Source organism: Blastococcus sp. HT6-30 (assembly GCF_039729015.1).
Classification (GTDB): Bacteria; Actinomycetota; Actinomycetes; order Mycobacteriales; family Geodermatophilaceae; genus Blastococcus.
In genome coordinates, this window is record NZ_CP155792.1 from 1 (window position 1) to 461373 (window position 461373).

General features: G+C 73.4%; 408 protein-coding genes, 9 tRNA genes, 3 rRNA genes, 1 other RNA gene, 8 pseudogenes and 2 riboswitches (1 of these 431 only partly in view). Of the genes and pseudogenes, 252 read left to right on the forward strand and 177 right to left on the reverse strand.

The window, feature by feature from the left end; all coding sequences use genetic code 11:
* The 6 genes from dnaA to ABC795_RS00030 all read left to right on the forward strand — a co-directional run bounded on the left by dnaA (nt 1) and on the right by ABC795_RS00030 (nt 7673).
* On the forward strand, nt 1–1767 hold the full coding sequence (gene dnaA / locus ABC795_RS00005; protein ID WP_347058705.1) for a chromosomal replication initiator protein DnaA: 1767 nt from the start codon (nt 1–3) through the stop codon (nt 1765–1767).
* A gap of 949 nt (nt 1768–2716) precedes the next feature.
* Nucleotides 2717–3874 (forward strand): DNA polymerase III subunit beta, encoded by a 1158-nt coding sequence (gene dnaN, locus ABC795_RS00010; protein ID WP_347058706.1) that lies wholly within the window; start codon nt 2717–2719, stop codon nt 3872–3874.
* 74 nt (nt 3875–3948) lie between these two features.
* Complete coding sequence (gene gnd, locus ABC795_RS00015) at nt 3949–4920, forward strand: phosphogluconate dehydrogenase (NAD(+)-dependent, decarboxylating) (protein WP_347058707.1); 972 nt, start codon at nt 3949–3951, stop codon at nt 4918–4920.
* An 87-nt stretch (nt 4921–5007) separates the two neighbouring features.
* A complete protein-coding gene (gene recF, locus ABC795_RS00020) occupies nt 5008–6186 on the forward strand; it encodes a DNA replication/repair protein RecF (protein ID WP_347058708.1) in 1179 nt (392 codons plus the stop codon).
* Nucleotides 6183–6683, forward strand: coding sequence for a DciA family protein (locus ABC795_RS00025; RefSeq protein ID WP_347058709.1), 501 nt, complete (start codon nt 6183–6185; stop codon nt 6681–6683). Before recF ends, ABC795_RS00025 begins: the two co-directional genes overlap by 4 nt.
* A 42-nt stretch (nt 6684–6725) precedes the next feature.
* Complete coding sequence (locus ABC795_RS00030) at nt 6726–7673, forward strand: hypothetical protein (RefSeq protein WP_347058710.1); 948 nt, start codon at nt 6726–6728, stop codon at nt 7671–7673.
* Between the two features lie 221 nt (nt 7674–7894).
* On the opposite strand, the gene ABC795_RS00035 is transcribed toward ABC795_RS00030, so the two are convergent.
* Nucleotides 7895–9406, reverse strand: coding sequence for an SDR family oxidoreductase (locus ABC795_RS00035; protein ID WP_347058711.1), 1512 nt, complete (start codon nt 9404–9406; stop codon nt 7895–7897).
* Nucleotides 9407–9702: 296 nt separating this feature from the next.
* On the opposite strand from ABC795_RS00035, the gene gyrB reads away from it, so the two are divergent.
* The 8 genes from gyrB to ABC795_RS00075 all read left to right on the forward strand — a co-directional run bounded on the left by gyrB (nt 9703) and on the right by ABC795_RS00075 (nt 18805).
* The gene (gyrB, locus tag ABC795_RS00040) at nt 9703–11733 is read left to right on the forward strand and encodes a DNA topoisomerase (ATP-hydrolyzing) subunit B (protein WP_347058712.1); all 2031 of its coding nucleotides are present in this window, start codon (nt 9703–9705) and stop codon (nt 11731–11733) included.
* Between the two features lie 155 nt (nt 11734–11888).
* Entirely contained in the window at nt 11889–14357 is a 2469-nt protein-coding gene (gene gyrA, locus ABC795_RS00045; RefSeq protein WP_347058714.1) for a DNA gyrase subunit A, read from the forward strand.
* A gap of 107 nt (nt 14358–14464) precedes the next feature.
* Entirely contained in the window at nt 14465–15223 is a 759-nt protein-coding gene (locus ABC795_RS00050) for a DUF3566 domain-containing protein (RefSeq protein ID WP_347058715.1), read from the forward strand.
* 265 nt (nt 15224–15488) lie between these two features.
* Nucleotides 15489–15562 (forward strand) — tRNA-Ile (locus ABC795_RS00055).
* A gap of 81 nt (nt 15563–15643) precedes the next feature.
* The gene (locus tag ABC795_RS00060) at nt 15644–15784 is read left to right on the forward strand and encodes a DLW-39 family protein (RefSeq protein WP_347058716.1); all 141 of its coding nucleotides are present in this window, start codon (nt 15644–15646) and stop codon (nt 15782–15784) included.
* Between the two features lie 23 nt (nt 15785–15807).
* Nucleotides 15808–15880: transfer RNA gene (locus ABC795_RS00065), tRNA-Ala, on the forward strand.
* A gap of 489 nt (nt 15881–16369) precedes the next feature.
* Nucleotides 16370–17587 (forward strand): MFS transporter, encoded by a 1218-nt coding sequence (locus ABC795_RS00070; RefSeq protein WP_347058717.1) that lies wholly within the window; start codon nt 16370–16372, stop codon nt 17585–17587.
* An 825-nt stretch (nt 17588–18412) separates the two neighbouring features.
* Nucleotides 18413–18805 (forward strand): response regulator transcription factor, encoded by a 393-nt coding sequence (locus ABC795_RS00075; RefSeq protein ID WP_347058719.1) that lies wholly within the window; start codon nt 18413–18415, stop codon nt 18803–18805.
* A 357-nt stretch (nt 18806–19162) separates the two neighbouring features.
* On the opposite strand, the gene ABC795_RS00080 is transcribed toward ABC795_RS00075, so the two are convergent.
* Nucleotides 19163–20872: a SpoIIE family protein phosphatase gene (locus tag ABC795_RS00080; protein WP_347058720.1), complete on the reverse strand. Its 1710-nt coding sequence runs from the start codon at nt 20870–20872 to the stop codon at nt 19163–19165.
* Nucleotides 20873–20964: 92 nt separating this feature from the next.
* Here ABC795_RS00080 and ABC795_RS00085 point away from each other — a divergent pair, with 92 nt between their 5' ends.
* The 3 genes from ABC795_RS00085 to ABC795_RS00095 all read left to right on the forward strand — a co-directional run bounded on the left by ABC795_RS00085 (nt 20965) and on the right by ABC795_RS00095 (nt 22905).
* A complete protein-coding gene (locus ABC795_RS00085; RefSeq protein WP_347058721.1) occupies nt 20965–21360 on the forward strand; it encodes a metalloregulator ArsR/SmtB family transcription factor in 396 nt (131 codons plus the stop codon).
* Nucleotides 21361–21487: 127 nt separating this feature from the next.
* Nucleotides 21488–22021, forward strand: a complete 534-nt coding sequence (locus ABC795_RS00090) for a peptidylprolyl isomerase (protein WP_347058722.1) — start codon at nt 21488–21490, stop codon at nt 22019–22021.
* Between the two features lie 128 nt (nt 22022–22149).
* A complete protein-coding gene (locus ABC795_RS00095) occupies nt 22150–22905 on the forward strand; it encodes a rhomboid family intramembrane serine protease (RefSeq protein ID WP_347058723.1) in 756 nt (251 codons plus the stop codon).
* A gap of 15 nt (nt 22906–22920) precedes the next feature.
* Here the strand turns inward: ABC795_RS00095 and ABC795_RS00100 are convergent, their stop codons facing one another.
* Nucleotides 22921–23325, reverse strand: a complete 405-nt coding sequence (locus tag ABC795_RS00100; RefSeq protein WP_347058724.1) for a PH domain-containing protein — start codon at nt 23323–23325, stop codon at nt 22921–22923.
* Between the two features lie 94 nt (nt 23326–23419).
* Between ABC795_RS00100 and ABC795_RS00105 the strand changes: the two genes are divergently transcribed.
* On the forward strand, nt 23420–24580 hold the full coding sequence (locus ABC795_RS00105; protein WP_347058725.1) for a thiolase family protein: 1161 nt from the start codon (nt 23420–23422) through the stop codon (nt 24578–24580).
* A 532-nt stretch (nt 24581–25112) separates the two neighbouring features.
* Here ABC795_RS00105 and crgA read toward each other — a convergent pair.
* Nucleotides 25113–25379, reverse strand: a complete 267-nt coding sequence (gene crgA / locus ABC795_RS00110; RefSeq protein ID WP_347058726.1) for a cell division protein CrgA — start codon at nt 25377–25379, stop codon at nt 25113–25115.
* 135 nt (nt 25380–25514) lie between these two features.
* On the opposite strand from crgA, the gene ABC795_RS00115 reads away from it, so the two are divergent.
* Nucleotides 25515–26264 (forward strand): DUF881 domain-containing protein, encoded by a 750-nt coding sequence (locus ABC795_RS00115; protein WP_347058727.1) that lies wholly within the window; start codon nt 25515–25517, stop codon nt 26262–26264.
* Nucleotides 26265–26328: 64 nt separating this feature from the next.
* Nucleotides 26329–26988 carry an aminodeoxychorismate/anthranilate synthase component II gene (locus tag ABC795_RS00120; RefSeq protein WP_347058728.1) on the forward strand — a complete coding sequence of 220 codons (660 nt, stop codon included), beginning with the start codon at nt 26329–26331 and terminating at the stop codon, nt 26986–26988.
* Between the two features lie 75 nt (nt 26989–27063).
* Here ABC795_RS00120 and pknB read toward each other — a convergent pair whose 3' ends face one another.
* The 7 genes from pknB to ABC795_RS00155 all read right to left on the reverse strand — a co-directional run bounded on the left by pknB (nt 27064) and on the right by ABC795_RS00155 (nt 36417).
* The gene (pknB, locus tag ABC795_RS00125) at nt 27064–28854 is read right to left on the reverse strand and encodes a Stk1 family PASTA domain-containing Ser/Thr kinase (RefSeq protein WP_347058729.1); all 1791 of its coding nucleotides are present in this window, start codon (nt 28852–28854) and stop codon (nt 27064–27066) included.
* Nucleotides 28855–28996: 142 nt separating this feature from the next.
* Nucleotides 28997–30748 carry a serine/threonine-protein kinase gene (locus ABC795_RS00130; protein WP_347058730.1) on the reverse strand — a complete coding sequence of 584 codons (1752 nt, stop codon included), beginning with the start codon at nt 30746–30748 and terminating at the stop codon, nt 28997–28999.
* The gene (locus tag ABC795_RS00135) at nt 30748–32196 is read right to left on the reverse strand and encodes a penicillin-binding protein 2 (RefSeq protein WP_347058731.1); all 1449 of its coding nucleotides are present in this window, start codon (nt 32194–32196) and stop codon (nt 30748–30750) included. Before ABC795_RS00135 ends, ABC795_RS00130 begins: the two co-directional genes overlap by 1 nt.
* Nucleotides 32193–33602, reverse strand: a complete 1410-nt coding sequence (locus ABC795_RS00140) for an FtsW/RodA/SpoVE family cell cycle protein (protein ID WP_347058734.1) — start codon at nt 33600–33602, stop codon at nt 32193–32195. The genes ABC795_RS00135 and ABC795_RS00140 overlap by 4 nt, the downstream gene beginning before the upstream one ends.
* Before the next feature lie 40 nt (nt 33603–33642).
* Entirely contained in the window at nt 33643–35058 is a 1416-nt protein-coding gene (locus ABC795_RS00145; protein ID WP_347058736.1) for a PP2C family serine/threonine-protein phosphatase, read from the reverse strand.
* The gene (locus ABC795_RS00150) at nt 35055–35513 is read right to left on the reverse strand and encodes an FHA domain-containing protein (RefSeq protein WP_347058738.1); all 459 of its coding nucleotides are present in this window, start codon (nt 35511–35513) and stop codon (nt 35055–35057) included. The genes ABC795_RS00145 and ABC795_RS00150 overlap by 4 nt, the downstream gene beginning before the upstream one ends.
* An 85-nt stretch (nt 35514–35598) precedes the next feature.
* A complete protein-coding gene (locus ABC795_RS00155) occupies nt 35599–36417 on the reverse strand; it encodes a DUF3662 and FHA domain-containing protein (protein ID WP_347058740.1) in 819 nt (272 codons plus the stop codon).
* A gap of 177 nt (nt 36418–36594) precedes the next feature.
* On the opposite strand from ABC795_RS00155, the gene ABC795_RS00160 reads away from it, so the two are divergent.
* A tRNA-Leu gene (locus tag ABC795_RS00160) sits at nt 36595–36680 on the forward strand.
* Nucleotides 36681–36849: 169 nt separating this feature from the next.
* On the opposite strand, the gene ABC795_RS00165 is transcribed toward ABC795_RS00160, so the two are convergent.
* Nucleotides 36850–39729, reverse strand: coding sequence for a sensor domain-containing phosphodiesterase (locus ABC795_RS00165; protein ID WP_347060746.1), 2880 nt, complete (start codon nt 39727–39729; stop codon nt 36850–36852).
* 625 nt (nt 39730–40354) lie between these two features.
* Between ABC795_RS00165 and ABC795_RS00170 the strand changes: the two genes are divergently transcribed.
* Complete coding sequence (locus ABC795_RS00170) at nt 40355–41998, forward strand: methyl-accepting chemotaxis protein (RefSeq protein ID WP_347060747.1); 1644 nt, start codon at nt 40355–40357, stop codon at nt 41996–41998.
* Between the two features lie 284 nt (nt 41999–42282).
* On the opposite strand, the gene ABC795_RS00175 is transcribed toward ABC795_RS00170, so the two are convergent.
* Both ABC795_RS00175 and ABC795_RS00180 read right to left on the reverse strand, forming a co-directional pair.
* Nucleotides 42283–42519 carry a DUF1707 domain-containing protein gene (locus ABC795_RS00175; RefSeq protein WP_347058741.1) on the reverse strand — a complete coding sequence of 79 codons (237 nt, stop codon included), beginning with the start codon at nt 42517–42519 and terminating at the stop codon, nt 42283–42285.
* Between the two features lie 174 nt (nt 42520–42693).
* Nucleotides 42694–43857, reverse strand: a complete 1164-nt coding sequence (locus ABC795_RS00180) for an acyl-CoA dehydrogenase family protein (RefSeq protein WP_347058743.1) — start codon at nt 43855–43857, stop codon at nt 42694–42696.
* Between the two features lie 73 nt (nt 43858–43930).
* Between ABC795_RS00180 and ABC795_RS00185 the strand changes: the two genes are divergently transcribed.
* The 9 genes from ABC795_RS00185 to ABC795_RS00225 all read left to right on the forward strand — a co-directional run bounded on the left by ABC795_RS00185 (nt 43931) and on the right by ABC795_RS00225 (nt 50619).
* A complete protein-coding gene (locus tag ABC795_RS00185) occupies nt 43931–44389 on the forward strand; it encodes a GNAT family N-acetyltransferase (RefSeq protein WP_347058745.1) in 459 nt (152 codons plus the stop codon).
* Nucleotides 44390–44490: 101 nt separating this feature from the next.
* The gene (locus ABC795_RS00190) at nt 44491–44847 is read left to right on the forward strand and encodes a hypothetical protein (RefSeq protein WP_347058746.1); all 357 of its coding nucleotides are present in this window, start codon (nt 44491–44493) and stop codon (nt 44845–44847) included.
* Between the two features lie 100 nt (nt 44848–44947).
* Complete coding sequence (locus ABC795_RS00195; protein ID WP_347058748.1) at nt 44948–45598, forward strand: RNA polymerase sigma factor; 651 nt, start codon at nt 44948–44950, stop codon at nt 45596–45598.
* Nucleotides 45595–46647, forward strand: a complete 1053-nt coding sequence (locus ABC795_RS00200; RefSeq protein WP_347058750.1) for a hypothetical protein — start codon at nt 45595–45597, stop codon at nt 46645–46647. The genes ABC795_RS00195 and ABC795_RS00200 overlap by 4 nt, the downstream gene beginning before the upstream one ends.
* A 101-nt stretch (nt 46648–46748) precedes the next feature.
* Nucleotides 46749–47666 (forward strand): aldose 1-epimerase family protein, encoded by a 918-nt coding sequence (locus tag ABC795_RS00205; RefSeq protein ID WP_347058752.1) that lies wholly within the window; start codon nt 46749–46751, stop codon nt 47664–47666.
* Nucleotides 47667–47673: 7 nt separating this feature from the next.
* The gene (locus ABC795_RS00210) at nt 47674–48390 is read left to right on the forward strand and encodes an MOSC N-terminal beta barrel domain-containing protein (RefSeq protein WP_347058754.1); all 717 of its coding nucleotides are present in this window, start codon (nt 47674–47676) and stop codon (nt 48388–48390) included.
* A gap of 5 nt (nt 48391–48395) precedes the next feature.
* A complete protein-coding gene (locus ABC795_RS00215; RefSeq protein WP_347058756.1) occupies nt 48396–48611 on the forward strand; it encodes an RNA-binding S4 domain-containing protein in 216 nt (71 codons plus the stop codon).
* 68 nt (nt 48612–48679) lie between these two features.
* On the forward strand, nt 48680–49861 hold the full coding sequence (locus tag ABC795_RS00220; RefSeq protein ID WP_347058757.1) for a pyridoxal phosphate-dependent aminotransferase: 1182 nt from the start codon (nt 48680–48682) through the stop codon (nt 49859–49861).
* Nucleotides 49858–50619 carry a carbon-nitrogen family hydrolase gene (locus tag ABC795_RS00225; protein WP_347058759.1) on the forward strand — a complete coding sequence of 254 codons (762 nt, stop codon included), beginning with the start codon at nt 49858–49860 and terminating at the stop codon, nt 50617–50619. Before ABC795_RS00220 ends, ABC795_RS00225 begins: the two co-directional genes overlap by 4 nt.
* Nucleotides 50620–50628: 9 nt before the next feature.
* On the opposite strand, the gene ABC795_RS00230 is transcribed toward ABC795_RS00225, so the two are convergent.
* Together ABC795_RS00230 and ABC795_RS00235 are read right to left on the reverse strand one after the other, a co-directional pair.
* On the reverse strand, nt 50629–51501 hold the full coding sequence (locus ABC795_RS00230) for a PRC and DUF2382 domain-containing protein (RefSeq protein WP_347058763.1): 873 nt from the start codon (nt 51499–51501) through the stop codon (nt 50629–50631).
* 88 nt (nt 51502–51589) lie between these two features.
* Nucleotides 51590–52555 carry an endonuclease/exonuclease/phosphatase family protein gene (locus ABC795_RS00235; protein ID WP_347058765.1) on the reverse strand — a complete coding sequence of 322 codons (966 nt, stop codon included), beginning with the start codon at nt 52553–52555 and terminating at the stop codon, nt 51590–51592.
* Nucleotides 52556–52618: 63 nt separating this feature from the next.
* Between ABC795_RS00235 and ABC795_RS00240 the strand changes: the two genes are divergently transcribed.
* Nucleotides 52619–53245, forward strand: a complete 627-nt coding sequence (locus ABC795_RS00240) for a CYTH domain-containing protein (RefSeq protein WP_347058767.1) — start codon at nt 52619–52621, stop codon at nt 53243–53245.
* Between the two features lie 144 nt (nt 53246–53389).
* Nucleotides 53390–54631: a metallophosphoesterase gene (locus ABC795_RS00245; protein WP_347058769.1), complete on the forward strand. Its 1242-nt coding sequence runs from the start codon at nt 53390–53392 to the stop codon at nt 54629–54631.
* A 4-nt stretch (nt 54632–54635) separates the two neighbouring features.
* Here the strand turns inward: ABC795_RS00245 and ABC795_RS00250 are convergent, their stop codons facing one another.
* Nucleotides 54636–55205, reverse strand: coding sequence for a helix-turn-helix domain-containing protein (locus tag ABC795_RS00250; protein WP_347058770.1), 570 nt, complete (start codon nt 55203–55205; stop codon nt 54636–54638).
* Nucleotides 55206–55352: 147 nt separating this feature from the next.
* On the opposite strand from ABC795_RS00250, the gene ABC795_RS00255 reads away from it, so the two are divergent.
* The 3 genes from ABC795_RS00255 (at nt 55353) to ABC795_RS00265 (ending at nt 56980) form a co-directional block, all read left to right on the forward strand.
* Complete coding sequence (locus ABC795_RS00255) at nt 55353–56093, forward strand: GntR family transcriptional regulator (RefSeq protein WP_347058772.1); 741 nt, start codon at nt 55353–55355, stop codon at nt 56091–56093.
* Between the two features lies 1 nt (nt 56094).
* Nucleotides 56095–56562, forward strand: coding sequence for an SRPBCC family protein (locus ABC795_RS00260; protein WP_347058773.1), 468 nt, complete (start codon nt 56095–56097; stop codon nt 56560–56562).
* A 145-nt stretch (nt 56563–56707) separates the two neighbouring features.
* The gene (locus ABC795_RS00265) at nt 56708–56980 is read left to right on the forward strand and encodes a GlsB/YeaQ/YmgE family stress response membrane protein (protein ID WP_347058774.1); all 273 of its coding nucleotides are present in this window, start codon (nt 56708–56710) and stop codon (nt 56978–56980) included.
* A gap of 75 nt (nt 56981–57055) precedes the next feature.
* On the opposite strand, the gene ABC795_RS00270 is transcribed toward ABC795_RS00265, so the two are convergent.
* On the reverse strand, nt 57056–57694 hold the full coding sequence (locus ABC795_RS00270; RefSeq protein ID WP_347058776.1) for an MBL fold metallo-hydrolase: 639 nt from the start codon (nt 57692–57694) through the stop codon (nt 57056–57058).
* Between the two features lie 99 nt (nt 57695–57793).
* Here ABC795_RS00270 and ABC795_RS00275 point away from each other — a divergent pair, with 99 nt between their 5' ends.
* A complete protein-coding gene (locus ABC795_RS00275; protein ID WP_347058777.1) occupies nt 57794–58036 on the forward strand; it encodes a hypothetical protein in 243 nt (80 codons plus the stop codon).
* A 73-nt stretch (nt 58037–58109) separates the two neighbouring features.
* Here the strand turns inward: ABC795_RS00275 and ABC795_RS00280 are convergent, their stop codons facing one another.
* Nucleotides 58110–58886 carry an enoyl-CoA hydratase-related protein gene (locus ABC795_RS00280; RefSeq protein ID WP_347058779.1) on the reverse strand — a complete coding sequence of 259 codons (777 nt, stop codon included), beginning with the start codon at nt 58884–58886 and terminating at the stop codon, nt 58110–58112.
* 381 nt (nt 58887–59267) lie between these two features.
* Between ABC795_RS00280 and ABC795_RS00285 the strand changes: the two genes are divergently transcribed.
* Both ABC795_RS00285 and ABC795_RS00290 read left to right on the forward strand, forming a co-directional pair.
* The gene (locus ABC795_RS00285; RefSeq protein WP_347058780.1) at nt 59268–60959 is read left to right on the forward strand and encodes a serine/threonine-protein kinase; all 1692 of its coding nucleotides are present in this window, start codon (nt 59268–59270) and stop codon (nt 60957–60959) included.
* Nucleotides 60956–62488, forward strand: a complete 1533-nt coding sequence (locus ABC795_RS00290) for a protein kinase (RefSeq protein WP_347058781.1) — start codon at nt 60956–60958, stop codon at nt 62486–62488. Before ABC795_RS00285 ends, ABC795_RS00290 begins: the two co-directional genes overlap by 4 nt.
* Here ABC795_RS00290 and ABC795_RS00295 read toward each other — a convergent pair.
* On the reverse strand, nt 62485–63234 hold the full coding sequence (locus ABC795_RS00295) for a hypothetical protein (RefSeq protein ID WP_347058782.1): 750 nt from the start codon (nt 63232–63234) through the stop codon (nt 62485–62487). The two genes, ABC795_RS00290 and ABC795_RS00295, sit on opposite strands and share 4 nt — an antisense overlap.
* Before the next feature lie 147 nt (nt 63235–63381).
* Between ABC795_RS00295 and ABC795_RS00300 the strand changes: the two genes are divergently transcribed.
* The 5 genes from ABC795_RS00300 to ABC795_RS00320 all read left to right on the forward strand — a co-directional run bounded on the left by ABC795_RS00300 (nt 63382) and on the right by ABC795_RS00320 (nt 71211).
* Entirely contained in the window at nt 63382–64665 is a 1284-nt protein-coding gene (locus ABC795_RS00300) for a competence/damage-inducible protein A (protein WP_347058783.1), read from the forward strand.
* Between the two features lie 238 nt (nt 64666–64903).
* Nucleotides 64904–67015 carry an EAL domain-containing protein gene (locus ABC795_RS00305; RefSeq protein WP_347058784.1) on the forward strand — a complete coding sequence of 704 codons (2112 nt, stop codon included), beginning with the start codon at nt 64904–64906 and terminating at the stop codon, nt 67013–67015.
* A 113-nt stretch (nt 67016–67128) separates the two neighbouring features.
* On the forward strand, nt 67129–67830 hold the full coding sequence (locus ABC795_RS00310; RefSeq protein WP_347058785.1) for an NYN domain-containing protein: 702 nt from the start codon (nt 67129–67131) through the stop codon (nt 67828–67830).
* Between the two features lie 73 nt (nt 67831–67903).
* On the forward strand, nt 67904–69601 hold the full coding sequence (locus ABC795_RS00315; RefSeq protein WP_347058786.1) for an ABC transporter: 1698 nt from the start codon (nt 67904–67906) through the stop codon (nt 69599–69601).
* Nucleotides 69598–71211, forward strand: coding sequence for a GTPase (locus tag ABC795_RS00320; RefSeq protein WP_347058787.1), 1614 nt, complete (start codon nt 69598–69600; stop codon nt 71209–71211). Before ABC795_RS00315 ends, ABC795_RS00320 begins: the two co-directional genes overlap by 4 nt.
* A gap of 70 nt (nt 71212–71281) precedes the next feature.
* Here ABC795_RS00320 and ABC795_RS00325 read toward each other — a convergent pair whose 3' ends face one another.
* Nucleotides 71282–71791, reverse strand: a complete 510-nt coding sequence (locus ABC795_RS00325; RefSeq protein ID WP_347058788.1) for an ATP-binding protein — start codon at nt 71789–71791, stop codon at nt 71282–71284.
* A 127-nt stretch (nt 71792–71918) separates the two neighbouring features.
* Between ABC795_RS00325 and ABC795_RS00330 the strand changes: the two genes are divergently transcribed.
* Nucleotides 71919–72608: a GAF and ANTAR domain-containing protein gene (locus ABC795_RS00330; RefSeq protein WP_347058789.1), complete on the forward strand. Its 690-nt coding sequence runs from the start codon at nt 71919–71921 to the stop codon at nt 72606–72608.
* Here the strand turns inward: ABC795_RS00330 and ABC795_RS00335 are convergent.
* Complete coding sequence (locus tag ABC795_RS00335) at nt 72605–73552, reverse strand: nucleoside hydrolase (RefSeq protein WP_347058790.1); 948 nt, start codon at nt 73550–73552, stop codon at nt 72605–72607. The two genes, ABC795_RS00330 and ABC795_RS00335, sit on opposite strands and share 4 nt — an antisense overlap.
* Before the next feature lie 2162 nt (nt 73553–75714).
* On the opposite strand from ABC795_RS00335, the gene ABC795_RS00340 reads away from it, so the two are divergent.
* A complete protein-coding gene (locus ABC795_RS00340; RefSeq protein WP_347058791.1) occupies nt 75715–78261 on the forward strand; it encodes a SpoIIE family protein phosphatase in 2547 nt (848 codons plus the stop codon).
* A 22-nt stretch (nt 78262–78283) separates the two neighbouring features.
* Here ABC795_RS00340 and ABC795_RS00345 read toward each other — a convergent pair whose 3' ends face one another.
* From ABC795_RS00345 to ABC795_RS00370, 6 genes are all read right to left on the reverse strand, one after another.
* Nucleotides 78284–78706, reverse strand: coding sequence for an ATP-binding protein (locus ABC795_RS00345; protein WP_347058792.1), 423 nt, complete (start codon nt 78704–78706; stop codon nt 78284–78286).
* A gap of 352 nt (nt 78707–79058) precedes the next feature.
* On the reverse strand, nt 79059–79685 hold the full coding sequence (locus tag ABC795_RS00350) for a thiamine phosphate synthase (protein ID WP_347058793.1): 627 nt from the start codon (nt 79683–79685) through the stop codon (nt 79059–79061).
* Nucleotides 79682–80509 carry a thiazole synthase gene (locus ABC795_RS00355; RefSeq protein WP_347058794.1) on the reverse strand — a complete coding sequence of 276 codons (828 nt, stop codon included), beginning with the start codon at nt 80507–80509 and terminating at the stop codon, nt 79682–79684. Before ABC795_RS00355 ends, ABC795_RS00350 begins: the two co-directional genes overlap by 4 nt.
* A gap of 1 nt (nt 80510) precedes the next feature.
* A complete protein-coding gene (thiS, locus tag ABC795_RS00360) occupies nt 80511–80711 on the reverse strand; it encodes a sulfur carrier protein ThiS (protein ID WP_347058795.1) in 201 nt (66 codons plus the stop codon).
* Nucleotides 80702–81841, reverse strand: coding sequence for a glycine oxidase ThiO (gene thiO / locus ABC795_RS00365; RefSeq protein ID WP_347058796.1), 1140 nt, complete (start codon nt 81839–81841; stop codon nt 80702–80704). Before thiO ends, thiS begins: the two co-directional genes overlap by 10 nt.
* Nucleotides 81838–83154 carry a cytosine permease gene (locus tag ABC795_RS00370; RefSeq protein ID WP_347058797.1) on the reverse strand — a complete coding sequence of 439 codons (1317 nt, stop codon included), beginning with the start codon at nt 83152–83154 and terminating at the stop codon, nt 81838–81840. Before ABC795_RS00370 ends, thiO begins: the two co-directional genes overlap by 4 nt.
* Nucleotides 83144–83256, reverse strand: a riboswitch (TPP riboswitch). It overlaps the preceding gene by 11 nt.
* A 31-nt stretch (nt 83257–83287) precedes the next feature.
* On the opposite strand from ABC795_RS00370, the gene ABC795_RS00375 reads away from it, so the two are divergent.
* The 5 genes from ABC795_RS00375 to thiD all read left to right on the forward strand — a co-directional run bounded on the left by ABC795_RS00375 (nt 83288) and on the right by thiD (nt 86884).
* Nucleotides 83288–83899, forward strand: a complete 612-nt coding sequence (locus ABC795_RS00375) for a TenA family transcriptional regulator (protein WP_347058798.1) — start codon at nt 83288–83290, stop codon at nt 83897–83899.
* Nucleotides 83896–84531: a TenA family protein gene (locus ABC795_RS00380; protein ID WP_347058800.1), complete on the forward strand. Its 636-nt coding sequence runs from the start codon at nt 83896–83898 to the stop codon at nt 84529–84531. Before ABC795_RS00375 ends, ABC795_RS00380 begins: the two co-directional genes overlap by 4 nt.
* A riboswitch (TPP riboswitch) is annotated at nt 84524–84620 on the forward strand. Its footprint overlaps the gene before it by 8 nt.
* Nucleotides 84621–84627: 7 nt before the next feature.
* The gene (gene thiM / locus ABC795_RS00385; protein WP_347058801.1) at nt 84628–85398 is read left to right on the forward strand and encodes a hydroxyethylthiazole kinase; all 771 of its coding nucleotides are present in this window, start codon (nt 84628–84630) and stop codon (nt 85396–85398) included.
* On the forward strand, nt 85395–86051 hold the full coding sequence (gene thiE / locus ABC795_RS00390) for a thiamine phosphate synthase (RefSeq protein WP_347058802.1): 657 nt from the start codon (nt 85395–85397) through the stop codon (nt 86049–86051). Before thiM ends, thiE begins: the two co-directional genes overlap by 4 nt.
* Nucleotides 86048–86884, forward strand: a complete 837-nt coding sequence (gene thiD / locus ABC795_RS00395) for a bifunctional hydroxymethylpyrimidine kinase/phosphomethylpyrimidine kinase (protein ID WP_347058804.1) — start codon at nt 86048–86050, stop codon at nt 86882–86884. The genes thiE and thiD overlap by 4 nt, the downstream gene beginning before the upstream one ends.
* A gap of 4 nt (nt 86885–86888) precedes the next feature.
* Here the strand turns inward: thiD and ABC795_RS00400 are convergent, their stop codons facing one another.
* Both ABC795_RS00400 and ABC795_RS00405 read right to left on the reverse strand, forming a co-directional pair.
* The gene (locus tag ABC795_RS00400) at nt 86889–88181 is read right to left on the reverse strand and encodes an Nramp family divalent metal transporter (RefSeq protein WP_347058805.1); all 1293 of its coding nucleotides are present in this window, start codon (nt 88179–88181) and stop codon (nt 86889–86891) included.
* Nucleotides 88182–88278: 97 nt separating this feature from the next.
* Nucleotides 88279–88998, reverse strand: a complete 720-nt coding sequence (locus tag ABC795_RS00405) for a Mut7-C RNAse domain-containing protein (protein ID WP_347058806.1) — start codon at nt 88996–88998, stop codon at nt 88279–88281.
* Between the two features lie 112 nt (nt 88999–89110).
* Between ABC795_RS00405 and ABC795_RS00410 the strand changes: the two genes are divergently transcribed.
* Nucleotides 89111–89914, forward strand: coding sequence for an SDR family NAD(P)-dependent oxidoreductase (locus ABC795_RS00410; protein WP_347058807.1), 804 nt, complete (start codon nt 89111–89113; stop codon nt 89912–89914).
* 22 nt (nt 89915–89936) lie between these two features.
* Complete coding sequence (locus ABC795_RS00415) at nt 89937–90476, forward strand: GNAT family N-acetyltransferase (protein WP_347058808.1); 540 nt, start codon at nt 89937–89939, stop codon at nt 90474–90476.
* 51 nt (nt 90477–90527) lie between these two features.
* Here the strand turns inward: ABC795_RS00415 and ABC795_RS00420 are convergent, their stop codons facing one another.
* Genes ABC795_RS00420 through ABC795_RS00430 form a run of 3 tightly spaced genes read right to left on the reverse strand, consistent with a single transcriptional unit; the run spans nt 90528 to nt 92485 of the window.
* Nucleotides 90528–91214, reverse strand: coding sequence for an alpha/beta hydrolase (locus ABC795_RS00420; protein WP_347058809.1), 687 nt, complete (start codon nt 91212–91214; stop codon nt 90528–90530).
* Nucleotides 91211–91429 carry a hypothetical protein gene (locus ABC795_RS00425; RefSeq protein ID WP_347058810.1) on the reverse strand — a complete coding sequence of 73 codons (219 nt, stop codon included), beginning with the start codon at nt 91427–91429 and terminating at the stop codon, nt 91211–91213. The genes ABC795_RS00420 and ABC795_RS00425 overlap by 4 nt, the downstream gene beginning before the upstream one ends.
* Nucleotides 91430–91471: 42 nt before the next feature.
* Nucleotides 91472–92485 (reverse strand): NADP-dependent oxidoreductase, encoded by a 1014-nt coding sequence (locus ABC795_RS00430; RefSeq protein WP_347058811.1) that lies wholly within the window; start codon nt 92483–92485, stop codon nt 91472–91474.
* Nucleotides 92486–92574: 89 nt separating this feature from the next.
* Between ABC795_RS00430 and msrA the strand changes: the two genes are divergently transcribed.
* From msrA to ABC795_RS00455, 5 genes are all read left to right on the forward strand, one after another.
* On the forward strand, nt 92575–93228 hold the full coding sequence (gene msrA / locus ABC795_RS00435; protein ID WP_347058812.1) for a peptide-methionine (S)-S-oxide reductase MsrA: 654 nt from the start codon (nt 92575–92577) through the stop codon (nt 93226–93228).
* A 93-nt stretch (nt 93229–93321) separates the two neighbouring features.
* Nucleotides 93322–94239 (forward strand): haloalkane dehalogenase, encoded by a 918-nt coding sequence (locus ABC795_RS00440; RefSeq protein WP_347058813.1) that lies wholly within the window; start codon nt 93322–93324, stop codon nt 94237–94239.
* Nucleotides 94240–94247: 8 nt separating this feature from the next.
* Complete coding sequence (locus tag ABC795_RS00445) at nt 94248–95378, forward strand: methyltransferase (RefSeq protein ID WP_347058814.1); 1131 nt, start codon at nt 94248–94250, stop codon at nt 95376–95378.
* 246 nt (nt 95379–95624) lie between these two features.
* Nucleotides 95625–96617, forward strand: a complete 993-nt coding sequence (locus tag ABC795_RS00450; protein WP_347058815.1) for a sensor histidine kinase — start codon at nt 95625–95627, stop codon at nt 96615–96617.
* Nucleotides 96618–96663: 46 nt separating this feature from the next.
* On the forward strand, nt 96664–97167 hold the full coding sequence (locus tag ABC795_RS00455) for a MarR family transcriptional regulator (protein ID WP_347058816.1): 504 nt from the start codon (nt 96664–96666) through the stop codon (nt 97165–97167).
* Between the two features lie 69 nt (nt 97168–97236).
* On the opposite strand, the gene ABC795_RS00460 is transcribed toward ABC795_RS00455, so the two are convergent.
* Both ABC795_RS00460 and ABC795_RS00465 read right to left on the reverse strand, forming a co-directional pair.
* Nucleotides 97237–98247, reverse strand: coding sequence for an ATP-dependent DNA ligase (locus tag ABC795_RS00460; protein WP_347058817.1), 1011 nt, complete (start codon nt 98245–98247; stop codon nt 97237–97239).
* A 154-nt stretch (nt 98248–98401) separates the two neighbouring features.
* Nucleotides 98402–98929, reverse strand: coding sequence for an NUDIX hydrolase (locus ABC795_RS00465; RefSeq protein ID WP_347058818.1), 528 nt, complete (start codon nt 98927–98929; stop codon nt 98402–98404).
* A gap of 38 nt (nt 98930–98967) precedes the next feature.
* Here ABC795_RS00465 and ABC795_RS00470 point away from each other — a divergent pair, with 38 nt between their 5' ends.
* Both ABC795_RS00470 and ABC795_RS00475 read left to right on the forward strand, forming a co-directional pair.
* Complete coding sequence (locus ABC795_RS00470; protein WP_347058819.1) at nt 98968–99456, forward strand: DUF1992 domain-containing protein; 489 nt, start codon at nt 98968–98970, stop codon at nt 99454–99456.
* Between the two features lie 80 nt (nt 99457–99536).
* Nucleotides 99537–99713, forward strand: a complete 177-nt coding sequence (locus ABC795_RS00475) for a hypothetical protein (RefSeq protein WP_347058820.1) — start codon at nt 99537–99539, stop codon at nt 99711–99713.
* A gap of 58 nt (nt 99714–99771) precedes the next feature.
* On the opposite strand, the gene ABC795_RS00480 is transcribed toward ABC795_RS00475, so the two are convergent.
* Together ABC795_RS00480 and ABC795_RS00485 are read right to left on the reverse strand one after the other, a co-directional pair.
* Nucleotides 99772–101643: a hydantoinase B/oxoprolinase family protein gene (locus ABC795_RS00480; protein WP_347058821.1), complete on the reverse strand. Its 1872-nt coding sequence runs from the start codon at nt 101641–101643 to the stop codon at nt 99772–99774.
* Nucleotides 101640–103742 carry a hydantoinase/oxoprolinase family protein gene (locus tag ABC795_RS00485; RefSeq protein ID WP_347058822.1) on the reverse strand — a complete coding sequence of 701 codons (2103 nt, stop codon included), beginning with the start codon at nt 103740–103742 and terminating at the stop codon, nt 101640–101642. The genes ABC795_RS00480 and ABC795_RS00485 overlap by 4 nt, the downstream gene beginning before the upstream one ends.
* A gap of 288 nt (nt 103743–104030) precedes the next feature.
* Here ABC795_RS00485 and ABC795_RS00490 point away from each other — a divergent pair.
* Nucleotides 104031–104597, forward strand: a pseudogene (locus ABC795_RS00490) (hypothetical protein); the annotation flags it as partial.
* Here the strand turns inward: ABC795_RS00490 and ABC795_RS00495 are convergent.
* Both ABC795_RS00495 and ABC795_RS00500 read right to left on the reverse strand, forming a co-directional pair.
* The gene (locus ABC795_RS00495) at nt 104598–105161 is read right to left on the reverse strand and encodes a YetF domain-containing protein (RefSeq protein ID WP_347058823.1); all 564 of its coding nucleotides are present in this window, start codon (nt 105159–105161) and stop codon (nt 104598–104600) included. It lies immediately after the preceding pseudogene.
* A 49-nt stretch (nt 105162–105210) separates the two neighbouring features.
* On the reverse strand, nt 105211–105627 hold the full coding sequence (locus ABC795_RS00500) for a MarR family winged helix-turn-helix transcriptional regulator (protein WP_347058824.1): 417 nt from the start codon (nt 105625–105627) through the stop codon (nt 105211–105213).
* Between the two features lie 85 nt (nt 105628–105712).
* Between ABC795_RS00500 and ABC795_RS00505 the strand changes: the two genes are divergently transcribed.
* Nucleotides 105713–107563, forward strand: coding sequence for an ABC transporter ATP-binding protein (locus ABC795_RS00505; protein WP_347058825.1), 1851 nt, complete (start codon nt 105713–105715; stop codon nt 107561–107563).
* 133 nt (nt 107564–107696) lie between these two features.
* Complete coding sequence (locus ABC795_RS00510; RefSeq protein WP_347058826.1) at nt 107697–108776, forward strand: alkene reductase; 1080 nt, start codon at nt 107697–107699, stop codon at nt 108774–108776.
* A gap of 55 nt (nt 108777–108831) precedes the next feature.
* Here ABC795_RS00510 and ABC795_RS00515 read toward each other — a convergent pair whose 3' ends face one another.
* Nucleotides 108832–110040, reverse strand: a complete 1209-nt coding sequence (locus ABC795_RS00515) for a globin domain-containing protein (protein WP_347058827.1) — start codon at nt 110038–110040, stop codon at nt 108832–108834.
* Between the two features lie 168 nt (nt 110041–110208).
* On the opposite strand from ABC795_RS00515, the gene ABC795_RS00520 reads away from it, so the two are divergent.
* The gene (locus ABC795_RS00520; RefSeq protein ID WP_347058828.1) at nt 110209–111114 is read left to right on the forward strand and encodes a diguanylate cyclase; all 906 of its coding nucleotides are present in this window, start codon (nt 110209–110211) and stop codon (nt 111112–111114) included.
* 105 nt (nt 111115–111219) lie between these two features.
* Here ABC795_RS00520 and ABC795_RS00525 read toward each other — a convergent pair whose 3' ends face one another.
* Complete coding sequence (locus ABC795_RS00525; protein WP_347058829.1) at nt 111220–111861, reverse strand: NAD(P)H-binding protein; 642 nt, start codon at nt 111859–111861, stop codon at nt 111220–111222.
* A gap of 318 nt (nt 111862–112179) precedes the next feature.
* Here ABC795_RS00525 and ABC795_RS00530 point away from each other — a divergent pair, with 318 nt between their 5' ends.
* Nucleotides 112180–113313, forward strand: a complete 1134-nt coding sequence (locus tag ABC795_RS00530; RefSeq protein ID WP_347058830.1) for a serine hydrolase domain-containing protein — start codon at nt 112180–112182, stop codon at nt 113311–113313.
* Between the two features lie 71 nt (nt 113314–113384).
* Here the strand turns inward: ABC795_RS00530 and ABC795_RS00535 are convergent, their stop codons facing one another.
* The 7 genes from ABC795_RS00535 to ABC795_RS00565 all read right to left on the reverse strand — a co-directional run bounded on the left by ABC795_RS00535 (nt 113385) and on the right by ABC795_RS00565 (nt 121057).
* Nucleotides 113385–113720: a helix-turn-helix domain-containing protein gene (locus tag ABC795_RS00535; RefSeq protein WP_347060662.1), complete on the reverse strand. Its 336-nt coding sequence runs from the start codon at nt 113718–113720 to the stop codon at nt 113385–113387.
* 132 nt (nt 113721–113852) lie between these two features.
* Nucleotides 113853–114683, reverse strand: a complete 831-nt coding sequence (locus ABC795_RS00540) for an SDR family oxidoreductase (RefSeq protein ID WP_347058831.1) — start codon at nt 114681–114683, stop codon at nt 113853–113855.
* 180 nt (nt 114684–114863) lie between these two features.
* Nucleotides 114864–115544: a carbon monoxide dehydrogenase subunit G gene (locus ABC795_RS00545; RefSeq protein WP_347058832.1), complete on the reverse strand. Its 681-nt coding sequence runs from the start codon at nt 115542–115544 to the stop codon at nt 114864–114866.
* Nucleotides 115541–117964: an aerobic carbon-monoxide dehydrogenase large subunit gene (gene cutA / locus ABC795_RS00550; RefSeq protein ID WP_347058833.1), complete on the reverse strand. Its 2424-nt coding sequence runs from the start codon at nt 117962–117964 to the stop codon at nt 115541–115543. The genes ABC795_RS00545 and cutA overlap by 4 nt, the downstream gene beginning before the upstream one ends.
* Nucleotides 117961–118476: a (2Fe-2S)-binding protein gene (locus ABC795_RS00555; RefSeq protein ID WP_347058834.1), complete on the reverse strand. Its 516-nt coding sequence runs from the start codon at nt 118474–118476 to the stop codon at nt 117961–117963. The genes cutA and ABC795_RS00555 overlap by 4 nt, the downstream gene beginning before the upstream one ends.
* Nucleotides 118473–119342: an FAD binding domain-containing protein gene (locus ABC795_RS00560; protein WP_347058836.1), complete on the reverse strand. Its 870-nt coding sequence runs from the start codon at nt 119340–119342 to the stop codon at nt 118473–118475. Before ABC795_RS00560 ends, ABC795_RS00555 begins: the two co-directional genes overlap by 4 nt.
* 239 nt (nt 119343–119581) lie before the next feature.
* Nucleotides 119582–121057 carry a solute carrier family 23 protein gene (locus ABC795_RS00565; protein ID WP_347058838.1) on the reverse strand — a complete coding sequence of 492 codons (1476 nt, stop codon included), beginning with the start codon at nt 121055–121057 and terminating at the stop codon, nt 119582–119584.
* Nucleotides 121058–121240: 183 nt separating this feature from the next.
* On the opposite strand from ABC795_RS00565, the gene ABC795_RS00570 reads away from it, so the two are divergent.
* The 6 genes from ABC795_RS00570 to ABC795_RS00595 all read left to right on the forward strand — a co-directional run bounded on the left by ABC795_RS00570 (nt 121241) and on the right by ABC795_RS00595 (nt 128731).
* Nucleotides 121241–122746, forward strand: a complete 1506-nt coding sequence (locus tag ABC795_RS00570) for an FdrA family protein (protein ID WP_347058839.1) — start codon at nt 121241–121243, stop codon at nt 122744–122746.
* A complete protein-coding gene (locus tag ABC795_RS00575; protein ID WP_347058840.1) occupies nt 122743–124164 on the forward strand; it encodes a DUF1116 domain-containing protein in 1422 nt (473 codons plus the stop codon). The genes ABC795_RS00570 and ABC795_RS00575 overlap by 4 nt, the downstream gene beginning before the upstream one ends.
* A gap of 767 nt (nt 124165–124931) precedes the next feature.
* Complete coding sequence (gene rpsD, locus ABC795_RS00580; RefSeq protein WP_347058841.1) at nt 124932–125534, forward strand: 30S ribosomal protein S4; 603 nt, start codon at nt 124932–124934, stop codon at nt 125532–125534.
* A gap of 299 nt (nt 125535–125833) precedes the next feature.
* Nucleotides 125834–126109 carry a hypothetical protein gene (locus ABC795_RS00585; RefSeq protein WP_347058842.1) on the forward strand — a complete coding sequence of 92 codons (276 nt, stop codon included), beginning with the start codon at nt 125834–125836 and terminating at the stop codon, nt 126107–126109.
* Nucleotides 126110–126618: 509 nt separating this feature from the next.
* Nucleotides 126619–128169, forward strand: coding sequence for a SpoIIE family protein phosphatase (locus ABC795_RS00590; protein ID WP_347058843.1), 1551 nt, complete (start codon nt 126619–126621; stop codon nt 128167–128169).
* A gap of 16 nt (nt 128170–128185) precedes the next feature.
* The gene (locus tag ABC795_RS00595) at nt 128186–128731 is read left to right on the forward strand and encodes an RNA 2'-phosphotransferase (protein ID WP_347058844.1); all 546 of its coding nucleotides are present in this window, start codon (nt 128186–128188) and stop codon (nt 128729–128731) included.
* 12 nt (nt 128732–128743) lie between these two features.
* Here the strand turns inward: ABC795_RS00595 and ABC795_RS00600 are convergent, their stop codons facing one another.
* The 5 genes from ABC795_RS00600 to arcC form a co-directional block, all read right to left on the reverse strand.
* Complete coding sequence (locus tag ABC795_RS00600; RefSeq protein WP_347058845.1) at nt 128744–129721, reverse strand: tripartite tricarboxylate transporter substrate binding protein; 978 nt, start codon at nt 129719–129721, stop codon at nt 128744–128746.
* Between the two features lie 124 nt (nt 129722–129845).
* Nucleotides 129846–130937, reverse strand: coding sequence for a PP2C family protein-serine/threonine phosphatase (locus ABC795_RS00605; protein ID WP_347058846.1), 1092 nt, complete (start codon nt 130935–130937; stop codon nt 129846–129848).
* 97 nt (nt 130938–131034) lie between these two features.
* The gene (locus ABC795_RS00610; protein WP_347058847.1) at nt 131035–131199 is read right to left on the reverse strand and encodes a Cache 3/Cache 2 fusion domain-containing protein; all 165 of its coding nucleotides are present in this window, start codon (nt 131197–131199) and stop codon (nt 131035–131037) included.
* Between the two features lie 410 nt (nt 131200–131609).
* Nucleotides 131610–132713: a ring-opening amidohydrolase gene (locus ABC795_RS00615; RefSeq protein WP_347058849.1), complete on the reverse strand. Its 1104-nt coding sequence runs from the start codon at nt 132711–132713 to the stop codon at nt 131610–131612.
* An 11-nt stretch (nt 132714–132724) separates the two neighbouring features.
* Nucleotides 132725–133690 carry a carbamate kinase gene (gene arcC / locus ABC795_RS00620; RefSeq protein WP_347058850.1) on the reverse strand — a complete coding sequence of 322 codons (966 nt, stop codon included), beginning with the start codon at nt 133688–133690 and terminating at the stop codon, nt 132725–132727.
* Between the two features lie 232 nt (nt 133691–133922).
* On the opposite strand from arcC, the gene ABC795_RS00625 reads away from it, so the two are divergent.
* Nucleotides 133923–135098 carry a benzoate/H(+) symporter BenE family transporter gene (locus ABC795_RS00625; RefSeq protein ID WP_347058851.1) on the forward strand — a complete coding sequence of 392 codons (1176 nt, stop codon included), beginning with the start codon at nt 133923–133925 and terminating at the stop codon, nt 135096–135098.
* Nucleotides 135099–135108: 10 nt separating this feature from the next.
* On the opposite strand, the gene ABC795_RS00630 is transcribed toward ABC795_RS00625, so the two are convergent.
* Nucleotides 135109–135987: a PHP domain-containing protein gene (locus ABC795_RS00630; RefSeq protein ID WP_347058853.1), complete on the reverse strand. Its 879-nt coding sequence runs from the start codon at nt 135985–135987 to the stop codon at nt 135109–135111.
* Between the two features lie 36 nt (nt 135988–136023).
* On the opposite strand from ABC795_RS00630, the gene ABC795_RS00635 reads away from it, so the two are divergent.
* From ABC795_RS00635 to rrf, 5 genes are all read left to right on the forward strand, one after another.
* Nucleotides 136024–138246 (forward strand): DEAD/DEAH box helicase, encoded by a 2223-nt coding sequence (locus ABC795_RS00635; RefSeq protein ID WP_347058855.1) that lies wholly within the window; start codon nt 136024–136026, stop codon nt 138244–138246.
* A 59-nt stretch (nt 138247–138305) separates the two neighbouring features.
* Entirely contained in the window at nt 138306–138932 is a 627-nt protein-coding gene (locus ABC795_RS00640; protein WP_347058856.1) for an alpha-ketoglutarate-dependent dioxygenase AlkB, read from the forward strand.
* A gap of 444 nt (nt 138933–139376) precedes the next feature.
* Nucleotides 139377–140895: ribosomal RNA gene (locus tag ABC795_RS00645) — 16S ribosomal RNA — on the forward strand.
* Nucleotides 140896–141370: 475 nt separating this feature from the next.
* Nucleotides 141371–144502 (forward strand): 23S ribosomal RNA (locus tag ABC795_RS00650).
* Nucleotides 144503–144613: 111 nt separating this feature from the next.
* Nucleotides 144614–144730, forward strand: a 5S ribosomal RNA gene (gene rrf / locus ABC795_RS00655).
* The 16S, 23S and 5S rRNA genes sit together here, the layout of an rRNA operon.
* A gap of 417 nt (nt 144731–145147) precedes the next feature.
* Here the strand turns inward: rrf and egtE are convergent.
* Nucleotides 145148–146278 (reverse strand): ergothioneine biosynthesis PLP-dependent enzyme EgtE, encoded by a 1131-nt coding sequence (gene egtE, locus ABC795_RS00660; protein ID WP_347058857.1) that lies wholly within the window; start codon nt 146276–146278, stop codon nt 145148–145150.
* Between the two features lie 146 nt (nt 146279–146424).
* On the opposite strand from egtE, the gene ABC795_RS00665 reads away from it, so the two are divergent.
* On the forward strand, nt 146425–146892 hold the full coding sequence (locus ABC795_RS00665) for a DUF309 domain-containing protein (protein ID WP_347058858.1): 468 nt from the start codon (nt 146425–146427) through the stop codon (nt 146890–146892).
* Nucleotides 146893–147310: 418 nt separating this feature from the next.
* Here the strand turns inward: ABC795_RS00665 and ABC795_RS00670 are convergent, their stop codons facing one another.
* A complete protein-coding gene (locus ABC795_RS00670; RefSeq protein ID WP_347058859.1) occupies nt 147311–147661 on the reverse strand; it encodes an STAS domain-containing protein in 351 nt (116 codons plus the stop codon).
* Between the two features lie 144 nt (nt 147662–147805).
* Between ABC795_RS00670 and ABC795_RS00675 the strand changes: the two genes are divergently transcribed.
* Genes ABC795_RS00675 through ABC795_RS00685 form a run of 3 tightly spaced genes read left to right on the forward strand, consistent with a single transcriptional unit; the run spans nt 147806 to nt 151060 of the window.
* Nucleotides 147806–148522 (forward strand): response regulator transcription factor, encoded by a 717-nt coding sequence (locus ABC795_RS00675; protein WP_347058860.1) that lies wholly within the window; start codon nt 147806–147808, stop codon nt 148520–148522.
* A gap of 31 nt (nt 148523–148553) precedes the next feature.
* Complete coding sequence (locus ABC795_RS00680; protein WP_347058861.1) at nt 148554–149927, forward strand: HAMP domain-containing sensor histidine kinase; 1374 nt, start codon at nt 148554–148556, stop codon at nt 149925–149927.
* Entirely contained in the window at nt 149924–151060 is a 1137-nt protein-coding gene (locus tag ABC795_RS00685) for a GerMN domain-containing protein (protein WP_347058862.1), read from the forward strand. The genes ABC795_RS00680 and ABC795_RS00685 overlap by 4 nt, the downstream gene beginning before the upstream one ends.
* 61 nt (nt 151061–151121) lie before the next feature.
* Here the strand turns inward: ABC795_RS00685 and ABC795_RS00690 are convergent, their stop codons facing one another.
* A complete protein-coding gene (locus ABC795_RS00690; RefSeq protein ID WP_347058863.1) occupies nt 151122–151298 on the reverse strand; it encodes a hypothetical protein in 177 nt (58 codons plus the stop codon).
* 606 nt (nt 151299–151904) lie between these two features.
* Between ABC795_RS00690 and ABC795_RS00695 the strand changes: the two genes are divergently transcribed.
* Nucleotides 151905–152759 carry a DNA-formamidopyrimidine glycosylase family protein gene (locus ABC795_RS00695; protein ID WP_347058864.1) on the forward strand — a complete coding sequence of 285 codons (855 nt, stop codon included), beginning with the start codon at nt 151905–151907 and terminating at the stop codon, nt 152757–152759.
* 3 nt (nt 152760–152762) lie between these two features.
* On the opposite strand, the gene ABC795_RS00700 is transcribed toward ABC795_RS00695, so the two are convergent.
* From ABC795_RS00700 to ABC795_RS00725, 6 genes are all read right to left on the reverse strand, one after another.
* Nucleotides 152763–153968 (reverse strand): MBL fold metallo-hydrolase, encoded by a 1206-nt coding sequence (locus ABC795_RS00700; protein ID WP_347058866.1) that lies wholly within the window; start codon nt 153966–153968, stop codon nt 152763–152765.
* A 105-nt stretch (nt 153969–154073) separates the two neighbouring features.
* Nucleotides 154074–156533: an FtsX-like permease family protein gene (locus ABC795_RS00705; RefSeq protein WP_347058867.1), complete on the reverse strand. Its 2460-nt coding sequence runs from the start codon at nt 156531–156533 to the stop codon at nt 154074–154076.
* Between the two features lies 1 nt (nt 156534).
* Entirely contained in the window at nt 156535–157263 is a 729-nt protein-coding gene (locus tag ABC795_RS00710; RefSeq protein ID WP_347060663.1) for an ABC transporter ATP-binding protein, read from the reverse strand.
* Nucleotides 157264–157468: 205 nt separating this feature from the next.
* Nucleotides 157469–158164: a response regulator transcription factor gene (locus tag ABC795_RS00715; protein WP_347058868.1), complete on the reverse strand. Its 696-nt coding sequence runs from the start codon at nt 158162–158164 to the stop codon at nt 157469–157471.
* Nucleotides 158161–159348, reverse strand: a complete 1188-nt coding sequence (locus ABC795_RS00720) for a sensor histidine kinase (RefSeq protein ID WP_347058869.1) — start codon at nt 159346–159348, stop codon at nt 158161–158163. The genes ABC795_RS00715 and ABC795_RS00720 overlap by 4 nt, the downstream gene beginning before the upstream one ends.
* Nucleotides 159349–159423: 75 nt before the next feature.
* Nucleotides 159424–159996: a hypothetical protein gene (locus ABC795_RS00725; protein ID WP_347058870.1), complete on the reverse strand. Its 573-nt coding sequence runs from the start codon at nt 159994–159996 to the stop codon at nt 159424–159426.
* A gap of 108 nt (nt 159997–160104) precedes the next feature.
* Between ABC795_RS00725 and ABC795_RS00730 the strand changes: the two genes are divergently transcribed.
* A complete protein-coding gene (locus ABC795_RS00730) occupies nt 160105–160260 on the forward strand; it encodes a hypothetical protein (protein WP_347058871.1) in 156 nt (51 codons plus the stop codon).
* Between the two features lie 4 nt (nt 160261–160264).
* Here ABC795_RS00730 and ABC795_RS00735 read toward each other — a convergent pair whose 3' ends face one another.
* Nucleotides 160265–161587: a Rieske 2Fe-2S domain-containing protein gene (locus tag ABC795_RS00735; protein ID WP_347058872.1), complete on the reverse strand. Its 1323-nt coding sequence runs from the start codon at nt 161585–161587 to the stop codon at nt 160265–160267.
* A gap of 125 nt (nt 161588–161712) precedes the next feature.
* On the reverse strand, nt 161713–162048 hold the full coding sequence (locus tag ABC795_RS00740) for a hypothetical protein (RefSeq protein WP_347058873.1): 336 nt from the start codon (nt 162046–162048) through the stop codon (nt 161713–161715).
* Nucleotides 162049–162319: 271 nt separating this feature from the next.
* Here ABC795_RS00740 and ABC795_RS00745 point away from each other — a divergent pair, with 271 nt between their 5' ends.
* Both ABC795_RS00745 and ABC795_RS00750 read left to right on the forward strand, forming a co-directional pair.
* Nucleotides 162320–162598, forward strand: coding sequence for a DUF4212 domain-containing protein (locus tag ABC795_RS00745; protein WP_347058874.1), 279 nt, complete (start codon nt 162320–162322; stop codon nt 162596–162598).
* Nucleotides 162595–164316 (forward strand): sodium:solute symporter family protein, encoded by a 1722-nt coding sequence (locus ABC795_RS00750; protein ID WP_347058875.1) that lies wholly within the window; start codon nt 162595–162597, stop codon nt 164314–164316. The genes ABC795_RS00745 and ABC795_RS00750 overlap by 4 nt, the downstream gene beginning before the upstream one ends.
* Before the next feature lie 123 nt (nt 164317–164439).
* Here ABC795_RS00750 and ABC795_RS00755 read toward each other — a convergent pair whose 3' ends face one another.
* The 3 genes from ABC795_RS00755 to ABC795_RS00765 form a co-directional block, all read right to left on the reverse strand.
* Nucleotides 164440–164682, reverse strand: coding sequence for a hypothetical protein (locus tag ABC795_RS00755; RefSeq protein WP_347058876.1), 243 nt, complete (start codon nt 164680–164682; stop codon nt 164440–164442).
* 98 nt (nt 164683–164780) lie between these two features.
* Nucleotides 164781–165641, reverse strand: a complete 861-nt coding sequence (locus ABC795_RS00760; RefSeq protein ID WP_347058877.1) for a manganese catalase family protein — start codon at nt 165639–165641, stop codon at nt 164781–164783.
* A 136-nt stretch (nt 165642–165777) separates the two neighbouring features.
* The gene (locus ABC795_RS00765; protein ID WP_347058878.1) at nt 165778–166512 is read right to left on the reverse strand and encodes an ATP-binding protein; all 735 of its coding nucleotides are present in this window, start codon (nt 166510–166512) and stop codon (nt 165778–165780) included.
* Between the two features lie 62 nt (nt 166513–166574).
* Between ABC795_RS00765 and ABC795_RS00770 the strand changes: the two genes are divergently transcribed.
* Nucleotides 166575–167285, forward strand: coding sequence for a response regulator transcription factor (locus tag ABC795_RS00770; RefSeq protein WP_347058879.1), 711 nt, complete (start codon nt 166575–166577; stop codon nt 167283–167285).
* A 93-nt stretch (nt 167286–167378) separates the two neighbouring features.
* Here the strand turns inward: ABC795_RS00770 and ABC795_RS00775 are convergent, their stop codons facing one another.
* Together ABC795_RS00775 and ABC795_RS00780 are read right to left on the reverse strand one after the other, a co-directional pair.
* Nucleotides 167379–168839 carry a PH domain-containing protein gene (locus tag ABC795_RS00775; protein ID WP_347058880.1) on the reverse strand — a complete coding sequence of 487 codons (1461 nt, stop codon included), beginning with the start codon at nt 168837–168839 and terminating at the stop codon, nt 167379–167381.
* Nucleotides 168836–169324: a PH domain-containing protein gene (locus tag ABC795_RS00780; protein WP_347058882.1), complete on the reverse strand. Its 489-nt coding sequence runs from the start codon at nt 169322–169324 to the stop codon at nt 168836–168838. The genes ABC795_RS00775 and ABC795_RS00780 overlap by 4 nt, the downstream gene beginning before the upstream one ends.
* A gap of 143 nt (nt 169325–169467) precedes the next feature.
* Here ABC795_RS00780 and ABC795_RS00785 point away from each other — a divergent pair, with 143 nt between their 5' ends.
* Nucleotides 169468–169797 carry a rhodanese-like domain-containing protein gene (locus ABC795_RS00785; protein ID WP_347060664.1) on the forward strand — a complete coding sequence of 110 codons (330 nt, stop codon included), beginning with the start codon at nt 169468–169470 and terminating at the stop codon, nt 169795–169797.
* Nucleotides 169798–169842: 45 nt separating this feature from the next.
* On the opposite strand, the gene ABC795_RS00790 is transcribed toward ABC795_RS00785, so the two are convergent.
* From ABC795_RS00790 to ABC795_RS00805, 4 genes are all read right to left on the reverse strand, one after another.
* On the reverse strand, nt 169843–170556 hold the full coding sequence (locus tag ABC795_RS00790) for a hypothetical protein (protein ID WP_347058883.1): 714 nt from the start codon (nt 170554–170556) through the stop codon (nt 169843–169845).
* Nucleotides 170553–171059 (reverse strand): SigE family RNA polymerase sigma factor, encoded by a 507-nt coding sequence (locus ABC795_RS00795; RefSeq protein ID WP_347058885.1) that lies wholly within the window; start codon nt 171057–171059, stop codon nt 170553–170555. The genes ABC795_RS00790 and ABC795_RS00795 overlap by 4 nt, the downstream gene beginning before the upstream one ends.
* Nucleotides 171060–171216: 157 nt before the next feature.
* On the reverse strand, nt 171217–172833 hold the full coding sequence (locus tag ABC795_RS00800; protein ID WP_347058887.1) for a long-chain fatty acid--CoA ligase: 1617 nt from the start codon (nt 172831–172833) through the stop codon (nt 171217–171219).
* 58 nt (nt 172834–172891) lie between these two features.
* On the reverse strand, nt 172892–174100 hold the full coding sequence (locus ABC795_RS00805) for a cytochrome P450 (RefSeq protein WP_347058889.1): 1209 nt from the start codon (nt 174098–174100) through the stop codon (nt 172892–172894).
* Between the two features lie 86 nt (nt 174101–174186).
* Between ABC795_RS00805 and ABC795_RS00810 the strand changes: the two genes are divergently transcribed.
* Nucleotides 174187–175119, forward strand: coding sequence for a DUF5926 family protein (locus tag ABC795_RS00810; protein WP_347058891.1), 933 nt, complete (start codon nt 174187–174189; stop codon nt 175117–175119).
* Nucleotides 175120–175418: 299 nt separating this feature from the next.
* On the opposite strand, the gene ABC795_RS00815 is transcribed toward ABC795_RS00810, so the two are convergent.
* The 3 genes from ABC795_RS00815 to ABC795_RS00825 form a co-directional block, all read right to left on the reverse strand.
* Nucleotides 175419–176852, reverse strand: coding sequence for a M20/M25/M40 family metallo-hydrolase (locus ABC795_RS00815; protein ID WP_347058893.1), 1434 nt, complete (start codon nt 176850–176852; stop codon nt 175419–175421).
* Nucleotides 176849–178333 carry an MFS transporter gene (locus ABC795_RS00820; RefSeq protein ID WP_347058894.1) on the reverse strand — a complete coding sequence of 495 codons (1485 nt, stop codon included), beginning with the start codon at nt 178331–178333 and terminating at the stop codon, nt 176849–176851. Before ABC795_RS00820 ends, ABC795_RS00815 begins: the two co-directional genes overlap by 4 nt.
* Before the next feature lie 127 nt (nt 178334–178460).
* Nucleotides 178461–179687 carry an arginine deiminase gene (locus tag ABC795_RS00825; RefSeq protein ID WP_347058896.1) on the reverse strand — a complete coding sequence of 409 codons (1227 nt, stop codon included), beginning with the start codon at nt 179685–179687 and terminating at the stop codon, nt 178461–178463.
* A 107-nt stretch (nt 179688–179794) separates the two neighbouring features.
* Between ABC795_RS00825 and ABC795_RS00830 the strand changes: the two genes are divergently transcribed.
* Nucleotides 179795–180562 (forward strand): SDR family oxidoreductase, encoded by a 768-nt coding sequence (locus tag ABC795_RS00830; protein ID WP_347058898.1) that lies wholly within the window; start codon nt 179795–179797, stop codon nt 180560–180562.
* Between the two features lie 90 nt (nt 180563–180652).
* On the opposite strand, the gene ABC795_RS00835 is transcribed toward ABC795_RS00830, so the two are convergent.
* Nucleotides 180653–182305: an FAD-binding oxidoreductase gene (locus ABC795_RS00835; RefSeq protein ID WP_347058899.1), complete on the reverse strand. Its 1653-nt coding sequence runs from the start codon at nt 182303–182305 to the stop codon at nt 180653–180655.
* 38 nt (nt 182306–182343) lie between these two features.
* Between ABC795_RS00835 and ABC795_RS00840 the strand changes: the two genes are divergently transcribed.
* Nucleotides 182344–183846: a glycerol-3-phosphate dehydrogenase/oxidase gene (locus ABC795_RS00840; protein WP_347058903.1), complete on the forward strand. Its 1503-nt coding sequence runs from the start codon at nt 182344–182346 to the stop codon at nt 183844–183846.
* Nucleotides 183847–184173: 327 nt separating this feature from the next.
* Nucleotides 184174–185061: a haloalkane dehalogenase gene (locus ABC795_RS00845; protein WP_347058905.1), complete on the forward strand. Its 888-nt coding sequence runs from the start codon at nt 184174–184176 to the stop codon at nt 185059–185061.
* A gap of 1 nt (nt 185062) precedes the next feature.
* Here ABC795_RS00845 and ABC795_RS00850 read toward each other — a convergent pair whose 3' ends face one another.
* On the reverse strand, nt 185063–185662 hold the full coding sequence (locus ABC795_RS00850; protein WP_347058907.1) for a TMEM165/GDT1 family protein: 600 nt from the start codon (nt 185660–185662) through the stop codon (nt 185063–185065).
* 232 nt (nt 185663–185894) lie between these two features.
* Here ABC795_RS00850 and ABC795_RS00855 point away from each other — a divergent pair, with 232 nt between their 5' ends.
* Nucleotides 185895–186794 (forward strand): MFS transporter, encoded by a 900-nt coding sequence (locus tag ABC795_RS00855; RefSeq protein ID WP_347058909.1) that lies wholly within the window; start codon nt 185895–185897, stop codon nt 186792–186794.
* Here ABC795_RS00855 and ABC795_RS00860 read toward each other — a convergent pair.
* Together ABC795_RS00860 and ABC795_RS00865 are read right to left on the reverse strand one after the other, a co-directional pair.
* Complete coding sequence (locus ABC795_RS00860) at nt 186740–189406, reverse strand: diguanylate cyclase (RefSeq protein ID WP_347058911.1); 2667 nt, start codon at nt 189404–189406, stop codon at nt 186740–186742. The two genes, ABC795_RS00855 and ABC795_RS00860, sit on opposite strands and share 55 nt — an antisense overlap.
* 172 nt (nt 189407–189578) lie before the next feature.
* Nucleotides 189579–191255, reverse strand: a complete 1677-nt coding sequence (locus ABC795_RS00865; RefSeq protein ID WP_347058913.1) for a diguanylate cyclase — start codon at nt 191253–191255, stop codon at nt 189579–189581.
* A 107-nt stretch (nt 191256–191362) separates the two neighbouring features.
* Here ABC795_RS00865 and pheA point away from each other — a divergent pair, with 107 nt between their 5' ends.
* Both pheA and ABC795_RS00875 read left to right on the forward strand, forming a co-directional pair.
* A complete protein-coding gene (pheA, locus tag ABC795_RS00870) occupies nt 191363–192310 on the forward strand; it encodes a prephenate dehydratase (RefSeq protein WP_347058915.1) in 948 nt (315 codons plus the stop codon).
* A gap of 121 nt (nt 192311–192431) precedes the next feature.
* A complete protein-coding gene (locus tag ABC795_RS00875; RefSeq protein WP_347058916.1) occupies nt 192432–192617 on the forward strand; it encodes a hypothetical protein in 186 nt (61 codons plus the stop codon).
* Between the two features lie 103 nt (nt 192618–192720).
* On the opposite strand, the gene ABC795_RS00880 is transcribed toward ABC795_RS00875, so the two are convergent.
* Genes ABC795_RS00880 through ABC795_RS00890 form a run of 3 tightly spaced genes read right to left on the reverse strand, consistent with a single transcriptional unit; the run spans nt 192721 to nt 194848 of the window.
* A complete protein-coding gene (locus ABC795_RS00880) occupies nt 192721–193053 on the reverse strand; it encodes a co-chaperone GroES (RefSeq protein WP_347058918.1) in 333 nt (110 codons plus the stop codon).
* A gap of 26 nt (nt 193054–193079) precedes the next feature.
* Nucleotides 193080–193427 (reverse strand): metallopeptidase family protein, encoded by a 348-nt coding sequence (locus tag ABC795_RS00885; protein ID WP_347058920.1) that lies wholly within the window; start codon nt 193425–193427, stop codon nt 193080–193082.
* Entirely contained in the window at nt 193424–194848 is a 1425-nt protein-coding gene (locus ABC795_RS00890) for a GuaB1 family IMP dehydrogenase-related protein (RefSeq protein ID WP_347058922.1), read from the reverse strand. The genes ABC795_RS00885 and ABC795_RS00890 overlap by 4 nt, the downstream gene beginning before the upstream one ends.
* 250 nt (nt 194849–195098) lie before the next feature.
* Between ABC795_RS00890 and serS the strand changes: the two genes are divergently transcribed.
* Genes serS through ABC795_RS00905 form a run of 3 tightly spaced genes read left to right on the forward strand, consistent with a single transcriptional unit; the run spans nt 195099 to nt 198107 of the window.
* The gene (gene serS, locus ABC795_RS00895) at nt 195099–196400 is read left to right on the forward strand and encodes a serine--tRNA ligase (protein ID WP_347058923.1); all 1302 of its coding nucleotides are present in this window, start codon (nt 195099–195101) and stop codon (nt 196398–196400) included.
* A 2-nt stretch (nt 196401–196402) separates the two neighbouring features.
* Nucleotides 196403–197311, forward strand: coding sequence for an HAD family hydrolase (locus ABC795_RS00900; RefSeq protein ID WP_347058925.1), 909 nt, complete (start codon nt 196403–196405; stop codon nt 197309–197311).
* A complete protein-coding gene (locus ABC795_RS00905; protein ID WP_347058926.1) occupies nt 197304–198107 on the forward strand; it encodes an HAD family hydrolase in 804 nt (267 codons plus the stop codon). Before ABC795_RS00900 ends, ABC795_RS00905 begins: the two co-directional genes overlap by 8 nt.
* A 60-nt stretch (nt 198108–198167) precedes the next feature.
* Here ABC795_RS00905 and ABC795_RS00910 read toward each other — a convergent pair whose 3' ends face one another.
* Nucleotides 198168–198722 carry a bacterial proteasome activator family protein gene (locus tag ABC795_RS00910; RefSeq protein ID WP_347058927.1) on the reverse strand — a complete coding sequence of 185 codons (555 nt, stop codon included), beginning with the start codon at nt 198720–198722 and terminating at the stop codon, nt 198168–198170.
* Between the two features lie 98 nt (nt 198723–198820).
* Between ABC795_RS00910 and ABC795_RS00915 the strand changes: the two genes are divergently transcribed.
* Nucleotides 198821–200041, forward strand: a complete 1221-nt coding sequence (locus ABC795_RS00915; protein ID WP_347058928.1) for a cysteine desulfurase-like protein — start codon at nt 198821–198823, stop codon at nt 200039–200041.
* Between the two features lie 15 nt (nt 200042–200056).
* Here ABC795_RS00915 and ABC795_RS00920 read toward each other — a convergent pair whose 3' ends face one another.
* The 4 genes from ABC795_RS00920 to folP all read right to left on the reverse strand — a co-directional run bounded on the left by ABC795_RS00920 (nt 200057) and on the right by folP (nt 204295).
* On the reverse strand, nt 200057–201049 hold the full coding sequence (locus tag ABC795_RS00920; RefSeq protein WP_347058930.1) for an NAD(P)H-quinone oxidoreductase: 993 nt from the start codon (nt 201047–201049) through the stop codon (nt 200057–200059).
* Nucleotides 201050–201165: 116 nt separating this feature from the next.
* A complete protein-coding gene (locus ABC795_RS00925) occupies nt 201166–202764 on the reverse strand; it encodes a 4-coumarate--CoA ligase family protein (protein WP_347058931.1) in 1599 nt (532 codons plus the stop codon).
* Nucleotides 202765–202852: 88 nt separating this feature from the next.
* Nucleotides 202853–203278 (reverse strand): PaaI family thioesterase, encoded by a 426-nt coding sequence (locus ABC795_RS00930; protein ID WP_347058932.1) that lies wholly within the window; start codon nt 203276–203278, stop codon nt 202853–202855.
* Nucleotides 203279–203434: 156 nt separating this feature from the next.
* Nucleotides 203435–204295, reverse strand: coding sequence for a dihydropteroate synthase (gene folP, locus ABC795_RS00935; RefSeq protein WP_347058933.1), 861 nt, complete (start codon nt 204293–204295; stop codon nt 203435–203437).
* A gap of 70 nt (nt 204296–204365) precedes the next feature.
* On the opposite strand from folP, the gene ABC795_RS00940 reads away from it, so the two are divergent.
* Nucleotides 204366–204827 carry a MaoC family dehydratase gene (locus ABC795_RS00940; protein ID WP_347060665.1) on the forward strand — a complete coding sequence of 154 codons (462 nt, stop codon included), beginning with the start codon at nt 204366–204368 and terminating at the stop codon, nt 204825–204827.
* A gap of 111 nt (nt 204828–204938) precedes the next feature.
* On the opposite strand, the gene ABC795_RS00945 is transcribed toward ABC795_RS00940, so the two are convergent.
* The 3 genes from ABC795_RS00945 to ABC795_RS00955 form a co-directional block, all read right to left on the reverse strand.
* A complete protein-coding gene (locus tag ABC795_RS00945; RefSeq protein ID WP_347058934.1) occupies nt 204939–206195 on the reverse strand; it encodes a serine hydrolase domain-containing protein in 1257 nt (418 codons plus the stop codon).
* Nucleotides 206196–206321: 126 nt separating this feature from the next.
* Nucleotides 206322–206768, reverse strand: coding sequence for an HU family DNA-binding protein (locus ABC795_RS00950; protein ID WP_347058935.1), 447 nt, complete (start codon nt 206766–206768; stop codon nt 206322–206324).
* Nucleotides 206769–206857: 89 nt separating this feature from the next.
* On the reverse strand, nt 206858–207958 hold the full coding sequence (locus ABC795_RS00955) for an EAL domain-containing protein (protein ID WP_347058936.1): 1101 nt from the start codon (nt 207956–207958) through the stop codon (nt 206858–206860).
* Between the two features lie 178 nt (nt 207959–208136).
* Between ABC795_RS00955 and ABC795_RS00960 the strand changes: the two genes are divergently transcribed.
* Nucleotides 208137–210893 carry a SpoIIE family protein phosphatase gene (locus tag ABC795_RS00960; RefSeq protein WP_347058937.1) on the forward strand — a complete coding sequence of 919 codons (2757 nt, stop codon included), beginning with the start codon at nt 208137–208139 and terminating at the stop codon, nt 210891–210893.
* An 8-nt stretch (nt 210894–210901) separates the two neighbouring features.
* Here ABC795_RS00960 and ABC795_RS00965 read toward each other — a convergent pair whose 3' ends face one another.
* The 3 genes from ABC795_RS00965 to ABC795_RS00975 all read right to left on the reverse strand — a co-directional run bounded on the left by ABC795_RS00965 (nt 210902) and on the right by ABC795_RS00975 (nt 214571).
* On the reverse strand, nt 210902–211639 hold the full coding sequence (locus ABC795_RS00965) for a TRIC cation channel family protein (RefSeq protein ID WP_347058938.1): 738 nt from the start codon (nt 211637–211639) through the stop codon (nt 210902–210904).
* 203 nt (nt 211640–211842) lie between these two features.
* Nucleotides 211843–213894 (reverse strand): acyl-CoA dehydrogenase, encoded by a 2052-nt coding sequence (locus ABC795_RS00970; protein ID WP_347058939.1) that lies wholly within the window; start codon nt 213892–213894, stop codon nt 211843–211845.
* Nucleotides 213891–214571, reverse strand: coding sequence for a TetR/AcrR family transcriptional regulator (locus tag ABC795_RS00975; RefSeq protein ID WP_347058940.1), 681 nt, complete (start codon nt 214569–214571; stop codon nt 213891–213893). The genes ABC795_RS00970 and ABC795_RS00975 overlap by 4 nt, the downstream gene beginning before the upstream one ends.
* A 59-nt stretch (nt 214572–214630) precedes the next feature.
* Here ABC795_RS00975 and ABC795_RS00980 point away from each other — a divergent pair, with 59 nt between their 5' ends.
* The 5 genes from ABC795_RS00980 (at nt 214631) to ABC795_RS01000 (ending at nt 219432) form a co-directional block, all read left to right on the forward strand.
* On the forward strand, nt 214631–215929 hold the full coding sequence (locus ABC795_RS00980; protein WP_347058941.1) for an acetyl-CoA C-acetyltransferase: 1299 nt from the start codon (nt 214631–214633) through the stop codon (nt 215927–215929).
* 117 nt (nt 215930–216046) lie between these two features.
* The gene (locus ABC795_RS00985) at nt 216047–217399 is read left to right on the forward strand and encodes a 3-oxoacyl-ACP reductase (protein WP_347058942.1); all 1353 of its coding nucleotides are present in this window, start codon (nt 216047–216049) and stop codon (nt 217397–217399) included.
* A gap of 1 nt (nt 217400) precedes the next feature.
* The gene (locus ABC795_RS00990) at nt 217401–218258 is read left to right on the forward strand and encodes a MaoC/PaaZ C-terminal domain-containing protein (RefSeq protein WP_347058943.1); all 858 of its coding nucleotides are present in this window, start codon (nt 217401–217403) and stop codon (nt 218256–218258) included.
* 163 nt (nt 218259–218421) lie between these two features.
* Nucleotides 218422–219252: a class E sortase gene (locus ABC795_RS00995; RefSeq protein WP_347058944.1), complete on the forward strand. Its 831-nt coding sequence runs from the start codon at nt 218422–218424 to the stop codon at nt 219250–219252.
* 21 nt (nt 219253–219273) lie between these two features.
* Complete coding sequence (locus tag ABC795_RS01000) at nt 219274–219432, forward strand: hypothetical protein (protein WP_347058945.1); 159 nt, start codon at nt 219274–219276, stop codon at nt 219430–219432.
* 6 nt (nt 219433–219438) lie between these two features.
* Here the strand turns inward: ABC795_RS01000 and ABC795_RS01005 are convergent, their stop codons facing one another.
* Nucleotides 219439–220377 carry a DUF1611 domain-containing protein gene (locus tag ABC795_RS01005; protein WP_347058946.1) on the reverse strand — a complete coding sequence of 313 codons (939 nt, stop codon included), beginning with the start codon at nt 220375–220377 and terminating at the stop codon, nt 219439–219441.
* Between the two features lie 977 nt (nt 220378–221354).
* Here ABC795_RS01005 and ABC795_RS01010 point away from each other — a divergent pair.
* Genes ABC795_RS01010 through ABC795_RS01030 form a run of 5 tightly spaced genes read left to right on the forward strand, consistent with a single transcriptional unit; the run spans nt 221355 to nt 226951 of the window.
* Complete coding sequence (locus ABC795_RS01010; protein ID WP_347058947.1) at nt 221355–222881, forward strand: ABC transporter substrate-binding protein; 1527 nt, start codon at nt 221355–221357, stop codon at nt 222879–222881.
* 8 nt (nt 222882–222889) lie between these two features.
* A complete protein-coding gene (locus tag ABC795_RS01015; RefSeq protein WP_347060666.1) occupies nt 222890–223819 on the forward strand; it encodes an ABC transporter permease in 930 nt (309 codons plus the stop codon).
* Nucleotides 223816–224814 (forward strand): ABC transporter permease, encoded by a 999-nt coding sequence (locus ABC795_RS01020; protein ID WP_347058948.1) that lies wholly within the window; start codon nt 223816–223818, stop codon nt 224812–224814. Before ABC795_RS01015 ends, ABC795_RS01020 begins: the two co-directional genes overlap by 4 nt.
* Nucleotides 224811–225917, forward strand: coding sequence for an ABC transporter ATP-binding protein (locus ABC795_RS01025; protein WP_347058949.1), 1107 nt, complete (start codon nt 224811–224813; stop codon nt 225915–225917). The genes ABC795_RS01020 and ABC795_RS01025 overlap by 4 nt, the downstream gene beginning before the upstream one ends.
* Nucleotides 225914–226951, forward strand: a complete 1038-nt coding sequence (locus tag ABC795_RS01030; protein ID WP_347058950.1) for an ABC transporter ATP-binding protein — start codon at nt 225914–225916, stop codon at nt 226949–226951. The genes ABC795_RS01025 and ABC795_RS01030 overlap by 4 nt, the downstream gene beginning before the upstream one ends.
* A gap of 24 nt (nt 226952–226975) precedes the next feature.
* Here the strand turns inward: ABC795_RS01030 and ABC795_RS01035 are convergent, their stop codons facing one another.
* Nucleotides 226976–228193, reverse strand: coding sequence for an MFS transporter (locus tag ABC795_RS01035; RefSeq protein WP_347058951.1), 1218 nt, complete (start codon nt 228191–228193; stop codon nt 226976–226978).
* A 109-nt stretch (nt 228194–228302) separates the two neighbouring features.
* Here ABC795_RS01035 and ABC795_RS01040 point away from each other — a divergent pair.
* The 3 genes from ABC795_RS01040 (at nt 228303) to ABC795_RS01050 (ending at nt 230279) form a co-directional block, all read left to right on the forward strand.
* Nucleotides 228303–228390, forward strand: a tRNA-Ser gene (locus ABC795_RS01040).
* Between the two features lie 94 nt (nt 228391–228484).
* Entirely contained in the window at nt 228485–229114 is a 630-nt protein-coding gene (locus ABC795_RS01045) for a LysE family translocator (protein ID WP_347058952.1), read from the forward strand.
* Between the two features lie 298 nt (nt 229115–229412).
* Complete coding sequence (locus ABC795_RS01050) at nt 229413–230279, forward strand: hypothetical protein (RefSeq protein WP_347060667.1); 867 nt, start codon at nt 229413–229415, stop codon at nt 230277–230279.
* Nucleotides 230280–230293: 14 nt separating this feature from the next.
* Here ABC795_RS01050 and ABC795_RS01055 read toward each other — a convergent pair whose 3' ends face one another.
* Genes ABC795_RS01055 through ABC795_RS01065 form a run of 3 tightly spaced genes read right to left on the reverse strand, consistent with a single transcriptional unit; the run spans nt 230294 to nt 232515 of the window.
* Nucleotides 230294–231430 (reverse strand): geranylgeranyl reductase family protein, encoded by a 1137-nt coding sequence (locus tag ABC795_RS01055; RefSeq protein WP_347058954.1) that lies wholly within the window; start codon nt 231428–231430, stop codon nt 230294–230296.
* 46 nt (nt 231431–231476) lie between these two features.
* Entirely contained in the window at nt 231477–232049 is a 573-nt protein-coding gene (locus ABC795_RS01060) for a TIGR00730 family Rossman fold protein (RefSeq protein WP_347058955.1), read from the reverse strand.
* 7 nt (nt 232050–232056) lie between these two features.
* A complete protein-coding gene (locus ABC795_RS01065) occupies nt 232057–232515 on the reverse strand; it encodes a MaoC family dehydratase (RefSeq protein WP_347058956.1) in 459 nt (152 codons plus the stop codon).
* Between the two features lie 153 nt (nt 232516–232668).
* Between ABC795_RS01065 and ABC795_RS01070 the strand changes: the two genes are divergently transcribed.
* The 6 genes from ABC795_RS01070 to ABC795_RS01095 all read left to right on the forward strand — a co-directional run bounded on the left by ABC795_RS01070 (nt 232669) and on the right by ABC795_RS01095 (nt 237219).
* Nucleotides 232669–233145 carry an NUDIX domain-containing protein gene (locus tag ABC795_RS01070; protein WP_347058957.1) on the forward strand — a complete coding sequence of 159 codons (477 nt, stop codon included), beginning with the start codon at nt 232669–232671 and terminating at the stop codon, nt 233143–233145.
* A gap of 190 nt (nt 233146–233335) precedes the next feature.
* On the forward strand, nt 233336–234223 hold the full coding sequence (locus ABC795_RS01075) for a 1,4-dihydroxy-2-naphthoyl-CoA synthase (protein WP_347058958.1): 888 nt from the start codon (nt 233336–233338) through the stop codon (nt 234221–234223).
* 14 nt (nt 234224–234237) lie between these two features.
* A complete protein-coding gene (locus ABC795_RS01080) occupies nt 234238–234570 on the forward strand; it encodes a hypothetical protein (protein WP_347058959.1) in 333 nt (110 codons plus the stop codon).
* A 136-nt stretch (nt 234571–234706) separates the two neighbouring features.
* Complete coding sequence (locus tag ABC795_RS01085; RefSeq protein ID WP_347058960.1) at nt 234707–235300, forward strand: TetR-like C-terminal domain-containing protein; 594 nt, start codon at nt 234707–234709, stop codon at nt 235298–235300.
* Nucleotides 235301–235389: 89 nt separating this feature from the next.
* On the forward strand, nt 235390–236505 hold the full coding sequence (locus ABC795_RS01090; RefSeq protein WP_347058962.1) for an NDMA-dependent alcohol dehydrogenase: 1116 nt from the start codon (nt 235390–235392) through the stop codon (nt 236503–236505).
* A 42-nt stretch (nt 236506–236547) separates the two neighbouring features.
* Nucleotides 236548–237219 carry an HAD family hydrolase gene (locus ABC795_RS01095; RefSeq protein WP_347058963.1) on the forward strand — a complete coding sequence of 224 codons (672 nt, stop codon included), beginning with the start codon at nt 236548–236550 and terminating at the stop codon, nt 237217–237219.
* A gap of 158 nt (nt 237220–237377) precedes the next feature.
* On the opposite strand, the gene ABC795_RS01100 is transcribed toward ABC795_RS01095, so the two are convergent.
* Entirely contained in the window at nt 237378–238217 is an 840-nt protein-coding gene (locus ABC795_RS01100; RefSeq protein WP_347058964.1) for a glycerophosphodiester phosphodiesterase family protein, read from the reverse strand.
* Between the two features lie 96 nt (nt 238218–238313).
* Entirely contained in the window at nt 238314–239279 is a 966-nt protein-coding gene (locus tag ABC795_RS01105) for a glucosyl-3-phosphoglycerate synthase (protein WP_347058965.1), read from the reverse strand.
* Nucleotides 239280–239465: 186 nt separating this feature from the next.
* Between ABC795_RS01105 and ABC795_RS01110 the strand changes: the two genes are divergently transcribed.
* The 8 genes and pseudogenes from ABC795_RS01110 to ABC795_RS01145 all read left to right on the forward strand — a co-directional run bounded on the left by ABC795_RS01110 (nt 239466) and on the right by ABC795_RS01145 (nt 247581).
* Nucleotides 239466–239702, forward strand: a complete 237-nt coding sequence (locus tag ABC795_RS01110) for a hypothetical protein (protein WP_347058966.1) — start codon at nt 239466–239468, stop codon at nt 239700–239702.
* Between the two features lie 32 nt (nt 239703–239734).
* Nucleotides 239735–239974 (forward strand): hypothetical protein, encoded by a 240-nt coding sequence (locus ABC795_RS01115; protein ID WP_347058967.1) that lies wholly within the window; start codon nt 239735–239737, stop codon nt 239972–239974.
* Nucleotides 239975–240156: 182 nt separating this feature from the next.
* Nucleotides 240157–243459, forward strand: a pseudogene (fdh, locus tag ABC795_RS01120) (formate dehydrogenase).
* A 28-nt stretch (nt 243460–243487) separates the two neighbouring features.
* A complete protein-coding gene (locus ABC795_RS01125) occupies nt 243488–244552 on the forward strand; it encodes a 4Fe-4S dicluster domain-containing protein (protein ID WP_347058969.1) in 1065 nt (354 codons plus the stop codon).
* 1 nt (nt 244553) lies between these two features.
* Nucleotides 244554–245600: an NrfD/PsrC family molybdoenzyme membrane anchor subunit gene (gene nrfD, locus ABC795_RS01130; protein WP_347058971.1), complete on the forward strand. Its 1047-nt coding sequence runs from the start codon at nt 244554–244556 to the stop codon at nt 245598–245600.
* A 136-nt stretch (nt 245601–245736) separates the two neighbouring features.
* On the forward strand, nt 245737–245880 hold the full coding sequence (locus ABC795_RS01135) for a hypothetical protein (protein WP_347058973.1): 144 nt from the start codon (nt 245737–245739) through the stop codon (nt 245878–245880).
* A 223-nt stretch (nt 245881–246103) separates the two neighbouring features.
* Nucleotides 246104–247423, forward strand: coding sequence for a glycosyltransferase family 2 protein (locus ABC795_RS01140; RefSeq protein WP_347058975.1), 1320 nt, complete (start codon nt 246104–246106; stop codon nt 247421–247423).
* The gene (locus tag ABC795_RS01145) at nt 247417–247581 is read left to right on the forward strand and encodes a hypothetical protein (RefSeq protein WP_347058976.1); all 165 of its coding nucleotides are present in this window, start codon (nt 247417–247419) and stop codon (nt 247579–247581) included. The genes ABC795_RS01140 and ABC795_RS01145 overlap by 7 nt, the downstream gene beginning before the upstream one ends.
* 181 nt (nt 247582–247762) lie before the next feature.
* Here ABC795_RS01145 and ABC795_RS01150 read toward each other — a convergent pair whose 3' ends face one another.
* Together ABC795_RS01150 and ABC795_RS01155 are read right to left on the reverse strand one after the other, a co-directional pair.
* Entirely contained in the window at nt 247763–249148 is a 1386-nt protein-coding gene (locus ABC795_RS01150; RefSeq protein WP_347058977.1) for an ammonium transporter, read from the reverse strand.
* Nucleotides 249149–249216: 68 nt separating this feature from the next.
* Nucleotides 249217–249960, reverse strand: coding sequence for a helix-turn-helix domain-containing protein (locus tag ABC795_RS01155; RefSeq protein ID WP_347058978.1), 744 nt, complete (start codon nt 249958–249960; stop codon nt 249217–249219).
* A gap of 98 nt (nt 249961–250058) precedes the next feature.
* Here ABC795_RS01155 and glnT point away from each other — a divergent pair, with 98 nt between their 5' ends.
* Nucleotides 250059–251432 (forward strand): type III glutamate--ammonia ligase, encoded by a 1374-nt coding sequence (gene glnT, locus ABC795_RS01160; RefSeq protein WP_347058979.1) that lies wholly within the window; start codon nt 250059–250061, stop codon nt 251430–251432.
* Nucleotides 251432–252424 (forward strand): alpha/beta fold hydrolase, encoded by a 993-nt coding sequence (locus tag ABC795_RS01165; protein WP_347058980.1) that lies wholly within the window; start codon nt 251432–251434, stop codon nt 252422–252424. The genes glnT and ABC795_RS01165 overlap by 1 nt, the downstream gene beginning before the upstream one ends.
* Nucleotides 252425–252503: 79 nt before the next feature.
* On the opposite strand, the gene ABC795_RS01170 is transcribed toward ABC795_RS01165, so the two are convergent.
* The 3 genes from ABC795_RS01170 to ABC795_RS01180 all read right to left on the reverse strand — a co-directional run bounded on the left by ABC795_RS01170 (nt 252504) and on the right by ABC795_RS01180 (nt 256108).
* Entirely contained in the window at nt 252504–253307 is an 804-nt protein-coding gene (locus tag ABC795_RS01170) for a hypothetical protein (RefSeq protein WP_347058981.1), read from the reverse strand.
* 1 nt (nt 253308) lies between these two features.
* Nucleotides 253309–253701, reverse strand: coding sequence for an S-adenosylmethionine decarboxylase (locus tag ABC795_RS01175; protein WP_347058982.1), 393 nt, complete (start codon nt 253699–253701; stop codon nt 253309–253311).
* An 88-nt stretch (nt 253702–253789) separates the two neighbouring features.
* Nucleotides 253790–256108: a bifunctional diguanylate cyclase/phosphodiesterase gene (locus ABC795_RS01180; protein WP_347058983.1), complete on the reverse strand. Its 2319-nt coding sequence runs from the start codon at nt 256106–256108 to the stop codon at nt 253790–253792.
* A gap of 1270 nt (nt 256109–257378) precedes the next feature.
* Here ABC795_RS01180 and ABC795_RS01185 point away from each other — a divergent pair.
* From ABC795_RS01185 to ABC795_RS01200, 4 genes are read left to right on the forward strand one after another with little or no spacing between them, the layout of a single operon-like run.
* A complete protein-coding gene (locus tag ABC795_RS01185) occupies nt 257379–258626 on the forward strand; it encodes a glycosyltransferase family 2 protein (RefSeq protein ID WP_347058984.1) in 1248 nt (415 codons plus the stop codon).
* A complete protein-coding gene (locus ABC795_RS01190; RefSeq protein ID WP_347058985.1) occupies nt 258626–258802 on the forward strand; it encodes a hypothetical protein in 177 nt (58 codons plus the stop codon). Before ABC795_RS01185 ends, ABC795_RS01190 begins: the two co-directional genes overlap by 1 nt.
* The gene (locus ABC795_RS01195; protein ID WP_347058986.1) at nt 258799–260367 is read left to right on the forward strand and encodes a hypothetical protein; all 1569 of its coding nucleotides are present in this window, start codon (nt 258799–258801) and stop codon (nt 260365–260367) included. The genes ABC795_RS01190 and ABC795_RS01195 overlap by 4 nt, the downstream gene beginning before the upstream one ends.
* Nucleotides 260364–261227, forward strand: a complete 864-nt coding sequence (locus tag ABC795_RS01200; RefSeq protein ID WP_347058988.1) for a polysaccharide deacetylase family protein — start codon at nt 260364–260366, stop codon at nt 261225–261227. Before ABC795_RS01195 ends, ABC795_RS01200 begins: the two co-directional genes overlap by 4 nt.
* Here the strand turns inward: ABC795_RS01200 and ABC795_RS01205 are convergent.
* Nucleotides 261185–262150, reverse strand: a complete 966-nt coding sequence (locus ABC795_RS01205) for a glycosyl hydrolase family 18 protein (protein WP_347058990.1) — start codon at nt 262148–262150, stop codon at nt 261185–261187. The genes ABC795_RS01200 and ABC795_RS01205 overlap by 43 nt on opposite strands.
* A gap of 184 nt (nt 262151–262334) precedes the next feature.
* On the opposite strand from ABC795_RS01205, the gene ABC795_RS01210 reads away from it, so the two are divergent.
* Together ABC795_RS01210 and ABC795_RS01215 are read left to right on the forward strand one after the other, a co-directional pair.
* Complete coding sequence (locus tag ABC795_RS01210; protein WP_347058991.1) at nt 262335–263081, forward strand: hypothetical protein; 747 nt, start codon at nt 262335–262337, stop codon at nt 263079–263081.
* 459 nt (nt 263082–263540) lie between these two features.
* A complete protein-coding gene (locus ABC795_RS01215) occupies nt 263541–263921 on the forward strand; it encodes a hypothetical protein (RefSeq protein WP_347058993.1) in 381 nt (126 codons plus the stop codon).
* Between the two features lie 487 nt (nt 263922–264408).
* On the opposite strand, the gene ABC795_RS01220 is transcribed toward ABC795_RS01215, so the two are convergent.
* The 4 genes and pseudogenes from ABC795_RS01220 to ABC795_RS01235 form a co-directional block, all read right to left on the reverse strand.
* On the reverse strand, nt 264409–264645 hold the full coding sequence (locus tag ABC795_RS01220) for an antitoxin (protein WP_347058995.1): 237 nt from the start codon (nt 264643–264645) through the stop codon (nt 264409–264411).
* Between the two features lie 376 nt (nt 264646–265021).
* Nucleotides 265022–265234 (reverse strand): hypothetical protein, encoded by a 213-nt coding sequence (locus ABC795_RS01225; RefSeq protein WP_347058996.1) that lies wholly within the window; start codon nt 265232–265234, stop codon nt 265022–265024.
* 1267 nt (nt 265235–266501) lie between these two features.
* Nucleotides 266502–266891 (reverse strand): annotated as a pseudogene (locus tag ABC795_RS01230) (transposase); the annotation flags it as partial.
* A gap of 44 nt (nt 266892–266935) precedes the next feature.
* Nucleotides 266936–267346 (reverse strand): IS5 family transposase, encoded by a 411-nt coding sequence (locus ABC795_RS01235; RefSeq protein ID WP_347058997.1) that lies wholly within the window; start codon nt 267344–267346, stop codon nt 266936–266938.
* 450 nt (nt 267347–267796) lie between these two features.
* Here ABC795_RS01235 and ABC795_RS01240 point away from each other — a divergent pair, with 450 nt between their 5' ends.
* The 5 genes and pseudogenes from ABC795_RS01240 to ABC795_RS01260 form a co-directional block, all read left to right on the forward strand.
* Entirely contained in the window at nt 267797–268579 is a 783-nt protein-coding gene (locus ABC795_RS01240; RefSeq protein ID WP_347058998.1) for a hypothetical protein, read from the forward strand.
* A gap of 1092 nt (nt 268580–269671) precedes the next feature.
* Nucleotides 269672–270973 (forward strand): O-antigen ligase family protein, encoded by a 1302-nt coding sequence (locus ABC795_RS01245; protein ID WP_347058999.1) that lies wholly within the window; start codon nt 269672–269674, stop codon nt 270971–270973.
* A 38-nt stretch (nt 270974–271011) separates the two neighbouring features.
* Nucleotides 271012–271995, forward strand: coding sequence for a glycosyltransferase family 4 protein (locus ABC795_RS01250; protein WP_347059000.1), 984 nt, complete (start codon nt 271012–271014; stop codon nt 271993–271995).
* A gap of 234 nt (nt 271996–272229) precedes the next feature.
* Nucleotides 272230–272622, forward strand: a complete 393-nt coding sequence (locus tag ABC795_RS01255) for a DapH/DapD/GlmU-related protein (protein ID WP_347059001.1) — start codon at nt 272230–272232, stop codon at nt 272620–272622.
* A gap of 1300 nt (nt 272623–273922) precedes the next feature.
* Nucleotides 273923–274073 (forward strand): annotated as a pseudogene (locus ABC795_RS01260) (integrase core domain-containing protein); the annotation flags it as partial.
* A 17-nt stretch (nt 274074–274090) separates the two neighbouring features.
* On the opposite strand, the pseudogene ABC795_RS01265 reads toward ABC795_RS01260, so the two are convergent.
* Nucleotides 274091–274294 (reverse strand): annotated as a pseudogene (locus ABC795_RS01265) (transposase); the annotation flags it as partial.
* A 45-nt stretch (nt 274295–274339) separates the two neighbouring features.
* Nucleotides 274340–275580, reverse strand: a pseudogene (locus tag ABC795_RS01270) (IS3 family transposase).
* A 274-nt stretch (nt 275581–275854) separates the two neighbouring features.
* Here ABC795_RS01270 and ABC795_RS01275 point away from each other — a divergent pair.
* Nucleotides 275855–276733 carry a class I SAM-dependent methyltransferase gene (locus tag ABC795_RS01275; RefSeq protein ID WP_347059002.1) on the forward strand — a complete coding sequence of 293 codons (879 nt, stop codon included), beginning with the start codon at nt 275855–275857 and terminating at the stop codon, nt 276731–276733.
* Between the two features lie 811 nt (nt 276734–277544).
* Nucleotides 277545–278906, forward strand: coding sequence for an ISL3 family transposase (locus ABC795_RS01280; RefSeq protein ID WP_347059003.1), 1362 nt, complete (start codon nt 277545–277547; stop codon nt 278904–278906).
* A gap of 83 nt (nt 278907–278989) precedes the next feature.
* Here ABC795_RS01280 and ABC795_RS01285 read toward each other — a convergent pair whose 3' ends face one another.
* The 3 genes from ABC795_RS01285 to gmd form a co-directional block, all read right to left on the reverse strand.
* Nucleotides 278990–280414 (reverse strand): oligosaccharide flippase family protein, encoded by a 1425-nt coding sequence (locus ABC795_RS01285; protein WP_347059004.1) that lies wholly within the window; start codon nt 280412–280414, stop codon nt 278990–278992.
* Nucleotides 280415–280610: 196 nt separating this feature from the next.
* Nucleotides 280611–281087, reverse strand: coding sequence for a hypothetical protein (locus ABC795_RS01290; RefSeq protein ID WP_347059005.1), 477 nt, complete (start codon nt 281085–281087; stop codon nt 280611–280613).
* A gap of 3848 nt (nt 281088–284935) precedes the next feature.
* Nucleotides 284936–285949 (reverse strand): GDP-mannose 4,6-dehydratase, encoded by a 1014-nt coding sequence (gmd, locus tag ABC795_RS01295; RefSeq protein WP_347059006.1) that lies wholly within the window; start codon nt 285947–285949, stop codon nt 284936–284938.
* Nucleotides 285950–286033: 84 nt separating this feature from the next.
* On the opposite strand from gmd, the gene ABC795_RS01300 reads away from it, so the two are divergent.
* Together ABC795_RS01300 and ABC795_RS01305 are read left to right on the forward strand one after the other, a co-directional pair.
* Nucleotides 286034–286999, forward strand: coding sequence for a GDP-L-fucose synthase (locus ABC795_RS01300; RefSeq protein WP_347059007.1), 966 nt, complete (start codon nt 286034–286036; stop codon nt 286997–286999).
* Between the two features lie 148 nt (nt 287000–287147).
* Nucleotides 287148–288647, forward strand: coding sequence for a polysaccharide biosynthesis tyrosine autokinase (locus tag ABC795_RS01305; protein ID WP_347059008.1), 1500 nt, complete (start codon nt 287148–287150; stop codon nt 288645–288647).
* Between the two features lie 123 nt (nt 288648–288770).
* Here ABC795_RS01305 and ABC795_RS01310 read toward each other — a convergent pair whose 3' ends face one another.
* Nucleotides 288771–289553 (reverse strand): SGNH/GDSL hydrolase family protein, encoded by a 783-nt coding sequence (locus ABC795_RS01310; protein WP_347059009.1) that lies wholly within the window; start codon nt 289551–289553, stop codon nt 288771–288773.
* A gap of 99 nt (nt 289554–289652) precedes the next feature.
* Entirely contained in the window at nt 289653–290303 is a 651-nt protein-coding gene (locus ABC795_RS01315) for a hypothetical protein (RefSeq protein ID WP_347059010.1), read from the reverse strand.
* A gap of 121 nt (nt 290304–290424) precedes the next feature.
* Here ABC795_RS01315 and ABC795_RS01320 point away from each other — a divergent pair, with 121 nt between their 5' ends.
* Nucleotides 290425–291054, forward strand: a complete 630-nt coding sequence (locus ABC795_RS01320) for a hypothetical protein (protein WP_347059011.1) — start codon at nt 290425–290427, stop codon at nt 291052–291054.
* Nucleotides 291055–291063: 9 nt separating this feature from the next.
* Here ABC795_RS01320 and ABC795_RS01325 read toward each other — a convergent pair whose 3' ends face one another.
* Nucleotides 291064–292203, reverse strand: a complete 1140-nt coding sequence (locus ABC795_RS01325; RefSeq protein ID WP_347059012.1) for an LCP family protein — start codon at nt 292201–292203, stop codon at nt 291064–291066.
* A gap of 315 nt (nt 292204–292518) precedes the next feature.
* Between ABC795_RS01325 and ABC795_RS01330 the strand changes: the two genes are divergently transcribed.
* From ABC795_RS01330 to ABC795_RS01360, 7 genes are all read left to right on the forward strand, one after another.
* Nucleotides 292519–293838 (forward strand): UDP-glucose/GDP-mannose dehydrogenase family protein, encoded by a 1320-nt coding sequence (locus tag ABC795_RS01330; RefSeq protein ID WP_347059013.1) that lies wholly within the window; start codon nt 292519–292521, stop codon nt 293836–293838.
* Nucleotides 293839–294400: 562 nt separating this feature from the next.
* Complete coding sequence (locus tag ABC795_RS01335) at nt 294401–295921, forward strand: sugar transferase (RefSeq protein WP_347059014.1); 1521 nt, start codon at nt 294401–294403, stop codon at nt 295919–295921.
* 87 nt (nt 295922–296008) lie between these two features.
* Nucleotides 296009–296233 (forward strand): hypothetical protein, encoded by a 225-nt coding sequence (locus tag ABC795_RS01340; RefSeq protein ID WP_347059015.1) that lies wholly within the window; start codon nt 296009–296011, stop codon nt 296231–296233.
* 159 nt (nt 296234–296392) lie between these two features.
* Nucleotides 296393–297325, forward strand: coding sequence for a hypothetical protein (locus ABC795_RS01345; RefSeq protein WP_347059016.1), 933 nt, complete (start codon nt 296393–296395; stop codon nt 297323–297325).
* A gap of 91 nt (nt 297326–297416) precedes the next feature.
* Nucleotides 297417–298412, forward strand: coding sequence for a dTDP-glucose 4,6-dehydratase (rfbB, locus tag ABC795_RS01350; RefSeq protein ID WP_347059017.1), 996 nt, complete (start codon nt 297417–297419; stop codon nt 298410–298412).
* Nucleotides 298409–299254, forward strand: a complete 846-nt coding sequence (locus tag ABC795_RS01355; protein ID WP_347059018.1) for an NAD(P)-dependent oxidoreductase — start codon at nt 298409–298411, stop codon at nt 299252–299254. Before rfbB ends, ABC795_RS01355 begins: the two co-directional genes overlap by 4 nt.
* A 75-nt stretch (nt 299255–299329) precedes the next feature.
* Nucleotides 299330–300214 carry a hypothetical protein gene (locus ABC795_RS01360; RefSeq protein ID WP_347059019.1) on the forward strand — a complete coding sequence of 295 codons (885 nt, stop codon included), beginning with the start codon at nt 299330–299332 and terminating at the stop codon, nt 300212–300214.
* A 941-nt stretch (nt 300215–301155) separates the two neighbouring features.
* On the opposite strand, the gene ABC795_RS01365 is transcribed toward ABC795_RS01360, so the two are convergent.
* Nucleotides 301156–301941 carry a hypothetical protein gene (locus tag ABC795_RS01365; protein ID WP_347059020.1) on the reverse strand — a complete coding sequence of 262 codons (786 nt, stop codon included), beginning with the start codon at nt 301939–301941 and terminating at the stop codon, nt 301156–301158.
* 315 nt (nt 301942–302256) lie between these two features.
* Nucleotides 302257–302487 (reverse strand): hypothetical protein, encoded by a 231-nt coding sequence (locus ABC795_RS01370; RefSeq protein WP_347059021.1) that lies wholly within the window; start codon nt 302485–302487, stop codon nt 302257–302259.
* A 900-nt stretch (nt 302488–303387) separates the two neighbouring features.
* On the opposite strand from ABC795_RS01370, the gene ABC795_RS01375 reads away from it, so the two are divergent.
* Nucleotides 303388–304440 carry an alpha-hydroxy acid oxidase gene (locus ABC795_RS01375; RefSeq protein ID WP_347059022.1) on the forward strand — a complete coding sequence of 351 codons (1053 nt, stop codon included), beginning with the start codon at nt 303388–303390 and terminating at the stop codon, nt 304438–304440.
* A gap of 156 nt (nt 304441–304596) precedes the next feature.
* A pseudogene (locus tag ABC795_RS01380) lies at nt 304597–305593 on the forward strand (IS481 family transposase).
* 1 nt (nt 305594) lies between these two features.
* Here ABC795_RS01380 and ABC795_RS01385 read toward each other — a convergent pair.
* The gene (locus tag ABC795_RS01385; protein ID WP_347059023.1) at nt 305595–306590 is read right to left on the reverse strand and encodes a glycosyltransferase; all 996 of its coding nucleotides are present in this window, start codon (nt 306588–306590) and stop codon (nt 305595–305597) included.
* A 462-nt stretch (nt 306591–307052) separates the two neighbouring features.
* Here ABC795_RS01385 and ABC795_RS01390 point away from each other — a divergent pair, with 462 nt between their 5' ends.
* The 5 genes from ABC795_RS01390 to ABC795_RS01410 all read left to right on the forward strand — a co-directional run bounded on the left by ABC795_RS01390 (nt 307053) and on the right by ABC795_RS01410 (nt 312564).
* On the forward strand, nt 307053–308588 hold the full coding sequence (locus ABC795_RS01390) for an exopolysaccharide biosynthesis polyprenyl glycosylphosphotransferase (protein ID WP_347059024.1): 1536 nt from the start codon (nt 307053–307055) through the stop codon (nt 308586–308588).
* Between the two features lie 85 nt (nt 308589–308673).
* Nucleotides 308674–309489 (forward strand): glucose-1-phosphate cytidylyltransferase, encoded by an 816-nt coding sequence (locus ABC795_RS01395; RefSeq protein ID WP_347059025.1) that lies wholly within the window; start codon nt 308674–308676, stop codon nt 309487–309489.
* A 149-nt stretch (nt 309490–309638) separates the two neighbouring features.
* Nucleotides 309639–310673 carry an SDR family oxidoreductase gene (locus ABC795_RS01400; RefSeq protein ID WP_347059026.1) on the forward strand — a complete coding sequence of 345 codons (1035 nt, stop codon included), beginning with the start codon at nt 309639–309641 and terminating at the stop codon, nt 310671–310673.
* Nucleotides 310670–311239 (forward strand): dTDP-4-dehydrorhamnose 3,5-epimerase family protein, encoded by a 570-nt coding sequence (locus tag ABC795_RS01405; RefSeq protein WP_347059027.1) that lies wholly within the window; start codon nt 310670–310672, stop codon nt 311237–311239. Before ABC795_RS01400 ends, ABC795_RS01405 begins: the two co-directional genes overlap by 4 nt.
* Nucleotides 311236–312564 (forward strand): Gfo/Idh/MocA family oxidoreductase, encoded by a 1329-nt coding sequence (locus ABC795_RS01410; protein WP_347059028.1) that lies wholly within the window; start codon nt 311236–311238, stop codon nt 312562–312564. Before ABC795_RS01405 ends, ABC795_RS01410 begins: the two co-directional genes overlap by 4 nt.
* A 17-nt stretch (nt 312565–312581) precedes the next feature.
* Here ABC795_RS01410 and ABC795_RS01415 read toward each other — a convergent pair whose 3' ends face one another.
* Nucleotides 312582–313730 carry a glycosyltransferase gene (locus ABC795_RS01415; RefSeq protein ID WP_347059029.1) on the reverse strand — a complete coding sequence of 383 codons (1149 nt, stop codon included), beginning with the start codon at nt 313728–313730 and terminating at the stop codon, nt 312582–312584.
* A 315-nt stretch (nt 313731–314045) separates the two neighbouring features.
* Here ABC795_RS01415 and ABC795_RS01420 point away from each other — a divergent pair, with 315 nt between their 5' ends.
* From ABC795_RS01420 to ABC795_RS01430, 3 genes are all read left to right on the forward strand, one after another.
* The gene (locus ABC795_RS01420; protein ID WP_347059031.1) at nt 314046–315254 is read left to right on the forward strand and encodes a glycosyl hydrolase; all 1209 of its coding nucleotides are present in this window, start codon (nt 314046–314048) and stop codon (nt 315252–315254) included.
* Between the two features lie 260 nt (nt 315255–315514).
* Entirely contained in the window at nt 315515–316495 is a 981-nt protein-coding gene (locus ABC795_RS01425; protein WP_347059032.1) for a glycosyl hydrolase, read from the forward strand.
* 593 nt (nt 316496–317088) lie between these two features.
* Entirely contained in the window at nt 317089–317673 is a 585-nt protein-coding gene (locus ABC795_RS01430; protein ID WP_347060668.1) for an SDR family oxidoreductase, read from the forward strand.
* 110 nt (nt 317674–317783) lie between these two features.
* Here the strand turns inward: ABC795_RS01430 and ABC795_RS01435 are convergent.
* The 3 genes and pseudogenes from ABC795_RS01435 to ABC795_RS01445 all read right to left on the reverse strand — a co-directional run.
* Nucleotides 317784–318579, reverse strand: a pseudogene (locus ABC795_RS01435) (IS5 family transposase); the annotation flags it as partial.
* Between the two features lie 407 nt (nt 318580–318986).
* A complete protein-coding gene (locus tag ABC795_RS01440) occupies nt 318987–320234 on the reverse strand; it encodes a hypothetical protein (RefSeq protein WP_347059034.1) in 1248 nt (415 codons plus the stop codon).
* Nucleotides 320235–320311: 77 nt separating this feature from the next.
* Nucleotides 320312–321127: a hypothetical protein gene (locus ABC795_RS01445; protein ID WP_347059035.1), complete on the reverse strand. Its 816-nt coding sequence runs from the start codon at nt 321125–321127 to the stop codon at nt 320312–320314.
* A 412-nt stretch (nt 321128–321539) separates the two neighbouring features.
* On the opposite strand from ABC795_RS01445, the gene ABC795_RS01450 reads away from it, so the two are divergent.
* The 3 genes from ABC795_RS01450 (at nt 321540) to ABC795_RS01460 (ending at nt 325073) form a co-directional block, all read left to right on the forward strand.
* On the forward strand, nt 321540–322841 hold the full coding sequence (locus tag ABC795_RS01450) for a hypothetical protein (protein ID WP_347059037.1): 1302 nt from the start codon (nt 321540–321542) through the stop codon (nt 322839–322841).
* A gap of 123 nt (nt 322842–322964) precedes the next feature.
* Nucleotides 322965–324104, forward strand: a complete 1140-nt coding sequence (locus ABC795_RS01455) for a glycosyltransferase (protein WP_347059038.1) — start codon at nt 322965–322967, stop codon at nt 324102–324104.
* Nucleotides 324105–324179: 75 nt separating this feature from the next.
* Complete coding sequence (locus tag ABC795_RS01460; protein ID WP_347059039.1) at nt 324180–325073, forward strand: hypothetical protein; 894 nt, start codon at nt 324180–324182, stop codon at nt 325071–325073.
* A gap of 119 nt (nt 325074–325192) precedes the next feature.
* Here ABC795_RS01460 and ABC795_RS01465 read toward each other — a convergent pair whose 3' ends face one another.
* Nucleotides 325193–328492 (reverse strand): amino acid adenylation domain-containing protein, encoded by a 3300-nt coding sequence (locus ABC795_RS01465; RefSeq protein ID WP_347059040.1) that lies wholly within the window; start codon nt 328490–328492, stop codon nt 325193–325195.
* 728 nt (nt 328493–329220) lie between these two features.
* On the opposite strand from ABC795_RS01465, the gene ABC795_RS01470 reads away from it, so the two are divergent.
* From ABC795_RS01470 to ABC795_RS01485, 4 genes are all read left to right on the forward strand, one after another.
* Entirely contained in the window at nt 329221–330477 is a 1257-nt protein-coding gene (locus ABC795_RS01470; protein ID WP_347059042.1) for a glycosyltransferase family 2 protein, read from the forward strand.
* A gap of 2 nt (nt 330478–330479) precedes the next feature.
* Nucleotides 330480–331781: a glycosyltransferase family 2 protein gene (locus ABC795_RS01475; RefSeq protein WP_347059043.1), complete on the forward strand. Its 1302-nt coding sequence runs from the start codon at nt 330480–330482 to the stop codon at nt 331779–331781.
* Complete coding sequence (locus tag ABC795_RS01480) at nt 331778–333559, forward strand: glycosyltransferase family 39 protein (protein WP_347059044.1); 1782 nt, start codon at nt 331778–331780, stop codon at nt 333557–333559. The genes ABC795_RS01475 and ABC795_RS01480 overlap by 4 nt, the downstream gene beginning before the upstream one ends.
* Nucleotides 333560–333995: 436 nt before the next feature.
* On the forward strand, nt 333996–335087 hold the full coding sequence (locus ABC795_RS01485) for a glycoside hydrolase family 6 protein (protein WP_347059046.1): 1092 nt from the start codon (nt 333996–333998) through the stop codon (nt 335085–335087).
* A gap of 42 nt (nt 335088–335129) precedes the next feature.
* Here ABC795_RS01485 and ABC795_RS01490 read toward each other — a convergent pair whose 3' ends face one another.
* The 5 genes from ABC795_RS01490 to ABC795_RS01510 form a co-directional block, all read right to left on the reverse strand.
* Nucleotides 335130–336149, reverse strand: a complete 1020-nt coding sequence (locus ABC795_RS01490; RefSeq protein ID WP_347059048.1) for a glycosyl hydrolase family 8 — start codon at nt 336147–336149, stop codon at nt 335130–335132.
* 415 nt (nt 336150–336564) lie between these two features.
* Nucleotides 336565–337608, reverse strand: coding sequence for a PHP domain-containing protein (locus ABC795_RS01495; protein WP_347060669.1), 1044 nt, complete (start codon nt 337606–337608; stop codon nt 336565–336567).
* On the reverse strand, nt 337605–338189 hold the full coding sequence (locus tag ABC795_RS01500; RefSeq protein ID WP_347059049.1) for a DoxX family protein: 585 nt from the start codon (nt 338187–338189) through the stop codon (nt 337605–337607). The genes ABC795_RS01495 and ABC795_RS01500 overlap by 4 nt, the downstream gene beginning before the upstream one ends.
* A 67-nt stretch (nt 338190–338256) precedes the next feature.
* A complete protein-coding gene (locus ABC795_RS01505) occupies nt 338257–338805 on the reverse strand; it encodes a phosphatase PAP2 family protein (protein WP_347059050.1) in 549 nt (182 codons plus the stop codon).
* 122 nt (nt 338806–338927) lie between these two features.
* Nucleotides 338928–339458, reverse strand: coding sequence for a CGNR zinc finger domain-containing protein (locus tag ABC795_RS01510; protein ID WP_347059051.1), 531 nt, complete (start codon nt 339456–339458; stop codon nt 338928–338930).
* 102 nt (nt 339459–339560) lie between these two features.
* Between ABC795_RS01510 and ABC795_RS01515 the strand changes: the two genes are divergently transcribed.
* The 4 genes from ABC795_RS01515 to ABC795_RS01530 all read left to right on the forward strand — a co-directional run bounded on the left by ABC795_RS01515 (nt 339561) and on the right by ABC795_RS01530 (nt 344017).
* On the forward strand, nt 339561–340763 hold the full coding sequence (locus tag ABC795_RS01515) for an MFS transporter (RefSeq protein WP_347059052.1): 1203 nt from the start codon (nt 339561–339563) through the stop codon (nt 340761–340763).
* A gap of 85 nt (nt 340764–340848) precedes the next feature.
* A tRNA-Ser gene (locus ABC795_RS01520) sits at nt 340849–340937 on the forward strand.
* Between the two features lie 20 nt (nt 340938–340957).
* Nucleotides 340958–341030: transfer RNA gene (locus ABC795_RS01525), tRNA-Arg, on the forward strand.
* A gap of 251 nt (nt 341031–341281) precedes the next feature.
* Nucleotides 341282–344017 carry a transglycosylase domain-containing protein gene (locus ABC795_RS01530; protein ID WP_347059053.1) on the forward strand — a complete coding sequence of 912 codons (2736 nt, stop codon included), beginning with the start codon at nt 341282–341284 and terminating at the stop codon, nt 344015–344017.
* A gap of 156 nt (nt 344018–344173) precedes the next feature.
* Here ABC795_RS01530 and ABC795_RS01535 read toward each other — a convergent pair whose 3' ends face one another.
* On the reverse strand, nt 344174–345454 hold the full coding sequence (locus ABC795_RS01535; RefSeq protein ID WP_347059054.1) for an alpha-hydroxy-acid oxidizing protein: 1281 nt from the start codon (nt 345452–345454) through the stop codon (nt 344174–344176).
* 273 nt (nt 345455–345727) lie between these two features.
* Here ABC795_RS01535 and ABC795_RS01540 point away from each other — a divergent pair, with 273 nt between their 5' ends.
* The 17 genes from ABC795_RS01540 (at nt 345728) to ABC795_RS01620 (ending at nt 364124) form a co-directional block, all read left to right on the forward strand.
* The gene (locus tag ABC795_RS01540; protein WP_347059056.1) at nt 345728–346777 is read left to right on the forward strand and encodes a hypothetical protein; all 1050 of its coding nucleotides are present in this window, start codon (nt 345728–345730) and stop codon (nt 346775–346777) included.
* Between the two features lie 38 nt (nt 346778–346815).
* Nucleotides 346816–347316, forward strand: coding sequence for a MarR family transcriptional regulator (locus tag ABC795_RS01545; protein WP_347059057.1), 501 nt, complete (start codon nt 346816–346818; stop codon nt 347314–347316).
* A 121-nt stretch (nt 347317–347437) separates the two neighbouring features.
* On the forward strand, nt 347438–348988 hold the full coding sequence (locus ABC795_RS01550; RefSeq protein ID WP_347059058.1) for an acetolactate synthase large subunit: 1551 nt from the start codon (nt 347438–347440) through the stop codon (nt 348986–348988).
* 132 nt (nt 348989–349120) lie between these two features.
* Complete coding sequence (locus ABC795_RS01555) at nt 349121–350113, forward strand: tripartite tricarboxylate transporter substrate binding protein (RefSeq protein ID WP_347059059.1); 993 nt, start codon at nt 349121–349123, stop codon at nt 350111–350113.
* Between the two features lie 44 nt (nt 350114–350157).
* Nucleotides 350158–351156: a tripartite tricarboxylate transporter substrate binding protein gene (locus tag ABC795_RS01560; RefSeq protein ID WP_347059060.1), complete on the forward strand. Its 999-nt coding sequence runs from the start codon at nt 350158–350160 to the stop codon at nt 351154–351156.
* Between the two features lie 82 nt (nt 351157–351238).
* Nucleotides 351239–351691, forward strand: coding sequence for a tripartite tricarboxylate transporter TctB family protein (locus ABC795_RS01565; protein WP_347059061.1), 453 nt, complete (start codon nt 351239–351241; stop codon nt 351689–351691).
* Between the two features lies 1 nt (nt 351692).
* Nucleotides 351693–353312 carry a tripartite tricarboxylate transporter permease gene (locus ABC795_RS01570; RefSeq protein ID WP_347059063.1) on the forward strand — a complete coding sequence of 540 codons (1620 nt, stop codon included), beginning with the start codon at nt 351693–351695 and terminating at the stop codon, nt 353310–353312.
* Nucleotides 353313–353382: 70 nt separating this feature from the next.
* Nucleotides 353383–354054: a 3-oxoacid CoA-transferase subunit A gene (locus tag ABC795_RS01575; RefSeq protein ID WP_347059064.1), complete on the forward strand. Its 672-nt coding sequence runs from the start codon at nt 353383–353385 to the stop codon at nt 354052–354054.
* Nucleotides 354051–354728 (forward strand): 3-oxoacid CoA-transferase subunit B, encoded by a 678-nt coding sequence (locus ABC795_RS01580; protein WP_347059065.1) that lies wholly within the window; start codon nt 354051–354053, stop codon nt 354726–354728. Before ABC795_RS01575 ends, ABC795_RS01580 begins: the two co-directional genes overlap by 4 nt.
* A 318-nt stretch (nt 354729–355046) precedes the next feature.
* Nucleotides 355047–356045: a tripartite tricarboxylate transporter substrate binding protein gene (locus tag ABC795_RS01585; RefSeq protein WP_347059066.1), complete on the forward strand. Its 999-nt coding sequence runs from the start codon at nt 355047–355049 to the stop codon at nt 356043–356045.
* 247 nt (nt 356046–356292) lie between these two features.
* Entirely contained in the window at nt 356293–357813 is a 1521-nt protein-coding gene (locus ABC795_RS01590) for an HAD-IIIA family hydrolase (RefSeq protein WP_347059067.1), read from the forward strand.
* Nucleotides 357810–358877 carry a glycosyltransferase family 9 protein gene (locus ABC795_RS01595; RefSeq protein ID WP_347059068.1) on the forward strand — a complete coding sequence of 356 codons (1068 nt, stop codon included), beginning with the start codon at nt 357810–357812 and terminating at the stop codon, nt 358875–358877. Before ABC795_RS01590 ends, ABC795_RS01595 begins: the two co-directional genes overlap by 4 nt.
* Nucleotides 358874–359854 carry a glycosyltransferase gene (locus tag ABC795_RS01600; protein WP_347059069.1) on the forward strand — a complete coding sequence of 327 codons (981 nt, stop codon included), beginning with the start codon at nt 358874–358876 and terminating at the stop codon, nt 359852–359854. The genes ABC795_RS01595 and ABC795_RS01600 overlap by 4 nt, the downstream gene beginning before the upstream one ends.
* 52 nt (nt 359855–359906) lie before the next feature.
* Nucleotides 359907–361121: a glycosyltransferase gene (locus tag ABC795_RS01605; RefSeq protein WP_347059071.1), complete on the forward strand. Its 1215-nt coding sequence runs from the start codon at nt 359907–359909 to the stop codon at nt 361119–361121.
* Nucleotides 361118–361801 carry an SIS domain-containing protein gene (locus ABC795_RS01610; protein WP_347059072.1) on the forward strand — a complete coding sequence of 228 codons (684 nt, stop codon included), beginning with the start codon at nt 361118–361120 and terminating at the stop codon, nt 361799–361801. Before ABC795_RS01605 ends, ABC795_RS01610 begins: the two co-directional genes overlap by 4 nt.
* Nucleotides 361798–363174, forward strand: a complete 1377-nt coding sequence (gene rfaE2 / locus ABC795_RS01615) for a D-glycero-beta-D-manno-heptose 1-phosphate adenylyltransferase (RefSeq protein ID WP_347059073.1) — start codon at nt 361798–361800, stop codon at nt 363172–363174. The genes ABC795_RS01610 and rfaE2 overlap by 4 nt, the downstream gene beginning before the upstream one ends.
* Nucleotides 363171–364124: a glycosyltransferase family 9 protein gene (locus ABC795_RS01620; RefSeq protein WP_347059074.1), complete on the forward strand. Its 954-nt coding sequence runs from the start codon at nt 363171–363173 to the stop codon at nt 364122–364124. Before rfaE2 ends, ABC795_RS01620 begins: the two co-directional genes overlap by 4 nt.
* Before the next feature lie 59 nt (nt 364125–364183).
* On the opposite strand, the gene ABC795_RS01625 is transcribed toward ABC795_RS01620, so the two are convergent.
* From ABC795_RS01625 to ABC795_RS01655, 7 genes are all read right to left on the reverse strand, one after another.
* Entirely contained in the window at nt 364184–365818 is a 1635-nt protein-coding gene (locus tag ABC795_RS01625; protein WP_347059075.1) for a VWA domain-containing protein, read from the reverse strand.
* Between the two features lie 117 nt (nt 365819–365935).
* Nucleotides 365936–366925: a UDP-glucuronic acid decarboxylase family protein gene (locus ABC795_RS01630; protein WP_347059076.1), complete on the reverse strand. Its 990-nt coding sequence runs from the start codon at nt 366923–366925 to the stop codon at nt 365936–365938.
* 206 nt (nt 366926–367131) lie between these two features.
* On the reverse strand, nt 367132–368484 hold the full coding sequence (locus ABC795_RS01635) for an ABC transporter substrate-binding protein (RefSeq protein ID WP_347059077.1): 1353 nt from the start codon (nt 368482–368484) through the stop codon (nt 367132–367134).
* Between the two features lie 89 nt (nt 368485–368573).
* The gene (locus tag ABC795_RS01640) at nt 368574–369764 is read right to left on the reverse strand and encodes a branched-chain amino acid ABC transporter permease (protein ID WP_347059078.1); all 1191 of its coding nucleotides are present in this window, start codon (nt 369762–369764) and stop codon (nt 368574–368576) included.
* A 2-nt stretch (nt 369765–369766) separates the two neighbouring features.
* The gene (locus tag ABC795_RS01645) at nt 369767–370651 is read right to left on the reverse strand and encodes a branched-chain amino acid ABC transporter permease (RefSeq protein ID WP_347059079.1); all 885 of its coding nucleotides are present in this window, start codon (nt 370649–370651) and stop codon (nt 369767–369769) included.
* Nucleotides 370652–370685: 34 nt separating this feature from the next.
* Nucleotides 370686–371465, reverse strand: coding sequence for an ABC transporter ATP-binding protein (locus ABC795_RS01650; protein ID WP_347059080.1), 780 nt, complete (start codon nt 371463–371465; stop codon nt 370686–370688).
* The gene (locus ABC795_RS01655) at nt 371458–372327 is read right to left on the reverse strand and encodes an ABC transporter ATP-binding protein (protein ID WP_347059081.1); all 870 of its coding nucleotides are present in this window, start codon (nt 372325–372327) and stop codon (nt 371458–371460) included. Before ABC795_RS01655 ends, ABC795_RS01650 begins: the two co-directional genes overlap by 8 nt.
* 379 nt (nt 372328–372706) lie before the next feature.
* On the opposite strand from ABC795_RS01655, the gene ABC795_RS01660 reads away from it, so the two are divergent.
* On the forward strand, nt 372707–373927 hold the full coding sequence (locus ABC795_RS01660; protein ID WP_347059082.1) for a helix-turn-helix domain-containing protein: 1221 nt from the start codon (nt 372707–372709) through the stop codon (nt 373925–373927).
* A gap of 62 nt (nt 373928–373989) precedes the next feature.
* Here ABC795_RS01660 and ABC795_RS01665 read toward each other — a convergent pair whose 3' ends face one another.
* Both ABC795_RS01665 and ABC795_RS01670 read right to left on the reverse strand, forming a co-directional pair.
* Nucleotides 373990–374223, reverse strand: coding sequence for a DUF2630 family protein (locus ABC795_RS01665; protein ID WP_347059083.1), 234 nt, complete (start codon nt 374221–374223; stop codon nt 373990–373992).
* Nucleotides 374224–374269: 46 nt separating this feature from the next.
* Nucleotides 374270–375163 carry a prephenate dehydrogenase/arogenate dehydrogenase family protein gene (locus ABC795_RS01670; protein ID WP_347059084.1) on the reverse strand — a complete coding sequence of 298 codons (894 nt, stop codon included), beginning with the start codon at nt 375161–375163 and terminating at the stop codon, nt 374270–374272.
* A 64-nt stretch (nt 375164–375227) separates the two neighbouring features.
* On the opposite strand from ABC795_RS01670, the gene ABC795_RS01675 reads away from it, so the two are divergent.
* From ABC795_RS01675 to ABC795_RS01695, 5 genes are all read left to right on the forward strand, one after another.
* Nucleotides 375228–375422, forward strand: a complete 195-nt coding sequence (locus tag ABC795_RS01675; protein WP_347059086.1) for a hypothetical protein — start codon at nt 375228–375230, stop codon at nt 375420–375422.
* A complete protein-coding gene (locus tag ABC795_RS01680; RefSeq protein ID WP_347059088.1) occupies nt 375419–375922 on the forward strand; it encodes a tRNA adenosine deaminase-associated protein in 504 nt (167 codons plus the stop codon). Before ABC795_RS01675 ends, ABC795_RS01680 begins: the two co-directional genes overlap by 4 nt.
* Nucleotides 375919–376566, forward strand: a complete 648-nt coding sequence (locus ABC795_RS01685; protein WP_347059090.1) for an HAD-IA family hydrolase — start codon at nt 375919–375921, stop codon at nt 376564–376566. The genes ABC795_RS01680 and ABC795_RS01685 overlap by 4 nt, the downstream gene beginning before the upstream one ends.
* Nucleotides 376567–376672: 106 nt before the next feature.
* Nucleotides 376673–377113 carry a nucleoside deaminase gene (locus ABC795_RS01690; protein WP_347060670.1) on the forward strand — a complete coding sequence of 147 codons (441 nt, stop codon included), beginning with the start codon at nt 376673–376675 and terminating at the stop codon, nt 377111–377113.
* 10 nt (nt 377114–377123) lie between these two features.
* Nucleotides 377124–377211: transfer RNA gene (locus ABC795_RS01695), tRNA-Ser, on the forward strand.
* 81 nt (nt 377212–377292) lie between these two features.
* On the opposite strand, the gene ABC795_RS01700 is transcribed toward ABC795_RS01695, so the two are convergent.
* Nucleotides 377293–378987 (reverse strand): serine/threonine-protein kinase, encoded by a 1695-nt coding sequence (locus ABC795_RS01700; protein WP_347059093.1) that lies wholly within the window; start codon nt 378985–378987, stop codon nt 377293–377295.
* 19 nt (nt 378988–379006) lie between these two features.
* Entirely contained in the window at nt 379007–379354 is a 348-nt protein-coding gene (locus ABC795_RS01705) for a hypothetical protein (RefSeq protein ID WP_347059095.1), read from the reverse strand.
* A 163-nt stretch (nt 379355–379517) separates the two neighbouring features.
* Between ABC795_RS01705 and ABC795_RS01710 the strand changes: the two genes are divergently transcribed.
* Nucleotides 379518–379602, forward strand: a tRNA-Ser gene (locus ABC795_RS01710).
* Nucleotides 379603–379661: 59 nt separating this feature from the next.
* On the opposite strand, the gene ABC795_RS01715 is transcribed toward ABC795_RS01710, so the two are convergent.
* Nucleotides 379662–380627 (reverse strand): EamA family transporter, encoded by a 966-nt coding sequence (locus ABC795_RS01715; protein ID WP_347059098.1) that lies wholly within the window; start codon nt 380625–380627, stop codon nt 379662–379664.
* A 192-nt stretch (nt 380628–380819) separates the two neighbouring features.
* Here ABC795_RS01715 and ffs point away from each other — a divergent pair.
* The 8 genes from ffs (at nt 380820) to ABC795_RS01755 (ending at nt 390428) form a co-directional block, all read left to right on the forward strand.
* Nucleotides 380820–380915: signal recognition particle sRNA small type (gene ffs / locus ABC795_RS01720), an RNA gene on the forward strand.
* Nucleotides 380916–381084: 169 nt separating this feature from the next.
* Nucleotides 381085–383427: a DNA polymerase III subunit gamma and tau gene (locus tag ABC795_RS01725; protein WP_347059099.1), complete on the forward strand. Its 2343-nt coding sequence runs from the start codon at nt 381085–381087 to the stop codon at nt 383425–383427.
* Between the two features lie 52 nt (nt 383428–383479).
* Nucleotides 383480–383818 carry a YbaB/EbfC family nucleoid-associated protein gene (locus ABC795_RS01730; protein WP_347059100.1) on the forward strand — a complete coding sequence of 113 codons (339 nt, stop codon included), beginning with the start codon at nt 383480–383482 and terminating at the stop codon, nt 383816–383818.
* A gap of 43 nt (nt 383819–383861) precedes the next feature.
* The gene (gene recR / locus ABC795_RS01735; protein ID WP_347059102.1) at nt 383862–384461 is read left to right on the forward strand and encodes a recombination mediator RecR; all 600 of its coding nucleotides are present in this window, start codon (nt 383862–383864) and stop codon (nt 384459–384461) included.
* A 326-nt stretch (nt 384462–384787) separates the two neighbouring features.
* Nucleotides 384788–386434 (forward strand): ABC transporter substrate-binding protein, encoded by a 1647-nt coding sequence (locus ABC795_RS01740; protein WP_347059104.1) that lies wholly within the window; start codon nt 384788–384790, stop codon nt 386432–386434.
* Between the two features lie 103 nt (nt 386435–386537).
* Complete coding sequence (locus tag ABC795_RS01745) at nt 386538–387644, forward strand: ABC transporter permease (protein WP_347059106.1); 1107 nt, start codon at nt 386538–386540, stop codon at nt 387642–387644.
* 1 nt (nt 387645) lies between these two features.
* On the forward strand, nt 387646–388728 hold the full coding sequence (locus ABC795_RS01750) for an ABC transporter permease (protein ID WP_347059108.1): 1083 nt from the start codon (nt 387646–387648) through the stop codon (nt 388726–388728).
* Nucleotides 388725–390428, forward strand: a complete 1704-nt coding sequence (locus ABC795_RS01755) for an ABC transporter ATP-binding protein (protein ID WP_347059110.1) — start codon at nt 388725–388727, stop codon at nt 390426–390428. Before ABC795_RS01750 ends, ABC795_RS01755 begins: the two co-directional genes overlap by 4 nt.
* 56 nt (nt 390429–390484) lie before the next feature.
* On the opposite strand, the gene ABC795_RS01760 is transcribed toward ABC795_RS01755, so the two are convergent.
* Complete coding sequence (locus ABC795_RS01760; RefSeq protein ID WP_347059114.1) at nt 390485–390859, reverse strand: Rieske 2Fe-2S domain-containing protein; 375 nt, start codon at nt 390857–390859, stop codon at nt 390485–390487.
* A gap of 120 nt (nt 390860–390979) precedes the next feature.
* On the opposite strand from ABC795_RS01760, the gene ABC795_RS01765 reads away from it, so the two are divergent.
* Nucleotides 390980–393061, forward strand: a complete 2082-nt coding sequence (locus ABC795_RS01765; RefSeq protein WP_347059116.1) for a TPM domain-containing protein — start codon at nt 390980–390982, stop codon at nt 393059–393061.
* A gap of 107 nt (nt 393062–393168) precedes the next feature.
* Nucleotides 393169–393699: a hypothetical protein gene (locus tag ABC795_RS01770; RefSeq protein ID WP_347059118.1), complete on the forward strand. Its 531-nt coding sequence runs from the start codon at nt 393169–393171 to the stop codon at nt 393697–393699.
* Here the strand turns inward: ABC795_RS01770 and ABC795_RS01775 are convergent.
* From ABC795_RS01775 to ABC795_RS01785, 3 genes are read right to left on the reverse strand one after another with little or no spacing between them, the layout of a single operon-like run.
* Nucleotides 393678–394112, reverse strand: a complete 435-nt coding sequence (locus ABC795_RS01775) for a PPOX class F420-dependent oxidoreductase (protein ID WP_347059120.1) — start codon at nt 394110–394112, stop codon at nt 393678–393680. The genes ABC795_RS01770 and ABC795_RS01775 overlap by 22 nt on opposite strands.
* 14 nt (nt 394113–394126) lie before the next feature.
* The gene (locus ABC795_RS01780; protein ID WP_347059122.1) at nt 394127–395095 is read right to left on the reverse strand and encodes a pirin family protein; all 969 of its coding nucleotides are present in this window, start codon (nt 395093–395095) and stop codon (nt 394127–394129) included.
* 26 nt (nt 395096–395121) lie between these two features.
* Nucleotides 395122–396132 (reverse strand): pirin family protein, encoded by a 1011-nt coding sequence (locus ABC795_RS01785; protein WP_347059123.1) that lies wholly within the window; start codon nt 396130–396132, stop codon nt 395122–395124.
* Nucleotides 396133–396340: 208 nt separating this feature from the next.
* Between ABC795_RS01785 and ABC795_RS01790 the strand changes: the two genes are divergently transcribed.
* The 9 genes from ABC795_RS01790 (at nt 396341) to mnhG (ending at nt 406858) form a co-directional block, all read left to right on the forward strand.
* Nucleotides 396341–396943: a helix-turn-helix domain-containing protein gene (locus ABC795_RS01790; RefSeq protein ID WP_347059124.1), complete on the forward strand. Its 603-nt coding sequence runs from the start codon at nt 396341–396343 to the stop codon at nt 396941–396943.
* Nucleotides 396940–398244 (forward strand): MFS transporter, encoded by a 1305-nt coding sequence (locus tag ABC795_RS01795; protein ID WP_347059125.1) that lies wholly within the window; start codon nt 396940–396942, stop codon nt 398242–398244. The genes ABC795_RS01790 and ABC795_RS01795 overlap by 4 nt, the downstream gene beginning before the upstream one ends.
* 26 nt (nt 398245–398270) lie before the next feature.
* A complete protein-coding gene (locus ABC795_RS01800; RefSeq protein ID WP_347059126.1) occupies nt 398271–400091 on the forward strand; it encodes an ABC-F family ATP-binding cassette domain-containing protein in 1821 nt (606 codons plus the stop codon).
* A 250-nt stretch (nt 400092–400341) separates the two neighbouring features.
* Nucleotides 400342–403227 (forward strand): Na+/H+ antiporter subunit A, encoded by a 2886-nt coding sequence (locus ABC795_RS01805; RefSeq protein ID WP_347059128.1) that lies wholly within the window; start codon nt 400342–400344, stop codon nt 403225–403227.
* Nucleotides 403224–403751, forward strand: coding sequence for a Na(+)/H(+) antiporter subunit C (locus tag ABC795_RS01810; RefSeq protein ID WP_347059129.1), 528 nt, complete (start codon nt 403224–403226; stop codon nt 403749–403751). Before ABC795_RS01805 ends, ABC795_RS01810 begins: the two co-directional genes overlap by 4 nt.
* Complete coding sequence (locus ABC795_RS01815; RefSeq protein ID WP_347059130.1) at nt 403748–405514, forward strand: Na+/H+ antiporter subunit D; 1767 nt, start codon at nt 403748–403750, stop codon at nt 405512–405514. Before ABC795_RS01810 ends, ABC795_RS01815 begins: the two co-directional genes overlap by 4 nt.
* A complete protein-coding gene (locus tag ABC795_RS01820) occupies nt 405511–406098 on the forward strand; it encodes a Na+/H+ antiporter subunit E (RefSeq protein WP_347059131.1) in 588 nt (195 codons plus the stop codon). Before ABC795_RS01815 ends, ABC795_RS01820 begins: the two co-directional genes overlap by 4 nt.
* Nucleotides 406095–406406, forward strand: a complete 312-nt coding sequence (locus ABC795_RS01825; RefSeq protein WP_347059132.1) for a monovalent cation/H+ antiporter complex subunit F — start codon at nt 406095–406097, stop codon at nt 406404–406406. The genes ABC795_RS01820 and ABC795_RS01825 overlap by 4 nt, the downstream gene beginning before the upstream one ends.
* Nucleotides 406403–406858: a monovalent cation/H(+) antiporter subunit G gene (gene mnhG, locus ABC795_RS01830; protein ID WP_347059134.1), complete on the forward strand. Its 456-nt coding sequence runs from the start codon at nt 406403–406405 to the stop codon at nt 406856–406858. The genes ABC795_RS01825 and mnhG overlap by 4 nt, the downstream gene beginning before the upstream one ends.
* Nucleotides 406859–406883: 25 nt before the next feature.
* Here the strand turns inward: mnhG and leuA are convergent, their stop codons facing one another.
* From leuA to ABC795_RS01845, 3 genes are all read right to left on the reverse strand, one after another.
* Nucleotides 406884–408572 carry a 2-isopropylmalate synthase gene (gene leuA / locus ABC795_RS01835; protein ID WP_347060671.1) on the reverse strand — a complete coding sequence of 563 codons (1689 nt, stop codon included), beginning with the start codon at nt 408570–408572 and terminating at the stop codon, nt 406884–406886.
* 220 nt (nt 408573–408792) lie between these two features.
* Entirely contained in the window at nt 408793–409431 is a 639-nt protein-coding gene (locus ABC795_RS01840) for a helix-turn-helix transcriptional regulator (RefSeq protein ID WP_347059135.1), read from the reverse strand.
* Nucleotides 409432–409600: 169 nt separating this feature from the next.
* Nucleotides 409601–411196, reverse strand: a complete 1596-nt coding sequence (locus ABC795_RS01845) for a phospholipase D-like domain-containing protein (RefSeq protein WP_347059136.1) — start codon at nt 411194–411196, stop codon at nt 409601–409603.
* Nucleotides 411197–411270: 74 nt separating this feature from the next.
* Between ABC795_RS01845 and ABC795_RS01850 the strand changes: the two genes are divergently transcribed.
* The 3 genes from ABC795_RS01850 to ABC795_RS01860 all read left to right on the forward strand — a co-directional run bounded on the left by ABC795_RS01850 (nt 411271) and on the right by ABC795_RS01860 (nt 414159).
* On the forward strand, nt 411271–412536 hold the full coding sequence (locus ABC795_RS01850; RefSeq protein ID WP_347059137.1) for an aspartate kinase: 1266 nt from the start codon (nt 411271–411273) through the stop codon (nt 412534–412536).
* Nucleotides 412533–413588 carry an aspartate-semialdehyde dehydrogenase gene (locus ABC795_RS01855; protein WP_347059138.1) on the forward strand — a complete coding sequence of 352 codons (1056 nt, stop codon included), beginning with the start codon at nt 412533–412535 and terminating at the stop codon, nt 413586–413588. Before ABC795_RS01850 ends, ABC795_RS01855 begins: the two co-directional genes overlap by 4 nt.
* 88 nt (nt 413589–413676) lie before the next feature.
* Complete coding sequence (locus ABC795_RS01860; RefSeq protein ID WP_347059139.1) at nt 413677–414159, forward strand: hypothetical protein; 483 nt, start codon at nt 413677–413679, stop codon at nt 414157–414159.
* On the opposite strand, the gene ABC795_RS01865 is transcribed toward ABC795_RS01860, so the two are convergent.
* The 5 genes from ABC795_RS01865 to ABC795_RS01885 form a co-directional block, all read right to left on the reverse strand.
* Nucleotides 414156–415970 carry a prolyl oligopeptidase family serine peptidase gene (locus ABC795_RS01865; protein WP_347059140.1) on the reverse strand — a complete coding sequence of 605 codons (1815 nt, stop codon included), beginning with the start codon at nt 415968–415970 and terminating at the stop codon, nt 414156–414158. The two genes, ABC795_RS01860 and ABC795_RS01865, sit on opposite strands and share 4 nt — an antisense overlap.
* 4 nt (nt 415971–415974) lie before the next feature.
* Nucleotides 415975–417084: a hemolysin family protein gene (locus ABC795_RS01870; protein ID WP_347059141.1), complete on the reverse strand. Its 1110-nt coding sequence runs from the start codon at nt 417082–417084 to the stop codon at nt 415975–415977.
* Nucleotides 417081–418445, reverse strand: coding sequence for a hemolysin family protein (locus ABC795_RS01875; protein ID WP_347059143.1), 1365 nt, complete (start codon nt 418443–418445; stop codon nt 417081–417083). Before ABC795_RS01875 ends, ABC795_RS01870 begins: the two co-directional genes overlap by 4 nt.
* 92 nt (nt 418446–418537) lie before the next feature.
* Nucleotides 418538–418611 (reverse strand) — tRNA-Pro (locus ABC795_RS01880).
* A gap of 112 nt (nt 418612–418723) precedes the next feature.
* The gene (locus tag ABC795_RS01885; RefSeq protein ID WP_347059144.1) at nt 418724–419635 is read right to left on the reverse strand and encodes a metallophosphoesterase; all 912 of its coding nucleotides are present in this window, start codon (nt 419633–419635) and stop codon (nt 418724–418726) included.
* A 52-nt stretch (nt 419636–419687) separates the two neighbouring features.
* Here ABC795_RS01885 and ABC795_RS01890 point away from each other — a divergent pair, with 52 nt between their 5' ends.
* Nucleotides 419688–420140, forward strand: a complete 453-nt coding sequence (locus ABC795_RS01890; protein ID WP_347059145.1) for a GatB/YqeY domain-containing protein — start codon at nt 419688–419690, stop codon at nt 420138–420140.
* A 39-nt stretch (nt 420141–420179) separates the two neighbouring features.
* Here ABC795_RS01890 and ABC795_RS01895 read toward each other — a convergent pair whose 3' ends face one another.
* From ABC795_RS01895 to ABC795_RS01905, 3 genes are read right to left on the reverse strand one after another with little or no spacing between them, the layout of a single operon-like run.
* The gene (locus tag ABC795_RS01895; RefSeq protein ID WP_347059146.1) at nt 420180–422459 is read right to left on the reverse strand and encodes a transglycosylase domain-containing protein; all 2280 of its coding nucleotides are present in this window, start codon (nt 422457–422459) and stop codon (nt 420180–420182) included.
* Between the two features lie 42 nt (nt 422460–422501).
* Nucleotides 422502–423719, reverse strand: a complete 1218-nt coding sequence (locus ABC795_RS01900) for an ArsA family ATPase (protein ID WP_347059147.1) — start codon at nt 423717–423719, stop codon at nt 422502–422504.
* Entirely contained in the window at nt 423719–424747 is a 1029-nt protein-coding gene (locus tag ABC795_RS01905) for an ArsA-related P-loop ATPase (RefSeq protein ID WP_347059148.1), read from the reverse strand. The genes ABC795_RS01900 and ABC795_RS01905 overlap by 1 nt, the downstream gene beginning before the upstream one ends.
* A gap of 104 nt (nt 424748–424851) precedes the next feature.
* Here ABC795_RS01905 and ABC795_RS01910 point away from each other — a divergent pair, with 104 nt between their 5' ends.
* Genes ABC795_RS01910 through ABC795_RS01920 form a run of 3 tightly spaced genes read left to right on the forward strand, consistent with a single transcriptional unit; the run spans nt 424852 to nt 426301 of the window.
* Nucleotides 424852–425022, forward strand: a complete 171-nt coding sequence (locus ABC795_RS01910; RefSeq protein ID WP_347059149.1) for a hypothetical protein — start codon at nt 424852–424854, stop codon at nt 425020–425022.
* The gene (locus ABC795_RS01915; protein ID WP_347059151.1) at nt 425019–425510 is read left to right on the forward strand and encodes a RidA family protein; all 492 of its coding nucleotides are present in this window, start codon (nt 425019–425021) and stop codon (nt 425508–425510) included. The genes ABC795_RS01910 and ABC795_RS01915 overlap by 4 nt, the downstream gene beginning before the upstream one ends.
* Nucleotides 425507–426301: an NUDIX hydrolase gene (locus tag ABC795_RS01920; RefSeq protein ID WP_347059152.1), complete on the forward strand. Its 795-nt coding sequence runs from the start codon at nt 425507–425509 to the stop codon at nt 426299–426301. The genes ABC795_RS01915 and ABC795_RS01920 overlap by 4 nt, the downstream gene beginning before the upstream one ends.
* Before the next feature lie 200 nt (nt 426302–426501).
* On the opposite strand, the gene ABC795_RS01925 is transcribed toward ABC795_RS01920, so the two are convergent.
* Nucleotides 426502–427176: a Crp/Fnr family transcriptional regulator gene (locus tag ABC795_RS01925; RefSeq protein WP_347059153.1), complete on the reverse strand. Its 675-nt coding sequence runs from the start codon at nt 427174–427176 to the stop codon at nt 426502–426504.
* Between the two features lie 142 nt (nt 427177–427318).
* Entirely contained in the window at nt 427319–427561 is a 243-nt protein-coding gene (locus ABC795_RS01930) for a hypothetical protein (RefSeq protein WP_347059154.1), read from the reverse strand.
* A 99-nt stretch (nt 427562–427660) separates the two neighbouring features.
* Between ABC795_RS01930 and nth the strand changes: the two genes are divergently transcribed.
* The 5 genes from nth (at nt 427661) to ABC795_RS01955 (ending at nt 431511) form a co-directional block, all read left to right on the forward strand.
* A complete protein-coding gene (nth, locus tag ABC795_RS01935) occupies nt 427661–428461 on the forward strand; it encodes an endonuclease III (protein WP_347059155.1) in 801 nt (266 codons plus the stop codon).
* Nucleotides 428461–429036, forward strand: coding sequence for a TlpA disulfide reductase family protein (locus tag ABC795_RS01940; RefSeq protein WP_347059156.1), 576 nt, complete (start codon nt 428461–428463; stop codon nt 429034–429036). The genes nth and ABC795_RS01940 overlap by 1 nt, the downstream gene beginning before the upstream one ends.
* On the forward strand, nt 429033–429794 hold the full coding sequence (locus tag ABC795_RS01945; RefSeq protein ID WP_347059157.1) for a CoA pyrophosphatase: 762 nt from the start codon (nt 429033–429035) through the stop codon (nt 429792–429794). The genes ABC795_RS01940 and ABC795_RS01945 overlap by 4 nt, the downstream gene beginning before the upstream one ends.
* 17 nt (nt 429795–429811) lie before the next feature.
* Nucleotides 429812–430261 carry a cupredoxin domain-containing protein gene (locus ABC795_RS01950; protein ID WP_347059158.1) on the forward strand — a complete coding sequence of 150 codons (450 nt, stop codon included), beginning with the start codon at nt 429812–429814 and terminating at the stop codon, nt 430259–430261.
* A 68-nt stretch (nt 430262–430329) separates the two neighbouring features.
* Nucleotides 430330–431511 carry a MarP family serine protease gene (locus tag ABC795_RS01955; RefSeq protein WP_347059159.1) on the forward strand — a complete coding sequence of 394 codons (1182 nt, stop codon included), beginning with the start codon at nt 430330–430332 and terminating at the stop codon, nt 431509–431511.
* 89 nt (nt 431512–431600) lie between these two features.
* Here the strand turns inward: ABC795_RS01955 and ABC795_RS01960 are convergent, their stop codons facing one another.
* From ABC795_RS01960 to acs, 3 genes are all read right to left on the reverse strand, one after another.
* Nucleotides 431601–432527, reverse strand: a complete 927-nt coding sequence (locus ABC795_RS01960) for an alpha/beta hydrolase (protein WP_347059160.1) — start codon at nt 432525–432527, stop codon at nt 431601–431603.
* A 5-nt stretch (nt 432528–432532) separates the two neighbouring features.
* Nucleotides 432533–433030: a phage holin family protein gene (locus ABC795_RS01965; RefSeq protein WP_347059161.1), complete on the reverse strand. Its 498-nt coding sequence runs from the start codon at nt 433028–433030 to the stop codon at nt 432533–432535.
* Between the two features lie 169 nt (nt 433031–433199).
* The gene (gene acs / locus ABC795_RS01970) at nt 433200–435155 is read right to left on the reverse strand and encodes an acetate--CoA ligase (protein ID WP_347059162.1); all 1956 of its coding nucleotides are present in this window, start codon (nt 435153–435155) and stop codon (nt 433200–433202) included.
* Between the two features lie 133 nt (nt 435156–435288).
* Here acs and ABC795_RS01975 point away from each other — a divergent pair, with 133 nt between their 5' ends.
* From ABC795_RS01975 to ABC795_RS01990, 4 genes are all read left to right on the forward strand, one after another.
* Nucleotides 435289–435999, forward strand: a complete 711-nt coding sequence (locus ABC795_RS01975) for a (2Fe-2S)-binding protein (protein ID WP_347059163.1) — start codon at nt 435289–435291, stop codon at nt 435997–435999.
* A 79-nt stretch (nt 436000–436078) separates the two neighbouring features.
* The gene (ygiD, locus tag ABC795_RS01980) at nt 436079–436930 is read left to right on the forward strand and encodes a 4,5-DOPA dioxygenase extradiol (RefSeq protein WP_347059164.1); all 852 of its coding nucleotides are present in this window, start codon (nt 436079–436081) and stop codon (nt 436928–436930) included.
* Nucleotides 436931–437201: 271 nt separating this feature from the next.
* Nucleotides 437202–438050, forward strand: coding sequence for a hypothetical protein (locus tag ABC795_RS01985; RefSeq protein ID WP_347059165.1), 849 nt, complete (start codon nt 437202–437204; stop codon nt 438048–438050).
* Complete coding sequence (locus ABC795_RS01990; RefSeq protein ID WP_347059166.1) at nt 438028–438663, forward strand: class F sortase; 636 nt, start codon at nt 438028–438030, stop codon at nt 438661–438663. The genes ABC795_RS01985 and ABC795_RS01990 overlap by 23 nt, the downstream gene beginning before the upstream one ends.
* Before the next feature lie 3 nt (nt 438664–438666).
* Here ABC795_RS01990 and cobA read toward each other — a convergent pair whose 3' ends face one another.
* Both cobA and cobC read right to left on the reverse strand, forming a co-directional pair.
* Nucleotides 438667–439890 carry a uroporphyrinogen-III C-methyltransferase gene (gene cobA, locus ABC795_RS01995; RefSeq protein WP_347059167.1) on the reverse strand — a complete coding sequence of 408 codons (1224 nt, stop codon included), beginning with the start codon at nt 439888–439890 and terminating at the stop codon, nt 438667–438669.
* Between the two features lie 11 nt (nt 439891–439901).
* Nucleotides 439902–441047, reverse strand: a complete 1146-nt coding sequence (gene cobC, locus ABC795_RS02000; protein WP_347059169.1) for an Rv2231c family pyridoxal phosphate-dependent protein CobC — start codon at nt 441045–441047, stop codon at nt 439902–439904.
* 180 nt (nt 441048–441227) lie between these two features.
* Here cobC and ABC795_RS02005 point away from each other — a divergent pair, with 180 nt between their 5' ends.
* The 3 genes from ABC795_RS02005 (at nt 441228) to ABC795_RS02015 (ending at nt 442201) form a co-directional block, all read left to right on the forward strand.
* Nucleotides 441228–441647, forward strand: a complete 420-nt coding sequence (locus tag ABC795_RS02005; RefSeq protein WP_347059170.1) for an AbrB family transcriptional regulator — start codon at nt 441228–441230, stop codon at nt 441645–441647.
* Nucleotides 441614–441844, forward strand: a complete 231-nt coding sequence (locus ABC795_RS02010; RefSeq protein WP_347059172.1) for an AbrB family transcriptional regulator — start codon at nt 441614–441616, stop codon at nt 441842–441844. The genes ABC795_RS02005 and ABC795_RS02010 overlap by 34 nt, the downstream gene beginning before the upstream one ends.
* Nucleotides 441845–441985: 141 nt before the next feature.
* Nucleotides 441986–442201 (forward strand): hypothetical protein, encoded by a 216-nt coding sequence (locus tag ABC795_RS02015; RefSeq protein ID WP_347059173.1) that lies wholly within the window; start codon nt 441986–441988, stop codon nt 442199–442201.
* 7 nt (nt 442202–442208) lie between these two features.
* Here ABC795_RS02015 and ABC795_RS02020 read toward each other — a convergent pair whose 3' ends face one another.
* A complete protein-coding gene (locus tag ABC795_RS02020; RefSeq protein ID WP_347059174.1) occupies nt 442209–442700 on the reverse strand; it encodes a type II toxin-antitoxin system PemK/MazF family toxin in 492 nt (163 codons plus the stop codon).
* Between the two features lie 171 nt (nt 442701–442871).
* On the opposite strand from ABC795_RS02020, the gene ABC795_RS02025 reads away from it, so the two are divergent.
* On the forward strand, nt 442872–443069 hold the full coding sequence (locus tag ABC795_RS02025) for a hypothetical protein (protein ID WP_347059176.1): 198 nt from the start codon (nt 442872–442874) through the stop codon (nt 443067–443069).
* Nucleotides 443070–443076: 7 nt separating this feature from the next.
* Here the strand turns inward: ABC795_RS02025 and ABC795_RS02030 are convergent, their stop codons facing one another.
* Nucleotides 443077–443700: an MSMEG_1061 family FMN-dependent PPOX-type flavoprotein gene (locus ABC795_RS02030; protein ID WP_347059178.1), complete on the reverse strand. Its 624-nt coding sequence runs from the start codon at nt 443698–443700 to the stop codon at nt 443077–443079.
* 40 nt (nt 443701–443740) lie between these two features.
* On the opposite strand from ABC795_RS02030, the gene ABC795_RS02035 reads away from it, so the two are divergent.
* Nucleotides 443741–444130, forward strand: a complete 390-nt coding sequence (locus tag ABC795_RS02035; protein ID WP_347059179.1) for a thioesterase family protein — start codon at nt 443741–443743, stop codon at nt 444128–444130.
* Here the strand turns inward: ABC795_RS02035 and ABC795_RS02040 are convergent.
* The 4 genes from ABC795_RS02040 to ABC795_RS02055 all read right to left on the reverse strand — a co-directional run bounded on the left by ABC795_RS02040 (nt 444117) and on the right by ABC795_RS02055 (nt 448456).
* Nucleotides 444117–445631, reverse strand: a complete 1515-nt coding sequence (locus tag ABC795_RS02040) for a cobyric acid synthase (protein WP_347059180.1) — start codon at nt 445629–445631, stop codon at nt 444117–444119. The genes ABC795_RS02035 and ABC795_RS02040 overlap by 14 nt on opposite strands.
* A complete protein-coding gene (locus ABC795_RS02045; RefSeq protein WP_347059182.1) occupies nt 445628–446293 on the reverse strand; it encodes a lysophospholipid acyltransferase family protein in 666 nt (221 codons plus the stop codon). Before ABC795_RS02045 ends, ABC795_RS02040 begins: the two co-directional genes overlap by 4 nt.
* A 116-nt stretch (nt 446294–446409) precedes the next feature.
* Nucleotides 446410–447123, reverse strand: a complete 714-nt coding sequence (locus tag ABC795_RS02050) for an ANTAR domain-containing protein (protein WP_347059183.1) — start codon at nt 447121–447123, stop codon at nt 446410–446412.
* 316 nt (nt 447124–447439) lie between these two features.
* Nucleotides 447440–448456, reverse strand: a complete 1017-nt coding sequence (locus ABC795_RS02055) for a cobalamin biosynthesis protein (RefSeq protein WP_347059185.1) — start codon at nt 448454–448456, stop codon at nt 447440–447442.
* A gap of 66 nt (nt 448457–448522) precedes the next feature.
* Here ABC795_RS02055 and def point away from each other — a divergent pair, with 66 nt between their 5' ends.
* The 6 genes from def (at nt 448523) to ABC795_RS02085 (ending at nt 451764) form a co-directional block, all read left to right on the forward strand.
* On the forward strand, nt 448523–449080 hold the full coding sequence (def, locus tag ABC795_RS02060; protein ID WP_347059186.1) for a peptide deformylase: 558 nt from the start codon (nt 448523–448525) through the stop codon (nt 449078–449080).
* A gap of 30 nt (nt 449081–449110) precedes the next feature.
* Nucleotides 449111–449245, forward strand: a complete 135-nt coding sequence (locus ABC795_RS02065) for an FBP domain-containing protein (protein WP_347059188.1) — start codon at nt 449111–449113, stop codon at nt 449243–449245.
* Between the two features lie 10 nt (nt 449246–449255).
* Nucleotides 449256–450434 (forward strand): sugar phosphate nucleotidyltransferase, encoded by a 1179-nt coding sequence (locus tag ABC795_RS02070; RefSeq protein ID WP_347059189.1) that lies wholly within the window; start codon nt 449256–449258, stop codon nt 450432–450434.
* Between the two features lie 38 nt (nt 450435–450472).
* Nucleotides 450473–450802, forward strand: a complete 330-nt coding sequence (locus ABC795_RS02075; protein WP_347059191.1) for a tetratricopeptide repeat protein — start codon at nt 450473–450475, stop codon at nt 450800–450802.
* 134 nt (nt 450803–450936) lie between these two features.
* On the forward strand, nt 450937–451452 hold the full coding sequence (locus ABC795_RS02080; protein WP_347059192.1) for an FKBP-type peptidyl-prolyl cis-trans isomerase: 516 nt from the start codon (nt 450937–450939) through the stop codon (nt 451450–451452).
* Between the two features lie 108 nt (nt 451453–451560).
* On the forward strand, nt 451561–451764 hold the full coding sequence (locus ABC795_RS02085; protein WP_347059194.1) for a hypothetical protein: 204 nt from the start codon (nt 451561–451563) through the stop codon (nt 451762–451764).
* A 37-nt stretch (nt 451765–451801) separates the two neighbouring features.
* Here the strand turns inward: ABC795_RS02085 and ABC795_RS02090 are convergent, their stop codons facing one another.
* Nucleotides 451802–452353, reverse strand: a complete 552-nt coding sequence (locus ABC795_RS02090) for a histidine phosphatase family protein (protein ID WP_347059195.1) — start codon at nt 452351–452353, stop codon at nt 451802–451804.
* A gap of 65 nt (nt 452354–452418) precedes the next feature.
* Between ABC795_RS02090 and ABC795_RS02095 the strand changes: the two genes are divergently transcribed.
* Together ABC795_RS02095 and ABC795_RS02100 are read left to right on the forward strand one after the other, a co-directional pair.
* Nucleotides 452419–453207 (forward strand): oxidoreductase, encoded by a 789-nt coding sequence (locus ABC795_RS02095; RefSeq protein WP_347059196.1) that lies wholly within the window; start codon nt 452419–452421, stop codon nt 453205–453207.
* A 38-nt stretch (nt 453208–453245) separates the two neighbouring features.
* Nucleotides 453246–454214 (forward strand): aldo/keto reductase, encoded by a 969-nt coding sequence (locus ABC795_RS02100; RefSeq protein WP_347059198.1) that lies wholly within the window; start codon nt 453246–453248, stop codon nt 454212–454214.
* Between the two features lie 7 nt (nt 454215–454221).
* On the opposite strand, the gene ABC795_RS02105 is transcribed toward ABC795_RS02100, so the two are convergent.
* Complete coding sequence (locus ABC795_RS02105; protein ID WP_347059199.1) at nt 454222–455064, reverse strand: HAD family hydrolase; 843 nt, start codon at nt 455062–455064, stop codon at nt 454222–454224.
* Nucleotides 455065–455190: 126 nt separating this feature from the next.
* Between ABC795_RS02105 and ssd the strand changes: the two genes are divergently transcribed.
* The 7 genes from ssd (at nt 455191) to ABC795_RS02140 (ending at nt 460039) form a co-directional block, all read left to right on the forward strand.
* Nucleotides 455191–456276 carry a septum site-determining protein Ssd gene (ssd, locus tag ABC795_RS02110; protein ID WP_347059200.1) on the forward strand — a complete coding sequence of 362 codons (1086 nt, stop codon included), beginning with the start codon at nt 455191–455193 and terminating at the stop codon, nt 456274–456276.
* Complete coding sequence (locus ABC795_RS02115) at nt 456273–457412, forward strand: TadA family conjugal transfer-associated ATPase (protein ID WP_347059202.1); 1140 nt, start codon at nt 456273–456275, stop codon at nt 457410–457412. The genes ssd and ABC795_RS02115 overlap by 4 nt, the downstream gene beginning before the upstream one ends.
* Nucleotides 457409–458197: a pilus assembly protein TadB gene (locus tag ABC795_RS02120; protein WP_347059203.1), complete on the forward strand. Its 789-nt coding sequence runs from the start codon at nt 457409–457411 to the stop codon at nt 458195–458197. Before ABC795_RS02115 ends, ABC795_RS02120 begins: the two co-directional genes overlap by 4 nt.
* A complete protein-coding gene (locus ABC795_RS02125) occupies nt 458194–458937 on the forward strand; it encodes a type II secretion system F family protein (RefSeq protein WP_347059205.1) in 744 nt (247 codons plus the stop codon). The genes ABC795_RS02120 and ABC795_RS02125 overlap by 4 nt, the downstream gene beginning before the upstream one ends.
* Nucleotides 458938–459053: 116 nt before the next feature.
* Nucleotides 459054–459305 (forward strand): DUF4244 domain-containing protein, encoded by a 252-nt coding sequence (locus tag ABC795_RS02130; protein WP_347059206.1) that lies wholly within the window; start codon nt 459054–459056, stop codon nt 459303–459305.
* Nucleotides 459306–459308: 3 nt separating this feature from the next.
* Complete coding sequence (locus ABC795_RS02135; protein WP_347059207.1) at nt 459309–459689, forward strand: TadE family type IV pilus minor pilin; 381 nt, start codon at nt 459309–459311, stop codon at nt 459687–459689.
* Entirely contained in the window at nt 459686–460039 is a 354-nt protein-coding gene (locus tag ABC795_RS02140; protein WP_347059209.1) for an Rv3654c family TadE-like protein, read from the forward strand. Before ABC795_RS02135 ends, ABC795_RS02140 begins: the two co-directional genes overlap by 4 nt.
* An 11-nt stretch (nt 460040–460050) precedes the next feature.
* Here ABC795_RS02140 and ABC795_RS02145 read toward each other — a convergent pair whose 3' ends face one another.
* Nucleotides 460051–461373, reverse strand: partial view of a DEAD/DEAH box helicase gene (locus ABC795_RS02145; RefSeq protein ID WP_347059211.1) — the 3' portion only. Its footprint extends 1194 nt past the window's final position; 1323 of the gene's 2517 nt are visible here — the last part of the coding sequence; its start codon lies beyond the right edge, outside the window — the gene reads right to left on this strand; its stop codon occupies nt 460051–460053.

Genomic DNA, 461373 nt, shown 5'->3' on the forward strand with positions numbered 1-461373 from the left:
ATGGCCGATGCCACGCTGGACCTGGCCACGGTCTGGGACCAGATCCGGGAGCGGCTGGCGACCAGCCTGTCCCCGCAGCAGAACGCGATGCTGAACCTCACCCGGCCGCTGGGCCTGGTCGAGGACACCGCCGTCCTCGCCGCACCCAACGAGTTCACCCAGACGGTGCTCGAGTCGCGTATGCGCCGGGTGCTCGCCGAGGCGCTGTCCGAGCAGTTCGGCCGCGACATCCGTGTCGCCGTCCAGCTCGAGGACGCCCCTGCGGCACCGTCGGCCGACCACCGCGACGAGGAGCCCGTCCGCCGGCCCTGGTCCGCCGCCGAGGCGCAGCGGGCGGAGGAGGACCGGGCCACCCGCGACCGGGCCGACGACGGGCGCAGCGCGTTCGGCGTGCGCACCGACGTCGTCGGCACCGCCGCGCCCTGGGACCGCGGCGCGAGCGCCGAGCGGCCGGCGCGCGCCGACTTCCCCGAGGTGCGCGAGCTGCACCCCGCCGACGGACCGCAACGGCCGCCCGTGGACCGCGGCGCGCCGGAGGACTGGAGCACCACGGCCCGGGGCGCCGACGCGGCCGGTGGCGCCGGGGCCCGCGACTGGGGCGGTGCCGACGACGAGCGCAGCGCGGAGGTGCTGCCGTTCGACGTCGACGCCTCCGCCGGTGAGCAACGCCGCTCCGGCGGGGCGTCCGGTGCCCGGACGCGCCGCCCCGAGGCCGGTCGCCCCACCGGCCTCGACCCGGGCCTGAACCCCAAGTACGTCTTCGACAGTTTCGTCATCGGCAACAGCAACCGGTTCGCCCACGCCGCGGCCGTCGCCGTCGCCGAGGCACCGGCACGGGCCTACAACCCGCTGTTCATCTACGGCGAGTCCGGGCTCGGCAAGACGCACCTGCTGCACGCGATCGGCCACTACGCGGCGCGGATGTTCCCCAACGTCCGGGTGCGCTACGTGAGCACGGAGGAGTTCACCAACGAGTTCATCAACCTGGTGCACTCCGGACGGGCCGAGGAGTTCCGCCGCCGGTTCCGGGACATCGACTTCCTGCTGATCGACGACATCCAGTTCCTCGAGCGGGCCGAGCGCACGCAGGAAGAGTTCTTCCACACCTTCAACACGCTGCACAACGCCAGCAAGCAGATCGTGATCACCTCCGACCGTCCGCCCAAGAAGCTGACGACGCTGGAGGACCGGCTGCGCACCCGCTTCGAGTGGGGGCTGATCACCGACGTCCAGGCGCCGGACCTCGAGACCCGCATCGCCATCCTGCGGAAGAAGGCGTGGGGCGAGCGGCTCCAGGTCCCCGACCCGGTGCTGGAGTTCATCGCCAGCAAGGTGCAGACCAACATCCGCGAGCTCGAGGGCGCACTGATCCGCGTGACCGCGTTCGCCAGCCTGAACAAGCAGCAGGTCGACCTGCCGCTGGCCGAGCTGGTGCTCAAGGACCTCATCAGCGACGAGCAGGGCCCGCAGATCACCGCCGCCATCATCATGGCGGCCACGGCGGAGTACTTCTCCGTGACGATGGAGGAGCTGCAGGGCACCAACCGCAGCCGCACGCTGGTGAACGCACGGCAGATCGCCATGTACCTGTGCCGGGAGCTCACGGAGCTGTCCCTGCCGCGCATCGGGGCGTCCTTCGGCGGCAAGGACCACACCACGGTCATGCACGCGGTCAAGAAGATCACCAACCTGATGAGCGAGCGGCGTGCCACGTACACGCAGGTCACGGAGCTGACGGCCCGCATCAAGAGCCGCGCCCGGCAGTAGGAGGACCCCGTCCTCCCCACCCCTGCGCGGACCCGCCGGCCCGACTCCGTATGAGCCTGCCGGTGTCCGGCAGGGCCCCCGGATCCCCTGCGCTCCGGCGGCCCTGCCGGACACCGGCCGCACGGCCGCCGGCGGTGACGCTCCGGGTCCGATCCGGTCACCGTCCGGATGCCTGCCGGTCACGGTGCCGGCACGGTCGACAAGTGGTTGTCCACACCTGTGTGGATCCCTGGGGACGGCGGAATCGCTGGTCCTCCGCACGATGAGCCGCGGGACGGCGGCGACCGGCATCGACTCGTCGAGAAGTTGTCCCCAGGAATGTGCACAGCTGGGGGAAAGTCGGACCGACGCCGTCACGCCGCGTCGCGGCCGGCCCGGCGGCGACCTGCACCGCTACGGCCCGGATCACCGCCGCACGCTGCTGACCTGCATCGATGCCGTCGAGACCGGGCCGGGGGCGCAGCGCACGGCGCGATCCCGGCCGCGCGCTGCACGCCACCTGGGGACGGACCGGGGAGACGCAGGGGACAGCAGGTGGACCGCCGCCGGTCACGGTGCACAACCGTCGATCTGTCCACGTGTCGACAACAGGAAGACGCTGACCACCCACAGTCGGCCAACACCCCCGATCGGCGGCTGACCTGCGAGAAGGGGCCCGATCCCCAGCTTCCACACCAGTGATGACGAGGATGAGGGAGTTGTCTCGAGGAATCCTTGAACCACACTCTGGGTGGGGACGCTGCGCTCCGCAGGCGCCCGGAGCGCAGCGACCAGGACCTCCCGGCACCCGTCGAGGGACCGGGGTTTCCCCACGGGGCACTGCAACAGGCACGATGAGCACCGCAGCGGAGCCCTCGCCCCGCAGCAGAACGAACAACGAGCTCCGTGCCGTGCCGGCCGCCCTCCCGGTGGCCCGCGGGGGGCGGACCGAACATGGGTGGGTCGAGAGATGAAGTTCCGGGTGGCACGTGAGGTGCTCGCCGACGCCGTCGCCTGGACGGCGCGCAGCCTGCCGCCGCGGCCGTCGGTGCCGGTGCTGGCGGGCATCCTGCTCGAGGCCGACGGCAACGTCTTGTCGGTCTCCGGCTTCGACTACGAGGTGTCGGCCCGCTCCGAGGTCGACGTCCAGACCAGCGAGAACGGCCGGGTGCTCGTCCCCGGGCGGCTCCTGGCCGAGATCATCCGGGCGCTCCCCCCGCACCCGGTGGAGATCACCGCCGAGGGCCCGCGCCTGGCCATCACCTGCAGCAACGCCCGGTTCAGCCTGCCGACCCTGCCGGTCGAGGACTACCCGTCGCTGCCCTCCATGCCGTCGGCGGCGGGGATCGTCGACAGCGACGTCTTCGCCGAGGCCGTGGCCCAGGTGGCCGTCGCCGCGGGCCGGGACGACACGCTCCCCATGCTCACCGGCGTCCGGCTGGAGATCGAGGACGACCTGATCACCCTCGCCGCCACCGACCGGTACCGCCTCGCGGTGCGCGAGTTCGCCTGGCGGCCGGAGACCCCGGGGCTGTCGGCCGCGGTGCTCGTCCCGGCCCGCACGCTCGCCGAGGCGGCCAAGACGCTGACCAGCGGCCCGGAGATCACGCTGTCGCTGTCCTCGGGCAGCTCGGGCGAGGGCATCCTCGGCCTCTCCGGCAAGGACCGGCAGACCACGACCCGGCTGCTGGACGCCGAGTTCGTGAAGTACCGCGCGATCATGCCCAACGAGTCGCTGGCCAACGCCACGCTGCCGGTCGGCCTGTTCACCGACGCCGCCAAGCGGGTGGCGCTGGTGGCCGAGCGGGGCACCCCGCTGCGCTGCGAGTTCACCTCCGGCCAGGTCACCCTGCGGGCCGGGGGCAGCGACGACGAGGGGCAGGCCGAGGAGCGCTGCGACGTCGACTTCGACGGGGAGCCGCTGACCATCGGCTTCAACCCGACGTTCCTGCTCGACGGGCTGGCGGCGGTGCACACCGATCGTGCGCGGATGGACTTCACCAGCCCGTTGAAGCCCGCCGTCCTCTCCGGGGTCGAGGAGCCGGCGGCCGACGACGACAAGCCGGCGCCGGTCGAGCGCGCGGGGAGCTACCGGTACCTGATCATGCCGGTGCGTCTCCCGGGCTAGCGGACGGCCACCCGGCCCTCCGCCGCGTACACGTTCGCAGCGGCACTCTGCGAGGAGGCCGTGGGGCGAGCACGATGACAGGCAACGCAGTCGAGGTCGAAAAGGGGCGAGACGTGCAACTGGGTCTGGTCGGGCTGGGCAAGATGGGCGGCAACATGGCCGAGCGGCTGCGCCGCGCCGGGCACGAGGTGGTGGGATACGACCGCAACCCCGGTAAGCGCGACGTCGACAGCCTGCCCGCGCTGGTCGAGGCGCTCGAGGCGCCCCGCGTCGTCTGGGTGATGGTGCCCGCGGGCGAGCCGACGAAGGCGACGGTCAAGGAGCTGAGCGAGCTGCTGAGCCCAGGCGACGTCGTCATCGACGGCGGCAACTCGAAGTACACCGACGACCAGGTGCACGACGTCATGATGCGCGAGAAGGGCATCGGCTACATCGACGCCGGGGTCTCCGGCGGCGTCTGGGGCCTGGAGAACGGCTACGCCCTGATGGTCGGCGGCACCAAGGAGGACGTCGCCACGGCGCAGCCGATCTTCGACGCCCTCAAGCCGCCGGCGCCGCACGACGAGTCCGGGCAGGAGATGCCCGGCGCCGGCTTCGTGCACGCCGGGCCGGTGGGTGCGGGCCACTTCAGCAAGATGGTCCACAACGGCATCGAGTACGCACTCATGCAGGCCTACGGCGAGGGCTACGAGCTGCTGGCCGCCGTCGACCTCGTCGAGGACGTCCCGGGCGTCATCGCGTCCTGGACGCAGGGCACCGTCATCCGCTCGTGGCTGCTCGACCTGCTCGTCCGGGCGCTGGACGAGGACCCGGAGCTCGAGGAGATCAGCGGCTACGCCGAGGACTCCGGCGAGGGCCGCTGGACCGTCGAGCAGGCGATCGAGAACGCCGTCCCCGTGCCCACCATCGCGGCCTCGCTGTTCGCGCGCTTCTCCTCCCGGCAGGAGGACTCGCCGACCATGAAGGCGGTCGCCGCGCTGCGCAACCAGTTCGGCGGGCACGCGGTGCGGGCCGTGCAGGCGCAGGAGGCCGAGCGCCCCGCGTGAAGAAGGACCCTCGTGCCCCCCACCGCTCGCAGGCTCACGCCGGGGCCCTGCACAGGGGCCGTTCCAGGAACTCACCAGGCGGCTGACGTGTACCTGAGGCACCTGCAGGTCGGCTCCTTCCGCAGCTGGGACCGGGTGGACCTGGCCCTGTCCCCGGGGCCGACCGTGTTCGTCGGCCGCAACGGGGAGGGCAAGACCAACCTCGTCGAGGCGGTCGGGTACCTCGCGACCATGAGCAGCCACCGGGTCTCCGGTGACGCGCCGCTGGTCGGCCACGGTGCGAGCCAGGCGGTGGTCCGCGCGGCCCTGCGCCGGGGTGACCGGGAGCTGCTCGTGGAGATCGAGATCAACCCCGGCAAGGCCAACCGGGTGCGGGTCAACCGGGCCGCCCTGCCCCGCCCGCGGGAGGTGCTGGGGCTGGTGCGCACGGTGCTGTTCGCGCCGGAGGACCTCTCACTGGTGCGGGGCGACCCAACCGAGCGACGCCGCTTCCTCGACGAGCTGCTGGTCACCCGCACGCCACGGCTGGCGGGGGTGCGAAGCGACTACGAGCGGGTGCTCAAGCAGCGGAACGCGCTGCTGAAGACCGCCCGGCTGGCCCGTGGCAAGGCGATGGAGACCCTCGACGTCTGGGACGGCCACCTCACCGACCTCGGGGGGCAGCTGCTGCACGCCCGGCTCCGGCTGGTCGCCGACCTGGCGCCGCACGTCGCCGGGGCCTACGCCCGGGTCGCCGGGGAGGGGGCCGCGGTCGCCGGGCTCGGCTACAGCTCGACCGTTCCGCCGGCCGGGGACGGCGCGGCGCTGCGGGCCGGCGACGAGCTGCCCTCGGTGGCGGACCTGACCGAGGCGATGCGGGCCCGGGTCGCCGAGCGCCGCGGGGACGAGCTCGACCGGGGCATGACGCTGGTGGGGCCGCACCGTGACGACATGGTGATCCATCTCGGCCCCGCCCCGGCGAAGGGCTTCGCCAGCCACGGGGAGTCGTGGTCGCTCGCCCTGGCTCTCAAGCTGGCCACGTTCGCGCTGCTGCGCAGGGACGGCGAGGACCCGATCCTGATCCTCGACGACGTGTTCGCCACCCTGGACGCCGAGCGGCGGGCGGCGCTCTCCGAGGTCGCCCGCTCGGCCGAGCAGACGCTCATCACCGCGGCGGTCGTCGACGACGTCCCCGAGGAGCTGCGGGGGACACGCGTCGAGGTGGGGAGCGGGATGGCGCTCGTGGTGAAGGATGCGGTCCCGGTGGGCGAGGGAGGCATGCCGTGAGCGACGACCGGCCGGCTCGGCCCAGCGACATCGCCCGCGCCGCCCTCGAGGCGGCCCGTGCGGCGTCGGCGGCCCGCCCCAGGCCGACCCGCCGGCGGATCGCCGGTCCGCGGCGCGCCTGGAGCGGGCCCCGGCCGGGTGCCGACGACCCCCAGCCGCTGGGTCGCCTGGTCGACTCGCTGGTCAGCTCGGAGGACTGGTCGTCGCAGACGTTGGTCGGCTCGGTGTTCGGCCGGTGGGACGCGATCGTCGGCTCCGACATCGCCGCCCACTGCCGGCCGGAGACCCTGAGCGAGGGGGAGCTCCTGGTCATCGCCGAGTCCACGGCCTGGGCGACGCAGCTGCGCCTGCTCGCGCCGTCGATCCTCGGCAAGCTGCGCGCCCAGGTCGGCGGGGACGTCGTGACGCGGCTGCGCGTTGTCGGTCCGACGGCTCCCAGCTGGAAGAAGGGCCCGCGGTCGGTACGCGGGCGGGGGCCGCGCGACACCTACGGATGAGGCGCCCGGCCGGCGGGCCGGCGCCGGGAGGACGATGCAGCGATGAGCACCCCCCGCGACGGTGACCGGGACGGCTTCGACGACGACGAGGGCCGCGGCTGGCGCGAGCCGCCGCACCTCGGGTCCGGCGGAGCCGGTGACGACGAGGACCGTCCCAACGTCACCGACCGGCGGAAGACGCCCCGGGACGAGCAGCCGGCCGGCCGACCCTGGCAGCCGCCGGGCTGGGACCTGCCCGCCGCCGAGCCGTCCCGCCCGGCGCAGCAGCAGCCGCCGGACCCAGCTCCGCACGACGCCCCGCCGCCGCAGGGACCGCCGGTCACGGGCCCGCAGCCGCCCGTCCCACCCGGCCGCTGGGGCGGCCTGTTCGGTCGACGTCGGCGGGAGCCCGGCGCCGTCGAGCGCGTGTTCGCCTACGAGGGCGACCCCGTCGGAGCCCAGGGCTGGGCGGTGCAGCGCGGCTGGACCGTGTCCGACGGCACGGCACCCGAGGACGCCGTCCTCGCCGACCTCATCGCGAGCGCGCCGGTGCGCGCCACCAAGGACCACCGGGCGGGCAACGTGCTGCGCGGCCGGGCGGACGGGCTCGAGCTGGTGGCGTTCGACGTGGTCTACGTGGAGCGCCGCCGCGTCGTCCCCGAGTACGCGGTCACCGCCGTCCCGATGCTCGGCAGCGTGCCCGGTTTCCGGCTCGCCCCGGCCCGGTTCTGGCGGCACGGCACCGGCGGCATGGTGCCGATGCCGAGCGGCGACCCGAGCTTCGACTCCCGCTGGCTGCTGCTGGCCGCCGAGGACAGCCCGCAGCTGCGGCGGCTCGCCCAGGACCAGTCCGTGCACGGCCTGCTGCTCGGCAGCGACGACGGCGACGAGTTCTGGTCCGCCGCCGGGTTCGTGGCCGCGATCCGGCCCGACGGGCACCGACCGGAGCTGCTCGAGCACCACGCCCGGCTGCTCACCGCCGTCGCCGGCGCCCTGGCCGCCGGCGCCTGAGAGGACGGAGCGCCCAGCAGTGAGTTCTCCGGCGGACGGCCGGGGGTGTGGTTCCCACGACCCGGCCGACCCTTCCCGACCGGCTGCTGCGCCTGCACGTGACGGAGCGCGACCACCGGCGCACCGGTGAGGATCAGGTGACCTGGTCGTTCGTGGTCCTGGCTCCCGTGAGCGCTGAGCCAGGACCACGCGAGGTGGGCCAGGACAGCGGGTGGACCCGGTCAGCCGCTGCGCTCGGCGGCGCGGACGACGCCGCGCAGCATCCCGCCGAAGACGAACCCGTGGAAGACGGCGACCGTCCACCAGTACAGGTGCCCGGACAGCCCGCGCGGGGCGGAGGTGGCCCGCTGGCGCAGCGTCGTCCCCCCGGTCGCGGCGTCGTGTTCCACGTGGAACTCCAGCCAGGCCAACCCGGGCAGCCGCATCTCGGCGCGCAGCCGCAGCAGCTGCCCGACCTCCCGTTCCTCCACCCGCCAGAAGTCCAGGGCGTCGCCGACGTAGAGCTGGTCGGGATCGCGCCGGCCGCGTCGCAGACCCACCCCACCGACCGCCCGGTCGAGCCGGCCGCGCACCCGCCAGGCCAGCGGCCACGAGTACCAACCGCGGTCCCCGCCGATCCCCTCGACCACCCGCCACACCCCCTCCGCCGATGCCGCGGTGGAGCGGACCCGCTCGTCGACGTAGAGGCTGCCGCCGGCCCAGTCCGGATCGGTGGGCAGCGGGTCCGACGGGGCGCCGGGCACCGATGCCGACGACCAGCGGGTCGAGACGGCGGAGTCGCGGACCCGCTGCACGGCCAGCCGGACGGCGTCGTCGAACCCGAGCAGGCCCTCCGGCGGATCGGGCACGTACTGCGCGATCTCGTGCTCGGCGCAGACGACGGTGTTGCGGAGCGACTCGACCAGGGGGCGGGCGATGCCGGCGGGCACGGGCGTGACGACGCCGACCCAGTGGCTCGACAGCGACGGCGTGAAGATCGGCACCGGCAGGATCCGGCGCCGCGGCAGGCCGGCCACCCGGGCGTACCGCTGCATCATCTCCGCGTAGTTCATGACGTCCGGGCCGCCGATGTCGAAGCAGCGGTGCACCTCGGCCGGCAGCCCGGCGCAGGCCACGAGGTAGCGCAGGACGTCCCGGACCGCGATGGGTTGGATGCGGCTGTGCACCCAGCGCGGGGTGACCATCACCGGGAGCCGCTCGGTCAGGTAGCGGAGCATCTCGAACGAGGCGGACCCCGACCCGATGATCACCGCCGCCCGCAGCACGACCGTCGGGATGCCGGAGCCCAGCAGGATCGCCGCGACCTCCGCCCGCGAGCGCAGGTGCGGCGACAGCTGCTCGTCCTCGGGCTCGAGCCCGCCCAGGTAGACGAGCCTGCCGACCCCTGCGTCGCGCACCGCCCCGGCCATCACCGTCGCGGTGTGCCGGTCGGCCGCCTCGAAGGAGGGGCCCGTGCTCAGCGCGTGGATCAGGTAGTAGACGACGTCGACCCCGACGCAGGCCGCGGCGACCGATGCGGCGTCGGCGGCGTCGGCCCGCACGACCTCCACGTCCCCGGCCCACGGGTGGTCCCGCAGCCGCTCCGGCGAGCGGCTCATGACCCGGACGCGGTGGCCGCCGGCGAGCAGCTCGGGCACCAGGCGGCCGCCCACGTACCCGGTGGCCCCGGTGACCAGGCAGGTGAGCAGGGGGCCCGCGGGAGCGGGGGCCGCGGGGACGTCGGGGGCTGCCATGCGGCCGAGTCTGCTTCCCCCGGTACGAGCCCGCCCGGCGCTCCGGGCTGGCTCCGGGCCGCGCATCGGGCCGACGACGGCGTGTCGACCCAGGGGGCAGCCCCGATGGTGGCGGACCTTTCGGGAGAGGCGCAGACACGACGTCAGGGCGTGGACGACGCTGTTCCTGTCAGACGTCGCGGTATCGTGGGAGGCGAAAACCGTCAGCAACCGGCTGAGCGCCGTTCTGCGCCGTTCCGCCCCCGGCCCGGAGTCCAGGGCCCGAGGTCGCCGGTTGCTCGAGAGGAAGGCCCCACGTGGTCGCAGCACCCCAGACCCAGTCTGCCTACTCGGGCAGCTCCATCACCGTCCTCGAGGGTCTCGAGGCGGTGCGCAAGCGCCCCGGTATGTACATCGGCTCGACCGGTGAGCGCGGCCTGCACCACATGGTGTGGGAGGTCGTGGACAACGCGGTCGACGAGTCGCTGGCCGGCTACTGCGACACCGTGCGGGTGACCCTGCTGGCCGACGGTGGCGTCCGGGTGGAGGACAACGGCCGCGGCATCCCGGTGGACATGCACCCGGTGGAGAAGCGCCCCACCGTCGAGGTCGTGCTGACGATCCTGCACGCGGGCGGCAAGTTCGACGGCAAGAGCTACGGCGTCTCGGGTGGTCTGCACGGCGTCGGCGTCACCGTGGTCAACGCGCTGTCCACCCGGCTCGACGTCCGCATCTGGCGGGACGGCACGGAGTGGCACCAGAACTACGACATGGCCAAGCCCCGTCCGCTGGAGAAGGTCGGCCCGACGAAGAAGCGCGGCACCCAGATCACCTTCTGGGCCGACCCGACGATCTTCGAGACGACGACGTACTCGTTCGACACCATCAGCCGGCGCCTGCAGGAGATGGCCTTCCTGAACAAGGGCCTGACCATCGTGGTGCGCGACGAGCGCCCCGGTCAGGGCAAGGCCGAGACCGGCATCGGCGAGGAGTCGCTGGCCGAGGCGGCCGCCCCGGTCGAGGCCGAGGACGAGGCGTTCGAGCCGACCGAGGTCACCTACCGGTACGACGGCGGCCTGGTCGACTACGTCGCCTACATCAACCGGCGCAGGACGGCGATCCACAAGTCGGTCATCGGCTTCTCCGCCGACGGCGTGGGGAAGAACGACACCGCGATGTCGGTGGACGTCGCCATGCAGTGGTCCGACGCCTACTCCGAGTCGGTGCACACCTTCGCGAACATCATCAACACCCACGAGGGCGGCACCCACGAGGAGGGCTTCCGTGCGGCGCTGACCTCCATCGTGAACCGGTACGCGGTGGAGAAGAAGCTGCTCAAGGAGAAGGACGAGAAGCTCACCGGCGACGACATCCGCGAGGGTCTGGCGGCGATCGTCTCGGTGAAGCTCGGCGACCCGCAGTTCGAGGGCCAGACGAAGACCAAGCTCGGCAACACCGAGGTCAAGGGCTTCGTCCAGCGGGTGTGCAACGAGCAGATCGGCCACTGGTTCGAGGCCAACCCGGCCGAGGCGAAGGTGATCATCACCAAGGCCGCCTCGGCCGCCCGGGCCCGCCGCGCGGCGCAGGACGCCCGCAAGCTGGCCCGCAAGAGCCTGCTGTCGGTCAGCGGCCTGCCCGGCAAGCTGGCCGACTGCCGCTCCACCGATCCGCGCAACTCCGAGGTGTACATCGTCGAGGGCGACTCGGCCGGCGGCTCGGCGAAGTCCGGCCGCGACTCGATGTACCAGGCGATCCTGCCCATCCGCGGCAAGATCATCAACGTCGAGAAGGCGCGCATCGACCGGGTGCTGAAGAACACCGAGGTCCAGTCGATGATCACCGCCTTCGGCACCGGCATCCACGACGAGTTCGACATCTCGAAGCTCCGGTACCACAAGATCGTCCTGATGGCCGACGCCGACGTCGACGGCCAGCACATCAGCACCCTGCTGCTGACCCTGCTGTTCCGGTTCATGCGCCCGCTCGTCGAGGGCCAGTACGTGTACCTGGCCAAGCCGCCGCTCTACAAGATCAAGTGGGGCGGCAAGGTCGGCGACGAGTACGCCTACAGCGACAAGGAGCGCGACGCGGTCGTGAAGGCCGGCGTCGAGGCCGGCCGCAAGATCAAGGACGAGATGATCCAGCGGTTCAAGGGGCTCGGCGAGATGAACGCCAGCGAGCTCTGGGAGACCACGATGAACCCGGAGACCCGCATCCTCCGGCAGGTCACCCTCGAGGATGCCGCCGCAGCCGACGAGATCTTCAGCGTGCTCATGGGCGAGGACGTCGAGGCCCGGCGCAGCTTCATCACCCGCAACGCCAAGGACGTCCGCTTCCTCGACGTCTGACCCACCTCCGGTGACGGAGACGAACAGCTCCGCTGTACCGACAAGCCAATCCGAACGCCGCCTCCGGCGGAAGGTGGATGAATGCGCCGGCCACTCGCAGCTCCCGGCCGGCGGATCCATCCACCTCTGTGCACCGACCTGTGGAGACCTGAACCGTGACGGAGACCCCATTCCGCGACCGCGTCGAAGCGGTCGACCTCCAGCAGGAGATGCAGCGCAGCTACATCGACTACGCGATGAGCGTGATCGTCGGGCGTGCGCTGCCCGAGGTACGGGACGGCCTCAAGCCGGTGCACCGGCGCGTGCTGTTCGCCATGTACGACCAGGGCTTCCGCCCCGACCGCGGGTACGTCAAGTGCGCCCGCCCGGTCGCCGAGGTGATGGGCAACTACCACCCCCACGGTGACTCGGCGATCTACGACGCCCTCGTGCGGCTGGCCCAGCCCTGGTCCATGCGCTACCCGCTGATCGACGGGCAGGGCAACTTCGGCTCCCCGGGCAACGACCCGGCGGCCGCCATGCGCTACACCGAGTGCCGGCTCACGCCGCTGGCCATGGAGATGCTGGCCGGCATCGACGAGGAGACCGTCGACTTCCAGGGCAACTACGACGGCCGCACCGAGGAGCCCGTCGTCCTGCCCGCGCGGATCCCGAACCTGCTCATCAACGGCTCCGCCGGGATCGCGGTCGGCATGGCCACCAACATGCCGCCGCACAACCTGCGCGAGGTGGCCCAGGCCGTCTTCTGGATGCTCGACCACCCGGAGGCGGAGGCCGAGGAGGCCCTCACCGCCTGCATGGAGCGGATCAAGGGCCCCGACTTCCCCACCCACGGCCTGATCGTCGGCCGTGAGGGCATCGAGGACGCGTACCGCACCGGCCGCGGGTCGGTGCGCATGCGCGCCGTCGTCACCGTCGAGGAGGACAGCCGCGGGCGGGTGCAGCTCGTCGTCACCGAGCTGCCCTACCAGGTCAACCCCGACAACCTCGCCGAGGCGATCGCCGAGGGTGTCCGCGAGGGCCGGCTGCAGGGCATCAGCGAGATCGCCGACGAGTCCAGCGACCGCGTCGGCCGCCGGCTGGTCATCACACTGCGCCGCGACGCTGTCGCCAAGGTCGTGCTGAACAACCTCTACAAGCACACCCAGCTGCAGACGTCGTTCGGCTGCAACATGCTCTCCATCGTCGACGGCGTCCCGCGGACGCTGCGCCTCGACGAGCTGGTGCGCAACTGGGTCCTGCACCAGATCGAGGTCATCCAGCGGCGGACCCGCTACCGGCTGCGCAAGGCCGAGGAGCGGGCGCACATCCTGCGCGGTTACGCGAAGGCGCTCGACCAGCTCGACGCCGTCATCGCCCTCATCCGGAGGAGCGAGTCGGCCGACGCCGCGCGTACCGGCCTGATGGAGCTGCTCGACGTCGACGAGATCCAGGCCGTCTCGATCCTGGACCTGCAGCTGCGCCGGCTCGCCGCGCTCGAGCGGCAGCGGATCCTCGACGAGCTGGCCGAGATCGAGGCCCGGATCGCCGATCTGCAGGCGATCCTCGAGTCCCCGGAGCGGCAGCGGCAGATCGTCCGCGACGAGCTCGCCGAGATCGTCGAGAAGTACGGCGACGACCGGCGCACCCAGTTCGTGGCCAACGAGGGCGACGTCTCCATGGAGGACCTCATCGCCGAGGAGGAGGTCGTCGTCACCATCACCCGCACCGGGTACGCCAAGCGGACGAAGAGCGACCTCTACCGGTCGCAGCGCCGGGGCGGCAAGGGCGTGATGGGTGCGCAGCTGAAGCAGGACGACCTCGTCGACCACTTCTTCGTGGGCTCCACCCACGACTGGATCCTGTTCTTCACGAACAAGGGCCGGGTCTACCGGGCCAAGGCCTACGAGCTGCCGGAGGCCAACCGGACCGCCCGCGGTGCGCACGTGGCGAACATCCTGGCCTTCCAGCCGGACGAGAAGATCGCCCAGGTCATGCAGATCAAGGACTACGGGGTCGCGCCGTACCTGGTCCTGGCCACGGCGAAGGGTCAGGTCAAGAAGACCCGGCTGACCGACTTCGACTCCCCCCGCCAGGGCGGCGTCATCGCCATCAACCTGCGCGACGGCGACGAGCTGGTCGGCGCGGCGCTGATCAACCCCGAGCAGGACCTGCTCCTGGTCACCCGCAAGGCGATGTCGATCCGCTTCACGGCCGACGACGCCGCGCTGCGGCCGATGGGCCGGGCCACCGAGGGCGTCCGCGGCATCTCGCTGGCCGACGACGACCGGCTGCTGTCGATGATCGTCGCCCAGGAGGGGGTCGACGTCCTCGTCGCCACCGAGCGCGGGTTCGCCAAGCGGACCGGCATCGAGAACTACCCGAACCAGGGCCGGGGCGGCAAGGGCGTGCTCACCGCCGACCCGAAGGCCCGCAAGGGGGCCCTCGTCGGCGCCCTGGCGGTGACCCTCGGCGACGAGCTGTACGCCATCACGTCGGGCGGCGGGGTCATCCGGACGCCGGTCAACGGGGTCCGGCACAACAAGGACCGCGCCACGATGGGTGTCAAGCTCATGAACTTGCCCGAGGACGTCAGCATCGTCGCGATCGCGCGTACGACGGACAACGACGAGGCCGCGGCCTAGGGTGAGTAGTTAGTCACGGAAGCGACTGCGGCTCCGCGACGGCTCAAGGCCGTCGCGGAGCCCGGAACTGAGGGAGCGGTATGGCCGCTGCGGAACGGGAGACTGGTATGAGCGACCGGACGCAGGGTTCGGTGCGCACCGACTCCCGGACCGGGGACGGTGCTCAGCCGGCGGGCGCACCCGCCGGCGGCAACGCCTCGAAGACGCAGTCCATCCCGACGACAGGTGCCCAGCGGGTCCAGGCCCCGGGCACCGGCGCGGCACCGGTGGTCCCCCAGCCGCTCGGCGCCCAGACCGGCGCGCCTCCCGCGCAGACCGGTGCGGCTCCGGCGCAGACCGGTGCGGCTCCGGCGCAGACGGCGCCGGCCCAGGCCGCGACCGAGTCGTCCGGCCCCGCCGAGGGCTCGGGCGGGGCCGTGGGCCTCGGGGACGGCGCGACCGGTCCGGCCACCGGGTCCGCGGCGGCGACAAAGGCTGTCCGGGGGCGGCAGTCCAGCCGCGGCCCGCGGCGTGCCCGCCTCCAGCTCCGCCACATCGACACGTGGTCGGCCCTGAAGATCTCGCTGGTGCTCTCGATCGCCCTGTTCTTCATCTGGATGGTCGCGGTCGGCCTGCTGTACATGGTGCTCGGCGGGCTCGGGGTCTTCGACGCCGTCAACGACCTGGTCGGGCAGATCGGCAGCGCCTCCGGGTCGGAGTCCACCGGCGATCTGCTGACGCCCGGCGTGGTGTTCGGCGGCGCCGCGGTCATCGGCGCCATCAACATCGTGCTGCTCACCGCGCTGTGCACGGTCGGGACGTTCATCTACAACCTGTGCTCCGACCTGGTCGGCGGGCTCGAGGTCACCCTCTCCGAACGGGACTGAGCGAGGACCCCGTTCTCCTCACCCGGTTCGGCGCTCGGCCGTGTGTCCGGCTGCGGTATCGCGAGGGGGAGCCCGTCCGGCGCGCACCCCGACGTCCCGGGGCGCTCCACCGGCCCTGCGGGGAACGAGGGGCCGGGATGGCCGCACCGCCCGCCTTCCCCGAAGGAGGGCTCGGAGCCCGGGCCGCAGCGGGGACGGGGCGGCGGACGGGCCGGGGGCCCCTGCGGGGCGGGCTCGGGGGTCAGGTACGCTTTTCGAGGTTCACGGGCCTGTAGCTCAGGCGGTTAGAGCGCATCCCTGATAAGGATGAGGCCGGAGGTTCAAGTCCTCCCAGGCCCACCCGTGTACCGGAGCCCGTCGGCTCCGTGTTCCTCCGCACGTCGCCTCCGCGGCGAGCGAACGCTCGAGGAGGTTCTCCGCGTGCTGAAGAAGCTGGCGCTGCTCGCCGCCGCGGCCGGTGCCATCACCGCCGTCCGCAAGCGTTCGTCGGGCAAGAACGAGGCCGACCTGTGGCACGAAGCCACCAGCGGCCCGGAGGCGGTCAGCACCCCTACCCGCTGAACCAGGCCCCTGGGGGCCATCCCGGGGACGTAGCTCAATTGGCAGAGCACCGCCTTTGCAAGGCGGGGGTTAGGGGTTCGATTCCCCTCGTCTCCACTCGTCTAACCTGCGGATTCACCTCCGTCGCGGGCTCCGGCGAGCCCTCCGACGGGGTCTCAGTCCGCAAAATGTCCGCAACTCGTCCGCAGGACGCGACCCGCAGCGCGTCCAGCCGGTCCGCCACGTCGTCCAGGTCCTCGTCGAACAGGTCGGCGACATCGATCCCGATGACCACCCCGGGCTGCTCGATGTGCTCATGGCCTTGCCCCTCGTACGCTGACGTCTCGTGCCGGGAGCTTCGCCGTACCAAGCGGTTGAAAGGTCCCTCGCCCCCATCGAACGGGTCTTGGCCTTGGCCTGCCTGGGCACCGGCAAGGTCGGCTTCAGCGAGCGATCGAAGTAGCCTCGATCCCGGGCGGACGGTGCGAGCAGCTCTCCGGTCACATCGCCGCAGTAGACGCCCAGCGGTCGGGCTGAGTGCATGGCGCCGCCAGCCTCGCTGAAGCGGGAAGCGGCTCCGATGCCCGCTGCGAACGAGGAGAGTTCATGACGCTGTCCCCAGCCGCCAGGGTCGGCGTGGCCGGAGCGGCGGTGGTCGGGGTCGCTTTTGGTATGGCCCGGTACGCCTACGGTCTGACACTGCCCGACATCCGGCGGGACCTTGGACTCTCCGAGCTGGTACTCGGCCTGGTCGCCAGCGCCACGTTCGCCGGCTACCTGGCGGGCCTGCTGCTCACGGGGCCGCTTGCCACTCGCCGCGGCTCGCGCGCCCCGACGACCGTGGGCGGGGTCTGCGGCGCTTTGGGGGCGGTGATCGTCACGGTCGCACAGTCCCCCTGGTTGCTCGCCGTCGGTGCCGTCCTGGCCGGCAGCGCGGGCGGCTGGGTCTGGGCGCCCTACTCCGACATCGTGACGCGGACGGTGTCTTTGGGGCAGCAGCCGAGGGCGTTGGCGATCATCACCACCGGCACCAGCGGCGGACTGGTCGCGCTGGGTGGTCTGTCCGCCCTCGCCGCGCTGGGCTCGTGGCGCCTGGTCTGGGGCGGCATCGCGCTCGCCGCCGTGGCTGCCGCCGTGGTGAACCTCCGGCTGGTGCCGAAAACCAGGCCGGCCCCACGCCCGGACGGGCGGGGCGGCACCTCCTCACTGGTGAGAGCGCTGCGGGTTCCGGCTGCCTACTCCGTCGTCTACTTCGCGGTCATCGTCGTCTACTTCACCTACGCCGCGGACGTCATCCAGCGGGACGAGCTTCCGACGGCAGCCGTCCCGGCCCTCTACGCGGCCATCGGCGTCACTGGCGTGGTTGCTGTGACGACCGGGGCCATCGCGCAGCGGCTGGGCAGCGTCAGGGTGGCGGCGCTATGCCTGATGATGGTGGCTGCGGCGCTGGCACTGCTGGGGCTGGCCAGCGACTCCCTGGCCGTGACGTCGGCCTCGGCATGCATCTTCGGCGTGGGTTACATGACCGGCTCTGCGGTGCTCGCGGTCTGGACCGCCGAGCTGGTGCCCGACCGCGCAGGCGCGGCGTTCACCGGATGTCTGGTCGTGGGAGCCCTCACCTCGGTCGCAGCGCCCGCCGTGGCCGGTGCGGTCATCCCTGGCCTGGGGCTAGGGATGCTGCTCGTCCTCACCGCCGCGGTGTCACTGCTCAGCGGGGTGGCACTGATGTGGCACGGGTCCTCGGGAGGGGGACCGTCAGCAACACCGAACCGTGAACCTCAGTGTACCGGCAGTACTCGTCCCGCACCCCCTCCATTGCGGTGAGCCCCCAAAGGTCTCTCCGACGGTAGCGGGTTGGCGGGACTGGATGGGGGGTTGGGTGAGTCCCATTCCTCCCGCATCCCGTAACCCGCTCCACCTCCGGCTGCACCGAGCCGGGGGAAGGGTGGGCCGGAGGCCCATCCCGTAGGGACGCGCAGCGCCCTTCCGGCGGCCGGTGCAGTCGGAGAGGCTGCCGGGGATGGGGGCGGACGCTCCTGCGCTGATCACGAGCTGTGGCCTGTCCAGTCCGCACACAGTCCGCAGACAGTCCGCAAAACGGCCAACGACGCCCGTCAGTGGTCGATGGCTAAAGCGCTGGTCAGGACGGTTTCTCAGTGACAGCCCACTCCGCCAAACCATCCCTCGGTCGATTTTGCAAGGCGGGGGTTAGGGGTTCGATTCCCCTCGTCTCCACTCCCCACGGTCGAGCTGAGCTGTTGCGGCAGGCACCGGCTCGTCGGGGCGCAGATCGCCTCAGTCGGCAGCAGGTCCGCTACTTGTCCGCGGGCGGCGGCTCCCAACGCGCCAAGGCGGTCGGCCACGTCGTCCAGGTGGTCGTGAACAGGCCGGCCTAGCGGTCCAGTGTCACGGCCGCCGACGCATGGCCGAGCATCCGCTGAACAGCTTGAGGTTGGCGCCGGCCGTGATCGCCAGAGAGGCCGCGGTGACCGCAACTCGTGCGGCGTGAGCCCGGGCTCGCCGATGGCCCGGGCCGCGGGGTCGAGCCAGGCGGCACGGGCGTTGCGGTTGCGCAGCACCGCCCTCTGCGGGGGACGGGAAGGCCAGCTCGTCCGCGGGACGGGTCGCCGCGGTCCGGCGAGCTCGTCGATGATCACCCTTTCGTGCGCGACGCCCTTCGCGACCGTGTTCGACGAGACGCAGGACATCTGCGTCGTGGGGGAATGTGAGGACGGCACCGAGGTGCTGCCGACGGCGATCCGCACGGAGCCCGACGTCGTGCTGATGGGCGTGTCCATGCCTCGCATGACGGGCCTAGAGGCAACCCGGAAGCTGCTGACGAGCCGGCCGGACGAGCGAATCGTCATGCACTCGGCCACAGCCACCGTCGACACGGCCTGTGAGGCTAAGGACCTGGGCGTCGCCGGCTACCTGGTCAAGGGAGAGCGCTCGGACGACCTCCCCCGCATGATGAGAGCGGTGGTCACAGGACGGACCGTGTGGTCTCCGGTTGCCGCCCGATACCTGCGCGAGTACGCCTGACCGCGGACGTCGAACGAATAGTTGTCCGGAGCAGCGTCATCGGCTCGTGGCTGCGCCCGCCGGTACTCCGCCCAGCATGAGTGGACCATCCAGAGGCCCGCTCAAGCGGGGAAGGATGCCGCCGGCAGCGGGTCGCGACCCGCCGTGCCGCGCAATTGACGCGCGTCGATTCCGGTTGAAGTGAGCTTCCAGACACGCTCGAGCACATTGTCCAGTCGGCGAAGAGGGCACGGATATTGCCAGGAGGCTGCCCACGTCTGCAGGTCTCGGTCGTCCACGGAATGCAGCCGTCGTTCCTGGGAGCCATTCAGGACGCGCTAGGTCCGCGGGACCGAGGCGGCGCGATCCGGCGACCCATCAGTCATCCGCGCTCACGGTGGCCGGCAGGATCTGCGGGCCTGCTTCGTCTGGGCGCGGTCGATCCTGGCGGTGCAGGCGGATCGCAACGAGGGCCACGTCGTCTTCGGGCGTGCTCTCGACCAGCCGGTCGATGAGTTGGTCACACAGGTCGTCCAAGGGTTGGTCGGCGAGCTCGGCGGCGGCAGTACGGAGGCGTTCCAGTCCGTCATCGAGGTCGGCGGCGCGGCGCTCGATCAGTCCGTCGGTGTAGAGCAGGACAGTGGCGTTGCGGCGGAGGCTGATGACCGAGTCGTCTCGCTGCGTGGTGTGGTCGACCCCGAGCATCAGGTCACCGTGCCAGCTGGCGGGCTCGGCGATCGCGCCGTCGGGGTGAATGATCAACGGCGGCGGGTGGCCGGCGCTGGCCCAGCGCATGCGGGTGATGCCACGCTCCTTCTCGGCCTTCGTCTGCTCGAATCGGGCGAGCGCGGCGGTGGCGTAGGTGTTCAGTCGCAACTGGGTGATGGCGGCATCGAGTTGGGAGAGCAGCTGGGCGGGACCGACGTCGCCGGTAACGGCGATGCCGCGCAGCATGCTTCGTAGCTGACCCATCGACGCTGCTGCCGCCGTGTCGTGTCCAACCACGTCGCCGATGACCAGCGTGGTGGCGCCTCCGGGTTGCATGAAGGCGTCGTACCAGTCGCCGCCCACGCGGGCGGCCTCGGCGGCCGGTAGATAGCGCACCACGATCTGGGCATGGTCGGGTTCGGGAGGCGCGGTGAGCATGCTGCGTTGCAGTTCTTCGGCCAGCCGGCGCTGTTGCTCGTACAGGCGGGCGTTGTCCAGCGCGAGTCCTACCCGCTCGGCCACGTCGGTGGCGGTGGTGATGTCCGCCGCTTCCGGCGTGCGGTGCCTGTCGTAGCCCAACGTCAGCGCGCCGAGGACGCGGTCGCGGCCGCGGATGGGGAGGACGGTCATCGCACCGGGGGTCAGCGCCTGGAGCGCGGTGCGGGCGGCTCCGGTGGCGACGGTGCGCGTTGCGGTGCCAGCCAGCTGTCCCGCGGAGACGGTGACCGGGGCGCCGGTGGTCACGGCTCTCAGCACAGGGGCCGTCGTCGGGGACGACTCCTGGGCGGCGGCTGCGTAGCGCCGCACGACTGGTGTCTTCGACCGGTCGACGTGCCAGCCGCCGACATGCCGCAGGATCCCGTCCTCACCGAGCAACGCGGCGGTCGCCCAACTGGCGACGGCGGGGACCAGGAGCCGGGGGATCCGGGCTACGGCAGCGGGGGCGTTCAGCGTACCGACCAGCTCGTCGCTCACGCGGGCCAAGAGGGCAAGCCGCTCCACGGCCTGGCGGCGAGCGGTGACCTCGATGAAGTACAACCACAACCCGTGCGGCGTCGGCACAGCCTGCACCTCGAACCACTGGTTCAACGGCTCGGGATAGAAGCCGTCCACCGTTCGGGGCTGCCTGGTCGTGACTGCCTCCCGGAGGGCATCACCGAAGTCGTTGTCAACGTTCGCAGGGAAGGCATCCCAGTAGGACCTGCCGATGAGGTCGGTCCGCGAGTACCCGACCATCGTCTCCGCGGCGGCGTTGAGGTAGCGGACCGTCCAGTCGGTGTCGAGCTCGATCAGTCCGATCGGCATCGTCTCGAGGGTCTGCGGATCGGCGTTGGCGCCTCCGTCCCCGGAGTCGTCGTTGGTGCGCCACCCGCGCGCCATCGCACCTCATCCATCCCCGCAGGTCCACAACTTGTGGACTTGAGAAGATTATCAAGTCCGGCGAGCCTCGCACGCTGGATAGACTCGTGTGCATGCCGTTCACTCCCGGTCGCCCGCTGGCCGAGGCCAAGGCGGACCTGTTCAGGGCCCTGGCTCATCCGGCGCGTATCCGGGTGCTGGAGCTGTTGGCCGAGGGTGAGCGGACGATCGGTGAGCTGGCCGCGGGCACCGGACTCGAGCTCTCACACCTCTCCCAGCAGGTCACGGTCCTGCGGAAGGCTGGCATCGTCGGCAGTCGGCGGGCGGGAAACAACGTCATCTGCTGTCTGGCCCATCCTCAGACGGCGGAGTTGCTCGCGGTTGCGCGGCGACTGCTCACCGCCAATCTGCGGCAGGGCCAGGCGCTCCTCGAAGCGCTGGACGGCGCTCAGGACGCCGTCGCGCTGGCCGACACGGCGCGTCCCGTCGCGAGCGCATCGACGAGCTGAGGCGCCACCGGGGGCCCCTCCTCCGCGGTGACACTTCGTCTCCACCAGGACGCCCGGCGAGGCGCCCCGCTCCACGTGAAACCACTCCCGCGGCGCCCAGGCGGCACGACGGTGGGACAGTGGAGCCGTGACTGAATCGACTCCCGCCCGCCGCGCGGTCCTGCACACCAACCACGGCGACATCACCGTGGACCTGTTCCCCGACCACGCTCCCAAGACGGTCGCCAACTTCGCCGACCTCGCCGAGGGCGCCCGTGAGTGGACGCACCCCGCGACCCGCGAGAAGACGACGGACAAGCTCTACGACGGCACGGTCTTCCACCGGGTCATCTCCGGCTTCATGATCCAGGGCGGCGACCCGCTGGGTCAGGGCATCGGCGGCCCCGGCTACCAGTTCGGCGACGAGATCCACCCCGAGCTGGCGTTCACCAAGCCCTACCTGCTCGCCATGGCGAACGCCGGCCCGGGCACCAACGGCTCGCAGTTCTTCATCACCGTGGCCCCCACGTCCTGGCTGACCGGTAAGCACACCATCTTCGGTGAGGTCGCCGACCAGTCCAGCCGCGACGTCGTGGACCGGATCGCCGCGGTCCCCACCGGCCGCAACGACCGTCCGGCCGAGGACGTCGTCATCGAATCCGTCGAGGTGCAGCGCAGCTGACCACGGATCCGCACGGCGGGGGCGCGGGCGACCAGCCGGCGCCCCCGCCCCCGGCCTGCTACCGCCACCCCGAGCGGCCCACGGGCATCTCGTGCGCGCGGTGCGGCCGGCCCATCTGCCCCGAGTGCATGATCCCGGCGTCGGTCGGCTTCCAGTGCCCCGCCTGCGTGCGGGAGGGCGCGGCCTCCGTCCGCGCCCCGCGCCGGGGATCCGGGCTGCGCGCCGCCGCCTCCCGCTGGGGCACGGTCACGCTGACGCTGATCTCGCTCAACGTCGTCATGTTCCTGGTGACCGCGGTCTCCGCCGGGCTGGCGGGCAACGCACCGCTCGACAACTACCGGTCCCAGGTCTTCGTCGACCTCGCCCAGTACCCGCTGGCCGTGGAGTTCGGCGAGTACTGGCGGCTGCTCACCGCGGCGTTCCTGCACATCGGTCTGCTGCACCTGGTGCTCAACATGCTGGCGCTGCTCGTCTTCGGCTCCGAGCTGGAACGGCAGCTGGGCCGGTGGCGCTACCTGGCCCTGTACCTGGTGGCCGCCCTGGGTGGCTCCACGGCGATCCAGCTGCTCGGGGACCCGCTGCGCCCCGTGGCGGGCGCCTCCACGGCCATCTACGGGCTCCTGGGGGCGCTGGCGGTGTTCATGGTGGTCCGCAAGCAGGACGTCCGCGGCATCCTCGTCCTGCTCGGGCTCAACGTGTTCATCAGCTTCCTGCCCGGGGTCTCGCTCCTCGGGCACCTCGGCGGCCTCGTCACCGGTGCGGCGGTCGCCGCGCTGCTGGTGATCGCCCGCCGCCGGACGACGCTCCAGGCGGTCGGCCTGGCGGTGCTGGTCCTGACGCTCCTCACCCTGTCCCTCGGTGTGCCCACCGGCGCGGTGGCCTAGCTCGCGGGAGCAGGCCTACGCCCGACCGGGTGCGGCCCGGCCCAGGTCCCGGGCCACGGCCTCCGGGTCGGTGCCGAGGTCCCACCGGCCGAGGACGACGAGGACGCCGTCGTCGCCCTCCAGCTCCAGCTCCAGCGTGCGCACCGTCGTCCCCCATCGCCGGGCCGGCCGGACCCGCACCCGGAGCAGCGCCCAGGGCAGCACGCGCGCACCGGTCAGCGTGCGCACCTCGACGCCGTCCGGCCCGGTGCGCAACCGCGGTCGCAGCACCGACTCCCGCGCGGCGAGCGCGAGCAGCAGCACGGCCGCGCCACCCACCAGCACCCGCCCCGGCGTGTCCAGCAGCAGGGTGGTCGCACCCAGCAGCGCGGCGCCCGCCGCGAGGACGGCCGGGACGTAGGCGGGAGGGGACCACTGCACGACACCAGCCTGCCAGGCGTGACGTGGAACATACGATCGTAGCGGGGTGGCCGGTCCCGGCCGCGCCGGACCGTCGTCGACGAGGAGTGGGTCCATGCGTGATGCCGTCATCTGTGCCGCCGTCCGTACACCGGTGGGAAAGCGCGGGGGAGGGCTGTCCGGCGTGCACGCCGTTGATCTCTCCGCGCACGTGCTGAACGCGCTCGCCGAGCGTTCGGGCATCGACCCGGCCGTGGTGGAGGACGTCTTCTGGGGCTGCGTGAGCCAGGTCGGCGAGCAGACGTTCAACATCGGCCGCAACGCGCCACTGGCCGCCGGCTGGCCCGAGTCGGTGCCCGGCACCACCATCGACCGGCAGTGCGGCTCCTCCCAGCAGGCCGTCGCGTTCGCCGCAGCCACGGTCATCAGCGGCCAGGCCGATGTCGTCGTCGCCGGCGGTGTCGAGTCGATGAGCCGGGTGCCGATGGGCTCTGCCCGGGGGGACGGCGCGGCGGGCAAGCCGCTGGGGCCCCGGTTCCTCGAGCGCTACGACGGCGTCTTCCCCAACCAGGGCATCGGCGCGGAGATGATCGCCGAGCGGTGGGGCTTCTCCCGCGCCCAGCTCGACGAGTTCGCGCTGGCCTCCCACGAGAAGGCCGCCAAGGCGCAGGCCGACGGCGCCTTCGACGAGCAGATCGCGCCGGTTCCGCTCGGGGACGGCACCGTGGTCAGCGCCGACGAGGGCATCCGGCCGGGCAGCACCCTGGAGAAGCTCGCCTCGCTGAAGACGCCGTTCAAGGAGGACGGCGTGATCAGCGCCGGCAACGCCAGCCAGATCTCCGACGGCTCGGCCGCGCTCCTGGTCACCACGAGCGAGAAGGCTCGGGAGCTCGGTCTGCGTCCCCTTGTGCGGATCCACACGACGGTCATGGCCGGCGACGACCCGGTCATCATGCTCACCGCCCCCATTCCGGCGACGCAGAAGGTGCTGGCCCGCTCCGGCCTGTCGGTCGACGACATCGGCGTCTTCGAGGTCAACGAGGCCTTCGCGCCCGTCCCGCTGGCCTGGGTGGCCGACACCGGCGCCGACACGGCCCGGCTGAACCCCCTCGGCGGCGCCATCGCCCTGGGTCACCCGCTGGGCGGATCCGGTGCCCGCATCATGACGACGCTGATCCACCACATGCAGGCCACCGGCACCCGCTACGGCCTCCAGACCATGTGCGAGGGCGGCGGCACCGCCAATGCGACGATCCTGGAGCTGATCGACGCCTGACCCCCGACGCGCGCCGGTGCTCCGGTGCCCGTCCCCGCCAGCCCCCGGCCACCTGGCCGGGGGCTGGCGTCGTTACGCCGCCGCCGGGCTCCGCGGCTGTGGAGATCCGTGTCCGTCCGTGCACACCCCACAGCGAGGCGTGATCGGACAGGTCCGTCCGCACCGCCCTCGGGGCTGGGTGTATCCGCAGGTCAGAGCGGGTGCGGCGGCCGTGCGGTCAGCGGCCCGGCGGACGGACATGTCGACTCGTCCACAGCTGGGTACACAGCTGGGGACAGACTCACACTGCTGTAGTTACGGCCGTGGCCCTCATGTCACAGGAGTCCCAGGCGCGCGAAACCGCAGGTCAGTGGGGAAACGACCGGGTCGGTCCCTCCACACTCGGTGGACAACCCTGGGGGCGGGGCGCCATGTCGACCTGTGGACGGCGCCGGTCGCTGTGCACAGCGTCCCCAGCCCCTCGGACGGGCGCCGGAACGAAACGAGGCCCCCGTCCCGGAGGGGACGAGGGCCTCGAGCGACTGGGCGGCGGTCAGCGCCAGCGCATCGACATGATCAGGCCGGCCACCATGGCGCCGAAGCCGATGGCGAAGTTCCAGGCCGACAGCTCGACCATGAACGGGATGCGGTCGCCGGCGACGTAGTAGACGACGATCCACAGCAGACCGAACAGCATCAGCGCCACCATCACCGGCGCATACCAGCGCGGGCTTGGCTGCAGCGCCTTGGCCTGCGTGCCGCGCGAGCGGTCCTCGGGCGGCGTGTACGCCGACTTCTTGCGCACCTTCGACTTGGGCACGTGCGTACTCCCTCCCGGCGGCCGGGCCTCAGTCCTCCCCGGCCGGAACTGCCACCAGACTAAACTTCACCGGGACGACGACGGTGGTAGCTCGCCCGTGCGCGCCGCCGTCCGTGCCCGTCGGAGGAGGTGCCCGTGACCCGTTCCCTGCTGCGTGGCCGGCGCCCGTCCGGCTGGAGCGCCCTGGTGCCCGTCGTGGCTTTGGCAGCGGGGCTGCTCTTCGCGACCTCCGGGCGGACCGCCCAGGGCACCGATCTGCGCGCCGGGGAGATCACCCAGCTCTCCGAGTTGATGGAGCAGCGCGACGCCGCCGTCGCCCGGCTGGGGCGTCAGCAGACCGAGCTCGAGGAGCGGGTGCAGCAGCTCACGCAGGAGGCCGCCACCCGCGACGGCGCCGTCGCCGAGGCGCAGGCCGTCGGCGCGGTGGGCGCCCCCTCGGCCGGCCTGACGCCGGTGGCGGGCTCCGGCGTGGTCATCACCCTCGACGACGCCCCCCAGCGCCCCGACGGCAGCCTCCCCGGCGGTGCCCGACCCGACGACCTCGTCATCCACCAGAGCGACGTGCAGGCGGTCGTCAACGCCGTCTGGGCCGCCGGGGCCGACGGCGTCGCGGTCATGGACCAGCGGCTGATCTCCACCAGCGCGGTGCGCTGCGTCGGCAACACGCTGCTGCTCAGGGGACGCACCTACTCCCCGCCGTTCGTGATCACCGCCGTCGCCGACGCCTCCGCCGTGCAGGCGGCGCTGGACGCCTCGCCCCAGATCACGGTGCTCGAGCAGGCCGTCGACGCGTTCGGACTCACCTTCGAGCTGCGCGAGCGCCCCCAGGTGACCGTGCCCGCCTACGATGGCGGCCTCACCCTGCAGTACGCGACCGTCGGCTGAGCCGAGCGGCCGCATCCGTGGGCGCTCTGGTCGCCCGTCCGTCCACCGAGGAGCCCCGACCGCGATGACCGCCGCCGACCGACCGGTCCTCGTCGTCGACAACTTCGACAGCTTCGTCTACAACCTGGTCCAGTACCTGGGCCAGCTGGGCGTCCGCTGCGTCGTGCGGCGCAACGACGCGGTGAGCGTCGAGGAGCTGCCCGACCTGGACGTCGCCGGCGTGCTGCTCTCCCCCGGCCCCGGCACGCCGGCGGATGCGGGCGTCACCGTGCCGATGGTGCGGGCCGCCACCGAGCAGGGCACCCCGGTGCTGGGCGTGTGCCTGGGCCACCAGGCCATCGCGGAGGCCTTCGGCGCCGAGGTCGTCCGCGCACCCGAGCTGCTGCACGGGAAGACCAGCCAGGTCGTCCACGAGGGCCACGGCGTCCTGGCCGGCCTGCCGTCGCCCTTCACCGCCACGCGCTACCACTCGCTCGCCGTCGACCCGGGCACGGTCCCCGAGGAGCTCGAGGTCACCGGCCGCACCCCCTCCGGGCTGGTGATGGCCCTCCGGCACCGCGAGCTGCCCATCGAGGGCGTGCAGTTCCACCCCGAGTCCGTCCTCACCGAGGGCGGCCACCGGATGCTCGCCACCTGGCTGGCGCGCTGCGGCCTGGCGCCCGACGAGGAGGTCGTGGCCGCAGCCGCGGCCACCGTCCAGCGGCTGTCGTCCGCCACCGCCTGAGCCACGCCGGCACCCGGACGCAGCGGGGCCCCCTCCTGCCCGTCCGGGAGGGGGCCCGGCTGGGCGCTGGCGCGGTCAGTCGACGTCGTCGTCGGGTCCCCCGGTGGTCGTGGCCGTGGGCGTGCTGGGCTCGGGGGTGGTCGTGGTGGTGGGCGTGGTGGTGGGCGTGGCCGGCTCCTCTGCCGGGGGCGGGACGGCGACCAGCAGCGTGATGGTGTCGCCGGAGCCGACGTCCTGGCCGGCTGACGGGTCGGTCTCCACGACCCTGCCCGCAGGGACGTCGTCCCGCTCGACGTCCTGCCGCTGGATCTGACCCGCGCCGACGCCGGCCTGTTGCAGCGCCGCCCGGGCGTCGGTCTCGGAGCGGTTGAGCACGTCGGGCATCTCGATGGTGCCGGTGGAGATGCTCAACGTGATGACGTCGTCCACGCCGGCCTGGCTGTCCTCGGCGGGGCTGACCGCGGCCACCCGTCCCTCGGGCATCTCGATGGACTCGATCGGTCGGCTGGAGATGTTGGAGAAGCCCTGCGCCTGCAGGTTGGCCCGCGCCTGCTCCTCGGTCAGCCCGACGACGTTGGGCACCAGGATCGTGTCCGGCCCGAGGCTGACGACCAGGTCGACCTCGCTGCCCTCGTCCACCCGGGCGCCGCTGGGCGGGTTGTTCGCCACGACCTGGCCCTCGGGGACGGTCGGGCTCACCTCGGCCGCCACGTCGCCCACCACGAGGCCGGCACCGGTGATGGCCTGCTCGGCGGCCGTCCGGTCGAGGCCCATCAGCGGCGGCACGGCCACCTGCGTCACGGCCGGCGTGTCGTCGCCCCGGCTGAGCGCGACGGCCGCGGCGACGGCGCCGCCGAGCAGCAGCACGGCGAGCACCGAGACGATCGCGATGATCCGGCGCTTGCGGCGCCGATCGGCGTCGTCGTCCCAGTCGTCGTCGCCGTAGCCGCTGGCGTAGCCGCCCACCGGGGCGCCGATGATGGCGGTCTTCTCGGCGTCGCCCATGACCGGCGTCGCCTCGACCCGCTGCCCGGCGAGGGCCCGGAGCAGGTCGTTGCGCATGTCGGCGGCCGACTGGTACCGGTTGGCCGGGTTCTTGCTCATCGCCTTGAGCAGGATCGCGTCCAGCTCCGGCGGGACGTCGGGGTTGATCGACGAGGGCAGGCGCGGGTCCTCGCGCACGTGCTGGTAGGCGACCGAGACGGGGGAGTCGCCGGTGAACGGCGGCGCCCCGGTGACCAGCTCGTAGAGGAGGCAGCCGAGCGAGTACACGTCGGACCGGGCGTCGACGCCCTCGCCGCGGGCCTGCTCGGGGGAGAGGTACTGGGCGGTTCCTATCACCGCTGCGGTGGAGGTCATCGTGGCCGCGGAGTCGGAGACCGCACGGGCGATGCCGAAGTCCATGACCTTGACCGTGCCCTGCGGCGTGATCATGACGTTCCCGGGCTTCACGTCCCGGTGCACGATGCCGTTGCGGTGGCTGAAGTCCAGGGCCCCGCAGATGTCGGCGGCCAGGCTCATGGCCCGCTCGATGGGCAGCCGGCCCTCGCGGCGCAGCACGTCGCGCAGCGTCTCGCCCTCGACGTACTCCATGACGATGTACGGGGTGGCGCCGGTGGGCGTGCGGTCCTCGCCGGTGTCGTACACCGCCACGATCGCCGGGTGGTTCAGCGACGCCGAGGCCTGCGCCTCGCGGCGGAAGCGCACCTGGAACGAGGGGTCGCGCGCCAGGTCGTGGCGCAGCACCTTCACGGCCACCTCGCGCCCCAGGCGCAGGTCGCGTCCGTGGTGCACCTCGGCCATTCCGCCGCGGCCCAGGACGCCACCGATCTCGTAGCGCTCGCCGAGCACGTTCGGCGTGGTCATCGGAGGTCCTCTCGGGCGGTTCGGTGCGGCCCGCGCAGCCCGGTGGTGCGGGGCGCTCCGGCGGCGGTCGCCGCGGACGGGGAGCCGGCGGCGAGCCTAATCGCCGGACCGGGCGGAACCGGGGATGCGAGGACCACGGGGCTCACTGGCCGCCACCCGTCACTCCCGCTGCGCCGGGGGCGCCGGAGCGGGTGGGTCCCCCGGCCTCGGTGTCGGTGCCGTCGTCGCCCTGCGGCTCGGTGCCGGGGGTCTCGGGGGCCGGCGGCGGGGGCGCCGAGGTGCCCGGGACCGATGACGGGGTCGAGGTGGTGGCCGGGCTGGAGGTGGTCGTCGTCGGGGGCGGCGTGGTGGTCGTCTCCGACGGCGTCGTGGTCGGGGGGGTGGACCCGGTCGTCGGCACCGCCTCCTCCTCCTCCACCTCCTCCTCCTGCTCCTCCCGCTCGTCCTCGAGCGCCCAGCCGTCCTCGGCGACGAACAGCGTCACCTCGGTGTCCGGCCCGGCCTGCACGCCGGAGGGGTCGAGGCCGGCGACGTCGCCCTCGTCCAGGGACCGTCCGAGCTCGGCCAGCAGCTCCTGCGAGGCAGCCCGCCGCGTGACGAGCGTGACGCCGGCCTCGCGCAGCTCCTCCTCCACCTCGTCGGCGTCGCGGCCGACGAACAGGGCGGGGTCGAGGAGGACGCCTGTCGGCCCGGCACTGGTGATGGGCGCGCTGGTGGTGGCGTCGGCCTGCTGCCGTCCCGGGTCCGCACCGGATCCGGACAGCAGCAGGTAGGTGGTGCCGGCGAGCGCGAGCAGCAGGACGAGTGCGGCGCCCAGCCACGCCCACCGCCGGCCGCCGGCACGGGGCGGTGGCTCGTCGCCGGCGGACCAGTCGTCCTCCGGCGGACCGGACAGCGGGGGCATCGGACGGCCGGCGGTGGCCGGCGACACCGTGGGGATGCCCGCGGCCGGGGTCGCGAAGACCTGGGTGTGCCCGTCGGACCCGGCCCCGGCGCTGACGACCTGGGTGGGCGCGGTGGCCGGCCCGGCGACCGGCGTGGCCGCCGCGGACAGGGTCCCGCCGTCGGCGATGCGCCGGACGGCGGCGGCGAACGCGCCGCCGTCGGTGAAGCGGTCGGCCGGGTCCTTGGCCAGTGCGCGGTCGACGAGCAGCCGCACGGCCGGTGGGATGTCCCCGGGCAGTGGTGGCGGCGGTCGGTTGATGTGCGCGAGGGCGATCGCCACCTGCGAGGCCCCGTCGAAGGGCCGGACGCCGGCCAGGCACTCGAACCCGACGACCCCGAGGGAGTAGACGTCGGAGGCGGCGTTCACCTCCAGGCCCTGGGCCTGCTCGGGGGAGAGGTACTGGGCGGTGCCCACGACCATGCCGGTCTTGGTGAGCGGAGCGGCGTCCCGGGCCTGGGCGATGCCGAAGTCGGTCAGCTTCACCACCCCGTCGGGGCGGACGATCAGGTTGCCCGGCTTGATGTCGCGGTGCACCACCCCGGCCCGGTGGGCGGCGGAGAGCCCGTCCGCGGCCTGGCCCAGCACGTGCAGCGTCCAGTCGACCGGCAGCCGGCCCTCCTCGTGGAGGATCGTCACGAGCGGCTGCCCCTCGACGAACTCCATGACGAGGAACGCCAGGGTCTGGACCCCGCTGTCGTCGGTGGTCTCGCCGTAGTCGTAGACCGAGGCGATGTTGGGGTGCGAGAGCGCCGCGGTGTGCCGGGCCTCGTTGCGGAAGCGGGCCAGGAAGCTCGGGTCGTTGGTGTACTCGGTCTTGAGCACCTTCGCCGCGACGATCCGGTCCAGGACCCGGTCGCGCGCCTTCCAGACCTCGCCCATCCCGCCGGTGGCGATGGGCGCGGTGATCTCGTAGCGCCCGGCCAGCATGCTCCCGATGCCCAGCGCCATCAGCCGCCCTGCCCCTCGAAGTAGGCCGCCATGACGTCGCGGGCGATCGGCGCGGAGACGTCCCCGCCCGTGCCGCCCCCGTTGGCGACGAAGACGGCGACGGCGATCTGCGGGTCGTCGGCCGGCGCGAAGCCCATGAACCAGTTGTGGTCGGGGACGTCCGGGCTCACCTGCGCGGTGCCCGTCTTGCCCGCGACCTCCATGCCCGGGAGGCGGGCCGCCCGGCCCGAGCCCCGGGCGACGACGCTGACCATCATCTCGGTGAGCCCTTCTGCGACCTCGGCGGAGATCGGCTCGCGCAGTTCTTCCGGGTCGGTGGAGTCGATCACCGACAGGTCGGGGGCGCGCAGCTCATCGATCAGGTAGGGCTTCATCTGCACGCCGTCGTTGGCCACGGTGGCGGCGACCATGGCCGCCTGCAGCACGGTCATGCGGACGTCGCGCTGCCCGATCGAGGTCTGCCCGAGGGCGGCGGCGTCGACGATGTCGCCGACGGTGCTCGGGTCCACCTCGAGCGGGATCTCCAGGCCCTGGTCGTCGAGGCCGAACGCCTCGGCCATGTCCCGGACCTTCTCCTCGCCCAGGTCGATGCCCAGCTGGGCGAAGGCGGTGTTGCAGGAGATGGTGAGGGCGTCGAGGAGCCGCTGCTCCTGGCTGTCGCTGCAGCGGGAGTTGCCGAAGTTCCGCAGCGGCGTGGTGGTCTGGGGCAGCGTGAGGACGTCGACCGCGGGGACGACCGTCTCCGGCGTGTAGCCCTCCTCCAGCGCCGCCGCCGCGACGATCACCTTGAACAGCGAGCCGGGCTGGTAGTTGTCGAAGATCGCGCGGTTGTTGAGCGGGCTGGGCCCGTCGCCCGCGGTGAGCTCCTCCATGTAGGCGCGGATCGCCGCCGGGTCGTGGCTGGACAGCACGGTCGGGTCGTAGGTCGGGGTGCTGGCCATGCCCAGGACGGCGCCGGTCTCGGGGTCGAGCGCCACGACGGCGCCGGTGACGCCCTCGAGGCCGGCCATCGCGGCGGCCTGCACCGCGGGGTCCAGCGTCAGGACCACGTCGCCGCCCGCCGGGTCCCGGCCGGTGAACAGGTCGGCGACGCGGCGCACGAACAGCCGGTCGTCCTCGCCGGACAGCACGTCGTTCGCGGCGCGCTCCAGCGCGGTGTTCCCGTACACCAGCGAGTGGTAGCCGGTGACCGGCGCGTACAACGGGCCCTGCGGATAGCTGCGCAGGTACTCCAGCCGGCCGTCGGTGGGGACCGAGAGCGCGACCTCGGTGCCCGCGACGATGATCGAGCCGCGTTCGCGCTCGTAGGACTCGGCGAGCACGCGGGTGTTGCGCGCGTCGGCCCGCAGGGAGTCGGAGCGGACCACCTGGATGATGTTGACGTTGACGATCAGCAGCGTGAAGAGCACGAGCACGCTGATCGCGACCCGCCTCAGGGGGGCGTTCACGGGGTGACCACCTCGGTCGGGGCGTCCCCGAGCCGCACGGGCGACGGCGCGTGCGGGGTGGTCGGCCGCCGGGCGGCGTCGCTGATCCGCACCAGCAGGGCCACGAGGACGAAGTTGGCCACCAGCGACGATCCGCCGTAGGCCAGGAACGGCGTGGTCAGGCCGGTCAGCGGCAACAGGCCGGTCACCCCGCCGAGGACGACGAACACCTGCCACGCGATGGCGAACGCCAGGCCCGCGGCCAGCAGCTTGCCGAACGCGTCCCGGACCACCAGGGACGCGCGCAGCCCGCGCTCCACCAGGATCAGGTAGACGACGATCACCGCGACCAGGCCGAACAGGCCCAGCTCCTCGCCCACGGCCGCGGCGATGAAGTCGCTCTTGGCGACCGGCACCTGCTCGGGGCGGCCGCCGCCGAGGCCCGCGCCGAACAACCCACCGGTGCCCAGACCGAAGAGCGACTGCATCAGCTGGTACCCGGCCCCGTCGTAGTACTCGGAGGGGTCCAGCCAGGTGTCGACGCGGGCCTGCACGTGCGCGAACACCTGGTAGGCGATGAGCGCTCCGCCGGCGAACAGGGTGAGGCCGATGAACAGCCAGCTGGCCCGCTCGGTGGCCACGTAGAGCATCACCACGAAGATGCCGAAGAGCAGCAGCGAGCTGCCCAGGTCGCGCTCGAACACCAGCACCAGGATCGACAGGATCCAGGCGAGCAGGACCGGCCCGAGGTCCCGGCCCCGCGGCAGCTCCAGGCCGGCGACCTTCTTGCTGGCCAGGGCCAGCACGTCGCGCTTGTCGACCAGGTAGGCGGCGAAGAAGACGACGAGGCAGATCTTCGCGAACTCGCCGGGCTGGATGGAGAAGCCGGCCACCCGGATCCAGATCTTGGCGCCGTTGACCTCGGAGATGGAGGCGGGCAGGACGGCCGGCAGCGCGAGCAGGACGATCCCCAGCAGCGCCAGGGTGTAGGCGAAGCGCGACAGCGTCCGGTGGTCGCGCACGACCACGAGCACGGCGACGAAGAGGGCGACGCCCAGCGTGGCCCAGATCAGCTGCACCGGGGCGTCCTCACGGCTCGCCGTGTCGCCGGCCTGCTCGGCGGCGAGGTCGAGCCGGTGGATGACGGTCAGGCCGAGGCCGACCAGGAGCGCGACGGCCGGGAGCAGCAGCGGGTCGGCATAGGAGGCCCACTTGCGCACGACGAGGTGTGCGACCACCCACAGGGCGCTGATCCACGCGCTGAACGCGGCCATCTCCGGGCGCAGCGAGCCGGTGACGGTGAGGTCGACGATCGCCTGGGCGACGACGGTGATGAGGACGGCGAAGGCGAGCAGCGCTGCCTCGGTACCCCGCCGGGTGGGCGTGGTGGCCGCGGCGCTGCGGGGGTCGGTGACGGGCCCGGGCATCAGCACACCTCCGGTGGGGAACCGGGGCCTGGGGCGCTCACTAGCTCGCCTCCCGGCAGTTCACCCCCGGCTCGGACGACGAGGTCGTCCGGGCCGACGACGGGGTGGTCGTCGTCTCCTCGGTCACCGGCACCTCGGGGAGGGCCGGCTCACCGGGGACGGGCTCCTGCGCGGTCGTGGGCGCGGCCACCGGCGGCGACTGCGGGAGGCCCGGCTGCGTCGCGTCGCTGTTCGCAGCAGTGCGGCACAGGGGCAGCCGCTGGTCCTCCAGCGCCGCGAGGATCCGGTCGGCGTCGCCGGAGTCGTCGGCGGTGATGCTGTCGCGGACCCGGCTGCGGGCCGCCGGGACCAGGTCGGTGACCGCGAGGTCCGTGCCGCGGTCCAGGCGGTAGAGGTCCATCCCCAGGACGGAGGCGTCCAGACCCCGGTAGACGGCGACCTGCTCGTCGTCGCCCGAGCCGCTCACGCCCACGAACCAGTGGTTGAGCGCCCACACGTACACACCGATCGCCCCTGCCCCCAGCACGGTGAGAAGGGCCCCCGCCACCAGGAGGATGCGAAGCGGGCGGCGGCGGGCGGAGGGGCCGCCGCCCGTCGGCAGTGTGGGGGGCGGCGGAGGAGGAGGGCCTGGATCGGCCAGCGCCGCCCGGCCCGCCGCCGAGCGGGGGTCTACCTCGCGCTGGCCGATGTTGTCACCGGCCGCGCCGTCGATGACGGGGTCGAAGCGCCCGTTGCTCCCGGTGTCCTCGAGGACGTCGGCGACGATCACGGTGATGTTGTCCGGCCCGCCGCTGCGCAGCGCCAGCTCGATCAGGCGGTCGGCGGTCGCTTCGGGGTCCGGGTCCTTGAGCGCTTCGGCCAGGGTCTCCTCGCTGACGACGCCGGAGAGCCCGTCGGAGCACAGCAGGTACCGGTCGCCGTCGCGCGCCTCTCGCATGGAGAGGTCCGGCTCGACCTCCTGACCGTTGAGGGCGCGGAGCAGGAGGGAGCGCTGCGGGTGGGTGTTGGCCTCCTCCGGCGTGATCCGGCCGTCGTCGATCAGCGTCTGCACGAACGTGTCGTCGTGGGTGATCTGCGAGAGCTGGCCGTCGCGCAGCAGGTAGGCGCGCGAGTCGCCGACGTGGCACAGCGCCAGACGGCCCCCGGCGAAGAGGATCGCGGTGAGCGTGGTGCCCATGCCCTCCAGCTGTGGGGACTCGCGGATCACCTCGCGCAGGTGCTCGCTGCCGTCGAAGACGGCCGAGCGCAACGACTGCAGCATGTCGCCCGACGGCGTGTCGTCGTCGAGGTGCTCGAGGGCGGCGATGACCACCTTGCTCGCGACGTCACCGGCGGCGTGCCCGCCCATGCCGTCGGCCACGGCCAGCAGCCGGGGCCCGGCGTACACCGAGTCCTGGTTGCTGCCGCGGATGAGGCCGCGGTCGGAACGCGCGGCGTAGCGGAGGACCAACGTCACGAACGGAGCTCCAGTGCGGTCTGGCCGATGCGGATCGGCTGGCCGGGGGCGACGAGCAGCGGGCCCTGTACCCGTTGCTGGTCCAGGTAGGTCCCGTTCGTGGAACCCAGGTCCTCGACGTACCACTGGCCGCCCCGGTTGGTCAGGCGGGCGTGCCGGGAACTGGCGAAGTCGTCGGTGAGCACCAGCGTCGAGTCGTCGGCGCGGCCGATGAGGATCGGCTGGTCACCGAGGGTGATCTTGGTGCCGCTCAGCGGACCGGCAGTCACGACCAGCGACCTCGGCCCGCGGGCGCCGCGCTTCTTCGACGCCGACGCGCGCGGCGGCACGGCGGCCACCCGTCCCGGGCGCCCCCCGAACAGGTCGGCCCGGACCACGCGGAACGCGGCGAAGATGAACAGCCACAGCAGCAGGAGGAAGCCGAAGCGGAAGATCTGCACGACGAGCTCGGTCACGACGTCACCCCGGCAGGGCGCGGTGCGGCATCCCGGCGGAGTGCGTCGCGCCCTATCCCGTCGTGCTGCGACCGCGGGTGACCGGTCACGCCCCGTCCTGCCGGTAGACCAGGACCGAGTGGCCGATGCGGATCACGTCGCCGTCGCTGAGCGGCTGGCGGGTGATGCGGCGGCCGTTGACCAGCGTGCCGTTGGTCGATCCGAGGTCCTCGACCGTGGCGACGTCGCCGTCGAGGACGACGTCCACGTGCTTCCGGCTGACGCCGGTGTCGGGCAGCCGGATGTCGGCCTCGGTGCCCCGGCCGATGACGTTGCGGCCGGTGGAGAGCTCGTGGCGCGTGGCCGGGCCGTCGACGACGAGCACGTGCGTGGCGGCGGTCCGCGCGCCGGCCCGCCCGAGGACCGAGGGGTTCTGCTTCCCGGTGTCGGTGGCCATCCGGCCGCGCAGCGGCGGGAGCGGGGGCAGCGGCGGGTGACCGCCGACGGGGGCCGACGCCATGGGGGGGACGTCGGCACGGGCGGACGGACGCGCCGGGTCGGCGACCTGGGAGCTGACCTCGAAGACGCCGGTGGTCAGCTCGTCGTCGCGCTCGAGCTCGACGGTGACCTTGTCGAAGACCTGGTAGCCCTCGTCCTCGATGTGCTCGGTCACCATGTCGGCGAGCTCGCCGGCGAGCTGGTCGGACCACTGGCCCAGGTGAGCGAAGTCGGTCTCGCCCAGGCGGACGACGTAGACGTTGGGGGCCAGGACGCGGCCCTCGCCGAGGATGGAGCGCTGCTCGTCGGCCTCCCGCTGCAGCGCCTTGGCGATCTCCGCCGGGTGCACCTTGCCCTTGAAGAGCCGCGCGAACGCCAGGCCGACCATGCCTTCGAGCCGGCGCTCGAAGCGCTGCAGCACACCCACAGTCGCTCCTTCGCGCTCGCACCGGACGTCCCACTCTGCCACCCGTGATCGTAGCCGGACCCGGCGCGACTGACCGGCCGGTGACGTGCGACGCCCCGCACGGCGTTTGCGGACCCGCCCGACGACCGACCCCCTGCCGGGGATGCGGCTCGCTGCTGCTACTGTCTCCCCTCGCCAGGGCAAGTGGCGGAATGGCAGACGCGCACGGTTCAGGTCCGTGTGTCCGAAAGGACGTGGGGGTTCAACTCCCCCCTTGCCCACCACGACACGACGAGCGCCGGCCCTTCGGGTCCGGCGCTCGTTCGTCGTCCGGGCCCGGTGCGTGCCCTCGGCCGAGACGTGGTCGGCTGGGTCGCCGACTCGATCCGTAAGGGGGGACACCACCCGGGGGGACGACCACGGTCGGGTCGTGTCGACGACCGCCTTCCGTCGTCACAGCCGCTCGAGCATTGCTGCTCCGTTCCTCGCGAGGAGGAGATCCCTCACCACCGAGGGTGGCGCGGGACCGCCGAACCGGTAGCCCTGGGCCCGGTCGCAGGTCATGCCCTGCAGCGCCGCCGACTGGGCGCAGGTCTCCACGCCCTCGGCCACGACCCGGAGCCCGAGTCCGTGCGCGAGCCCCACGATCCCGGCGACCAGGGGCGAAGGAGGAGCAGCGTCGGAGAGCTGCGAGGTGAAGGACCGGTCGATCTTCAGCTCGGTGACCGGCAGCCGCTGGAGCTGGGCCAGCGAGGAGTACCCGGTGCCGAAGTCGTCGATCGAGATCCCGATCCCCAGTGCGCGGAGGAGCTCGAGGTGCCCGTGGCGGGTGGCGACCTCGGAGAGGACCTGGCTCTCGGTCACCTCCAGCGTCAGCGACGCGGGCGGCAGCCCGGTCGCGGTGAGGACGCGGAGCACGGACCCGGCGAAATCGGGGTCGGTCAGCTGGACGGCGGAGACGTTCACGGCCACCTCGAGCTCCAGCCCGTCTGCCCGCCACCCGGCGACGGTCCGGCACGCCTCGTGGAGCACGTGCTCGCCGATGGTGGTGATCTGGCCGCTCGCCTCGGCGACGGGGACGAACACGTCCGGCCCGACCGGGCCCAGGGTGGGGTGGTCCCACCGCGCCAGCGCCTCGACGGCCACGATCCGTCCGCCCGGCAGCTCCACCTGCGGTTGCAGGTGCACCACGATCTCGCCGCGGGCGACCGCGCCGTGCAGGTCGGTCTCGAGCCGGAGCCGCTCCCGCGCCTCCTCCTCCTGGCCGGCCGAGGCGCCGGTCGTGCACCGCTGCATGTCCTCCTCGGCGCGCTCGACCAGATCGCGTGCGGCGTGCCGCACGTCGTCGTCGGGCATGCCCTCGCACGCCTCGGAGACGGCGATACCGACGGCCAGGGCGACGAACACCTCCTGGCCATCGACGCGCAGCGGTGCCGACAGGGACCGTCGCATCCGGTCGGCCACCTCACGGGCGGTGGGCTCGGCCCCGCCAGGCAGCAGGACGACGAACTCGTCGCCGCTGTAACGCGCCACGGTGTCCTGATCGCGGACCACCGACCGCAGCCGGCGGGCGACCTCCCTCAGCACCTCGTCCCCCGCGCCGTGCCCGAGGCTGTCGTTGACCCGCTTGAGCCGGTCGATGTCGCAGAAGAGGAGGGCGGTGCGGCCGGTCGGGCACTCCGGTCGGCTCAGGGCGGTGTGGACCCGTGACTCCAGCAGTGCGCGGTTCGGCAGGCCGGTGAGGGAGTCGTGGGTGGCCTGGCGCGCGATCTCGTCGAGCAGCTGCGTGTTGTCCAGCGCCACGCCGGCCAGGCCGGCGAGCCCCCACATCCGCTCGGTGGTCCCCTCCCCGAGGGCGGTCGGTGGTGCGCCGTGCGCCCAGTGGGCGAGGACGATGCCCACCAGCCGGTCGTCGACCTTGATCGGCACCCCGCCCATCGCGGTGATGCCGAACGTGCCGAACACCTCGTCGGCCCAGACCGAGCTCGACCGGTCGACCAGCATGGGTGCGCCGACGGCGATCAGCTCGCACAGCTCGGGGCTCTCCTCCGTCGTGGTCACGTACCCGGCCAGGTGCTCGGCCAGCTCCTGCGGCCAGCCGCTCAGGCCGGCGATCCAGACCGCCTGCATCCCTGGCTCCCACAGCGCGACCGCGGACCGGTCGGCTCCGCAGAGCGCCGGGACGGCGTCGGCGATGGTCTGCGCGATCGCCTGGGGCTCCCGCCGGCCCGCCAGGGAACGCGCGACGCTGAGCAGGAGGCGCGCCGTCTCCTCCTGCTCCCGGGCCTCGGCCAGCGACGCCGACATCTCGATGGCGGCCGCGGCGTGGCGGGCGTAGGCGGTGAGCAGCTCGACGTCCCCGGGGAAGGTCGCCTGCCCGGGCCAGGCGATCACGGCCAGGATCCCGTAGTCCCGCGTCGCGGAGCTCACCGGCACGGCGAGCACCGACGTACCGCCGGTCCGCCTGCAGCCGACCTCCAGTCGGCCGTTCCCGAGCGCGGCCAGTATCGACGACCCCAGACCGCGTGAGCGCACGTGCCGCGCCCCGCCCGGCAGGCGGACGTCGAGGACGTAACCCGGGGCGTGCACGGCCCGGTCCGCACGCGACGCCACGCGGTCCAGCGTGTCCTCCAGGGAGTCGCCGCCGAGGAGGTCCGTCGCGGCTTCCTGGAGGTCGCGCAGCCGCTCCTCGGCATCGGGGACCGGCGCGTGCGTGCGGTTCCGGGCCGTCGGCCGGCGCCGGCGACCCCACCGGGAACGTGCGGGCTGTTCCTGCCAGGTGACGGCGTAGTCGCACTGCGGGGCGCCGTCGACCTGACAGGCCCAGTGCTCGACGACAGCAGGCTGGAGACCGAAGAGCACGGGGGCCTTCCTCAGCAACCCGATGTTGTAGTCGCAGTCCACGCGACTGGGCCGATGCGGTGACAGCACCCGCCAGGTCAGCCGCGCCGTGCCCGCTGCGGCGGACTCGCAGCGGAACACCGCCGAGCTGTCCATGCGGGTGGAGATCCGGGACACCTGCCGCAACAGACCCGTGGGGGAACCGAAGGTGACCAGCACCCGCCGCAGCGCCGCGACTGCGGGGTCCGTCACCGCGGCATCGCCCAGGGCGAGCCCGATCCGTGGATCACCGAGCTCCTGGACGGCGGCGTCGAACAGCCGCAACTTCTCCGGGTAGGACACCCGGCCCCGAAGGCTCTGCAGCTGCGTCCGCCGGCCGACCAGGCCGGCGCTGACCAGCACCCGCTCGACGGCACCCTCTCCGCCCCGCTCGACCACGATCCGCAGCAGCAGCCGGGTGGTGACCGTGGACGTCCCCGCCAGCGCCCCCATCTCGTCCACGGCGCCTCCCGTCCCGTTCGTCCTGTCCGGCGCGGCCTCGGTCGGCACCGGACCGTCGCCTTCCCGGCGGACATCGGTCGAAGTCGTCGCGGGTTGAGCGGACGAGAAGCGGGTCGCCCCCTTATGGGGGATTCAGCGGACTCCCGGTGGTTCCTGTCGGCTCGTCAGGGCTCCCGGACACCGTCCTCGACGTGGCCGGCGGCCTACCGGTCCGTCACGGTGCTGCCGCCGCATGCGTCGCTGCCCATCGCCGATGGCCACCTGCGGAGATCGAACGGTGCGCGACCGGGGGCCGGTCACCATTCCGTCCCGGGCTGCAGTTGGGCACGACAATGGCCACCGACTTTCCGCTGTCGACAAAGCGATGACGCCACCGGGGATCGACGTCCCCGGTGGATGTCGGAGGTGATCGCCATTTCGGGTCGACAAGCAGATGTCGTGTCGCAAAAGTTGCACTTCGCCATTCCGACACGCCCGGCTATTCCGGCCACTGTGTTCTCGGGAAGCTCTACCGTCCGGCGTCACCGGGGATGAGAACCGCACCGTCGCGGAGCTGGCGCCGAAAACCCGCAACCCCGTCCGTCTCAGCGGACCACCGTAGGAGCACCTGATGTCCATGCACGACACCGTCCGTACCGGCGACCAGCCGACCACCCAGACTCCTCCGCGTGCTTGGTGGGGTGACCGCGGCGTGAGCACGAAGACCCTCACCGCCGTGGGGACCGCGGCGGCCGTGGCCGTCGGGGTCGGCGTCATGGGCATCACTGCCCTGGGCACCTCGGTCGACACCAGCCAGGCGCTGTACCAGAGGAACATCGCTGGCCTCGAGATGGCGGCGGACATGAAAGAGGCGCTCCTGCAGATCCGCATCGACTCGCGGAACGCCCTCCTGACGCCCGATGACGCGGACAGCGTGCAGATCAGCGAGGCCACCATTCCGCAGTTGGCCGATGATTTCCATGTCGCGGCCGACGCCTATGCCGACACGTTCCCGACCGCGGACAAGCAGGCTCTGGTCGACGAGGCGGCCGCGGCGTTCGACGAGTACGTCAGCGCGACGCAGACGCGCCTGGGTCCGCTCGCACTGGCGCTGGACCACCAGGGATGGTGGGCCGCCAACGAGACCGACGTCGCGCCGCTGGCCGTGCAGGTCGACGAGAACCTCGCCCAGGTCCGGGAGATGGAGGGTGCGGACGCCGAGGCGGCCGCCGCCGCAGCGCAGGACCAGTACACCTCCCAGCGCACGCTCTCCATCGTGGTGCTGCTCGCCGGCATCGCGCTCGCGGCGGTGATCGGGCTGGTCGTGGCCCGGGGGATCGCCGGTGGCGTCCGGCGGGTGCAGCGGGTCGCCGAGGCCCTCGTCGCGGGCGACCTCACCCAGAGCAGTGGCCTGCAGACGCGGGACGAGCTCGGCCGGATGGGTCAGGCCCTGGACACCGCGGTGGCCAACATGCGGGAGGTCCTCTCGGGGGTCGCGTCCTCGGCGGATGCGGTGGCGGCCTCGTCGGAGGAGTTGAGCGCGTCGTCGTCGCAGATCTCGGCGGGTGCGGAGGAGACCAGCGCGCAGGCAGGCGTGGTCTCGGCTGCGGCCGAGGAGGTCTCGCGCAGCGTGCAGACCGTCGCCGCGGGTGCGGAGGAGATGGGTGCCTCGATCCGGGAGATCGCGACGAATGCGGCGGAGGCCTCCGACGTCGCGGCGCGTGCGGTGACCGCGGCGGAGACCACGACGGCGACGGTGGCGAAGCTGGGGGAGTCCTCGGCGGAGATCGGCAACGTGGTGAAGGTGATCACCTCGATCGCGGAGCAGACGAACCTGCTGGCGCTGAACGCCACGATCGAGGCCGCGCGGGCCGGTGAGGCCGGGAAGGGTTTCGCGGTGGTGGCCAACGAGGTGAAGGAGCTGGCGCAGGAGACGGCGAAGGCGACCGAGGACATCGCCCGCCGGGTGCAGGCGATCCAGGGTGACACGACCGCGGCGGTGGCGGCGATCGGGGAGATCTCCGCGATCGTCGCGCAGATCTCCGACCGGCAGACGACCATCGCCTCGGCGGTGGAGGAGCAGACCGCGACCACCAACGAGATGTCCCGGTCGGTGGTGGAGGCCGCCAGCGGCTCGACGCAGATCGCCGAGAACATCACCGGGGTCTCCACGGCGGCCGACTCGACCACCCAGGCGCTCGGGCAGACCCGGATCGCGGTGGACGAGCTGTCCCGCATGGCCGCCGACCTGCGCACGACGGTGGGCCGCTTCACCTACTGAGAACGGCGTTCCCCGCGGTCGGCCCCGGCGGCCGGCCGCGGAGAACCCGCCGGGCTCGGCTGGACGACGGCCTCGCGGGTACCGCCTCCGGCACTGCGGTGCTCCCGCCGCCGTGCGGGGCGTCTGGGGAGCAGCCGGTGACCTGCCGGTCCGCCCCGCCGCGGAGGCGCTCGCCCAGCGAGCCGGCCGCGAGCATCGCGCCCACGGGACGATCACCCAGAACGGCCAGAAGTAGGGGAACTCCCGCGCGGCCAGGGAGGTCACCCCCCAGATCGCCAGCACGATCAGCGCGGTGGTCGACCACGAGCCCCATGCCGGCCACCCGTGCGCACCCCGGCCGGCCACGCAGGCGGTCGCCGCCGTCGTCCGATCGGGGGTGGCCGCCGCGGCCCGGGTGCGGGTGCGTCGGCAGGGTTCGGCAGGTCGGTGGTGAGCGGGGCCAGCTCGCCGAACGTGCGCGCCGCGTAGGCCTGGGCGAGCCGCTCGTCGTACTCGGCGACCGTGAGCCGGCCTTCCGACATGGCCCTGCCCAGGACGGTGGCTACCGCGGCCCGGTCGGCATCGGCTGCACGCAGGTGGGGCTGGGCATGGCGTCTCCTCGCTCGGGTGCCCCAGTCTGTTCCGGCTCGACGGGCGGGGTCCACTGACAGCTGTCACCGGTTCCACGTGGAACCCGTCGGGCGCCGGACAGCGGCTCAGCCGGCGGGAGGCACCGCCTCCGCGGTCAGGTGGCGGCCGATCACCATGCGCTGGATCTGGTTGGTCCCCTCGAAGATCTGCATCACCTTCGCCTCCCGCATGTAGCGCTCCGCCGGGTGGTCGCGGGTGTAGCCGGCTCCCCCGAGCACCTGGACGGCGTCGGTGGTGACCTTCATGGCGGCGTCGGTGGCGACGAGCTTGGCGATGCTCGCCTGCCGGGAGAACGGCTTGCCGGCGTCCTTGCGGCGGGCGGCGACCAGATAGGTGGCGCGGGCGGATTCCACGGCGGCGGCCATGTCGGCGAGCAGGAACGACACGCCCTGGTGCTCGGCGATCCGGCGACCGAAGGCCTCCCGCTCGACGGCGTAGGCGACGGCGACGTCGAGGGCGGACTGGGCCAGCCCGACGGCGACGGCGCTGATGCCCAGGCGCCCGGAGTCCAGCGCGCCGAGGGCGATGGCCATGCCGCGCCCGGGCTCGCCGACCAGCCGGTCGGCCGGGATCGGCACGTCGTCGAGCCGGATCGCGGAGGTGGTCGAGCCGGTCAGGCCCATCTTCTCCTCGGGCTTCGCGGCGCTGAACCCGGGCAGGTCGGGGGTCAGGTGGAAGCAGGAGATGCCGCGCTCCCCGTCGGCAGGGGTGCGCAGGAACGTCGAGTAGAAGTCGGCGTGCCCGCCGTGGGTGACCCACGCCTTCTCCCCGCGGGCGACCCAGCCGTCCTCGGCGGGCGCCGCGCTCGCGCGCATGGCCGCCACGTCGGAGCCGGCGTGCGCCTCGGACAGCGAGTAGGCGCCGAGCAGGGTGCCGCCCACCATCTCCGGCAGCAGGTCGCGGCGCTGGGCCTCGGTGCCGAACGCTGCGACGGGGGAGCAGGCCAGGGTGTGCACGCTGATGCCGAGCGCGACGCTCGCCCAGCGGGCCGCCAGCTCCTCGAGTACCTGCAGGTAGACGGCGTAGGGCTGACCGCCCCCGCCGATCTCCTCGGGGAAGGGCAGCCCCATCAGCCCGGCGTCGCCGAGGAGGCGGAACACCTCGCGGGGAAAGCGCTCCTCGCGCTCGTACGCCGCCGCTTTCGGCGCGAGCTCGGCGTCGGCGATCTCGCGGACGAGGGCCAGCAGGTCCTCGGCCTCGGGAGTGGGCAGTTCGCGGTCGACCGGCACGGTGCTCCTTCGGTGGGGCGTCCAGCGGACGGTACCTCCGGAGCGGTTCCGGGCGGTTGGGATGATCGACGGCGTGATCGTCGAGCCGGCTGCCTGGGACGACCCGGACGTCCGGCGGCTCACGACCGACCGGCAGACCGAGGTCCGGGGCCGCTACGACGGCAAGGAGGAGCCGGGCCGGCCCCCGTCGGCCGCCGACGTCAGCGTGGTCCCGGTGGCCGGGATGACGACGCGACGGCGCTCGGCTGCGGAGCACTGCGCGCTGGGGAACGGCGCGGCGGTGGTGAAGCGCATGTACGTGGTTCCCGCCGCCCGCGGCCGGGGGGTGTCGAAGGCGGTCCTGGCCGGGCTCGAGGACGCCGCCCGGGCGCGGGGCTGGACGACACTGCGGCTGGAGAGCGGACCCCGTCAGCCCGAGGCGATCGCGCTTTACTCGGGCGCCGGGTACCGGCCGATCGGGGCGTTCGGCCACTACGTGGGCGACCCCGACGCCGAGCACTCGCTGTTCTTCGAGCAGGTTCTCGCGGCCTGACCGGGTTCGGGTACCGGTCGGCTCCGGTCCGGGAACCGGATGTGTGAGGGTGGGCCGGAGCCGCCGACTGGGCGGTCCGCCCCGCTCTGGAAGGAATGGCCGTGCGCCTGCGGAGGATCGCCCGGGCCGCCACCGCGGCGCTGCTGTCGCTGACCGTGACCGCGTGCGGCGGCCCGGGCGTCGATGACTTCTGCGAGCAGTACCTGTCGACCGCCGAGGTGGAGCCGGAGGACGGCGCGCAGGTCCGAGAGGTGCTGGAGGAGCTGGCCGACAGGGTTCCGGACGAGGCCGGCGACGAGGTGCGCGAGGCCGCGGAGCACATGGTCGAGGCGTTCCCGGAGGACGGCGACCTCGCGGGGGCCCTCGAGGCCGGGGAGCTCTCCGAGCAGGAAGCGGAGGAGTTCTTCGCCGCCGCCGACACAGTCTTCGCCTACGGCGACGAGAACTGCGGCGACTGACCGCCTCCCGGCCGCACCGACCGCCCGTGAACCGAATCCGGCGCACCGGACATCAACGGGTGTGACGACTTCACCGATCGCGGCCGGATCATCACCTGCCGTGACCCCGACGGCGATGCACCGGTCCGCCGGTCCACCCGCCGAGCCCCCTCGGCTGCGGGCGCTGCCCGACGCGCTCCCCAGGGACGCCGAGCTGATCGCCCGCTCGGTCGACGACCCGGCGGAGTTCGCCGCGCTGTTCGACCGGCACGCCGCGACCGTGCACCGCTACCTCGGCCGCCGCGTGGGCGAGCTCGCCGACGACCTGCTCAGCGAGGTCTTCCTCGTCGCGTTCCGGCGCCGTGCGGCGTACCGCCCCGAGCACGTCGAGGTCCGGCCGTGGCTTCTCGGCATCGCGACCAACGTGGTGCACGGCCACCGGCGCACGGAGCAGCGCCGCTACCGCGCACTGGCCCGGGCGGCCGCCGAACCCGAGCGGCACGGCGAGGACCCGGGTGACGCCGCGGACCGGCTGGACGCCCAGGCCCTGCGCGGCCCGCTCGCCGCCGCGCTGGCCGGGTTGAAGCCACGCGACCGCGACGCCCTGCTCCTGCTCGCCTGGGGCCAGCTCGGCTACGAGGAGATCGCCGCCGTCCTCGACGTCCCGGTCGGCACGGTGCGCTCGCGGCTGCACCGCGCCCGCCGCCAGACCCGCGCCGCCCTCGGCGACGTCTCCCCCTTGGCGCCGACCTCCGAGGAGGAGGACCGATGAACGACCTCACGCTGCTCCGCGAGGCCGGGCCCGAGGCCCCGCCGCTCGCCCCCGCCGCCCGCTCGGCCGCCCGGGCCGCGCTGCTCGCCGAGATCGAGGGCCCTGCCCTCCACCGTCGCCGCCGGCCGAGCCGGAAGGCCACCGTCCGCACCGGGCTGGCCGCCGTCACGGTCGCGGCCGCCTGGGCCGCCGCCGTCGTCATCGCCGCCCCGGACGGGCCGGGGACGCCGGCCACCAGCGTCACCCTCGTCGACTTCCAGATGCCGACCTTCCCCCTGTCGCTGGAGCCGGAGCCCGAGGGGATGGCGCCGGCCTTCGACGGCAACGGGGAGGGCGCTTCGATCGCCTCCTACGACGACGCGACCGGGCGGAACGGGTTCACCGTCTACGTCGCCGAGGACGAGCACGAGAGCCCGGACGAGGGCTCGGCCGACTACCGGGAGCTGTCGGCCGGGGAGGTGTCGGTGGACGGACGCGACGCCGAGCTCGTCCGGTACTCGCGCACGTGGTGCACCGGCGCCGGAGTCGGGGAGGACTGCGGCCGGCGGACCTTCGCCCGGCTGAACTGGGAGCGGTCCGACGACCACTGGGTGATGCTCCTCGGGTACGGCCGCTACAGCTCAGCGGAGCGCCTCGTCGCCGTCGCCGAGTCGCTGGTCGACCGGCCGCAACGGGTCACCCTGACCGCCGAACTGGCGCCGGCGGGGTGGTCGGTGCAGTTCTACAAGATGGGGCGGGTCCTCACCCTGGTCAACGACGCCTACGAGCAGCAGACGATCACAGTGCACGTGCCGCTGCCCGAGGACGTCTCTCCGCCGGACGAGCTGCGCGACCAGCTCATGGGGCCCGTCGGCGACGTGGTCCCGGTGACCGTCCACGACCGCCCGGCCTATCTGGCCCGCATCGACGCCGGGTACGCGGACCAGCGGCAGGCCTGGTTCCTGCAGGGTCAGTTCGAGGACGGGACGACCTTCGAGCTCCAGGTGCCCGACGCGTTCACTCAGGAGCAGGTGCTGGAGTTCGCCGAGCAGGTCACCTACCACCCCTGACGTCGCGCGAGATCTGCACACCCGGGGCCATCAGGGCTCGATGGCCACGACTGTGCGGATCTCGAGGGGAGTGCTGGCGGCGGGTGTGGTGAGGTGGCGCCATGCCCGACGTCTGGCCCCGTGCCGACCGCACCGAGGTGGAGCTCGCCGCGGGCGGTGCCGTCCTCGCCGTCGACCTGCGCGGCGGGACGTTGCGCCGCCTCGCGGTGGGGGACTGGGAGGTGCTCGACGGCTACCCGGCCGGTCGCGTCCTGCCCGGCTGGCGCGGCGCCACCCTGGTGCCCTGGCCCAACCGGCTGCGGCACGGCCGGTGGACGTGGGGGGGCGAGGACCTGCAGCTCGACGTCCGGTCGCCCGAGGAGCCGCACGCCATCCACGGGTTGGTCGCCTGGCAGCCGTGGTCGGTGCTGGCAGAGGCGGACGGGTTCGTCACGGTCGGGACCACGGTCGAGCCGCACCCGGGTTACCCGTTCCGGCTGGCCGTCGCGGTCGACCACCGACTCGCCCCCGACCGGCTCACCACCACCCTGCGGGTGCGGAATGTGGGTGAGGCGCCCGCGCCGTTCGGCGCCGGGTTCCACCCCTACCTCTCCGTCGGGGCGACGGCGGACGGCGGCATCGCGGACGCCGAGCTGACCCTCCCGGCCCGCACCGAGCTGGTCGTCGACGGCGGACTGCCGACGGGGGAGCGGCGGCCTTTCGACGGCGCGGCCGGCCGGATCGGCGACCGGGCGCTGGACACCCCGCTCACCGACCTGGAGCGCGACGACGACGGCTGGGCGCGCGTGCGGCTGCGGGGCCGCGCCGGCGAGCTGGTGCTCTCGGTCGACGGCTCGTGGCCCTGGCTGCAGGTCTACAGCGGGGACACCCTTCCCGCCGGCCAGTGGCGCCGCAGCCTGGCCGTGGAGCCGATGACCTGCCCGCCGAACGCGCTGGCCGACGGCGTCGACCTGGTCGTCCTCGCGCCGGGGCGGACGTGGTCGGGCACCTGGTCGCTGGCCTGGACCCCGGCGGCCTGAGGTGCGGGTGCAGGAGCTCTGGCGCTACCCGGTGAAGTCGCTGCACGGCGAGCGGCTGACCGAGGCGTGGATCGGTCCGCTCGGCATCGCCGGGGACCGGGGCTGGGCGTTGTTCGACCGGGACACCGGCCTGGGGCTGACCGCGCGGCGGGTGCCCGAGCTGCTGTTCGGTGCCGCCCGGCTGCGCCCCGGCGGCGGTGTCGAGGTGGTCCTGCCCGACGGCACGGTCACCGCCGACGACGGCGTCCTGTCGGCCTGGCTCGGCCGCCGGGTGGAGCTGCGCGCGGCAGCCGACCACGACGCCGCACCCACCTACGAGACCCCGGCGGACGAGGACGTCCCCGACCCCACCGAATGGCTGCAGTGGGAGGGCGCGTCGGGCCCGTTCCACGACAGCCCGCGCATCCGGCTCTCGCTGGTCTCCACCGGCACGCTCGGCACCTGGGACCGCCGCCGGTTCCGGGCCAACGTCGTCCTGGACGGCGCGGGGGAGGACGACCTGCGCGGCCGGGAGGTGGAGCTGGGTGGCGTGCACCTGCGCGTCGGCACCGGGATCCCCCGCTGCGTGATGACCACACGCCCGCAGCCCGGCGGGATCGCCCGCGACACCTCGGTGCTCAAGACCGTCCACCGCGAACGGGGCGGGCTGCTGGCGGTGCGGGCCGCCGTCGTGGAGCCCGGCACCGTCCGGGTCGGCGACGTCCTGGCACCGACGGCAGACTGACGACCGTGCGCACCATCGACCTGCGTCCCGGCGAGGACAGCATCCGCCTCGGCCAGCTGCTCAAGCTCGTCGACGCCGTCCCCACCGGCGCCCAGGTGAAGGACGTCCTGCTCTCCGGGGCGGTGACCGTCAACGGCGAGCCGGAGGAGCGCCGCGGCCGGCAGCTGCGCTCCGGTGACGTCGTCGCGATCGAGGGTGCCGAGGACGTCCGGATCGGCTGATGCCGGGAGGCTCGCGGCCCGGGAGGCGCGGCAGCGGTTCCACGTGGAACCGGGGGGGGAGGAGCACGGTGAGGGATCCGCTGGCGTCCCGGCTGCGCGGTTTCGGTACGACGGTGTTCGCCGAGATGAGCGCCCTCGCCGTCGCGACCGGCTCGATCAACCTCGGCCAGGGCTTCCCCGACTACCCGGGGTCGCCGGAGGTGCTCGACGTCGCCCGGGCCGCGATCGGGACCGCCGCCGACCAGTACCCGCCCGGCCCGGGCATCCCGGAGCTGCGGGCCGCCGTCGCCGAGCACCAGCAGCGGTTCCAGGGCCTCGCGTACGACCCGGACACCGAGGTGCTGGTGACCGCCGGTGCCACCGAGGCGCTGGCGGCGGCCATGCTCGCGCTGCTCGAGCCCGGCGACGAGGTCGTGGTCCTGGAGCCGATCTACGACAGCTACAGCGCGTCGGTGGCGATGGCCGGCGGCGTGCTCCGCCCGGTGCCGCTGCACCCACCCGCCGACGGCGTGGGGCCCTGGACCTTCGACGAGGCCGAGCTGCGCGCTGCCGTCACGCCGCGCACCCGGCTGCTGCTGGTGAACACGCCGCACAACCCCACCGGCACGGTCCTGACCGCGGCCGAGCTCGCGGTGCTGGCCGAGCTGGCCACCGCCCACGACCTCCTGGTGATCACCGACGAGGTCTACGAGCACCTGGTGTTCGACGGCGCCCGGCACGTCTCCCCCGCCACGCTGCCGGGCATGCGCGAGCGGACGCTCGTCGTCTCCAGCGCGGGCAAGACGTTCGATGTGACCGGCTGGAAGGTGGGCTGGGTCTGCGGGCCCGCGCCCCTCGTCACCGCCGTCCGCACCGCCAAGCAGTTCCTCACCTACGTCAACGCCGGGCCGTTGCAGCCCGCGGTGGCCGCCGGACTGCGGCTGCCCGACGCCTACTTCGACGGGGTGGCCCGCGACCTGGAGGCCCGGCGGGACGTCCTGGTCGCCGGCCTGCGGAACGCCGGGCTGCCGGTGATCAGCCCGCAGGCCACCTACTTCGCCACGGTCGACGTGCGCGCGGTGCAGCCCGACGGCGACGGGCTGGCCTTCTGCCGGGCCCTTCCCGAGCGGGCCGGCGTCGTCGCCGTCCCGACCGTGGTCTTCTACACACCGGCGCACGCCTCCCTGGGGCGGCACCTGGTGCGGTTCGCGTTCTGCAAGAGCGATGCGGTGCTCGCCGAGGCGGTCGAGCGGTTGGGGAGGCTGGCATGAGGGTCGCGGCGGTGCAGCACGACATCGTGTGGGAGGACCGGGAGGCCAACTTCGCGCGGCTGGCGCCGCAGGTGGGACGGGCGGTCGCCGCCGGTGCGGAGCTGGTGCTCCTCACCGAGACGTTCTCCACCGGCTTCTCCATGACGCCGGGCATCGGGGAGCCCGAGGGCGGTCCGTCGGCGCGGTTCCTCGCCGCCCAGGCGGCCGACCACGGCGTGTGGGTGGGCGGCAGCTGCCCGGAGATCGCGCCGGGGGAGCAGCTGCCCTACAACTCCTTCGTCCTCGCCGGGCCTGACGGGACCACGCACCGGTACCGCAAGCTGCACCCGTTCACGCACGGCGGGGAGCACGAGCGTTTCCGGGCCGGCGACGGGCCGGTCACCGTCGAGATCGGGGGCCTGCGGGTCACCCCGTTCGTCTGCTACGACCTGCGCTTCGCCGACGTCTTCTGGCGTGCGGCGCCCGGCACCGACCTCTACGTGGTGGTGGCCAACTGGCCGGGCGCCCGGCGGCTGCACTGGCAGACGTTGCTGCAGGCCCGGGCCATCGAGAACCAGGCCTACGTCGTGGGCTGCAACCGGGTGGGCACCGCCGGGGACGGCACCGAGCATGCCGGCGACAGCCGAGTCGTGGACCCGATGGGCGAGCTGCTCGCCACCGCGGCGGGCGCCGAGACCCTCGTGCTGGCCGACGTCGACCCCGCCGAGGTGACGGCGACCCGCGACCGGCTGCGCTTCCTCGAGGACCGGCGCGGCTGATCCGGCGGCTCAGGTCCGGGGCGTGCCGTCCTGGTCGACGACGACCTGCTCGCGCTGGATCTGCTCGGTGACCGTCTCGTGGCCCTCGACCAGCTCGGCGCGCAGCCGCACCCGCTCGGTCGGCACGACCTCGACGCTGACCACCGGGCGCTCGGTGTGCAGCACGATCTCGTCCGGCAGCCCGGAGCCGGCCGACGCGCCCTCCGGTACGAGCGACTCACCCGGGACGTCCTCCGTCGCCGTCCCGGTCGCGTCCGACGGCACCTCCTCGAGGCGGATCTCCTCGCGCCGGATCGGCACGGTGATCTGCACCTCTTCGGTGACCACGTACTTCACCAGGCGCACCCGTCGGGTGACCGCCTGCTCGGTGTGCACCCGCAGCTGCTCCTCGCTGCGGGTCATGGCGCCGTCCGTGCCTCCGGCGGGCGCGGCTCCGGCGGCCGGGGGCGGGGGGACCGCGCCCGCCGCCGGCACGGTGACCGTGTCGGTGGGCCCGGCCAGCGGTGCGGCGGCGACGGGCGTGACGGCGTCGGGGCTGCGCTCACCGTCCTCGTCCAGGTCGGTGCCGCGTCCCTCGGCGAGCCCGTAGTGGCGGCGCAGCTCCGCCTCCTCGCCCGGGTCGAGGTGGTTCCCGCCCACGGACGGGGCGGTCTTGACCGCCTCGGCGCTCACCGGCAGGTGCAGCCGCCCGTCGTCCCACGTGGCGTTCCCGGCAGGCACGACCGAGTGCCGCGTGCCGAACACGCCGGTGGTCACCGCCGCCCAGGTCGGCTTCCCGGTCCGGTCGTCGACGAAGAAGTGTTCGACGGTGCCCAGCTTGTCGCCACCGTCGCCGTAGGCGGTGCTGCCGATCGCGGCGGCCACCTCGCGCTCGCTCAACATGGGTCGGCTCCCCTCCGGTGCGGCGCTCGGGGTGCGCCACGTCCCCGAGCCTGCCCAGTCGGGAGCGTCGATGAACATCGACGCCCGGTCAGCGGCCCGGCAGCACCAGATCCACGACCAGCGACCGGTGGTCGCTGCCCTCCACCGGCGCCGCCGTGAAGCCGGTGACGGCGAGGCGCGGGTCGATCAGGACGTGGTCCAGCGCCAGCCGTGGAAAGCGGAGGCGCAGCGGTCGCCAGGTCCACGTCAGCCCCCGGCCCGCCGCCCGGGCGGCGTCCCGGTACCCCTGGCGCAGCACCGCCCGCAGCGCGGCGTGGTCGAGGGTGGCGTTGAAGTCGCCGGCCAGCACCCGCAGCACCACCGGGTCGGGCGGCGGCAGGGCGGCGAGGTCCTCGCTCCAGCCGCGCACGGCGGCGGGGGAGGTCGACGGGGGCCGGGAGTGGATCGAGGTGATCTCGACGTCGGGCCCGTCGCCGCCCGGCAGGCGGACCACGGGCTGCTCGTAGCCACCGGGCACCACCCGCCGCCCGGTGATCGGCCACCGGCTCCAGACGCCGCCGGAGGCGGATACGACGCTGCCCGGCCGGGCGGGGACGACGTGGACGTGGGGGAGTTCCCGGTCCAGGCCGGCCGCGGTCAGCCGCCGGTGGGCGTCGGGGGTGAGCTCCTGCACCGCCAGGACGTCGACGTCGTGCTCGCGCACCAGCTCGACCACCGGTCCGGCCGGAACCCGGCCCAACCGCAGGCTGACCGTGGCGATCCGCAGCCGGGTGCCCGCCGGAGGGGGACCGGTGGGCGGGCGGCCCCGGTGCGACACGACCGCGGCGCCGAGCGTCGCGCCGGCCGCGGCGGCCAGCAGGGTGCCGGGCAGCGAGCGGGCCCGGACGGCGGCGGCCAGCGGGAGGACTGCGGTGGCGGCCGTGTACGGGGTGAAGGCCAGCGCCGGCACGAGCGGGTAGCCGCGTTCGGCGCCGGTGGCGCGCAGCGCCGCCCACACCGCCCACGGGAGCGCCGCCCCGGCTGCCCATCGCGGATCGAGGGGCGCCGGGGACATGGCCGCCACGGTAGCCAGCGCGCGGAGCGGCCGCCGACCGGTGGCTGCCCTACGGTCGGGTCCGTGGTCACCGAGCAGCTGGAGGTCGAGCGCAAGTTCGACGTCGACACGGATTTCGTCCTGCCGGCGCTCGACGCGGTCCCCGGCGTCGCCGTCGTGGACGCACCGGTGACGCACGAGCTGACGGCGGTGTACCACGACACCGCCGACCTGCGGCTGGTCCGCGGCCGGGTGACCCTCCGCCGCCGCACCGGCGGGCCCGACGAGGGCTGGCACCTCAAGCTCCCGGCCGGGGCCGCCCGCCGGGAACTGCACCTGCCGCTCGACCACCGCACCGGCACGGCCCCCGCCGAGCTGCTGGACGTGGTCGCCGGTCTCCTGGCGGGCGAGGTCCCCGGGCCGGTCGTGACCATGCGCACCCGGCGGGTGGTCACCGTGCTCCGGAACGCCGCGGGCCGCGCGCTGGCCGAGCTCGCCGACGACACGGTGACGGCGACGGTGCCGGCCGCGGCGCCGGGCGGATCCCCGGAGGTCCGGTCCTGGCGGGAGGTCGAGGTCGAGCTGGTGGAGGGGGAGGAGCCCCTGCTGGCCGCGGTGGGCGAGGTGCTGGTGGCCGCGGGCGCCCGTCCCTCGCCGCGCGTCTCGAAGCTGGCGTCCGCGCTCTCGTCCCGGCTGGGCACCGCCGGCTGACCCCCGGGAACGCGGCGCCGTCCCCCGTCGTCCACCCTCTGCACCGGTGCGTACCGCCCGGGCGCCCACGCCGCTCGACGCCTCCGGAGGCCTGCCCTGTCCCTCATCGGTCTGCTGGGCTTCGGGACGGTCGTCCTGCTGGCCGTGGGGTCGCTGCACGCCTACCTGTGGGTGCGCGTGGTGCGCGGGACCACGCGGCCGGGACGGCTGCGCCGGCGGCTGACGGCGCTCACCGTCGTCCTGGCGGTGCTGCCGGTCCTGGCCGTGACGCTGCGCGGCGTCCTGTCCCTGGACGCGATCACCCCCTTGAGCTGGATCGGCTACAGCTGGCTCGGCATCGCGCTCTACGCCGTCCTGGCCCTGGTCGCCCTCGAACCGGTGCGGCTGGTCGGCGATGCCTGGCTCCGTAGGACGCGGGACAGGGTCGTCCCGAACGGGCTCCGGGGGGGTCCGCGCAGGGACGACGCAGCGGCTCGGGCTGACGGGGGCGAACCCGGCCGGGTCGCGGTCCAGGAGGACCGCGGCGTCACGGACACGGCCCTCCCCCGGCGGCTCTTCCTGGCCCGGGGGCTGGCGGTGACCGCAGGCGCGGTGGCGCTCGGCACGGCCGGCGCGGGCGCCTGGTTCGCCAACTCCGCGCCGGTGGTCCGGCGGGTCCCGGTGACCCTGCGGGGGCTGGACCCGGCGCTGGACGGCCTGCGGATCGTGACCTTCTCCGACGGCCACCTCTCGGCGACCTACGGCGGGCGCCGCTTCGAGCGGGTGGTCGAGATCGTCAACGAGCAGCGCCCCGACGTCGTGGCGATCGTCGGCGACCTGGTCGACGGCGACGTCGACGACCTGCGGGAGGACGTCGCCCCGCTCGCCGACCTGGTGAGCGGGCAGGGCGTCTACTTCGTCACCGGCAACCACGAGTACTTCGTCGACACCCGCGCCTGGATGCGGCACCTGCCGACCCTGGGCGTGGACGTGCTCCGCAACGAGCGGGTGGCCATCCGCCGGGGCGGCGCCTCGTTCGACCTCGCCGGCATCGACGACCGGACGGCGGCGATCTCGGGGCTGCCTGGTCACGGCGCCGATCTCGACGCCGCGCTGGACGGACGGGACGACGCCACGCCGGTGGTCCTGCTCGCACACCAGCCGGTGCAGGTGGAGCAGGCCGCGGCGGCGGGGGTCGACCTGCAGCTGTCCGGCCACACCCACGGCGGGCAGCTGTGGCCCTTCGACTACGCCGTGCGCCTGGACCAGCCGGCGGTGGAGGGCTGGTCGCGGCACGGCGACACCCAGCTGTACGTGACCACCGGAGCGGGGTACTGGGGTCCGCCGATGCGGATCGGGGCCCGGCCGGAGGTCACCGTCATCGAGCTCCGGGCGCCGCGCGGTTGACCGCTCACGCCTGCTCCAGGGCGGCGAAGGCCGCCCGAATGCACTCCTCCAGGCTCGTCTCGCTGCCGTCGGCCCAGACGAGCAGGCCGGTCGTGAAGGCGGCGAGGTAGGCGCTGGCCACCACGAGGTCGGCCGGACGGGGGGACCCGTCCTCGGTGAGGGAGGCGGCGACCATCGTCGCGGTGATCCGGTCGAACTCGCCGGCGCGGTGCCGCAGCGCCGTGCTGCCGGCGATGATCTGCCAGCGGGCGTGCAGCTGCGCGCGGGTCTCGCCGTCGATCCCGGTGAGCGAGTCGTACGCGGCCTGGCGGATGCGCGCCGCCAGGGGCAGCGACGCCGGCTGGGCGGCGATGAGCGCGGCCACCTGCTCGGGCGCCATCAGGCGCATGACGACGTGTTCCTTGCTCGGGTAGTGCGCGTAGAAGGTCGGCACCGAGACGCCGGCCGCCGTGGCGATCCTGCTGACGCTCACCTGGTCGAAGCCCTCGTCCTCGAACAACCGCACCGCGGCCGTGAAGATCCGCTCGTGGGTCGCCTCCCACCTGCGCCTTCGCCAGTCCGGGGATCCGGTCACCCGGTGATCTTCTGCTCCCGCCCGGATGCGTGCCACCCGCCGCCTCCAGGTTCCGTGCGCCCGTCACCGCGAGGGTTCGGGACACGTGGAGGTGACGTCTCATACGACATGACGACCAGACGTCTGTTCGGGCAGTACCTTCGGGGCGTGGCGAGCCCTCTGTCCGGACCGAAGTACCTGTCGGTCCGGGAGCACCTCCGGCGCCGCGTCGCCGCCCTGCCGGAGCTGACGCTCCTTCCACCGGAGCCGGTGCTCTGCGCCGAGTACGGGGTCAGCCGGATCACACTGCGCCGCGCGGTCGACGGCCTGGTCGCCGACGGGCACCTCGTCCGCGAGCAGGGCCGGGGCACCTACGTGACCCGCCCGGCCATCCGGCACGAGTACCGCGAGAGCTTCGTGCACCGCATCGCCGGGTTCAACTCGGTCATGACCGAGCAGGGGGCCCAGGTCGGCACCAGGGTCCTGACCCAGCGGATCGTGCCCGTGCCGGCCACCGTGGCCACCGAGCTGAACCTCGAGCCGGCCGCGGACGTCGTGGAGCTGGTGCGGCTGCGCAGCGTGGACGGCACCCCGAACCACGTCGCGCACAGCTTCCTCCCGGCCGGCCTCTACCCGCGGGCGGCAGATGCGGACTTCGGCGAGGGATCGCTCTACGACTACCTGCGCGCGGAGTACTCGGCCGACCTGGCCCACGCGCGGATCGTCGTGGACGTCGGCACCGCCGCGCCGGAGGAGGCCGATCTGCTCCGCGTGGTGGCCGGCTCACCGCTCCTGGTCGTGCGGACCACCGTCCGGGACAGCGACGGGCGGCCGCTGGTGCACAGCTTCTCCCGGCTCCGGCCGGACGTCAGCCAGGTGGAGTTCGAGGTCTCCGTGGGAGGGCGCTGAGGTGACGACCGCGACCGGTGCCCGTGAGGTGCCCGAACCACGCGCCGAGGTCTGGCGGGCGCTGGCCGTGCTGGAGCCCTACTGCGCCGTCTGCGACGTCTCCTACGCGCTCGACGCTTCCAGGTCGCCGGGAGCCGGGACGACGTTCGTCTGCTCGCCCGGGAGGCTCGACGGCGCGGCGCCGCGCCCCGGTGCGCCCCGCGGGGAGATCGTCGCCTGGGAGCCCCGCCGCCGGGTGACCACGCGCCTGGAGCTCACCCCCGAGACCTGGACGACGGAGATCGAGCTGTCCGACACCGCCGCCGGCGGCACACGGGTCGCCATCGCGATCACCCGCGAGCCCACCGCCGGCAGCCGGCTGGTCCGCCGGCTGACCCGCACCGCCGTGCGCCGGCTGGTGCAGCGGACGGTCGACGCCGAGCTGGCCAAGGTGCCCGCGCACGTGGCCCAGGCGGCCGCGGGCTCCTGATCGGGGATCGGCGTGCCGCACGTTCGGGGGAATCACGCTTGGTCGTGATCAACCCGGGTACGGAGCCTTGTCGTGCACCGGCGGCACGCTCGGCACCGTGCCGGGAGGGACGTGCGCGCCGGTCGACCGATCTGAGGAGCTTGCCATGGAAATCATCGGACTGATCATCGCGGGGCTCATCATCGGCCTGCTCGGGAAGTTCGTCGCCCCCAGCACGCGCGACAACACGCCCATCTGGCTCACGCTGCTGTGCGGCGTCGGCGGTGTGCTCCTCGGGTACTGGGTGAGCGGCCTGCTGGGTGTCGAGGACACCGCCGGAATCGACTGGCTGCGGTGGATCATCTCCATCGTCCTGGCGGCGGTCCTGGTGGTGGCGGCGTCCACGCTCACCGGTCGCAACGACCGCGCCGTCCGCTGACCTGACCCTGACCTGACCGCCGTCCCCCGGCGGAGGCGGTCGGGTTCAGACCTCCCCCGGCGGAGGCGGTCGGGTTCAGACCTCGACCGTCTCCCCGGGGGTCAGCCGGGCGACCGGCGTCGGGGTCCCCGGACCCCGCTCCCCGAGCAGCCCGCTCACCACACCGATCCCGGTGTCGTTGAGCAGCCCGTCGTGCACCGCGAACGCCTGGTCGGCGTGGACCGCCCGCAGGTAGTCGACGACCTCGGCGGTCCGGGACCACGGCGCGTGCAGCGGCAGCAGCAGCGTCGCGACGGGCGTATCGGGCACCGTGAAGGCGTCGCCGGGGTGGAAGACCTCGCCGTCGACCAGGAAACCCACGTTGGCCACCCGGGGCAGCTCCGGGTGGATCTCGGCGTGCAGCTCCCCGTGCACCTGCACCTCGAACCCCGCCACCGTGACCACGTCACCGGCCCCCACCACGTGGACCCGGTTCCCGGCCCCCTCCAGCTGGGCGGCCACCGACCGGTTCGTCCACACCTCCAGCCCCGGGCTCGCCGCCATGGCCGCGCGCAGCCGGTCGGCCACGAAGTGGTCGGCGTGCTCGTGCGTCACCAGCACCGCCGTGGCGCCGTCGAGAGCCACCGGGTCGGTGAAGGCGCCGGGGTCCACGACCAGCCGCCGCTCCCCGTCGGCGAGAACCACGCAGGCGTGACCGTGCTTGGTGAGCTCCATGCGCCCGATCCTGCACCCGACCCGGGGCCCTCACCCGTCGGGGGGAGACAGGCGCCCGGCCCCGTCACCCGGGACCGCCGACCTGCCGACGTCCTGCGCATGATGCTGCAGACGACCGTCTTCGCCGCCGCACGCAGCCGCGCCCACGGGCCCACCGCCGCACTGTGGCACGCCGTGGAGCTGCACCGGCCGCCGGCCGAGGTGGACGGCGCCTGCGAGCTCACCGTCTGCGGCTCGCTCGCCCGCGTCACCCCTGAGCGGGAGTGGCCGGTCCGCGCCGCCGACGCCTGCTCCGCCTGCACCACCCTCGCCGCGCCGTCGCCGGGGACGGCGACCCTCTGACGCCCCTGCTGTCGGGTCGGACCCACCGGCCCGACGGCGGAGGTGCACACGTCCCGGCCGCGCCGGGAGCGCCTCAGCGGCCGGTGAAGCGGGGTGCCCGCTTCTCCAGGAAGGCCTCGACCGCCTCCCGGTGGTCAGCGGTCCGCCCGACCTCCGCCTGTAGCCGCCCCTCGAGGGCGAGGGTCTCCTCCAGCGAGTCGGTGGCCGCGGTGGCCAGCACGGTCTTCACCGCCCGGTAGGCGGCAGTGGGGCCCGCGGCCAGCCGCGCGGCGAGCTCCTGCGCCTCCGGCAGCACCTGCTCGGGGGACACCACGCGGTGCACCAGCCCCCACTCGGCGGCGGTCTCGGCCAGGAACGGCTCGGGCGCGAGCAGCAGCTGCGCGGCGCGCGAGCCGCCCACGCTGTGCACCAGCCGCGCCGCCAGCGCCGAGTCGCTGGACAGGCCGATGCCGGTGAACGCCGTCGTGAACTTGGCCCCGGCGGCCGCGATCCGCAGGTCCCCGGCCAGCGCGATGCCCAGGCCGGCGCCGGCGCACGCCCCGTTGATGCCGACGACGACCGGCACCCGGAGCCCGGCCAGCGCCAGGACCAGCGGGTTGTACTCGCGTTCCACGACCGCCAGCGGCGCATCGCCCCCGCCCTGCAGCTTCTGCAGGTGCTCGCCGAGGTCCTGGCCGACGCAGAAGGCCCGCCCGGCCCCGGTGAGCAGCACGGCCCGCACCGACTCGTCGGCCGCGACGTCCTCCACCGCGGCCCGCAGGTCGCGCCGCAGCGCCGACGTCAGCCCGGCGCGGAGCAGGGTGAGGGTCGCGACGCCGCCGGCGTCCTCCCGGGTCACGGTGTCGGACATCGTCGCCCTGCCTTCCGGCTCGTTCGGTGCGGCCGCAGGAGCGGCCCGTGTCACCGGTCACCTTGCCAGGCCCGGGGGGCCGATCACGCGGTCCTCCACGGCGCCGGCATCCGGGACCGCGACGGCCGGTCGGGCGCGGCTCGCCGGAGCGTCACCGTTCCGGTGGCCCTACGTGCACGTGGTGCGACCGGCGCGCCGGAGGCGGGCAGCGCCACAGCGGGACGGGTCCGGAGCGGCCCCACCCGTCGGGGACGATGAGGCCGAACCGTGATGTGTAGCCCGGATGCGAACTGGACACCGCACGGCGGGGTGCTGTGCGGCTCCCCGGACAGACATGCACCGGCCCGAGCGCACGGGCCGGACGGACGAGGAGCGACCTCCGTGGTGGAACCAGGACGCAGGTGCCTGGGCAACCGCTACGAGCTCCACCAGCTGATCGCCGCCGGGGGCATGGGCCAGGTCTGGCGGGCGGTGGACACCGCCCTGGACCGCCCCGTCGCCGTGAAGGTGCTGCGCAGCGAGTACACCGGCGACGCCACCTTCGTCGCCCGCTTCCGCGCCGAGGCCCAGCACGCCGCCGCCCTGAGCAACCCCAACATCGCCGCCGTCTTCGACTACGGCGAGGAGACCGCACAGGACGGGTCGGGGGAGACGCTCGCCTACCTGGTGATGGAACTCGTGGAGGGCGAGCCGCTGTCGTCCCTGCTCCGGCGGGAGGGCCCGCTCGACCCGCGGACGACGCTGTCGCTGCTCCGCCAGACGGCCTCGGGGCTGGCCGAGGCCCACCGGATGGGCATGGTCCACCGGGACGTCAAGCCCGGGAACATCCTGGTCCGCCCCGACGGCACCGTGAAGATCACCGACTTCGGCATCGCCTGGTCGGCGCGAAGCGTGGCGCTCACCCGCACGGGCCAGGTCATCGGCACCCCGCAGTACCTCTCCCCCGAGCAGGCCGAGGGCCGGCACGCCACCCCCGCCAGCGATGTCTACGCCCTCGGGCTGATCGGCTACGAGTGCCTCACCGGGCACCCGGCGTTCGAGGGCGACAACGCGGTCACCATCGCGCTCAAGCAGGTCCGGCAGGAGCCGGAGCCGCTGCCCGGTGAGCTGCCCCCGGGTGTCCGGACGCTGATCGACCGGTCCCTGGTCAAGGACCCGGACGCCCGCATCCCCGACGGCGCCAGCTTCGCCGCCGCCGTCGCCGACCTCGAGGCCGGTCGCCGGCCGGCTCCCGCCCCGGTCGTGGCCGGCGCGCCGCGGCGTCGCCGGACCGCCGGTGGGCGCCCGGCCGGACGGCACCCGGCGGGGCCGCCGACCGAGCCGGGTGTGGCTCGTCCGCCGGTGGCCCGTCGGCGCGGCCGGCTGGCCGTGGCCCTCCTGCCCCTGCTGGGCCTGCTGGTCGGGGCGGGGATCACCGCCGCCCTGCTGCAGTCGCTCACCGACGGGACGCCGCCGGCCACCGCCGCGGCGGCCGAGCAGCGCATCAGCGGCAGCATCGTGCTCGCGGAGGACGACTACGTGGGCCGGCCGGTGGGCGAGGTCGCCGAGCGGCTCGCCGCGCTGGGCCTCACCGTCACCGTGCGGGCCGAGGTGCGCGACGACGTCGTCCCCGACCGGGTGACCGGGATCGACCCCGCGGGCCGCCCGCTGCGGAACGGGGACCGGGTGGTCGTGCACTACGCCGCGGCCACGCCCGAGCAGCGCGAGGAGCCCCGGGGGCCGGTGGTGACCGGCGCGGCGCTCGGCGGCGCGGCGCCGTCGAGCAGGGGACGGACCTTGGAGCCTGCGGCCCCCCCGGCCACCACCCCGGCGGGGACGACGACGTCCACGCTCCCGGCGACGCCCACGACCACGGAGCCCGAGGAGACGACGACCGGACCGACCGGGACGGTGGAGCCGACCCAGCCGACCCAGCCGACCGGGCCGACCGGGCCGACCGGGCCGACCGGGACGGTGGAGCCGACCCAGCCGACCGGGCCGACCAAGCCGACCGGGCCGACCAAGCCGACGCCGACCACGCAGCCCACCCCGAGCCCGACGACGTCGTCGCCGACCACGTCCCCGGTCCCGTGACGCCGGGGCGCCGGCCGCCCTCGACGGGGTTGCTCGGCGGTCGGTACGAGCTGCTGTCGCTGCTCGCCACCGGCGGCATGGGGCAGGTCTGGCGCGCCCGGGACGTCGTCCTCCAGCGGCCGGTCGCGGCCAAGGTGCTGCGCAGCGAGTACACCGGGGACGCCACGTTCCTCGCCCGCTTCCGCGCCGAGGCACAGCACAGCGCCCTGCTCACCCACCGCAACATCGCCGCGCTGTTCGACTACGGCGAGTCCACCGCCGAGGACGGTGAGCCGCTGGCCTACCTGGTGATGGAGCTGGTCGAGGGCGAGTCCCTCGCGCAGCTCCTCCAGCGGGAAGGGCGGCTGGGCGTCGACCGCACGCTCGAAGTGCTCCGCCAGACGGCCGCGGGCCTGGCCGCCGCGCATGCCGCCGGGCTCGTGCACCGCGACGTCAAGCCGGGCAACGTGCTGGTCGGCTCCGACGGCACGGTGAAGATCACCGACTTCGGCATCGCCTGGTCGGCCGCCAGCGCGCCGCTGACCCAGACCGGTCAGGTGGTGGGCACCGCCCACTACCTCTCCCCCGAGCAGGCCGCCGGCAGCAAGGCCGGCCCCGCGAGCGACGTCTACGCGCTCGGCATGATCGGTTACGAGTGCCTCGCCGGGCACCGGGCCTTCGACGGCGAGAACTCGGTGCAGATCGCGCTGCGCCAGCTCCGGGAGGTGCCCGCCCCCCTGCCGGCCGACGTCCCGGCGCAGGTGCGCACGCTCATCGACCGGGCGCTGCTCAAGGACCCCGCCGAGCGGTTCCCCGACGGCGCGGCCTTCCGGGACGCCGTCGACGACGTCCGTGCCGGGCGACCGCTGCCCCCGGTCGATCCTCGCGTGGACACCCGGCCCTTCGCCGCGGGGGCCGTCGCGGCCGGAACCCGGGCCCCCCGTCCGGTCTCCCGGCGGCTCGTGGCCCTGCTCGCCGCGCTGCTGGTCGGCGCGGGGCTGGGCGTGGCCGCGCTGCAGGTCTGGGGCGACGCCCCGGCCGACCCGGGCACCGGTACCACGGAGGCCCCGGAGGCGGTGGTGGTCACCGCGGCCGACTACCTCGGGCGGCCGGTGGCCGACGTGGCGGCCGACCTGACCGGTGCCGGGCTGGGCGTCGACCTGGTCGGGGAGGAGAGCGCGGCGGTGCCCCCCGACCACGTGCTGGCCGTCGGCCCGGTGGGCACGTTGGCCCGCGGCTCCGTCGTCACCGTCACCTACGCGATCGCGCCGCCGGAACCCGCGCCGGCCCCGGCACCGGCGCCCTCGGTCCCCCAGCAGGTCGACTCGGGTGGTCCCACCCCGCCGCCGGCCGACGAGGACGCCGGGGAGCCGGAGGAGGACGGGGGGAACGACGAGCTGCCCGGAAGGGGCACCTCCGGCGACGACCCGGGGAACGGGAACGCGGGCGGGAACGGGAACGGGAACGCGGGCGGGAACGGGAACGGCAACGCGGGCGGGAACGGCAACGGAGCCGCCGACGGACGGGGCCGCGGGCGGGGCCGGACCTAGCGGTCCGCTCCGGAGGCGGCCCGGTCGTCGCGACCCGTGGTCAGCCACAGGGCGCCGCCGAGGGCGCCCAGAGCGGCGGTGAGCAGGAAACCCCGGTCGCTGTCGGCGTTCGGCAGCACCACCAGCACCCAGAACACCGTGAGGCCGACCAGCCCGCCGGCGGCGATCCGCCAGCCCGTCCGCCCGCGCAGCCGCCGGCCGGCGGGCACCAGGCCCGCGGAGGCGGCGAGCCCCAGGACGACGCAGGCGGTGGCGAAGGCCGACCACAGCGGGATGGCCGACCACGCCGACACCGTGCCGAACCGCAGCGAGAGTCCCAGCTCGAGCAGCAGCAGGGACAGCACCACCAGCCCGGCGCCGGCGAGCGCGACCCGGTCCCGGGAGGCCTTGGATTCCTGCGCGGCACCGGCGTCGTCGTCACCCGCCTCGCCGGCGTCGAGGATCTCCGGCCATGACGACCCCTCGGGCTGGTCGGCCCGGATCGGCTGCACCGGCGGAGCCGGCGGGGGAGAGGAGCCGGCGCCGGGCGGGCCCGGGACGAAGTCGACCGGGCCGGTCGGCTGCGCCGCCGTGGCGGGGGCCGGCTGCGGCGCGGAGCCTGCCGACGGGGACGGCGACGGCGAGGAGGGCGGCGGTAGCTGCTGCACGGTCGTCCTGGCCGAGGCGGGCGGGACCACGGGGATCTCCTTCGTCACAGGCTGCGCGGAGCCGGTGCCGGGGGTCTGCGGGTCGGACGGCGTGCTCACGGGTGCCTCCTCGGAACGGCTCCGGCTCCGATCGCCGGTCGGTGCTGCGCTCCGCACGCTATCGGCGCCGGGGTCCCGCGTCCGCGTGCCACCCGGAGCGGGCGTCCCTCGTCTGCCGGGGCCGGTCGGCGCGCCTAGGGTCGGGCCGTGGTCATCCGAGCGGGAATCGTCGTCACCGGGACCGAGGTCCTCACCGGGCGGGTCGCCGACCGGAACGGTCCCTGGCTGGCCGAGCAGCTGCGCCGGATCGGCGTCGACGTCGGTCACGTGGTGGTGGTCGGTGACCGGCCGGAGGACCTCGAGGCCGCCCTGTCGTTCCTGACCGGCACCGGGGCCGACCTGGTCATCACCACCGGCGGGCTCGGCCCGACCGCTGACGATCTGACCGCGCAGGTCGTGGGCGGGTTCCAGGGCCGACCGGCGGCCCTCGACCGCGGGCTGGAGCAGCGGATCGGGCAGATCGTCGAGCGGCTGATGGCGCGCCGCGGCTGGCGGTCGGATCCGGAGTCGACCGCGGCCGGCATCGCCAAGCAGGCGATGGTCCCCGACGGCGCCACGGTGCTCGAGCCGGTCGGCACGGCGCCGGGCCTGGTCGTGCCCCCCGCCGCGGGCCGCACCGGCCCGCCCGTGGTGGTGCTCCCCGGCCCGCCGGGGGAGCTGCGCGGGATGTGGGCGGCAGCGCTCGCCGCGGAGCCCACCCGCGCGGCGCTGTCCGGCGCCACGGAGCTGCGGCAGGAGACCCTCCGGCTGTGGGGCACCCTCGAGGCGCAGCTGGCCGCGACCCTGCGCGACCTCGAGCCCGAGCTCGCGGGCCTGGAGATCACCACCTGCCTGCGCGAGGGGGAGCTGGAGATCGTCACGCGCTTCCCCGCCCCGGCCCAGGCGGCCTACGACCGGTTCGCCGCCGTCCTCGGCGAGCGGTACGCCGGCACCCTCTTCTCCACCGGGCCGACGCTCGACGAGCTCGTCACCGGAGCGCTGACCGACCGGGGGCTGACGGTGGCCACCGCCGAGTCCTGCACCGGCGGCCTGCTGGCGGCCCGGCTCACCGAGCGTCCGGGCGCGTCGGCCGCCGTGCTGGGCGGGGTGGTGGCGTACGCCGACGGCGCCAAGGAGCAGCTGCTCGGCGTTCCGGCCGCGGCGCTGGCCGAGCACGGCGCGGTGAGCCCTCCGGTGGCCCGCGCGCTGGCCGCGGGCGCCCGCACCCGGTTCGGCGCGGACATCGGCGTGGGCATCACCGGCGTGGCGGGCCCGGGCGGGGGCACCGCGGCCAAGCCGGTGGGCACCGTGCACCTGTGCGTGCTCGGTCCCGACGGCGAGCGGACGCGGTCGCTGGCCCTGCCCGGCTCCCGGTCGGCGATCCGGGACCGGTCCGTCACGATGGCGATGCACCTGGTGCGCGAGCTCCTGCTCGGGGGTCCGCCGGCCTGACCGCGAGCGGGGACGCACCGCCGATCACGCCGCCCACCTGGCCGGGGACGCCGGGGCCGTCGTCGGAGGCCGGCCGGGCGCGCGGACGGCGCCCGCGATCGGGGGTCGTCCCGCGCTGAGGCCGGCCCCGGGCTATTACTCTCGGGGACGGCTCACGTGCTGCCCGTTCCGACGGCGAGGCGGTCCGTGCCCAGGTCCGTGCGCGGACGCAGACCACCACCGGACGAGAGCGGGCAGCGTGCAACCAGGTGACGACCGGCCCCCCGAGGACCGGCCCGACCCGTTGAACGGCGTGCCCGACGCGGTCTACCGCCTGGACGCGCAGGGGCGTTTCGCCTACCTCAACGAGGCCGCCGAGCGCCTCCTCGGGCACCGCGCCGACCAGCTCATCGGCCGGGACGCCCGTGATGCCTTCCCGGGGCTGCGCGACTCGGTGGCCGAGGAGCAGTACCGCCAGGTGCTCGACGACGGCCGGTCACGGGAGTTCCAGTTCTTCTACGAGCCGCGGTCCCGGTGGTACGAGGTCCGGATCTTCCCCGACCACGCTGGGGCGGCCGTACTCTTCCGCGACGTCGATTCCCGCCACCGGCGCGACCTGAGGCGCGACGCGCAGGTGCGCCAGCTGACCGCGGTCCTCCAGGCGCTGCCCTCCCCCACCGTCCTGGTCGACCGCAACGGCCGGATCCTCTCGACGAACGCGGCCTGGGTCCGCGCCGGTGAGAACCTGCCCGACGTCGTCCTGCCGGGCCGCGCCGGCGAGGACTACCTGATGGTGATGTCCCGAGGCCTGGAGCCGGAGATGCACGCCGGCCTGGCCGCCGGTCTGCGCGCGCTGCTGGCCGGGGACGACGCCGCCGACGGCGACACGTTCCGGTGGGACTACTCCTGCACGACCCGCCAGGGCATCAGCTGGTTCCAGCTCCAGGCCACCCGGGTGGACGACGAAGGGCGGGTGGTGGTCACCCACACCGACATCACCGACCAGGTGCGGGCGCGCGACGAGCTGGTCTGGCAGGTCCGGCACGACGACCTCACCGGGCTGCCCAACCGGTCCCGGCTGCTCGAACTCACCGGGATGGCGCTCGCCGCCGACCACCGGGCGGGCGTGGCCCTGCTGGTGCTGGACCTCGACGGCTTCAAGACCATCAACGACTCGCTCGGGCACCAGATCGGCGACGAACTGCTGCGCCTGGTGGGCGGCCGGTTGTCCGAGCAGGTCCGCCCCGGGGACGCCGTCGCCCGGCTGGGGGCCGACCAGTTCGTGGTGCTCGCCCACGGGTGCGACGCGTCCGAGGCCGCGGCGCTGGCGTTCCGGTTGCAGACGGCGTTCGCCCGCCCCTTCGCCGTCCGGGAGATCACCGTGCCGCTCAGCGCCAGCATCGGCGTGGCGGTCGCCCGCCCCGAGGTGCGCGACGCCCACCACCTGCTCAGCGACGCCGACGCGGCGATGTTCGCGGCCAAGAGCTCCGGCCGGGACCGCGTGCACCTGTTCTCCCCCGCCCTGCGGGAGGCGGCCCGGTGGCGGCTGGAGGTCGCCACCCGGCTGCGCGGGGAGGCCATCGACCAGCTCGTCGTGCACTACCAGCCCGTCGTCCGGCTGGACACCGGGGAGATCGACGGTGTGGAGGCGCTGGTGCGCTGGCAGCACCCGGAGCGCGGCCTGCTCTCCCCGGACACCTTCCTGTCCGTGGCCGAGGAGACCGGCCAGATCATCCCGATCACCCGGTGGTTGCTGCGGGAGACCACCCGGAAGGCGGCCGAGTGGGCCGCCCAGGGCCTGCGCCTGCGGATGTCGGTCAACGTCAGCGCCCGGCACTTCTCCGCCGAGACGCTGGTGCGTGACGTGCGGGTGGCGCTCCAGCAGTCCGGCCTGCCCGCCGACCAGCTGGTCCTCGAGCTCACCGAGACCAGCGTCGCGGAGGACCCCACGCGGGCCGAGGACCAGCTGTCGGTGCTGCGGGGCTTCGGCGTCCGCGTGGCCATCGACGACTTCGGCACCGGCTGGTCGTCGCTGGCGCAGCTGTTCGCCCTGCCCATCGGCACCCTCAAGATCGACCGCTCGCTGCTGGCCGCGGCCGAGCGGGTGGCCGCCGGGGAGACCGGCGCGGTGCTCGCGGCGATCGTCGGGCTCACCCGCACCCTGGGCATCCGCTCGGTGGCGGAGGGGGTCGAGACCCCGGAGCACCTCCGGATGGTCCGCGAGGCCGGGTGCGACCTCGCCCAGGGCTGGCTGCTGGGCCACCCGATGCCCGCCGACCGGCTGCCGGGCTGGGTCCGCGAGGTCCAGCAGGCCGGAGGAGACCTGTGCGCCCTCGCGATGGCCGGTCACGCCGTTCCGGCACCCGGGTGAACCTCCGCCGTCCCGGCCGGCGTGCGACCTCTCCCGCCGGCCCGCCGCGGCCGGTCGCCGCGCCCGCACCGCCCGCGGGGACGCCGGATGCCGGCGCCGGGCAGACTGTCCCCGTGCTGGACACTTCCGAGGCCACCGCCGGGATCGGCGAGGAGTCGGCGCGGGCCGCCGACGACGGTCGGCCGCGTCCCCCGCTCGACCTGCTGATCTGGGACGCCCCGAACATCGACATGACGCTGTCGACGGTCATCGGTGCACGGCCGACGGCGGCCTCGCGTCCGCGCTTCGACGCGATCGCGGCCTGGTTCGTCGAGGGGGCCGGCGACCCGTCCGCACCCGACTCGTCCGACGTCGAGGCGTGCGTCTTCGCCAACATCCCGCCGCAGCCGGGCTCGCTGCAGCGCTGGGTCGAGGCGCTGCGGGGCTTCGGCTACTCGGTGTTCGCCCGGCCCAAGTCGCAGCCCGACGACGACATCGACCAGGCCATGCTCGACCACATCGCCGTCCGGCAGCACAGCCACCGGCTGCGGCGGCTGGTGGTCTTCTCCGGCGACGGCCGCAACTTCGCCGAGCCCCTGGAGGAGCTCGCCCGGCAGGGCACCCAGGTCGTCGTCGTCGCCTTCAGCGAGGTGGCCGGCTACGCGATCGGCTCGGACCTGCTGGAGTTCATCGACATCGAGGACGTCCCCGGCGCCTTCGTCGAGCCGCTGGACCGGGTCCGTCTCGACGCCCTGCCGCCGAACGGTGCATGGCTGCGGCCCACCCGCAGCCTGCGCGACTTCGTCGCCGGGTTCACGGCCCGCCGCAACGGCTGACCGTCGGGCCGGCCACCCGGCGGTGCAGGAAACCGGCGGGTAGCGGGCGGTGTCCCGGGGCAGAGGAGCAGACGTGACCACGTCCCCGCCCCGTCTGCCCGAGGCCCTCACGGTGCTCCGCGAGCTGCTGGCCGCCGCACCCCTCGGGCTGGCGACGCCGGGGCGCGACGACGCGGCAAGGGTCGCGCGGGGCGTCGCCGACCAGGTCGATGACTACCTGCTGCCGCGCCTGCTCGACCTGGACGCGCCGCTGCTCACGGTCATCGGTGGATCCACCGGCGCCGGCAAGTCCACGCTGGTCAACAGCCTGGTCGGTGCACCGGTCACGACCGCCGGGGTGCTCCGCCCGACGACGCGGGCCCCGGTGCTGGTCTGCGCCCGGGCCGACGCCGGCAGCTTCTCCGGCGACCGCGTCCTCCCCGGCCTGGCGCGGGTCACCGGCGGCGACGGCGGGCCCGGCACGGTGCAGCTGGTCGTCCGCGACGACGTCCCGACCGGCCTCGCGCTGCTCGACGCGCCGGACGTCGACTCGGTGGTGACCTCCAACCGCGACCTCGCCGGGCAGCTGCTGGCCGCCGCGGACCTGTGGGTCTTCGTCACGACCGCGGCCCGCTACGCCGACGCGGTGCCCTGGGACCTGCTGCGCACCGCCGAGGAACGGGGGACGGCGCTCGCCGTCGTCCTGGACCGGGTGCCGCCGGAGGCGGCCGCGGAGATCTCGGCGGACCTCACGGCCATGCTCGACCGGTCCGGGCTGGCCGCCGCCCGGCTGTTCGTGATCGAGGAGCGCCCGCTCGCCGACGGCCGGCTACCCGAGGACCAGGTGGCCCCGCTGCGGAACTGGCTGCACGGCCTGGCCGCCGACCAGGAGCAGCGGGCGGCCGTGGTCCGCCAGACGCTCGGTGGGGCGCTGGACAGCCTGCAGGAGCGCACCGCCGCGGTCGCCGCGGCGGTGGAGGAGCAGCTCGCCGTCGCCGGTGCCCTGCACGACGCCGCGGCGGCCGCGTACGACGCGGCGCGCGACGGGATCGACCAGGGCGTCCGCAGCGGCAGCCTGCTCCGCGGAGAGGTGCTGGCCCGCTGGCAGGAGTTCGTCGGCACCGGGGAGTGGATGCGCACCCTGCAGAGCCGCGTCGGCCGGGTGCGCGACCGCGTCGCCGCCGCGCTGACCGGGCGTCCGGCGCCGGCCGAGAGCCTGCAGGGCGCGCTGGAGAGCAGCGTGGAGCAGCTCCTGCGGGCCGAGGCCGACCGGGCCGCGGAGCGGACCGTCACGGCCTGGCGGGCGCTGCCCGCGGGTCCGGCGCTGCTGGCGGGGCAGGAGCGGGAGCTGGCCGGCGTCTCCCCGGACTTCACCGAGGCCGCCGCGGCGCAGGTGCGCGACTGGCAGGGCACGGTGCTGGACCTGGTGCGCAGCGAGGGCGCCGACAAGCGCTCGCGGGCCCGGCTGCTGTCCTGGGGCGTCAGCGGAACGGGCGCGGTGGTGATGGTGGCGGTCTTCGCCCAGACCGGGGGTCTGCTCGGCGGTGAGGTCGCGGTGGCCGGCGGGACGACGGCGGTGGGGCAGCGGGTGCTGGAGGCCGTGTTCGGCGATGCCGCGGTCCGGGCGCTGGCCGAGCGGGCACGGGCCGACCTGGACGAGCGGGCCGAGGCGCTGCTGCGGTACGAGCAGGACCGCTTCGACGGTCGGGTGGACGCGGTGGCGCCGGCTCCGTCCGCGGTCGACGACCTGCGTGCGGCCGCCCGGGCCCTGGCCGAGGCGCGCCGGGCATGAGAGCAGGGGAGAAGTCGCTGGCCGATCGGCTGGCGGCGCTGCGGGAGGCCGTCGAGCTCGCCGACGGGCGGCTGGAGGTGCCGGAGGTCGCCCAGGCCCGGGCCGTGCTCGCCAAGGCCGGCGCCCGCGAGGCGCTGGGCGACGCCACGGTGGTGGCGCTGGCGGGCGCCACCGGAAGCGGGAAGTCCACCCTGTTCAACGCGCTCTCGGGCAGCGAGGTCAGCACACCGGGCGTGCGGCGCCCGACCACGGGCGTCGCGCACGCCACCGTCTGGGGCCGGCCCGACGACGGCACCGACCGGCTGCTCGACTGGCTGGAGGTGCCCCGGCGGCACCGGCGGGAGCCGGAGCCGGCCCTGGACGGGCTGGTGCTGCTCGACCTCCCCGACCACGACAGCGTGCGCGTCGAGCACCGGCTGGAGGTGGACCGGCTGGTCGGGCTGGTCGACGTCCTGGTCTGGGTGCTGGACCCGCAGAAGTACGCCGACGCCGCCGTGCACGAGCGCTACCTGGCGCCGCTGGCCGGCCACGCCGGGGTGCTGCTGGTCGTGCTGAACCAGGTGGACCGGCTCGAGGCGGCGGCCGCCCGCGCCTGCCTGGCCGACCTGCGGGGCCTGCTCGACCGGGAGGGCCTGGCCGCCACCCCCCTTCTGGCGGTCTCCGGGCGCACCGGGGCCGGGCTCGCCGAGCTGCGCGGGGAGCTCGCCCGCCGGGTGGGTGCGCGCCGCGCGGCGGGCGAGCGGCTGCTGGCCGACGTGCGCAGCAGCGCCGCGGGCCTGGCGGCGCACTGCCCGGAGGTCACGACGGGCGGCGGCCGGCGGTGGGGCCGATCGGCCGGCGGCTCCTCCACCGGTGGGCTCGCCGACGACCTCACCGATGCCCTGGCCGACGCGGCCGGGGTGCCCACGGTGACCGCCGCCGTCGAGCGCTCGACCCGGCGGGAGGGCTCCGGGCGCACCGGCTGGCCGCTGCTCCGCTGGACGCGCAAGCTGCGCGCCGACCCGCTGACCCGGCTGCACCTGGGCGACGAGCGGGCCCGCACGTCGCTGCCGGCGGCCGGTGCCGTGGAACGGGCCCGGATGGCGACCGCGGTCCGCGAGGCGCGGGACGCCGTCGGCGACGGGCTGGCACCGGCCTGGCGGGACGAGCTGCGGCGCACGGCCGAGGTGTCCGAGGACCGGCTCGCCGATGCGCTGGACCGGGCGGTCGGGGGAACCGAGCTCGGCCCCGACCGGGTGCCCCTCTGGCAGCGGGCGGCCGCGGGGTTGCAGTGGCTGCTGGTCGCGACCGCGCTGGTCGGCGCGCTCTGGCTGCTGGCCCTCGTCGCGCTGGGCTTCTTCCAGCTCGACGAGATCGTGCCGCTGCCCCGGGTGGAGGGGCTGCCGCTGCCCACCCTCCTGCTCGGCGGGGGGCTCCTGGCCGGGCTGCTCCTGGCGCTGGTGTGCCGTCCGCTCGTGGCGTTGCGCGCGCGCCGTCGTGCCCGGACGGCCGACCGGCGGTTGCGCGCGGCCGTCCGCGGGGTGGCGGAGGAGGAGCTGCTGGCCCCCATGGCCGAGGTGCGCGCCGATGCCGGCCGGTTCTGCACCGCGGTGGCCGCCGCGGCCCGGTGACGCGCTGGATCGGCCCTCCTGCAGGGCCCCGCCGCGAGCCTGCGAGCGGTGGGGGGCAGGGGGTCCTTGCTCAGTCCCGGGGCACGCCGGGCGAGCGCTGCTCGGGTAGCCGGTCGCGCAGCGGCTCGACCACCTCCCGGCCGGTGGGCAGCAGCGCCCAGACGTGCTTGCGGCCGGGTCGCTCCTCCCAGCCGTAGGCGGTGGAGAGCTGGGCGACGAGGTGGAGCCCCATGCCGCCGAGTGCGGGATCGCGGTCCACGGCGGGGACCGGCGGGCGGTCGGGGGCCTCGTCGCTGAGATCGAGCAGCCAGCCGGCCGGGCCGGCCACCACCAGGGCCCGCACGTCCCCGCCCCCGTGCCGGAGGGCGTTGGAGGCCAGCTCCTCGAAGACGAGGAGCAGCCCGTCGCGCGCGTCCTCCGTCGACGCCGAGGAGACCGACGGGTGGGCGATCCGCGCGCGCAGGTCGGTGCGCACCCGGGAGACCACCTGCATGGCCTCCAGCTGCCAGTGCCAGACGTCGCCGGGGACGGACGGCACGGGGGCGCTCGGCCACGCGTCGTGCGCCAGCTCGTCGGCCATCGCTTCCTCTCGCGTCTGCTCCGCAGGCGGCGCGGGGACGGGGATCCGGTCGCACCATCCTGACCGATGCCGACCCGGTGCGCGAAGGGGGGCGACCGGTGAGTTGCCCACCGGGCACACTGTCCGCGTGGAAGACGCCCTGCGAGAGCTCAGCCTGGTCAGTCTCGGTGGCCGTGAGCTCGCCGACGTGCTCACGGAGATCGCCGCGATCGCGGCCCGCGTGATCCCGGGTGCCGAAGCGGTGTCGACCACCCTCGTCCGGGACGAGGCCGGCTTCACCGCCGCCCACTGCGGCGCGATGGCGCTGGAGGCCGACGAGCTGCAGTACGCGGAGGGCAGCGGTCCCTGCCTCGACGCCGGCCGCGGGGGAGTCGTCCTCCGCATCGACGACACGCACGTCGAGGAACGCTGGCCGGCCTACATCGCCCGCGTCCGCACGACGGCGGTGCGCAGCTCGCTGTCGGTACCGCTGCCCTACCAGGGCACGAGCATCGGGGCGCTGAACGCCTACTCGACCGAGGTGGCGGCGTTCGCGTCGCCGGACTCGCTGGCCGCAGGGCTGGGCGCGGCGGAGATGATCGCGGTGGCGGTCGCCAACGCCGACGCGCACGCCCGGCTGGCCGACGACGCCCGCAACATGCGCATCGCCATGGAGTCGCGCGCCGTCATCGAGCAGGCCAAGGGGGTGCTGATGGCGCAGCAGCAGATCGATGCGGAGCAGGCGTTCGAGGTCCTCCGGCAGGCCTCCCAGCGGTACAACCGCAAGCTGCGGGACATCGCCGCAGGGATCGTCGACGGGGTCGTGCGGCGGGCCTAGCCGAAGTCCAGGCGGGCCAGCCGGGAGACGAGGAACTCCACGGCGGCGTCGCTGTCCACGGTCTCCGCCACTTGCACGGCGGCGGTGGACGTGCCGACCGACCGCCGGTCGACCAGCGTCTGGCCGCGGCCAGCACCCAGCGTGGTGTCGACGACGACGTCGCGCCGCACCGTGCCGAGGCTGCCCGGGGCGATCGCCTCGGTGAGGGCCAGCGCGTCGTGCACGACGACGCCGGCCGTTCCGTAGGCGTTCCGGGCGTGGTCGACGTACTGCTGCAGGATCGCTGCGGCCTGCCGCCCGACGGGACCTGCCGCGGCGAAGCGGGCAATGCCCTCCTCCGTGAGGACCGTGGGCAGGGTGACGTCGAGCCCCACCATCACCGTGGGCAGCGCGGAGGTGAAGACCGCCTGCGCCGCCTCCGGGTCGGACCAGATGTTGAACTCCGCCGCCGCGGTGACGTTGCCGCCCCGGCCGGCGGACCCGCCCATGACCACCAGCCGTCCGATGCGCCCGGCCGCCTCCGGGTGGACGGCGAGCAGCAGCGCGATGTTGGTGAGCGGGCCGATGGCGGCCACGGTCACCGGCTGCGGGGAGGCCAGCAGCAGCTCGGCGAGGGCCGTCACGGCCGGGCGCGGGTCCACCGCCGCCGGGGACGGCGCCAGCTCCACGCCCCCGAGCCCTGCGGTTCCGTGCACGTGCCCGGCCCGCTCCGGCTGCGGGTGGACGAGCGAGGCCCGCGCCCCGGCGGCGACCGGCACGTCCGAACGGCCGGCCAGGTGCAGCACCCGCAGCGCGTTCTCGGTGACCTGCGCCAGCTCGACGTTGCCGTGCACCGTGGTCACCAGCCGCAGGTCCACCTCGGGGCTGGCCAGCGCCAGCAGGATGGCGAGGGCGTCGTCGATGCCCGGATCGGTGTCGATCACCAGCGGGATGCGGTCGGTCACCGCGGCATCCTCCCAGTCGGCTCCGCGGACGCGTCCCGGCCCTGGGTGGCCCGGTCGGGGCCGTTCCACCAGGAGGCCCGCGCCAGGGGGTGGAGGAGCGCGCGCCCGATCGGGGAAGGCGCCCGACACGCGGGCGCGCCGCGGCGGGTCCCGGGACGACCGAGCCCTCCGAAAGCCGTTTTCGCGCTCGGCGAGCACCGTCAAGTCGACAAGATCATGCGCGGGAGAACGGGTCACCGGCCGTTCGGGAATGGCTCGGCAACGGTTCGGTCACGCGCATTCGGAGGGCTGCCCCAGAAGCGCTTGCCGGACGTTTCCGGTCCCTACCTTTCTCCATGTCCGCGGCACCTTCCCCTGCTGCGGACACGACTTCGGGAGGCGACATGAGCAGCAGCCAGCGGGCCGGCCGGTCGGCCTCGGCGGCCGTTCGCGCCGACCTGCCCGGCCGCGAGCCGGCCAGCACGCTGGCGGTCCTCATCGACGTCCTCGACCGGGCCGACGACGCCCGTCCGCGCCAGCACCCCCGTCCGGCCACCCACCGCACGGCCACCCGCCCCGTGCCGCTGCGATCGGTGCAGCCGGCTCCACCGGCCCGTGCTCCGCGCGTGCCCGCCCCGCTCACCCCGCGCGTGTTCGTCGTTCCCGAGCACGTCCGCCAGCCGCTGGGCGGGCTGCGCGGGATCACCCGCCGGATGGCGATGTGGGGTGCGGGAGAGCAGGGCGAGAACCTGGCCTGGCGCACTCCCGCGCACCCGGGTCCCGTGCCGGGCCGCCGCCGCGCCGCGGTGCGCGCGTTCGGCCGCCGGATGGCCCTGTGGGGCGCCGGCGAGCGCGGCGAGCACCTCGCCTGGGGCGGTGCCGCCCGGCCGGCGCCGCGCGACGTCGACCCACCCGTGGTGCTGCGCGAGCTGCCCAGCACCCCCTCGATCCAGCCCGTGGCGCCTTCCCCCGCCGCGGCGCTCCTTTCCGCGGGACCGGCCTCCTCGCCGGCATCGCGAACCGGTACGGCCGCATCTGACGCGACCGGCCGTCCCCCTCACCCGGGTGCCACGGAACCCTCGGCAGGGTCGCAGCCACGCGTCGGCTCGCCTCGACCGCGGGAGCGGGCGTCCTCGGGTCGGTACGGGGCGCGGCCCACGCCGCCGTCCTTCCCGGTCCGCATCTCCGGCCGGTCGGGCCGCACCTCCCGGGTACCGGCACCGAGAACCCCCGGGGGGTCGGGTGGAGCCGGTGCACGGGGCGACCCGTCCGGGTGTCCGGTCCGGGGTTCGCCCCTCCCCCCGCGACGAGCCCGGCCCGCGGACGACGCCGATCCCGGCCCGTCCACCGAGCGGGCACCCCCGTCGCACACCCGCCCGGCGCCGCCCGCGCCGAGCTGATCCGCGCAGCGCGACCACGGCAGCCAGCCGCGGAACGCCGTCTTCCGCTCTCCTGTCGAGCACGCCGGAACCGGCCGCCCTCTTCCCCGGGTGGCGCGGATCGTCGACTCGGTCCTGCGAGCACGTCCCCCCTCGGCCGACCTCGGCCGCACCTGGCCCACCTCCGACGGTGCCCCTCCGGGCGCCGCGGACCGCTCCGCTCGTCCTACCCGGCCTCGTTCCCCCGCACGGCTCCTGCACCGCAGGACGCGCGCGGACCCTCCAGGGAGGCCCGGATGACTGGCGGCGTGGACCGCGGACCCGGAACCGTCCCGCGAGGTGGACGACAGGCCTCCTGCCGGTGCCCGCTGGCGCGATCCCCCCGCGACCACCGGGTCTCTGACCGGCCGGTGCCTACCCGGTTGCGGCGCGGCGCGCCACCGGCCTGCGGCCGGAAGGGGTGTCGACGTCTCCGGGCCGACGTCCGACGTCCAGGTACCGGCGCTCCGGGGCAGCGTGGGACGACGTCCCCGGGAACCGTGCGCACGTGCCGGTGGACGGGACCTCCCGTCCGCTCTCCCGCCGGACGGCGGGCGCCCGCCGGAGCGGGCCGGACCGCCCGGCGGTCCGGTTCCCGGCCGGGCGCCCGCCCCGGCTCCCGGGCACCGCCCCCGGCCCCCTCCCTCCGTTTCGCGCCCGTGATGCGCACGGTCGGCGGCGGGTGTGAAAGCCTCTACCTCGCCGCGTACCGGAGCAACCGTGCCGTCGGCCACCCCGCGGACCGCCTGTGGAGGCAAGCCCCCCGTGACCGCCGCCGAGCTCCCCGACGGGCCGGCCCCTTCGGGCGCCCACGACGGTGCGGCGTCCGGCTCCGAGGACGGCGCCGAGCTGGTGCGCCGGCTGGCCGGGGAGGCCCTCGGCGACCGCAGCCTCCAGCGCCTGACCGACCTGGCCACCCGGCTGCTGGAGTGCGACTCCGCACAGGTCTCCCTCGTCGGCGACGTGCAGACCGCGGTGGCCGGGACCGGGCTGCCGCCGGGCGGCATCGGGGCCCGGCTGCCGCTGGCCGAGTCGCTGTGCGCCGTCGCCGTCGCCGCCGACGCGCCCGTCGTCGTGCCGGACGCCGCCCGGGACCAGCGGGTGTCCGACCGGGCCCCGGTCCGCAGCGGGGAGGTCGGGGCATACCTCGGCATCCCGCTGCGCGTGACCGGCCGGCCGATCGGTGCGCTGTGCGTGTACGAGTCCCGGCCGCGGCGCTGGACCGACCGGGACGTCGCCCTGCTCCGCCAGCTCGCCGACTCCGTGGGCACCGAGCTGCAGCTCATGGCGCTCACTGCCGAGTACGAGGCCCACCGGCTGCGCTTCGAGCTGGCCATCGACGCCGCGGGCATCGGCAGCTTCGACTGGAACCTGGAGACCGGGCGGCTGCTGTGGGACGACCGGATGCTCGCCCTGTTCGGCTACGAGCGGGCGAACTTCCAGGAGACGATCGAGTCGTTCGCGGCGCGCCTGCACCCCGACGACCGCGAGCGGACGTTGGAGGCCCTGCAGACCGCCGTCGAGACGGTCGGCGAGTACGACGCCGAGTTCCGCGTCGTGCTGCCGGCCGGGCAGACCCGCTGGGTGCGTGGCCGGGGCCGGGCGGTCGCCGACGACAGCGGGGCCGCGGCGCGGCTGCTCGGGGCCGGCTACGACACCACGCCACAGCGGCAGGAGGACGTCCGCATCGCCCGCCTCCTGGAGGCGATGAAGGCGTCGTTCTTCTCCCTGGACCGGGAGTGGCGCTTCACCTACGTGAACGCCGAGGCCGAGCGGGTGCTGGGCGCCTCCCGCGAGGAGCTGCTCGGGGGCGTCGTCTGGGAGCTCTTCCCGGCCGCCGTGGGCAGCGACTTCGAACGGCAGTACCGGGCGGCCGTGGCCAGCGGTGACGAGCGGCTGTTCGAGGCCTACTACCCGCCGCCGCTGGACGCGTGGTTCGAGGTGCGCGCCTGGCCCACGCCCGACGGGCTGTCGGTGTCCTTCCTCGACGTGAGCGAACGCCGTGCGGCCGGGGAGCAGGCCCGCCGCAGCGCCTCCCGCCTCGGCCTGGTCGCGCACGCCACGACGGCGATGGCCGCCTCGCTCGACAGCCGGGAGAACGAGAAGGCCGCGCTGCAGCGGGTCGCCGGGCTGCTCATCCCGGAGCTCGGGGACTGGGTCATCATCAGCCTCGTCGACGCCGACGGGCGGATGCGCGACGTCGCCAGCTGGCACCGCGACGCGGAACGCCGGGACGTGGTGGCCGCGTACGCGGCCACCCGGCTGGCGGCCCTGCAGCCGGACGCGCCCGTCCTGCGGGCGCTGGCCTCCGGTCAGTCGCTCGTCGTTCCCGACGTCGGCGCGGCCGTCGGCCGGACGCTGCCGCCCGGCCCGGTGAGCGATGCCTTCTCGGCCCTGGCCCCGCGATCGGCGATGACGCTGCCCATGACGGCCCGCGGCCGGACGCTCGGTGCGCTCAGCGTCTACCGCTCGCCGGACCGGCCGGTGCCCGACGACGAGGACGTCGCGACGGCGCGGGACATCGCCGGGCGGGTCGCGCTGGCGCTGGACAACGCCCGGCTCTACGAGCAGCAGCGGCGGCTGGCCGAGGGGTTGCAGCGCAGCCTGCTCACCGCGCCGCCGCAGCCGGACCACTCCGAGATCGTGGTGCGCTACCTCCCGGCGATGGCCGTCGCCGAGGTCGGCGGTGACTGGTACGACGCCTTCGTGCAGCCGTCGGGCGCCACGATGCTGGTCATCGGCGACGTCGTCGGCCACGACACCGAGGCGGCCGCGGCCATGGGGCAGCTGCGCGGGATGCTGCGGGGCATCGGCTACCGCGACAGCATCGGCCCGGCCGCCGTGCTGGCCGAGCTCGACGCCGCCGTCCAGGGCCTGGGCATGGGCACGCTGGCGACCGCCGCGATCGTGCGGATCCAGCAGACCGCCGAGGAGCGTGCCGCGGGCGTGACCCGGTTGCGCTGGTCGAACGCCGGGCACCCGCCGCCGCTCGTGCTCCGGCCCGACGGCCGGATGGAGGAGCTGGCCGGGGAGCGGGCCGAGCTCATGCTCGGGGTGGACGCCGGCGCTCGGCGGACCGAGACGGTGGTGACCGTGCCGCGGGGGACGACGGTGCTGCTCTACACCGACGGGCTGGTGGAGGGACGCGACCTCTCGCTCGACGAGGGCACGGCCCGGCTCAGGGCGGCGCTGGGGGAACTGGCCGACCGGCCGCTGCCCGAGCTGTGCGACGCGGTGATCGAGCGCTTGCGACCCGAGGGGCTGCAGGACGACGTCGCGCTCGTGGCCATCCGGCTGCACCCCCAGGACTGAGCGGGTCAGCACGGCGCGAGGCTCAGCCGGCGAGCAGCGCCCAGACGTGCTTGGCGCCGCCGTCGACGTACCAGCCGTGCTGGGGCGCGAGTTCGGCGATGAGGTACAGGCCCAGGCCACCGAGGCTGGGATCGCGGCCGACCGCCGGCGTGGGCGGCGTCTGCGCCGCCTGGTCGGAGACCTCGACGAGGTAGGCCCTCCCGGTGCGGCGGACCGCTGCGCGCACGCCCCCGCCGCCGTGCCGCAGCGCGTTGGAAGCCATCTCGTCGAGCGCGAGCACCAGCCGGTCGAGGAGGTCGTCGGCGTCGGCTCCGTCCACGCGCGCCCGCACCTGCGCGCGGACGGCGGGGAGCTCGGCGACGTCCCGCAGCTGCCAGGAGAGCACCGGATCAGCGGGCGGCGGGAACGCCGACGGCCAGCTGGTGCCGGCCGCCTGCCCTGTCACGTGTGTGCCCCTCGGTCCCGGGCCGACGCGATGCCCGTGCCGACCGAACAATCTCCTATCGGCCTCCGCGAGGCGGATCAAACCCGAAGTCGCCCACATCACACCGACGAGGGAGATCAGCCGACGAACACCGGTGACCAGTACCCGGTCAGGTCGACGCCGGCGAGCACCCACGCGCGCCGTGAGGAGTGCCGGACCGCCAGGTCGCGGGCCACGACGCGGCCGGGGGTGTGGTCGGTGGACGGTCGGTCTCTGCTTCCCCCTGTAAGCAGAGACCGACCGTTCGGCGGGCTTCTCCCGAGCACCCTCGGGTCAGACGCGCTGACGGCCCGCGGCGGAGGACCACAGCGCATCAGGATCCCGCATTCCCGGCGCCGAGGCGGTCCCCTGCTGGGTACGTGGCTCCCGCGAGCGCAGCGAGGTGGTCGGCCACGACGGCGGGCTCCCGCATGGCCGCTCCCATGACGGCGACGCCGTGCGCGCCGGCAGCCAGGCAGCCGGGGACGTGCTCCGGTCGCACGCCGCCCAGGGCGAGCACCGGCGGCGCCGCCGGGACCAGTGCGGCCAGCCCGTCCAGTCCGAGCGCCGGGCCGTAACCGGGCTTGGACGACGTGGGGAAGATCGGGGAGAGGGAGACCCAGTCACAGCCCTCGGCTGCGGCCCCGGCCAGTTCGGCCACCGAGTGGCAGGAGCGCCCCACCAGCGGAGGGCGCACCGCCGGGAACGGGTCGTCGGCCGACAGGTGCACCGCCGTGCCTGCCGGCGCCCCGGCCGCGCCGCCCCACACCAGCAGGCCGCCCACCGGGTCGAGCACCGCGCGCAGCTCCCCGGTCAGGGCGCGCCGATCCCCGAGCGACAGGTCCTTGTCCCGCAGCAGCACCGCCCGCGCGCCGGCGGCCACGGCTGCGGCCACCACGTCCGGCAACGGCCGGGACGCCTGCGTCCGGTCGGTCACGACGAGCAGCCGGGGAACCGTCACAGCCCGGGCAGACCCTCGAACGACGTCGAGGCCTCGGCGTGCCAGCGGCGCGGGATGCGACCCGCGAGCTTCGCCGAGCGGCCGCCCTCGACCGCCTGGCGCATCGCCAGCGCCATGCGCTCGGGATCGCGGGCGCGGGTGACGGCCGAGGCCAGCAGCACCGCGTCACAGCCGAGCTCCATGGCCAGCGCGGCGTCGGAGGCGGTGCCGATGCCGGCGTCGAGGACCACCGGTACGGCGACCGCCTCGCGCAGGAGGGCGATGTTGTGCGGGTTGCGGATCCCCAGACCGCTGCCGATCGGGGAGCCCAGCGGCATGACCGCGGCACAGCCGGCGTCGGCGAGGCGGCGACCGAGCACCGGGTCGTCGGTGGTGTAGGCGAGCACGGTGAACCCCTCGGCGACCAGCTGCTCGGCGGCGTCGAGCAGCTCGACGGCATCGGGGAGCAGCGTGCGGTCGTCGCCGATCACCTCGAGCTTCACCCAGGGGGTGCCGAACGCCTCGCGGGCCAGCCGGGCGGTGCGCACGGCTTCCCTGGCGGTCCGGCAGCCGGCGGTGTTGGGCAGCAGCTGGACCCCGGCACGCTCCAGGACCTGCATCATCGAGCCGGACGCCGAAGCCTCCACCCGGCGCAGCGCCACGGTGACCAGCTGGGTGCCCGACGCGCGCACCGCGGCCTCGAGGGCCTCCAGGCTGGGTACCCCGCCGGTGCCGAGAAGCAGCCGCGAGCGGAAGGTCTGCCCGCCCAGCAGGAACGGGTCGGCCGTCTCCTCCCGCGCCAGCGCGGACGCCAGGCCCTCGGTGTGCACGTCGTCGGTCGTCATCTCACCCTCCTGCGGTCGGGGCCAGCACCTCGACGGCGTCGCCGGGGGCCAGCGGGGTCTGCGCCCAGCTGCTGCGCGGGACGACGTCGCCGTTGCGGGCCACGGCGATCCGGTCGTGCCCGCCGGCGCGGGCGGCCACCAGGTCGGCCACGGTCGCGCCGTCGGCCAGCTCAGCCGGATCGCCGTTGACGGTCACCTGCATCCTCGAACCTCCCCTGACGAGCCGACGGCGAAGCGGTCGGCGGTGAACGACGCGGCCACCTCGGGCAGCGCGCCGGTGGCAAGCAGCTCGGCGATCGCCTCCGCGGTGACCGGGGTGAGCAGCACGCCGTTGCGGTGGTGGCCGGTGGCCAGCACCAGGCCGGGCAGCCGCGACGGCCCGAGCAGCGGCGCGTTGTCCGGCGTGCCCGGGCGCCAGCGGGCCAGCGTCTCGGCGAGCTCCAGCTCCTCCACCTCGGGAACGACCTCGATCGCGTCGTGCAGCAGGTCGTGCACGCCGCCGGCGGTCACCCGGGCGTCGAAGCCACGGTCCTCCACGGTGGCGCCGACGACCAGCCGGTCCGCGCCGTAGGGGACGAGGTAGACGTGCCGGCCGCGGACCAGCGCGCGCACCGTGCCCTCGAGCAGCCCGCCCGCGCCGGCCAACCGCAGGATCTGCCCCTTCACCGGTCGTACCGGCAGCGGCGGCACGCTGGGCAGCCCGCCGCTGTGCGCGCCGAGCGCGAGCACCACCCGGTCACCCGGCACCGTGGTCCCGTCCTCGAGCCGCAACCCTCTGGCCCGGCCGCCGGCCACGGCGACGTCGGCCACCCGCCCGCGCACGACCGCGACGCCCGCGGTCTCTGCGGCGGCCAGCAGCGCGGCGTGCACGGCACGGCCGTCCACGGAGTGGTCGCCCAGGACCAGGAGCCCACCGCGCACCCGGGTGGCCAGCGCCGGTTCCCGGCGGCGGGCCTCGCGCGGGGTCAGCCGCTCGACGGCCAGGCCGAGCTCGCGCTGGAAGGCGTGCAGTGCGTCGAGCTCGCGCACGTCGTCCTCGTCGAAGCCGACCACCAGCGTGCCGGCGGTGCGCAGACCCACCGTCCGGCCGGAGGCCGCCTCCAGCTCAGCGGCGAAGGCGGGCCAGCGCTGCAGCGAGGCCGTGCCCAGCCCCAGCAGCGCCTCCTCGCGGTAGCCCGCCTCGGTCACCGGCGCGAGCATCCCGGCCGCGGCGGCCGAGGCACCGGTTCCCGGGGCGTCGTCGACGACGGTCACCGACAGCCCGCGCAGCGCCGAGCGCCAGGCCACCGCCATTCCGACGAGCCCCCCGCCCGCGACGGCGACGTCGGTCACCGGCGCCGGCCCGCGAGCACCAGCGGCAGCGTCAGGGCGACGGCCACGGCCAGACCCACCAGCGACGCCGACCAGCCGTTGCCCGCATCGATGCCCAGGTCGGCCTGCCGCGCGCTCCACCACGCCGTCCAGCCCGAGCCCGGACCGGGGAAGTACGTGGGCAGCGTGAGCTGGTAGGCGACGAAGCCGGCGAGCCACGGCAGCAGGTACAGCGGCCGGGCCGGCGCGGTGTCGGAGGTGTCCCAGCCGCCGCGCGGGGTGAGCCAGTAGGCCACCAGCAGCACGCCGGCGAGCGGCACGAACACCGCGCCGATGAGGAAGAGGAACGGCTCGTAGGCGACCACGTCGAGGCTGAGCGCGAGCAGCGTCGCGACGCCGCCGACGGCCACCGCCAGCACTCGCCGGTCGAGCCGGCCGACGACGTTCTGCGCAGACACCGCGGTCGAATAGACGTTGGCGAAGGCTTCGTCGAGCTCCACGGTGACCAGCACCAGCACCGCCAGCGCGCCGAGCGGCACGGCCAGCAGCGCGTCGATCACGTCGAGCCCGCCGCTGCCGTAGGCGGCCAGCGCCAGCACGCCGAGGGTGAACATGGCGACCGTGGCGAGCCCGTAACCCACGCCCGCGCCCACGCCGGCGGCCCGGGTGCTGCGCGCGTGGCGGGTGTAGTCGGCGGCCAGCGGCAGCCACGAGACCGGCAGCGCGATGACGACGTCGGCCGCCGTCCAGAACGACGTCGCCCCGCCGCCCTCGAGCGGGGGCAGCGGCTCGGCCAGCACCTGCACGAACAGGTAGACCACGGCGGCCAGCGCGGCCCAGACCGCGTAGCGGGCCAGGACGCGGACGACGCCGAGCGGCCGCAGCGCCATCGCGGTCGCGAGCACCCCCGCGGCGAGGACGAACGGCCAGCGGGGTGCATCGAGCACCCGCGACGCGGCCTCGGCGATGATGACGATCTCGAACGTCGCCCAGCCGATGCACTGGACGAGGTTGAACGCGGTCGGCAGCCAGGACGTGCGCCGGCCGAGCAGGCCGCGCAGCAGCACCATCCCCGGTACGCGTTCCCGCGCACCCGCTGCCGCGACCAGTCCCAGCAGGACCGATCCGATGACCGCGCCGACGACGATCGCGGCGAGGGTCACCGACAGCGGCCGGCCCGGCAGCACGACGAAGACCGCCGCCACCGGCAGCAGCAGGCTGACGCCGAGGTTGGCCCAGAGGCCGACCGTGTCCCGGAGGCCGAGCGTGGGTGGTGGCGCCTCGCCGAGGGTGAGGGGTGCATCAGGGGTACGGACGTGGTCCGACGTGCTCATGGTCGCTCCCTACGCCGGCATTACCCGGTCAGGTTCCAGCGGTCGGCGACGTGTCCAGTCGCCCTCTCAGCCCGGTCGACCCGAGCTCCCGCACATGGCGTCGTCACCATACGCACGTCGTAGGTTGGCCGGCATGCCGGTTACCGACCTGCTCGCCCGCCACGCCGACGCCTGGCGCGGAGCCACCCGCCATCCCTTCCTCGGCGCCGTCCGGGACGGCACCGTGCCCGCCGCCGCGTTCGACACCTGGCTGGTGCAGGACGCGCACTTCGTCGCGGACCTCCTGCGCTTCCAGGCGCGGCTGCTGGCACGCGCCCCACGCGCCGCGCAGCCGGTGCTGGCCGCGGGGTGCGTCGCGCTGGTCGAGGAGCTGGCCTGGTTCGAGGAGCAGGCCGCCGTGCGGGGGCTGGACCTCGGCGGGCCGCGGCTGCCGGCCACCGAGGCCTATGCGCGGCTGTTGGAGCGGTTGGACGGCGCCGACGTCGCGACCGCGCTGACCGCGCTGTGGACGATCGAGCGGACGTACCTGGACGCATGGTCCTCGGCGCTGCCCGGCGCGCCGGCCTACCGCGCGTTCGTCGAGCACTGGACGGTTCCCGGCTTCGCCGCGTACGTCGCGCTGCTCCAGGAGGCGGCCGATGCGGCCGTCCACGCGGCGGTCGCCGACGCGGCGTCCGTCGACGCGGTCTTCCTCGAGGTGGTCGACGCGGAGACGGCGTTCTGGCCGACGGCGCTGCCCGCATGACGCTCTCCGCCGCGCTGTGGGCCGGCAGCGCCGACCTCGCGCGGGCCGCCCTGGCGCACCCGTTCGTGACGGGGATCGCCGACGGGTCGCTGCCCCGCGAGCGCTTCGCCGGATACGTCGCCCAGGACGCGTTCTTCCTCGAGGCGTTCGCCCGCGGCTACGCCCTCGGGGTGGCGCACAGCCGCGACCGGGGCACGCTGGAGACGTTCGCCGACCTGCTGGCCGGCGTCCGGGACGAGCTGCGGCTGCACGACGGCTACGCCGCCCGGTGGGGCATCGACCTGGCCGACGTGGAGCCCGCGCCGGCGACGCTGGCCTACACCGAGTTCCTGCTGGCCACCGCCGCGCTGGGCGGTGCCGGGCAGACGTGCGCGGCGATGACGCCGTGCATGCGGCTGTACGCGCACCTCGGTCAGGCGCTGGCTCCACGGGCGACCGGGCCCTACCGGGAGTGGGTGGACACCTACGCCGACCCCGGGTTCGACCAGCTCGCCGCGACGCTGGAGGCGCTGCTCGACCGGACCGCCGCGGACACCCCGGAGGTGCGACGGGCGTACCGCCGGGCGATGCGGCTGGAGTTGGACTTCTTCGACGCCGCTGCCCGGAGGTGGGGTACCGTCGCTGCCGAGTGACACGGGGTGTCCGCCGTCGCGCGGGCTGAGACCACACCCGTCGAACCTGACCAGGTCATGCTGGCGAAGGGATGTCACGGCGTGGATGCCGCTGCGTTGACCACCACCCGATCGGCGCTGACCGGCGCCGCTCCGCTCGTGCACTGCCTGACCAACACCGTGGTGCAGACGCTCACCGCGAACGCGCTGCTGGCCGTGGGAGCCGCTCCGGCGATGGTGGACGAGCCGCTGGAGGCCGAGGGCTTCGCGGCCGTGGCCTCGGCGGTGCTGGTCAACCTCGGCACGGTGCACGAGCGCACCGCTGCCGCCATGCGGCTCGCGGCGCGGGCGGCCGCCGCGGCGGGCACGCCCTGGGTGCTCGACCCGGTTGCGGTGGGCGGGCTGGCCTTCCGCACCGACCTGGCCGCCGAGCTGCTCGACTCCCGGCCCACCGTCGTCCGCGGCAACGCCTCCGAGATCATGGCGCTGGCCGGTGCCGGCGGGGGCGGGCGCGGGGTGGACTCGACGGCGACCGCCGACGACGCGCTGGGGGCCGCCACGGCGCTGGCAGGACGCACCGGCGGAGTGGTGGCGGTCAGCGGGCCGGTCGACCTGGTGACGGACGGGTCCCGCACCGTGGGGATCGGGGGCGGGTCGGTCCTGCTCACCCGCACCACCGGGGCCGGGTGCGCCCTCGGCGCGCTGGTCGCCGCCTACGTCGCGGTCGCCGGCGACGCGCTGACCGGAGCAGTCGCCGCCCACGCGCACGTCGCCCTCGCTGCCGAGGCCGCGGCCGCCGTCGCCGCCGGGCCCGGCACGTTCGCCCCGCTCTGGCTCGACGCCCTCGATGCGGTGACCGATTTCGGCCCGGCGCAGGTGACGGGGTGAGGCCGGCCTTCGACCCCACGCTCTACCTGGTCACCGACACGGCACTGGCCGGGGCCCGGGGCGTCCCCGACGTCGTCCGGGCCGCGGTGGCCGGCGGTGTCACGGCCGTGCAGGTCCGGGACAAGACGGCGTCGCGGCGGGAGCTGTACGACCTGACGGTGGCCGTGCGCGAGGCGCTGGCCGGCACGTCCGGGGTGGCGCTGTTCGTCGACGACGCGGTCGACGTCGCGCTCCTGGCCGGGGCGGACGGTGTGCACGTCGGCCAGGACGACCTGCCGCCCGCGGAGGTGCGGGCGCTGATCGGGCCGGACCGGCTGCTCGGTCTCTCGACCGGCGACGAGGCGGAGCTGGCCGTCGCGCTGGCGCTCCCGCCGGGCACGGTCGACGTCGTCGGCATCGGCCCGGTGTGGTCGACGCCGACCAAGCCCGACGCCGGTGCCGGTCTCGGACCGGCCGGGGTCGCCGTCCTCGCCACGGCCGCCCGGCGCGGTGGGCTGCGCTCGGTGGCGATCGGGGGCATCGACGCGGCGCGGGCTCCGCAGGTGACCGGCGTGGACGGGATCTGCGTGGTGTCCGCCATCTGCGCCGCCCCCGATCCGCAGGCGGCGGCCCGATCCCTGCGGTCGGCCCTCGCCGGGCGGGAGCCGGCATGACGCCCGTCGCGCTCACCGTCGCCGGCAGCGATCCCAGTGGCGGCGCCGGGATCCAGGCCGACGTCAAGACGTTCAGCGCGCTGGGCGTCTACGGCACCGCCGTCCTCACCGCGCTGACCGCGCAGAACACCCGTGGCGTCACCGGCGTGCACCCCGTGCCGGCGGCGTTCGTGGCCCAGCAGATCGGCACGCTCCTCGACGACGTGACGGTGCACGCCACCAAGACCGGCATGCTCGGCACGGCCGACGTCGTCCACGCCGTGGCCGCCGCACTGGCCGGCCGGGCCGCCGGGCCGGTGGTGGTCGACCCGGTCATGGTCGCCACCAGCGGCGACCGGCTCGTGGACGAGGACGCGATCGCCGCCGTGCGCGACGCCCTGCTGCCGGTGGCCGACCTGATCACACCCAACGTGCCCGAGGCCGCGGCACTGCTCGACGTACCGCCGGCTGCGACGGCCGACGAGCTGCCCGCCCAGGCACGCGCGCTGCTGGAGCTCGGCCCGCGGGCGGTCCTGCTCAAGGGCGGGCACCTCGGTGGGGCCGACAGCGTCGACGTCCTGGCCACCCCGGCCGGCGTCCTGACCACCGTGCGGCCGCGGATCTCCACCCGGGCGACGCACGGCACCGGCTGCACGCTGTCGTCGGCGATCGCCGCCCTGCTGGCCCGCCGTCGCGCCGGATCGGTGGACGTCTCCGTCGAGGTGGCCGACTGGACGCCGGTCGTCGAGGGGGCCCGCGACTACCTGCAGGTGGCGCTGGCCGGGGGTGCGGCGCTGGGCGTCGGCTCGGGGCACGGGCCGGTGCACCACTTCGCCGGCATCTGGGGCGGCTAGCGGGTCAGCCGATCACCAGGCCGAGCAGCAGGTGGCCGTTCAGCCCGATGATCAGCGCCGCGACGACGCAGCCGACGACGGTGGTGATCCGCCGGTTGACCCAGCCGGCCATCAGGTCGCGGCGGCTGGTCAGCCACAGCAGCGGCACCAGGGCGAACGGGATGCCGAACGACAGCACGACCTGCGACCACACCAGCGCCGTCGTCGGGTCGCCGCCCAGCACGAGCACCGCCAGCGCCGGCGCGAGGGTGATCAGCCGGCGGGTGAGCACCGGGATGTGCTTGCGCAGGAACCCGGCCATGACCACTTGGCCGGCGTGCGTGCCGACCGAGGAGGAGGCGAACCCCGACGCCAGCAGCGCGACGGCGAAGGCGAGCGCCGCGCCGGTGCCCAGCTGGTCGCCGAGCCCGGCGTGCACGCCTTCGAGGGTGTCGGCGCCGCTGCCGCTGGTGAACAGCTGCGCGGCGATGACCAGCATCGCCGCGTTGACCAGCCCGGCCAGGCCCATCGCGAGCAGCACGTCCAGCCGCTGGGCCCGCAGCAGCCGCCGTCGTCCCTGCCGGGTGCGGCCGGCGGTGACGGCGTCGCCGTAGCGGCCCGGGGTGAGCGCGGAGTGGACGTAGATGACGTGCGGCATGACCGTGGCGCCGAGGATGCCGGTGGCCAGCACGACGCTGTCGGCGCCGTCGAACGAGGGCACCATCCCGCCGGCCACCCCGCCCATGTCGACGCCGGCGCCGATCAGCGTGTAGCCGAAGCCGAGGCCGACGACCAGCAGCAGACCGGTGATGACGCGCTCGAAGGGCCGGTGCCCGCGGGACTGGGCGGCCAGCAGGATGAAGGCGACGACCGCGGTGATCAGCCCGCCGATCGGCAGCGGCACCCCGAACAGCAGGTTCAGGGCCACCGCGCCGCCGACGATCTCGGCCAGGTCGGTGGCGATGGCCACGGCCTCCGCCTGCAGCCAGAGGCCCCAGGTGACCGGCCGGGGGAGACGCTCCCGGCAGAGGGTGGCCAGGTCGCGGCCGGTGGCCAGCCCGAGCTTCGCCGTCAGCGACTGGATGAGCATCGCCATGAGGTTCGCCGCGACGATGACCCACAGCAGCGTGTACCCGAACGCCGCACCGCCGGAGAAGTTGGTGGCGAAGTTCCCGGGGTCGACGTAGGCGACGGCGGCGACGAAGGCCGGGCCCAGCATCGACCACAGCCGCCGGCGGCCCGGGGCGGGCGCGTGGGGCCGCGGAGCCGGCCCCAGCGTCGTGGGCAGGACGGCGGCCTCGGTCTTCGACAGGTACACGGCGGCCTCCGGGGCGGGCGGACGGTGGGCGATCGCTCCTCTCCTGCCCGGCGGAGGTGTCACGCCGGGGCCGACCGGTGGCCCCCCGGGGCCAAGGTCAGGCTGGCCTTGCCCGCGCCCCCGCTGCGCGCACGAGGGCGTTGATGCGCCGGGCGTGCGCGCCGCGCCAGTACACCTGCCCGCAGGCGGTGCACCGGGCGAACTCGTCGACGCTGCGTCGCGTGCCCGGCTCGAGCAGCTCGGCGACCTCGGCCTTCGGCACCGGCCGGACGACGCCGCCGCAGGCGGGGCACCGGGTCAGCGGCGCCAAGGCGGGCGCGAAGCGGTCGAGGACGTCGGCGAGCTGGGCCTGGGTGCCCGCGCCGCGGGCGAGGGCCCCGTGCCGCACGGCCGCGCGCATCAGCAGCCCGCGGTCCTGGGTGAGCAGCACCCGGTCATCCGCGGCGGCGCGGGCCACGAGGTCGGCGTCCTCCGCCCGGTTCGACCAGGCCGCGTCCAGGCCGAGCAGCCGCAGCCGGCGGGCCAGCGTGCCGAGGCCGACGTCGAGCAGGTAGCCGCCCGGCGGCGCGGCCTGCGGGCGGGCGCGCTCCTCGATCACGAGGGTGCTGCCCGGCCGGGCCCGGGCGGCGGGGGCGGCCGGCTCCCCGTCCAGCCGCAGGGAGCCGACCTCGGTCGGCGGCACGCCCGCCGCGCGCACCAGGTGGCCGAGGGTCGCGTCGGGATCGAACCGCAGTCGCCGGACGCCGACGGCGCGGTCCCGCGCCGGGAGCAGGAACCGCAGCGCGGGTGGCACCGCGACGGTGACGTCCACGGCCATGCCGGGGCCCCTACCCGGCCGGTCCGCCGGGCGACACGTGCGGCCGGCCAGGAGTGGGCCGCGCCGTCCCTGGGCACGGATCAGCCGTTCCCCGTCCGACCGTGGAGGTCCCGTGTCCGAAACAGCCGTCCGCCCCCTCGCCCTCGTCACCGGTGCCTCCAGCGGCATCGGGCTCGAGCTGGCCAAGCAGTTCGCCGAGCACGGCTACGACCTGATCGTCGCCGCCGAGGACACCGAGCTGGAGGCCGCGGCCCTGCAGCTGCGCGGGCTCGGCGCCGCCGTCTCCCCGGTGCGGGCCGACCTCACCCGGCGCGGGGAGGTGGAGAAGCTGGTCGCCGCCGTCCGCGGCGCCGGCCGACCGCTCGACGCGGCCGCCCTCAACGCAGGTGTCGGCGTCGGTGGCCGCTTCGCCGAGACCGATCTCGACGCGGAGATCGGGATGGTGGAGCTGAACTGCGTGTCGACGCTGCACCTGGCCAAGCGGGTGGTGCAGGACATGGTGGCCCGCGGCGAGGGGCGGATCCTGTTCACCTCCTCGGTGGCCTCTCAGGCGCCCGAGCCCTTCCAGGCGGTCTACTCCGCGACGAAGGCCTTCGTGCAGTTCCTCGCCCTCGGCATCCGCGAGGAGCTCGCCGGCACCGGCGTCACCGTGACCGCGCTGCTGCCCGGCCCCACCGACACCGAGTTCTTCGACCGGGGCGACCTCACCGACACCAAGCTGGGTGCCAGCGACAGCAAGGACGACCCCGCGCTGGTGGCGCGCCAGGGCTTCGAGGGCCTGATGAAGGGCGAGACCTCGGTGTTCGCCGGGTCGGTGAGCAGCAAGCTCATGGGCCGGCTCTCCGCGCTGATGCCCGACGCGCTCGCCGGCAAGACGCACAAGCCGATCACCGCCCCTGGTTCTGCCGAGAAGTGAGCCGCCGGGCACGATCGGTGCCGTGACGCCGCAGCCGCCGCCGCCTCCTCCCGAGCCGCTGGAGCCGTTCGAGCTCCCGGTCGGGAGCCGGCTGCTGCGGCCCTGGCGGGAGGACGACGTGGCCGCGGTGTGGGCTGCCTTCCAGGACCCCGACATCCGGCTGTGGAACGGCGGTGGCGTCGCCTCCCGCACCGACGCCCTGGTGCTGCTCGGGCGCCGGATGGACTGGACGTCGGGTGACCACGCGTCCTGGGCCCTGGTGGAGCCGGTGACCGACGAGCTGCTGGGGTCGGTCTCGCTGCACTCCATCGACCGGCTGCAGGGCGACGCGCAGATCGGCTACCGGACCATGCCGGCCGCACGCGGCCGGGGCCTGGCCGGCGGGGCGGTCGACGCCGTCTGCCGATGGGCCTTCGCAGCCCTGCCGATCGATCGGATCGAGCTGTGCCACGCGGTGGAGAACACGGCGTCGGGCCGGGTCGCTGCGAAGGCCGGTTTCACCCACGAGGGCCGGCTGCGGCGGTCGTCCGCTACGGCGACGGGGCGAAGCACGACGAGCTGATGTGGGCGCGGCTGGCCGGCGACCCGGCCCCGGGCCCGGGCTGACCTCCGGTCAGAGCGGAACGGCCAGACCCTCCGGCGCCGGCCGGGCCAGCGCCTCGGCGACGTCGGGCCGCATCGGCGCCAGCCCCGCCCCGGCCAGGACGACGTCGCGGGCGAAGGCGTGCCAGCGCGGCGCGGCACGCAGCATGCTGTGCCCGCCCGCGACCGTGAACCGGGCCACCCGGGCACCGGCGCGCTGGGCGCGGACGGCGAACTCGGCCGAGAGCTGCGCGGGGACCCAGCGGTCGCCGCGGCCGTGCAGGATCGCGACGGTGCGGCCCCGCAGGTGCCCCACCGGTTCGCCGGGCGGCGTCCAGGGCGCCAGGGCGCACACCGCGGCCACCCCGTCGTCCCCGCCCGCGCGCAGCACCGCCCGGCCACCCATCGAGTGCCCGACGAGCACGACCGGCAGGTCGCCGTGCTCGGCGCGGATCCGGTTCAGGCTCCAGCGCACGTCCGCGTAGGCGTCGGCCGCCGCACCGTTCCAGCCGGCCACCCGGTACCGCAGCAGGCAGGTCGTCAGCCCCCGGCCGGCGGCGGCCGAGGACACGAAGTGCTCGACCGCCCGCATCCGGACCAGCGACAGGGCCCGCTCCTTGGGCGGCTCCGCGCTGGCCACCGTCCCGCCGTGGCAGAACAGCGCGACCGCGCGGGGGGTGGCGGTGGCCGGACGGGTCTCGAGGACCGGCCCGGTCACGCCCGGCGCGACCGGCGGGACCGGCGGCCGCCGCCCAGGCTCGCCCGGGCGCGGTCGCCGAGGTCACCGGCCTTGAGCAGGGCGTTGCTGACCGTGGAGGGACCGCGGCGCTGCTCGATCCCCCGCCCGAGACGGCGGAGCACGCCGGTGGCCAGGGGGACGACGACGGTCAGGATCAGCCACATGCGCAGCCGGCGGGTGAAGAAGAGCCACATGACCCGCACTCTGCCCCGCCGTCGTCCCCGGAAACCGCGGGGTCAGTCGGCCAGCTTGACGATCATCTTCCCGGTGTTCCCGCCGCGGAGGAGGTCGAGGAAGGCGTCGACTGCGTCGTCCAGCCCCTCGCGGACGGTCTCGCGGACGACGAGCTGCCCCGAGGTGAGCAGCGCGCCCACCTTCTCGCTGAACTCCGGGGCCAGATCGGCGTGGTCCCCGACGATGAACCCTCGCAGGCTCAGCTTCTTGGTCACCATCATGAACATGTTGCGCGGCCCGGGTGGCGGCTCGGTGGCGTTGTAGCCGGAGATCGCGCCGCACAGCGCGCCCCGGCCGTGCTCGTTGAACGCGCCGATGGCCGCCTCGAGGTGCTCACCGCCCACGTTGTCGAAGAAGACGTCGATGCCGCCGGGCGCCGCCGCCGCGAGCTGCTCCGCGACCGGTCCGTCGTGGTAGTCGAAGGCCGCAGTGAAGCCGAGCTCCCCGGTCAGCCAGCGCACCTTCTCCGGCGTGCCCGCGCTGCCGATGACCGCCGAGGCACCGTTGAGCCGCGCGAACTGGCCGACCAGGCTGCCCACCGCGCCGGCGGCGCCGGAGACGAAGACCGCGTCGCCCTCCTGGAAGGCGGCGAGCCGGAACAGGCCCGCCCAGGCGGTGAGGCCCGGCATGCCGAGGACGCCCAGGTGGTAGCTCGGCGGGATGCCCGGCAGCTCGGGCAGCACCCGGACGTGCGCGGCGTCGAGCACGGCGATGTCGCGCCAGGCCGCGTCGGCGAGGACGAGGGCGCCCTCCGGGACGTCGGGGGAGCGGGAGGTGACCACCCGGCCGACCGCGCCGCCCCGCATGGTCTCGCCGATCTCCCAGCGGGCGGCGTAGGACTTGCCGGCGTTCATCCGGCCGCGCATGTACGGGTCGACGCTCATCACGAGCATCCGGACGACGACCTGTCCGTCGGCCGGATCGGGTCGCTCCAGCTCGACCAGGCGGAAGTCGTCGGGGGTCGGCTCGCCGTGCGGCCGGGCCGCCAGTTGCCATTCACGCGTCGCTACGGGCACGACCGCGATCCTGCCCGGTGCAGGTCAGGGCCGCAGACGGCGGTCCGGTCGCGCGCCGCCGGGTTGCGGCCCGGGCCTACGCTCGGGGCATGCTCTTCTCCCGGTTCAAGACGCAGCCCGTCTCGGCCGAGGACGCGCTGCCCGGCCGTCCCGACCCGCTGCCGCACGTGCCCGAGGTGCACGCGATCAACGGCAACCGCATCCAGCCGCCGTTTCCCGACGGCATGCAGACCGCGGTGTTCGGCGCCGGGTGCTTCTGGGGGGTGGAGAAGGTGTTCTGGGAGCTCCCGGGGGTCTACTCGACGGCGGCCGGCTACGCGGGCGGTCACACGCCCAACCCCACGTACGAGGAGGTCTGCTCGGCGCGCACCGGGCACACCGAGGTGGTCCTCGTCGTCTTCGACCCCGCGGTGACCTCCTACGAGCAGCTGCTCAAGGCGTTCTGGGAGGACCACGACCCGACGCAGGGCATGCGCCAGGGCAACGACATCGGCACCCAGTACCGCTCGGCGATCTACTACGCCTCGCCCGAGCAGGAGAAGGCCGCGCTGGCCACCCGGGACGCCTACCAGGAGCGGCTGACCGCCGCCGGCTACGGCGAGATCACCACCGAGATCGCGCCGCTGGGGGAGTTCTTCTACGCGGAGGACTACCACCAGCAGTATCTCTACAAGGTGCCCAACGGCTACTGCCCGGTGCACTCGACCGGCGTCTCCTGCCCCGTGGGCCTGCCGAACGTGTGACCCGCCCTCCGGAACAGGAGGCTGTGCACACGGTCCTGGCGACGAGACGGATGCATGGGTTCGGCGTGCCCGAGGCCTGGGAAAGGCGGCTTCATGGAGATCCTGCGGACGCCCGACGAGCGGTTCACCGGCCTGCCCGACTTCCCGTACGAGCCCCGCTACGTCCAGGTCGACGACGGCGACGGCGGGCGGCTCCGGATCGCCTACCTCGACGAGGGCCCCGCGGACGGCGAGACGGTGCTGCTCCTGCACGGCGAGCCGTCGTGGTCGTTCCTCTACCGCCGGATGATCCCCGTCCTGACGGCGGCGGGCCTGCGCGTCGTCGTTCCTGACCTGGTCGGCTTCGGCCGCTCGGACAAGCCGGTCGACCGCGCGGACTACACCTATGCCCGCCACGTGGAGTGGATGCGGCAGGCGCTGCTCGACGAGCTCGACCTGCGCGACATCACGTTCGTCGGCCAGGACTGGGGAGGGTTGATCGGTCTCCGGCTGGTCGCGGAGAACCCCGACCGGTTCGCCCGCGTGGTCGCCGCCAACACCGGCCTCCCGACCGGGGACCAGAAGATGAGCGAGGCGTTCCTGGCCTGGCAGCGGTTCTCCCAGGAGAGCCCGAAGTTCCACATCGGCCGGATCGTCGGCAACGGCACCGTCGCCGGCCTCGCCCCCGAGGTGGTCGCCGCCTACGACGCCCCCTTCCCGGACGACCGGTACACCGCCGGGGCCCGGCAGTTCCCCGCGCTGGTGCCGACGTCGCCCGACGATCCGGCGGCCGCGGCCAACCGAGCCGCCTGGGAGGTGCTGACCCGCTGGGAGAAGCCCTTCCTGACGGCCTTCTCCGACGGCGACCCGATCACCGGCGGGGGCGAGCGGGTGTTCCAGAAGCTCGTCCCCGGGGCCCGGGGGATGGCGCACACGACGCTGCGCGGCGGAGGGCACTTCCTCCAGGAGGACGTCGGCCCCGAGCTCGCCCGCGTCGTCGCCGACCTCGTCGCCGCCACTCCCCGGCCCTGAACGCGGACGTGCCCGTCTCCCCGGCCGAGGTCCTCGGGGCGCTCCGGCGGGAGCCGGACGTCGAGGCCCCCGACCTGGTCGCCGTCGACGCGACCGACCGGCTGCTGCTCGACATCGCGGCCGACCTCGTCGCCGGCTGCGGCGGCGGGGAGGTCGCCGTCGTCGACGACTCCTACGGCGCGCTGGCCCTGGGGTTGGCGGCCCGGCACGGGCTGACCGGCCTGCGGGTGAGCCAGGACCTGCTGGTGGGGGAGCGGGCGCTGGCCGCCAACGCCGAGCGGGTGGGCCTGGCCGGCAGCTTCCGCTCGCTGCCGCTCGGCGAGGAGCTGGCCGCCGGGGCCCGGGTGGTGCTGGTCAAGGCCCCCAAGGCGCTCGACGCGCTGCGGGAGATCGCCGAGGTGGTCGCCGCCTCGGCGGCCCCCGACGTCACCGTCCTGGTGGGCGGCCGGGTGAAGCACATGACGCACGCGATGAACGACGTCCTCGGCGCGTCGTTCGGCGAGGTGCAGGCGACGCTGGCGCGGCAGAAGTCGCGGGTGCTGGTCGCCCGCGGGCCGCGGCCGCGACCGTCGTCGTTCCCCCGGCAGCATGTGCACCCCGACCTGGGGTTGACCGTCTGCGCCCACGGCGCCGCGTTCGCCGGCACGAAGATCGACATCGGTACCCGGGCGCTGGTGCGCTCGCTGCCGGAGATGGCCGCCGACGCGCGGAGCGCCCTGGACCTCGGCTGCGGGACCGGGGTGCTGGCCACCCTCCTGGCACGGAGCCGGCCGGAGCTGCGGGTGCTCGCCGTGGACCAGTCCGCGGCGGCGGTCGCCTCCGCGGCGGCGACCGCTGCGGCCAACGGGGTGGCCGACCGCGTGGTAGCCCTCCGGGACGACGCCGCGGCGACGGTGCCCGACCGCAGCGTCGACCTCGTCGTCTGCAATCCGCCCTTCCACGTCGGCGCCGCGGTCGTTACCACGGCGGCCGACCGGATGTTCGCGGCCGCGGCACGGCTGCTCCGGCCCGGAGGTGAGCTCTGGACGGTCTACAACTCCGCGCTGCGCTACCGCCCGGTGCTCGGTCGCGTGGTCGGGCCGACGCGCGTGGCCGGGCAGGACCCCAAGTTCACGGTGGCGGTGTCCCGCCGCCGGTGAGGCGGGTGGGGCGGCCGGTGATCGGGAACGGGACAGGCCCGGTCCGGCCGCTCCTCCCGTGCTGCGGCCCACCCGCGCATTGCTCCACGTGGAACATCCGGCGGGGCGCCTCCGCCGGAGGCCGCCCTTCGGAGTGAACGGAGCTCGTTCCGCCGCGCCCCGGCGGCGGCGCGTGCCGGATGATGTCGGAGAATGCTCAACCAGTTGGCCGGGACGGTTCCGGTCCCGGATGGTGCAGGGGTCGGGATGTCTCAGGTGGCGGACGGCGACGCGGCCGGCGCTGTCGCCGGGACCCGTCCGCGCGGCAGCCACGTGGCGGCGCTGGTCGGCTCCGACGACGACCTCCTCGCCTGCGCCCTGCCGTACCTGGACGAGGGGCTGCGCGACGACGACCTCGTCGTCCTCGCCTGCGCGCCGGACACCGCGATGCTGATCTCCGGCGCGCTGGGTGAGCGCGCGGGGGCGGTCGAGTCCGACGCCCGGCTGCGCCTGCTGGACACCGCCGTGCCCGACGCCGTCGCGGCGACGTGGGAGCTGATGCGGCGGGCGAAGGCGGGCGGTTCCGGCCGGCTGCGCATCGCCGGCCAGCTGGACTTCGGCCCAGAGCCGCGGAACTGGCGGGAGGGTCTGCGCTACGAGGCCGCCATGAACCTCCTCCTGGCGGCCCGCCCGGTCTCGGCGCTGTGCCTCTTCGACCGCCGGGCGCTGCCCGCCGAGGTGCTGGCCGACGTCCCCGGCACGCACCCCACGCTGCTGGACGGGGGCCGCCCCCGCGCCGTCGCCAGCCCCGGGTTCCAGGAGCCGGCCGACTTCGTCCGCCGGCTGCCCCTGCCGCGCGAGCCGGTGGAGGACGCCGCACCGGACGTCGCGATCGAGGACTCCCCGTCGCTGGCCGTGCTCCGCCGCGAGCTGCGGGGGGTCGTCGAGAGCCGCGTCCCCGACCCCGACCAGGCCGCCGACCTGCACTTCGCGGTCAGCGAGATCGCCTCCAACGCCTTCCGGCACGGCTCGCGACCGGTCTCCGCCCGGGTGTGGGCCACCGCCGACCGGTTGGTGTGCACGATCAGCGACCACGGCGGCGGCTTCGACGTCCCCTTCGCCGGCTTCCGGCCGGCCCACGGGGTGGACCTCGCCAACGGTGGCATGGGCCTGTGGCTGGCCCGCAAGCTCTGGGACCACGTCGACGTGCTGCCGGAGCAGGTCGGGTGCACCGTCCGGCTCAGCACGCGGCTGCGCTGACGCGCGCCGCCCGAGCCGTGTGGGCTGGGCCACTACGGTGAGCGACGTGGAGGACGCCGTCGACCAGATCCTGCGGCAGTGGGCCCGGGAGCGGCCGGACCTGGACTGCTCGCCGATGGGGATCGTCGGGCGCATCACCCAGCTGCAGCGCGAGGTGCACCTGGCGCAGCGGGCCACCTTCGCCCGTCACGGCCTGGACGCGCCGTCCTTCGACGTGCTGGCCGCGCTGCGCCGGGCGGGCGAGCCCTACCAGCTCACGCCCACCGCGCTCATGCGCACGGCCCTGGTCACCTCCGGCGCCATCACCCAGCGGCTGGACCGGCTCGAGGAGAAGGGCCTGATCACCCGCGAGCGGAGCGAGGCCGACGGCCGGGCCGTCGTCGTCACGCTGACCGCGGCCGGCCGGTCGGCCCTGGACGCCGCGCTACCCGACCACCTGGACACCGAGCGGCGGCTGCTCGACGCGCTGCCGTCGGAGGACCGCGAGCAGCTCGCGGCGCTGCTGCGCCGTCTCCTGGTCGGCCTGGGCCGGGTGCCGCAGGAGCCGTAGGGCTCCGGTTCAGAAGGGGACGTTCCCGAGCGGCCGGCGAGCTGCGGCAGCGGCTCGGCACGGAGCTGCTCAGACCGGGGGGAGGTCCTCGGGGCGGAGGTCGGGCCGGACCCGGACGAAGCGCAGGGGGTGGCGGAACACCCCGGCCTGCAGAGCGGCGTCGGCGCTCACCTCGACGACGGCGGCCGGCTCGACGCGGGTGAGCGGAACCGACAGCCGCCCGCCGCCGAACCGGCCGGTGCCGATGCGCTCGGGCCAGGGGTGGTCCTCGCCCGCCGGGCGCAGCACCGCCGCCAGCTCTGCCGACTGCGCGGGGGACAGCGGGCTGGTGCGCCCGACGACGACCAGCTCGCCGTCGCGGTAGCGGCCGGCGACCAGCTGGCCTGGCCGCTCCAGGGAGCCGATCACCCCGCCGGCGAGCACCTCGGTGGTCTCCCAGCTCTTCACCTTCAACCACTCGCGGCGGCCCGGGGCGTAGCGGGTGGCCGCGCCCTTCACCACCAGGCCCTCGACGCCGGCGGGCCGGAAGTCGTCGAACCACTGCCGGGCCTGCGCGGGGTCGGCGGTGATCAGGGAGAGCTGCAGCGGCGGCGCCCAGCGGCCGGCCAGCTGCTCGAGGGCGGCCCGGCGGCGGGTGAGGGTGCGGCCGCGCAGGTCCTCCCCGCCGGCGGCCAGGAGGTCGAAGGCGACGTAGGAGGCCGGCGTGGCGGTGGCCTGCGCGGCGATGCGGCCGGCGGAGGCGACCATCCGGCGCTGCAGCAGCCCGAAGTCCAGCCGGTCGCCGTTCCAGATGACGACCTCGCCGTCGACCACCGAGCCCGCGGGCAGCTGGGCGAGGGCGGCCGCCGCGACGTCGGGGAAGCGGTCGGTGAGATCCCGTCCCTGCTTCGACCACAGCCGGGTGGAGCTCCGGTCGCGCACGATCACCAGCCGGTAGCCGTCCCACTTGGGCTCGTAGCGGCAACCGCCGGCCAGGGCTCCCGGGTGCGGGATCTCCCGGATCGGCTTGGCCAGCTCCACGGCGACCGGACCGGCCAGCTCCGGCGGCAGCGCGGGCAGACCCGGGACGGACAGCGGCACGGCGACCAGCCTGTGGGGTGCCGAGCCGGCTCGCAGCCCCGTGAGCGGGCGGTTCACTCCTTCGTGGCAGGTCGCCACGCTCCGCTGTGACGCCGGTGGGCGGCACGCCCCGGCGACGGCGTCAACCCGCCGGAGCGCGGGCCGGCAGGGCCCCTCAGGTTCGGTCGAGGAGGAGCAGCGCGAAGGCGGCCAGTGACGGCCCGTCGGTGAACCGGCCGGCCCGGATCATGGCCCGCAGCTCTCGCTCCGGCACGAACGCGGAGACCATGTCTGCCTCGGTCGCCTCGCGCGCGGTGGAGCCGGGCGTCAGGTCCGTGGCCAGCCAGACGTCGAACTCCTGGGTGGACAGGCCCGGCGCCAGGTCGAGGTGGCCCAGGTGGGTCAGGGTGCCGGCCCGCAACCCGGTCTCCTCGGCGAGCTCCACCCGGGCGAGCTCCTCCGCGGTCCCGTCCACGCCCTGCGACCAGGTGCCCTGCGGGAACTCCCAGGCGCGCCGGCCGAGCGGGTGACGGAACTGCTCCACCAGCCAGAAGCCGTTCCGCTCGGCGGGCAGCACCAGCGCGAAGTGCGGCTTCTCCACGACGCCGTACACCCCGCTGGACCCGTCGGCCCGCTCGACGGTGTCCTCCCGCACCCGGATCCACGGGTTGCGGTAGACCTCCCGGCTGCCCGTCGTCCGCATGGTGGCGAGCCTGGCACAGGCGTGGACCATGGACGGTGATGACCGAGCGAAAGCCGCCGGGGGTCTCCTTCGAGACCTGGGTGGACACCCAGATCGCGCGAGCCCGGGAGCGCGGTGACTTCGACCGCCTCAGCGGCGCGGGCAAGCCGATCGCCGACCTGCACCGGGAGATGACCGCCTACGACTGGGCGGTCGCCAAGGCTCGCCGCGAGGGCATCGAGACCGCGGAGATGCTGCCGCCGGGCCTCGCGCTGCGCCGCGAGCGGGACGTGCTGCCCGAACGCGCGGCGCGGCTGGACAGCGAGGTGGCCGTCCGGGCGCTGGCCGAGGACTACAACGCCCGCGTGGAGGCCTTCTGGCGCACACCCCAGCCCAGCCGCTGGGCGCCGGTGCCCGGCCTGGCCGACGTCGAGGCGCTGGTGGCGGGATGGCTGGCGGCCCGCCCGCCGGAGCCGCCGCCGGCACCCCCGGTGGCGGAGGTGGGGCGGCGGCGGCCCTGGTGGCGGCGCCTGCCCCGCCGGACCTGAGCCCGGCTCGGTCGTCGGCCGTGTGCCTGCCCACCGGCCGACGGGGGTAGGGAACGCGGATCCCAACCCGAGGAGGTCCCATGACCGAGGTGCCCGGCACCGACCGCGACCAGGCCCGCGAGAACGTGGACGAGCAGACCCCGCTCGTCCCCGACGACGTCGAGCGTGCCGACGACGAGGCCCGCCCGACGGGGGACGACGGCGTGACCGGCGACGACGCCAAGCCTGCGTCGGGGAGCACCGACCCCGTGACCTAGCCGGCGCGGTCGGTCTCTGCTTCCCATGCGAAGCAGAGACCGACCGTCCGCGGCAGGCCTACAGGACGTCGAACTCGTTGAAGGCCGCGCCGCCGGAGAGGGTGGCGTACCCCGGGCCGCGGTCGAAGAACGGCTCCTCGCCGGTCCGGGCGCCCCGCAGCTCCGCGCGCAGCGTCTCGGTGGCGGCCTCGTCGGCGGTGCCGTCCTCGCGGACCACCACGCCGTAGTCGTCCCGCGCGCCCTGGACCGACACCTTGCGCCAGGCGATGTCGCGCAGCACCTCCTCGACCGGCCGGTCCAGCGGGTCGCCCCAGCCGCCGCCGCCCGTCGTCCGGATCCGGACGACGGTGCCAGCCTTGAGCGGCTCGGCGTCGGCCAGCGCGTCCACCTCGTGCTCGTCCGGACCGCCCGGGTCGACGGTGATCTGGAACGGCCGCCCGGCCTTGCCGCCTCTGACGCCCCAGCAGGCGAGGATCGAGCGGTCGGCGATCGACATGAAGTGGGCGTCGCGCAGCACCCGGATGTGCTTCTCGTAGCCGCAGCCACCGCGGTAGCGCCCAGGGCCGCCGGAGTCCGTCGCCAGGCCGAGCCGCTCCACGCGGAGGGGGAAGCGGCCCTCGGTGAACTCGGTGGGCAGGTTCCGGGAGTCGGGGACGACGTGGATCGTGTCCTCGCCGTCGGCGTAGTAGCGCCCGCCCGAGCCGCCACCGAGCACCTCGCGCATCAGGTAGGGCTGCCCGTCGAAGTCCGTGCCGTAGACGCCGGTGTAGCGGATCGTCTCCTGGTCGGCGGGCATCCGGCCGCCGGTGGCCTTGGCGAGCACGCCCGCGAGGACGCCGAGCAGCCGCAGGATGACGAACGTCCGGGCGTTGGTCGGCGCCGGGAAGATCGGGGTGAGCAGCGTGCCCTTCTCGGGGAAGCGCATCTCGATCAGCGGGACGACGCCCTCGTTCACGTCGAGCTGGGCCATCCGCTCCGGGCTCTCGGCCAGGTTGCGCAGGATCGGCGCCAGCCACTTCTTCAGGAAGTTGCCGTCGGCGTAGTCGCCGCAGTGGTTGATCGGGCCCTTGGCCTGCGGGCCAGTGCCGGTGAAGTCGATGACCAGCGGGGTTTCCCTCGCCGAATCCATGGTCAGCGTGATCCGCTGGCGGTGCAGCTGCGGCTCCTCGACCCCGTCGTGCTCGGCGTAGTCCTCCCAGACGTAGGTGCCGTCGGGGATCTGCGACAGGATCTCGCGCCGGTAGATCTCGGTGGAGCCGTCCAGGATCGCGTCGAAGCAGGCCTCGACCGCGGCCACGCCGTACCGGTCGAACAACTCGCCCAGCCGCCGGGCGCCGGCCAGGCAGGCCGAGCACTCGGCGTCGAGGTCGGCGGCCAGCGAGTCGGGCATCCGCGAGTTGCGGGTCATGATCTTCAGCGCGCTCTCGTTGGGCACGCCGCGGTCCCACAGCTTGATCGGGGGGACCATCAGCCCCTCCTCGTACACGCTGGTCGCCGCGCTCGGCATCGAGCCGGGGACGGCCCCGCCGATGTCGTCGTGGTGGCCGAACGCCTGCACGAAGGCGACCACGCGCTCCGCGCCGTCCACGTGTGCGAACACCGGCACGGTGACGCAGAGGTCCGGCAGGTGGCCGATGCCCCCCTCGGACAGGTAGACGTCGTTGTGGAAGTAGACGTCCCCGGCGTTCATCGTCTCGATCGGGTAGTCGCGCACCACCGGGTGCACCAGCGCCGAGTACGAGCGGCCGGTGAGCTTGCGCAGCTGCCGGTCGTGGATGCCGGCCCGGAAGTCGTGGGCGTCGCGGATCATCGGCGAGCGCGAGGTCCGCCCGATGGAGGTCTCGACCTCCTTCTCGATCGCCGCGAGTGTGCCGGCGACGATCTCGACGAGAACCGGGTCGGCGGCGACGCTGCTGTCGGTGAGGCTCATCGGCCGGTCTCCTTCGTGAGCAGCAGGTCGCTCGTGGTCTCTCGCGTGAGGATGAGGTTCCCGTGGGCATCGACGGTGGCGGTGAAGCCGGGGTGCACCGGGACGGTCGAGCCGAACTCCTCGACGATCGCCGGGCCGTGCACGACGTCGCCGGGGGCGAGGCCGGGCCGGTCGTAGGTCGGGGTGTCCACCCAGTCGTCGAAGAAGACCGGGCGGGAACCGGTGACGGTGCGGTCCACGCCCCCCGGCTTCGCAGGCATTTCGACGAGGTCGGGACGGCGGATCGGCCCGATCCCGCTGACCCGGAGGTTCACCCACTCCACGGCCTGGCGCGGGTCGTCGGCGAAGTCGTAGCCGTAGAGCTGGCGGTGCGCGGCGTGGAATGCCTGTGCAACCGTGTCACTGCCCTCGGCGTCGAGTCGGCCGTCGGGCACGGGCACCCGCACCTCGAAGGCCTGGCCGACGTAGCGCAGGTCCGCCGTCCGCTGCATGCGCTGCTCGTCGCGGCCGAAGCCCTCGCCGTCCAGCGCCTCGCGGGCCTGGTCCTCCAGCGCGCCGTAGACCGAGCGCACCCGATCCAGGTCCAGGTCGAGGTGCTTGCTGACCACGGTCTGCACGTAGTCGTTGCGGACGTCCACGGTCAGCAGCCCGAACGCGCTCACGTTGCCCGGGTTCGGGGGAACCAGCGTGCGCGGCAGGTTGAGGATGTCCATCAGCCGGCAGGCCAGCAGCGAGCCCGAGCCGCCGAAGGTGGTGAGCGTGAAATCGCGGACGTCGAGACCCTTGGCCACGGTCACCTGGCGCAGCGCGTTCGCCTGGTTCCACGCGGAGATCTCCAGGATCCCGGTGGCGGTGCGCTCCAGCGTGAGGTCCAGCTTTCCACCGAGCTGCTCGAGGCCCGCGCGCGCCGCGTCCACCGACAGCGGGATCTCCCCGCCCAGCAGGTGCGGGGGGATGCGGCCGAGGACGACGTGCGCGTCGGTGACCGTCGGCTGGTCGCCGCCCGACGGGTAGCAGATCGGTCCGGGGTCCGCGCCGGCCGACTTCGGTCCCACCTTCAAGGTGCCCTCGGGGGACAGCCAGGCGATCGAGCCGCCGCCCGCACCGACGGTGACGACGTCGATCATCGGGATCTTCGACGGGTAGTCACCGACCGAGCCCTCGGTGGTCAGTGCCGGCTCGCCGTCGATGACGACGGTGACGTCGGTCGAGGTGCCCCCGCCGTCGCAGGTGAGCACGCGGTCGAACCCGGCGGTCCCCGCGATCAGCGCCGCGCCCAGGGCACCGGCCGCCGGGCCGGAGAGCATCGTGGTGATCGGCTGGTGCACCACCTCGGTCGCCGACAGGACGCCGCCGTTGCTCTTCATCACGTAGAACGGCACGCCCGGCGCGATCTCGTCCAGGCGGGTGCGGATGTTGGTGACGTAGGCGCCGACCTTGGGCTTGACCGCGGCGTCGACGAGCGTGGTCACCGAGCGCTCGTACTCCCGGTACTCCCGCAGCACCTGCGAGCTGATGCTCACCACGGCGCCAGGGTGCTCCGCGCGGATCAGCTCGAGCATCGCCCGCTCGTGGGCGTCGTTCGCGTAGGCGTGCAGGAAGCAGACGCCGATGGTGGTGATGCCGGCGTCGCGGAAGAAGCGGGCGGCCGCACGCGCGTCGTCCACGTCGAACGGGCGGACCTCGGCGCCGGTGTGATCCAGGCGACCGCGCACGGTGCGCACCAGGTCGGCCGGGACGATCCGCGGCGGCTTCACCCAGAAGTAGCTGTTGCCGTAGCCGTCGGGCACCGACTGGCGGGCGATCTCCAGCACCGACTCGTAGCCCTCGGTGGTGATGAAGCCGATCCGGTCCAGCTTGCCCTCGAGCAGCTGGTTGGTGGCGACCGTCGTCCCGTGGCTGACGGCCGTGACGGCGGACCCGTCCAGGCCCATGATGCCCAGGACCTTCCGGACCCCGTTCAGGAAGCCCTCCGCCGGATCGGCGGGCGTGGACGGCGTCTTGGTGGTGGTGGTCGCGCCGGTCTCCTCGTCCACCGCGACGACGTCGGTGAACGTCCCGCCGGTGTCGATGCCGATGCGGACCCGGCGCGCAGTCATGGGTGAAAGCTTAGCGCTGAGATACCTGCTCGGGAAGCACCGGCGTCGAGGTTCCGGCCCGCCGGTGCCCTGCGCCCCGGACCGCCCCTCCCGCCGCGCAAGGCGGCCGGCCGCTCGACCCGGACGGTGGCGAGCGGTTCCGACAGCCCGGGGCTCCGCCGTGCGCGGTCGCCCCGCGCTCCCTACCGTAGGTGGATGGACACCCGGGATCTGCTCGCCCTGCGCTCCGACGACCGCGCCGCCCTGCTCCTGGTCGGTCTGCGCGGCGACTGGTAGCCCTACTGCTGCGCCCAGGCGGTCCGCCTGGCCCGGTCGCTGCCCCGCCTCGCCGCCGCCGGCACCGAGGTCGTCCTCGCCTCGGTCGACCCGCCGGAGGTCCAGCTCGCGTTCGACCGCACCTGGCACGTCCCGTTCCGCTGGGCGAGCGACCCGGACGGTGCGCGGCTGGCCAAGCCGTTGGGTGCCTGGGACGAGGACGCCGCGATCTTCCGGCCGGTGGTCGTCGCCGTGGCCCCGGACGGCGCCGAGGTCTTCTCCGAGCTCTCCCGTGACTTCACCGACCGGACCGACGACGAACCGTTCCTGGCCGCGCTCGAGGGCCTGGGCCTTCCGGCGCTGCGGGAGCCCGCCCCGTGGGCGCCCGACGGCGTCGAGCCCCGCCCGTCGAAGCGTGCCTTCACGCCGGGCTCGTTCATCCCCTACTTCCGCGCCATCAAGTTCAACACGCTGGCGCTGGCCGACCGGATGCACGACGAGCGGGACCGGGCGGAGGTGCTCACCGAGAACCGGATGGCGGTGTCGTTCCTCGACGCCTTCGACGCCTGGCGCGCCGAGCACCCGCCGGAGCGGCAGTAGTCAGGACGACGTCGGCCGCCCGCCGGGCTCCTCCGCCCCGCAGAGGTGCTCGGCACCGGGCACGTCGGAGAACAGCCACGGGTCCAGCGGCTCCGACCGGCGCACCACGCTCACCGCCCCGGTGCGCTCGAGGACCACGCACCGCACCTCGGCGAGGTTGCGGATCCCGGCCAGCCGCAGTTTCTGGCGCAGCTCGTCCTCGGCGACGTGGGCGGCGCGCATGTTCTCCCGCAGCGGGGTGTCCCCGGCCATGAGCAGGACCGGCGGCCGGTTCATCAGCCGGTCGGCCCACCGGCTCTGCCGTAGCCGGGCGAGCGCGGTCTGGGTCGCGAACAGCGTGACCATGGCGACGGCGCCGGTGGCCAGCGTGGGGTCGAGCAGCAGCACCGTGCGACCGACGACCGCGCCGAGCGCGATGGCGCAGCCGAGGTCGAAGCTCGACATGGTGGCGAGGCTGCGCTGCCCCACCAGCCGGACGCAGAGCACCAGGAGCAGGTACATGGCCACGGTGGTCAGGACGACGAACCCGGCCGTTCCCGCGTCGATCCCCAGCTGATCCATCATCGGCCTCCCCGGACGGCGAACGGGTGCCCATTGTCGGCGCAGCGGAGGTTCAGTCGGCGAGCGCGCGCAGGATCCGGGTGAGCGCGGCCTGGTCTTCGGGCCCGAGGCGGCCGAAGAGCTCGGCGGAGTCGGCGGCCCGTGCGCGCCCGACCTCGTCGCGGACGCGCCGGCCCTCGGCGGTCGGGCGGAGGAGCACCGCCCGGCGGTCGCCCGGATCGGGGGTGCGCTCGACCAGGCCGCGCTCCTGCAGCCCGTCGGCCACCTCGGTCGCCGAGCGGGGGGCGATGTGCAGGGAGTCGGCGAGGTCGGACAGCCGGACGCCGTCGCGCGCGCAGATCACCCGCAGCGCCCGCGCCTGGTGCGGGGAGAGGTCCCAGGGAGCCAGAGCGTCCCGCCAGCGGCGGCGCTGGCTGCGGGCCACCCGCATCAGCAGGTCGCCCAGCTCGCCGGCCCCGTCATCCGCCACGGAGGAATGGTACCGACGGTCCTGAGGTTGGCGGACAGTGAGGTAACCTCAACGACCCACGGCGGGAGGTGGCGACATCAGCGGGATGATGATGACCGGTGGCCGGGGTGGCGGGCCCGGTGGTGGCGGCGGCAACGCCGGGCGGAAGCCCGACCCCGCCGACCGCGCCCAGCTCGAGCGCTCCCCGGTCCGGTGGAGCCGGGTGGCCACGCTCTTCCGGCCCTACCGGTGGCAGCTGGCCGTGGTGGTGGCCCTGATCGTGGCGTCCTCGGCCGTCGCGCTGGCCACCCCGTTCCTCATCCGGCTGGTCATCGACGAGGCGATCCCCGAGCAGGACGTTCCCCTGCTGCTGTGGGCCGTCGGCGGGATGCTCGCCGTCACCGTCGTCACGGCGGTCCTCGGCGTGGTGCAGACCTGGCTGTCCACCACCGTCGGGCAGCGGGTCATGCATGGTTTGCGGACGGCGGTCTTCACCCACCTGCAGCGCCAGTCGCTGGGCTTCTTCACCCGCACCAAGGGCGGTGAGGTGCAGTCCCGGCTGATGAACGACGTCGGCAGCATGCAGTCGGTGGTCACCTCGACGGCGACCTCCTTCGCATCGAGCGCCACCACGGTCATCGGCACGGTGGTCGCGATGGCCGTGCTGAGCTGGCGGCTGTCCCTGCTCTCGTTGGTGGTGCTGCCCCCGGCGGTCTGGCTCACCCGCCGGGTCGCCCGCATGCGGCGGGCGATCACCGCCCAGCGCCAGCGCCACCTGGCCGACCTGCACTCCCAGGTCGAGGAGGGCCTGAGCGTCAGCGGCGTGCTGCTGGGCAAGACGCTGGGCGCGGGGCCGGCGCAGTCGCAGCGGTTCGCCGGCACCTCGGAGTTCCTGGTCGACCTCGAGGTGCGCTCGCAGCTGGCCGGCCGCTGGCGCATGGCCACGATGAGCATCGTGTTCGCAGGCATCCCGGCGCTGATCTACCTGGCCGCGGGCCTGCCGGCGACCTCGGGCGGCATGACCATCGGCACCCTCGTCGCCTTCACGACCCTGCAGGGCGCGCTGTTCCGCCCGCTCATGCAGCTGCTGGACATCGGCGTCTCGCTCACCGCCTCGATGGCGCTGTTCAGCCGGGTGTTCGAGTACCTCGACCTGCCCGTCGACATCGCCGACCCCGCCGACCCGGTTCCGCTCGAGGCCACCGCCGTCCGCGGCGAGGTGCGGTTCGAGCACGTCGGCTTCCGCTACCCCGATGGGGCCCGCCCCGCGCTCTCCGACGTCGACGTGACCGTCCCCGCCGGCTCCACGCTCGCGCTGGTCGGCGAGACCGGCTCGGGCAAGAGCACGCTGGCCTCGCTGGTGGCCCGGCTCAACGACCCCACCACCGGGCGGGTGCTCATCGACGGGGTCGACGTGCGCGACGTGTCGCTGGCCGACCTCGCCCGCGTCGTCGGCGTCGTCTCGCAGGACACCTACCTGCTGCACGGCACCGTCCGGGAGAACCTGCTGCACGCCCGGCCGGAGGCCACCGACGCCGACCTGGTCGACGCCGCCCGCCGGGCGCAGGTGCACCAGGTCATCGCCGCGCTGCCCGACGGGTACGAGACGGTCGTCGGCGCCCGCGGGCACCGGTTCTCCGGCGGGGAGAAGCAGCGGCTGGCCATCGCCCGCACGCTGCTGCGCGATCCCCGGGTGCTCGTTCTCGACGAGGCGACCAGCGCCCTGGACAACGAGACGGAGCGGGCGGTGCAGGCGGCGCTCGACGAGGCCAGCCGCGGCCGCACGACGATCACGATCGCGCACCGGCTCTCCACGGTGCGCGACGCCGACCGGATCGTCGTCCTGGACGCCGGGCGGGTCGCCGAGCAGGGCACGCACGAGGAGCTCATGGCCCTCGGCGGCCGGTACGCCCGGCTGGCCGGCATCGCGCAGCGGGACGCCGTCCTCGCCGGCTGACCAGGCCTGCCCGGCCACCCTCGCCGGGCCGGCTGCAGTACCGCGAGGTGGAGGGCCTTCTCCGCGGACGGCGAGGGCGTGACGATCGCCGCACCGCGGAATCCCTGCCGCTCGGCGGGTGGTTGCGGTCGGCATGGACCTGTTCTCCCCTGTGCGGCTCGGTGACCTCGAGCTGGCCAACCGCGTCGTCATGGCCCCGCTGACCCGGATGCGCTCCGGCCGCGCCGGCATCCCCCGCGACATCGTCGTCGAACACTACGAGCAGCGGGCCGGCGTCGGCCTGATCATCACCGAGGGCACCTTCCCGAACGACGAGTCGCGCGCGTTCGCCGGCCAGCCGGGCATCGTCACCGACGAGCAGGCAGAGGGCTGGCGCAGGGTCGCCGACGCCGTCCACGCCCGCGGCGGCCGGATCGTCCTGCAGCTCATGCACGGCGGGCGGGTGTCCCACCCCGAGCTCACCGGCACCCGCGTGGTCGCACCGAGCGCGGTGGCCATCCGGGGCGAGGTGCACGTCGGCGGAGGTGTGAAGAAGGCGTTCCCGGTGCCGCACGCGCTCACCACCGAGGAGGCGCGCGCGACGATCGCCGACTTCGTCGCCGCCGCGAAGCGGGCCGTCGAGGCGGGGTTGGACGGCGTCGAGGTGCACTCGGCCAACGGCTACCTGCTGCACGAGTTCCTGTCGCCGGCCGCCAACCAGCGCGACGACGTCTACGGCGGGAGCCCGGAGAACCGCGCCCGCTTCGTCATCGAGGTGGCCACCGCCGTGGCCGAGGCGGTCGGGGCCGGCCGCGTCGGCCTCCGGATCTCCCCCGAGCACAACATCCAGGACGCCCTGGAGACCGACCGCGAGGACGTGCTCGCCACCTACGGCGCGCTGGTGGACGGGCTGCGCCCGCTCGGCCTCGCGTACCTGAGCGTGTTGCACGTGGAACCTGCCGGCGACCTGGTGCAGGAGCTGCGCCGCCGGTTCGGCGGTCCGCTGGTCGCGAACAGCGGCTTCGGTACCGTCACCACCCGGGACGAGGCCGTGGCGCTGATCGACGAGTCGCACGCCGAGGCCGTCGCCGTCGGGCGCCCCGTGCTGGCCAACCCCGACCTCGTCGAGCGGTGGCGGGGCGAGCACCCCGAGAACGAGCCCGACCCGCTGACCTTCTACGCGCCCGGGCCCGAGGGCTACGTCGACTACCCGTTCCTGGCCGCCGCCCGCTGACCCGCTCCGCTGCACCCGCCGGGGCCCAGGCTCCGGCGGGTGCGCGGCTCGGCGCTCAATCCAGGTCGGCCTGCCAGAGGTCAGGGCCGAACACCTCGTACTGGATGTCCTTCGCCGGAACGCCCTCGTCGATCAGCGCGCTGCGCAGCGCCTGCATGAACGGCAGCGGACCGCAGAGGTAGTAGACCGCGCCCCACGGCAGCTCGACGTCGGCGAGGTCCATCTGCCCGGCGTGCACCCCGGTGACCGGCAGCGAGCACTCGGCTCCCCGCTCGAACCAGACGTGCACCGAGGCCTTCGGCAGCTTCCCGAGGTCGCCGAGCACCTGCTGCCGCAGCGCCCAGGACTCCTCGTCCACGTCGGCGTGCCACAGCCGGACGTCGAGACCCGAACCCGCGTGCGCGAGGTGCGAGAGCATCCCGGCCATCGGCGTGATGCCGATGCCGGCACTGGCGAACACCACCGGCCGGCCGGAGTCGTCGAGGACGACGTCGCCGAAGGGGACCGACAGCTCCAGCCGGTCGCCGACGTCGACGGAGTCGTGCAGCAGGTTGGAGACCTCCCCGTCGGGCTTGTCGCCGCCGCGCACCCGCTTGACGGAGAACTGGCGGTGCTCGCCGTCGTCGGCCCGGGTGAGGCTGTACTGCCGGGGCTGGCGGACGCCGTCGGGCATGACCGGCCGCACGGTCACGTACTGGCCGGGCAACGACGTCTTGACCAGCCGGTCGTCGACCCGCCGCACCCGGAAGGTGACGACGTCGTCGGTCTCGGCGACCTTCTCGGTGACCTCCCACGGCCGCCAGACGGTGTCCGGCCGCACCCCGCGGGCGCTGTAGAGGCCGCGCTCCTGGTTGATCAGCGCGTTGGCCATCAACCAGTAGACCTCGTCCCAGGCGGCGGCCACCTCGGGTGTGACGGCGTCGCCGAGGACGTCGACGATCGCCCAGAACAGGTTGTCGTGGACGACCTGGTACTGCTCGGGCGTGATGCCAAGCGAGGTGTGCTTGTGCGCGATGCGGCTCATCAGGTGCTCCGGCAACCGGTCGGGGTGGTTGACCAGCGCGCTGGCGAAGACCGCGACCGAGCCGGCCAGCGCGATCTGCTGGGTGCCCTCGGCCTGGTTGCCCCGGTTGAACGTGCCGTCGAGCAGCTCCGGGTGCTCTCCGAACAGGTGCGCGTAGAAGCGCCGGGCGATCTCCTGGATGTTCTCCGCCACCACCGGCAGCGTCGCCTGGATGACGGGTGTGGACCTCTCGGAGAGCATGCGGGTTCCTTCCCCCTGGGCTGCGGCGTGCTGGTTCCGCGATCCACGTTAGGCAACCCGGGGTGGCGGGGCAGCCCCGGAAAGGGTCCGCGGAACGCCGCGGCGTCGTATGTTCGCAGCTCCGGGTGCGGAACGAATTCGTCTGATGACTGCCAGGAGTGAGGCCTGATGAAGGCGCAGGGAGGCTCGGCCCAGCAGGGCGAGGCCGGCCCTGCCCTGCTTGAGGTGCAGATGGCGCACGCCTTCGTGCAGGCGGTGGACGCGCTGCTGTGCATCATCGACGCCGAGGGCCGCATCGTGCTCGCCAACCCGGCACTGCAGCGCTTCACCGGCCGCGACGGCGACGCGCTGGTCGGCCGGCGGTTCATCGACGTGTGGGTGACCCCGGCCGACGTGCCGTACGCCGAGGACGCCGTGCGCCTGGCGATCGCGAGCGGGAAAGCTCACCCGCAGGAGGCCGACTGGATCGACGCCCGGGGCGAGCTGCGCCGGGTGGCCATGCGCAACACCGTCCTGCTCGACGACGACGGGCGGCCCTACGGGATCGCCTGCGTCGGCCTCGACGTCACCGACGACCGGGCGCGCGAAGCCCGGCTGCACGAGCAGACCCGGACCGACCTGCTCACCGGCGTGGCCAATCGGGGCGCGCTGTTCGACATGCTCGCCGTCCAGCTCGGATCGGGCGGCTGCGGGGTGCTGTTCTGCGACCTCGACGACTTCAAGACGGTCAACGACGAGTACGGGCACGGGGTCGGCGACCGGCTGCTCGCCGAGGCGGCCACCCGCCTGGTGGAGGTGGCCGGAACGGACCACCTGGTGGCGCGCTTCGGCGGCGACGAGTTCGTCATCCTCAGCCCCCGCAGCGACGAGCAGGAGCTCGCCGACCTCTCCCGCCGCGTCGTCGCCCGGCTCGGCGTGCCCTTCCCCGGGCCGGACGGACCGCTGGTCATCGGGGTCAGCGTGGGTCTGGCCGTCGGGCACCCCGACGAGGCGGCCGACGACGTGATCGCCCGCGCCGACCGCGCCATGTACGGGGCGAAGAGCTCCCAGCGCCGGCGGACCGCGCGCGCCTGACCGGGCCGATGTGTACCCGCGCCGCCGGCCGTACCGACGGCTGAACGGAGCTCCGCGCGAGGACCTGGACGACCCGGTCCCGGTGCACGCCCCGGGTCCCGCGGATCAGTAGGCGACGGTGAAACGCGCCCGGCGGTGGGCCGGCCGCTCGATCTCGTCGACCAGGGCGAGGGCGAAGTCTGCGCCGCCGATGAAGGAGTTGCCCTGCTCGTCGGTCAGCAGGACGTCGTCGCCCACCCGGTAGGTGCCCCGCGGCTCCCCGGGGGCGAAGGCGCCGTAGCCCGCCGGCGGGCAGAGGTAGAACCAGTCGAGGGTTTCGGTGGCCCGCAGGTCGTCCAGGGCCCCGGCCATCTCCAGGCTCTCGGGGCGGTAGTCGGCGGGGAACTCGGCGGTGTCGAACAGCAGCGGTCCCCCCTCGCTGACCTGCAGCGACCCGGCACCGCCGATGACGCCCAGCCGGACGCCGGCCCGCTCGGCGTCGGCGGCCAGGGCGGCGATGCCACCGCGCACGGAGCCGGCCATGTCCCCGCGGGGGGCGACGGCGACCACGATCACGTCGGCGGCCTCGACGGCGGCGCGGCGGGTGCCCTCGTCCAGCAGCGACCCCGCCACGTACTCGACGCCGTCGACCCGCTGGTCGGGGAGGCTCCGGCTGTAGGAGGTCACCGCGTGACCCCGCCGGGCCGCCTCGGCGACGAGCGCGCCGCCCGCGTAACCGGTTCCGCCGAACACGCCGATCCGTGCCATGTCGATTCCTCCGTGCTGCTCGAGTGGTCGTTCCGGGCGGGGCAACGGGCACCGATGGTTGAGCATTCCATCACTGGCCGGGATCTCCGCCGATGAGAACGGAGCCGGCCGGGGCGTAGCCGCACCACGTGGCGCGGTACCCGCTGCCGCTCGACCGGGGAGCCGACGTCGTCCGGGGCTGCCGGCGGTCCACCCGGCCGAACGGGCGCTCTTCTCGGCGAGCGGGCTCGCGCGGTGGCGGGCGCCGGTCCGGGCGGCGAGTGTGTGGTGGTCTCATCCACAGCAGGCGGCAGTCGGGGGCGACGACGAGGAGGGCTCATGGCGGAGGTCCACGGCAGGTGCGACGAGCGGTTCGCCGGGGTGCGCGAGGCGCTGGCGCAGCAGCTGGACGGCGAGGAGCTCGGCGCGTCGATCGCCGTCGACCTCGACGGCGAGACCGTCGTCGACCTCTGGGGCGGCTACCGGGACGAGGCCCGCACCCAGCCGTGGTCCGAGCACACCATCGTCAACGTCTGGTCGACGACCAAGTGCGTGCTGGCGCTGTCGGCGCTGCTGCTGGTCGAGCGCGGCGAGCTGGACCTCTACGCGCCGGTGGGCGACTACTGGCCGGAGTTCTGCGCCAAGGGCAAGAAGCACGTCCAGGTGCGCCATCTGCTCTCGCACACCTCCGGCGTCTCGGGCTGGGAGCAGCCGTTCTCCATCCGCGACATGTACGACTGGCCTTCGGCCACCGAGCGGCTGGCCCAGCAGCGTCCCTGGTGGGAGCCGGGAACGGCCTCGGGCTACCACGCCAACAACCAGGGGCACCTGGTCGGCGAGGTCATCCGGCGGATCACGAACACGACGTTCAAGAAGTTCGTCGCCGACAACGTCGCCGATCCGCTGGGGGCGGACTTCCAGATCGGGGCGCGCGAGTCGGAGGTGTCCCGGATCGCGCCGGTGGTGCCCCCACCGCGGCCCGACGTCGACCCGCGCACGCTGGACCCCGGGTCGGTGAGCGTCAAGACCTTCACCGGGCCGACGGCGTCGGCGAAGGCGGCGAACTCCCCGGAGTGGCGGGCCGCCGACCTGGGCGCGCTGAACGGGCACTCCAACGCCCGCGGCGTCATGCGGGTGCTGCGGACCCTCTCGCTGGGTGGCGAGGCCGGTGGCGTGCGGCTGCTGTCGCCGGAGACGGTCGAGAAGGTGTTCGACCAGCAGGCCGACGGCGAGGACCTGGTGCTCGGCGCGCCGTTCCGGTGGGGGATGGGCTTCTGCCTGGGCTCCCCGACGGTCCCCTACGTGCCCACGGGCCGGACGTTCTTCTGGGGCGGCTGGGGTGGCTCGCTGGCGGTGATGGACCTCGACCGGCGGCTGACGATCAGCTACATGATGAACAGGATGGGCAGCGGGTTGATCGGTTCTCCGCGGAGCGAGACCTACGTCCGCGCCGTCTACGCCGCCCTGGGCTGAGGGAGTTCGGCGCCGCCCGGCTCCTGCCGGTGGTGGCCGGAGCCCTCGTCCCCCGCGCGAGGCGCGTCCGGTCAGTGCCCGCCGGGAACGTGCCGCTCGGTGTCGCGCCCCACCGGCTCGCCGCAGACGTCGCACACCCAGGAGGCCGAGATGCGGTGCCCGTGGTGGTGCAGCTCGACCGGCGGGGTGTCGGCGACGTGGCGGTCACCCCACTGCATGAGCGCCTGCAGCACCGGGAGGAGGTCCCGGCCGGCCTTCGTCAGGTGGTAGTCGGCCCGCGGCGGGCTCTGGCTGTACTCGCGACGCTCCAGCACGCCGGCGCTCACGAGGGCGTTCAGCCGGACGGTCAGCCGCTCCCGGGTCGCACCAGTGCGGAGGACGGCTCGCTGGTCGCCCTCGGCCGCCAGACCCGGCGGCTGCTCGCGGGCTGACGCCGACGAGCACGCACCGAGGGCTGCCCGGACCGACTCGCGGACAGCCCTCGGTACGTGCTGATCACCTGCCCAGCGGGCACGGTCCCCGGCGTGGCCCGCCCCGGCTCAGCTCTTGCTGCCGTGCGCCGCCTTGGAGAGCGGCTCCCATGCGCGCCACTCGGCCAGCCGGGACTCGTAGTCGCGCTCGGCGATCGCCAGCGGGCCGTCGCCGAAGAAGATCCGCAGCGGCGGGTTCTCCGCATCGACGAGCTGCAGCACCGCCTCGCGGGTGGCGAGCGGGTCGCCCGGGTTGCCGGCGCGGGCCTTCCGCTGCTCGGCCGCCTTCTCGCGGAAGTCGTCGTAGGCCGGGTTCGGGGTGGCGTGCTTGGCCGAGGCACCGCCCCACTCGGTGGCGTAGGCGCCTGGCTCGATGATCGTCACCTTGATGCCGAAGTCGGCGACCTCCGCGGCCAGCGACTGGCTGAACCCCTCCAGCGCCCACTTGGAGGCGTGGTAGATGCCGATGTTCGGGAACGCGCTGATCCCACCGATGCTGCTGACCTGCAGGATGTGGCCGGAGCGCTGGGCCCGCAGGTAGGGCAGGGCGGCCTGGGTGACGAACAGGGCGCCGAGGACGTTGGTGTCGAACTGGGCGCGGGCCTCGGCCTCGCTGATCTCCTCGACCATGCCGAACTGGCCGTAGCCCGCGTTGTTGACGACGACGTCCAGCGCGCCGAAGTGGTCGTGCGCCTGCTGCACGGCCGCGAAGACGGCATCGCGGTCGTCGACGTCGAGCTCGACCGGCAGCACCCTGTCGCCGAACTGCCGCACCAGGTCGGCGAGGCTGTCGGTGTTCCGGGCGGTGGCGGCGACGGCGTCACCGCGCTCGAGGGCGGCGATCGACCATTCGCGGCCGAAGCCACGGGATGCGCCGGTGATGAACCAGGTCTTGGGCATGCGGAGCCTCCTTCGTCGGACGTCCGCCGTCGTCAGCGCCCGCGTTCCCCGTCCTGTTCCGCTCCGTCCCCGCCGGCATGGCCCGGATGACGGGAGTCCGCCAGGGTCGGTGGTCGGAGGACAGCTCGCCGACGACGTCGGCGCCCGACCCTGACACGGATCACAGGACGGGCGACGGCACTACACCCGGCGGCCGAGGCGGTAGCCGACGAGGACACCGATCAGCGTCAGCAGGGCACCGCCGGCGGCGCCCAGCGCGAGCGTCTGCGCATCGCTGGACGTTCCCGCCGGAAGGCCGGCGGCCGTGCCGGCGAACACGGGGGGTGCAGCAGTCGGGCTCTGCTCCCCAGTGGAAGCAGAGACCGACGTGCCGCTGACCGCAGCGGCCGTCGGCCGGGCCGCTGCCGGGGTAGCCGCAACGGCGCCGGTCAGCTCGTCGTCGATCGCCTTGAAGAACTGGCCGGCCATCCGCTTGGCCACGCCGGTGATCATCCGCTGGCCCACGCCGGCCACCGGCCCGCCGATCACGGCGTCGGCCGAGTAGGTCAGGTTGGTCCTGCCGTCCTCGGCGGGCGAGAGGTTGATCGTCACCGTCGCCCGTGCGTTCCCCGGGGCGCCGGCGCCGGATGCGTGCATCACGTAGGACGCCGGGTGCTGCTTGTCGGACAGCTTCACCTCACCGGCGTACGTGCCGCGGATCGCGCCGACGCCGACGGAGACGTTCATCTTGTACTCGTCGTCCCCGACCTGCTCCAGCGATTCGCAGCCCGGGATCGTGCGCGCCAGCACGGCCGGGTCGGTGATCACCGACCACACCTTCTCCGGGTCGCCCGAGAGAACCGCAGAGCCGTCCAGGTTCACGCCATCACTCCAGTCCCCGCCCGGCGCCCGGCCGCAGCGGTCTTCTCCGAATCAGGGGAACGCACCAGGTCGTACAGCTCGGTCGGCGAGATCGGCATCGAGGCGATCCGCCGTCCCACCGCATCCTCGATCGCCGAGGCCAGGGCCGCCGTCCCCGGGATGACGCCGGCCTCGCCGGCGCCCTTGATGCCCAGCGGGTTCAGCGGCGACGGCGTCTGCTGGTGGTCGATGTCGATGTCCGGGACCTCCGACGCGTAGGGCATCAGGAAGTCCATGAACGAGGCGTTCTGCAGCTGCCCGTCGGCGTCGTAGGCCATCCGCTCGTACAGCGCCCCGCCGACGCCCTGGGCCACGCCGCCGTGCACCTGGCCCTCGACGATCATCGGGTTCACCACGTTGCCGCAGTCGTGCACCACCGCGTACTTCACGACGTCGATCTCCCACGTCGCCGGGTCGATCTCCACGATCGCCGCGTGCGCCCCGGAGGCGAACGTCGACCGGATCGGCGAGTAGTAGTCGCGGTGCTCCAGCCCCGGCGCATCGCCCGGCGCCACCGGCGGCTTGGAGTCGTCCCCCGGGCCGGCGAACTGCGTCGCCTGCCGGGCCGCCTCGTCGAAGGCGTACCGCAGCGGGTTCGACAGCACCGCCACCGTGCGCAGCGGGATCGACGTGCCCGGCACGCCCTTCACCTGCACGAGGCCCTCGTCGATCTCCAGGTCCTCGGGCGACGCCTCCAGCACCTCGGCGGCGATCCGCAGCGCCTTCTCCCGCACCCCGCGCGCGGCCAGTGCGATCGCGTTGCCGCTCATCACCGCGGCCCGCGAGGCGAACGTGCCGACGGCGTAGCCGAAGCGCCGGGTGTCGCCGGTGGTCACCTCGACGTCCTCGATCGGCACACCGAGCTCGGAGGCGACGATCTGCGCGAACGCCGTCTCGTGCCCCTGTCCCTGCGAGGTGAGCCCGGTGGACACCAGCACCTTGCCCGAACCCAGCACCTGCACGTGCCCGCCCTCGTACGGCCCGGGCCCGGTGCCCTCCACGTACAGCGCCATCCCGACGCCGAGCAGCTTCCCGCGCGCCTCGGCTCCGGCTCGGAGCTCGTCCACCGAGGACCAGCCCACGAGGTCCTTGAGCTTCACCATCAGCCCCGGGTAGTCGCCCGAGTCGTAGATGACCGGCCGGCCGTCCTGGAACGTCAGGTGGTGCTCGTAGGGGAACTGATCGGGCTGGATCAGGTTCCGCTCGCGCACCAGCGCCCGGTCCAGGCCCAGCTCGTCGGCGATGCGGTCCATCGTCCGCTCCATCGCGTAGCAGCCCTGCGGCCGCCCGGCGCCGCGGTACGGCGTCACGATGACGGTGTTGGTGAACACCGACTCCACGATCACCCGGTACACCGGCAGCGCGTACGGCCCGACCAGCTGGGTCGCCGTCACGATCGGCACGATGATCCCGTAGGGCGTGTAAGCGCCGTTGTCGTGCCAGATGTGCACGTCGAGGGCGGTGATCCGGCCGTCGTCGTCGTACCCGACGGTGATCTCCTGCCGCTGCTGGCGCTCGTGCGCCGAGCCGATGAAGTGCTCGCGCCGGTCCTCGGCCCACTTCACCTCCTGGCCCAGGGCGATGGCGGCCATCGGCACCAGCAGCTCCTCGGGCCACGGGTGCACGATCTTCACGCCGAAGCCGCCGCCGACGTCAGGCGCGATCACCTCGACCTTGTCCAGCGAGAGGCTCAACTTCGCCGCGATCGCCGCGCGTACCGACGTCGACGCCTGGGTGCTCGTGTAGACGCGCAGCGAGGAGTCGTCGGCGTCCCAGCGGGCGTGCACGCCCTTGCCCTCCATGGGCATGCAGGCGCTGCGTTCGATGTACTGGGTGAAACTCAGCGTGCGGGGCGAGGCGGCCAGCACCGGCTCGACGTCACCGGTCTCCTGGTGGTGCCGGGCCGCGACGTTGTCCGGGATCTCCTCGTGCACCGCGTTGCGCGCCGCGCGGGCGGCGTCCACGCCGACGACGACGGGCAGCTCCTCGTACGTGACGACGATCTTCTCGACGGCGTCCTCGGCCACGTACCGGTCGGTGGCCACCACCATGACGACGGGCTCGCCGACGTGGTTCACCTCGCCGTTCGCGAGCGGGAACCCGGTGCGCGGGGCGTGCAGCTGCGGGTGCGGGATGAGCACCGGCAGCGGCTCGGCCATCGGGCCGGTCAGGTCCTCGTAGGTGTAGATGGCCACCAGACCCTCGACGTCCAGCGCCTCGTCGACGTCGACGGAGACGATGCGGGCGTGCGCGTGCGGCGAGCGCACGAACGCGGCGGCCAGCGCCTGCGAGCCGATGTCGTCCAGGTAGCGGCCCTTGCCGGTGATCAGCCGCTGGTCCTCGCGCCGGCGGACCGGCTCGCCGAAGAGCTTCGTCGTCACGCGTCGTCCTTCATCGCGGCGGCCGCGGTGTGCACGGCCTTCTTGATGTTGGCGTAGCCGGTGCACCGGCAGAGGTTGCCGCCGACCATCTCGTCCACCTCCTCCTCGGTGATCTCCACCGAGTTGTCGCGCCCCTCGAGCCCGGCCGCGATCGTCATCAGGAAGCCCGGCGTGCAGAACCCGCACTGCAGGGCGTGGCACTCGCGGAAGGCCTCCTGCACCGGGTGCAGCACCTGGCCGCCCTGGTGGTCGTCGTGCGCCAGCCCCTCCACGGTGCGCACCTCCGACCCGTGCACCTGGACGGCGAGCATCAGGCACGAGCGCACCGGAGCGCCGTCGACGATCACCGTGCACGCTCCGCAGACGCCGTGCTCGCAGCCGACGTGGGTGCCGGTCAGCCCCAGGTCGTGCCGCAGGGCGTCGGACAGCAGCCGGCGCACCGGCACGGTGGCTTCACGGGGAACACCGTTCACGGTGACGGTGATGGTCCGCTCGGTGTCGACGGCGGTCATGCGGCCCTCCCAGCGGCTTCGGCGGCAGCCTCGGCCAGAGTTCGTTCGGTGAGCACACCCACCAGCAGGCGCCGGTAGTCGGCGCTGGCGTGGATGTCGGTGTCCGGGTCCACCAGTGTCCGCGCCAGCGCGCCGGCAGCGGCCCAGTCGGCCTTCTCCACCGGCGACCCGGCGACGGCCTCGGTCAGATCATGCACCTCGGGGGTCAGGCCCACCGAGACGTAGGAGGCGCGTGCCGACTCCACCCGCCGGTCGGCGTCCAGCGTGACGACGACGCCCGCGCCGCAGACCGCGTAGTCGCCCTTGCGGCGGGCGACCTCGGCGAACGCGGTGCCCGAGTGGGCCGGCAGGGCGGGGAAGAAGGCGGAGGTGACGACGGCGGGCCCGGTGATCGACGTCTCCAGTGGGCCGACGAAGAGGTCCCGCCACCCGACGGTCTCGCTGCCCGCCGCGGTCGCCACCGTGACGGAGCCGCCGGTCAGGGCGAGCACCGACGTCATCTCGCCCGACGGGTCGGCGTGCGCGATCGACCCGACGGTGGTTCCTCGGTTCCGGATCGCCGGGTGGGCGACGTTCGCCGTGGCGCGGGCCAGCAGGGGCTGGACCCGGGCGGCGCCGTCGTCGTGCAGGAGGGCGTGGTGGCGGACCAGCGCCCCCACGGTGACGCCGTCGTCGGTGGCCTCGACGGAGCCCAGGCCCGGGACCCGGTTGATGTCCACGAGTGTGGCCGGCGCGGCGAGGCGCATCGAGAGGAGCGGCAGGAGCGACTGGCCCCCGGCGAGCACCTTGGCGCCCTCCTCGGCGAGGACCTCGAGGGCCTCGTCCAGGGAGCCTGGGTCGGCGTAGCGGAAGGGGGCGGGTTTCACCGGCTGCGGTCACCTCCGTGCGAGCGGCTGCGGAGGAGTCACTCTGTCACCCGGGTGGAGGCGGGCGAAAGTACCTCAGCGCTAAAACTTCGTAACGGCGGCCGCTTAGCGCCGCCCGCTCCTCCCCAACCGCCCGTATTCGGCACCGCACGTCCTCGGCGACGCCTCCGGACGCACGCCGCCCCCGGCGCCCGGACGGTGTCGTCCGGGCGCCGGGGGCGGCGGGGGTGGTGCGGGCGTCAGCGGCGGTGTGCGTCCGAGCCCGGGGTCTTGCCGTCGAGGACGCCGGGGCGGCCGACCTCGTCCACCGACGACGGGTCGGAGCTGACCTCGTCGCCGACGCCGTGCCCGAAGGTGCTGCCGGCGGCCGGGTGCGCGCCCTCGCGGAGCAGCGCCGCCTTCATCTCGGCCGGCGCCAGCGCCCGCGCCACGTGCCAGGCGACGACCGCGACGATCGAGCCCAGCGCGATGCCGTTGAGCACGTACTCGTCGGTGAAGGTCAGGGTGACGTTGCCGATGCCGATGATGATCCCGGCCGCGAGCGGCACGAGGTTGATCGGGTTGGCGAAGTCGACCCGGTTCTCCTTCCAGATCTTGGCGCCCAGCAGGCCGATCATCCCGTAGAGGACCACGGTGATGCCGCCGAGCACGCCGCCCGGGACGATGTTGATCAGCGCGCCGAACTTGGGGATCAGGCCCAGCAGGATGGCGACGAGCGCGGCCACGTAGTAGGCCGCCGTCGAGTACACGCGGGTGGCAGCCATCACGCCGATGTTCTCGGCGTAGGTGGTGGTGGGGGAGCCGCCGACGGAGGTGGCGACGACGGTCGCGATGCCGTCGGCCGCGACGGCACGGCCCATGTACGGGTCGAGGTCGCGCTTGGTCATCTCGGAGACGGCCTTGACGTGGCCGGCGTTCTCCGCCACCAGGGCGATCACCGCGGGGATCACCAGCAGCGAGAAGTTGAGCGAGAAGCTCGGCCCGGTGAAGTCGGGGAAGCCGAACCAGTCGGCGCCGGCGACCGAGTCGAAGTTGATCCGGTCCCGGGTGCTGACCGCGCCCGTGCCGTCGACCGAGGTGATCTGGCCGGCGGTGGCGTCCAGCAGGACCGACAGCAGGTAGCCGAAGATCAGGCCGAGCAGGATCGAGATGCGGGCGAGGAAGCCGCGCAGGGCGAGCGAGGCGACGATGACGAAGGCCATCGTGGCCAGCGCGACCCACTGGTCCTGCGGCCAGTACACGCCGGCGGCGACCGGGGCGAGGTTGAAGCCGATGAGCATGACCACCGCGCCGGTGACGGCCGGCGGGAGCACCCGGTTGATGACGCCCAGACCCGCGAAGTGGATCAGCAGACCGACCAGGGCGAGGACGACGCCGGCGACCAGCAGCGCGCCGACGACGTCGCTGGAGTCACCGCCGTTGGCCCGGATCGCGGCCACACCGCCGACGAAGGCGGCGCTGGTGCCGAGGTAGCTCGGCACCCGGTTCTTCACGATCAGCAGGAAGATGATCGTCGCGACGCCGCTCATCATGATGGCGAGGTTGGGGTCCAGCCCCATGACGATCGGGAAGACGAACGTCGCCCCGAACATCGCGACGACGTGCTGCGCGCCGATGCCGACCGTGCGTGGCCAGGAGAGGCGCTCGTCGGGTGCGACGGCCTCCCCGAGCGGGGGCGTCTTGCCGTCCCCGTAGAGCTTCCACCCGAACGCCATGAGTGCCTCCTCGACGTGCACTTTCGATGCGGTGCGGTGTCGGGCGACGGGTCGTCGTCCCCACCGGGAGGCGTCAATGTGGCACGCCCCACCCGGTGGGCGGAAGTACCTCAATGCTAAATCGTTATTGCAGGCAGATGCCGATACTTCACCGCTGAGAGATCTGTCGGTACGGTTTCGAGGATGAGCCCCTCAGCCCCCTCCGGTGGAGACGCCGCGGTCTCGGTGCAGCTGCGATCCGGGGTCTACGCCGACTCGGTGAAGTTGATGCAGGTGAGCCGCCGCGTCGGCGCCCGCGACGGCGTCTCGGCCGTGCTCGTCGCCATGGCGACGCCGCTGAACCTGGAGCTCGCCGCGAACATGGGGCTCGCCCCTGCCGGCGACGCCTCGCCCGAGCAGCTCCTGATCGCCGTCCGCGCCGAGGACGACGCCGCGCTGGCCGATGCGCTCGCCGACGTCGACGCCGCGCTGGCCGAGCGGGAGCGCTCCACCGGCAGCGCCACCGCCGTCGCGCACCGCACGGTCGGGGCCGGGCTCGACGAGCTCGCGCCCGACTCCCCGGCGCTGGCCATCGTGAGCGTCCCCGGCCAGTACGCCGTCGCCGAGGCCGCCGACGCCATCGCCGCCGGCCGCAGCGTGCTGGTCTTCTCCGACGGCGTCCCCGTCGAGCACGAGGTCGCGCTCAAGCGCGCCGCCCACGACGCCGGCGTGCTCGTCATGGGGCCCGACTGCGGCACCGCGATCGTCTCCGGCGTCGCCCTCGGCTTCGCCAACGTCGTCCGCCCCGGCCCGGTCGGGCTCGTCGCCGCGTCGGGCACGGGCGCCCAGCAGGTGTCCTGCCTGCTCGACATGGCCGGCGTCGGGGTCTCCCACGTGCTCGGCGTCGGCGGCCGCGACCTCAAGGAGGAGGTCGGTGGGCTGGCCACCCTGGACGCGCTCGCCGCGCTGGACGCCGACCCCGCCACCGAGCGGGTGCTGGTGGTGTCCAAGCCACCGGCGCCCTCGGTCGCCGCCGCGGTGACGTCGTTCGCCGACGGGCTCTCCGTGCCCGTCCGCAGCGCCGCGCTGTCGGCGGAGACCCCGGACCTCACCGCCGCCGTCGAGGCGCTGCTGACCGACATGGGGCTCGACGTCCCGGTGTGGCCGTCGCGCCCCGGGCCCGCGGAGGCCGCCGTTCCCGGCGCGGCGCTCAAGGGCCTCTACTCCGGCGGCACGCTCGCCGACGAGGCCATGTTGATCGCCGCCCCGGCGCTCGGCGGCATCCGCTCGAACACCCCGCTGGAGCCGGAGCTCGACCTCGGCACGGACCTGTCCGCCTCCGGCCACCTGGTCGTCGACTTCGGCGACGACGCCCTCACCGTGGGCCGCGCGCACCCGATGATCGACCCGACGCTGCGGCTGGAGGCCATCGCCGGCGTCGCCGCCGCCGACGAGCCGGCGGTCCTGCTGCTCGACGTCGTCCTCGGGTACGGGGCCGACCCCGATCCGGCCGGCGCGCTGGTCCCTGCGCTGCGGGCGGCCCGGGCGCAGAAGCATCTGCCGGTCGTCGTCGCGCTGATCGGCACCGAGGGCGATCCGCAGGGCTGGTCGCGCCAGGCCGACGCCCTGGCCGCCGCCGGCTGTGCCGTCTTCTCGTCCAACGCCGCGGCCACGCGGTACGCCCTCGACCTGCTGGGAGCATCCGCATGAACCTCGGGAACCTGCTCTCCGGCCCGCCGTCCATCGTGGCGGCCGGCGTCGATGTCTTCTCCGACGCGCTGCGCGCCCAGGGCGCCGAGGTGGCCGACGTCGACTGGCGGCCGCCGGGCTTCGGCGACCCGGACGACCTCGCCGCGCTCGCCCTGGACACCCGCCGCGCCGCCGCCAACCGCACCGCGGTGGAGCGGCTGCTCGCCGCCGGGGCGGTGCTGGTCGACGTCCGGCCCGCCCGCGAGGTCATCGGCCTGGCCGACCGGATGCTCCTGCACTCCGGCCCGCCGCTGGAGTGGGAGAACGCCTCCGGCCCCATGCGCGGCGCGCTGATCGGCGCCTGCCTGTTCGAGGGGTGGGCGGCGGACGTCGAGGAGGCGGAGATCCTGCTCTCCACCGGCGCGGTGACCCTCGACCCCTGCCACCACCACCGCACCGTGGGCCCGATGGCCGGCGTCACCAGCCCGTCGATGTGGATGTGGTGCCTGGAGGACCCGGTCACCGGCGGGCAGGCGTTCTGCAACCTAAACGAGGGCCTCGGCAAGGTGCTGCGGATGGGCGCCTTCAACGAGGAGGTGCAGGCCCGGCTGCGCTGGATGCGCGACGTGCTGGGGCCGGTGCTGTCCAAGGCCGTGCGCGGCTCGATCGACGCCGGCAACGACCCGCTCGACGTGAAGGCCGTGCTGGCGCAGATGCTCCAGATGGGCGACGAGGGGCACAACCGCAACCGCGCCGGCTCGCTGATGGCGCTGCGCGAGCTGTCGCCGTCGATCGTCGCGGTGGAGGGCGTGCCGTCGTCGGACATCGCCGCGGTGCTGCGATTCATCGGCGGCAACGAGCACTTCTTCCTCAACCTCGGCATGCCGACGGCGAAGCTCGCGCTCGACGCCGCCCGCGACGTCCCCGGCTCCACGATGCTCACCGTGATGTCGCGCAACGGCACGGAGTTCGGCATCCAGGCCGCCGGCACCGGCGACCGTTGGTTCACCGGCCCGGCGAACACCCCGGTCGGGCTCTTCCTGGGCGACTACGGCCCCGACGACGCCAACCCCGACATCGGCGACTCCGCGATCATGGAGACCTACGGCATCGGCGGCTTCGCCATGGCCGCGGCCCCGGCGATCGTCCGGTTCGTCGGCGGCACCGTCCCCGATGCCCTGGCGACGACGGAGCGCATGTACCAGCTGACGCTCGCCGAGAACCCGGCGATGGCGATCCCTATCATGGGCTTCCGTGGGTCACCGACCGGCATCGACGTGCTCAAGGTCGCCCGCACCGGCTGGCTGCCGCAGATCAACACCGGCATGGCCGGGCGGATCGCCGGCACCGGCCAGGTCGGCGCCGGGCTGGTGCAGCCCCCGCAGCAGTGCTTCGAGCAGGCCCTGGTCGCGCTCGCCGAGGAGGCGCGGAAGGCCTGAGCCGGCCGGCAGGACCCGGGGCGTCGGTGCCGACGGTCATCCGCACCTGCAGGGTCAGCGGCGCTCGCACCGCGGACCGGCGCTGGCCCCGGATGGAAGGGCCGACGGGGCGCAGCCGCCACTGCGGCGGGCCGAGCTCCGCGGCGACGAGCGCGGTCGGGAGGGACCGCAGCTCCTCGGGTCCGCGCCAGATCACCTCGACGTGCTCACCGGGCTCCAGCCGCACCCGCCGTCTCGAGCGGTCCTCGGCGATCGACACCACGATCTCGGCGCTGCCCGACGACTCGACCAGGCTCATCAGGACGTCGCCCCTGCTGGTGGCCAGCAGGTCCACCACCGTCCGTGGCTCCGGGTAGTCCACCCCCGGGTTCTCCACCATCATTGGCCCCCTTTCCTTCTAGAACGGACGCGTCTTGGAACCCGCGCAGGCTATCGGGGCGGGATGCCGCCCGAGGCCGGTTGGCCGGCGTGTCGCCGTGGGGCGTGCCGTCCGCCCCGGGCGGGAGGCCCGGGCGGAACTGAAGCGGGGCCGCAGGTGGGCAGGTGGGGCACGGCGGAGGCAAATCCGTCCACGTCGTCCAGCGAGGCGGCGAATGGCACCCGGGAATGTCCTGACCGTGCACGGGGGTTGTCACGCCCGTCTCCTGCACGAGCTCACGAACCGGGTGGCGCAACGGAACGGCGCCTTGCCCGGGGTGGTCAGCCGCGCGGGGACGTCGCCGTCGCGGGTGGCGGTCGCCTCCGCCACCGCCAAGTTGGAGATCTGAGTGAACACGCCCCGTCCCAAGGTCCGGCTCAGTCGCGCGCTGGGCATCCCCCTCACGCCGAAGTCCGCCCAGTACTTCGAGCGCCGCCCGTACCCGCCGGGCGAGCACGGGCGGAAGCGTCGCAAGGACAGCGACTACTCCACCCGCCTCAGGGAGAAGCAGCGCCTGCGCGCCCAGTACGACATCAGCGAGACGCAGCTGCGAGCGGCCTTCGACCGCGCCAGGCGGTCGGGCGGCAAGACCGGTGAGGCCCTGATCCAGGACCTCGAGTCGCGGCTCGACGCCACCGTCCTGCGCGCCGGCTTCGCCCGCACGATCTACCAGGCTCGCCAGTTCGTCACCCACCAGCACGTGCTGGTCAACGGCAAGCGCGTCGACCGGCCCTCCTACCGGCTCGAGCCGGGTGACTTCGTGCAGATCGCGGAGAAGTCCCGCACCAGGGAGCCGTTCGTCGTCGCCGCCTCCGGCGCGCACGCCGAGGCGCCGAAGTACCTCGAGGTGCGGCTGGCCGATCTGGTGGCCCGCTACGAGCGGACGCCGAACCGCGAGGAGGTCCCGGTCGTCTGCGAGGAGCAGCTGGTCGTGGAGTACTACTCCCGCTGACCCCCGGGCGGGAGCTGCGCACCGACCCGCGGTGGTGGCCACCTGGCGGACGGTGCGCGCAGATCCCGAGTCGGGCTCCGGTGGCCCCGGACGAACGGAATCCCGGCCGCCCTGCCGGTGAAGGCGCTGCTGGCGCGCACGGACGACGCCGCGATCGCGCTCGTCGGCCTCCAGGTCTACTCGGCGGGGCTGTCGTTCACCCTGGTCGTGCGGGTGCGCGCCTGCGGGGACCACCAGCTGGACCGGCTGCACCACCTCATGGGTCGCACGGGCCCGGTCCGCGGCGCTTCCTGCTCGGCGTGCAGTTCGCCGACGGCCGGCGGGCCAGCACGGTCGGCTCCGCGGACGAGCTCGACGACGGCATCGTGCTCAGCCAGGGGTCAGGCTCCGGCGGGGAGCTGGAGCTGGAGCTGGACTGGTGGCTGCACCCGCTGCCGCCCGAGGGTCCGCTCCGGGTCGTCGTCCCGCGCGGCCGAGGACGTCGTGACACTCTGGCGTGGGCGCCGCCCGCCCCGCGAGGTGAACAGCACCGGCCCGGGCCCGACCTACCGCCGGACAGCTGGTTCGCCGGCTGAGGCCTCTGGGCGAGATCGGCGATCTCGCCCCCATCCGGCCGGGAAAATTGGCGAGATCGGCGATCTCGCCCCGATCCAGCCGGGTCGGGCCGCCGCGAGCAGGTCGTCGACGGCGGCGAGGAGGGGCGCCGCGCGGTCCGCGGATCGGCCCGGTGTCGTGGTCCGACGCGACGCGCGGCGACGTCCTGCGGACCCCCGTGGAGATGCGGTAGGTAGTGCCCAATTAGCCTGTCCGTCACGCGGATGCGATGATGCTCGGTACACGATCGAGCGGCCGCTGGAACGGCGCAGCGCCCCGACCGCGTGGGGGAGCGAAGCTGAACAGGCACCTGGCGGAGCTGATTTCCAGCGGTCCCCGGACCGGGCTGCAACGACTGGTTCTCGAGCACGACTGGGGGACGACCGCCCTCGGGCCTCAGGCAGACTGGTCACCGACGCTCCGGACGGCGGTCAGCACCACGCTCAACTCGCGGTTCCCGTTCCTGCTCATGTGGGGCCCGGAGCTCGTCATGATCTACAACGACGGCTACGCCCCCATGCTCGGCGCCCGGCACCCCGCCGCGCTGGGCCGGTCGGCGCGCGACGTCTGGTCCGACATCTGGGCCGCCCTCGAGCCGATGGTCGCCGAGGTGATGGCCGGACGAGCCACGTACTCCGAGGACCTGCCCCTGGTCATGACGCGGCACGGCTACGAGGAGGAGACCTACTTCTCCTTCTCGTTCAGCCCGGTCCTCGAGCCGGGTGGCCAGGTGGTCGGCCTGCTCGACACGGTCGTCGAGACCACCCAGCGCGTACTGGCGGCCCGCCGGCTCGGCGTCCTGCAGCGGCTGGGCAGCCTGCCGCGCGCCTCGCACGGGGACACGACCGAAGCGGTGTCGACCGCGCTCGGGGTGCTCGCCGATGCCCGGGCGGACTGCCCCTTCGGTCTGGTCTACCTGGCCGACGGCGACGACGGGACCCCGCGGTTCGTCGCCGGGCAGGGCCTCGACGTGCGCGGGGAGCCGGCCGGCGGCGTCGTCCCCGGGCAGGTGCTCCGCGCGATGGCGACCGGGGAGGCGCAGACGGTGACCTCGCTGGCCGCGCTCCTGCCGGGGCTGTCCAGCGCCGCCGCGAGCCCCGCCGGGCAGGCCGACGTCCGCACCGCGGTCGTCCTACCGCTCACCGCCGCCGGTGCCGAGCGGCCGATCGGCGCGCTGGTCCTGGGCGCCAGCCCGCACCTCCCCCTGGACGAGGGCTATCGCATCTTCATGGCCCTGGCGGCCGGGCAGGTCGCCGCGGCGGTCGCCGATGCGCAGGCGGTCGCGGCCGAGCGCCGCCGGGCCGAGGAGCGGGCGCGGTCGGACCAGGCGCGAGCGCAGTTCTTCACCGACGTCGCCGTGACCCTGCAGCGCGCGGTCCTCGGTCCGACCGTGCTGCCCGAGGGCTTCGCCGTCCACTACGAACCGGCCAGCGGCACGCTGGAGGTGGGCGGCGACTGGTACGACGTGGTGGACCTGCCCGGCGGCGGCTACGGCGTGGTCGTCGGCGACGTCGTCGGCCGCGGCCTGCCCGCCGCGGCCGTGATGGGCCAGCTGCGCAGCGCCGGCCGGGCGCTGCTGCTGGAGAGCCGGTCGCCCGCCCACGTGCTGTCGGCCCTCGACCGGTTCGCGGCGCTGGTCCCCGGTGCGGCCGTGAGCACCGTGTTCTGCGCCGTCATCGACCCTCGTGCGGGCAGCCTCTGCTACAGCAGCGCCGGGCATCCGCCGGCGATGCTCGTGGAGGACGGCGGCGCCGTCCACCTGCTGGAGGGCGGGAGCGCCCTCCCGCTCGCCGTCGTGGCGGGGGCCCGCCGCCCCGAGGCGGAGGTCGCGCTGCCCGCCGGCTCCACGCTGCTGCTCTACACCGACGGCCTGGTCGAGCGGCGGGACGAGGCGCTGGACGAGGGGATCGGCCGGGCCGCGGAGGCGCTGGTGGCGGGGCGGCACCTCGGTCCCGCCGAGCTGAAGACGAGGCTCACCGAGCGGTTGCTCGGTGACGCGCCGGACGACGACGTCGCGTTCGTCCTGTTCCGCTGCGGCTGACGCCCGGGAGGCCGAGATGGACGTCGTCCGGATGAGCAAGCGGCTGTCGTTCGTGCTGCGGCACCGCCCCGACTCGGTGGGGCTCACTCTCGACGACGCCGGCTGGGCCGACGTCGGCCAGCTGCTCGCCGCGCTGCGGATCTCCAGGGAGCAGCTCGAGCTCGTCGTCGCCACGAACGACAAGCGCCGGTTCGCCTTCGACCCGACCGGCACGCGGATCCGGGCCAGCCAGGGGCACAGCGTCGCCGTGGACCTCGGCTACGGACCCGAGCAGCCGCCGGAGGTGCTGTTCCACGGCACGGTCGAGCGCGTCCTCCCGGCCATCCTCGCCGAGGGGCTGCGGCCGGGGCGCCGGCACGCGGTGCACCTCTCCGCCGACGTCGTCACCGCCCGGGCCGTGGGCGGCCGGCGGGGCCGCCCGGTCGTGCTCCGGGTGGACGCCGCCGGCATGGCCGCCGGCGGGTCCTCCTTCAGCCGCTCGGCCAACGGCGTGTGGCTCGTCGACACCGTCCCCCCGCAGTTCCTGACCGTGGTGGACGCCGCGTCGGCGCCGGACGGCTGACCCCCCCGTCGGTCACCCGGCCATCACGTCGCGGAAGGTCTCCTCGGTCTCGACGAACAGCTCCTGCAGGCCCTCGCCGCCGATGAACTCCTCGGGCACGTACCGCTCGCCCAGCGTCTCCACCACGGACGGCTCCTCCGCCGCGCTGCGCAGCGTGTCCTCGACGGTCTGGCGCACCTCGTCCGGGACGCCGGCGGGCGCGATGACCCCGAAGGTGGTCGTGCTCTGCACCAGCTCGGGGAAGCCCTCCTCGACGAACGTCGGCGCGTCGACGTAGGGAAGTGGTTCCTCGCTACCGACGGCGAGCACCCGGAGGTCACCGGACTCGATCGCCGGCAGCATGTCCTGCGAGAGGTTCACGAACCCGGCGCTGACGTTCTCGCCCAGCAGCGCCGTCTGCACCTCCGAGTTGCCCTCGAACGGCACCACGGTCAGGGGCACGTCGTAGAGCTGGGTGATCCGCCGGGTCTCGGCGGCGTGCGTGTTCGTGGCGCCGGGCGTGCCCACGGTGATCGACCCGGGCTCGGCCTGCGCGGCCCCGAAGAGCGACGCCAGGTCCTGGTACGGCGAGTCGGCCGGCACCACGATCCCCGACGGCACGCGGGTGACGACGCCGATCGGCGTGAAGTCCTCGCGCGTGTACCCGACGTCGTTGCTCAGGTAGTTCAGGACCGCGGTCGGCAGCGCGGTCATGGAGAGGGTGTGCCCGTCGGCCTCGGCCTGGATCAGCTGCTGGTAGGCGGTGGCGCCCGAGGCGCCCGGGAGGTTCTCGACGACGACCGACTCGTCGAGCTCCTGCTCCATGTGCGCGGCGAGGGCGCGCGCCGCGATGTCGGTCGGCCCGCCGGCTGTGTAGGGGACGAGCAGCCGGACGTTCTGCGTCGGGAAGTCGCCCGCGGCGTCCCCGCCGCCGGATCCGGAGTCCTCACCGCCGCACGCGGTCAGCAGGGAGGTGGCGAGGAGGGCGGCGAGCACGCGGGCAGGTCTCATCGGATCTCCTGACGTGGGGTGACGGCGTCGTCGCCGCACCGGGCCCCGTCCGTGTCGGGCGGTGGATCCATCGTGCGGTATCCGGGCCACGGGGGCACGCTGCGCGCGGATTTCCGGCGCACGGTCAGGCGGGGAGCCGGACCGCCAGCAGCGCGATGTCGTCGTCGCCCCGGGTGCCCAGGGCGCTCAGCAGCCCGTCGCACATCCGGTCCAGCGGCTCGCGCCCCAGTTGCCGCAGCGCCCGCACCAGCCAGGCGGTGCCGTCGTCGAGCGTCATGCCGCGCCGCTCGATCAGGCCGTCGGTGTAGAGCAGCAGCGTGTCCCCGCGGTGCAGCACGAGCTCGTGGTCGCTGCGCGGGGCGTCGGTGGGCGTGGTCCCGAGCAGCCGGTCGGGCACCCGCTGGAGCACCTCGGCGCTGCCGTCGGCGCGGACGAGCACCGGCGGCGGGTGCCCTGCGTTGGACCAGCGCAGCGGGACGGCGCCGGCGGCGAGACCACGCACGTCCACGGTGGCCACGGCGACGGTCACCAGGGTCTCCAGCGACAGCCCGGCCAGGACGTCGTCCAGCGCGGTGAGGGCGGCCGCCGGCGAGGTGTGCCCCGACCGGGCCAGGGCCCGCAGCATGCCGCGGGTCTGGGCCATCGTGGCCGCGGCGGGGGCGTCGTGCCCGGCGACGTCGCCGATGACGAGCATGGTGCGGCCGTCGGCGAGCGGGAAGGCGTCGTACCAGTCCCCGCCGACCTGGGCCTCCCGCGCGCCCGGCAGGTAGCGGGCGGCGGTCTCCATGCCGGGCACCCGCGGGGCGTCGCCGAGCAGGGCCCGCTGCAGCGTCTCGCCGGTCCGGACGGCGGCGCGCGTCGCCGCCGCCTCGGCGCCGAGGCGGGCCAGCTGCGCCTCCCGGCGCAGCCGCAGCTCGCAGGTGGCGACGGCGAGCACCCCGGCGAGGGCGACGGCGACGAGCCGGACGCTCTGGGCCACCGCCGTCTCGGCGGTGTACTGCTGCTCGTAGAGGCCCAGCAGCGTGCCGACGACGAAGGCGGCCGCCCCGTAGGCGACGGTCGCCCGCCGGCTCAGCGCGGTCGCGGCCACCAGCGGCGCGATCACAGCCAGCCCGAGCACCACCTGGCCGCGGCCACTGAGGATCTCCGCGAGCACCACCAGGGCCAGGGCGAGGGCGGGCAGCGCCTGGTGGAAGCGCTCCGACCGGTCCACCACGTCCCCCTCGTCCGGCCGCGAGCTGCCGCCTGTCCCTCCAGCGGCGTCCAACCTAGAGGACGACGCTGGACCGACGGGCCGTTCCGCCGGGGAGCCGTCAGCCCGTGGAGCCCGGCATGGCGTCCATGGGCAGCCCGACGTACAGCATCCCGATGAGGACGCCGGCCTCGTCGTGCAGGCCGGCGTACGCGGTGAAGTAGGGCCGGTCGGCAACGGTGGCTGCGCCGGTGTACACGTCGCCGGCGTGGACCGCGGCCAGCACCGCGCGGCCTCCACGGAGGCGTTGAGCGGCAGGAGACGGCTCTGCTGGCTGATGGCCGTGACCAGGCGGACGAACTCGGTGATCGACTCGCTCGCGGCCTGCAGCGCCGCGATCCGTTCGTCCACGACTCGAGCGGATCGTGCCCGGCACCGCCTTCACCCCGGGCGGGACCGTCATCGACCACTCGCTGCCGAGTTCCTGCGCCGTGTCGGGGAGCGGTTCGACACCGTCGTCCTGCACCACGTCGCCTCCGCCGGCTCCTGGCCCGGCGTCCGCCCCGGATGCGCAGGAGGAGGGCGCCGGGACGACGTCCCGGCCCCCTCCTCCTGCGTCACCCGGTGGTCAGGCCTCGATGCCGGCGCGACCGCGCGCCCCGGTCCGCTCCTCGCTGCGATGCTCCCGGGCTGTCGTCACGCCCTGACGATCGCGGCGACCGGGCCGCCGCCCGACGGGCCCTGGTGCACCGCGGCGACCGAGACGAAGACCGCCGGGTCACCGGTGACCGACGCCGTCACGCCGCCGACGCACGCCTTGATCTGGCGGTGCCAGGAGACGTCGGAGTCGTCGAGCATCGCGTTGCGCCGGCCGCGGACCTTCCCGTCGGGGGAGGCCTCGCACTTGAGGAAGACGTTGACCAGGCGGTCGCCGAGGTCGGTGTGGTGCGGCCGCTCGGGCAGCTCCAGGCCGGCGTCGCGGATCGCCGCCCAGATGCCGTCCTGGTCGAGAGCATCCTTCATCACGGAGTGGCCGACGCGGTAGGTGCCGCCGTGGCCGCGGGCGTTGCCGACGACGACGATCTGCGCCCGGTCCAGCTCCACGCCCGACGAGCAGGACGCGACCGAGGAGTACAGGGACAGGTCGCGCATGATCTGGTCCTGCGTCGGCATCTCGATCTCGCCGAGCGCCACCGCGATGCCCAGCGCCGTCGTGCCGTTGGAGATGTCCATGGAGCCGTGGGGCTCCTCCAGGATGGTGGTCTGGCCGCGCTCGTGGGCGTCGCGGATCGTGTCGATCGTGAGCAGCGGCGTCTTGGTCTGCACGTAGTGCACGTCGGCCGGGTCGGTGATGCCGGCCTCGGCCATCGCCTTCCTCACGCCGGCGGCCACCTTCTCCACCATGGCGACGCGGCCGATGTCCTCGGGCAGCAGGACGTCGCTCATCGCGTATCCCACGGTCAGCCGCGGCTCGTCGGTCTTCTCGACGGCCTCCTCGGGGAGGGTCGCGAAAACGGTCGCGTGCGGGCTGATGACGCCGTCGGTGCCGCCGGACCACACGATCGGGATGTCCCCGACCTCCTCCTTCGACCGGCTGCCCTTCTCCATGAGTACCTCGCGGAACGCGCGGTCGGCGATGATCCGGGTGTAGTCGTTGATCCCGCCGTTGCCCTCGGTCTTGCCGATGACCGCGACGACGCGGTCGGCGTCCATGACGCCGTCGTCGATGAGCTTGGCCAGCTCCGAGGCGTCGGAGACGTTGTGCAGCGGGACCTTGCGGACCTCGATCGGTGCGGGCATGCGGGTTCCCTTCAGGAGTGGGTGAGGACGGTGCCGGCGTCGTCGCCACGGACGGCGTCGGCGATGTGCTCGAGCGAGGTGATGACGGCGCGGGCGCCGCCGGCCTCGACGAAGCGGAGAGCTGCTTCCACCTTCGGGCCCATCGAGCCGCGGGCGAACTGGCCGACCGCGGCGAGCTCGCGCATCTGGGCCGCGGTGATCCGGCCGAGCGGGCGCTGGTCCGGCGTGCCGAAGTCGACCATCACGTTCGTGACGTCGGTGGCGATGACCAGGGTGTCGGCCTCGACGTCCCGGGCCAGGATGGCCGCGGTGAGATCCTTGTCGATGACGGCCTCGACGCCGTGCAGCGGCGACCGGACCCGGTCGTGGTCGCGGCTGTCATCGACCACGGGGATGCCGCCTCCGCCGGCGCAGACGACGACGAACCCGGCCCCCGCCAGCGCGTGGATCGCCGCGGAGTCGACGACGGCCTTCGGCTCCGGGGAGGCGACGACCCGCCGCCAACCGCGGTCGCCGCGGTCCTCCCACGTCTGGCCGAGCGCGATGAACCGGTCCGCCTTCTCGCGGGGGAGGTAGCGGCCGACCGGCTTGGACGGCTCGGCGAAGTGCGGGTCGTCGGCGTCGACCAGCGTCCGGGTGATCAGGCCCGCGGTGCGCTGCGGGAGGCCACGGGCCCGCAGGGCGGCGTCGAGCTCGTCGGCGAGGGTGAAGCCGATGGTGGCCTGTGTCTGCGCGACGTTCCAGTCCAGCGGCACCGGCGGCACCTCGTGCGCGGCCAGCTCGTTCTTCACCAGCAGGTTGCCCACCTGGGGGCCGTTGCCGTGGGTGATCACCACCTCGGCGCCTGCGGCGACGACGGCGGCGATGTGGGTGGCCGCCTGGGCGAGCGCGGCGCGCTGGGCCGCCGGCGTCGCCGACCCGTCGGCTCCGGTCATGGCGTTGCCTCCGAGGGCGATGACCACGCGGCTCGACGTCACCCCGCCGACCCTAGCCGGAAATTCCTTAGCGGTGAAGGACCTGGGGACGGCTGCCGGCTCGAGGTCCGCTTTCGGGGTAGCGGCACCCGGGGCTGACGTGCGCACCTCTGCCCCGGCGGCGACCGTCTGCGGGACCGGCCATCCGGCCCGGAGGTGACGTCGGCCACCCGCTCCCGGCCGTCCGCCTGCGGTGGCGGTCTGCGTCAGGGCGGCTCCGCTAGCGTTCCGAGCCGTGCCCGCCGCCCCGTCGTCGACGACCGTCGCCGGGCTGGTGACCGCACTCGTCGGGTTCCTGAGCTCCTTCGCCGTCGTGCTCACCGGCCTCCGCGCGGTCGGGGCCACGCCGGGGCAGGCGGCTTCGGGGCTGGTGGTCCTGTCGCTCACCATGGGGATCGCCACCGTGCTGCTGGCCCAGCGGACGCGGATGCCGATCACCGTGGCCTGGTCCACGCCCGGCGCGGCCCTGCTGGCGACCGCCGCCGCGCCGTCCTGGCCGGTGGCCGTCGCCGCCTTCGTCCTGGTCGGCGCCCTGGTATTGCTCACCGCGGGGTGGCCCCGGCTGGGTAGCGCGATCGCAGCCATCCCGCCGGTGCTGGCCCAGGCGATGCTGGCCGGCGTGCTCGTCCCCCTGTGCCTCCAGCCGGTCCGCTCCGCGCTGGAGATGCCCTGGCTGGTGGCGCCGGTGGTCCTGGTCTGGGCGGTGCTGCTGCGGTTCTCCCCGCGCTGGGCGGTGCCGGCCGCCTTCGCCCTCACCCTCGGCATCATCGGGTGGCTCGCCTGGCGCGAGGGGGGTGTCCCGGCCGCCGCCCTGGTCCCCACCCTGGAGTGGACGACGCCGGACTTCGCCTCCGCTGCGGTGATCGGGCTCGCGCTGCCGCTGTTCCTGGTCACCATGGCCTCCCAGAACGTGCCGGGCATGGCCGTGCTGGCCGCCCACGGCTACCGGGCGCCCTGGCGGCCGGCCATGGCCGTCACCGGAGCCGGGACGGTCCTCGGTGCGCCGTTCGGTGGTCACGCGATCAACCTGGCCGCCATCAGCGCCGCCCTGGCGGCCGGTCCCGAGGCGGACGCCGACCCGGGACGCCGCTACCGGGCCGCTCGCGCCGCGGGGCTGGCCTACGTCGGGTTCGCGCTCGTCTCCGCCGCCGTCGCCGCGCTCGTGGTCACGGCCCCCGCCGAGCTCCCCGCCGCGGCTGCCGGCCTGGCGCTCTGGCCGGTGCTGGCCTCGTCCCTGAGCGGAGCCCTGGCGCAACCGGAGGACCGGATCCCCGTCGTCGCGACCTTCCTCGTGGCGATCAGCGGCATCACCGTGGGCGGCATCGGGTCGGCGTTCTGGTCGCTGGTCGTGGGCCTGGCTTTCTGGGCCTGGTCCCGGACCCGCCCTGAGGGCGCGGTCGTCTCGGCGTGAGGGGGGACGGTCAGCGGCGCCAGAAGTCGAACCGGTCGCGTCCCGGCCGGAACCCGGCGGCCTCGGCGACGGCCACCGCGAGGTCGAACTTCTGGCCCACCGCGGTGGGGGCGTGCGCGTCGCTGCCGAAGCTGACCGCCTCGCCGCCCTCCTCGCGGAACCAGCGCACCTGGTCGGCCGAGGCGAGCGGGCTGCTCGTGTTGATCTCCAGCGCGCGGCCGCTGGCGGCCAGCGCGTGGAACACCGCCCGGTACTCCGCCTCGTAGTCCTTCTCCACGTACCGGTGCGATCCGCCGGGCCAGTACCGCCGCGGGAAGTCCACGTGCGCCAGCACCTGGAAGACCTCGCTGCTCTCGATCATCCCGACCATCTCGCCGAGGTAGCGGCGCATCGTGGCGTCGGCGTCGACGTGCAGCAGCCGACCGACGCCGACCAGCCGGCCCTGGTCGGACAGCGAGTGCAGGGAACCGAGGACGCGGTCGACCGGTGAGTCCTGGAGGTGGCGGGCGATGCTCGCGGCGAACAGGTGCGGCTCACCGGTCTCGATGCCCGACCAGATCCGCAGCTCCGGGAACCGGTCCCGGACCTCCGCCAGCTCGGCGAAGTAGCCCTCGACGTCGATCGGCAGCTGGTGCGCCGGGTTGCGGTCGACCAGCCCCTCCTCGGTGGCCCGGTCCTCGTCGTGCCAGACGGTGAAGTCCAGGTGCTCGGTGAAGGCGATCGCGGGCAGGCCCTGGGCGATCGCCCGCTCGCAGGCCTTGCGCATGGTGGACGAGTCGGGGGTGTCCCACGACCAGTGGCTGTGCACGTGGTTGTCGGCCGGAAGCTGCCCCTGGTGTGCCATCGCCTGGGGATTCTCCACCGTCGTCCCCAGGCCGCGCGCGGGCACCCGTTCTCGTCCCTCGGGGTGCCTACTGTCGTCGGCATGAGCACCGCCGCACCGCCGTCCTCGATCGCCGACGAAGCCCTGGAGATCCTCCGGGAGCTCACCGGCCGGCCCGACGCGGTCTTCCGCGAGGGGCAGGACGCCGCGGTCGCCGCGCTGGTCGAGCGCTCCCAACGGGCGCTGGTCGTGCAGCGCACCGGCTGGGGCAAGTCGGCCGTCTACTTCGTCTCCACCGCGCTCCTGCGCCGCCGCGGCGCCGGGCCCACGCTGCTGGTGAGCCCGCTGCTGGCCCTGATGCGCGACCAGGTGGCCGCCGCCGCCCGCGCCGGCATCCGCGCGGTCGAGATCTCCAGTGCGAACGTGACCGAGTGGGACGACATCGCCGCCCGCCTGGCCGCCGACGACGTCGACGTCCTGCTCGTCTCCCCGGAGCGGCTCACCAACCCCCGCTTCCGCGAGGAGCAGCTGCCCGGCCTGGTCGCCCGGTGCGGGCTCGTCGTCGTCGACGAGGCCCACTGCGTCTCCGACTGGGGGCACGACTTCCGCCCCGACTACCGCCGCATCCGCGATCTGCTGGGCACGCTGCCGGACGGCACACCCGTCCTCGCGACCACGGCGACGGCGAACGAGCGCGTGGTGGCCGACGTCGCGGAGCAGCTGGGAGCCGGCGGCGTCGAGGTGACGACCGTGCGTGGCCCACTCTCCCGCGACTCGCTGCGGCTGGGCGTGCTCCGGCTGCCGTCGGACCGGGCGCGGCTGGCCTGGCTGGCTGCCCACCTGGGCGATCTGCCGGGCAGCGGCATCGTCTACACCCTCACCGTCGCCGCGGCCGAGGAGACTGCGAACCTGCTCCGCGGCGCCGGACACGAGGTCCGGGCCTACACCGGCCGGCTGGACGACGCCGACCGCAAGGACGCGGAGGAGGCGCTGCGGAAGAACGAGGTGAAGGCGCTGGTTGCCACCTCGGCCCTCGGCATGGGGTTCGACAAGCCCGACCTGGGGTTCGTCGTCCACCTGGGCGCCCCCTCCTCCCCGGTCAGCTACTACCAGCAGGTCGGCCGCGCGGGCCGGGCCGTCGAGCACGCCGACGTCCTGCTGCTGCCCGGGCCGGAGGACATCGCGATCTGGCAGTGGTTCGCCACGTCCTCCATGCCGCGGGAGGACCACGCCGCGGCGGTGCTCACGGCGATGGCCGACGGCAAGGCGTGGTCGGTGGCCCGGCTGGAGACGGTGGCCGACGTGCGCCGCTCCCGGCTCGAGCTGCTGCTCAAGGTGCTCGCCGTCGACGGCGCCGTGGAGCGGGTGCAGGGCGGCTGGCGCTCGACCGGGCGGCCGTGGGTCTACGACGCCGACCGCTACGCCCGCGTCACGCGCACCCGGGAGGCCGAGCAGCGCGCGATGCTGGCCTACGCCAAGCCGGTGGACGAGGCGGAGTGCCGCATGGCCTTCCTGCAGTCCGCGCTGGACGACCCCACGGCCGCGCCCTGCGGACGCTGTGACGTCTGCGCCGGCCCCTGGTACGCCACCGATGTCCCCGAGGCCGCGGCGGACGCCGCCTCCGCCGCCCTCGACCGGCCGGGCGTGGAGCTGGCCCCACGGGCGATGTGGCCGACCGGCGCGGACCGGCTGGGCGTCGACGTCAAGGGCAAGATCCCGCCCTCCGACCAGCTGGAGACCGGTCGTGCCGTCGCCCGGCTCACCGACCTGGGCTGGGGGCAGCGGCTGCGCTCCCTGCTGGGGGACGACGGCGTCGGCGGCGTGGTGGAGCTAGACCTCGAGGCGCCGAGCATCGAGGAGGACCCCGACGCCGCGTTCGACGTGCCCGTGCGCCGCTCCGTCTCCGACGTCCCACCGGATGAAGAGCTGCTGCGGGCCTGCGGCCGGGTGCTCGCTGCCTGGGACTGGAAGGAGCGCCCGGCGGCCGTGGTGGCCGTGCCGTCGCGCCGGCGTCCCCAGTTGGTGCGCGGGGTGGCGCAGGGGCTGGCGCGGATGGGCCGGCTGCCCTACCTGGGGGAACTCTCGCTCGCCCACGGCGGGCCCACGGGGCAGCCGGGCGGGAACAGCGCCTTTCGGCTCGCCGCCGTGTGGGGCCGGATCGTCGTCGGCCCGGAGCTGCGCGAGGCCCTCGCGTCGGTGGACGGCCCGGTACTCCTGATGGACGACCTCGCCGACTCGCGCTGGACCGTGACCGTCGCCGGGCGCGAGCTGCGCCGGGCCGGTGCATCGGCCGTCCTCCCGTTCGCCCTCGCCCTCGCCGCCTGAGTGAGCTCCGTCCACAGCTTTTCGCACACATGTGCGAAAAGTCCGGGTAGCGTGCCGGTATGACGCTGGCACACCAGCCCTCGATGTGGGACCTCGCCGAGGAGGCGACGCTCGCGCCGCTGGAGGGCGTCACCCGCCACGCCCTGGGCCGAGGGGCCTGGGTCGACCACCTGCCGGGCTGGGTCTCCGGGTCCGACGAGGTGCTCGACGTCCTGCTCGGTGACATCGGCTGGCGGGAGGACCGCCGCCAGATGTACGACCGGGAGGTCGCCGTGCCGCGCCTGCTGCGCTGGTACTCCGGCCGGGACGAGCTGCCCCACACGCTCCTGAGCGAGGCCCGGGCACAGCTGAACCGCCACTACGGGCCCGAGCTGGGCGAGCCCTTCGTGACCGCCGGGATGTGCCTGTACCGCGACGGTCGGGACAGCGTCGCCTGGCACGGCGACCGCATCGGGCGCGGGCGCTCCAGCGACACGATGGTCGCCATCGTCTCGTTCGGCTCCCCTCGTCCGCTGCTGCTGCGCCCCATGGGCGGCGGCGACTCCCTCCGCTTCCCGCTGGGCCACGGCGACCTCGTGGTGATGGGTGGCTCGTGCCAGCGCACCTGGGAGCACTGCATCCCGAAGACCACGAAGCCGATCGGACCGCGCGTGAGCGTCCAGTTCCGCCCCTGCGGCGTCGCGTGAACCGGCCGGTCGCCGGGAAGGGGCCGCCGTCCCAGGCCGCGACGCCCCTGCGTCACCGCCGCCCGCCTGGGCTGAGCCCCTCGGCCCCGCGTGAACGGCGCGTGACAAAGACGTGGCGGGGACGTGTCGGGCGTCACCGGGGGGTCGGGTTGCACGGGGCTGGTGGGGGCGTGTAACTTTCTTTTTGCGCCGCGCGGCCCGGAAGGGCCGCCGGACCAGCCCCCCGCTCGACGGGCTGCTGGAAACCGGCGTAGAGTTGGACATCCAGCCAGGGACGAGGCCCGGAAGGGTCGAGTGTCTGCGCGTCCGCTCCTTGAGAACTCAACAGCGTGCCGAAAGTCAGTGCCAAGTAATACCCCGTGCCGGTCTTCGGGCCGGCTGGGATTCCTTTGGTTGATTGATATCGAGAGTGTCAGCTCTCGGTTCTCAGCTGCGATCAGATCATCTACGGAGAGTTTGATCCTGGCTCAGGACGAACGCTGGCGGCGTGCTTAACACATGCAAGTCGAACGGTGAACTCCGCTTGCGGGGGGATCAGTGGCGAACGGGTGAGTAACACGTGGGCAACCTGCCCCTGGCTCTGGGATAACTCCAAGAAATTGGGGCTAATACCGGATATGACCGCTGGCCGCATGGTCTGGTGGTGGAAAGATTTATCGGCTGGGGATGGGCCCGCGGCCTATCAGCTTGTTGGTGGGGTAGTGGCCTACCAAGGCGACGACGGGTAGCCGGCCTGAGAGGGTGACCGGCCACACTGGGACTGAGACACGGCCCAGACTCCTACGGGAGGCAGCAGTGGGGAATATTGCGCAATGGGCGGAAGCCTGACGCAGCGACGCCGCGTGGGGGATGACGGCCTTCGGGTTGTAAACCTCTTTCAGCAGGGACGAAGCGAGAGTGACGGTACCTGCAGAAGAAGCACCGGCCAACTACGTGCCAGCAGCCGCGGTAATACGTAGGGTGCAAGCGTTGTCCGGAATTATTGGGCGTAAAGAGCTCGTAGGCGGTTCGTCGCGTCGGCTGTGAAAACCTGAGGCTCAACCTCAGGCCTGCAGTCGATACGGGCGGACTTGAGTTCGGCAGGGGAGACTGGAATTCCTGGTGTAGCGGTGAAATGCGCAGATATCAGGAGGAACACCGGTGGCGAAGGCGGGTCTCTGGGCCGAAACTGACGCTGAGGAGCGAAAGCGTGGGGAGCGAACAGGATTAGATACCCTGGTAGTCCACGCCGTAAACGTTGGGCGCTAGGTGTGGGGGCCATTCCACGGTCTCCGTGCCGCAGCTAACGCATTAAGCGCCCCGCCTGGGGAGTACGGCCGCAAGGCTAAAACTCAAAGGAATTGACGGGGGCCCGCACAAGCGGCGGAGCATGTTGCTTAATTCGATGCAACGCGAAGAACCTTACCTAGGCTTGACATGCACGGAAATCCTCCAGAGATGGTGGGTCCGTAAGGGCCGTGCACAGGTGGTGCATGGTTGTCGTCAGCTCGTGTCGTGAGATGTTGGGTTAAGTCCCGCAACGAGCGCAACCCTCGTTCTATGTTGCCAGCACGTGATGGTGGGGACTCATAGGAGACTGCCGGGGTCAACTCGGAGGAAGGTGGGGATGACGTCAAATCATCATGCCCCTTATGTCTAGGGCTGCAAACATGCTACAATGGCCGGTACAAAGGGCTGCGATACCGTAAGGTGGAGCGAATCCCAAAAAGCCGGTCTCAGTTCGGATTGGGGTCTGCAACTCGACCTCATGAAGTTGGAGTCGCTAGTAATCGCAGATCAGCAACGCTGCGGTGAATACGTTCCCGGGCCTTGTACACACCGCCCGTCACGTCACGAAAGTCGGTAACGCCCGAAGCCGGTGGCCCAACCCTTGTGGAGGGAGCCGTCGAAGGCGGGATCGGCGATTGGGACGAAGTCGTAACAAGGTAGCCGTACCGGAAGGTGCGGCTGGATCACCTCCTTTCTAAGGAGCACTGGCCGCGTCCCTGTGGGGTGTGGTCCAGAGCCGCGCTCAGGGCATGACGGTCCGCCACTACCGGTGGGCTGCACAGTTCCTGGGGTGGTGCTCGAGGGTGGAACGCTGACCAGTTCGGCCGGCAGCTGCTGCTGCTCCTAGTACGGCGTCTGCTCTGTCCTTCGGGATGGGGTGGGTGTGGGGAACGGGGTGGGAGGGGTGGGTTGGTCGTAGGCACGCTGTTGGGTCCTGAGGGAGCGGGTTGGTCCGTTTCTTCGTGTCAGGGCCTCCTGGTTCTCGTACCGTCACCGTGTCCCTTGTGTGGGGTGGGTGGGTCTGGCGGGGATGGTGTGGGGGGTGGCTGGTCGTACGTTGAGAACTGCACAGTGGACGCGAGCATCTTCTGACTCTGATTAGCAGAGTTTCGAGTTTGTAGGCCCGTCTCATCATTTCCTTCCGGGGGTGTGGGGCGGGATTTTTGTGTGGCCAAGTTGTTAAGGGCACACGGTGGATGCCTGGGCACCAGGAGCCGATGAAGGACGTAGGAGGCTGCGATAAGCCTCGGGGAGCTGTCAACCGAGCGTTGATCCGAGGATTTCCGAATGGGGGAACCCCGCACCAGTCATGTGGTGTGACCCGCGCCTGAACACATAGGGCGTGTGGAGGGAACGTGGGGAAGTGAAACATCTCAGTACCCACAGGAAGAGAAAACAACAGTGATTCCGTGAGTAGTGGCGAGCGAAAGCGGAAGAGGCTAAACCGATCGCATGTGATAGCCGGCAGGCGTTGTGTGGTCGGGGTCGTGGGACAGTTCAGCATCCTCTGCCGGGGGTGCAGGGAGTCATAAAGGACTTGTGTTAGTGGAAGGCCTCTGGAAGGGGTCGCCGTAGAGGGTGATAGCCCCGTACACGAAAACTCAGTCTCTCCCGAGCTTGTTTCCCAAGTAGCACCGAGCCCGTGAAATTCGGTGTGAATCTGGCGGGACCACCCGCTAAGCCTGAATACTCCCTGGTGACCGATAGCGGACAAGTACCGTGAGGGAAAGGTGAAAAGTACCCCGGGAGGGGAGTGAAATAGTACCTGAAACCGTGTGCCTACAAGCCGTGAGAGCTTCAAGCCTTTCGGGGCTGGGGTGATTGCGTGCCTTTTGAAGAATGAGCCTGCGAGTTAGCGGTACGTGGCGAGGTTAACCCGTGTGGGGAAGCCGTAGCGAAAGCGAGTCCGAACAGGGCGGTTTGAGTCGCGTGCTCTAGACCCGAAGCCGAGTGATCTACCCATGGCCAGGTTGAAGCGCGGGTAAGACCGCGTGGAGGACCGAACCCACCAGGGTTGAAAACCTGGGGGATGAGCTGTGGGTAGGGGTGAAAGGCCAATCAAACTCGGTGATAGCTGGTTCTCCCCGAAATGCATTTAGGTGCAGCGTCACGTGTTTCTTGCCGGAGGTAGAGCACTGGATGGCCGATGGGCCCCACAAGGTTACTGACGTCAACCAAACTCCGAATGCCGGTAAGTGAGAGCGTGGCAGTGAGACTGCGGGCGATAAGGTTCGTAGTCGAGAGGGAAACAGCCCAGATCATCGGCTAAGGCCCCTAAGCGTGTGCTAAGTGGAAAAGGATGTGGGATCGCAGAGACAACCAGGAGGTTGGCTTAGAAGCAGCCACCCTTGAAAGAGTGCGTAATAGCTCACTGGTCAAGTGGTTCCGCGCCGACAATGTAGCGGGGCTCAAGCACACCGCCGAAGCCGTGGCATTCACACGTTCGCCCGCTGGTGCCTTTCGGGGTGCCGGCCAGGTGTGTGGATGGGTAGGGGAGCGTCGTGTGGCGGTGGAAGCGGCGGAGTGATCCAGCCGTGGACGCCACACGAGTGAGAATGCAGGCATGAGTAGCGAGAGGGGAGTGAGAACCTCCCCCGCCGGAAGACCAAGGGTTCCTGGGCCAGGCTAATCCGCCCAGGGTGAGTCGGGACCTAAGGCGAGGCCGACAGGCGTAGTCGATGGACAACGGGTTGATATTCCCGTACCCGCGAAGGAACGCCCATGCTGAACCCAGCGATGCTAACCCACCGAAGCCGGTGCGCCCACTTGTGGGTAATCCGGTGGAGCTGGGGACCCGGACTGGTAGTAGGCAAGCGATGGGGTGACGCAGGAAGGTAGTCCTACCGGTGAGTGGTAGTACCGGTGCAAGGGTGTGGCCCGTGACGTAGGTAAATCCGCGTCGCACACAGGGTGAGGCCCGACGCATAGCCGAATGAGGCGAATTGGATGATCCTATGCTGCCGAGAAAAGCCTCTAGCGAGTTCCGAGCGGCCCGTACCCCAAACCAACTCAGGTGGTCAGGTAGAGAATACCGAGGCGATCGAGCGAACTGTGGTTAAGGAACTCGGCAAAATGCCCCCGTAACTTCGGGAGAAGGGGGGCCATCTACTGTCAACATCCTTGCGGTGGGCAGCGGTGGGTGGCCGCAGAGACCAGTGAGAAGCGACTGTTTACTAAAAACACAGGTCCGTGCGAAGTCGTAAGACGATGTATACGGACTGACGCCTGCCCGGTGCTGGAACGTTAAGGGGACGGGTTAGTGCACTTCGGTGTGCGAAGCTCAGAACTCAAGCGCCAGTAAACGGCGGTGGTAACTATAACCATCCTAAGGTAGCGAAATTCCTTGTCGGGTAAGTTCCGACCTGCACGAATGGCGTAACGACTTCTCAGCTGTCTCAACCACAGGCTCGGCGAAATTGCACTACGAGTAAAGATGCTCGTTACGCGCGGCAGGACGGAAAGACCCCGGGACCTTTACTATAGCTTGATATTGGTGTTCGGTTCGGCTTGTGTAGGATAGGTGGGAGACTGCGAAGCGGGCACGCCAGTGTTCGTGGAGTCGCCGTTGAAATACCACTCTGGTCGAATTGGATGTCTAACCTCGGTCCGTGATCCGGATCAGGAACAGTGTCAGGTGGGTAGTTTAACTGGGGCGGTTGCCTCCCAAAATGTAACGGAGGCGCCCAAAGGTTCCCTCAGCCTGGTTGGCAATCAGGTGTCGAGTGCAAGTGCACAAGGGAGCTTGACTGCGAGACCGACGGGTCGAGCAGGAGCGAAAGCTGGGACTAGTGACCCGGCACCGGCATGTGGAAGCGGTGTCGCTCAACGGATAAAAGGTACCCCGGGGATAACAGGCTGATCTTCCCCAAGAGTCCATATCGACGGGATGGTTTGGCACCTCGATGTCGGCTCGTCGCATCCTGGGGCTGGAGTAGGTCCCAAGGGTTGGGCTGTTCGCCCATTAAAGCGGTACGCGAGCTGGGTTTAGAACGTCGTGAGACAGTTCGGTCCCTATCCGCCGCGCGCGTAAGAGACTTGAGAAGAGCTGTCCCTAGTACGAGAGGACCGGGACGGACGAACCTCTGGTGTGCCAGTTGTACCGCCAGGTGCACTGCTGGTTAGCTACGTTCGGCAGGGATAACCGCTGAAAGCATCTAAGCGGGAAGCTCGCTTCAAGATGAGGTCTCTCACCGGGTCAACCGGGTAAGGCCCCCGCCCAGACCAGCGGGTTGATAGGCCGGAAGTGGAAGCACCGCAAGGTGTGGAGCTGACCGGTACTAACAGGCCGAGGGCTTGACCACACACACCCACATCCATCGGGGTCTGTGACAGGTCAGGGTCACAAATTTTGCTACGCGTCCACTGTGCGGTTCTGAACGCACGAACCAGTTGGTTCGACAGGTTCACAGAGTTACGGCGGCCATGGCGAGAGGGAAACGCCCGGTCACATTCCGAACCCGGAAGCTAAGCCTTTCAGCGCCGATGGTACTGCCCTGGAGACGGGGTGGGAGAGTAGGACGCCGCCGGACAACCATTCCCGAAGGGGCCCCAGCATCCGTGCTGGGGCCCCTTCGTGCGTTTGGCTTCACCTGCAGAGGCCATGGCGGTGACCCGGGCGGGGGTCCACCGGCGAGGTCGCCGGGCCGTTCGAGGCCCGCCGCGCGCCGGTCCCGCCGGAGCGCCGGCGCTGCCGGTACCGAGACCGCCTCGAGGTGGTCTCGCGTCCGCCCGGTCGGCCCGCGGGATAGCAGTGGTCGTGCAGTGGTCGTCGCCCTGGGGAGGCGCCCACAGCCTGGGGCCCTGTTCCGTCACGTGGCGGAGCAGGGCCCCAGGCTGTACGACGCTGGGTCGGGGCGGCCAGGGACCGTGGGCAGTCCTTCGTTGCTCACTGGGAGTTCTTCGGCTGCCCGCGGGGGTTGGAGTACCCCCCCGGCTGACGGCGCGCCTCAGAGGGCCGCGGCGAGCGCCTCGAGGTCATCGACCGTCGCGTCCAGGTGCGGGGAGACCCGCAGCACCGGACCGGTCATCTCGCCCGGCGCCCGCTCCGGCCCGATCGCGCTCAGCACGATCCCGTGCTCGGTCAGCAGCCGGGTGCGCGTCTCGACCACGTCGACGCCGTCCGGCGGGCGCAGCGTCGTCGTCGCCGTCGGCTCCCCGGTCGGTTCCACGGCCCGCCAGCCGGCGACGCCGTCGAGCAGCTCCCGGGTGGTCCGGCCGAGCGCGGCCAGCCGCTCACGCACCCGGTCGGGACCGGCCGCGAGGTGCTCGCCGACGGCCACGACGAGGCCGACCCGGCCGGCGACGTGCGCCTCCCCCGACTCGAACGCCCGGATCGGCGGAACGCCCGGGGGCTCCGGTAGCACCGGGACCAGCTGGGCGGCGATGACGGGGCGGACGAACAGCATCCCCACGCCGCGGGGGCCGGCCAGCCACTTGCGCGAAGTGCCGTAGACGACGTCGGCGCCGAGGTCGACGTCCACGTGCCCCAGCGACTGGGCCGCGTCCAGCACCAGCGGGACGCCGGCCTCCCGGCACAGGGCCGCGATCTCGCGCGCCGGCTGCAGCAGCCCGCGGTGGCTCCCGATGTGCGTCAGGTGCACCAGGCGCGGGGGATCGGCGGCGAGCAGCCGTGCCACGCCCTCGACGTCGGCCCGGCCCAGGCCGTCGACGGGCAGCGGCTCCGGCTGCAGGCCGGCGGCCCGCAGCTGCGCCACGTTGGGGGCGTACTCGCCGGGCAGGCAGGCCACCCGTGCCCCGGCGGGCAGCCGCCAGCCGTCCAGGAGGGCGACCAGCGCCGCCTGGGCGGACTCCAGGAAGGCGACGTCGGCGGCGGCCATGCCGACCAGCCCACCCAGCACCGAGCGGCCCTGCTGGAGGAGGTCGTCGGCGGCGGCCTCGGCGACGTATCCGCCGAGCTCCGCCTCGTGCCGGGCGTGGTGCGCCGCGGCCTCGAGCGCACGGTGGCTCTGCCGGCTGGAGGCGGCGCTGTCCAGGTGTCGCCCCGGCGGCCGCGGGCGGACCGCGCGCCAGTGGGCGCCGAGGTCGTGCGAGGGCAGGTCGTGGTGCGGGGCGGTCACGCGTTGCACGCTAGGCGCCGGTCGGCTGTCCAGCCCTCCACGGGCCACTGAGACACCCGAGTGCGGCGCGGGGCCGCATCGTCGTCGGTTCCGTCCCGCCGGCGGCCCCCGAGGCGTCGCCCGCCGGGCGCGGGCAGGATGGCGGCATGGACGAGCGCGACCGCGACGGCGAGGGGCGGGCCCGCAACGCACGGCCGCGGGACGCCCTCGGGCGTCCCCTGCCGCGTGGCGCCGTGGGGGAGGAGCGCGCTCCCGAGGGCGTCGTCCGGGCGCCGGAGGTGGCGCTCGCCGAGGCCCAGGCGCTGCTCGACGCCGGCCGCCCCTTCCACGCGCACGAGGTCCTCGAGGACGCCTGGAAGTCCGCGCCCGAGGAGGAGCGCCAGCTGTGGCGCGGCCTGGCGCAGCTCGCCGTCGGCCTGACCCACGCCGCGCGGGGCAACGAGCGCGGCGCGACCACCCTGCTCGAACGCGGCGCGGGGAACGTCGCCGGGTACGCGGCCTCCCCACTCCACCGGGTCGACGTCGACGGGGTGGTGGCGTGGGCGCGGGCCCTGGCCGCGGCTCCGGGCACCGTCACCGACCCGGCCGCCTCGGCCCCCCGGCTGCGGGGCTGAGCCGGCCGGGACGTCCGGAGCTCAGCGGTCGCGGACGCGGGCGTAGCGGTCCGGCGCCACCTGGCGCTGGTGGGCGTGGTCGACGAGAGGCTCCGGCACCGAACGGGGAGTACACCCGGAAGGGCGTTCCGTCGGACTTGGTGACCCGGCCAGGTGTCCCCGGCGTCGCCCCGGCGGCGGCCGTAAGGGCCGGCGTCGGCGCTGACGTGCACCGAGGTCGCGCCCACCTCGCGAGCCAGCTCCGGGGAGCACCCGCGCGGGATCGCCGGACCGCAACACCAGCGCGCCGCCCGGGTCTGCGTCCAGCGCGGCGGGCAGCGCGGGGTGGTCCTGCAGCCGCAGGTCCCTGCGGACCCAGAGCAGCGCGGTGGGCACCGGCCGAGCCGAGGAACGATCCCCGCCCGCGCTCACCGGAACTTCAGGCGGAGCGGTCCAGGCCTTCCAGCCCCAGCACCCGCCACAGCCCCGTCCGGCGCAGCAGGGCCAGGGTGCGCCGGTTGGCCCCACGGACGACGACGCTGCCGCCGCGGGCCCGGCACGCCCGGTGCGCGGTGAGGAGGCTGGCCGCCGCCGGGCTCGACAGGTGCTCCACCTCCCGGACGTCGACGACCACCCGTCGCGCACCGGTGAGCAGGGCGTCGTGCAGCAGCCAGCGGATGTCGGCGACGCCGTCGGCGAGCATCTCCTCGGTCAGCCGCAGGACGACCTCGCCGGAGCCGCTCTCGTCGTCGGGACCGGCACTCCGGTGGTCGCGGTCGGCAGGGCGCACGGCGGTCTCCTCGGCGGTCGGTTCCGCACGGTCGCCCAGCAGCCTCGCCGCCGGACTTTGCGATCTCCCGGGTCGGGACATTGCGATCGGATGACGGTGGCCGACGCGGGCGGGGGCGCGGTCCCGCGGTGGCAGCATGGCCGCGTGTCGCTGCGGATCCTGATCGTGGAGGACGACGACTCCATCCGGACTGCGTTGCGGTGGGCCCTGGAGGACGAGGGGTACGACGTGGCCGAGGCCGCCTGCGGGGAGGACGCCGTCCGCATGGTGGGCATCGCCGCGCCCGACATGATGATCGTCGACCTGATGCTCGGGTCGATGGACGGCTTCGCCGTCATCCGGGAGGTGCGCCGCGCACACGACCTCCCGGTCGTCGTCGTCAGTGCCCGCGCGGACACCCAGGACATCGTCGAGGCGCTCGAGGTGGGCGCCGACGACTACGTGACCAAGCCTTTCCAGATCAAGGAGATCACCGCCCGGCTGCGGGCCCTGCGCCGCCGTACCGCCGCTGCCCCGGCAGGCTCCCCGGCCGACGGCACCCGGGCGGGCGTCGTCCTCGACCACGACCCCGCGGCCCCGCTGGTGCTCCGGGAGGCCAGCGGCACCGTCTACCGCGGGACCGAGCTGGTCCCCCTGACGCTGACCGAGTACCGGGTGCTGTGCGAGCTGGCCGGCGCCCCGGGGCGGGTCTTCAGCCGGCAGGCGCTGCTCGAGCGGGTGTGGGAGCACGGGTTCTTCGGGGACGAGCGGATCGTCGACGTGCACGTGCGGCGGCTGCGGACGAAGGTCGAGCGCGATCCGGGCAGCCCCCGGCTGGTGGTCACCGTCCGGGGGCTCGGCTACCGCCTGGATCCGCAGTGACGGGCACCTTCGCCGGCGTGCGGAGCCGCCGGTGAGCCGGATCCCGGGGCGACGGGGGCTGCGGCGCCGCATCGTGCTGGGCTTCGCGGCCAGCACGCTGCTGGTCTCGGCCGTGCTCGTGACCACGACCTGGCTGCTGGCCCGCAGCTTCGTCGTGGAGCAGCGCGAGCAGGCGCTCACGCAGCAGGCGTTCGCCGACGCCGAGGTGCTGCGCAACCGGCTGTCCGGCGCCGGCGCCGACGTCGGGCGGGTGCTGGGCGAGCTCGTCCCGTTCGGCGATGCGGAGGTCGTCGTCCGGCGCGGCGAGGACTGGTACTCCTCGAGCCTGGAGGTGAGTGGCCGGGACGTGCCGACGGCCCTCCAGGAGGTGGTGGCCACCGGCGCGGCGGGCGCGGTGCGGGTCGACACGGCGGACGGCCCGCGGCTCGTCGTCGCCGTCCCCGTGGTCAGCGCGGGGGTGGAGTTCTACGAGGTCGCGCCGCTGGACGACCTGGAGACGCTGCTGCGGACGCTGGCGGTCGTGCTCGCCGCCGGCGCGGGCGTGGCGACCGTCGCCGGTGCCGGTTTCGGGGCGTGGGCCAGCCGGCGCGCCGTCCACCCGCTGGAGCAGGTCGCCGGCGCCGCGACGAGGATCGCCGGAGGCGAGCTCTCCACCCGGCTCCCGGCGACCGACGACCCCGACCTGGTGGGCATCGTCGCCGCCTTCAACAGCATGGTCGACGCCCTCGCAGCGCGGATCACGCGGGACGCCCGGTTCGTCGGCGACGTCAGCCACGAGCTCCGCAGCCCCCTGACCAGCCTCACCACCAGCGTCGAGGTGCTGGCCACCCGGCGGCAGGAGCTGCCGCCACGGGCCCAGCAGGCCCTCGCCCTGGTGGAGGACCAGGTCACGCGCCTGCGCATCACCCTCGACGACCTGCTGGAGCTGGCGTGGCTCGACGGCGCCGGCCACGTGCCCGACGCCGTCCCGGTGTCCCTGACGGCGCTCGTGCGGGAGGTGCTCGAGGAAACCGGCCGGCCCGTGGCCCTGCTGGAGGCCGGGCCCGAACCCGAGACCACCGTGCTCGGCGACAAGGCGCGCCTGGAGCGGGCCGTGCGCAACCTCCTGGACAACGCCGACCGCTACGGGGGAGGGCCGGACCGGGTGGGGGTCCGGCGCTGCGAGGGCTCGGTCGTGGTGACGGTGGACGACACCGGTCCGGGGGTGGCGCCCCTGGATCGGGAGCGGATCTTCGAGCGCTTCGCCCGGGCGCCCGGCTCGGCGCGACGCTCGGTGCCCGGAGCCGGGCTGGGGCTGGCCATCGTGGCCGAGACCACCGCGCAGCACGGCGGCGCGGCGTGGTGCGCCGCGAGTCCGAGCGGGGGCGCCCGTTTCGTCCTCTCGCTGCCGGCGGCGTCGACGTGAGGCGCCTGCGCCGGCTGGGTGCCGCCGGCAGGCTGGGACTGGTCCTCGTGGTGACGGCGGCGTGCGGGGTCCCCACCGGGGAGGGCCCCTCCACGATCGCGCCGTCCGACGTCCCGTACGGGCTCGCCGCACCGGATCCCGCGCCGACGGCCGCGCCGTCGTCCGTCCCCGGCGACGGTGGCTGGGCCTACCTCGTCGGCGCCGACGAGGCGCTCGTGCCCAGGGCCCGGGAGAGCGGCACGGGACCTACCGAGGAGCGGCTGGAGGAATTGCTGGCGGCGCTCTCCGCCGGGCCGACCGAGGAGGAGCGGGCCCAGGGGCTGTCCACCGCCCTGCCCACGGGGATGACGCTGTCGGTGGCCGGCATCGACGGCGCCACGGCGACGATCGACCTCGCCGGTGCCGCGGCCCTGTCGTCCAGCCGCCGGGCCGTGGCGCAGATCGTGCTCACCGCGACGAGCCTGCCGGGGGTGCAGGCGGTCCTGCTGACCAGCCGTGGCGAGCCGGTGGAGGCGCCGCTCCCCTCCGGCGCGCTCACCGACGCGCCGTTGCTCCCGGCCGACTACGCCGTCTTCCTCACCCCACCGCCGCCCGCGGCGTCCCCGTCGGACCCCGCCACCGCCGTGCCGCAGCCCGTCCCGACCGAGCCCCGGTCGTCGCCCGGCGCGCCGCCGCCGACCGTGGCGTCGCCCTTCGTCGCCGACACCCGGCCCGACACGGCTGCGGCGTCACCCGGGGCTGCCGTCACCGTGACCGACGTCCGCGTCGGCCGCCACGAGGGCTTCGACCGGGTCACCCTCGAGGTGGACGGCGCGGGGCTGCCCGGCTGGGACGCCCGCTACGTGCCCGAGGCGCGGTCGGCGGGCAGTGGCGCCCCGGTGGACGTGGCGGGGGAGGCGGTCCTCCGGCTCGTGCTCACCGGGGTGGGCCTGCCCGGGGACACCGGGATCCCCCCGTACGCGGGGCCCGATCCGGTGGTCGCGGGGCACCCGGCGGTGCGCGAGGTCGTGCTGGACGCGGTCTTCGAGGGGCAGATGGCATCGTTCGTCGGCGCCGCGGCCGAGCGCCCGTTCCGGGTGTACCGGCTGCAGGGCCCGGACCGGGTCGTGGTCGAGGTGCTCCACCAGGGCTGAGACGAGGAGGTCTGCACACCGGCGTGGAGCCGGTGCGCAGACCTCTTCCGGGCCGGACCGGTCACCAGCGGTGCGCGACGTCGATCACCAGGCGGACGGCGTCGTCCCCGGGGGTGCCGAGCAGCGGAAAGGTGCGGAACGGCAGTCGGGCGCGGGTGCCGATGCCCAGGGTGGTTCTTCCTTCGTATGAGCCGGCCCACGCGACCTGCTCGAACGTGCGGAAGTCGTCGACGTCCACGACCTCGTTGCGCCTGGGCGGGAGGTAGGTGGCCCGCCCGTACCCGTCGTAGGCCGGGGCGCGACGACGACCTCGAGCGCCGCTCCGCCCGCCAGCGGGACCGGGGTGCCCGAGCCCTCCTGGTGCACCGCGTCGACGTAGCGCACCGCGTAGCCGGTCGCCGCCGCGGGACCGCGCAGGTCGACGACCAGGCGGTCGAAGCAGGCGTGCCGGCCGGCGCGCACGTCGGTGACGCTCAGGCCGGCGGTGGCCGCATTGCTGGCCTCCGGCAGCGAGCCCCACACCAGACCGCAGTACGGTGCGGGGGTGGCCGCGGCCGACGCCGGGGTGAGGACGCCGCCCAGCAGCGTGATCACGCCGGCGAGGACCGCCAGGAAACCGAGTCGGGACCTGTTCACGATGACCTCCCTCTCTCGTGCCCGTGCCCAGTGGAACGGGCCCACGGACGGAGGTGTACTCGTCCGCGAGGGCTCCGGAAGCCGCCGCAACAGGGTCTCCACCAGGTCGTCGTGGCCGTCATCCGGTCGTCGCGCCGCCGCAACGCCGCCGCCGGAAACCGCCTGATCGGGGACGGCGGGACGTCGCGATCCGCGCGATCATGGCCGGGTGCCCGAGTTGCCCGAGGTGGAGGCTCTGGCGGCGTTCCTGCGGGAGAACGCCGTCGGCCAGGTGCTGGCGCGCGCGGACCTGGCCGCGGTCCAGGCGATCAAGACCTTCGACCCGCCGCTGTCGTCCCTGGCCGGGCTGCAGATCACCGGAGCCGCCCGGCACGGCAAGTTCCTCGACCTCGACGTCAGCGGGCTGCACCTCGTCGTCCACCTGGCCCGCGCCGGCTGGCTGCACTGGCGCACCGGCCTGCCCACCGCGCCGCCGAAGCCGGGCAAGGGGCCGCTGGCGCTGCGGGTCCACCTGGATGACGGCGACGGCTTCGACCTCACCGAGCAGGGCACCCGCAAGGGCCTGGCGATCTACGTCGTCCGGCACCCGGGCGAGGTGCCCGGCATCGCGCGGCTGGGTCCCGACGCGCTGGAGACCGACCGTGACACCTTCGCCCGGCTGCTGGCCGGCCGCTCGGGCCAGCTCAAGGGCGCGCTGACCGACCAGACCCTCATCGCCGGCATCGGCAACGCCTACTCGGACGAGATCCTGCACGCGGCGCGGCTCTCGCCGTTCAAGATGGCCGACAAGCTCACCGACGACGAACTGGTCCGCCTCTTCGACGCCGTGCGGGCGACGCTCACCGGCGCCCTCGACCGCCAGGTGGGCCAGCGGGCCGCCACCATGAAGGGCGAGAAGCGCTCGGGGTTGCAGGTCCACGCCCGCACGGGCCTTCCCTGCCCGGTGTGCGGCGACACCGTGCGGGAGGTCAGCTTCGCCGACACCTCGCTGCAGTACTGCCCCACCTGCCAGACCGGCGGGAAGCCGCTGGCCGACCGCCGGATGTCCAAGCTCCTGCGCTGAGAATCAGCCCGGCAGCAGGGACAGCAGCCGGGTCATCGTCCGCGCCAGCACCGACGAGCCGAGCCCGGCGTCCTCGTGCGGCCCGGGCGCCGCCGAGCCCACCGCCGTCCACCAGTCGCGCAGCGGTGCCGGGTCGAGGACGTCGATGCGCTCGCCGGGCTGCGGTACGACGACCCGTGCGCCGGTCCGCTCGGCGGCGGCCAGCAGACGCTGCACGGGCTCGGCCCAGCGGTGGAAGGCCAGGTTGAACGTCGCCCAGTGGATCGGCAGCAGCACCCGACCGCCCAGGTCGCCGTGCGCGCGCATCGCCTCCTCGGGGTCCATGTGGATGGCGTGCCAGGCGTCGTTGTACGCCCCGATCGGCAGCAGCGTCAGATCGAACGGGCCGAACCGTGCCCCGATCGCGGCGAACGCGGGCGTGTAGCCGGTGTCACCGCCGAAGAAGACCCGGTGCCGCGGCCCGGCGATCGCCCACGACGCCCACAGGGTGGTGTCGCGGTGGAAGTAGCGGCCGGAGAAGTGTCGCGCCTCGGTGCAGGTGAGGGTCAGCCCACCGAGGACGTGCGTCTCCTCCCAGTCCAGCTCGACGATCCGCTCCTCGGGCACGTGCCACTTGCGCAGGTGCTCGCCGACGCCCAGGGGGACGACGAAGGGCGCCGACTGGGTGGCCAGCAGGGCCCGGACGGTGGGCAGGTCGAGGTGGTCGTAGTGGTCGTGGGAGATGAGGACGGCGTCGACCGGGGGCAGGCCCTCGATCGCCGTCGGCGGTTCGTGCAGGCGTGTCGGCCCGAACACCGGCGACGGCGAGACGCGGTAGCCCCACACCGGGTCGACCAGGATGCGCTGACCGTCGACCTCGAGCAGCGCGCTGGCGTGCCCGAACCAGGCAACTGCGAGCTCGGCCGCGTCGGCCGGCAGTTCGGCGGAGGCCAGCGGGATCGGGCCGCCCGGCAGGCCCACGTGCCGCTCCTCGTGCCACTGCCGGAGCAGCCCGTCGCGGGTGTTCGCGGGGGAGAGCGCCGGCGTCGGCATCCGGTTGTGGAACTTGCCGTCGGAGAACTGCGCCGAGCGGGAGACCACGGGGCGCAACCGGCGGCGGTGCGCGCCCAGCGCGGTGGGCAGACCCCAGGCGGCCGCGGTCAGCCAGCCGACCGGACCGGCGAGGGCGGCGGCGGTCAGGGCGGCGCGACGAGCGAGGCGGGACGGCACGGTTCCCAGCATCCCAGGCCGCAGCCGCGGAGGGGGCGGCCAGACCTGCACGGTGGCCCGTCAGCCGGTCGACGGAGGCCACTGCGCAGATCCCGCCCGGGCGGGTCAGCCGGCGATGGCGGCCACGGGGGCCGTGCGGGCCGCTCGGCGGGCCGGCAGCACCGAGGCAACCAGCCCCGCCGCCGTGGCCACCGCGACGATCGCGGCCACCTGCAGCCAGGGCATGCTCAGCACCAGCTCGCCGTACGAGCCGAGCACCGAGGCGACCCCGATCAGCCCGTAGGCGCTGCCCAGCACCACCCCGAGCACCGCGGCCACCCCGGCCACCAGCGCGGCCTCCCAGGCCAGCAGCCGCCGCAGCTGACCCCGGGTCAGCCCGAGCGCCCGCAGCAGCCCGTTCTCCTGGCGCCGCTCCACCACCGACAGGGCCAGGGTGTTGCCGACGCCGATCAGCGCGATGACCACCGCCACCCCCAGCAGGCCGGTGACGACGAGCAGCAGCACGTCGAGCACCGAGTCGATCGCGGCGCGCTCGCTGGCCAGGCCGGTGACGAAGGCGAACGGCATGGCCGCGCCCGCCACGTCGGTGACCTCGTCGATCACGTCGGCCTGGTCGGCGCCGTCGGCCAGCCGCAGCCAGACGGTGTCGACGGCGGCGTCCGGCGCGAGCCGGGCCAGCTCCGCGGCGGGCAGCGTGGGCCGCTCCACGTCGCCGTACAGCGCGGTGGCCGTCGCCGTCCGGCCGCCGGAGGTGAAGGTGACCTGCTCGCCGACCGGGACCTCCCAGCTGCACTCCGCCCACCACGGCAGCACGACCTCGCCCGCGGCGGGGATCGGCACGTCGCCGGTCGAGTGCATCACCTTCGCCGCGGTGGCGGCGTCCATCCCCGCGACGCCGGTCTCCTCGCCGTCGGGCCCGATCACCGTCGCGGCGGTGAGAGCCGACGCAGCGACCACGCCGTCGACCGCGGCCAGCCGACCCGGCAGCGACGGCGGCATCGGCTCGCCGCCGGAGACGATCACGTCGGTGGGGTACTGCGCGGCCAGGCCGGCCTGCGCGGTGGCCCGCGTGGACGCCGCGCCGACGACCATGGCGGTGGTCAGCGTGACGCCGATGAGCAGCGCGGTCGCCGTGGCCGCCGTCCGCCGCGGGTTGCGGGTGGCGTTGCCGGCGGCGAGCCGGCCCGGCACGCCGCCCAGCCGGGCGGCCAGCCGGCCGACGGCCCCCACGACCGGCGGCAGGGCCCGCTGGGCGAGCAGGACGACGCCGAGGAAGCTCAGCGCCCCGCCCGGCAGCGCGATGAGGACGTCGGCGAGATACACCCCGAGCCCCATGAGCAGCACCCCCGGGACGACCAGGAGCAGCCCGAGCACCAGGCGCAGCACGCCGCCCCGCGACCGCAGCGGCGCCGGGTCGGTCGGCCGGAGCGCGGCCAGCGGCGCGACCGTCGTGGCGCCACGGGCGGGCGCGAGGGCGGCGAGCAGCGTGGTGAGAGTGCCGACGGCGAGACCGGCGACCACCGCGACCAGCGGCACGGAGAGGTCCGAGAGGGGGACGGGGGAGTCGGCGGCCTCGGCGATCGCCGACACCCCGGCGGCCAGGCCGATGCCGGCGAGGACCCCGATGACCGAGGCGGCCAGCCCGGTCAGCACCGCCTCGCCGAGGACGCTGCGGCGTACCTGGCGCGCGGTGGCGCCCACGCAGCGCAGCAGCGCGAGCTCGCGGGTGCGCTGGGCCAGCAGGACGGCGAACGTGTTGGCGATGACCAGGCCCGCGACCAGCACCGCGACCGTGGCGAAGACCAGGAGCACCGCGGTGAGGGCCATCGTGTCACCGGTGAGCTGGGCGGCGGCCTGCTCGGCCTGCTCGGTGCCGGTGCGCACCACGACCTGCCGGTCGGCGAGGGCGGCGCCGACCTGCTGCGCCACCTCCGCGGCCGGAACGCCGTCGGCTCCGGCCACCCGCAGTTCGGACGGGTCCACCGCACCCCAGCCGCGCAGCTGGTCGGTCGTGCCCCAGATGCGGCCGTAGCTGCCGGCCGTGGGGTCGCCGCCCAGGTCCACCACACCGGTGACCGTGGCGGTGGCGTTCCGCTCGGCGCCGTCCGGCGCGAAGTACGTGAGGTCGATCGTGTCGCCGACGGCGGCGCCGGTGCGCTCGCTCACGGCGATCTCGCCGGCCGCGTCGGGCAGCTCGCCCTCCGCCAACGCCTGCCAGCGCAGGACGGGCGCGCCGGCGACCGACTCGGCGAGCAGGTACTGCGCGCCCGTCCGCCCGGGCAGCAAGGCCTGGACACCGGTCTCCCAGGTGGCGTCGACGGCGGCGACGCCGTCCAGGGCGGCGATGCGGTCCAGCTCGTCGTCGAGGCCGGAGGCGTCCTCGGAGACGACCACCGCGTCCGTGCCGACGTAGGGGGCGCCCACGGCCTCCAGCACGGTGGCGCGGGAGGTCTCGTTGAGCACCAGGGTGGCCACGACGAAGCCGACGGCGATGACGATCGCGAGGGTGGAGGCGATCAGCCTCGCGGCGTGCGCCCGGGCGGTGGCGAGGGTGACGCCGCGCATGTCAGGCACCCAGTCCGCGCAGCGCGTCGAGCACCGACTCGGCGGTGGGGTGCAGCAGCTCGCCGGCCAGCCGCCCGTCGGCCAGGAGCACCACGCGGTCGGCGTAGGCGGCGGCGGACGGGTCGTGGGTGACCATGACGACGGTCTGCCCGGTCTCCTTGACGCTGGAGCGGAGCAGGCCGAGCACCTCCGCGCCGCTGCGGGAGTCGAGGTTGCCCGTCGGCTCGTCGGCGAAGACGACGTCGGGACGGGGGAGCAGGGCGCGGGCGATCGCCACCCGCTGCTGCTGGCCGCCGGAGAGCTCGTGCGGCCGGTGCCCGAGCCGTTCCCGCAGGCCGAGCCGGGCGACGACGTCGTCGAACCACACCGGGTCGGGGCGCTGGCCGGCCAGCTGCATCGGCAGCACGATGTTCTCGCGGGCGGGCAGCACCGGCAGCAGGTTGAACGCCTGGAAGACGAAGCCGATCCGCGAGCGGCGCAGCGCGGTCAGCTCGTCGTCGTGCAGGCTGGTCAGCTCGGTGTCGCCGAGCCAGACCTGCCCGGCGGTGGCGGCGTCCAGCCCCGCCAGGCAGTGCATGAGCGTGGACTTGCCCGAACCGGACGGGCCCATGATCGCGGTGAACTCGCCGCGGGCGAACGAGACGTCGACGCCGGCGAGCGCGTGGACGGCGGTCTCCCCGCTGCCGTAGGTCTTGCGCAGGCCGGTGGCGCGGACGGCTGCGCCGGACAGGGACGCCGGCGGTTCGCCGGGGACGGTCAGGACCGGGACGGGCACGGATGCCTCCGAGGTGGGGGACGACGACGGGGATCACGTTCTCCTCCGGCGTCGTCGTCCCGCGTCGGAGCGCGGGATGATCTGCGGCGTCATCCCCCGGTCGTACAGACGGGTTCCCCTGCCCGACCGCTCGCGGGCTCGCCGAGGCCCCCGCGAGGGCCTACGCGTTGCGGAGCAGGTCCGCAGGGGCGACCAGGCCGGTGCGGTAGGCCAGGACGACGGCCTGGACCCGGTCCCGCGAGCCGGTCTTGGCCAGCACCCGGCCGACGTGCGTCTTCACCGTCGCCTCGCTGACGAAGAAGTGCGCGGCGATTTCGCTGTTGGTCGCGCCGTACGCCATCTGCTCCAGCACCTCGCGCTCGCGCTGGGTGAGCGCGGCCAGGCCCGGATCGGCCTGGCCGGCCGGCACGACCGGCGCTCCGCCGCGCAGCAGCGGGGCGACGTGCTGCAGCAACCGGCGGGTGGAGCTGGCCGCGATCACTGAGTCGCCCGCGTGCACCGTGCGGACGGCGGCGAGCATGTCCTCGGGCGCGGCGTCCTTGAGCAGGAAGCCGCTGGCCCCGGCGCCGATCGCGGCCACCACGTACTCGTCGAGGTCGAACGTCGTCAGGACGACGACCCGGGGCGGATCCGGGAGCGCGGTGACCTGCCGGGTGGCCTCGATCCCGTCGGTGCCGGGCATGCGGATGTCCATGAGGACGACGTCGGCGGAGGTGCCGCCCAGCAGCTCGACCGCGGCCGCGCCGTCGCCGGCCTCCCCCACCACGGTGAGGTCGGGCTGGGAGTCGATCACCATGCGGAAGCCCGCGCGGACCATCTGCTGGTCGTCCACGAGGACCACCCGGATCGCGCTCATCGAGCCGGACGGTAGGGCAGTGCCGCGTGCACGCCGAACCCTCCGCCGTGTCGCGGGCCGGCCTCGAGCCGCCCGCCGTGCAGCTGGGCCCGCTCCCGCATGCCGCGCAGCCCTTGGCCGCTGCCGTCGGAGCCGGCGACGGCCGCCGAAGCCCCGCGGCCGTCGTCGAGCACCGAAAGCTCCAGCGCGTCGGGCCGCCACTGCAGGCGCACCCAGGCCCGCCCGGCCGGACCCGCGTGCTTGAGCACGTTGGTGAGCGACTCCTGGACGATCCGGTAGGCCGCCAGCTGCGGGCCGGCCGGCAGGGGCTGCGGGGTGCCCTCGACGATCAGGTCGACGTCCAGCCCGCTGGCGCGCACGTCCTCGACCAGGGTGGGGATCGCGTCGACGTCGGGCTGCGGGGCGTACTCCTCCCCGCCGCCGTCCCGGAGGACGCCGAGCAGGGCGCGCATGTCGGTGAGCGCCTGGCGGCCGGTGGCGGCGATCGCATCGAGGGCGTCGGTGGCGGACTGCGGATCGGCCCTGCCGGCGTAGCGGCCGCCGTCGGCCTGTGCGATGACCACCGACAGCGAGTGCGCCACGACGTCGTGCATCTCGCGGGCGATCCGGGCCCGCTCCGCGGTGGCCGCCAGCCGCATCTCCTGGTCGCGCTCCAGCTCCAGCAGCCGGGCGCGCTCCTCCAGGCCGGCCATGCGGAGCGCCCGCGCCCGGCGCAGATCCCCCAGGGCCCACGCGGCCACCACGGAGACCCCGATGGCACCAGCAGTGATGAGCGTGCTGTCGGACGTGTCGGCGCCGAAGTAGCGGGCGGCGGCCAGGACCGCGCCCACCAGGCCGGCGACCAGGCCGGCCCGGCCGGCCCAGCGCGGGGCGTAGGCGGCCAGCGAGTAGACCATCACCAGCGCCGCGTAGTTGGCGGCCAAGAACTGCGAGGAGACGACCAGCTCCAGCAGCCCGGCCGCGACCACCGCTGCCGCGGCGGGAACCGGCGCCCGACGCCGCCACGCCAGCGGCACGACCAGCAGCACCCCGACGACGAAGGACGCACCCTCGTCCGGCCAGTACGACCCGGCGGGCAACACGACCGTGACCATGCCGATCGCCGTCGCGAGCGCCAGGTCGACCAGGAACGGCCGCTCGCGCAGCTCCGCCACCAGGCGCTCTCCGGGGGCAGACCCGTCCATGCCGGAGAGCCTAGGGACGGCCGCGCCGCACCTCGTCGCCCCCCGGGAGGATCTCCGCGTCCCCCCGCAGGAGGATCAGCTGCCCGACGAGGGGTCCTCGTCGGGCTCGGGGATGTCGTCGCCCGCGGCGGCGACGACCGCGTCGACGGTGACCTCCTGGCCGTTGCTGAAGGAGAAGGTGACCGGGATCGACTGCGACGAGCGCAGGTCGCGGTCCAACCCGACGAGCTGCACCGAAGGCAGGTCCGGCGCCCCGACGTAGAGGTTGTCGTTCGCGGGCACCTCCAGCGACGAGGCCGCCTGCTCGGTGCTGTCGGCGAAGATCCGCGCCTCGGCGAACTCCTCCCCGGTGATGGTGTCGAGGGTGACGACGTCGGACCCCGAGTTCGTGACCGCGAAGGTCAGCGGGGCGTCCTCGCCGGCGCTGTAGAGGCCGTCGGCGGGGTAGGGGAGCTCCACGTCGGCGAGCGTCACGTCCTCGGTGACGGACTCGTCCGGCCCGGGGTTGCCGCGGTCGACCTCGGTACCGATCTCCTCGATCGGGTTGGCCGAGTTCTCCTCCTCGGCGACTCCGCCGCAGGCGGCCAGGGGCAGGGCCGTGGCGAAGAGCAGGGCGGCGAACGGGTGCGTGCGGGTGCGGCGGGTCATGCTGGTCCTTCCGGGGGCGGCGGGCGACCGTCCGGGGCTACCCCGGGCGGTCGCCGGCACGGCGCCGGTAGGCCGACCGCAACACAGTCGTCGCATTGGGGAGGGCACGTGGGCGACGACGACCGGGCGCGCCGGCCGCCCGACGACGACGGCGGGGACCCGGCCTGCTGGCTGCGCCGGGTCTGCCCGGCGTGCGGCGGGCTGGCCGACGAGGACCCGCCGACGGTGTGCCCGCGCTGCGGGACGCGGCTGCCGGCCGGGTGAGCGCTCAGGCTGCGGCGGAGCGGCCGGCCAGGTGCCGGGCGGCCGCCACGAACTCGCACAGCCCCTGCCGCAGTGCCACAGCCGCCCGGTCGGCCGGCACGTGCACCTCGTCCCGGGGGTCCAGGGGCAGCCCGCTGATCGACAGGAGTTCCTGCGAGCGGACGTCTTCGGCGAGGATCCGGCGCTGCAGGGCCACCTGGTCGGCCAGCCAGCCTGGCGTGGGCAAGGGCTGCCCGGGGCCGGCGGAGACCAGCAGGCAGGTGTAGATGCGGGTGGAGTCCAGGTCCTCGGGTTGCAGGAAGTACAGGAGCGTCGTGGCTGCCCCGGAGTCCAGGAACTCCTGCCGCAGGCGCAGCCGGAACGGCGCCCGGAAGACGTAGGTGGTCCGGCGGCGCTGCCGCAGCGGGCGGGCGCCGGTGGCCACCTCGGGGTCCACGGGGTTGTCCACCCACTGCTCGCGCACCACCCGGAAGCCACCCGGCTCGGCCAGCACCTCGACCGGATCCACGTCGGCCCGGTCGGGCGTGCCGATCGTGGTGGCGTGGACGAACGGGCCGTGCGTCGCATCGAGGAAGGTGTCCGCGAGCGGTCCCGCCGGGCCGGGGGACCGCGTCGGGGGCAGCCACCGGGGGACGAAACGCCGATCGGCGGCCTCGGGCACGTCCAGCGTCCGGTCGATGGGGTCGGCCGGCGCCAGCCACACCACGCCGAGCCGCTCGCGGACGCCGAACGCCGACGGTGAGATCACGAGGCCGTCGTCGGAACGACCCAGCGTCCAGGTGCGACCCAGCAGCCGGACCTGCAGCCAGCCGCCGGGCCGGAGCTCCGTGGTCACCGCCACCGGGTGCCAGGCGTGCTCCAGGGACGGGTCGAGGTTGTCGAGGACCCGGCCGCTGGGCGGACCCGGCGGTGGAGCCGGCTCGGGTCGCGGCTCGGCGACCGGCCGGGGCGGGCCGGCTCTGGTCTGCTCGGGGGCCAGCCAGATCCAGCCGTACCGCTCCTCCACCGCCCACGGGCCGACCAGGTCCGCCCGCGGAGGCGGGCAGCCGTCCGCCCCCAGGGTGGGGACCTCCGTGCAGCGGCCGTCACCGTCGAACCGCCATCCGTGGGCGGGGCAGACCAGCCGGCCGTCGGTCACGAGTCCCCCGGCCAGCGGCACGAGCCGGTGCGGGCACCGGGCGGGGAACGCGCTCACCTCGCCCCCGGGTCGCAGCCGGACGACGACGTAGGCGCGCCCGCCCGCGCCGACCGGCACCGGCGTGGTGCCGATCTCGGCGGCGCGGGCCACCGCGAACCATCCCGACGACGCAGCACTGGATGCGGCCATGAGCCATTGCACCGGTGGCCGGTTCCGACCGGGTTACGGGCGGTGCAACGTTGTGGGTCAGCCGACGGTCGTGTGCTCCGTGAGCGGGGCCGGACCCTCCGCAGGGTGCCGCGTCGGGCGACGGGTCAGTTCGTCGGGGAAGCGGCTCGGGAGACCCGGAACAAGGAGACGGCGGCGGAGCCGGCGAGGATCCCCCCACCGACGGTCAGGACCAGGCCCGGGCCAGGCGCCCAGCCCGAGAAACCCACGAGGCCCGCCAGGTGCAGCACCTGCCACAGCGGGAGGGCGATGGCCACGACGGCCAGCGCCAGCGCATGCACGGCGGCGAGGGTGGAGGAGCGGATGATCGCCCCGGCGATGCCGAGCAGTGCCGCGTACATCGTCCACAGACCTGCTCCCCGCACGCCCGTGACGTTGCCCGCAGCGGTGGCGACCCAGGGGAGGAAGGCTCCGAAGAGCACCAGGAGTGCAGCGCCGAGCAGCCGCCTGCTCCCGGGGCTGCGACGCCGGGTGCGGCGCCCTGTCTCCCGTGTACTCATCACCACGAGGTCGGAACTCTAGGTGCTGCAGCGCCGGCCCGGTAGCCCGTCGCGCACCGGCTCGCTCGAAAGTCCATCGACGTCACGCCTTCGTGTCCGTTGCCGTTCGAGTGTTTGACCGTACCGGGCTGGTCTGGTTCCCTTCTCGCGCGCGTGTGATCTGGCACACACGGCCGACCCTTCGGAGGAGCGGGTGGACGCTACGCAGCGTAAGGAGTACTGGCGGAGGAACATCCGCCTGATGAGCGTGCTGCTCGTCATCTGGGCACTGGTGTCGTTCGGTGCGGGAATCGTCTTCGTCGAGCCGCTGAACACCATCCAGGTCCTCGGCTTCCCCCTCGGCTTCTGGTTCGCCCAGCAGGGGTCCATCGTCACCTTCGTCGTCCTCATCGCCGTCTACGTCTGGCGGATGGACAAGCTCGACGCCGAGTTCGGCATCGACGAGTACGAGGAAGAGGTCCACCACTCATGAGCGACATCCAGGTCTGGACGCTCGTCTTCGTCGTCATCACCTTCGGCATCTACATCTACATCGCCTACGCCAGTCGGGTGTCCACCACGGCGGGCTTCTACATCGCCGGTGGCGGCATCCCGGCGTCGGCGAACGGTGCCGCGATCGCGGCGGACTGGATGAGCGCCGCGTCGTTCATCTCGATGGCCGGCATCGTCGCGTTCGCCGGCAACGGGTACGCCGGGTCGGTCTACCTCATGGGATGGACGGGCGGCTACGTGCTGCTGGCGCTCCTGCTGGCGCCGTACCTGCGCAAGTTCGGGAAGTACACGATCCCGGACTTCGTCGGTGACCGGTACTCCGAGAGCGCCCGCCTGGTCGCCGTCGTCGCGGCGATCGTCGTCTCGTTCGTCTACGTCGCGGGACAGATGGCCGGCGTCGGCCTGGTGTTCCAGCGGTTCCTCGGTGTCGGCACCACGGCCGGTGTGGTCATCGGCATGGTGATCGTCTTCTTCTACGCCGTGCTCGGCGGCATGAAGGGGATCACCTGGACGCAGGTCGCCCAGTACAGCGTGCTGATCGTCGCCTACCTCATCCCCGTGGTGGCGATCTCCGCGCAGTTCACCGGCAACCCGTTCCCGCAGATCGGCTTCGGCCAGATCCTCGGCGAGCTCGACGGCCTGCAGCAGGACCTCGGATTCGCCGCGTACACCGAGGCCTTCACCCAGACCAGCATGCTCAACATGGTGCTGATCACCGCGGCACTGATGTTCGGCACAGCCGGCCTGCCGCACGTGATCGTCCGCTTCTACACCGCCAAGAGCGTGCGGGCCGCCCGGTACTCGGCGCTGTGGGCGCTGTTCTTCATCGCCCTCCTCTACACGTCCGCTCCGGCGGTGGGCGCGTTCAGCAAGTACAACTTCATCGACCAGATCGCGGGCACCTCGATCGGCGCGACGCCCAGCTGGTTCAACACCTGGGCCGACGTCGGTCTGATCACGGTCGACGACGTCAACGGCAACGGCATCATCGACTACGGGCCCGACACCGGCGAGCTGCTCATCAACAACGACATCATCGTGCTCGCGACGCCGGAGATCGCCGGCCTGCCGGCACCCGTCGTCGGCCTGGTCGCAGCCGGCGCCCTGGCCGCCGCCCTGTCCACGGCGTCCGGGTTGCTCCTGGTCATCTCGTCCTCGGTGGCCAACGACGTGTACTACAAGCGGATCAACCCCACCGCCACGGAGGGCCGGCAGCTGCTCGTGGGCCGGATCGCGATGGCGCTGGCCATCGTCGTCGCCGGCTACCTGGGCATCAACCCGCCCGGCTTCGTGGCCCAGGTGGTGGCGCTCGCCTTCGGCCTGGCCTGTGCGAGCTTCTTCCCGATCCTGGTGCTCGGGATCTTCTGGAAGAAGACGACGGCAGCCGGAGCGACGGCGGGTCTGGCGGCGGGCCTGGCCACCACCGTCGCCTACATGCTGTGGACGATCGACATCTACGGCAACGGCGACGGTCTGTTCGGCATCCCCGAGACCGGCTTCGGCACGATCGGCATGCTGATCAACTTCGTGGTCACCATCGTGGTGTCGCAGTTCACCACGAAGCCGTCGCCGGTGATGCAGGAGCTGGTCGAGGAGATCCGCTACCCCGGCAAGAGCCGGCTGGTCGCGGCGCACGCCGAGGGGCACCTGGACGACCTGACCCACGGGGAGCCGCCGCACGAGCCGCGCTCGCACTGAGCGAGGACCCCCCTGCCGCTCACCGCTCGCACGCTCGCGGTGGGACCCCGGCAGGGGGTCCGCTCCCCCGCGCCTGAGGCGCGCTCCCCTGTCCGGTGGGGGGCGCGCCTCCGCGCGTCCGGGTCAGGCAGTGGTGGCGCGGGCGGGAGCGGCGGCGGGTGCGCGGACGACGGCGCCCGCCGGGGCCGGGGCCGGGGAGCGCCGGTGGTGGGCGACCCAGCGAGCGGTCAGGCCGGTGAGGACGACGAGCCCGGCGACCGCGTGCTGGCCGGGGGCGCTGACCGCGACGGCGATCGCGGCGAGGTAGACCAGCGAGAGCAGGACGGCGGGAAGGGCGGGGCGGGGCGGCTGCAGGTGGGGGTGCACGGCAGGACCTCCTGGAGGGGTGGCCCGCCGGGCCGGCGGCCCCCCGGGATCGGGTGGGCCACCGGCACGGCGAGGGCGCGACGGGGTGAGGCCAGGCCTCAGGTGAGCATGTCCTTGGCCTTCTGCAGCATCGACTGACCCGGCATCTGCGGCGTCGGGAACAGGCGCGGGTCACCCGGGGGCAGCTGCGGGGCGTCGGCGGCGGCCTCGATCGGCCGGGCGGTGAACTCGCCGCGGCCGTCCGGGGTCGGGCCGTGCGCCCAGCGACCGGCGGCGGCCTCGGGGCCGTCCGAGGCCAGGATGAAGGCGAAGCCGGCGTCGCCCGGCTCCTCCTCGATCGGGAAGGCTTCGGGTACCGGGATGCCCTCGAGCCCGTCGGCCTTGAGCTCCTCGATGGCGGCGAGCCACTGCATCTGGTGCATGTGGTCACGGGCGATGAGGAACTTCAGCGTCTCCTTGACGCCCGGGTCGTCGGTCATGTTGTAGAGCCGGGCGACCTGCAGCCGGCCCTGCATCTCGGCCGTGGCGTTGTAGTGGAAGTCGGCCATCAGGTTGCCGCTGGCGGTCACGTAGCCGCCGCTCCAGGGCAGGCCCATGCTGTCGCGGTAGTAGGCGCCCCCGCCGTTGACGATCGCGTGCTGCGGGTTGTGCGTCCCGTAGCCGGCGGCGGCTTCCTTGCTGCGGTCGGCGGCGTCCGGCTTCAGGGGGATGTGGTCGAGCAGCCGGTCGATCATCGTCACGAGGATCTCGACGTGGGCGAGCTCCTCGGTGCCGATCGAGAGCAGCATGTCCTTGTACTTGCCGGGCAGCCGGCAGTTCCAGCCCTGCAGCAGGTACTGGGTGGCGACGGTCATCTCGCCCCACTGACCGCCGAGGACCTCCTGGAGCTTGCGCGCGAAGTCCGGGTCCGGGCCGTCGGGCTTGGCCTCGTACTGCAGCGCCTGGGTGTGCGTGAACACGGTGTCTCCTCTGCGTCGTCGCCGTCCCGCGATCGCGGTGACACAGGGGATCTGCCCGCCCCGGGTGGCCCACCGGTGCCGTCCGGTGGCCCGCCGGTGCCAATGTGAGTCGCCCGTCGGACGAGGGGGTCCTTCCTCAGCGGTCGGGGAGCTGCACGACGAGGGTGAACACGGAACCGTTCTCCGACCACAGCACCCGGCCCCCGAGCTCGCCGGCCTGCCGCTGCACCGACCAAAGCCCGAGGCCGGTGAGGTCCACCGGCGGCCGCGAGGTCTGCAGGTGCTGGACGACGCGGTCGACGGGCACGCCGGCCTGGCTGAGCGCCAGCTCCACCCAGCCGGTGCGGGCGGTCGCCCGCAGCCGCACCGGGGCGCCGTTCCCGTGGCGGTGGGCGTTCTCCAGCAGGTTGATCAGGATGCGCTGCACGCGGGCGTCCGCGACGCCGACGTCGCCGGCGTCGCCGTCCACCTCGAGTGCCAGCTGCGACCGGGGCAGCCCCGAGGCGGCGACCGACGCGCAGAGGACGTCGCCGAGGCGGCGGGTGGTCGGCGACTGCCGGACCGCTCCGCCGGTCGCGTCGGCCGTGCGCAGCATCGACGACAGGTGCGCCGCCTGCGCCCGGGCGAGCGCGAGCAGCTCGGCGGCCTGCGCGGGCGCGCGGTCCAGCGACCCGAGCACCGCCTCCAGCGAGGCCAGTGGGCTGCGCATGTCGTGGCAGAGCGCGCGGACGACGGCGTCCTCGGGGCTGGGCCTCTCCGGTGGGGTGGGGGCCCGGCGCGGGCGCGGCAGGTGCGCGCGCAGCACTCGGGCCAGATCGGTGAGCAGTCCGCAGTCACGCGTGGACGACTGTGTGTCGGCAGCCAGGGTCACGGGCACCTCCTCGGGAGGCCGGCCGGCAGCGCCGGAAGGCGCACCGACCGTCAGGGAGCGATGTGGGCGAGACCGACGACGCGACCGCTGCTGACCGCAGGCCGCCGGTGGATGTGGTGGTCGTCGACGACCACCCGCTGTTCACGCGTGGGCTGAGCCTGCTGCTGCCCGGGCTCAGCGGAGGTCGGGTCCGCGTGGTGGGGACCACGGAGGACGCGTCGGCCGCCGCGGCGCTGGTGCGCCGGCACCACGCCGACGTGGCGATCGTCGACCTGCACATGCCGCCGCCCGGCGGAACCAGGGCCATCGCGGCGATCCGCCGGGCCGATCCGCTGGTCCGGGTGGTCGCGCTCTCCGGGCTGGCCGAGGCCGACGCCGCCATCGAGGCGCTGCGCGCCGGGGCGTCGGGCTTCCTGCCCAAGACCGCGGACCCGGACGCGCTGGTACGGCCGCTGCTGGCCGTCCTCGACGGGTGGGCGGTGCTGCCGGAGGCGGTGCTGCGCCAGTTGCTCGACGAGGCGACGCCGTCCGGGGAGCAGAGCATCGCCGACGCGCTGACCGCCGACGAGCGACGGCTGTGGCGGCTGATCGCCGACGGCACGAGCACCGTGGACATCGCGACGACGCTGCACGTCTCGGAGCGGACGACCAAGCGGCTCGTGGCGCACCTGCTGCGCCGGCTGGACGTGGCGACCCGGGTGGAGGCGGCGGCGCTGGCCGGCCGGGTGGGCCTCGGAAAGGACTCCGGCGCGCCGGGACGGGAGACCGGGTGAGCTCTCCGAGGCGGCATCGACCGACCAGCTACCCGGGGCGGTGATCGTCAAGCGTGGGCCAGGAGAGGTATTCCTTCCCTCTACCCGGTCGCCTCACCGCCGTGGCCGCTCCAGCGCGCCGGCCCACGGCTCGGACGCGGCGAGGGCGAAGGCGGCGACGTCACCGGCGGCCATGTCCACGGCCGGGTAGCCCCCGCTGCCGGCGCCCACGCAGGCGGTGACCGTCGCGAGCCCGGCGCGCCGCTGGAACACCGACTGCCGGATCTCCCAGCCCACGACCGCGCGGCGCTCGAGGACGACCTGCTCGCGCACCAGCCAGCCGCGCCGCACGCTGAACGAGCGCGGGCCCGCCGCGTGCCCGAGCGCTCCGTAGAGGCCGTACGCGAGCGGGACACCCAGGGCGGTCAGCACGATGCCCGCCGCCAGCACGTCCCAGCGGCCGGTGGCGGCGAGCAGCACCACGCCGCCCGCGGTGACCGACAGCCCCACGGTGACCGCCCGCACGATCCGCCGGCGCAGCGCGGCCGGGGGATGCGCGGTGAGCGGCCCCGGGTCGTCGACCAGCCGGTGGGTCAGCGTCCACGCCTCGTCGCGGGGGCCGAGCGGCAGCAGCTGCCCGCGCCGCTCGGCGTCGCCCAGCCCGGTGACCAGCGCACCCGCCCGGGCGGCTCCCACCAGCCGCATGCCCAGGCCCTCGGAGACCGCGACGCCGCGGATGCGGTCGAGCTCCAGCTCGGTGTGCCGCCGGGTGAGCAGGCCGCGCACCGCGACCAGCGTGCGTCCGCGCCGCACCAGCCGGAAGCCCCAGTTGACGATCGCGGCGCCGATGATCGAGCCGGCGAGGACCAGCAGCAGCATGCCCACGACGACCGCGCCGATCACCGCCCCGGACGGGACATCGACGTCGAGGACGTCGCCGAGCAGGTCGTCGGGCAGCTCCTCGCCCAGGCGGAACAGCGCGCCGATCCCGGCCAGCGGCAGCGCCAGGTAGCTGCCGACCAGGGGTGCGTAGCACAGCCACCGGTTGTCCCAGCGGGAGAGCTCCTCCTCCGGCGGTGCCGCGGCGCCGCCCCCCGGTGCCTCCGCCGATGTGGAGCGGTGGGTCAGGACGGCGACCCGCAGCCGGTCGCCCTCGGCGCGCGGCACGCCGTCGACGAGCAGCTCCTCGTCCTGCCCGGCGGTGCCGGCGGCGGCGTCGATGCGTACCCGGACCAGCCCGAACAGGCGGTGCAGCGCGGGCGCCTCCACCTCGACGCCGCGGATGCGGTCGTTGGGCACCGTGCGCACCGAGCGGGAGAGCAGCCCGCGGGTGACGACGACCGCCGTCGGGCCGTCGGTGTAGCCGAACCGCCACCAGGCCACGGCGGCGGCGGCGAGCGAGAAGAGGGTGACGCCCAGGACCAGGGCGGCGATCGTGCCCGTGCCGCCGCCGAACCCGGTGGCGGCGCCGATCGGGATGAGCACGGGCACGAACTGGCGGGCCTGCCGGAAGGTGATCGTGTGCACGAGCACGATCCGGGGGGAGGTGCGCCGGGCGGGTGGGGGAGCGGTCACGTGGCCTGGTCGCGGACCAGTTCCGCGCGGTGGGCGAGGTCGTCGGCGACGCGCTGGGCGACGTCGTGCTCCAGGTGCCAGATCCGCACGGTTCCCTGGCTGGAGGCGGTGAGCACCGCGACGGTGGCCAGGCCGAACATCTGCTGGAGGACGCCGCGGGTGACGTCGACGGTCTGGATGCGCGAGATCGGCACGAGCGTCCAGGTCTGGGTGAGCCAGCCGGTGCGCGTGTAGGCGGCCTCGGCGGTGATCTCCCAGCGGTACACCCGGTGCTTGAACCACGGGCGGATGCCCACCGCGACGACCGAGTGGAGCCCGGCGGCGACGGGCAGCAGCCGGTGCAGCAGCGGCAGCGGCCCCCCGTCGTCGGGCACGAACAGCAGGAAGGCGCCGACGGCCAGCCACACGAGGATCGTGCTGAACACGCTCTCGGTCACCCAGAGCCCGATCGCCGACCGCGGGAGCTCCCAGGCGGGCTCGCGCACGGGCGACGGGAATGCGGTCCGCGGCGCGGTCCGGTGGCTCGGGGACATCGCCCCCATCCTCGCAGGCGCCCCCGCCCGGGGAGCAGCCTCCGGAGCCGTCGCCCGGCCACCGCGCGGCGTGCACTGGCACGATGGGGCGCGTGATGCCGCAGCAGGTTCCGACCGTGCCCGCCTCCGAGCTGCCCGAGGACGCCGTGGTCCTCGACGTCCGGGAGGACGACGAGTGGGTGCACGGCCACATCGAGGGCGCGACCCACATCCCGATGGGCGACGTCCCGGCCCGGCTCGACGAGCTGCCCGAGGGCGACCCGCTCTACGTCACCTGCCGCGGCGGTGGTCGCTCGGCGCGGGTGGCCGCGTGGCTGAACCAGAACGGGTTCGACGCGGTGAACGTCGGCGGCGGCATGGGTGAGTGGCAGGCCGCGGGCAAGCCGATGGTGAGCGAGACCGGCGAGGAGCCCTTCGTCCGCTGAGGCGCACCTCGGGCCCGGGGGGCGTGAGCGGGGCCGGGTCCTCCCTCAGCGCCAGGACGCCGCGGTCTCCTCATCGAAGTACCGGGTGAAGCCGCAGGTCCAGCCGATCGGCTCCAGCGGCTCCCCGTCCCACCGGTCGGCGCCGCTGACCAGCAGCCGCGATCCGACGCCGTAGACCGGACCGCCCTCGCTGGTGGTGGAGGCACCGGGCGACGCCGGCACGGGGAGGTCCACGGTCACCGTCGCGCCCGAGCCGCCGGAGAACCACTCGTTCACGGCGAAGGTGACACCGACCAGCTCCGGGCCGGGCGAACCGGACCAGTCCGTCACGCTGGGGCCGATGCCGGTCACCACGCCGTCGAAGGAGAAGTCGCGTTCCCGCACGGCGTCGGGGCTGTACGCGACCGCGCACGACGCAGCCGCGCCGTCGGCGAGCGGGCCCGTGCGGCCGGCGGTCGGGTCGTCGGGCAGCGGGGCCAGGGCGGCCCCGGCCGGCTCGTCCCCCTGGCCGCTCCCGCCGGGAGGTGGCTCCTCCGCGACCACCGTCGGCGCCGGCGTGGCGCCGTCGCCCGGGTCGACGACGGCGAACACCCCGCCGGTGACCACCGCGACCCCGGCCGCCACCGCGAGCGCGGCCCCGGCGGTGCGGCGTCTCCGTGCCCGGCGGCCGGCGCGCAGCAGCTGCCCCGTCGGCGGCGGGCCCACGGCCACCCGCCCGGCCAGCTCGTCGAGCAGCACGCTGGTCTCCCGATCGGTCACGATGCCCTCCCGCCGCGCAGCGCGGTGACGTCGAGGTCGGTCGAGAGCTGGGCGAGCGCGCGGGAGAGCCGGCTCTTCACCGTTCCCGGCGCGATCCTCAGCGCCTCGGCGATCTGCTGCTCGCCCAGGTGGGCGTAGTACCGCAGCACGACGACCTGGCGGTGCGGCGCGCTCAGCCGGCGCAGCGCGCGCTGGACGGCGTCGGCGTCGTCGACCTGGCCGGTGCGGTCCTCGGTGATCGCGTCGGGCACCTCGTCGGTCGGCCGCTCCCGCCACCACCGCCTGCGGTGGGAGTCGTGGTGGCAGTTGACCAGCACGCGGTACACGTAGGCGTCCCGGTTGCTCGCGCTGCTGACCTTCTCCCATGCCACGTAGCAGCGCACCAGCGCCGTCTGCACCAGGTCCTCGGCCTCGGTGCGGGTGCAGCCGAGGAGCACCGCGGAGCGGACGAGCACCGGCCAGCGCTCGTCCACGTACCGCGTGAACGCCTCGTCCCGCTCCACTCGCCCTCCGCCGGATCGCCCTCTGCGCAGGATGACGGGTCGGGGCGGGGAAGCGGTTCCGCCGCGCTCACACGCCGGCCGCTTCCTCTCGTGCGGGGGAGAAGGCCCTGGTCCGATCCCCGGAGCCCTCCTTCCCCGCGCGAGGGGCGTCGGGGAGCTACGACTCGAGCTGGTACTCGGCGAAGCGGCTGCGCAGGTCCTTCTTCGAGAACTTGCCGACGCTGGTCTTGGGCACCTCGTCGATGAACTCCACGGCCTCGGGCATCCACCACTTGGCCACCAGCGGCTTGAGGTGGTCGAGGATCTCCTGCTCGGTGGCGCTCTCGCCCTCCCGGAGGACGACGCAGGCCAGCGGGCGCTCGTCCCACTTGGGGTGCGGGATGCCGACGACGGCGGCCTCCTTCACCTTCGGGTGGCTCATGATCGCGTTCTCCAGGTCGACCGAGCTGATCCACTCGCCGCCGGACTTGATGAGGTCCTTGGTGCGGTCGGCGATCCGGATGGAGCCGAACTCGTCCATCGCGGCGACGTCGCCGGTCTTCATCCAGCCATCGGGCGTGGTCAGCTCCACGCCGGCATCAGGGTTGTAGTAGTCCTGCGCGCACCACGGGCCGCGCACCTGGAGCTCGCCGGTGGCCTTGTCGTCCCACGGCTGCGGCTCGAGGGTGTCGGAGTCGACGATGCGGGCCTCCACGCCGAGGAACGGGATGCCGGCGCGGGCGCGCTGGGCGGCCTTGGTCTCGTCGTCGGCGTCCTCGTAGCGCCTGGGCAGCACGCCGGAGGAGGCCACCGGGTGGGTCTCGGTCATGCCCCATGCCTGCAGGATCGGGATGCCGACCTGCTCGCGGTACGCCTCGCTCAGCGCCTTGGGGACGGCGGAGCCGCCGCAGCCGATGTCGCGCAGCTTGTGCGGCTGGCCGGCCAGGTGGGGGAGCACGCCCTGCCAGATGGTGGGGACGCCGGCGGTGAACGTGACGCCCTCGTCGACGATCAGCTTCGCCAGCGCCTCGGGTTGCATCATCGCACCCGGCATGACCAGGGAGGCGCCCGCGGCCGGTGCGGCCTGGGCGATGCCCCAGGCGTTGGCGTGGAACATCGGCACCACCGGCATCGCGACGTCCCGGATGCCGAGGCCGAAGGCGTTGGGCGCCATCACGCCCATGGTGTGCAGCCACGTCGAGCGGTGCGAGTAGACGACGCCCTTCGGGTTCCCCGTCGTGCCGCTCGTGTAGCACATGGAGGCGGCCCGCCACTCGTCCGTGACGGCGAACTCGACCGGTCGGGCGTCGGCCAGCAGTGTCTCGTAGTCGAGGATCCGGGCGTCGTCGGGGATCTCGTTGTCGCCGCCGTCGTCCATGACCACGACCTGCTTGACCGTCTTCATCGTGTCGATCAGCGGCCAGAGCAGGGGCAGCACGCTGCGGTCGACGAAGATGACCTCGTCCTCGGCGTGGTTGGCGATGTAGGTGAGCTGCTCGGGGAAGAGGCGCACGTTGAGCGTGTGCAGCACCCGACCGGTGCACGGGGCGGCGAAGTAGAGCTCGAGGTGCCGCTGGCTGTTCCAGCCGAACGTGCCCACCCGGCCGTCGGCGCTGACGCCCAGGGTGTCGAGGACCCCGCCGAGCTTGCGGGTGCGCTGCGCCCACTCCGCGTAGGTCGCGCGGGTGACGCCGCCGGGGTTGTTGGTGACGATCGTCCCGTCGCCGTAGTGCTGCTCGACGTGCCGGAAGATCGCGTCGACGGTCAGTGGGGTGTCCTGCATGAGGCCGCGCATGACCGGATCCTGCCAGTGACCCCGCTCACCTTCCAGCGGTAGGGGTGCGATGGTCAGGTCAGGGGGTGAGGACGACGGGCAGGGTCTCCAGGCCGCGGATGACGAACTCGGGGCGGCGCACCGGCTCCCCGCCCAGCTCCAGCGCCGACGTGCGATCCAGCAGCGCGCCGAACGTCGCCTGGAGCTCGACCCGGGCCAGCGGGGCGCCGATGCAGAAGTGGATGCCCGCACCGAAGGCGATGTGCGGGTTGTCGGTGCGCGTGACGTCGAGGATCTCCGGCTCGGCGAAGACGGCCGGGTCGTGGTTGGCCGCGCCCAGCAGCGCAGCGATCTTCTGCCCCTCGGCGACGGTGACGCCCCCGATCTCGACGTCGGCGGTCGCGGTGCGCTCGAACAGCTGCAGCGGCGGGTCGAAGCGCATGAGCTCCTCCAGGGCTGCGGGCAGGAGAGAGCGGTCGGCGCGCAGCCGGGCCAGCTGGTCGGGGTGGCGCAGCAGCGCCAGCATGCCGTTGCCGGTCACGTTGACCGTCGCCTCGTGGCCGGCGTTGAGCAGCAGGATGCAGGTGGTGACCAGCTCGTCCTCGGTGAGCTTGTCGCCGTCGGCGTCGCGGACGCTCACCAGGTGGCTGACCAGGTCCTCGCCAGGCTGCTGCCGGCGGTCGGCGGCCAGCTCGCGCAGGTAGGCGACGAACTCGTCGGCGGCGCGCTCGGCGTCGTCCTCCCGCTGCCGGGTGCGGTCGTACTCGTACATCTTCACGATCGCGTTCGACCACGGCCGCAGCAGCGGGCGGTCGGCCTCCGGCACGCCCAGCAGCTCCGCGATGACGGCGACGGGAAGCTGCTCGGCCATGCCGGTGAGCAGGTCGACCGGCTCGGATCCGCCCGACCGCTCGACCAGCTCGCCGGCCAGCCGGCCGGCCAGCTCCTCGACCCAGGGCCGCAGGCGCTCCACGTGCCCGCGGGCGAAGGCGCTGGTGATCAGCCTCCGCAGCCGGGTGTGGTTCGGCGGCTCCATCTCCAGGATGGCGTTGCGGTGGATCAGGTTGAAGCTCTCGAACCGGTCGCCGGGCTCCTTGTCGGCCCAGATGCGCCCCAGCCGGCGGTCGCGCAGCACCGCGTTGGCCTCGGCGTGGGTGAACGCCAGCCACAGCCCCAGGTCCTCGTGCCACTGCACCGGCGCCTGCGCGCGGGCCCGCGCGAAGGCCGGGTACGGATCGGCGACGAAGGACGGGGCGGTGAGGTCGAGGGAGTCGACGGCCAGGGTCACGGGCTGAGCCTAGTGAGCGGACCCCCGCCCCCCGCCGCTCGCAGGCTCGCGGCGGGCCGCTGCGAGCCGCCGCATACGCTTTCCGCATGGCTTCCCGCAAGCGCTCCTCCTCCGCCGCCGCCGCCGCCGAGGACGGCGTCAACCCGAAGGCCCCGTGCCCCTGCGGATCCGGCCGCCGCTACAAGCACTGCCACGGCTCCGGGTACGCGCCCGCCGTCATCCGTCCGTTCGAGGGCCTGCCCGGCGAGGCCGACTGGGTGGCGCTGCGCGAGCTGGTCCCGGCGGCGACGGCGAAGCTCAAGGCGGCCGACGGCCGCGAGCTGACCCTGGCCAGTGTCCTGCCCGGCGGCGCGCCTGCACTGGTGCGCGCGAACGGCGAGATCCTCGTCGGCTGCCAGCTGCAGACGTCGTCGGACGACGTCAGCCGGGACCTCGGCACCGCCGTCGCGGCCGCCCTGGAGGCCCCCGCCGGTGCTCCCGTGGACCCGGGCCCCATCGGCGGCGCCGGCTCGGCCGGGCCCCGGCTGCAGGAGGTCCTGGACCTGACCGCGCCGCTGGAGGTGACCGTCCACGACGACTTCGGCTTCTGGCTGGAGGGCACCGAGCCCGGTGCCGCGGCCCGTGCGGGGCTGCAGCAGGCCAACGAGGCGATCCTGCCGACCGTCCGGCTCGAGGGGCTGGAGGCGGCCTACTGGGTGCGCCCCGGCAACGAGCGCGCGCACCTGCGCTGGGTGCGGCCGGAGAAGGAGGAGCAGCTGCTCGACGCGCTGGCCCGCCTCTCCGCGGCCGAGCAGATCCTGCTGGGGGAGGGCACGCGGTACGCCGGTGCGTTCCGCGCGCACGGGCTCGTCGTCCCGGTGTGGGACCTGCCCGCCGACATCCCCGCCGAGGAGTGGATCACCCCGGCGACGGAGTTCCAGGCCCGGCTGGACGAGGCGCTCGCCGAGACCGCGCCGCTGACCACTGAGGAGCGCCGCGCGCGGGCCGGCCTGCTGTCCCGCCAGATCACCCTGCGCTGACCGGCCGGTCATGGCCGATCGACCCACGCCCGGGACGAGCAGGCGCGACCCCCGGCCGACGCCACGGCGACCGGGGCGTTCGCGCCGCCGCCCGGCGGGGGCCGCAGCGTACTGACCTTCCTCGCCGCCACGGTGCTGCTCGTCTGCGGCGTCACCGGGGTGCTGTCGTTCTTCGGGGAGCTGCCGGCGGCTACCGGGTGCTCCTGCTGGCGGCCGCTGCGCTCGCCGCCGCCGTCCTGGTGGTGAACCTCCGGCGCGGGCGGCGCGACGCCCGCTGACCGTCGCGGCGGACAGGCGGCTCAGCTGCTGCGGATCAGGTGGCGGAAGAAGCCCGCGCCGCGGTGCAGGGCGGCCACGGAGATCCGCTCGTCGGCGGCGTGCAGCGCGGACAGCTCCTCCCGGCTCAGGTCGAAGGGCATGAACCGGTAGACGCTGTCGCTGATCTGGCTGAAGTGCCGGGCGTCGCTGGCCTGCACCATCACGTACGGCGCGACGACGGCGTCGGGGTACGCCGCCCGGGCGGCCGAGGAGATCAGCGCGTACGCCTCGTTGTCGGTCCGTGACACCGGCGAGGGGTCGTTGCCCGAGACGACGCGGACCTCCACCGACGGGTCGTCGATCACGCGGCGCAGCCGATCCACGGTCGACTGCACCGTCTCGCCCAGCGCGATCCGGATGTTCAGGTGCGCCAGCGCCCGGGTGGCCAGCACGTTGGCGGCGCGGCTGCCCTCCAGCCGGGTGACCGCGACGGTCGTCCGCACCATGGCGCCGGCCTCCCGGCCCGCCCGGGCGAGCACCTCGGCCAGCACCGGCCGCAGCTGGGCGGCGTGCGCGAAGAGGGCGCGGTAGCCGAGCGGGGCCCGCCGGCCGACGGCGTCGATCATGCCGAGGACGACGTCGTGCAGCCGGGCGGGGAACGGGTCCTCCTCGAGCGCCAGGATCGCCTTCGCCAGCCGCGCCGGCGCACCACCGCGGACCGGTGAGGATGCGTGCCCGCCGGCGTCGGTGGTGACCAGCTCGACGTCGAGCAGCCCCTTCTCGGCCAGCCCGACGACGGCGACCTGCCCCGGCACCCCGGGGAACATGCCGGTCACCACGGCGCCGCCCTCGTCGATCACGGCCCAGGGCCGGATGCCGCGGGAGGTGAACGCCTCGACCGCCAGCCGCGCCCCGACGCCGGCCACCTCCTCGTCGTTGCCGAACGAGAGGTAGACGTCGCGCCGCGGGGTGAACCCGTCCGCGGCCAGCGCCTCGACCGCCTCAAGGATCGCGACCATCGACCCCTTGTCGTCGATGGCGCCGCGGCCGTGCACGTAGCCCTCCTCGATCGAGCCGCAGAACGGGTCGCGGCTCCACTGCTGCCCGTCCACGGGGACGACGTCGTAGTGCGCCATCAGCACCAGCGGCGGCTCGTCGGTGGCGCCGCGCCAGCGGTAGAGCAGGGCACCGTCGCCCAACTGCTCCCGCTCCAGCGCCTCGTGCGTGCGCGGGTACAGCTCGGCGAGCCGGGCGCGGTAGGCCGCGAAGGCCTCCTGGTCCACCTCGGCGGGGTTCCGCGAGGAGACCGTCGGGATGCGGATCAGCTCCGCGAGGCGCCCGGCGGCGGCGTCGGCGTCCAGGCCGGCGAGGTCCACCGGGACGACGTCGCGGTCCTCGGGTCGGAAGCGGGCCACCCGCCGGGCCGTCGTGGTAGCGGTCGCCGCGGCGGCGACGGCCGCGAGGGTTCGCTTCATGCCCGGAGCTCCTCAGCGGGTGCGGCGGCCGGCGGGTCGGAGAAGGCGAGCTTGGGGACGACGAGCAGCGCCAGCGCCGCGAGCAGCGCGGCCGTGCCGCAGACCACCCAGACCGTGATGTAGCCCGACAGCGACCCCGCGGTGCCGGCCGACCCATCGGGCAGCAGGGGGACGTTGGAGGCCAGCGCGATGGCGAAGGCGGCGGAGGCGAACGAGCCGCCGAGCACCTTCGTGGTGTTGGTCAGCCCGGTGGCCACCGCGGTGCGGCCGACCGGGGCCGCCGCGGCCGCAGCCGCGGGGAGCGCGGCGACCAGCGCGCCGGAGCCGAGCCCGGCGACCGCGATGCAGGCCAGCATCTGGGCGAGCGTGCCGTGGAAGGGAACGAGCAGCAGGTAGCCGATGCCGGTGAGCGTCGCGGCGCCGATCAGCGTGCGTCGGGGCGTGGTCAGCCGGCTCACCCGGGAGAACTGGCCGGCGCCGACCAGCATGGAGATCACGTACACGCCGATGACGACGGACACCTCGCTGGTGGACAGCCCCAGCCCGTAGCCGTAGACCTCCGGATCCGTGCGCGCGAAGGTCGACAGCGGGCCCTGGGCGCCGAGCACGCTGATGCCGAACAGGCCGGCGGTCAGCTGCACCGGCCACATCGACGAGCTGCGCAGCACCCGGAAGTCGACCAGCGGGTCGTCGCGGCGCAGCTCGTACCGCACGAACGGGACCAGCAGCAGCAGCCCCAGCGCGGTGACCGCCCAGGGCCACACCGCGTCCTCGTTGAGGCGGACGAAGCTCAGCCCGCCGGTGATCACCAGCAGCACCAGGCTGAGCAGGGCGGCTCCGGTGGCGTCGATGCTGCCGCCGGGGCGGTCCACGCTCTCCGGCACGCGGAGGGCGACGACGGCGCAGACGCCGACGACCAGGACCAGCGGCGCGATAAGGACGAGCCAGAACGAGTCGGCGAGGCTCTGCCCGATCTGCCCGCCGGCCAGCGCCCCGACGATGGCACCGGCCTGCAGCGCGGCGACGATCAGCCCGGTCGCGCGCCGGGTCTGGCCCGCGGCGCCCGGGGTGCGGCGCGACCGGTCCCAGATCAGGGCCACCTGCAGCGGCAGCCAGACCACGTACATCCCCTGCAGCGCCCAGGCGATCAGGAACAGCGGAAAGCTCTGGGCGAAGGCCAGCACCACCGTGGACAGCGCCACGACTGCGGCGGACCAGAGCAGCACCCGGCGGTGGCCGTGCAGGTCGCCGAGCTTCGCGAGCACCGGCACCGCGATGGCCGAGAGCATGAGCTGCGCTGCCTCGAGCCAGTTGACGTCGGCGTCGTTGACCCCGAGGTAGCGGGCGATGTCGGTGAGCAGCGGGACGTAGTAGCCCTGCAGGACGCCGCTGGTGAACTCGACGAAGACCAGGTAGCCGACGAGCCCGCCGCCGATCCCCGCGATCCGCCCGGTCCGCCGTGCCGCCTCCGTGCGTGCCACCGCATCGTCCCTTCGCCGGCGCCGGGCCCGGCGCGGGAAGTTGGGAGCGTAATGGCCCCGGTCGCCTCGGCCGCCCGCCGGTGCGAGATGTCCCCCGGTCGTCACGCGGCGGCTCGCCGGGCTGCCCTCAGAGCGGGGCGCGGGAGATGGGGCAGGACATGCACCGCGGGCCGCCGCGGCCGCTGCCCAGCTCGGAGCCGGCGATCCGGACGACCTCGATGCCGGCCGCCTCGAGCGCGGCGTTGGTGACGGTGTTGCGCTCGTAGGCCACCGCCAGCCGGGGCGCCAGCGCCAGGGTGTTGTTGCCGTCGTCCCACTGCTCGCGCTCGGCGGTGACCGGGTCCAGGCCGGTGTCGATGACGCGCAGCTCGTCGATCCCCATGGCGGCCGCGGCCGCGACCACGAACGGCTGCGGCCCGGTGACGGCGAGGTCGGGAGTGTCGTCGTCGGCGGCGGGGAAGCCACCGGCCGCCCGGACGGTCCAGGCGACGAGCGAGTCGGCCACCGCGGGGTACATGACCATCGCGTCGACGTCGACCATGGTGGCGATGGTGTCCAGGTGCATCGTCGCCCGCTCCTGGGCGATCGGGACCACGAGCACGGTGCGCGCCAGCCCGCGCGCGAACAGCCGGCGGGCCAGCCGCTCGGCCCCGCCGGGCGTCGTCCGCTCGCCGACACCGACCGCCACCACGCCTTCCGCGAGCAGCAGGACGTCGCCGCCCTCCAGGTGCTCCAGGTTCGAGGCGTACAGCTGCTCGGTGCCGGCGAAGCGGGGGTGGTGGGTGTAGACGGCGGCGGTGATGGTGCTCTCCCGGTGCCGGGCGGGCATCGCCAGCGACGTCACCGCCACCTCCTCGCCGATCCACACCGACGAGTCGCGGGTGAAGAGCAGGTTGGGCAGCGGTGGGACCACGAAGTCGGAGCGGTCCATGAGCTCGTAGGCCAGCCCGTGCCCGCGCAGCTCGTCGTGGGCGACGCCGGCGATCAGCGCCGCGGCGAGGTCCTCCGGCGACAGCCGGGCCAGGTGCCGGGTGGTGTCGCGCTGCAGGGTCGCGCCCAGGCGCGGGTCGTCGACGGCGGCCCCGATCAGCTCCGCCCGTGCGGCCGGGATGGCGAGGACCTCGGCGAGCAGGGTGGCCAGGTGCAGCACCTCGACGCCGCGGTCGGTGAGCGCCTGCGCGAACGCGTCGTGCTCCTCCTGCGCGCGGGCCGCCGACGGGACGCCGTCGAAGAGGAGCTGGTCGTTGTTGCGCGGGGTCAGCCGGCGCAGCTCCGGGCCCGGGCGGTGCAGCAGCACGGTGCGCAGCGGACCTACCTCGCTGGTCGCACTCGACGGCGCGGCGGACCCGGTCACGGTCGTCAGGCTGGCACAACCGGCTCCGGCGCCGCCCGTCGTGACCCTCGTTAGGGTGCCGGGGGCGGTGCCGACGACGGCTCCGCGACGCCGAACCGGAGGTACCCGTGGACCTGTTCGACCTGACCGGCAAGGTGGCTGTGGTCACCGGTGGCACCCGCGGCATCGGCCTGATGATGGCCCGGGGGCTGCTGCAGGCGGGGGCGAGGGTCTACCTGAGCTCCCGCAAGGCCGAGGCCGGGGACGCCGCCGTCGCGGAGCTCGCCGAGTTCGGCACCGCCGTCTCGATCCCGGCCGATCTCTCCACCGAGGCCGAATGCATCCGGCTCGCCGAGGAGGTGGGCCGCTCGGAGGAGCGGGTGCACATCCTGGTCAACAACGCCGGCGCCACCTGGGGCGAGCCGCTGGAGACCTTCCCCGAGTCGGCCTGGGACAAGCTGCTCGACCTGAACCTGAAGTCGCCCTTCTTCCTCACCCGCGCCTTCCTGCCGAAGCTCGAGGCCGCGGCGGCCGACGGCGATCCGGCCCGCATCGTGAACGTCGGCAGCATCGACGGGCTGCACGTCAACCCGATGCCGACCTACTCCTACGCCGCGAGCAAGGCGGGGCTGCACCACCTCACCCGCGTGCTCGCCAAGGAGCTCGGGCCCAAGGGGATCACCGTGAACGCCGTGGCCCCGGGGCCGTTCGAGTCGAAGATGATGGCCGCCACGCTCGACGCCTTCGGAGCCGAGATCGCGGCGAAGTCGCCGCTGGGTCGGATCGGCCGCCCCGACGACATGGCCGGCGTCGTCGTCTACCTGTCCTCGCGGGCCGGCGCCTACGTCACCGGCGCGGTCATCCCCGTCGACGGCGGCATCGCGACCACCGCCTAGCGAGCGGCGGCCCCGCTGCAGCGCCCGCCGTCGGCCCCGTCCCGAGGCTCGTCCCGAGCGTGCGAGGGATGAGGAGGACGGGGTCCTCTTTCAGTCGGGGAGCAGGACGCCGGGGTTGCAGATGCCCTGCGGGTCCAGCCTCTGCTTGACCGCGCGCAGCACCTCGACGCCGAGCGGACCGATCTCGCGCTCCAGCCAGGGGCGGTGGTCGGCGCCGACGGCGTGGTGGTGGGTGAGCGTGCCCCCGGCCGCCAGGAGCGCATCGGTCGCCGCACGCTTGGCGGACAGCCACTGCTGGATGGGCAGCGCGTCGTCGCGGTCGGCGATCACCGTCAGGTACAGCGAGGCGCCGGTCGGGTAGCCGTGCGACAGGTGGCTGAGCACCAGCGGCGGGTGACCGCCACGGGTGAGCGCTTCGCGCAGTGCCCGGCGGGTCGCGTCGTAGACGGTGGGCAGCGCGGTCCAGGTGGCCGCGGTCTCGAGCGTCTCCACCAGCAGGCCGCGGTCCAGGAGCCGGTCGCGCAGGTACGGCGCCTCGAAGCGGTGCCTGCGCCAGGACTGGCCTACCGTGCGACCGAGCCGGATCGCGCCGCCGTCGCGCAGCAGCGAGGCTGCCGCCCGCATCCGGGCACGCACCAGGTCGGGGACGCCCTCCCAGCCGACCACGAGCATGCAGCCGTCGCCGCGCCTGCGGGCGCGGAGCTTCCCGCGCAGCGCCTTCGCCCCGGCCCCGGAGGCCATGAGGAGGTTGGCGCGGGTCTCGTCGGCGTCGGAGAGCCGGACGACGTCGGGCAGCAGGTCGTGCCGGGCGAGCGCCTGGAGCGCGGCCAGTCCGGCCGGCCAGGTGCGGAAGGACCACCCCTCGTAGGCGCTGGCCGGCGGCTTCGGGCGGACGCGCAACGTCAGCTCGGTGATCACGCCGAGCGTGCCCTCCGAGCCCAGCGCGAGGCCGAGCAGGTCGGGGCCGGCGGCCGAGGCGGGCGGGGAGCCGAGCTCGAGCACCCCCGCCGGCGTCGCGAGGGTGAGGCCGGCGACCAGGTCGTCGAACCGGCCGACCCCGGTGGAGGACTGGCCGGCCGAGCGGGTGGCCGCGTAGCCGCCGAGAGTGGCGAACTCCCAGCTCTGCGGCAGGTGGCCGAAGGTCAGACCCTCCCGGTCGAGCGCCTGCTCGAGCGCCGGGCCGCGCATGCCCGGCCCGGCGGTGACCAGCGACGACGGCACGTCGAGGGACTGCACCGAGGACATGCGGGCCAGGTCGACCGCGATCGTCGGCCGGTCGTCGGGGTCCACCCCGGCCAGCCCGCCGACGACGCTCGTCCCACCGCCGAAGGGCACGACGACGACCCCGCGCTCACCGCACAGGGCGAGCAGCGCGGCGGTCTCCTCGGTCGTGCCGGGCAGCACCACCGCGTCGGGGGCGTCGGAGGCGTCGCCCTCCCGCCGGCGGAGCAGGTCCAGGTAGCTCTTGCCGCCCGCGTGCCGCAGCCGCGACTCGCGGTCGGTGCGCACGTTGTCCTCGCCGAGCAGGTCGGCCAGCGCCGTGCGGGCCGCCTCGGGCAGCCGGCAGGGCGCCAGCCGGATCGCGTCCACCGGCGCGGGCGGCGTGGCCCGGGGTTCCCAGCCAAGCTCCCGGCCGAGGTACCGGCGCGCGGCCTTGGGCAGGGCGCCGTCGAGCCCTTCGTCCCCCGCGGAGGTGGGGCGCGGGCCCCAGCCCTGGATCGTCAGTTCCGGCTGCTCGGGCACCGCTACAGTCTGCCGGTGCCGCAGCGCCGGAGGACGAGGTGATCGGTTCCCTCTCGTCCGCGCGCCGCGTCCGCGACCTCGCGGAGGCCACCGGGGACGTCGACGTCGTGGTGGTCGGCGGTGGCGTCACCGGCGCCGGGGTGGCCCTGGACGCGGCGGCACGCGGGCTGTCGGTGCTGCTGTGCGAGCGCACGGACCTCGCGGCCGGCACCAGCCGGTGGTCGTCGAAGCTGGTGCACGGTGGCCTGCGCTACCTGGCGCACGGCGAGATCGGGCTGGCGCGGGAGAGCGCCCGCGAGCGCGCCGTCCTCATGGGCGCGACGGCGCCGCACCTGGTGCGCCCGCTGCCCTTCCTGGTGCCCGACGCGGCCGGCCGCGACGTCACCGCGCTGGCCGGGCTGGGCGGCCGGCTCGGCGACGCGGTCCGCGTTTCGGTGCCCGGTGGGCGCGGGTCGCTGCCCCCGACCCGCCGGGTGCGCGCCGACGACGTCGCCCGCCGCACGCCCGCCGTCCGGCCGGGGCGCGGTGGTGGCGTCGTCTTCTGGGACGGGCAGCTGACCGACGACACGCGGCTCGTCGTCGCCCTGGCCCGGACTGCGGCCGCGTACGGAGCCCGGGTGCTGACCGGGGCGACGGTCACCGGCGTCGACGACGCCGACGTGCACGTGACCACCGGCGAGGGGCCGCTGACCGTGCGGGCCGGCGTGGTGGTGAACGCGGCCGGCGTGTGGGCCCAGCGGCTGGCGCCGGGCATCCGGCTGGTGCCCTCGCGCGGCTCGCACCTGCTGGTGCCCGGCGTGCGGCTGGGTTCCCCGTCGGCGGCGCTGACGGTGCCGCTGCCCGGATCGCGGTCCCGGTACGTCTTCGCGCTGCCGCAGCCCGACGGGCTGGTCCACCTCGGGCTCACCGACGAGCCGGTGGAAGGCCCGGTGCCCGACGACGACGCCGCGCCGTCGGACGCGGAGGTGCAGCAGCTGCTCGACACGGTGAACCAGGTGCTCACCGAGCCGCTGACCCGCGCCGACCTGATCGGCGCCTACGCCGGCTACCGCCCGCTGGTCCAGTCACGGGCGGGCACGGGGCCGGACGGCGCGACGGCCGACCTGTCCCGGAAGCACCTGCTGGCCTGGGACGGAGCGGTCCTCTCCGTCGTCGGCGGAAAGCTGACCACCTACCGCGCGATGGCCGAGCAGGCCGTGGACGCCGTGGTGGCGCGGCTCGGGCGGGGCGCGGCGCGCTCGCCCACCGCGCGGCTGCCGCTGGTCGGGGCGGCGCCCCGGGCGGCGCTGGACCGCGTGGCGGCGCCCGCTCGCCTGGTCGCCCGCTACGGCACCGAGGCCCCCCTGGTGGAGGCACTGGGCCCGGCCGTGGTCGTGGCGGGCCGCCCCGAGACGGTGGGCGAGCTGCGGTTCGCCGTCCGGCACGAGGGTGCGCGGACGGTGGCCGACCTGCTCGACCGCCGCACCCGCATCGGCCTGGTGGCCGGGGACCGCGAGCGCGCGGTGCCGGTGGCGGAGCAGGTCCTCGCCGAGGAGGGCTGACCGGACCCCCGCTCTGGGGGGATGCTGCACGGCGAGCTGCTCCTCCGGATGTGAGCAGCGGCGCTCACGGCGCGGTGTGCTGGAGCTCCGGGGCGCCGAGCGCGGACAGGCCGCGGCGGACCCAGGCCGCCCCGCAGGCGGACGCCAACCTGCTGTGGATTGCGCTGCACGGGATGGTGACCCTGCGGGCGGCCGCCCCCGAGGTGCCGTGGCCGGAGCTCGATCCGCAGCTGCGCGATCTGGTCAGCCGCCTGGCACTGCTGGCGCCAGGCGAGGACCGCTGGGACCGGGACGGCGGGGCGACGTCCCGGATGCAAGTATCGGAGCATGGCCGACGAGATCTCCCCCGACGACCCGTTCCCCCGCCGGCGCGTGCAGGTCCAGGACGCCGAGATGGCCTACGTGGAGGTCGGCGAGGGGGATCCGATCGTCTTCCTGCACGGCAACCCGACGTCGTCGTACCTCTGGCGCAACGTCATCCCGCACGTGCAGCACCTCGGCCGCTGCCTCGCGCCCGACCTGATCGGGATGGGCGAGTCAGACAAGCTCCCCACGCCCGGCGCGGGCACCTACGACTTCGCCACGCACGCCGCCTACCTGGAGGGCTTCCTCGCCGCGGTGGGGGCGACCGGGCGCGTCACGCTGGTCCTGCACGACTGGGGCTCGGGCCTCGGGTTCGACTGGGCCGCCCGCCACCCCGAGGCGGTGCGGGGCATCGCCTTCACCGAGGCGATCGTCACGCCGGTGACCTGGGAGGACTGGCCCGCCGACGCCCGCAACATCTTCCAGCTCATGCGCGGCCCGAACGGCGAGGCCGCAGTGCTGGACAAGAACGTCTTCGTCGAGAAGATCCTGCCGGCGTCCGTGGCCCGCGGGCTCTCCCCGGAGGCGCACGACCGCTACCGGGCGCCCTTCGCCGAGCGCGAGGACCGCTGGCCGACGCTGGAGTGGCCGCGCCAGCTGCCGATCGAGGGCGAGCCGGCGGCCGTCGTCGAGCGCGTGGAGCGGTACGGGAGGTGGCTGGCGGGCAGCGACGTCCCGAAGCTGTTCATCGACGCCGACCCCGGGTCGATCCTGGTCGGCCGGCAGCGCGAGCTGGTGCGCGGCTGGCCCGCCCTGACCGAGGTCGCCGTCGCGGGCAGCCACTTCGTGCCGGAGGACTCGCCGCACGAGATCGGCCGCGCGGTGGCCGACTGGATCCCGACCCTGCCGTAGCTCAGCCGGTCAGCGCGCGGACGGTCTCCACGGCGGCGACGACGGCGAACACCAGGAACAGGCCGGCGGCCACCCGCCGGATGATCGCGATCGGCAGCCGGTCGGCGAGCTTCTTGCCCAGGAAGACCGCGAGGCCGGAGACCACCAGCAGAGCAGCCCAGGCGCCGACGAACACCGACAGCGGCTCCTCGTAGCGGGCGGCGAGGCCGGCGGTGGCCAGCTGCGAGAGGTCGCCCCACTCGGCGGCGAACAGCACGCCGAACGAGATGGCGGCCGCGCGCAGGAACGACGTCTGCTCGCGCGCGTCGGCGGTCTCCCCGCCGTCCTCCGCGCCGCTGCCGGCGCTGCGCCACAGGACGACCGCACCGACGAGGAACAGCAGCGCGACCACCCCGGTCACCAGCGCCTCGGGCAGCAGGGACAGCAGGGAGCCGGCGGTGACCGCGATCGCCACCTGGAGGCCGAACGCCGTCCCGACGCCGACGAAGACCGGCAGCGGCGGGAACCGGGTGGCGAGGACGAGGCTGGCGAACAGCGTCTTGTCGGGCAGCTCGACCGGGAGCACCAGGACGAACGCGGCCAGGACGACCGACCAGATCACGGATGCACTCCTCGCTCGGCACTGCCGGGCGGGGCTCGGGCAGTCTCAGTCGACGGTCGACGATAGCGACCGCCGCCGAGGGCTCCGCACGCGGCGGTCGGCGCCGAGTCCGTGGGGCCCCCGGGCCGCACATCTGGTGCGGACGACGTCCGGCCCCGCTACCGTCCCGGCCGTGCACCGACATTGATCCGATCCCGTACCGCCTCCGGCCCGGGCCCTCGCCCGGCTCGCCGTGGGCTGGGCCGCGCTCTCGGAGCTGGTACCGCTGTACCCGCTCTACGCGCTGCTCTTCCTCGACACCGGGCTGTCCGAGGCCCAGCTGTCGCTGCTGTTCGCCACCTGGTCGCTCACGGCGCTCGTGACCGAGGTGCCGGCCGGCCTGCTGGCCGACCGGTGGTCGCGGCGCGGCTCGCTGGTGCTCGGCGGATGCCTGCAGGCGGCGGCCTTCGCGCTGTGGACCGCGCTGCCCTCCTTCGCGGTGTTCCTGGCCGGCTTCGTGATCTGGGGGATCGCCGGGGCCTGCACCTCGGGTGCCGCGGAGGCGCTGGTGCACGACGGGCTGGCCGAGGTGGACGCGGCCGAGTCCTATGCCCGGGTCAACGGCGCCATGACGGCGGCCGAGCTGCTGGTTCAGGTGCCGACGGCGCTGGCGGCGACCGGCCTGCACGCCCTCGGCGACTACCGCCTCGTCGGCTGGGTCAGCGTCCTCGCCTGCCTGGCCGCCGCGGCGCTGGCGCTGCGCTTACCGGAGCCCCGGCCGGACGGCGATCCCGAGGAGGAGGGGTCGCGGTACACGGGCCTGGTCCTGGCCGTGCGGCGCCCGATCCTGCTCACCGCGGCGTACGGGATCTACCTCGCCGTGCTGGTGGCCGCCGAGGCGGAGCTGCAGCGGCGGATCAGCGGCCCGTACCGGGCGACCATCACCTCGGTGGCCGGGCCGGCATCGAGCTGGCGTCGCTGCTGGTCTTCCTCGCCTGGGCCACCGGCGGGTGGACGGCGGTGGCCCTCCTGGTGCTGGCCGTCGTCCCCGCGGTGGCCGTCGGGCTGCGCGACCGGCGGTGACCGGTGGGGCGTCGGTCAGGAGCGGCCGGAGCGGCGCGTGACGCGGGCGGCGAACACCCCGGCCGAGTAGCCGTTGTCGATCGTGCTGACGGCCACGCCGGGCACCGACGAGTTGAGCATCGTCATCAGCGCGCCGAGCCCGCCGAACGCGCTGGGCTGCGCAGCCGAGGTGGGCACGGCGATCACCGGGACGTCGGTCAGCGAACCGACGACCGTCGCCAGCGAGGCGTCCATGCCGGCGACGACGACGACGCAGTCGGCCCCATCGAACAGCGTCCGGTCCTCGGCCAGGGCGCGGATCCGGCCGGCGACGTCGTCGACCCGCACGACCTCGGTACCGGCCACCCGGGCGACGAAGGCCACCTCGGCGGCCACCGGGGTGTCCGCGCCGCCCGCGCACAGGACCGTCGTGCGGCCGGCCGGCTCGGGCACCGGGCCGACCGCCGCCGCCATGGCCGCGACGTCCATCGTGGTCCCCTGGTGCTCGGTCGCGAGCGCCACCAGGGTGTCGGCGGCGGCGCGCAGCACCAGTGCCGGGCGGTCGCGGTGCTCGCGGCGGGCCTCGCGGACCAGCGCCAGCACCTGCTCGGTGCTGCGGCCGGTGGCCCAGACGACCACCGGCTCGACGGCGCCGGCCGGCTCCGCGGCCACCGGGACCGGGGCCAGCAGCGGCTCGCCGGGTCGCGCGGTGCCCAGCGGAGGGTGCGGGTTCCCGAGCAGGGCGGCGAAGCCGGCGGCCTCCTCACGCACCGCCGCGAGGGCGCGGACGACGTCGTCCACCGGAGCGGGCGGCTCGGGGCTCGCGTCGTCGTGCCCGGCGCCGCCCGGTGCGGCCACCGGCGGGGCGCCGCCGGAGAGCACGTCGAGCGGAGCGCCGGACGCCCGGGTCTGGGTCAGCGCCGAGAGCCGGACGACGCGGTCGCGGCCGCTCCGCTTGGCGTCGTAGAGCACGCCGTCGGCGGCGGCGAACAGCGTCTTGCGGTCGTCGCCCCGGGTGGCCGAGGCGATGCCGGCGCTGATCGTCACCGGCACCTCGAGGCCGAGCTCGGACCACGGGTAGCGGGAGACCGAGGCGCGGATGCGCTCCAGCGCCCGCTCCGCCTGCTCGGCGGTCGTCTCGGGCAGGAGGATGACGAACTCGTCGCCCGCCCAGCGGCACACCTCGTCGGTGTCGCGCACGCCGGCGACCAGCAGCTCACCGATCATCCGCAGCACGGCGTCGCCGCCGGGGTGCCCGATCGCGTCGTTGATGGCCTTGAAGTTGTCGACGTCGACGACGGCCAGCGCGGGCACGTCGCCGGCGGCGAGCAGGCCGTCCAGCCGCGCCTCGGCGTAGCGCCGGTTCGGCAGGTGGGTGAGCGGGTCCTCGTAGGCCTGCCGGCGCAGCTGCCCGGCAGCGCGCTCGGTCTCCAGCAGGCTCTTGCGCCGGCCGAACAGCTCCACCCAGCGGGTGCGCCGCTCGTCGACGCGGTCGAGCTCGTCGGCGAGGTAGGCCTGCAGGTAGGGCAGTGCGCGGCCGGCGTCGTCCAGGTCGGCGTGCAGCGTGCAGAGCTCCCGGAGGGCGGCCCGGCGCAGCCGGGGCAGGCCGTGCTCGGTCGCGAGGGCCAGCGCGGCCACCAGGTGCTCGTCGCCGGCCCGGCCGTCGCCCTGGCGGCGCAGGGCACGGCCCAGGGCGAGCTGCGCCGAGGCCAGCCGGTCCCGGTCGGCGACGGCCGCGGACAGCCGGACGGCGGCGCGCAGCGGACCGGTCGCGGCGGCCTGCTCGCCGAGGCCGACCAGCGCCCACCCGTGCACGATCTGCGCGGGGACGACGCCCTCGGCGTCCGGCGGCAGCTGCACCAGCGCCTGCTCGGCCAGGTGCCGCGCCTCGGCGAAGTAGGGCGCGGCCGAGTCGGGGGCGCCGTCGTCGAGCAAGCCCTCGCCGAGCTCGGCGCACAGCTCGCCGAGCCGGGTGGCGGCGACGGCGACCAGCACGTCGGGGTCGGTGTCGTCGGGGCCCAGGAGCCCTGGGTCGGCGGCGGCCGCCTGCGCGGTCTCGTGCGCCCGCCGCTGGTAGTCCAGCGCGAGCGGCATCAGCTCGAGGTCGGCGAGGACCCCGGCCAGCGTGCTCAGGGTGTCGACCAGCAGCGTGCTGGGCGCCAGGGCCGGGTCCAGCAGGCTGGCTGCCTCGACGGCCTCGTCCATGGCCGCGTCGATGCGCCGCGACAGCAGCTCGATGCGGGCGTGCCGGGCCAGGCCCGCCGCCCGCTGCAGGTCGTCGTCGGTGGCGTCGAACGCGGCCTTGGCCGAACGGACCAGCGCGATGGCGAGCGCGGCGCGGGAGGCCGATTCAGCACGGGGGTCGGCGTCTGCGCCGTCGGCCTGCCCGGGGCCGTCGATCAGCTCGGCGACCCCGGCGTGCAGGTCGAGCGCCGGCTCGGCGGGGGAGTCGGGGGACACCGGGTCCCCGACCAGGGTGAAGCCGGCGACGCGCAGCCGGCGCACCAGCAGCTCGGCGCGCAGGGTGTCGGCCCAGGCGCGGCCGAGCGGAACGGGGGCGCCGTCGGGCGCGTCGGCGGCCGGAGCGGCGGCGACGTAGGGCGAGGGATCGCGCTCGCCCCCGGCCAGCAGCTGCTCGGCGTCGTCGAGCTGCCAGTTGCTGAGGGCGGCGGTCACCCGGTGGTGCAGGGCTCCCGGTGGCACGAGCGCACTCTGCATGTCGTCACGGACAGTTTCGAGTAGGTGACCGGGAACGCGCCGTCCTCCGTCCGTCCCGTCTCTCCCGTCCCACGCGTGCGGGATGCTCACCTGCTCTCCTCGCCGGCGCTCGTCGACCGCGTTCCTGCGGCGTCCCCTGCTGAGCGCGCGAGCCCGCTCACGCACTCGCCCCGCGGTCCGCGGGAGCGGAGTCGGCGGGGCCGTGCGCGCGCACCCGGTTGCGGCCCAGGCGCTTCGCGGAGAACAGGTGCAGGTCCGCGGTGTCGAACAGCGCCCGCCAGCCGATGACGGTGCCCGGCTGCCCGTCGGGCACAGCGGGGGCGGTCGCGACGCCGATGCTCACCGTGACCGGCCCGGACAGCTGCAGGTCGGTCCAGTCGGCCTCGGCGACGGCCGACCGGAGGCGCTCCATCACGACGACGGCCTGCGCCTCGGTCGCCGTGGGCAGCACGACGAGGAACTCGTCACCGGCCCAGCGGTAGACCTCGTCACCGGTGCGGCTGTGCTCCCGCAGCAGGTCGGCGACCCGGCGGAGCACGGCGTCGCCGTGGGTGTGCGAGGTGTCGTCGTTTACCTCTTTGAAACGGTCGACGTCGACGACGGCCAGCGACAGCGGCTCCTCGCCGATCCGCAGCGCGCCGAGCCGTCGTTCGGCGCTGCGCCGGTTGCCCAGCCCGGTGAGCGGGTCCTCGAGGGCGTGCCGGCGGAGCATCGCCGCCTGGCGCTCGGCCTCGCGCAGCCGGCTGCGGCGGACGAACATCTCCGCCCACAGCTGTCGGCCCCGGGCGTGCGAGCGGCCGGTGTCGGCGCGGTAGGCCTCCAGCCAGTGCAGCGCCTCGGCAGGGCGGCCCAGGTCGGCGTTGTCCTGCCCCAGCTCCAGCAGGGTCTGCCGGTAACGGCGGCGGTCGCCGGTGGCGGCGAACGCCCCCGAGGCCCCGACCAGCAGATCGATCGCCTCCTCGCCCACGGCGGTGTCCCCGTCCCGCCGGGCGAGGGCGGTGAGCAGCCGGGCGAGCACCAGGTCGGTGTAGCCGCGCAGCCACAGGCCGCCCTCGCGCTGCAGCGAGCGGCGGACGCGCCGCAGCGGCCCCAGCGCGGCGTCGAGGTCGCCGCTGCACATGAGCGCCCAGGCCTGCACCACGTCCAGCAGGTCGGCGTCGGCCTGCTCGGCGTCCCAGTCCAGGCTCCGCGCCTCGGTGGCGTGGGCGATGGCCTGGCCGGCCAGCTCGGCGGCGCGCCCGGTCTCCCCCCGGCGGCGCAACGTCTGGGCGAGCTCGACGTGCTGGCGCGCGGTGAGCAGCAGCAGCCGCCCGCGGTCGCCGACGTCGGGCAGGGCGGCGGCCACCTGGTGCCCGCGGATGGCGTGCGCGACGGCGAGCTCCTCCAGGTCCAGGCCCGAGAGCGTCATCGACAGCCAGCGGTGCGCCTGCAGCAGGGCGCGGGAGGGCTGCGCGGAGGGCCCGTCGGTGAGCAGGCTGGCGTCGACCGACAGCAGCATCGCGTGGTCGAGGTGGTCGGTGGTCATCTCGATGTGGGCGAGGTAGGCAATCAGCAGGGCTGTCTCCGACGACACCGGACACCGGTCCAGCAGCTCCCGGGCGGCGGCCACCCCGGCCGCGCGGCCGTCCTCGTCGCCGTCGACCATCGCCCGCCGGGCGTCCAGCGCGTGGCCCCAGGCGGTCCAGGTCGGCTCGCCGGTCGCGGCGAAGGCGCCGGCGGTGTCGTCGGCGAGCGCGAGGAAGGGGGCGGGGTCCTCCCGGTCGCTGGCGTCGAGCAGCCGCCACAGCGCAGCTTGGAGCGCGCCGGGGGCGATACGGGCCGGGCCGGGGGTCACGCGTCCTCCACTCCGGGCCAGGCGGCCACGGGGGCCGGTGATTCGGCCCCCGCACCCGTTCCCCGGGTGGGGCGACCGCCTCGTGATGTGCGCACTACCCTCGTCGGATGCCCGGGATGCCACCCAGTCCGTCTCCGACGCGGTTCGCCTATCTGGGGCCCGAGGGTACCTTCGCCGAAGCGGCTCTGAGCAGGGCGATTGCCACTCCGGAGGGACGGCGGGACCCCCACCCGAGTGTCACCGCGGCGCTGGCCGCCGTCCGGACGGGGAACGCCGACGCCGCCCTGGTCCCCCTGGAGAACTCGGTCGAGGGCTCGGTGCCCGCGACCATGGACGGGCTGGCCGACGGCGAGCCCCTGCTGATCACCCGCGAGGTCTTCCTCGACGTGGCGTTCGTCCTGGCCGTCCGACCGGGCACGGCGCTGCCCGACGTCCGGTCGGTCGCCAGCCACCCGCACGCCCTCGCGCAGACCGCCCGGCGCCTGGCCGAGCTGCTGCCCGGAACCACCCCGCTGCCGACGAACTCCACCGCGGCGGCAGCGGCCGCGGTGGCCGCGGGCGAGGTGGACGCGGCGGTCTGCGCGGCGATCGCCGCCGAGCGCTACGGGCTGGAGGCCCTCGTCGACGATGTCGCGGACCAGGCGGGCGCCGTCACCCGGTTCGTGCTCGTGCAGCCCCCCGGCGCGCTGCCGGCGCCGACCGGCAACGACAAGACGTCGCTGACCGCAGTGGTCGGCGACCGCACCGGCGCCCTGCTGGAGCTGCTGCGGGAGTTCGCCGTCCGCGGCATCAGCCTGACGCGCATCGAGTCGCGCCCGACCCGGCAGCGGCTCGGCGTCTACTCGTTCTCCCTCGACTGCGAGGGCCACGTCGCCGACTCCCGGGTGGGGGAGGCGCTGGCCGCCCTGCACCGGGTGTGCGACGACGTCCGCTTCCTCGGTTCCTACCCCCGGACCGACGGCCGGGAGAACCGGGCGGTGCCCGACGAGTCGTCCGACGCGGCGTTCGCCGAGGCCGCGACCTGGCTGACCCGCGTGCGCGCCGGCGAGGTCTGAGCGTTCGCCGCCCTGCTGACCTCGGGTCCTCGTCGCCGGCTGACGGCGGTCAGCCCAGGCGGGCGCGCAGCTCGTCGACGATGCGCCGGGTGACCGGGACGCCGAGGACCGCCGGCGGGTCGTGCTGCAGATGTCGGACACCGCGATGGCGGCCGGCGTCGAGCACTTCGGCGGGCTCGCCCGCGACCTCGCCGCCGCGATGGAGGGCTACACGCCCGAGGAGCTCGCCGTCGTCCGCCGGTTCCTGGTGGAGATGACCGACGTCGTCGTCGAGCACGCCCGCATGCCGGATCCGCCGGAGTCCTGACCTTGGGCAGACCACCCTTCGTGCACGAACGGTGGTCTCACGGCAGGCGGGACGACCGTATGTGCACGAACGGCGCGAGGACGAGCTCCCCGACGAGCGGTCGTCAGAGGTAGAGGCCGGTCGATTCCTCGATGCGCTCGGCGGCGACGGCGTGCACGTCGCGCTCGCGCAGGATGATCAGGTCCTCGCCGTGCACCTCGACCTCGTGCTGGTCCTCGGGGGAGAAGAGCACCTGGTCGCCGACCTTCACCTGGCGCACGGACGGCCCGACGCCTTTCGCCTCGCCCCACACCAGCCGCTTGGCCACCTGGGCGGTGGCCGGGATGAGGATGCCGCCGCTGGAGCGACGGTCACCGTCCTCCGTGCGCCGTGCCACGAGGATGCGGTCGTGCAGCATCTTGATCGGCAGCTTGCCGTGGGCGGAGTTCTCGGGCACGTCGTCACACGCTACCGCTCCGCCGTTCAGCCCCAGCCGAGCTCGTGCAGGCGGTCCTCCTCGATGCCGAAGTGGTGCGCGATCTCGTGGACGACGGTGATCGTGACCTCCCCGACCACGTCGTCCTCGGTCTCGCAGATGTCGCAGATCGCCTCGCGGTAGATCATGATCCGGTCGGGCAGCGAGCCGCCGTAGTCCCAGCCGCGCTCGGTCAGCGCGTAGCCCTCGTAGAGCCCCAGCAGCTCGGGCTCCTCGGGGTTCCGGTCCTCGACCAGGACGACGACGTTGTCCAACAGGGCCATCAACTCCGCCGGCACCTCGTCGAGGGCGTCGGCGACCAGCCCCTCGAAGACCGGGACGGGGAGTGGCCTCACCAGTTGGTCGGCAGCGGCCGGCCCTCGTCGTAGCCGGCCGGGCTCTGCACCCCCAGGACGGCGCGCTCGTGCAGCTCGTCGACGGTGCGCGCGCCCGCGTAGGTGCACGAGGACCGCACGCCGGCCACGATCTGGTCGATCAGGTCCTCGACCCCCGGACGCTGCGGGTCCAGGTACATCCGCGACGAGGAGATGCCCTCCTCGAACAGGCCGGCCCGCGCCCGCTCGAAGCCCGACTGGGTCGCCGTCCGCGCCTTGACCGCGCGCGCCGACGCCATGCCGAAGGACTCCTTGTAGAGCCGGCCGCCGTCCTCGTGGACGTCGCCGGCGCTCTCGAAGGTGCCGGCGAACCAGGAGCCGACCATCACGTTGGCCGCCCCGGCGGCCAGCGCCAGGGCGATGTCCCGGGGGTGCCGGACGCCGCCGTCGGCCCAGACGTGCTTGCCCAGCGAGCGCGCCTCGGCGGCGCACTCCTCGACGGCGGAGAACTGCGGCCGGCCGACGCCGGTCATCATCCGCGTGGTGCACATGGCGCCGGGCCCGACACCGACCTTGACGACGTCGGCGCCGGCCTGGATCAGGTCGCGGGTGCCCTGGGCGGTCACCACGTTGCCGGCGACGACCGGGGCCGAGCCGGCGACCGAGCGCACCGCGCGCAGCGCCTCGATCGCCTTCTCCTGGTGCCCGTGCGCGGTGTCGACCACCAGCACGTCCACTCCCGCGGCCAGCAGGGCGCCGGCCTTGCCGGCGACGTCGCCGTTGATCCCGACCGCGGCGGAGGTGAGGAGGTGGCCCTCGCCGTTCACGGCCGGGGTGTACAGCGACGAGCGCAGCGCGCCCTTGCGGGTGATGACGCCGACCAGCCGGTCGCCGTCGGTCACCGGAGCGGCGCTGACGCGCTCACCGGAGAGCACGTCGAAGATCTTGGTGAGGTCGGTGCCGGCCGGGATGGTGAGCGGCTCGCGGGTCATCACCTCGGAGAGCTGGCTGAACCGGTCGACGCCCTGGCACTGGCCGTCGGTGACGACGCCGACGGGCGAGCCGCCCTCGACCACGACGACGATCCCGTGCGCGCGCTTGGTGAGCAGCGACAGCGCCTCGCCCACCGTGGAGGTGGGGGACAGGGTGATCGGCGTGTCGTAGACCGGATGCCGGGTCTTGATCCACGAGACGACCTCGGCGACGACGTCGACGGGGATGTCCTGCGGCAGCGCGGCGAGCCCGCCTCGCCGCGCGACCGTCTCGGCCATGCGCCGCCCCGAGATCGCGGTCATGTTGGCGACGACGATCGGGATCGTGGTGCCGACCCGGTCCGGGGTGGTCAGGTCGACCTCGAGCCGCGACCCGACCGTCGAGTGCGCCGGCACCATGAAGACGTCGGAGTAGGTCAGGTCGTGCGAGGGCCGCTGCAGGAAGCGCATGGCGGCCATTGTCCCCGATCGGCCGGGCGGGCCAGAGGTGTCCTGCGCACAGTCGGTCTCTGCTCCCGGTGGGAAGCAGAGACCGACTGTGCCGGGGAGGACGTCGGGACGGGGCGGCAGCACCCGGAGGTGCGGTCCGGACCGGTCGATCGCCGGCCCCCCGCGTCGATCGGACCCGGAGTGGACGCCGGCTCCTGCGACGCCCGGCGCACACCGCGGACCCCGTCGGTGCGGCACCTACGATCAGGTCGTGATCGACCTCCGGCTCGTGCGCGAGAACCCCGACCTCGTCCGTGCCAGCCAGCGCGCTCGGGGGGCCGACGAGTTCCTCGTCGACGCGCTCCTCGCCGCCGACGTGGCCCGGCGGGAGGCGGTCAAGCGGGGCGACGACCTGCGCGCCGAGCAGAAGAGCGCCTCGCAGGCGGTGAAGAAGGCGTCCCCGGAGGAGCGGCCCGCCGTCCTGGCGCGGGCCAGGGCGCTCGCGGCCGAGGTGAAGGAGGCGGAGGAGGCGCAGCGCGCCGCCGACGCCGCGCTCCGCGACGTGCACGTCCGGATCCCCAACGTGGTGGCCGGCGAGGTGCCGCCGGGCGGTGAGGACGACGCGGTCACCCTCCGCACGGTCGGCGAGGTGCCCTCCTACGACTTCGCGGTGCGCGACCACATCGAGATCGGCGAGAGGCTCGGCGCCATCGACATGGAGCGCGGGGCGAAGGTCTCCGGCTCCCGGTTCTACTTCCTCACCGGCCCCGGCGCGCTGCTGGAGTTCGCGCTCGCGCAGCTGGCCATCTCCCGCGCGGTCGCCGCCGGGTTCACCCCGGTCATCGCCCCGGCGCTGGTCAAGCCCAGCGCCATGGAGGGCACCGGCTTCCTCGGCGAGCACGACGAGGAGGTGTACCGGATCGAGCGCGACGACCTGTACCTCGTCGGCACCTCCGAGGTCGCGCTGGCCGGGATGCACCAGAACGAGGTGCTCGACCTGTCGCAGGGCCCGAGGCGCTACGCCGGCTGGTCGTCCTGCTTCCGCCGCGAGGCCGGGTCCTACGGCAAGGACACCCGCGGCATCATCCGGGTGCACTGGTTCGACAAGGTCGAGATGTTCAGCTTCGCCCGGCCCGAGGACACCGCCGCCGAGCACCTGCGGCTGCTGGCCTGGGAGGAGGAGTTCCTCCAGGCGCTGGAGCTGCCCTACCGCGTCGTCGACATCGCCGCCGGCGACCTCGGCATCAGCGCCACCCGCAAGTACGACATCGAGGCGTGGTTCCCGACGCAGGGCACCTACCGGGAGCTGACCAGCACCTCGGACTGCACGACGTTCCAGGCCCGCCGGCTGAACATCCGGTACCGCGACGACGACGGGAGGACGCAGACGGCCGCCACGCTCAACGGCACGCTGTGCGCGATCGCCCGCACCATCGCGTGCCTGCTGGAGGTGCACCAGCGCGCCGACGGCTCGGTGCACGTCCCGGTCGCGCTGCGCCCGTGGCTCGGCGGCGTCGAGGCGCTGACGCCGGGCATGACCCTGGCGGCGCCGACCCCGCCGCCCATCGCATGAGCATGAGCGCACGCCCGCCGAAGGCGCTGCAGGCCTACGGCGTGCTGCCCGGCGCCGACCAGGTCGTCGAGCTGGGCGATCTGGGCCCGTGGCGGCCCAAGCTCGTGGCTACCGACCTCGACGGCACGCTGCTCGACGCCGCAGGCGAGGTGAGCCCGCGGACCCGCGCGGCACTGGCCGCCTGCTGGGACGCCGGCATCCCGGTGGTCGGCGTGACCGGCCGCGGCCCGCGGCTGCTGGACAGCGTCCGGGCCGCCCTCGACGGCCGCGGTGTCGCCGTCCTCGCGCAGGGCGGGTTCGTCGTCGACCTGGAGCGGGACGAGGTGCTGCGCACCGTCGCCCTGCCCCGGGCGCAGGCCATGGCCGTGATCGAGCGGATCGAGTCGGTGACCGGCGACCTGGTGATCGCGGTGGAGGACGCCGCCCAGCAGGGCGAGGCGCGTGGCGCGCTGCGGGTGCAGCACGGCTTCGACTGGCCCTACCCGGAGGACGCGCAGCTGCTGGCCAAGGACGAGGTGCTGCCGCCGGAGGCCGTGCTGAAGGTCTTCCTGCGCGCGCCCGCCCTCGGCCAGGACGAGCTGCTCGCCCGCGCCCGGTCGGTCGTCGACCCGGCTGCTGCCGAGCTCACCCACGCCGGTCTCGGTTTCATCGAGGTCCTGCCGCCCGGCATCACGAAGGCCACCGGCCTGGCGATCGCGCTGGAGCGTCACGGGGTCGACTTCGGCGACGTCCTCGTCTTCGGCGACATGCCGAACGACCTCCCGATGCTGACCGCCGTCGCCGAGGCCGGTGGCCGGGCGGTCGCGGTCGCCAACGCCCACCCCGCGGTGCGCGCCGTCGCCGCCCACCTGACCAGCGGTCACCGCGCCGACGGGGTCGCCCGCTACCTGGAAGAGGTCCTCGGTGTCTGACTGGCGCCCCCGCCTGATCGCCAGCGACATGGACGGCACGCTGCTGCGCCGGGACGAGTCGGTGAGCGCGGCCACCGTCGCGGAGCTGGAGCGCTGGCGCGCCGACGGCGTGCCGCTGGTGCTCGCCACCGGCCGCCCCCCGCGCTGGATGCACGGCATCCGCGAGGTGCTCCGGTACGGCACCGCCGTCTGCTGCAACGGCGCGGTGCTGCTCGACCTCGAACCCATGGAGATCGTCGACGAGGCGCCGCTGGAGCCCGACGCCCTGCGGACGATCACCGCGGAGCTGCGCGCCCGCCGGCCGAGCATCTGGTTCGCCGTCGAGTACGGGTGGGAGTTCCGCCACGAGCCGGTCTACCGCCCGCGCTGGGACGTCGACGCCCCCGGCGTGGCCGCCGCGACGCTGGACGAGATGACCGTCGCCCCCGTGGCCAAGCTGCTGGCCCGGCACGAATCGATGACCCGCGACGCCTTCGTGCAGCTGGTGGACGAGGTCGTGGGGGACCGCGCCACGGTCACCAGCTCCTCGACCGACGCGCTGGCCGAGATCTCCGCACCTGGCGTCACCAAGGCCACCGGGCTGGCGAAGGTCGCCGCCCGGCACGGTGTGGGCCCCGAGGACGTGGTCGTGTTCGGCGACATGCCCAACGACATCGCCGCGTTCGAGTGGGTGCGTGACGGCGGCGGCCGCGCCGTCGCCATGGCCCACGCGCACCCCGATCTGCTCGCCGCCGCCACCGACGTCACCGGCGGCAACGACGACGACGGGGTCGCCGCCTTCCTCACCTCTCTGTAGCACTCGGCGGCGCCCGCGACCAGACCGGCGGTCACCCGGCGGGGCGACCGCCGGCCCGTGTCAGAGGTACTGGCCGCCCCCGGGCCGGAAGTCACCCTGGTGGCCGGGTGCGTGGCCGCCGGGGAGTGCCTTGCGGCGCATCTCCTCCAGCTGGGCGCGGGCGGCCATCTGCTGGGCGAACAGCGCCGTCTGGATGCCGTGGAAGACGCCCTCGAGCCAGCCGACCAGTTGCGCCTGCGCGATCCGCAGCTCGGCGTCCGACGGTGTCTCGCCCTCGCTGAAGGGCAGCGTGATGCGGGCCAGCTCCTCACGCAGCTCGGGGGCGAGCCCCTGCTCGAGCTCCCGGATCGAGGAGGCGTGGATGTCGCGCAGCCGGTTGCGGCTGGCGTCGTCCAGGGGAGCGGCCCGGACTTCCTCGAGAAGCTGCTTGATCATCGTGCCGATCCGCATGACCTTCGCGGGCTGCTCCACGAGCTCGCCGACGTTCATGCCGCCATCGCCGTCGCCGTCGTCGTCGGCCCCCTTGGGCATCGGGACGGTGCCGACCGGACGCCCGTCGGGACCCACCACGACCACCTGCTGGGGACGCTCGCTGCCGTTCTCCGGTGCCGTCATGCCCTCCATCCTGCCCCCCGCCGGGGACAGCGGGTCGCGGGGGCGTGACACCGGCACGCCCCGGAGGCGGGGCCGGGCGGGCCACTAGGGTGCGGCGCATGGCTACGGGGGAGGGCCGGCTGGACGTCGCGCGGGTGCGCGGCCTCTTCCCGGCGCTCTCCGACGGGTACGTGCACGCCGACGGGCCGGCCGGGTCGCTGGTGCCCGAGAACGTCGCCCACGCGGTCGGCTCGGTGATGCGCATGCCGGTGGCCGACCGAGGCGGGGTGTTCCCCGCATCGGGGCGGGCGGAGGCGCTGGTCGCCGGGGCCCGTGCGGCCGTCGCCGACCTCGTGGGCGGCCGGGCCGGCGGCGTCCTGCTCGGGCCCAGCACGACCACGCTGACCTACGGGATGGCCCGCGCGCTGGCCCGCACCTGGCGCCCCGGCGACGAGATCGTGCTCAGCCGGCTGGACCACGACGCGAACATCCGGCCGTGGGTGCAACTGGCCGCCACGGCCGGCGTGCAGGTGCGCTGGGCGGAGGTGGACATCGAGACCGGTGACCTGCCGGCGTGGCAGTACGCCGAGCTGCTGAACCGCCGGACCCGGCTGGTGGCCGTGACCGCCGCGAGCAACGCGCTGGGCACGCGGCCCGATGTCGCCGACATCGCCGCCCAGGCGCAGGCGGTCGGTGCGCTGGTCTACGTCGACGCCGTCCACGCCGCCCCGCACGTCTTCCTCGACAAGGCCTCACTGGGGGCGGACTTCCTGGCCGTCTCGGCCTACAAGTGGTGCGGGCCGCACGTCGCCGCCGTGGTGGCCGACCCCGACCTGCTGGAGCACCTCCGGCCGGACAAGCTGCTGCCCTCGTCGGACCGGGTGCCCGACCGGTTCGAGACCGGCGCGCCCCCCTACGAGCTCTACGCGGGGGTGAGCGCCGCCGTCGACCACCTGGCCGGGCTCTGCGCGGCCGGGGGCACGCGGCGTGACCGGCTGCGCGCCTCGATGGCCGCCGTGGCCCGGCACGAGGGCGACCTGTTCGACTGGCTGGACCAGGCGCTGCGCGCGATGCGGCACGTGCAGGTGCTCGGTGAACCGGAGCGGTGCACCCCTACCCTGTCGTTCACCGTCGCGCACATGCGCCCGCGCCAGGTCGCCGCGGAGCTGGCCCGGGCGGGCATCTGCGCGTGGGACGGCGACTTCTACGCCCGCGAGCTCTTCGACGCCCTGGGCGTGAACGAGACCGGGGGAGCGGTGCGCCTGGGCCTCATGCACTACAACACCGCCGACGAGGTCGGCCGGATCGTCGACGCCGTCGCCGGGCTGCGCCCCCGTTAGCCGCGGGATCCTCCCTCAGCGATCGGCGAGCAGCAGGACCTTGCCGACGTGTTCGCTGGCCTCGACGACCCGGTGGGCCTCGGCGGCCCGGGACATGGGCAGCCGCCGGTCGACGATCGGCCGCACGACTCCGCGCTCGACGTCGGGCCACACGTCGTGCCGCACGGCGGCGACGATGTCGGCCTTGCCGCCGGGGCCGGTCGCCGGCCGCGAGCGCAGCGCGGTGGCGTGCACCGAGCCGCGCTTGCGCAGCAGCGCGTTGATGTCGAGCTCCGCCCTGGCGCCCCCCTGCATGCCGATGATCACCAGCCGGCCGCCGTCGGCCAGGACGTCGACGTTGCGGGCCAGGTACTTCGCGCCCATGTTGTCGAGGACGACGTCGACGCCCCGGCCGTCGGTCGCCTCCCGCACCCGCTCGACGAAGTCCTCGTCGCGGTAGTTGACGGCAACCTCGGCGCCCAGCTCCCGGCAGACGTCGAGCTTCGCGGCGGTGCCCGCGGTGGTGAACACCCGGGCGCCGGCGCGGGCGGCCAGCTGGATCGCCATGGTGCCGATGCCGCTGGAGCCGCCGTGCACCAGGAAGGAGTCGCCGCGCTGGAGGCCGGCGAGCATGAAGACGTTCGACCAGACCGTGCAGGCCACCTCGGGCAGGGCGGCCGCGGTGGCCAGCTCCACGCCCGACGGCTTCGGCAGGACCTGGACGGCGGGAACGGCCACCCGCTCGGCGTAGCCGCCGCCGGCCAGCAGGGCGCACACCTCGTCGCCGACCGACCAGCTCGTGACGCCCTCGCCGACCTCGCTGACGACGCCGCTGCACTCCAGGCCCAGGACGACGCTGGCGCCCCTCGGCGGCGGGTAGAAGCCCTGCCGCTGCAGCAGGTCGGCGCGGTTCACCGCCGTGGCGACGACGTCGATGACCACCTCGCCGGGGCCGCAGACCGGATCGGGCACCTCGCCCCAGCCGAGCGCCTCGGGGCCACCGGGTTCGCTGATCGTCACCGCACGCATGCCCCGACCTTAGGCGCCCCGACGAATCGCGAAGCGATTCGTCGGGGCGGGCCGAAGGCCGGCTCCGGAGCAGCCCAGCGCCGCCCAGCCGCTCCGGTCCCTCACCGGAAGTGCGTTCAGGCGCGGGCCTTGAGGTCCTTGCGCAGGATCTTGCCGGCCGCGGACTTCGGCACCGTCTCGATGAACTCGACGAACCGGATCTTCTTGTGCGGGGCCACCTTCTCGGACATGTAGGCCATGACGGCGTCCTCGGTCAGCTCCGAGCCGGGGGCGCGGACGACGAAGGCCTTGGGCAGCTCCTCGCCGCTCTCCTTGTCCGGCACGCCGATGACCGCGGCGTCGGCGATCTCCGGGTGGTTGATCAGCACGGCCTCGAGCTCGGCCGGGGCCACCTGGTAGCCCTTGTACTTGATCAGCTCCTTGACCCGGTCGACGACGGTGTAGCAGCCGTTCTCGTCGACGACCGCGACGTCGCCGGTGTGCAGCCAGCCGTCGGCGTCGAGGGTGGCGGCGGTGGCATCGGGGTTGTTGAGGTAGCCCTTCATGACCTGCGGGCCGCGGACCCACAGCTCACCGCGCTCGCCCGGGGCGGCGTCCTCCCCGGTGCCCGGGTCGATCAGCCGGCACTCGGTGCTGGGGATGGCGAAGCCGACCGAGCCCTTGGGCACCTCGATGGAGACGCCCGGCGGCTGCGCGTCGACGTCGGGGGTGGTGTGCGAGACCGGGGACAGCTCGGTCATGCCGTAGCCCTGGGCCACGCTGACGCCGGTGTCGGCGCCCTTGCGCAGCCGTTCCTGGGCGGCCAGCGCCAGCTGCTCGTCCAGCGGGGCCGCGCCCGACAGGACCGAGGTCAGCGACGAGAGGTCGTACTGGTCGACCATCGGGTGCTTGGCCAGCGCCAGGACGATGGGCGGCGCGACGAACGCGCGGGTGATCTTGTAGTCCTGGATGGTGCGCAGGAAGTCCTCGAGGTCGAACCGGGGGAGGGTCACCACGGCGCCGCCCAGCGCCAGGCCCTGGTTCATCAGCACGGTCAGGCCGTAGATGTGGAAGAACGGCAGGACGGCGATGATCCGCTCGTCCGCACCCGTCCGGAGCAGCGGCAGGCACTGGGTCACGTTGGCCACCAGGTTGCGGTGGGTGAGCATGACGCCCTTGGGCAGCCCCGTGGTCCCGCTGGAGTAGGGCAGCGTGACCAGGTCGTTGGCCGGGTCGATGTCCACCTGGACCGACGGCGCGTCGGCGCCGAGCAGGTCGAACAGGTTGGCGTGGCCCTCGGCGCCGTCGAGCACGATGACCTCGTCGAGCGGCGACTTCTCCACGGCCGCGGTGGCGCGGTCCAGGAACAGCGAGATCGTGATGAGGATCTTCGCGCCGGAGTCCTTGAGCTGGAAGGCGATCTCGTCGGGCGTGTAGAGCGAGTTGATCGGGCTCATGACGCAGCCGGCGGCGGCGATGCCGTGGAACACCACCGGGAACCAGGGGGTGTTCGGGCAGAAGACGGCGACGACGTCGCCCTTGCGCAGGCCGCGGGCGTGCAGGTTGGCGGCCACCCGGTCGACGTACTGGGCCAGCTGGCCGTGGGTGATGACGTCACCCTTGAGGCCGTCGATCAGCGCCGGTGCATCGGGCTTCTCCCGGCCGGCCGCCAGGACGAACTCGGGGACGGAGACGTTCGGGATCTCGACGTCGGGATACGGGCTGGACAGCGCCACGGGTCGTTCCTCCTCGCAGGGTGTGTGGCGCCAGTCTCACACCCGCCGGGTCCCCGCTCACAAGGGGGTTACCGGCGGGTTCGCCCGATCAGCGGGGCCAGAGCACCGACTGCGTGCAGCGGAACAGCGCGATGGTCTTCCCGGTCGCGGCGTTGCTGACGACGGCGTCCCAGACCTGCGTCGTCCGCCCCGCGTGCACGTTGGTGGCCGTGCAGGCGATGCGGCCCTCGCGGGCGGTGCCGAGGTGGTTGCTCTTCAGCTCGATGGTGGTGAAGCCGGTCGACCCCTCGGGGAGCAGCGCGCGGGTGGGCAGGCCGCAGCTGGTGTCGGCCAGCGTGACGACCGTGCCGGCGTGCAGGTAGCCGTTCGGCGCGAGCAGCTCGGTGCGGATGTCCAGGTGCGAGGTCAGCGTCCCGGGCTCGTGGCTGTCGACGACGATCCCCAGCAGTCCCGGAAAGGTGCCCGGCAGCAGGGCGTTGAGCTCGTCGGCGGTCAGGAACCCGGTGGCGGACATGGCTGGAAACCTAGCGAGGCGCCCCCGCACCTCTCGCTGCGACCCCGCGGTGCGGACCGTGGTCGGGCACCGCCTGGCCTCCTGGCTCACCGCGCCGGTTCCTCGCTCACCGTCGACCCTGAGCCAGGAACCAGAACGATCAGGTGACCCTGATCATCAGGCGAGGCCGCGGACGGTGCGCACCGGCGGCCGGGTGCCCTGGATGGAGGCGACCATGTCCAGCGTCTGCCGGGTGGCGGCGACGTCGTGCACGCGGAACACGCGGGCGCCCAGCCAGGCGCTCACCGCGGTGGCCGCCAGGGTGCCGGTGAGCCGCTGCTCGAGCGGGACGTCGAGGGTCTCGCCGACGAAGTCCTTGTTCGACAGCGCGACCAGGACCGGCCACCCCGTGCCGACCAGCTCGCCCAGCCGCCGGGTCGCCTCCAGCGAGTGCCGGGTGTTCTTCCCGAAGTCGTGGCCCGGGTCGATCATCACCCGCTCGCGGTCCACCCCCGCGGTGACGGCGGCCTGGGCCAGCGCCGTCGTCCGCGTGACGATGTCGGCGACGACGTCGGCGTAGGTCACCCGGTGCGGCCGGGTGCGCGGCGGCAGCCCGCCGGCGTGCGTGCAGACGAGCCCGGCCCCCGCCTCGGCGGCCACCGCGGCCAGCGCCGGGTCCACCCCGCCCCAGGCGTCGTTCACGATGTCCGCGCCGGCGGCCAGCGCCTCCCGCGCCACCTCCGCCCGCCAGGTGTCGATGGAGATCGGCAGCGCCGGGTGCGCCGCCCGGATCGCGGCCACCAGGTCGACGGTCCGGCGCACCTCCTCGGCGGGGGAGACCTCCTCACCGGGCGCGGCCTTGACCCCGCCGACGTCGACCATGTCGGCGCCCTCGGCGACGACCCGGTCCACCCGCTCGACGGCGGCGGCCAGCTCGAAGGTGGCGCCGCGGTCGTAGAAGGAGTCCGGGGTGCGGTTGACGATCGCCATGACCACGAACCGTCCGTCGGGCACGTCGAGGGCCCCCAGTCGCAGCAACCCGCTCTCCGTCCCATCGTGGTGTGTGGTGGAGTTCGCCAACGTAGTCGTGCACGAGGAGGCAGAGCAGATGGCGCAGACGACGGCCGAGGGCGTCGAGGGGGTCCAGGGCCTGGTGGGGCAGCACCTGGGCTACAGCGACTGGGTGACGATCACGCAGGAGCAGGTGAACCAGTTCGCCGAGGCGACCGGTGACCACCAGTGGATCCACGTGGACCCGGAGCGGGCGAAGAAGGAGAGCCCGTTCGGCGGGCCGATTGCGCACGGCTACCTGACGCTGTCGCTGCTGCCCTCCCTGATGCCGCAGATCGTGGAGATCACCGGCTTCCGGATGGGGGTCAACTACGGCACCGAGAAGGTGCGCTTCCCCTCGCCGGTGCCGGTGGGTGCCAAGGTGCGGGCGGGGGCGACGCTCGAGGCGGCGACCCCCTTCGACGGCGGCGTGCAGATGAACCTCGCCGTCACCGTCGAGATCGAAGGCGGGTCCAAGCCGGCGATGGTCGCGACCGTCGTCTACCGCCGCTACCTGTAGCCCCGGCACTCCCCGGTAGCCCCGGCACTCCCCGGCGAGATCGGCGATCTCACCCCCATCACGGTGCTGATGGGGGCGAGATCGCCGATCTCGGCCGAGGAGGCGCGGCCCTCAGACGACGATGGCCTGGTTGACCAGGGAGCGCAGGTAGTTGCGGATCGGCAGCGTGCTCGAGGGCAGCAGCTGCGTGTAGAAGCTGACGGTGACGTCCTCCACCGGGTCGACGTAGAACGCCGTGGAGGCCGCCCCGCCCCAGCTGTAGTCGCCCACATTGGAGACGACGCCGTAGCGCGCCGGGTCGATCACCATCGAGAACCCGAGGCCGAAGCCCACCCCGCGCAGCGGCGTCTCGGCGAACAGCGGCCGGCCGAAGGTCTCCAGGTCCTGCCCGCCGGGGATGTGGTTGCGGACCATGTGCGCCAGCGTGCGGGGCCCGAGCATCCGGCCGCCGTCGTAGGACCCGCCGCGGCGGAGCATCTCGAGGAACCGCAGGTAGTCGCCGGCGGTGGAGACCAGCCCGCCGCCGCCGGAGAGGAACGCCGGCTTGCTCAGCGCCGCCTGCCCCATGGTGTCGAGAGGGGCGAACCCCGTGGCGGCGCCCCCGGGCTGCCCCGGGGTGGCGGCGTAGAGCCGGGCCAGGGAGTCGGGGTCGTCACCCTCGCGGAGGCCGAAGGAGGTGTTCCGCATGCCGAGCGGGGCGAAGATGCGCTGCTCGAAGAACTCGTCCAGGGACAGCCCGGACACGACCTCCACCAGCCGGCCGAGCACGTCGGTGGAGACGCCGTAGTTCCACTCGCTGCCCGGCTGGAAGACCAGCGGCACCGACGCCCACTGCCGGCACGCCTCGGCCAGGTCCGTCCCCGGGGGCGTGCCCCACTCGTGGCCCATCGCGCGGTACATGGCGTCGACCGGGTGCGCGTGGTGGAAGCCGTAGGTGAGCCCCGACATGTGGGTCAGCAGGTGCCAGATCCTGATCGGCTCGACCTGGGGGCTGGTCACCGGCTTCATCGCCGACCCGGCCACGTACACGCGGGTCTCGGCGAACTCCGGCAGCCACCGCGCGATCGGGTCGGCGAGCTGGAAGGCGCCTTCCTCGTAGAGCATCATCGCCGCCACCGAGGTGACCGGTTTCGTCATCGAGAAGATGCGCCACCGGGTGTCCACCTCGACGGGGCGGCCGTTCTCCACGTCGCGGGAGCCGTAGCGCCCGACGTGCACCAGCTTGCCGTGGCGGGCGACCGTCACCAGGAAGCCGGGTAGCTGGCCGTCGTCGACGTAGCGGGCGAGCCGGTCGTCGATGCGTCCCAGGCGGGCGGGGTCCATGCCCACCTCGGCCGGGTCGGTGCCCACCTGCAGTTCCTCGCTCACGCACACCTCCGGGTCCCGGACGTCGTCCGCCGCCGGCGACGCCTCGACCGGCATCCTGACTCACGTCGTTGTGAGCCCGGGCACACGGGGTCGGGGCGCCCGCCCGGCGGCGGACACGGCGCGCGATCAGACCGGGACGGAGCTGGCGGCCTTCTTGAGGTTCGAGCCGGCGGTCACCTTGACGGCGTTGGCGGCGGGGATGTCGATCGACTCACCGGTCTGCGGGTTGCGGCCGGTGCGAGCGGAGCGCTGGGTCCGCTCGACGGTGATCAGGCCCGAGACGGCGACCTTCTCCCCGCGGGTGATGGCGTCGACGAGCTCGTCCTGCAGGCCGGCGAGGACCGAGTCCACGGTCGAGGCCGGGACGTCGGCGCGCTTGGCGATGGCGGAGACCAGTTCGGCCTTGTTCATGTGTTTCCTTCCGTAGGCGGTGGCGCGTGCCGTGGTCTCGGCACGCAGCCGGCTCCTCACCCTGACGCGCGGAGCGCGGGCGGGGTTCCCCGATGTCGGCACGGGTGCGGTGCACCGGCCGCCCGGTCTCGCGGGAGGCCGAGCCGGAGGGCACGGTGCCATGCTGCCCGCAGGTCCCGCCAGCGGGGGCCTTCCGGAGGCCCGCAGCAGACCCGTCGGTCCCGGGCGTCACACCTGCCCGCAGGCCGGCGTCAGCGGGCGGCGCGGCCGGCCGTCGCGAGGTCCTCGATCCGCAGCAGCCCGAGCACCTGGCCGGCCGGGTCGGTGCAGATCACGGGGTCGAAGCGCCGGGCGGGGGGTCGGGTGAGGGCCCGGGAGAGGGCGTCGCCGACGTCGGTGGAGGGGGTGACCCTCAGCGACACCGGTGCGGTGTGGACCTCACCGGTGCGGGCGTCCGCCAGCAGCAGCGACACCGGCTCCCCGTGCGGGCCGACCAGCACGGCCGGGGGGACGCCGGGCAGCTCCTCGCCCAGCGCGCACTGCCGGACGGGGCGCATGAGGCCGGCCACGCTGTCGGTCGGCCGCGCGCGGGTCACCTGGGTGCGCACCAGCCGGGCGACGTCGGGGTCGAGCGGGCGGAACTCGGGCGCCGGGCGGCCGAGCAGCCAGCCCTGGGCCAGCGGTGCGCCGAGCCGCGCGACGGCGGCCAGCTCGGCGGCGGTCTCGACCCCCTCGGCCAGCAGCCAGGCGTCCAGCCGGCCGGCGAGCTCGCCGATCACCTCGGCCAGCGCCATGCGCACGGGATCACCGTCGACGTCGGCGACCAGCGCACGGTCGAGCTTGACCAGCTGCGGCCGGACGGCGGCCAGGTGCTGGAGGCCGGAGCAGCCGCTGCCGGCGTCGTCGAGGGCGATCAGCGCGCCCCGCTCGCGCAGCGCGTCGGTCTCCCGGCGCAGGCACTCCAGGCCGGCCGCCTGCGTGTGCCCGGTGAGCTCGACGACCACCCGGTGCAGGTCGTCGCCCCGGCAGGCGAGGGCCTCCCGGACGACGGCGGACCCGAGGAGGTGCGGGCTGACGTTGACGGTCAGGAACGTGTCGGGCGGCAACGCGTCGACGGCGGCGAGCGCCTTGTGGACGGCCAGCGCCTCGAGCTCGGCGGCGATGCCGGCCTCGGCGGCGGCGGCGAACCAGACGTCGGGTCCGGCGGTACCGGGGAAGCGGGCCAGCGCCTCGTAGCCGACCACGGTGGCGGCGGCGAGGTCGACGATCGGTTGGAAGACCAGGGTGAGGTCGTCGGCGTCGGCGAGCAGCGGCCGGCAATCCGGGAGACGGGCCGTGCGCGTGCCGAGCATGGTGGGGGCATCGGCCCGGCGGCCGCGCAGCTTGACCGCGGTTCCGGCGCGTCACCCCTCGGGATGAGAGGGCAGACGGATTCCACCTGGACGCCCGCCTCGATCCGTCGGACCGGCCGTGCCAGCATGTGCTCTGGTGCGCGCCCGACCGGGCGCCGGGAGCCGGGCGGAGGGGTGCGTGGCCACGTTCGCCTCCGCCGCCCCCACGGGCTCGCAGGGGGACGACCCGCTCGCCGATCCGCTGCGGATCGCCGCTGCTCGGCGGCTGCTGCTCGAGGTGCCCGGTCCGGCGGCGTTCGACAGGCTCTCTGCGCTGACCGCGCGGGTGATGGGGGTCGGCCACGCCAAGGTCACCCTGTTCACCGACCACGACGTCGTCGTCGGCGGGCACGGCCTGCCGGCCGGCGTGGTGGGGGGCCCCGGGTTGCTCACCGGGGAGCTGTCGGCGATCACCGTGCGCACCGGCCGGCCGCTGGTCATCCCGTCGGCCGCCGACGACGAGCGGGTCCGCGAGCTGCCGGCCGTCACGTCGGGGCAGGTGCTGTCCTACCTCGGGGCGCCGCTGAGGGCTGCCTCCGGGCAGGTGGTCGGGGCGCTGGCCGTCTACGCCCCCGAGCCGCGCGAGTGGTCCGACGACGTGACGGAGCTCCTCGAGCAGCTGGCGGCCTCCGTCGTCGCCGAGCTGGAGCTCTCCGCGGCCCAGTCGGCCGTCGGCACGTCACGGGCCTGGCTCGAGGTGGCGCTGGAGGCGAGCTCGGTCGGCATCTGGGAGCGTGACCTGCGCACCGAGGCCATCCACTGGGACGACCGGTGCGCGGCCATCTTCGGCATGGATTCGGCGATGGAGCTGAACTCGCTGGACGACGTCCTGGCCACGCACGTGCACCCGGACGACCACGCCGCGATCGACGAGTCCATGCGGAACGCCGTCGAGACGGGCAGTGACTACCTGGTGGAGTTCCGGGCGTTGCGCGGGGACGGCAGCGTGCGTTGGGTGCTGGCTCGCGGCCGGGTCGTGGCCGACGCGACAGGGGCGGCCGCGCGGGTCCTGGGCACGGCCGTGGACATCACGGAGGCGCGCGGGCAGGCCCAGGAGCGCCTCAGCGCGGTGCAGCGCGCCGCCGCGATCGCCGAGGTGGCGGCGGAGCTGGCGAACGCCGCCCGCCTGGACCAGCTCGCCGACGTGGTCATGCGTGGCGCCCAGGTGCTCGGCGCGCAGTCCAGCGCGCTGGCGATCTTCGACTCGGCCGACGGCCCGCTGCGCCTGCACATGACCGGCAACCTCCTCGAAGCGGTGCAGCAGGGGCATCCGGAGATGAGCCTGGCCGACGGCGTCGTGCTGCCCATGGACGACGCGATGCCGGCCCAGCACGTGGCGCGCCACGGGCGCCGGCTGCTGCTGGACGACCACGCCGAGACGGTCACCCGCTTCCCTGCGGTCGCCCCGGTCGTCGAGCTGCTGGGCCTGCGCGCGGTGGCCGCGCTGCCGCTGCGGGTCGAGGGGCGGGTGCTGGGGACGTTCGTGGCGGTCTGGAACACCGACCACCGGTTCGCCGGTGACGACGTCGAGGTGCTCGAAGCGCTGGCCGCCCAGATCGCGCTGAGCGTCTCGCGGCTGCAGGCCGACGCCGAGCGCGGCGCCGCGGTGGCGGCGATGGCCCAGGCCAACCAGCGCCTGCGGTTGCTCGCCGACGCGGGCCGGGTCCTCTCGGGGACCCTCGACATCGACCAGCAGATCGGGCACCTGGCGAAGCTGGTCGTGCCCGATCTCGCCGACTGGTGCTGGATCGTGGTCACCGACGAGCAGGGCCGGCTGTACGACGTCGCCAGCAACCACCGCGACCCTGCCCGGTGCCTCGAGGTCGAGGCGTACGTCGCCACGATGATCGCCACGATGAGCGAGCGGTCCGCCGCCCGACGGGTCACCCGCTCGGGCCAGCCCCTGGTCCTGTCGGTCATCGACTGGGAGGACGTGACCCGGGCGCTGCCCGACGCCGGCGCCCGGGAGCGGTTCGCCCGGCTGGGAGCGACCTCCGGGGTGGTGGTGCCCCTGGTCGCCCGTGGGCAGGGGCTCGGCGCCCTCGGCCTGTTCACCCGTGAGGAGCGGGGCGCGCTCAGCGAGGCCGAGGTGGACACCGCCGTCGAGATCGGCCGGCGGGCGGGTGTGGCGCTGCACCAGGCGCGGCTCTACGGCCAGCAGCGCGACCTGGCCGACGCCCTGCAGCGGAGCATGCTCACCGAGCCGCCGCAGCCCGAGCACTGCGAGATCGTCGTCCGCTACGTGCCGGCCGCGGAGGGCGCCGAGATCGGTGGCGACTGGTACGACGCCTTCCTGCAGCGCGGCGGCGCGACGGTGCTCGCGATCGGCGACGTCGTCGGCCACGACACCCGCGCGGCCGCGGCGATGGGCCAGGTCCGCGGCCTGCTGCGCGGGATCAGCTACTCCAGCGGCGGCTCGCCGGCGGAGGTGCTCAGCGAGCTCGACCGCGCCGTCCAGGGGCTGGCGCTCGACACCATGGCGACCGCGCTGGTCGCCCACCTCGAGCCGGAGCCCGACGACGAGGCCGGCAGGATGCGGCTGCGCTGGGCCAACGCGGGGCACCCGCCGCCGGCGCTGCTGGCCTCCGACGGCAGCGTGGTGCTCCTCGACGGCAAGCAGGCCGACCTGCTCCTCGGGGTGGCGCCGGAGACGGTGCGGGAGGACCACGTCGCCGTCCTCGCGCCGGGCTCGACGGTGCTCCTCTACACCGACGGGCTGGTCGAGCGGCGCGACCGCGACATCGACAGCGGCACCGAGCAGCTGCTGGAGGTGCTCGGCGAGTGCGCCGGGCTGCCGCTGGACCAGCTCTGCGACCGGGTCCTGGAGCAGATGTTCCTCCCCGACGCCGAGGACGACGTCGCCGTCCTCGCCGTCCGGCTGGTGCCCGAGGACTGACGCGGGCGTCAGCCCCGGCGCGTGCGACGGAACAGCGCCGCACCCGCCCGGCGCCGGTGCGGTATGCGTTCCCGCCGGCGGAGCAGCCGGCTGCGGGTGCGGCCGGGCAGGTCGACGGCGACCGGCGCCTCCCAGCCCCGCCACACCGACAGCACCCGCAGCGCCGCCACCAGGGCGATGACCAGGGCGGCGACCGGGATCGGGTCCAGGCCGAGGGGGCCGGCGAGGACGGTCAGCGCGGTCGCGCCGATGAGCGCCGCGACGGCGTTGTAGGGGCCTGGCCCGATGATGTCGGCGCGCTGGGCGAGCAGCATGTCGCGGATGAGCGCCCCGCCGACGGCGGTCAGCGTGCCGATGAAGACCACCGAGGCGCTGGGCAGGCCGGCGAGCTGAGCCTTCTGCGCGCCGATGACGGTGAAGAAGCCCAGGGTGACGGCGTCGAGCACCACCAGCAGGCCGGTGAGCCGGGCCAGCCAGCCGGAGAAGAAGAAGGTGACGCCGGCGGTGATGGCGACCGTGGGCAGGTAGGCCTGGTTGGTGAGGGCGACCGGTGGGCCCTCGGCGAGCAGCACGTCGCGGATCAGTCCGCCGCCGAGCCCGCCGCTGACCGCCAGCAGCAGGACACCGGAGACGGCGAAGCCCTCGCGGGCGGCGAGCAGGCCGCCGGTCAGGGCGCCGATGACGATGGCCGCGAGGTCGACCGCGGCCGGTACCCGCAGGGTCTCGGCCGCGGCCAGGATCTCCACGGGCGCTCATTCTCCGGTCGCCGGCCGGACCGCGGCCCGAGGGGTCGGCGCGCAGTCGGTCTCTGCTTCCGTGGGGAAGCAGAGGCCGACGTGCGGCCAGCACGTCCCGTCCCCGCCCACCGGGTGAGCCCGGTCACGGGCTGGAACGGTCGCCCTCCAGGGCCCACGCCGAGCCGAGCAGGCGTGGGGGGAAGGGCGGTCCTTCACTGGCCGGGTGGGACGTCCAGGTCGGTCGCGGTGCCCTCGGGGCTTCCGCCTCCGTGCCGGGCGCGCAGCTCGGCGTCGCGGGCGGCCATCGCCTCCTGCCGGCCCGGCTCCTCCTCCAGGATGGCCGCGGCCTTCCAGCCCGCCGGGATGGCGAAGGCGTCGACCAGCGTGGTGATGTGCGGCCGCAGCTCCTTGAGCAGGCCGTTCACCGTCGCCGTCAGGGCCTTGGCCCGGCCCGGGGTCAGCTGCCCGTGCTCGAGGAACCAGGCCTTGTCCTCCTCGATCGTCGACAGCGCGTAGAGGTCGCAGACCCTGTCGAGCAGCGTGCCGACGTCGGGGTCGGTGGCGCGGTCGACGCCCTCGACGAAGGCCTCGAGGACGATGCGGTCGATGTGCGTCCGCGCGGTCTTCAGCACGTGGTCCTGGACGTCGTTGAACATGTCGAACGGGGCCATGCCGGGGGTCGTCGAGTTCTTCCGCAGCCGCCGGATCGCCCCCTCCAGCGTGTGCTTCTCGCGGAACTCGAACATCTTGAGCTGCCAGCCGCGGTCGAGCATCGGCACCTCGTCGTCCCGGCCGGGGACGGCGTCGACGAGCCGCTGGATGAGGGCGCGGGCGGCGGTCCGCTCCAGCACCGTCTCGCGGACCATGTCGGCGACGAAGCCGATCCGGCCCCAGCCGTCGAGCGAGCCGAAGGTGTCGCGGTAGCCGGTGAGCAGCCCCTTGGCCACCAGCTGGAGCAGGACGGTGTTGTCGCCCTCGAACGTGGTGAAGACGTCGGTGTCGGCCTTGAGGTGGGGCAGTCGGTTCTCCTGCAGGTAGCCGGCACCGCCGCACGCCTCGCGGCACATCTGGATGGTGTTCGTGGCGTGCCAGGTCTGGGCCACCTTGAGCCCGGCGGCGCGGGACTCCAGCTCGCGCTGGGCCTGCTCGTCGATCTGCTGCCCGTGCTCGTGCACCGCCGTCTGGACGTCGTGCATCGTGCTCACCAGCTCGGCCTGGGCGAAGTGCAGCGCGTAGGTCTTCGCCAGCGCGGGCAGCAGCTTGCGCTGGTGCACGAGGTAGTCGTTGATGACGATCTCGCGCTCCTCGCCGGGGGCGGCGAACTGGCGGCGGGCGTTGCCGTACCGGACGGCGATGTCGAGGGCCAGCTTGGTGGCCGACGCCGCCGAGCCGCCGACGCTGACCCGGCCGCGCACGAGCGTGCCGAGCATGGTGAAGAAGCGGCGGGTCTCGTTCTCGATGCTCGAGGTGTACGTGCCGTCCTCGGCGACCTGCCCGTAGCGGTCCAGCAGCATGTCGCGCGGGACGGAGACGTGGTCGAAGGTCAGCCGGCCGTTGTCCACGCCGAGCAGCCCGGCCTTCGGGCCGTCGTCGCCGATGGTGACGCCGGGCATCGGGTTGCCGTCCTCGTCTCGGATGGGCACCAGCCAGGCGTGCACGCCGTGGTTCTTCCCCTGCGTGACCAGCTGCGCGAAGACGACGGCCATCCGCCCGTCCTGGGCCGCGTTGCCGATGTAGTCCTTGCGCGCGGCCTGGTGCGGGGTGTGCAGGTCGAACGTCTGCGTCGCGGGGTCGTAGGTGCAGGTCGTGCGCAGCTGCTGGACGTCGGAGCCGTGGCCGGTCTCGGTCATGGCGAAGCAGCCGGGCAGGTCGTAGCTCATGATGTCGCGCAGGTAGGCCTCGTGGTGCCGGCGCGTGCCGAGCAGCTGGACGGCGCCGCCGAACAGCCCCCACTGCACGCCGGCCTTGACCATGAGCGAGAGGTCGACGAAGGCGAGCATCTCGATCGAGGTCACCGAGCCGCCGGCGTCGGCCTCGCCGCCGAACTCCTTGGGGAAGCCGAGGGTCACGCGGCCGGACTCGGCGAGGGTGCGGGTCATGCGGGTGACCCGCTCGCGGGCCTCGGCCATCGTCTCGCCGTAGACGGGGAGCATCTCCGGGTCGTGCAGGTTCTCGCGGGCGTCGCGGCGCACGTGCGCCCAGCGGCCGTCGAGCGCCTCCTGGAGGCGGGCCGGGTCGACCGTGGGGGGCAGGGTGCTCGTCACAGGTCCTCCTTGCGGGGTTCGGTGGTGACGACGCCGGAGAGTCCGGCCCAGGTAAGTTCGGTGAGGTGGGCGGCGAGTTCCCGGCGCGGCGTGGGGCGGCCCGCGCGGAGCCACCAGTCGGCGGCGGCGCGGACCAGGCCGACGACGGCGTGGCCCCAGGGAGCGGCGGTGGCCGGATCCCGGCCGGCCTGCTCGAGCGCCGGGGCCAGGACGGCGGCCGCCTGGTCGCCGACGAGGTCGGACAGGCCGGTGATCGGGTCGGCCGCGTCGACCGAGCCCGGTGGTCCGTGGACGACGAAGCGGTAGAGCTCGGGGTCGGCCTCCAGGAAGGCCAGGTAGGCCTCCACGGCGCCGCCGAGCATCTCGCGGGGCTGGTCGGACGCCTCCATCGCCGCGCGCAGGGTGGGCAGCAGTTGCTCGGCCACCCGGGTGCAGACGGCGACGTGCAGGTCGCTGCGGTCGGCGAAGTGGCGGTAGACGACGGTCTTGCTGGTCCCCGCCTCGGCGGCGATCTCCTCCATGCCGACGCCGGCGCCGTGCTTGCCGACGGCGACGACCGCCGCATCGACCAGCGCGGCCCGGCGGGCGCGGCGGTGCTCGTCCCACCGGGAGTCGCGCCGGTCCCGGACGGCCGCAACAGCCTCTCCTCCAGTGGGCCTCGTCGCCTCGACTTTCACGGGACCCACGGTACCGGGTACTGTTGGTACCGGCCACTTCCCCGACCCCGGAGGTCCCCATGGCTGAGAACGCGAAGCCTGCTACCCGTAAGGCGGCGATCGTCGGCGGGAACCGGATCCCGTTCGCGCGGTCCAACTCGGCGTACGCCCAGGCGTCCAACCAGGACATGCTCACCGCCACGCTCGACGGGCTGGTCGCCCGGTTCGGGCTGCAGGGCGAGTCGGTCGGCGAGGTCGTCGCCGGTGCCGTCCTCAAGCACGCCCGCGACTTCAACCTGACCCGCGAGGCGGTGCTCGGCTCGAAGCTGTCGCCCACGACACCGGCCTACGACGTGCAGCAGGCTTGCGGAACCGGGCTGGAGGCGGCGACCCTCGTCGCCAACAAGATCGCCCTCGGGCAGATCGAGTCCGGCATCGCCGGCGGCGTCGACACCACCTCCGACGCCCCGCTCGCGGTCAGCGACGACCTGCGCCGGGTGCTCATCTCCCTGAACAACGCGAAGACGGTGCAGGACCGGCTCAAGGCGCTGGCGCGGATCCGCCCGGGCATGATCGCGCCGGAGATCCCGCGCAACGCCGAGCCGCGTACCGGCCTGGCCATGGGCGACCACGCGGCGATCACCGCCAAGGAGTGGGAGATCGGCCGCGAGGAGCAGGACGAGCTCGCCGTCCGCTCGCACCGGTCCATGGCCGCCGCCTACGACCGCGGCTTCTTCGACGACCTGGTGACGCCGTTCCTGGGGCTGGCCCGGGACAACAACCTGCGGCCCGACTCCAGCGTGGAGAAGCTGGCGAAGCTCAAGCCGGTGTTCGGCAAGGGCGACCCCGACGCCACCATGACCGCGGGCAACTCCACGCCGCTGACCGACGGCGCGTCGGCGGTGCTGCTGGCCTCCGACGAGTGGGCCGAGGCCAAGGGGCTGCCAGTGCTGGCCCACCTGGTCGACGCGCAGACCGCGGCCGTCGACTACGTGCACGGCGGCGAGGGCCTGCTCATGGCGCCGGTGTACGCGGTGCCGGTGCTGCTGGCCCGCAACGGGCTGACCTTGCAGGACTTCGACTTCTACGAGATCCACGAGGCGTTCGCCTCCACGGTGCTCGCCACCCTGAAGGCCTGGGAGGACCCGGGCTACTGCAAGGAGAAGCTCGGGCTGGACGCCCCGCTGGGCTCCATCGACCGGGCCAAGCTCAACGTCAACGGCTCGTCGCTGGCCGCAGGGCACCCGTTCGCCGCGACCGGCGGCCGCATCGTGGCGCAGCTGGCCAAGCAGCTGCACGAGGCGGGCCCCGGCAAGCGTGGCCTGATCTCCATCTGCGCCGCCGGCGGCCAGGGCGTCGTCGCCATCCTCGAGTCCTGACCCACTCACCTCCGGTGGGGAACGGGACGGCTCCGCCGCCCAACCACCTGACCTACGCACCTCCGGTGGGGAACCGGGCGGCTCCGCCGCCCCCCACCATCTCGGAAGGAGTCCCTCGTGGCTGACTGGTACACGAACTTCGCCAACTCCGGCCTCGGCACCACGATCACCAAGCAGCTGGGACTTCCGCGCCCGGTCGAGCTGCGCCGCTACGAGCCCGGGCAGCCGCTGCTGCCGGGCCCGGCGGTCGTCGGCTCTGCCGGTGCGGGCCGGCTGAACGACACGGTCTCGGCCGTCCTCCGGGACGCCGGAATCCCCGTGCTGTCCCCGATGGCTGCCGACGGCTCGACCGACGGCGAGAAGCTCGGCGCGGTGATCCTCGACGCCACCGGGCTGGCCGGCCCGGCCGACCTGGCCGGCGCGCACGAGTTCCTCGCCCCGGCGATCAAGCGGCTGCGGCCCTCGGGCCGGGTGCTGATCCTGACCGACCCGCCGTCGGACGCCGGTTCCCCGGCCCAGGCAGCGGCCCGGCAGGCGGTCGACGGGCTGGTCCGGTCCATCGCGAAGGAGCTCCGCGCCGGGTCGACGGCCAACGCGGTCTTCGTCCCCGAGGGCGCGGAGGGCTCGCTGGGCAGCCCGCTGCGGTTCTTCCTCTCCGGCCGGTCGGCCTACGTCGACGGGCAGCTCCTCACCCTCTCGGCGGCCGACGTGCCCACCGGGGAGGACGGCGAGAAGCCGCTGGCCGGCAAGGTCGCCGTGGTCACCGGCGCGGCGCGGGGCATCGGTGCTGCGATCGCCCGGGTGATGGCCCGCGACGGCGCCCACGTCGTCGCCGTCGACGTCCCGGCAGCCGGCGACACGCTGGCCGAGGTGGCCAACGAGATCGGCGGAACGGCGCTCCAGCTGGACATCACCGCTCCCGACGCCCCGCAGCGGCTGGTCGAGCACCTGCGCGAGCGGCACGGTGGCGTCGACGTCGTGGTCCACAACGCCGGGATCACCCGCGACAAGCTGCTGGTCAACATGGACGCCGCGCGCTGGAACTCGGTCATGGCGGTGAACCTGCAGGCGCAGCTGGACATCACCCGGGCGCTGCTCGACGGCGACGTCTTCAACGCCGGCGCGCGGGTGGTCTGCGTCAGCTCGCAGTCGGGCATCGCCGGCAACCGCGGGCAGACCAACTACGCCGCCAGCAAGGCCGGTGTCATCGGCATGGTGCGGGCCTGGGCGCCGGAGTTCGCCGGCCGCAGCGCCACGATCAACGCCGTCGCCCCGGGCTTCATCGTCACCGAGATGACGGCGAAGATGCCCTTCGGCACCCGGGAGATCGGATCGCGGATCAACTCGCTGCAGCAGGGCGGGCTGCCGGTCGACGTGGCCGAGACGATCGCCTGGCTCGCGCAGCCGGGCAGCGCGGGGGTCAACGGGCAGACGGTGCGGGTCTGCGGCCAGTCGATGCTGGGAGCCTGAGGTGGCCCGCACCGTGCTGGAGCAGCCGCCGAGCATGGCGGCGCTGTTCGCCCGGGCCGCGCTCACCGCGCGCGGCCGGGGCGGCGACCTGCCCGACACCCGGCTGGCGCGCACCGGGGTGACCGTGGAGCCGGCGAACCTCGCCGCCTACGCCCGCGTCTGCCGGTTCCCGCTCGCCGACACGCTCCCGGCCACGTACCCGCACGTGCTCACCTTCCCGCTGCAGACGGCGCTGATGAGCGACCGGTCCTTCCCGCTGGCGCTGCCCGGGCTGGTGCACGTGCGTAACCGGATCGACGTGCTGCGCCCGGTGCGCACCGGCGAGGTGCTCGACCTCGAGGTGTGGGCCGAGCGGTTCGCCGCGCACCGCAGCGGGGCCACCGTCGACCTGTGCGCCTCGGTGTCGGCCGGAGGTGCGGAGGTCTGGCGCGGCAGGTCCACGTACCTGGCGCGGGGAGCGACGGCCCCCGCGGGCGCTCCGGATTCCGATGTGACGGTCGTCGTGGGGGACCTCGACCGGGTGGCCGCCACCTGGCAGGTCCCCGGCGACGCCGGTCGCCGCTACGCCGCGGTCTCCGGCGACGTGAACCCGATCCACCTCACGGGCCTCACCGCCAAGGCGTTCGGCTTCAAGCGGGCGATCGCGCACGGCATGTGGGTCAAGGCGCGGGTGCTCGCGGCGGTGGCCAACCGGCTGCCGGACGCGCTCACCGTCGACGTCGGCTTCCGCAAGCCGCTGTTCCTGCCCTCGACGGTCACGCTGTCGACGGCGCGGGCCGACGGCGGCTGGGATGCCGCCGTCCGCAACGCGGGATCCGGCACCGAGCACCTCGTCACGACGATCCGCCCCCTCCGATAGTCGAGTCCGCCTCCACGGCCGTCCCGTTCGACCTCGCCGAGGACCAGCTGGCGCTGCAGAAGTGGGTGCACGAGTCCGCCGCGACCGTCGTGCGCCCCGCGTGGCGGTACCCGGAGATCCCCGGGCGCCGTGGTGTCGTGCTCCCCGTCCCCGGAGCGCACCCGTGCGCGCGGATCCGCTGGAGCACGGACGGGAGCAGATGACGCACACGCAGCCCATCGAGCGCGTGCCTCCGCCGCCCCGGCCGCCGGCGGCGCCGTCCGCCCGCGGAAACCGCGCGCGTGGCGTCGCCCGCGTCATCGGTGAACTGATGGTGACCTCGGGGCTGGTCCTGCTGCTCTTCGTCGTCTACCAGGTCTACGTCACCGACCTGCTCACCGACCGCCGGCAGGACCAGCTCAGCGAGGAGCTGAACGCGCAGTGGGAGCAGGACGCCCCCGCCGAGGCCGGTCCGGTGCAGGTGGAGATCGGCGACGCCTTCGGCGTCCTGCGCATTCCGCGGCTGGGCGAGGACTACGCCCGCGTGATCCTCGAGGGGACCAGCGAGGAGCAGCTGTCGCAGGGGCCGGGCCACTACGTCGGGACGGCGATGCCCGGCGAGCCGGGCAACGTGGCGCTCGCCGGCCATCGGGTGGGCAAGGGCTCGCCGTTCCTGGAGCTGGACCTGATGCAGCCCGGCGACCCGATCGTCCTGGAGACCGCCGACAGCTGGTTCGTCTACCGGGTGCTCGGGGACGCCGCGACCGGCGACCTCGGCGCCGACCCCAGCGGTATCCCGGGCCGCCGGATCGTGAGCCCGGCCGACGTCTGGGTCATCGCCCCGACGCCGGACCAGGCCCCGACCGCCGCCCCCACCGGCTCCTACCTGACCCTCACCACCTGCCATCCGCGGTTCTCCGCGAGGCAGCGGCTGATCGTCCACGCGCAGCTCGACGGTGCCGGCATCCCGAAGGCCGAGATGCCCGACGGCCCGCCGGGGCTGCGCGACAGCTGACCCGAGCTCCCCGGAGGACCCATGTACGGCTGGATCTGGCGGCACCTGCCCGGCGGCAGGGGCCTCAAGGCCGCGCAGTCGCTCGTGCTGGTCCTCGCCGTCTGCGCCCTGCTGCTCCTCGTCGTCTTCCCCTGGGTGGAGCCGCGGCTGCCGTGGAACGACGTCACGGTCGACGGCTGAGCCGGCTCACCCCCGGTCGAGCGCGGCGAGGACGGTGTCGAGCACCCGGCCGGAACCGAAGCGGACGACGTCGTCGGTGACCAACCCGGTCTCCGCAGCGGCGTCCTCGACGGCGGCCCGGGCGGCCGCGTCGTCCAGGCCGGCGGTGTTGAGCGCGACGGCGACGACCCGTGCCGGGCGCACCCAGCCGGCCGCCTGCTCGTAGCCACGCACGATCTCGGCCAGCGGCGGCAGGGGGGCGGCCGGGTAGTCGGCGATCGCGGTGCGCCCCGCGCGGTGGCACAGCACCAGGGCGTCGGCCGAGGAGCCGTGCAGCAGGCCGAGCGTCACGCCCGAGTAGGCCGGGTGGTGGATCGAGCCCTGACCCTCCAGCCAGAGCAGGTCGCCGCGGGCCGCCCCCTCGCGCACCAGCCGGTCGGCGGCGCCGGCGACGAAGTCGGAGATCACGTGGTCGACGGCCATGCCCCAGCCCGAGATCGCCACCCCGGTCTGGCCGGTGGCCACGAAGACCGAGGCCAGGCCGCGCTCCCGGGCGGCCCGGTCCAGCTCGAGCACGACGCTCATCTTCCCGATGGCGCAGTCGGAGCCGACGGTGTGCACCACCCGGGCCCCGACCGGCTCGGCGAGCGGAACGCCGAGATCGGCCGGTACCGCCCGCAGGTCCCGGATGCCGACACCCGCTGCCCGCGCGGCGGCCGCCAGCTCCGGATCGGCCCGCAGATCGGTGTGCAGCCCGGCCTCGACGTGCAGGCTCAGCTGCAGTGCGCCGAGCAGCGCCCGCCGCCACGCGTCGGTCAGTCGGCCGCCCAGCGGTGCCACGCCGAGGAGCACCGTCGTCGCACCGAGCTGCCGGGCGGCCGCGACGTCGGCGACCACGGGGGCGGGGGAGGCGCAGAAGGGGACGACGTCCACGGCCCGGCGGCCGGCGTGCACGTCGTCGATCACGCAGACCACCTCGCGGGTGCCGTACCGGAGCACCCGCGGCGGCGGCGGCCAGCATCCGCTGCGCCTCGCGGATGCCGCCGCACTTGGCCAGCTTGACCACGATCCCGTCGGCGTAGCCGGCGATGCCGGCCACCGAGGCGAGGTCCTTGCACCCCTCGTCGACGAAGACCGGCAGCCGGTCGGGCAGTTCGCGGTACCGGGCGAAGGAGTCGAGGTCGGCCGCGGGGAACGGCTGCTCGACCATCTCCACGCCGAGCTCCCGCAGCCGCGGGGTGAGGTCGCGGGCCTGGTCGGACGTCCAGCCCTCGTTGCCGTCGATCCGCAGCCGGGCGTCGGTGACCGACCGGATCGCCTCCAGCCGCTCGAGGTCGTCGGGGCCGCCCACCTTCACCTTGTAGACGGCGAACCCGGGCGCGCGCCGCACGCGGGCGACGGTCTCCTCCACCGTGGCGATGCCGATGGTGAAGCTGGTCGGCGGGAGCACCCCGTCCAGGCCCAGCAGCCGCCAGACCGGTCGGCCGTAGCGGCGGCCGACCCAGTCGTGCGCGGCGCCGTCGAGCGCCATCTTCGCGCCCTGCGGCCCGTCCCAGGCGCGCAACCGACGGGCGATGCCCTCCAGGTCGCGCAGGTCGTCGCCGAGCAGGGCGGCCCCGTCCGCGGCGACGGCGTCGGCCATCCCCGCCACCGACTCGCCCCAGTAGCCCACCGGGGCGCCCTCGCCGTGCCCGCGCACGCCCCCGTCGTCGACCCTGACCAGGAGGACCTCCTCGGTGTCCACCGACGAGCGGGCGATGGTGAACGTGTTCCGCAGGCGCAGCGTCCGGGGACGGCAGGTGAGTTCCACGGGGGCAGTCTGGCGGGCCGAGGCAGGTCTCAAACAGGCAACGATCCCGGTCAGGGCGCTGTTCGGGTTGTCGGCCGGCGGGGACGGGGTCAAGGTCGGAGCTGCACCACCTGCCCAGACCCCGGAGGTTCCCGTGCGCACCACCCGTCTCCTGTCCCTCGGCGCCGTCGGCGCAGTGGCCCTGACCGCGTGCAGCGGGGGTGGGGAGAGCGTCGACACCGGGGGCGGTGGTGGCGGCGGGGACAACGTGCTCGTGGCCGCGGTGAGCGCGCAGCCCGACCAGTTCGACCCGCACGTCACGAGCGCCTACCCGAGCTTCCAGGTGCTGGAGAACGTCTACGACACCCTCGTCGTCCCGAACCCCGAGGACCTGACGATGGAGCCGAGCCTGGCGACCGACTGGGAGGTCAGCGAGGACGGCCTGACCTGGACGTTCAACCTCCGCGAGGGCGTCACCTTCCACGACGGCAGCGAGTTCGACGCCGCCGACGTCGTCTACTCCTACAACCGGATCATCGACGAGGAGCTGAACAACGCCTACCGGTTCGCCACCGTCGAGAGCGTCGAGGCCGTCGACCCGCAGACCGTCGAGATCACCGTCAGCCAGCCCACGCCCAACCTCCCGGCGCTGATCGGCGCCTTCAAGGGCATGTCGATCCTGCCCGAGGGCGCGGCCGAGGAGTTCGACCTCACCACCGAGGCGGTGGGCACCGGCCCGTTCACGCTGGAGAGCACGGACGCCAGCACCACGGAGCTCGCCGCCTACGAGGACTACTGGGGTGGCGCGCCGAGCATCGACGGCGTCGAGTTCCGCTACATCACCGAGCCGGCCGCGGCGCTGACGGCGCTGCAGAACGGCGAGGTGCAGTGGACCGACAACATCCCGCCGCAGCAGATCGAGTCGCTCGAGGGTGACGACGCCGTGGAGCTGGCCACCACGCCGAGCGTCGACTACTGGTACATGAGCATGAACTACGCCCGGGAGCCCTTCGGCAACCCGCAGGTGCGGCAGGCGATCGCGACCGCCGTCGACCGCGGCGCGGTCACCGAGGCGGCCCGCTTCGGAGCGGCGCAGCCGAACCAGACCGCCATCCCCGAGGACAGCTTCTACCACTACGACTACGCGCCGTTCGAGCCCAGCGTCGAGGAGGCGCAGGCGCTCATGCAGGAGGCCGGCGTCCAGACGCCGATCACGATGGGCCTGATGGTCACCGACGAGTTCCCCGAGACCGTCACCGCCGCACAGGTGATCGCCAGCCAGCTCGAGCCGATCGGGATCGACGTCGACGTCCAGACCGTGGACTTCGCCACGTGGCTCGACCGGCAGGCGCAGGGCGACTTCGACGCCTTCATGCTCGGCTGGCTGGGCAACATCGACCCGTTCGACTTCTACCACGCCCAGCACATCACCGACGGGGGCAGCAACTACCAGGGTTACAGCAACCCGGAGGTCGACCGGTTGCTGAACGCGGCCGCGACGGAGACCGACCAGGCCACCCGCAAGGACCTCTACGACCAGGCCGCGAAGCTCATCGTCGACGACGTCTCCTACCTGTACCTCTACAACCCCGACGTCGTGCAGGCGTGGGCACCGGGGCTCAGCGGGTACCAGATCCGCGCCGACAAGGCGATCAACTTCGAGAACGTGGAGCTGCCCTGACCGGTTACCTGGTCCGGCGGATCGGCCAGTCCGCGGTCGTCCTCGCCGGGGTGAGCGTCATCGTGTTCGGCCTGGTGCACCTCGTACCGGGCGATCCGGTGCGCCTCGCGCTGGGCACGCGGTTCTCCCAGGAGAGCTACGACGCACTGCGCGAGCGTTCGGGGCTGGACCAGCCGCTGATCGAGCAGTTCTTCACCTGGTTCGGCCGGGCGCTGACCGGCGACCTGGGCGTGAGCTTCCGCAGCGGCGAGACGGTGACCTCGCAGATCGCCGAGCGGCTGCCGGCCACGCTGACGCTGGCGTTCGCCTCGATCCTGGTCGCGCTGCTCATCGCGGTCCCGCTCGGCACGATCTCGGCGCTGCGGCCGCGGTCGATCATCGACCGCGTCGCCACGGTGGTCAGCCAGTTCGGCATCTCGGTGCCCGACTTCTGGATGGGCATCGTGCTCATCCTGATCTTCGCCGGGACGCTGGGCTGGCTGCCGTCGGGTGGCTACGTGCCGCTGACCGAGGACCCGGGCGCCTGGCTCCAGCGCCTGCTCATGCCCGCGCTGGTGACCGGGGTGGTCTCCGGCTCGGTCATCACCCGGTTCGTGCGGTCCAGCATGCTCGAGGCGCTGGGCTCGGACCACGTGCGGACGGCGCAGGCCAAGGGGCTGCCCACCCGGCAGGTGTTCACCTGGCACGTGCTGCGCAACGCCTTGCTGCCGCTGGTCACGGTGACCGGCGTGCAGCTGGCCTACCTGCTCTCCGGGGTCGTGGTCGTGGAGATCGTCTTCTCCTGGCCGGGGCTGGGGCAGCTCGCGCTGCAGGCGGTGCAGGCCCGCGACTACCCGGTGCTGCAGGGCGCGATCCTGCTGTTCGCCGTCGTCTTCCTGGTGATCAACCTCGTCGTCGACCTGCTCTACACCGCCATCGACCCGCGGATCCGCCGATGAGCATCCAGCCGACACCGGGCCCGCCGCCCTACCAGGAGCCGGGGGGCGAGCGCCGCCCGGAGACCCCCGAGGAGCCCCCGGGTGGATCGCCGCAGCGGGAGTCCCGGTCGGGGCCGGCGACGCTGCGGCCGGCCCGCCCGCGCTGGCGGGAGACGCTCAGCCTGCTGGCGCACAACCCGACGGCGGCCATCGCGTCGGTGGTGCTGCTGCTGATCGTGGTGGTGGCGATCTTCGACGACGCCATCGCGCCCGCCGGGGCCAACGACATCGAGGTGGCCGACCGGCTGCAGTCCCCCAGCTGGGAGCACCCGTTCGGCACCGACGACCTCGGCCGGGACATCCTCAGCCGGGTCATCCTCGGCGCCTCGGTGTCGCTGAGGGTCGGCTTCCTGGCGGTCGGCTTCGCGCTGGTCGTCGGCACGATGATCGGCCTGCTCGCCGGCTACTACGGCAGGTGGGTCGACGACGTCCTCATGCGGGTCATGGACATGCTGTTCGCGTTCCCGGCGGTGCTGCTGGCGATCGCCGTCCTCGCCGTCCGGGGGCCCGGATCGGGCAACACCGCGCTGGCGATCGGCATCGTCTACACGCCGATCTTCGCCCGCGTCACCCGCGCCAGCGTGCTCGGCGTGCGCGAGGAGGTCTACGTGCGGGCGTCCCGGTCCGTGGGCGCCTCGGACTGGCGGATCCTGACCCGGCACATCCTCCCGAACGCCGCGCCGCCGATCATCGTGCAGACCTCGATCAGCCTGGCCTTCGCCGTGCTCGCCGAGGCGGCGCTGTCGTTCCTCGGCCTGGGCACCCAGCCGCCGAACCCGTCGTGGGGGCTGATGCTGGCCGAGGGGCGCGGGTACATCGAGCTGGCCTGGTGGCTGGCGTTCTTCCCGGGGATGGCGATCTTCCTGACCGTGCTCTGCTTCAACCTGCTCGGTGACGGGCTCCGTGACGCGCTCGACCCGAGGCAGCGCACGCTGATGGCCGGGGGTGGCAAGTGAGCGGCGGCCGGCCGGCCGGCGAGCCGGTGCTGGAGGTATCGGACCTGCGGGTGCGGCTGCGCACCCCGCGCGGCCCGGCCGACGTCGTCAACGGGCTGAGCTACACCGTCGGGGCGGGGGAGACCGTCGCCGTCGTCGGGGAGTCCGGCAGCGGCAAGAGCGTCTCGGTGCTGGCCCTCCTCGGCCTGCTGCCCGCGCGGGTGGCGACGGTGACCGGCCGGGCGCTGCTGCAGGGCGAGGACCTGCTGACCATGTCGCCGGACCGGCTGCGCCAGGTGCGCGGCCCCGGCGCCGGCATGGTGTTCCAGGACCCGATGACGTCGCTGAACCCGGTGCTCACCATCGGCCGTCAGCTGGTCGAGGGCATCCGGGCGCACGGCGACGTCTCCAGGTCCGACGCCCGGGCCCGGGCCGCGGAGCTGCTCCGCGAGGTGGGGCTGCCCGACCCCGAGCGGGCGCTGGACCGCTATCCGCACGAGCTCTCCGGTGGGATGCGCCAGCGGGTCGTCATCGCCATCGCGCTGAGCAACTCGCCGTCGCTGCTCATCGCCGATGAGGCGACGACGGCGCTGGACGTCACCGTGCAGGCGCAGATCATCGACCTGGTCGGGAAGCTGCAGGCCGAGCACGGCACCGGCGTCATCTGGATCACCCACGACCTCGGCGTCGTCGCGGGCATCGCCGACCGGGTGCTGGTCATGTACGGCGGGCGCTGCGTGGAGGACGGCACGGTCGACGACGTCCTCGAGCACCCGGCGCACCCGTACACCCGCGGGCTGCTGGGCTCGCTGCCCGACCTGGCCGCGCCGGTGGGCCCCGACGGCGAGGTCCCCGAGCTGACCGCCGTCCCCGGCCTGCCGCCCCCGCCCACCGACCTGCCGCCGGGCTGCGTCTTCTGGCCGCGGTGCCCGGTGCGCTCGGACCCGCGCTGCGAGACCGAGCAGCCGCCGCTGGCCGTCGTCTCCCGCGCCGCTGCGGGCGGGCCGGCGGGAGCCACGGCGTCCGGCGCGTATCCGGGCGACGGCGCCACCGACGGCGCCGGGTTGCCGCACCGCGCGGCGACCTGGTGCGCCGAGACGGCGGACGGGGGGAGCAGGGGATGAGCGAGGACGTGCTGGTCTCCGCCCGCGGGCTGGAGGTGCACTTCCCCGTCGGGGGCGGCGGCCTCCGGCGGGCGCCGGGCGGTGTGCTGCGCGCGGTGGACGGGGTCGACCTGGACATCCTGCGCGGTGAGACGCTCGGCCTGGTCGGTGAGTCCGGCTGCGGGAAGTCCACGCTGGGCAACGCGCTGCTGCGCCTGATCCCGCCCACCGGGGGCACGGTCACCTTCGACGGCACCGACGTCACCTCACTGGACCGCCGCGGCCTCAAGGAGATGCGCCGCCGGGCCGGGATGGTGTTCCAGGACCCGTTCGCCTCGCTCGACCCGCGCCGCACCGTGGCGCAGACGGTCAGCGAGCCGCTGGAGGTGCACGGCCTGCGGTCGGGCAGGCAGGAGCGCGCCGCCCGGGTCGGGGAGCTGCTGGAGCTGGTCGGCCTGGACCCGGTGGTGGCCGGCCGCTATCCCCACGAGTTCTCCGGCGGCCAGCGGCAGCGCGTCGGGATCGCGCGTGCGCTGGCGGGGGAGCCGGACTTCCTGGTCTGCGACGAGGCGATCGCCTCCCTCGACGTTAGCGTCCAGGCCCAGGTGCTCAACCTGCTGCGCCGCCTGCAGCGGCAGCTGGGGCTCACGCTGCTGTTCATCTCCCACGACCTGTCCGCCGTCCGGCACATCTCCGACCGGATCGCGGTCATGTACCTGGGCCGGGTCGTGGAGATCGGCCCGGCGGCGGCCGTGGGCAGCGATCCGCAGATGCCCTACACGCAGGCGCTGCTGTCGGCGGTCCCGGTGCCGCACCCGGCGAAGGAGCGGGCGCGGCAGCGGATCGTCCTGACCGGCGACGTCCCCTCGCCGTCGGCCGTTCCCAGCGGCTGCCGGTTCCGCACCCGCTGCCCGTACGTCTTCGAGCCCTGCGACGACGTCGACCCCGCGCTGCAGCCGGCCGGGGCGCCCGGTCAGCTGGCCGCGTGCCACCTGCACGGCGTCGTCGGCACCCCGGTGACGCGGACCCCCGAGGGCGTCACCGCCGACCCCTGACCGATCAACAGGCCGGGGTGGGGCTCAGACCTCCGCGCCGACCAGGCGGGGGCGGGCGGCGGCGAGCCCGACGGCGAGCTGCGCGAGCACGACGACCAGGAGCAGTACCAGCCCCGGGGCCCAGGTGTCGGTCGCCTCGTGCAGCAGGCCGACACCGAGCGGGCCGGTGGCGGCGAGCAGGTACCCCACGCTCTGCGCCGCCGCGGACAGCCGGCCGGTCTGGGCGACGTCGCGGGTGCGCTGCAGGATCAGCGTCATCGCCAGCGGGAACGCCGAGCCGGTGCCGAGCCCGAAGAGGAGCACCCACAGCAACGGCGCCGCCGCCGGGGCGACCAGGAGCCCGGTGATGGCCGCCAGCACCGGCAGCGTGCCCAGCAGCACCCACCCCTGCTGGCCGGGGCGGCGGGCGGCCAGTGGCGGGACGACGAGCGACGCGGGCAGCCCCAGCGCCGCCGCGAGCGCCAGCAGACCGCCGGCGGCCACGGGGGAGACGCCGGACTCCGCCTCCAGCACGTCCGCCAGCCAGGTGAGCATCGTGTAGAAGGAGAGCGACTGGAGCCCGAAGAAGAGCGTCACCGCGAGCGCCACGCGGTCGCGCAGCACGGCGGTCCGGGCACCCTGGGGAGCGGCGGCCGGCCGCGGCAGGTCCCGCCGTGCCCGGGTGAGGGCGGCCATGGCGACCAGCGCCGCCACCACCGGCACGCCCCAGAGCAGCAGACCGGCCAGGGCGCTGCCGGCGGCGCCGGCCAGCGGCTGGGCGAGGCCCGCGCCGATGCTGGCCGAGGCGGCCATGGAGGCGGTGATCACGCCGAGCACGAGCGCGCTGCGGTTGCCGTACTCCGCGCGGGCCGCCGCGGGCAGCAGCACGTTGGCCACGGCGATGCCACCGGTGAGGAGCGCGGTGCCGACGTACAGCCCGGGCGCCCCGGCCAGGCGCAGCAGGATGCCGACGGTCAGGGCGACGACGCCCAGCAGCACGGCCCGGTGCACGCCGAACCGCACGGCCAGCGCCGGGGCGAAGGGGGAGACCAGCCCGAAGCACACCAGCGGCAGGGCGGTGACGACGGCGAGCGCCCCCGTGGAGAGCGACAACTCGTTCCCGAGCTCGCCCAGCAGCGGGCCGACGGCGGTGAAGGGGGCACGCAGGCAGAGCGCCACGAGGACCAGGACGGCGGCGGGCAGCGCCAGCAGCCAGACCGGTCGGGTGCGCGGAACCTGGTGCGCCTCGGTGCCCGGTGCCATGACTCCATGCTGGCCCCCCGCCCGCCAGGCGCCCGCATCGGGTGCGGCGGCGGCCGGGCAGACGCTCCGCGCGACCGGCGGCCGCGCAGGCACTAGCCTCGACGCGCCAGGAGGGCTCGCCTAGTGGCCGATGGCGGCGGTCTTGAAAACCGCTAAGAGGTAACCCCTCTTCGTGGGTTCGAATCCCACGCCCTCCGCTCTCGTAGGGGCAGCTCCCGCCGGACGGTGGGGGAGGCCGTCCCGGCGTTCCGCGGCCACCGGCGGGACGCGAGGAGGTGGAACGCTCCGGTCGTGACCTGGCCGGCCTACGCCTCCTTCCTCGTCGTCGCCGTGGTCCTCGTCGTCATCCCCGGGCCGGACTTCGCAGTGGTCGTCAAGAACGCCGTGGCGGGCGGCCGCCGGCGAGGAGCGTGGTGCTCGGTCGGTGTCGCCGGCGCAGCCGCAGCGCAGGGCATCGCCGCCGTCGCGGGCCTCGGTGCGACGATCGCCCATGCGCAGCCGCTGTTCCGGGCGATCACCTGGGCGGGCATCGCCTACCTGGTCCTGCTGGCCGCCCAGGCGATCCGGTCGGCGGTCGTCGGGACGTACCCGCCCCTCGACCACGGCGACACCGCTCCGGGCCGGGCCGCGTCGTCCGGCTGGCGGGAGGGCTTCCTGGTCAACATCACCAACCCGAAGGTGCTCGTCTTCTACCTCGCGGTGCTCCCGCAGTTCCTCGGCCCGCACTCCGGACCCGTCGCGATGGGCGCGCTGTCCCTCACGCACGCGGCGCTGACGCTGCTGTACCTGCTGCTCCTGGTCGCCGGAGTGCACCGGGCCCGGCATGTCCTCGGCCGTCGCCGAGTGCGCCGATCGCTCGATGCGGTCACGGCGGCCGCGCTGCTCGGCTTCGGTGTCCGGCTGGTCGCCCAGAGCCCGTAGGCCGGGGGCCGGACCCGCCCGCGGCACCCGTCCCGACATGCCGGGCGAGCTCGCCGTACGGGGATGACCGCACGCACGCGAAGGCGCGTTCGCGCTGGTCAGAGCAGTACTTGTCGACATGGCGGTGTCGCGGGGAAGGGGTCACCGGGCGCCGCGGGGGCCGGTTGCAACGATCGGGTGACGGCCGGTTCCGGGATGTCCCGGAACCGGCCGTCCACGCCGGTGCGGCGACGTAGCTTCGCTCCTGACCGCGGTACTTCCCCGCCGCGCGAACGCACCGAGGAGCACCCACGTGATCATGGACGCGATGCTGCTGTGGCCGACCGTCGCGGTTGTCGGCTTCCTCCTCTGCACCGCTGTGGTGGTCGCCCTCGGCGCCAGCTCCACCGCCCGCTACGAGTACGCGCGCGCCGCGGCGCAGCAGAGCGCGCAGCGCTCGGCCGCCCGCACCGCCGGCACCCACCCGGCGGGGCGCCGGGCCGCAGCCCACGCCGGCGGGAGCGCGCAGCCGCAGGCCCGCCGGCAGGCGGTCGCCCTCGCCACCGAGCCGGCCCCGGCGTCCGCGCCCGCCGCCCCGGCGTCCGCGCCCGCCGCCCCGGCGTCCCCCGCGCTCGGCTGGCTGCTGGTCGACGACGCGGCGCGGGTGCTGGCCGGCCCGTTCGACGACCGGATCGACGCCGAGTGGGCCGCCCTCGCCGGCGGCCTGTCCCCCGTCGCCGTCGCCGTCTTCGGCCTCGCGCGCCCCGACGGGACCGTCGCTCCCCGGCCCACCCCGGCCGACCAGGCGTGGCTGGCCGAGCTCGGCGACCAGCTGGACCGGCTGCCCGAGGACTGGGACGCGCTGCTCACCGACACCGACCCGCTGACCACCCTGGTGGTGGAGGTCGCCGCGGCGCTGGCCGAGGCGGGGATGCCGCTGTACGACGCCGCCTCGGGTGCCTCGGCCGGTGGCGTCTGCCTGGTGCCCGAGACCGGCTCCTGCGGTGTGCTGGTCAGCTGGCGGACGCACGACCGGATGAGCGTCCTGGGCTCCCGTGGGGAGTCGGCGCACACCGCGGTGCAGGAGCTCATGAACACCGCGGTCGCCGACACCCTCGCCGAGCTCGGGTTCGTCGTCCAGACCTCCGGATCCACCGGGGTCACACTGGTGACGGCGCTGCGCTGACCGGCGCGGGAGCCCTACTCCCCGGCCGACGCCGGCGGGCGCAGGTGGCGGGCGGCGCCGGCCAGCGCCGGCAGGGTCAGCCGGCCGTCGGCCAGCCCCAGCACCACCACGTCGTCGAACACCCGCTGGGACGCCGCGGCGGCCCGGAAGACCGCGTCCATGAACACCGGCCAGCGGCTGAGACCCGACGCCACGGAGGAGTGCCTCAGGTGGTGGCCGAGCCGGCCGGCCAGCGCCCACCGGTAGACCGCACCGGCGTCCGCGCCGGAGCCGGCGGCCCCGCCGGCCAGCGCACCGGAGAGGACGGCGTAGAAGATGCCCTCGCCGGTGAGCGGGTTGATCAGCGACGCCGCGTCGCCGGCCAGCAGGACCCGGCCGTCGGGCTGGCGCGGGCGGCCGGTGCTCAGCGGCAGCCGGTGCGCGCGGAGCTCGTCGGCCACCACCCCGGGCAGCAGGCGCTGCAACCCGTCGACGAGGGCGGCGCGCGTGGCCCCGCCCGAGACCAGCTCGCCGTAGCCTACGTTGGCCCGCCCGTCCCCGAGCGGGAACGACCAGGCGTAGGCCGGCCACCGCTGCTCGGTCGTGGTGATGACCTGGACGCCGCGCTGCCCTGGTGGCTCGGGTGCGTAGCCCCGGATGGCGACGGCCAGCTGGTCGGGGCGGTTGCGGCCGACGTCCACGGCGCGGCGGACCACCGACTCCGCGCCGTCGGCGCCGATGAGGACCCCGGCCGTGACGGAACCGTCCACCTCGACGGCGTCGGGGTGGACCACGACGGACCGGACCACCTGGCGGCGCAGCACCGCCCCGGCCTCCCGGGCGGCCGCGATCAGCCGCGCGTCGAGCACCGCCCGGGGAATCACGTACGAGGGCCGGGCGGTGGCCCGCTCGACCGTCGCGCCGCCGGGGGAGCGCAGCCGCAGCCGGGGCACGGCCGGATAGCCGTCGGTGACCGTTGCGGGATCCACGCCGAGCCCGGCGAGGACGTCGAGCGCCTCCGCGGCGATGCCGTCGCCGCACACCTTGTCGCGGGGGAAGTCGGCCCGGTCGAGCACCAGCACGCGGGCCGAGGGGCGGGCCCGCCGGGCGGCCAGTGCGGCGGCTGCGCCGGCCGGCCCCCCGCCGACGACGACGACGTCCCAGTGCTCCACGGGCCCGACGCTAGGCAGCGTGGCGGCCGGGCGCACGCCCCGCCGATCAAGCCGGCGGCGGGGCGGTCCACTTCCGCGCTGGGTGCCGGTAACCCTCGGTGAACTCCAGCAGCGCGCCCGCGTCCTGCACCACGCCCAGCGCATCGAGCCGGGCGCCGTCCAGGTAGCCGTCGTCGACCATGCGCCGCAGCTGGGCCAGCAGGGGCTGCCAGAACCCGTCGACGTCGAGCAGGGCGGTGGGCTTGGCGTGCAGCCCGAGCATCCCCCACGTCCAGGCCTCGAACAGCTCCTCGAGCGTGCCCGCGGCGCCGGGCAGCGCGACGAACGCGTCGGAGAGCTCGGCCATGCGGGCCTTGCGCTCGTGCATCGAGTGCACGACCTCCAGCCGCGGCAGACCCGGATGGGCCAGCTCGTCGTCGACCAGGTGCTGCGGGATGACCCCGACCACCTCGCCGCCGGCGGCCAGCGCCGCGTCGGCGACCACGCCCATCATCCCGACGTGCCCGCCGCCGTAGACGATCCCGACCCCGGCCCTCGCCAGCCCGGTGGCGAAGGCCGCGGCGGCCTCGGCGTGCGCGGGCGGGCCGGCGTGGGACCCGGTGAAGACGGCGATCCGCACGCGCGGATCAGCCGCGGTAGTAGCGGAAGACCGGCTCGGCGATGCAGACCGGCTTGTCGCCGCCCTCGCGCTCGATGACGGCGGCCAGCGTCACCTGCAGGCCGCCGGCCACCTCCTCGACCGACTTCGCGGTCGCGGTGAGCCGCACCCGGGAGCCGACCGGCACCGGGGACGGGAAGCGCACCTTGTTCAGGCCGTAGTTGACGGCCATCACCGTGTCGGTCACGGCGAGGACCTGCCCCGAGAGCGTGGCGAGCAGCGACAGCGTGAGGTAGCCGTGGGCGATCGGGCCGCCGAAGGGGCTCTCGGCCTTGGCGCGCTCGACGTCGACGTGGATCCACTGGTGGTCGCCGGTCGCGTCGGCGAAGAGGTTCACGTGCTCCTGGGTGACCTCGTGCCAGTCGCTGGTGCCCAGCTGGGTGCCGACGAGTCCGGGGACCTCGGCCATGGTGGTGGTGGTGCTCATGCGCGCAATTCCTCCGTCGGACGTGCGGATGCCTCCCTGCAACCTAGTCCCGCGGGACGTCGGTCTCTGCTTCGCAAGCGAAGCAGAGACCGACGTCCCGCAGGACACCCCTTGGCCTCGCGGGGAGGGCGCGGGACCGGGTTCACTGGGCGGGTGCTCGCCTCGACCGACGGCTGGACCGCCTGCAGCCAGGGGCACCGCCACTGGGGGCGGGCGGGCGCCGCCGGCCTGCTCATCCACCGCGGCGGCCCCGACGGCGTCGAGGTGCTGCTGCAGCACCGGGCCTGGTGGTCCCACCACGGCGGTACCTGGGGGACGCCGGGTGGCGCGCTGCACACCGGCGAGTCGCCGGCCGCCGGTGCGCTGCGCGAGGTGGGGGAGGAGCTCGGCCTCGCCCCCGGCGACGTCGTCCTGGGCGCGCAGTCGGTCGACGACCACGGCGGCTGGGCGTACACGACGGTGCTGGCCCGTCCGGCGCGGCCGTTCGAGGCGTCGGACCTCCGGCTGGACGGCGAGAGCGACGGCGTGGCCTGGGTCCCCCTCGCCGGGCTCGTCGCCGTGCAGCTGCACCCGGGCCTGGCCGCCTCCCTCGACCGGCTCCGCCCACTTCTCGCGGGCGACGACGCGTAGACCCGGGTGGCGCGGGGCACAGGCGGTGCCGATGCCCCGCCCCGGCGGAGCTGCGTCCCCGCACGACGAAGGAGCCGGCCCTGTTCCGCCACCGCGCATCCCGGACCGCACACCGCGGGACCGCGTCCGCCCTGGCGGCCGGTGACCCGGCGGCCGCGAGGGCCCCCGGCGAGGGCGTTAGGTTCGGCGCATGAGCGCGCGCGACGACGTCTCCGAGATCTTCGACAGCTCCGCGTGGCGGCCGGTCGAGGGCTTCGACTTCGCCGACATCACCTACCACCGGGCCGTCGACGCCGGCGTCGTCCGCATCGCCTTCGACCGGCCCGAGGTGCGCAACGCCTTCCGGCCGCAGAGCGTCGACGAGCTGATCACCGCCCTGGAGCACGCCCGGCTGTCCACCGACGTCGGCTGCGTGATCCTCACCGGGAACGGGCCCAGCCCGAAGGACGGCGGCTGGGCGTTCTGCTCCGGTGGCGACCAGCGGGTGCGCGGGAAGTACGGCTACGAGCACGCGCAGGGCTCGAGCGGCCGGCTGCACATCCTGGAGGCCCAGCGGCTGATCCGCTTCATGCCCAAGGTGGTCATCTGCGTCGTGCCCGGGTGGGCGGCCGGTGGCGGGCACAGCCTGCACGTCGTCTCCGACCTCACGCTCGCCAGCGCCGAGCACGCCCGCTTCAAGCAGACCGACGCCGACGTCGGCAGCTTCGACGGCGGCTTCGGGTCGGCGTACCTGGCGCGGCAGGTCGGGCAGAAGTTCGCCCGGGAGATCTTCTTCCTCGGCGAGGAGTACACCGCCGCGGACGCCCACGCCATGGGCATGGTCAACCGCGTCGTTCCGCACGCGGAGCTCGAGGCCACCGCCCTGGAGTGGGGGAAGAAGGTCGTGGCGAAGTCGCCGACCGCGCAGCGGATGCTCAAGTACTCCTTCAACCTGATCGACGACGGCCTGGTCGGCCAGCAGCTGTTCGCCGGTGAGACCACGCGGCTGGCCTACATGGCCGAGGAGGCCGTCGAGGGCCGGGACGCCTTCCTCGAGAAGCGTGACCCCGACTTCACCCGTTTCCCCTGGCACGTCTGAACGAGGAGGACCGCATGATCGTCGAGGTGGTGACGGGCGCCGACGAGCGTCCGGAGGCGCGGGTGGTCGACGTCGACGACCTCGGTCGGCTGCACCTGGCACTGGGCGCCGTGACCGACGAGGAGGCCGCCGAGGCCCTGGAGCGTTCCGGACTGGGCCGGCTGCGGGACGCGGACACCGCGGTCCTGGACGTGGCCGCGCTGCGGGCGGCCGCGGAGCCGCGGGCGAGCGCGGAGAACTGGTCGACCCGGTGGGACGCGATGATCGGCGGCGCCCGCGGCAAGGGCTGGCTGTCCGCGGACGGGGCCACCCTCCAGGTGCACGTGGAGAGCGCCGCAGGCGCCTGAGCAGGGCAGCCGCCACCGGGCCACCCGGTCCGCCCGGAGAAGTAGCTGTGACCCGAAGGCATCAGATCATTGTGGTCGCACCGCTGAGCAGCAAGTATGTGCGGGTGCATACGACGAGCCGGGATGGAACGACGTCATGAGCGGCACCCCGGGGCGGCCGCTCAGTGCGGAGCTGTCCGAGCAGCTGCTCGCCGTGGCCGTCGACATCCTGGCCGAGGAGGGGTGGGGGCGGCTCAACAGCGACCGCGTCGCCGCCCGCGCCCGCGCGGGCAAGGCGGGCATCTACCGCCGGTGGCCCACGATGGCGGCGCTCGCCCGCGCGGCGGTGAGCCGGTCCGAGCTGGTGGTGCTCCCCGAGGACGGCGGCTCGATGCGCGCCGATCTGCTGGGGCTGCTCACCGAACGCTGGTCGCAGCCGCTGAACCGCGAGGAACGGGCGGTGGCGAGCCTGCTCGGCGCGGCCCGGCACGACGAGGAGCTGCGCGCGGGCCTGGACGAGGCGCTCGTCCGGCCGCTGGAGGCGGCCGTGCAGGAGATCGGCGCGCGCGCCCAGCGACGGGGCGAGGGCGTCCGGCTCGAGCGCCTTCGGCTGCTGAGTTCGGTGCTCGAGGCGTTCTGGTGGCAGCGCTACCGGATGCCCGAGCCGTTCACCGCCGAGCAGATCGGATGCGTCGTCGACGAGGTGCTGGTGCCGCTGCTGCGGCCGGCCGGGGAGACCGTCGCCGCCTGAGCGCCCGGAGCCGCCAGGCACGATGACCGGTGGTCAGCCCGGCGCCGATGCCGACGGCGCCCGACCACGACCCGAGGAGGAGCCGCACCGTGCGGACGAGAGCTGCGGTACTGCGCGAGCCGGAGACCGAGTACGAGATCGTCGAGTTGGAGGTCCTCGACCCCGGCCCGGGCGAGGTGCTGGTCGAGATGGCCTACGCCGGGCTCTGCCACTCCGACGAGCACCTGCGGCACGCCAACCCCGGCGGGCGGTACCCCATCGTCGGCGGGCACGAGGGCTCCGGCGTCGTCCAGGCCGTCGGGGCCGGCGTGACCGGGGTGGCCCCCGGCGACCACGTCGTCACCAGCTTCCTGCCCGCCTGCGGGCACTGCCGGTACTGCGCCTCCGGCCGGTCGAACCTCTGCGACAAGGGCGCGACCATCGCCACCGGGCAGCTGCCCACCGGCACCTTCCCGTACCGGCTCGACGGGGAGCCGCTGGGCGGGTTCTGCATGATCGGCGCCTTCGCGCGGCACACGCTGCTCAGCGAGTTCTCCTGCGTCAGGATCGACCCCTGGCTGCCGCTGGACACCGCCGCCCTGGTCGCGTGCAGCGTGCCCACCGGCTGGGGGTCGGCGGTCTACTCCGGTGGCGTCCGGCCCGGGGACACCGTGGTCGTCATCGGCCTCGGCGGGGTGGGGGTCAACGCCGTGCAGGGCGCGGTGCACGCCGGCGCGATGCACGTGATCGGCGTCGACCCGGTGGCCATGAAGCGCGAGTTCGCCGAGTCGCTCGGCGCCACCCGCACGGTCGCCGACGCCGGCGAGGCGGCGGCCCTCGCGCGGGAGCTGTCCCGCGGCACCGGCGCCGACGTCGTCGTCGTGACGGTGGGGAAGATGTCCGGGGACGTCTACAAGGCGGCGTCGGGCTGCGTGGGCAAGGGCGGCACCCTGGTGCTGACCGCGCTCGCCGACCGCCCCGAGGAGGGCCGGGCGACGCTCAACGGCCAGCTGACCACGGTGTTCGAGAACCGGGTGCAGGGCTCGATGTTCGGCTCCTGCAACCCGTTCACCGACATCCCGCGCCTGCTCCGGATGCACGAGGAGGGCCGGCTGGAGCTCGACCGGCTGATCACCCGCCGGTACTCCCTCGACGAGGTCGACCAGGGCTACCGCGACCAGGCGGCCGGCGAGACGGTCCGGGGCCTCCTCGTCCACTCCGGCTGACCCCAGGGTTCAGGCGCGGCGGCGGTGGGCAGCCCGTGGCGCATGAGCTCCCCGCGCATCGCCGTCCTCGACGTCGACGGCACCCTCGTCGACACCAACTACCAGCACGCCCTGGCCTGGTACCGGGCCCTGCGGTCCCTGGGGGAGACGTTCCCGGTCTGGCGGATCCACCGGCTGATCGGCATGGGCGGCGACCGGCTGCCGGCCGCGCTCGGGGGCGACGACGTCGAGGAGCGCATCGGCGACCAGGCCCGCGAGCGGTGGACCGAGGAGTTCGACCGGCTGATCGACGAGGTGGCGCCGCTGCCCGGTGCCCGTGAGCTGGTCCAGGCGTTGCGCGAGCGCGGTCACCGCGTGGTGCTGGCCAGCTCGGGCAAGGCCAAGCACGTCGACCACTCGCTGGACCTGCTCGGCCTGCGGGACCTGGCCGAGGCCTGGACCACCAGCGACGACGTCGAGTCGAGCAAACCCGCGCCCGACCTGCTCGAGGTGGCGCTGGAGAAGCTGGGCGAGCCCGCGGACGCGCCGAGCGTGATGATCGGCGACTCCGTCTTCGACGTGGAGGCGGCGAGGAAGGCCGGGATGCCGGCGCTGGTCGTGCGGTCCGGGGGGTTCGGCGACGAGGAACTGCGCGACGCCGGTGCGCTCGACGTCTTCGACACCCCTGGTGACCTCGCGGCGGCGCTGGACCGGCTGGACCTCTCCGCCGGCTGACCGGATCCCGCGCCGGGGTCCGGTGGTCTGCCCCACGGACAGTCGGTCTCTGCTTACCACGGTAAGCAGAGACCGACTGTCTCCGGATGCACCGCCCGGCCCGCAGGCCTCACGCTGCGTGGTGGCTCCGCAGGTCGCTGCCCGCTCTCGGCCGGCCGTCAGGCCGCGGGGGTCGTTCCGCGGCCCAGCCGGCGGAGCGCCTCCTCCGGCCGGTCGGTGATGACCGCGTCCACGCCGAGGCCGACCAGGAAGTCGATGTCGGCGGCCGTGTTCGCCGTCCACACGACGACCTCCTTGCCGGCGGCCTGCGCCGCCGCCACGTACCCCGGATCGGCGCGCAGCAGCGCCAGCCCCGGGCCGACGGCGCTCATCGAGCCCGCCAGCAGCTCGGTTCGCACCGGGCGCAGCCGCTTCCCGATGAGCTGCACGGTGGGCACGCCGGGGGCGAGCGCGTGGACGCGGCGCACCGCGCGCTGGGAGAAGCTCATCACCCGGAACGCCGGCTTCCCGCTCCACTCCGCCGGACGGTCGCCCTGCAGGAGGCCGTAGCGGCGCAGGGACCGCACCAGCTCCTGCTCCACGCGGTTGGTGTGCCGGGTCGGGTGCTTGGTCTCGATGGCGAGCCGGACGGGCTCGGGCGTCGCGGTGACGTACTCGAGCAACCGGTCCAGGGTGAGCACCAGACCGTTCTCGACGTCGGGCTCGTCGGTGACCGCGGTGATCGTGTCGTCCTTCCACCGGTCCAGCCGGCCGCGCCGGGCGCCGAAGCGGAACTGCTCCAGCTCGGCGAGGTGCAGGGCGGAGACGACGCCGCGGCCGTTCGAGGTGTGCCGGACCCGCCGGTCGTGGACGCAGACGAGCATGCCGTCGCGGGTCATCCGGACGTCGCACTCCACCGCGTCGGCGCCGATGACGGCGGCGTTCCGGTACGCGGCCAGCGTGTGCTCGGGCGCCTCCGCGGTGGCTCCGCGGTGGGCGACGACCTCGGGTCCGCTCACCGGTGCGGACGGGGGGGGACGACGGGCGGGACGGTCGAGCGGCACGCGGGGATCCTCCCCGCCCGCGGCGGGCTCCGCGACCGAGGGCGCGAGCGGTCAGCCGACGAGGCGGGCGCGGTACTCCGGCACGGTGGCCATCGGCGGGCGCTCGTCGACGGCGACGGCGCTGGTACGGGGCACGAAACCCGCGCCGTCGTGCCGGAACTGGGTGAGCAGCCCGCTCGGCTCGCGCTCGGCAGCGGCGCGGGCGAGCACGGCCGCGACGACCTGCCCGGCCATCTCGCCGAGCGCCTCGACGCTCTGCGATGTGTGCCGGCGCTCGCCGAGGTCCACCTGGGCGAGCGAGGAGAGCCCGCCCCGCCGCAGCAGGTCGACGAGCAGGCCGACCTCCACCCCGTAGGCGGAGACGAACGGCACCTGCTCGAGGGCGGAGCGCCGGCCGGCGTACTCCCCGCCCAGGGGCTGGACGAAGCCGGCGAGCTCGGGCCACAGCGCGTTGAGCAGCGGGCGGGCGGTCAGCTCGGTCACCCGGCCCCCGCCGGCCGGCTGCTCCACGCCGCCGACCTGGAGGGGGCGGGTGTAGCAGCCTTTGACGTAGTCGACCTGCGGGTCGGTGAGCAGCGGGCCGAGCAGGCCGGGCACGTAGTGGGCGACGTCGCCGAGCAGGTCGGCGTCGAGGAAGACGACGAGGTCGCCGGTGGTGGCGGCCAGCGACTTCCAGAGCGCCTCGCCCTTGCCACGGCGGGTGCCGTGGCCGGGGAGCACGTCGGTGGTGGCGACGACGTCGGCGCCGGCGGCCCGGGCGACGGCGGCGGTGGCATCGGTGCTGTCGGAGTCCACGACGACGAGCTCGTCGACCAGGGGAACCTCGCGCACCCAGCGGGCGTGCAGGTCGGCGACGAGCCGGCCGACCGTCGCCTCCTCGTTGCGGGCGGGCAGGACGACGCTGACCCGGTGGCCCCCGCGGCGCTTGGCCTGCAGCAGGGCGACCGGATCGAGCTGCGCGAGGGAGCGCGCGGCGGTGGTGCGGTCGGCGAACCAGGCGCGGGCGTCAGGTCTCACGCCGACACTGTCGACCAGCCGTGACGCCCGCACCAGCGGGCCACCCTGCTGTTCACCAGGCCGTCACAGGAGCTTTCCCGGCCGCAGCGCGACGACCATGCCGCGAGCGGGCCCGGCGCCGACGCCGAGCGGGGTCGGCGACCGGGTCGACTCGCGGCGCCGCCGGGCAGCCCCCACGATGCGGGCATGACCTCAGGGCAGCTGCCCGACCAGGTGCCCCTCCCGCACGTCAGGGGCGAGCAGCGACGGCGGGTGGCGCTGCTGCTCGAGACCGCCGACGTCCTGGCGGAGCGCGCCCGGCGCACCGACGACCTCGTCCAGGCGCAGGTGCTGCTGCGCCGGTCGGCGCAGCGCCGCGCGCAGGCGGCCCGCCTCGCGGCCGGCGAGGGGCGCCCGGCGGGGCGTGGCACCGACCGCGCCTGAACGCCGCGATCCCTTGCCGCTATGTTTGGTCGATGCTCCGCCGGCTGTGCGCCCTCGTCGCGGGGGCGGTGGTGTCCGGCTTCGCCTTCCTGCTGGTCACCGGTCAGTACAGCAACGACGGGCCGGTGCTCCTGAGGCTGAGCGGCGACCACGGGCTGCACGCCGGTGACCTGTTCGTCCTGGCGGGGTGGGCGGTCGCCGTCCTCGCGCTGCTCGCGCTCGTCGCGATGCCGGCCCGGCGCCCCGGCAGCGAGCTCCCGCCCCGCGGCTGACGCCCCGTTCTCGACCACCTGCTGACCACCATCTCCTTCCCCTCGGGCGCGGGTGACGGGCTGCGCCGGCAGTCCAGCGCCCTGGCGTTCACGTTCACCGAGGCCCAGCGCGACTCGTCCGGGGGAGTCGCGGAGCAGGCGCCGGGCCCGTCAGCGCGCCGCGCCGCGGATCGGGTGGCAGAGTGACGGGTGTGAAGACCTGGCTCGAGAGCTGGCCGGTGTACCGGCAGCTCACCGGTTCGGACCCGTTCGGGCGTGGCGTGGCCGCGCGCAGCAAGGCGACGGAGGCGGTGGTGTCGCGAACCGCGACCGCCGACCGCGTCGTGAAGAGCGTCTGCCCGTACTGCGCCGTCGGCTGCGCGCAGAACGTCTACGTGCAGGACGAGAAGATCGTCCAGATCGAGGGCGACCCGGACTCGCCGATCAACCGCGGCCGGCTGTGCCCCAAGGGCTCGGCCAGCAAGCAGCTGGTCACCAGCCCGACGCGCCAGACCACGGTGAGGTACCGCCGTCCCTACGGGACGGAGTGGGAAGACCTGGACCTCGACACGGCGATGGAGATGATCGCCGACCGCGTCCTGGAGGCCCGTCGCAAAGGCTGGCAGGACACCGATGACGCGGGCCGGCGGCTCGGCCGGACGATGGGGATAGCGAGCCTCGGAGGGGCGACCCTCGACAACGAGGAGAACTACCTCATGAAGAAGCTCTACAGCGCTCTGGGCGCGATCCAGATCGAGAACCAGGCGCGCATATAGCACTCTTCGACGGTGCCCGGTCTGGGCGCCTCGTTCGGTCGTGGCGGTGCCACGAACACCCAGCAGGACCTCTCGAACGCCGACTGCATCGTCATCGAGGGTTCGAACATGGCCGAGTGCCACCCGGTGGGGTTCCAGTGGGTGGTCGAGGCCAAGGCCCGCGGTGCCAAGGTCATCCACATCGACCCGCGGTTCACCCGCACCAGCGCGATCGCCGACCTGCACGTCCCGCTGCGGATGGGCACCGACATCGCCTTCCTCGGTGGGCTGATCAACCATGTGCTGAGCAACGACCTGTACTTCAAGGAGTACGTGGCCGCCTACACCAACGCGGCCGCGATCGTCAGTGCGGACTTCGCCGACTCGGAGGACCTCGACGGCCTGTTCTCCGGCTACGACCCGGAGACCGGCACCTACGACGAGTCCAGCTGGCAGTACGAGCCGGAGGAGGCGCCGCACTCGGGTTCCGACGACCCGGCCGAGGCCGCCGAGCAGCAGCGCATCGAGCAGGACCCGAGCGTCCAGCGGGCCGACCACGCCCAGGCCGCCGGCAGCGGTGGGCCGCCGATCGCCAGCAAGCCGAAGCGCGACGACACGCTCCAGCACCCGCGCTCGGTGTTCCAGATCCTCAAGCGGCACTACGCCCGCTACACGCCGGAGATGGTGGCCGAGGTCTGCGGCATCGAGCCGGCGGTGTTCGAGCAGGTCGCCCGGTGGGTCACCGAGAACAGCAACCGCGAGCGGACCACGGCGTGGGTGTACTCGGTGGGCTGGACACAGCACAGCGTCGGCGCCCAGTACATCCGCACCTGCTCGATCCTGCAGCTGCTGCTGGGCAACATCGGCCGCCCGGGTGGCGGCATCCTGGCGCTGCGCGGCCACGCGAGCATCCAGGGCTCCACCGACGTCCCGACGCTGTTCAACATCCTGCCCGGCTACCTGCCGATGCCCCACGCCCTGCAGCACCAGACGCTGGAGGACTACGTCGCCGACGCCGCCGGCAAGGCCGGCTTCTGGGGCAACAAGCCGTCCTACATGGTGAGCCTGCTCAAGGCCTGGTGGGGCGATGCGGCGACGGCGGAGAACGACTTCGCCTTCGACTACCTGCCCAGGATCAACGGCGACCACAGCTCGTACCGCACGATCGCCGACATGATCAAGGGCAAGGTCTCCGGCTACTTCCTGGTCGGGGAGAACCCCACGGTCGGGCACCCGAACGGCCGGATGAACCGGTTCGGCCTGGCCAACCTCGACTGGCTCGTCGTCCGCGACCTGCAGATGATCGAGTCGGCGACCTTCTGGAACGAGTCGCCGGAGATCGAGACGGGGGAGCTGGCCCCCGAGACGATCGGCACCGAGGTCTTCTTCATGCCGGCGGCCACGCACGTGGAGAAGGAAGGCACCTTCACCCAGACCCAGCGGGTGCTGCAGTGGCGGGACAAGGCGGTCGATCCGCCGAACGACGCCCGCAGCGACCTGTGGTTCTACTTCCACCTGGGCCGCATCCTGCGGGAGAAGCTGAAGGACTCCACCGACCCCCGCGACCGTCCGCTGCTCGACCTCACGTGGGACTACCCGACCCACGGCCCCGAGGGTGAGCCCAGCGCCGAGCACGTGCTTCGCGAGATCAACGGCACCGGGCCCGACGGGCGGGCGCTGTCGTCCTACATGCAGATGAAGGACGACGGCTCGACGACCGGCGGCTGCTGGATCTACTGCGGCGTCTACGCCGACGAGGTCAACCAGGCCGCGCGCCGGAAGCCGGCCGACGAGCAGGGCCCCGCCGCCCTCGAGTGGGGCTGGGCCTGGCCGCTCAACCGGCGCATCCTCTACAACCGCGCCTCGGCCGACCCGGACGGCAAGCCGTGGAGTGAACGGAAGAAGTACGTGTACTGGGACGAGGCCGCCGGTGAGTGGACCGGTCTCGACGTTCCCGACTTCGAGAAGAACAAGCGGCCGGACTACGTGCCGCCGGAGGGTGCCAGGGCGCAGGACGCCCTCGCCGGGAACGACCCGTTCGTCATGCAGGGCGACGGGAAGGGCTGGCTGTACGCGCCGGCGGGGCTGGTCGACGGCCCGCTGCCGACGCACTACGAGCCGGTCGAGTCGGTGGTCGAGAACCCCCTGTACCAGCAGCAGGCGAACCCGACCGTCCAGCGCATTCCGGGGCCGTGGAACCGGGAGAACCCGTCGCGAAGCGAGATCTTCCCGTTCCAGGTGACCACCTACCGGCTCACCGAGCACCACACGGCCGGCGCGATGAGCCGCACGCTGCCCTACCTCGCCGAACTGCAGCCGGAGTTCTTCGTCGAGGTCAGCCCGGAGCTGGCGGCGCTGCGCGGGCTCACCCACGGCGACTACGCCACGCTGGTCAGCGCCCGGACGGCGATCGAGGCGAAGGTGCTGGTGACCGAGCGAATGCGGCCGATCAGGCTGCGCGACGGCCAGGTCGTGCACCAGATCGGCATGCCCTACCACTGGTCCTACAACGGCATCTCCACCGGCGACTCGGCCAACGACCTGCTGGGCATCGTGCTCGACGCGAACACGCACATCCAGGAGGACAAGGTCAGCACCGCCGACATCGTCCCCGGACGGCGGCCGCGCGGCCCGGAGCTCCTCGAGTTCGTGGAGGACTACCGCCGGCGGGCCGGGGTGGAGTCCGGACGGGTGGGGGTCAACGGCCGCGACCCGGTCGCCGCCGACGCCGGAGAAGGGTCGACCCTGTGAGAACTCCGATCGCAGCGAAGGGCGCGGCATGACGATCAGCTCGGCGAGCGCGGCGTTCACCGGCCACGATCCCGGTAACCGGCTGTACGGTCCGGTGCCCGACGTGACCGGTGAGTCCGGGTACGAGGAGGACCACCCCAAGCGGGTCGGGTTCTTCACCGACACCTCGGTGTGCATCGGCTGCAAGGCCTGCGAGGTGGCCTGCAAGGAGTGGAACACCCTCCCGATGGACGACTCGCACGGCGTGCGGGACGCGATCGGGATGTCCGGGATGTCCTACGACAACACCGGCCAGCTGGGTGCGAACTCGTGGCGGCACGTGGCCTTCATCGAGCAGAGCCGGGCCGTCGACCTGCCGATGCCGACCTTCGGCCGGCCGGGGGACGACCGGCAGGGCAGCGGTCCGTCGCCGGCGGAAGCCGGGGAGGACGTGAGCCTGGCGAACGCCCAGCAGAGCAGCGTGCTCAACGCCGAGGCGCTCAGCGAGTTCGACCCGCAGACCGGCCAGAGCGGCGCGGACAAGCAGGTCCGCTGGCTGATGAGCTCCGACGTCTGCAAGCACTGCACGCACGCCGGCTGCCTCGACGTCTGCCCGACCGGGGCGTTGTTCCGCACCGAGTTCGGCACCGTCGTCGTGCAGGGGGACATCTGCAACGGCTGTGGCTACTGCGTGGCGGCCTGCCCGTACGGCGTGATCGACCAGCGCAAGGACGACGGCCGGGTCTTCAAGTGCACGATGTGCTACGACCGGCTCACCGATGGCAAGGAGCCGGCCTGTGCGACGGCCTGCCCCACCCAGTCGATCCAGTTCGGCGACCTCGACGAGCTGCAGGCCCGGGCGGACGCGCGGCTGGCGACGCTCAAGGAGCAGGGCGTGGAGACCGCCCGGCTGTACGGGCGGGACGAGCACGACGGCGTCGGCGGGGACGGGGCGTTCTTCCTGCTGCTCGACGAGCCCGAGGTGTACGGCCTGCCGCCGGACCCGATCGTGACGACGCGGGACCTGCCGGCGATGTGGAAGGCGGCCGGCAAGGCCGCGGCGATGATGGTCGGGGTCGCCGTCACGGCGATCGTCGGCTCGCGGCGGAGGTGACATGACCGGCGGGATCACCAGTCCGGGCTCAGGCTGGCGCCAGGCCGACCGCGGCCCGGCGACGCAGCGCACCGGCAAGAAGAAGCGGCGCGGCGGCGGGTGGCGGGGCCGCGGCGAGGTCTCGATGGTCGACGACGTCGAGTTCACCTCCTACTACGGCCGCCAGATCGTGAAGACGCCGGTGTGGAAGTCGCCGGACGTGCCGCTGTACCTGTTCCTGGGCGGGGCGGCCGGGTCCTCGGCGATCCTCGGCGCGCTGGCCGACGTCACCGGCCGGCCGGCGCTGACGAAGGCGTCCCGGCTGACCGCCGGCGCCGGGTCGATCCTGTCGGTGGGCTGGCTGATCCACGACCTCGGGCGGCCCGAGCGCTTCCTGCACATGCTGCGGGTGTTCAAGGTGACCTCGCCGCTGTCGGTGGGCACGTACATCCTGGCGCCGTTCAGCGCGGCGGCCGGGGCGACGGCGGCGGTGGAGCTGCTGGGCTGGTTCCCGCGGCTGAAGCGGTTCGGCGGCGTGGTGTCCGCGCTGTTCGGCGGGCCGCTGGCCACCTACACCGGGGTGCTGCTGGCCAACACGGCGGTGCCGTCGTGGCACGCGGCGCACACGCAGCTGCCCTACGTCTTCGGTGGCTCGGCGATGGCCGCCGGCGGGGGCATCACGATGATGTTCACGCCGGTGGAGGAGGCCGGGCCGGCCCGGAAGATGGCGATGGCCGGTGCCGCGATCGAGCTGGCCGTGGTGCACAAGGTGGAGAACGACCACGGCATCGTCAGCGAGCCGTTCCACGAGGGCCGGCCAGGAACGTTCATGCGGGCGGCCCGGACGTGCACCGCGGTGGGGGCCGGGCTGACCGCCGTCGCCGGGCGCACCCGGCTGGGAGCCATCGCGTCGGGGACGTTGCTGGCCGCGGGGTCGCTGCTCACCCGCTTCGGCGTCTTCGAAGCCGGCATCGCGAGCACCAAGGACCCGAAGTACGTCGTCGTCCCGCAGCGCGAGCGGCTGGCCGCCCGCGAGGCGCAGGACCACGTCGACACGACCACCCGCTGACCCGCCGCTCGCCGGCAGGCGGGGCGCTCGGCGCGAAGGGGCCTGGAACCACCCACTTCTGGGCTGCCTGATGAGGTCGGCGGGCAGCTAGTTCCCCGACACGTGGCGTGCGCGACCCGGCGGACAGAGGTGCTCGATGCCCTGGTGGGTCTGGCTCAGCATCGGTTGGGTGCTGATCGCCGTCCTGCTCGGCGTTCTCCTCGGACGGAGCTTGAGCCTGGGGGAGCGCGGGGACTGGCTGCGGCGAGGCCGGCCGGATCGCCGGAAGAAGCCGCGCTGATCGAGCGGCATGGCCGTTCCCCGATCTCGCCGGGGAGGGTCACACCCCCGAGAGTGCCCGCACCTGCCCCCGTTCGCTCCATCCGGTGACGCTGAGTCATCCCTGGTGCCACCCGATCGGTGGACTTGTGGTGCCTGAGCGGTACCCCACCCCAGGGCAGTGACTTACGGTCACCTCGTACTCGTGATCGGCCGACCAGCCGGTCACACCGGGGGAGGTACGCATGGTGGCCGCAGGCCTGCTCGCCACGCCGACGAGGTCGGCGTCCGTCGTCGGCGACGCCGACGGCAAGGAGTCGCCGGGAGGACTGCCGACCGCGCCGTCTCCGCACATCACGGTCCTGATCCCCGCCCATGACGAGGGGGAGCGGATCGCCGCCACCCTGGCGGGTCTGCGGAGCCAGACCCTGCCGCCCAGCCGGATCGTGGTCGTGGCCGACAACTGCTCGGACGACACCGCAGCCATCGCCCGCGCCGCCGGGGCGGAGGTGTTCGAGACGGTCGGCAACCGGGACAAGAAGGCGGGCGCCCTGAATCAGGCGTGGCGCCGACGGTTCCGCCGGTCTGCAGCGGCCGACCGCCGCGCCGCTGATCGGCGCGGCGGCGCACGGCGGCGGCAGGGGCGATCCTTCGCGGGTACCGAACGCCGTGGCGCCCCGATCGACCGGCGGGGCGAGGACCGGCGTGCGTCGCGCGAGAGGCGGTCCGAAGGGCTGCCGCGCCCGGACGCCGCGGACGACGACCTCCTCCTGGTGCAGGACGCCGACTCCCAGCTGGACGCAGGGTTCCTCGCCGGCGCCGCTCGTCACGTCCTCCGGGACGCGACGATGGGCGCGGTCGGGGGCACCTTCCGCGGTGACGAGGGCGGCGGTCTCGTCGGGCACCTCCAGCGCAACGAATACGCCCGGTACGGGAGGGACGTGCGCCGCCTGAAGGGCAGGTGTCTGGTGGTCACGGGGACGGCCGCCATGTTCCGCGCGGCGACCCTGCGCGAGGTCTCGACGGCCAGGCGGGACGGCCGGCTTCCGGCGGGTGACGGCGATGGCGGGATCTACGACACCACCGTCCTGACCGAGGACAACGAGCTGACCTTCGCCATCCTCCACTTGGGCTACCAGGTCCTGAGCCCCAAGGAGTGCACCCTCGTCACCGAGGTGATGCCGACCTGGCGTGCGCTGTGGTCCCAGCGCCTGCGGTGGAAGCGCGGAGCGGTGGAGAACTGCTTCCAGTACGGGTTGACCCCGATCACCTGGCGGTACTGGGGTCGCCAGGCGCTGACCCTGGCCGGCGTCCTGGTCACGTTCGCCTATCTCGGCAGCCTGCTCTGGGCGCTGCTGATCGGCGGGGGGCTGCGCATGCAGCCGGTGTGGCTGGCCGTCACGGCCATCTTCGTCGTGGAGCGCGTCGTCACGGTCCGGGATCGAGGCTGGCGGCACATGCTCGCCGCCGCCTCGATGTACGAGCTGGTGTACGACCTGTTCCTCCAACTCGTGCACGCCAAGGCCTACGCCGACGCGGCACTCGGACGAGAGAGGAGGTGGTAACGCTGTACGACAACCCCTCCGCTCCGCTCGCCGCGGGCGGCACCGGCGGTGTCCTCGCCTACACCGGGTTCGACGGCCTGTGGTGGGTGCTGGCGGCATTCGCCCTGCTGGCTGCCGGCACCGCGCTGCTGCGCATCATCCCCCGTACGCAGGGCTGACCCGCCTCCGGGGAGGAGGAGCTCAGCTCCCCCTCCCCGGAGCCAGGGGTGCCCCCGGCACCGAGTCCGTCCCCCGCCGGACCGCAGCGGCCCGGCGGGGGACGGAGCGCGTCTGGTCACCGACCGGCGGCAGGTCGACCCGGGCCGGGAACTGCGTCCTGTTCCCGCGGCGCCGCGGGGTTCACCCCCGGCGGGCCGGCTCCGCACCGGCGTCGATGCCGATGTCGAGGTGGTGCCCGTGCTCCGCGTGACCCCGGGCCTGGTGTGCCAGGACGTCGGGGTCCTCGTAGGCGTTCTCGGCGTGCAGGGCGCTGTCCAGGCCCTCCCTCTCCTGCTCCTCGGTGACGCGGATCCCGATGGTCCGGTCCAGGACCTTGGCGATGAGGTACGTGAGGGCGAAGGTCCAGGCGCAGGTGGCCAGCAGCGCGACCGCCTGGCGGCCCAGCAGGCCGGGGTCGCCGCCGTAGAGGAGGCCGGTCTCCCCGATCGGGGCGTCGGGGTGGGCGAGCAGCCCGATGGCGAGCGCGCCGACGACGCCACCGACGAGGTGCAGCGCGACGACGTCGAGGGCGTCGTCGTAGCCGAGGCGGTGCTTGAGCAGCACCGCGAAGTAGCAGACGACGCCGGCGCCCGCCCCGATGAGCAGCGATCCGACGGGGGAGACGACACCGCACGACGGCGTGATCGCGACCAGCGCCGCGATGGCGCCGGAGCACGCGCCCAGCGTGGTGGCGTGACCGTCGCGGAGCTTCTCGACGACCAACCACGCGCACGCCCCGGCGCAGGCAGCCGCGAGGGTGTTGAAGACGGCGACGGCGGCGTCGTTGTCGGCGGCGCCGAGCGCGGAACCGTCGAAGCCGAGCCAGCCGGTGAGCAGCAGGCCCACGCCGACGATGACGAAGGGCAGGTTGTGCGCCTTGGGCTGCACCGGCCAGGTGCGCCGCTTGCCGAGCACGATCGCCAGGGCGAGGGCAGCGATGCCGGAGTTGACGTGGATGGGCGTGGAGCCGGCGTAGTCGACGGCGCCGACGACGTTCGCCAGCCAGCCGCCGGTGGTGCCGCCGTCCGCGCTGTCGAAGGCGAAGACCCAGTGCGCGACGGGCAGGTAGCACAACGTCACCCACAGGGGCGCGAAGACCATCCAGGCGCCGAACTTCATCCGGTCGGCGACCGCGCCGGCGATGATGCCGATCGTCAGGCCGGCGAAGCCGAGGTGGATCGTCGCGAGGGCCAGCGGCGGCAGCGCGGCGTCCTCGGCGGGGGCGAGCAGCTGGCCCAGCCCGGCGAACTCGAGCGGGTTCCCCAGGATCCCCGCGCCACCGACGCTGTCGCCGAAGACGGCGGAGTAGCCGAAGGCGACCCAGACGAACGCGGTCACGGCGAAGGCGCCGAAGACCATCATCATCATGTTCGTCGTCGTCCGGCGGGACACCATGCCGCCGTAGAAGAGGACGAGCCCCGGCAGCATGAGGATGACGGCGATGATCGCCGTCAGCAGCCATGCGGTGTTGCCCGACGTGGTGGGGTCCATGTGCGCCTCCAGGGTGCGGCCCGGGCGCACCGACACCTTCGATGCGCTATCGATATCCTGCGCAGGCGCCGTTCCGATGAGTTATCGAATCAATGTCGCTCGCGTTACGCTTCGCCCAGTGCCGCCATGGCGCCGCGCTCGGCCTCCGCCGACCGGGCCGGGTCGACGAGCAGGGCGCGCACCGCGGTCGCCGCCGCGAGCCGCGCGGCGTCCGCCGGCCCCCGCAGGGCCGAGCCCCGCTCCGTCGCGTCCGGCGCCGGCGTGCGGAACCGGTGCTGGATGCCCTCGGTCTGGGCCAGGCAGGCGAGGGTCGCAGCCCGGGGATCGCCTGCCAGGAAGTCGCCGGATCGCATGCCGGCGTCGACGACGGCCTCGATCTCGGCGCGCAGCCGGCCGTAGTCGGCGAGGATCTCGGCGAAGGCCTCCGGCTGCGTGTACGCGACCCGCTCGAGGTCGTAGAAGTCCAGGGCGCCCCGGCACATCTGCAGCACGTCCGCATAGAGAACGGCGTACAGGTGCACGGGGGGCGGCGTCGACACGGCCGCGAGCCGGTGGGCGACCTCCAACGACTCCCGGTTGGCGCCGGTCATCGCCCGCAGCAGGTCCTCCTTCGAGCGGAACCAGTAGTAGACCGACGACTGACCCAGGCCGACCGCCCGGGCGATCTCGGACATCGTCGTCGCCACGTAGCCGCGGTCGGCGAACAGCCGGGCCGCGGTGTCGAGGATCTCCTGCCTCGGGTTGCCGGACGGCGTGGCGCCGGTGCGCCGGGGGCGCCCCACCGTGCGCGGGCGGTCGGCGGGCGCGTCGGTACGGGGGCGGGTCGGGGGCGTCGCGGTCTCCTCCACGGGCGGAAGTTAACACGGGCGCAATAGTTTCGATGCTCCATCGGAACCATGTGCGACCATATTTCGAGACGACATCGAAATCTCCCCAGGAGGACACCATGACCGCCACCATCGGAACCCCGGCCGGCACGCAGGACGTCGAGGCCGTCCGCGCCCGCCTGGAGGCCGCCGGCGTCCGCTACGCCCTCGCCGGCTTCAGCGATCTGCACGGGCGCCTGAAGGGGAAGGTCGTCCCCCTCGCGCACCTGGCGAACATGGCCGGGGGTTCGGAGCTGTTCACCGGGGCCGCAGTGGACGGCGTGCCGCAGGACATCAGCGACGAGGAGGTCGCGGCCCACCCGGACCTCGACCGCGGGTTCCAGCTGCCGTGGCAGCGCGAGGTCGCCTACTTCCCCTCGACCCTCTACACCGAGGGCAAGCCGTTCGAGGCCGGCGCGCGGTACATCCTGCAGCGCCAGCTGGCCGCCGCAGCCGAGCTCGGGTTCACCTTCAACCTCGGCATCGAGACGGAGTTCTTCGTCCTCAAGGACGGCGAGGAGGGCCCCGAGGAGGTCTCGGAGCGCGACGTGGCGGCCAAGCCCTGCTACGACCTGACGACGACGCTGGACAACTTCGGCTGGCTCACCGAGCTGGTCGAGGCGATGGACGAGCTGGGCTGGGACGTCTACTCCTTCGACCACGAGGACGCCCGCGGCCAGTTCGAGATCGACTTCGACTATGCCGACGCCCTCACCAGCGCCGACCGGGTGACCTTTTTCCGCATGATGGCCGGCGAGATCGCCCGCAAGCACGGCTACTTCGCCTCGTTCATGGCCAAGCCCTTCGCCGACCGCACCGGCTCGGGCGCCCACTTCAACATGTCGCTGGCCGATCTCGAGACGGGGAAGAACCTCTTCGCCGAGGGGGAGGACACGAAGGGCGTGGGCGTCTCGGCGCTCGGCTACTCCTTCATCGCCGGCGTGCTGCGGCACGCCAAGGCCATCAGCGCGGTCATCGCCCCGACGGTGAACAGCTACAAGCGGCTGGTCCGCGGGGGCTCGACGTCGGGCTCGACGTGGGCGCCGGTCTTCGTCAGCTACGGCGACAACAACCGGACGAACATGATCCGCGTTCCGCTGGCCGGTGGCCGGGTGGAGTGCCGGGCGGCGGACATCAGCTGCAACCCGTACCTGGGGGCCGCGATGATCCTCGCCGCCGGCCTCGAGGGTGTGCGCGAGCAGCTGGACCCGGGCGCGCCGCACCGGGAGAACATGTACGAGTACACCGACGCCCAGATCGCCGACCTCGGGATCGACGTGCTGCCCCGGGACCTCTCCGCCGCGATCGACGAGTTCCAGGCCGACGCGCTCTCCCGCGAGGTGTTCGGCGAGGCGCTGTACAACTCGTTCATCGACTACAAGCGCGCCGAGTGGAACTCCTACCAGTCGCACATCTCCGCATGGGAGACGGAGCGCTACCTGAAGTTCTTCTGATGCCGGCCACCTTCGACCTCGGCAGGTTCGCACTGGAGTCCGGTGCGAACCTGCCGGCCCGGCTCGTCTACGCCACGCACGGCACGCTCGCCGCTGATGGCGGCAACGCCGTCCTGGTGCCGAGCTACTACACGGGCACCGCCGACAGCTACCGCCCGTGGATCGGCCCCGGTGGCGTCCTGGACACCGACCGCCTGTTCGTCGTGGTGGTGAACATGCTGGGCAACGGCGTCTCGACGTCGCCCTCGAACGCGGAGGCGGAGGTCGCCGGTCCGCGCTTTCCCGTGGTGACCGTGCGGGACCAGGTGCGGGCGCAGCGCCGGCTGCTCGACGTCCTCGGCGTCCGCCGGCTGCGGCTGGTCGTGGGGTGGTCGATGGGGGCGATGCAGGCATACGAGTGGGCCGCTAGTTACCCCGACGACGTGGAGGCGCTGCTGCCGATCTGCGGCGCCGCCCGCTGCTCCCCGCACAACCACGTCTTCCTCGAGGGGGTGCGGGCGGCGCTGGCGGCCGATCCCGCGTTCCGCGGCGGCGAGTACGGGAAGCCGCCGGTGGCGGGGCTGGCGGCGTTCGGGCGGGTGTACGCCGGATGGGCCTACTCCCGTGACTTCTTCCACCACGGCACCTACCGCGAGCTCGGGTATGCCAGCGTGCAGGCCCTGCTGGACGGCTGGGCCGCCGACCACGCGGCGATGGACGCCAACGATCTGCTGGCGATGATCGACACCTGGCAGAGCGGCGACGTGGGGCGGGGCCGGCCCGGGGGCTACGAGGGCGCGCTGGGGGGCGTCCGGGCGCGGACGATCGTCATGCCGTCGACGACGGACGCCTACTTCACGGCGGCGGACTCCGAGATCGAGGCGGCGCTCGTGCCGGGCGCAGAGCTGCGCCCGCTGCGGTCCGAGCTCGGCCACATCGCCGGCCGGCCCGGCATCCGGGCCGCGGAGACGGCGGTCATCGCCGGAGCGGTGCGCGACCTGCTCACCGGCTGACCGGCGTTCGTGCGCCCGGGCGGGCCGTTCTCGTCCGTCCGGGCGGGCGGCGTGCGGCGGGCCGGGGGTCGTCCGGGGACTACGCGCCCGGCGGGTGCGCGGAGACCTCGGTGCGGCGGGACGTCGGCGGCCGCCACCCGGTGGTGTCGCGCCGCGGCGGCAGCGATCGTTCGGGCCGGTCGGCCGGTGCGGTCGGTGGGACGAGGGCGCCGCGGGTCGGCGCCAGGTCGGCCGGGTCGACGGAGATCGAGCGGAACACGCCGTGGTCCAGCGCCGGCGCGAGGTCCGGACGGGCTGCGTACACCTCCTCCTCCGCCGTCGCCACGACGAAGAGGCACGGCGTGCTGGCGGGGGAGCCCAGGTAGGGCTGGGAGGTCGCCCCCGGCATCGCGTGCCAGGGGAGACCCATCGCGCGGACCAAGCGGTGCACCCGGTCGTCCAGGACGGTGACCATGCCCGGGACGCCGCAGTTGCGCGCGTACCGCCAGATGCCGTGGCACAGCGCGACGCTGATCTCGGCGCCTGCCGCCCCGGTGCGGTAGCGGGGGTCCACGGCCAGGCTCGCCACGTCCCACACCGTCGGGGGAGTGAGGCCGACCTCGCCGAGGCTGTCGGCCACGGGGAGGTGCCACGGCTCGCCGGCGACGTCGACCAGCGTCTTCACCGGGCTCGCGGCGGCGGTGATCAGCCGAGCGGTGCCCACGGCGGTGCCGGCCTCGTCGTCGATCACCGCGATGAACCGCGACCGCGAATCGAACGGGCCGTACTCCTGCTCCAGGAGCTCCGGCGTGTTGCCGAACGCCTGCAGGAAGACCCGGGCCTCGACCTGTCGTGCGGCGTTCCGCTCCTCGGGGGAGTGCGCCACGAGCAGTCGCAGGGTCATGTCAGAAGGACTTCGCGACGACGGTGCGGGCGGCGAAGAAGTCGGCGGTGAACGCCACCGCGACGTCCGGGTCGAACGCCTTGCAGGTGTAGACGTCCACCGAGAAGAACAGCCGTGGCTGCTCCCAGGCGTAGAAGTGCGCGCCCGACGTCTCCCAGTGGATCCAGCCGGCCCAGCCGTAGAGATCGGAGCGGTGCGTCACCGGCTCGAGGAGCTGCACCATGTCCACCTCGCGGGACAGCGCCGAGAGGTACGTGCGGATCTGGGCATCGTCCACCGGCGAGGCCGGGATGCCCTCGATCACCAGCCGCTGGCGGACGATCTCGGGTGCGAGGTCCCGCCAGGGGACGGAACGGATCCGCGGAAGGTCTGGGGCGGGGGAGGATGGCGTCACACGCACATAGTGTCCAGCCGGCCGCGGAGTGTGCTGATCTTCTCCGGCGTGTCGCCCCAGCTGCACCGGGACCGGCGCTTCCGGCAGGTCAGTCGCGCGCCGGGCCCTGGCTCAACTGGGGGATCAGCTCGGCGTCGACGAGCCCGGAGTCCGACGCGGCCAGCCACCGCAGGAAGTCGTCGACCGGCATGGGACGGGCGATGGCGTACCCCTGGGCGACGTCGCAGCCCAGGCGGGCGAGCGTGGCGCCGGTGGCCAGGGTCTCGACCCCCTCGGCCACCAGGCTCAGGCCGAGGGCGTGGGCGAGCGCGACGGTGCTCTGCACGATCGCCGCCGCCCGGGGATCGCGGTCGACGTCGGCGGTCAGACTGCGATCGAGCTTGAGCTCGTCGGCCGGCAGGTGCCGCAGGTAGGCCAGCGAGCTGTAGCCCGTGCCGTAGTCGTCGATCGACGTCCGGACACCCGACCGGCGCAGGGTGCCGAGCACCGTGCGGCCGCGCTCGGGGTCGGCCATGAGGGTGTCCTCGACGAGCTCCAGGGTGAGCGCCCGCGCGGGCAGGCCGTGCCGGTGCAGCGCGGCGCCGACCTTCCCCGCCAGGTCGAGGTCGGTGACGTTCGCCGCCGACAGGTTGACCGACACCGGCACCTCGCGGTCGGGCCACCAGCGGGCGGCCGCCGTGAGCGCCAGTTCGAGCACCCGGTCGGTCAGCGGACGCAGGAGGCCCGCCTGCTCGGCCGCCGGCAGCAGAAGGGCGGGCGAGAGCAGCCCCCGGGTGGGGTGGTTCCACCGCACCAGCGCCTCGGCGCCCACGACCCGGCCGTCGCGCAGGTCCATCTGCGGCTGCAGGAAGACGCAGAGCTCGTCCCCGGCGAGAGCGGTCCGCAGCTCCTCCATGGTGCGCAGCCGGTCGCTGCCGGCGGTGCCCGTGACCGGGTCGGGCACGTAGACGTGCACTCCCTCGCGGCCGCGCTTGGCCCGGTACATGGCCACGTCGGCGCAGTGCAGCAGCTCCTGGACGGTCGTCGCCGGCGCCGGCGTGGTCGCGACACCGATGCTGACGCCGACGTGCAGCCGGACGTCGGCCACCGTGAACGGGGTGAGCAGCAGGCCGCGCAGCCGCTCGGCCAGCGCGCGCGCCTCGGCGGTCTCCGCGGCGGGCATCAGCACGGCGAACTCGTCGCCGCCGAGCCGGGCCAGGACGTCGTCGGCACGCAGCGAGCCGCGCAGCCGCGGGCCGATCTGGCGCAGCAGGTCGTCACCGGCGGAGTGGCCGAGGCTGTCGTTGATCTCCTTGAAGCCGTCGAGGTCGAGCAGCAGGAGCGCGGCGGGGCGCTCCTGGTCGGCCGAGGTGACGACGCGCTGGGCGTGCTCGAGCAGGGCGCGGCGGTTGGCGAGCCCGGTGAGCTCGTCGGTCCGCGACTCGAGCTTGATCTGGTTGTACCCGCGGACCTCGCGGAAGGTCACGGCGATGCGGACGACGCCGGCCAGCACGCAGCCGATGGCGAACCAGCCCGCGATGTCCGGCACGGGCTGCGCCCACGGGCTGAGCACGACGAGGCTGGCCACGAGGCAGGCCAGCGGCACCGCGAGCAGGCGCCAGCCGATGCGTGAGCCGGTGCTGCTCAGGCGGCGCGGAGGTTCGGTCGCCCCCTCCGCGGCGGCGGCCGCCAGGACGACGGTGGCGAGCCAGCCGAGCTCGAGCGGGCCGCCGTCGACGTAGGTGTCCTGCACCTTGAGGGCGAACAGGACCAGGTCCGAGACGCAGATGAACCCCAGCCCTGCGCCGAGCAGCACGAAGGTGCGGTCCAGGCGCACGCCGAGGATGCCGCCGACGGCCATGACGACGGCGATGAGCAGGATCGTCGTGGTCGGTGCCGCGAGGTCGATCGCGGCCACCGGCGTCTCGTCCGGGCCGGTGAGCAGGTAGGGGCCGAGCAGGAAGGCGACCCCGGCGGAGAGGCTGCCGAGGGCGGCCACGAGGCCGTCGAGCCACATGCTGGGGTGGAAGCGCGGCACCCGCGCGCGGATGAGCACGACGACCGGCACGTACATCACCAGGTAGGCCGCGAACGAGACCGCGTGCGAGAGCGTGGAGGACGGTTCGTTGCCCGCCAGGCCGGCGGAGAGCACGCGCAGCGCGTTGCCCACCGCGCCCAGCGCCAGCGCGACGGCGAGCGCGGCCCAGGCGTACCGCTCCGTCCGGACCCGCCTGGCCGCCAGCACGCACGCCGCCGCGGCGGCGAGGTAGGGGAGGTTGTAGAGGACGACGTCGTAGGCCCGGTCCCACGCCGCGCCGGCCGGGCGGGGGCCGATCCCGGTGGCGAAGAGCGCGACCAGCCCGATCGTCAGGAACAGCGCGTGGCCGGCGCGTGGCCGCGTGGCCGCCTCCTGCTCTCGCTCGTCCATGGGAGGACTGTCGGCTGCGGAACGGGCGGAGTCCACCGGCGCGGGCCCCCGGATCACCCGGAGGGGGTGCGTCGGTGGACCGGTTCCGGCGGTGCCGGCCGGCGCGCACGGTCACGAGCGGTCCCTCGACTGCCGATGACTTCCGTGTGGAGAACCCACACGGGCGCGCAGAGCTGCCGCCGCGGGTGATCGGTCAGGGTGCCGCCCCGGAGCCGAACCCCGCGCCGATGGGTGTCGCCGTCCTCTTTCGCACTGCAGGGGCTGCCGGATAGGGCCGCCATGCGGCGCCCCCGTCCGCCTACGGGCCGTCCGATCTCCATCGCCTGCTCCCCGAGCCGCTCAGTGCGCTCCCGCTACAGGCAGACGCCGGGGACACGCCTGCGGAGGACGCCGACGACGCGGCTGACGCCGAGGTCGTCACCGATCTCGATGCCCGGTCGTCCCACCAGAAGCCGGCGCGGATGTCCGGCTTCTGGTCGCGACTCCGCCTGCTGCCCAGGGCGGCGTCGCGCCCGAGGCCCTGGCCAGGGCTCTGCCCGACCGCCCGCATCGATGACCTTGGTCGCCCAACTCGGCAGGAAGGGGAAGCTCGAGGCGCGCACGGCCCTTCTCCGCAGTCCTCACCGTCGGTCGGCCACCCACGCCCGGCGCCGGCGGCGGGCGCGCGCCGTCCCGTGCGCGAGCGCGGTCACCTATATCCCCGGGGAGTGACCGGCCCGCTTGTGCCGGCCCGTACGGCGTCGAGCGGTGAGCTCCCGGCGGCGGTCCGGGGGGCTCGGTTTCCGAGTGTGGCGAGCGGTGTCGACGGCGTCGTCTGCTCGATGGTCCGGAATGGCTTCCGGGCTGCTCACCAGGCGTTTCTGGGCTACGCAAGGTGCCGGGGGCGCGACCGGGACCGGCACCGGTGCGACCCGGCATTTCGGTGCGGACGGCGGTCGGTGAACGCGTAGGAATTGTGCCCGGAATGGACCCCTGTCGCCCATCGGCGCGGACGGAGAGTGATGACGGCGGCGCCGGGCTGTGAGTGATCTCCGGCCGAACCCAACGAACGCCCACGTCACAATGTCATCTCTCTCCGTATACCGATCACAGATTGTGATTGGCTGGGAGCACAAAGATTGCATGGCCAATGCCTATTCGGGGGCCTCCGCGCGTATTAAGTTGCACATTGCCTGCCGGTCGTCATCGCGGTGATCAGCGCAGCGCAGCATTGACGAATCCGTGAGCCCGCAGCGCACGCGCCGGCCTCGCGGCACGCGGGGGGACTCTGGTGGGGACTGCAGGAATCGGGCGCGGCGACGCGCGTCCCGCTGACGGGCGAGCGCGCCCCACGGAGACCGGCGGGACACTGGCGCCGGAGATTCCGCGGCAGTACCGCTTCGACTCGAACACCGCGGTGCTGCCGCCGGCCGAGGCGGCCCCCGCGACGGCGCCGGCACCCCGCCGCCCCCTGGCGCGGCAGCAGCCTCGGGTCACGGCGATCATCCCGGCACACAACGAGGAGGTCGGGATCGCGCAGACGATCGCGAGCCTCCGGAGGCAGACGAGGGCGCCGCAGCGCATCCTCGTCGCCGCCGACAACTGCACGGACGGCACGGTCGAGATCGCCCGGTCGCTGGGCGTCGACGTGCTGGAGACGCGGGGCAACACCGCCAAGAAGGCGGGGGCGCTCAACCAGGGGCTGGCACGCGTCCTGGCGGCGCTGGAGCCGGACGACGTCGTCCTGTCGATGGACGCCGACAGCCGGCTGAGCCCCGACTTCATCGAGCGCGGGATGCGCTACTTCGAGGCCTACCGGCAGCGCGGGGGCATCAGCGGCTCCTACGTGGCTGCGGACCACCCGTCCCGGATCGGCCTGCTGCAGAAGATCGAGTACGCCCAGGGCCTGCGGACGGTGCACCGCCGCGCGGGCCGGATCCACGTGCTCTCCGGCGCGGCGACGATGTTCACCGCCGAGGCGCTGCGGGCCGTGGCTGCTGCCCGTGGCTCCGCGCTCCTGCCCGGTGTGCCGGGGCAGGTCTACCACGAGACGTCGCTCACCGAGGACTACGAGCTGACCGTCGCCCTGCAGCGGCTCGGGTACGACCCCCGGTGCGCGGCAGACTGCCAGGTGGTCACCGACATCATGCCGACCTGGTCGGACTGGCGGACCCAGCGGCTCCGCTGGCAGCGGGGGACGCTGGAGACGCTCATGTCCTACGGCTTCGTGGAGCACACGCGGAAGGCCTGGCTGGTCCAGGCGTGGACGTACTTCCGCAGCCTGGTGCCGCTGCTCATGCTCGCGGCCTGGTCCTACGCGCTGGCCCTCGAGGAGCCGGCGCTGCACCTGATCTGGCTGGCGATCATCCCCGTGTTCGTCGTCGACCAGGTGCTGGCCTCCTGGAGAGCAGGCCGGCGGGGGCGCCTCTACGCCGCGCTCCTCCTCCCGATGATCGTCTACGACATGGCCCAGTCGGTCGTGAACTGGCAGGCCCTGTCCCGCGCGCTGCACGGCGCCGAGCCCGAGTGGATCACCTGATGGACCCCGCCGGCTTCTCCGCGCTGCTCGAGCAGGTCACCCACGACGGGTTCATGGGCGCCACCGCCGTCCTGACGTCGGTCACCGTCCTGATGCTCGGCCTCGCGGTGCGACGAATCCTGCCGAAGAACGAGCGCGACGACACCCTGCCGTCCCCGGAGACGGGGCGGCGATGACGGTCACCACCGCCCCGCCGACGGGGTCCTACCGGGCACCGCACTGGCACGACGCGCTGCTGCTGAGCCTCCCCGACCGCCTGGTCACCCCGGGCATCCGCCGGTGGATCACCCGGCTTCCGCTGTTCCTGACGGCGGTCGTGCTCGCGGTCCTGGCCTTGCGGTTGCGCAACGGCGCCTCGGCCGACGAGGCCCTCGCCATCACCACCGGCCGGGATCTGATCTTCCAGTGGGTCACGCAGTCCCCGGCGGGCGCGCCCGGCGGCGCGCTGCCCGGCGCGCCGTTCCTCTACCCCGTGCTCGCCGCCGCGCTCGACAGCGTCGGCGGGCTGTTCCTCGTCCGCGCGGCCGGGCTGGCCTGCGTGGTTACCGCGATGGTGCTACTGGCGGGTGCGGTGTCCGTACGTTTCCCGCACCGCGCCGGGGTCCTGACGGCCGTCGCCTTCGCGCTGAGCGCTCCGGTGGTGTTCGTCGCGGGCCTCGGGACGGCGGACGCGGTGGCGCTGGCCGGTCTCGCTGCGGCCCTCTGGGCGATCGCCGCACGCGGCGGTCCCGCGTCGGCGCTGGGAGCAGGCGCCCTGCTCGCCCTGGTGCCCGTCCTCGAGCACTCCACTTCCCTGCTGGTTCCGCTCGTCCTCGCAGCGGGGGCCTGCCTGGCCGGCGCCGGCGCGTCCCGGCGGAGGGGCGCGCACCGCCGCACGGGCGCGTGCCGCCGCACTGGTGCGCTCCGCCGGACGGCGGTCGCCGGCGGCACGACGGTGCTGTTGACCGGCGTGGCGCACCTGCTCGGGGCAGGACCGGGCGCCCGCGCGTGGACCGATCTCGTCGGCAACGCGCCGCTCAGCCCACACTCCCGAACCGGGCTGGTCGGCTGGCTCGCGCTCGACATCGGGCTGCTGGTGGCGATCGCCGGAGCCGGTGCGGTGCTGCTCGTAGCCACGGGCGGCCGCAATGCGCTGCTCGCCGCGGCCCTGCTGGCCGGAAGCGCGCTGTTCCCGGCCGCGCAGCTGTGGATGGGTTCGGCGGTGGCCTTCGACCGAAACCTCGCGTACTCGGCCCTGTTTCTCGCTCCCCTGGCCGGCGTCGCGCTGACCCGGATGTCGCGGGGACCGTGGCGGCTCGGGCCGGTGCTGCTGGTCCTGCCGGTGCTGGTGCTGTTCGGCTTCTCCCGGTCGGGCGCGGTCTACGCGGCCTGGCCGGACGTCCGCCCGGTCGTCGCCCAGATCCTCGACGACCCGCAGCCGGGGTTGTACCTGGCCAGCGGCACGGCCGCGGAGGCGCTCGAGTACCACACGGCCGACCAGCCCACCGTGCAGTGGGCGGACACCTACGGTCTCTACGCCGGTGGCGAGGACGCCGTCCGGGTAGCCGTGGAGGACCTGCGCTACGAGGCGATCGTTCTCCACTCGGCCAGCACCGGCTCGCCGGCCGAGGACGCGATGGAGGACGTCGTGCTGACTGCCCTGCACGACAACTACACCGAGTACGAGCTGGTCGCGACGATCCCGGCCTCGGGTGTCGCCGACGCGGACGTCTGGCTGGTCTACCGGCAGGTGTCCCGGTGAATCGCGGGCGGCGGGGGCGGCCGCTGCTGGCCGCGCTGGCGGTCGTGCTCGGGCTGACCTTCGCCGGCTACCGGGTGGTCTCCGACGTGTCGGCGACCCCAGCGCCGTCGGCCGAGGAGCCGGCGGCCGTCCGGCCCCTCGCCAGCGACTGCTCCGGCGGGTACGTCGTGCTCAGCTTCGACGACGGGCCGCGGCAGCACACCGGTGAACTTCTCGACCGGCTCCGCGACTACGGGCTGCGCGCCGTCTTCTTCTGGAGCGGGCACAACGTCGAGGGCCGCGGGGAGCTGGTCCGTCGGGCCGTCGCCGAGGGGCACGTCCTGGGCAACCACACCCAGTCGCACGCCAACCTCGTGACCGGGCGGCTGCCCGGCGGCGACATGGTGGTGCCGTGGGGGGAGGCTCAGATCCGGGACGAGCTACGGCGGGCCAACGACCTGCTCGTGGCCAACGGGGCCCCCATTCCGGAGCTGTACCGGCCGCCGTACGGCGCGGTGAACCGCCAGGTAGACGACGTGGCGCAGACACTGGGGCTGCGGCTGGTCATGTCCTTCGGCCACGGGGCGAGCGACAACCTGGTCGACTCTCACGACAGCGAGGGGATCTCCGCGGAGGAGATCGCGGCCAACGTCGTCGGGCCGATGCGGAGCGGCTCGATCATCACCATGCACGACGGCCTGGGCCAGGCGACCCTCAACTCGATCGAGGCTCTGCAGGCGATCGTCGACGCCATGAACGAGCGCGGGCTCTGCACCACCACTGAGGTGCGGCCCGATGCGGCCGGGCGGATTCTCGAGTTCCCCGAGCCGGCGGGGGATCAGGTGCCGAGCTCGGCGCCGAAGGCCTCGGCGAACGGGTAGCCCCGCGCGCTCTCGATCGTCATGTCCCACACGTAGGCGCCGCGCACCCGGGAGCCGGCGTCGGCGAGGGTGCGGTAGGCGGCGAGGTACTCCTCGACCGGCATCTGTCCCGGCGCGCCGAGGGCGGAGCCTGCGTAGGTGGTCCCGATGGCGAACCGGGACGGCGGAAGTCCGCGGTCGACCATCCGCTGCACCGTGGCCACGATGTCGGCCCGGCGCTGCGCGGGGCTCTGCGGGAAGTCGTAGAACTGCGGTCCGTAGAGGTCGCAGACGCGGCCGCGCCAGGTGCGGCCGTCCACGGTGGCTTCTCCCTCGGCCAGGGCGAAGTCCTCGTACAGGCGTAAGCCGGGCTCGGCGGAGACGGTGACGGCGAAGTCGGCCCCCCGCCCTGCCTTGAGCTGGGCGCTGGCGCTGACCAGGGCCTGCAGGTCGGTGCCCGCGCCGCCCTGCTCGAGGTCCCAGTCGATGCCATCGCAGCCGTAGTAGTCGCAGATTCCCACGATGGAGGCGACGGCCTCGTCGACCTGCGCGTCGGTGCGCATCCGGATCCCGCCGTCGACCGCGCCGCCGATGGACAGCAGGACCATGGCCCCGCGGGCCTGGACCGCGGCGATGTCGGCGCGCAGCACCTCGGGCGTCACGCCGCTGCCCTGGTCGGGGTCGAACTCCAGCTCCCCGGTGCCGCTTCGCGCGCTGGTGGCGAAGGCGAGGAAGAAGACGTTCACCCGGTCGCTGGCCGTGGTCAGCCGCGGTGAGCCGTCGGCACGCCAGTACTCGGCGACGACGGCCGGAGGGAGCGGATTCACCGGGGTGCCGTGGTCGGGTCCCGTCGAACGCACGGCGGCGACAACTCCCATCGCGACCACCAGCGTCACAGCGCCGAGGAAGACCGGCTTCACCGCCCGGCGGACGCGAGACGGCACCGGCTCCCCTCCTGCAGTTCCTCGGACCGGTCACACCGGACAGGGCGGGTGAGCATGTGCTGGGAAGCAATCCTACGAGCTCCGCCGTGGGAACCGGCCCCCGCGCCCGGTGGTCGGGCGACGCGCGGCCGGCGCGGGCCGGGTGGGTTGGGCTGTCGAGCGCCTCTCGCGGCCCTGCCGCGCGGTGCGCGGCAGGGCGGGTCGGGCGCAGGTCGAGGAGATCGGTGTCGTCGTCCGATCCGCGGCCGGGTGTCCCGACCTCGGCGGCGATCAGCTGGCGGGACAGCCGCTCGGCGAGGGCCTGCCCGGCCGACGCGCGCTCGACCGCTTCCTCCAGGTCGGCCTGCGGCCCGACGACGTTCTGCTCCTGCTGCTCGAGCGTGTGCTCCAGCGCGTTCACGCGGGAGGCCAGCCGGTCGATGTCGGAGTCGGCGATCCTGAGCAGCTCGGCGTAGTGGTGCACCGCATCCCGGCGTCGTCGCAGCGCCCTGCGCGCCTTCTCGTAGGAGGAGGGGGGACGGCGGCTCGCCGCCGGCGGCCCGACGGTGCGGGCCAGGGTCTGGGCGACGAGGTCGCGGTAGCGGGTGTAGCGCTGGAACGGCACGACGCGGTGCCGTCCCTGGTCACCGGGTACAGCAGGACCGAGTCCGGCCAGCTGCCCGGCGGCACGCCGGACGATGTTGTCGACGTTGAACGGTTGGCCGGCCAGTTGCTGGTCGAGCATCGGGTCCTTGGCGAACACCGCGATCGGCAGGGTCCGGTTGGGGTCGGACAGCTCCGCGGCCAGATCCTCGCCGTCCGCCTCGCCGTCCGCCTCGCCGGCCGCCGCGATCGGCGTGGTCGCGAGTCGCGTCGGACCCGTCGGGGATCGGCGGCGGTGTCGAGCAGTGACCGCACGCGCCGGGGCGCCGCGGCGGTCTTGTGCAGCTGATCCGAGCCGACGGTCTCGACATCGACCCAGATCCACGTACCGGCGCCGGCCTCGTCCCAGGCGCGCAGAGTCGTCCCCCAGCGGCTGCCGTCGGCCAGGGTCTCGATGAGTTCCGCCCGGACCAGAAAATCCGGGTGATCGTCCTCGGGCGTACTCGACGGTGACCTCCGGGATGCAACGGCCGGCAGCCGCCGGGATGCGTGCGGTCACCGATCCGCCGCGCTCGGGCACGCAGACGGCACCGGAGGTCTTGTCTGCGACCCAGTCCGCGAAGTGGCTCATGACCGGGGGTGCGTCCGGCGGGCGGCGGTCGCGCCATATGGCTCGGTAGATCCATGACATGCACCCTCCGTCGGTCGTTCGCATGGTGACCTATGGGGGGCGTCGGTGGACCGGCTCCGGCGGTGCCGGTCGGCGTGCACGGTCACGAGCGGTTCCTCGACTGCCGATGACTCCCGTGTGGAGAACTCACACGGGCACGCAGAGCTGCTGCCCCGGCTGATCGGTCAGGGTGCCGCCCCGGAGCCGGCCCCCGCGCCGATGGGTGTCACCGTCCTCTTCCGCAGTGCAGGGGCTGCCGGTTACGGCCGCCATGCGGCGCCGCCGTCCGCCTACGGGCCGTCCGATCTCCATCGCCTGCTCCCCGAGCCGCCCACCGTTTGCCCTGCGACTGAAGAGACCGACTTCGAGAAGCCGCCGGTGGAGGCGATCGACGACGCGGTCGAAGCCGAGCTCGTCGCCGCGGGCGGTGTCGATTCCGGTGACCGGTCGGCGGACGAGGTGTCGACGAAGACGACCGGCTTCTGGGCGCGTCTGCGCCTGTCTCCCAAGGCGGCGTGACACACGGGGCCGATCGCTGACCGGCCCTCCGCCTCCTGCGGCAGCCCGAGAGCCGGCACCGCCGCCGTCCCTCCGGAGCGCGGCTCAGGTCTCGACGTCGAGCGGCAGGGCACGTCGTCGTGCAGCGCGGCGAGGGCGCGGTCGAGGGTGGCCAGTCGACCACCGTGTGAGCGCGCCAACCCGGCCAGGTAGGCGTCGGTCACTTGCTTGTGGCCCACCACGCCGCGTAGGTCGAGTCGATGCCGTCGAAGCCGAGGTGGCCGGGCCAGAACTGGTGGTCGCTGACGGCGCCGACCCCGCGCACGACCTCGACCGCCTCGCGTGCGGTGGCGCCGCTGCGGAGCAGGAAGCGGACGAGTCGCCCCGTGGGTCAGCGAGCAGGTCGCGAAGGGCTCGGAGCGCTTGAGAAACCCGTCCTCCGTGAGGTCGTGGTGCACGTGGTCCGTGACGGTCAGTGCGATGAGCACGTTCGCATCGAGCAGAACGGTCACTCGTCGTCCGCCAAGGAGCGCACGTCCTCGCTGGTGATCACCCGGCCGATGGATGCGACCTGCAGGCCGGTGCGGGGACTCGTGCTGACCGGACCGGCCCCGGAGCGGCCAGGGCGGCGCGGAGCAGCGCGGAGCAGGCGCGTGAGCGTGTCGCTGAGCGAGCTGCCGGAGTCCCGTGCGATGGCGGAGGCCACCCGGTGGATGTCCTCGGGTAGATCGATCGTGGTGCGCATGTTCAGACGCAAGCGCCGGGATGCATGCAGGGGCATGGGTGCATCACGATGCGAGATGTCGGTGCCAAAGTCCCACCGATGCGCCAGACGACCGCTAGGTCCGGGTAACATCCGCCCGCCGGCGCTCCGCAGGCCCGCTGTCGGTCGCCGGCACACGCCCGGGCGTCCGTCACCCACCGACGCGTTCGCCGATGGACGGCTCGAGGCGTCCACGGAGGTCGTTCGAACCCTGGGCTGTACGGCCGCGACGAGGGCGACAGGGGACGGTGACCTTCTTCCTGTCACTCCGCAGCGCGAGCGGCCGGCGGCGGCAGCACGAGCACGCCTTGAGATCACCCGTTGACGGTCGGCGGTGCCCCTCGTGCGGACGGCCGGCTCAGTGGAGCGAGGCTTCCGTCTCCTCCAGCCGGATGCGCGCGCCGCAGCCCCGGCAGACCTCGGTGAGCCGCACGTTCGCATCCCAGCGGACGTTGAGCCGGTCCCGTAGCCGACGCACGCTGCGTGACTCGACGAGTTCGGGAACCACTTCGCCGCAGAGGCGGCACGGGTGGTCAGCGAGGCCGCGGATCACTCGGATACGGGTGGTCACGGCTCGAGATGGTTACGGCTCCTGGTCCGAGCGCCAAGCGCTTCGCCTGCAGACCCCCACTCGTCAGGTGGTGATCCGGTCGCGTCGTGACTGTCGGTGAGCGGGTGACGCCACGCTTGGGACCTGCGGGTGGTGCCGTCGTCGATCGTGGCCTGCCGGTGCCACTCACCGGAGAAGAGTCGGGAGGCCGGGCCACCGCGCTCGGCTGCTACGCCTCACCGGGAGCGAAGTCGGGGAGCCGGCTGCCGACGCCCAGGAGCTGTCGTCCGGGCACCGCGCAGACCTCATCCTCGGCCATCCGCACGACGGAGACGCAGGGGTGCTGACGGGAGAGAACACCGCGATCGGCTCGGTCGCGAGCCGGGTCGGATCCTGTCGAGGATCGACGGCGGTATCGAGCAGCGACCGCACGAGCCGGGGCGCCGCCGCGGCGGTCTCGTGCAGCCGATCTGAGCCGACGGCCTCGACATCGATCCAAGTCCACGTGCCGACGCCGGACTCGTCCCAGGCCCGCAGAGTCGTCTCCCCGCGGCTGCCGTCGGCCAGGGTCTCGATGAGTTCGGCCCTAACTAGAAGATCGGGATGCTCCTCCTCGGCGTACTCGACGGGGGAGCTCCGCGATGCAACGGCCGCGAGCCGCCGGGATGCGTGCGGTGACCGATCCGCCGCGCTCGAAACACCCAGGAACACAGGCGGCGATGAGCGGGTCCGGGGTCCGCTCGTTGGCTCACTCTGAGGGCGCGGCGGGCTGGTTGACCCGGGGCGGCCACTGCGCCGCGTCGGCGTCGCCGTCGGTCCGGGCGGGGTGGTTGCCGACGCCCACAATAGGCGCCCGGTGACTTGCGGTTCCTGATGGTGGAGCGCCGGACTGCGCGGAGCGGTCCGATGGAACGCGTCGGCGCGCAGGACGAGCATGTAGTCGGTTAGGGCGGCGGCCGGCATCCGCTCAGACGTTCGTTCCGGTGACCGAGGGATCGACCCGCGTGCGCGCCCCGCACGCAGGGCAGACCTCGGTGAGCCGGACCTTCGGGTCCCAGGCCATCTTGAGCCGGTCCCGCAGGCAGCGAATCCTGCGGGACTCGACCAACTGCGGTCTGCCGGTGCCGCGAGCCGGCACGCGTGGTTGGCCAGTCCCAGGACGATCCGTAGACGTGGGCTCATCGCCGCTGGTGGTCACAGCGCGTATTCGGCTGGGCAAGTCGCTTGCCCCTTGATCCGCCGATCGGCGGGGTGCAGAACAAATCGTCGATCTACATCGGATCCGCGCTTAGCGTCCAGCAAAGGTTTGCGGGGGAGTCACCCGGTTGCGGGACTGGCTCCTTCGACAGAATCGGGGAGGCGTCCCCGGGCGCGAGGAGGTGTGCGCTGGTGCGGTGGCCGGCTTGATCGGCGGGCTCAGGGATGACCGCGGTAATGCCCCGAGCCCGCAGGTGGCGCGGTGCCCGCGCGAGGAGTACGCCTTGTCCCCACGCAACGCGGTCGGGCGGGTCCGCGGTCGGCCTGGCCCCACCCGGGCAATGCGTAGGGCGGCCAGCAGTGGCAGCAGTTGGGTGTTGTCACCGGCCTGGCCGGGGGTCACCGCGATGAACAGCGGTCGGCCGCGGCCATCGACCAGGGCGTGGGTCTTGGTGGTCAGGCCTCCGCGAGATCGACCGATCCCGTGGTCGTCAGGCTCGATCCGCCGCCTTGCCGGAACTCTTGTCATTCGGTGGCGCCCCCTGTGTGGGACAGCGTCTTCGACGACGACCTCCCGCTCGGGCCGACCAGTCGCGCCGCGGTCGCGCCGTGCTGGTGGACCCGGGCGACGGTGGAGTCGACGCTGACCCGCCAATCCACGTCGCCCTCGGCGTCGGCCTGGGCCTGCAGGGCGGACAGGACCGGATCCCAGGTGCCGTCGACAGCGAAACGGTGGTGCCGTTTCCAGACCGTCTGCCACGGCCCGAACTCCGCCGGGAGATCACGCCACGCGACGCCGGTGCGGTACCGGTGGATCGCCCCCTCGACCAGCCGACGGTGATCCCGCATCGGCCGTCCGCGAGCGCCCTTCACCGGCGGCAGCAGTGGCTCGACACGAGCCCACATCTCGTCACTGAGCACCGGCTCGCGCGTCATCCGTCCAGCATCGTCCCCGGTTCCCGCTTCATATTGGAGACACGCCCTAAGCGCTGCCAGGGCCGGGTGCGATGATCGCCGATGGGGTGGGGCGATTTATCGGGTCTGGGCAGCACTCGCGAGACGGACGAGAAACGCCCACGTGATCGGCAGGTCGCCTTGCCAATGCCTGTCCAGATACATAACCTCACGGACGTGACGCAGACGATTGCCACGTGGTACTACGAGCAGTCGGCTGGTGAGGGTGGAGAGTACGCGCAGAATCCCGGAGATTCTAGCACTCAACATTTTAGGGACGTCTACCGACGTTGCATCGGAACATTCTTCGCGACCGCTCACCTACACAACCCAGACGCGCAACTGCTACTGATTCTGAATCGACCCTGGGACACAAAGGCGAGTGAAACTGCTTTAGTCGTGCGCCGAATGCTTGACGCCCTGGGTGTTACTATGACCGTAGTCGACTACTCTTACGCACCGCCCTCCACGTGGAATGCGGCCTGGCGAAATCAGTTCTTTGTTTACGACGCCCTAGTAGAGATCGAACGCTGGCTCAAGACAGATACTTCATCGGCTGTATTGCTAGACAGTGATGTCGTATGGACAGGCTTCGCTGTCGATGATTTTTGGAAAGATCTTGACCGGCGGGGGTCCTTGACCTATGCCATCGACTACCCGGTCGATTCCGATATCAACGGACTTTCGCGGCGGCAGTTGACCGCCCTGGCGAGCGATATCATCGTGCTGCCTGACCGGCACGTCGTCCGGTACTGCGGAGGGGAGTTCATCGCAGCCACGAGAGACAACCTGGCTGCGCTGAATGCGACTGCACGCGAACTCTGGCCGATCGTAATGCGGCGCCACGTCGAGGGGCTAATAAACGTCCGTGAAGAGGCTCACCTCCTGAGCCTAGCCGTCATGCGTCTCGGCCTTGACGTGGGCGGAGGTAACGCCTATATCAAGAGACTTTGGACTCAGCCACTCAAGCCCCGAAACGTCACGGCAGACGATTCCAAGCTGGCGCTATGGCATGTTCCGGCAGAAAAGCGCTACGGATTGCGACGCCTTTACCGACAACTCTCCGCAAGCTACTTCAAAGGAGGCGCAATCACCCATGCTGTCGACAGCGCGCAACTCGCTAAACGCCTAGGCATTCCGTACAACACCTTGGGCAAAACTGTCGCCGATGTAGGCGCAGCTGCCCGATCCCGACTAGTACACAAGCTTGGTTAGGCACCGTATCGCGCCACCGGGCTCTTCGCTCACCGGTAAGCTGGCCCCGGCTGCACTGCCTCAAGCGCATTGTTCACCGCGTGCTGGCCATCCATGATTTCACAACAGCGGCCGCTATGGAGATGTAGGCATGGACGCTCTGCGAGCTGAGGCGACCGGTCAGGGTCATGGTCGCCGAGTCGCGAACACCGCCGGCGAGGTCGGCACTGAATGGTGCGGCCACTCAAGTCCTCAGACGCCCTGCACAGGTGATGCTGCCCCTCGGCGCGTCCACAGTATTCTCGCGTGTCACAACCGTGCTCCCTTGACCGTGAGGGCAATCCAGTCCGCCAGCCGGGCGGCAAAAGCTGCAGGGGTGGACATTGATTTCGTCGTGTATGACGACGGTTCGACGGATGGAACGGCCGTAGGACTTCAGGCATTGCCTGAAGACATCATCGTCCTAACTGGCTCGGGCCATGCTTATTGGGCCAAGAGCATGTCAGTAGCGGAAAAATTCGTTCTGGACAGATGGTGGCGAACCGACGACCTAATCTTATGGTTGAACGACGACACTGTCCTTGACGAAACAGGCCTTGGCCACCTCGTCCGGATGATGACAGAGCCAGGAGTCTGCGTTGGCGCCGTCCGTAGTAGCGGATCCGGAGTGCCGACTTACGGTGGATTCAAATCAGACGGTTGGCATCCGCTCGCGTTCAAGCCGGTCTACCCACAGGGCCACCCAGCACCAGTGGACGCTTTCAACGGAAACGCGGTACTTGTATCCATGCGCACGGCATTGAGGGTCGGAGGCATCGACGGCGAATTCAGTCATGCACTAGCTGACATCGACTATGGACTCCGTTGCCGCAACCTTGGGGTGCCTGTGAAGTTGTCAGCAACCACCGTAGGCGTATGCGACACGAACCCGCCAGCGGACTCAACGCAGCCTGTTCTATCACGATGGCGCATGTACGTCGGGGTCAAGGGCGGCGGGCACTATAGTTCGATGCGTCGGTTTGTGCTGAGGCACGAGCCCAGTAAGTGGCCGTGGGCCATGATCGTAAGCTATATGGCTTGGTGGGCGAGGGCGGCCATGCGAGGGTTGGGAAGGTGATCGAAGTCGCCTGGCTTGCTTTCCTACTCGGAGGCGCCGTGGTTGCAGCTGCACTGTTCACAGCCGGCGTGAGCAACTGGCCCACCTTGGGTCTGACCAGCTTGCTCGCTCCCGCGGTACTCGCGTGGGAGATGCCCGCGCCCCCGCCATTGTTCTCTGTAGGCGGTAGCAACGTATTCGCCTACGACTTGATCGCCGTCGCATTCGGCCTGGTTGCGCTCCAGAGGCGCGCAGTGATCGCGGCAAGCCTCGGCCGTGCGACCATCTGGCTCCAAGGGCTGGCGCTGCTTCTGGTCATCTCCACATTGCGCGGGTTAGTGGCGAACGACCTCGGAGGAGCGGTCAATGACGTTCGCTCTTTCGCGTACTTGGCGGTGACTTTTGCATGGTCGATGAGTCTCAACTGGGCGAAAAGAGCGAGCGCAGGATCAGTCTCGTCAGTCGGATGGGCGCGAATTGCCATCGTCTCAATGACGACGGTAGCCCTTTTTCACCTTATGCAGTACGGGCTGGGCGATCCAAACTCGCGAATCGACGCCGTGAGCGGGTTGGAGCAGACTTCCAGGGTACTCGTCTCGGGCCAGGCGCTGCTAGCACTTCTAGCGGCATACATCGTCTACGCATCGACGGAGCGGTATCGGTGTCTCTTCGCCCTGATGGCGCTTGTGGTCGTTGTACTCAGTCAACAGCGATCCGTCTGGTTAGCGGCGGCTCTCGGTATTGCTTTGGCTTTCCCATATCTTCACCCCCACACTCGCACAACTCTCGGGTTGACCATCGCAGCAGGTGGTAGTGCAATTTACGCGATGTACCACGATGCACTTGCTGGAGTGCAGAGCACCTTGGCTAACACAGGAACTTATGAAGGGCGAGTGCAGAGCTGGAGGGGGCTGCTCGTCGAATCCTGGCATTCGGGCTACGTGAACGTCTTCCTCGGCTCTCCGATGGGCACGAGCTATGGGAGGTTCGAAGGCCCGGGCAGGTGGGTTGAGTACGCGCCACACAACTTTTATCTTTCGATCTACTTACGTACCGGCGTTCTCGGTTTCCTGCTCTTCTTAGCCGCACTAGTGATCGGCTTCCGGTTGGCCCTATCCAGTCGGTCCTGGTTGCTCCTGTCCGTACTTGTGACGCTTACCGTGTACGGATGGACATACTCGTGGGTGTGGTTCGCCATCCCGGCGCTTGCCCTTGCCTGGCAAGCTGCCGCCAAATCCGAGGGCGGTACCCCACCGCGGGATTATCCACTAAATCTGGACTGGGGCAACTCAACCGCCAGCGGTCAGGCTAAGCGATGAGGGTACTGCACATATTGGGCCCCATTCGTCCAAGTGGAATGGAGCGCATGCTGGTTTCGGCTGCCCCGTATTTCGCTGCGGCTGGCGTCGAATCGCACGTCTTCGGACGTACCGATGCTGCAAATTATAGTGAGCGCCTGAGGGAGGCTGGCTACGTCGTCCATATGACTTCGAGCCAGGGAATGGGGTCTTGGCGCGATCTTGCGCGTACGCTAAGGCGCGGACGTTTCGACGTGGTGCACATACACACAGAGGGAAAGTACTTGGCGACTGTCCTCGCGGTCGTCTTGGCCTCTAGAGGCCGGGCGAGGATCGTCCGAACGGTGCATAACGTCTTCAACGCGCAGGGGCTGTGGCTCTTCAAACGTCGCCTGCAAGCCACTTTGGCGGATCCATTCGTTCACGTAGTGGTTGCACCCTCCGACGATGTAGTACGGCACGAGAGGATGTTCGGCCGACGTCCGCGCCTGATCTATAACTGGGTGGACGACGAGTTCTTTGACGTGCGGAGGCGTCGGCGCAACCGTGAGGAGGGTGCAAGTCCTGCTGTGGGACTCATCGTTGGCAACTGCTCTGAAGTCAAGCGACATGAACTGGCGCTGGAGGCTGTCTCTCGCCTCGGACATTCTGTAGCCCACCTGGGGATAGAAACGTCTGCTTCGCAGCAGGAGGCCGTGCTGCTAGACAAGCTTGACCAGGCGGGCGTTGTACTTGTAAGAGGCGTAGGAGACCCGGCGCTTATCATGAGCACGGCTAGCTACTTTCTGATGCCAAGCGTGTGGGAGGGAATGGGCGTGGCTTTAGCCGAGGCGCTAGTGGCTGGACTTCCGGCGGTAGTGAGCGACTCGCCGGGGCTACAATGGTCTAAGGGCTTGCCGGGAGTATCCATGGTGCCGCCACTCATCGACGAGTGGACTGCTGCTATCGATGAGTTGGACTCGGGGCCAGCCCCTGCAGCCCTACCAATCGACTTCTCAGCCTCTCGCGGCGTCAGCGAGTACCTGAGCATCTACGCCGGGTAATGGCCCTGGTCACGTCGCGGAGGGGGAAGTGTGGAATCGCCGTTAATCAGGAGCGTGGTGGAGCAAAGCTTCGGCTTGCGGAGGAAGGCTAATGTTGTCCGTCGCGCTCGGACGCTGAGACGGTCTGTTCGTCAGAACGTATCCGTGGGCGAGGGTTTCCGGTTGGGTGAGCGGTCCGTACTCTGGGCACCCAGCTCCCTTATCGTTGGGTCAAATGTTCAGGTGGGATCGGACGTGCGAATCGAGGTCGACGGGCAGATTGGGGATTGCGTCCTGATCGCAAACTCAGTCGGTGTTGTCGGCCGCCGGGATCATCTGGCAACGCAGTTGGGCGTGCCGATAACAGAGGCCATGTGGGTAGGGGAGAACGCTGCCCTCTTGAGCGACCCAGTGGCTATAGGTTCCGATGTCTGGCTCGGGTACGGGGCCACAATCCTGTCGGGTGTACGTATCGGGGATAGCGCGATTGTGGGGGCGGGGGCTGTGGTGTCGAGGGATGTGGCACCGAATACGGTGGTTGCTGGCAACCCCTCGCGAGTCGTGGGTCGCAGGTTCAGCCAGGCGGAAATGGACGAGCACTGGGCGGTTCTCGGCGCCAAGGGTATCCGGCCTTGCGTCGCGAAGTAGCGAGCGATGGCAACCACCGTGATGTAGCGGACGGTTGCTGGTGTTGGAGGAGGTGGAAGCCGGTTGCGACTTTTGTATGTGCCGAATGAGGATGGCGACTTCCGCCAACTAGGCTTTCGTCGCCCACTTCAAAACTTGCTTGACGCGGGCCGGATCGCTGCGGTCAGTGTCTATAGTCTGCAATGGCGCATTCGACGGTCGGGTAACGCCGAAGTCGAGCGGCGCGGTCTAATCGAACGCGTAGAGAGCTTCAAGCCTTCCGTCATCTTGATGCAGCACCTGGGTGCCACCGGTTTACAGGACAAGCATTTCCGGCTCATGCGCCAAGCCGGCAGTTTCGAGCTGATATATCATGAGGCGGACCCGTACAGCCGGTTTGTTCATCCGTTACCTCGCGCGGCACGAGCCGCGGGTCGAGCCGCTGACGTAGTGTTCACGGTAGGGCGGGGCACTTTCTCAGAGAACTTCGTGCGTGCGGGTGCGCGGGACGTCCGCTGGGTCCCGCACGTGTTTGAGCCGGATCGTTATCCATTCGTCCCGGCTCGTCTGAGCTCAACGCGTGAGTTTGACGTCGTCATGATCGCCAATCGAAATTCACCTCGCATGCGCGGGCTGCCCGGATGGCGGAAGCGCATTGCTTATGCACAATACCTCGAGGGCCGCTTCGGATCCCGGTTCGCCCTTTTCGGAGCGGGCTGGGATGGGCCCTCCGCTCGTGGCCCGATCCCCTTCTCGAAGCAAGACCAGGCTATTCGGGCTGGCTGGGTCTCCACGAATTGGGACCACTATGCCGATGAACCCTGGTATTTCTCGAACCGACTGCCGATCTCGTTGTGGGCTGGGTCGATCCATGCTACTGGCTACCATCCGGGCTACGAGGATATATTCCCGAATAACACCAGGCCCTTCGTTAAATATGCGGGGGACTTCGACCGGTTAGGCGACTTGGTCGAGGAGGCCTTGAACGCGTCTATCTCGGAGCGGCTGGCGGCGTGCATCGAGGCGCAAAAGTATGCTAGTCGGTACATGCGACAGGATGACCAGCTCCTGCAAATGTTAAATTGGCGGGACGGAGGTCGAGTTGTGGCTCGGCCAGATGAATGGGACCTATCGGTGAACGTGCCGGACGAGCTATAGTCGGACCAGTTGAAGTGAATGAGTAATGAGCGAGCGGCCTAGTTGCACCCGGCCAGGAGGTTAGTGACGGCGGATCGCGGCCGAACGCAGAAAATCTCCGAGTGAGGGGTGGCTTGTCGAAGGCCGGAACCGATTCCGAGGTCCTCGTGCCCCACGGTGGTACTTGGTCACCGAGTGGGCATATCGCGGGATTTTCACCCATAAACGAGCGGCGCGCTGCCGCCCTTGCCCCCTGGTTAGAGCAGTACAACGCTCGACGTCGCCACAGTGCACTCGGCTGCCCGCCCCCGATCAGCCGTCTGGCACCAACCTGATGGCCAGGTGCGCGGCACTAGTCGTCGATGGCGTTCTTGTAGCCGTGGAACGGGTCCAGCGTGGCGACCTCGACCCGCCTGCGGAACGCCTCGCCGCCGCGTTGGGCGAGCCAGTCGGCGTAGGCCTTCCCCGACCGGCCGGGCACCAGGTCCAGCAGTCGTGCGCGGACCCGTCCTGCCTGGTCACGGGTCAGGTCGACCATGCCGGTCAGCTCCTTGGGGCCGCGACGGGCCTTGCCCCCTGATCTTGGGCACGCGTGGGGTGTCTACGCCGCGGTTGGCAGCGTAGCTGGAGCCCGGCGGGCCTCGTAGTCGTTCGGGCTGATCTGGCCGCAGGCGGAGTGCCGGCGGCGCGTGTTGTAGCGGGTGGCCCAGGCGAAGACCGCCCGGCGGGCCTCGGCCGGCGTGCTCCAGCCGGACGCGCCGGCCAGCGTCTCGCGCTTGAGGGTGGCGTTGAACGACTCGGCCAGCGCGTTGTCCGCACTTGAGCCGACCACGCCCATCGGCCGGACGACACCGAGCCGGGCGCAGAGGGCGGCGTAGGCCCGGGAGGTGTACTGCGCGCCATGATCGCCGTGGAAGATCGCCCCGGCCAGGCTGCCGCGGGTGGCGGCGGCCGCGAGTAGGGCGTCGGTGACCAGGTCGGTGCGCATGTGGTCGGCGATCGACCAGCCGACCAGCCGGCGGGAGAAGCAGTCGATCACCGTCGCCAGGTACAGGGTGCTGCCGTCGGCGCAGGGCAGGTAGGTGATGTCCCCGACGTACTTCATGTTCGTATCGTCGGCGGTGAAGTCGCGTTCGAGCAGGTCGGGGACCTGCTCATCGGCCGGCTCGGGCACGGTGGTGCGCACACCCGGCGACGCAGCCGGATCCCGGCGATGCCGTGGGCGACCATCACCCGTGCGACCCGCTTGTGGTTCACCCGGTCCGCCGGGTCGGCGCCGTCGTTGAGCGCGGCGGTCACCGGCGGCGCCCCGTAGGCGCGGTTGGACGGCTCGGCGGCATGCACCCGCCCGGATCCGCTCCGCAAGCTGCTCATCGGCGGACTGGCGGGCCGCCCGGGACTCGGCGGCGGCCTCCCACGCGTAGAACGAGCCCCGACTGACCTCCACCAGCTGGCACATCCGCTTCACCTCGAAGGCGTCCCGGTGGTCGGCGACGAACTAGAAGCGGGTCACCAGCGCGTCTCCCCGGCGAAATACTTGGCCGCCGCCCGCATAATGCCCCGCTCGGCGCCCAGCTTCCGCTCGTTCGCCTCCAGCTCGGCGACTCGGGCGCGCAGCCGGGCCAGCTCCTGATCGGGCGCTTCCCCGCCCGGCGGCGGAGCGCCGTCGGGTCGCGGGTAGCGGCCCCGGATCGGTACCCCGGCGGCCCTCAACCACGCCGACAGGGTCGTGTCCACGATCCCCAGGTCGGCGGCGATCCCAGCAACCGTCGACCCTTCTGTCGTCCGGTACAGCTCCACCGCGTCTCGGCGGAACTCCTCCGAGTACACCTTCCGCACCACGAGCCGATCATCTCGCTTCCTCCAGGTTCAGCCTGGATTCAGCGTGTCCACCAGACGGGGGCAGGTCCCGGTGTCCGGCCCGCTGGGGCCACTTGAGAGGGGGCAACCCCGCCCGCTGGCAATGCTCCCTCCTCTGTCCCTGCGCGCGCCGCTGGCCTTGACCGGGCAAGTTCGGCCGCGACCAGCGCATCCCGGATCCCGGCCCAAGCCCTTTCAGCCGCGACTCCAAGTTGCGGGGAGGGCGGGCCGCGACCCGATCCTCTACGGTCTCGGCATGGCCCGGCATGGATCCACCGTCGAGATAGTCAGGAAGCAAGTACGTGCGGCGACGGACGGGCGGGCAGGTCGTGCAGCAGCCTTACCTGCCCGCGCCGGCATCGCGGCGAAGCACGCCGGAAGACATCTCGGCCAGCTCGCCAAGTGGTTGGCGCACAGCAAAGAGCACACAAACTTCACAGTCCATTTGCAGGAAACTAACCACGAGCACCTGGCTTGGTTCGTAGCGGACTTGACGGGCATTACCGTGCAGCAAGCCCGAGGATACATTCAGGAGCTTCGTGAGGACGAAGAACTCCAAAAGTTCGTCCGTCACCGAGCGCGCGTCGGCCCACGTAGCGGGCTGATCGATCCGGAAGCACGCTTCGGGAGACGCCTCGGCTGGTATGCGATAACCCGGGCCCGGCAGCCGCGCCTCGTCGTGGAGTGCGGCATTGACAAGGGGCTCGGCACCCTCGCTTTTGCCGCCGCTCTTCGTAGGAACGAGATGGAAGGTGGAACGACTGGCCGAGTACTTGCCATTGACGTCAACCCAAGCGCCGGGGCGCTGATCGGCGGCCCGTATGCAGCCTACGTCGACCAGGCGATCGCGCCGTCGGTCGACGTGCTGCGATCACTGGACGAGCAAATCGACGTCTTCCTGCACGACAGCGACCACAACCTGGAGTACGAGCAGCAGGAGCTACTGATGGCCGCCGAGCATCTGGCGCCTCGAGGAATAGTCCTCAGCGATAATCCGTCCCTCACGCTGCCCATGTGGGCTGAGGCAGCGGGGCGACACTTCGCGTTCTTCCAAGAGCGCCCGCAGAACAGCTGGCTAGCAGGGAGCGGCTTTGGTGTCGCCCTAGACCGGAAAGCCTTCCTCGCACTGGGCTGACCACACGCGGGCACCGAGTGTCACTGCCACACCTGCTGTGCCGCCTCCTGCCGTGCCCCACCTGGTCAGCCAACTCGCCCTGGTTGGACGCTTGTGCACCTTCTCGGAGCATCGCGCAGCGGACGTCGGTAAGGCATCGGACAAGGCGGATGAGGGCGGCGCTGCGGCGCTTGCCGGCGGCGCGTTTACGATCGTAGTAGGCCCGTGAGGTCGGGTCGGAGCGCGGCGAAGTCGGAGACGAAAAGCGCTCGCTTGAGCTGCTTGTTACCGGCTCGGGGTGGGTGCTCACCGCGGATGAAGGTGCCTGAGCGGCGGGTGCCCAGGGCCAGTCGGCGTAGGCGGCCAGGTGCCCGGCGGTCGGGAAGGCGCCCGTGGTCGACTGCGAGGAGGACGCGGGCTGCGATCCTGACCCCACGCCGGGCATCAAGGTCAGGACCCGGGGCAAGAGGGTGGGCATCGAGCAGCCCCGGAACCGCGTCGGCGATCTGGCGCCGCCCGTCCGTATCTGGATCAGCGAGGTCGCCAGCCGGGGCAGGACCTTCTCCACGGCCACCGATCCGGGAACGACCACGGTGTGCTCGTCCAGAGCCGTAAACAGGTCTTCGACCAGCCGTTCCCCGCCTGGGGGCGCGGCCTTACGGGCCACGGTGGTGAGCCTCAGCATCCTCGCTCCGCGGACGCACCTTCTTTTGTCGGCTCTGCGTACCTGCGGTGGGTGTGAGGGACTCGCGCGCGTGAGCTGAGGCCGGGAAGGGGTCGAGGCCTTCCAAGATCGGGAGCGACCAAGCTGCCCATCCGGAAGGCCTCGACGGTGTCCGAGCCTAGGGCGTGCGCTCGCGCGCGCTCACGTCCTGATCCCTCCTACTGCGACCGCTGTGATCTGCTGGTCGGGCTGGTCGGGCTGGTCGGGTTCCACGTCGTCGAGGTCGTGGAGCATCTCGGCCGGGTGCAGGTGGTGGTCGAGTCGGCGCCCGAGCCGATGGGCTGCCGGGCCTGTGGTGTCCTCGTCGGCAGCCACGGCCGTCGTGACGTCGTCCTGGTCGACGTGCCCTGCTTCGGGCGTCCGGTCCAGCTGGTGTGGCGCAAGCGGACCTGGCGCTGTGCCGAGGCCAAGTGCACCGGCAAGGCGTTCACCGAGCAGAACGACGCCCTCGCTCGGCCACGGGCGCTGCTGACCACGCGGGCGTGCTGGTGGGCTCTCGGGCAGCTACGCCGCGAGCACGCCTCGGTCGCCGGGATCGCCCGGCAGCTGGGCACGACCTGGCGCACGGTGCGGCGGGCGATCAAGCCACTGCTGGAGGGGATGGCCGCCGACGAGGGCCGCTTCGCCGACGTCACCGCCCTGGGCGTGGATAAGCACATCTGGCACCACGTCTCCACCAAGCCAATCGAGAACGGTGGTCGCGGCCCCAAGGAGCTGACCGGCATGGTCGACCTGACCCGTGACCAGGCAGGACGGGTCCGCGCACGACTGCTGGACCTGGTGCCCGGCCGGTCGGGGAAGGCCTACGCCGACTGGCTCGCCCAACGCGGCGAGGCGTTCCGCAGTCGGGTCGAGGTCGCCACGCTGGACCCGTTCCACGGCTACAAGAACGCCATCGACGACCAGTTGGAGGACGCCGTCGCTGTCCTGGACGCCTTCCACGTCGTGAAGCTGGGCACCGCCGCGGTCGATGAGTGCCGGCGCCGGGTCCAACAGGAGACCCTCGGCCACCGGGGCCGCAAGGGCGATCCGCTCTACGGGATCCGCACGATGCTGCGCGCCGGCGCGGAGAAACTCACCGACCGCCAGTGGGCACGTCTGCGCGCGGCCTTCGACGCCGACGAACGACACCTGCCCGTGTGGCTGGCATGGTCCTGCGCCCAGCAGCTGCGCGCCGCCTACCGGCACCCCCAGCCGGCCGAGGGCCGCAAGATCGCCGAGCAGGTCCTCGCCTCGTTCCCGAGCTGCCCGGTCCCCGAGATCGCCCGCCTCGGCCGCACCTTGAAACAGTGGCGGGCGGCGTTCCTCGCCTACCTCGACACCGGCCGATCCAGCAACGGCGGCACCGAAGCGGTCAACGGCCTCATCGAGCTCCACCGGCGGATCGCCCGCGGCTTCCGCGACCGGGACAACTACCGACTCCGCATGCTCCTGATCGGCGGCGGACTCACCAGCCCCCACCTCAAGTAAGAAGAGCCCTTTTGTCGCTCCGCCCCGAGTCGTCCCGCCGGAGGAGCCGACCACCTAGTTCGAGTTCAGCGCCTCCGAGGCGACTACCTCAGGATGCTGTAAGTAGCTAGAAGTTTCGAAATAGGCAGCTGGCGCCTAAACAAGAACGCTGCAATGACGGGGCACAGAAGGGCTAAGCCACCGAGGATGCGACCCCAGCCAGTTGCACCATCGGCGAACGCGGCGTACTTGCACGCATACGCTGAAGCGCCAACGGCAACGCCCGCGAGTAAGCCGCCAACGTAAAACAGGAGCAGTCGCCGACCGTCGACGTAGCCCCAACTGATGGCCACCGCGACGTGTACGAGGTGTTGGACGATCGTGGCGGCCAACGGTGCGATGACAACCGGCACCCACGAATGCAGCTGCCAGGCGAGGACTGCCCCTGCACAACTGGCAACCAGGGCCAACGCTTGGGTGAACCAGATCCATGCGAACCGCCCGATTGCTTCAATCCCGCTCATCAGTACAACGGTTGGCATCTGCACAGCACCCAGCAGGACCAGAGGAACCGTCAGTGTCGCAGCCAACTCCCAGCCATCACCAAAAATCACTGGCAACAAGGCCGGGATGGCGACGCACCCGAGGCCAGCGATAGGGCCTACCAGCCATGCGATGACTCCCAGCATGTCGGTCCAGACGCGAAACGCACGAACCGGCGACTTTTCGTCATGACGAAATTCCGGGTACACCGCTTGGACTATAGCGTTCTGCAGCTGCTGTAGAGGAATCGACGATAGAACCTCAGCTCGATTAAGCTGACCCAGAAAGGCGGTACCCAAAGCATGCGATCCCGCCAAACGGGGCAGGTTCCCGGTCGCATAGGCCAGGAGGAAAGTAAGCATGATCTTTCCACTGAACGACAAGTGTGTACGCACGGGCCGCAGGTTGCCGGGCCTGCGGACAACGCCCCGCCCCAGGTAGAGGAAGGTGGCTAGCTGAGCCAGCTGCGCCGCTACCGGCGAGACGGTTAGGGCGATGGCCGAGGGGTGCACCGCTAGTACGGCTAGGCTGAGCGCCATACCCAGCAGATTGCTAGCCAGGATTCCTATACTCAGTTGACGGAAACGGCCCAAGCGTCGCACTAGTCCAGAAGTCAATCCAAGGCACGGCGATATGAAGGCACTTATCGCCATTACCTTCAACAAAAGTTCCGCGTCTGGCGCAGACCAAAGAGCCGACCAGAAACCAGATGTCAGATAGAGCGCCGACGCCCCAATCAGGCCGACTAGCAATGCCAACGTCAGGAGGCCCTCGACTGTAGCTGAGGTCAACGACTGCACGCGTGCCACTGTTTGGCCCAGACCACCATTCGCCAGGAGGCCAGCTAATGCAGCCACGGTGAGCGCCACGGAGTACGCACCGAACGCCGCTGGGTCAAGGGCGCGTGAGGTTATCGCGGCGTAACCGAATTGCAGAAGAATGGTGCCCACCTGAGATCCATAAATCCAGAGAGCGCCGATCGCCACCTTCCGCGACCCCGCCTGGCGGAGGCTCACAATCTCCCGCATTTCATCGCACTTGGCATTGCTGAAGGCCGCCCATCGGCTTCCACCTGGTCCTTCGCCACCTTAGCCACAGCGAGGCGCTGATCGGGCGCCGCAGCGACGGTTCTTCCGGCGAAGAACCCTCCCGCTTGAGCTGAGGGGTACGTCGGACGAAGACTCAGTGGACAAGGCGTGCTGACACTTCATGCGCAATCTCGCCAAGGCTCTGCCGCGTTGGCAAGCCATCGCGCGTGTAGACAGCCAACCAACGATCGCCCTCAGGAAACGAATGCCACCAAGGCTCCTCTCGAATAACCAGCCCTTTAGAAAGAAATCCTGCGGTCATGCTGAAGCTGCTGGGACTGGTAATCAGAACGTCAGAACTGGCCATCGCGAGCATCGTTTTCACTGGATCGCCGTCCAGGTCCGACACTACCTTGGCCCGGCTAGGCACCGAGATCGAGGGCGCGGCTCCTTGTGAATGTATGGTCACCACCATCGGAGTGCTTCCAGCCCCAAGGGCGACCGCATCCAGGCAGCGCTCAAAGTATGCGTAATCTCTGTGCCGCGCCGTCATGCCGCGGTTGACGTCGCCACGGCGCACATGGACCGAGACCTGGAGAGGGCCACTGATTGCAGGAACTTCGTGCTTCAACCAATACCTGCGGGCAAGCTCCTGGCCCCCTAAGTCCTGCACGTGCGAGGGGTGGTCCATCGCTAGCCGAAAGATGGCCTGGTTGCCTCCGCGACGCCTCACTTCGGCCTCGATTAGGCGCCAAGCTTCCTGATCCTCATCTCCTTCTGCGGGGGGCAGGAAGAAGAAGTTCCGTCCGTGAGAAGCCGCAGGATCCCACGCAGGGTCCATATCCAACCCGAATTCCGCATCCCATACTGGGCTTTGGCGTCGGTGTAGGAGCTCTAGTCCAAGCCTTTTCGAAACCGAGTAGGCGCTGATCCATGAGCTCAGGCGGTGTCCAATGCCGGCACGCGGGTGGGGCGTGGGCAGAAGGTAGCCAGCCGCAGTCTCCGTGACCCCATCGCCTGCCGCATGCGCCCCGGGCTGTCCAGTGGCGTGTCTGGGACCGCTTGCGTTAAGCCCCGTCCACACACGCCTCAACAAGACATGCTGACGAGCGTGCTTACGCAGCGTCAGCTCGGCCCGAGTTCCGAGCCGCGTGAGGGACACTTGATCAACGATGACGCGAGGATGCCTCAAGCCGGTATACGCGGAAACGCGCCTGGCCAATTCCCTGCCTCCCAAGCCTTCTGTCGCCCAGCGAGTTGTGATAATGCATGCTTCGGCGCATTCCAGTACCCGGACTGGTTGGATAAAGAACCCTCGCTACAGGCTGACAAGTGCCCAGACGGTGCGTAGCATCCGGCTACCTCCCCGCCGCTATACCCTGTTGAGCTAAGGCGCTAAGGACTCCTTGCGCATACCTAGTTATCATGTTCTCGAGAGAATAGTTCCCTGCGGACTCTACACAGCCATGACGCAGGCGCTCCCATAGGTCGTCATTCACCATGCCTTCCAGTAGCGCCGCTGCGTATGAGTCAACATCACCAGCAGCAACTACGGCGTTCACCCCGTGGGTCAAGTAGTCGAATTCAGGCGCATGATGCCAGTCGGCAGTCGTAAATATTGGTCGCCCATAGTAAAACGAGTCAAGTGCCACGAGGCCTACCCGACCGGGATTGGCGATCAGCCGGGCGCTCCGCACCAGCGCGGTCAACTGGGTCCCAGTCATTCTTCCGTGGAATACAATGCCAGGTTCTGTCTTGCACTTCTCCATCAACGTCCCCAAGTCGGGGCCTGCACCCACAACGTGCAATTCTAGACTGGGCAGCTCTTGCTTGACCCGATGGTATGCCTCGACTAGCAAGGATAGTCTCTTAGAAGAATCGATGGCGCCAATGCTAACCATCCGACGTCGATCAACGACCCCATGATCCTCACCAGCTGTTGGATCGGGATGCGCCTTACTGTTCATGACAGTAGTGATGCGGTCCCTAGGGACGCCTTGCAGTATTAGACTGGCCGCGCCCGAGCCTGTGTAAGCGAATATGTGGGCCGCGCGCTTGGAAAGCCACCTCAGGACCGCACGACTGACGCGGCCTCGCGACTGCACAAAGTCACGGCCGTGCCCCCACAGGGCCAGATGGTCGGGTCGTAGTAAAGCTAGAAGGTAGACGTCCAGGTTCCTGCGGGCCTGCTCAACTATGACTAGATCGGCTGTCCAAACAGTTGTGGGGACAAGGCGAAGGGTGGCACGCCGACCGGCGATGTTAATGTGGACCTGCCGGACAAGGCGACGCCACTGAGGTGTAGCCGAGTCGCTACGGGAGGACAGAGTCGAACTCGCTTTTCCGGCGTATATCAGTAGGTCAACGCTGTTGTTGCGGAGCGTGTCAAGCAACGCCTCGAAAAAGTCGAGTCTGTACTGCGGTATGTGTTCCTGCATTATGACTACAGTCGTCATCGGGCATCGACAAGCTGTCGGTATAGCGCAGTCATCTTTGAAGCCCAAACAGATTCAGAGTACTGTTGCGCATGCTCAGCCCGGGCCAGTCGGCTCAGCTCTGGGGCGCGTTCCCGGACGCTGCGCATGGCGTCGCGAAGCTGGCCGAAGTGACTCAATGTTTGTCCGAGGCCGCGAGTCTGCACTGCGTCGCCAACCGACGATCCCGCCAGCGCGATGACCGGCAATCCTTCAGCCAGAGATTCCAGGAAGACCGTTGGCAAGCCCTCTGCCCACCTACTGGGGAAGATCAATCCTTCAGCCTGAGCCATCGCGTTCCGCACCTCTCGGGCATTCAGACGACCTCGGTACGTGATCCTGGGCTTCTCTCGGCAGTGTTCGTGCACAACTGGGGCCAGCGGTCCGTTACCCACTATCGTTAGATGCTCGGAGGCCGGCCAGGCGGCGAGGAGCTGCTCTACGCCCTTCTCTTCTGTGAGGCGGCCGACGTACAGCCATCCACTCCGGGGCGCTGTCCTTAAAGAGGCACTGGCCGTAAAGTTCGGGATCACCTCGAGATCGAGGGGCGCCGGGTAATACTTGCGGATCATGGACGCTGAGCGCTCCGATAGCGCGACTACGCGTTGAGCCGCCCCCAGAATCGGATTGTGGATCCCGCTTGACCGAGTCTGCCAGGTTAGAGGCAGGGTAGCTAGGCGGCTGTTTCTATAGCAGGCATGCCTAATACTGGGGAGGGATGAGCCTGATGAGGGACAGGCCGTACACTCGGCGCCGTCACGATAGAGGATGGCGGCGCTGCAGAAAGGGCGGTAGTTGTGCAGCGTAGCGACGATGGGTGCAGTCTGCCCCTTCAGCCAGCGACTGCCCCAATTGGGAAACAGGTTGTGTACGTGGATGACGTCGGGAGCGAGTTCTTGTATTTGGCGACCGGGAGATGGACCTACACCGGTGAGTGTAGTCGCGGCACCTTTCAGAGCCTTGAAGTCGCCAGCGTCGTCTGTGCGCCGGGCTAGCAGATCGACTGTATGGCCACGACTCCTCAAAGCCGCTACCTGTGCGTCTACTACTGCGTTCTCTCCCGAGGGGCTACTTGATGAATAGTAGCTGTGGACGACGGCTATTCTCATCCGAAGACCAGCCACTTGAGGCTACTGATCGACTGCACCATGTACCGAGCAAAGAGGCGTCGAGGTTCGGTGATCAATCTGTAAATCCACTCGAGCCCGGAGCCGTGGAGCCAACGAGGCGCTTCGGGTTTAGCCCCGGAAACGAAGTCGAACGCAGCGCCAACGCCGATAGCGGTGATCTGCAACTGGGTCGCAATTCGAGCTGCCTCATAGTCTTGTCGGGATCCCCCGAGTCCCACCCATACTATGTGCGAGCCGCTACGGGTTATGGTGGCGTCCTGCTGGTTAATCTCCTCTGCAGAGAGGGCCCGAAACGGGGGGCTCCAGGCGCCTGCAATATGACAGTTTGGGTACGAGGCCTTGATCTCACGTTCAAGTCTACCGAGGCTCGTCGGGGTGCCACCCAAGAGGAAGTGGCGTAGGCCTACTGTTTGCCCGCGTGACAATGTCGTTCGAAAGAGGTCGGGGCCCCTCAAGGGAGGGATACGTCGCCGTCCAACTAGTGAGAGTAGCCACCGTAGTGGCGTTCCATCCGGGATGTTGACACCGGATCCGTGCAGGAGTCGGTTGTACTCAGAGCTTGCGCCCGCGTTCGCTAAGGTGTTTGTGTTAACTAGCCGAACTGGTTCCGGCAAGCCCCCTAGGGCTCGGCGGATTAGCTCGTCCGACACCTCTGCGATAGGTGCGGTCCTGAATGAGACGCCCCGGAGGGCTATTGCGCTCATTCTGGTGTTCAAGAGGACCTCTCCCTTTGTCGATCTGCCAACTATTGCACTCCGATAGGAGTGTCTAGTCGCCTGCGCGTTAAGGGTGATGAGTGGTCAGTGAAGTCCGCGGGCCTGCTAGGCGACAGGCGCATTCGGCTACTGGTTAAGGGGGTAGCTGCAGTTGTCGAGCTACCTATCGACTCGGACTAGTCGACCGGAGCGCTCGTCTTCGAGCTGTTGGACGTCCGCGTCCACCATAATCTTGACCAGCTCAGGGGTGAGGACCTTAGGCTCCCAGCCCAGTTGCGCTTTCGCCTTGGAGAAATCACCGATCAGTGCGTCGACTTCGGTGGGGCGCTCGTAACGCGAGTCGTGCTCGACATACTTCTCCCATTCCAGCCCGACGTGCTCGAAGGCCATCTGCACGAAGTCGCGCACCGAGTATGCCGTGTTCGTGGCCAGAACGTAGTCCGTCGGCTCGGAAGCTTGCAGCATGCGCCACATACCTTCGACAAATTCGGGGGCGTAGCCCCAGTCACGAACGGCGTCCAAGTTGCCCATGTAGAGCTTGTCCTGGATGCCGGCCTGGATGCGGGCCACGGCCCGGGTGACCTTGCGGGTGACGAAGGTCTCCCCGCGACGTGGGGACTCGTGGTTGAACAGGATCCCGTTGACGGCGAACACACCGTAGGCCTCGCGGTAATTTCGCGTCGCCCAATAGGCGTACACCTTGGCGGCGCCGTAGGGGCTGCGTGGGTAGAAGGGGGTGTTCTCGTCCTGCGGCGGCGGCGTCGCACCGAACATCTCCGACGACGACGCCTGGTAGATCTTGGTGCGCACCCTGGCAGCACGGACCGCCTCGAGCAGGCGCATCGCGGCCACCCCGGTGACGTCACCGGTGAAGACCGGCTGCTCGAACGACACTCGTACGTGCGACTGCGCCCCGAGGTTGTAGACCTCGTCGGGGTTGACCTCGCGCAGCAGGTTGATCAGCGTGACCCCGTCGTTCAGATCGCCGTGGTGCAGGAAGAGGTGCCGGCCGCTGACGTGCGGGTCCTCGTAGATGCCGTCCAGCCGGCCGGTGTTGAAGCTCGACGACCGGCGAACGAGCCCGTGCACCTCGTATCCCTTGCCGAGCAGGAGCTCCGCGAGGTATGAGCCGTCCTGGCCGGTGATACCAGTGATCAAGGCCGACTTCGCCACAGAACTGCTCCAGACCGTTGGGCCCGAAGCGCTCGGGCGTTGTGCCGCTACTGTAAGTGGCAAGTCGAAACATCAGGGAGCGTAATGCGCGTCACACGGCTCGATCGCAGTGCCCGTACGTACATCGCCGGACACCGCGGACTTGTGGGGGGCGCCGTGCTCCGCCACTTCCAGGACGCCGGCTTCACCTCGCTGTTCACCCGGAGCTCCTCCGAGCTCGACCTGCGCGATGCCGCGGCCGTCGAGGCGTTCTTCGCCGCGGAGAAGCCGGCGACCGTGGTCATGGCCGCCGCCAAGGTAGGCGGGATTCTGGCCAACAGGACCTATCCGGCCGATTTCATCTCCGACAATCTGCGGATGCAGGTCAACGTCCTGGATGCGGCGGCCCGCCACGGTGCCACCAACCTGCTCTTCCTGGGCTCGAGCTGCATCTATCCGAAGTTCGCTGAGCAACCGATCCGTGAGGACAGCCTGCTCACCGGCCCGCTGGAGGAGACGAACGACGCCTACGCGATCGCAAAGATCTCCGGCGTCCTCCAGGTGCAGGCGCTGCGCCGCCAGTACGGCGTCCACTACATCTCCGCCATGCCGACCAACCTCTACGGCCCCGGGGACAACTTCCACCCCACCAACTCACACGTGCTGCCGGGCCTGATCCGGCGCTTCCACGAGGCCAAGCAGAACGACGCGCCCTCGGTGACCGTGTGGGGTACGGGCACCCCCCGCCGCGAGTTCCTCCACGTCGACGACCTCGCGCGCGCCTGCCTCTTCCTGCTCGAGAACTACGACGCACCGGAGCCGATCAATGTGGGCATCGGCAGCGACCTGTCGATCGGGGAGCTCGCCGAGCTGGTCGCCGATGTCGTGGGGTATCGGGGCGAGCTGCAGTTCGACAGCAGCAAGCCCGACGGGACGCCGCGCAAGCTGCTCGACGTCAGCAAGCTGCACGACCTGGGGTGGCGCGACGAGATCCCGTTGCGCCAGGGAGTGGAGCAGACGTACGCCTGGTATCTGGAGCAGGTGAAGGCGGGTTCCGTCCGGGCCGCGTGAGGCTGTCGCATCGTCTGACCTTCGCCATGCCCGCTCCTTGCAGGCTGTACCGACCCTTTCGCTGTAGCGTTGCGGCGAACGCAGGTCTGCTCTTCTCCGCCACGGACGGCGCTCATTTCGTTCCATCTCCCGATTGCGAGGCCCGTCCGTGGAACTGAAGGACGTCGTGCAGGCGTTGCGCAGCGGTTGGTGGCTTCTCGTCGTCGGGCTGCTGATCGGCCTGGCGGCCGCCAGCGCGGTCACCTTGCAGACCACGCCGCTGTACGCGTCGAGTACGCAGCTGTTCGTCTCGACCACCGGCACCGACGACACCTCCACCGCCTACCAGGGCAACCTCTTCTCCCAGCAGCGGGTCACCTCCTACGTGCAGCTGCTCACCGGTGAGCAGGTCGCCGGCCGGGTCGTCGAGGAGCTGCAGCTGGCTGAGTCGCCGGGTGAGCTGGCGGCGTCCGTCACGGCCAGCGCCATCCCCGATACCGTCCTGCTCGACGTCACCGTGACCCGCCCGTCGGCGACCGAGGCCCGCGACATCGCCGCCGTCATCGGTGAGCAGTTCACCGACCTGGTCACCGAGCTCGAGACGCCTGAGGGCGCGACCGCGTCGATGGTGAAGGTGACGGTCACCGAGGCGCCGAAGGTGGCGGAAGCCCCGACGACTCCCCAGCCGATGCGAAACCTCGCCCTCGGCGGGTTGGCCGGCCTGCTGGTGGGGGCGGGCGCGGCGATCGGCCGCGAGCGGCTGGACAACACGGTCAAGACCGCCGACGACGTGAGCCGGCTCGCCGGGGCGGGGCTCGTCGGTGCCCTGGTCGAGGACCCAGCGCTCAGCGAGCGGCACGTCGCCGAGGACGAGGACGGTTACTCGGAGACGGGAGAGGCATACCGGCAGATCCGGACGAACCTGCAGTTCCTCGACGTCGACGACCCGGCCCGCACCATCGTCATCACGAGCTCACTGCCCGGCGAGGGCAAGACGACCGTCGCGGTCAACCTCGCGGTCGTCCTCGCTCAGTCCGGCGCACGGGTGGCCCTCATTGAGGGCGACCTCCGTCGGCCCCGGGTCACCCGGTACCTCGGCATGATCAGCGGTGCGGGTCTGTCCAACGTGCTCGCCGGCAACGCGGATTACCACGAGCTCACCCAGCCCTTCCGGGACGGAAAGCTGACCGTTCTCGCGGCAGGTCCGATGCCGCCCAACCCCAGTGAGATGCTGGGGTCGAAGCAGATGCGCATGCTGCTGGCGCAGGCGCGGCAGGAGAACGACTACGTCCTCGTCGACGCCCCTCCGCTGCTGCCGGTCACCGACGCCGCTGTGCTCTCCGTGGCCGCGGACGGGGCCATCATCGTCGCCCGGCACGGCGTCACCACCAAGGCGCAGCTGGAGCAGGCCGCGGCCAACCTGCACCGGATCGACGCCAAGCTGCTCGGCGTGGTGCTCAACCGGATTCCGCCGAAGGTGGCCGGGGGGTACGGGTATGGGTACGGCTACAGCTACGACGCCCGCCCGGAGCTGGGCGCCGAGGCGCGGGACAAGGACGGGCGGCAGAAGCTCGCCACCCACACCACCTCGATGCCGGCCGTCCGGGACGCCACGGCACCGCCGCTGCGGGAGCGCCCGAAGCCTCCCGCGCCCAAGCACAGCCGCTGAGAGTCCCCGCCTGCGGGCACCTGCGCAACGGCCCACCGCCCCTCCGGCGGTGGGCCGTTCGGCTTGTGGGGCCGGTCTCAGCTCCAGGCGACCGCAGGTGGCTCCGGCCGAACGTGCAGCGGGTCAGGTCGTCGCCTCGAGGGCCTGCTCGACGGCCGGTGCGATGCGGTCAGCCAGGTACCGGTGGCCGGCGTCCGTGGGGGAGATGCCGTCGGCCGCGATGAGGCCGGACGGCGCGGTGAACCAGTCATCGGCCAACGGGTCGACGAACGTGGCGCCGGCAGCGACCGCGGCCTCCTCCACGGCGTCGCGCAGCAGGTAGAGGTCCGCCGGAACGTCAGCGCTGCTCCACGCCGGCCCGACGACCACCAGCTCCGTGTCCGGGGCGGCCGTGCGAATCTGTGCGAAGGTCTCGGCTGCACCGGCCCCGACGGCGGCCGAGGAACTGCCCAGGTCGTTGCGGCTGCCGAAGACGACCGTCACGTCCGCCTCCGGCACCGGGCTGGCGGCCGCGATGTCGGCGAAGTCCTGGCCTGTCACCCCGGCTCGTGCGAAGCCGGCCATCGACACGGCGTTGAGCCGCAGGTCCGCGCCCGACCGCTCGGCCACCAGCGCCGGCCAGCCGGCGGCGCCCCGGCCACCCAGGCCGGACCCGGTGGAGTAGCCGTCGCCGTAGACGGCCAGAACCGGAGACTCCTCGGTCGACGCGGGAGCAGTGGTTACCGCGCCTTCCGACGGCGTGGCCGGTGAGACCTCGGATGCCTGCCCCGCAGGCGCCGACCGGCCGGCGAACGGGTCGTCGGGCGCCGGCCGCAGGGCCAGGTAGGTGAGCAGCGCCGCGTTCACCACGACCAGCGCTACGAGGGTGATGATGCCCCAGCGAGGGGGGCGTTCCAGACCCAGCACGTTCCGACTTTACGGTGCCGGAGCAACGCGCCCCGGTCAGCGACGAACCGGCCGGCGCATTCCGTGACCGGCTCGTTGCACCGGAAGTGCCTGGCGTGCTCAGCGAGTGCGCGGGCGAGCCAGTTCCCGGAGGTCCGGCAGCTGCCGCATGGCGGGACGGGGCGACCACTGCTGGCCCGCAGCGCCCTCGGCGAAGAGGATGTCGGCCAGCGGCCGGAGTTTGCGGGCGATGCGCGCGCCGACCTCCTTGTGCACCGAACCCGAGTGGCCGATCGGGTCGTTCACGTCGTCGGCCTCGATGCTCATGCGGTGCGCCCGGCCGGCGTTGAGGCGCACGGCCAGTTCCCGCGCCCGCGTGTGCAGCGGCAGCTCCGTCACGCCGCGCAGGTCCGCCGTCTGGAGCAGATCGGCCGCCTCGGGCAGGGTGAAGGTGTGCCGGAGCGCACGCGGTGCGTCGGCGAGCACCAGGCGACGCTGCCGACGCGTCATGGTCAGCACCAGGTCGGCGTGGGTGGCCATCTCCGGCACGAGCGTCCGGGCAGCGAAGCCGTTCGGGTCGCCGCCGAGACCGGTGAGGGCTGCGGCGCTCCGCTTGTCCATGGCACGGCCGTCGAGCGCGTCGGTGCCGGCGCTGGCGATGTAGACATTTGCCGCGACGGGCCCGAGTCGTTGGTCAGCCCAGGCGGTGGCCAGCCGCTCCGCCAGTGGCGAACGGCAGATGTTGCCCGTGCAGACGAAGAGGAGGCGCATGTCGTGACTGTATGGAGGCAGAACATGACAGTGGCGCAGGCGCGCGTCGACGCGGTTCCTGGTGAGAAGGATGTGACGCCCGGAAGAGGTGAGGTCGTCGGTGTCGCCGCAGACTGGGCGGGTGCCCTCGGAGCATCCGTCCCCCCGCCCCTTCACCGTCCTCTTCGTCTGTACGGGGAACGTGTGTCGCTCCGCGCTGGCCGAGCAGCTGGGCCGCGCCTACCTGGACGACACCCTGGGCGCAGAGGCCGCCACGGTCAGGCTGCTCAGCGCCGGCACGCAGGCCGTGGCCGGTGCGGGGATGCACCCCGACACCGGCCTGGTGCTGCGCGGGCTCGGTGGCGATCCGGCCGGGTTCCGGGCGCAGCAGTTGCACGGCGAGCTGGCCGCCGAGGCGGATCTCGTGCTGGTCATGACCCGCCGGCACCGGGACGCCGTCCTCGGGCTGGAGCCCCGGGCGCTGACCCGCACCTTCCTCCTCCGCGAGGCGGCCGGTCTGGTCGGCGGGCGCGACCCCGGGGAGGTGGGGTCGGGAGGTGCGGTCGATCAGCTCCGGGCGTGGGTGGCGGCCATGGCGGCCGCGCGCGGGCGCCGGGCGACGCGCCGGGCTGACGACATCCCCGACCCGATCGGCCGATCGATCGAGGTGCACCAGGAGGTGGGGGAGCAGATCAGCGGAGCGCTGGTGCCGGTGCTGGCGCGCATCGCGGAGCTGGTCGCGACCGAGGCGGTCGGGGCGTCTGGAGCGTGAGACCTGCCCTCAGCGGGGGACGTCCGGCAACGCCTGCTCGGCGAACTCGTCGGCGTTCGGCGCCAGGGAGTCCGTGCGGAGGTAGCCCCACAGGCGGTCGGCCGACGTGTGGTCGAGGTAGACGACGCTCGCCGCGCCCTCCTGCCCGGTCCCCAGCACGGGAACGGTGAAGAAGTCCACCGTCTCCGGGGTGATGCCCCGCAGGGAGTACGCCAGGTTCAGCAGGTCGGCGTTGCCGAGGCCGTCGTCGACGGCCACGGCGTCGGTGACGGTCAGCAGGGCGCTGTCGAGCTTGGCGGGATCGCCGAACGTGTTCGAGTTGAACAGCTGGCCGAACATCGACTTCAGGTACTGCTGCTGCCGGCGCACGCGGTCGAAGTCGCCGCCGGTCAGGCCGTAGCGCTGCCCGAGATACCAGCGCGCCTGGTCCCCGTCGAGGTGGTTGACGCCCGCCGTGAAGGTGTACGGGCCGTTCGTCGTCGTCTCGGCCACGACGACGTCCACCCCGCCCAGGTCGTCGGTGACCTGGATGAGGCCCTCGAAGTCGATCGCGGCGTAGTGGTCGATGCGCACGCCGGTCAACTGCTCGACGGTCTGGATCAGCAGCGTGGGGCCGCCGAAGGCATACGCGGCATTGATCTTGTTCATCCCGTGGCCGGGGATCTCCACCCAGCTGTCCCGGGGGATCGAGATGACCTGGGCGTGCGTCCGGTCACCGGTGAAGCGGGCGATCATGATCGCGTCGGACCGACCGCCCTCGGCGATGCCCTCGTCCGACGTCGCCCGGGTGTCCGAACCCATGAGCAGGAAGGTGACCGGCGTTCCCGCGGCGGTCCGAGCCGGCGCGGGGCGAGTTCCCTCCTCGAGGTCGGCGAACACGTCGCCGACCCGGTCGATGTTGCCGCCGTACCGGCTGGTCAGGTACCAGAATCCGCCACCGATGAGGAGTGCGAGAACCAGGCCGAGCACACCGAGGGAGATCAGCAGCCGCCGCAGTCGGCGGCGCGGGCGCTCGGGGTCCGACGGCGTCCCGTCACGATCCGGACCCTCCTCGTCGACCTGGTCCCGGAGGAGCAACCGCTCCGCGCGGGCACGCCCCAGCTCGGCGTCGGTGCGCCCGTCGCCGATGCGGCGTGTGTCGTCGTCCACAAGGTCCCCCGTTGTCGTGCCCGGCCGAGGTTACGACCATCCGTGTCGCCCACGGGCGGTCCAGGCGCCACGCCGGACGGGCAGGCAGATCGGGGCGGTTGGGGCGGACGAGTCAACTTCCTCGCCCGGCGGGCCGGTCAGCGCCCCGCTCCCGGGCGGGAGCGCCGCGTCGGCTCGCGCTCTGTCTGTGACCGGCTCCTGGGTAGTGGCTCTCGCGGCAGTGGCTGCGGCCGCCCCGGACCCCGTAGCGTGCTCCCCCGGACAGCAGCGTTCGGCCGGCTGACCGACCTCGCACCTCTCGGGCTGGAGCACTGCATGAAGATCTCGGTCGTCGGTTGCGGCTATCTCGGTGCCGTCCACGCGGCCTCGATGGCCGAGCTGGGTCACGAGGTCGTCGGCATCGACGTCGACGAGCGCAAGATCGCCTCGCTGTCGGACGCGAAGGCGCCGTTCTACGAACCAGGCTTCGAGGAGCTGCTCGAGCGCACCCTCGCGACCGGACGGCTCCGCTTCAGCACGGACGTCGGTGATGCTGCCGGTGCCGCGGTGCACTTCCTGTGCGTGGGCACGCCGCAGAAGCGCGGCGAGTACGCCGCGGACCTGCGCTACGTCGAAGCGGCCACCGAGTCGCTGCTCGACGTGTTGCGGCCGGGAGAGCTGGTCGCCGGCAAGTCGACGGTTCCGGTGGGCACCGCCGCGCGCCTGGCCGAGCTCGTGGCGGGCAAGGTGCCGGGGGCGCTGCTGGCGTGGAATCCGGAGTTCCTCCGCGAGGGCTTCGCCGTCCAGGACACCCTCCACCCGGACCGGCTGGTCTACGGGCTGCCGGCAGGGGAGGACGGCGAGACGGCGCGGAAGCTGCTCGATGAGGTGTACGCGCCGATCGTCGAGCGGGGCACGCCGCAGGTGGTCACCGACTACGCGACCGCGGAGATGGTGAAGACGGCGGCGAACTCGTTCCTGGCCACGAAGATCTCCTTCATCAACGCGATGGCCGAGCTGTGCGAGGCCACCGGTGCCGACGTCAAGCAGCTGGCCGACGCGATCGGGTACGACGACCGGATCGGCCGGAAGTTCCTCAACGCCGGGCTCGGGTTCGGTGGCGGCTGCCTGCCCAAGGACATCCGCGCGTTCATGGCCCGGGCCGGCGAGCTGGGGGCGGATCAGGCGCTGACGTTCCTGCGCGAGGTGGACAACATCAACATGCGGCGGCGGATCCGCATGGTGGAGCTGGCCCGGGAGGTCTGCGACGGGTCGCTGCTGGGCAAGCGGGTGGCGGTGCTGGGTGCGGCGTTCAAGCCCGACAGCGATGACATCCGTGATTCCCCGGCGCTGAACGTGGCCGCCCAGCTGCAGCTGCAGGGCGCTGTCGTGCGGGTCACCGATCCGGCCGCGGTGGAGAACAGTCGTCGGCTGTGGCCGCAGCTGGAGTACGCGGACACCGCCGAAGAGGCGGCCGAGCGGGCCGACGCCGTGCTGGTGCTGACGGAGTGGACGCAGTACCGGGAACTGGACCCGGTCGCCTTCGGCCGGGTCGTGGCGCAGAAGCGGGTGCTCGACGGGCGCAACGCGCTGGACCGGGAGCGGTGGACCGCCGCCGGCTGGACCTACCGCGCGCTCGGCCGCCGCGCCGGCTGAGTCCGCTGCCGAGCGGCGTGGCAGCTCCGCCGGGAGCGCGTCGCGGTCGAGGACGATCCGGCGGCGAGGTGAGCGTGGCCGTGACTCACCTTCCCTGAGCGCCTCGTGCGTCACTCCGTCACCACGGTCAACCCTGACCACACCCGTCCCCGTGGTCGCCTGGACCTGACGAAATCGACGGCCGCGATTGTGGAGTCCTGTGGTCGAGACTCGTCGGTCCGCAAAACTAGGGTCGGGGCGTGCTCACCCACGTCGTCTGCCCGGGCGCCGCGCACCCCTCGCTGTCGCTGCCCGGCCGGCCGTGGTCCGCCCGATGAGCCGACCGGTGCAGGAGGAGGCCACCCCCGTCGTCCCCGCGCCTCGGGGGGCTCGCCAGCACGGTCGTCCCCCGATCGGGGGACCGACGTCACATTCCGTGTCGGCATCCGCGTCGGCAACGTCCGGTACCGCAAGAGGATGGCCGAGCGGCGACGGTGCGGAGCAGGGCGTCGCCGAGATCCATCTGGCCGGCGCCCGGCAGGCGGGTGTTCGTGGAGGGCGCCGACAGCGGGGGCTGGGGAACATGATCTCGACGACCGAGGACGTCGTCGGCTCTCCGCGGAGTGACGGACAGGTCCGCCCCGCCCCGTCCCCGCTGCGGCCGGTGCGCGAGCACCACGGTGCGGACCGCCGCAGGTGGCGTTCCCGGTACGTCGTCTCGGTGGTCCTGGGTGACGCCGGCTGCGCCCTGGCGGGTGGCCTCATGGGTCTGTTCGCCCGCTTCGGCGGGGACGCGGTGGCGATCTCGAGCGCCGGCCCGGAGCAGGCGGTGGCCGTCGTCGCCGCCATGCCGTTCGTGTGGGTGCTGGCCATGTTCATGGGCCGCGCCTACGAGCAGCGCTACCTGTGGGTGGGTGCGGACGAGTTCCGCCGGGTGGCGATGGCGAGCGTGGGCGTCATGGCCGCGTTCGGCACCACCAGCTGGGCGCTGAAGTGGGACGTCGCCCGCGGGTTCGTGGTGGTGGCCCTCCCGATGGCCGCGCTCCTCACCCTGTTCCAGCGCTACGCCCGCCGGCAGGCCCTGCACCGGGAGCGGGGCCGGGGCCGCTGCCAGCAGACGACGCTGGTCGTGGGGCACCGCAGTGGCGTGGCGGCCCTGCACGAGCTCGTCGACGCCAGCCGCTACCACGGCCTCCACATCGTCGGGTGCTGCCTGCCCGCCGCGGCCGGGTCCCGGGAGCAGGATTTCGACGGACTGCCGGTGCTCGGCTCGCTGGACGACGTCATCGACGTCGTCCAGCGGTACGGGATCGACACCGTGGCCGTGCTGCCCAGCCCCGAGCTGGAGGGGCCGGCGCTGCGGCGCCTGGGCTGGGACCTCGAGCAGACGGAGGCGGAGCTCCTGCTCGCCCCGGCCGTCACCGAGTTCGCCGGGCCCCGGGTGGCGATCCGGCCGGTGGCGGGCCTGCCGCTCCTGCACGTCGAACGCCCCGAGCTCACCGGCCCTCGGCGGATGGCCAAGGCCACCTTCGACGCCACGGCGGCGGCGATCGGGCTGGTGCTGCTGCTCCCCGTTCTCCTGGGCATCGCCGCGGCGGTCGGCCTGACCAGCCGGGGGCCGGTCCTCTACAAGCAGGAGCGGGTGGGCCGGGACGGTCGGATCTTCCGGATGCTGAAGTTCCGATCCATGGTGGTCGATGCCGAGCAGCGCCTCGCCGAGCTCCAGGCGAACAGCGACGGCAACGGGGTGCTGTTCAAGATGAGGGACGATCCACGGGTGACCCGGGTGGGACGCGTCCTCCGTCGCTACTCCCTCGACGAGCTGCCGCAGCTGGTCAACGTCCTGTGCGGGCAGATGTCCCTCGTCGGCCCGCGGCCACCACTGTCGCACGAGACCGACCGCTACGGCTTCGACATGCACCGCCGGTTCCTGGTGAAGCCCGGGATGACCGGGCTCTGGCAGATCAGCGGCCGGTCCGATCTCAGCTGGGACGACTCCGTGCGGATGGACGTCCGCTACGTGGAGAACTGGTCGTTCGGGATGGACCTGTTCATCCTCTGGAAGACCCTCGGTGCGGTCCGCGGCGGTTCCGGGGCGTACTGACCCGCACGGGAGCCCGACGGCGAGGCGGTGCCAGCCGTCGGCCGGACGCGCGTTTCAGACAACCGCGCATCGGGGGAGTGTCCGTCGGTGTTGTGGGCGCTCGGCGGACTGGTGGTCTGGGTGACGGTGGCGGCCGTGTTGGCGCTGGCCATCGGCCGGGCCGTGGACCTCGCGGACCAGCGGTCGGTGCGCACCCACGTCTGGCTGGACGCCCCGGGCGCGGATCCGGCCGTGCTCCGGGTACCGGTATCCGCCGCTCCTCCGGCCCGCCCTGACTGGCCGGTGCAGATGCCGCAGCCACGGTCGGGCTGACCGCGTCTGTCACCCCCCGCCACCTGGGCCCTGCCGCCACGAGCGACGCAGTGGATCGTGCTCGGTCGTCGGACGGCTGCGACGTCGCTAGCATCCCCGTGCCGGGAAATCGCCGCTCCACCGCTCAAGATTCCACACGGCCGTCCCGATGGACAGAAGGTGTGGTGGCTCTCGGTGCTGGCCGGACTGGTCGCGTGGCTGGTCCTCGCGTCGGTGCTGGCGGTGCTGATCGGCCGCGGGATCCGGTTGGCCGATGTGTCCGCCGCCCGGTCGCGGCACCGCACGAACGCGATGCCGGAGGCCGCTGCTGCGCGGGCCGCCGGGCCTGACCAGGCTCCGCCGCTCCACCGGGCGGGCAGGCGGCTGCGTCGCCGGCCGGTTCCCTTGCCGCGACTGGGCATCGCCCTGATGGCCGTCGCGGTGCTCCTGGAGACCACCGGCTACGTGCTGGAACTCGCCGGCGACGCCGGCGCCGTGGCGCAGCTGTTCTCCATGGACGATCGCTACTCGCTGCCGCGGCTCTACATCGCCGGGTTGTTCGCCGTGGCCGCCGTCGTGGCGTGGGCGGGGGCCGGGCGCATCCCCGGCCGGCGCACCTGGTGGCTGGCGGTCGGGCTTGTCGCTGCCGGGATGGCCACGGTCAAGGCCGGCAGCAACGTGCACAAGCGGGTGGTCGTCGGCCTCACCGACGCCGTCGGCGTTGGCGTGGCCACGGCGATGAGCGCGGTCGCGGCCGGGGTCGTCGTCGGCGGCCTCTGGTGGCTCAGCCGGCACGAACGCCGTGACCGCCGCCGGATCCTGACCGTGCTGGCCTGCTACGCGGTCGCGTCGGTCGGCCTCTCGGCCGTCTCCTACGTGACGGCCGGCGCGTTCGGCGTCGCCAGCCGGTGGACCTACGCCGCCACGTTCGTCGAGGAATCAGGCGAGGCGCTGGCCGGGGTGGCGTTCCTCGTCGCCGTGCTCATCGGTGTGGCGCCGCGCCTGGCGCTGCCGGCCGAGTGGGCGCTCCGCCGGGCCGCGGACGCGCACGCCCTCGACCTCCCCGAGCAGCTGCCCGGCACGGTCCCGGAGCCCGGCGCTGCACGGAGCTGACGGCGCTGGGCGAGCCCCGGCTACTACGGTGACCGGACAGGCTCGCCCGCAGTCGGGCGGGTGGCGCACCGGCGGGAGGGGTCAGCGGACGATGCGCATGCTCGTCACCGGCGGCGCGGGCTTCATCGGCGCGAACTTCGTGCACCAGACGCTGCGCGACCACCCGGAGTTCGAGGTCGTCGTCCTCGACGCGCTCACCTACGCGGGCAACGAGGCGTCGCTGGCCGCCGTCCGCGACGACATCGAGTTCGTGCACGGCTCGGTCGCCGACGCCGAGCTGGTCGACCGGCTGGTGGGCCGCTGCGACGTCGTCGTCCACTTCGCCGCCGAGAGCCACAACGACAACTCGTTGCGCGACCCGTCGCCGTTCCTGCAGACGAACATCGTCGGCACGTTCACGCTGCTGGAGGCGGTGCGCACGCACGGAATCCGCTACCACCACATCTCCACCGACGAGGTCTACGGCGACCTCGCACTCGACGACCCGGCGAGGTTCACCCCCGAGACGCCGTACAACCCCTCCAGCCCGTACTCCTCGACCAAGGCGGGCTCGGATCTGCTGGTACGCGCGTGGGTGCGCTCGTTCGGCATCTCCGCCACCATCTCGAACTGCTCGAACAACTACGGGCCCTACCAGCACGTGGAGAAGTTCATCCCGCGGCAGATCACCAACGTGCTGTCGGGCCGGCGCCCCAAGCTGTACGGGGCGGGGGAGAACGTGCGCGACTGGATCCACGTCGACGACCACAACTCCGCGGTGCACGCGATCCTCGACCGCGGCCGCTCGGGGGAGACCTACCTCATCGGCGCGGACGGGGAGAGGAGCAACCGCGAGGTGCTCGGGCTCATCCTCGAGCTGACCGGCCAGCCGGCCGACGCCTTCGACTCGGTGACCGACCGCGCCGGGCACGACCTGCGCTACGCCATCGACGCCACCAAGCTGCGCACGGAGCTCGGCTGGACCCCCCGCTACACCGACCTCCGCGACGGCCTGGCGGCCACCATCGAGTGGTACCGCGCCAACGGGGGCTGGTGGCGCCCGCAGAAGGAGCAGGTCGAGGCCGGCTACGCCGCCCGCGGGCAGTGAACGCCGTCATCGTCGGCGCGGGCGGCCAGCTCGGCCGGGCGTTGCGCCGCGAGTTCCCCGACGCCGTGGCCCTCGACCGGTCCGCGCTCGACGTCACCGACGACGCCGCCGTGCGCGCCTTCGACTGGACCGGGGTCGACATCGTCCTCAACGCCGCCGCGTGGACGGCGGTCGACGCCGCGGAGGACCCGGCGAACCTGGCGGCGGTCCGTGCCGCGAACGTCGACGCCGTCGGGTACCTGGCCGAGGCGGCCGACCGGCACGGATGCGCACTCGTGCACGTCTCCAGCGAGTACGTGTTCGACGGCCGGCACGCCGGCCCCATCCCCGAGGACCTGCCGCCCTCGCCGCTGAGCGTCTACGGGCGCAGCAAGGCCGACGGCGACACCTGCGCCACCGCCATCGAGCGGCACTGGCTGGTGCGCACCACCTGGGTGGTGGGGGAGGGGAGCAACTTCGTGCGCACGATGGCCGGCCTGGCCGACCGGGGCGCCTCGCCCTCGGTCGTCGACGACCAGATCGGCCGGCTCACCGACGCCGGCGACCTCGCGGCCGGCATCCGCCACCTCGTGCAGACCGGCGCCCCGCACGGCACCTACAACCTGACCGGCGACGGCGACCCGGCCTCCTGGGCCGACGTCGCCGAGATGGTCTTCACCGCCCGCGGCCGCTCCGCCGGTGACGTCAGCCGCGTCAGCACCGCCGAGTACTTCGCCGGGAAGGCGGGCATCGCGCCACGTCCGCTCAACAGCGTGCTGGACCTGTCGAAGATCCAGGCGGCCGGCTACCGGCCGAAGGACTGGCGGGACGGTCTCCGGGAGCTGCTCCGGCGGCTCAGCTGACCCGGCCGCCCCAGGGGAACCGTCACCGGGCTCGGGCCGGTCAAGGTCCGGGCCCGGCTCGCCGATGATCATCCCGTGGAGTGGGTGTGGGTCGTCGGTGGACTTGTCGTGTGGATGGTGCTCGCCGCGGTCGTCGGGGTGGCGGTCGGCCAGACCATCCGTGCCGCCGACCGGGTACGGCCGGGAAGCCGGGACGTGCTGACCGGACCCCAGGGAGCCAGCCCGGCACCTCGTGCACGGCGGCGTGCCGTTCCGCTGCCTCCCGCCGGGGTGGCTCTCGCCGCTCTCGCCGTGGCGCTCCCGACGACCGCGTTCGTCCTCGAACGACGAGGCAGCTCCGGTGCCGCCGCCCGGCTGCTGTCGATGGACGGCCCGGTCTCGGTGGCTGATGTGTTCACCGCCGGCCTCTTCGCCGTCGCCGCGCTGGCCGCGATCCTCGCCGCTGGCCGGCTCCCCGGTCGGCGCACGTGGTGGTCGGCCGTCTCGGTCGTCGCCGCCGGGATCGCCGTGACGAAGGCGGACGGCACCCTGCACACCGACGCCATGGCCGGCGTCGGAACAGCGATCGGCACCGGCGCGGGAGTGGGAGTGGGTTCGGGGGCCGCGCTGGTCGTCATCGCGGGGTTGTGGTTCCTCAGCCGCCACGAGCGACGTGACCGTCGCCGAGTCCTGGGAACCCTGACCCTCTACGCGGCGGCATCCGTGGGACTGTCCGCGGTGACCTGGCTGGTCGAGCGGGCGTACGGCGTGGCCAGCACGCTGGCCGCGGCGAGCACCTACCTCGAGGCGGCCGGCGGGGCGCTTGCCGGGGTCGCCTTCCTCATGGCCGTCCTGATCGGTGTCGCGCCCCGGTTGGTGCTGCCGGCCGACTGGGTGCTGCGTCGATCCGCGGACGCACACGCCCTCGAGGCCGCCGACGTCCTGCCCGGTCGCACCGCGGGGAACCTGCACGGCGTGTGAGGCGGCGCGCCACCCGGCTCTGGGGCTGGCCGGTGCCGGTCGACCGGATTCGTTCGGCGCCTCCGAAGCGGCTTCGCCGTGGCAGTTCGCTCGACTGCCGCTATGGCGGGGGCCCGGCGACGAAGTAGGTCTCGGGCACCACGGGAATCCGCCCGTCGGGGAAGAGCGCGTCGACCTGGGTGCGGTAACCCCGTACGAGCTCGACCTTGCGGTCGATGCCGTCATCCCACGCGCAGCGCTCGAGCCGATGGCGGCGAGGAGCACCGGATCGGCCGCCCCGCTGAGGTCGTAGGGGAAGTCGGAGTAGTAGACGACCGGCTTCTCCTGGCGGACACCGAGTTCGCGCGTGAGGAGGTGGTCGACGTGCCGGCCCACGCCGACCGGCGGCAGGACGAGTTGGGGGTCGTGCGCCTCGACCACGCGGGCGAGTCGGCTGGTGAGTTCATCGAGGAGCCGCTGATCCCCGCGGGCGATCCGTCCCCGGGCGATGTCGAAACGGTACGTCGGGTACCGGTGCGCCAGCTCGGGCAACGCGCGGCCCAGCCAGGAAAGGGACCGGGGGCCTCCCGGCGGCGGAACAGCGCATCCGGCACGTCCAGGTGCAGGCGCTCGGCCCCGAGCCGGGCCAGGACCTCGGCGTCCTCCTGCTGACGGTCGGCGTAGAGGTCGGCGGTGCTGACGGCGGCGCACCGGCTCAGGAACGCCCGCGCCGCACGCGTGTGCGGGGGCGACCCCGCGGCGGAGAACACGGTGACCACCGTGACCGGCGTCCGGGGCAGCAGCGTGCTCAGGAGCCCTCCGCAGGACAGGACGGCGTCGTCGAGGTGGGGCGACAGCACGAGCACCGACCCCCCGTCCGCCGTCGCCGCGGTCAGCCGGGCAGCCAGTGGTTCGGCGGTCATCTCGTCCCCGCGTCGATGGGCTCGGCGCGCGGATCGTCGTCAGCCACGGCAGGAGCACGACGCAGCGCGCGGAGCACGACCAGGCCCGCCAGGACGACCAGGCCCGCCAGGACAACCAGCGCCGGCCACAGCGCCGGCAGCGGCCGGACGGCGACGAGGATCGCCAGCAGCACCGTCCCCGCCCCCAGTCGGGCGGCCACGACGCGCACGGATCCCGACGGAAGAAGCGGAGCGGCCGCGACGGCCATGCCGGCCGCTCCGGCCAGCGCGCTGCGCCGCAGTTCCCACCGCGACCCCGGCGACGCCCCCGGAGGCCCACCCCAGCAGCATGGCGGCCGGCAGCAGGACCGCAGCCACGACCAGGCCGAGCTGGGCTCGCCGGTAGGCACGCAGGCCCAGCAGCACCGTCGTGAGCATGGTGATCGCGGCGTAGGCGACCCCGTCCGCTGCCAGCACGGGCAGCAGCCGGACCGAGTCGGCGTAACGCTCGGGTAGCACCAGCATGATCAGCGTCGGCGGCGCGGTCGCCAGCACGGCCGCTCCGGGAAACGCGAGGGTGCCGAACGAGCGCAGCGTCGCGAGGAGGATGTCGCCCAGCCGGGCGCTGTGGCTGCGCAGCAAGGGGAAGGCGACCACCGCGGCGCCGGCCGCGACGTACACCGGGCCCTTGGCCAGCGTCGACAGCGCCTGGAAGCCCGCGGCCTCGACCGGCACGGCGTCCAGCACGGTGACCAGCACGACGTCGGCACCGACGAGGACCGAGGCGATCAACTGTGCCAGTGCGATGTCGCCGGTCTCGGCCCACCGCTGGCGTTCCTTCAGCACCCGGGCCGCCAGACCAGGTCGTGAGCATGGCGCGCGGCGCGGTGAGCAGCACGACCGCCACGCCCAGGGGGAATCCCAGGAGTGCACCGCCTGCGCGCCAGCCCAGCAAGACGATCCCGGCGCTGAAGGCCACCCGGGCGGCGACCTCCGCCACCGTCATGATCGCGTAGCGGGTGAACCGCAGCTCCCCGTGCAGCCAGGCCCACACGTGGCTGCACGCGAAGAGCGTGAAGGCGGCGACGGCGACGGCGGTGGCCACCGAGGGCGGGGCGAAGCTCGTGGTGATCGCCGCGGCGAGCGTGCCCACGAGTCCCGCTACGAGCAGGCGAATGCCAATCCGCGTCGGCGCGCCTCGGAGCCCGGCGGGTTGCTCCGCACGGCGTGCGTGAGGGGCATCGGGATCAGTGCGGCAGCGAACGTGTCGATCATCCCGAGCAGCATGGCCGCCGCGACGTATCTGCTGTAGTCCGCCACCGCATCCTCATCGGGGGTGGAGTTGCCCGGGTCGACGGGGGCGATCGAGGCGCTCGGGGCGACTGCGTTCACCTTGGACGTGGTGGTGCTGTCCGGGGTGGTGGTGCTGTCCGGGGTGGTGGTGCTGTCGTCCGGGGTGCTGGTGTCGTCCGGGGTGGTGCTGTCGGAAGTGACCTCGTCCCCGGAGATGTCGTTCCCCCCGGTGGGCGACCCGCCGGTGGGGGGAGTGACATCCGGGCAAGTGGCGGTCCCGGCTCGCCAGGCGTCCGTTCTTGCTGATCCTTGGCCGGCGCCGTCGCAGGTCGGAGCCCGTCCTCATCGGGTGGTACATCGGAGGTCGGGGGGGCCTCGGAGACCGGGGCGGTCGGCGGGCACCGACACCAGGGAGCCTGCTTCCGGACCCGCCACGGGAGGGGCGTCGCCCGGAACCTGGACCGGTGGGGCATCGACCGGGGGGTCGGCAGGCGAGCCATCGACCGTCGTTGCGGACGAGACGCCGCCGCCCCCACTGCCAGGATCGGCCGCCGGGTCCAAGCCATCTCCCGGAAGCCCTGTCGGCGGTGCGGTGACCGGCAAGGATGTCAGGTCGATCCCTCGAGCGCGCTCGTGGTGGACCGGGTCGGCGCCTGCCACCGCCGGCGCCTGCCCGGGTGACTTCTCACTCAGAGACCCTTGCGGTCCGGCTGCCCCGGGGACGGCTTGCGCCGGACCTGACAGGGCTATCAGCAGCGGGAGCGCGGCCCCGAGCAGGAGCGCACCCATGAGGATCGTGCGCGGCCAAGGACCTCCAGGGAGGAGGACGCCGTCGGACGGGACTGCGTCGACGAAACGCGGCCGTTACGTTGCCGGCCTCGGGGCGAGCGCGACCCCGGCTGCGCAGGCGCAGTGCCTGCCATCCGTCGGGCCCGTAGTCTTCCTGCGGATGTGCGACCGCCGGCGGAGAGGAGACGGGGCGCTGCCCCGGTTGCGAGGATGCTGCCTGCCCTGACCCAGTTCGAGGCCACCGCCCGTGAACGTCTCGAGCCGGCGGTCTGGGAGTACTACCGGTCAGGTGGGGGGCAGGAATTGACGGTCGGCGAGGCGGAGGCCGCCTGGTGCCGCTACCGTCTCCGGCCGCGCGTCCTCCGGGACGTCTCCGAGGTCGATCTGAGAACCACCCTGCTGGGCGTCACGGTCGACAGTCCGTTCGTCGTCGCTCCCATGGCTTTCCACGCGTTGGCCCATCCGGACGGTGAATGCGCCACGATGACCGGGACCGGCAGAGCGGGCGCGCTCGGCGTGGTGTCGACGCGTGCCTCGCGAACGCTCGAGGACGTAGGCGTCAGCGCAACGGGGCCCTGGTGGTTCCAGGCCTACCTGATGCGTGACCGAGGGCTCACCGAGGCGCTTGTGCAACGTGCCGCCGTCGCCGGGGCCCGGGCCATCGTGCTCACCGTGGATACCCCCTACGTCGGACGGAAGTCGCGCGTGGACGGCGTCCGCATCTCGGTGCCCGACGACCTCTTCCTCGTGAACCTGGCACAGCACCTCGTCCCCGGGTCGATCGGCCGAGAGGCCGCGGAACAGGACCCGTCGATGACGTCGGAGGTCATCAGCCGACTGGCCGAGGTCTGCGGTCTGCCGGTGGTGGTGAAGGGCGTCCTCCGCGGCGACGAGGCCGCCAAGTGCGTCGATGCCGGGGCAGCCGCCGTGATCGTGTCCAACCATGGGGGCCGGCAACTGGACCGGGCGGTGCCTACGGCGCTCGCGCTGCCGGAGGTCGTCGACGCCGTCGCCGGCCGCGTCCCGGTACTGGTAGACGGCGGTATCCGCAGCGGGCTGGACGCCCTCGTGGCACTGGCCCTCGGAGCGAGCGCCGTGCTGATCGGCCGGCCGGTCCTGTGGGCCCTGGGAGCGGGTGGCGCTGATGCCGTGGAAGACGCGCTTCGCACGCTGACCGCGGACCTGGCACACGTGCTCGCGCTGTCCGGCGCCCCACGGCTCGGGGATCTCGACCGGAGCATGGTGACCGCGTGGCGGGAGTGATCCACTCTCCCGCGCCGGGGGCGGTGATCGGCTAGCTGTACTGCCCGGACAGGCTGGTGCACCGGCGTTGTGAGCGGTCGGTCTTGATGTGAGGAGGGACCTCCGGGTTCGGTGTGGGAGCCGCCAAGCACCCAACCAGATCCCAGGAGGTCCCTCGTGCTCCACCGTAATGCGCCGCTGACCGAGACCGGCCGCCCTCGGCTGGCCCGCTGCATCGTCGAGCAGGGCTGGCCGATCGCCCGGGCCGCCGAGCGATTCCAGGTGTCCCGCCCGACGGCCACTCGGTGGGCCGAGCGCTACCGCGAGCAGGGAGCTGCGGGCATGGCCGATCGCTTATCCGGCTGCACCGCTCGCCTCGGCGGACGCCACAGCCAACGGTGCGCAAGATCGTGCACCTGCGCTGGAAACAGCGACTGGGCCCGGTAGCGATCGCCGGCCGCGTCGGCTGCGCGCCCTCCACCGTGCACCGGGTCCTGGTGCGCTGCCGGATCAACCGGCTCTGGCACGTCGACCGCGTCACCGGCGAACCGGTCCGCCGCTATGAGATGACCCGCCCTGGCGAGCTGGTGCACGTCGACATCAAGAAGCTGGGCAACATCCCCGATGGTGGCGGCTGGAGCATCCACGGCAAGGCCCAGGGCATCGCGAACCGCCAGGCGCACCGGGACCCGACCCGGCCGCGCAAGGTGCACGGACGACCCAACCTGGGCTATTGCTACGTGCATCGGCTGTCGACGGGTTCAGCCGACTGGCCTACTCCGAGGCCCTCAACGATGAATCGGCCGCTACCGCACTGGCCTTCTGGTCCCGCGCGCGGACCTTCTTCGCCGGCCACGGGATCACCATCGACCGGGCGCTCAGCGACAACGGCAGCGCCTACCGCTCCCACGCCTGGCGCGACGAGCACGCCCGGCTTGGCATCCGGCACTCCCGCACCCGCGTGCGTCGTCCGCGCACCAACGGCAAGGTCGAACGGCTCAACCGAACCCTGCTCGAGGAGTGGGCCTACGAGCGGCTCTACGCCTCGGAGAAGGCACGTCGGGCGGCCCTGTCAGGCTGGCTGCACCACTACAACAACCACCACCCTCACACCGCCCTGGGCTACCTCCCACCGATCACCCGCTGCACCAACGTCTCCGGTCAGTACAGCTAGCTCACTCGGTTGTGTCGCCGCCGTCAGCCGTCTGCGCCGGCCGAGTGACGGCCTGCCGGAGGACGCCCGCCACGCCCTTCCAGAAGCCCAGTCCCCACGCTACCTGCATGGCCGTCAATGCCACAGGTATGACTCGACGGTCGGCTCCCGGGGGGGCCTGCCGGGCAATGGCGGCAGACGCTGCTGCGACGGCTGCCACGTAGGGCGCCACGGCCGCGGCGCCGAGGCGCGGTCGCCGCGACGAAATGCCGGCGGCTGCGGCGAGCCAGGCGACCAACGCAGGTGGCGCCAGGTGGCGCAGTCGGACTCCGTCGGGGTGCCGCAACGCCACAGCCGGTTTCCCGGCCCCGTAGCGTCGGTACTGCCGGAAGAGGTCGCCGACGCGTTCGCGCACGTTCCAGTCGATCGACAGCTGGGGGTCGAACAGGAGGTCCCCACGGCTGCGCAACCGCTGATCGAACTCAAAATCCTCGTTGTTCAGGATCGTCTCGTCCCATCCGCCGAGCTCGCGCACCAGCGCGGTGGGGTAGGCCCCGAAGGGGATGTGGTCGACCACCGTCTCCGCCGTCCCCCAGTGGTAGACGGAACCGCCGACGGCAAGACGTGAGTTGAGCACCGTGGCGATGGCCTGGCCGACCGGAGAGCGCCCGACAGCGGTTTTGCGCCCGCCTACCCCCACCCAGCGGCCCTCCGAAAGCCGGGCCGCCGCCCGTGCGACGTACCCCGCGGGGATGGTCGAGTGAGCGTCGACGCGCACGAGCCACTTTCCCCGGGCCGCGCCGAGGGCGGCATTGAGGCTCGCGGGGATGGACGGGACGGGGTTGCTGAGCACGGAGAGCCGGGGCTCGGCGGCGGCTCGAGCCTCGAGCCGCTCGGACGTGCCGTCGGTCGACCCGTTGTCCACGACCACCACCTCGAGGGAGACTCCCTCCTGCGCGAAGATCGAATCGAGGCAGGCGTCGATGGTCGAGATCTCGTTCCTCGCCGGCACGATCACGCTGACCTGCGGTACGTCCGCCGCGCTCCCTGGGCTCACCGGGACTGCGTCCGGGACCATGCTCGGTGACGGCACCGCTACCTACCTCCTGCGCTGGCAAGCCGGTCGGGGACAGGCTTCTTCGATGATCTGCCATGGAGCCCGGCGACCCTGATTCTCAGTAGGACCGCGAACGATACCGACACGTAGCCGGGCGTCGGCCGTGAAGCCACCACCACGCGGGTGGGTAGGAGGGACGTCCGTGGCGGTGGCACGAGCCGATGGCCACAGAGGCTCAATGCGGTCACCGCTTGTGACGAAACACCGCCCTCGCGTCTTGTCGAGGGGTCCCCTCGCATGAGCATCGTCACAGTCCGCGGTTCGACCGTCGGCAACCGTTACCGTCCGGACGCGGGAGTCGGGGGGCACCGGAACTGCGCACGGCGCGGAGGCCCTGCGTTGGAGAGGAGTCTGTGACAGAACGTGACCAGTCCGCTGCAGCAGTTCGAATCGAATCACGTCGTCGACCTCCACTACACCCAGGCCCCATCGGACGCCTCGGTCACCTCGCCCGTGACGGCCTCGGAAGCATCCGGGAGCGTGGGTGTCCAGCCGGTCCGTGACGACGACCCGGCCGGTCCCTGGGCTCTGACCTCCCGGTTCGGGATCCGCCCGCTGCTCATCGCGCTGGACCTCCTCGCGGGGGCCATAGGAGTTCTCGCGCTCGAGTGGGTGGGCAGGCAGGTAGGGGACGACTCCCCGTCGCGGAAGACGGCCGCCTTCGCGCTGATCTTTCTGCTCGCCATGGCACAGGCAGGTCTGTACCGGTCCCGGCTGGCCCTGTCCGTCCTCGACGACCTACCTGCGCTCGCCGGCAGATGGCTGGTCGCAGCCGCGATCGCCGTCCTCGGGCAGATGATGTGGTCCAGGGCTCTGTGGGAGGACTACATCATCAACTGGCGCTTCCTCTGGGGCGCCATGACCATCGGACTCCTCACCGCTCTGCTCCGCGTCGTGGGCTATGCCGCCATTCGCCGGATCCGCTCGCGGCGGCTGGTGTCCCATCGCACGCTCATCATCGGCGCGGGACGCGTCGGGCACCAGGTCGCCGACATCCTCCGCGAGCACCCCGAGTACGGCCTGCACCCGGTCGGCTTTCTCGACGGAAACCCACGCATTCCGGCCGATCCGTCGCAGCTGCCGGTCATGGGCGGGCCGGAAGCGCTGACGGACGCGCTGCGGGACGGGCGGGTGCACAACGTCGTCGTGGCCTTCTCCTCCATGCGTGAGTCGGAGATGGTCGGGCTGATCCGGACCTGTGACCGGTACCGCTGTGAACTGTTCGTCGTCCCCCGGCTCTTCGAGCTGCACCACGTCGACGACGACATGGACACCGCCTGGGGGCTGCCGCTCGTGCGCCTGCGGCGGTCGACCTATCGGAGTCGCGCCTGGCGGATGAAGCGCCTGTTCGACGTGTGCTTCGCCGGAGCGCTCCTCCTGGCGCTGGCGCCCCTCATGGCCGTCCTCGCTCTGGCGGTCCGCCTGGACAGCGGGCCGGGCGTGCTGTTCCGCCAGGAGCGGGTGGGCGTCGACGGTCGCACCTTCGAGGTCCTGAAGTTCCGGACGCTGCGCCCGGCCGGGACGGAGGCGGCCACCACCTGGAACATCGCGGAGGACCCGCGGCTGACGAGGGTCGGTCGGCTGCTGCGCCAGACCTCCCTGGACGAGTTGCCCCAGCTGCTGAACATCCTCCGCGGGGACATGAGCGTCGTGGGTCCCCGACCCGAACGGCCGCACTTCGTGAACGAGTTCCGGAACGCCTACCCCAGCTACGAAGCCCGGCACCGCGTGCCGTCCGGGCTGACCGGCTGGGCCCAGGTGCACGGCCTCCGCGGGAACACGTCGATCGCCGACCGGGCTCGCTTCGACAACTACTACATCGAGAACTGGTCGCTGTGGCTTGACACGAAGATCATTCTCCGTACCGTCAGCTCGGTCCTGCGGGGCGCCGGCGGCTGATCGGGGGAGCCCGATGGTCCGCGCCCGAAGCGTCGTCAGCCGGTCGATCCGCTGCCCGGATCGCCACCGAAGGAGGGAGTAGTTGATGGCCGGAACCGAGGGAGCGCTGGAGACCGCCGAGATCCCCGTCGTCATCCTGTGCGGCGGCATGGGAACGCGGCTGCGGGAAGCGAGCGAGCAGTTGCCCAAGCCCCTGGTGGACATCGGCGGCCGCCCCATCCTGTGGCACATCATGAAGACCTACAGCCACTACGGGTTCCGGCGGTTCGTGCTGTGCCTGGGCTACAAGGGCGATCTGATCAAGGACTACTTCGTCGACCACCGAGCCCGGATGAACGACTTCACCCTCCGTCTCGCCGGGAACCAGGAGCTCGAGTTCCACACCGCCCTGGAGGACGAGGACTGGGAGATCACGTTCGCGGAGACCGGGCTCACGACTGCGACCGGAGCGCGGATCGCCCGGGTGGCCCAGTACCTGGACGCGCCGCGTTTCGCGCTCACCTACGGCGACGGCATCGGTGCGGTGGATCTCCCCAGCGCCCTGAAGACCCACGAGGCCAGCGGCAAGCTCGGCACCATGACCGCCGTGCACCCATCCGGTCGCTACGGCGAGATGGTCCTCGACGGTGACGACGTCACGCAGTTCAACGAGAAGCAGTCGCAGACCGGCTACGTCAACGGCGGGTTCTTCTTCTTCGAGCGTTCCTTCGTCGACGAGTACCTCGACCCCGAGAAGACCGACGAGATGCTCGAGCACGCTCCGCTCCAACGGCTCGCCCGGGACGGACAGCTGGGCGTGTTCCGCCACGAGGGCTTCTGGATGGGCATGGACACCTTCCGTGATTGGAAGGAGCTCAACGGCCTCTGGGACGACGGCCGGGCCGAGTGGAAGATCTGGTAGGAGCGACCCGTCCGAGGCGTGCGCCCGGTCGCGGTGATGCGTCAGGGACGGCCTCCGAGCGGACGGCTACGCCTCTTCCCGTTCGAGTGAACGACGTCACCTGGTGGCGGCGTCCGGACTATCGTCCGGTTCCCCCTACGACAAGGCGAGTGAACGTGCGAGTACTGGTCACCGGCACCGAGGGCTACTTGGGATGCCTCACTGCGCAGGAGCTGTTGAGGTCGGGTCACGAGGTGATCGGCGTCGACACCGGCTACTACAAGAACGGCTGGCTGTACCCGGGGCTCGAGCACGTGCCCGAGACGCTGGCCCTCGACATCCGCAAGCTCGGTCCCGAGCACCTCGACGGGGTCGAGGCGATCGTGCACATGGCCGAACTCTCCAACGACCCGATCGGTGACCTGATCGGCGACGTCACCTACGACATCAACCACCACGGGTCGGTGCACCTGGCCGAGGCAGCGAAGACGGCCGGTGTCCCGCGGTTCGTCTACATGAGCTCGTGCAGCGTGTACGGCGTCGCGGAAGGGACGGTCGACGAGAGCAGCCCGGTCTCGCCGCAGACCTCCTACGCCCGCTGCAAGGCGCTGGTCGAGAGGGACGTCTCGGCGTTGGCCACCGATGACTTCTCGCCCACGTTCCTGCGGAACGCAACCGCCTTCGGTGCCAGCCCCCGCATGCGATTCGACATCGTGCTCAACAACCTGTCCGGTCTGGCCTGGACGACGAAGAAGATCGCCATGACCAGCGACGGCTCGCCGTGGCGCCCTCTGGTGCACGCCCTCGACATCGCCAAGGCCATCCGGATGACGCTGGAGAGCCCCCGCGAGCGGGTCCACGGCCAGATCTTCAACGTGGGCAGTGAGGGGAACAACTACCGCGTCCGCGACATCGCCGAGATCGTCGCCGCGGAGTTCCCCGGCTGCGAGCTGACGTTCGGCGACCCGAGCGCCGACAACCGCAGCTACCGGGTGGCCTTCGACCTGATCCGCGACATCCTCCCCGGCTACGACACCGACTGGGACGCCAAGGCCGGCGCCGCCCAGCTGCACGCCGTCTTCCGGTCCATCGACATGGACGACGCAACCTTCACCGGCCGTGGTCACACCCGCCTCAAGCAGATCGAGTACCTGATGCGCACCGAGCAGGTCGATCCCCAGCTGTTCTGGAAGGCATCGCTGTGAAGTACACGCCGCTGGGGGTCGACGGGGCCCACGTGGTCGAGATGACCCCGTTCACCGACGAGCGCGGCGGCTTCGCCCGCTCGTTCGACAGCCTCGAGTTCGAGGCGCACGGCATGCAGGCCGAAGTGGCACAGTGCAACGTCTCGTGGAACCACCGTGCCGGCACCCTGCGCGGGATGCACCTGTCGCTGCCCGGCCACCCGGAGTCGAAGTTCATCCGGTGCACCCGCGGCGCCATCGTCGACGTCGCCGTCGACGTACGACCCGATTCCCCGACGTATCTCGAGCACGTCCAGGTGGAGCTGACGGCGGAGAACCGGCTGGGCCTCTACCTGCCGCCGCACCTGGCGCACGGCTACCAGACGCTGACCGACGACGCCGAGGTGCTGTACATGGTCAGCGTCCCCTACGCGCCAGGGGCCGAGGTCGGTTACCGCTACGACGACCCGGCATTCGGCATCGCCTGGCCTCGCGAGGTCACGGTGATCAGCGACAAGGACGCCGCGTGGCCGGCCTTCGACGCCGACGCGAACGCCACGCGCTTCCGGGCGGGGGCTCCCGCGTGATCGTCGACAGCCTGCTGCGCCAGCGGCAAACCGAGGGGCGGCCGGTCCGCCTCGGTCTGGTCGGCGCCGGGTTCATGGCGAGGGGGCTGGTCAACCAGGTCGTCAACAGCACCCCGGGGGTGCAGCTGACCGTCGTCTGCAACCGGACGCCGGCGAAGGCCCAGGCCATCGTCGCGGAGGCAGGGGCAACCCCGGTAGCGGCCGAATCCGCGGCCGACGTCGTCCGCATCGCCGGTAGCGGCGATGTCGCGATCACCGACGACATCACGCTGGTCGCCGGTAGCGACGTCGTCGACGTCGTCGTCGACGCAACTGGTGCCGTTGCGTTCGGGGCAGAGCTCGCCCTCGCTTGCTTCGCCGGCGGTAAGCACCTGGTACTGCTCAACGCCGAGGTCGACGCCACGCTCGGTCCTCTGCTCGCCACCAAGGCGGACGCGGCCGGCGTCGTCTACTCCGGCGCCGACGGCGACCAGCCGGCGGTGCAGATGAACCTCATCCGGTTCGTCCGGCAGATCGGCCTGCGGCCCCTGGTCGCCGGCAACATCAAGGGCCTGCAGGACCCGTACCGCAACCCCACCACCCAGGAGGGTTTCGCGAAGCGCTGGGGCCAGGACCCGTGGATGGTGACGAGCTTCGCCGACGGCACCAAGGTCAGCGTCGAGCAGGCGCTCGTGGCCAACGCAGCCGGTCTGACGGTGCCCAAGCGGGGTCTGTACGCCATGGACCACACCGGGCACGTCGACGAGCTGACGCAGCGCTATGACGTCGAAGAGCTGCGGGCACTGGGCGGTGTCGTGGACTACGTGGTCGGCGCCAGGCCGGGCCCGGGCGTCTACGTGATGGCCGAGCACGAGGACCCCAAGCAACGGCACTACCTGGAGCTCTACAAGCTCGGAACCGGGCCGCTCTACAGCTTCTACACGCCCTACCACCTGTGCCACTTCGAGGTGCCGATGACGGTGGCACGGGTCGCCCTGCTCGGCGATCCGGCGATCCGGCCGGCGGGAGCGCCGCAGGTGGACGTGGTGACGCTGGCCAAGACCGATCTGATCGCCGGCACGGTCCTCGACCGGCCGGGCGGTTACCACTACTACGGCGAGGCGGAGCGGGCCGACGTCACGCACGCCGACCGTCTGCTGCCGGTCGGCCTGGCCGAGGGATGCCGGGTGCTGCGAGACATCCGGAAGGACGAGGTCATCGGCTACGCCGATGTGGAGCTGCCCGAGGATCGGCTGGTCGACCGGCTCCGCGCGGAGCAGGACGAGCGGTTCTTCGGCAGCGCGGCTGCGCGCGACGCCACGGGGAACCAGGTACCCGTCGCCTGACCCGCCTCGCCCCCGCGTCAGGCCGTGTCGGTGGGCAGTTCAGCGAGGAGGGGTCGCACGGCAGCGAGCCATGAGTGGTCCTCGGCGACCGCGCGGACGCCCGCCTCGCCGAGTGCAGCGCTCCGCTCGGGGTCGGTCAGCAGTTCGGAGATCGCGGCCGCCATCCCGGCAGGGTCGTCGGCGACGACGACGCCGCGGCCGATCAGGTCCTCCAGGCCTTCGGCGCCGATCGTCGTCGCGACCACCGGCCGCGCCGCCGCAAGGGCCTCGAGGATCTTCAGTCGCGAGCCGCCACCGGCGAGCAGCGGAGCCACCGCCACGCGCGTCCGGGCGTACCAGGGCGTCAGGTCGGGGACCGTGCCGGTCACCTCGATGGTCGGACTCGCCAACGCGGTGACGGCGTCGGCGGGGTTGCGACCGACCAGCTGCAGCCGAGCCTCCGGCACGTCGGCCAGCACCCGTGGCCACACCTCGCGGGCGAACCAGACCGCGGCGTCCACGTTCGGGCCCCACGACAGCAGGGCCACGAAGCTGACGACGGGGTCGGGCGCCGGCGGCAGGGGCTCGGGTTCGTCCCAGGCGTTCGGAACCACGACCATCCGTGGGTGATCGAGGATGCCGGCCAGCGTGTCGCGGTCGACGTCACTGACCACGGCGATGACGTCCGCCGAGCCGGCGCGGCGCTCCATCGAGCGCAGCGCCCGCGCCTCGGCCGCCCAGGCCCATCGCCGGGGGCCCGACGAGGATGCGGCGATGCGGCCGGCCAGGGAGGACTCGACGTTGTGCATGTCGACGACCCGGAGCCCTGCCGTCGCCCGGCGGGCGTAGGGCAGCAGTTGCACGTGCTCGACGACGAGCACGTCCGTGCCGCCGGTCGTGGCGGCCGCCACCGTGTCCGCCAGGCGGGGATCCCAGAACCGGGCCGAGGTGATCGACCGGCCGCGGAGCAGTCCCTGCAGCAGGGTGGCCGGCCGACGACGCATCGGCACGCTGCGCACGTCGATGCCCTCCGCGCGCAGGGGGCCGGCGTCGTCGTCGGGCCCTTCGAAGGCGCAGAGGGTCACGTCGCCCTGCCGGCGCAGCGCTCGGAGGATGCCGAGGGTCCGGCGCTTGTCACCGCTGTTGGGCGGCCAGGGGACGAACTTCGCCACGACGACGGTACGCACGATCGGGGACCTCCGGGCGGGACGGGTGATCCACAACCTATCGGCTGCCTGTGACTGGAGTGGCGGGTGCTTGGAGCTGGGGCACGTGGTGGAGCAGCAGCCGAACGCACGACGGATTTCGCCGAAAATACTTAGCGTGACCTAGCGACTCCGCTGTGCGTGTGCCAGCCTGACAAACGTCACAGATGTGATTCGCCGAGTCACATCAAGTAAGCGAAACAGTGCTGGAGCGTCGTGCCTTCCCACCCCCGCCCCTGGTCCCGCGCCGTGCTCGCCTCCCGGCGTGCCGCCGTCGTCCTCGCGTCCGCCACCGCCGTGGTCGTCTCCGTGTCCGGCTGCCTTCCCGGCACCGGCGGCACCGCATCGACCTCCGGTGGCCAGGCCGGGAATGAGACCGTCGAGCCTGGCGTCAGCGCCGACCGCGGTGTGGCAACGACGCCGGTCGTGCCGTCCGTGGCGCCGACCGAGACAGTCGTCCCCGAAGGCACCGTCGACGAAGAGGTGGACTCGCTGGCGCCCACGTCGGCGAGTGTCCAGTCCGACGCCGAGCCACATCCGGCCAAGTCGGTGGCACCCGCCCCCGAGGCCGGAGGTGGACCGGCCCCTTCGCCGGCGGCTGCCGCGGCCGCCAAGCCTGCTGCGGTTCCCGCCGGTACATGGCTTTCCGGAGCGGCCGGTACGGGTGCGGCGTCGGGCGCTTTCGGCTCCTGGCGCGGGCGTGACCTGGAGATCGCCGGTCAGTGGTCGGACACCAACGAGGCCATGATTCACCTCTGGGATATGGCCCCCGGCTCGCAGTGGTGGGGGTGGGACGGGCCCATCGACACCGCCATCGGGGCCATCGGTCCTGGTGAGACGTGGGCGCAGGCTGCCGTAGGGGCATATGACGCACGGTGGCGGCAGTCCCTGACCAACCTGCGCAAGCTGCGCGGTGACCGCGGCACCGTCTACATCCGGTTCGCGCACGAGATGAACAGCGACTGGTATCCCTGGTCGGTCGACGCTAGCGAGACGCAGGCGTTCCGCACGGCGTGGCAGCGGTTCCGGGCGCTCCAGCAGGAAGTGTTCCCCGAGTCGCAACTGGTGTTCTGCGTCAACCGCGAGTCGGTGAACACCGGTATCGACTGGCGCAAGACCTTCCCTGGAGCCCAGTACGTCGACGTGATGAGCGTCGACTACTACAACCAGTGGCCGTACGTCGGCACTTCCCAGGAGTGGACGGCGAGCCTCGACGACGTCGATCAGTACGGTGCTCCCAAGGGTTTGGAGAAGCATCGGGAGTTCGCCGAGAGCGTGGGTCTTCCGCTGGCAATCTCGGAGTGGTCCGGCAACGCCGACTGGGGCGACTCGACCGCCTTCATGGAGGGCATGTACGGCTTCCTCAGCGACCACGCCGGAGGTGGGGGCGGGCAGATGCTCTACGAGATCCTGTTCAACGTCGACGGTTATGACCGGCGCTTCTACGTCTACGGTGACGGTGTGCGCATGCCGCAGACGGCATCTGCCTACCAGCGTTTGTGGTAACGGCCACGTTGATGGCATCGCCCGGCGGATCTGCCTAGAGTCGTAGGGAGGTCCGGGTCGGGCGATGCTGCGGCCTCGCCTCGACCACATCCACATGGGCGTTTGAGCAAGCCGGGCCCTACCGGCGCGGGACCGAGTGCCCGCACGCGGAGGTCGTCTTGTCCCCATCATCACCGCATGCCCGGTCGGACGTCACGGCAGCGCAAGACCAGCCCGAGTCGTCGGAGGGGCTGTCCGGCAAGCGCCTCCGTCGTGGTTCGGTGGCTGCGGCCCTGGCGGCGCTCCTGCTGGTGATCGGCGTGGCCGTCATCAGGCAGTCGGACGGGGAGCCGGGGAGGACAACCGGTGATTCGGGGGCAGCGCCCGCCGGCCAGTGGTTGTCGGGGGCCGCGGGCACAGGAGTGTCGTCCGGTGAGTTCGGTGAATGGCGGGGCCGGCCGGTTGACATCGTCGGCCAGTGGTCGGACACCAATGAGGCAATGGTGCACCTGTGGGACATGGCACCCGGTTCGCAGTGGTGGGACTGGGACGGCCCGATCGACACCGCCATCGGCGCCATCGGCCCGGACGAGACGTGGGCGCAGGCAGCGGCCGGGGCCTACGACACGCGGTGGCGGCAGTCCCTCACCAATCTGCGGAACTTGCGCGGCGATCGCGGGACCCTTTACATCCGCTTCGCGCACGAGATGAACGGCAACTGGTATCCGTGGTCGGTGGATGCGGGTGAAGCGGAGGACTTCCAGTCGGCCTGGAAGCGGTTCCGGGCCCTTCAGCAGGAGATATACCCCGAGTCCAAGTTGGTCTTTTCCCTCAACCGGGAGTCGGTCGACAGCGGCATCGACTGGCGGGAGACCTTTCCCGGGGCCGAGTACGTCGACGTGATGTCCGTCGACTACTACAACCAGTTTCCGTACGTTGGGACTGCGCAGGACTGGGTGGAGAGCCTGGACGACGTCGATGCCTACGGCGCCCCGAAGGGGCTGGAGGGGCACCGGCAGTTCGCCGAGAGCGTGGGCCTCCCGCTGGCCGTCTCCGAGTGGTCGGGCAACGCCGACTGGGGAGACTCCCCGGCCTTCATCGAGGGCATGCACGACTTTTTCAGTACCCATGCCGGGGACGGGCCCGGCGAAATCCTGTACGAGATCCTTTTCAACGTCGACGGCTATGACCGGCGGTTCTACATGTACGGCGACGGGGTGCGCATGCCCGAGTCGGCGGAGGCCTACCGCAACCTCTGGTAAGACTCAGCTGCCCGGACTGGCGATGCGCCGGATCGCCGACCTGCACCCCGGCGTGGAAAGGCCGACGCCCGTGACGCCTACGTCATCCGTGCTGGAGTGAGTTTTCGGTCCAGAGGTGGCCGCCACCGCCGTCGTTGAACTGTTGAGGCGGCCCGGCGGGACGGCGCACTGGCGGGCCACCGCCAGCTGCTCACCAGGCCGCCCCGCGCCGGCGGGCAGCTGATAACCGATGTGCTGGCCGAGCAGGCCGTGGTGGTGCCCGACAGTGCTGCGGCGGACGAGGTGCGGCCCAGGCTGGCCGCCGTGCTCGCCCAGCGGCGGGCCATCGCCCCGCCGACGTCTAAGAGCTCATTTCAGAACGGCGAGTTAGCCATGGCGGATCGGGGCCGCCTCCGACATTGCGAACTCAGCCGGTAGATGCTGTCCGAGCGCCGCCGGTAGACGGCACATAGACAGTTGCAGTGAACACCGCTCGGTGATGCACGGCCGCGCCCCGTGGGGCGGTGTAGATCGTCCGCGTGCTGCTCTGCGGTGGTGCTGACTATGCCGTCTGCAGGGCGGGCTGGTCGATCACCTAGGTCCGGGCCCGTGGACTGCGAGCGAGCGCGGCGGTGGTGGATCTCGCCGATGCCGATGCGATCGAGCGAGCCGTAGGCCAGGTGCGCGCCGAACTGGGCCGCGTCGACGTCTTGGTCAACGCGGCCGGGACAGACGTGCCTGGTCCGGTGGCCGAGCTCGACGTCGCAGCCTGGGACAGGGTGCTCGCGGTGAATCTGCGCGCGTCGTTCTTGCTGGCCAAGGCGGTCTGGCCGGACATGCGTGAGAACGGCCGCGGAACCATCCTCAACGTGTCCTCGGTGGCTGGTCGGCGCGGCTGGGCGGATGCCGCGGCCTACTGCTCCGCCAAGTTCGGGCTCACCGGCCTCACCCAGGCACTCGCGGCCGAAGGCAAGCCGCACCGCATCCGCGCCTGCGTGCTTTACCCCGGCGCCATGGACACTAGCTGGGGCGTTTGGTCACCGGAAGATCGGACCGGCTCTGCCGAGCCGACCCTGCCCGCCGACGCATTGGCTCCCGATCAGGTCGCCCGCCTGATCAGCTGGATCGCCGCCGCCCCGCCGGACGTGGTGCTCAACGAGGTCACCGTCACCCCACTGCTCGAGCAGGGATGGCCGTAGGGCTGCCAGCGTGCACGGGTAGCCCTACGGCTCGTCCACACCACTGGACGAGCCGAGTCCAAGTTTCTGGCAGCTGACCCTTCCAACAGGTCACATCCCACAAGGAACGGAAGTCGTCGGTAGCAGATCAGGGCACAGGCCAGGTGCAGGAGGCCGAGATGGATGTCGGCGCGGCGCGTTCGTAGCGGGTGCGTAGCCGCTTGAAGGCGTGCAGCCAGGCGAAGCCGCGCTCGACGACCCAGCGGGTGCGGCCCAGACCCGAGCCGTGCGCGATGCCGCGGCGGGCGATGCGCGGCGTGATGCCCCGGTCTCGCAGGATCCGCCGGTACTTGTCGTGGTCGTAGCCGCGGTCGGCGTAGACCTCGGGAGGCCTGCGACGCGGCCGCCCGCGGCGGCCCCGGATGGGGGGCACCGCATCCAGCAGCGGGATGAGCTGGGTGATGTCGTTGCGGTTGCCGCCGGTGAGGGTGACTGCCAGCGGGATGCCGCCGGCGTCGCAGATCAGGTGGTGCTTGGAGCCAGGACGACCGCGGTCAACCGGCGAGGGCCCGACGTGGTCCCCCCTTTGAGCGCCCGGACGTGAGAGCCGTCCACGGCGCACCGGTCCAGGTCCAGATGGTCGCTGGCACGCAGCTCGGCCAGCAGAGCCTGGTGCAGCGCCCGCCAGACGCCGGCCTCGGTCCAGTCCCGCAGCCGCCGCCAGCAGGTGACACCCGAGCAACCGACGAGCCCGGTGGGCAGCTGGTTCCAAGAGATTCCGGTCTTGAGCACGAACACGATGCCGGCCAGCGCGGCACGGTCATCGACCGGCCGACGCCCCGGATGACGATGCCGGCGCGGCTTCGGCGCCGGCAGCAGCGGCCAAACCCGTTCCCACACTCCATCGGGCACCAGTTCCTCGATCACCAGAACAGCCTCTGCGTGTCGCCCGCCAACCAGAGGAGGCGCGCCGGTCATTCTGAAACCAGTTCTAAGGGATCCTCGCTGGTCACCTCCTAGCCAACGTCTCGATGCCCGACGCGAGGGTCAGGATTACAGTTCGCATCCTGCTCGAGGTCGGCGACGGCAGCGCCGTCCCCACGGCCGACGACATCTCACAGGCCTGCTGCGACCGCGAACACGCCGCCGATAAGTGCCACAACGCCGCCCTCATCTGCCTGGCCCGCCGCCGAGTCGACGCCTCTGGGCAGTACTCCGCGGCGGCACCACATACCAACCGGAGGCTGCCTCAGCGGCTTTACCAGCCCATAGGAACACCCCCGGTCGGGCCACCGCTTTCTGCGTCCGGCCGTACCCGGGGCGGTGGTCGTCGACTACCTGGGGACCGGAGGGACTGCGGGCAGCGGTTCCTTGACGCGCTGAAGAGACTCCGCGGTCGAGGCGCCGGCGGCCTGCCCGGCGGGAGGCTCTCCCCGCGACACCTCCGCGGGACCACGGTTGCGCAGCGGCGGGAGCATGAGAATCCAGAACAAAGTGAGAAACACCTGGGTGTGCTGCAGGAATGAAGCATTCACGTAGACGTAGAGGAGTAGCAGTCCTGCGGTCCAGGGGCGGGCCCGTACCCCGACGAGCAGCAGAAATAGGAGCACCACCAGGATGCCCAGAACGCCGAGAATGCCGTACTCGTACAGCACCTTGGGCATGAGGGGTTGGGTGATGGCGCCTAGCCCCTCGCTGATGAGGTAGTTATCAGCTGTGCCCGCACCGTGACCGATCGCAGCAGGGATCTCGTCGTCGAACGAGGGAGGCAGCAAAGCTGTGTAGGGCTGGACCAGGCGAAAGCTCGAACTCGTCTCCGGGTTCGTTGCTTCGGTCGATCGCTCGAGGTAGCGCTCACCCAGCGGGGTCAGCGTGGCCACGAGCACTGCGAGGATGCCAGCCGGCAAGGCCGTCAGCAGGTTGCGCCGGTACCCGGTCAAAGCCAGCGCGACCACGGCGGGCAGGAGGACTACGAAGCCACTGCCGGCCAGGGGCGGCACCATCCCGACGAGCAGGACGCTGACCTGGAGCCACCCACTGCCCCGATACAGAGCCAGCGCTACCGCGAGGCCCAAGAACATCGACAGGAACGACGGCTCGAGGAATAGGACCCCGTTGGAGCGGTAGAGGGAATCGCCGTAGGCGATGGGATCACCCGTGTTGTAGAAGTCCAGAAGCAGAATGTCGGGGACGATAAGCGATAGGTAGTCGCGGTAAGCCACACCGAGGTACTGGATCACCATCTGGGCGACCGACACGCCGGCGAAGACGGTCATTAGCCTCAGATAGACGCGGTGGACTCGGTCGACTGCCTCCGGCCCCAGGTTCGCCGTGACGGCGACCATGGCGTAGAGAGCGACGACCAGGCCGAGGGAGAAGATCGACGGAGCGCCCCCGAGGGCTAGCTGGACGAGTGTGCAGACTCCGGCGGTTCCCCAGATGAGGGCCAGCGCCGGCAGCCTGGCCGGCGCGATGCGGAATTCACCTGAGCGCAGTCCCGCTGCCAGGAGGAGCAGGACCACGGGGACCATCAACGGGATCTGGCCCTCGCCGTAGGGGACACCCAGGCGCTGGAAGAGCATGGAGCTGACAAGCAGGGTGATGGTGCAAGGTGCCTTCGCCGCCCACCCCCGGACAGCCGTTGTATCCGGCACCATTCCTAGTCGGCCGCGTACCCGGTCGCTGGGCCGGGCGCGGAGCGAGCGCTCCTACCGAACAGGAAGAACACGATGCAGACCCCGATAAAGAGGCCGATCGCAGCACCGAGGACGAGTGCAGTCGCAAGGGATAGCGACGAGGGCTCCTCAGGCGTCGACGGCTCACGCAGCAGGAACGCCTGTCCGGGGAAGCTTTCCGCCGTCCCCCGGAGTGTTTCCTGCTGGCCGAGTTGGTCGGCCAGGCGGTTCCCGATGTCGGCGCTCCGGGTGGCAAGCCGGTCGGCGCGGGCGCTCAGAACGCCGTAGGCGGGTGCAGTCACCGGCGTGGCCGCGAGCTGGGCGCTGACCTCTCCCAGCTCCGCGTCCACGGCCTCCAGTTCGCCGACGAGCCGGTCGATCGTGGGCTGGAGAAGATCTGCCTGCCGCTGAATAGCATCCACTCCGGAGTCGCGGACGTGGTTGACGTAGGCGCTGGTCAGCGTGGTGGTCAACGCGGCTGCCTCATCCGGCTCATCGGCGGGACCGGCTATCGTCAGCAGGCTGGTCCCTGGCCGGACCTCGACCGCAACCGCCTCACGGAGGTCCTCGGGATCCATGTCGAGTGAGTCCGCTGCCTGCCCGATGACCGCGTCGGACAGGACCACCTGCCGTTGATCGGTTACCTGCCGGTCCAAGGCCTCGGGGTTCTCAGGCGCTGGCGGGGAGCCCAGGTACTCGAGGGCGTCCGGGTCCCACAGGATCTGCGCCTCGCTCGTGTACTCCGGGCCGGCGAGCGTGCTGCCGACTCCGACGGCCGCGGCGCCGAGCGCTGTGCTCACGAGCACGATGGCTACCGACTGCTTCGTACGCGACCGACCCCACCGCGGCTGGGAGGGCTTACCGTTCGCAGCGGGCTGCTCCGGCCGCGACAGCACCGAGTCGTTCGCGGAGACTGGCTCATCGGTGCGAGCGGACGACGTCCGGGTGGAAGTCAGGTCAGCCTCCAAGCGTGGCCACTGTGCGCCTGGTGGCCCCTCGCGGAGCGCTCCTGTTCCCTGGCGCAGCAAGCGAAAGCCTATCGCACGGCTCGTGGCACGGTCGCTCATCGCAGGGGTGTGACGCGAAGGCCACCCGATCGGGTCAGTGCGGCCGTCCGCGCAACCCTGGCAGTTACCGTGTCGGCGTGAGCAGGAGCCGATCGGCTGCGTGTCCGGCCGGCGATCCATTCCACGCCCCGCCGGGGGATTGCTGGTGAGCGGATTCTCGGGCACGGAGCCGGCTCCGGTCACCCCTCAGGGCCGTCGTGGAGTCGTCGTCCGCCTCGCTCGCCGGGCCGGCTGGGGGGTGTTCGACCAGGCCCTCTCGAGCTTCGGCAACCTGCTGCTGGCCGTGCTCGTCGCCCGAGCGGTGGACGTGCACGCCTTCGGTGCCTTCACCGTGGCGTTCAGCGTCTACACCATCGCCGTTCAGGTCTCGCGGACGCTCGTGAGCCAACCGCTGGCCATCCGGTACGCCGGGGTGCCGGTCGACGAGTACCGGGCGGCGAGTGGCCTCTCGACCGGGACGGCGTTGGCCATCGGGTTGGCGGCGGCCGTACCGCTCGCCGCACTGGGCCTGCTCCTCGGGGGGACGGTCGGTCACGCGCTCGCGACCGTGGGCCTCCTGCTTCCCGGCCTGCTGGTCCACGACGCGTGGCGAGTTGCCTTCACCGCCCACGGGCGGCCCGACCAGGCCGCACTCATCGACGGCACGTGGCTCCTGGTCCAGGTAGGCGGAGTCGCCGGCCTGCTCGCGGTGGGCATCGACAGCCCGGTTCCCTACCTCCTGGCCTGGGGGCTGGCGGCCACCGCGGCTGCTGCTCTGGGCGTCGCACGGGGGCGGGTGCGGCCGCAGGTGGTCCGTACCTGGACGTGGTTGAGTTCCCACTGGGACATCACCCGCTTCCTCCTCTTCGATGCCGTGCTCGTCCAGGGAGCTTTCCAGGGGGCACTGCTGCTGGTGGGAGCGTTGGGCACGCTTAGCGCCGCCGGCGCCCTCCGTGGCGCCGCAGTGGTGCTCGGGCCAGTGTCCTTGCTGGCCATGAGTGCCATGTCCTTCTCCGTGCCGGAGCTCGCGCGTCGGCGGCACATGCCTGCGCGGACTCGGCTCGCGGTCGCATCCGGGATCGGCGCGCTCATGGGCACCGCCAGCCTGGCCTGGGGAGCCGTCGCCTTGCTGCTTCCCGACCAAGCCGGTGTATTCCTGCTGGGCGACACCTGGAGCGGTGTCGAACCCGTGCTGCTGCCCACAGTCATCGGTCAAGCGGCCAACCTCTTCGCGCTCGGCCCGGTCAGCATGATCCTCGCGATGGCCGCGACCAGAACGGTGTTCCGCATCAACTCCACGCTCGCCGTCCTGCTGGTCGTCCTGGGCGTCGGCGGCGTATTGACCGGCGGGGCGGTAGGCGCCGCCTACGGGTTCCTCATCGCCTACTGGCTGGTGATGCCGTTGTGGTTCCGCTCGATGTGGAAGCTCGTGCGCGCAGGGGCTGCCGACCCGGTGCGGCCGGGGTGAGCGGGGTCGTCCTTTCGTGAACTCCGCCCATCCCGCGGCGCGGGCACCGTATCGTCTCAGCCCATCCATGATCGTCTCTCGGAGGGAGGCTGGCTGGTGCGAGATCCGGGGCGGCGGCAGCCCGTGATCATCGTCCGTGGCGACACCCGGGCCGTACCCGACACCACTCGGGCGGAAGACCGACCGAGATCGGATTACACGCTGCTCCGGAAGGAGCTGGGCGCTCGCTTCGTCGACCTGAACGACGTGCAGGCGAGTCGTCTCGGTCGCCTCACCCGCGCTGTCTGTGGGACGTACGCAGCCCTCGCAGTGACCGCCTTCCGCCAGCGGGGGACCGCCACCGCGTTCGTCAGCAACTCGGAGAACGAGGCCATCATCTTGGCGCTCCTGCTCAAGCTGACCCGCCGTTCGCTGCCGATCGTCGCCGTGGGCCAGTTCCCGGCGAAGCCGCAGAAGTGGGCGGCGTGGCGGATCGCCCGCGTGCATACGCACATCCACCGGCTCATGCCACTAGGCAGTGTGCAGGCCGAGCACCTGGTGAACGACCTTGGTGTCCCGGCGAGCAAGGTGGAGGTGCTGCCGTACGGCATCGATACCGAGTACTGGCAGATGGAGAAGGCGACTCCCCGCCAGATGGATCGGCCGTATGTCATCGCAGCAGGACTGCAGCATCGCGATTACCGGACGCTGGTGCGGGCGGCCGACGGTCTGGACCTAGAGGTGCTCATCGCGGCGGCGAGCCCTTGGAGCAAGAGCGCCAATCAGCTGGACGGCGAGGAACAGCCGCCGGGGATCACGGTGGAGTCGCCGAGTCTGGGCGAGTTGCGGGATGCCTACGCCGGGGCCGTCGCGGTGGTGGTACCTGTTGTCGAGACGAGCTTCCCGGCCGGCACCACCTCCATATTGGAGGCGATGGCGATGAGCAAGCCGGTCATCGTGTCGCGATCCGAGGGTGCCGGCGACTACGTCACCGACCGCCGGCGCATTCTGCGGCGTGGACCCATGCGGTCGACGTCGGCTACCTATGCGGCGCGGTTCGGTTCGGCGACAGCTCAAGGGCAAACGGGCCTCCACGTACCCGTCGGTGACGCCGGTGAACTGCGGTCGGTGCTTCAGTGGGTCGCCGACCATCCGGAGGAGGCGGCCGCGGTGGGACAGCGAGGGCGGGCAACGGTGACGGAGATCTACCGGGTCGAGGACTATGTCGGCCGGATCGCTGCTGCAGTCCGCAGCGGCTTCGCTGAGGAGAAGCATGGCTCCTGAGGGCACCTTTCCGTCAGCATCGGGGGCGTCCCGTGCCCGGTGCTACTGCTCATCCTCGTACGCATTGGAGCGACCATGACAGCCTCTCCCCCGCCGCAGACGATCCTCGTCACCGGCGCGGACTCCAACTACTTCTCGTTGATGAGCGACGCAATCAACTCGTTTCGGAGCTTTCCGGAGTCGCAGCAGTTGGCTCTGGGGGTTCTCGATTACGGCCTGACGGAGCAGGAGCGGCTTTGGGTCGAGGGTCAGGGCGGGCTACTGGTCCGCCCTGACCAGCTCATGCCGTTGCCAGACGGGACTGATGAGCGCAAGGCCGTGACCTACACGAGCAGGCTCTACCTCCCCGAGTACTTCCCGGGATACCGCCGGTACATCTGGCTGGATGCGGATGCCTGGCTGCAGACGTGGGACGCGATTGACGAGCTGGTATCCGGGGCGGATGCCAGCGGCTTCGCGGCCGTTCACGAGTCAGACCCGGGTTACCGATTCGACGCCGAGCTCTCGGCGTGGAACGCGAAGCACTATCTCACCGGCTACGGCCTGGTGGGCGGGGCACGGCTGGCGGTTCAACGACGGCGACTCAACGCTGGGGTGTTCTGTGCACTCGGGGACGCTCCGCAATGGGCGAGCTGGCGCACCGCGATGGAGACGGCGGTGTCCAGAACCGGACGCGTCACACCGCACGACCAGTTCGCCATGAACAAGATCGTGTTTCTGGACCGTGTACCCGTCGGCGTGCTGGAGCCACGGAACAACTGGGTGTCGAGCCGCGGCATCCCGCGCTGGAATACCGAGCGCTCCGTCTTCTGCACGCCCAATCGCGCACTCGAGACCATCTCGATCGTGCACCTCGCCGGTCACCGGGCGAAGAGCGGGGGAACCTTCGAGGTCACGACCACCGACGGGACCGTCATCCACACCGGGCTCCGATTCAACCAGCGACCGCAGGCCCCCGAAATCCGCTGACGGGGTGGCATATGGGCTCAGTCACCTCGGGTGGCGGCTCCGTCGTCCGGCCAGTCCGGAAGAGGCGTCCGGACTGCGATGACTCGCCCGGAGCACCAGCCGGACAGGGCGCCGACAGGTCAGAGGCTTCGCAGTGCGTCGGTCACGATTGCGATCGCGGCGGGGTCGTAGAGGATCTCGTTGTGATCGCCCTCGACGCGGTGGATCGTGAAGTCTGACGATGCCTCCTCGGCCCAACCCATCGCACCGTCGGTCCAGTGCCCGCTGAGGGCGATGTTGCGCCCCTGCCACTCTCCCGACCCTATGTAGATGGTCGGGACCGGGCGAGGCAGGGGCGCCGGCCGGTGACGCAGGGCGGCGGTGCGCATGGCCCGTGAACTCCGCCGGACGGGATCACGGGTCGGCAGCTTGCGGAAGACCGCTAGCGCCAGGTCGCGGATGGCGGTGCGGCGGACGTCCGCCTTCGATGCGAGCTGTCGTGGCGCCGGCCACCGGGCCGGGACGTATGCCCGAGACCCCAGGTGGGGGGAGTCGTACATGACCAGGAGCTCCACCTGCTCGCCCTGACCGAGGAGCTGACGGGTCATCTCTCGAGCGACCAGGCCACCGATGCACTGACCGGCCAGCCGATACGGCCCGTCCGACTGCACCGTGCGGACCTCGGCCAGGTAGTGCGCCGCCATGTCCTCGATGGTCCGCTGCCCGCGGCTGCCGTCCAGCCCGTCCCACTGCAGCGCGTAGACCGGCTGCTCCTGGGGGAGCCCTCGGGCCAGCCGCGGGAAGCTCGCGATGTTGCCTGACCCACCGTGCACGATGAACAGGGGAGTGACTGCGGGGTCGCCCACCTGGAGAGGCACCAGCGAACCCCACCGGTCGCCCTGGTCGTCGCGAAGCAGCGCGGCGAGCCCCGCGATCGTCGGGGCCTGCGCCAGTGCGCCCAGCGGCATCTCCTGTCCGAGCTGCTCGGCCACCCGCTGGGTCATCTCCGCGGCGATGAGGGAATCACCACCCAGCTCGAAGAAGTCGTCGAGCACGCCGACCTCCGGTACCCCGAGCAGGGTCGACCAGATCTCGGCGACGACCTCCTCGTGCCGGTCGGACGGGGCCTGGTAGGGGGCAGAAAGGACACTCCGGTCGAACGCCGCGTCCGGCAGAGATGCCGTGTCGACCTTCCCGCTGGCGGTGAGTGGCAGCTCGGGCACCACGAGATAGTGGCTGGGCACCATGTACGCCGGCAGGTGCCGGCGTGCGTAGCGGTGAACCTGACCCAGCTCGGGAGCCTCGTCCTCGGCCGCGACCAGCCACGCGGTCAACCGGGCGCCACCCTCTCCCTCGCGCACCGCGGCGACGCACTGGCCGACCCCGGGAGCCGAGGAGAGCACTGCGCCCACCTCCGCCGGCTCGATGCGGTAGCCGCGGAACTTCACCTGGTGGTCGGTGCGGCCCAGGTACTCCAGTTCCCCAGTCGGCAGCCAGCGGACGACGTCCCCGGTGCGGTAGAGCCGGGCAGAAGCAGCGGCCCAGGCGGGTGCCGGGATGAACCGCTCGTCGGTCAGGTCAGGGCGGCCGAGATACCCCCGGGCCAGGCACGCGCCCCCGAGGTACAGCTCGCCAGGGACGCCTACCGGTCGACGGCCACCGGCCGGGTCGAGGACGTGGGCCTGGCTGTTGTCGATGGGGGTTCCGATCGGGGGGAGCAGCGGCCAGTCGGCCGGGTCGCGCCCCAGGGTGTGGGCGGTCACCACGTGGGACTCCGAAGGGCCGTACTGGTTCTCCAGAACACACCCCGGCAGGGCCCGGAAGAGGTCGCGCACGACGTCGTCGGCGCGCAGTTGTTCCCCGGCCGTGTAGACCTCGGTCAGGGTGGTCGGGACGCGGCCCGTGGCCGCCACGGCGGCGGCGAGGCCGCGCAGGGCGACGAACGGCAGGAACAACCGCTGCACGCGGTGGGCGATCAGGTAGTCGAGCAGCCGGAGCGGGTCCCGGCGCGTCGCGTCGTCGACGAGTACGAGCGTCCCGCCGGAGGCCCATGTCGTGAACAGTTCCTGGAAGGACACGTCGAAGCTCAGCGACGAGAACTGGAGCGTCCGGGCCGCTTCGCTGAACTGAGGTCTGCGCAGCTGCCAGCCGACCAGGTTGTCGAGGGCGGCCTGCGGCATGGCGACCCCCTTGGGGCGACCCGTGGACCCGGAGGTGTAGATGACGTAACCGAGGTCTCGGCCCGATCCCCCCGAAGGAAGAGCCGGGACGGTCCTGTCGGCCACCGGTTCATCCAGCAGGACGACGTGTCCCCGGTAATCCTCCGGAACGCTGTCCCGCAGACGGCTCAGGGTCAGGAGCACGGTCGCCCCCGAGTCGCCGATCATGACCTCCCGGCGTGCGTCCGGGTAGGTGGGGTCGACCGGCACGTAGGCACCGCCCGCCATCAGGACGCCGAGCACCCCGACGACCATCTCGATCGAGCGCTCGGCACAGACGACGACCGTGACGTCCGATTTCACGCCCAGCGAGTGGAGGTGGGCTGCCAACTGCGCCGCCCGGTCACCCAACTCCTTGTAGGACACCGCACGCCCGTGGTGCTCGACCGCCGGCGCGTCGGGTGTCTGCTCCACCTGCCGCCAGAAGCGAGCCGCCAACGGCGCGTCCGGGTCGTGCGGGTGATCGGTGGCATTCCACCGGGTCAGGTCGGCGATGTCGTCCTCGGCGAGGAGCGGCAGCGATCCCACCGGGCTTTCCGGGTCGGCGACGCCTTCGGCCAGCAGGCGGACCAGGTGTTGGGAGAGCCGGGACATCCGCCAGCGGTCGAACAACTCAGCGGCCCAGTCGAGCCGGAGGCGGATGCGTTCGTCGCTCTCCCCGCAGGCCAGGACCAGGTCAGGAGGCGTCGGCCAGGTGTCCGGCCACTCGGGACTGCTGTCAGACACTGAGTGGACGAAGCCGACCTGGAACACGGGGTGCTTGGTAGGACCGGGCTCGACGCCGAGGTCGCGCACGAGGTCCTCGACGGTGCCCCGGGTGAATGCCGCGGCAGTGGACAGTGCCTCGTTCGTCGCCGTCGTGTTGGCCCGCAGGCCGCCATCGAGGAACACCGGGCCCCGGACCACCGTAACTCCCGCCGTCCCACCGGGACCCGCCGCGCCGACCACGGCGTCGTCCTCCTCCGCCGTCCTGCTGAGGAGGACGCGAAACCCGGTGAGGAGCACGACGTCGAGGCCGGCGCCGACTCGTTCGGCAAGCGATCGGAGGTCGCGCGTCAGCTTCTCGTCGAGGGTCACCTCGAGGGTCGCGACGTCCGTGGTCAGCGCGGTCGGTCGCGACCGATCGGCGGGCAGTGACAACGCTGTGGGCGCGCCCTCGAGGTGGTCGGCGAGCGTCCGGAGATGCCTCTGCGCTTCACGAGAGGGGGTGCCGGCGGTCATGTGTCTCCTGTGGGTCGGGCACGAACAGGCGCAAAGGGAAGGTCGCATGGGCGGGAACCGCATTCGCCGGCCGTGCCGGGCAGGACGAGACCGACCATATCGAGGGCTGCAGGCCTGGTCGTACCTGCGCACCGGCCGGGACCCGTTCGGTTGACACCCTCGCTCCCGGTCTGAGAGGCATGCGCGGAGCAGATTGAGCTCTTCGACCGTCGGCCAGCAGGTCGTCGGCGCTGCGCGTCGAGCTGCTCGGGGCGGAAGCTGATGCCCACCGCGGTGCCGTGCTCGACTCAGGCGGAGCAGACCGCTCTGGCGTCCAAGTCGGTCTCCGGCCGCGGCACTGCGTGTCGCAGCGCCGCCCGCCTGTGACAGGATTTGGCAACCATGTGGTAGAGCTCATAGCTCAGTCACGTGGCGACCGGGTGCACCCTCCTGCCTACGTGACGTTCGAACGCGCTAGACACGCCGGGCCTCCGTGTTGCCGATCCCGTGGGCCCCGTGACCGCGTGTCACGCCCTTCCTCGTCGTCGCCCCTGGCTCGGTGCTGACACGTGGCACGTCCGTCTGCGGAGGACGAGTGTGTGGCAGGACCGCAACGGCGCGGCGTGTGCTCGAACAACTTCACCGCCTGCCGCCTGTCGCCTGTGTCACCGACCCGGATCCCTTCTCGCGCCGCCACGGCGGGCGTGTGGGCGGTGAGTCCGACCGCCCTGCTCCGAATGAGGATCCCCATGCGTCCGCTGCTTCCACCGCACGTGCCCGATGGGCTCCAGCGACCGGATCGGACGGTCGTCATGGTCGGCAACGTCGTCGCCGACCACCGAGAGCGTGTGGGGCAGCCCTACCGGTCCCGGTTCGCCCGCACCGGCTTCGACACGACCGTCATCGTGCCGACCTTCAACGAGGGCGCGAACGCCGCCCCGCTGGTCGAGCGCCTCGCGGCGGCCATGCGCGGGCGCAGCGCCGAGATCCTTTTCGTCGACGACAGCACCGACGACACGCCCCAGCAGATTGCCCGCCTCGCCGCGCACGCCGATCTGCCCGTGCGGATGATCCACCGGGAGGCCGAGGAGCGGGTCGGTGGCCTGGCCGGTGCGGTCGTCGCCGGCATCTCCGCGTCGCGCAGCGACTTCGTCGTCGTCATGGACGGCGACCTGCAGCACCCGCCGGAGATGGTGCCCGCGCTGCGCGACGCCGCCGAGGACGTGGATCTGTCCGTCGCGTCCCGCTACGGCGGCGGGGATTCCTCCGGGCTGGGCAGCACCTACCGCCGCTGGGTGTCCACCGGCAGCACGGCCATCGCCCAGGCATGCTTCCCGCGCCGGGTCGGCCGGGTCTGCAGCGACCCGATGACCGGCTTCTTCTGCGTTCGCCGCTCGGCGATCGACCCGTCGGCTCTCCGGCCGCGCGGCTTCAAGATCCTGCTCGAGATCCTCGCGCGCCACGACCTGCGGGTCCGGGAACTGCCGTTCACGTTCGGCGAGCGCGCGGCGGGGGAGAGCAAGGCGTCCTGGCGCACCGGTCTCCGGTTCCTCCGCCAGCTGGCGAGCCTGCGGCTGGGCCGGCTGAGCCGCTTCGCAGCCGTGGGGGCGCTCGGCACGATCGTGAACCTCGCGGTGATGGCGCTGCTGCTCGCCGGACCCCTGCCGGTGAACTACGTCGTCGCCGCGATCGTCGCCGCCGAGGTCTCGATCCTGCACAACTTCGTGCTCCAGGAGCGGTTCGTCTTCCCGGACCTGCGCGACGGCGCACACCGCCGGACGCGCCGGCTGGCCCAGCACCTGGTGTTCAACAGCGTCGAGGCCGGGATCCGTCTCCCGTTGCTCGTCCTGCTCGTGGAGACCGTGGGCGTCTGGCCGCTCCTGGCGCAGGCGGCCACCCTCGCCGCCGCCTTCGTCATCCGGTTCCTCTTCGTGTCCCGCGTGGTCTACCGCCCGCGTCGGCGGCGTTCGGCCCCGGCCCCCCTTCGAGAGACCGTGGAGGTCTGACCATGGCGATCCTCTCCGGGGTCCTCGTCCTCATCGCCCTTGCCCTGCTCGTCATCGCCAGCACGACCCTGTGGTGGCAGATGCACGCCTGGATGTCCCCGCGGTCCTTCGAGTCCGTCGGCTTCCGCGTGCCCGGGCGCGCGAAGTACTCCTTCAGCCTGATCGTGCCCTGCCGCGAGGAGAGCGAGGAGGTGATGACGTCGACGGTCGAGCGGTTGCTGGCCCAGGACCACCCCGACTTCGAGGTCATCTTCTCGGTCGGGCACGACGACGCGAAGCCGATGAGCAACGGCCTGAACACCGTGCAGATCGCGGAGAAGCTGGCCCGGCGGTGGCCGACCCGCGTCCGCGTCTCGATCAACTACGACACGGTCAAGAACAAGCCGCGGCAGCTGAACACCTCGCTGCTGGACTGCACCAAGGACGTCGTGGGCATCATCGACGCCGAGTCGCTCACCCAGCCGGGCCTGCTCCGGCACGTCGACGCGACCTTCCAGGACACCGACGCCGACGTCGTCCAGGGCGCGGTGCACCTGATGAACTACCGGGACTCCTGGTTCAGCCTCCGCAACTGCATGGAGTACCGGATCTGGTTCCGCTCCCGGCTGCACGGCCACGCCCTCTCCGGCTTCATCCCGCTGGGCGGCAACACCGTCTTCGTGAAGCGCGAACTGATCGAGCAGGTCGGTGGCTGGGACGGCGACTGCCTCGCCGAGGACTGCGAGATCGGCGTCCGGCTCTCGGCCCTGGGCAAGAAGATCGTGGTCGGCTACGACCCGGCGCTGGCCACCCAGGAGGAGACGCCGGAGCGCATCCCGCAGCTGATCAAGCAGCGGACCCGGTGGGCGCTGGGCTTCATGCAGGTCCTGGCCAAGGGGGAGTGGAAGCGGCTGCCCACCCGGTCGCAGCGGTTCCACGCCTGGTGGACGCTGGTCCAGCAGCACGCGGTGGCCTTCTCGGGCGTCGTCCTGCCGCTGGCCATCCTGACCGGGGTCCTCGCCAGCGTTCCCCCGCTGGTGGTGCTGATCACCCTCCTGCCCTTGGCGCCGACGGTGACCATGCTCGGCTTCGAGATGCTCATCCTCCGCGAGTGGAGCCAGGAGATGGGGCTCGAGGTCCGGTTCCGCGACTATCTCCGGCTGCTCGTCTCGCTGCCCTTCTACCAGCTGCTGCTGGCCATCGCGGTCCTCCGGGCGATCTGGAAGTACGTGACCGGCGACTTCGCCTGGGAGAAGACCGCCCACGCGGGCTCCCACATCACCCCCCAGCTGTCCGTCGTCCCGAACGAGGAGCGCGCCGCATGACCACCGTCCTCGAACGCCCCGACGTCGTCGAGACCGACCGGACCCCGGCGCCGCCACGCCCGCGCGGCGCGCTGGGGCTCCGTTCGGAGCGCCTGCTCGTCACCCTCGGGCTCCTGGTCGTGGGGGTGGCGCACTCGCTGAACCTGGCCGGCTGGCCGCGCTACTGGGACGACGAGGGGACGTACTACTCCCAGGCGTGGTCGGTCGCCAACCTCGGCGCACTGTCGCCCTACACCTACTGGTACGACCACCCGCCGGCGGGCTGGCTCCAGATGGCGCTGTTCACCTGGATCCCCGACGCGATCCTCGACGGCACCAACTCCTCGGTGCTGGCCGGCCGGATCGTCATGGTCGGCTACACGCTGGTGACGGCGCTGCTCACCTACCTGCTGGCCAAGCGCGTCGGCATGGCCCGGGGCTGGGCGCTGGCTGCGATGCTGCTCTGGGCGGTCAACCCGCTGGTCCTCTACGAGGGCCGCCAGGTGTTCCTGGACAACGTCGCCCTGCCGTGGCTGATCGGTGCCTTCCTGCTGGTGCTGAGCAAGGACCGGCACCTGGGCCACCACATGGCCGCCGGGCTCTGCTTCGGCGTCGCGGTGCTCAGCAAGGAGACCACCCTGGTGTTCCTGCCGGCGCTGCTGGTCGGCCTCTGGCAGTCGGCGTACCGCCCGACGCGGCCGTTCGCGGTCATGGGGTTCTCCGCCATCACGGTGATCTCGGGCTCGATGTACCTGCTGTTCGCGCTCATCCGCAACGAGCTGTTCCCGGGCCCGGACCACGTCTCGGTCTGGGACGCGCTGGCCTTCCAGCTCGGCGGCCGGGAGGGCTCCGGCTGGCTCCTGGACCCGAACGGCCCGAGCGACGGCGCCTACGACTCCTTCACCGGCTGGCTCCAGCTCGACAGCGGTGTGCTGGTGGTGGGTGGCGTCGCGGCGTCGCTGGCCGCCCTCGCCGTCCGCCGGCTCCGGCCGCTGGCCATCGGGGTGCTGATCGCCGCGCTCGTGGCCCTGCGCCCGGCCGGCTACCTCCCGCAGATGTACGTCGTCGCGGTCCTGCCCTTCGCCGCGCTCGTGCTCGTCGGGCTCCTCGACGTGGCCTGGAAGTGGCTCATGCGGGCCCGGAGTGTGCCGGTGCGGGCCGTCTCGGGCGCGGCACTGCTGCTCGTGCTGGCGGCGGTCGCGGTGCCGCTCGCGAACTGGCGGTACAACTACGCGGCGGCCTGGACGGCAGACACCAACGACGTCCGCGCCGACGCCCTCGAGTTCGCCGAGGCGAACCTGCCGCGCGAGTCGACGGTCGTCACGGACAACGCGTTCTGGAACGACCTGGTGGACGCCGGCTGGGACTCCGAGGACGTCCTGTGGTTCTACAAGGTGGACTCCGACGGCGCGGTCACCGAGCAGGTGGGCGGCGACTACACCGGCATCGACTACCTCGTGTGGTCTGCCGCCGCCGCCAAGAACGCGGGCCCGATCGTGGTGGAGGCCTACGAGCACAGCGAACTGCTCTGGACCGACGGCACGGGCGAGGCCGAGGTGGAGGTCCGCCGCGTCCGCTCACTCGCCGAGCAGGCAGCGATCCAGGCCGCGGAGGCCGAGGCCGAGCGTCAGCAGCTCGAGGCCTTCATGGCCGCACCCAGCGCGGAGTTCCCCGAGCTGACCAATGGTCAGATCGAGGGTATTCGCGTCGATCGCGCCACCATGTCCGTGGCGCAACTGGCGGACAAGTACGCCACCGCCGAGGAGACGATCACTGCGATCCTGGCGACGGACGACTGACCAGTTCCGGCCCGGCGCGATCCTGCGCCCGGCCTAGGCGTCCCCCCGTGCCCCGTCCGCGTCCAGCGGACGGGGGCACGGGTTGTCCGGTGGCCGACCGATGGGTCGGCAGGGTCGGTGCCAGCGCTCGTCGGAGGTAAAGTTCGACCCGTCCGGTGACATTGCGGATTCGTTCCGTTACGGTTCGCAAGTGCTCTCGCCACTACGCCACGTAGTCGAATCGTCGCTCGTACAGGCTGACCCGCCGACTGGCGACCTGTCTGTCCGGACGTCGTCGTCGGGGGTCCCGGCGACGTCGCACCGGGGTGCTTTCGCACGGGCGCCGATCCCCCGGCGGCCGTGGCGGTCACTGCTGGCCGCCGCCGTCGTCGTTCCCGGGTTGGTCGCCTGCACCCCTCTGGCCGGTCCGACCCAGCAGGCGGCCGACGACGCGCCGGTGGCACCGGCTGCGGCGGCGGACGCCCCACCTGCGGGTACGGGCGCGCCCGGGCCCGCAGCGCCGCTGGAGCCGGAAGCGCCGGTCGTCGGCGAGAAGGCGCCGACCGAGACCTACGTGGCCGATCCGGCACTGCCCTCCTCCGGAGTGGGAACTGCCACCGGGCTCGGCGCCGGAGCGGACGTCCAGATCCTGCCGGCGCGCGACGCCGGGACGCCCGGCTCCGCCGCGGGCGGTCCGGAGGTCAATCCGCTCGCCGGGGACACGTTCTACGGCCCGAACGGCGAAGCGGCCGCGGCTGCGGCGAGGCTGCAGGCCAGCGACCCCGCGGGCGCGGCCCTGCTCGCGGAGCTCGCCGGCGTACCGAGCGCGACCTGGCTGGGAGCCTGGAGCGGGGACGTCGCCTCCGCGGTCCGGCAGCGGGTCGAGGCTGCCCGGGCGGCCGGCGCGGTGCCGGTCTTCGTCGCCTACAACGCCCCCGGCCGCGACTGCGGCGGGCACTCGGCCGGGGGTGTGTCGTCCCCGGCGGCGTACGCCGCCTGGGTGCAGGGGATCGCGGACGGGATCGGCTCCGCGGAGGCCGTGGTCATCGTGGAACCGGACACCCTGGCGCTGCTCTGCGGCGACCCGGCGGAGCGCTACCGGATGCTCGCGTCGGCGGTCGACGTGCTCGAGGGCAATTCCGGCACCCGCACCTATCTCGACGCCGGGCACTCCAACTGGATCGGCCCGCAGGAGATGTCCCAGCGGCTGCGCGCCGCGGGCGTGGACCGGGCGGATGGCTTCGCCCTCAACGTCTCCAACTTCGAGACCACCGCGGACAACGTGGCCTACGGCAACGCGCTCTCCACCGAGCTCGGGGGCGCCCGCTTCGTCGTCGACACCAGCCGCAACGGCAACGGTGCCGGGACGGACTGGTGCAACCCGTCCGGACGCGCGATGGGGGAGCGCCCGACCAGTTCCACCGGCCACCCCCTCGTCGACGCCTACCTGTGGGTCAAGACCCCCGGCGAGTCCGACGGCACCTGCAACGGTGGCCCGCAGGCCGGCGTCTTCTGGCCGGAGTACGCCCTCGCGCTCGCGCGCGGGTGACGTTCGCGCGCCGGGCCGGGTGACGAGCCGCCGGCCCGGTGCTCAGGACCCCAGGGGCGGGCAGCCGCCGAGCGCGTCGTCGGTCAGCACCAGCCGGCCCAGTGCATTCCAGGCGGCGCCGTAGTAGGTGTCGGTGACCTCGTCGATCTGCGCGGCGTCGGCCAGCTCCCGCGCGGCGCGGTCCTGGTCGCCCTGAACCGCGGCGACCGCGGCCTGGGCCATGGCTGAGACGACCGAGTCGTAGTCGACGATCGGCTGCCCACCCAGGTCCAGCCGGGCCGCGTCGCCACCCCGGCTCAGCGGATCGGCCAGCGCGGCGACCAGGGCGCGGTCGCCGCGCTGGCAGGACTCGGCGAACCGCACGGGCATGCGCGCGGCGTCGTAGCCGTACAGAACCCGCTCGCCGCGGCCCAGGGCTCCGGGGGTGGCCTCGACGGTGCCGTCCTCCCGGACCTGCGCCCAGTCGGGCGGCAGGGCCCCCCGCTGCAGCAACGACGCGGTCACCGTCCGGGTGCCGGCGTCCAGCTCGGCCCAGCGCGGGTCGCCCGACGCTGCGGCCAGCACGGCGCTCGCCGCGGGGGAGGGGTAGCTGGGGTTGTAGGCGTACGGCGCACTGGTCGCCCAGTTGCCGGCCACCAGAACCCGGCCCGCACCGGTCTGCACCGTCTCCAGATCCAGCACGGCCTCTCCGAGCGCGACCCCCTCGGCAGTGAGCTGCGGGTCGTCGAAGGCCGCACCCGCGATCACCAGGGCCCGGGCGGCGTCCAGGTCGGAGTCCGACGCCGAGGACGGATCGGCGACGGCGCCATCGGCCCACCGCCAGCTGAGCAGCCCGTCGGGGCGGCGGAGGTTGTCCTCGGTCCACGACCACACCGCGTGGAAGGTCTCGCGGTCACCGATCGCCGCGGCGACGAGCATGGCGTAAGCCTGGCCCTCGCTGACGGTGTCCCCGCCCTCGTCCCGGCGGACGACCCGGCCCTCTCCGGTGACGTAGTCGGCGAGGAACGTCTGGCCGGCGTCCTCGGCGCTCAGTGCGGAGGGGACGGCCGGCGCGCTGCTCACGACGGCCGCGCCATCGCCCGCAGGGGAGGACGTGCAAGCCGCGACGGATGACACGGACAGCAGGACGGCGGCGGCCACGGTCCGCGCGGAGGACATCACCGATGGTCCCTCACTTCCGTGCCCCGGCCCGGACGGGACCATGACTGCTCCAGGTGATGCGCCGCTCGGACGAGCGGTCGAGGCTGCTCACATCATCGTCCCGCCCCTCGTGCCCGTCATGGAGCCATGGCGTGGCGCGGGACCCCTGGCCTTGGGCGGGCGACTCCGGAGCGTGAGGATCGCAGTGGTCCCGGTGGCCCTCGTCGGTGTGTCGGGTCGAACGGCGGCGCACCGAAGCGCGCTTCGCAACCGCTCCTGCCATCCGGCGTGACGCATATCTCCCCGTGGCCGGACCAGGGCTCGTCGAGTTGGCTCGTCAGGTCCAGGCCAGCAGGTCGTCGGCGCTCCGGGTGTTGATGACCCGGTCCACCGGGACGCCGCACTCGATCGCCCGTTCGCAGCCGTTGTACTGCCAGTCGAGCTGGCCGGGCGCGTGGGCGTCGGTGTCGATGGCGAACGCGCAGCCCAGTTCGAGGGCGAGGGTGAGCAGCCGGCGGGGCGGGTCCAGCCGCTCGGGGCGGGAGTTGATCTCCACTGCGGTGCCGTGCTCGACGCAGGCGGAGAAGACCGCTTCGGCGTCGAACTCGCTCTCCGGCCGCGGGCGCTGCGTGCCGTTGCGCTGCTTGCGGCCGATCACCAGCCGGCCGGTGCAGTGCCCGAGGACGTCGGTGTGCGGGTTCGCGACGGCGGCGAGCATCCGCTCGGTCATCTGCGCCGCGGGTGCCCGCAGGTCCGAGTGCACGCTGGCCACGACCACGTCCAGCCGGCCGAGCAGCTCGTCGGTCTGGTCCAGCGAGCCGTCGACGTTGATGTCGCACTCGATGCCGGTGAGGATCCGGAAGGGTGCGAGCTCGGCGTTCAGCTCGGCGACGACGTCGAGCTGCCGCTCCAGGCGCTCGGGGCTGAGCCCGTTCGCGACCGTCAGCCGGGGGGAGTGGTCGGTCAGCGCGAGGTATTCATGGCCCAGGGCCATCGCGGCCTCGGCCATCTCCCGGATCGGGCTGCCGCCGTCGGACCAGTCGGAGTGCGCGTGCAGGTCACCGCGCAGCGCGGCGCGGAACGCGGCGACGTCGTCGGCCGCGGGCAGCTCGGCGGCGTGGGCCTCCTCCAGCGCCGTCAGGTACTCGGGCACCTCGCCCGCGTGCGCCTGCACGATCGCGGTCGCCGTCTTGGGGCCGATGCCCTTGAGGTCGGTCAGCGTCTTCGTGCGGATCCGGCGGTCGAGCTCGGCCTCGCCGAGGCCGTCCACCACCGCCGCGGCGCTGCGGTAGGCCGCGATGCGGTAGCTGGCCTCGCGGGCGCGCTCCAGGAGAAAGGCGATCCTCCGGAGCGCGGCCGCGGGCGGCAGCGGGGTGCTCAGCTGAACACCTTCAGGGCTCCCTTGCCGGTCTTCTTGCCGGCCTTCTTGCCGGCCTTGCGGGAGGTCTTCTTCTGGGCCTTGAGCGCGCGCTTCTGGGCCTTCTCGTAGTTCTTCTCCGTGGCATCGGCGGCCCGCTTCGCCGCCCGGCGCGTGCGGTAGCCCACCGACGGCTTGCCCTCGGTGTCGACGGCGGCGAGCAGCAGCCCGCCCAGCAGACCGGTGTTCTTCAGGAAGTTCGAGATCTGCCCGAACTGCTCCGTCGGGTCGTCGTGCTCCCAGAACCGGTGGCCGGCCAGGGTGGTGGGCACGATCGACGCCGACAGCACGATGGCGGTCAGCCGCGGGAACTTGTTCAACGCGAACAGCGAGCCGGCGGCGACCTTGATCGCGGCGTCGACCTTTACCCACTGCTCGACGTCGCGGGGCACCTCCACGGGGAGCTGCTTGTCGGCGGTGTCGGCGATCTTCTCCACCACGGGGGCGGCGCCCGGCACGCGGTCCTGCGGCTTGCGCAGCGTGCTGACCCCTCCGTAGACGAAGGGAGCGGCGAGCAGGGGCCGGGCGATCCGGCGAACGAGCATGGTGACCTCTTTCCTCGATGCCACTGGGCAGTCGCGTCGTGCACTGCCCCGAAGATCGATTCCGCAATCACCGAGGTCGCGAGCCGTCGTCCCGGGCCGTTCGCCAGCGGTGCCGGCCGGCCGCGGCCACCGCGCCGCCCACCGCGAACCCGGCCAGCACGTCACCGGGGTAGTGGACCCCGACGTGCACCCGCGAGTAGCCGACGCCCAGGGCGACCGGGGCGAGCACGGCCCCGGCCACGGGGCTCTCCAGCGCCAGGCCGGTGACGAAGGCCGCGGCCGAGCCGGCGTGCCCGCTCGGGAAGGAGAGGCTGCCCGGTTCGCGCCGCAGCCGGCGCTCGGTGTGCAGGTTGGCCAGATCCGGCCGCACCCGCCCGAACGCCCGCTTGAGGACGGCGTTGACCACCGCGCTGGTCAGCGCCATCGAGCCGACCCCGCGCAGGGCGCCCCGCCGCAGCGGCCCCGGCCGGGCGCCCAGGACGAGGGCGATCAGGATCCAGAGCGTGCCGTGGTCGGCGGCGGTGGACAGCCGGCGCAGCCAGCGGTCGGCAGGGCTGGTGGGCAGCGACCCGACGAAGGAGTGCAGGCGCGCGTCGAGGTTCCGGGTGGAGCGCACGCAGTCGGACGCTAGCCCTGTCAGCCGGGGTTCGCGGACAGGGCGCCCCGGTCCGCACCGTGGTCCGGCCACCCTCGCCGTCGACCGCGTGTCCCGCCGCCGCACCGCTAAGTTGGGGGTCCCTAGGACTTCCGGCGCGCGCGGTAGGCGGCCACCGTCGAGCGGCTGGCGCACGTGTTGGAGCAGTAGCGGCGGCTGGCGTTGCGCGAGGTGTCCACGTAGACGTCGTCGCAGCCCTCGGCCGAGCAGACGCCGAGGCGCTGCCAGCCGTGCTGCACGACCACCTGTGACAGGCCCATCGCGACCGTCGTCGTCAGCTGCTCGAGGGCGGGAGTGTCGGGGCGGGCGTAGTGCAGGTGCAGCTCGCCGTCGTGGTCGGTGGCGTAGGGGTGTGGCCGGGCGAGCGCCAACAGCTCGTTGAGCCGGGCGAGGACGTCGGGCTGCGACTCGGCCAGCGCGACGGCGCGCACCAGCGTCGCCGTGGCGGCCGCCTTCGCGGCGTCCGTGGGGGCCAGGTCCAGCGACGTCCCGTGCGTGAACCACTCGTCGTGCGCCGCCAGGAAGCGCGCCACGCCGTCGTCGGTTCCGAGGTCGGCGTTGGCCAGGGCGATGGCCAGCTCGACCGCGGTCGACCCGTAGGTGTCGTAGTCCAATTGACTCCCTACTTCCGGGCCCCTACTCTCGGGACTGCGTAGGCGGTCAACGCTCTTTGGCCGCCTACTGTTCCTTCCCTGCCGTGCGAAACGAGTGCAAGCGTGCGTGCCTACCTCACCGTCTGGCGGCTCCCCTCCGCCAAGACGCTCCTCCTCGCCGGCTTCGCCGGCCGCCTGCCGTCGGCCATGGTGCCGCTCGCGCTGCTGCTCATGGTGCAGCGGCAGACCGGTTCCTACGCGGTCGCGGGTCTCGCCGCGGCCACGCTCGGGATCGCTTCGGCCGGAATGGCGCCGGTCCTCGGCCGCCTCGCCGACCGGAAGGGCCCCCGCCGCATCCTGCTCGCGCAGTCGGCGCTCTACCCGCTGCTGCTCGGCCTGCTGGTCGGCGTCACCCTCGGCGGCGCCCCGGAGCCGGCGGTCATCGCCGCCTCCGCCCTCGCCGGCGCCAGCACGCCGCTGGTCTCCGGCACCGTCCGGGCCCTGTGGTCCCGCACCGACCCGCGCTCCCGCTCCACCGCCTACGCGCTGGACGCCACCGCCACCGAACTGGTCTTCGTCGTCGGCCCCACGCTGGTCGCCACCCTCGCCGTGCTCGCCGCGCCGGCGTGGGCGATGGCCGTCGCGGGTGGGCTGGCCGTCACGGGTGCGCTCGGGATCGCCCGCGCCGCCCGCTCGTGGGTGCCCGAGCCGGCCCCTTCTGCGGGCCTGTTCACCACCGTGCTGGCGCCGGGCATCCCCCGCGTCCTGATCAGCGGCTCGGCCGTGATGCTCGGCTTCGGGGCGCTCGAGGTGGCCATTCCGGCCTTCGCCGACTCCAGCGGCTCGCCGGCCCTTTCCGGCCTGCTGCTGGCGGTGTGGTCGCTGGGCTCGGTGGCCGGCGGCCTGTGGTTCGGCGCCCGCGTGATGAGCGCATCGCTGCCTCGCCAGTACCGGTGGCTGCTGTTCGGCGTCACCATCGGCCTCGCGCCGCTGGCCTGGGTGTCCAGCCCGTGGGCGCTGGGCGTGCTGCTCTTCCTGGGTGGCACCGTGATCGCCCCGACCCTCACCGTGCAGAGCTCGCTGGTCGGCTCGCTCGCCCCGGTGCACGCCACCACCGAGGCGTTCACCTGGCTGTCCACCATCACCGTCGGCGCCTCGGCCGTCGGTGCCGCCCTCGGTGGTGCGCTGATCGAGACCTCCGCGGGGGTGCCCGGCGCGCTGGTGCTGGCCTGTGCCGGTGCGGCGGCGGCCGTCGTCGTCACCCTGGTGCCCGGCCGCCGTCCGGCGACGCGGCCGGCCGGCGCCCGCGAGCCCGTCGCCGCGTGAGCCGCCTCCCCGGACCCGGGCTGGGGAGGCCGGGGGAGCGCTGGTAGTCTCTCTCCTCGGTGGTTACGAGGTGACTCGGACCCCGGGAGGCTTCGCCTAGTCCGGTCTATGGCGCCGCACTGCTAATGCGGTTTGGGTTAATCCCCATCCCGGGTTCAAATCCCGGAGCCTCCGCGCACGACAACTGAACACACGCACCCGTAGCTCAACGGATAGAGCATCTGACTACGGATCAGAAGGTTAGGGGTTCGAATCCCTTCGGGTGCACGTCTGGTTGAGACACCGAGCGGCCCCGCACTTCGACGGAAGTGCGGGGCCGCTTCGTCGTTCCGCCGAGCATCTGGCTGCCGCGCTCCCGCTCTGGGGCTTCGCTCACGCCCTGAGGGTCTGGCGGGGCGGCCAACTTTGCGATCGCGTGACGAACCCGGCATCCGGCAGCGGGATCGCGGCACGGGGGGTAACGAGGAGCCGGGTCCGCCACGTGTGGGCGCCGCCGTTGCCGCCTGCCGAGGAGTTCCGTGTCGTCCCGTCCCACCGCCGAGGGCCTGCTGCTGCCCGGGGTCGAGGAGGCACCCGTCTCCCGCCCCCGCAGGCGCGGGGTGGTGCTCCGGCTGGCGCTGGCACTGGTCCTGGCAGGGGCGCTGCTCGCCGCACTGGCGCTGCCGGTGGTCGGTGGGGTCTCGGTCGCCACCCGCTCCGGCGCCGGGCTCCTGCAGCCGGTCTCCGACGAGCTGCTCCACCGCACCCCACCCGGCAACACCCGCGTGCTGGCCGCCGACGGCTCGCTGATAGCGGAGTTCTACCGGCGCAACCGCACCGTGGTGCCCAGCGAGGCGATCGCCCCGGTGATGAAGGATGCGCTGGTCGCCATCGAGGACAGCCGCTTCTTCTCCCACGGCGGCGTCGACGGCAAGGGCCTGGCCCGGGCGCTGCTGCGCAACCTCTCGGCCGGCGAGGTGGTCGAGGGCGGCTCCACGCTCACCCAGCAGCTGGTCAAGCAGATCCGGCTGCAGTCGGCCACCGATCCCGACGCACGCGAGGCCGCCACCGACGAGAGCATCGGCCGCAAGCTCCGCGAGGCGCAGCTGGCGCTCGCGATGGAGCAGCAGTACAGCAAGGACGAGATCCTCACCCGCTACCTGAACCGGGTCTACTTCGGGGCCGGCGCCTACGGCGTGGCAGCGGCCGCGGAGACCTACTTCGGGGTGACGCCGGACGCGCTCACGCTCGCGCAGGCCGCCACCCTCGCCGGGCTGGTGCAGAGCCCCACCCAGTACGACCCCTTCACGGCGCCCGAACGCGCCACCGAGCGGCGCGACGTCGTGCTCGCCCGGATGGCCGAGCTCGGCCTGGCCGACCCCGCCGCCGTGGCGGAGGCCCGCAGCGCGCCGGTGACCCTCACGCCCGGCGACGGCCCGCCGCGCGGCTGCCGCGAGGCCCGGATCGGCGGCTTCTTCTGCGACTACGCGCTGAGCTACCTGACCGACACCCTCGGCGTCGCCCGTGAGCGGATCGAGACCGGGGGTCTCACCGTCGAGACGACGCTCGACCCGGTGATGCAGCAGGCCGGGGACGCCGCCGTCCGGCAGACCCTGGCGCTGGAGGACCCCCGCGCCGGCATCTACACCGCCGTGGAGCCGGGCACCGGCCGGGTGCTCGCCATGTCGGTCAACCGCATCTTCGGTGCGGCGCAGGGTGACCGGACGAGGACGACGGTGAACCTCCCCGTCGTCGCCGGCCAGGGCGCCGGCTCGACGTACAAGGTGTTCACCGCGGCCGCCGCGCTCGAGCAGGGCTTCGGGCTCGGCCACGTGATCAGCACGCCGGATCCATACGTCTCCACGGTCTACCGGGACGGCGACGGGCCCTACGACGTCGAGAACGCCGGCCGCTATCGCCAGCGGCTGGACATGGAGCAGGCGCTCTACATGTCCTCGAACACCTACTTCCTCGCGCTGGAGGACCAACTCGGCAGCGTCGAGGCGCCGGTGCGCATGGCCCAGCGGCTGGGGCTGGCCTCCCTGGATCCCGTCGCCGACCAGATCGTCGCCGAGAACCGCGGCTCGTTCACCTTCGGCCCCGAGGCCACCAGCCCGCTGCACCTGGCGAACGCCTACGCCACGCTCGCCGCCGGCGGTACCCGGTGCGCGCCGAACCCGATCGCCCGCGTCCTCGACCGCGACGGCCAGCCGCTGCTCGGCGAGGACGGCCAGCCGCTCGGCGGGCCGCGGTGCGAGGGCGAGGTGGTGCCCCCGGGGCTGGCGCACACCCTCAACCAGGCGCTGCGCAAGGACGTCGAACCCGGCAACCCCGGGCAGACCGGCCGCCGCGCGTACATCCCGGGGCACCAGATCGCCGGGAAGACCGGGACCACCCAGAACAACTACTCGATCGCCTTCGTCGGCTACACCCCCCAGATCGCGGCCAGCGTCATGGTCTACGACCCCGTGGAGAACCGGGACGTCGGTGGCTTCGGTGGTGGTAAGGGTGCCCAGATCTGGCACGACGCCCTCCAGCCGATCCTCGGCGCACGCCAGCCGGTTCCCTTTCCGCCGGCCGACCCGTTCTTCGTGCAGGGCACCCGGGCGACCGTGCCCCCAGGCTGCATCGGCCGGTCGGCCGACCGGTGCCGCGGGCTGCTGGGCTCCCGGAACCTCGGCGCCGTCCTCATCGCGGTCGACAGCGCCCGCCCGCCGGGCGTCGTGGTGGGCATCGACCCAGGCCCGGGGACGGTCGTCGACCAGAGCCGCGCCGTGTCGGTGCTGGTCAGCAACGGCGCGCGGTGGGTCCCCCCGCCGCCGCCCCCGCCGACGCCCGAGCCGACGCCCACTCCTCAGCCTCCGGCGCCGACCGAGCCGACGACTCCTCCTCCGCCGCCGTCGACCGAGCCGACGCCCGAGCCGACGCCCACTCCTCAGCCTCCGGCGCCGACCGAGCCGACGCCGCCCCCTCCGGCACCGACGGAGCCGTCGCCGACCGAGCCGACGCCACCTCCGGCGCCGGCCGAACCGACGCCTCCTCCGCCGGCGCCGACCGAGCCGACGCCGCCCCCTCCGGCACCGACGGAGCCGTCGCCGACCGAGCGGACGCCGCCCCCTCCGGCACCGACGGAGCCGTCGCCGACCGAGCCGACGCCAGCTCCGGCGCCGGCCGAACCGACGCCACCTCCTCCGCCGCCGGCCGAACCGACAGCGGGCACGCCTGAGCCGCCGCCGGAGACGGCAGCGCCGTCGCCGAGCGCGGCGGAGGAGTAGTGGGGGCGGGGGGCCGGTTCTGACGGTCTGGCCGCGTTGGTCGGTCTACCCAGCAGTGGGTAGCCACTCGGTCCCGGCTACCCCCACCCACCCCCTACTGTGGTACCGATCACAATCCGGGTCAAGCCGGGGCGGGATGTCGCGGCGGACGCCGGGTCAGGGGACGCGGTGGAGGATGTCCGGGTTCAGCTGGTCGATGGCGGTGTGCCCGGTCAGCCCGAGGGTGAGGTCGAACTCGCCCAGCACGTCGGAGACGACCTGCCGGACGCCCTCCTCGCCGGCGAGCGCGAGGCCCCAGGCGAACGGCCGGCCCAGCAGCACGGCGCGCGCGCCCAGGGCGACCGCGGTGAACACGTCGGCGCCGGTGCGGATGCCGCTGTCGAGCAGCACCGGCGCCCGGTCGCCGATCGCCGCCACGACGTCGGGCAGCGCGTCCAGCGCCGGGATCGAGCGGTCCACCTGCCGCCCGCCGTGGGTGCTGACGACGACGCCGTCCATGCCCTCGTCCAGCGCGCGCCGGGCGTCGTCCGGGTGCAGCACGCCCTTGAGCAGGATGGGCAGCTTCGTGCGGGAGCGCAGCCAGGCCAGGTCCGTCCAGCTGATCGACGGGCGGGAGTAGATGGAGAGGAACGTGTCGACGGCGGCGCGGGGGAGTGGCGAGCGCAGGTTGTCGCGGAACGAGCCCGGCCACGCCCGTGCCATGCTCACCAGCGCCTTGATCGCGGCCGGCGTCGGGCGCGGCTGGGGTTGCTTCGGCCCGCCGGCTGCTGCGCGCTCCTCGACCAGCCGGCGGAAGACCGGGTCGGAGGTGTACTGCGCGATCCCCTTGCCGAGCGCGAACGGCAGGTGCCCGAGGTCCAGGTCGCGGGGCCGCCAGCCGAGCATCGTCGTGTCGAGGGTGACCACGAGGGCGTCGCAGCCGGCGGCCTCGGCCCGCCCGATGAGGCTCTCCACGAGCTCGTCGGAGCTGGACCAGTACAGCTGGAACCAGCGCGGCGCGTCGCCCATCGCCTCCGCGCACACCTCCATCGCCACCGAGCCCTGGTTGGAGAACACCATCGGCACCCCGGTGGCGGCGGCCGCCCGGGCCACGGCCAGGTCGGCCTCGTCGTGCACCAGCTCCAGAGCGCCGACCGGGCCCAGCAGCAGGGGAGCCGGCAGCCGGCGACCGAAGAGCTCCACCGACGTGTCGCGGACGCTGGCGTCGCGCAGGACGCGCGGCACGACCGCCCACCGGTCGAAGGCGGCCCGATTGGCGCGCTGGGTGACCTCGTCACCGGCGCCGCCGGCGACATAGGCGTAGGCGCGCGCGTCGAGGACCCGCTCGGCGCGTTCCTGCAGCCGCCGGAGGCCGACCGGCACGCGCGGGGAGTGGCCGAAGACCCCGGCCCGGTACACCTCGTTCTGTCGCCGCCGCCCCACACCCGCTGTGTCCACCCGGCCACCGTAGTGACTCGCCTCTCATCGGCGGTGCGAGGCCCGTCGGGTGGGTTGCCCGGTGGCGCTCCGGGGAACGAATCGTCGACACGCCGCACGACACGCGCGGCAGGCGCGTAACGGGCTAGCAACGAAGCGTCACTTCAGGCATGATCTGAAACTCGAGTGCACCGGAACAGGGAGGACGGCCTGATCAGCAGGTTCGCGCGAGCTGCCGAGCCGACGCGGACGACGTCGCCCCGGGTAGCCCGCACCGCCCTCTCCACCGGTGTCGTGACCGGTCTGCTCGTACTCCTGCTCGGCGCGGCCGTCTCCGGTGCCGCCCCGGCGCTCGCCATCGACGACCCCACCCGCCCCGACGCCCGGGTCACCCACGGCCCCAGCTGCCGGCCGGGCGGAATCGTGGTCGAGGTGGTCGCGGGTACCGCTCCCTACGCCGTCCGGCTGGCCACCGCCCGGCGGCCCGGCGGCGAGGACGAGGCCGTCCTGGTCGCCCGGGGCAGCGCGGTGCTGCGCACGGGCGACGTCGCCTCCGGCGAGACGATCGACCCGCGGCTGGAGTTCACCGCCCGGGACGGCTCCGGTCTCACCTACGTCGACGAGCTCGACGAGTACACCCTCACCCGTCCGACGGCGGAGGACTGCGAGGTGGCCCTCTCCCCGCCACCGCCCCCACCGGCGCCGCCGATCGTCACGGTCGAGCCGACCAGCCCCAGCCCCTCGCCGACGGGCAGCACGACGACCGGCACCCGGCCGAGCCCGTCCCGCACGCCCAGCGGGACGACGACGCCGGGCACGACCACGAGCAGCAGCACGACGACGAGCACCGGCGGGGCCACCCCGGTGGGCAGCACGCCGACCTCCGACACCGACGCCGCCGTGGCACCCGGCGCCACCGGCGCGGGCGGCTCCGGCGCGGGCAGCGCCGCGCAGGTCCGGCCCGGCGGCACGGTGACCCTGCGGGGGGCCGGCTTCCTGCCCGGCGAGCAGGTCCGCATCGTGCTCCACGGCAGCCACACCGTCCTCGCCACCGCGACCGCGGGCCCCGACGGTGCGGTGCGCCTCGACGTGCGCATCCCGGAGGAGGCGCCGGCGGGCCCGGCGACCCTCGACCTCGTCGGCGCCGACTCCGCCGTGAGCGCCGGCGTCGATCTCCAGGTGGCCTCGGCCGCCGAGCCGGTCGGCCCTCCCCGCGGCGTCCTCTCGCTGGCTTCGCTCGTCGCCGCAGCGGTGGCCCTCGTGGCCGCGGCCGGCGGGCTGGTGTCGGTCGCCGGGCGGCAGCACGCCGACCGGCGCAGCCACGCGCCGATCCCGACCACCTGATCGGTTTCACCGGTCCCCGATGCGGGGACCCAGAGCAGGTGCCACGGTCCGAGGACGCGATCGCGCGCGGTGTCCCCCGGGATGCCGCCGCTCTTCCCGGAGCAGCTCCCCGCCCCGCCGAGACGTGGTTGCGCATCGTGCAGGTGCACGACCGCATCACCCGGCGGGTCGACTCGGCGCTCCACCGCCACCACGACCTCTCCCTCACCGGTTTCGAGGCCCTCCGCCGGGTCGCCGAGTCGCCAGGGGAGCGGGCCTCGATGGGGGAGGTCGCCGACGCCGTCGGCCTGTCCCGGCCCGGGGTCACCAGCACGATCAACCGGCTGGTGGCGCAGGGGCTCGTGATCAGGGAGCGCGGGGCGGGTGACAGGCGGCTGCTGCACGCCCGGCTCACCCCGGCCGGGCGGGAGCGGGTGGAGGCGGCGCGCGTCACCCACGACGACCTGGTCGCGCACCTGCTGGGCCTGCTCGGTGGCGACGCCGCCGTCGTCACCGACGCCCTGGCCCGCGTCTCGGCCGCCACCAAGACTCGCTGCTGACCGCGGCGCCCGCGCGGTGGCGGGTGGCTCGCGCCGCGACCTGCCGGCCCGCGTACGGTGCCCCCATGGGTGCGCAGCGTGATCCCGACCACCTCCCATCCGAGCGGGCGGGGGTGGCGGCGTGAACGGGGCGCAGGCCCTCATCCGGACGATGGTCGACGGCGGCGTCGACGTCTGCTTCAGCAACCCGGGCACCTCGGAGATGCACTTCGTCGCCGCGCTCGACGCCGTTCCGGAGATGCGGGGCGTGCTGTGCCTGTTCGAGGGCGTGGCGACCGGTGCGGCGGACGGCTACGGCCGGATGACCGACCGACCGGCCGGCGTCCTGCTCCACCTCGGGCCGGGTCTGGCCAACGGCCTGGCCAACCTGCACAACGCGCGCCGCGCAGCGACGCCGATGGTCACCGTCGTCGGTGACCACGCCGGCTACCACAAGGAGTACGACTCCCCGCTGGAGTCCGACATCGACGCCCTCGCCGGCACGGTGTCGGGCTGGATGCGCCGCTCCGGCCGCGCCGCCGACGTCGCGGGCGACGCGGCAGAGGCGATCGCCGCGGCCCGCACGGCCCCCGGGCAGATCGCCACGCTCATCCTGCCCGCCGACGTCTCGTGGTCCGAGGGTGCCGAACCCGCGGCGCCGCCGGCGCCCGGAGCGGCGAGGGCCGTGCCGGACGACGCCGTCGCCCGGGTCGCAGCGCTCCTGACCTCCGGCGAGCCCTCCGCGATCCTCGTGGGCGGGGCGGCGACGCGGGCGCCGGGGCTGCGGGCGGCCAGCCGGGTGGCGCGGGCGGCCGGCGCACGGCTGTACTGCGAGACCTTCCCGGCGCGGCTGGAGCGCGGCGAGGGCCTGCCGCCCGTCGAGCGCCTGCCCCGGGCCGGCCAGCAGGTCGCCCAGCGGCTGGCCGGGGTGCGCCACCTCGTCCTCGCCGGGGCGCGGCCACCGGTGGAGTTCTTCGCCTACCCCGACCGGCCCAGCAGCCTGGTCCCCGACGGGTGCGAGGTGCACGTGCTCGCCGGCGCAGGGGAGGACGTGGTCGGCGCGCTCGACTCCTTGGCCGACCTCCTCGGCCCGGCCACCGATCCCGAACGGCAGCCCCTCCTGCGGCCCGACCTGCCCACCGGCGCGCTCACCCCCGACACGGTGGGCGCGGCGCTCGGCGCCCTGCTGCCGGAGGGGGCGGTCGTGGTCGACGAGGGTGTCACGTCCAGCCGGCAGATGCCCGTCCCGACCGCCGGTGCGCCGCGCCACGACTGGCTGACGCTCACCGGCGGGGCGATCGGCCAGGGGCTCCCGGTCGCCACGGGGGCGGCCGTCGCCCGCCCCGGGCAGCGCGTCGTCTGCCTGGAGGGCGACGGCAGCGCCATGTACACCATCTCGGCGTTGTGGACCCAGGCGCGCGAGTCGCTCGACGTCACCACTGTCGTGTTCAGCAACCGGTCCTACCGCATCCTCGAAGGCGAGCTCCGCAACGTCGGGGCGGAGGCGTCCGGGCCGCGGTCGAGGGACCTGCTGGAGCTGGCCCGGCCGGACCTCGACTTCGTCTCGCTGGCCGCCGGGATGGGCGTCCCCGGCAGCCGGGCGACGACCGCGGAGGAGTTCGCCGAGCAGTTCCGCCGGGCGAACGCGGCGCCGGGACCGCACGTGATCGACGTCGTGTTCTCGGTGCCCTGACCGAGTCCGGATCGTTGCTTTTCCGGGTGAGCCGCAGTCCCACCCCTGTGCTTGTATCCAGATGATCCACACCACCGACCGGAGGCGTCCGGCGGTGGCGACCGGTCAACGGTGACCGACGGAGGAGGAAGCATGCGCATCTCGTCAGGCCTCGCGGGTGTGGCCCTGGTCAGCCTGCTCGCCGCGTGCGGCGGGGACGACGGCGGCGGCACCACGGACGCCGGTGGCGGTGGCGGTGACGCGGCGTCCTACCCGACCGAGTCGATCCGGATGCTGGTGCCCTACGGCGCCGGCGGGCCCACCGACCTGACCACCCGCACCATGGGCGCCTGCGTCGAGGAGGAGCTCGGGCAGACCGTGGTGGTCGAGAACATGCCGGGCGGTTCCGGCGCACTCGCGACGACGGAGCTGATCGGCGCCGAGCCCGACGGGCACACGCTGTCGCTGGTCACCGCGGGCACCATGGTGCTGACCCCGCTGGCCAACGAGGTGGGCTACACCAAGGACGACATCACGCCGGTCGGCGTCATGACCGAGGTGCCGTCCGTCCTCGCGGTCGGCGAGAACTCGCCGTACGCCTCCGCGGAGGACTTCTTCGCGGCGGTCGAGGCCCAGCCGGGAACCGTCACCGTGGGCACGCCCGGTGCCTCCACCCCCCAGGCCATCGAGCTGCAGCGGCTGGCCGAGGAGCACGGTGTGCAGGTCACCGCCGTGCCGTTCAACGGCAACGCCGAGATGACGACCGCCCTCCTCGGCGGGAACGTGGACGCCGTGCTGATCAACGCCTCGAGCGACGTCGTCCAGAACATCGAGTCGGGCGCCTTCGTCCCGCTCGTCGCGTCGCCCGAGGAGCGGCTGTCCTGGCTGCCCGACACCCCGACCTTCACCGAGCTGGGCTACGACGGCCTGACCCTCTCCGGCTCGACCTTCGGCCTCGCCGGACCGGCCGGGCTGCCCGACGACGTCGTCTCGACGCTGGAGGACACGCTGCAGACCTGCCTGGACAAGCCGGAGGTGCAGGAGCAGCTGGGCGAGGAGTACGTCCTGGAGGAGTTCGCCGGAAGCGAGGAGCTCGCCGAGATCCTCGACCGCACGCAGGAGGTCTACGAACCGATCCTCGGCTGACCCGATCCCCGCACACACCCCGCCCCCGACCTCCGGAGGAACCCATGCGCCGTACCCGCTCCACCTGGCCCGCGCTCATCGCCGCGTCCGTGCTCACCCTCGCCGCCTGCGGCGGTGGGGAGGACGCCGGCGAGCCGGCCTCGGGCGACGACGCCGCCGCTGCCGGCTACCCGACCGAGAGCATCAACCTGATCGTCCCCTACGCCCCCGGTGGCCCGACCGACCTGGCGGCGCGCACCATCGGCAGCTGCATCGAGGAGGAGCTGGGCCAGACCGTCGTCGTGGAGAACCGCGAGGGCGCCTCGGGGTCGGTCGGCATGCAGGCCATGCTCGCCGGGGGGAACGACGGGTACGCCCTGTCGCTGATCGCGGTGCCGGCCTCGGCCACCAACCCGCTGCAGGACGACGTCGGCTACACCAACGAGGACTACCTCCCCATCGCCGCGGTCACCGAGATCCCGTCGGCGCTCATCGTCGGGGCGGACTCGCAGTTCGCCACCGCCGAGGACTTCTTCTCCTACGCCGAGGAGAACCCCGGCGAGCTCAACGTCGGCGTCCCCGGCACCACGACGTCGCAGGCCATGGAGCTGCGCCGGCTGGCCGAGGAGTACGGCGTCGAGGTCACGGCGGTGCCCTTCACCGGCAACGCCGAGATGACCACGGCGATCCTCGGTGGCAACGTCGACGCGATCTTCATCAACTCCTCGCAGGACGTGCTGGAGAACATCGAGGCCGGCAGCTTCGTCCCGCTGGCGATCAGCCCGGCCGAGCCGGTGGACTACATCGATGCGCCGACCCTGGCGGAGTCCGGGTTCCCCGAGCTCACCAACAGCGTGTCGGTCTTCGGTCTCGCCGCGCCGGCGGGCGTCCCCGACAACGTCGTCTCGACGCTGGAGGAGACGGTGGACACGTGCCTGCAGAAGGACGAGGTCCGCGAGCAGCTCGGCGAGCAGTACGTGCCCGACGAGTTCATCGACAGCGAGGCCTTCTCGACCCGGATCGACGAGATCGTCGAGGCCTACGGGCCGATCCTGCAGGAGTGAGTCGCCCCGCCGCGGGGCCGGTGTCGCACCGGCCCCCGCGACGCACGAACCATCCCCGTCCGCACGTCCCCCGGAGACCTGGATGTCGAAGCAGTTGCACCGGATCGGCCCGTTGGTCCTGGTGCTCCTCGGTGTGGCCGCACTGCTGGGCGCCCGCGGTCTGGGGCTGGGTGAACTGAGCATCCCGGGCCCAGGCCTGTGGCCGTTCATCGTGTCGATCCTGCTCACCGGAACGGGCTTGATCCTGCTGTTCGTCGACGACCCCGAGGAGTACGAGCCGTGGACCCGCGGCACGCTCGGGATCGCCATGGGCCTGGTCAGCCTCGGGGTGTTCATCGTGCTCTTCCAGGCGATCGGGTTCCTGGTGTCGGCCGTGCTCATGCTGCTGTTCTGGCTGCGGATCTTCGCCCGGGAGCCGTGGCGCTGGGCCGTTCCCCTCGCGGTGATCGGGGCGCTGGTCTTCCACCTGCTGTTCGTGGAGGCGCTGGCCGTACCCTTCCCCGACGGCATCGTCTTCGCACCGTTCGGGGGCTGACGTGGAAATCCTCGAGGGCATCGGCCAGGGCTTCTCGGTCGCCCTGGACCCGACCAACCTGCTCTACGTCTTCATCGGCGTCCTGATCGGCACGGTCATCGGTGTGCTGCCGGGCCTCGGCCCGACGGCGACCATCGCGCTGCTGCTGCCGCTGACCTACGAGATCGAGCCCGTCACCGCGGTCATCCTGCTGGCGGGCATCTACTACGGGTCGATGTACGGCGGCACGATCACCTCGGTGCTGCTGCAGCTGCCCGGTGAGGCCGCGTCGGTGGTCACCACCTTCGACGGCTACCAGATGGCCAAGCAGGGCCGGGCCGGCCCGGCGCTGGGTATCGCCGCGATCGGCTCCTGGGTCGGCGGCACGGTCGCCGTCATCGGGCTGACGCTGCTCGCGCCGCCGCTGGCCGACCTCGCCGTCTCCTTCGGCCCGCCCGAGTACGTGGCCCTCACCGCGCTCGGCATCCTGCTGGTCACCTACCTGGGCACCCGGCACCCGATCAAGAGCCTGTCGATGGCCGCTCTCGGCCTGCTGCTGGCGACGATCGGGCAGGACGCGATCACCGGCACCACCCGCTTCACCTTCGGCCAGATCTCGCTGTTCGACGGGCTGGACTTCGTCGCCGTGGCGATGGGTCTCTTCGGCGTCGGCGAGATCCTCTACAACGTCGAGCAGACCGAGAAGGCGCAGGCGGTCATCGGCAAGGTCAAGAACATCTGGCCCAGCCGCAAGGACCTCAGGGACTCCTCCGGTGCGATCGCCCGCGGCTCGGTGGTCGGTTTCTTCATCGGGGTGCTGCCCGGCGGTGGTGGCGTCATCTCCTCGCTGGCCTCCTACGCGATGGAGAAGCGGCGGGCCAAGGACCCGACCCGGTTCGGCAAGGGCGCCATCGAGGGCGTCGCCGGACCGGAGACGGCGAACAACGCGTCGTCCACGTCGGCGTTCATCCCGCTGCTGACCCTCGGCATCCCGGCCAACGTCGTGCTCGCCCTCATCTTCGGAGCCCTGCTCATCCAGGGCGTCACGCCCGGCCCGCAGCTCATCTCGCAGAACCCGGAGATCTTCTGGGGCGTCATCGCCTCGATGTACATCGGGAACCTGATGCTGCTGATCCTGAACGTCCCACTGGTCGGCTTCTTCGTACAGCTGCTGCGGGTCCGCTCGGGCATCCTCGCCTCGTTCGCCCTGCTGGTCACGATGGCCGGGGTGTTCTCGGTGAACAACGACCCGTTCGACATGTGGGTCGTGCTGGTGTTCGGGATCGTCGGCTGGCTGATGAAGAAGACCGGCTTCGAACCGGGTCCGCTGGTGCTGGCCTTCGTCCTGGGCGCGATCCTCGAGCGGGCGTTCCGCCAGTCGATGCTGCTCTCCGGCGGCGAGTTCTCGATCTTCGTCACCCGGCCGATGTCGGGCACCCTCTTCGCCGCGATGGCCCTGGTGGTCGTCTTCAGCACGGTCGCCGGCATCCGTCGCCGGCGACGCAGCCGACCGGCCACGCCGGGGGAGGAGGACCTGGCGGCGACCGGGATGACCGCCGAGCCCGAGGGCACGCCCGGTGCGGAGAACACCGACGAGACCGCGCCTCCCACAGGGCGCGGTGTGGGGAGCGATCGACCCTGAGCGAGCGGACCGGATCCCGACCGGGTCTGCGGGGCGCGCCTGCGCGCCCCGCAGACACCAGGTGGCAGCGATGATCGACAAGCGGGTGGCGTCCCTGACCGACGCCGTCGAGGGCATCGCGGACGGCGCGACGGTCCTCGTGGGCGGGTTCGGCGCCGCCGGTGTGCCCGTCGAGCTCGTGCACGCGCTCCTCGACCAGGGGGCCACGGACCTGACGATCGTCACCAACAACGCGGGCAGCGGGGAGACCGACGTCGCCGCGCTGATCCGTGAACGGCGGGTCAGGAAGATCATCTGCTCGTACCCGCGGTCGGTCGGCTCGATCTGGTTCGAGGAGTTCTACCGGGCCGGGAACATCGAGCTGGAGCTGGTTCCGCAGGGCACGCTGAGCGAGCGGATGCGGGCGGCGGGGGCGGGCCTGGGCGGCTTCTTCACCCCCGCCGGGGCCGACTCCCTGCTGGCCGAGGGCAAGGAGGTGCGGATGATCGCCGGACGGCGACACGTCTTCGAGGAGCCGCTCCAGGGGGACGTCGCGCTGGTCAAGGCGTTGCGCGCGGATCGCTGGGGCAACCTGGTCTACAACAAGGCGGCCCGGAACTTCGGTCCGACGATGGCCACCGCCGCCACCCTCACCGTCGTGCAGGTGCGCGAGTTCGTGGAGCTGGGGGACCTCGATCCCGAGTCCGTGGTGACCCCGGGCATCTTCGTCGACCGGGTCGTCGAGGTGGAGGAGGAAGCGTGACCGTCGCCAGGCTCTCGCACACCGACATGGCCGCCCGGGTGGCGCGCGACATCCCCGACGGCTCCTACGTCAACCTGGGCATCGGGATGCCCACTCTCGTCGGCGATGTGGTCTCCGCGGGCAAGGAGATCGTCTTCCACAGCGAGAACGGCATCCTCGGCATGGGCCCGGCGCCGGCGCCCGGCGAGGAGGACTGGGAGCTGATCAACGCCGGCAAGCAAGCGGTCACGCTGCTGAGCGGCGGCTCGTTCTTCCACCACACCGACTCGTTCATGATGATGCGCGGCGGGCACATCGACGTCACGGTGCTGGGCGCTTTCCAGGTGTCCGCGCAGGGGGACCTCGCCAACTGGGCGACCGACGACGCGCACCTCCCCCCGGCGGTCGGTGGGGCCATGGACCTCGCGGTCGGTGCCAAACGAGTGCTCGTCCTGATGATGCACAACACGCCCGACGGCCGGCCCAAGCTGCTCCCCGAGTGCACCTACCCGCTGACCGCCGCCCAGGTCGTCGACCGCGTCTACACGGAGCTGGCCGTGATCGACGTCGGGCCGGCCGGGTTCGTGGTCCGCGACATGGTGGCGGGGCTGAGCCGGGAGGAACTGCAACAGCGCACGGGAGCACCGCTGGAGTTCGCCGACGAGGTGGCCGTCCTGGTCCCCTCCGGCCGCTGAGGAGTTCTGCGGTGAGTCGGTCTCAGCCCCGTCGACTCGGCCAGAGGCCGACTGTGCGGGCGAGCATCGCCGGGGACCGGTACCCGGCCGACTGCCGGCCCGCGGAAGACCGCCGGGGCGGGCTCCTGGCCACCTGCCGGCGTGGGGTCCTGACCGGAGGAGTGGTCCGCCACCAGCGCGGCGGGCACCCTGCTCGAGGAGTGCGCCGGCGTGGACCAGCTGACCGAGGTCCCCGACGAGACCCAGCAGGTCCACGAGAGGATCTTCGGCTGCCCTGTCGACCGCCCTGTACCGACTGATCCGTCCGGAGGAGACATCATGCGACGCTTCCGCACCACCGGCACCGCCGTCCTGGCGGCATCCATGCTGGTCCTCGTCGCCTGCGGTGAGGACACGGCCGAGCCCCAGGCCGAGGGCGGTGGGGAGTCGGCCGCCGCTGAGTACCCCACCCAGCGGATGACCCTGATCGTGCCCTACGCCGCCGGTGGTCCGATCACCGTCCTCGGGCAGACCGTGGGAACCTGCCTGGAGGAGGAGTTCGGCCAGACCGTGGTGGTGGACAACCGCCCGGGCGCGTCCGGCTCGGTCGGCATGCAGGCGATGCTCGCCGCTGGGAACGACGGCCACACCATCTCCGTCATCGCGGTCCCGGCCTCCGCGACCAACCCGCTCCAGGCCGATGTCGGCTACACCAACGAGGACTACGTGCCGGTGGCGGTCGGTGAGGTGATCCCCTCGGTGCTGGCCGTGGGTGAGGGGTCGCAGTTCGCCGACGCGGAGGCGTTCTTCCAGTACGCCAGGGAGAACCCCGGTGAGCTCACCGTCGGCACTCCGGGCGCGACCACCTCGCAGGCGATGGAGCTGATGCGCATGGCCCAGCTGTACGGCGTGGAGGTGACGGCGGTGCCCTTCAACGGCAACGCCGAGATGACGACCGCGCTGCTCGGCGGCAACGTCGACGCGGTCTTCATCAACTCCACCCAAGACGTCCTGGAGAACATCGAGGCCGGCAGCTTCGTGCCGCTCGCGGTGAGCCCGGAGGAGCGGGTGGACTACATCGACGCGCCGACACTGGCCGAGGTCGGGTTCCCCGAGTTGGTCTACAGCACGTCGGTCTGGGGGTTCGCCGCGCCGGCGGGTGTTCCCGACGGGGTCGTTCCCGCGCTCGAGAGCGCGATCGAGAACTGCCTCAGCAAGGAGGAGACGGTAGAGGTCCTCGGTGAGCAGTACGTGCCCGAGGAGTTCATCGGCTCCGAGGCCTTCTCGGCGATGATCGACGACATCGTCGAGGTCTACGGACCGGTCCTGCAGGACTGACCCCGCCACGGGGTCGGCCGGTGGCGGCCGGCCCCGCGCCGCGGGTACGTCACCCGCTTCCCGAGTCGGCCGGTGAGGAGTTGCAAGAACGCACCGGTGCACCGCTGCAGTGCGCCGACGAGGTCGCCGTCCTGACCCCTCCGGTCGCTGACCTGCTGCTCCGCCCGGGCACGCTCGTCCCGGGGGGCGGGAGCGTGCCCCGATCGGGTGCCCCGAAAAACACTTCAAGCCCGTAGTGTTTCGCCCGATGGCAAACGGGCACGACGTGATCATGCTCGCGCAGTGCACCGTCGTCGTGCCGACGATCGGGCGTCCCTCGCTCGACGTCCTGCTCGACGCGCTCGCCACGGCGCCGGGCCCGCGACCGGCGGAGCTGATCGTCGTCGACGACCGGCCCGACGGCGAGCCGCTGTTCCTCCAGCGCCCCGGTCTCCCGCCGGTCCGCGTCGTCCGCACCGGGGGCGGCGGGCCCGCGCGCGCCCGCAACCTGGGCTGGCGCACCGCCCGCACCGAGTGGATCGCCTTCCTGGACGACGACGTGGTGACCGACCCGGACTGGTACGAGCGCCTGGCCGCCGACCTCAGGGGACTGCCGTCCGACGTCGCCGGCAGCCAGGGCCGCGTGCGCGTCCCGTTGCCGGAGCACCGCCGGCCCACCGACTGGGAGCGGGGCACCGCCGGGCTGGCCACCTCCAGCTGGATCACCGCCGACCTCGCCTACCGCCGCAGGGCCCTGGCCGCGGTCGGCGGCTTCGACGAGCGCTTCCCGCGTGCCTTCCGCGAGGACTCCGACCTCGCGCTGCGGATCATGGACACCGGCGCCCGGCTGGTGCGCGGCGAGCGCTGGATCACCCATCCCGTCCGGCCGGCCGACCGCTGGGTGAGCGTCCGGGTGCAGGCCGGCAACGCCGACGACGTGCTCATGCGCCGCCTGCACGGGCCGGACTGGCGCGCCCCGCACCGCGCCGACGCCCCGCTGGGCCGCCGTCCGCAGCACACGGCGGTCGCCGCCGCCGCGCTCGCCGCCGTGGGCCTCGCCGCCGCACGGCGGCCTCGGGCCGCGCTGGTCGCGGCGGCGGCCTGGGCCGCCGGTACCGCCGAGTTCGCCTGGCTGCGGATCGGGCCCGGCCCCCGCGACCGCGCCGAGGTGACGACGATGCTCGCCACCAGCGTGCTCATCCCGCCACTGGCCACGTGGCACTGGCTCAAGGGCATCGTGGGCCACCGGCGGGTGCAGAGGTGGCGCGGCCTGCCCGACCTGGTGCTGTTCGACCGCGACGGCACGCTGGTCCACGACTTCCCCTACAACGGCGACCCGGAGTGGGTGCGCCCGGTCGACGGGGCGAAGGAGGCCCTCGACCGGCTGCGCGCCCGCGGTGTGCGGGTGGGCGTGGTCAGCAACCAGTCCGGTGTCGCCCGGGGGCTCGTCACCCGCGAGCAGGTCGACGCCTGCATGGCGCGGCTCGACGAGCTGCTCGGCCCGTTCGAGACGGTGCAGGTGTGCCCGCACGGCCCCGAGGATGGGTGCGGCTGCCGCAAGCCCGCGCCCGGCATGGTGAAGGCCGCCTGCGCCGAGCTGGGCGTGCAGCCGGCCCGCTGCGTCGTCATCGGTGACATCGGCGCCGACGTCGAGGCCGCGGCCGCCGCCGGTGCCACGGGGATCATGGTTCCCACACCGGTCACGCGCTCCGCCGAGGTCGACGCCGCGCCGCACGTGGCGGCGACCCTGACCGGAGCGGTGGACGACGTGCTGGCGGGTGCGTGGTGACGCGCACCGTCCTGGTCGCCCGCCTCGACAACGCCGGCGACGTCCTCCTGCAGGGCCCGCTGGTGCGTGCCGTCGCCGCGGGCGCCGACCGGGTCGTGTTCCTCGCCGGGCCGGCGGGCGCCGCGGCCGCCGAGCTGCTGCCCGGGGTCGACGAGGTCTGGACCTGGTCGTGCCCGTGGATCCTCGGCGACCCGCCGGCGGTCGACCCCGCCGATCTCGCCGCCCTCACCGACCGCGTCCGGGCGCTGGCGCCCGAGGAGGCGGTCGTCTCGACGTCGTTCCACCAGTCGCCCCTGCCCTTGGCGCTGGTGCTGCGCACGGCGGGCGTGCCGCGCATCTCGGCGATCAGCGTCGACTACCCCGGCACGCTGCTCGATGTCCGCCACCGCGTCGACGACGACCTCCCCGAGCCCGAGCGGGCGCTCTCGCTCGCCCGGGCGGCGGGGTTCGGCCTGCCGGCCGGCGACGACGGCCGGCTCTCCGTGCGGCGGCCCCTGCCCCCGGTCGCGCACGAACCCGGTTATGTCGTCGTGCACCCCGGCGCCTCGGTGCCGGCCCGTGCCTGGCCGGCGCAGCGGTGCGCCGAGGCCGTCGAGGCGCTGGCCGACGCCGGGCACCGCGTGCTGGTGACCGGCGGGCCGGGCGAGCGGGAGCTGACCGCGGCCGTCGCGGGCGCCCGTGGCGTCGACCTCGGCGGGGAGACGTCGCTGGCCGAGATGGCCGCGCTGCTCGACGGTGCCGCCGCGGTGGTCGTCGGCAACACCGGCCCGGCGCACCTGGCCGCCGCGGTCGGCACGCCGGTGGTCTCGCTGTTCGCGCCGGTCGTCCCGGCCGAGCGGTGGGCGCCCTACGGCGTGCCCACGGTGCTCCTGGGCGACCAGACCGCACCGTGCCGGGGCACGCGGGCCCGGGAGTGTCCCGTCCCCGGCCACCCCTGCCTGACCTCGGTGACCGCGCAGGACGTGGTCGCCGCGGTCGAGCAGCTCTGCACGGTCGAGCCCACGGCCGTCCCCCACCCCGACGTCGCGGCCGGGAAGGCGGCGGAGATCCAGGTGAGCGCGTGAACATCCTGCTCTGGCACGTGCACGGCTCGTGGACGACGGCGTTCGTCCAGGGCCGGCACCGGTACCTGCTGCCGGTGCTCCCCGATCGGGGCCCCGACGGTCTCGGTCGCGCCCGTACCTGGAACTGGCCGGCATCGGCCCGCGAGGTCACGCCCGCCCAGCTGCGCGACGAGCAGGTCGACGTCGTGGTCCTCCAGCGGATGCGCGACCTGGAGCTGGTGCGGGAGTGGCTCGGCCGGACGCCCGGCGGCGACCTGCCCGCAGTCTTCCTGGAGCACAACGCGCCCGGGCTGGAGCCCGGTGACGGGCCGGTCCCGCACACCCGGCACCCGATGGCCGACCAGGCGGAGATCCCGATCGCGCACGTCACCTTCTTCAACGAGCTCTTCTACGACAACGGGCGGGCGCCGACGACGGTGATCGAGCACGGCATCGTCGACCCCGGGGAGCGGTACACCGGCGAGCTGGCCCGCGCCGCCGTCGTGACCAACGAGCCGGTGCGCCGCGGCCGCACCGTGGGCGCGGACCTGCTGCCCGGCCTGGCCGAGGTCGCCCCGGTCGACGTCTTCGGCATGGGGCTGGCCGGCCTGCACGAGCGGTACGGCCTGGATCCCGACCGGGTGGCGCTGCACGACGACCCGCCGCAGGCCGCCATGCACGCCGAGCTGGCCCGCCGCCGCGTCTACGTGCACCCGGTGCGCTGGACGTCGCTCGGGCTCTCCCTGCTGGAGGCCATGCACCTGGGGCTGCCCGTGGTGGGCCTGGCCACCACCGAGGCGACGGAGGCCGTGCCGGCCGAGGCCGGCGTGCTCTCCACCCGGCCCGACCGGCTGTGGGCCGCCGTCCGCGAGTTCGTGCACGACGAGGACGCCGCCCGGCTCGCCGGGAAGGCCGCCCGGGCGGCGGCCCTGGAACGCTACGGGCTGGACCGCTTCCTGCGGAACTGGGACGCGCTCCTGGAGGAGGTGACCAGGTGATGTGCCTGGTAGCACGGCGCAGCCGTTCCGCTGCGACACCGGAGGTGGGTCGATGAGGATCGATCTGGTCAGCGAGCACGCCAGTCCGCTCGCCGCGATCGGCGGCGTCGACGCCGGCGGGCAGAACGTGCACGTCGCCGCGCTGGCCGCCGGGCTCGCCCGGCGCGGCCACGAGGTCACGGTGCACACCCGCCGGGACGACGCCGCGCTGCCCGACCGGGTGACCACCGACGACGGCTACGACGTCGTCCACGTCACCGCGGGCCCGGCCGAGGCGCTGCCCAAGGACGAGCTGCTGCCGCACATGCCGGCCTTCGCCCGGGTGCTCCGGCACGGCTGGGCGGCGCAGGCCCCCGATGTCGTGCACGCGCACTTCTGGATGAGCGGCCTGGCGTCGGTGGAGGCCTCGGCCAGTCTGTTCACCCCGGTCCCGGTGCTGCAGACCTTCCACGCCCTGGGCTCGGTCAAGCGCCGCCACCAGGGCGACGCGGACACCTCGCCGGCCGAGCGGGTCGACCTCGAGCGCGGGCTGTGCCGCGACGTCAGCCACGTCGTGGCCACCTGCTCCGACGAGGTCTTCGAGCTGCGCCGGCTGGGCCTGCCCAGCGACCGGGTCTCGATCGTGCCCTGCGGGGTCGACACCTCGGTGTTCACGCCCCGCGGCCCGGTGGCGCCGCGCGGCGACCGGAAACGGCTGCTGGTCCTGGGCCGGATCGTCGAGCGCAAGGGCCAGGACGACGCCGTCCGGGCGCTGCGCGCGGTGCCCGACGCCGAGCTGGTCGTCGTCGGCGGGCCCCCGGCCGGCGAGCTGGCCGCCGATCCGGAGGTGCAGCGGCTGCGCGCCGTCGCCGCCGACGCCGGGGTCGCCGACCGGTTGGTGTTCACCGGCGCCGTCGCGCGGACCGACGTCCCGGCGTGGGTGCGCTCGGCCGAGGTCGTCCTCGCCGTCCCCTGGTACGAGCCGTTCGGCATCACGCCGCTGGAGGCCATGGCCTGCGGGCGGCCGGTCGTCGCCACCGCCGTCGGCGGGCTCCAGGACACCGTCGTCGACGGCGTCACCGGGGACCTCGTCCCCGCGCGCGACCCGGAGCGGCTCGGTGAGGTCATCGCCGCGCTGCTCGCCGACGACGAACGCCGCGCCGCCTACGGCGCCGCGGGGGTGAGGCGGGCGCGGGCCCGCTACCGCTGGGCCCGCGTCGTCGCCGACACCGAAACCGTCTACCGCCAGGTGCTCACCCGGCGCCGTCCCGTGGAGGTCGCCCGATGAGCGTCTCACCGCACTCGTTCTTCGAGAACGTCGCAACCCAGGTGCCGGAGCCGGAGACCTGCACCCACCTGACCGGGGCCGACCACGTCGCCTCGCTCATGGGCGCGCTGCGCTCGGTCGACGCCCAGGTGGACGTGCTCGACCGCTGGGGCCGGCTGCTCGCCGACGTGCTCTGCGGCGAGTCCCGCGGACGCCTGCTGGCCGCGGGCAACGGGGGGAGCGCCGCCCAGGCCCAGCACCTCACCGCCGAGCTGGTGGGCCGCTACCGCGCCGACCGGCCGCCCTTCTCGGCCATCTGCCTCACGGCGGAGACGTCGTCGCTGACCGCCATCGCCAACGACTACCCGGCCGACGAGCTGTTCGCCCGCCAGGTGGAGGCGCACGGGCGCGCCGGCGACGTCCTCGTCCTGCTGTCCACGTCGGGTCGTTCGCCCAACGCCGTCGCCGCCGCCCGCCGGGCCCGCCAGTGCGGCATCACCACGCTGGCGATTACCGGCCCGGCGCCCAATCCGCTGGCCGCCGCCGCCGACGAGGCCGTCTGCATCGACTCGCCGTGGACGGCGACCGTGCAGGAGTGCCACCTGGTCGCCCTGCACCTGGTCTGCGCGGCGTTCGACGCCGCGGTGCTCGCCGAGCCGCCGCGGGTGCCCTCCGGCCCGTCCTTCGAGGCCGCCCAGTGAGCCGGCCGCTCGTCGTCGTCGGTGACGCGCTGCTCGACGTCGATCTGGTCGGCACCGCCTCGCGGCTGACCCCCGATGCGCCGGTGCCGGTGGTCGAGGACATCGAGCGCCGCGAGCGCCCGGGCGGGGCGGCGCTGGCCGCCGTCATCGCCGCCGCCGCGGGCCCGCGCGAGGTCGTGCTGGTCGCGCCGATGGACACCGACGAGGGCGCGGCCCGGTTGCGGACGCTGCTCGAGGGCCGGGTCCGGCTGGTCGCGATCCCGGCCGGCGGCGGCACCGCTGTCAAGCAGCGGGTGCGCGTGGGCGATCACTCGGTCGCCCGGCTCGACAGCGGCGCGCCGGTGGCCGAGCTCGGCGGGCTCCCGGCCGAGGCCGCCGCGGTCATCCGCGACGCCGCCGCCGTGCTCGTCGCCGACTACGGCCGGGGGACGACGGCGGACCCGGCCGTCCGGGCCGCGCTGGGCGCCGCTCGGGGCCCGGTGGTCTGGGACCCGCACCCCCGCGGCGCCGATCCCGTGCGGAACGCCCGGCTGGTCACCCCCAACGGAGCCGAGGCCGCCCGCGTCGCGGCCGCGGCCGGCCTCGCGGCCGACGGCACCGGCCTGGCCGCCGTCGGAGCGCGCGCCGAGGCCCTCATCCGGCACTGGGGCGTCGGGGCGGTCGCCGTCACCCTCGGCGCCCGCGGCGCCCTCCTCTCGTACGGCTCGGGAGCGCCCATGGTCGTGCCCGCGGCGGCCGTCACCGGCGGCGACCCCTGCGGCGCCGGTGACTCCTTCGCCGCCGCTGCCGCGCTGGCACTGGCCGACGGCGCGGTGACCGGGGAGGCGGTGGCGACCGCGGTCGCCTCCGCGTCGGCGTTCGTGGCGCGGGGCGGGGCGTCCGCCTGGGACGCCGCGGACCGGCCCGGGCCTGACGCCGTCGCCGAGCCCGGCGCCGAGTCGGTCATCGCCCGGGTACGCGCGGCGGGGGGCACCGTCGTCGCCACCGGCGGCTGCTTCGACCTGCTGCACCCCGGCCACGTCGCCACGCTGCGGGCCGCCCGCGGCCTGGGCGACTGCCTCGTCGTGTGCATCAACTCCGACGACTCGGTCCGCCGGCTCAAGGGCCCCTCCCGGCCGCTCGTGACGGCGGAGGACCGGGCCCGGGTGCTGGAGGCGCTGGAGTTCGTCGACGCGGTCGTGGTGTTCGGCGAGGACACCCCGGCGCAGGTGCTCGACCGGCTGCGGCCCGACGTCTGGGCGAAGGGCGGCGACTACGCCGGGGCGGACCTGCCCGAGGCCGCGGTGCTGCGCAGCTGGGGCGGCCAGGCCGTCGTGCTGCCCTACCTCGACGGCCACTCGACCACGGCCCTGGTCGAGCGCTCGAGAGTGTGAGGCCCGTCGCGGTCGTCCTCCGGCCGCTCGGGCTGGGGGACCTGCTCACCGGCGTGCCGGCCATCCGGGCGGTGCGGGCCGCCGTTCCCGGTCACCGGCTGGTCCTGGCGACGACGACGGCGCTGGAACCCCTCGCCCGGCTGATCGACGCGGTCGACGAGGTGCTGCCCGCCCGCGAGCTGGAGCCGCTGGACTGGGCCGGCTCGCGGCCGGAGCTCGCCGTCGACCTGCACGGGAAGGGCCCGGCCTCGCACGTGGTCGTCGCGGACCTGCGGCCGGATCGGCTGCTCACCTTCGACAGCCCCGGCTATCCCGGGCCCACCTGGTACCCCGACGAGCACGAGGTCCGGCGCTGGTGCCGGCTGGTCTCCGAGGGGCTGGGCGTCGCCGCCGACCCCGATGCCCTCGACATCGCGGTCCCGGCCGTCGCCCCGCCGGTGCGCGGCGCCACGGTGATCCACCCGGGCGCGGCGTTCCCCGGGCGGCGCTGGCCGCCGGACCGGTTCGCCGCCGTCGCAAGCCACCTCGCCGGCGCCGGTCACGACGTGCGGATCACCGGCGGCCCGGCCGAGGTCGAGCTGGCCCGCTCGGTGGCCGAGCAGGCCGGGCTGGGGGAGTCCGCGGTCCTCGCCGGGCGGACCACGTCGATGGGGCTTGCGGCCGTGGTCGCCGCGGCCCGCCTGGTCGTCTGCGGTGACACGGGCGTCGCGCACCTGGCCACCGCCTACCGGCGGCCCTCGGTGGTGCTGTTCGGCCCGGTGTCCCCGGCGCTGTGGGGCCCGCCGCCGCGCCCGCAGCACATCGTCCTGTGGCACGGCGACGGCACCGGCGACCCCTGGGGCGCCGACCTCGACCCCGCCCTGGAGAAGATCACGGTCACCGAGGTGCTCGATGCCCTCGACCGCCTCCTCGAGGTGGCCTCGCCCGGAGGCTCTCCCCGGGAGGGGTGAGGGAACGGGGTCCTCCTACCGGCCGCGGTGCCATCGGCGAAGACCGCGGTGTCATCGCCTCAGGCGCGCTGGCGGAGCGCGTCGAAGAGGACGGTCTGGAGGTCGTTCTCGTCGACGGCCGAGTACGCCGCTCCACCGGTCGCGTCGGCGATCCGCTCGAGGGCGCTGATGTCGGCGTCCGGCCCCAGGGCGACACCGATCACCTTGATCGGCCGCTGGGGGTCGGCCTCCTCGGCCAGGGTGCTCAGCAGGGCATCCAGGGTGAGCCCGGCGGCGTCGTCCTCGTTGGTGCCGTCGGTGACCATCAGCACGCTGTTGACGGCGGTGGGGTCGTAGTTCTCCCGCGCCGCCCGCACCGCGGCCAGCGTGGTGTCGTACAGGCCGGTGCCGCCGGGGGTCAGCCGCTCGGGGATCGTGTCGAGCTGGTCGTCGAGGACCTCGCGCTGCGTGCGGCCGTCGACGGCCGCGGCGACCTCCCGGGTGGGCACCAGCTCGGTCCAGTCGCGCTCCCCGTCGAGCTGGTAGGCGAACGCCCAGAGCCCCAGCGCGAAGTCGCCGGGCACGAGGGAGAGCGTGCTCTTGGCGGCGTCGCGGGCGAGGGTGGCGCGGGTGCCGTCGCCGACCGGCGCCTCCATGGACGTCGAGACGTCGAAGACGGTCAGCACCCGGGACGGCGTGGCCAGGCTGGACAGCCGGGTCAGGAGGGCCTGGAGCTGCGCGGCCTCGAGCGGCACCACCGTGGGGCTCGCTTCCGCGATGCCGGTCGCGTCGCCGGCGCCCTCGGGCGCGGCGCCCTCGGGCCCGCGGAAGCCGGCGTCGCGCACGGCGGCCTGCGCGTCCTCGGAGAGCAGCCGGCGGACCACGACGTCGACGGCCTGCTGCTGGGCCCCACCGGGAGCGCCGACCCGGAGCACCGGGTAGTCGAGCACGGGCGACCCCTCGGCGGGGTAGACGGCGACGAGGTTGGCCTCCGCAGCCTCGGTGTTGAGTGCGTAGACCTCCTGCTCGCTCACCGGCACGAGCGGTGCGTCCTCGCTGCCCTCGCTCCCGGCGGACAGGGCCTCGCCGGGCGAGAGGGCCGTGCTCCGTGCCGCGGACAGCACGGCCTGCACCACGGCGTTGTCCGCATCGGCGTCCCCGCCCAGCGCGGTGCGCACGGCGGCCAGCGCGGAGAGGGCCTCGGCGCTCGCGGCGAGGTCCGGTACCGCGAGCGGCCGACCGGTGCCCAGGGCCTCGGCCCAACCCGGGGCGGCGTCGGACCACCCCAGGTCGTCGACCACGGCCCGGCTCGTGCCGATGACGACGGGGGAGACCGCCATCGAACCGGCCTGCTCGAGCTGGGCGGCGCTGACGCGGGCCGCCCACAGGCGGGCGTCGGGCACCCACACGTCGGGGAGGGCGTCCTCCGCCAGTGCGCCGAGGGCGCCGGCGACCTGCAGCGGCTCCTGGGCGGTCACCTCGGCGGTGACGCACACCTCGTCGTCGGGCGATCCGAGGTCGGTGAGCAGCCCCTGGGACAGCTCACCCAGCTCGGGGGCGACGGCGACCTCGACCGTCACGTTCTCGTCGCAGCCACCACCCGCGGTGAGCCACCAGCCGAGGCCACCGAGGACCAGCACCACCGCGAGACCTGCGGCGACGAGGACGGGCGGCGCCGGACGGCGCTGGGTCGTGGGATCTGCGTGGCGGCCCATGCTCGCTCTCTAGGGTCGACTCGGGGTGATGCGGCTCCCCCCGAGCGCGCTGCTCAAGAGTAGATGTGTCCTGCGTCGCTCCAGGGTGACCCTCCTCGCACGCGCCGCGACGGACGGTCAGGCAGCGTGGGCCTGCGTCGCGCTCCGCCGGGCGGCGAACCACTCGACGGTGCGCCGGAGACCCTCCTCCGACGTCACCCGCGGCCGCCAGCCGAGCAGCTGCTCGGCGCGGGTGGTGTCGGGGCGGCGCACCTTGGGATCGTCGACCGGCAGGTCGATGTAGTCGATGGGGGAGTCGGAGCCGGTCAGCTCGACGATCCAGCGGGCCAGCCGCAGCATCGACAGCTCGTCGGGGTTGCCGATGTTCACCGGGCCGGCGTGGCCGGAGAAGGCCATCTCCAGGATCCCGGCGACGGTGTCGTCGACATAGCAGATCGAGCGGGTCTGCGACCCGTCGCCGGCGACGGTGAGCGGCCGGCCTTCGAGGGCCTGGTTGACGAAGGCGGGGATGGCGCGGCCGTCGTCGGCGCGCATCCGGGGGCCGTAGGTGTTGAAGATCCGCACGATGCCGGTGTCGGTGCCCTTCGACGTCCGGTAGGCGGTGGCCATCGCCTCGCTGAAGCGCTTGGCCTCGTCGTAGACGCCCCGCGGGCCCACGGGGTTGACGTTGCCCCAGTACTCCTCGGTCTGCGGGTGCTGCAGCGGGTCGCCGTAGACCTCCGACGTCGAGGCGAGGACGTACCGGGCTCCCTTGTCGTGGGCGAGGCCCAGGGTGTGCAGCGTGCCCAGGCTGCCGACCTTCAGCGTCTCGATCGGCATCTTGAGGTAGTCGATGGGGCTGGCGGGTGAGGCGAAGTGCAGCACCAGGTCGACCGGGCCGGGGACGTGCACGTAGTCGGTCACGTCGCAGCGGACCAGCCGGAAGCCGGGGTGCTCCAGAAGGTGCACGACGTTCTCGGGTGAGCCGGTGAGGAAGTTGTCGAGGCAGACCACTTCGACCCCGCGCTCGAGCAGCTGCTCGCACAGGTGGGAGCCGAGGAACCCGGCTCCTCCGGTGACGACCGCCCGGCGGATCGTCCGCGCCTCGCCTACCGGCTGCTCCACCATGGCTGTCCTCCTAAGACCGATCGCGCGTTCCCCGCGCCCTACCCGGAGATCAACAGCGCACACACTTCGAGGCCGAAGTGTTTTCGCAAGGGAACGCGGACGGGCCGCCGGCCTCCCGAAGGAGACCGGCGGCCCGCCGTGGTGCTGCTGGCCCGTCCGGAGCCTCACCCCGAGCTTGGGCAGGGTAAGAGGGACGGGGTCCTCGTTCAGTCGACGGCCGACTCCTCGTCGGGGATCCCGTTCTCCGGCGGAGAGGCCGGCTCGCCGTCGAACGGCTCGATGGGAGCGTCGCCGATGTCGGTGGTGCGGATGTCCTGGACGAGCTCCGAGCCGGTGCCCACGATGCGCTCGACGGTCATGCCGTTCGTGCCCATGTGGCTCTCCTCGGAGTAGCGGAACGGCGCGAAGATCGGGCCCTCCCAGTCGGCGCCGACGGTCTCGATCGCCTCGATGATGCCGTCGCGGGTCGGGTTCTGACCGGCGGCCTGCAGGGCCTGGACGGTCGTGTAGGCCACGCTCATCCCGTACGCCCGGTAGTTGGTGAGCTCACCCTCGCCACCGTGTTCGTCCCAGATCCGCTGGTAGAGCTGGATCCACGGGTTGTCGGTCATGTCGACGGTCGGCAGGTAGCCGGTGGTCAGCGCGCCGTCGAGCAGGCTGGCGTCGCTCACCGCGCCCTGCGAGAAGTTCTGCAGCAGGCTGCCGACCAGCGTCGGGTCGGAGCCCACGTTGGAGTAGAACCACTGCGGGTCGTAGCCGAGCTGCAGGGCGGTCAGCTGCGAGAGGGCCGTGTAGCTGGGCACGTTGAAGCCAACGACGAAGTCGGCCCCGGCTGCCTGCAGCGCGGCGATCTGCGGGCCGACGTTGGTGTTGCCCGGCACGTACCGCTCGGCGGCGACGATCTGGTCGTCGACGTACTGGCGGATGCCCGCCTCGCCGTCCTCGCCGAAGTCGTCGTCCTGGAGGAAGAGCCCGACCTGCGCGTCGGGGTGGTTCTCGGCGATGTACTCGCCGATGATCTTTCCTTCGCTCATGTAGTCGGTCTGCCACCCGAAGGTGTACGGGTTGGTCTCCGGGTCGTCACCCCACAGCAGCGAGCCCGAGGAGACGAACAGGTCGGGCACGCCCTCGCTGTTCAGGAAGTCCAGGACGGCGCTGTGGGTCGGGGTGCCCAGACCATTGACGATCGCGAAGACCTCGTCCTCCAGCACGAGCTGGTTCACGACCTGCGTCGTGTTGGTCGGGTTGTAGGCGTCGTCGCGGTAGATGTACTCGATCTGCCGGCCATTGACCCCGCCGTTGGCGTTGACGTACTCGAAGTACGCCTCCACACCGGTCGGGATCTCGCTGTAGCCGGGAGCGGCCACACCGGTGAGCGGGTAGTGGGCGCCGAGGCGGATGGTGTCCTCGGTGACGCCGATGTCGGAGGCCTCGTTCTCGCCGCCGCCGCCGCCGCCACCACCGCCGCCGCCACCACCGCCGCCGCCGCAGGCGGCAACGGTGGAGACGACGGTGGCTGCGGCGAGGCAGGACACGAGACGTCGGGAGGATCTGGACAACAGTTCTCCTCTGGTGCGGCCCGGGCGTCGGTGCCCGGGAGTATGGGTGGGGTGGAGCGGCCGGATGAGGCGGGTCGAAGGGGTCGCCCTCACCCCCTGCTGCTGCTCGCGCCGTCGGCGCCGGCCTGAGCCATCGCCCGCTTGGCCTTGCGGGTCATCCAGCGGAGGCGGATGGTCCCGACGAAGCCGGCCGGAGCGGCGATCATCACCACGATGAGCACGACGCCGTAGACGAACGGCGCCAGCTGCGCGGCCTCGGTCTGGTTGAGCCCGAAGTCGACGCCGAGGTCGGTGACGAACGGCGGGAGGAAGACCAGCAGCGCCGAGCCGAGCAGGGCGCCGATCAGGCTCCCCAGGCCGCCGATGACGATCGCGGTGAGCAGGGCGATGGAGAGCACGAGCGTGAAGCCGCTGGGGGCGGCGAGGCGGACCACGATGGCCAGCACGCCACCGGCCAGCCCGGCCGCGGCGGCGCTGACGACGAACGCCAGCACCCGCCAGGCGCCGAGGTTCACGCCGGCCAGCTCCGCGGCGACCTCCTGGTCGCGCACCGCCCGCCAGGTGCGCCCGATCCGGCTGCGGATCAGGTTGGCCAGGAAGAAGTACGTGATCAGCAGGCAGATCGCGCCGACGTAGGCCAGCCACTTGGTGCTCGACGCCGCGTTGCCCGACACCGCCGCGATGAACCCGTCGAACCACTCCGGGGCCTGCGGGGCGCGGACCCGCATGCCCTGCTCGCCGCCGAAGATGTCGTGGAAGTAGATCGCCAGACCGGGCAGGCCGACGGCGAGCGCGAGCGTCGCACCGGCCAGGTACGGGCCGTGCAGCCGGGCGGCGGCCACCCCGACGAGGGCGCCGATCGCCGTGGCCACCACGACCGCGGCCAGCAGGATCACCGGCAGGGGCAGCGGCTCCTCGGCGTCGAGGAACAACGCCGTGGTGTAGGCGCCGGCCGCCATGAGCGCACCGTGGCCGAGCGAGATCTGCCCGTTCATGCCGGTGAGCACGGTGAGGCCACCGGCCGCGATGGCGTAGTAGGTGAGGGTCGCCAGCTGCGAGTTCTGGAACGGGCTGGTGATCTCGAGGATCACCACCGCCAGCACGGCGCAGACGGCGAGCACCAGCAGGTGGCGCAGCAGCGTGGACCCGGGCAGGAAGGAACGGCCGGCCTCGGCCGGCGCCGAGGGGGCGTCCCCGCCGGCGGTGGCCTTGACGGGCGCCTCGGAGGAGGCCTTGCCGGCCGTGCCGGGGGTGGAGGCGGGGCTCTGCAGGTCGCTCATGGTCATGCCCTCCGAGCCGTGGTGCTGCTGAACAGGCCGCCCGGACGCACCAGCAGCACGACGATGAGGATGACCAGGGCGGAGATGTTGACCAGCGCACTTCCGCGCGGGGCGTAGCCGCTCACGTAGCTCAGCGCCAGTCCCAGGATCAGCCCACCGACGATCGCGCCGACCGGCGAGTCGAGGCCGCCGATGATGGCGGCGACGAACCCGAACACGATCAACGCGTCCATGTAGGCCGGCCAGACGAACGTGCCGCCGGCGATCAGCAGGCCCGAGAGCGAGCCGACGACGGCGGCCAGCCCCCACCCGAGGGTGAGCATGCCGCCGACCTTGACGCCGAGCAGCCGGGCGACCTCCTGGCTGAACGCCGAGGCGCGCATGGCCAGGCCGACGCGGGTGAACCTGAACAGCGCGACCAGCAGCGCCATCACGATCAGCACCGAGCCGATGACGTAGAGGCTGGTCGGGGTCAGCGGGATCGTCGTGTCACCCACTTCGAACCCGCGCACGCCGAACGGCGTGGGGAACGACTGGAACGACGAGCCGAAGATGATGGCGATGCTCGCCTGGATGGCGACGAAGAGGCCGAGGGTCACGATGACCGCGTTCAGCTCGGGGCCACCCTCGACCGGGCGGATGATCACCCGCTCCACGATGGCGCCGAGGACGAAGCCGGAGGCCAGGGCGGCGATCAGCGCCACCCAGTAGGAGGCGCCGGCCTGGATGAGGGCCAGGGCGATGAACGTGGTGGCCGCGGCCATCGAGCCCTGGGCGAAGTTGACGATGCGGGTCGATCGCCAGATGAGCACCAGGGCCAGGGCGAAGGCCGAGTAGATCATGCCCTGGGTCAACCCGGTGAGGGTCACGTTGACGAAGTAGTCCACGGAGGAGGAAGCCTTCCTGGCAGTGCGGGGAGGGTCAGAAACCGAGGTAGGCGTGCCGGAGGTCCTCGTCGGCCATCAGCGTGCGGGCGGAGTCGGTGACCACCACCCGGCCGAGGTTGAGGACGACGCCGACATCGGCGACCGACAGGGCGCTGCGGGCGTTCTGCTCGACCAGCAGCACCGACAGGTTCTCGGAGTCCACCAGCTGGCGGAGCAGTCCGAAGATCTGCGCGACGATGCGCGGTGCGAGGCCCAGCGACGGCTCGTCGAGCAGCAGGACGCGCGGCTGGGCCAGCAGCGCCCGGCCGATGACGAGCATCTGCCGCTCACCGCCGGACAGGGTGTGGGCCGCGTTGTTCTTGCGCTCGGCGATGCGTGGGAACAGGTCGTAGACCCGGTCGAACTCCTCCTTGCCTACCTTGCCGCGGAAGAGCGCACCGACCCGCAGGTTCTCGTCGACGGTGAGCTCGGAGATCACGCCGCGGCCCTCGGGAACGTGCGCCATGCCCTTGCTGACCATCGCCTCGACCGGTGCCTTGGTGATGTCCTCGCCGTCGAGGAGCACACGTCCGGCGACCGGGCGGACCAGGCCGCTGATGGTGCGCAGCAGCGTCGTCTTGCCCGCTCCGTTGGCGCCCAGGACGGCGGTGATCCGCCCGGCCTCGGCCGAGAGGGAGACGCCGTCGAGGGCGCGGACCGGCCCGTAGGTGGAGGTGAGTCCCTCCACCTCGAGCAGCCGGGTCGTGGTGGCGGTGCCGCCGGTCGGGTTGCCGCCGGTGGCGGACAGCGCCGTGCTGCCGTGGATCTCAGGCATGGGTCCGTCCTCCGTCGGCGTGGGTCAGCTCGTCGGCGTCGGCCATCGGGTCGACGGCGTCGCCGAGGTAGGCCTCGGTGACCGCCGGGTCGGCCTGGACCTCCGCCGGGGTGCCGGCGGCGATCTGCTTGCCCGAGTCGAGGACGGTGATCCGGTCGCAGACCCGCATGACCAGGTCCATGTGGTGCTCGACCAGGAGCACGCTCATCCGGCCGACGACCGAGCGGATCAGGTCGCCGAGCTCGTTCATCTCGTCCTCGGAGAGGCCGCTGGCGGGCTCGTCGAGCAGCAGCAGCTCGGGCTCGGAGACCAGCGCCCGGGCCAGCGCGACCCGCTTCTGCACCGGGTAGGGCAGCGAGCCGGGGTAGCGGCCGGCGTACTCCCCGGCGTTCAGCTCGATCAGCGCGCGCATCGCCCGCTCGCGCAGCAGCCGCTCGTCCTTGTCCGACGTGGGCAGCGCCACCAGCGCCGAGAAGAAGCCGGCGCGGGCGTGCCGGTGGGCGCCGACCATGACGTTCTCCAGCACGGTCATGCCGGGGAACAGGCCGACCCCCTGCAGGGTGCGGGCGATGCCCAGGGAGGTGAGCTTGCTGGGCTTGAGCCGGCGCATCTCCTCCCCGCGCCAGGTGATCCGGCCCGACGTCGGGCGGACCAGGCCGCACGCGACGTTGAAGAGGGTCGTCTTGCCGGCCCCGTTCGGGCCTATCAGTCCGTGCACCTGGCCCGGCTCGACGGTCACCGACACGTCGGTGAGGGCCAGCACGCCGCCGAAGGCGACGTTGATCCCGGTCATCTCGAGCCGGGCCGTGGGCGGTGATTCGTGCGTTCGCTGGCTGCCGGGCGGCTGCGCCAAGGGGCCCACTGCTCCTCTGCATCGGCGGGGTCGCCGCCCCGTGAGCGGGGCGGCGAGTCGGGTCGCGGGTATGTCCCGCTGAGACTGCCCGGCGGTGTCGCCGGTCACAATGGGCGCACCGCACAGCGATCACGAGATCGGGTTGTGCTGTGTGTCCCGGGTCTCGGGGAGGCGGGGCTCATGGGGTGCGCGGGGCCGCCGGGGAACGGGTGACCGGAGGCCGGTGACGGGTCGCCGACGGCCGCCGGGTCGCGGGGCCGGCGTCGATGGGTCACGACCGTGCTGCGCCGACCCTGCCCGGCTGTGTCCGCACTCACAATGGGCTGATCGCACAGTCATGCGCGTCTCGTGTTGTGCTTTCAGCGGCGCCGTCGGAGGAGGTGATCGCGTGCAGCCCTTCCGTCCGGAGGTGGCGACCAGGCTCGGGCAGCTGGCGCCCCGGCTGATGGACCAGCTCGACGCGATGACCGACCGGATGCTCGACGTGCTGGTCCGCACGGAGCCGGCCTACCGCGAGCTGGTCGGGCAGTCCGAGCAGGACGTGCGGATGTCCACGCGGTCGAACCTCGAGAACGGGCTCCGGTCGCTGATGTCCGCGGCGGCCGGCACCGGGACCCCCCACCTGGCGTCGGCGCGGGAGGTCGGCCGGCGGCGGGCGGCGCAGGGCCTGCCGCTCGAGGCGGTGCTGCGGGCCTACCGGCTCGGCGGGCAGGTCACCTGGGAGGCGCTCCTCCTGGTCTCCCGGAGCGGCACGGGCCAGCACGACACCCTGCTGCTGGAGGTCGCCGGCTCGGTCTGGCGCACGAACGACGCGGAGTGCGCGGCGGTCGCCGAGGGCTACCGGCAGGAGCAGCGGCGGCTCGCCGGCGTCGACGAGCAGGCCCGGCAGCAGGCGCTCGACGGCCTGCTGGAGGGCCGGGGGAGCGATCCGGCGTTCGTGCGCATCGCCGCGGAGACGCTGGCCATGCCGCTCGACGGTCGGCTCATGGCGGTCGTGGCGCTGCCGGGTTCCGGTGGGGTTCCGGCGCTCGACGCCCCGGGCGAGGCGTTGCTCAAGCGCGGCGTCCGGTCCGTGTGGGGGGCTCGCGGTGACACCCAGGTGGGTGTCGTGGTGCTCGCGGCGATCCGCCCGGGCGATCTCCTGAGCCTGCTGCGGGGGGCCGCGAACGGCCCGGTCGGGGTGTCCGACGTCGTCGAGGGCGCCGCCGCGGTCGGTGCGGCCTACCGCCTGGCCGAGACAGCGGTGCGCACGCTGCCCGCAGGGGTGCGCCGCGTGGTCAGCATCGACGACCGGCTGCCCGAGGCGCTGCTGAGCAACTCGCCCGAGATCAGCTCCCGCCTGGTGGGCCAGTCCCTCGGCGGGCTGCTCGAGCTGCCCGACGACGAGCGCGGGGTGCTGCTGGACACGCTCGCGGCGTTCCTCGCCACCGACGGGTCACCGACCCGCGCCGCCGACGCGCTGTACTGCCACCGGAACACCGTGATGCACCGGCTCCGGCGGATCGAGTCGGTGACCGGCCGGAAGGTGACCGACCCGCGGTCGCGGCTGCTCTGGCAGCTGGCCCTGCTGGGCACCGAGCACGGTGAGCCTGCCCGGCGCTCCGCCTAGCCGGGAGGATTCCGCCCGCCCCCTGACCCCTCGCAGGCCGGGGGAGCCTCCGGACGGCACTGCTACTGCAGGTAGCTCTCCACCTGCTGCTCGGGGCGGGCCTGCGCCTCGTCCGGGTTCTCGTCGTACTGCCGCTTCGCCCGGCGCTGCCGCAGCAGGTCCCAGCACTGGTCGAGGTCGGCCTCGAGCTTGCTCATGCGGGCCCGCGTCTCGTCGGTGTGCTCGCTGCTGTCGCGCAGCGCGTGCTCCTCGTCGACCAGGGTGTGGATGCGCTTCAGGATGTCTTCCTCGTCCATGCCCCGGTCCGTGCCCGGGGACGCGTGCGCGAAACGGCGAGGGCGGTCAACCCTGGCCGGGGACCCAGCCCTCCACGAACGCGGCCAGCCGGCGGTGCACGGCCCCGCCGGCGCGGCCGAGGGCCAGCAGGGCGGCGCGGTCCAGCGGTACCCGGACGGTGCGTCGGTCGCCGGCCCGGGTGCCGACGGCGTGACCCGCGGCGACGAGCTCGGGCCAGGGCCGGGAGAGCTGGGCGCGGACCCGATCCAGCGCCGCGGTCGTCGGGCCCGCGTTGCCCTCGACCATCGCCGTCACGAGACCGGGGTCGCTGCCGATCACCCGGGTCCCGTCGCGGAAGCTGCCGGCGGCGAGCGCCAGCGCGAGCGGTCCGGCATCGGCGGCCGCGGCGGCGAGGGCGGCGGCCAGCAGGTGCGGGACGTGGCTGATGGCGGCGACGGCGTCGTCGTGCTCGGCGGCGGTGACCGGCACGACCTCCGCGCCCACCGCGAGCGCCACCTCGGCCACCCGGAGCCATCGCGGCAGCTCCGTCTCCGGCTCCAGGCAGAGCGCCCAGCGGGCGCCGGTGAACAGCCCGGGGTCGGTGGCTCCGTGGCCCGAGCGCTCGGTGCCGCACATGGGGTGCCCGCCGACGAAACGCCGTCCCAGCGCGCCGCCGACGGCGTCGAGCACCGGGACCTTCACCGAGCCCAGGTCGGTCACCGTCGCGTCGGGGTCGACGGTCAGCCCGTCGAGGGCAGTCGCCATCACCGGGAGCGGCACGGCGAGCACGACGACGCCGGAGAGCTCGCGGGTGATCCGGACGCCCCGTGCGGCCGCCGCCTCCCGGGCGGCCGGGTCCACGTCCCAGCCGGACACCGGGCGCCCCGCGGCCGCCAGCGCGGCGGCCAGCGAGCCACCGAGCTGGCCCAGCCCCACCACGCCGACCGGGGGAGCGGGCATGGTCGGGACCGGGAACGACGGCGCCCCACCGGTGGGTGGTCCCCCAGGGCGTGCGGCTTCGGCCATGATCAGAGGCTATGACGCCGACCTGCCCGCTCCTGCCGCCCTCCGCGCCATGGCGCCCCGCTCGCTCCTGCTCACCCCGGAGCTCGCCGAGTGCGTCCGCGTCTCCTCCGACGCGGTCGACGACGTGATGGCCGTCCTGCGGGACCGGCCGGTGGAGGAGACCTCCGGCCCGACTCTGCTACGCGAGCGATGAGCGAGGGCGCAGGAATGGGCCCGGCCAGCTACGCGGTGCGGGTCGCCCGCGTCGGCTCCCGGTGGAGGGTGGATCTGCTCGCCGCCGACGCCGGTGACGAGCTGCCGGTGCTCGAGCGGGCGCTGGGGGAGCCCGGCGCCGGGGGCTGGCCGCCGCCGTTCGTGCTCGTCGTCGACTCGCGGCTGTACTTCGTGGCGCTGCGGCACGGTCCCGGCGGCATGGTGCGGGTGCTGATCTCCGACGCGACGATGCTCGAGTGGGTGCTCGCCGCCGAGGTGGTGGAGCGCTACGGCATCGGCGTCGACACCGAGGGCGCCTTCGACGACGACGAGACCGGCTGGCCCGGCGGCGACCTCGACCTGTTCGCCGACGACGGGCTGCCGGCCGAGGAGCTGAGGCCGATCGTGACCGCTGACGACCTGTGGGCCAACGAGATGGTGGCCCGGATCGCCACCCGGCTGGGCTTCGCCGACGAGCTGGCCGCGGCGGTGACCCCGTGACGGTCTCGGCGGTGGTGTTCGACCTGGGCGGCGTGATCACCGAGAGCCCGATGCACGCCTTCGCCGCCTACGAGCGGGAGGCCGGGCTGCCCGAGGGGCTCATCCGGCAGCTGAACTCCACCGATCCCGACACGAACGCCTGGGCGCGGTACGAGCGCAACGAGCTCGACGTCGCCGGGTTCTCCGCCGCATTCGAGGCCGAGGCCGCCGCGCTGGGTCACCGGATCGACGCGTCCCGCGTGCTCGCCGGGCTGCGGGGTGAGCTGCGCCCGGCGATGGTCGAGGCGGTGCGCCGGCTGCGGGAGGCCGGGCTGCCCGTGGGCCTGCTGTCGAACAACGTGGCGCCGATGGAGCGGACCGGACCGCTGGGCGACCTGCTCGGCCTGTTCGACACGGTCGTCGAGTCGTCGGTCGAGGGCGTGCGGAAGCCGGAGCCGGAGATCTACCGGCGGGCGCTGGACCGGCTGTCCGACGCCGTGGGCCGCCGGATCGAGGCGACCGACTGCGCCTACCTCGACGACCTGGGCATCAACCTCAAGCCGGCCCGGGCCCTGGGCTTCGCGACCATCAAGGTCGTCGACCCGGCCGCTGCACTGTCCGAGCTGTCCGAGCTGGTCGGCTTCCCCCTGGACGGGGCCGCGTGAGCCGGGCCGGGGAGTCGTCCCCGGCCCGGTCGGTCTCTGCTTCCCAGGGGAAGCAGAGACCGACCGCCCGCGGAGGTACCCGGTGACCCCCGACCTCGACGCCACCATGGGGCGGGCGCTCGAGCTGGCGGCCGCCGCGGAGGAGTGGGGCGACACGCCCATCGGCGCCGTCGTCCTAGGGCCCGGCGGCGCGGTGCTCGCCGAGGCGGCCAACGAGCGGGAGAAGCGGGGCGACCCGACGGCGCACGCCGAGGTGCTCGCGCTGCGCGCCGCGGCGGCCGTGCACGGCGACGGCTGGCGGCTCGCCGGCTGCACGCTGGTGGTCACGCTCGAGCCCTGCACGATGTGCGCCGGGGCGAGCGTGCTGTCGCGGGTCGACCGGGTGGTCTACGGCGCGGACGACCCCAAGGCCGGGGCGGCCGGATCGCTGTGGGACGTGGTCCGCGACCGGCGGCTGAACCACCGGCCCGAGGTCACCGGCGGCGTCCGAGCCGAGGAGTGCGGCGCGCTGCTACGTGCCTTCTTCCGCCGTCAGCGGGGCCTGTAGTCTCTTCGGCGGTGGCGTGTCCGAGCGGCCGAAGGAGCACGCCTCGAAAGCGTGTGAGGTGCAAGCCTCCGTGGGTTCAAATCCCACCGCCACCGCCAGCCAGCCAGCAGTTCCGACGGCGGCGTCCGCACGGGTTCCCGGACCCGGTGGGCGCCGCCGTCGTCGTCCCGGCGGTCCGCTCAGGCGGGGAAGTCGCTGTCGAGGACCAACTGCCCGTCCCGGACCAGGAACGTGAACACGTGCGGCCCGGTCTCGCGGCGGCCGTCGGCGAAGCGGAGCTCCATGGTGGCCGCCGCGGTCGTCTGCCCGTCCGCCGCCCGGATGTCGCTCAGGCGCACGTCCTCGAACTGGTTCCAGTAGCGGATGTAGCCGTCCCGGCTGATGTTCGCCCGCAGCGTCGGGCCGGTGAGCTCCCACGCCTGCGCCGGATCACGGATGACCAGCCGGTGGTAGTCCCGCACGAAGTTCCGGATGTTCTGCTCGGACAGCGGGTCGCCGCGGTCCTCGCCGTCGCCGTCGCCCGCCTCGTCCCCGTTCTCCTCCTCGTTCCCGGTCCCGTTCCCCTCGTCGTCGCCACCGTCGCCGTCCTCCGGGTCCTCGTCCGGCGGGGGGACGACGGGGGCCGCGGGTTCCTCCTGCACCGGCTGCGTGGGCGCCGGCTCCTCGCTGGAGGCGGGCGCCTCGGACGTCCCCGTCGTGGAGGACGCCGCCGTGTCGTCGGGGTCGAGGCCGCCCGAGGTGCCCAGCCACAGTCCGAGCACGCCCAGCAGCACGACGGCGAGGACCCCGACGGTGACCCACGCACCCCGGCGTCGGCGCCCGGTCGGTGCGGAGGTGGGAGCGGACGCAGATGCGGGGGGAGCCCCTGCGGCAGCGGCAGCGGCCTCGGCCGCGGGCGGGACCGGGGCGGGCGTGGGTGGGCCGGCGGATCCCTGCGGAGGGGTGGCGGCGAACACCGCCGTGCCGGCGGGCCCGGACGACGGCCGCAGGTCCGTGCGGGCCAGCAGCACCGTCGTCGGGTCGCCGTCCCGGCCGGCGGCCAGCCGGGCCAGCTCGTCGCGCACCTCGGTCATCGGTGGCCGCGCGGTGGGGTCCTCGGCGAGCATCCGCAGCAGTGGCTCGGTGAGCGCCCCGGCGCGGAGCGGAGGCGTGATCCGCCCCGCGGCGACCCGGTGCAGCATGCCGAGCGCGTTGTCCTCCATGCCGAACGGGGGCGTGCCCTCGAGGCAGGTGTAGAGCGTGGCCCCGAGGGAGAAGACGTCGCTGGCCTCGGTCATCTCGTGCCCCTGGGCCACCTCGGGGGCGAGGAACGCCGGGGTGCCCGTGATCTGGCCGGTCTGGGTGAGGGTGACGTCGCCGCGGGCGTGCGAGATGCCGAAGTCGGTGATCTTGACCAGACCGGCGACGCGGCCGCCCTGCCCGATGAGGATGTTGGCCGGCTTCACGTCCCGGTGGACGATCCCGGCCGCGTGCGTGGCCGCCAGCGCGTCGGCGACCTGCGCCCCGATCTGCGCGACCAGGCCTGCCTGCAGGACGCCCTCGGTGCCGAGCACCTCCGCGAGGCTGCGCGAGGGCAGGTACTCCATCACCAGCCAGGGCGCCCCGCCCTCCAGGGCGACGTCGTACACCGAGATCGCGTGCGGGTGGCTCAGCCGGGCGGCGATGCGACCCTCGCGCAGCGCCCGCTGGCGCTGCTCGTCGATCTGCTTGTCGTCGGCTCCCAGCGGCGAGAGCACTTGCTTGACCGCGACCTGCCTGCCCAGCAGCTCGTCGCGCGCGAGCCAGACGGTGCCCATCCCCCCGCCGCCGATCTGGGACTCCAGCCGGTAGCGGCCGGCGACGAGCCGGCCGGGCCCGGTGACGGGACGGGTCATCGGCGGGCGGGTGGCGGGCTCAGACGGTGGAGGGCACGCCGTACCGGCGTGCGTACTCCTCGCGCGCCCCCTCGGGCAGGGCGTCGTAGAGCTCGCCGAGCTCCGTGTGCGCCCCGGGGTCGAGGTCGTCGAAGATCCGCTGCCACGTGGGCGGGTCGTCGTAGCTGCGTGTCAGCAGCAGTTCCCAGGCCTGCGCCTGGCGGTCGCGCTTGCTGCGCTCGGCGACGAACTCGGACAGGTACCGGTCCTTCGCCGCCGTCTTCTCCGCGGCGGTGGCGCCGGCCGGCAGCTCGCCGGCGTCGCCCCCCTTGAGCACGCCGACGATCGCATCGACGACGTCCGGCCGTACCTCGCCGTGCTCACCCATGTCCTGCGCCTCCTCGCCTCGGCCCGCAGTTCCGAGCTCTTCCCCGCCGGACGTCCGGCGAACCGCTCTGGGGTGCAGGATGCCGCACGAAGCGTCGGACGGCCCGTCCGGTGGTGTCCCGGCGACCGCCGCACGGGCGCCCGGTACGATCGCTGCCGTACCTGGAGGATTCGCCTAGTGGCCTATGGCGCTCGCTTGGAAAGCGGGTTGGGGGCAACCCCTCGGGAGTTCGAATCTCCCATCCTCCGCAGTACGGACGGGCCCCGGTGCATGCACCGGGGCCCGTCGCATCCGCGGGCCCGCCCGGTCAGGTGCCGGAAGTCGGCGGAACGGGGGCCGGACGCTGCAGGCGGCGCAGGTACAGGCCCGCGACGGCGGCCAGGACGAGCAGGCCGCCGGCCAGTGCCGCCGGCGCCAGGCGCTCCCCCAGCAGCAGGGCGGCGAGTGCGGTCGCCGTCAGCGGCTCCAGCAAGGTGACGATGGACGCCACCGCCCCCGGCACCGTGCGCAGCCCCGCGAAGAACATCGCGTAGGCGGCCGCGCTGGGGACGACGCCCAGGTACAGCAGCACGCCGAGGGCGACCGGGTCGGTGGTGAACCGCAGGCCGGCGGCCAGCGCCACGGGGGTGAGCAGCAGCGCCCCGCCGGCGAAGCCGACGAGCGTCACCGGGACCCCGGCGGGCACGCCGGCGCCGGCGAGCGTGACGACGGTGTAGCCGAGGGCCGAGCCGACCGCCAGGAGGGCGCCGAGCACGACGGCGGAGCCGGTGTCGGCGCCGGCCGAGACGCCGACGAGCAGCACCAGCCCGACGAGGGCCACGACCAGCGCGACGGCGGTGGTCCGGTCGGGCCGGCCGTGACCCAGCAGGGCGGCGCCTACGGCGATCAGGAGCGGCGCGAGGCCCAGCGCCACGAGAGTGGCGATGCTGACCCCGCTCGTCGCGACCGCGGCGAAGTAGGCCAGCTGGTAGACGGCCAGCCCGGCGCCGACCATGAGCAGGCGGACGACGGTGCCGCGGGTGACCGCCGGAGCGGGCCGGGACCGGCGCCGGGTGGACGCCCAGACGGTGAGGAGGACCACCGCGCCGATGGCCATCCGATGCCAGGCGATGTCCAGCGGGCCGAGATCGCTGTGCCGGGCGACCACCGCGCCGCTGAGGCCGGAGGTGCCCCAGCAGAGGGCGGCGATCACGACGAGGGGAAAGCCCCGGCGGGCGGCGGCGGGCATGGCGTGCGTCCGCTCGCCGTTCGCGGTGAGTTCGGGCGTGGACATGACGCTCCAGGTGCCGGATCCGGTCGGGGGGCTCGTCACGGAGCGCGGCGCACGGCCCCGCCGGTCGGGGGGTGCACGGATCGCTCCGGGTCAGGACCGGGGCGGGGGGAGCACGAGACGGAGGCGGGGCGTCACGGACAGGAGCCTAGCGGGGCTCGGCGCCCCGGCTGAGCCGCGTGCTCTACAGTGGCTCCCGACCCCTCGTGTGGCGTCACCCTGTGAACCTCCCCAGGGCCGGAAGGCAGCAAGGATAAGCGGGCTCTGGCGGGTGCGCGAGGGGTCCTTTGCATGCTTCCCACGGTGCCTCGGACCGCACCGCGGGCCAGGTGCCGTTCCCCTGGCGTGCGGAGCCGCTGCCCATGTCCGGGCGGGGAGCCCTCCGGGCCCCGCGACCCGGTCCACGACCGCGGTCACCTGCGTGCGCCGCCCTGTCGGCGTCGGGACGTAACCTGCCCACGTGGCTCTGGCGCTCTACCGCAAGTACCGCCCGGCGACCTTCGCCGAGGTGGTCGGGCAGGAGCACGTCACCACGCCGCTGATGAACGCGGTCGACGGCGGGCGGATCAACCACGCCTACCTGTTCAGCGGCCCCCGCGGCTGCGGCAAGACCTCGTCGGCGCGCATCCTGGCCCGCTCGCTGAACTGCGTGCAGGGCCCGACGTCCACGCCGTGCGGGGTCTGCGAGTCCTGCGTCGCGCTGGCGCCCGACGGTCCCGGCTCGCTGGACGTCATGGAGATCGACGCGGCCAGTCACGGTGGCGTCGACGACGCCCGCGACCTCCGCGAGCGCGCCTTCTTCGCCCCGGTGAACAGCCGTTACAAGGTCTACATCGTCGACGAGGCGCACATGGTCACCACGCAGGGCTTCAACGCCCTGCTCAAGGTGGTCGAGGAGCCGCCGGACTTCCTGGTCTTCGTCTTCGCCACGACCGAGCCGGAGAAGGTCCTCCCGACCATCCGCTCGCGCACCCACCACTACCCGTTCCGGCTGGTGCCGCCGACCACGCTGCGCGGCCTGCTGGAGAGGACCTGCGCGGCCGAGGGGGTGACGGTCGAGCCCACCGTCTACCCGCTGGTGGTCCGCGCCGGCGGCGGCTCGGTCCGCGACTCGCTGTCCATCCTCGACCAGCTCCTGGCCGGCGCCGGTCCGGAGGGCGTGACCTACCGGAGCGCGGTCGGCCTGCTCGGCGTCACCGACGACGCACTGCTCGACGAGACGATCGACGCCCTCGCCGCCTCGGACGCGCCCGGTGTCTTCCGCGCCGTCGACCGCGTGGTCGAGGCCGGGCACGACCCGCGCCGCTTCGCCACCGACCTGCTCGACCGGCTGCGCGACCTGATCGTCCTCGACGCCGTGCCCGACGCCGGTGGCAACGGGCTGCTCGACTGCCCACCCGACCGGCTGGACCTGATGAACCAGCAGGCCCAGGCGCTCGGCTCGGCCACCTTGTCCCGCATGGCCGACACGGTGCACGAGGGCCTCGCCGAGATGCGCGGGACGACGGCACCGCGGCTGCTGCTGGAGCTGGTGTGTGCCCGCATGCTGCTGCCGGCCACCGACGGCTCGGCCGCCGCGACCCTGCAGCGCCTCGAACGGCTCGAGCGCCGGATGTCGATCGCCGGCGAGTACGCTGGCCGCCCCGCCGCGGAGGTCGGGCACCGGGAGACCGCAGTTCCCGAGGCGCCCCGCGACTCGGCGCCCGCCGCCACCGGCCCGAGCCCCGACGGCCCGGCCTCCGGGCCCCGGCGGGAGTTCGTCCGCAGGTCGCAGGCCCAGCAGCAGCCCGCGGCCCAGCCGGTCGCCCCCGCCACGCCCCGGGGGCCGAGCGCCGACCGACCGCCCGCCCCCGCCGCACCCGCACCGGAGCCCGGCGCACCCGCGCCGGCTGTACCTGCGCCCGCGGCCGCTCCCGCGCCGGCCGCGTCGGGGGACGGCTGGCCGGAGGCCGCACGGCCGGGAAGCCGGCCTCGTCCCGCAGCCGCCGCCCCCGTGGGCGACGACTGGCCGGAGACGGCCCAGCCGGGCAGCCGGCCGCGCAGCGGGGCGCCGGCCGCTCCCGCAGCGCGCGCCACCGAGCCGGCTCCGGCCCGGCGTGTCCGGGTGACGGCGGAGGAGCCGGACATCCCGCTGCCGCCCGAGCCCACCGACGACGAGGACTGGCCGCACCCGTCGCAGCCCGCCGCCGTGCAGGCCGCGGCCGCGCGGGTCGAGCAGCCGCGCCCACCGGCGTCCCCGCCGCGCGCGGCCGCCGAGTCCTCGCCCGCACCGCGGGGCGGCGAGCCGACGCCGGTCGTGTCGGCCAACCCGCCGGAGACCGCGTCCGACGGCGAGCTGACCACCACCGACGTCCGCCGGGTGTGGCCGGAGCTGCTCGCCGTGGTCAAGAAGCAGAAGCGGACCACCGAGGCGCTGCTGAAGAACGCCCAGGTGCACCAGCTGGCCAACGGCGTCCTGACGCTGTCCACGTCCTCGCCGGCGCTGGCGCGGCGGCTGGGTGACGACCTGAACAAAGACGTCCTCCGCGAGGCGCTCAACGAGCTGCTGGGCGTGCGCTGGCGGGTCGACGCCGTCGTCGAGGGAGCCGGCCTGGCGGCCGGTGCAGCGCGGAACGCGGCACCGGAGGCGGCGCGCGAGGCGGCGCGGGCGGCCGAGGCCGCCGAGGCGCAGGAGCTGATGGCCGAGCGCGCGGCGGAGACCTCCACCGGCGGCGACCGCGAGCCCGAGCCGGCCGTCGACCAGGAGCAGGCGGCGCTGCAGCTGCTGCGCGCCCAGCTCGGTGCCCGTCCGGTCGACAGCTGACCGGCGGGGCGGCGCGTCCTCACCTGTCGCACTCGCGGCCTACTCTCGTGGCATGTTCCCCGGAGGCCAGCAGCCCGACCTGTCGCAGCTCATGAAGCAGGCGCAGCAGATGCAGCAGCAGCTCGCCGCCGCCCAGCAGGAGCTGGCGGCCACCGAGGTCACCGGCACCGCCGGCGGCGGCCTGGTCTCGGCGACGATGACCGGCGACGGCGACCTGACTGCGCTCACCATCGCGCCCGACGCCGTCGACACCGACGACCTCGAGACGCTGCAGGACCTCGTCGTCGCCGCCGTCCGGGACGCCAAGCGGGCTGCCGACGAGCTGACCGCCAACCGCATGGGCCCGCTGGCCGGTGGACTCGGCGGCGGCCTGGGGCTGTCCGGCCTCTGATCGGGCGCGCCCGCCCGATCCACTTCGCAACCCGAGGAGCACCGTGTACGAGGGTGCCGTCCAGGACCTGATCGACGAGCTCGGTCGCCTGCCCGGCGTGGGGCCGAAGAGCGCCCAGCGCATCGCCTTCCACCTGCTGTCGTCCGAGTCGGCCGACGTCAGCCGGCTGGTGGCGGCCCTGACCCGGGTCCAGGAGTCGGTCCGGTTCTGCGTGACCTGCTACAACGTGGCCGAGGCAGAGCAGTGCCGGATCTGCCGCGATCCGCGCCGCTCCGACGACGTCCTCTGCGTCGTCGAGGAGCCCAAGGACGTCGTCGCCATCGAGCGCACCCGTGAGTTCCGCGGCCGCTACCACGTGCTCGGCGGCGCGATCAGCCCCATCGACGGGGTCGGCCCCGACGACCTGCGGGTCAAGGAGCTGATGACCCGGCTGATGAACGGCGCCGTCACCGAGCTGATCATCGCCACCGACCCGAACCTCGAGGGCGAGGCGACCGCGGCGTACCTGGCCCGGCTGGTCGGTCCGATGGGGCTCGCGGTCTCCCGGCTGGCCAGCGGCCTGCCGGTGGGCGGCGACCTGGAGTACGCCGACGAGGTCACGCTCGGCCGGGCCTTCGAGGGCCGCCGCCGCATCGACGCCTGAGGCCGGGCCGGGTCGCTCGGTGGTCAGCACCCGGCGAGGCGGGGTCACCTGAGGGTGCGACACCCCGGTAGAGCAGCGCCGACCGAGCACGGAACGGTCCGCGCGGCTGCGGGCGGCGACGTCACGGGGTCGTCGGCGCACCCTCGGTCACGCGATCGGTGGCCCCGGTGTGCGGCACCTCTCGGCGTGCAGTCACGACGCGGTAACAGCGTCCCGGGGGCCTCTCGCGGCTGAGAAGCGCTGTGTTAAACCTTGAGATCTTCTGGTCCCCCGGGCGACCGCGTGGAAATCCTCCGCGGTCGCTGTCGATGAGAACGAGGTAACGGATGACTTCCGGTTCGATCAGCCGTCGGCGTGTGGTCGCCACGGCGGGCGTCGCAGCCACGGCCCTGGTGCTCAGCGCCTGCGGCGGCGGCGACAGCGGCGGCAGCGGCGGCGGCTCCGGCGGCGGCGATGGCGGCAGCATCACGATCGGCACCAGCGACAAGATCACCACCATCGACCCGGCCGGTTCGTACGACAACGGTTCGTTCGCCGTGATGAACCAGGTCTACCCGTTCCTGATGAACACCCCCTACGGCAGCCCCGAGGTCGAGCCGGACATCGCCGAGTCGGCCGAGTTCACCTCGCCGACCGAGTACACGGTGACGCTCAAGGACGGCCTGACGTTCGCCAACGGCAACGAGCTGACCTCCTCGGACGTCAAGTTCACGTTCGACCGCCAGCTTGCGATCAACGACCCCGAGGGCCCGGCCTCGCTGCTCTACAACCTGGACAGCGTCGAGGCCCCGGACGACCAGACGGTCGTGTTCACCCTCAAGCAGCCGAACGACCAGATCTTCCCGCAGATCCTGTCGAGCCCGGCCGGCCCGATCGTCGACGAGGACGTCTTCTCGGCCACCGAGCTGACCCCCGACCAGGAGATCGTGGACGGCGAGGCCTTCGCCGGCCCGTACACGGTCACCAACTACGACCAGAACAACCTGGTCACCTACGCGGCCAACCCCGAGTACCAGGGTCTGCTGGGCGAGCCGGAGACCGAGCAGGTCAACGTCAGGTACTACGCCGACGCCTCGAACCTGAAGCTCGACGTGCAGGAGGGCAACATCGACGTCGCCTTCCGCAGCCTCAGCGCGACCGACATCGAGGACCTCCGCGGCGACGACAACGTCCAGGTCGTCGACGGCCCCGGCGGCGAGATCCGCTACGTCGTCTTCAACTTCAACACCCAGCCCTACGGCGCGACGACGCCGGAGGCCGACCCGGCCAAGGCGCTCGCCGTCCGCCAGGCGGTCGCCAACCTGCTCGACCGCGAGGAGCTGGCCGAGCAGGTCTACAAGGGCACCTACACCCCGCTGTACTCCTTCGTCCCCGAGGGCCTGACCGGCGCCATCCAGCCGCTCATGGAGAAGTACGGCGACGGCTCGGGTGGCCCCGACGTCGACAGGGCGCGGCAGGTGCTCGAGGCAGCCGGGGTCACCACCCCGGTGCAGCTGAGCCTGCAGTACTCCAACGACCACTACGGCCCGAGCTCGGGTGACGAGTACGCGCTGATCAAGGACCAGCTGGAGTCCAGCGGCCTGTTCACCGTCGACCTGCAGACCACGGAGTGGACGCAGTACTCCGAGCAGCGGACCAACGACGTGTACCCGGCCTACCAGCTGGGCTGGTTCCCGGACTACTCGGACGCCGACAACTACCTGACGCCGTTCTTCCTCGAGGAGAACTTCCTGGGCAACCACTACGCGGACCCCGAGGTCAACGACCTGATCCTCCAGCAGGCCACGACCGAGGACCCGGCTGAGCGGCAGGCGCTGATCGAGCAGATCCAGGAGCTGGTGGCCGACGACCTGTCCACCGTGCCCTACCTGCAGGGCTCCCAGGTGGCGGTGACCGGTGCCGACGTCTCCGGCGCCGAGGACACCCTCGACGCCTCGTTCAAGTTCCGGTACGGCGCCCTCAGCAAGGGCTGATCGAGCCTGAGCTGAGAGGCTGCACCGCCCGGCCCCGGGTGACCCGCGCGCGGGTCACCCGGGGCCGTCCACGTACGGACCCCGCACCGACCTTGGTGGAGACATGACCACGACGACGACCGAGCTCACCGGGAGCACTGACGCCCCGGACGACGAGCCGGCACCCCGCCGCCGGCGCGGCGGCGGGGGCGGCGGACTGGGCGGCTACCTGCTGGTCCGCTTCCTGTTGATCTTCCCGACCATCTTCATCCTGGTGACGACGGTCTTCGTCCTCATGCGGCTGACCGGTGACCCGATCACCGCCGCGCTCGGCGGCCGGCTGCCCGCGGCGGAGCTCCGCGAGCGGGTCGTCGAGGCCGGGTACGACCGGCCGATCCTGGTGCAGTACTGGGAGTACCTGACCTCGCTGGTGCAGGGAGACTTCGGGACGACGCAGAGCGACAACCGCCCGGTGACCGAGGTCCTCACCACGTTCGGCGCAGCGACGCTCGAGCTCGCCTTCTACGCGCTGGTCGTCGCTTTCCTCGTCGGCATCCCGCTGGGCCGCCTCGCCGCCTACCTGCGCGACCGGTGGCCCGACGCGGCGCTGCGGGTGTTCGCGATCCTCTGCTACGCCACCCCCGTCTTCTTCGCCGGGCTGGTGTTCAAGCTGGTCTTCGCCGTCCAGCTGGGCTGGCTGCCCGTCGCCGGGCGGGCCAGCACCCGCTCGGAGATCCAGCTGCAGACGCAGGACTCGGCCACCGGCATCTACCTGATCGACGCGATCTCGACCGGGGACGGCGAGGTGGTCACCGACGTCCTCGAGCACGCCGTCCTCCCGGCGCTCACCCTCGGGCTGCTCACCGCCGGGGTCTTCCTGCGGCTGGTGCGCACCAACGTGATCGGCACGCTGGGCATGGGGTACGTGGAGGCGGCCCGTTCCCGCGGGGTCAGCGAACGGCGGTTGCTGCGCAAGCACGCCTACCGGCCGGCGCTGATCCCCATCGTCACCGTCATCGGCCTGCAGATCGCCCTGCTGCTGGGCGGCGCGGTCCTGACCGAGACCACGTTCGAGTGGAAGGGCCTGGGCTTCCAGCTGGTCCAGTACCTGGAGGCGCGCGACTTCGTCGCCGTCCAGGGCATCGTCGTGCTGGCCGCCGTGATCGTCGCGGTCGTGAACTTCGTCGTCGACGTCATCGCGGCGCTGATCGACCCGCGGGTGAGGTACTGACATGGCCACCGCTGTGAACGCTCCCGAGACGGCGCCCGCCGGGCGCCGGCGCCGCGGCCGGCGCGATCTGCCCGTGATCCGCCAGGTGCAGCAGAGCGTCGGCCTGCAGCGCGGCATGCTGGTCGCCGGCCTGGTGCTCACCGGCATCTTCGTGCTGACGGCGATCTTCGCGCCGCTGCTGGCGCCCTACGAGTACGACCAGCTGCGGGACGCGGCCGGCCCGTTCGGCGCCCAGCAGGAGCCGTCGGCCGACCACCTGCTCGGCACCACCGTCGGCGGCTACGACGTGCTGTCGCGGGTGATCTGGGGCTCGCGCACCGCGCTCCTGGTGATCGTCGCCGCCGTCGTCTTCTCGCTGCTCCTGGGCGTCCTGCTGGGGCTGGTCTCGGGCTACTTCGGCGGCTGGCTGGACCGGGTGCTGGTCGTCGTCGCCGACGCGATCTACGCCTTCCCGTCGCTGCTGCTGGCCATCGTCGTGGGCATCGTGCTCAACGGCGGCCAGTCGAGCCTCTGGGGCGGCATCATCGCCGCGGCGCTGTCGATCACCGTCATCTTCGTGCCGCAGTACCTGCGGGTGGTGCGCGCCGAGACGGTGCGGATCAAGTCCGAGGCGTTCGTGGAGTCCGCGCGCGTCATCGGCGCCGGCCACTGGCGGATCATGTCGCGGCACGTCTTCCGCAACGCCACGCGGACGCTGCCGCTGATCCTCACGCTCAACGCCTCCGAGGCCATCCTGACCCTCGCCGGGCTGGGCTTCCTCGGCTTCGGCATCGAGCCGACGGCGGCCGCGGAGTGGGGCTACGACCTCAAGCAGTCGCTGTCCGACGTCACCAGCGGCATCTGGTGGACCTCGATCTTCCCGGGCCTGGCCATCGTGCTCGTGGTGCTCGGCCTGACGCTGGTCGGGGAGAGCCTCAACGACCTGGCCGACCCGCGGCTGCGCAGCCGGCGCCGCGGTGGCACCGCGCCGTCCGACGTCGCCGAGACCTCGGTCGCGGTGGGCCCGTACACCGCCCCCGTTCCCAGCCCGGGCGGCACCGACGAGCTCGAGCGACCCACCGACCCGCAGGAGGGGCAGCGATGACCGGGGCGACCCGCACGACGGCGAACCACGTCGTCGGCATCGAGGACCTGACGGTCTCCTTCGCCACGGACGCCGGCGACGTCGCCGCCGTCCAGGGCGTGACCCTGTCGGTGGCCGCCGGCGAGGTGCTGGCCATCGTGGGCGAGAGCGGCAGCGGCAAGACGGTGACCGCGCGCAGCATCCTCGGCCTGCTGCCCGAGACCGCGACCACCCGCGGCGCGGTGCTGCTCACCAGCAAGGACGGCGGCAGCACCGCCGACGTCGTCAGCCTCGGGCGCGCCGACCTCGGCGACGTCCGGGGCCGCGACGCGGCGATGGTGTTCCAGGAGCCGTCGACGGCGCTGAACCCGGTGTACCCGGTCGGCTGGCAGATCGCCGAAGGCCTGCGGGCGCACGGGAAGTACTCGCGCAAGGAGGCGCGGGAGAAGGCGATCGACGTGATGCGGCGGGTCGGCATCCCCGATCCCGAGCACCGCGTCGACCACTACCCGCACCAGTTCTCCGGCGGCCAGAAGCAGCGCATCGTCATCGCGCAGGCGCTGGTGCTCGACCCCGGCGTCATCATCGCCGACGAGCCGACCACCGCTCTCGACGTCACGGTGCAGGCGGAGATCCTCGAGCTGCTGCGCCGCTGCCGCGACGACTTCGGCACCGCGATCGTGCTCATCACGCACAACATGGGCGTCGTCGCCGACCTGGCCGACCGGGTGGCCGTCATGTACCAGGGGCGGATCGTCGAGCAGGCCGACGTCCGGACGCTGTTCTCCGCTCCGCAGGACCCCTACACCCGGCAGCTGCTGTCGTCGGTGCCGCGGCTGGGCGAGGGGCGGGCGCGCACCCAGGACCGCGCCGACTCCCGGACCCGGGCCTGGGCGGACGCCACCCCGGTCGTCGGGGCGCGCGACCTGCGGATCGTCTACCCCGGCCGGCTGCGCAAGCCGGACTTCGTCGCCGTCGACGGGGTGAGCTTCGCGATCCGGCCCGGCGAGGTGCTCGGCCTGGTGGGGGAGAGCGGCAGCGGCAAGACGACGATCGGCCGGGCCATCGCCGGCCTGACCAAGGTCACCGGTGGCTCCCTGCAGGTGCTCGGCACCGAGATGAACGGGGTGAAGGAGAAGCGGTTCCGCCCGGTGCGCCAGCGGATCGGCTTCGTCTTCCAGGACCCGGCATCGAGCTTCAACCCGCTGCTCACCATCGCCGACGCCGTCGCCGAGCCGCTGGTCGTGCACGGCCGGGCGAAGGACCCGCAGGACGCCCGCGGCCGGGTGGACGAGCTGCTGGAGGCCGTCCAGCTGCCCAAGGCCTTCGGCGACCGGTTCCCGCACGAGCTGTCCGGCGGCCAGCGGCAGCGCGCCAGCCTGGCCCGCGCGCTGGCTCTCGACCCGGAGTTGCTCATCGCCGACGAGCCCACCTCGGCGCTGGACGTGTCGGTGCAGAAGCGGGTGCTGGAGCTGTTCGACGAGCTGCAGCGCGAGCTCGGCTTCGCCTGCCTGTTCATCAGCCACGACCTCGCCGTCGTCGACCTGCTGGCCGACCGGATCGCGGTCCTCTACCGGGGCTCGCTGGTCGAGGAGGGCACCGGGGCGGAGGTGCTGGGCAACCCCCAGCACCCCTACACGCAGCGGCTCCTGGCGTCCCTGCCCGTGCCCGACCCCGAGCAGCAGGCCCGGCGCCGGTCGGTCTGGGAGCAGCTCCAGTAACAGGAGCCCCGTGCCCCCGTCGCTCCGAGCTCACGTCGGGGCCCTGCACGAGGGCCTCACTCCAGGACGACGTCGTCGCCGGTGCGGACCGCCCGGCGCACCCGCAGCCTCGCCAGCTGTCCCAGCGCCCGCACCAGCTGCGAGTAGACCGGCGTCGGCCCGTGGTAGCCGAGGAACCCGCGCGGACCCTCGACCATCTCGCCGGTGCGCACGTCGTAGCGGCTCTGGTGCCAGGGACAGACCAGGCACCCGTCGGCGTCGACGCTGCCCTCGGCGAGGTCGGCCAGCTGGTGGCGGCAGCGCCGGGAGACGGCGAAGTACCGGTCGCCGCCGTCCGGGCCGGGGCCCCGGTTGCCCACGGCCCAGTCGCCGACGCGGCGGACCGTCCCCGGCGGCAGCTCGGCGGCGGGGACGGAGTCGTGCTCGGGCACGCGGATCTCCTCGGTGCGGTGGACGGCGGTGGCCGGCGCCCTACCCACCGCGACCGGGCCGGACCCCTCGCCCGTCGGTAGGGTCGTCCCGGATCGACTTCGCCCTTCCAGGAGGTATCCGTGCGCCGGCTGTGCGTCGTCCTGGGAGTGCTCGCCGCCCTCCTGCTCGCCGGGGGGCCCGCCTACGCGGTGCCGCCGTTCCGGCTGGCGGAGCAGGTGGTCGACGAGGTCGGCGCGCTCGACGGCAGCACCGCCCAGGTCCAGGACGCGATCGACGACCTGCGCTCGGCCACCGGCACCGACCTGTACGTGGTCTTCGTGTCCAGCTTCGACGGCGCGGACAGCTCCGAGTGGGCGCAGGCGACCGCCGAGCTGAGCCAGCTCTCCGAGGAAGACGCGCTGCTCGCCGTCGCCGTGGGCGACCAGCAGTACGGGTTCCTGCGCCCGGCGGACTCCCCGCTCTCGCGGGAGGAGCTCGAGGTCCTGGCCGACGAGCAGGTGGCGCCGCAGTTCGGGGCCGAGGACTGGGCGGGGGGCGTGGCCACCTTCGCCGAGCTGTTGCAGTCGGGCGGAACGGCTCCGGGGCAGCCGGTGGGGTCCGATGCCGACAGCGGCTCCGGCGGCGCCGGCGCCCTGCTGGCGCTCGGCGCCATCGCGGTCATCGGCGGCGGGGCCTACCTGGTGAGCCGCTCGCGCCGGAACCGCGCCGGTGGCGCGCTGCCCGCGGGTGGGCAGCGGCCGGCGCCCGACCCCTACGAGGGCGTTCCCACCGACCAGTTGCAGGGCCGCGCCAGCGAGGCGCTGCTGGAGATGGACGAGGCCGTGAAGACCTCGCAGCTGGACCTGGACTTCGCGCGTTCCCAGTACGGGGAGGAGGCCGTCGCCGGGTTCGGCGCCGCGCTCGCGCAGTCCAAGGCCGACGTCGCCCGCGCCTTCGCCGTCCGGCAGCAACTGGACGACGACGTCCCCGAGGACGAGCCGACGACGCGCCGGATGCTGGCCGAGATCCTGTCCCTGACGCAGGCCGCCGACGCCCGCCTCGACGAGCAGAGCGCGGCGTTCGAGAGGCTCCGCGACCTCGAGCGGACCGCTCCGGAGGTGCTCGCCGGCCTCGAACCGCGCATCGCGGCGCTGCGTGCCCGGCTGCCGCAGGAGGAGCAGCGGCTCGCCGGCATCCGGCAGCGGTTCTCCGGCCCGGCGGTGGCCGCCGTCGCCGACAACGTGCGCGAGGCCGGGGCCCGGCTCGACGCCGCCGACCAGGAGGTGCGCGAGGCCCGCGAGGCGCTGGCCGCCGGCCGCACGGGGGACGCCGTCGGCGACATCCGCGCGGCCGAGGACGCCGTGGCGCAGACGGGCACCCTGCTCGACGCGGTCGGCCGCCTGGCCGCCGACCTCGACGCCGCCGCCGGCCGGGTCGCGGCCGCGCGGGCGGAGACGGAGAAGGACCTTGCCGAGGCCCGTGCCCTGGTGGCCGGTGGCGACCGCAGCGGCCTGCAGCCGCAGATCGCCCGCGCCGAGGCAGCGCTGGCCGCGGCGGACGCGGCGCTGCGGCCGGCCGACGGCACGCCGGGGGACCCGCTCGCCGCGCTCCGCCAGCTCGAGGACGCCGACGTCGCGCTGGAGGAGACCCTCTCGGTGGCCCGCGACGCGCAGACCCAGGCCCGTCGGGCCGCCGCGGCGCTGGACCAGGCGCTGCTCACCGCCCGCTCGGCGGTGGCCGCGGCCGCGGACTTCATCGACACCCGGCGCGGCGCGGTGGGTCCCGAGGCGCGCACCCGGCTGGCCGAGGCGCAGCGGCACCTGGAGGCCGCGGTCGAGCTGGGCCGCAGCGAGCCGGTGAGCGCGCTGCGGGAGGCGCAGCAGGCGGGGATGCTCGCGCAGCACGCGCTCGACCTGGCGCAGGACGACGTCGACCGGTGGAACTCCGGCTACGGCGGCTACGGGCCCGGCGGCATGGGCGGTGGCTACGGCGGCGGGTACCGCCGCGGCGGGGTGGACCTGGGCAGCCTGGTGCTCGGCGGCATCCTGCTGGGCGGCGGCCGGCGCGGCGGTTTCGGCGGTGGCTTCTCCGGCGGTGGCTTCGGTGGCGGCCTCGGAGGCGGTGGCTTCGGTGGCCGGTCCGGGGGCGGCTCGTTCGGCGGCGGTGGCCGTGCGGGCGGCGGCTCGTTCGGCGGCGGCCGGGCCGGCGGCGGGCGGTTCTGACCGCCGCGCCGCGGGCCGCCCGAACTGTCGGCCGGGCTCGGTCCGCAGATGGACCCGCCACGGTGACCCGGATCCGGGAGGCAGGCCGGACGGTAGTGGTGGAGCCGATGGAGGTCGGGCCGATGGGCACGATGGTCATCGCGCCCGACCCGCAGGGCCATCCGTTCGGCCTGTGGCAGGCCGGCGAGCACACCGGTGTGCAGCGGTACAACGAGCCGGGCTCGCTGGTCTGGAACGAGGCGGCGGCCGACGACCCGGAGGCGGCCCGGGCGTTCTACTCCGCCGTCTTCGGGTTCCGGTTCGAGGAGATCCCCGGCGGGGAGGGCTACACGACCTTCTCCACCGGCGACGACCCGCTGGGTGGGCTGGGTGGCGTCGTCCCCGGGGTGCCCAAGGGCTGGTCCACCTGCTTCGCGGTGGCCTCCACCGACGGTGCCGTCGCCACGGTGACCTCCGCGGGCGGGAAGGTGTTCCTCCCGGGCCGAGGACACCGAGTTCGGTCGCTTCGCGGTCGTCGCGGACCCGTGGGGCGCGTCGTTCTCGGTCATGGAGTCTCAGGCCGGCTGAGTAGTCGCTCGGCGGCCGGTGCGAGCGGGGCGCGCCGGCGGTCCCCGGCTCAGCCCGGGAGCTGGCCGTAGGCGTGCTCGGGCCGGAACCGGACGACCAGACGGCCCTCGGCCACCATCGCCGCCCGGTACTCGTCCCAGTCCTCGTGCTCGCCGGAGATCCCGCGGTAGTAGGCGACCAGCTCCTCGACCGCGGCGTCGTGCGGCTCCTGCGCGACCGGGGTGAGCTCGGCGGTGCCCTCGACGGCGACCCAGGTCCAGAAGTCCCGCGACGACACGTGCAGCGTCACCCGGGGGTCCCGCCGCAGATTGCGGGTCTTGGCACGGTCGGCGGTCACCGAGATGCGGATCAGGCCGTCGTCCCAGGCGTAGCCGACGTTGGACAGCTGCGGCCGGCCGTCGCGCTTGACGGTGGCGAGCACGCCCCAGCGCTGCTCGGCGACGAAGGCCAGCAGCCGCGGATCCGGGCCGGGAGAGGTAGTCATGGTCGCAGCCTGCCTCAGCGGACCCGGCCGCGCGGCCGGAGGGCGACCGGCGGCAGGGGCGGGGCTTCCAGCCGGTCGCCGTCGTAGCCGACGACCGCCCCGAAGCGCCGCGACTCGGCGTTCCACTGCTCGGCGTAGCCGGCGATCTCCTCGCCCGACCGGCCGATGAAGTTCCACCACATCACCAGGCGCTCCTCGAACGGCTCTCCGCCGAGCAGCAGCAGCCGGGAGCCCGTCCCGGCGCGCAGCCGCAGCGCCCGGCGCCCGGTACCGAGGTACAGCATCGCGCCGGGCTCGAGGACGACGTCGTCCACCGTGGCCGACCCCGCCGAGGCCAGCAGCCCGTACTCGAAGTCGGGCTCGAGCGGCATCTCGACGTCCGCGCCGGCGGCGAGGTCCAGGTCCACCCCGACCAGCGGGGTGTAGGCCCGTCCGGGCGACGTCGCGCCGCCGAAGCTGCCCATGAGCACCGTGGCGGCGAGCCCGTCGGAGCTGAACCCGGGCAGCACCGCGTGGTGCTCGAAGTGCGGAGCCGCCTCGCGGTCGGCCTCCGGCAGCGCCACCCAGAGCTGGGCGCCGTGCAGGTACCTCGGGTGGGTGGCCGGGGACTGCTCGGAGTGCGTGATCCCGTGCCCCGCCGTCATCAGCGCCAGCTCCCCGGGGCGGAACCGCACGTCGCTGCCGAGCGAGTCGCGGTGGTGCACCTCGCCGTCGAGCAGCCACGACACCGTCTGCAGCCCGGTGTGCGGGTGCGGCGGCACCTGCATGCCCGGCCCCGTGGCGATGTCGTCGGGACCGTAGTGGTCGACGAACACCCAGGCGCCGACCATCCGCCGGCCGAGCGTGGGCAGCAGCCGGCGCACCCGGGTGCTCTCGCCGAGCAGCACATCCTTGCCCGGCAGCAGGTCCAGCACCGGACCGGCGGTGGTGCCCTCCAGCGCGCCCAGGTCACGCGTGGGTGGCCGGCGGTCCAGGTTGCTCATAGCGCGTCCTCTCTCGCGGCCGGGCGTCAGGCCGGCGTCTGCCCGGTCCCGCCCCGGACGTCGGCGTGGGGAACCGGCCCCTCGACGCGCTGCGCGGGGATCGAGCCCAGCCGGCCGGCGGAGAAGTCGGTGAACGCGTCGGTCACCTCCTGCCGGGTGTTCATCACGAACGGCCCGTACATGGCGATCGGCTCGTTGATCGGCTTCCCGCCGAGGACGACCACGTCGAGGGCCGGCGTGCGCGACTCCTGGTGGACCGCACCGCGCACGGTGACCGTGTCGCCGGGGCCGAGCACCGCGAGCTGGCCGGTGCGCACCGGGGCGCCGTCGATGCCGATCGAGCCGGCGCCGGAGAGCACGTAGACCAGCGCGTTGAAGTCCGGCCGCCACGGCAGGTCGAGCGTCGCGCCGGGAGAGACGGTCGCGTGCACCATCGACATCGGGGTGTAGGTCGACCCCGGGCCGGTGTGTCCCGCGACGCTCCCGGCGATGACGCGCAGGAACGCTCCGGCATCGGGGCTGGCGAGCAGCACCGAGGAGTCGGCGCGCAGGTCCTGGTAGCGCGGCTCGACCCACTTCTGGGCGCGGGGGAGGTTCACCCACAGCTGGAGCCCGTGGAACAGGCCGCCGCTCACCACCAGGTGCTCCGGCGGGCGCTCGATGTGCAGCACGCCGCCGCCGGCGGTCATCCACTGGGTGTCGCCGTTGCTGATCGTGCCGCCGCCCCCGTGGGAGTCGGCGTGCTCGAAGGTGCCGTCGATGATGTAGGTGACGGTCTCGAAGCCGCGGTGGGGGTGCCAGCTGGTGCCCTTGGGCTCGCCCGGGGCGTACTCGACCTCGCCCATCTGGTCCATGTGGATGAACGGGTCCAGCGCACGCAGGTCGACGCCGGCGAAGGCGCGGCGCACGGGGAAGCCCTCGCCCTCGAAGCCCGACGGCGCCGTCGTCACCGTGCGGGTGCGGCGGCGCACCGTGCGGGGGGCAGGGAGCGGGACCCGCGGCAGGGTGGTGGTGTCCTCGACGGTCACGGCAGGCATGCCGGCCTCCTTGGTTGAGGGTTCAACTATCGGTGACTGTAGCGCCCCTGAACCCCGCTGTCTTCCCGCCCGCCGGGGCGGGATCGCCGATCTCGTCCGCATCAGCCCCGTGCAGGCGCCGAGACCGCCGATCTCGCCCGCGGAGTGGGGGTGGCGGAGGATGCAGACGCATCTTTGCAAAGGAATCTTTGCAATTTAGAGTGCGCTCGTGACCACACCGCCCGAACCGCTGGAACCAGCCGTCGAGGTGACCGACGTCCGCGCCCTGCGCGCGCTGTCCCACCCACTGCGCAACCGCCTGCTCGGCCAGCTGCGCCTGCACGGGCCGGCGACGGCCAGCCGGCTGGGCCGGGCCGTGGGGGAGAGCAGCGGATCGACGAGCTACCACCTGCGGCAGCTGGCGACCTACGGCTTCGTCGAGGAGGTCGAGGGTCAGGGAACCGGCCGCGAGCGCTGGTGGCGCGCCCGTCACCGGATGACCAGCTGGCGCGCCGCCGACCTCGTCGCCCAGGAGGGGGGTGCGGAGGTGCAGGAAGAGATGAGCCGGCTGCAGATCGACCAGCACGCGCGGGTGCTCGACGCCTGGTACGAGCAGCGGGACCGGCTCGGGCCGGGCTGGACCGACGCCGCCTCGCTCAACGACTACGCGCTGCGGCTGACGCCGGGGCAGGCCCGCGCGCTGACCGGGGAGCTGGCCGCCACGCTGGCCCGCTGGCTGGCCGCCCACCCCGTGAGCGCCCGTCCCACCGAGGGGAGCGAGCAGGTCTGCGTCCTGCTCGACGTGCTGCCGCTGCCGGAGTGGCCGTCGTGACCGGCCCGGTGACCGTCCGTTCCGCGACCCGCCGGCTGGTCGGCCTGACGGCGCTGCGCTGGCTCCCGGTCGGGCTGACCACGCCGATCACCGTGCTGCTCGCGCAGGCCCGGGGGCTGTCGCTGGCCGAGATCGGCCTGCTGTTCACCGTCCACGGCGTCGTGGTGCTCCTGCTCGAGCTGCCCACCGGTGGGCTGGCCGACGTGCTCGGCCGTCGCCCGGTCGTGATCGCCGGCGCCCTCCTGCACCTCGTCTCGTGCGTCGTCTACGCCACTGCCACCGGCTTCGCGGGCTTCCTCGTCGGCGTGCTGCTCCTCGGCCTGGGCAGGGCGCTGGACTCCGGGCCGGTCGAGGCCTGGTACGTCGACACCGTCCACCGTCTCGACCCGGCGGCCGACGTCGCGCCCGGCCTGGCGAAGCACTCGGCGGCCGACGGCGGGGGCCTCGCGCTCGGCGCGGTGGTGGGCGGGTTCCTCCCGGGGCTGCTCGGCGGCGTCGGCGACGGACCTGTGGGAGATGCCCTGGCCGTGCCCTACCTGACCGCGGCCGCCCTCGACCTGGTCTTCGTCGCCGCCGTGTTCCGGCTGCTCTCCGAGGCGCGGCCGCCGCACGAGGGCCGCGCCCGCGCCGTCCTCGTGGCCGGGGTGCGCGCGGTGCCGGCGACCGTGGCAGGCGCGGTGCGGTTGTCGGTGACCGACGGCCCCATGCGCCTGGTCCTCCTGCTGACCGCGCTCGGCGGCGTCGGCCTGGTCGGCTGCGAGCTCCTGGGCCCGGTGCGCTTCGCCGACCTGGCCGGAGGCAGCGACGACGGCGCCGCCGTCTACGGCAGCGTGCTGGCGATCTCGTTCGGCGCCGCGGCCGCCGGGGCAGCAGCCGCCCCGGCCCTGCGGCGGCTGCTGCGGGGCTCGACCCGGGCCGCCTGCGCGGTGCTCACCGCCGTCGGCGGGCTGGCGCTGGCCATCCTGGCCGGCCCCGACGTCCTGGCGGTGGCCGCCACCGGCTTCGCCCTCTACTACGTCGCGCACGGGGCCTCGTGGCCGCTGCTCAGCGCGGTCCTGCACACCCGGGTGATCGCCGTCCACCGGGCCACCGCGGTCTCGGCGATGTCCCTGGCCATGGCGCTGGGCGGCATCGTCGGCAACCTGACGGTCCCGCCGCTCGTCGCGGCCGCCGGCCTGGAGGCGGGGTTCGTGGCGGTCGCGGCCGTGGTCGCTCTCGGCGTGCTCGGCTGCCTGCGCCTGCCCCGGTCGACCGCCGTGGAGACCGCCGTGGCCCCCGGGGAGGTGCCCGTCGGATACTGAGGGCCCATGACTTCTCCGAGCAGCCGATGAGCGCGCCCCTCAACCTGGTCAACCTCGAGCGGGTGCACAAGGCGCACGGCACCACCGTGATCCTCGACGACGTCTCCCTCGGCGTCGCCGCCGGCGAGCGGATCGGCGTGGTGGGCCGCAACGGCGGCGGCAAGAGCACCCTCCTCTCGCTGCTCACCGGCGCCGACGAGCCCGACTCCGGCCGGGTGACCCGCCGCGGCGACCTGGCGATGGGGGCCCTCGACCAGAGCGGCACCCTCCCGCCGGGGACGACGGTGCGTGACGTCGTCCTGCCCCCGTCGATGTTCGCCGCCGAGCACGAGTGGGCCGGCGACCCCGCCGTCCGCTCGGTGCTCACCGGCCTGGAGCTCGACCGGCTGGGCCTGGACGCCCCGGTGGCCCCGATGTCCGGTGGCGAGCGTCGCCGGGTCGCCCTGGCCGCGCAGCTGATCCGGCCGCTGGACCTGCTGATCCTCGACGAGCCGACCAACCACCTCGACGTCGAGGGGGTGGCCTGGCTGGCCGAGTACGTGAAGCAGCGGACCGGCGGCATGGTCGTCGTCACCCACGACCGGTGGTTCCTCGACGAGGTCTGCACGACGACGTGGGAGGTCGCCGACGGGAGCGTGCACGCCTACGACGGGGGCTACTCCGCCTACACGCTGGCCCGGGCGGAGCGGGCGCGGATCTCGGCGGTGACCGAGGAGCGGCGGCTCAACCTGGTGCGCAAGGAGCTGGCCTGGCTGCGCCGCGGCCCGCCGGCCCGCACCAGCAAGCCGAAGTTCCGCATCGAGGCCGCGCAGGCCCTGATCGCCGACGAGCCTCCGGCCCGGGACTCCATGGCGCTCAAGGGCTTCGCCGCCCGGCGCCTGGGCAAGACCGTCTACGACGTCGAGGGCGTCGACTACGCCGTTCCCACCGACGACGGCCCGCGCACGCTGTTCCGCGACCTGACCTGGCACGTCGGCCCCGGCGACCGGATCGGCATCGTCGGGGTCAACGGCGCGGGCAAGACGTCGCTGCTCAAGCTGCTCGTCGGGGAGGCGGAGCCGGACTCGGGGACCGTCGTCGTCGGGCAGACGGTGGCGCCGGCGTACCTGTCCCAGCACGTCACCGAGCTGCCGCGCACGCTGCGGGTGGTCGAGGCGGTGCAGGACGTCGCCCGCGTCGCCCGGATCGGCAACCAGGAGATCTCGGCGTCGTCGCTGGCCGAGCGCTTCGGCTTCGCCGCGAACCGGCAGTGGACGCCGGTGGGCGACCTGTCCGGCGGCGAGCGGCGGCGGCTGCAGCTGCTGCGCCTGCTGATGGCCGAGCCGAACGTGCTGGTGCTCGACGAGCCGACCAACGACCTCGACATCGACACCCTCACCGCGCTGGAGGACCTGCTCGACGGCTTCCCCGGCACCGTGCTCGTGGTGAGCCACGACCGGTACTTCGTCGACCGGGTCTGCGACAAGGTGGTCGCCCTGCTGGGCGACGGAACGCTCGCCGAGCTACCCGGCGGGGTGGACGAGTACCTGCGCCGCCGCGCGGCCGGTGGCGCGCCGCTGACCACGGCGTCGGGGGGCGGCGGGCCGCGTCCGGTGGGCGCGCCGTCGACGTCGGCTCCCGCGGTCTCCGCGGCCGAGGCGCGGGCGGCGAAGAAGGAGGCGAGCAAGCTGGAGCGACGGATGCTCAAGCTGGACGCCGACGAGAAGAAGCTGCACGAGCAGCTCGCCGCCGCGGCCACCGACTACGCGAAGGCGGCGGAGCTGGACGCCCGGCTCAAGGAGCTGCAGGCGGAGAAGGAGCAGGTCGAGGAGGCCTGGCTGGTCGCCTCCGAGACGGCCGAGGGCTGAGCGCCGTCGGATAGGTGTCCTCGACGCGGTCGGCCTCTGCTTCCCTTGGGAAGCAGAGGCCGACTGCGCTGCAGAGTGCGTCGGGTCAGCCGACCGCCGGGGCCGGGCGCACGCCGTGGCGTTCGCCCCGGGAGCGGGCTGGTCACACCCGGCGGCCGGTGACACCCACCGGTAATCTGGGCTGACCGCCCGCCGGCCGTCCGAGGACGTCAGTGGTCGTCCCCGAGCCCACCCAGACTCCCGGAGACCCGTGCTCGCTGCCCTGCTCCTCCACGCGCTGGCCGCGGTGCTGGCGCCCGTGCTCGTGCGCTGGTGGGGGCGGCAGGCGTTCCTCGTGCTCGCGCTCGTGCCGGCGGCAGGCTTCGGATGGGTGCTGACCCGGCTGCCCGGCGTGACCGGAGGCGGCGAGGTCACCGAGACCGTGCCGTGGGTGCCGGCGCTCGACCTGGTCGTCGCCCTGCGGATGGACGCACTCGCGCTGCTGTTCGCGCTGCTCGTCACCGGGGTCGGCACCCTCGTGCTGCTCTACTGCTCGCGGTACTTCGAGCCCGACGACGAGCGGGCCGGCCGCTTCGCCGGTCACCTCACCGCCTTCGCCGGCTCCATGCTGGGCCTGGTCCTCGCCGACGACCTGTTCCTGCTCTACGTGTTCTGGGAGCTCACGACCGTCTTCTCGTTCCTGCTCATCGGCGGCTCGGGCACCAAGCTCGCCGCCCGGCGCGCGGCGAGCCAGGCGCTGATCCTGACCACCGCCGGCGGCCTGGCCATGCTGGTCGGGCTGATCATGGTCGGCGGGGCCAGCGGCAGCTACCTGCTGTCGGAGGTCGTCGCCGATCCCGGCAGCGGGCCGTTCCTGGTCGCCGGGACGATGCTCGTGCTCGCCGGGGCGGTCACGAAGTCGGCGATGATCCCGTTCCACTTCTGGCTGCCCGCCGCCATGGAGGCGCCGACGCCGGTCAGCGCGTACCTGCACGCCGCGGCGATGGTGAAGGCCGGCATCTACCTCGTCGCCCGGTTCGCCCCCGGCTTCGCCGACGTGCCGGGCTGGCGGCCGGTGGTGCTCGGGCTGGGCGTGGCGACCATGCTCGTCGGCGGCTACCGGGCGCTGCGGCAGAACGACCTGAAGCTGCTGCTCGCCTTCGGCACGGTCAGCCAGCTGGGCTTCCTCATGGTCCTGGTGGGCGCGGGCAGCCGGGAGCTGGCCGCCGCCGGGCTGGCCATGACGCTGGCGCACGCGCTGTTCAAGTCCACCCTGTTCCTGACCGTCGGCGTCATCGACCACGCCACAGGCGTCCGCGACCTGCGCCGGCTCTCCGGTCTCGGCCGCCGGCTGCCGGTGCTGGCGGTCGTCGGCGGCCTGGCCGGCGCCTCCATGGCGGGCCTGCCGCCGTTGCTCGGCTTCGTCGGCAAGGAGGCGGCGTTCACCGCGCTCTGGGCGGGCGGGCTGCCCGACCGCACCGCCGCCGTGCTCGTGCTGACCGGCCTGGTCGTCGGTTCGGCGTTCACCGCCGGCTACACGGCCCGCTTCCTCTGGGGCGCGTTCGCCCGCAAGGGCGGCCTCCCGCCCACCGAGCCGGCCGAGCTGGCCCACCCCCCCGGCCCGCTGTTCCTCGCCGCGCCGACGGTCCTGGCCCTCACCGGGCTGGTCGCCGGACCGGCCAGCCCCCTGCTCGAGCCGCTGGTCGCTGGCTACGCCGACCGCCTGCCGTTGATCGCCCCCGAGGCCGAGAAGCTGGCGCTCTGGCACGGCGTCCAGCCCGCGCTGGGTCTGTCGGCGCTCACCCTGCTCGGGGGCGCCGCGCTGTTCGCCGCCCGGCGGCGGGTGTTCCGGCTGCAGCGGCGGCTGGCCGTGGGAGCTTCTGCCGACGAGGGCTACTGGAACACCATGCAGGCGCTCGACCGCCTCGCCGTCCTCGTGACCGGGACGACGCAGCGCGGCTCGTTGCCGGCCTACCTCGGGACGATCCTGGTCGTCGTGCTGGCGCTGCCCGGCTCCGTGCTGCTGTTCCGGGCCCCGTGGCCGGGGGAGTGGCGGGCCTGGGACACCCCGATCCAGGCCCTCGTCGGGGCGGTCGTCGTCATCGCGGCGGTGCTGGCCGTGCGCATCCGCCAGCGGCTGTCGGCGGTGCTCGTCGTGGGCGTCTCCGGCTACGGCCTCGCGGTGCTGTTCGCCCTGCAGGGCGCCCCCGACCTGGCGCTCACCCAGTTCCTGGTCGAGACGCTCACGCTGGTGGTGTTCGTGCTGGTCCTGCGCAAGCTGCCCAAGGACATCACCGAGCGGCACCGTCCTCGCGAGCGCGCCGTGCGTGCCGCCGTCGCCGTCGCCGTCGGCCTGGTGATGGCCGGAGCCGGGGCGGTCGCGCTGGGGGCCCGCACCGCCGAGCCGGTCTCCGTCGCCTACCCGGAGGCGGCCTACGAGCTCGGCGGCGGGCAGAACGTCGTCAACGTGACGCTGGTCGACATCCGGGCGTGGGACACCCTCGGCGAGATCTCCCTGCTGGTCGTCGCGGCGACCGGGATCGCCAGCCTCGTGTTCCTGCGCCGGCGTACCGGGACCGTCGACCGGCTCGACCCCGTGCGCCTGGCCCGCCAGGAGAAGCGCTCCCGTCGGGCCCCGCGCCGGCATTGGCTCGCGGCGTCGGCCGCGCTGGCTCCCGAGCGGCGCTCGGTGGTGCTGGAGGTGGTCACCCGGATCCTGTTCCACTCGATCGTCGTCTTCTCGGTGTTCCTGCTCTTCAGCGGGCACAACCAGCCCGGTGGCGGCTTCGCCGGCGGCCTGGTCGCCGGGCTCGCCCTCGTGCTGCGGTACCTGGCCGGCGGCCGCTACGAGCTGGGGGAGGCCGCCCCGGTCGACCCGGGGCTGCTCCTCGGGATCGGGCTGCTGCTGGCCGGCGGGACCGGCGTCACCGGGCTGCTGCTCGGCGCGGAGGTCCTGGAGACGGCGATCCTGGAGACCGCGCTCCCCGTGCTGGGCGACGTGAAGCTGGTGACCTCGCTGTTCTTCGACGTCGGGGTCTACCTCATCGTGGTCGGGCTGGTCCTCGACATCCTGCGCAGCCTGGGCGCCGAGCTCGACCGCCAGGCCGACGAGCACGACCCGATCGACGCCACCCCCGGTGAGGTGATCGCCCGATGACGCCGACCGTCGTCCTGCCGCTGGTCATCGGCGCGCTGTACGCCGCCGGGGTCTACCTGCTGCTCGACCGCAGCCTGACCCGCGTGCTGCTCGGCTTCCTCCTCCTGGGCAACGCGACCAACCTGCTGCTGCTGTCCACCGGCGGCCCGTCCGGCCTCGCGCCGATCGTCGGGTACGCCGAGCCGGCGGAGATGAGCGATCCCCTGCCGCAGGCGCTGATCCTCACCGCCATCGTCATCACCTTCGGCATCGCCTCGTTCGTGCTCGCGGTCATCTACCGGTCCTGGCGGCTGGTCCGGCAGGAGGTCGTGCAGGTGGACGAGGAGGACCGGCGGGTGGCCAGCCGGTCGGGCACCGACGCCGACGAGATCGACCCCGACGACCTCGCGCCCGAGGACCGGTCGGCCGCGCACGCCGACACCGGGGTGAGCGACCAGGAGGTCGTGGCGCGGCTCGAGCAGGACTTCGCCGGGATCCCCTCCGACGACGTCGACCTGCCCCCGACCCGGCGGAGGAAGCGGTGACCGGCGTCCTCGCCCCGCTCCCCGTCCTGCTGCCGCTGCTCGGTGCGGCGGCCGCGCTGCTGGTCGGTGGGCGGCACCCGCACGTGCAGCGGACGCTGAGCGCGCTGGTGCTGAGCTCGGTGCTCGCCGTCTCCGTGGCGCTCCTGGTGCTGGCCGACGCCGAAGGGGCGGTGGCGGTCTCGCTGGGCGGCTGGCCGGTCCCGCTGGGCATCGTGCTGGTCGTCGACCGGCTGTCGGCGCTGATGCTCGTGGTGGCGGCGACGGTGGCGCTGGGGGTGCTGTTCTTCGCCGTGGGGCAGGGCGCGGCCGACGGCGACGAGGAGACGCCGATCTCGATCTTCCACCCGACGTTCCTCGTGCTCATCGCCGGCGTCGCCAACGCCTTCCTGGCCGGCGACCTGTTCAACCTCTACGTCGGCTTCGAGATCCTGCTGACCGCCAGCTACGTGCTGCTGACCCTCGGCGGCTCGGCCGCGCGCATCCGCGCCGGGATCACGTACATCGTGGTCAGCCTGCTCAGCTCGCTGCTGTTCCTGGCGGCGATCGCGCTGGTCTACGCCTCGACCGGCACGGTGAACATGGCCCAGTTGGCCGGTCGGCTGGCGGCGCTCCCGGAAGGCACCCAGCTGCTGCTGCAGTCGATGCTGCTGATCGCCTTCGCGATCAAGGCGGCGGTGTTCCCGCTGTCGGCCTGGCTGCCCGACAGCTACCCGACGGCCCCTGCGCCGGTGACGGCGGTGTTCGCCGGGCTGCTCACCAAGGTCGGCGTCTACGCGATCATCCGCACCCAGACGTTGCTGTTCCCCGGCGGCGGGCTGGACCGGGTGCTGATGTGGGCGGCGCTGGCCACGATGCTGATCGGCATCCTGGGCGCGGTGGCGCAGACCGACATCCGGCGGATCCTGTCGTTCACGCTGGTCAGCCACATCGGCTACATGATCTTCGGGATCTCCCTGGCCTCCGAGGCGGGGCTGGCCGGCGCGATCTTCTACGTCGTCCACCACATCGCCATCCAGACCACCCTCTTCCTCGTCGCCGGGCTGGTCGAACGGCAGGGCGGGTCGACGTCCGTCGACCGCCTCGGCGGGCTGGCCACCGCGTCCCCGCTGCTGGCGGTGCTCTTCTTCGTGCCCGCGATGAACCTGGCCGGCATCCCGCCGTTCTCCGGGTTCATCGGCAAGCTGGGGCTGCTCCAGGCAGGGGTCGCCGACGGCGGCGGGCTGCCGGTCGTCGTGGTCGGGGCGGGCGTGGTGGCCAGCCTGCTCACCCTGCTGGCCGTCTCCCGGGTCTGGACCCGGGCTTTCTGGAGGCCGCCGGCCCAGTCTCCGGCGGCGGACACCGACGCCGCGGCCGCCGCCGACGCCGGGCCGGAGCTCGGCCCCGCGCCGCTGCCCGGTCCCGCCGACGAGCACCAGCCCGCCGGCGAGAAGGAGGCCGCGGCGACCGACGACGGGGCGTCCCTGCTGACCGGCACTCCCCGGCGGACGGCGGCCCGGCGTGCGGCCTGGGCGCGGCACACCGCCGTGGCGACCGCCGCCACCCCGCCCACCGACGGGTTCGGCGGGGATCCGGAGGACGGGCTGGCCTCCGGACGGCCGCTGCCGCGCGTGATGGTGGGGGCGACGACGGCGATGGTGGTGGTGACCGTCGGGCTCACCGCGATCGCCGGGCCGCTCTACGGCGTCGCCGAGCGCGCGGCCGAGGACCTCCGCGACCGGGATCCCTACGTCGGGGCCGTCATCGGGGTGGAGGAGGCGCCGTGACCGATGAGCCGTCGGGCGTCGCCCACCAGCTGCGGCACCAGTTGCCGCTGCTGGTCTGGCTGGTGCTCGTCTGGAACTTCCTGTGGGGCACGTGGTCGTGGGCCAACCTGCTCGGCGGGGTCGTCGTCGCCCTGCTGGTGACCGTGCTGCTCCCGCTGCCGCCGGTCGTGGGCGGCACCCAGGTGCGTCCGCTGGCCCTGCTGCGCTTCCTCGGGTACTTCCTCGTCGACCTCGTGACCTCGGGGGCGGAGGTCGCCTGGCAGACCGTCCGGCCGAGCGGGATCGGCCGCAGCGCCATCATCCGGGTGCAGCTGCGCACCGACTCGGACCTGTTGCTGACGATCCTGGCCGAGTCGCTCACCCTGGTGCCGGGGTCGATGGTGATCGACATGGACCGTGAGCGGCGGACCCTGGCGGTGCACGTCCTGCACGTGGCGGACGAGCGAGACGTGCTGCGCCAGCGGGAGTCGGTCCTGGCCCAGGAGGAGCGGGTGGTGCGGGCGTTCGGGTCCGCTGGCGAGATCGCCGCGCTCGGCCTGTCGCCGGGTGAGCGGGCCGAGGCCCCGGGGAGGCGGACGCCGTGACCGTCGTCTCCTGGCTGGCCTACGGGTTGCTCGGCGGCGGGGCGCTGCTCGCGCTGGTCCGGCTCGCCCGCGGCCCGTCGCTGCTGGACCGGGTGGTGGCCACCGACACGCTGCTGGTCATCATCGCGGCGGGCCTGGCCGTGCACGCGGCGCTGGAGCGGGACCCGACCGTGGTCCCCGTGCTGGTCGTGGTGTCCCTGCTGGCATTCGTGGGGTCCGTGTCGGTGGCGCGCTACATCGGCGGCATGATGCTGGGCTCGCGGCCGGACGAGCCGGCGGACCGGCCGGCGGGGGAGGTGCCGCGGTGAACGACATCTCCACCGCCGGCGACGTCGTGGCCGTCGTCCTGCTGCTCGTCGGGTCGTTGCTGTGCCTCACCGCGGGCCTGGGCCTGCTGCGGTTCCCCGACGTCCTGACCCGGATGCACGCCGGCACCAAGCCGCAGGTGCTGGGTTTCCTGCTGATCATGCTCGGGGGCGCGATCCGGCTGCAGGGCTGGTCGACGACCTGGATGCTGCTGCTCGTCGCGGCGTTCCAGATGCTCACCGCGCCGGTGAGCGCGCACATGATCAGCCGGGTGGCCTACCGGCGACGGCACATCCGGCGGGACCTGCTGCTGGTGGACGATCTGAGCGGCGGCGAGGCGCGCGACAGCGTCTACCGGGGGGACGAGCCCGCCGATGCGCCGCCGGAGGAACCGGGCCGGGCGCTGGCGAAGAGCCGCCGGGAGGACGAGGCCGACCGGGAGCAGCCCGGCTGACCCCGCCCTCCGCGGCGGTGCGTCGTCAGCGCTGCGCCCGGTTCACCGCGGAGACGACGGCGTGCAGGGAGGCGGTGACGATGTTGGGGTCGATGCCCACGCCCCACAGCACCCGGTCGCCGACGGCGCACTCGACGTAGGCGGCGGCACTGACGCTCGCGTGGCCCGGGTCCATCGCGTGCTCGGCGTAGTCGAGGACGCGGACGTCGACGTCGACGGTCTTGAGCGCGTCCACGAACGCGGCGATCGGGCCGTTGCCGCGGCCCTCGACCGTCACCGGTACGCCGGAGTCGACCAGCTCCACGACCATCTCGTCGAGCTGGTCGCCGTGCGCGGTGTGCCGGTGGCCGGACAGGGAAAAACGGCCCCACGGTGCGGCCGGGTCCGGCAGGTACTCGTTGGTGAACGCGGTCCACATCTGCTGGGCGGTGACCTCGCCGCCCTCGTCGTCGGTGTGCCGCTGGATGACCGCGCTGAACTCGATCTGCAGCCGCCGTGGCAGGTCGAGGTGGTTCTCGGTCTTCATGATGTAGGCGACGCCGCCCTTGCCGGACTGGCTGTTCACCCGGATCACGGCCTCGTAGCTGCGCCCGACGTCCTTGGGGTCGATCGGCAGGTAGGGAACGGCCCACGCCTGCTGCTCGACGGGGACGCCGGCGGCCTGGGCATCGGCCTCCAGGGCCTTGAAGCCCTTGTTGATCGCGTCCTGGTGGGAGCCGGAGAAGGCGGTGTAGACCAGGTCGCCGCCGTACGGGTGCCGTTCGTGCACACCGAGCTGGTTGCAGTACTCGACGGTGCGGCGGATCTCGTCGATGTCGGAGAAGTCGATCTGCGGGTCGATGCCCTGGCTGAACAGGTTCAGGCCGAGGGTCACCAGGTCCACGTTGCCGGTGCGCTCGCCGTTGCCGAACAGGCAGCCCTCGATGCGGTCGGCGCCGGCCCGGTAGCCCAGCTCGGCGGCGGCGACGGCGGTGCCCCGGTCGTTGTGCGGGTGCAGGCTCAGCACGACGGAGTCGCGCCGGCCCAGGTTGCGGTGCATCCACTCGATCTGGTCGGCGTAGACGGTCGGCTCGGCCATCTCGACGGTCGCCGGCAGGTTGAGGATCGTCGGCCGGTCGGGGGTGGGCTCCCAGACGTCGGTGACGGCGTTGCAGATCTCGACGGCGAAGTCGAGCTCGGTGCCGGTGAACGACTCGGGGGAGTACTCGAACCGGATGTCGGTCTCGGGCATCTGCTCGGCCAGCTTGCGCACCAGCTGGGCGCCGTGGACGGCGATGTCGACGATCCCCGCGCGGTCGGATCCGAACACGACCCGCCGCTGCAGGGTCGACGTCGAGTTGTAGAGGTGCACGATCGCCTGCTTGGCGCCGCGCAGGGACTCGAAGGTGCGCTCGATCAGCTCGTCGCGGGCCTGGGTCAGCACCTGGATCGTCACGTCGCCGGGGACCAGGTCGTCCTCGATCAGCTGGCGGACGAAGTCGTAGTCGGTCTGGCTGGCCGCCGGGAAGCCGACCTCGATCTCCTTGTAGCCCATGCGGACGAGCAGGTCGAACATGCGCCGCTTGCGGTCGGGCGTCATCGGGTCGATCAGCGCCTGGTTGCCGTCGCGCAGGTCGACCGCGCACCAGCGCGGGGCTGCGGTGGTGACCGTGTCGGGCCAGGTGCGGTCGGCCAGCACCACGGGGGCGAACGGCGCGTAGCGGTGCGCCGGCATCCCGGAGGGCCGCTGGGGATTGCGCGCGTGCGGGTGGGTGTCGCTCATGGGGAGGCTCCTGGTGCGGGCTGCTCGTGCGCGGAGTGCGCACGGCTCCGGGGACGGTCAGCGGGCGTCGGGAACGCCTGAACCCCGCGGCGAGGAAGCCGACCTAGGAGAGGGCCTCGCCGCGGCGGGTAAGCAGGAGGCTGCCGCGCACGCCGCCCACGGTAGCAGCGGGTCAGCCCACGTCGCAGCGACACGGGCAGTCGTCGGTGTGCACCGGCCGGCCGCTGCGGTCGTCCAGCTCGTCGCAGGTCGGCGGGCACGAGCAGGTGAACGGGTCGGGGGGAACCGCCAGCTCGCCGGCGAGGAACCGCCGCTGCCGATGCTCCGCGTCCCGCTGCCGGCGCGCCGCCTTCCGGACCGCCGCGCGTTCCCCGGGGGAGTCCCCGGGCTGCGGGCGCAGGTGGTCGTCGGGCCGCTCCCGGGCGCGGCGCTCGGCGTCCTCCCACGGCAGCCGCCGGTCGAACGTGTACGTCGGCTGCTGCAGGCGCGGCCGGTGCTCCCACCGGGACGCACGCTCCTCGCTGAGCATCGTGTCCAGGTGGGCCGGGAACCGGCGTCCGGCCCGGTCCCGCACCGCGTCGGGGTCCATGCCGGGCACCTCGTCGCCGTTGCCGTCGAGCAGGGCGATCCGCAGGCCGGCGAGGCCCGCGGCGCGGGCCAGCGCCGTGACGGGCAGGTCGCGGGTGCCGGCCTCGCCGTGCGCCACGGCGGAGGCGCTCAGGCCGGCCGCCTCCGCCAGCTCCCGCTGCGACATGTCGGCCAGCCGCCGGATGCGGCGCAGCGCACCGCAGAGGTCGAAGAGCTCCGGCACGGCGTCGATCATCACGCTGGTCGGGCGCTCGGCGGTGGTTCGATCGCGGGCCTGTGGACGACGCTCGCCCACCCGGCGGTGGAAGATCCCGCGGCAGTCGGTCTCTGCTCACGAGGGGAAGCAGAGACCGACTGCGCGGGGAGGGACGTGCCGGTGGGCAGCGGCGCGATCAGAAGGCCTTGCGCAGGCGCAGCCGCACCGGGCGGCCGTCGGGGTCGACCAGCAGCCGGTAGACCGGGGTGGCCCACAGCCGGGTCAGCCAGGACAGCGTCTCCGGCCGGTGCGGCCGGATCCGTCCCGGTGGACGGGCGCCGCGCCGGCCGTTCGCGTGCCACTCGTCCAGGGCGGCGGCCCGGGCATCGAGGGTCGCCACGAACCGCTCGGGATCGACCAGCAGGTCGTCCTCGCTGCCGTCCTGCGGCAGGTCGAGGTGCTCGCGGGCGAGCTCCAACCGCAGGTCGCGGGCGAAGGTCCGGGCGCAGTCACCGGTTCCGGCCGGGTCCAGGGGCTCGCGGGGGTCCCGGGTGGTGTCGAGGACCGCGGTGGACAGCTCGCTGTCGTGGGTCCAGGAGCGCCGGTTGAAGTTGTCGCTGCCGATGCTGGCCCAGACGTCGTCGACGACGCAAACCTTCGCGTGCACGTAGACCGGGGTGCCGGCGTGGTTCTCGACGTCGAAGACGTGCACCCGCTCCTCCCCGCCCGCGCGGAGGCACAGATCGATCGCCTGCCGGCGGCCGACGTACTGCGGTGTCGCGTTGAACGCCCCCTCCTGGTCGGGGATGCGCGGGACGACGACGACCAGGTGCAGGTCGGGGTCGTCGGTCAGCGCGTCGGCGAACAGCTGGGCGACCTCGGAGGACCACAGGTACTGGTCCTCCAGGTAGATCAGCCGCCGGGCCCTCTTGACCGCCTTGCTGTAGCCGCGGGCGATCGAGCGCTCGCCCTCGGGGGCGAAGTCGTAGCGGGGAAGGATCTTGGGGTAGGTCCGCAGCGTCTGGACCAGGTGCGGCCCGCAGGGCGGGGGTGGTGGGAGTTCCGCCGGCAGCGGCGAGGGATCGAGCCGGGCCCGGCGGAACCGGTCGATGACGTACGCGATCGGATTGCCCCGGACGGGGCTGGTCGGGTCGTCCCACCGCTCGCGGAACGCGGTGTCCAGGACGGCGACGGCGGGCCCGCGGATCTCGGCCTGCACGTCGTGCCAGGGCGGGGTCGGCCCGTACGCCGAGGCCATGTCCACCGGCTGCGGGTCGCCGCCGTGGTCTGCGTCGTCGCGGCGGCTGTGGCACAGGTCGATCCCGCCGGCGAAGGCGACGTCCCGCGACGGGTCGGTGGGGCAGCGGATCAGCACGATCTTCTGGTGGTGGCTGCCCACCCGGCGCACGCGCTGGTCGAGGACCACCCGGCCGCCGTCCTCCTCGATCTCCCGGTCCAGCGCCCGGTTCTGCTCCTTGCTGTAGGCGAGCCAGTCGGTGTGCGAGCGCCACACCAGGCCGCGGACGTCGACCCCGCGATGCGCCGCGGCGCTGAAGAGCTCGTTGACGGTCGGCCCGTCCGGGCGCAGCCGCTGGTCGGGATCACCTCGCCAGTCGGTGAACCACAGACGGTCCCCCTCGCCCAGCCCTTCCACGACCTCCACCAGCCGCTCGAAGTACGCGACCCCGTGGACGAGCGGCACCACCCGGTTGCCGTCGGTCCAGGCCGGAAGCGGTGTGCCGGGGTTGCCGCGCTCCTGCGCGGTCAGCAGCCAGTGGCTCGGGTCGTCCACCGGGTGATCACATCCGGACCGCCGCGTGGACGCAAGCGCCGGTCACCCGCACGACGTCGGTAGCCTGTGTACCCGTGGCCCTCGTCGTCCAGAAGTACGGCGGCTCCTCCGTCGCCTCCGCAGAGCACATGAAGCGTGTCGCCGAGCGGATCGTCGCCGCCAAGAAGAACGGCGACGACGTCGTCGTGGTCGTCTCCGCGATGGGCGACACCACCGACGAGCTGCTCGACCTGGCCAGCCAGATCACCGACGACCCGCCCGGGCGCGAGCTCGACATGCTGCTCACGGCCGGTGAGCGGATCTCCATGGCGCTGCTGGCGATCGCGATCTCCGAGCACGGCTACGAGGCCCGCTCGTTCACCGGTTCCCAGGCCGGCGTCATCACCACGTCCAGCCACGGCAGGGCGCGGATCATCGACGTCACCCCGGGCCGGCTGCGCGACGCCCTCAACGAGGGCTCGGTCGTCATCGTGGCCGGCTTCCAGGGCGTCAGCCAGGACACCAAGGACATCACCACGCTCGGCCGGGGTGGCTCCGACACCACCGCCGTCGCGGTGGCGGCCGCGCTGGGCGCCGACGTCTGCGAGATCTACACCGACGTCGACGGCGTCTTCACCGCCGACCCGCGCATCGTCCCCAACGCCAAGCGGCTCGAGACCGTCACCTACGAGGAGATGCTCGAGCTGGCGGCGTCCGGCGCGAAGGTGCTCATGCTCCGCTGCGTCGAGTACGCCCGCCGCTACGGGATCCCCGTGCACGTCCGCAGCTCCTACTCACAGCTCCCCGGCACGGTCGTGGCCGGTTCGATGGAGGACCTCCCGGTGGAACAGGCGATCATCACGGGCGTCGCGCACGACCGCTCCGAAGGCAAGATCACCGTCTTCGGGGTACCCGACCGGCCGGGTGAGGCCGCGCAGCTGTTCCGCGTGCTCGCCGACGCCGAGGTCAACATCGACATGATCGTCCAGAACGTGTCGGCCGAGGCCAGCAAGCTCGCCGACATCTCCTTCACGCTGCCCAAGAGCGACGGCCCCACCGCGCTGGCGGCGCTGGAGCGGGTCAAGCACACCGTCGGCTACACCGACGTCAGCTTCGACCAGCACATCGGCAAGGTCAGCCTGGTCGGCGCCGGCATGCGGTCGCACCCGGGCGTGTCCGCGAAGTTCTTCGGCGCGCTCGCCGACGCCGGCGTGAACCTGGAGCTGATCAGCACCTCGGAGATCCGCATCTCCGTGGTCTGCCGCGACACCGACGTGGACATCGCCGTCCGCGCGGTGCACGACGCGTTCGACCTCGGCTCCGACGTCGAGGCGGTCGTCTACGGAGGGACCGGACGATGAGCACCTTCACCAGCGACGGTCTGCGCGTCGGCATCGTCGGGGCCACCGGCCAGGTCGGCCGCGTCGTCCGCGACCTGCTGGCCGAGCGGAACTTCCCCCTCGCCGAGCTGCGCTTCTTCGCCTCCGCCCGCTCGGCCGGCTCCACGCTGCCGTGGGCCGGCGGCGAGATCACGGTCGAGGACGCCGCCACCGCCGACCCCACCGGCCTGGACATCGCGATCTTCTCCGCGGGGGCGACGACCTCCCGCGCGCAGGCGCCCCGGTTCGCCGCGGCCGGCGTCACCGTCATCGACAACAGCTCGGCGTTCCGGCGCGACCCGGACGTCCCGCTGATCGTCAGCGAGGTCAACCCGCACGCGCTGGCCGACATCCGCAAGGGCATCATCGCCAACCCGAACTGCACGACCATGGCGGCGATGCCGGTGCTCCGGCCGCTGCACGACGAGGCGCAGCTGGTGCGCATCGTCGCCAGCACCTACCAGGCGGTGTCCGGCAGCGGGGTCGCCGGCGTCGACGAGCTCGACGGCCAGGTGAAGGCGGTCGTCGACAAGGCCGCCGAGCTGACCCACGACGGGTCGGCCGTGGCCTTCCCCGACCCGGTGAAGTACGTGGCGCCGATCGCGTTCAACGTGCTGCCGATGGCCGGCTCGGTCGTCGACGACGGCACGTTCGAGACCGACGAGGAGCAGAAGCTCCGCAACGAGAGCCGCAAGATCCTGGACATCCCCGAGCTGCGAGTCTCGGGCACGTGCGTGCGCGTGCCCGTCTTCACCGGGCACTCGCTCTCGCTCAACGTCGAGTTCGCCCGGCCGCTGACGGTCGAGCGCGCCACCGAGCTGCTGTCCACGGCGCCCGGGGTGGAGCTCGCCGACGTCCCGAACCCGCTGCTGGCCGCCGGCCGCGACCCGAGCTACGTCGGGCGCATCCGGCAGGACCCGGGGGTCGACGACCGTCGCGGCCTCGCGCTGTTCGTCAGCAACGACAACCTGCGCAAGGGCGCCGCGCTGAACACCGTCCAGATCGCCGAGCTCATCGCCGCCCGCGGCCGGTGACGGAGGACCTCGTCCCTCCCCGCCCCTCGCGAGCTCAGGGCGGGGCCCTGGGACGAGGTCATGGGGTGCATCCCGGCAGGATGGCGCGGTGACGCGCGACGACGACCGGCCGGACCGCGACCTGGCGGTCGAGCGCGGACGCCCCCGCCCCGACCGGTACCTGCTGCTGGGCTGGGTGGAGCTGGAGCTCGCGCTGGAGGCCGGCGTCCGGGTCGACGCCGCCCACGCGGTGGTCACCGACGCGGTGGTGCACGCGTTCGGGGCCGGGATGTTCGGCCGGCTGGCCGAGGCCCTGACCGCGGAGCGGCGCGACCCGCAGGACCTCGCCGTCCTGCTCGACGACGACGACCTCGCCGAGCGGGTGCTGGCCGCGCTGCACGAGCGGGCGGGCGCCGACGACCAGGCGCCCGAGCCGCCGGACGCCCACCTCGTGTGGTCGGCGTTCTCGCCGGACGACCCGTACGGGGGCCGGGGAGCGATCCGGCGGGCGGTGCGCCGGCGGGCGGAGAGCGCCCGCCGGGCGCTGCTGGAGCCCCGCCGTCCCCGCGTCGCCGGCCGGCGGGACCGCTAGTAGGGCCGCACGTGCCGCAGCGCGAAGTCCAGCGCGACCTCCACCTGGCGGATCGTCTCCTCGATGACCAGCGAGCCGTGCCCGGCGTCGAAGCGGTAGACCTCGTGCTCCTTGCCCAGCTCCTCGAGCCGGCCCAGGTAGTTGTCGATCTGCCGGATCGGGCAGCGCGGGTCGTTCGCGCCGGCCACGACGAGCACCGGCGCGGCCACGGCGTCGACGTAGGTCAGCGGCGAGGAGCGCACGTACACGTCGCGGACCTCATCGGGTGACCCGCCGAACAGCGCGCGGTCGTAAGCCCGCAGGCCCTCCATCTCGTCCTCGTAGGCGGCCAGGTAGTCGGCCACCGGGACCTCGGCGATGCCCGCCGCCCAGCGCTCCGGCTGGGTGCCCAGGCCCAGGAGCGTGAGGAAGCCGCCCCACGACCCGCCGGTCAGCAGCACCCGCTGCGGGTCGACGACGCCCTCGGCGACCAGCGCGTCGTAGACCGCGCCGATGTCCTCCAGTTCGGTGAGCCCCGGGCGCCCGGTGAGCGCGTCGCGCCACGTGGAGCCGTAGCCGGTGGACCCCCGGTAGTTGACGTGCACGACCGCGTACCCGGCGTCGACGTAGGCGGCGCGGCGGGCGCGGTAGGAGTCGTCGTCGGCGGCCTCGGGCCCGCCGTGCACCAGGAACGCCGTCGCGTACGGCGCCGCGCCCGCCGGCCGGACGAGCAGCGCGTGCACGTCGCCGCCAGGACCGGGGACCCAGCGGTCCTCCACCGGATAGGCGGCGGGCGGCTCCTCGTCGCTCACCGTCAGCACGACCGGCCCGTCGGCCCGGCGGATCACCGGCGGCCGCTCGGAGTTCGACCAGGCCAGCTCCACGGTGCCGTCGGGGCGGGCGGTGGCCCCGCGGACGACGCCCGGCGGTGTCTCCAGCTTCGTCAGGGCACCGGAGGCGAGGTCGTAGCGGTAGAGCTCGCTGCGGGCGGCGTGGTCGTGCCCGACCAGCAGCGCCGAGCCGTCGGGGTACCAGCCGGCGGTCACGTCACCGGGCAGGTCGAGCACGATCTCGGTCTCGGTGCCGGCGACGACGTCCCAGAGCAGCAGCTCCTCGCGGCCGCGCCGCTCGTGGCCGACCAGCAGCCGCCGGTCGCCGGGCAGCGGCGCGAACTCCAGGGCGTGCAGCCCGCGGCCCTCGCCGTCCCACTTCTCGGCGACCACGGCAGGTGCCTCCTCCGTCGTCACAGCCGTCCGCAGCACGCGCAGCGCCGGGTAGCGCGGGTCGCCGTGCTCGGAGTGCGAGACGACCAGCAGCTCGTCGTCGCGGGTGAGCGCGTCCACCGAGGCCGGGTCGGGGTGCCGGTAGACCACCCGCGGCGTGCCGCCGGAGGGCGCCAGCCAGAGCTCGCTGCCGTCGTCGGTGCTGCGGCCGAGAGCGACCAGCGACCGCCCGATCTCCAGTCCCGCCGGGTAGGCCGGGCCCACCTCGGGAACTGCGACGGTGTCCTCTCCGCCCTCGAACGGCTGGGTCATCCACACGCCGAACTCGTCGCCGTCGTCGTCGGCGAACCACCAGATGGTCCCGCCGTCGGGGCTGAGGGTGGCGATGAGCGTCCCGTTGGGCCGGTCGGTCACCTGGCGGTGGGTCCCGGTCCCGCGGTCCCACGCGTACTGCTCGACCACGCCGCTGAGATCGGAGGAGTAGAGGTTCCGGTCCGGGGCCTCCTCCGCCCAGTCCGGCAGGGAGACCCGCGGAGCGCGGAACCGGGCCTGCCAGCGGGCGGTGACCTCGGGGGAGAGGGCGGGGACGGTGCTGGGCTCGGAGGTCACCGGGTCATCTTCCCCCGGCGCCCGCGCCGGCCACGGGGGCGGCCCCGTCGGGCGCGGCCGCCTGCTGCTCCTCGACGCGGCGTCGCTCGGCGGCGGCGTCGCGGACATCGCCGATCAGCTGCTCCAGCACGTCCTCCAGGGCCACGATGCCGCTGGTGCGGCCGTCCTCGACCACCCGGCCGAGGTGGGCACCGGCCTTCCGCATGGCGGCCAGCACCTCCGGCAGCGGCTCGTCGGCCCGCAGCTCCACGAAGGGCCGCACGTCGCGGTCGGGCATCGGCTCGTCGCGGCGCCCGGCCGGCACGTCGAGCACGTCCTTCACGTGCACGAACCCGGCCAGGTCGCCGTCGGCCCCGCGCACCGGGTACCGGCTGTACCCGTGCTGGGCGACGACGGCCTCCAGCTCCCGCGGGGTTGTGCTGCGGGGCACGGTGACCAGCCGGTCCAGCGGCAGGACCACCGTCGACAGGTCGTTGTGCTCGAAGGTGAGCGCGCCGGCGGCCAGCTCGCCCATCCCGGCGCCGAGGTGCCCCTCCTGCTGGGACTGGTTGACCATCGAGCGGATCTGCGCGGCGTCGAAACTGGCGGACACCTCGTCGGTGGGCTCGACGCCGAACAGCCGGACGAATGCGTTGGCGATCGTGTTGAAGAACCAGATGAACGGCTCGAGCAGCCGGACCATGACCGCCAGCGGAGGTCCCAGCACCAGCGCGGCCCGGTCGGGCCCGGCGATGGTGATGTTCTTGGGCACCATCTCGCCGACGACGATGTGCAGCACGGTGATCAGCGCCAGCGCGATGACCAGCGCGATCGGGTGCAGCAGGCCCTCCGGCAGGCCGGCGGCCTCCAGTGGGACCTCGATCAGGTGCGCCACCGCGGGCTCCCCGACGGCGCCCAGCCCCAGCGAGCACAGGGTGATGCCGAGCTGGGCGCCGGCCATCATCTGCGACACGTTCCGCATCGCGGCGAGGGTCTTGACCGCGCGGGCCGAGCCGGCCTCGGCCCGGGGCTCGATCTGGTCGGCACGGGTGGAGACCAGCGCGAACTCGGCGGCCACGAAGAAGGCGTTGCCCAGCAGCAGGGCGACCAGGACCAGCAGGCTGACGACGGTCATGCCGGCACCTCCGCGCGGACGCGGGACGCCGTGGCGCCGCCGGCGTCGGTCCCCGGCGGGTCGGCCGGCCCGGCCAGCCGCTCGGCCCTGACCCGCGCCACCCGGCGTCCTTCCAGGGTCTCCACCCGCAGCCGGACGCCGTCCAGGGTCACGCAGTCACCCTCCTCGGGCATCCGCTGCAGCTGCTCGGTCAGGAAGCCGGCCAGGGTCTCGTACCGACCCTCCGGTACGGCGATCCCGGTGCGGTCGAGCACCTCGTCGGGGCGCAGCAGGCCCGAGAGCAGCCAGGTGCCGTCGTCGACGCGGCGCAGCGTCCGCAGCGGCCGATCGGTCTCGTCGGTGATCTCGCCGACGAGCTCCTCCACGATGTCCTCCAACGTCACCACACCGTGCGTGGCGCCCCACTCGTCGACCACGACCGCCAGCTGGAGGCCCTGGTCGCGCAGCAGGTCCAGCAGCCGCTCGAGGTGCATCGACGACGGGACGGCGAGCACCGGGACGGCGAGCTCGCCGACCGTGCGGTGGGCCCGCTCCGCCTCCGGCAGCGCGACGGCGTGCTTCACGTGCACCACGCCGGTGACCTCGTCCAGATCGGAGCCGTACACGGGGAAGCGCGAGTTGCCCGAGTGCACGGCGGCGGCGACGACGTCGGCGGCCGTGGCGCTGGCCCGCAGGGTCCACAGCTGCGTCCGCGGGGTCATGACGTCGGTGGCGTACTTGCCGCCGAGCTGGAGCGAGCGCTGCAGCAGCCGCGCCGCGACGGGGGAGAGGTCACCTTCCTCCGCCGAGCGCCGGGCGACGGAGGCGAGCTCGTCGGCGTCCCGGGCGGTCTCCAGCTCCTCCCGCGGTTCGAAGCCCAGCCGCCGGACGATCGCGTTCGACAGCCGCTGCAGCGCGTTGACGACGGGTCCGGTGACCCGGGTGAACGCGCGCATCCCCGGGGCGACGAAGCCGGCCACGGCCAGCGGGTTGGCGATGGCCAGGTTCTTGGGCCCCAGTTCGCCCAGCAGCATCTGCAGGGTGGTCGCCAGCGCGATGGCCAGGCCCACCGACACCGCGGTGGTCGACCCGCCGGTGAGGCCCACGGCCTCCAGGGGGCCGCGGAGCAGCTGGCCGATCGCGGGCTCGGCCAGGTAGCCGACCAGCAGCGTGGTGATCGTGATGCCCAGCTGGGCGGCCGACAGCTGGGTGGACAGCGTCCGCAGCGCGCGGACGACGCCGCGCCCGCGACGGTCGCCGGCGGCGGCGGCGTCCTCGGCGCGGCCGCGATCGACGGTGGTGAGGGAGAACTCGGCTGCGACGAAGAAGCCGGTGAGCGCCGTCAGCAGGACGGCGGCGAGGAGGAGCAGCCATTCGGTCATCGCGGCGTCCGGTGCCCGCCGGGGGTGGAGTCCAACCGGAGGGTGTCCGGAACGACTCAGGGGCCGCCTTTCGGCGGCCCCTGAGCTGAGGGTCGGGGTGACAGGATTTGAACCTGCGGCCTCGTCGTCCCGAACGACGCGCGCTACCAAGCTGCGCCACACCCCGAGGTGCGTCGACGAGTCTAGCGCTAGACGCCGGACCGCTCGGCGGCGGGTCGCGGCCCCCTTCCGAGGCTCCACCCGAGCCTGCGAGGGACGAGGAGGAGGGTGTCCTCCCTTCAGGCGGGGCGTGCGGTGAGGGTCAGCAGCGTCGCCTCCGGTGGGCAGGCGAACCGCACCGGGGCGTACGGGCTGGTGCCCAGGCCGGCCGACACGTGCAGCCAGGTGCCGGCCGGGCGCGCGGGCGTGGGCGGCGACCAGCGGTGCAGCCAGCGCACCCGGTCGCGGTCGATCCCGCAGTTGGTCACCAGCGCCCCGTAGAACGGCACCCGCAGCTGCCCGCCGTGCGTGTGCCCGCAGAGCAGCAGGTCGTAGCCGTCCGCGGCGAACCGGTCGAGCACCCGCGGCTCGGGGGAGTGCGCCAGCCCGATCCGCACGTCCGCGGTGGGGTCCGCCGGGCCGGCGACGAGGTCGTAGCGGTCCCGCTCCAGGTGCGAGTCGTCGACGCCGGCGAACACGATCCGCCGGCCGCCGACGGTCAGCCCCCCGCGGTCGTTGGTCAGGTCCAGCCAGCCCCGGTCGCGCATCCCGTCGCGCAGGTCACGCCACGGCAGCTCGTCGCCGTGGACCCGCTTGTGGTCGCGCTTGAAGTACTTGAGAGGGTTCTTCGGCCGGGGCGCGAAGTAGTCGTTGCTGGCCAGTACGAAGGCGCCGGGCCGGTCCATCAGCCGGTCCTGGGCGCGCAGGGTGGGCGCCACGGCGTCGAAGCCCGCGAGGTTGTCCCCGGTGTTGATCACCAGGTCGGGTTCGAGCGCGGCCAGTCCGGCGATCCACTCCTGCTTGCTCCACTGCCCGGCGGTCATGTGCAGGTCCGACAGCTGCAGGATGGTCAGCGGCGTGGAGCCGGGCGCCAGCACCGGGACGTCGAAGCGGCGCAGCGTCCAGCGGGTGCGTTCGTAGAGGCTCGCGTAGGCGGTTCCCGCCACAGCGGCGGCCGCGGCGGCGGTGGGGACGGCGGTGTACCAGCGCACCCGCGAAAGCCTACGGGCGCGGGCCGGGACGGCGTCGTGCGAGGCTGGACCAGTGCCCGACCTCAAGGAACAGCTGCGCGCCGACCTGACCGCGGCCATGAAGGCCCGCGACGAGCTGCGCACCGCCACGCTGCGCATGGTGCTCGCCGCCGTCAGCGCGGAGGAGGTGTCGGGCAAGGAGGCGCGCGAGCTCACCGACGACGAGGTGCAGGCGGTGCTGCGCCGGGAGGCCAAGAAGCGGCGGGAGGCCGCCGAGGCCTTCGGCTCGGCCGGGCGGACCGAGCAGGCCGCCCGCGAGCAGGCCGAGGGCGAGGTCCTCGCCGCCTACCTGCCGGCCCAGCTCGACGACTCCGACCTGGCGGCGCTCGTCGCCGACGCCGTCACCCGCACCGGCGCCTCGGGGATGAAGGACATGGGCAAGGTCATGGGTGCGGTGCAGGGCGCCGTCGCCGGGCGGGCCGAGGGCGCACGCGTGGCCGCGGAGGTCCGCCGCCAGCTCGGCTGACCGGGGACGGCGACCTCGGCCGCCGTCCCGGGTGACGTGCTAGTCGTCCTCGCCGGCCTCGGGGTCCGCGCCGGCGTCGGCCCCTTCGGCCACGTCGACGGCGGCCTCGGTGTCCGCCTCGTCGTCGGTCGCAGGCTCGGTCTCGTCCACGGGCTCGTCCACGGGCTCGTCCACGGGCTCGGTCGCGGGCGAGCTGGTGGCCGGGGCGGTGCGCTGGGAACGGTCCGCGCTGCTGCGGGTCCGATCGGCGGTGTAGCCGCCCGAGCGCGGCGAGGGCCGCGTTCCCTCCTCGACGACCGGGTCGGCGGGCGGGAAGGAGACGGCCTCCTCGGCGTTGAGGATCGGGGCCATGGCGGTGCGCCAGGCGGTCGCGCCCAGCCCGCCGCCGTACCCGGGGACGCGCTCCTGCTCCTTCGGGTTGAAGACCATGACGCTCGCGGCGTACCGCGGCGTGTAGCCGACGAAGGCGACCGACTGGTTGTCCTGCGACGTCCCGGTCTTGCCGGCGATCTGGTGCCCGGGCACGTACGCCCGGGAGCCGGTCTGCAGCGAGTAGCCCGGCTCGACGTCCTTGCGCAGGATCTGGTTCATCGTGGTGGCCACGCCGGCCGGGATCGCCTCCGGGGTGCAGTTGCCGCCCTCGGGTACGACCGGCTCCCCGTCACGGGTGAGCGGCTCGCCGTTGCGGTCGAGCACCGCGACCACCGGGACCGGCGTGCACCGGGTGCCGTTGGCCGCCAGCGTGGCGTACGCGGTGGCCAGGTCGAGCGGGCTGGTGGCGTCGGTGCCGAAGGCGAACGAGCCACGGTTCTCGGAGACGATCTGGTCGGCCGGGGTCTGGTTGGGGCCGTCGAAGGTCATGCCCATGGCCTGTGCCGTGCGGACCGGCGCCTCGATGCTGCCCAGCTCGTCCTGGAGGTGCAGGAAGTAGGTGTTCGACGACGCGTAGAGCGCCTGCTCCAGCGTCATCGTCCGCGGGTAGTTGGTGCCGACGTTCTCCACGTCGTAGGGCTTCGGGACGCCCCGATCGGGGTCCCAGTCCTTGTAGACCCGCGAGAGGTAGGGCTCCGCCGAGGTGAGCGTGTAGTCCTTGCCGTACCCCTGGGCCAGGGCGGCGGCGGCGACGAACGTCTTGTAGGTGGAGCCGGCCCCGGCGCTGGCGGTCGCGTTGAGGACGACCGACTCGCACTCGGGCTCGCTGCAGCCGTAGCGCCGGTTCGCGCTCATGGCCAGCACCTCGCCGGTACCCGGCTCGACCGCCGTGTACAGGGCGACGAGGCTGCTGCCCATCGGCTGGGCCTCGAGCACGGCCTGGTCGCCGGCGATCTGCATGTCGGGGCGCAGCGTGGTCTGGATCGTGAGCCCGCCGTTGTCCAGCTCGTCCCGGGTCAGGCCGAGGGTCCCGATGAGGTACTGGTGGGCGTAGGCGCACAGGAAGCCGCCGATGGCCGCGTCGATGCAGCCGTTCGGGGGCGCCTGACCCGGCGCGACCTCCACCGGGGTCGGCGTGATCTCGGCCAGTTGCTGCTCGCTGATGTGGCCCAGGTCGTGCATGCGCTGCAGCACCTGGTTGCGTCGGATCTGGGCGTTCTCCGGGTTGTTGATCGGCTCGTCGTAGAACGGGCTCTGCACCAGCCCGGCGAGCATGGCCGCCTGCGGGAGGGTGAGGTCGGCGGCGTCGACGCTGAAGTAGCGCTGGGCCGCGGCCTGGATGCCGTAGGCGCCCTGCCCGAAGTACACGAGGTTCAGGTACCGGGTGAGGATCTCGTCCTTGGAGTAGGTGTCCTCCAGGGCGAGGGCCAGCCGGGCCTCCCGCAGCTTGCGGCCGACGGTCTGCGCGTCGGCGGCGGCCCGGTCCTCGGGCGTGGTGGCCGTCTGGAGGAGGGTCTGCTTCACCAGCTGCTGGGTGAGCGTCGAGCCGCCCTCCTGCACCGAGCCGGCGGCGACGTTCTTCACCAGGGCGCGCATCGTGCCCTGCACGTCGAGGCCGTTGTGGTCGTAGAAGCGGGAGTCCTCGATGTCGACGAGGGCCTGCTTCATGACGTCGGAGATCTGGTCGGAGGTGACCGGGATGCGGTTGTGCTCGTAGAAGTTCGTGATCAGCGAGCCGTCGGCGGCCAGCACCCGGGTGACGCCCGCGGGCGTCTTGTCGGTGAGCTCCACCGGGAGCGCGTCGAGCAGCGACACGGAGTTGCGTGCCGCGAGGCCCGGGCCGCCGATCCAGGGCAGCATGAGTCCGGCCACGAGCGCGCCGGCGACGACGATCGTCGCGGCGAGCTTGGCGAGCAGACGGGTCCGGACGCGCGCGTTCTCCGACATCGCGGCCAGGGTACGTCGCGCGGGGGCGTGGGGGGGCTGCGCTCAGCCGCGGCGCGCGGGCAGGACCCGCGTCCTCGGCGTGCCCGTCGGCGTGTCGCCGTCCGCGCCGGTCAGCGCCTCGGCCATGACCTCCAGCCCCGCCAGGTCGTGGACGTCCCCGGCGGCCGCCGGGACCGTGCGCACCGCGACGTCGGGGTGGGCGCTGGTGAACCGGTCGGCCAGGTGCTGCTCCCGCGCGGCCAGCTGCATGCGCTCGGCGTGCACCCGCAGCGCCGCCGCCGCCAGCACGGCTGCGTCGCCGCCGGCCTCGGCGACGGTCTCGGCCGCGGCGTCCGCACGGGTGGCCGACAGCGAGGTCGTCGCCGGGGGGTGGGTGCGGTTGACGACCAGCCCGGCCAGCGGCATGCCCTCGGCGGAGAGCCGGTCGACGAAGTAGGACGCCTCGCGCAGCGCGTCCGGCTCGGGGGCGGCGACGACCACGAACCAGGTGCCCGGACGGCGCAGCAGCTCGTAGGTCGCCGTCGCCCGTTCGCGGAAGCCGCCGAACATGGTGTCCAGCGCGGCGACGAACGCGGAGATGTCCCGGAGCAGCTGGCCGCCCAGGATCTTGCTGACGATGCGGCTGAACAGCAGGAAACCCGCGCTGGCGAACTTGAAGCCGGCCCGGCTGGGCGCCGTGAGCAGCCGGATCATCGTGCCGTCGAGGAACCGGCCCATGCGGTTGGGGGCGTCGAGGAAGTCCAGCGCCGATCGCGACGGTGGCGTGTCGACGATGATCAGGTCCCACTGGTCGCTGGCCCGCAGCTGGCCCAGCTTCTCCATCGCCATGTACTCCTGCGTGCCGGAGAAGGACGAGGAGAGCGCCTGGTAGAAGGGGTTGTCCAGGATCGCCTGCGCCCGGTCGGGCGTGGAGTGAGCGGTGACGATGTCGTCGAACGTCCGCTTCATGTCCAGCATCATCGCGTGCAGCTCGCCCGGTGCCCCCGGGACGTCGACCCGCCGCGGCTCGTTGTCCAGCTCGACGAGGCCGAGGGACTGCGCGAGCCGCCGGGCAGGGTCGATCGTCAGCACGACGACCGTCCGCCCGGCCCGGGCCGCGGCGAGCGCGAGAGCCGCCGACGTCGTCGTCTTCCCGACCCCGCCGGCGCCGCAGCAGACGACGATGCGGGTCTCCCGGTCGGCGATCAGGGCGTCGAGGTCCATCGCCGGTGCCTGTCGCGGCGCCCGGCTGCGCGGCTCGGTGGTGGTGTCGGCGGCCATCAGGCGACGCCCCCGGTCGCAGCCGCCGTGCGCTCCGCCCGCCCACCGTCCGTGCGCAGGTGCTCCTCGAGCCGGCCGGCCAGCTCGAACAGGCAGCCGAGGTCCACGGGACCGGGCAGCAGCGGCAGCTCGACCGTGGGGCGGTCCAGGGCGGTCACCTGGTCACGCAGCGCGTCCTGCGAGGCCCAGCGGCGGGCGTGCTCCACCACCTCGGCGGCCAGGGCGTCGGCGAGCTCGGGGCCGCCCGGGAGCTGCGCCGTCGTGAGCGCGGGGGCGAGGTCCGCGCCGGTCAGCTGGCCGGCGGCGGCCCGGGCGAGCGCCCCGGCCGGCAGCACCGGCTCGGCGGCCATGTTCACGACGACCGAGCCGATCGGCAGCCCGGCGGTCTGCAGCTCGGCGATGGCGTCGGCCGTCTCCTGCACCGGCATGTCCTCCAGGATGGTCACCAGATGGACCACCGTCTGGGGGGAGCGCAGCACCGCCATGACGCCGTCGCTCTGGGTCTTGATCGGGCCCGACCGGGCCAGCTGCGACATCTCGCCGGTGACGCCGAGGAACCGGGTGATGCGCCCGGTGGGCGGGGCGTCGACGACCACGGCGTCGTAGACGTGCCGGCCGTCGCGGCGGCGGGTCACCGCCTCCTTGATCTTCCCGGTGATCAGCACGTCGCGGAGGCCCGGCGCGATCGCCGTGGCGAAGTCGATCGCGCCCATCTTCCGCAGCGCCCGGCCGGCGCGCCGGAGGTTGTAGAACATGTCGAGGTAGTCGAGGAGCGCCTCCTCGACGTCGATGGCCAGGGCCTTCACCTCGCCACCGCCGCGCGCGACGGCGACCCGGCGCTCCTCGTAGGGCAGCGGTGGGGTGTCGAACAGCTGGGCGACGCCCTGTCGACCCTCGGTCTCCACCAGGAGCACCGAGCGCCCGTCGGCGGCCAGGGCCAGGGCCAGGGCGGCGGCGACGGTGGTCTTGCCCGTTCCTCCCTTGCCGGTGACCACGTGCAGGCGCGCGGGCGACAGTTCGGGAGGCACGCCCACCAGCGTAGGAGCTGGTGAGCGGGTCGGCCCGCCCCGGCAGCGCCATGAGGGCGGCGGCGATGCCCACCGCACGGGGCGGCTGCAGTAGCGTCGCGCCCATGAGCGAAGCCGCCCGCCAGAAGTGGGAGTACGCGACCATCCCCCTGCTGGTCCACAACACCAAGGCGATCCTGGACTCCTGGGGCGTCGACGGGTGGGAGCTGGTGACCGTCCTCCCCGGCCCCGCCGGGGCCGAGCAGCTGGTCGCCTACCTCAAGCGCCCGGCATGACCAGCCCCGCCTCGGCGGCCGGCGCACCGGCGCAGAGCTGGCACGCCCGGCTCGCGGAGCTGGGCATCCGGCTGCCCCCGGTCGCCCCGCCCGTGGCCTCCTACGTGCCCGCCGTCCGCGCCGGCTCGCTGGTCTTCACCTCCGGCCAGCTGCCGTTCGCCGAGGGCGGCCTGCGCCGCACCGGCAAGGTCGGCGGCTCGGTCGACGTCGAAGCGGCCGCGGCCGACGCCAAGCTGTGCGCCCTGAACGCGCTGGCCGCGATCGACGAGCTGGTCGGGCTGGACTCGGTCGCCCGCGTGGTGCGCGTCGTGGGCTACGTCGCCAGCGTCGAGGGCTTCACGGGCCAGCCGCGGGTGGTCAACGGCGCCAGCGAGCTGCTGGGCCGGATCTTCGGCGAGGCCGGCACGCACGCCCGCACCGCCGTAGGGGTGGCGGAGCTGCCGCTCGGCGCGCCCGTGGAGGTCGAGCTCACCGTCGAGCTCCGGTGAGCGCCGAGCCGAAGCAGGCGGCGACGGTCCTGCTGCTGCGGGACGGGGCGCCCGGGCTCGAGGTCTACCTGCTCCGCCGCACCAAGGGGATGCCCTTCGCCGGCGGGATGACCGCCTATCCCGGCGGCGGCGTCGACCCGCGGGACGGCGACACCGAGATCGGCTGGGCCGGGCCTGCGCCCGCGCAGTGGGCGACCGCTTTCGGCTGCGACGAGCGCACCGCCCGCGAGCTGGTGTGCGCCGCGGTGCGGGAGACGTTCGAGGAGGCGGGTGTCCTGCTGGCCGGGCTGCCCGACGGCGGCGGGGTCGTGCCGTCGGTCTCGGGGAACGACTGGGAGGAGCAGCGCCAGGCGCTGCTGTCGCGCGAGCTCTCCCTCGCCGGGCTGCTGGCCGACCGCGGCCTGGTGCTGCGGTCGGACCTGCTGCGCCCCTTCGCGCACTGGATCACCCCGCCGGTCGAGCCCCGCCGCTACGACACCAAGTTCTTCGCCGCGGCCCTGCCGGTCGGCCAGGAGGCGCGGGACGTCTCCGGTGAGGCCGACGAGGCCGCGTGGCTGAGCCCGGCCGCGGCGCTGGCCGAGCTGGATGCCGGCACCCGCCCGATGTTGCCGCCGACGTCGCACACGCTGGGTCAGCTGACCGCGTTCCCCGACGTCGCCGCCGCGCTGGCCGGCTCCCCGCCGGACCCGCTGCACCCGATCAGCCCCCGGTTCGAGGAGACCCCCGAAGGTCGCTGGGCGGTCCTGCCCGACGGCACCCGCATCCGCCTGGCGGTGCCCCTTCCGTCGTGATCCTCCCGATCACACCGCTGTGACACCGCACCCCTCCGGGACGCACCGCGGTCAGGTGCCGTCGCTGGCTTGCGCTGTGTCGCGCCTGCGCGGGTCCCCTCCGGGGGCCCACTCGGCACGACCGGCCCGGCGCACCTCTGCAGTGGATGCGAGAGGCCCAGGACCTGGGCGGTGCCGGGCCTCTCGCGTCCAGGGTGGTGTCAGCGTGCGCGGCGGCGCAGGCGCTCCTCGTCGAGGACGACGACGGACTTGCCCTGCAGCTGGATCCAGCCGCGGTGCACGAAGTCGGCCAGGGCCTTGTTCACCGTCTCGCGGGAGGCGCCGACCAGCTGGGCCAGCTCCTCCTGGGTGAGGTCGTGCTTGACGCGCAGGCCGTCGGAGTCGCGGTTGCCGAAGCGGTCGGCCATCTGCAGCAGCGCCTTGGCGACACGGCCGGGCACGTCGGTGAAGATCAGGTCGGCGACGGAGTCGTTGGTGCGGCGCAGGCGGCGGGCCAGCACGCGCAGCAGCTGCTCGCCGATCTCCGGGTGCGCCTCGATCCAAGGCAGCAGCACCGACTGCGGCATGCGCGCCAGCTTGACGTCGGTGACGGCGGTCGCGGTAGCGGTGCGCGGGCCCGGGTCGAAGACCGACAGCTCGCCGAACTGGTCCGACGGGCCCATGACGGCGAGCACGTTCTCCCGGCCGTCGGGCGAGCGACGGGACAGCTTGATCTTGCCGGTGATGACGATGTACAGGCTGTCGCCGGGTTCGCCCTCGTTGAACACCACCCGGCCCCGGGGGAGGGTGATCGTCTCGAGCCGGCTGATGACGGGGTCCACCGCGTCCTCGGAGAGCCCTTGGAAGAGCCCCGACTGAGCCAGCACCTCGTCCACTGCACGTCCTCTCACACGATCTTCGGGCGCAGGGATGCCCGCGCTCGCAGCGAGTCTAGGCGGCTGTGCGGTCTGTCACCCGTTCGGTGGTCCGGAGCCTCCCCCGTCCGAGCGAGAGGCCGCCGTTCCGGCGTGCTGCCGGTCAGACCAGCGGGGGGTTCTCGGACCGGCGCCGGCCGCCGCTGCGGCGGCGCCGCCAGCGGGACAGCGCCCGCCGGAGGCCCGAGGTGGCGAGGGTGTCGACCTCGCCGGGCGTGGCCGTGTTCAGGAACTCGCTGACCTCGCGGGGTGACGCCGGGCGGCGGAGGGGCTCCTCGACCCGCTCCATGACCAGCAGGAACGCGATCAGCAGCGGTGGGAACAGGATGACACTGAGGGCGACCATCCCGACCTCCTCTGCGTCGTCGGCGGCACCGGGGGAGCGGTCCGCCCCCGATGATGGCACGGCACGAGAGGGTCGGCAGGGCCGCATACCCTCGACCGCGTGTCCGCACCCGCGTCCCCACCGGCCTACGCGCGCCCGACCCGAGCCAGGCGCCCCACCCGCGCGGCGCTGACCGGGGCCTCCCCGTTCGACCCCGGCGAGACGCCGCTCGGGCGCACCCGCCGCGCACGGCGGATGGCCCGCGAGCTGGCGGTCATCCACCCCGACGCGCACTGCGAGCTGGACTTCACGAACGCCTTCGAGCTGCTGGTCGCCACTGTCCTGTCGGCGCAGACCACGGACAAGACGGTCAACAAGGTCACCCCGGCGCTCTTCGCGCGCTACCCCGACGCGGTGGCGCTGGCCGGTGCCGACCGGGAGCAGCTGGAGGCCATCCTCAAGCCGACCGGCTTCTTCCGGGCGAAGGCGACCTCGGTGCTGGGTCTGAGCCAGGCGCTGGTCGAGCGCTTCGACGGCGAGGTCCCGCCCCGGATGGCCGACCTGGTCACCCTGCCGGGGGTCGGCCGGAAGACGGCGAACGTCGTCCTCGGAAACGCCTTCGGCGTCCCGGGGCTGACGGTCGACACCCACTTCGGCCGGCTCGTGCGCCGGTTCGGCTGGACCGAGGAGGACGACCCGGTCAAGGTCGAGGCCGAGATCGCGCAGCTGGTGCCGAAGAAGGAGTGGACCGACTTCAGCCACCGGGTGATCTTCCACGGGCGGCGGGTCTGCCACGCCAAGAAGGCGGCCTGCGGCGCGTGCGGGTTGGCGCAGTGGTGCCCGTCGTTCGGCATCGGGCCGGTCGACCCGGAGCTCGCGCTGAAGCTCGTGAAGACCCCGACGGCCTCGGACACCGAGTGATGCGCCGGGTCGTGCCGGTCCTCGGCCTCGTCTGCGCCGTGCTGCTCGGCGGCTGCTCCTCCGGCGACGACGGCGCCGCCGCGGCGCCGTCCACGACGCCCCCCGCCGCCGCGCTGACCGCCTGCCCCGAGCAGCCCGACAGGCAGGCGGCGGGCACCGAGCGGCTGCCGGCGCTGTCCTTCGACTGCCCCGGTGGCGGCTCCCTCGACCTGGGCCGCGCCCCCGGCGTCCCCATGGTCGTGAACCTGTGGGGGAGCTGGTGCCCGCCCTGCCGCGAGGAGACGCCGATCCTTCAGGATTTTGCCGAGATGGCCGGGAACCAGGTGCGGATGGTCGGCGTCATCAGCAAGGACGGGCTGCCGCAGGCCGCCTCCTTCGCCGAGGACGCGGGCGTCACCTTCCCCAGCGCGTTCGACGGCGAGGGCCGGCTGATGGCGGAGCTCGGGCTCAACGTGCTGCCCTTCACCTACTTCGTCGACGCCGACGGCGCACTGGTGCACACCGAGTCCGGTCCCGTCGGCTCGCTGGACGAGCTGCGCGGCCTCGTCGCCGAGCACCTCGGGGTGCAGCTGTGAGCGCCGGTTCCGACGTGGACGGGCTTCCGGAATACCTCCGGCGGCTGATCGACGCCGCAGCCGACCTACCGCTGCGGCACCGCATGCCGAAGGCCACCGCCACCGCTCGGCGGTCGGCGGTGCTGATCCTCTTCGGCGAGAGCGCAGCGGGGCCCGACGTGCTGCTCATCGAGAAGTCCGCACACCTGCGCAGCCACGCCGGCCAGCCGGCCTTCCCGGGCGGTGGGGTCGATCCCGGGGACGACTACCCCGTCGGGACGGCGCTGCGCGAGGCGCAGGAGGAGGCCGGGATCGACCCGGCGGGCGTGCGGGTGCTCGCGACGCTGCAGGAGCTCTACCTGCCGCCGTCCGACCGGCTGGTCGTGCCGGTGGTGGGCTGGTGGGACGACCCGCGCGACGTCAGCGTCGGGGATCCGCACGAAGTCGCCCGCGTGGCACGGGTACCCCTCGCCGAGCTGGCCGACCCGGACAACCGGTTCCGGCTGCGGCACCCCTCGGGCTACGTCGGACCGGCCTTCGCGGTGGCCGACATGCTGGTGTGGGGATTCACCGCCGGGCTGCTGGAGGCGATCCTCGAGGCAGCCGGTCTGGCCCGGCCGTGGGACGCCACCGACGTGCGTCCGATCCCCGAGGCGATGCTGCGGCCCTACACCCTGCCGGGCTCCGGGGACGACGACGAGGCAGGGGGCGCCGCCGCGCCGGCGGTGGCCGATCCCGCGCCCGACGGCGCTCCGACGCGTACGGTTCGGCCCCGATGAGCAGTAGGAGGACCTCCGTGCCCCCCGCCACTCGCACGCTCCTGGCGGGTCCCCGCGCGAGGGCCGTCGCGGTCGCCGCCGTGCTGGTGCTGCTGGCCGGGTGCGGCGAGGACCCGGCGCCGGCGGCACCCGCCACCGAGGGCCTCGGCGAGGTGGCAGTCGCCGCCGACGGCGTCCAGGAGGTCACCGTCCAGACCCGGGACGACTACGAGTTCTACCCCGACCGGTTCACCGTCGCCCCCGGCCGGGTGCGGCTCACCGTGGTCAACGCGGCCGACGAGATGACCCACAACCTCGAGTACACCGACGAGGAGCTGCCGGCGCCGATCGACGCCGGCGTCCCCTTCCTCGCCCCCGGGCAGGAGGAGACGATCGAGTTCGAGGTGGCGACGCCCGGCGACTACCCGTTCGCCTGCACGTTCCACCTGCAGCTCGGGCAGGTGGGCACGATGACGGTCAGCGGGTGACCGCGGTCACGACCGGCGCCGGAGCGTCGGAGCCGGCGCCCGGCACCTCCCGGTCACGGGGGAACTGAGTGTCCCTCGTCGACCTGGTCCTGATCGTCCTCGCCCTGCTGTTCGCGCTCTCCGGTTTCCGCCAAGGGCTGCTCGTGTCGGCCACCTCGATCCTCGGGTTCCTCGGCGGTGCCGTGCTCGGCGCGCAGCTGGCGGGGCCGGTGGGGGACCGCATCGAGGGCTCCAGCGTGACGCGCGTCTTCGCCGCGCTGGTCGTGGTGCTCGCGGGGGCGCTGCTGGGCCAGATCCTGGCCGGGGCGGTGGGCCGGGCCGTGCGCGCCCGGGTGACCTGGGAGCCGGCCAAGATGGTCGACTCCGTCACCGGCGCGGTGGTGTCGGCGGCGTCGGTGCTGCTGGTCGCGTGGATGGTCGCCTCACCGCTGGCGAGCTCGCCGTTCCCGCAGGTGGCCAGCCAGGTCCGGCAGTCGGCGCTGGTGCAGGCCGTCGACCAGGCGGTGCCCGACGGCGTCCGCACCGTCTACGAGAACCTGCGCGAGGCCATCGACCGGCGGGGGCTGCCCGACGTCCTCGACCCGCTCACCCCGACCGATGCGCGCGCGGTCCCGGCGCCGGACCCGGCGCTGCAGAACAGCAAGGTCGTCGCCTCCGTCGAGGGATCGGTCGTGAAGATCCGAGGAGTCGCGCCCTCCTGCTCCCGGCAGATCGACGGGTCCGGGTTCGTCTACGCACCCGAGCGGGTCATGACCAACGCCCACGTGCTGGCCGGCGTCACCGATCCGGTCGTCCTCGCGGAGGGGAAGGAGTACGACGCCGTTCCCGTCCTCGTCGACGAGGAGGTCGACGTGGCGGTGCTCGCGGTGCCGGGCCTGCCGCAGGTGCCGCTGCGCTTCACGGAGCAGCCGGCCGACTCGGGCGACGACGCGATCATCATGGGCTACCCCGGCGGCGGCCCCCTCTACGTCGGCGCGGCCCGCGTCCGGAGCCGCGGCGAGATCAGCGGCCCGGACTTCCGCAACACCCGGACCGTCGTCCGCGACGTCTACGCGCTCTACGGGCAGGTGCGGGCCGGCAACTCCGGTGGTCCGCTGTTCGCGCCGGACGGCAGCGTCCTGGGGGTCGTCTTCGCCTCGGCGATCGACGACCCGGAGACCGGCTACGCGCTCACCGGCCCGCAGGTCGCGGAGGCGGCGGCGCAGGGCAGCCGGGCCGGGGCCGAGGTCGGCACCGGCTCCTGCGAGTGATCCCGGTGTATCCGCGAAGCGCATTCATCGAGGTCGGCCGAAGGCCCGGCTGGAGCGCCTGAGAGTCCGGCGCCAGCCGGTCCAGCCCCTCACCGGAGGTGCGAGATGATGGCCCGGCTGACCTCGTCCGGGGCCTCCTCCTGGGGGAAGTGGCCCACCCCGGGCAGCTCACGCCACTCGTAGGCGCCGGCGACGTACCGGCCGGAGCCGCGCGCGGTCTCCGGCAGGACGTACGGGTCCAGCGCGCCGTGCAGCTGCAGGGTCGGCGCGGTGATCGGGGCGGCCATCCGGCGCGCGTAGCGCAGGCCGTCGGGCCGTATCTGCGACCGCCCCGCCCAGCGGTAGTACTCCATCGCGCCGTAGGCGGCCTGCGGGATGCGCGCCGCCGAGCGGTACCGGTCCACGGCGGCGGCGAAGTCGGTGGTGCGGGCCCACTCCGGCCCGGCCCAGCGCTGCATCAGGTCGGCCACCGGGTCGTCGTCGAGGCGGGTCAGCCGTCGCTCGGGCAGGCGCGGCACCTGGAAGCCGAGGGCGTGCCGCAGTGCCCGGCGTTGCCGGCGGTCGGTCATGCCGGCCCGTAGCAGCCGGGGGTGGGCCATCGAGACGACGACGAGGCGGTGCACCACGCGGGGGTGCAGGGCGGCCATCGTCCAGCCGAGCAGACCGCCCCAGTCGTGGCCGACCACTGCCGCGTGGCGCTCACCGAGCGCCCGCACCAGGGCCGCGACGTCGGCGGAGAGGGTGGGCAGGTCGTACCCGCGGGGCGGCTTGTCGCTGGCGCCGTAGCCGCGCAGGTCCGGCGCCACCGCGCGGAAGCCCGCGTCGGCCAGGGCGGTCAGCTGCGCACGCCAGGTCCACCAGAACTGCGGAAAGCCGTGCAGCAGCAGGACCAGCGGCCCCTCGCCGGCCTCCGCCGCGTGCAGGCGCACGCCGTTGGCGGAGATGTCGCGGTGGGTCCACGGCCCGGGGAGCAGGACGCTCGTGGCGTCGGGACGGCCGTCCGGGGGGACGGTCATCGGCCTCAGACCCGATAGGGCTCGTTGCGGCGCTCGACCTTGCCGCCACGGACGACCGGAACCTCGCGGTGCCGGGCCCCGGGGACCTGCCGGTGCATCACGTCGGGCAGCTCGCGCAGCGACTCGATCGTCCGCTCGGGCTTCTCGATCTTGTTCATCATCTTCTTGCCGATGAGCGCCGCGATGCCGGCGAGCGCGATCAGCAGCCCGAAGACGATCAGGTAGGAGATCCACCGGGCCAGACCGAGCCAGGTGACGAACTCGGCCAGCGCGATGAAGAAGAAGATGCCGGCGAAGGCGGCGAAGAGGCCGGCCGCGGCGAAGGAGGCGGCGCCGACGCCGCCCTTCTTCGCCGACGCGCCGATCTCCGCCTTGGCGAGCTCGATCTCGTTGCGCACCAGCGTGGAGACGTCGGCCATCGCGCTCTGCACGAGCGTGCCGATGGAGGGCTCGACGGCCGGGCTGGCCCCGTCGGTGCGGGTCGACGACACACTGTGGGCCACGGGTGGCTCCTCCTTCGGTCCTGCGTTCGGGGGTGCCCGGCGCGTACGGCGGCTGCACTCCTGGTCACCGGAATCGTGCCCCACGAACGCTCGGCGCGCGCTCGGAGTCCCCCGGACGGGACCGCGCAGCGCACTCGCGGCCCCGTCCGGGGCGCCGATCCGGGGGCTCCTACTCGGCCGGTGCGGCGGGCAGCTTGTCCTTGATCATGTTCATCACCGAGGAGTCGGTGAGCGTGGTGACGTCGCCCAGCTCGCGGTTCTCGGCGATGTCGCGCAGCAGCCGGCGCATGATCTTCCCGGACCGGGTCTTGGGCAGCTCCTGCACCACCATGATCTGGCGCGGCTTGGCGATCGGCCCGATGTCGCGGGCGACGTGGGTGCGCAGGGTCTGCACGATCTCGTCGCCGGAGGCCTCCTCCTCGCTCACGCTGCCGCGCAGGATGACGAAGGCCACGATGCCCTGGCCGGTGGTCGGGTCGCTGGCGCCGACGACGGCGGCCTCGGCGACCGTCGGGTGGCCGACCAGCGACGACTCGACCTCCGTGGTGGAGATGCGGTGGCCGGACACGTTCATGACGTCGTCCACCCGGCCGAGCAGCCAGATGTTGCCCTGGGCGTCCTTCTTCGCGCCGTCGCCGGCGAAGTAGACGGCGTTCCCGAAGCGGGACCAGTAGGTGTCGACGTAGCGGTCGTCGTCACCCCAGATGGTGCGCAGCATCGACGGCCACGGCTCGGTGAGCACCAGCAGCCCGGTGGAGTCGTCGGTGAGCTCGTTGCCCTCGTCGTCGACGACCTTGGCGGAGATGCCGGGGAAGGGGTGCTGGGCGGAGCCCGGGGTCAGGTTCGTGACGCCGGGCAGCGGCGTGAGCATGTGCGCCCCGGTCTCGGTCTGCCACCAGGTGTCCATGATCGGGCAGCGGCCACCGCCGATGTGCTTGTGGTACCAGAGCCACGCCTCGGGGTTGATCGGCTCGCCGACCGAGCCGAGCAGCCGCAGCGAGGAGAGGTCGAACCCGGCCGGGACGTCCTCGCCCCACTTCATGAACGTGCGGATGACCGTGGGCGCGGTGTAGAGGATCGTCACGCCGTACTTCTGGATCAGCTCGAACCAGCGGCCGCGGTGCGGGGTCTCCGGGGTGCCCTCGTACATGACCGAGGTGGCGCGGTTGGCCAGCGGCCCGTAGACGATGTAGCTGTGGCCGGTGACCCAGCCGACGTCGGCAGCGGTCCAGAAGACGTCGGTGTCCGGCTTGAGGTCGAAGGTCGCCCAGTGGGTGTAGGCGACCTGGGTGAGGTAGCCGCCGCTGGTGTGCAGGATGCCCTTCGGCTTCGCCGTCGTGCCCGACGTGTACATGATGTAGAGCGGGTGCTCGGCGTCGAAGAACTCGCACTCGTGCTGGGCGGACTGTCGGCCCACGGTGTCGTGCCACCACAGGTCGCGGTCGTCGTTCCAGTCGACGTCCTGCTCGGTGCGCTTGACGACCAGCACGTGCCGCACGCCCTCGGTGCGGGCCACCGCCTCGTCGACGGCGGGCTTGAGCGCGCTGGGCGCCCCGCGGCGGTATCCGCCGTCGGCGGTGATGACCACCTGCGCGTCGGCGTCGGTGATCCGGCTGGCCAGCGCATCGGCCGAGAAGCCGCCGAAGACCACCATGTGCACCGCGCCGATGCGGGCGCAGGCCAGCATCGAGATGATCGCCTCGGGGATCATCGGCAGGTAGATGGCCACCCGGTCGCCGGCCCGGACGCCGAGCTCGGTGAGCGCGTTGGCGCACCTGCACACCTCGTCCTTGAGCTGGGCGTAGGTGATCGTGCGGGCGTCGCCCGGCTCGCCCTCCCAGTGGTAGGCCACCTGCTCGCCGTGACCGGCCTCGACGTGCCGGTCGATGCAGTTGTAGGCGACGTTGAGCCGGCCGCCGACGAACCACTTGGCGAACGGCGGGTTGCTCCAGTCGAGCACCTCGTCCCAGCGCTGCGCCCAGGTCAGTCGCTCGGCGGCCGAGGCCCAGAACGCCAGCCGGTCGCGGGCGGCCTCCTCGTACACCTCGGGGCCGACGTTGGCCTGCGCGGCCAGGGCCTCGGGCGGCGGGAAGGTCCGGCCGTCCAGCTGGGGCGTCTCACTCATGGGTCCTCCCGAGGTCCGGCGTCGCCTGGGACTGCGACGGTGCAGCGTGGTGCAGCACACACCGTATGGCTCGGGCGGCCCGGCGTCTTCCCCGTGCACCGTGGTGGTCCCGGCGCTGCGGCAGACTGGCCGGGTGAGGGCGGCGCAGGCGGAGGTGGCGGCGCGCATCCCGGGCGCCGGCGCCCTCGGTCTCGTACCCCCGCCCGGCGCCGTGGCGGTGCCGGCGGAGCAGCTCGCCGACCCGGTCCGGCTGGGTGAGCTGCTGGCCGCCCGGGCCGCCCGGCAGCGGGCCGGTGACCTCCGGGTGCACGCCACGGTGTGGTGGTACTCGACGTCCGCGGTGCTCCTGGCGCCGGTCCTGGCGGGCCTGGCCGTGGGACGGCCCCTGTCGGCCCGTCCGGCCGACACGACCGCGTACCTCGGCCCCGGCGGCCTGCCGGTGGCGGCGGTGTCGGCGGCGTTGGGCCCGGACCCCGCGGCCGGGGTGCGGGAGTGCCTGACGGCGGTCGTCCCCGCGCTCGCACAGGCGGGCCGGATGCGGCAGCGACCGCTGTGGGGTATCGCGACGGACTCGCTGGCCAACGGCCTGCTGACCCTCGGCCGGGCGCTGGGTGACGTCCCGGCGGTCACCGCGCTGGCCGCCCCGCTGGCCGCCGCCGTCGGGTTCCCGCTACCGCTGCCCCGCTACGTCGACGTCGACGGCACGCGGTTCACCGCCCGGGTCTCCTGCTGCCTGGTGGACCGGCTGCCGCACGGCCCGACGTGCCTGTCCTGCCCGCGCCGACCCCCCGGGGACCGCCGGGTGCTGCTCGAGGACGCCGCGACCCGGATGCCGCGGGCGTGAGCGGGACGGGGCGCCCCTCGCCGCGCGGCGGCGCACGGGAGATGATCGACGGACCCGGCGACGAAGGGGGAGCTCAGCGATGCCCGTGATGCCTGCCGCGTTCCTCGGCCACGGCAACCCGATGAACGCGCTCGAGAGCAACCGGTACACCGAGGCCTGGCGGGCCTTCGGCCGGTCGGTGCCCCGGCCCCGGGCGATCCTCGTCGTCTCGGCGCACTGGTACGTGCAGGCGACGGCGATCACCGCGATGCCCCGGCCGCGCACCATCCACGACTTCTTCGGGTTCCCCCGGGAGCTCTTCGACGTCCGCTACGAACCGCCGGGGCTGCCCGAGCTGTACGAGGAGGTGGCCGACATCGTGCACCCCACGTGGGTGGGGGCCGACCACGACAGCTGGGGCATCGACCACGGCGCCTGGTCGGTGCTCGCGCACGCGTTCCCCGATGCCGACATCCCGGTCGTCCAGCTGTCCATCAACGCGCTCAAGTCCTTCGACTACCACCTGCAGCTGGGCGCGGCCCTGGCCCCGTTGCGCGAGGACGGCGTGCTGGTGATCGGCAGCGGGAACGTGGTGCACAACCTCGGCGGGGTGAGCCGGGCGCTGCCCGACGCGGGGTTCGACTGGGCGCAGCGGTTCGACGAGGCGGCCAAGGAGTGCATGCTCACCGACCCGACCGACGTCGGCCGGCTCGACGGGCACCGCGACTTCGACCTCGCCGTCCCGACGCCGGACCACTTCCTGCCGCTCCTCTACGTCGCCGGCATCGCGGGGGCGACCGGCGCCCCCGTCGACGTGCTCGTCGACGGCTACGCCTACGGCTCGCTGTCGATGACGGCCTACACCGTCGGCATGGACGCCCCGGAGCTGTCGGGCTCCGGCGTCGCCGCGGCCCTGCCGGAGGGACCTCCGCCGGACGGCGCGAACATCTGACGGAGGGGGCTCCTCGCCCCCGCCCTCCGCATGGTCCGGGCGGGGCTCTGCGAGGAGCCGGGCCGGCACGTTCCAGGCGGCTGTGCCAGCACCTCGGCGGGCGCCGCCGGCCGGTGCGGCGGTGGATACGTGTGCATGTCAGGTATCAGTGACCGCGTGATGACGGGTGGTCAGGACACTCGGGCGGCGCAGGGACGTGCGTGACCGGTCCACCGGGTCGTCGTTGCGTCGATCAGTGATGCCACGCCCGTCCCGTCGCCGGAGGTCCGCCATGTCGTCGCAGTTCCCCTCCCGCTCCCGGAGGCCGCGCGGCCGCCGGGCGCTGGCCGCCTCCGGCATGGCCGCGGCGCTCGTGGTCGTCCCCGGCCTCGCGCAGGCGGAGGAGCCGGCCGCGCCCCAGCCGCTGGCCGACCTGCTCGGCGGCGCGACCGGCGGGGGGCAGGCTCGCGGAGGGGGGAGCGGCGGCGAGGTCGGTGGGGGCGCCGGTCCGTTCCCCGGCGTGCCGGCCGGTGACGACGGAACGGCGGACCCGGGGACGGGCACGGACGTGCCCCTGGAGCTGCCCGCCGAGTTCGAGTCGGCGCTGCAGCAGCTCGCGGCCGCGCTGCAGCTGCCGCAGGACTGCGTGGACGGCGTCACGCGGAGCCTCGAGCTCGTCGTCGGCGGCCTGGCCGAGCTCCCCGCCGAGCTCGAGGAGCTGGCCGGGCAGCTGCAGGGTGCACTGGAGGCCCCGTCGGGGGGAGGCGGCCTGGACGGTCTCCTCGGCCTCGGTGAGCAGCTGCAGGGTGTGCTCGACCCGGCCACGCTCGAGGAATCCTCGATCGTCGAGGGGCTGACGCTGCTGGCCGAGACGTTCCCGACCTGCGTGCCCGCGCTTCCCGCGGCGGAGCCCCCCACGCACACCCCGGAGCCGCCGGACGTCCCGGCGGCGGCGTCCCCGGCCCCGCCGGAGCCGGTGGCGCACCCGGTCGTCTACCCCGGCTACGCGCCGACGGGCGCCGAGGACGACGGCACCGACCTGCTGCCGGCCGCCCTCGGGAGCGCGCTGGCGCTCGCCGGCACCGGTGCCGGTGCGGCCGCGTACCGGAGGCAGTGGCGTGCGGCCGATCCGCGGCGCTGACCGGCGCGCCGCCGGCGCCTTCGTCGTCGTCCTGGCGGCCGGCCTCGCGCTGATCTGGGTCGTGGCCGCACGCCCGGATCCGGGCGGGGCGGCACCCGCGCCCGCCGTCTCGGAGATGGCCGCCACGGGGCCGATCGTCCCGGCCGGCCTGGTGATCCCCGCGATCGACGTGGACACCGTCGTCGAGTCGCGCGGCACGGTGACGTACGAGAACCCGTTCACCGGGCAGACCGTCAAGGGCTACGGCGTGCCGGAGTCGATGGCGACGACGTCGTGGTGGTCGGACGGGCCGCACCCGGGCTCCGGGCGCATGGCGGTCGTCCTCGGTCACCAGCAGGAGGGCGGACCGGCGGTGTTCAACCGGCTGCACGAACTGCGCTCCGGCGACGAGGTGCTGCTGCGCGACGGCGCAGGGGCGCAGGTGGCGCTCACGGTCCTGGGCGATCCGCTCACGGGCCTGGACAAGTCGACCAGTGCGCTGGCCGATGTCCTCAACGGGCACCCGGAGGGCGCCGCCGTCGCGCTGGTCACCTGCGGTGGCGAGTTCGACGAGGACGCCGGCACCAGCACCGACAACACCGTCGTCTTCGCCGCCCTGGCCCCCGCCGGTTGACCGTCAGCCGCCGGCGGTGAGGCCGACCACCTCGCCCACGACCCAGACCGCCGGGGGACGGACGCCCTCTGCCGCGATGGTCCGCGGCAGCTCGGCCAGCGTCGTGCGGACGGTGCGCTGGGTGGCCGTGGAGCCGTCGCTGACCACGGCCACCGGCGTGCCCGGGTCCCGGCCGTGCGCGACGAGCGCCGCGGCGATCGCCGGCGCGGTGTCGACGCCCATGAGCACGACCAGGGTGCCGCGCAGCCGGCCGAGGGCCGCCCAGTCGACCAGGGACTGCGGGTGCTCCGGTGGCAGGTGGCCGGAGACGACGACGAACTCGTGGGTCAGCCCGCGGTGGGTGACGGGGATGCCGGCGAGCGCGGGCACCGCGACGGCGCTGGTGATGCCGGGGACGACCTCGACCGGGATGCCCGCTGCGGTGCAGGCCTGCAGCTCCTCGAAGCCGCGGCCGAAGACGAACGGGTCGCCGCCCTTGAGCCGGACGACCCGTCGTCCGGCGCGGGCGTGGTCGACGAGGAGCTGGTTGATCCGCTCCTGGGCCATCGACCGGCCGCGCGGCAGCTTCGAGGCGTCGATGACCTCCACCTCGGGGGGCAGCGAGGCGAGCAGCGACTGGGGGCCGAGGTGGTCGGCGACGACCACGTCCGCGTGCGCCAGCGCCTGCCGTCCGCGGACCGTGATCAACCCGGGATCGCCCGGGCCACCGCCGACGAGGACGACGCTGCCCCCGGGGGCGGGGCGGGCCACCCGGTCGCCGACGCTGCCGTCGGTCAGCCCGGCGACGATCGCGTCGCGCACGCCGACGGCCCGCTGGGGGTCGCCACCGCCGTGCACCCCGATCACCAGGTCGCCCTGCCGCCCGATGGCCGGGGTCCAGACGCTGGACGCCGCCCGGTCGTCGGCCCGCGCGCAGAAGACGTGCGCCCGCTCGGCGTCCTCGGCCACCGCCGCGTTGACGGCGGGGTCGTCGGTCGCCGCGACGGCGTACCAGGCGCCGTCGAGGTCACCGGGCCGGTAGGTCCGCCGGTGCCACGTCGCGGCGCCCGCGGCGGCCAGCGACTCCAGCGCCGGGGTCACCTCCGGGCTCACCACGGTGACGCGGGCCCGCGCCTCGAGCAGCCCGGCGACGCGCCGGTGGGCGACCCGGCCGCCGCCCACCACCACGACCAGCCGGTCGCGCAGGCGCAGCCCGACCGGGTAGACCGTGCCCGACTCGGGGGGCACCGGGGTGGCGTTCAGCGGATCTCCTCGGGGATGCCGGGGGCGGGAACCGGTGCGGAGCCGGGCGCGTGCGTCCCCGACAGGATCCCAGCGAGGGTTCCGGCGAACGCACGCGAGGTCCGCGGATCCCGCACGGCGACCCGCAGGTGGTCGGTGGACAGGCCCGGAAAGGAGTCGCCGCGGCGCACCGCCCAGCCGGCGTCCCGCAGCGCGGCGCGCACCCGCGCGCCGTCGGGGAGGCGGAGCAGGACGAACGACGAGCGGGGCTCGCCGAGCACCGCCGCGCCCGCGGGGAGGGCGGCCAGGAGCGCCGCCCGGTGCCCGGTCAGCGCGACGGCGGCCTCGTGCGCCTCGGCGCGGGCGGCCGGGGTGCTGCACGCCACGAGCGCGGCGAGGGCGGGCGTGCTGACCGGCCACGGCGGCTGCTGCTCGGCCATCGCCGCGACGAGCTCCCGCGGGCCGAGGGCGTAGCCCACCCGCAGCCCGGCCAGCCCCCACGTCTTGGTCAGGCTGCGGACGACGAGCACCCCCGGCAGGTCGCTCCGGCCGGCGAGGGACTCGGGCTCACCGGGCACGGTGTCGGCGAACGCCTCGTCGACCAGGACCACCCGGCCCGGCCGGGCCAGGGCGGCCACCGCGGCGGCCGGGTGCAGCACCGACGTCGGGTTGGTCGGATTGCCCAGGACGACGAGGTCGGCGCCGTCGGGAACGGCCGCGGCGTCGAGCCGGTAGCCGTCCGCGGGGTCCAGGAGCAGCCGGGTCACCGGGTGCCCGGCGGCCCGCAGGGCGGCCTCGGGCTCGGTGAAGGACGGGTGCACGACGACGGCTCGGCGCGGCCGCAGCGCGCGGGCGAGCAGCACGAACGCCTCGGCGGCGCCGGCTGTCAGGAGCACCTCGGCCGGGTCGCGCCCGTGCGCTGCGGCGACCGCGGACCGGGCGGGGGAGAGGTCGGGGTAGCCGGCGCTCCGGTCCACCGCGTCGCGCAGCACCTGCCGCAGCCAGGCCGGTGGCGCGCCGGCCCGCACGTTGACGGCGAGGTCGATCAGGCCGGGGGCCAGCTCGGCGTCCCCGTGGTGCCGCAGGTCGGTCACATCTCCTCTTCGCAGTCGGCGCTGGTGGAGCCATTCGACCACGGCCGTGTAACAGGGGCGTGGCGTCACTCGACGACGTGGAGACGGGGGTTGCTCCTCCGGCTGGAAGCCACGAGGCGGACGCCGGAACCCAGCCGGCCGCGCTGCGCGCCGCCCGGGCGGCGCTCGTCGGAGGGGATGACTCCGCGCGGAGCGCCCGGCGCCCCGGCAGAGTGATCGCCGACGGGCGGAGTGCAGAGCGGGGGTGGGGTGCGGAGCAGGCGCGGGGCGAGGCTGCTCGACGCGGCGTTCGTGGTCGCCGCGGCCGCCGGGCTGGGGCTGCTGCTCGGCCTCGCCGGGCTGCCCTCGCCGGCGCTCTTCGGCGGCCTGGTGGTGGGCCTGGTCCGGGCACTGGGCGTGCGGTCCCCGGCGCGCGTGCCCGAACCCGCCGCCACGGCCGCGCAGGCGGTCATCGGGGTGGCCCTGGGCGCGCTGGTCGACGTCGGCACGCTGCGGGCGGTGGTGGCGAACTGGCTGCCGGTCGTGCTGGTCCCCGTGGCGACCCTGCTGCTCAGCCTCCTGGCCGGGGTGCGCTCCGCGTGCACCGGGGCATCAGCCCGGCCCTGCCGCTCGCGCTGGCGATCACGCTGGCCCTGGTGCTCGCCTGCGCCGGCCTCGGCGGGCTGCTGACCGCGGTCACCGGGGTGACGGCGCTCGACGGCTACCTGGCCACCACGCCGGGCGGGCTGTACGCGGTGCTGGCCACCGCGCGCGACGCCGGTGCCGACATCACCTTCGTCCTGTCGGTCCAGGTGCTGCGGCTGTTCGTCATGCTCTTCAGCGCACCGCTGGTCGCCCGCTGGCTCCGGCGGTCGCCCTCCGGTTGAGCCGTCGCGGGTGACGGCGCCGCGGCCGGCTCTGACGGGCAGCCGGTCCGCGCCTACCCTCGTGGGTCGGCGCACGAGGGGGAGGAGACCCAGCTGTCCGAGCAGAACCGAGCCGCTGCGGAGGCCGGCACCGACGACTCGGTGCTGCTGTTCGTCGGCGGCCCCCTGGACGGGAGGGTCGAGATCCGGGAGGCCCGGCACGGTGACCCGCTCCCGACGGTGACCCACGTCCACCTGCACGGCGGGCCCAAGGTCGTGCACCGCTACGACCTGGAGCCGCTCAGCGAGGGCGTGGGCGTCTACAACCTGCGCCCGCAGGCGCGCCGGCCGGCGCGGGACGAGTCGGCCGCGGACTGACCGGGGCTCACCAGCCCTGCACGCGGCGCGCCTCGCCGACCACGCGGTCGAACCGGACGCGGTCCAGCGCCGCACCCTCCCGGCGGACCCTCGCCGGGTCCAGCACCAGCAACCGGTCCAGCCGCACCTCGCTGGGGCGCCCCCGCGGATCCCAGGCGCCCGTGCCCACGTCGGTCCACCGCCGCCCGTGGCGGGCCTCGTCGGCGGCGTCCCGGTCGTGGTCCTGGCTGCTCAGCATCAGGCCCAGCAGCTCGTTCCCGCGGCGGCCGATGACCAGCACCGGGCGGTCCTTGCCCCGGCCGTCGTCCTCCTCGAACGGCACCCACGCCCAGACCACCTCGCCGGGGTCGGGGCGGCCGTCGTCGTGCGGCCGGTAGCTGACGTCGGGCGCGGGCGGAGTGCGGCCGACGGGGTGGGCGGAGGAGGCCCGTCGCAGCGCGCCGAGCACGCGGCCGACCGCGCGCACCGCCGTCCGGACCAGGTGCGGAGGAGCTGCCATGGGCAGACCGTACGGACGGCCGGGCGGAGGAGGCGCAGCACGAAACGGCCACCGGGTGTCACATGTGACACTTCGGCACCAATTGGTCACCGTCGGGGTTGGCGGCGCCGAGAGGGGGCACCATGCACGGGCGGGGTGCGAGGTCACGGGCCCCGGGAGAAAGGGGTGCTCATGACTTCGGCCGAGCCGGCCCGTCCCGCCATCCCGCGGGCGCGAGAGGTCCAGGCGAGCGTTCTCGCCGCCTTCCAGCTGGTGGAGGACGCACGGTACTTCGGCTCCGGCCGCAGGCGCCGGCGGCTGCGCGTGCGGGCCCTCGCCGAGCGGGCGGTGGCCGACCGCAAGCTCGCGCGGGACCTGCGCGCCGGCTGAGGGTCTCCTAGAGCTCCTCGGCCAGCTCCCCCCGGATGGTGGCGTCGTCCGGCAGGTCGTGCTCCAGAGCGCAGTGGTCCCGGAGCACCCGGCCGAACGACGTCAGCGCCGTGGGGTCCACCCGCCGCGCCGGGTCCCACAGGCCCGAGCGCATGACCGACTTCGGGCACTGGAAGTACGCCCGCCGCACCTCCAGGACGAGCACCGACAGCGGTGCCCGGCCGAACTCGGTGAGGTCCACCGGCAGCTCCTCCGGCGCGACCAGCGTCGCGGTGCCGTACACCCGCAGGGTCTGCTCGACGCCGGGCACCAGGAACATCAGGGCGGCGCGCGGGTTGACGGTCACGTTCCGCAGGCTGTCCACCCGGTTGTTGCCCGGCCGGTCGGGCAGCAGGAGCCGGCGCTCGTCGAGGACGTGGACGAAGCCCGGGTCGCCCCCACGCGGGGAGACGTCCGGCCAGCCCTCGGCGTCGGCGGTGGACAGCGTCGCGAAGGGGGCGTGCGCGATGAACTCCCGGCAGTGGGCGTCCAGGTGGTCGATCACCTTGTCCAGCACCAGGCCGCCCGGCGTCCGGTACCCGGCGAGCACCGGGTCGTCGGTGGACAGCGGAGGCAGCGGGGCGTTGGGCACGCGACGACGGTAGACGGTCGCCCGGTTAGCGTGGCGCCTCGTGACGCAGGTGTGGAGCTCCCCGGTCCGATACGTCGAGTCTGACCAGCAGGGCGTCGTCTTCAACGCCCACTACCTGACGTGGGCCGACGAGGCGTCCAACGGGTGGTGGGCCGCTCAGGGGCTGACGTGGGACGAGCTGGTCACCCGCGGTGTGGACCCGGTGGTCAAGGCCAGCTCGCTGGAGTGGACGTCGTCCGCCCGCTGGGGCGACACCGTCACCGTGGACGCCGAGACGGAGAAGGTCGGCCGCACCAGCGCGACGGTGCGTTTCACCGTGCGCGTGGGCGACCGGGTCTGCTGCGTCGTCCGCACCACCTACGTCTCCGTCGCCGACGGCCGCGCCACCCCCTGGCCGGAGGACGTGCGGGCGCGGCTCACCGAGGGCTGAAGCCCGCGCCCGGCGGCAGGAGCGGCAGCCCCGGGGGCGGCCCTGACTCGATCAGCCGCCACAGCGCGTCGGTGTCGGCGTGCTCGGCGATCAGGTCACCGAGGCGGTCGAGCCGGGCCTCGCGGACGGCCGCGAAGTCGGTGTCGGGCGCCGGCACGAACCGGCGGTCGGTGATCCGGGCGACCTCGGCGAGGAAGGCCCGGCGAAAGCCGTCGTTCTCCAGCGCGCCGTGCCAGGTGGTCCCGAAGACGGCGCCGGCCCGGGCGCCGTCGAGGAACGGCTCGGCGGACGGGGCGGCGCCGAGGTCCACGGTGACGACCCCGTGGTGGATCTCGTAGCCGTGCACCGGCTCACCCAGCGCCGAGCCCACCGGGCGGCCCAGGGTCTTGGCCCGGGCGAACCGGACGTCGGAGGGCAGCAGCCCCAGCCCGGGCACGGTCCCCGCCCGGGACTCCACCTCGTCGGTGATCGTCCGGGCCAGCATCTGGTGCCCGCCGCAGATGCCCAGCACCGGCGTGCCGCCGGCGGCGCGGCGCAGCACGGCGTCGGCCAGGCCGGTGCTGCGCAGCCACGCCAGATCCCCGACCGTCGCGCGGGTACCGGGCAGCACGACCAGGTCGGCGTCGGCGAGCTCCTCCGGGCGGGTCGCGTACCGCACGAGCACGCCGGGCTCGGCGGCCAGCGCGTCGAGGTCGGTGAAGTTCGACAGCCGCGGCAGACGGACGACCGAGACGCGCAGGACGTCGTCCCCCAGCGGCGCCGTGCCGGCCGTCGCGGCCGGCACGTTCAGCGAGTCCTCGACGTCCAGCTCGAGGCCGCCGAGCCAGGGCAGGACCCCGAGCAGCGGCCGCCCGGTGAGCGCGGCCAGCTGGTCGAGCCCCGGACGCAGCAGCCGCACGTCCCCGCGGAACTTGTTGACCAGGAACCCGGCGACCAGCCGCTGGTCCTCGGGGGGCATGAGCGCCACCGTCCCGTGGAGGGCGGCGAAGACCCCGCCCCGGTCGATGTCCCCGACGACGACCACCGGCAGACCGGCGGCGGTGGCCAGGCCCATGTTGGCGATGTCGTCTGCCCGCAGGTTGATCTCGGTGGGCGAGCCCGCGCCCTCGCACACGACGACGTCGAACCGCGACCGCAGGTCGGCCAGGCTGCTGAGCACCTGCTCGAGCAGCGCCGCCTTCATCGGCCGGTAGGACAGCGCGGTCACGTCGGCGACGGGGCGGCCGAGCACCACGACCTGGCTGGAGTTCTCGCCACCCGGCTTGAGCAGCACCGGGTTCATGGCCGCCTCCGGCTCGACCTGCGCGGCGGCCGCCTGCATCACCTGCGCCCGGCCGATCTCGGCGCCGTCGGGGGTGACCATCGAGTTGTTGCTCATGTTCTGCGCCTTGAACGGCGCCACCGACACGCCCTGGCGCGCCAGCCACCGGCAGATACCGGCGGTGACCACCGACTTGCCGGCGTCCGAGGTGGTGCCGGCGACGAGCAACGCCCCGTTCACGCGGCGTCGCGGGGGACGTCCCAGCCGGCCGTCTCCTGACCGGACAGCTCCGCGATCGCCACCATGATCCGGTCGGTCACCTCGCGGCGGGCGCGGTTGCGGTTCGCCTGCCCCGCCAGCTCCGGGAAGGTCAGCGGCTCGCCGAAGGTGATCGCGATGCGGTGGGGGCGGGGCCAGCGGGCGCCCACCGGCTGCACCTTGTCGGTGCCGCGCACCGCGACCGGGACGACGGGGCAGTCGGCGGTCAGCGCCAGCCAGGCGACCCCGGTCTTGCCGCGGGCCAGCCGGCCGTCCTTGGACCGGGTGCCCTCCGGGTAGAGGCCGAAGGCGGTGCCGCCCCGGAGGATTCCCAGCGCGGTGTCCAGAGCCGCCTGCGCGGCCCGGTGGGTCTCCCGCTCGACCGGATGCGCACCCAGCGCGGTGAACAGCGTCCGGGTGAGCCACCCGCCGAACCCCCGACCGGTGAAGTACTCGGCCTTCGCCAGGTAGGCCACCCGGCGGGGGGCGGCCAGCGGGATCACGATGCTGTCGATGAAGGACAGGTGGTTGCTGGCGAGGATGACCGGGCGGTCCAGCGGCACGTTCTCGCGCCCGGTGATGTGCGGCCGGCACAGGACGTGGAACAGCGGTCGCAGCACGAACGTGGCCAGGACGTAGAACATCGGGGCTCCCCTCGGCGGCTCCGCGCCGCGGCTGCGGACACCACGGGCCGATCCGGATCCTGCCGGAACCCGTCCGGCGGCCGGGCGGCGGCTCCGGCGGCGGCCGGGGCGGGTGGCTAGGCCGGCGGGCAGGCGTCCCGCAGGATGGCGCCGACGTCGTCTGGCAGCCCGCCGTGCCCCGCCGCCGAGCCGGTGAGCACCTGGGCGACCTCGCGCACCTTGCGGTGGGTGTGGCTGGAGATGTGGGCCAGCAGGTCGAACGCGACCTGCTCCGGGCAGCCGGTGAGCACCATGAGGATGCCCTTGGCCTGCTCGATGACCGCCCGGCTGGCCATGGCGGTGCGCAGCTGCGCGATCTCGGCACGCAGCTCGTCGGCCCTCTGCGGAGCACGGGCCGGCGGGCGGCAGTCGGTGATGTCCACGCAGATGCCCTCGACCGCGCGCACGTCGCCGGCGTCGTCCCGGTCGGGCTCGCCCACCAGCACGACCGACCGCTGGGCACGCATCGAGTGGACGATCCGGCACTCGAGCACGAACGGGCGTCCCGATCCGCAGGCGGTGAGGGCGGCGAGGAACCGGCTCCCGTCGTCGGGGTGCTGGGCACCGAGCAGCGCCTCGGTGCAGGGAGTGGTCACGCCGGCGTCCAGACCGAGCACCTCGTGCATCTCCGGCGACCACCACCAGCTGCCGGCCTGCCGGTCGTAGCGGTACCGGCCCGCCGCGGCCGCCGGGGCAGCGGTGTGCCGGGTGATGGTGCGGGACGACTCAGGCCCTCGGCCGTGCGTCGTGCGGGAGGCCGCGGATCGGGCCCGGGGGAGCGCGGGTGACACCGTCTGCCGACCTCCTCGGTGGAAGGCGCTCCGGTACCCGGCAGGCTCCGGCCGCCGGCTGATCGACACCCGGTGCTCCGGCCCCGCGGGGCCGGCCCTTCCGACTCCCGGACCGTACGTCTCCGTCGGTGTGGTCGCAGCGCCACGCCGGGTGGTCGGGAACCAGGTCTGCTGGGCGGCCCGCCGGCCCGGGGTGTCGCGACCCCGTGTGGCCGGGGCTCGACGCTCGGACGACGGTGCGCGGCTGCGCCGGGACGGCGGGGCCGGTCCGCTCACTCCGGCTCCGGCTCCGCGAGCAGGCCCACCGCGGCCGAGCTCATCTCCGGGTCGATCCGGCCGGCCTCCCGGTGAGTCCGCAGCCGCGGGGAGTGCTGCACCGGCGCCGTGCCCGCCAGGGGCGTCGCGCGAGCGTGGCCGCGATCGCCGCCGACGTCCACACCGCGCGGGAGAGCGACACGGCCCGCGGCACGTCCCCGGTCGCCGGAGGCCGGCCGTCGCCCAGCGTCGGCCGGTCCTCCACCCGGCTGCCGTAGACGTTGCGGCCGCCCAGCCGCAGGCCGAGCGCCCCGGCGAGCGAGGCCTCGCACCGCCCGGAGTTCGGGCTCGGGTGGGCGGCGCCGTCCCGGTGCCACACCCGCCAGGCCCCACCGGCGGAGCCGCTCACCAGGGGTGCGCACGCCACGGTCAGGGCGGCGGTCAGCCGGGCGGGCACCCAGTTGGCGACGTCGTCGGCGCGGGCCGAGGCCCAGCCGAAGCGGCGGTACCGGGGGGAGCGGTGGCCCACCATCGCGTCCAGGGTGTTAACCGCCCGGTAGCCGAGCAGCCCGGGCAGGCCGGCGACGGCCCCCCAGAACAGCGGGGCGACAGCGGCGTCGGAGGTGTTCTCGGCCACCGACTCGACGGTCGCTCGGGCCAGGCCGGGTTCGTCCAGCGCGCTGGGGTCCCGCCCGGCCAGGCTCGGCAGGGTGGCCCGCGCTGCGGCGAGGTCCCCGGCGGCCAGCGCGTCGTGCATCCGTCCGGCCGCGCGGCCCAGCGATGTGCCCCCCAGCACCGCCCAGGTCGCGGCCGCGGTGACCGCGGTACGCAGCACCGGGCGCCGCCGGGTGGCGCGGTCGGCGGCCACCCCGACGGTGGTCACGCCGGCGACCAGCACGGCCCAGTGGACCGCCCCCGCGGCGCGGGAATCGCGCCAGGTGCGGCGCTCCAGCGCGGCGGCGACGGTTCCGAACCCGGCCACGGGGTGCCCGCGCCGGGGATCGGCCAGGGCGTGGTCGGCCAGCGCGCCCAGGGCCAGGCCGAGCGTGGTCGCGGGGTCGGGGGCGGGGCGCGGCACGGCGCCATGGTGCCAAGCCCCCGGAACCTCTCGCCGGGCGGGACGGCGTCCCTAGGATCGGTCGTCATGCGCCTGTTCGGCCGTTACGACGGCGTCGCCCGGCCGATCGTCACCTACGGCAGCAACCCGGTCCTGCACCGGCGCTGCGCGGAGGTGACCACCTTCGACGACGCGCTGCGGCGGCTGGTCCTCGACATGTTCGCCAGCATGGAGGCCGCCGACGGCGTCGGGCTGGCCGCCAACCAGATCGGGGTGGACGCCCGGGTCTTCGTCATCGACTGCCCGGACGCCGACGGCGAGGACGTCGTCGGCTACGTCGTGAACCCGTCGCTCACCCTGCTCCCGCCGGCCGGGGACGATCCCGCGGAGGAGGTCACCGAGGAGGGCTGCCTCTCGGTGCCCGGGCCGTACGCCGAGCTGCCGCGGGCCTTCCGGGCCCGGGTCGACGGCGTCGACCTGCACGGCGATCCGGTGACCATCGAGGCGACCGGGATGGCCGCCCGCTGCCTGCAGCACGAGGTCGACCACCTGGACGGGACGGTGTACGTCGACCTGCTGCCCCAGGAGCACCGCGAGCGGCTGCTCGCCGAGGCCGCGGGGCCGGGTGGCGAGCTGCCCGCCTGAGGGGCCGGCTCCCCGGCGCCGGACGACCGGGTGAGCGCGGCGGCGTGTCCGCTGTCCACGGCCCGGCGCACCGGCGAGGCCGGCCGCAACGGCATCACCGTGGGCACCCACGTCTGCGCCGACCGGCGGTGCTCGGAGTGGGTGCGGAGGCCCGCGCCTGGGTAGCGACGGGTGCATGGCGCTCCCGCGGATCCTCGTCCTCGTCCTCGCCGGTGGCGCCGGAGGCCGCCTCGAACTGCTCACCGAGCAGCGGGCGAAGCCGGCCGTCCCGTTCGCGGGGGTCTACCGGCTCATCGACTTCCCGCTGAGCAACTGCCAGAACTCGCAGATCCCCGACGTCTGGGTCTCCATCCAGTTCCACCCCACGTCGCTGCACGACCACCTGTCCAACGGCCGGCCGTGGGACCTGGACCGGACGACGGGCGGGCTGCTCACCCTGCCCCCGTACAAGGGCACCGAGCGCGGCGGCTGGAACACCGGCACCGCCGACTCGCTGTGGCGGCACGCGGAGCTGATCCGCGCCTTCGACGCCGACGCGCTGGTCGTCGTCAGCGCGGACGCGGTCTACAAGCTCGACTACCGGGAGGTCGTCGAGGCGCATCTCGGCTCCGGCGCGGAGGTCACGATGGTGACCACCGAGGTCGCGGCCGACGACGCGTCGCGCTACGGCATCGTCGAGGTGGGGGAGGGTGGTAAGGTCGACGGCTACGCCTACAAGCCGGACGAGCCGGCGACGACGACCGCCACCAACGAGGTCTTCGTGTTCTCCCCGACCCCCACGCTGGACCGGCTGGAGGCGCTCAACGCCGACGTCGGGGAGGAGGGGCTGGAGGACCTCGGCTCCCACCTGCTGCCGGCGCAGACGGCCGACGGCCTCGCCCGCGCCTTTCCCCTGCAGGGCTACTGGCGCGACGTCGGCACCATCCCGGCCTACTGGGAGGCCCACCGCGAGTTCATCGCCGCCGAGCCGCCGCTGGACCTCGACGCCCCGCGGTGGCCGGTGCACACCCGCGGTGGACGGCACAGCGCCGCCCGGGTGCTCGGCGGAGCCGTCGTCGAGGACAGCCTGATCTCCGGCGGCACCCGCGTCGGCGGCGAGGTGCGCGGTTCCGTGGTCTCGCCGGGCGTCGTGATCGAGCAGGGGGCCACCGTCGTCGACTCGGTGCTGCTGCCGGGCGTCCGGGTGCGCGCGGGCGCGACCGTGACCCGGGCGGTGCTCGACGACCGGGTCGTCATCGGGAGCGGGGCATCGGTCGGCGGGGACGGCGACATCACCCTGGTCGGCCGCGCGGCGCAGGTGGCCGACGGCACCCAGCTGTCCGCGGGCGCCCGCTGGCCCGAGCCGGAGAGGTGAGCGGGAAGCGTCGCCGTACCGGGAGCGTTGGCGGCGGCATGACCCAGCCGAACGAGCGCGACCTGCACTCGGAGTTCCTCCGGGCGGACCTCTTCCTCACCGTGGGTCAGCCCGCCGAGGCCGCACGCATCCTGCAGCCGGTCGTCGACGCCGAGCCGCGCAACGAGGGGGCCCTGGAGCTGCTGGCCCGCGCCTACTACGGCTCGGCGCAGCTCGGTGCCGCCGAGGAGTCGCTGAGCCGGCTGGTCGAGCTGGCGCCCAGCAACGGCTGGGCCCGCCGGGCCCTGGCCCGCACGCTCGAGCGGCAGAGCCGGGTGGGCGAGGCCGCTGCCCACCACCGGATGGCCGACGCCCTCGGCGCCGCCTGACGGTCTCGCCCCGGGCGGGCGGGGCGGTTCTGGGACGATGGGCCGGAGTGGCCGTCGCGCCCTCCGCATCCGCACGGGCGGCGCTGCCGCCGTCCCGGTCCCGATCCGAGCCGCCGGCTCGTCCAGGAGTCCTCATGACCCGCCGCACCGTTTCCCGGGCGCTGCTCGCCCTGATCGTCTCCGTCGTCCTGACCGCCTGCGGCGGCGAGGACGGGGCGGGGTCGGCCTCCGGCGGGGCGGGGACGGCGGTGGCGGAGGCGGTCTCGACCGATCTCTCGGTCGCCCCCGAGGTGCCCGCGTCCGACGCCGAGGCGCCGACCGAGCTCGTGGTCGAGGACGTCGTCGTCGGTGACGGCGCCGAGGCCGTCGACGGCACCACCGTCGCGGTGAAGTACGTCGGCGCGTTCTACGAGACCGGTGAGGAGTTCGACTCCTCCTGGAGCCGCGGGGCCGACGAGACGCTGCCGGTCACGCTCGGGGCGGGCCAGGTCATCCCCGGCTTCGAGCAGGGCATCACCGGCATGCAGGTCGGCGGACGCCGGGTGATCACCATCCCCAGCGAGCTGGGCTACGGCGCCCAGGCCCGCGGGCCCATCCCGGCCGACTCCACGCTGGTCTTCGTGGTCGACCTGGTCGAGGTCACCGGCTGACTGGCAGAGCGCTGGCGTCCACGTGCGCAGCGTGACGCCACGCCGCGGCACGCCGAGCCGGAGCGCCGTCGCCGCGTCGGCGGAGACACCCGTGGGCACCCGCTTCCCATGAGCATTCTCGGAAAGCTGATGGGCACGGCGCAGAGCGCGACCCGGGGTGCGGCCCGCGGGGGACGGGGCGCCGCCCGCCCGGGGCGCGGCATGGGCCGCGCCACCACGCGCGGCGGCATGGGCACGGGGCGCGGACGCGCTCCCGCTGGCTCCGGTGGTGGCATCGGACGCATGGTGCAGGGCTTCCTGCGGCGTCGCTGAGCGCCGACGACGACCCGGCCGCACGGCCGGGTCGTCCTCACTCGCAGATCTCGAGCCGGGTCACCGAGCCGTTGTGCGGGGTGATCGCGGGCATCGCGTCCGGTCCGAGCCCGGCCGCCACGGCCTGGGCGGCACGGATCGTGTCCCCGTGCGTCACGAGCGCGACCACGTCGGCCGGCGGCTCGGCGCACAGCTGGGTCAGGTACGCCGCCACCCGGGCGTGCAGCTCCGCCAAGCTCTCGCCGTCCTCGGCCGACCAGTGCGCGTCGGACCAGTCGACGACGTCCCACAGCTCGTGGGAAGCCCGACCCTCCAGCACCCCGTAGCCCTGCTCGCGCAGGGCGGGAGTCGTGCTGAACGGCAGCCCCGTGGCCCGGGCGCAGTGCTCGGCGGTCTGCACCGCGCGGAGCAGGTCGCTGGAGAGCAGGGCGCCCGGTCGCAGCCGGGCCAGCTCCGCCCCCGCCGCCTCGGCCTGCGTGTGCCCCAGCGGCGTCAGCGGCACGTGCGCCGTCTGACCCTGCATGAGCCCGGCGGCGTTCCACTCGCTCTGCCCGTGCCGCACGAGCAGGAGGGTGATGGGGGAGGCCATGGCAAGGAGGCAGCGTAGGGCAGGGGTCTGCGAGAGGTGACGGCCCGCCTCGTACCGTCGTGGGTGTGACCATCCCCGTCCGCCCCGGTGCCGCGCGCCCCACCGCCCGTCCGGGCACCCCCGACCCGCTGGCCCCCCTGCTCGACCTCCCGGGTGTGCGGGCAGCCGCGGACGCCGCCCGCGCGGGCATCGACCGGCTGCTGGGCCACCGCGTGCTGCGCCGGGAGTCGGCGGGCGTGAGCACCGAGTCGGCCCTGCGCGGTGCGCGTGCCTCGGCCGCGCTGGCCGGCGTGGACGTGCCGCTGGCGGAGCTGCGGGCCGGCTCGGTCGGCGACCCGGTGGTGCAGGGGTCGCTGCGCGTCTCCGCGGCGCTGGGCTCGATGGTCGAGACCTGGCCGAAGGCGCCCGGGCAGGTGCTCGCCCGGCTGCACGTGCTGGCCGCTGCCGACCTCGCCGACCGGGCCGACCTCGGTCGTCCGGCACCCCACGCGGGGGCCCGGCTCTCCGGCCTGTTCTCCGTCGTCACGGGCGCCACGACCGTGCCCGCCGTCGTCGTCGCCGGGCTGGTGCACGGCGAGCTGGCCGCGCTGGCCCCGTTCGGCACCGCCGATGGCGTCGTCGCCCGGGGCGCGGCCCGGCTGACCGGGATCGCCCGCGGGCTCGACCCCAAGGCCGTGTCCGTGCCGGAGGTCGGGTTCGCCGAGCTGGGCCGGGAGGCCTACGGCGAGGCGCTGGCCGGCTACGCCTCCGGCCGGCCCGAAGGCGTCGCCGCCTGGCTGGTGCACTGCTGCCGGGCCACCGAGCACGGCGCGCTCGAGGGGCTGGCCATCTGCGAGAGCCTGCTCCGGGGCTGAGCAGGGCGCCGCGCGCGCCGGAACGGGAGACTCGACGCATGCGCACCCTCGACGTCCCCGGGCTCGGCCCCGTGAGCCGCATCGGCCTGGGCACCTGGCAGTTCGGCTCCCGCGAGTGGGGCTACGGCGACACCTACGCCGACCGGGCGGCCGGCGACATCGTCCGCCGGGCGCGCGAACTGGGCATCACCCTGTTCGACACCGCCGAGGTCTACGGCTTCGGGCGCAGCGAGACGATCCTGGGCGAAGCGCTGGGGGAGGAGCGCGACCAGGTGGTCGTCGCCAGCAAGATCTTTCCGGTGGCGCCGTTCCCGCGGGTGGTGCGGCAGCGCTGGGCCGGGAGCGCCCGCCGACTGGGGGTGGACCGCATCCCGCTCTACCAGGTGCACCAGCCCAACCCGGTGGTGCCGGACACCGTGACGATGCCGGGTATGCGGGTGCTGCTGGACGAGGGGCGGATCGGCGCGGCCGGCGTCTCCAACTACTCGCTGGACCGCTGGCGTGCCGCCGACGACGCGCTCGGTGTGCCGGTGGTGGCCAACCAGGTGCAGTTCTCCCTGGCGCACGCCGGGCCGCTGGCGGACCTCGTGCCCTTCGCCGAGCGCGAGCACCGGCTGGTGATCGCCTACAGCCCCCTCGCGCAGGGCCTGCTCGGCGGGCGCTACTCGGTGGAGAGCCGGCCGGGCGGGGTCCGGGCGGTCAACCCGCTGTTCGGCACCGAGAACCTCCGGCGCGTGGCGCCCCTGCTCGGCGTCCTGCGGGAGGTCTCCGACGCCCACGACGCCACCCCCGCGCAGGTGGCGCTGGGCTGGCTGATCGCCCAGCCGCGGGTGGTGGTCATCCCCGGCGCGTCCAGCGTGGAGCAGCTGGAGTCGAACGCCGCGGCCGACGAGCTGCGGCTGGCCCACGACGAGGTGGCGGCGCTGACCGCTGCGGCCCGGGCGTTCAGGCCCGTCTCGGCGGTCCGCACGCTGTTGGACGGCGTGCGGGAGCGCCTCGGGCGCTGAGCTGCGGTCAGGCGCCGCGGCGGCGCCGGCGGCCCGGGACCGGTGCCGGCCCCTCGACCAGCCCGGCGCGCAGCGCCCGGTGCCGGGCGTACCAGGCCAGTCCGACGACGGCCGCGCCGACGCCCATGGCCGCCCCGGTCACCACCGGTGCCGGGGGGACGGAGAAGCGGGCCCGCATGCTCACCGGCCGCTCGAAGCGCTGCACCGGCCAACCACGCTGCAGGGCGGCCTTGCGCAGCCCGCGGTCGGGGTTGACCGCGGTCGGGTGACCGACGGCCTCCAGCATGGGCAGGTCGGTGATCGAGTCGCTGTACGCGTAGCAGTCGGCCAGGTCGTAGCCGCCCTCGGCGGCCAGCCGGCGGATGGCCTCGCCCTTGTTCTCGCCGTAGGCGTAGAACTCGATCTCACCGGTGTAGCGGCCGTCGACGGTGACCATCCGGGTGGCGACGACGCGGTCGACGCCGAGCATCTCGCCGATCGGCTCCACCATCTCCGCCCCGCTGCTGGAGACGATGACGATCTCCCGGCCGGCGGCGCGGTGCTCCTCGATGAGGTCGGCCGCCTCGGCGTAGACGAGCGGGTCGACGATCTCGTGCAGCGTCTCGTGGACGATCTCGTGGACCGTGGCGGCGTCCCAGCCGGTGACCATCGCGGTGAGCTGGGCGCGCAGGCGGTCCATCTGCTGGGCGTCGGCGCCCGCGAGGGAGAAGACGAACTGGGCGTAGGCCGTCTTGAGGACGGCACGCCGGTTGATCAGCCCGCCGTTGAAGAACGGCCGGCCGAAGGCCAGGGTGCTGGACTTGGCGATGACGGTCTTGTCGAGGTCGAAGAACGCCGCGGCGCGGGACACGGGAGCCACTGTAGGTCGATCGGCGGACCGGAACGGGGACCGCACACCGTCCACACCCGATGGGGTCATCCACAGTTCCCCTCCCGTTCTGGCACTGTCTGCCCACTGTCCGGTGAGGTCGGCGCCGTGCCCGTCCTGCCGCCGGTGTCCCGGCCTTCCCGCCCGCTGGTCGTCAGCGCCGACGAGGAGCTGCTCGACGAGCTCCTCCGGCTCCTGGCGGCCGCCGGGGCCGAGCCGGAGCTGGCCACCGGCGGGCCGGCGCTGCGGCGGGCGCACCGGGAGGCGCCGCTGGTCCTGCTGGGCGTCGACGCGCTGACCGCCGGGGCCGTCCGCAGCCTGCCCCGCCGGGCCGGGGTCCTCGTCGTGGCCTCCGGGGAGCTTCCCCCGGCCGAGTGGGCGGCCGCGGTGGAGGTCGGCGCGGAGCGGGTCGCCGTGCTCCCGGCCGACGAGGCGTGGCTGCTCACCCGCTGCGCGGCCGCCGTCCGTGCGCCGGCCGAGCGGGGGCCGCTGGTCGCCGTGGGCGGCGCGTGCGGCGGCGCAGGGGCGAGCACGGTGGCGGCCGCGGTGGCCGTCGGTGCCCCGAGGGGCGCGGTGCTGCTCGACGCTGATCCCTGGGGCGGCGGGCTGGACCTCCTGATGGGGGCCGAGCTCGCCGAGGGGCTGCGCTGGCCGGGGCTCACCGGGCTGCGCGGGCGGGTGGCGGGCGACGCCCTGCTGGCCGCGCTGCCCGAGGTCGGCGGCGTGCACCTCCTCTCCGCCGACCGGAGCTGCGCCACGCCGATCCCCGACCAGGCGCTGACGGCGGTGGTGGATGCCGCCCGGGCGACCGGCCGCCCGGTCGTCGTGGACCTGCCGCGGCCTGGGCCCGACGGCGTCGGGGGCGGTCCGCAGGAGGTGCTCGCCGACGCCGACCTGGCGGTGCTCGTGGTGCCTGCCCGCCTGCGGGCGGCGACGGCCGCCCGCCAGCTGGTCGACGCCGACGACGCCCCGTGGGCGGCCGCCCGGCTGGTGGTGCGCCACCTCCCCGGCGGGCTGGCCGCCGACGACGTGGCCGAGGTGGTCGGTCGTCCCCTGCTCGCCGAGCTGGCGCACGACCGCGGTGCGGTGGCCCGGTCCGAGCGCGGGCAGCTCCCGGGCGCCGCGCCCCGGTCACCGCTGGCCACGCTGGCCCGCAAGGTGCTCGCGGCCCTGGCCGGGGAGACCGGCCGGTGAGCGCGCCGTCGCTGCTGGACCGGGTGCGGTCGCGGCTGGCCGTGGAGGAGCAGGCGCCCTCGCGGGCCGGGGTGGCCGCGCTGGTCCGGCAGGAGGCCGGCGGTCTGATGGGCGACGGCGACGTCCTGTGCGCCGTGCGCAGCGCCGTCGACGAGTTGGCCGGGGCGGGACCGCTCGAGCCGCTGCTGCGCCTGCCTGGCGTCACCGACGTGCTGGTCAACGGGCCCGACGAGGTGTGGCTGGACCGCGGTGCCGGGCTGGAGCGGGCCGCCGGCGTCCGCTTCCCCGACGAGGACGCGGTGCGCCGGCTGGCCGTCCGGCTGGCCGCCTCGGGCGGGCGCCGGCTCGACGACGCCGCACCCTGGGTGGACGTCGGCCTCCCCGACGGAACACGGCTGCACGCCGTCCTGCCGCCGGTGTCCGGGACCGGCACCTGCCTGTCCCTCCGCGTGCTGCGCCGGTGCGCGCAGTCGCTGGCCGACCTCGAGGCCCGGGGTGCGCTGCCCGGGGAGAGCGGGGCGCTGGTGCGGGCGGTGGTCGCGCGACGGCTGGCGTTCCTCGTCACCGGCGGTACCGGCTCGGGCAAGACCACCCTGCTGTCCGCGCTGCTGGGCGAGGTCGATGCCGCCGAGCGGCTGGTGCTGTGCGAGGACGCCACCGAGCTGACCCCGCCGCACCCCCACGTGGTCCGCCTGCTGACCCGGCCCGCGAACGTGGAGGGTGCGGGCGCCATCGGCCTGCGGGACCTGGTGCGGCAGGCGCTGCGCATGCGCCCCGACCGCCTGGTGGTGGGGGAGGTGCGCGGGGCGGAGGTGGTCGACCTGCTGGCCGCGCTCAACACCGGGCACGACGGCGGCTGCGGCACCCTGCACGCCAACCGCTCGGCCGAGGTGCCGGCCCGGCTGGAGGCGCTCGGTGTCGCGGCGGGGCTCGGGCGTGCGGCGGTGCACAGCCAGGCCGCGGCCGGGCTCGAGGTCGTGCTCCACCTGCGCCGCACCGCCGAGGGCCGGCGGGTGGACGAGATCGGGCTGCTCCGCCGGACCGGTGAGCTGGTGGCGGTGGAGCCGGGGTGGCGGGCCGACGGCGGGCCCTGCCCGGCCGGCGAGGAGCTCCGCGCCCGGCTGGCCGGCCGGTGACCGCAGCGCTGCTCGCCGCGGCCGGCGCCGCCCTGCTCTGGCCGGACGGGCAGGCCGAGCTGCGGGGGCGGCTGCGCGCGGTCGCCGGCAGCAGGCCGGGGCGAGGACGCCCGACCCTGCCGCTGACGGCCGCGATCGGCGCCGGCGCGCTCGCCGGCGTCCTGAGCACGCCGCTGGTCGCCCTGCTCGCCGGCGGCTGCGCCGCCCTGGCCGCGCGGGCCTGGGCGTCCCGCCGGGCGGCGGCAGCCGACGAGGCGCGGCTGGCGGCGTTGGCCGAGGCGCTCGGTGCGCTCTCCGGCGAGCTGCGCGCGGGCCGGTTCCTCGACGACGCGGTGCGCACGGCGGCCGGTGCCTGCCCCGACCAGCGCTCCGGCACCGCGCTCGTCCGGGCGGTCCGCGCGCCCGGTGAGCCGCCCTCCCCGGACGGTCCGGGCCGCGGCGACGGGCTGGCCGCGGAGCTCGCCCGGCTCTCGGCGGCCGTGGCCCTCAGCGTCCGCACGGGGTGCTCGCTGGCCACGGTCGTCGCGGCGGTGGAGGACGACCTGCGGGCCCGGCTCCGGCACCGGCGGGCACTGCTGGTCGCCACCGCCGGCCCCCGCTCCAGCGCCCGTCTGCTGGCCGGGCTGCCGGTGCTCGGGCTGGCCATGGGCAGCGGTGTCGGCGCCGATCCCTGGCACGTGCTCACCGCGACCGGTCCCGGGCAGCTGCTGCTCGTCGCCGGCGTGCTGCTGGAGATCGCCGGGATCGCCTGGACCGGCCGCCTGGTGCGCCGGATCGGCCGATGAGGCCGGGTCCGTGGCTGCCGGTGCTCCTGCTGGCGCTGGCATGCACGCTCTGGGCGCCCGGGTCGGTGCTCGCGGGTTCCCGGGTGCGCCGGCTGGTTCGCCCCGTGCCGTTCGGGGACGGCGAGGAGGCCGCCCGAGACGGTGCCCAGGCGGCCCGGCGACGCCGGTGGGCCCTGGCCGGGGGCGCTGCGCTCGCCGCCGGCCTGCTGGTCGGCGGGATCGCCGGGGTGCTCACCGCGCTCGGGGTGGCGGTGGCCGGCGAGCGGCTGCTCCGGCACGGCCCCGACCCGGACGACGAGGCGCGGGCGGCTCTGGTCGGGGACCTCCCGGCCGCCTGCGACCTGCTCGCCGCCTGCCTGGCGGCGGGCCTGCCGCTCGCCGGCGCGCTGGCCGCGGTGGGCGAGGCGGTGCCGGCGCCGCTCGGGCCGTGCCTGCGCACGGTCGCCGCCCTCCACCGGCTGGGCGCGGCACCGAGGCGGGCGTGGGCGGACGTCCCCGCTGAGGTCGCGGGGCTGGGCCGGGCGCTGGTGCGGGCGGGGGAGTCGGGAGCGGCCGCGGTGCCCGCGCTCTCCGCCCTGGCGGCGGAGACCCGGGCGGCGGCCCGGGCCGGCGCCGAGGCGGCCGTCCAGCGCGCCGGGGTGTGGGTGCTGGCGCCGCTGGGCGTCTGCTTCCTGCCGGCCTTCGTCTGCCTCGGCGTCGCCCCGCTCGTGCTCGGCATCGCCGGCGACGTCTTCGGCTGACGTCGTCCACAACCGGTGGCGCCCTCCACAGATGCCGCGGAGCTCTCGGCCGCACCCGGTGCAGCCCCGAGGCTCGGTCGCACGGCCCCGCCGGGGCCCCGACCGAGGAGGACGCCATGACCGCACCGCTGCCCGCCCCCGGGACCGCGCCACGGGAGCCCGCCGCGGCTCCCGTGCGCAGCCCGCTCCGCCGCCGGTGGACGCGGCTCCAGGAAGCCGCGGAGGCCGGCATGAGCACCGCCGAGTACGCGGTGGGCACCGTCGCGGCGTGCGCCTTCGCGGCGGTGCTCCACCGGGTGGTCACCGGCGACTCGATCGTCTCGGGCCTGACCGATCTCGTAGACGCCGCCCTGGCGACCCTCTCCTGAGCCGTGCGCGCTCGTCTGCGGCGGGGCCTCGGCGCGGAGGCCGGCATGGTCACCGCCGAGACCGCCGTCGTCCTGCCGGTGCTCCTGCTGGTGCTCGTGGGCGCGCTGGCCGCGGTGACCGTGGTCGGCGCCCAGCTGCGCTGCGTCGATGCGGCCCGGGAGGGCGCGCGGGCGGCGTCGCGCGGCGAGGACGTGGCCGTGGTGACCGGTTGGGCCGGCCGGGCCGCGCCGGAGGGGGCGCGCACCACCGTGACCGCGGCAGCGGACGGGGTCCGGGTGCGGGTGACTGCGGAGGTCGCCCCGCTCGGGCCGCTGCCCTGGCGCGTCACCGTGACCGCCGACGCGGCCGCCCGGTGGGAGCCCGGCGCGGAGCCGGCCGGATGAGGAACGAGCGCGGGTCGGCGACGGTCTGGGTGCTCGCGCTGTCGGCGGTGCTCGCCCTGCTGGCCACGGCCGCCGTCCTGGTCGGGATAGCGGCGGTCGCCCGGCACCGGGCCGCGGGAGCCGCCGACCTCGCGGCGCTGGCCGCGGCCGGTCGGGCGGTCCTCGGGAACCCGGCGGCCTGCCCCGCGGCTGCGGAGGTCGCGGCCGCCAACGGAGCGGAGCTGACCGGCTGCCGGGTGGGCGAGCACGGGGTCGTGGAGGTCGCGGTGGCCGTTCCCGTGCGGCTGGGCCGGCTCGGGGTCCACACGGCGCACGGCCGCGCCCGCGCCGGCCCTGGGGCCCCGGGGTGAACGGCCTCCGGTCAGAAGACCAGGTCGTCCTCCTCGGCCGCTCCGGCCCGGACCTCGGCGACGGTGGTCGGCCCGTCGTCCTCGTCGCCGTCGTCCGGCTCGGTCGCGCCGCGCTCGTCGGCGGCGGCCAGCTCGTCGAGGACGGCGTCGAGCACCCGCACCGCGCCGGCCTTGTCCAGCGGGTCGTTGCCGTTCCCGCACTTGGGCGACTGCACGCACGACGGGCAGCCGCTCTCGCACTCGCAGCTGGCCACCGTGGCCCGCGTCGCCTGCAGCCAGCGCCGCAGCGCCGCGTACCCCCGCTCGGCGAAGCCCGCCCCACCCGGGTGGCCGTCGTAGACGAAGATCGCCGCAGTGCCGGTGTCGGGGTGGAGCGCGGTGGACAGGCCACCGAGGTCCCAGCGATCGCAGGTGGCCAGCAGCGGCAGGATGCCGATCGCGGCGTGCTCGGCCGCGTGCAGCGAACCGGGCAGCGCCGCGTCCTCGACCTCCGCCCGCTGCACGGCGCGGGAGTCGAGGGCCAACCACACCGCCTTGGTGCGCAGCTGGCGCGGGGGCAGGTCGAGGGGGAACTCCGCGAGGACCTCGCCGGTGCCCAGCCGCCGCCGCTGGTAGGCGACCACCTGGTTGGTCACGTCGACGACGCCGGTGTGCGCGGTCACCGTGCCCAGCGGCCGGGTCTGCTCGATCGAGACGATGGCCAGGTCGGTGACGTCTCGAGCCACGGTCGTCCAGTCGGGCGTCTCCGGGTGCACGACGGCGCAGGCGTCCTCCACGTCGAACTCGTCGACGACGAAGGTGTCGCCCCGGTGCACGTAGAGGGCGCCCTCGTGCACGGTCGAGTGCGCGGCACCGCCGTCGACGGTGCCGAGCAGCCGCCCGGTGCCCCCCTCGATGATCGCGACCGGCTGGTCCCCGCCGCCGCGGATGTCGACGTCGGGGCGGCCTCGCCCGGCCCAGTACCAGCCGGTGGGCCGCCGCCGGAGTCGACCGGCGGCCACCAGCTCGTCGAGCTGCGCCTCGGCGACCGGGCCACCGAAGTCGGCGAGGTCCGCAGGCACCAGCGGGAGCTCGGCGGCGGCGCAGCACAGCTGCGGGCCGAGCACGTAGGGGTTGGCCGGATCGGTGACGGTGGCCTCGATCGGCCGGCCGAACACCGCCCGGGGGTGGTGGGCCAGGTAGTGGTCCAGCGGGTCGTCGCGGGCGACGAAGACGACCAGCGACTCCCGCTGCGCCCGGCCGGCCCGGCCGGCCTGCTGCCACAGCGAGGCGAGTGTGCCGGGGTAGCCGGCGAGCACCACGGCGTCGAGCCCGGCGATGTCGATGCCGAGCTC

What these genes read in the sequence shown, in the direction of transcription:
- ABC795_RS01755 (WP_347059110.1), top strand. Translation starts at nt 388,725, where the DNA reads ATGACCGGGGCGACCCGCACGACGGCGAACCACGTCGTCGGCATCGAG.
- ABC795_RS00940 (WP_347060665.1), top strand. Translation starts at nt 204,366, where the DNA reads ATGGCGCAGACGACGGCCGAGGGCGTCGAGGGGGTCCAGGGCCTGGTG.
- ABC795_RS02085 (WP_347059194.1), top strand. Translation starts at nt 451,561, where the DNA reads ATGAGCATTCTCGGAAAGCTGATGGGCACGGCGCAGAGCGCGACCCGG.
- ABC795_RS02130 (WP_347059206.1), top strand. Translation starts at nt 459,054, where the DNA reads ATGACCGCACCGCTGCCCGCCCCCGGGACCGCGCCACGGGAGCCCGCC.
- ABC795_RS01560 (WP_347059060.1), top strand. Translation starts at nt 350,158, where the DNA reads ATGCGCCGTACCCGCTCCACCTGGCCCGCGCTCATCGCCGCGTCCGTG.
- ABC795_RS01330 (WP_347059013.1), top strand. Translation starts at nt 292,519, where the DNA reads ATGAAGATCTCGGTCGTCGGTTGCGGCTATCTCGGTGCCGTCCACGCG.
- ABC795_RS00510 (WP_347058826.1), top strand. Translation starts at nt 107,697, where the DNA reads ATGGACCTGTTCTCCCCTGTGCGGCTCGGTGACCTCGAGCTGGCCAAC.
- ABC795_RS01190 (WP_347058985.1), top strand. Translation starts at nt 258,626, where the DNA reads ATGGACCCCGCCGGCTTCTCCGCGCTGCTCGAGCAGGTCACCCACGAC.
- ABC795_RS00595 (WP_347058844.1), top strand. Translation starts at nt 128,186, where the DNA reads ATGGACGTCGTCCGGATGAGCAAGCGGCTGTCGTTCGTGCTGCGGCAC.
- ABC795_RS01375 (WP_347059022.1), top strand. Translation starts at nt 303,388, where the DNA reads ATGCTGCCTGCCCTGACCCAGTTCGAGGCCACCGCCCGTGAACGTCTC.
- ABC795_RS00575 (WP_347058840.1), top strand. Translation starts at nt 122,743, where the DNA reads ATGAACCTCGGGAACCTGCTCTCCGGCCCGCCGTCCATCGTGGCGGCC.
- ABC795_RS00615 (WP_347058849.1), bottom strand. Translation starts at nt 132,713, where the DNA reads ATGCCCGCACCGATCGAGGTCCGCAAGGTCCCGCTGCACAACGTCTCC.
- ABC795_RS02100 (WP_347059198.1), top strand. Translation starts at nt 453,246, where the DNA reads ATGCGCACCCTCGACGTCCCCGGGCTCGGCCCCGTGAGCCGCATCGGC.
- ABC795_RS01630 (WP_347059076.1), bottom strand. Translation starts at nt 366,925, where the DNA reads ATGGTGGAGCAGCCGGTAGGCGAGGCGCGGACGATCCGCCGGGCGGTC.
- dnaA (WP_347058705.1), top strand. Translation starts at nt 1, where the DNA reads ATGGCCGATGCCACGCTGGACCTGGCCACGGTCTGGGACCAGATCCGG.
- ABC795_RS01745 (WP_347059106.1), top strand. Translation starts at nt 386,538, where the DNA reads ATGACCACGACGACGACCGAGCTCACCGGGAGCACTGACGCCCCGGAC.
- ABC795_RS01665 (WP_347059083.1), bottom strand. Translation starts at nt 374,223, where the DNA reads ATGGACGAGGAAGACATCCTGAAGCGCATCCACACCCTGGTCGACGAG.
- ABC795_RS01900 (WP_347059147.1), bottom strand. Translation starts at nt 423,719, where the DNA reads ATGGCCGCCGACACCACCACCGAGCCGCGCAGCCGGGCGCCGCGACAG.
- gnd (WP_347058707.1), top strand. Translation starts at nt 3,949, where the DNA reads ATGACAGGCAACGCAGTCGAGGTCGAAAAGGGGCGAGACGTGCAACTG.
- ABC795_RS00465 (WP_347058818.1), bottom strand. Translation starts at nt 98,929, where the DNA reads ATGCGGACGACGGGCAGCCGGGAGGTCTACCGCAACCCGTGGATCCGG.
- ABC795_RS01395 (WP_347059025.1), top strand. Translation starts at nt 308,674, where the DNA reads ATGGCCGGAACCGAGGGAGCGCTGGAGACCGCCGAGATCCCCGTCGTC.
- thiS (WP_347058795.1), bottom strand. Translation starts at nt 80,711, where the DNA reads ATGCAGGTGACCGTCAACGGCGATCCGGCTGAGCTGGCCGACGGCGCG.
- ABC795_RS00635 (WP_347058855.1), top strand. Translation starts at nt 136,024, where the DNA reads ATGAGCACCGCCGCACCGCCGTCCTCGATCGCCGACGAAGCCCTGGAG.
- ABC795_RS00555 (WP_347058834.1), bottom strand. Translation starts at nt 118,476, where the DNA reads ATGACCGCCGTCGACACCGAGCGGACCATCACCGTCACCGTGAACGGT.
- rfbB (WP_347059017.1), top strand. Translation starts at nt 297,417, where the DNA reads ATGCGCATGCTCGTCACCGGCGGCGCGGGCTTCATCGGCGCGAACTTC.
- ABC795_RS00095 (WP_347058723.1), top strand. Translation starts at nt 22,150, where the DNA reads ATGATCCCGGCGTCGGTCGGCTTCCAGTGCCCCGCCTGCGTGCGGGAG.
- ABC795_RS01110 (WP_347058966.1), top strand. Translation starts at nt 239,466, where the DNA reads ATGACCTCAGGGCAGCTGCCCGACCAGGTGCCCCTCCCGCACGTCAGG.
- ABC795_RS00815 (WP_347058893.1), bottom strand. Translation starts at nt 176,852, where the DNA reads ATGAAGCGAACCCTCGCGGCCGTCGCCGCCGCGGCGACCGCTACCACG.
- ABC795_RS01335 (WP_347059014.1), top strand. Translation starts at nt 294,401, where the DNA reads ATGATCTCGACGACCGAGGACGTCGTCGGCTCTCCGCGGAGTGACGGA.
- ABC795_RS01810 (WP_347059129.1), top strand. Translation starts at nt 403,224, where the DNA reads ATGACGCCGACCGTCGTCCTGCCGCTGGTCATCGGCGCGCTGTACGCC.
- ABC795_RS00130 (WP_347058730.1), bottom strand. Translation starts at nt 30,748, where the DNA reads ATGGCGCTGGGCATCGGGAGCATGCTGGCCGGGCGCTACGAGATCACC.
- ABC795_RS01555 (WP_347059059.1), top strand. Translation starts at nt 349,121, where the DNA reads ATGCGCATCTCGTCAGGCCTCGCGGGTGTGGCCCTGGTCAGCCTGCTC.
- ABC795_RS00370 (WP_347058797.1), bottom strand. Translation starts at nt 83,154, where the DNA reads ATGAGCACGTCGGACCACGTCCGTACCCCTGATGCACCCCTCACCCTC.
- ABC795_RS01035 (WP_347058951.1), bottom strand. Translation starts at nt 228,193, where the DNA reads ATGGCACCGGGCACCGAGGCGCACCAGGTTCCGCGCACCCGACCGGTC.
- ABC795_RS01500 (WP_347059049.1), bottom strand. Translation starts at nt 338,189, where the DNA reads ATGCTCGTTCGCCGGATCGCCCGGCCCCTGCTCGCCGCTCCCTTCGTC.
- ABC795_RS00475 (WP_347058820.1), top strand. Translation starts at nt 99,537, where the DNA reads ATGACCGAGGTGCCCGGCACCGACCGCGACCAGGCCCGCGAGAACGTG.
- ABC795_RS02140 (WP_347059209.1), top strand. Translation starts at nt 459,686, where the DNA reads ATGAGGAACGAGCGCGGGTCGGCGACGGTCTGGGTGCTCGCGCTGTCG.
- ABC795_RS00565 (WP_347058838.1), bottom strand. Translation starts at nt 121,057, where the DNA reads ATGGCGTTCGGGTGGAAGCTCTACGGGGACGGCAAGACGCCCCCGCTC.
- ABC795_RS01020 (WP_347058948.1), top strand. Translation starts at nt 223,816, where the DNA reads ATGAGCATCCAGCCGACACCGGGCCCGCCGCCCTACCAGGAGCCGGGG.
- ABC795_RS00175 (WP_347058741.1), bottom strand. Translation starts at nt 42,519, where the DNA reads ATGTCGGAAGGCCGGCTCACGGTCGCCGAGTACGACGAGCGGCTCGCC.
- ABC795_RS01575 (WP_347059064.1), top strand. Translation starts at nt 353,383, where the DNA reads ATGATCGACAAGCGGGTGGCGTCCCTGACCGACGCCGTCGAGGGCATC.
- ABC795_RS01870 (WP_347059141.1), bottom strand. Translation starts at nt 417,084, where the DNA reads ATGACCGTCGTCAGCCTGCTGGTCCTGGTCGCCCTGCTGCTGGGCAAC.
- ABC795_RS00725 (WP_347058870.1), bottom strand. Translation starts at nt 159,996, where the DNA reads ATGACCCGCCGCACCCGCACGCACCCGTTCGCCGCCCTGCTCTTCGCC.
- ABC795_RS00440 (WP_347058813.1), top strand. Translation starts at nt 93,322, where the DNA reads ATGGAGATCCTGCGGACGCCCGACGAGCGGTTCACCGGCCTGCCCGAC.
- ABC795_RS01140 (WP_347058975.1), top strand. Translation starts at nt 246,104, where the DNA reads ATGGTGGCCGCAGGCCTGCTCGCCACGCCGACGAGGTCGGCGTCCGTC.
- ABC795_RS01170 (WP_347058981.1), bottom strand. Translation starts at nt 253,307, where the DNA reads ATGACCCTGCGACTGCTCGTGGCGCACTCCCCCGAGGAGCGGAACGCC.
- ABC795_RS01855 (WP_347059138.1), top strand. Translation starts at nt 412,533, where the DNA reads ATGAGCACCTTCACCAGCGACGGTCTGCGCGTCGGCATCGTCGGGGCC.
- ABC795_RS01590 (WP_347059067.1), top strand. Translation starts at nt 356,293, where the DNA reads ATGGCAAACGGGCACGACGTGATCATGCTCGCGCAGTGCACCGTCGTC.
- ABC795_RS01700 (WP_347059093.1), bottom strand. Translation starts at nt 378,987, where the DNA reads ATGACCCGTCCCGTCACCGGGCCCGGCCGGCTCGTCGCCGGCCGCTAC.
- ABC795_RS00035 (WP_347058711.1), bottom strand. Translation starts at nt 9,406, where the DNA reads ATGGCAGCCCCCGACGTCCCCGCGGCCCCCGCTCCCGCGGGCCCCCTG.
- ABC795_RS00480 (WP_347058821.1), bottom strand. Translation starts at nt 101,643, where the DNA reads ATGAGCCTCACCGACAGCAGCGTCGCCGCCGACCCGGTTCTCGTCGAG.
- ABC795_RS01135 (WP_347058973.1), top strand. Translation starts at nt 245,737, where the DNA reads ATGCCCTGGTGGGTCTGGCTCAGCATCGGTTGGGTGCTGATCGCCGTC.
- ABC795_RS01895 (WP_347059146.1), bottom strand. Translation starts at nt 422,459, where the DNA reads ATGTCGGAGAACGCGCGCGTCCGGACCCGTCTGCTCGCCAAGCTCGCC.
- ABC795_RS00425 (WP_347058810.1), bottom strand. Translation starts at nt 91,429, where the DNA reads ATGTGGCTCTTCTTCACCCGCCGGCTGCGCATGTGGCTGATCCTGACC.
- ABC795_RS00980 (WP_347058941.1), top strand. Translation starts at nt 214,631, where the DNA reads ATGGCTGAGAACGCGAAGCCTGCTACCCGTAAGGCGGCGATCGTCGGC.
- ABC795_RS01240 (WP_347058998.1), top strand. Translation starts at nt 267,797, where the DNA reads ATGACCGTAGTCGACTACTCTTACGCACCGCCCTCCACGTGGAATGCG.
- ABC795_RS00735 (WP_347058872.1), bottom strand. Translation starts at nt 161,587, where the DNA reads ATGGCCGCATCCAGTGCTGCGTCGTCGGGATGGTTCGCGGTGGCCCGC.
- ABC795_RS01250 (WP_347059000.1), top strand. Translation starts at nt 271,012, where the DNA reads ATGGAGCGCATGCTGGTTTCGGCTGCCCCGTATTTCGCTGCGGCTGGC.
- ABC795_RS00525 (WP_347058829.1), bottom strand. Translation starts at nt 111,861, where the DNA reads ATGGCACGGATCGGCGTGTTCGGCGGAACCGGTTACGCGGGCGGCGCG.
- ABC795_RS01125 (WP_347058969.1), top strand. Translation starts at nt 243,488, where the DNA reads ATGACGATCAGCTCGGCGAGCGCGGCGTTCACCGGCCACGATCCCGGT.
- ABC795_RS00665 (WP_347058858.1), top strand. Translation starts at nt 146,425, where the DNA reads ATGGACGAGCGCGACCGCGACGGCGAGGGGCGGGCCCGCAACGCACGG.
- ABC795_RS01465 (WP_347059040.1), bottom strand. Translation starts at nt 328,492, where the DNA reads ATGACCGCCGGCACCCCCTCTCGTGAAGCGCAGAGGCATCTCCGGACG.
- ABC795_RS01940 (WP_347059156.1), top strand. Translation starts at nt 428,461, where the DNA reads ATGCGCCGGGTCGTGCCGGTCCTCGGCCTCGTCTGCGCCGTGCTGCTC.
- ABC795_RS01675 (WP_347059086.1), top strand. Translation starts at nt 375,228, where the DNA reads ATGATCAGAGGCTATGACGCCGACCTGCCCGCTCCTGCCGCCCTCCGC.
- ABC795_RS01195 (WP_347058986.1), top strand. Translation starts at nt 258,799, where the DNA reads ATGACGGTCACCACCGCCCCGCCGACGGGGTCCTACCGGGCACCGCAC.
- ABC795_RS01910 (WP_347059149.1), top strand. Translation starts at nt 424,852, where the DNA reads ATGAGCGAAGCCGCCCGCCAGAAGTGGGAGTACGCGACCATCCCCCTG.
- ABC795_RS01050 (WP_347060667.1), top strand. Translation starts at nt 229,413, where the DNA reads ATGGACGCGATGCTGCTGTGGCCGACCGTCGCGGTTGTCGGCTTCCTC.
- ABC795_RS00640 (WP_347058856.1), top strand. Translation starts at nt 138,306, where the DNA reads ATGACGCTGGCACACCAGCCCTCGATGTGGGACCTCGCCGAGGAGGCG.
- ABC795_RS00050 (WP_347058715.1), top strand. Translation starts at nt 14,465, where the DNA reads ATGAGCGACCGGACGCAGGGTTCGGTGCGCACCGACTCCCGGACCGGG.
- ABC795_RS01640 (WP_347059078.1), bottom strand. Translation starts at nt 369,764, where the DNA reads ATGAGCGACCTGCAGAGCCCCGCCTCCACCCCCGGCACGGCCGGCAAG.
- ABC795_RS00810 (WP_347058891.1), top strand. Translation starts at nt 174,187, where the DNA reads ATGGCTTCCCGCAAGCGCTCCTCCTCCGCCGCCGCCGCCGCCGAGGAC.
- ABC795_RS00085 (WP_347058721.1), top strand. Translation starts at nt 20,965, where the DNA reads ATGCCGTTCACTCCCGGTCGCCCGCTGGCCGAGGCCAAGGCGGACCTG.
- ABC795_RS01775 (WP_347059120.1), bottom strand. Translation starts at nt 394,112, where the DNA reads ATGACTACCTCTCCCGGCCCGGATCCGCGGCTGCTGGCCTTCGTCGCC.
- ABC795_RS01915 (WP_347059151.1), top strand. Translation starts at nt 425,019, where the DNA reads ATGACCAGCCCCGCCTCGGCGGCCGGCGCACCGGCGCAGAGCTGGCAC.
- ABC795_RS01460 (WP_347059039.1), top strand. Translation starts at nt 324,180, where the DNA reads ATGACAGCCTCTCCCCCGCCGCAGACGATCCTCGTCACCGGCGCGGAC.
- ABC795_RS00105 (WP_347058725.1), top strand. Translation starts at nt 23,420, where the DNA reads ATGCGTGATGCCGTCATCTGTGCCGCCGTCCGTACACCGGTGGGAAAG.
- ygiD (WP_347059164.1), top strand. Translation starts at nt 436,079, where the DNA reads ATGCCCGTGATGCCTGCCGCGTTCCTCGGCCACGGCAACCCGATGAAC.
- ABC795_RS01770 (WP_347059118.1), top strand. Translation starts at nt 393,169, where the DNA reads ATGGAGGTCGGGCCGATGGGCACGATGGTCATCGCGCCCGACCCGCAG.
- ABC795_RS00485 (WP_347058822.1), bottom strand. Translation starts at nt 103,742, where the DNA reads ATGACTGCGCGCCGGGTCCGCATCGGCATCGACACCGGCGGGACGTTC.
- ABC795_RS01785 (WP_347059123.1), bottom strand. Translation starts at nt 396,132, where the DNA reads ATGCCTGCCGTGACCGTCGAGGACACCACCACCCTGCCGCGGGTCCCG.
- ABC795_RS01715 (WP_347059098.1), bottom strand. Translation starts at nt 380,627, where the DNA reads ATGTCCACGCCCGAACTCACCGCGAACGGCGAGCGGACGCACGCCATG.
- ABC795_RS01875 (WP_347059143.1), bottom strand. Translation starts at nt 418,445, where the DNA reads ATGACCGAATGGCTGCTCCTCCTCGCCGCCGTCCTGCTGACGGCGCTC.
- ABC795_RS01730 (WP_347059100.1), top strand. Translation starts at nt 383,480, where the DNA reads ATGTTCCCCGGAGGCCAGCAGCCCGACCTGTCGCAGCTCATGAAGCAG.
- ABC795_RS01085 (WP_347058960.1), top strand. Translation starts at nt 234,707, where the DNA reads ATGAGCGGCACCCCGGGGCGGCCGCTCAGTGCGGAGCTGTCCGAGCAG.
- ABC795_RS00080 (WP_347058720.1), bottom strand. Translation starts at nt 20,872, where the DNA reads ATGGCGCGCGGGTGGCGCACCAACGACGACTCCGGGGACGGAGGCGCC.
- ABC795_RS01670 (WP_347059084.1), bottom strand. Translation starts at nt 375,163, where the DNA reads ATGCCCGCTCCCCCGGTCGGCGTGGTGGGGCTGGGCCAGCTCGGTGGC.
- ABC795_RS00750 (WP_347058875.1), top strand. Translation starts at nt 162,595, where the DNA reads ATGAGCGACATCCAGGTCTGGACGCTCGTCTTCGTCGTCATCACCTTC.
- ABC795_RS00325 (WP_347058788.1), bottom strand. Translation starts at nt 71,791, where the DNA reads ATGGCCGACGAGCTGGCGCACGACGCGTGGCCGAGCGCCCCCGTGCCG.
- ABC795_RS00505 (WP_347058825.1), top strand. Translation starts at nt 105,713, where the DNA reads ATGATGATGACCGGTGGCCGGGGTGGCGGGCCCGGTGGTGGCGGCGGC.
- ABC795_RS00375 (WP_347058798.1), top strand. Translation starts at nt 83,288, where the DNA reads ATGCCGGTTACCGACCTGCTCGCCCGCCACGCCGACGCCTGGCGCGGA.
- ABC795_RS01780 (WP_347059122.1), bottom strand. Translation starts at nt 395,095, where the DNA reads ATGAGCAACCTGGACCGCCGGCCACCCACGCGTGACCTGGGCGCGCTG.
- pheA (WP_347058915.1), top strand. Translation starts at nt 191,363, where the DNA reads ATGCCCGGGATGCCACCCAGTCCGTCTCCGACGCGGTTCGCCTATCTG.
- pknB (WP_347058729.1), bottom strand. Translation starts at nt 28,854, where the DNA reads ATGACCACGCCGAACGTGCTCGGCGAGCGCTACGAGATCGGTGGCGTC.
- leuA (WP_347060671.1), bottom strand. Translation starts at nt 408,572, where the DNA reads ATGCCGGCGCACCGCTACGCGCCGTTCGCCCCCGTGGTGCTGGCCGAC.
- ABC795_RS00170 (WP_347060747.1), top strand. Translation starts at nt 40,355, where the DNA reads ATGCACGACACCGTCCGTACCGGCGACCAGCCGACCACCCAGACTCCT.
- ABC795_RS01075 (WP_347058958.1), top strand. Translation starts at nt 233,336, where the DNA reads ATGAGCGCGCGCGACGACGTCTCCGAGATCTTCGACAGCTCCGCGTGG.
- glnT (WP_347058979.1), top strand. Translation starts at nt 250,059, where the DNA reads ATGACCGCCACCATCGGAACCCCGGCCGGCACGCAGGACGTCGAGGCC.
- ABC795_RS00890 (WP_347058922.1), bottom strand. Translation starts at nt 194,848, where the DNA reads ATGCGCTTCCTGCAGCGGCCCTCGCACGACCTGACCTACTCCGACGTC.
- ABC795_RS00405 (WP_347058806.1), bottom strand. Translation starts at nt 88,998, where the DNA reads ATGGCCGTGGACGTCACCGTCGCGGTGCCACCCGCGCTGCGGTTCCTG.
- ABC795_RS01165 (WP_347058980.1), top strand. Translation starts at nt 251,432, where the DNA reads ATGCCGGCCACCTTCGACCTCGGCAGGTTCGCACTGGAGTCCGGTGCG.
- ABC795_RS01180 (WP_347058983.1), bottom strand. Translation starts at nt 256,108, where the DNA reads ATGGACGAGCGAGAGCAGGAGGCGGCCACGCGGCCACGCGCCGGCCAC.
- ABC795_RS00235 (WP_347058765.1), bottom strand. Translation starts at nt 52,555, where the DNA reads ATGTCCCCGGCGCCCCTCGATCCGCGATGGGCAGCCGGGGCGGCGCTC.
- ABC795_RS00520 (WP_347058828.1), top strand. Translation starts at nt 110,209, where the DNA reads ATGAAGGCGCAGGGAGGCTCGGCCCAGCAGGGCGAGGCCGGCCCTGCC.
- ABC795_RS01030 (WP_347058950.1), top strand. Translation starts at nt 225,914, where the DNA reads ATGAGCGAGGACGTGCTGGTCTCCGCCCGCGGGCTGGAGGTGCACTTC.
- ABC795_RS01095 (WP_347058963.1), top strand. Translation starts at nt 236,548, where the DNA reads ATGAGCTCCCCGCGCATCGCCGTCCTCGACGTCGACGGCACCCTCGTC.
- ABC795_RS02045 (WP_347059182.1), bottom strand. Translation starts at nt 446,293, where the DNA reads ATGTTCTACGTCCTGGCCACGTTCGTGCTGCGACCGCTGTTCCACGTC.
- ABC795_RS01470 (WP_347059042.1), top strand. Translation starts at nt 329,221, where the DNA reads ATGCGTCCGCTGCTTCCACCGCACGTGCCCGATGGGCTCCAGCGACCG.
- ABC795_RS00495 (WP_347058823.1), bottom strand. Translation starts at nt 105,161, where the DNA reads ATGATGGATCAGCTGGGGATCGACGCGGGAACGGCCGGGTTCGTCGTC.
- ABC795_RS00920 (WP_347058930.1), bottom strand. Translation starts at nt 201,049, where the DNA reads ATGCGTGCGGTGACGATCAGCGAACCCGGTGGCCCCGAGGCGCTCGGC.
- ABC795_RS00910 (WP_347058927.1), bottom strand. Translation starts at nt 198,722, where the DNA reads ATGACGGCACCGGAGAACGGCAGCGAGCGTCCCCAGCAGGTGGTCGTG.
- ABC795_RS00165 (WP_347060746.1), bottom strand. Translation starts at nt 39,729, where the DNA reads ATGGGGGCGCTGGCGGGGACGTCCACGGTCACCACCCGGCTGCTGCTG.
- ABC795_RS00930 (WP_347058932.1), bottom strand. Translation starts at nt 203,278, where the DNA reads ATGTCCGCCACCGGGTTCCTGACCGCCGACGAGCTCAACGCCCTGCTG.
- ABC795_RS01315 (WP_347059010.1), bottom strand. Translation starts at nt 290,303, where the DNA reads ATGCGCCTCCTCTTCGTCTGCACGGGCAACATCTGCCGTTCGCCACTG.
- ABC795_RS00230 (WP_347058763.1), bottom strand. Translation starts at nt 51,501, where the DNA reads ATGTTGAGCGAGCGCGAGGTGGCCGCCGCGATCGGCAGCACCGCCTAC.
- ABC795_RS00785 (WP_347060664.1), top strand. Translation starts at nt 169,468, where the DNA reads ATGCCGCAGCAGGTTCCGACCGTGCCCGCCTCCGAGCTGCCCGAGGAC.
- ABC795_RS01235 (WP_347058997.1), bottom strand. Translation starts at nt 267,346, where the DNA reads ATGACGCGCGAGCCGGTGCTCAGTGACGAGATGTGGGCTCGTGTCGAG.
- dnaN (WP_347058706.1), top strand. Translation starts at nt 2,717, where the DNA reads ATGAAGTTCCGGGTGGCACGTGAGGTGCTCGCCGACGCCGTCGCCTGG.
- ABC795_RS00120 (WP_347058728.1), top strand. Translation starts at nt 26,329, where the DNA reads ATGACCGCCGCCGACCGACCGGTCCTCGTCGTCGACAACTTCGACAGC.
- ABC795_RS00200 (WP_347058750.1), top strand. Translation starts at nt 45,595, where the DNA reads ATGAACGACCTCACGCTGCTCCGCGAGGCCGGGCCCGAGGCCCCGCCG.
- ABC795_RS02090 (WP_347059195.1), bottom strand. Translation starts at nt 452,353, where the DNA reads ATGGCCTCCCCCATCACCCTCCTGCTCGTGCGGCACGGGCAGAGCGAG.
- ABC795_RS01605 (WP_347059071.1), top strand. Translation starts at nt 359,907, where the DNA reads ATGAGGATCGATCTGGTCAGCGAGCACGCCAGTCCGCTCGCCGCGATC.
- ABC795_RS00205 (WP_347058752.1), top strand. Translation starts at nt 46,749, where the DNA reads ATGCCCGACGTCTGGCCCCGTGCCGACCGCACCGAGGTGGAGCTCGCC.
- ABC795_RS00705 (WP_347058867.1), bottom strand. Translation starts at nt 156,533, where the DNA reads ATGCGCGGCGTCACCCTCGCCACCGCCCGGGCGCACGCCGCGAGGCTG.
- ABC795_RS00380 (WP_347058800.1), top strand. Translation starts at nt 83,896, where the DNA reads ATGACGCTCTCCGCCGCGCTGTGGGCCGGCAGCGCCGACCTCGCGCGG.
- ABC795_RS01115 (WP_347058967.1), top strand. Translation starts at nt 239,735, where the DNA reads ATGCTCCGCCGGCTGTGCGCCCTCGTCGCGGGGGCGGTGGTGTCCGGC.
- msrA (WP_347058812.1), top strand. Translation starts at nt 92,575, where the DNA reads ATGCTCTTCTCCCGGTTCAAGACGCAGCCCGTCTCGGCCGAGGACGCG.
- ABC795_RS00845 (WP_347058905.1), top strand. Translation starts at nt 184,174, where the DNA reads ATGGCCGACGAGATCTCCCCCGACGACCCGTTCCCCCGCCGGCGCGTG.
- ABC795_RS01800 (WP_347059126.1), top strand. Translation starts at nt 398,271, where the DNA reads ATGAGCGCGCCCCTCAACCTGGTCAACCTCGAGCGGGTGCACAAGGCG.
- ABC795_RS01625 (WP_347059075.1), bottom strand. Translation starts at nt 365,818, where the DNA reads ATGGGCCGCCACGCAGATCCCACGACCCAGCGCCGTCCGGCGCCGCCC.
- ABC795_RS01475 (WP_347059043.1), top strand. Translation starts at nt 330,480, where the DNA reads ATGGCGATCCTCTCCGGGGTCCTCGTCCTCATCGCCCTTGCCCTGCTC.
- ABC795_RS00950 (WP_347058935.1), bottom strand. Translation starts at nt 206,768, where the DNA reads ATGGCACCGTGCCCTCCGGCTCGGCCTCCCGCGAGACCGGGCGGCCGG.
- ABC795_RS00265 (WP_347058774.1), top strand. Translation starts at nt 56,708, where the DNA reads ATGGAAATCATCGGACTGATCATCGCGGGGCTCATCATCGGCCTGCTC.
- ABC795_RS02075 (WP_347059191.1), top strand. Translation starts at nt 450,473, where the DNA reads ATGACCCAGCCGAACGAGCGCGACCTGCACTCGGAGTTCCTCCGGGCG.
- ABC795_RS01220 (WP_347058995.1), bottom strand. Translation starts at nt 264,645, where the DNA reads ATGCGCACCACGATCGATCTACCCGAGGACATCCACCGGGTGGCCTCC.
- ABC795_RS00570 (WP_347058839.1), top strand. Translation starts at nt 121,241, where the DNA reads ATGAGCCCCTCAGCCCCCTCCGGTGGAGACGCCGCGGTCTCGGTGCAG.
- ABC795_RS01275 (WP_347059002.1), top strand. Translation starts at nt 275,855, where the DNA reads ATGGCCCGGCATGGATCCACCGTCGAGATAGTCAGGAAGCAAGTACGT.
- ABC795_RS00530 (WP_347058830.1), top strand. Translation starts at nt 112,180, where the DNA reads ATGGCGGAGGTCCACGGCAGGTGCGACGAGCGGTTCGCCGGGGTGCGC.
- ABC795_RS00280 (WP_347058779.1), bottom strand. Translation starts at nt 58,886, where the DNA reads ATGTCCGACACCGTGACCCGGGAGGACGCCGGCGGCGTCGCGACCCTC.
- def (WP_347059186.1), top strand. Translation starts at nt 448,523, where the DNA reads ATGCGCCTGTTCGGCCGTTACGACGGCGTCGCCCGGCCGATCGTCACC.
- ABC795_RS01750 (WP_347059108.1), top strand. Translation starts at nt 387,646, where the DNA reads ATGGCCACCGCTGTGAACGCTCCCGAGACGGCGCCCGCCGGGCGCCGG.
- ABC795_RS01650 (WP_347059080.1), bottom strand. Translation starts at nt 371,465, where the DNA reads ATGCCTGAGATCCACGGCAGCACGGCGCTGTCCGCCACCGGCGGCAAC.
- acs (WP_347059162.1), bottom strand. Translation starts at nt 435,155, where the DNA reads ATGAGTGAGACGCCCCAGCTGGACGGCCGGACCTTCCCGCCGCCCGAG.
- ABC795_RS02080 (WP_347059192.1), top strand. Translation starts at nt 450,937, where the DNA reads ATGACCCGCCGCACCGTTTCCCGGGCGCTGCTCGCCCTGATCGTCTCC.
- ABC795_RS01585 (WP_347059066.1), top strand. Translation starts at nt 355,047, where the DNA reads ATGCGACGCTTCCGCACCACCGGCACCGCCGTCCTGGCGGCATCCATG.
- ABC795_RS01080 (WP_347058959.1), top strand. Translation starts at nt 234,238, where the DNA reads ATGATCGTCGAGGTGGTGACGGGCGCCGACGAGCGTCCGGAGGCGCGG.
- ABC795_RS02070 (WP_347059189.1), top strand. Translation starts at nt 449,256, where the DNA reads ATGGCGCTCCCGCGGATCCTCGTCCTCGTCCTCGCCGGTGGCGCCGGA.
- ABC795_RS01690 (WP_347060670.1), top strand. Translation starts at nt 376,673, where the DNA reads ATGGGGCGGGCGCTCGAGCTGGCGGCCGCCGCGGAGGAGTGGGGCGAC.
- ABC795_RS00140 (WP_347058734.1), bottom strand. Translation starts at nt 33,602, where the DNA reads ATGCCCGGGCCCGTCACCGACCCCCGCAGCGCCGCGGCCACCACGCCC.
- ABC795_RS02125 (WP_347059205.1), top strand. Translation starts at nt 458,194, where the DNA reads ATGAGGCCGGGTCCGTGGCTGCCGGTGCTCCTGCTGGCGCTGGCATGC.
- ABC795_RS01300 (WP_347059007.1), top strand. Translation starts at nt 286,034, where the DNA reads ATGCGCGTCACACGGCTCGATCGCAGTGCCCGTACGTACATCGCCGGA.
- ABC795_RS00270 (WP_347058776.1), bottom strand. Translation starts at nt 57,694, where the DNA reads ATGGAGCTCACCAAGCACGGTCACGCCTGCGTGGTTCTCGCCGACGGG.
- ABC795_RS01440 (WP_347059034.1), bottom strand. Translation starts at nt 320,234, where the DNA reads ATGCTCTTCCAGCGCCTGGGTGTCCCCTACGGCGAGGGCCAGATCCCG.
- ABC795_RS01705 (WP_347059095.1), bottom strand. Translation starts at nt 379,354, where the DNA reads ATGGGTGAGCACGGCGAGGTACGGCCGGACGTCGTCGATGCGATCGTC.
- thiD (WP_347058804.1), top strand. Translation starts at nt 86,048, where the DNA reads ATGACGCCCGTCGCGCTCACCGTCGCCGGCAGCGATCCCAGTGGCGGC.
- ABC795_RS01000 (WP_347058945.1), top strand. Translation starts at nt 219,274, where the DNA reads ATGTACGGCTGGATCTGGCGGCACCTGCCCGGCGGCAGGGGCCTCAAG.
- ABC795_RS00070 (WP_347058717.1), top strand. Translation starts at nt 16,370, where the DNA reads ATGACGCTGTCCCCAGCCGCCAGGGTCGGCGTGGCCGGAGCGGCGGTG.
- ABC795_RS01960 (WP_347059160.1), bottom strand. Translation starts at nt 432,527, where the DNA reads ATGACCGTCCCCCCGGACGGCCGTCCCGACGCCACGAGCGTCCTGCTC.
- ABC795_RS02025 (WP_347059176.1), top strand. Translation starts at nt 442,872, where the DNA reads ATGACTTCGGCCGAGCCGGCCCGTCCCGCCATCCCGCGGGCGCGAGAG.
- ABC795_RS01930 (WP_347059154.1), bottom strand. Translation starts at nt 427,561, where the DNA reads ATGGTCGCCCTCAGTGTCATCCTGTTCCCACCGCTGCTGATCGCGTTC.
- ABC795_RS00540 (WP_347058831.1), bottom strand. Translation starts at nt 114,683, where the DNA reads ATGCCCAAGACCTGGTTCATCACCGGCGCATCCCGTGGCTTCGGCCGC.
- ABC795_RS00915 (WP_347058928.1), top strand. Translation starts at nt 198,821, where the DNA reads ATGGCTACGGGGGAGGGCCGGCTGGACGTCGCGCGGGTGCGCGGCCTC.
- ABC795_RS01480 (WP_347059044.1), top strand. Translation starts at nt 331,778, where the DNA reads ATGACCACCGTCCTCGAACGCCCCGACGTCGTCGAGACCGACCGGACC.
- ABC795_RS00720 (WP_347058869.1), bottom strand. Translation starts at nt 159,348, where the DNA reads ATGGACGGGTCTGCCCCCGGAGAGCGCCTGGTGGCGGAGCTGCGCGAG.
- ABC795_RS00800 (WP_347058887.1), bottom strand. Translation starts at nt 172,833, where the DNA reads ATGCGCGGCCTCATGCAGGACACCCCACTGACCGTCGACGCGATCTTC.
- ABC795_RS01740 (WP_347059104.1), top strand. Translation starts at nt 384,788, where the DNA reads ATGACTTCCGGTTCGATCAGCCGTCGGCGTGTGGTCGCCACGGCGGGC.
- ABC795_RS00590 (WP_347058843.1), top strand. Translation starts at nt 126,619, where the DNA reads ATGATCTACAACGACGGCTACGCCCCCATGCTCGGCGCCCGGCACCCC.
- ABC795_RS00470 (WP_347058819.1), top strand. Translation starts at nt 98,968, where the DNA reads ATGACCGAGCGAAAGCCGCCGGGGGTCTCCTTCGAGACCTGGGTGGAC.
- ABC795_RS01680 (WP_347059088.1), top strand. Translation starts at nt 375,419, where the DNA reads ATGAGCGAGGGCGCAGGAATGGGCCCGGCCAGCTACGCGGTGCGGGTC.
- nrfD (WP_347058971.1), top strand. Translation starts at nt 244,554, where the DNA reads ATGACCGGCGGGATCACCAGTCCGGGCTCAGGCTGGCGCCAGGCCGAC.
- ABC795_RS01565 (WP_347059061.1), top strand. Translation starts at nt 351,239, where the DNA reads ATGTCGAAGCAGTTGCACCGGATCGGCCCGTTGGTCCTGGTGCTCCTC.
- ABC795_RS01065 (WP_347058956.1), bottom strand. Translation starts at nt 232,515, where the DNA reads ATGAGCACCACCACCACCATGGCCGAGGTCCCCGGACTCGTCGGCACC.
- ABC795_RS02020 (WP_347059174.1), bottom strand. Translation starts at nt 442,700, where the DNA reads ATGGCAGCTCCTCCGCACCTGGTCCGGACGGCGGTGCGCGCGGTCGGC.
- ABC795_RS00030 (WP_347058710.1), top strand. Translation starts at nt 6,726, where the DNA reads ATGAGCACCCCCCGCGACGGTGACCGGGACGGCTTCGACGACGACGAG.
- ABC795_RS01610 (WP_347059072.1), top strand. Translation starts at nt 361,118, where the DNA reads ATGAGCGTCTCACCGCACTCGTTCTTCGAGAACGTCGCAACCCAGGTG.
- ABC795_RS00715 (WP_347058868.1), bottom strand. Translation starts at nt 158,164, where the DNA reads ATGAGCGCGATCCGGGTGGTCCTCGTGGACGACCAGCAGATGGTCCGC.
- ABC795_RS00075 (WP_347058719.1), top strand. Translation starts at nt 18,413, where the DNA reads ATGATCACCCTTTCGTGCGCGACGCCCTTCGCGACCGTGTTCGACGAG.
- ABC795_RS00955 (WP_347058936.1), bottom strand. Translation starts at nt 207,958, where the DNA reads ATGCTCGGCACGCGCACGGCCCGTCTCCCGGATTGCCGGCCGCTGCTC.
- ABC795_RS00320 (WP_347058787.1), top strand. Translation starts at nt 69,598, where the DNA reads ATGAGAGCAGGGGAGAAGTCGCTGGCCGATCGGCTGGCGGCGCTGCGG.
- ABC795_RS01985 (WP_347059165.1), top strand. Translation starts at nt 437,202, where the DNA reads ATGTCGTCGCAGTTCCCCTCCCGCTCCCGGAGGCCGCGCGGCCGCCGG.
- ABC795_RS00225 (WP_347058759.1), top strand. Translation starts at nt 49,858, where the DNA reads ATGAGGGTCGCGGCGGTGCAGCACGACATCGTGTGGGAGGACCGGGAG.
- ABC795_RS00600 (WP_347058845.1), bottom strand. Translation starts at nt 129,721, where the DNA reads ATGAGACCTGCCCGCGTGCTCGCCGCCCTCCTCGCCACCTCCCTGCTG.
- ABC795_RS00900 (WP_347058925.1), top strand. Translation starts at nt 196,403, where the DNA reads ATGAGCGCACGCCCGCCGAAGGCGCTGCAGGCCTACGGCGTGCTGCCC.
- ABC795_RS00515 (WP_347058827.1), bottom strand. Translation starts at nt 110,040, where the DNA reads ATGCTCTCCGAGAGGTCCACACCCGTCATCCAGGCGACGCTGCCGGTG.
- ABC795_RS00275 (WP_347058777.1), top strand. Translation starts at nt 57,794, where the DNA reads ATGATGCTGCAGACGACCGTCTTCGCCGCCGCACGCAGCCGCGCCCAC.
- ABC795_RS00355 (WP_347058794.1), bottom strand. Translation starts at nt 80,509, where the DNA reads ATGACGACCGACGACGTGCACACCGAGGGCCTGGCGTCCGCGCTGGCG.
- ABC795_RS00450 (WP_347058815.1), top strand. Translation starts at nt 95,625, where the DNA reads ATGTCTCAGGTGGCGGACGGCGACGCGGCCGGCGCTGTCGCCGGGACC.